Below are 461,373 nucleotides of genomic sequence, written 5' to 3' on the forward strand. Positions count from 1 at the left end.
CCTTAAAACGAGTCTGTTGCAGAAATTATGGGTTTTTATGGCGGCTTGCGCAACGGTTACCATTGTTGGCAGTAGTTATTTTTTTGTTCGTAATAATTTTTTCCTTTCTTCCGAAGATGCAAAGGCAATTTCTTTATATTCTTTTTTGTGCTCAATATTTATTAATAATTCAAAATCCATATTTTTTAACATTGAAAATTCCTCTAGTAATTGTTTTAATTTTGGTTTTCCGGCTTCACTTAGTCCATTGTAGAATATGAATAACAATTCGTAAGAAGATAGCAAAGCTCTTAATAAGTTTGAATAATTATACTTTTCTTCCTTGGTTAATTCTTTAGATTTCTTAATGAATTTTAAAATATGATACATATGCCTAAAGTAATGACCTAAATCAGATTGGTTTACTTTATAGAATTCGGCATACTTTTCAACAGTCGGTTCTATAGGGTGTTTTCTTAATCTAAATCCTTTTGGAAATGCTCGTTCATAAAATGTACTAAAACAATCTCTTCCCTCCGCCGAAGTTGTCCAACTTCCATCGCGGACACGTTTTAAATCAATTCCGTTTACTATTTCTTGATGATTACTTAGCAGTTGGAAAAACGTATTTTCAAACCGTTGTCTTCGCAAAGTTTTATTCTGTTCAGCCATTTCTGCTTTTTGCCCAGAAAGTTCAAGTCTCGTGTATTTAACTTCTAATTGACTGTACATTATTTCCAATTGTTGGTTTAATAACTGTTGTTTTTGACCTAAAAATGCAACATAGATAAAGAATAAACCCGCTAAAGACCATACAGAAGCAACTGTTCCAGCCATAAAATCTCCTAATAAATTAAGTCCAAATCCTTTCTCCGTATTTGTGCAAATAAAGTAAATCAAAGCAAAAGCAGATACAAAAGCACCAATCCAAACAAATATCCAAGCCCAATTCGTAAATTTTGAAATTTGTTCGCCAAGTCTATCAATTTCAGTTTCAATTTCAGACTGTCGAGTTTTAATCCTTTCAGATGCCTCGTTTATTTCTTTTTCTAATTCAGATTTGTTCATTTTCTAATTACTGCCAACGGTTTGTGTATGAAACGTAGCGTGCAAATGGACACTAACTTTTCGGATAAACACGGAGCCGAATTTTTATATTTTGTTTTTAATTTTCTATTTTAAAAGCCAATTTTAAAAATTTGGCGGTCTTTGTAAATAACCACTAAACCTCAGGGAAAGCCTTTAATAGCTATGTTTTATACACGTTGTTACCCAACGTTTTACTCTACATTATCTTTTAAAGAATCCCAATAATCAGCATCCAATTTCTTTATCTCAATTGTTTGTTCTACTTGCATTCCTAGACCAAAATCATAAATGTATTCAGCAAGTTGTTTTCCGTCAATTAAAACTAAGGTTGTCGAACCATTTAAATTATTAGCGTATTCAATTGCTCCTTTTGTATAATAAGATGTTGTTATAAAAACGCCTTTATTCGATTGAGCAACTGCTAAGGCTCCGACAAATTTCTGAATTTCTTCTCTTCCGATTGAAATGTCTGTTTTATACCTTTTCGCTTGAATATGAATTCGACCAAGTCCTAAAACATCTTCTTTAATTATTCCATCAATTCCTCCGTCATTTGAAGCTTTAGTTACTAATCCGGAATTTTGAATTTCTCCACCATATCCCATTCGTTGTAAAAGACTAACTACTAATTTTTCAAAGGCAATTGGAGTTTTTGTTAAAATCGTATTAATTATATCTGTATAAACTGATTTCTTAATATTGGAAAAAGAACCATACAACTTTTCTTGAGGAGTTAATTCTGAAGATGTGTCATTTATTTCGATTAATTCTTCGGATTTCTTTTTTTGTTTTTTAGGTTCTCTTTTTTCAATTTCTTGGTCTATATACTTATCTATTTGCTCGGGTTTTTCTATTAATTCAATTCCTTTTGCATTTATCTCATATGTTCCTCTTTTGGGCTTGTCTACCAGTCCGCCCATATTTAAATAACTCAAAGCCCAAGAAACCCTGTCATAGAATATTGGTCCATTTCCAGATTTGTACATTTCGTTTAAATCTTCATCGGACAACTTAAAATGTTCACCAAGTGGTTGAATAAATTCACCCAGTTTAATTTTTCCCTTTGCTTTTAATAATTTCAAAGCGGGCAATCTTATTTCATCGTGTTTTGGTAATGGCATTTTCTTTTTTTCTTAATGTTGGGTAACACTTGTATAACAGCAGCTCTCCATAAAAGCTGCTGTTATATCGCATATAGTTATAACTGCAATGTAGTATTTTTCAGCAAGTTATCCAAGGAGCTGGTAACAGTTTTGTTATTAAACTATTTAATTTTTTATATTAGTTGATAAACCTTTAAAACATGGTATTAACAACAACAAACTCCATTGAGGGGCATCAAATAAAGGACTATTTGGGTATAGTAACCGGGGTGTCCACCAATCAAAAAACATCCTTTTCCTTTAAAACCGAAAAAAACAAACAACTCTATCGGGAGTTTATCAATGAGGCTAAAGAGGAAGCTTTTCAGGATTTAACGGATAATGCTTCAAAACTAAAGGCCAACGCCATTGTGGGTATCAAATTGGATATCGAAATGTCGTCCACTTCCTATTTTTTTGTTTCCGTTACGGGTACGGCCGTAAAGGTATCGGTGTAACTTTTTATAATGTTTTCATAAAGTGAATCGCCCAGGGCATTATTATCGGTAGTTTTGCGTTAAATTTTAAACATTAATCCATGAAATTTATAGCGTCTCTATTACTTTTTGTAGTCGCGTTTTCGGCTACAGCCCAAAACCCCATTGAAAAAACCGTGGGGGAGTTTTCCGAATTAAAAGTGTATGATTTGATTGAGGTGGAACTCATTCCGTCCGATGTGGACAAAGTTGTCATTAGTGGTAAAAATACCAGTGATGTGCTGGTCATCAATAAAAATGGTACCTTAAAAATCAGAATGAACTTCGAAGAAGCCTTTGATGGCAATCAAACCAAGGTGAAATTATATTACACAGGTTGCGATGCGTTGGACGCCAACGAAGGTGCGTATATCCATTCCGACGAAATGATCGAACAATTTGAAATAGACCTGAATGCCCAGGAAGGGGGTCAAATAGATGTAAAACTTAAGGTGACTTATGTTAATGTAAGGTCCGTAACCGGGGCGGACATCCTGGCTTCCGGAACAGCAAAACATCAGGACGTTTCCATTTTTACTGGCGGGGATTATCAGGGCAAAGACCTGAAAACTGAACATACTGAAGTTTCCATTCGCGCAGCAGGTGAAGCTTATGTTCATGCGAGCAAATCCGTAGATGCAAAAGTTAGGGCTGGGGGTGATATATTTATTTACGGCGACCCTGAAAGAATTGAGGAAAGTCGTGTTTTAGGTGGGCGTATTAAACGGATGTAACTTTGTTATAGACCTCATAGACTAAAGCCATTGGAGTCCAATGGCTTTTTTGTTTCTCCATTTATGCGTTACTTTGTGTAAAGATTCTCTTTCGCATGTTTGATGACGTCATAGCAGCTATTCCGTTTGGGATTTTATTGGCCTTTACCATTGGCCCTGTGTTTTTTGTGCTATTGGAAACCAGTGCCACTAAAGGCTTTAGGAGTGCATTGATTTTTGATTGTGGTGTCATCTTAGCGGATATACTTTTTATCATCGTCGCATTTTTTAGTACAAACAACCTTTTGGAAAAAATTAAAGACGATCCTAATTTTTTGATTTTTGGTGGCGTACTGTTAGTAGCCTACGGCATCATTTCTTTTGTAAAAACCTCAAAATCCTTTCGGGAAATTGTAAGGGAGTACCATAAAATTGAAATCAAAAAAGGTTATGGACGTCTATTTTTAAAGGGTTTTTTGCTCAACTTTATTAATATTGGCGTGTTGTTGGGGTGGGTGGCCTTTATTGTTTTGGGGAATACCCTTACGGACTCCACCAATGGCGTTATTGTATTTCTTTCAACAATTTTGGTGGTCTATCTCTTAGTAGACTTAGTGAAAATACTTGTCGCAAAAAAATTGAAAAACCGATTGACGCCACGTTTGATTTTTAAGACGAAAAAAATTGTTGCGTTAGCTATTCTGGGCTTCGGTATTTTACTGTTGGTTCAGGGCTTTTTTCCAGATGAAAAGGAGATGATTAAGGAGCGCTTTGATAAAATTAACCCGATAAAAGAATAGTTTTCCCAGGAGGTTGGGCTTTAAATTGAACCTGTTTATTAAATGTAATATTGCTAAAACAAATGAAGCGCATTGTTTTATGATATAAAAACAAAAAAGAGATACTTAAAGTATCTCTTTTTTTTGAGGCGTCGAGCGGAATCGAACCGCTGTAGCAGGTTTTGCAGACCTGTGCCTAAGCCACTCGGCCACGACGCCATAACAGTGATGCAAATGTAAAAAAATTTGAGACTTTTAATTATAAAAAGTTACTTTTTGCGCTTATCCGTCATTTTTATGGTGACTTTTTGAACATCGCCACCTATGGGCGGATTCAATTTACTCACCCAAACCGTTGCTTTTTTCACCAGTTGGTCTTCGTTAAAAATCCGATCCAAAATCCGTCGGCAAACAGTTTCCAATAGGTGGGAGGGCTTGTCCATTTCCTCCTTTATCACTTTGTTTAAAAACACATAGTCCACTGTATCACTGAGTTTATCGCTTTTGGCCGAGGTTTGGAGGTCGGCTTCAACTTGAAGATCCACGCGATAATCGCTTCCAATTTTACTCTCTTCTTTTAAACACCCGTGGTAGGCAAAAATTCTGATGTTTTCAACTTTTATAATTCCCATTGCAACTGAATTTAAGTCGCTAAAATTACCTAATTTTGCCCATATTTTTTGTTTAATATCCTAGTTTCTCTCTAGGAAATATGAATTGCAACAGCGCTTATGTCTGAAGAAAGAAAATCACTCAATTTTATCGAGCAAATTATAGAGGAGGATTTGGCAAATGGAATGGCTAAGGACGATTTACGATTCCGGTTTCCACCTGAACCCAATGGTTATTTGCACATCGGTCACACTAAAGCCATCGGCATCAGCTTTGGTTTGGGTGAATATTATAATGCGCCCGTCAATTTGCGTTTTGACGATACCAACCCGGCTAAGGAAGAGCAGGAATATGTAGATGCCATAAAACGGGATATTGCTTGGTTGGGTTACAACTGGGATAAGGAATTGTATTCTTCGGATTATTTCCAACAACTGTATGATTGGGCCATAAAACTGATAAAAGAAGGGAAGGCTTACGTGGATTCTCAGACCAGTGAAGCGATGGCAGAACAAAAAGGAACACCAACTGAACCTGGAGTAGATAGTCCCTATCGAAATCGATCTGTTGAAGAAAATTTGGAGCTGTTTGATCGGATGAAAAAAGGCGAATTTGCTGAAGGCGAGCATATTTTAAGGGCGAAAATCGATATGACACACCCAAATATGCTAATGCGCGACCCCATTATGTATCGTTTGGTAAAGGCCGAACATCACAGGACTGGTGCGGATTGGTGTATTTACCCGATGTACGATTGGACCCATGGCGAAAGTGATTACATCGAGCAAATTTCGCATTCGTTGTGCTCTCTGGAATTCAAGCCTCACCGCGAGCTTTACGATTGGTTTTTAGATCAAGTTGTGGACCCAGAACTACTCCGCCCAAAACAGCGTGAATTTGCCAGATTGAATCTCAGCTATACCATCATGAGCAAGCGTAAACTGTTGAAATTGGTTGAAGATGGCGTTGTAAGTGGCTGGGACGACCCACGAATGCCTACCATTTCGGGATTGCGACGCAGAGGATATACGCCCAATGCCCTGCGAAAATTTGTGGAAACCGTTGGGGTGGCCAAACGCGAAAACGTCATTGAAGTATCACTTTTGGAGTTTTGTATCCGTGAGGATTTGAACAAAACTGCCCCAAGAGTTATGGCTGTGCTAGACCCGATAAAACTGGTAATTACCAATTATCCCGAAGATAAAGTAGAGTGGTTGGATGCAGAAAATAACCCTGAAGATGAAAGTGCAGGCTACAGGAAAGTACCATTTTCAAGGGAGCTATTCATAGAAAAGGAAGATTTTAGGGAAGAGGCAGGCAACAAGTTTTTCCGGCTGAAACTTGGTGGTGAGGTACGACTCAAAAATGCTTATATCATTAAAGCTGAAAGCGTGGTTAAAGACGCCAATGACGAAATCACGGAAGTACACTGTACGTATTCCGAAGACACCTCCAAAAAGGTGAAAGGCACGTTGCATTGGGTGTCTATACGACATGCCATCAATGCCGAAGTTAGAGAGTACGACCGGTTATTTATGGATGAAGCACCTGATAGCCATCCCGATAAGGATTTTATGGAATTTATTAATCCCGATTCTCTGAAGGTGATTGAGGCTTTTGTAGAGCCAAGTTTGGCAGAAGCGAAAGTTGGAGATAGGTATCAATTTCAACGTTTGGGCTATTTCAATGTGGATGATGATTCAACTTCAGACCATTTGGTTTTCAATAAAACTGTCGGCTTACGAGACACTTGGGCTAAAGTAACCAGCACTGAGCGCGGTCGAAGTGAGCCGAAACAAAATAATACTCAGAGTCAAAAACCTCAAAACAATCAGCCGAAGAGAAAGGCAATTGATGTTATCAAGCAATTGGGTAAAAAGTACACCAATTTGCCGGAGGAAAAACGGCTTAGAGTGCGTGCTGAAATTCTGCAATTGGCTGAGGAGGTGTCCTATGAGGAATTAGAACCTTTATTCAATACAGCCGTGAAGAAAGTTGGGACGCGCATAGCAGTTTTATTAACTCTAAAAGTCATGTTGAATAATGGTTTGAAACAGACTTCGGAGATAGATGACTTTATTGAAAAAGCACTGAACGACAAGAATGATCTTCTTGTAAATGAAGCCAAAAGTTGAAAAGCAAAAACATCGGAGGAAAAAGGCTTGAATGGGTGGATCAAGCTAAAGGGTTAGGGATATTTCTTGTAATATACGCCCACAACATCCCTTTTTCGGAAGCCTACATTTACAGTTTTCATATGCCTTTGTTTTTCTTCGTTGCCGGGATGTTTCATCCAAAGCTTACGAGTAAATCAACCATAGTACATCGGGCAAAAAGCATTTTAATTCCATATTTTTTCTGGGCTACTTTTTTGTATGTTTTTTGGTATTTTTTAGGAAGGCATTACGGCGATAGCCTTAATCATAACTTAGACCCCCTTAAAGGTTTGGTTGGGGTTTTTTATGCACAAGGAGATATTGAATATATGGACTGGGGCATTCCAATGTGGTTTTTGCCGGCAATATTTGTTACCTTTTGTTTGTACTCTTTTTTGAACCTTATAAAGCATAAGCATGTAAAATTATTAGGCCTTGTGGCCTTAATTGTTTTCGGCCTGGCATATCCATGTTTTTCCGATTTCAAATTACCTTGGAGTCTGGATGTTGCCTGTGTTTCCTTGTCATTTTATGCACTAGGAAATTTTCTGAAGCCTCATCTTTTGGAGATAACTAAAATAAGGTTGGTTCTATTTTTCATTATTTCTGTCGTGATGAGCCTGGCTTTGGCATTACTTAATTCAAAAATCGACATGTATAGGGCTCAGTATGGTAACGAACTGCTGTTCTTGCTCAACGGAACTTCAGGAACGTTAATGGTGCTGTTGTTTTTTAAGCTAATACATTGGAACACCATATTTAGTTATCTGGGAAAAAATACAATTCTACTTTTAGCATTGCACTTTCGCGCATTGACAGTTATTAAGGCGGGATTACTGATTTTTGGAATAACCAACTTTAATTTTGATGAACCCGGTAAGTTTGCTGTTTCATGTTTACAAGTAATTCTGCTACTTCCCGTGATTTATGTTGTAAATAAGTATATCCCTCTTTTAAACGGCAAGGTAAAAAAGGCATAAATGAAGTTACTGTTTTCCAAATATGAACGGAATATTGTTTTCCATTTAGTTCTGAATGTACTTTTCGCAGTGTGCATTAGCCTATCGTCTTATTATCACATACCGCTCAAAGCCTTCGAAGGCAAGCTCATGTATTTCATTCATTTATGTGTGTTACAAAGTAGCTTTGCGGGGGTGCTTTACTTTTTGTCCTTACATCGACTAGTTTTTAAAGTTGTGTTTTCCCTTCTTTTTTTAGTTTTAGGACTAACAGCTTTCTGGGGCTATAGCATCAACATGAGCATGTCTTATGCCGTTTTTGAAGCTACCTTTGGCACTAAATTATACATTGTTAAAGATCTTATTAGCATTCAGTTAATTGCCTATATGTTGCTCCTTATAGGCCTCCTAGTGTTTATACTTAAATTCTATAAAACCATCCAACCCAAAAAGGGCAGGTTAGTTTTTGTTCCCTTAAGTGTCTTGTTGATTTTATTGTTTTTTTGGGCGGACCAGAAAAGGATCCATAGCTTCAGAAACAAATTGCCTTATTCCTTTTTCTATGCTTTTGGAGAGTATTATGACTCCGACTCGGATATTATGGTTTTGACCGATCCTCCTAAAATTTCGAAAGAGGAGAAATTCAATAAGCTTAATGTAATTCTTGTGTTGGGGGAGTCTTTGCGTTCCGACCATTTGGGCCTAAATGGATATGAACGTCAGACAACTCCATTGCTTTCAAAAAGGGACAACGTATTTAGTTTCAATAATATAAGTACCACTAAAACCAATACGGCTGTTAGTTTACCTTGTTTGTTGACTGATCAAAGCGATCAAACGGAGGTTAAGGATTCCATTAGCTCCATTTATAGCATATTTAATGCTTTTGATATTCCTACGTATTGGATTGGAAATCAAATTTTAGAATCCAGCTACAGACCAATTGTGAAAACCAACGACAGCATATTTATTCTTGACGAGTTCAGGTCGGTTTGGTCCATTGGCAAAAAAAAGGACATGGACCTTCTGCCTAAATTTGTTGACTACTTTAAAGGCAAGGCGTATGGACTTTATACGCTGCACATGATTGGTAGCCATTGGTGGTACGAAGACAAGTATACGAGTGATTTTCGAAGGTTTACGCCTGTAGTGGATAGCAAGTATATTCCATCACTAACTAGGGAGCAGATGGTCAACTCTTATGACAACACCGTGTTATATCTTGATTATTTCTTAAATCAACTGATCAAATTGGTTGAAGATGAAAGTGATAATGCTATAGTTATTTATATTTCGGATCATGGCGAATCGCTCGGTGAAAACGGTAAATATCTCCATTCTAATATTGAAGCCGTAAACAAACCCGGCATGATAGTTTGGGTTTCTAAAAAATTCAAGGACCGCTTTCCAGAAAAAGTGGGGTCGCTTCTTGACAATCACGACAAACCCTATACTACGGATATTATATACCATAGTTTGATAGATTTATTGGATACAAATCAGTTGGAGTATGACAAAACCTTGAGTATATTTCGGAAATGAACTTTGAGTTGGATCAAACCGTTGAAAAATTGAAAGCATACTCGAGCCCACAGAGGGGCTTTTGTGACAGAATAGCGTCCTGAAAACGTAAAAAAGCACCCTCCATTTTATTTTTTGGCTATATTTAAAGACTAACTATAACTTTTTGATATTATGGAAATCAATTTTTTAGCAATTCTCGTGGCCGCCATTTCCGCACTTGTGGTGGGATTTATTTGGTATAACCCTAAAGTATTTGGAACCGCTTGGATGAAAGCGGCTGAAATGTCCGAAGAAAAAATGAAAGGTGCCAACATGGGCAAAATATTTGCTATGGCATTTGTCTTCGCCATTCTTTTGGCCATGAGTATGCTGTCATTAACAGTCCACCAAATTGGAGCTATGGGAATGGTTGGCGGTGATGTTGAAGGGGCGCTACCTTCTTTTAATGCTTTTATGGCAGATTATGGCGCCGCCCATAGAACCTTTGGCCATGGGGCGCTACACGGGTTTTTTGCAGGAATTTTTATAGCCTTACCAATTTTGGGCACTAATGCCTTGTTCGAACGAAAAAGCGCAAAGTATATATTTATCAATAGTGGCTATTGGATGGTGACCTTGGCCGTAATGGGAGCCATTATTTGTGGTTGGCAGTAAATATTTTGTAAACTTTTAACATATTTAAAGACTGAAGCTTTTTAACTTTCAGTCTTTTTCTTTTTGTATTGATACGACACGAAATTTATACGACTATTGATGATGTCCCTGGGGAATGGGATGCCCTTAGTAAAAAGGATATTTTTCTTCAGTCTAGCTACTTAAAAGCTCTAGAGACTTCAGCCCCTGATAATGTTTCGCTTTTTTACATTGGTATTTTTAAAGATTCCGAGTTGGTTGGTACCGCCCTAGTTCAGCGCGTACAGTTATACCTCAAAGATATGTTTAGGGATACGAAAGTGTCGTGTCTTAAAACATTTCTTAAGGATAATATTTCCAAAGTCTTGAAGGGAAATATTTTGGTGGTGGGAAATATGACACACACGGGGCAACATGGTCTAGGTTTGAATAACCGGATATTATCGATTCCAGAGTTTTACGATCAGATTTTTAAGGGGGTTTCAGATCTGGAAAAGCGTATTAAAAAAGAGCAGGGCAAAACCATACGTTTGGTGATGGCGAAGGATTTCTTCGAGGAAAGCAGGATGGACCACCTTGAGCTTTTTCAAAAGGAAAAATTGCACCGAGTAACCGTACAGCCCAATATGATTATGGATGTATGGGATAATTGGCGCGAGCACAAAGATTATGTTTCCTGTATGAAAAAAAAGTACAGGGACCGTTATAAAAGAGCGAGAAAAAAACTGAATAGTATAGTTTGTGACGAATTGGATTTAGAGGCGATTAAGGCCAACTCCAAATTACTTCATCAGTTGTACCTCAATGTTTCCAATAATGCCAAGTTCAACACCTTTATTCTTCCGGAAAACCATTTTTACACCTACAAACTTCATCTAAAGGAAAATTTCAGAGTGTTTGGGTATTATCTTCATGGGAAGCTTGTCGGGTTTTTTAGTTTGATTTTGAATAACGACCATTTGGAAACCTATTTTTTGGGTTATGATACCGAACACCAATACCCCAACCAATTGTACTTAAACATGTTGTACGATATGGCAAAATTCGGAATAGAACATGGGTTTAAGCATATTGTTTATGCTCGAACTGCCATGGAAATAAAAAGTTCCGTTGGCGCAAAACCTGAACCTATGGTGCTGTATTTAAAACATACTAACGGCATTTTAAATGGCATTTTAAAACAAGTCTTTAAATTAATGAACCCTTCCCAAGACTGGGAAGAGCGCCACCCTTTTGCTTAATTATTGTTATCGCTTAAGTTTTTCGAATACATTTCGACTCATTGTATAAACTTCGCATTATGAAAACTTCGATTATTTTCTTTTTAATGTTACCATTTTTGGGTTTGTCTCAAAACATGAACAACGACAAACTTCAGGAAATATACACATCAGTAAGCGATTCTATTCAAGGGCAAAGTGGGGCATGGCGGTTTTATATTAAGGAGGTACCCTTAATGTGTATTACGGACACCAACCATAATAGAATGCGCATTATTTCACCTATTGCAGACTCAAATACCGTAAGCGAAGAACTTTTTAAAGCCGCCTTAGTGGCCAATTTCCATACGGCTTTGGATGTAAAGTATGCAGTTTCAGACGGCGTATTATGGTCGGTTTTTATTCACCCTTTAAAAGAATTGTCGGAGCACCAAGTAAAGGATGCCGTCAGCCAAGTATACTATGCCAACATTAATTTTGGAAGTACTTTTTCTAGCACTTCGCTCACTTTTCCGGGTAGCATCAATAGTGAAAAAGAGGAGGAGCCAAAGGAAGAAAAGCAGGAGTTGCGTAAGCTTTAAATCGTTTCTTAATCTGGACATCCAATCTTCTATCCTTTCTTTTGTATTATATTTGGTATAAGTGTTTCACAGGATAAAGAAGAACCCGTATCAGTCTAAAATCGCTCATATTAGTTATTATTAACGGCCTTGTCTTGTTAGTAGTCATTGTGCTATCCATAACCTTTTACAGCCAATTTTCCGAGGTGCTACAAAGCAGGATTCTGCAACAGTTAAATTCGATAAAAACTCTCAAGCAAAATCAGGTTGAAAAGCTAATACAATCGGAATGGAGCAGTTTTATGGATGCCCCCAATACAATGCCATTGACAGATAGTTTGGGCATGGATTTTCCAAAAACTAGTTTAGAAACGGGGATATATGATTTAACAATATTCGATAAAAATCAACAGTTCACCATAGGGTTGGTTGAAGCAGAAAATGATGATATCAGAGTATCTGGTATACCGTACAGTAAAATATTGAACATTTTACTGGAGCGTACCGGAATGGGTGAAACTGGGGAATCTTATCTGGTAGGTGATAACTTCAGGATGCGTTCTCAGTCACGATTTTTTAAGGACTCTACACCACATGACATTATTGTGAAAACCACCGGGGTGACAAATGCTTTAAACGGAAAATCGGGAAAGGGACTTTATAAGGATTATAGGGGCATTGATGTTTATGGGGTATACGGCCCCATCGAAATCTCTAATCTCAAACTAGCCATTTTATCCGAGATTGATAAAGATGAGGTGGAAGCACCATTGATCAGCTTAAAGAAGCGGTTGTTTATGCTGATGTTTTTAATCATGGGAACGGCCATTTTACTGTCCTTGTTTCTAACAAAAATCATCGCCAATCCCATTTTGGGCATGAAAAGCAGTCTAAAAGTTATGGCGGAGGGGCACTATGATGACACGAATGAATTCAATATAAACTCAAACGAAATCAAAGAAATGTTTGAAGCTTTGGACCAATTAAAAAAGTCTTTGCAGGGAGCGGTTATTTTTTCGGAGGACATTGGAGAAATGAACCTAAACACAACCTATGCACCAAAAAGCGCGAACGATGCATTAGGCAAGAGTTTGATTAAAATGAGGGACAAGCTGAAGGAATTCAGAACCAACGAACATAGAAGTCGTATAAACACCAAACGCCAATTGGTGGAAGGTTTGGAAAACGAGAGGCAAAGGCTTTCACGTGAACTACATGATGGTTTGGGGCCCCTTTTAACATCATTGAAATTTTACATTGACAACAATGTACCCGATAACAAACAACGTTTGGAAATGCGAAAAATGGTAGACGATACCATTTCAGAAATCCGAATCATGTCCAATGCTTTAATGCCATCAATTATGGATGATTTTGGGGTTGGGGCAGCGCTTAAGAACTTTTGCGATAGTGTAAAAAAGGCTTCGGAAGTTTCAATTGTTTTTGAAGGCCTTTTAAAAAGGAAAAAAAGTAATATAACGAAACAACAGGAAATCCATATCTTTAGGATAACCCAAGAATTGGTTAACAATACGCTAAAGCACGCCAAAGCGAAGAATATCAGAATTACGCTTTCTGAATTTGATGATTTTATATCGCTGTTTTATTTTGACGACGGTAAAGGGTTTAATTTGAAAAAAGTAACACTTGGCTCCGGGATTATCAACATTAAGGAGAGGGTTGAGATTTGCAACGGTAAAATTAAAATCAATTCAAAAGTAAAAAGCACAACCTTCGAAATTGAATTACCAATAGAAAATGATAACTATAAAAACAGTAATAGCTGACGACCACGAGTTGTTTAGAAACGGGCTCAAAGAACTGCTCAAAAAATATGATGATGTGGAAGTGCTTCGGATGGTGAGCGACGGCGAGGAATTCATGGCTTATATTAAAACCAATTCCGATATCGATGTGGTTTTGTTGGATATCACCATGCCCAACATGGATGGTTTTGAGGTGCTTAATCGTATTAAGGATATTAATTCCAAAATTAAGCCTATTATCATATCCATGCACGATGAGGGCAACTATATTGCTTCCTGCGCCAAAAAGGGCGCTTACAGCTATCTTTTGAAAAATACCGATCAGGAAGAATTGATAAAAACACTTCGCATTGTTAGCCAAGGAAAAAAGTATTTCAGTCCATCAATTTCTGAGAAGATGATCGACTATATGTCTGAAAGCACCTTGGGGGAGAACATTTTATCCAGCAAGGAAACAGAGGTTTTGGAACTCATTTCGGGAGGACTTACCACCAAAGAAATAGCTGAAAAACTTTATGTAAGCACAAGAACCATCGAAACCCATCGGGCTAACATTATTAAAAAATTAAATGTAAAAAACACGGCACAACTTATCAAAAAAGCTGTAAAGTTAAAGTTGATTTAGACCGTTTTCAATTCAAAAGAAACTTCGCTTCTTGGTAGGTCGAGTGCAGTCAAGACCTATTTCTCAATTCATTTTTACCCATTTAAATTAAATTCAATTATACTCCAATATCCGTATAAATACGGATACAAAATCAGGGATTTTATGTATATCCAAAACGGGTGTAATGGTGCTATTTTTAGGTATATCAAACTGGAAGCGTTATGAAAAACCTAATTTTTACTTTAGCACTAGTTTTTATAGCTGTTGGAGCATTTGCACAGCAGAGAAAAGACCTTAAGGGTCCAGCATATAAGAATTACAAACCATGGCAACATAAGGCCGAGCCAGCTGTGGCATACACAGTTAGCAACCACACACCATTGAAAGGTCCTGCCTATAAGAATTACAAGCCATGGCGAAAAAACGATTCCGAAAAGGAATACACCCAAGTGGCTTCAAATTCTGAGCGCATGAAACTAAGAGGCCCGGCCTTTAAAAATTATAAACCTTGGCAAAAGGATGCCGAAGATGGCACTACAAAAGTGGCTAAATATCGAAAAAACAAACCTTCGGATAAAGTAGTTGTTAAGGACTAAAGCTAGAAAGGCCCCTATTTATAAGGGGCTTTTTCAATATATACTAACGAATAATTATTACTTATCCGTTTTTTTACTGGCGTTTTTCATAGCCTCGCCGATTTGATTACTAGCGGTAAAACTGGCCACCATATCGTTTAGCATATTGCTACCGGCTTGGGGGGCATTAGGTAATAAAATCAGGTTGCTATTGGTTTCTTCACCTAAAGCTTGTAGGGTATCATAATGTTGGGTTACTACAATCAGGGCCGAAGCTTCTTGGCTGTTGATCCCCACACGGTTTAAAACTTCAACAGACTCTTCCAAACCACGAGCGATTTCACGGCGCTGATCTGCAATACCCTGTCCCTGCAAACGCTTACTTTCAGCTTCAGCTTTCGCTTTTTCAACAATTAAAATACGTTGTGCATCACCTTCAAACTGAGCGGCAATTTTTTCGCGTTCTGAAGCATTAATACGGTTCATGGCCTCCTTTACCTGGGCATCCGGATCAATATCAGTTACCAGGGTTTTTATGATGTCATACCCGTAATCCATCATGGCATCGTTTAATTCTGCTTTTACCGCGATAGCTATATCATCTTTTCTAACAAATACATCGTCCAGCTTCATTTTTGGTACTTCGGCCCGAACCACATCAAATACATAGGAGGTAATTTGGTCATGTGGATAATCCAGTTTATAAAAGGCATCATACACTTTATCGCGGATAACTTTATATTGCACGGACACCTTTAGGCGCACAAATACATCATCCAAAGTTTTAGTTTCAATAATGACATCCAATTGCTGGATTTTAAGGCTTAACTTCCCTGCAATTCGATCTACTAAAGGAATTTTTAGCTGTAGGCCAGAATGGCGGATACTTTGAAATCTTCCAAAGCGTTCAATAATTGCCGCAGTTTGTTGTTTTACTATAAAGAAGGAGGAGATTAAAATGATTAACCCCAGAAAAATAAAAGGAATAGCAAAAAAGCTCATATCAATGTTTTTTAACGGTTTAAAATATCGGATTACTAATTTAAGTTATATTTGTGCACAGACCCCTAAAAATCTTATGAAAAAAATACAACTTATCCTATTAGTAGCCATTTCCCTTTGTTTTGTTACAAGCTCCAAGGCGCAACGAGGTAATTACCCTGTAACCAATGGGTTTAGCATCTTTGGTGGCCTCACCCAATTTGACATTTCTACCGATAATTTCACCACTTCAAAAGCCAATGGTTTTTTGGGTGGCATTTCGGCAACAGTGGATATTCCGTTACGATGGTACAACATCAGTTTTGGCATGCAACTCTCCGAAAACAATATTGATATTTTAGGAAGGCCGGCACTGGTGAGTACGCAGGAGGAATTCATCAACTATAAAATGTTTGCTGCGCAGTTAGCCATGTTGATGCATGTAAAGGTGGCTAAACACTATTTTACGATTGATGTAGGCCCCATGATTCAATATAACGGTGAGCTTGAATTGAAGGACGACAGCCAAGAAGGGTACTACATTCAAAATTACACCAACTTAACTGCGACTGATATTACACAAATTTCCCAATTTAATTTTAACGGCGTAGTTGGCGCTTCAGCTGGTATTAGAAACTTCAAATTGAAAGCCCAGTACATTTATGGTTTTACCAATATTTTAAACAAGCTTGAAAGAGAAGGTTTGGATACTTTGGGGGGTGATGCTCGATTTAAAGGGAATCAAAGTATGCTGGTATTAGGAGCCGTGGTATCGTTTTAGAGCTTAAATCAACATGTGTTTTATTTGGTTAGGTATATTATTTAAAATTTTAATACCGCATTTTCAAACAACTAGTGATCAAGTAGAGATTAAGCTATGGCTCATCATTGAGAATCCCATTCATACATTCATTAATGGCATTTTTTTTATTTTTATAGGATTAAACTATTAAACTATGAAAATCAGCAGACGTAAGTTTATTTCAAATTCTATCGCTGGTGGGCTGGCCGCCTCAGCCATGCCTTTAAGTTCCTGTACTAACTCAAATGCATCACAGGGATTATCTCCAAATGGCAAGGAAAGATACGCAGCCTTAGATGAAGCATTAAAAAAACCGGTGTTTAAGAGGGAATTATTCTCCTCTCCTGTAGTCATTGAAAGTATAGATTTCCTTAAGGACCGGAACAACTTTCTCTGCAGGGTAAGATCTTCGGAAGGAGCCGAAGGGATTTCCGTGGGACATCCTAATATTAGCCGTCATAGCTGGCCTGTTATGAGGCAATTAATGGAGCAATGTGTTGGTAAGGACGCTCGTAATCTGGATCAGCTCATATTTAAGCTTGCAGAACCAGGCGCTAAAAGCTGTGGAGTACCTAAGAATGTTCATATCGCAACCCTCGAACTGGCCATTCTAGACATGATGGGCAATCTTTCTGGAAAGCCTATAGGTCAGCTTATTGGAGATATTCATAATCCTTATGTGTCCATATATCAAGGGTCTAGATACAAAGAACTGCGTAAGATGACACCAGAAGAATCGCTGGATTTGGTTGCATTGGACCATGAGGAGAGCAAGGCCAAAGCCATCAAGATTAGGGGTGGTGTTGGTAACCAATTAGGTACAGATGCAGACAATGCTCCCGGACAGACGGAAAAACTTATTAAAATGACGCGCGAAAGGTTTGGAGACGATATGGTATTGATGCTTGATGGAAATGGGTCCTATTCTCCGAAGGAGGCTATCAGAATTGGGCGGATTCTGGAAGAATACAATTATTATTTTTACGAGGAGCCAGTGCCGTGGGACTGGTATGATGAGCAGGTCGAAGTAGCTAAAGCCCTTAATATTAAAATGGCGGGAGGAGAGGAAGAATTCCGGATGCGTGCTTTTCGTTGGCTAATAGCGAACGATGCATTTGATATTTATCAGCCGGATAATATGTATTTTGGAGGATTGATTCGATCGATGCAGGTTGCTAGGATGGCAGAGGTAGTCGGAAGACCGATTGTTCCACATATGACGACAGGAGGGCTGGGTTTTTTGTATATGTTACATTTCGTATCGGCTTGTCCGAATGCCGGCAAGTATCACGAGTTTAAACTTTTCGCCACTAAGGATGGCAATAGAAATTCGATACCTATAGAAAGCAAGACTGAGCCCTTCTCAAGCGAAGACGGAGTCATAAAGGTTCCCACTGGTTCTGGATTGGGAATTGTAATTGACCCGGACTACATTAAAACACATAAGAAAGTGACCATTTGGTAATTAGGTTTTTTGGATATTCATTAATAGCATCGCTCCCCCTTTTTATATCTTTCCGTAGCCAATGAATTAGATTATGAAAACCAATAAGGCAGAATTAGAGAGGAGGTATTCTCTTTAGTTCACGTTCCATTTATGCAATACCTTTAGAGCCCAAAAGTGTAACCCAATCTTCATGCTCATCTTCTGTTTGACTTTATGGAGCTTTAGATTCTGTTTCAGCAGAAGTTTTCTTTCTGGTCATAACTTTGTATTACTGCCAATTTGGGTTAAACCTCAATGGTGTTTATATCAGCCATTTATTAAAGTTATTTTTCTTCTTTACATCAGTGTATTGACCCACTAAAAAACTATCAATTCGACTTTTGATTTTTGCAAGAGATTTGTTTCTAGGTATGATCAACCCATCATTTCCGCACACTAAAATTTACAGAAAATTATGATAGGAAATAAAAAATGGCATTGAAGCGTATTTTGCTAACGCCTTATTTCACGTTATTGCTTCTATCCACATCCGCAATAAAACCTTTTGGGTCAATCTCAACGGATTTGATGGCTTTTTCGGCTTGAAGGGTGTAAGTAGGATAGGCCCAAGCCCAATCCTTAATGGTGGTGGCTGAGGTTGGTTTTTCGCCCCGCATCATCTGCAAGGGGATATAAAAATCTTCGGTAGTGCCGTCGGCATAAGTTACGGTCAAATCAATAGGCATCGGCATTAGGCCGATCCGCTCTAAAGTGATGCTGTTGCCCTCAACGGATTTTACAGCATAATCAATGGTATTTACAGTGCGGGTCCAATCCTGGAGGTACCAATCCAATTCCAATCCAGAAGTTTTTTCGGCTACCCTTATAAAATCAACGGGAGTGGGGTGCTTAAACGCCCAGGTATCGAAGTACGTTTTCATTGATGTATCAAAATGCTTTTGCCCGATGATATATCTTAATTGGTTCAAAAACAAATAGCCTTTGTAATAGGCCGAAATAGCAGAAGAACGATTGTAATGAAAACGATCGGCATGGGTGGTCATGGGTTGTTCGGTCCCTGATTTTACGTAATAGAAATAGATGTCATATACGCGCTTTGTGGGCTTTTCAAAAGGTTTATCAAAAATGTGGCATTCGGCCAATTCGCCAAAGTATTCTGTAAACCCTTCATCCATCCAATAGTTGGTAGACTCGTTGGTGGCCAATACAAACTGAAACCAGCTGTGGGCCATTTCGTGGGCGGTAACACCAAATAGGCCGCCAAAATCCCCTTCTCCAGCTATAAGCGTACACATGCCATACTCCATACCGCCGTCGCCACCTTGAATGACTGAATATTGCTTATAAGGATAGGTGCCGATATTGGAACTTAAAAACTGCATTAATTCAATAGCTTTGGGCTGTAGTTTTTTCCAATTGCCCAACTTTTCCCGTGGCATGCTATTTTTATATAAAAAGTGCAAAACCGGGCCATTTGGCACCTGAGCCGTATCATGGATATAATTGGGGTCGGCCGCCCAAGTAAAATCATGTACGTTTGGTGCTTTAAAGTGCCATGTAAATTTCTTTTTTGATGAAGGTTTTACGGGCAAGGTTTCATAACCATGACCAATCTCGTTGGGGTTTTGTAAATAGCCCGTGCCACCAAGAGTATAATCTTTATCGATACTGATTTTCACATCAAAATTGCCCCAAACCCCATGGAACTCTCTTCCAACATAAGGATGGGCATGCCAACCTTCAAAGTCGTATTCGGCCAGCTTTGGGTACCATTGCGCCATTGATAAAGCCACGCCTTCCTTATTATTTCGCCCTGAGCGACGAATTTGAACAGGCACTTGCGCGTCAAAATCCATATTGAAAGTTGCGCTTTCACCTGGCTGGATGGGTTTGGCCAAAGCCACCTCCAGAACGGTTCCCACAGTTTCGTAGCTGATATCTGCGCCATTTTGTTTTAGGGAATTTATTTTGATGTACCCAATTTCATCAGGTTTAAGTTTACTGATTCTATCGCCAACCCTGCCGTCAGGATCTGGAATAGTTCGCGATCGCACGTCCATTTCGCTTCCCGGTTGAAACGCGTTAAAATACAAGTGATAAAACACTTTGTCCAAAACATCCGGAGAATTGTTGGTGTAGACCAATTCCTGTTTTCCCTTGTAGCGATAGCTATCAACATCCATATCGATTTCCATTTTATAGTCCACATGTTGTTGCCAATACCCTGCAGTTGAAGTTGCTTGAGGTTTTGGTGCCATTGGTGTTTCAGGCACGGGTGGGGTTTGAACAACGTCTTTGGAGCTATTACAAGAAACGAACAAGGCCATAATGCCAAGAATACACAGGAATCGTGTCATATGAAATAAGAATAAAATGAAATTGAGGTTGACCTAAAAGAAATATCTCCTTTAGAACAACCCCAAAAATACAATGTTTTATTTGGAAAGTTTTGCTGCCATAATCATGGCATTGTAGGCATTTACGATTTTACCTGATTTTACGATATCGGCATAAGGCTGTACGTCATCGGTATTGCCACCAACAACTACTTTGGTTTTGATTTCCAAACCAGAATCCATAATGATTTGCTTCACCTGGGAAGCTTTCAAACTTGGAAAATACGAACGAAGCAATGCCGCTACTCCTGCCACTGCCGGCGCGGCCATTGAAGTGCCGCCTTTGGTGTCATATTCGTTTTCAGGAGTTGTGGAGTAAACTTGAGCTCCTGGGGCAAAGACATCTACATTCTGCTTTCCGTAGTTAGAAAAAGAAGCCAAAAGCCCTGAACCGTATTTTGGAGCCAACGCACCCACACGTATATAAGTATCGGAGATTTCTTTACCATTAACATTATCGTCTGGGAAGTTAGGTTCGGTATCTACGTTTTTACTGTCGTTACCAGCGGCATGCACAAAAACCACATCGTTTTTTGCGGCGTAAGCAATAGCATCGCGCACCCAATCACTATGTGGCGAATAACTTTTACCAAAACTTCCGTTGATGACAGAAGCCCCATTGTCCACAGCATAACGGATGGCCAAGGCCACATCCTTATCATATTCATCGCCATTTGGAACTGCACGAATAGACATGATCTCAACATTATTGGCTACACCATTGGCCCCTTTGCCGTTGTTGCGCTCAGCTGCAATAATTCCAGCAACGTGCGTACCGTGGCTTTCACCCTTTTCAGAATGCTTTACATTACCATTGCCGTAGAATTTTTCGTTTATATTTTCGGGGTCATCGCCAGTTTTTCGGCCACGAAAGCCTTTATTTAAGTGATAGTTTAAACGGTCGTTGATGGTTTTTAAACCGTCTTCAATTTCTTTAATAGCTTCATTGAGGGACTCCAAATCGTTGCTGAACATATATTGTGCAATTTGCTTGGCCTGGTTCAAGGCTTCGTCCTCAGATTTTATGACCGCAACTTCTTTTGCACTATAGTCCTCTTTACCGAAGTGCTTCACCAAGGTTTCATGGGCATTTTTCACCTGTTGGTGAATCTGATCATAACGTGTTTTTCTATCGGTCCACTTTTTATATTCCGTGTCAAATTCTGCTTGAGCACGGGCATAGTCAGGATGGCTGGTATTGCCACTGGCCAATATCCGAGTCAATTCCAATTGTTCATCATAGGCATCTCCTAAGAAATTCCATCCATGAACGTCGTCGATATAGCCATTATTATCATCATCTTTTCCGTTGCCCGGTTTTTCATCACTATTGGTCCAAATCACATCGTCCAAATCTTCGTGGTCAATATCGATACCGGAATCAATGACGGCTACAATCACTTTTTTACCTTTTCTATTTTTGATAAGCTCGGCATAAGCTTTATCAACACTCATCCCTGGAATGGTGTCTGCTATCAAATCTAAGTGCCCCCAGTTGTGCTTTTCGGCTTCGGTCAATTCCGAAACTTTCAGCGGAATGGAATCAATATTTTCAGGAGGTGTAGAAACGATGTCCGAAACCCCACCGCAACCATACAAAAATACAGTTGCCGAAATCAATAATGTCAGATGTTTAATTGCTCTCATTTTATTTATTAGAATTAGTCATTTTTAATTAAATATATCGTTACAGGAGTAAATCTGGTTCAAGCGTACTCCTTTTTCTGTATGTTTCACAGTGATGATTTCATTGTGGGCATCGTGCTCCAAAAATAGATAGTAGTTATTGTCTGCGGCCAAATTCAAAAACTCGTTTTTTTCATCTAAAGTTAATAATGGCCTCATATCGTAACCCATAATATAGGGTAGGGGAATGTGCCCCACCGTAGGCAACAAATCTGCCATAAAGCAAATGGTTTTATCCAGATACTTAATCATCGGAATCATTTGTTTTTCAGTATGCCCATCGGCATAAAAAATATCAAAACCCAATAACGAATCTTTCGATATTTTCCTGTCGGAAACAGAGGTAAACTCTAACTGCCCACTTTCTTCTATGGGCAAAATATTTTCTTTTAGAAAGGATGCTTTTTCACGAGGATTGGGCTTTGTAGCCCATTGCCAATGATTGTCGTTGCTCCAAAATTTGGCATTCTTGAAAGCTGGTTCGTAGCCCGTTCTATCCGAATTCCATTGAATTGCACCACCGCAATGATCAAAATGCAAATGGGTTAAAAACACATCGGTGATGTCATTTGGATGAAATCCATACCTGCTCAAAGACGAATCTAAAGTGTCATCTCCCCATAAATAATAGTAGCCAAAAAACTTGTCGGATTGTTTGTTGCCCATCCCCGTATCTATCAATATTAATCTGCTTCCGTCTTCAATCAGAAGGCAACGTGCCGCTATATCGATCATATTTTTGCTATCGGCTGGATTGGTCCTGCTCCATAAGGATTTTGGTACAACGCCAAACATGGCGCCTCCGTCCAGTTTAAAGTTGCCAGAATTAATGGGGTATAACTTCATAGGGTTGCGAAATTACGAAATATGAAGAATATCCCCATTCTACTTATGAATTTATTAAGAAATATCTTGAAAGGGTCATTATTTAGAAGGAAAAGTTGCGATTATTGCTTATGAGAGCAACATAAAAAAGTTCACTAGAAATATATTTTTACCACATTACTGCTTTTTGATTAAATTCGTATTTAATAAAACTAACATATGCTAGAACTGGCAGGAATTATCATTCTCGGAATATTGGCCCAATGGGTGGCCTGGAAGCTTAAGATTCCCGCAATTTTACCTTTGATTTTAATTGGTCTTTTGGTAGGCCCCATTGCAGCGGAATATTTGAGCGAAGGCGGCGTAAAGTGGATTGAACCTGTATGGAATGTGGGTATAGCCCGGGATGGAGAAACGGTAAAAAGGGGACTTTTCCCTGGCGACGGTCTGTATAATTTTGTTTCCCTTGCCATTGCGATTATACTTTTTGAAGGGGGCTTGACCCTTAAGCGTTCCGAAATAAAAAGTTTAGGACCTGTAATAACAAAATTGATTACTCTAGGCTCGGCGATTACCTTTTTTGGTGGCGGATTATTGGCCCATTTTATTTTTGATCTCAGCTGGGAACTTTCGTTTTTATTTTCCGCGTTGATCATTGTTACAGGACCAACGGTAATAACGCCTATCCTCAGAAATATACCGCTTAAAAAGGACATATCCACCGTATTGAAGTGGGAAGGGATTTTGATTGACCCTATTGGGGCATTGGTGGCGGTCTTGGTATTTGAGTTCATCAGTGTTGGAGGCGACAGTGGTTACACAAAAACGGCCTTAATCGAATTTGGCAAAATAGTCCTTTTCGGTACTACATTTGGGTTTACTTTTGCCCATGCCTTAGCATTTGCCGTAAATAAAAAATTGATACCGCATTACCTTTTGAATGTGGTGTCGCTATCCACCGTTTTGTTGGTATTTGTGGAGTCAGAAGTTTTTGCCCACGAATCAGGCCTATTGGCCGTAGTAGTTATGGGGATGGTTTTAGGAAATAGTAAATTGAGCAACATCAAGGAACTGTTATATTTTAAGGAGTCCTTAAGTGTTTTGTTGATTTCTATACTTTTCATTTTGCTTGCAGCTAATATCGATATGAAGGATATGGAATTGCTTTATACTTGGAAAACGGCCTTGCTTTTTGCGTTGGTGGTTTTTTTGGTGCGGCCTATTGCGGTTTTTGCAAGTACTTTTGGTTCAAAATTGAGAATACGAGAGAAAGTATTTATCAGCTGGGTGGGCCCCCGGGGTATTGTTGCGGCTGGTATTGCTTCACTTTTCGGGAGTAAACTTTTGAGCAGGGGCGTTGAAGGTGCAGAATACATCACCCCGTTGGTGTTTATGATAGTTTTGGGTACAGTATTGCTCAACGCTACAACGGCTCGTTTGTTTGCAAAGATTGTGGGCGTGTTTCTTAAACGGTCTGAGGGGATTTTGATTGTTGGTGCCTCGCAATTTTCAAGATTGATTGGGGAGTATTTGGAAAATAACGGAAGACATGTGGTACTCATTGATACCAATCAGACCAATATACAATTAGCCCAAGAACGCCGTTTAGAGGCGATTAATACAGATATTTATTCCGAAGAATTGAGTAACAATATTGAATTGAATGACGTGGGATTTTTGATGGCATTGACCGGTAGTAAGGACATAAACAATTATGCTATCAATAGATTTCAAGATCAGTTTGGTGAAAGCGGTTATTATAGGCTATTGATGGCCGATGAATTGGAAAAGGGAGAAATCGAAAATGAAGAAGGTTTGTTTTCTCTAACGGACGGTTTTAATTCATTTTCTGAAGTAGCTCGTAAATACCCCAGAATTTATGAAGTCGGCATCAAAAACGATCAACACTTTGAAGACTTAATAGAGATAACAAATAATGATGATGAAATTATCCCACTTTTAGTAAAGGACAAAAAAGGATTTTTAGAGATTCTTCCAGCATTCAACAAGCCAATTAACACCATTGATGAAGGCTTTAAATTGGTTTATATGGGCAAAGCTATGGGCAAACGGGATGTGCCAGTTTTGGAGATTAAAGTTTCTAAAGTTAACGACTAGGACAGAAGTATTTTTTGAAGATTGCCCTGAGGGTGTTTTAATACACAAAAAAAACCAACATTTAACATGTTGGTTTTCGATTTTATAAAGATTTTCAACTACTTAGCGTTATCTTTTTCGGCGTCCTCGTCCTTACTGGCATTTTTAAATTCTTTAATACCGCTTCCAAGGCCACGCATCAATTCTGGAATTTTTCTACCACCGAACAAAAGTAGCACCACCACCACAATTAAAATGATCTGGGGCGCCCCTATGGCCAATGGCAACATAAATAAACTCATAATATCGTATTTAGATTACAAAGTTAATAATTAAAGTTTAAAAATGTCGTTTTTTAACAGGATATCGCATTGCATAGGTTTATATAAAACAATGGCTTGCGATAATTTTATTTATTTTAGCAAACCAATATGAGCGAAAAAAAACCGAAACGGATAAAAAGAAGATTGCTGGACAAATACCGCTTGGTCGTCCTGAACGAAAACACGTTTGAGGAACGATTGTCCATTAAACTGACTCGGTTGAATGTTTTTGTGGTCGTTACTTTATCTAGCATCATTTTAGTGTGTTTCACCATTCTTCTTATTGCTTACACCCCTTTAAAGGAATATATTCCTGGCTATTCGTCCACTTCACTAAAAAAGAAGGCGACGGATTTAAGTTTTAAAACCGATTCATTGCAACAAGTTCTGGCCATGAACGAGCTGTATTTTAGTTCAATAAAAAGCGTACTTAGAGGGGATGTTGGTTCGAAGAACCTCAACAGGGATTCCATAATTCAAGCCACAAAACTTGAGATTGGTGAGGTTGACTTAAGTCCAACAAAAGAGGATTCCTTATTGCGCGCAAAGGTGGATAAAGAAGACAAATACAATCTGTTTGAATCGGCAACTTCGGTGGCCAATTTTGTATTGTTTCCACCTGTAACAGGTACTATTAGCGAACCCTACAACATTAAGGACAAGCATTACGCAGTCGATATCGCGGTGGCCGAGGATACTCCGGTAAAGGCAACTGCAGATGGCATCGTAGTTTTTTCAGAATGGACAGCGGGCACGGGATATGTTATTATCTTAGAACACAGTTACGGGTTGATTTCAATTTACAAGCACAACGCCACACTTACCAAATCCCAAGGTGATTTGGTAAAAGCGGGCGAAGTAATTGCCACCTCTGGAGATACGGGCGAGTTTTCTACCGGACCACACCTGCATTTTGAACTTTGGAGTGATGGTTACCCCATCAATCCCACTAATTTTATAGATTTTGAATAAATGATTTCGATAAAATCAGCACTGGCTAAACCATTTGCAAAACGCATTTACAACAAAATTCAAAAGTGGGCCAACAATCCTATTAAAACACAAGAGAAGGTATTTGAGGATATCATCAAAAAAGGCGCAAAAACTGTTTTTGGAAATGACCATAATTTCACCAAAATACGTTCGCACAAAGATTTTGTAAAGTATGTACCAATACGGGATTACGAAGGGATAAAGCCTTATGTAGAGCGCGTGGTGAAAGGTGAAAAGGACATCCTTTGGAAGGGCAAACCGCTCTATTTTGCGAAAACTTCTGGTACTACTTCTGGAGTAAAATACATCCCCATAACCAAACCGTCTATTGAGGCGCAGGTGAAAGCCTCTCGAAATGCAATTTTGCTTTACATAAATGAAACTGGCAATACGAAGTTTGTGGACGGTAAAATGATCTTTTTGCAAGGCAGCCCCGAAATGACCAAAAAGAATGACATTTTTATTGGACGGCTTTCAGGTATTTCCGCTCATTATGTACCCAAATATCTTCAAAGTAATCGATTGCCATCTTGGGAAACTAATTGTATTGAGGACTGGGAAACCAAGGTTAACAAAATTGTTGACGAAACTTTAAATGAGGATATGACGGTAATTGCAGGCATTCCGTCATGGGTCCAGATGTACTTTGAAAAGCTACAGGAAAAAAAGGGCAAAAAAGTGGGCGATATTTTTAAAAATTTCAACCTTTTTATTTATGGGGGTGTAAATTATGAACCGTATCGCGCAAAATTTGAAAATTTAATTGGCCGAAAAGTAGACAGCATTGAGTTATATCCGGCAAGTGAGGGCTTTTTTGCCTTTCAGGATAAACAGAGCGATAAAGGTATGCTGTTGCAATTGGATTCGGGCATTTTCTATGAGTTTGTTAAAGCTGATGAGTTTTTTAATAAAAACCCAAACCGCATTACGATTAAGGACGTTGAGGTTGGGGTAAACTATGTGATGATTATTTCAACGAATGCGGGGCTTTGGGCCTATAATGTGGGGGATACTGTGGAGTTTACTTCCATTAAACCTTACAAAATTATCGTTTCCGGAAGAATAAAACATTTTATTTCAGCCTTCGGCGAACATGTGATTGGTAAAGAAGTAGAACAGGCAATGCAGGACGCTATAAAGGATACTGATGTCAGTGTCACCGAATTTACGGTAGCCCCACAAATTACGCCCGAGACTGGGTTGCCATATCACGAATGGTTTATCGAGTTTGAAAATGAGCCAAAGAATATGACGGCTTTCGCCAAAAAAATTGACGAATCCCTCCAAAACCAAAACACTTATTATTTCGATTTAATTTCTGGAAAGGTATTGCAACCATTGAAAATAAAAAAAGTACATAAGGGAGGATTTAAGGACTACATGAAAACCATCGGGAAATTGGGTGGCCAGAACAAAATACCTAGGCTGTCGAACGATAGAAAAATAGTTGAGGCATTTTCTCACTTACCTTCCACAAAATAGTATTACATTTGCATCCGCTAGCACCATGAAACCTATTAAGCGCCATAAAAGAACCCGTGCCCAGGAAAGTTCTAACGCCATTGAAAGGATGTACATTACCATGCGCCATCTCTTCAATCGTGGCTTTTATAAACCAATGGGTGTTTCGGGAGATACCCTTCGGCAGTCGTTATTATTGTTGCGACCGGAAATTTACGGTGCTATAGCCGAGGAAAAAGCTGAACTTGATGGGTTGCTTTATGTTATTGATAGGTTGCCTCAGGGTATTGAGGAGTGTTCCATAATCAATTTAACGAGCGATGAGGGCTATTCCGAATCGCTTTTTAAACCGATCGTACCCAAGAAGCGACGCAGAAACTGTTACCGTATCGATGATGAGCAGATGAATATTGAAATTACCCGCGGTCGCTCCGAGATTTACGATATACTTACCCATTTGACCTTCCTCTTTATTGAATCGCTTAAAATCAGCAACCGTGTTTTGGTGGACGATATTGGCTCAACGACCAGTGACTGGGTAAAATTGGAGCGGGCGGTAAAATCCACAAAAAAATTAACGCAAAAGGAACGCGAAGTTGCCATTACACACACTAGCAATATTTTAGGAAGGACGTTTAACGAGGTGACTTCAATTTATGAAGAATTTGCCATCCCTGGTCAACCCGAGCGTTTTTTGAATATTATTTATTGGCTAGGCAAGCTATCTATTGAAGAACAAATCTCGAGCAATAAACGAGCTATTACTTTTAGCCCGGTACTAAGGGAACGTTTGGGCCACCATATACATGGAGAAGAATGGGCCACTAATATTAAGAACACACTGCACAAGTATGAGTTGCTACATCGCCCCATGCATATTATAAGCGCTAACATGCATAGTGTTATGAATACGCTTTTTGCACCATGCGCACTTAAAGGTGCAGTGGATTCGGAAGATGCTTTTGACCTCTATAAAGTGTTGAGTAGCAAAGAAAGTGTTGCCCTAAGAAATAAAGTACACGAGGAGGCGTTACAAGAAGGGATGCTTTATATTAAGGATACATCTGGGGCAAATATTGATGTTCAAATATTTGACACTGATAAAATAGATGAGTCAAAACTTGACATTACAGTAAACAGCAGGTTAGTCAATTCAAAAAAACCCATTATATTGGTCATGGATTATGCATTTGGCGAGCAGGCCTATGAAACTATGGATGAGTTATTGAAGCCGCTTAAATTAAACGGAGGTAATGAGCACTTGGACGTTGAGTCTATTTCCATTATGGGAAAGGCGGGAATTTTAGATGGCAATAAAGGAGATATTATGATTCCATCGGCTCACATTTTTGAGGGTACTGCGGACAATTATCCTTTTGATAACGAATTGAAAAAGAAAGATTTGAAGGGTAAAGGAATTAATGTTTGCGAGGGTTCAATGATCACAGTTCTTGGCACATCGTTGCAAAACAAGGATATTTTAAAGTTCTTTCACAAATCCACATGGAGCGTAATTGGCTTGGAAATGGAGGGAGCGCATTATCAAAAAGCTATTCAGGCCGCTTCAAAAGTGAGAAAAAATATTAAGCCGGGGGTAAAAGTAAGATACGCCTATTACGCCAGTGATAATCCACTAAAAACGGGAAGCACGTTAGCCTCTGGAGGTTTAGGCGCCTCTGGTGTAAAACCAACCTATTTGATAACCCGAACTATACTAGAACAAATATTAAACTAAAAGAAGTAAAATGAGTAAAGATTTACGACAACAGCCTCAGCAGAACGAAGAAATGGATATTGGGCATTTATTCAAAATAATTGGAAATCTTTTTGAAAAACTTTTTGCTTCTATAGTCAGGGTTTTTCAATGGCTTTATGATGTTTTGTTGTTAGTGCTTATACATTTTTTTAAAAGGCTTAAATGGTACGTTTCGGTGGCTATTGTTGGATTAGTTATTGGCTATTTCATTGATAAAAATTCAGACTATCTCTATGGGGCAAATATGCAAGTACAGACTAATTACGATTCGGCCAGACAGGTTTACGAGAATATCAGCTACCTGAATCAATTGGCTGCTATTGACAGAGACTCTGTTGAGTTGGCGAACCGCCTGAACATTTCAGTAAATGAAGCAGCCTCAATTAAAAGTTTTTCAATTGAACCCAACATTGACGAAAACGACAAGATGAAGCTGTTTTCAGATTTTAGAGCACAACTGGATTCTTTGACCAAAAGTACTTTTACCTACAATGATTACATTGACGGGTTAACTTCACATAGTTTCAGAACGCACCAAATCAAATTGGTGTCTTCGGATAAGTTTGTTTTTGGTAAACTAAATAGGGGATTAGAGAAGCAGTTGGCAAATAATATTTATTTGGACGAAATTAGACAGGTGACGTTAGATAACTTGAATAGAAGGGAGGAGATTCTGAACGATCAAAGGAGTGCAATAGACTCGCTGAAAAATGTGTATCTAGATATTCGTAGAAAAGAATCTGAACGGGACAGAAACCAACCAGGGTCAGGGACAAATCTTTTTTTAGCAGCCAGCCAAAAAGAAGATAACCTCTTGATTAAAGAAACAGAATTACTTGAGCGAAGGCTGGAAATAGAAAATCAAAAACTTGATCTTTATTCAAATTATATTGAAAATAAATATATAGTGAATATAATTTCGCAATTCCCTGAGGCGGGATATGGAATTGGAAAACTGACAGATATGGGTAAGGTTAGAATACCAATACTTCTATTATTAATTACATTTTTGATTTTTGCAGTGCTCGGTTTAAGTAATTATTTGCAAAAAGAGAGTGAACGTTTAATCAAAACCTGGTAATGCAAGTATTAATAACTGGAGGAGCGGGTTTTATCGGCTCACATGTTGTTAGGCTATTTTCGTCCTCATATCCAAGCTATCATATCTATAACTTGGATGCTCTTACCTATGCAGGAAACTTAGAAAATCTCAGGGATATTGAGGGAAAGGCAAATTGTACATTCATAAAAGGAGATATTACAAACGAAAGTTTCATAGATAATTTATTTTCAAATCACGATTTTGACGCGGTAATCCACCTGGCCGCAGAATCGCATGTAGATAGATCAATTAACGACCCAACGTCATTTGCAAAAACAAATGTTTTGGGGACTATCAATTTATTGAATGCTTTCAGGGCTTATGGGGAGGAAAAGCTGAAAGATAAAATCTTCTATCATATAAGTACTGATGAGGTGTATGGCACTTTAGGAGAAGAAGGCCTTTTCAAGGAAAACACACCGTATCAGCCCAATTCTCCATATTCGGCTTCAAAAGCTAGTTCGGACCATTTTGTTAGGGCCTATGGGGAAACATATGGCATTCAGTATATTGTGTCAAATTGCTCAAATAATTATGGGCCAAACCAGTTTCCAGAGAAGTTGATTCCATTATTTATCAATAATATTATCAACAAGAAACCGCTCCCGGTTTATGGAGATGGTAATTATACCCGAGATTGGCTATTTGTAAAGGATCATGCCATGGCCATTGACCTAGTGCTACACAAAGGTAAAACAGGAGAGACCTACAATATTGGAGGATGGAACGAGTGGAAGAATATCGATTTAGTCAGACTATTATGCCGTAAGATGGACATGAAATTGGGCAGAAATCAGGGTGAATCCGAACAATTGATAACTCATGTAAAGGACCGTCCTGGGCATGACTTACGATATGCCATTGATGCTTCAAAAATTAATGAAGATCTGGGATGGAAACCGACTGTAACCTTCGAAGAAGGACTTGATGAAACTATTGACTGGTACTTGAATAATGCCCAATGGCTTCAAAATGTGATTAGTAAAGCCTATTTAACTTATTACGAAAAGCAATACAGTTGATGTGAAAGGCCCAATAACAATATATTGAGGACCAACCGATTTAATAATCTGGTCATTACACTTGAGTAGGGAATAACATTATATATTAAAGATGAAAGGTATAATCTTGGCAGGAGGCTCAGGAACACGTTTGTATCCACTCACAAAAGTGGTAAGTAAACAATTGATGCCTGTTTACGACAAGCCTATGATATATTACCCACTTTCAGTATTAATGTCTGCTGGAATTCGAGAAATTTTGATCATAGCCACTCCAGGGGATGTACCATTGTTTGAAAAGCTTTTGGGCGATGGAAATAAGTACGGATGTATTTTTTCCTATGCCAGCCAAGAAGAACCAAATGGACTCGCCGAAGCCTTTATTATTGGAGAGGACTTTGTCGGTAATGATAAAGTGGCCCTTATTCTGGGAGATAATATTTTTTATGGCTCAGGATTATCCAAAATATTAATGGGCGCAAACAATCCAACAGGAGGCACCATTTTCGCCTACCATGTGCAGGATCCAAAGCGCTATGGGGTAGTTGATTTTGATGAGAATAATAGGGTTACCTCCATTGAAGAAAAACCTCAAAGCCCAAAATCGAATTTTGCCGTCCCAGGCATTTATTTTTATGACAATACGGTTGTTGACATTGCTCGTAATCTGAAACCCAGCGCAAGAGGAGAATTGGAGATAACGGACGTAAACAAGGAATATCTCGCCAAAGGACTTTTGAATGTTCAGGTTTTGGATAAAGGCATTGCTTGGCTGGATACCGGCACGTTTAGCTCGTTAATGCAAGCTTCCCAATTTGTGGAGGTTATTGAAGAACGACAGGGCCTAAAAATTGGCTGTATTGAAGAGGTGGCATATAAAATGGGGTATATAAATAGACTGCAATTAATGGAACTCGCCAAACCCTTGTTAAAAAGTGGTTACGGACAATACTTACAACAATTGGTTTAGCTGATGAGGATAGAAACTACAGGTTTGGAGGGTTGTTTTGTGATGGCACCTCATGTTTTTAAAGACAATAGGGGGAGCTTTTTTGAGTCTTACAATGAGGCATCTTTTAAGGAAAAGACCGGTATTTCAACAAAATTTGTACAGGACAACCAATCCATATCTTCAAAAGGAACGCTGAGAGGCCTGCACTTCCAAAAAGGCGAGCATGCCCAAGCAAAGTTAGTTCGCGTAATAAGGGGAAAGGTGCTGGATGTATGTGTTGATATTAGGAAGGAATCACCAACATTTGGCCAGCATGTGTCAATTATATTGGATGATTTTGAAAACAAACAGATGTATGTTCCAAGGGGATTTGCCCACGGGTTTTTAGTATTGGAAGACAATACAATCTTTTCGTACAAATGCGACAATTATTACAACAAAGCATCGGAAAGTGGCATTATATTCAATGACCCAACATTGAATATTGACTGGCAATACCCATTTGATAAACTTCTGCTTTCAGAAAAGGATGCAATACTACCAACGTTTCAATCGCTTATAGATGAGCATTAAAGTTTTGGTAACCGGTGCGAATGGACAATTGGGCAAAACGATTGAGGAACTTTTTGCCGATAATAATGATAATATCCATTTCACGTTTGCGTCTAAAGAGGCACTGGATATTACGGACCAACAGCAGGTTACCAGCTTCATCAAAAAGTCAAAATTCGATTATTGTATCAATTGTGCGGCCTATACCAATGTAGAGCAAGCTGAAAAAACGCCTAAGCCTGCATATTTGATTAACAGTGAAGCGGTGAAGTATTTGGCGGAAGCTAGCAAAGCACACAATGTGGTTTTAATACACATATCCACCGATTATGTTTTTGACGGCATTAAGAATCAACCCTATACGGTAAACGACAAAACGAACCCCATAAATGAGTATGGGAAATCGAAATTGTTAGGAGAGCAATATATTGCCCAAACGATGGACGCTTATTTTATAATAAGAACGTCCTGGCTATACAGTAAAAAATACGGCAAGAACTTTTATAAAACCGTTTTGAATAAAGCTAAGGCAGGAGAAAGGCTTTCTATTACATCTGCTCAAAAAAGCTGCCCGACGAATACAATAAGTATTTCCAATTTCATTTATGAGTTCATACTTTCAAGTAGTAAGAATTATGGGCTATATCATTTTTCTGACGAAACTGAAATGACATGGTATGATTTTGCCAAAGAAATTGCAAAAGAAAATGACATTGAAGACACAAAGATTGAAAGGAGCGAGGCTTACAAAACCTTTGCTCAAAGACCTAGATACAGTGTATTAAATAATAATAATAATAAGAGTTGGTAAATTGCAATTAAATAGAAATTCACCCTAGGGTCAAAAAATAAATTTTTATCAAATGCATTTAAGGAAATGGATACAATGATGATTTCAAAGAACAAAAGTTGACATTAATAATAAAATATTAACTTAACAACCTTTCAATTATGTTATTTTTGCTTAATGTATGATAGAACTAGAAGAAAATACGAGAGTGCAAAAACGATATTAATTTATTAGAATAATGAAAGTTATAGCAGAAAGTGCTTTTAATCATAATGGAAGTTTAGATTATTTAAAGCAATTAGCTCTCGAAGCAAAAAATAATGGGACGGATTTCTTTACTGTACAAGTAATGGATGTATCTGCTTTTTGTGTAAAAGAATACTCTAAATACGATATTTATAAAGAAAACACTCTAAGTTTTAATGAATGGAAAGAGTTTTTTGTTTTTGCCAAACAAATAGAATTGGATGTAATTCCTTGTATTTTGGACATACCATCTCTGGATTTGTGTCTCGACCATGATTTTAATTTGTTAAAAATTCATGCTACTGATATAACAAACATCTCGTTACTGGAAAGACTTGTTGCACTGAATAATGTTGATTTAATTCTTGAAACGCAATGCGCTACCAATCTCGAAATTAACTTTGCTATCAATAAATTGGGTGATAGGGTAAAATGTTTAATTCATGGATTTAGTAATTACCCGACCGAGATCGAAGATTTGAACCTGAATACCCTTGACTACTTTAAAGAATATTTTCCGCAGTATAAAATTGGTTTGGCGGATCATTCCTTGGATACAGAGAAAATTCCATTGATGGCTTTAGCAAAAGGATGTTCTTTTCTAGAAAAACACATCACGCTAACAAGAAACAACAGGAACTTCGATTATCAGGTCTCTCTATATCCGAATGAATTTGGAGCTATGATATCAAATATAAAGCATTACGAAAAGGCTCTGGGCATAAAAATGAAGCACCCGATGGAATCTGAATTGAAGTACAGAGATGTGATGTATAAAAAAGTTTTGGAAAGCGGGAACTATATGAGGGCTGATAAGGGCATGGATTTTATGACCCATAGATTAGATTCTCTGGATTCACAAAAAGTTGGAGTAGCATTAATTGCAAGGTTGAAATCTAAAAGGTTGCCTTTAAAAGTGCTAAAGCCTTTTCACGACACTTTTGTTATAGATTTTTTGTACAAACGGCTGAAAATGTCAAAAAAGCTTACTTCTGTGTTTTTAGCTACTTCACCACTTAATGAGGATCAAGAATTGGTAAAGTTTGCACAAGAGCATGATCATTGTGTTTTCCTCGGGCACCCGGTGTCAGTAATTGATAGAATGCTTTCGTTAGCCCTCGAGGAAGAACTTGGAGCAATTTTTAGGGTTACCGGAGATAACCCATTTACCGACATTGACTTTATTGATGAAATGATTCAGCTAATGTGGGATAATAATTTGGACTACGTACGAGTTAACAATGTTCCCTTTGGCGTTTCCGCTGAGTTGTTTTCTACGAAATATTTATGGAAACTATACTTAGGGATGGAGAACCCAATGATGTCAGAATATCTCACCCAATTTGTTTTGGAGGACGAAACAGCAAGAAAGGGTTGTTTGGATATAGAGTCTGAAGTGGAGAATTTAAAATACATTAATTTGTCTATAGATTATCCGGCAGATTTGGATAGGGCCTATACACTAATTGAAGAGCTAAATAGTGATAACCTTTATCATATTTCATTTAGTGATATCATCAAAAGGATAGACAAATTAGAAAGGGAAGATGAAAATAAAATGATAAAATTGGCTGGGGGTGAGGAAATAAAATTTTCAGATTTTTTGTCAAAGCTAGCGAATCAAGAATACATAATTAGAAAAAAAATAAAATTTTAAATGGCATATATAATTGGTGAAATAGGTCAGAATCATAATGGTTCAGTTGACATAGCTAAACTTTTGATTGAAGTAGTCTCAAGGCCTATACATGATAAACTCTTTGGTAAGGAGCTGAAAGTGATGGATGCGGTTAAACTAACCAAAAGAGATTTGTCTCAAGAACTTTCGGCTTCCCAAATGAATCGAATTTATGACACGAAACACTCCTTTGGCAAAACCTATGGTGAGCATAGAGCATTTCTGGAATTAAGTGACGAAGAGCACCATGAGGTATACCAATACGCCAAATCCAAAGGATTAGATTTTGTTGAAACATTGTGTGCGGTGGGATGTTTAAGTATGTTAAAGCTTTTTACTCCTGATAAATTGAAGGTTGCTTCACGGGATTTAACTAATTTACCACTTCTTGCTGCGTTGGCAGAAACTAAAATACCCATTATTTTATCTACTGGCATGGGAGGAAGAGAGGAATTGGATAACGCCTTGGATGAAATTACTAGATATCATTCTGATGTTTCGATTCTCCATTGCGTATCTGAATACCCCACACGGCACGAAAATGTAAATCTCAGAACGATAACTTATCTCCAAAAGAACTATCCACATTTTAAAATTGGATACTCAGACCATACAATAGGTATTGCAACTCCAATTGCGGCCGTTGCTATGGGCGCTAAAATTATAGAAAAACACATTACTCTTGATAGACAAATGAAAGGTACTGACCAACAAGGCTCATTGGCCATTGATGGGATTTACCGAATGGTGAGAGACCTAAGAAACCTTGAACTTGCTTTAGGCAAGGAAAAAATGGTGATTGAGGAGAGTGTAAAAGTGGCAAGGGAAAAATTGGAAAGGTCAATCGCATCTAACAAAAATTTAAAAGCGGGTAAAGTTATCACCGTGGAGGATTTGCATATGCTAAGCCCTGGAGACGGTTTTAAATGGGCAGATAAAAATTTGGTAATCGGGAAAAAATTAACAAAGGACATTCCAAAGGACGAAATTATTTATAAAGAACATTTTATTTAATACCCGAGAGAATGTTACCAAAGTTAATACTTACTGATATAGATGGTGTTTGGACGGATGGCGGTATGTTTTATGATGAATCGGGCAATGAATTTAAGAAGTTCAACACTTATGACAGTGCCGGGGTTTTATTTGCAAGACTGCTCGATATACCATGTGGCATTATAACTGGGGAGAGTACAGAATCGGTAAAAAGGAGAGGGGAAAAGCTCAAAATGGATTACATCTTTTTAGGGGTAAAAGACAAAGTAAGCACTATTGAAAAACTAATAAGTGAATTAGGGATTGGATGGAGCCAATTAGCCTATATCGGAGATGATATTAATGACTATAATGTGCTTTTAAAAGCGGGCTTAAGTGCATGTCCAGATAGCGCCCCTGACTATATAAAGAAAATTGTTGACTGGCAGTTAAACAAAAATGGAGGAGATGGTGTTTTTAGGGAATTCGTTGAAAGAATAATTTTTGAGAATAATATCGATTTGGTGGAGTTATTTTTAAATGGAAATTTGAAGATAATACAGTAGTCTGGTGCCATTCATTTCTAGTTGACCGCATCCCATCCCAGGGTTAGGAAAACCAAAGGCAAGTAATATATTTGGTGATTACATAAACCTGTTAAGGTTAAAAGCATACACAGCGCAAGTTTTCAATGGAAAGTAATATAAATAAAAACATGGGGGGTATGTCAGTCTGTCCATATTGGTTATAATCCTTTTTTTGTCATGTCAGTCAGCTAAATATAAGACAGAAGTAAAACCTATTGTATCATTTATATTTGATGACGGATGGGAAAATCATTTTAAGGTGGTTAAGCCAATTTTTGACGAAAGGAATATTAAGTGCGGGTTTGCAATTGTTAAACGCTTGGTAGGTGTAAACAATAGATTGGATTCGGTTCAAATCAAGCAGTTGAATGACGATGGCTTTGAAATACTTTCCCATTCGGTTAACCATTTCAAAATGTCTTCCAATGAGCTTGACGTCAATGATGCAAAAAAAGAAATAGTTCAATCCTTATATTACCTCAGGGAATTGAACTGTAAAGTAAATGGCTGGGTAACCCCAATGTCAATAATGCATGATGATTTTGTTCCTTTATTGGGAAATTATGAATACGGTTTCACAAAATCGAATGGACTAAACCCAATAGATATAGAAGCTAAAAAGCCATACAAAATGACGCGAGTAGGCTTAGAATCAATAACATTACAAAAGGCGAAGTGGTTAGCTGATATTGCCTATCAAAAGAAGAAACCCGTTGTTTTTTATACGCATAGTATAGATGAAAACTCTAAAAAAGAGGAGGAGCTTATTTTATTAATTGATTACTGTATAGAAAAAGGTTACGCGATAGGAGTACCGAATGAAATATTTTTGAGGTATTATTAATCTCAAATTAAGGATTTAAAAGCATAAGTGAGATTTATTTTGATTAATAGAATAAGAAAAAGCCCCATTTTCAAGAATATCGCGATTTTTTTTTCAGGGAGCTTAATCGCATTGATACCTGTAGTTGCAGTTCAGTTTTTTTTGCCAAAGTTCCTTTCGGTTGGGGATTATGGCTTGTATAAGTCCTTTACCTTGTATCTTTCCTACACAAGTTTACTACATTTTGGGTTAAAAGACGGCATTTATATAGCTCTTTGTGGGGAGGAAGTTTTCGAAACCAAGAAAAACCATATTTATTATAGTTTTTTAATAGGGCAACAGTTTATGGTGCTAATTGCAATGTTAGGTGTTTCTTTATTTTTTGATTTCCCATTGAAAGTTGTTCTATTGTGTCTGGCTTTTACTTCCTTTTTCTTTATAATAAACACCTATTATGATGTGCTTTTTCAGGCACAAAAAAGATTCAATATAGTTAGCCTAATGAAGATTATTAAGGAAACTCTTTTCTTAGTATTATTAATCCTTATTTATTTGTTCTATGAGGAAGCTGATTTTGTAACAATACTTATGGCTTTTTTGGCTTCCATTGTGGTTTCGTTTATTATCTATTCTTATTTTTCAAGATCGCAAATCAAAGTTATAGGAATTGGAAAACCTGAAATTGACTTTATAAAACCTGTTTATAACAGAGGTGTTAAACTAATTGCTGGAAATTTTGGACACCAAATAAATACCAATATTGACAAGCTGTTCATCAATTTTTTTTATTCGGTTGAACTGTTTGCGTACTATTCCTTTGGAGGTATGTTTTTTGTGTTGACCAATACCTTCGTTAATTCGGTAGCCACGGTTTTGCTTCCCTATTTATTTGATGAATACAAACGGGATTTAACTAAAAAGCATAGACAGCTAATGAAAGTAACTACCTTGTTTTCTTTAGTGCTTTTCTTCTATTTAATATGTATATTTCATTTTGTTGAATATTTTTACCCCAAATACATTAAAAGCATACCAATAATCGCTCTATTTTATATCGGAATGGTTTATAACATTAAAATCAATGTCATTCAAAATAATTACTTGAAAACGCTTGGGCTTGATAAGCACTATATCAAGAATAACTACATTATACTGTTAATATTCATTTTAGTTATGGTTGTATTATATGCACTAGGTGTTGAAGTCATATATTTTGCACTTTGTACCTCCATAATGATGTATTTGAGAAGTAAAATAAACCTGTGGTCTATAAACACGAAATTAGAAGACAGAAGGAATTATATATTGGATGATTTATTTATTATAGCTCTTGGAGCAATTGTGTACTTGTATGCGGACTATTTGATCTAGATGAAAAAACTTTTAATATTGGGCCAAGTGCCTAAGGAATATGGGGGTAGCTATACAACTGGTGTAGCAAATGTAATAATGGAGATAGTTGGTCATTTAAAAGGTGAATTTGATGTGTATATTTATGCAACCAACTTAAATAGTGGGGAGGGTAAAAAAATCAACGGCATTTCATTACTTGGATACTCATATCCCATACTTGTCATATTTTTGATAAAGGAATTTTTAAATTCTCCGATTAGGTTTTTCAGGTTATATGGAGAGTTCAAAAATAAATTCGGTGTTATACCCATAAAAAACCTTTCTTATCTTGTAATTTTAAAGCATTATATTAAAAAAATAAAGCCCGATATTATCAATGCACATGGAATTATGTTTGCCCCAATCTTGAAAAATTTAGATATTGGTAGGGACGTGTTTTATTCCTTTCATGGATTTATGTACGACGACCAAAACAGTATTGAAGCGAATAAAAAAAGAGGTTTGGACATTAAAAAGCTTTATTTTAACAGCGTACCATGGGTTAAAAAGGCAATATATTTAACCCCGGAGATGAAATCTAAGGGAGAGAATAAACTAAAGATCGTAGCTGACAAATCTTCCATAATATCAAATGGGGTAAACGTAAAAAAATTCAAATATAGTTCTGAAGAGCGAAAAAAGCTGAGAAACCGTTATAACATAGATGAAAACAGCAAAATTTTCATTTCAGTTGGGGCGCTAACGCACAGGAAAAACCATGCTGGTTTTATTGAATATTTGATAAGAAACAATTTTAAAGGACATTACTGGATTATTGGGAAGTTTGAGGCGGAGGAAAGCAAAAACATTATTTTAAACTACCAGGAAAGCGTTAGCAGTTTTGAAATAAAGGTTATTAATTATGTAGATCATGATATGCTGTATCAATATTATTCGGCTGCGGATATTTACGCGCACCCAAGTACTTCTGAAGGTCAGGCTCTGGTCGTTTTTGAGGCGCTATGTTGTGGATTGCCGGTTATGGCAAACCAAGATATTAAAGGAACCGTATGCGTTGGAAGGGAATATGATGATAGTGTTAAGTTTGTCAACTTAAAAACATCTAAGTTGCTTGAAATTGATAACCCCAACAGGAAAAAACTTTCCCAAAGATGTAAGGAAGATTTTGATTGGACTATGGTAGCGGATAAATACAAAGCATGTTTTTTAAATGAATTCAATTAGAAGTTTGATAAAGAAATTTTTACAGGTAATATTTTCGTTTCTTGCCAAAAGAAGCTGTGGAGAATTCAAGAGCCTAAAAGCATTTGGATATACTAGATTGACAAAGAACACACTTCTTGGTGCAAATGTAAATTTTAATGGTTTTAAGGTACTAGGCAGGGGTAAGGTCGTAATCGGAGATAATTTTCATTCCGGTAAAGGTTGCTCTATTATTACTCAGGTGCACAATTATAGGGGAGAATCATTACCTTATGATAATACTTATATAATTAAAGACACGACTATACAAGAAAATGTGTGGATAGGAAAAAATGTAACAATTTTAGGAGGTGTTACCATTGGAGAGGGGGCCATAGTGCAAGCAGGCAGTGTGGTCGTTAAGGATATTGGTCCGCTAGAAATTGCGGGGGGACATCCAGCCCGCACTTTTTCAAAAAGAGACGAAAATCATTATTTTCGCCTGAAAGCTGAGAAAAAATTTCACTAATAAGACCATAAAAGCATACATTTGCTTCATGAGCAAAAAGATTAAGCTTGACAGCCTTTATATTTCGATAGTTAGTATTTGCTTGGTCTTTTTATATTTCTGTCATGGTGATAACTATTTAATTCTTTGGAAAAGAATTCCTTCAATTTTCTTTTTTGCCTTAAGTTGTTTACTTATTTTCCCTTTTTTGGCCTATAAAAAAGTAATAAATGGTTTATTTAGGAATAAACTCCTTTTTTACTTTATTCTTTTATCATCTGTTTTACTAGTCTTAGCTACCATTTCTTTTGTTCCATTTCTCGGCTTTACTACCAATTTCGCATACTTGAAAACCACACTATTAAATTTTTTAATAATGCTGGTCTGCATGATCTTCTTTTCAAGTAAAGGAAGTATTGATATAACTTTAAAGATTATGGTATATGGTGTTTTGCTGGCGGTTGCTTTGAACATTTATGATATCACTCATATTGACAATTATTATTTTTCGACTGATGACCCAAGGAACAGAAGAGCTTTCTCAATGGTTTTTGCAAGAGCGGCGGGTTTTTACCTTGACCCCAATGTTAGTGCATCTGCTCTTGTTTTTGGGCTTATACTAACTGAAAACACAATTGCTAACAAAAGATTGAAGTTTCTATACGTTTTAGCCGTTGGAGGTGCTGTAGGAATAACTCTTTCTTTATCAGGAGTGTTGTTTTTTAGTGTTTACTTCTTTTTAAGGTTTATTTATGGGAAGGTTAAATTAAATATAGTTTTGATAGTCGCCGTACTTTTTGTCATAATTAGTGCAGTCATCAGAGATTTGATGGAAAGGAAGGTGATTTATTTTGGCCCTGGAATAACAGCAAGAATAAAAGCAATTACAAATCCCTTTGAAGGAGGCCAGGGCGAGATTGTTGAAAAAAACAGCCGTACAATTTTATTGGAAAATGCAATTGAAATGATTTTGGAAGACCCAGTATTTGGTAAAGGGATAGGACAACATCAATTTGTGGAAACTGAACAAAGTGCTAGATCAAGATCTGGAACCCATGCAGGTCCTCATAACCAGTGGCTTGCGTTTGTAATAGATTACGGGTTGATACTTGGCGCTGGTCTTTTTGCTTTGATATTTTTTGTTTTAATGCCGTTAAAGCATAGTATTTACAGAAAAGAGGTTTTTTATTTTTTGATTACTTATTTTCTATATAGTTTGTTTTCACATACAGCTCTCAAGAACCATTCACTAATGTTTTTGTTGCCGTTAGTTTATCAAATGGGCAGAATAAGAAAAAATGAAAGGGGTTCTGAAAACAAATAAGTTAAGTACTTGGTTGCCTGATGCCGGTATTGTAATGTGTGCATTTAGCCTGTCTATGCCCACATTTTACTTCAATATGTTTATGACTATTGCAGTTTTGTTAAGACTACTTTATTTTGATAAAGAACGGATTCGATACATTTTAAAGACTAGTTTTTTCAAGGTCTTGCTTGCATCTGTTTTGTTGATATTAGTTGGGCTATGTTATACGGAGTACGGAAATTTTGATGTTGCCTTCACATTAATGGCAAGAAGAATACCCTTTTTGCTATTTCCATTTTTATTAATCGGACTAAGGAAGAGAAGTATTAACCTTGTAAAGTTATCGTTTATAGCCGGCGTTGTAATAGGCGCAATAATTTGCCTAATAGGGGTTGAACTAACACCTGGAGTTTATGGACACATTAAGCAGATTTATATAAGTAATTGGTATTGGAGCGATATTATTTTAAACCCCATTGATAAACATCCTTCATTTTTTGCCATGTACTCTCTTCTTAGCTTTTTTATTGCACTAGAGTTTTTGTTGTCAAGTAATAACTATATTAAAAAGGCATGTTTAGCTTTGTTAATGCTTATATTTATTGGTATAATTCTCACTTTAGAAGCTAGGTTGGTTCTTTTAGTCTTTCCTGTTTCTTTGTTTATATATATTGTGGTTTCAACAAAGAAATTTATTGTAGGAATTGTATTTTTGTTTTCTTCAATAGTAATAGGAACAATTTATTTTGTTTACCATCCGGCTCGATTCCACAATATTAGGATATTAAAATTGTCGGCCGACTCTGGAATAAGATGGAAAATCTACAAGTCAGCACTGTCAGTAATAGCTGAGGCTCCTATATTGGGTGTAGGCAGTGGAGACCTTCAAGTGGAGTTAAACAAAGAGTATAATAAGAACTCCTATGACAGAGTGTTTAATTACAATTGCCATAATCAATTTCTTGAGGAATGGGCCAGAGGGGGTGTTTTAAGCCTAGTTCTTCCTTTGTTTCTATTTGTGCTTATGCTAAAAAAAGCGAAAAATAAGGATTGTCCTATTAGTTTTGTTTTTATCTTTTCGACATTTGTGTTTTTTTTGGTGGAATCAGTTCTAAATAGACAACAAGGGATTACATATTTTATTTTTTTTAGTGCTTTATTCTATTTCCAAGATGAAGATGCGAGATTCTTGAAGAGCAGTTTTAAGCATGCTCCCTAACTTTTTTTGATGATTGATAGAATAAAATTCAGAGAGAAAATGCTGGGAAAATGTGTAATTTTTTCCCTGTCCCTTGCAATGATATTGCTCGGGATTCTTGTTTATGAGATAAATGATTTGTCAATTGTTTTCACTTGGATCTTTGGAGCATTATTTTTATTCCTTTTAACGGGAAGGCAAAAAAGAGAGCTTTTTCTTTTTTCGTATGGTATTAATACAATATTTGGTATAATTATTTGCTTAGAAAATTTTTATTCAACAGGTGATTTACACACTCCCTTTTTAGATGATAAGGGGTTTTACAAAATAACCCTGGATTTATTAGATAAAGACTTTAGTGCCTTTTTTGAATTAAAAAGGCTAACGTTTTTTCACTATTTGACATCTAGTACTTATAGGATTTTAGGGTTTCTAGGTTTTAGCTCTAGTTCCTATTTCCATTTTTTATTGCATAATTTAGTAATTGGAGCTTTTCTGCCCGTTCTTATATATAAACTTGCCCAGGCTCTGGACTACAATAAGCAACTTGTATTTAGGAGCGCAATTTTAGTGGCACTTTTTCCAACTATAATTTATTTTAATTCAATTGGCTTAAGAGATGTTTGGGTTACATTTTTGTTTACACTTTTTGTTTATGTTTTTATAGGGTATAACTACAACGTATATATCAAGTGGATATACCTTTTAATAATTACCATTCTTATTTATTTGATGAGACATCAAAATATAATGTATCCCATTTTATTTGTTCTTGCATACGTTTTTTTCAATGAGCAAAACAAGAAAAGAAGTTTGCAAATATTAATTGTGGGTATAATTTGCCTTAGTTTAGCTTTCTTCTTCTATTTTGATGTTATTGAAAAGTATTACTATATTTATAAAGACTACAGCTATGTTTCAAATCAAGATAACTCACTTGGCTTAGCTTTAAAGTACGAAAATGGGCTAGTAGGGAAGACAATTTATTTCATCTATTTTATAATTGGTCCGCTTCCAACACTCTTGTATTCAGAACTTAAAGTGTCGTCTTTTTTTCTGGATATCGGTAACGCGCTTTGGTATATTGTCATAGGTTATTATTTGTATTTTTCACTAACAAGATTTAAAGACCCTTTTAAAAAATCCTTTTTAGTGGTTTTTGTTGTCTCTTGTTTTGTAATTAGCCAAATTACAGGACATTTAAGGCACAAGACAGTATTTTTCCCTATTTTGCTATTGTTGTTTTTAGCGGATTACAGTAATACAGAGCGTAGGCATAAGCTTAATGTGCTTAAAGTGATTTTGGTAACTTATGGTTTTCTTGGTTTAGTATATATAATCTTTAAGGACCTATGGATGTAGCAGAAATATCAAAAAAATTTTTAAGATGGGAGAAAACAAATGAGTTGCATTCAATAAAAATTAATGACTTTCCCATCTATTGTTTTATTAGACTTGAAGTTTTTGAGTCCTTAATATTCAGTGGTAATATTGAAGATGCTATTAAAAAGAACAATAAGGACAAGGTTAAGATCAACTACTTTAAAGTCTTAAAAAGTGCATGTTCTTTTTTTGCTAAACAGCATATATTGAAGAACAAAACCATTTACATAACCAATACTGATAATAAAATCAAGATAGAGGATACCTACGTTGACAATTACTTTGATAAATTAATTCGTAATGACGTTTCAGCCAAGGCAATATTGGAGTACCCCAACTTATTAAATTATCATTTTAATAATATTTCAAACAAAAGCATCACTGTAAAGGCTGGAATTTTCTATATCTTAGAACGGATGTTTAAGGGAAAAATAGTCAAAGAGGAATTCAATTCTAAAGTAAATAGGATTATAGAAATGTATTCTGGGTTATATTATGATCTAACCGGATCAACTATTCCTAAGGAGGCTCGTAACCTGATAAGGAACAAAATTTACACAAACGTAAATAGGATAAAGCTTTATGAAAATATTTTGAAATTCTACAAGCCAAAAGAAGTTTATCTAAAATCAGCTTATAGCCCGTTAAAATTAATTATTACCAAAGCATGCAAAAAAAACAAAGTTCAGGTAACGGAAGTGCAACATGGACATATTTATAAATATCATATTGGCTACCTACTTCCCTTAAATGATGACCTGGATTACTTAAATCCTGATAAAATATTAGTATGGTCTGAATATTATAAAGGCGTTTTGTTGGGCAATAAATGGAAGGAAGAGAAGATTTTTGTAAAAGGAGACTTTACGTATAACTCTGAAGTCAATAAGCTTAATCAAGAAAAAGAGGAGGGTCTGGTTAATTTGAGCGAAAAATACGATAAAGTATTTACTATTGTGGGACAGCATACTTTAACAAGCGAAATAATAGATTTTCTTTCTGATCTTGACAGGTTGCCCCATGAAGTTAAAGTGTTTCTCAAGTTACATCCAAAACATATTGATTTACAAGAGCGGGAATATGAGAAAATATATGCGACCAATAAGAAACTAACAATTGTAAAAGAAGGCAAAATAAAAAGCCTAATAAATGCTAGTGACCTAGTTATAGGCGTATACTCCACAGCCATTATAGAAGCTTTAGAAATGAAAAAGAAAGTACATCTTATCGATATTAGCACTGCTGATTTTTTTGAAGATATGATAAAAAAAGGCATCGTTAGGAAATCTAACAGTATTTATAATTCATTTCAAATTTTAAAAAGTAGCTCGCCAGTACCCGAGGTTATCTTTAGAGAGAAATTTAAATCAACCAAGATGAAGGATGGAAGAAAAGACTAAAGTCAGAGATAAGGTTTCAATAATTACCCCATCATTTAATTGTCAGGATTATATATCCAAGACGATTGATTCCGTGCTTTCACAGACATATAGCAATTGGGAAATGATAATTGTGGATGACTGCTCGACTGACAATTCGGTCGAAATAATCCAAAATTATTGTGCGAAGGACAAACGTATTAAACTTTTCATTTCTGACAAAAATATGGGATCAGGGAGGTCAAGAAATAAATGCTTGGAAAAAGCAACTGGCAGGTATATAGCTTTTTTAGATTCTGATGATTACTGGAGTAATATTAAATTAGAGAGGCAAATAGCTTTCATGGAAGAAAATAGCTTTAACCTTACCTACTCAATGTATTTTGAATTTGATAGTGATACTGGAAGATTGTTGACGAAAGTAAAGGTGCCCAAAAAAGTTAACTTTGGAATGTTGTTAAAAAATGGGGGGTACATGGGCTGTTTAACAGTTATATATGATTCATATTTTTTTGGCAAAAGGGATATGCCGGAAATAAGGAAAAGACAAGACTGGGCCTTATGGCTAAAAATGCTCAAAGAAATTGATTATGCCCATGGCCTACAGGAACCTCTTGCTTATTATAGATTGGGTAACTCATCTCTAAGCAAAAGCAAATTAAAGCTAGTTAAATATAATTTCAGTGTTTATAGAAAAGAGTTAAGGATGTCTTTCTTGCGGTCTTTATATCACATGATTGTGTTTTTGATACATCATTTTTTCTATAAGCCCAAACTAAAGGTTAAACTGTAAATCTGTTAAAATGAGTAGGTTTTTATATATTTGTAGGTATTTGACACTACTAAAATAAAATCATTTGACACTTTATTATCCTGTATTTTTTTTCCTTGGAGCTTATGTGTTAACCTATTTTACTATCCCAAAAATTATTCGGCTTGTAGAATACAAAAACCTTATGGACAAGCCCAATAGTAGGAGTTCTCATTTAAAAAGAACTCCCACACTAGGGGGGGTTTCTTTTTTTTACACATTAATTTTCGCTCTATTTTTTTTACGGGAATGGAGCGATAATAGTGAGGCTATGTTTTTTATTCCTGGGTTGACCATTCTTTTTATTATCGGCCTCAAGGACGATTTGGTTGTTTTATCTCCATATACAAAATTGGCCGCACAGTTCATATCAATAGCTTTTGTTTTAAGTAACGAAGCGTTTGTTATTAGTTCGCTCCATGGGTTTTTTGGTGTTTATGATATTCCATTGTATATATCTTATTTGATTGGCGGATTTATTATGATGACGATTGTTAATGCCTATAATCTTATTGATGGCATTGACGGTTTGGCTGCCATAGTGGGTATAGTAATACTGATTATTTATTCCACCATTTTTTATATGACAAAGGACTATTTTTATCTTTTATTGAGTTTAACTCTAAATGGTTGTTTAATTGCATTTTTGAAATATAACTTATCCGCTTCTCATGAAAAGATTTTTATGGGGGATACTGGCTCTCTTATAGTAGGGTTCATCATAAGCATCCTTACCTTAAAGTTTTTGGCACTTCCTTCCAATAAGCTCGAACACCTTCCATTTTTAATTGAGAACATACCGTTAATTGCCATAGGAATACTTATTGTACCGCTTTTTGACACGGCTAGGGTTTTTACCATTCGATTGGCCAATAGAAAAAGCCCCTTTTCGGCTGACAGGAACCATACGCATCATATCTTAATTGATTACTTTAATCTGTCTCATAAAAAAGCGAGTCTAATTATTGGGGCCTTTAACTTGGTATTCGTTTATTTATTTATCATTTTAGGAAGCACGTCTTATAACTTTTGGATGGTCGCCGTACTGGTAGTTACTGTGATAGGGCTAGGATATTTTTTTTACAGGTACAATTATAGCTTTTCCAATATAAAAAGGAGAATACGTTTTAGGAATAAAGTAAATAATGTAAAAAATAAGGGCAAAGAGGCCCTGCATAATGTAAATAGTAAGGATGAATAAGGTGCCACAAGTAAAATTTAGATTATAATATGAAAAGAATATTGGTTACAGGTGCTGCGGGGTTTTTAGGGTCTCATCTGTGTGATAGATTTATAAATGAAGGATATCATGTCATCGGAATGGACAACTTTATTACTGGCGACCAAAAGAATATCAAACACCTTAAGGGCCATACTAATTTTGAATTTGTTGAGCATGATGTCACAAAGTTCGTGAACGTGAACGGAGATTTAGATTATATTCTACATTTTGCGTCTCCGGCGAGCCCAATAGACTATTTAAAAATACCAATTCAAACCTTAAAAGTTGGAGCCTTGGGGACACACAATTTGTTGGGTTTGGCCATGGCAAAAAAAGCCAGAATACTAATAGCTTCGACTTCAGAGGTTTATGGAGATCCCTTGGTGCATCCGCAAACCGAGGACTACTATGGAAATGTAAATACAATTGGCCCAAGAGGGGTATATGATGAGGCAAAGCGTTTTCAGGAGTCCATAACTATGGCATACCACAGATTTCATGGCCTGGAAACACGTATTGTTCGTATTTTTAATACCTATGGCCCACGGATGAGATTGAACGATGGCCGTGTTATACCTGCTTTTATGGGACAGGCATTGCGGGGTGAGGATTTAACAATTTTTGGTGATGGTTCGCAAACACGTTCCTTTTGTTTTGTGGATGATCAGGTTGAGGGTATTTACAGATTATTGTTAAGTGATTATCAATATCCCGTGAACATTGGCAACCCGAACGAAATTTCTATAAAGAATTTTGCGGAAGAGATTATAAGGCTTACAGGGGCTGCAAACAAAGTGATTTATAAAGATCTACCTATAAACGATCCTTTGCAAAGGCAACCGGATATTTCATTGGCGAAAAAAGTATTAGGCTGGGAACCAAAGGTTGACAGAAAACAGGGGATGGCCATTACCTTCGAATATTTTAAAGGCCTTAGCCAAGAAGAGCTTTATAAAAGGGAGCATAAAGATTTTTCAGGATATATTAATAAATAGTGGATGGAGTATGCAAGAGGCAGGTATTCCTGGTTGTTGAAACCATTGTTGGTGATATATGATTTATTCATTTTAAATCTAATGGCAGCATATATGTTGGGATTGAATGAGGAAGATTTATACTTTTTCTCTTATGAGCCTCTCAACAATAAATACCTTCTCTATGCCTTTTATTCTATCACTTTTTGGTCTTTGTCCGCTTATTTGCTAAAGTTTTATCGCGTTTATAGATACACCTCACCTTTTAATATTGTTTCTTTATTATTCAAGCAGTTTGGCGCCTACGCTATCATAACTTTCGCATTTGTTGGGATATTTAGGAGTGTGGAGTTGGATGCCTTTGTCACCTTTAGTTATCTGATCTATTCCTTTTTGGCTATAGCCTTTGTCAAATTTTTAAGCTACTATACCCTCAAAGGGTTTCGGGCGTATTTAAAAGGAAATCTAAGGAACGTGTTGATCATCGGGGGTTGCGATAACGCCAAAGAACTCCGACAGCTCTTTACTGAAAAAGAGGAATTGGGATATAACCTAAAAGGGTTTTTTACTAATTCCAAAGAAGCAGAAAACGTATCGGGAACCATAAATGAGAGTTATAAATTTTTAGAGAGAAACCATGAAATAGACGAGATTTACTGTGCCATAGATGAACTGAACGATAAACAGGTAAAGAAGTTTATGCAATACGCAGAGAAAAACAAATGCAACATAAAGTTTATACCTAGTTCAGACAAAATTTTAACAAAGCGTTTAAAAACAGATTATTACAGTTACCTGCCGGTACTTTCCCTGCCAGAGGTTTCCCTAAACGATGATTTGAATAAGTTTGTCAAACGAAGTTTTGACATTGTATTTTCACTATTCGTTATTATTTTCATCATGTCTTGGCTTTCCATTATTTTGTTTATATTGATTAAGCTTGAATCTAAGGGCCCGCTATTCTACAGGCATAAAAGAAATGGCATTAATTATCAGGAATTCAATTGTTACAAGTACCGCTCCTTAAGAACTACGCAGGAATTGAAAGGCACCTATGTCACCCAAGGCGATGAGCGTATTACTAAGATTGGGAAATTTTTGCGAAAAACAAGTATTGACGAAATGCCCCAGTTTATTAACGTTTTACGGGGAGAAATGAGCGTTGTAGGCCCTAGGCCTCACATGCTTTCATACACAGATGAGTATGCCAAAATCATTGATAAATACAATTTTATGTATCGCCACAACGTAAAGCCCGGAATCACTGGGCTGGCGCAGGTAAGTGGTTTTAGAGGTGAAATAGAATCTGATAGCGACATCATCAACCGTGTTAAAATGGATATTTTTTATATCGAAAATTGGTCGCTCCTACTCGATTTGAAAATTATTTTTCAAACGATTATCAATATCTTCAAGGGTGAAAAGAAGGCGTATTAAGATGGAAACAGCTCCTATGGTTTCAATTATAATGCCTACCTTTAATTCCAATGCATATATTGATCAAACCATACAAAGTGTTTTAAATCAGTCTCAATCCAATTGGGAATTATTGCTAATTGATGATGCCTCAACAGATAGTACTGTTGAGACAATTAAAAACTACCTAAAGAAGTACCCCAATATTAAACTGATCCAAAACGAAAAAAACTACGGTGCCGCCATTTCACGAAATAAGGGCATTGAACACGCCAAAGGTGACTATATTGCTTTTTTAGATGCAGACGACCTTTGGAAGCCACACAAATTAGAAAGGCAAATCAACTTCATGAATAAAAACAACTGTGATATATGCTTTTCCAGCTATGATTTAATGGATGAATCGGGAGCACTTTTACACAAAACTGTCGTGGCACTTCCAGAACTTTCGTATCAAAAATTTTTAAGATGCAATTACATCGGGAACTTAACAGGAATCTATAATACCAAGGTTTTAGGAAAAGTATACGCCCCAAATTTACGCAAACGCCAGGATTGGTTGCTATGGCTTAAAGCCGTCAAAAAAAGTAAAAAATCAGCTTTGGGCATACAAGAGCCTTTAGGAGTTTACAGAATTAGAAAGAACTCCATTTCATCCAATAAATTCAACTTATTAAAATATAATTATCTGGTGTACAAAAAGGGTTTGGGCTTTTCAACTGCAAAGTCGCTATACTATTTGGCCTTGTTTTTGTTCGAGTATTTTTTTGTAAAATCCAAGCAAACCGTTAGGTCAAGTGGGATGTAAACTGTTTTAGTTTTCCGTAACTGGTTCGCTCCAATTTGTTGGTTCTATTGAGGTGAATGGTCAAACCCGGTTCAAGATAGTTTTCTACAGCTTGGTGAATAGCTTTTATTTTTTCCGCGGTAAGATTATCGGAGCTCACATAAGTGATTTTAAAAGTGTCCAGCGTTAATTGGTCAATAACAAACTCTTTGACATCGGCATCGTCTTCAATTATGGTTTTGGTAACATAATAAAAAGTGAGGCCCGCCGCCGTTTTACCGCTGGGAAGTTTAACCACATCACTTGTCCTACCCATCAAACTTTGCAAAATTGGTTTTTGAATTGAGGAAGAAGGCAAAATAGACCCAAAATCCCCAATATCATAACGAATAAAAGGATGCGCCATATTATAGAGTGAAGTAATAACTACACGTCCTTCCTTTCCATTTGGAACTGGATTGTCATTTTCATCAAGAATTTCCACGAAGAGGTCTTGTGTATTTACTTGCCATTCACCTTGTAGATTGTTGAAGGCGATCAGCCCTAATTCCGCTGAGCCATATTCATTGATAATTGGGACACCCAATTGCTTTTCTAATAGAACCTTATCATCTTCAAAAAGCATTTCTGCGGTCACAATACATACTTTCAAGCTGGGGCAAATTGTTTTCAAAACAATCCCCTTTTCTTCTAAATATTTGGCAAATAGCACAATAGTGCTGGTGTAACCATTTATATAATCAAAAGCTGTTTTTTCAAATTGATGAATATGCCTTTCGAATGCATCATCGCTCAAGTCAAAAACTGAAAACCGATGACGATTGCCCAATTTATCCTTTAATCGCTCCTTATAATGCCCAGTTCCTGATAAAGGCATACCGTAAAAACGGGCCTGTTTTGATGTTTCTACATCAATGCCGTACCAAGCATAGCGGTCCATAAAATTGGCCCAAGTTAGGGCGTGGCAATATTTATCCTTTGCAAAAATTAATGGTGTCCCTGAGGAACCGGAAGTTTTGTGCAAATGGCAGTTTTTTGTCGTAAATCCGGTTGATAATCTTTGGGCCAATGGAATCTGTAAATCGCTTTTATGAGTGATTGGGATGGAATTCCAATCGCTCAAATCGGCTCCTTTCACAAAATTTTTGTAAAAAGGGTTGTTGTTTAAATGGTACTCAAGAATCTGCCGTTTTTTATTCTGAAAATAAGCTATAAATTCATCTTCCGATTGGCTTTGGATCTGGGCAAAATCCTGTTTGGCCTTCTTTATAGGAAAGCCCTTGAGTTGCAACGAAAGATTAAAAAAATTCACGGAAATACAGATTAACCGTAAAGTAAATAAAAATTATTCGTGATTTAGTCGCATTAGTTTTATTTTTGCGCAAACCATAGAAACGTCTTAAAACCGATAATTTGTCATTCCTGCCACGGCGGGAATCTAAAAACAATACTAATGAATATTTTAGTGCTAGGCTCTGGTGGCAGAGAACATACGTTTGCGTGGAAAATAGCGCAAAGTGAAAGATGTGAAAACCTCTACGTTGCTCCAGGAAATTCAGGAACGGCTAAAGTGGCAACCAATATTGATATTGACGTTACCGACTTTGAGGCTATCAAAAGTCTGGTTATTGAAAAGAAAATTGACATGGTGGTAGTTGGCCCCGAAGATCCTTTGGTACAAGGGGTACATGATTTTTTTCTTAAGGATGAGGAAATCAGTCATGTCTCGGTGATTGGCCCCCAAAAAGTAGCGGCCGAACTTGAGGGAAGCAAAGAATTTGCAAAGGAGTTTTTGTATCGGCATAATATTCCAACTGCAGCTTATGAAAGTTTTACCAAAGATACCGTAGAGCAGGGCTATGCCTTTTTGGAAACACTCAATCCGCCTTACGTTTTAAAAGCAGACGGTTTGGCGGCAGGAAAAGGCGTTGTGATTTTAAGTGATTTAAATGAAGCCAAAACTGAATTGAAACGTATGTTGGTGGATGCCAAATTTGGGGAGGCGAGCAACAAAGTAGTAATTGAGGAATTTTTAGATGGTATTGAACTCAGCTGTTTTGTTTTAACCGACGGTAATAATTATAAAATCCTGCCAACGGCAAAGGATTATAAGCGCATCGGTGAAGGTGATACAGGATTGAATACCGGAGGAATGGGTGCTGTTTCCCCGGTGCCTTTTGCAACGGATGAATTTTTAAACAAGATTGAAGAGCGTATCGTTAAACCAACGGTGGAAGGTCTAAAAAAGGATAATCTGCCTTACGTTGGCTTCATTTTTATAGGTTTGATTAAAGTTGGTGAGGATCCAAAAGTTATTGAATACAATGTGCGTATGGGAGACCCGGAAACCGAAGTGGTATTCCCAAGGCTAAAGAACGATTTAGTTGAAATACTGCAGGCAATGGCCAACGGTACTTTGGATAAAATTGATATTGACATCGACGAGCGCGCCGCTACTACAATAATGATGGTTTCGGGAGGTTATCCGGAAGCCTATGAAAAAGGAAAGGAAATAAAGGGGCTTGAAGCCATTGAGGAATCTATTCCGTTTCATGCAGGAGCTCAATTGAAAAATGGAAAAGTAGTCACTTCTGGGGGGCGCGTTATTGCTATTACATCTTATGGCGATACCTATCAAGAGGCCATAAAAAAATCTTATCAAAGTATAGAAAAGCTACATTTTGATAAGATGTATTATCGTAAGGATATCGGTTTCGACCTATAAATATTGGTGGGCCGTAACCGTTTTGTCCTCTTCGTTGTTATCATTAAAAATTTTCAGTTGCTTCATCCAGTAAATAGCAGCAACAAAACCGATAATTAGGAAAATCCAAGATACGATATTGGCCAACCACCAATTATCTAATTCTAAGGCTCTTAAAGCATCATAAGGTGCAAAAAGCACGTTTACAAATAAATCCTGTATCGCGTAAAAGAAGTCTTTCATGATTAGTATATTTACGGAACAAAAATACAAAAACCGTTAATGATAACAAGTATTTTTAGAAAATCTAAACCTGTAAATCTCATAATCGTTTTTTTTCTTATCGGTTTGGCCTGTTCTATATTTACATTCAATTCGGCCAAACATAGCTTTTCATCCGCAAGCGTGGTGCAAATGTTGCTATGTTTAGGAATAAGTTTTTTTTCTGTTTTGATACTCAATTTTGTCTCGAGTAAAAACAACTTAACCAAACACAATAGCTTTGAAATTGTACTTTACGGTTTTTTTTTATTGCTGATACCCCAAACCACTGGAAGTATCAGTGTTATGCTCTCCAACGTGTTTTTGCTGTTTAGCTTAAGAAGAATGATTAGTTTACGATCTCAAAAAAGCGTGTTGAAAAAACTGTTTGATACTTCATTTTGGATAGCCATTGCAACGTTGTTTCATCCTTGGGCTATTCTTTTTTTTATTCTCCTACCCATGGCTGTTTTGCTTTATACAGAGAATAAGCTGAGAAATTGGCTCGTGCCGTTAACGGCAATCATAGCAGTTTTGCTCATTGCTTACTGCGTATGTTTTTTTATAGACTTTGATTTGATGGGTTATTATTTCAATGGATTTCAAGTAAGTTTTGATTTCACAAATTATAACACGACACCCTTTTTAATTGCTACAACGCTGTTATTTTCATTCGGACTTTGGTCCTCCTTATTTTACATCCGAAGTATCCGGGAAAAGAAAAAATCCTTGCGCCCGGCCTTTAATTTGGTGATGATAACCGTAGTGATTTCATTCCTAATCGTTATATTATCTCCAAATAAACAGGGTAGCGAGTTTCTATTTATGTATGCGCCTCTGGCAATTATTGTCTCTAACTATATTGAGGTGATCAATGAGAAATGGTTTCGCGAAGTATTTCTGTCTATTCTTGTTTTGATGCCGTTCTTCCTGTTAATGCTGTAGTTTTTTGCCAAAGGCCAAATCACCTGCGTCTCCCAGTCCTGGTATGATATAACCCCTGTCATTTAATTCTGAATCGATGGATGCAACCCATAAATGCGTTTGTTCCGGAAAGTGTTCAACGACATATTCAACCCCTTTTTGCGCTCCAATTACCGAGATTAAATGTATATCTTTTGGTGTACCAAAGGATTTTAAGGCATTAAAAGTAGACGCAAAAGATTGGCCGGTTGCCAACATTGGATCGGCCAAAACAAGCGTTTTGTTTTCGAGATCTGGGCAAGCTAGATATTCTACTACAATTTCAAAACTTTCGGAGTCGCCCTTGTGGTGGCGGTAGGCTGATATAAAGGCATTTTCAGCAGTATCAAAATAATTTAATAAACCCGTATGTAGCGGTACACCTGCTCTTAAAACAGAGCATAGTACAATTTGGTCGTCAATGATATCTATCGCGGTTTCACCCAAAGGAGTTGTTACGGTTTTTGGTTCATAGTTTAGGGTTTTGCTCATTTCGTAACCTAAAATCTCGCCTATCCTTTCGATATTTCTTCGGAAACGCATACTGTCCTTTTGAACTTTGATATTCCGTATTTCAGAAATAAATTGATTTAAAATGGAGTTTTCCTTGGATAGATGATGAATGTGCATAACAGTTTTTTAAGAAAGTAAAGTTAACCAAATAAAGAATTATAAGCCGAACTTGAAATAGCTTCATACAAGATCTGAGTTCATAAACTACACCACAATCAGCTAAGGATTCTTATTTAATTTATGTAGTTTTGTGCTCTAAACACTGCGCAATATGTTCACTACCAAAGCCAATAAGATATTTCAAGACGTAATTGAAAAATACCACGTGATTAACACCGTTGACCAATCGTTTGAGAACCCCTATTCAAAGGAAAATTTAATCGAACATTTGCTGTACCGAAAGTGTTGGATTGATACGGTGCAGTGGCATTATGAAGACATTATCCGAGATCCAAATATCGACCCAGTAGCCGCTCTGAAATTGAAGCGTCAGATTGATGCCTCCAATCAAGATAGAACAGATATGGTAGAATATATTGACAGTTATTTTTTGGAAAAATATAAAGATGTTACTGCAAAATCGGATGCTACTATAAATACGGAAAGTCCAGCATGGGGAATTGACAGGCTCTCAATTTTGGCCCTTAAGATTTACCATATGAATGAAGAGGCCACAAGAACTGATGCTTCGGAAGCACATAGGGCGTCATGCCAAAAGAAATTGGATGTGCTTTTAGAGCAACGTGTAGATTTATCCACGGCTATTGATACCTTATTGAGCGATATTGAAAAAGGCGATAAATACATGAAGGTGTATAAGCAAATGAAGATGTATAATGACGACGAGCTGAACCCTGTATTGCGCTCCCAAAAATAGAATTCCTGTGAAAACAGGAATCTCAATATCAATTGAGATGCCCAAAGCTTCAAAACACATCCTCGTCATCCGCCTTTCCGCCATGGGGGATGTGGCTATGACCGTCCCGGTTTTATGGGCATTAACAACTCAACACCCAGAATTAAAAATTACCGTTTTAACCAAAGGATTTTTCAAACCTTTTTTTAGGGATATTGAAAATGTCGATGTCTTTTCGGCGGATGTTAAAGGCGAACATAAGGGTGTTTTTGGCCTTTATAAATTGGCAAAACAACTCAATAGTGAACATCAGATTTATGCGATAGCGGATTTGCACAGCGTCCTTCGCAGTAAGGTTTTAAAGAAGTTTATTCGTTGCAGAAGGTTCATTTCCATAGATAAAGGGCGTAAAGAAAAAAAGGCACTAATAGATGGAAAAACATTCAAACAATTGAAAACGACGCATCAGCGTTATGCTGATGTTTTTATGGCTTTGGGTTACGAGGTGGATATATCAAACCCCAATTTTCCAAAAAAGGGGAATCTGGATGTAAAAACAAGAGCCTATTTTGGCAAGAATTTCAAAAAGTGTATCGGCATCGCGCCTTTTGCGGCGCATCAAGGAAAAATGTACCCTTTGGATTTGATGAAGGAAGTCATTGCGCAACTTCAGAAGGATTATAGCATCATTCTGTTTGGTGGTGGGGAAAAGGAAATTCAATTGCTAAACGATATTCAAGCAGATTTCAGCAACGTCTCAAGTGTTGCAGGCAAGTTGACTTTGAATGAAGAGATGGACGTCATTTCAAATTTAGATGTCATGTTATCCATGGACTCGGGAAATGCTCATGTAGCGGCCATGCTGGGTATTAAAGTAGTGAGCGTTTGGGGAGTGACCCATCCGTACGCGGGATTCGCACCATTTAATCAGCCCGAAGATTACGCTCTTTTGGCTGATAGGGAGCAATTTCCGTTGATACCAACCTCAGTTTATGGAAATAAATGCCCAAAAGGCTATGAAGATGCCTCGGCCAGTATTTTACCAGAAGCTGTAGTTGGGAAAATAAAATCTATCCTCTAATTTTACCAAATTAGTGCTGGCCAGAGTGTTAGTTGGTACATATTTCTAAACGTCATCGTAATCCACGACAATGGTTTGCGTGGTGGGATGCGCTTGACAAGTTAAAATCAAGCCTTCGGCAACTTCAGTTTCGGTAAGAATGTTGTTTTGACGCATGGTGGCTTCACCTTCGGTTACCCTAGCCATACAACTACTGCAGATACCTCCCTGGCAAGAATAAGGGGCATCCAAATCTTCATCTAAAGCCGCCTCTAAGATGGTTTGCTTTTGGGACATTTCAAAGGTGGTTTCCTCGTCATCCACTACGACGGTTATTTTTGTATTGCCCACGGCGGCAGTTCGATCTCCTTCAATTTCACTGGTCTTGGCGGCTTTAAACAATTCAAAAAGTATGCGATCCTCATCAATGCCATGGCCTGTTAAAACGTCTTTTACCACGTGTATCATAGCCTCCGGACCACACAAGTAAAAGGCATCCACTTCAACATGCTTATGCTTATTTTTCATCACATAATTAACCGTACTCTTTTCAATTCGCCCGAAAATAGAGTTTTCTTCATCCGATTGGCTGAATACAAATTGAATGGAAAATCGGTCTTTATGGGTATGCTGCAGTTCAAGCAACTCATCCAAGAACATTGTATCTTTGGTGGATTTATTGCCATAGACCAAAATTACTTTACTATGCACTTCTTCTTCCAAAGCACATTTGATGATACTCAAAACAGGAGTAATACCACTCCCGGCAGCAAAGGCAGCAATGTTTTTGGTCTTTTTGTCATTGGGTTCAAATGTGAAGCGTCCTTTTGGGGGCGCTACTTCAAGAGTGTCGCCCACTTTTAATTCATTATTGGCATAGGCCGAAAACGTACCGTCCTTAACTTCTTTAACAGCTACTTTTAAATCACCACTTTTGGGAGAAACGCACAAGGAGTAATCCCTGCGCACTTCATTACCATTGATTTCAGATTTTAAGGTAATGTATTGCCCTGCCTTAAACTGGAATTTATCTTTTAAGTTTTCGGGTACATTAAATGAAATACTTACAGATTTATCAGTCTCTCTTTTGATGGTTTTTACTGAAAGTTTGTGGAATCCGGACATGCTAAAATATAGTTTTCGCAAAAATAATGAAGCCACATCATTTAATGCAGATTTTCAGAAAAAAATAAATACATAATTATTCTATGCATAAGAAAACAATGTATATTTACAACTATGGAAAACAACAGTTTATACAAGGGAAGTATATCCACTATTATTTTGAAGCTATTAAACGAGCACGATAGGATGTATGGCTATGAAATTGCTCAAAGAATTAAGGAAATAACGAAGGGTGAACTGAAAATAACTGAGGGTGCACTATATCCCGCTCTACACAAGTTGGAGGCACAGGGTTTGGTAGATGTCGAATTTAAAAAAGTGGCCAATCGCATGCGGAAATATTACACCCTCACCGAATTGGGTACCAAGGAAACTGTTGAGAGGCTTGCCGAGTTGGAATCCTATATCAGAAATATGCGCGCTTTGGTGAACCCAAGATTTCGGGAGGAATAATGGATGGCGTTTGATTCAAATCTTCCAATTTCACTTTTTTATGGAAAAATGCATTTTGAGATGTAACGTTTCCTCAAATTTGTATACCGATAACACGAATTAACATTAACCATAATTTCTTTTCAAAATGAAAAATAGTTTACTTGCGCTTGTCTTTATTTTTACACTATCTATAACGGCACAGGAGAGTACCGATTTCAAATCCGAAACCATTGAATTTATAAAAATCACTGGAGCTACCAAAGCGTTTGAATCGGCCATTGGTCAACTTGGAGCTATGGTTCCAGAAGAAAAAAAGGAGGCTTACACAAAGGAAGCCAACGGAACTTTAGGGGGTTTATATGATAAATTGGCGGATTTATATATGGCCGAATTTACAAGGGAAGAGATCCAAGAACTGGTAAAGTTTTACAATACCGAATTAGGCAAAAAACTGGCTGGAAAACAAGTAATGCTGGCACAAAAAGGTATGCTGTTGGGCCAAACGTGGGGCATGGAAGTACAAGGGGTAGCTCAAAAGTATCAATAGGTAAAAGCCATGATAAAACGTTTTTTACGATTAGAATGGAAGTCGTTTTTTAGATCGGCAAGTTTTGGGAAAACCCTGGGGTTAAAAATCCTTATGGGTTTTGTGGCATTGTATTTTATTGTCAGTTTTCTGAGTGCTGGTATTGCATTGTATCCTATTTTGAATAAAAAATTTCCAAACCAAAACCCGTTAAATATATTAAACAACTTCTTGTTTTTTTGGATTTTAGGTGATTTGGTATTTCGCTTTTTCTTTCAGAAACTACCCGTAATGAGCGTCAAACCTTTATTGACGTTACCCATCAAAAGAAGTTACATAGTAAACTACGTCCTTGGAAAATCGGCACTGTCCTTTTTCAACTTCCTGCCTCTTTTTGCTATTGTCCCATTTGGAATTAGATTGTTGATAGAGGGCTATCCGGCAGGTCATACATTAGTTTGGATATTGGCATTGGTGCTCACGGCGTTAATCATCAATTTCCTGAATTTTATTATCGAAAATTTTTCGGCCGAGACTGAATTGTCGTTTTTGCCAATTATCTTACTGGCTGGGGGCTTGTATGCATTGAACCATTTCAATGTTATATCCCTTTCAGCTATTTTCGGAAAGGCATACAATGCCGTTTACACCTCCCCATTACTTATCTTGGTGCCTATCCTTATTTTGAGTTTACTGTATTGGGTCAATTTTATACTACTGCAAAAGAAACTGTTTTTAGACAGTGGTTTGAAAACTGCGGTAAAGGAAGTCAGCACCTCCAGCATGGAATGGACCAAAAGTTTTGGGGATATTGCACCGTTTATGCAATTGGACTTAAAATTGATTTTGCGCAATAAGCGCACAAAATCCTCTCTTTGGATGTTGGCGATGGGCCTATTGTATGGCTTGTTCATTTATGTTAACCCAAAATTTCAAGACAAAGAGGTGTTTTTCATTTTTGTTGGGATATTTTCAACAGGTATTTTCCTGATGAACTTCGGGCAGTTTGTACCGGCATGGGACAGCGCTTACTACAAATTGCTGATGAGCCAAAACATCAAGTATGAGCAATATCTGAAATCTAAATTCACCTTAATGGCAATTAGTGTGGTGATACTTTTTGTTTTGGGAATCCCTTATGTGTATTTCGGGTGGAAAATATTGATTGCCCATTTTGTGGCCGCCATTTATAATATTGGAGTAAATACCCACGTCATCCTTTTGGGTGGTTCGTACAATCGTAAACGAATAAATTTGGACCAAAAAGCGACCTTTAATTATCAAGGAACAGGCGCGATGCAGTGGCTCATCGGGATTCCATTGTTATTGTTTCCCATGGCCTTGTTTTGGTTGCTTAGTTGGTTGCTAAATTTTGAACTGGCATGCTTGATACTAGTTATAATGGGCATTATGGGCATCATTTTGCATCACAGGATTATGAGTTTTATCACCAAAAAATATTTAGGATCAAAATATAAAATGATCGATGCGTTCGATCAGGAAAATTAAAAGCTATGATTACTACAACAAATTTATCAAAATCATACAATGGCAATCAAGTATTGCATATCGAGGGCTTGGACATTCCGAAGGGGCAAAGTTTCGGTTTGGTTGGGAATAACGGGGCAGGGAAAACCACCTATTTCAGCCTACTATTGGATTTAATTCAACCTACTACGGGGCATATCGTATCGCATGACATCCAAGTGAATAAAAGTGAGGATTGGAAACCCTTTACTTCGGCTTTTATTGATGAAAGTTTTTTGATAGGCTATTTAACGCCAGAGGAATATTTCTATTTTGTAGGTGAGCTTCGCGGACAAAATAAGGCGACCGTGGATGCATTTGTGTCTCAGTTTGAGGATTTTTTCCATGGTGAAATTTTGGGGAAAAAGAAATACCTGCGCGATTTGAGCAAGGGTAACCAAAAGAAGGCGGGCATTGTGGCGGCACTTATTGGAAACCCCGAAGTGGTGATTTTGGACGAACCCTTTGCCAATCTGGATCCCACTACCCAAATCCGACTGAAAGAAATTGTAAAGCATCTTGCAGAAAAACAAGGAGTTACCGTGCTGATTTCAAGTCATGATTTATTACATGTGACCGATGTATGCGAGCGTATCGTGGTTTTAGAAAAGGGTGAAATTGTTAAGGATTTGATTACTAATGAAGCTACTTTGAAGGAATTGGAGGCTCATTTTGCGAATTAGGTTTTCGACAATACATTCTTGGCCCTAATTACTGGGCCAAAATCTACCTTTATTCAAGATGAAGTTTTAATCAACTTTCAGATTCCTTAAATTGTACTTTATCCTATGGTTCTCAGAAACCCATATAGTTCCTACTGGTTCTGCTGGGGCTAAACCACAGTCTTCAGCACGCTTAATACTTTCAGGGTCATTTATGTCAACTATAATGACGTCAGGACAATTATTGTCATCTGACGAACAATTCCAAATTAAAGTAGAAGTAATAATCAACAATAAGAACTTAGTAAGTTTAGGCATAAAAATATTTTTGAAGCAAATATATATGAAAAGCAATGAAGGAAATCCAAAATTCGCATGATAAAAATTTCATTCCATGTACTTTCTGAGAAAGTAAACTAATCTCCTTAAAATAATTAGCATAATCAAAAAAGATGCTTATTTTTACCCACTTACATAATATATATAAGACTTTGTAGTTATCTATAAACCAAAGAAAAGGGTGTTGAAACCATATACGAAACCTATACTATTTATACTTTTTGCCACACTTACCATTACGGGTTGTTCCCGCAAAAAAAGTACGTTTTTAAGTAGAAACTACCATGCCGTTACTGCGGAATACAACGCGCTGTACAACGGCTACAATGCTTTGGAGCTGGGTACCACAAGTCTTAACGATGGCTATCAGGACAATTATTGGGAGGTGTTGCCGATTGAACGGATGCAGATTTCGGAGGAAATTATACTTCCGGGGCAGTCTAAAAACGAAAACTTCACCAGATCTGAGGAAAAGGCGGCCAAAGCCATCCAAAAACACAGCATAAATGTTGAGGGCAAAGAGTATAATCCACAGATGGACGAAGCGTATTTGCTTTTGGGGAAAGCACGGTATTTTGACCAACGCTTTGTGCCTGCGTTACAGGCCTTTAACTATATTTTGTATAAATACCCGGCGAGCGATAAAATAAATCAGGCCAAGGTGTGGCGGGAAAAGACCAACATTCGTTTGGATAATAGTGAGTTGGCCATTAAAAACCTTAAACGCCTGTTGCGTCAGGAAGATTTGGATGGTCAGGATTTGGCCGATGCTACCTCTATGCTGGCCCAGGCCTATTTGAATATTAAGGTGGTTGACACGGCCATCACCATGTTGGAAATAGCTTCCAACGCTACAAAAAGTAATGATGAGCGTGGGCGTTACCGATTTATTCAAGGGCAATTGTATAATCAATTGGGTTACAAAGACAGCGCCAATATCGCTTTTGATAAGGTGATTGAGCTAAACAGGAAAACCCCAAGAATCTATATGATTACCGCTCATTTAGAGAAAATCAAAAACTTCGATTACGAGAATGGGGATAAATTGGCATTAATAGAGTTGCTGGACGAATTGGAGGAAAACCGAGAAAACAGGCCGTTTTTGGATAAGATTTATCACCGTATTGGTTCACATCATTTAACGAACGGTTCAGATTCTCTGGCGGTCAGTTATTTCAATAAATCCTTGCGCACCAATACACCTGATAAGATTTTGAAATCCAAGAACTACGAGATTTTAGGGGATATGAATTTTGACAAGAGGTTGTATGCCGATGCTGGAGCTTATTATGATAGTACTTTGGGCAACCTGAAACTGAATTCTAAGCCGTATCGTATTATCAAACGTAAGCGAGACAATTTGGAGGATGTGATTTATTACGAAGGCATAGCCAAAGTGGATGATAGTATTTTGAGACTAGTCAATCTTTCGGATACTGAGAAGTTGGATTATTTCCAAGGTTTGGTGGATAAACTTAAAAAAGAGGCTGAGGAAGCTGAGGAAGAAAAGGAGAAAAAGGAAGCTTTGGAACGAAATAATGCAGGATTAGCAACGGTAAATAATCAGCTGTCGAGTGCCAATATTGGCCAACGAGCGGCCCTTGCAAATCAGGGGCAGGCCAACACCTTTTATTTTTATAACCCCACCACAGTGGCCTATGGTAAAAACGAATTTAGAAAAGTATGGGGCGATAGAACTTTAGAGGATAATTGGCGATGGGCCAATAAAGGAATTTCCAGTGGTTCGACTGGAGGAGTTTCGGGTACGGATATTGTGGCAAGTGCCTCGGAGGAAGAGCGTTTTGATCCTCAGTTTTATATTTCCAAAATTCCGTCAGAAGAAAAAGAAATCGATAGTATTTCAAAAGAACGCAACTATGCTTATTACCAACTGGGCTTAATTTACAAGGAAAAATTTAAGGAATATGAGCTGGCAAAAGATAAATTTCAGGAATTGTTGGAAAGCGACCCAGAAGAACGTTTGGTATTGCCTTCAAAATATAATTTGTACAAAATCTATGAGCTTTTGGGCCAAAACGACGAAGCTTCAATTGCCAAGGATGATATCATTTCAAAATATCCAGATAGCCGATACGCAGCCATTTTGAACAATCCTGAAGATGTCTCTGGTAAAGATGAAAACAGCCCTATTGTGCTTTATGAAAATCTTTATGCCGTCCATCAGAAACAGGATTATCAAATGGTAATTGATAAATGTGAGGCCCATATTAAAACTTTTGATGGCGAACCTGTCGTACCTAAATTTGAGCTACTGAAAGCCACTGCTACAGGACGCTTGTATGGTTTTGACGCCTATAAAAAGGCGTTGAATTATATCGCGGTTACCTATGCCAATACCCCTGAGGGCCAAGGCGCTCAGCGATTGGTGGACGAAATGATTCCTAAGATAGAAAGCAAGGAATTTGTGAACGACAGCATTGCCGATAATTTCAAAGTGGTTTTTAAATTTCAAAGGGATAATCCCAAAAAAATTGAGAAGTTTAAAACCGTTTTGGATACTGTACTGAAAAATGTAAGGTATTATAAATTAGACGCTTCGGTTGATGTTTACGATACAAATACTACCTTTGTAGTAACCCACGGGCTAAGAACGGCCGGCGTGGCTCAGACCTTTCACCAAATATTATTGGATAAAGATCAAAAGAAAATAAAAGAGCCCTACTTTGTAGTTTCATCTACAAACTACCAAATTCTGCAAATTCATAAGAATTTGGATACCTACTTAAACTTGAACACCAATTAAAACCAAGAATGTTATGTTTTCTGAAAATAAAAAAGATAAGCACATGACTGAATCTACATCAAACCAAAACATTATAGCCCAAGGCACTAAAATCGTTGGAGACTTCAATAGCGAAGGCGATTTTAGAATAGACGGTACCATTGAAGGTAATATTAAAACTACCGGAAAACTGGTGGTAGGCAAAGAAGGCTTCATTAAAGGTACTTTGCAGGGCACCGACGCCCATTTTGAAGGTAAATTTTCTGGAAAACTATCACTTTCCGGCACATTGACACTTAAGTCTTCAGCTTTTATTGAAGGTGAAGTGGTAGTGGGCAAATTGGCAGTAGAGCCAGGCGCTACCTTTAATGTGACCTGTGTGATGAAAGGCACTGTAAAACCAATGACCAACGGAGGTGAGCCAACAGCAACCAAAAAACAACAAACCGAAAAGACCGCTTAAGAATGTGGCTATCCTTTCCGGGATTGCAATTCAAATGGGGGTGACCATCTATCTTTTTGTGCTTTTAGGCAAATGGTTGGATGGTAAATTCAACAATGGCGATAAACTCTACATTATCATTATGACACTTCTTGGCGTGGCCGTATCCCTTTATGCGGTTTTAAAACAGGTGAACCGAATTAATAATGATGAATAACCCTTTCGTCAATTTTGCATTGAAAGCAAGTGGCGCATTGCTCCTTGCCTTTTTTTTACACTTGGGGGTGCTTTACACTTTAAACTATCCCCTTTTTGAAAATCATATTGTGCTGTCGTATGTCATCAACCTTATTCTTGTTTTAAAGGTTTTCGGCATCCTTTATTTGTTGCGTTATAAATATAAAGGACAACTCGGTTTTCTATTTTTGGCCGGGAGCATCATCAAATTCGCCGTATTTTTTATTGTATTCCATCCAAGGTTCAAGGCAGACGGGGTTATCACCAAGCTGGAATTCGCCTCTTTTTTCGTCCCATATTTAGTCGGATTAATTTTAGAAACGGTAAGCCTAAGCAAATGGCTTAACAAACTCGATGAAACCTCCTCGTAATCAATAAACAAACATATCCTCAAATAAAAAGAAAAATTGTTTTTGTTTTTGAGATAAAAACATACCTTTGCACCGATTTTTAAGCCACTATTATTTAGAGTGATATGCGAAAAAAACTAGCTTTAAAGCCAATTACCCTTTTACTGTTTTTACTAACCTTTGTTTCTTATGGAAAAGAAAAAGGGCATTCCGAAGGAAAAGACACCGCGGAATACGTTAAAGAATACATTCAGCATCACTTAAAAGACTCCTACGATTTTAATCTATTTTCATACACCAGCGATTCTGGTGAGGAAAAGCACGTAGGCTTCCCGCTACCTGTTATTCTGTGGGATAACGGTTTGAAAATCTTTTCATCTTCAAAATTCCATCATGGCGAAACAGTAGCCGAGGTGGATGGAAGCTATTACAAATTACATCACAGCAAAATATACAAGGTTGATGGTCCCAATGGTGAAATCATGGAGGACGATCATCATCATGCAACAAACGAAAAGCCATTGGATTTTTCATTGACCAAAAACGTGTTGATGATTATGATGGTGTTTGCATTAATGTTCTTTATGTTCAGTAGAATGGCGAAGGCCTATGCTAAGAACAACGGCATGCCAAAAGGATTGGGTCGTTTTTTAGAGCCAATAGTACTATATGTACGGGATGAGATTGCTATTCCAAATATTGGTGAAAAGCACTATAAGCGTTATATGAGTTATTTGTTGACCGTATTTTTCTTTGTTTGGATTATCAACTTGTTTGGATTGACGCCAATTGGAATGAACGTAACCAACAATATAGCGGTAACCTTGTGTTTGGCGTTGATTACCTATTTTATAACCACCTTTTCAGGAAACGCCAACTATTGGAAGCATATATTTTGGATGCCTGGAGTGCCATGGCCTATGAAAATCGTTCTAGCTCCAATTGAATTACTAGGGACATTTATCAAGCCTTTCGCATTAATGATTCGTTTGTACGCAAACATTACAGCAGGTCACGTGGTATTGATGAGTATCATTGGGATGATATTCTTGTTCCAAAACTGGATTGGTAGTTCACTATCGTTCTTGTTGGCATTTGTTTTAGCTATTCTAGAGCTGTTAGTAGCGGCTTTACAAGCATATATTTTTACCGTGCTTTCAGCACTGTACTTCGGTATGGCTGTGGAAGAGCATGACGAACACCACTAATAATGGTGATTTATAACGTTGAATGTTTAATTAATTAAATACATATTTATGGAAATTCCAGCTATCGTAGGAGCAGGTTTAGTAGTAATTGGAGCAGGAATCGGAATCGGTAAGATTGGTGGTTCGGCTATGGAAGCAATTGCGCGTCAACCTGAAGCTACAGGAAAAATTCAAACAGCTATGCTTATTGCAGCAGCTTTGATTGAAGGTATTGGATTTGCTGCATTATTTGCAGTGTAACACACAAGGAAACAGCTATAACGGTTGGTTATAGCTGTTCTTTTAATTAAACATCAGGTATTTTATAATATAGATTATCATGGGAAAATTATTTGAAGACTTTTCATTAGGATTGTTTGTTTGGCAGGCAGTATTGTTTATTGTTCTCGTACTTTTATTGAAAAAATTTGCATGGAAGCCCATTTTGGATTCAGTAAACAGTAGAGAAGAAGGTATTAAGGATGCACTGGAATCTGCCGAGAAAGCCAAATTGGAGATGGAGAACCTTCAGGCGGACAACCAAAAGTTGTTAAAAGAAGCAAGAGTAGAGCGTGAAGCCATGCTAAAAGAAGCACGCGATATCAAAAACAAAATGATTGAGGATGCGAAAGGCGAAGCACAAGCAGAAGCCTCTAAGTTAATTGCTCAAGCACAGGCATCTATACAAAGTGAAAAGAAAGCGGCTATTGCTGATTTAAAATCTCAAGTGGCCAATTTATCCATTGATATTGCAGAAAAAGTAGTTCGTGGTGAACTATCAAATAAAGGCAAGCAAGAAAAGTTGGTGGAGTCTATGCTGGACGATGCTACTTTAAACTAGAAGTATTATGGCAGGAACAAGAGCAGCGATACGTTACGCAAAGGCAGTCCTTAGTTTAGCACTTTCAGAAAAAAAGGAAGATGCCGTTGATAAGGATATGAAGGCCATTGCCAAGGCTATTGCAGAAAGTGAGGATTTAAGAAGTATGCTAGGTAATGCAGTAGTTAAATCTGAAACTAAAAAAGTTGCGTTATTGGCTGTTTTCCCAAAGTTGAACAGCATAACCAACGGTTTATTGGACGTGCTGATTTCCAATAAAAGAATCGATATTTTAAATGACGTTACTGTAAAATATAGCGAATTGTTGGATGTACACAATGGCAAAGAAACGGCTCAAGTTACTACTGCAGTCCCTTTAACAAAAGCTTTGGAGACTAAAGTGTTGGCCAAAGTAAAAGAATTGACCAGTAAAACGGTTGAACTTGAAAATATCGTAGATGAAAGCATTATAGGAGGTTTTATCTTAAGGGTTGGCGATAAGCAATACGACGCTAGTATAGCAAACAACCTTAATAAATTAAAAAGAGAATTTACATTAAATTAAAAATAAGATGGCAGAAGTAAAACCAGCTGAAGTATCAGCAATCTTAAAACAACAACTGAAAGGTTTTGAAGCCTCAGCTTCGTTAAATGAAGTAGGAACTGTACTTACCGTTGGTGATGGTATTGTACGTGCTTACGGATTATCAAATGCACAATACGGCGAGTTAGTTGAATTCGATGGCGGCCTGGAAGGTATTGTACTTAACCTTGAGGAGGACAACGTAGGTATCGTACTTTTGGGTGCTTCAGTAGGAGTAAGTGAAGGCTCTACTGTAAAGCGTACAGGACGTATTGCTTCTATTAATGTTGGTGAAGGCATTGTTGGTCGAGTTGTTGATACCTTAGGTAACCCAATCGACGGTAAAGGTCCAATTTCTGGTAAAACTTATGAAATGCCTTTGGAGCGTAAAGCACCTGGAGTAATTTTCCGTGAGCCGGTAACCGAGCCATTACAAACGGGTATTAAATCTATCGATGCCATGATTCCTGTGGGTCGTGGTCAGCGTGAATTGGTGATTGGAGACCGTCAAACCGGTAAAACTACGGTTTGTATCGATACTATCTTAAATCAAAAAGAATTTTACGATGCAGGCGAGCCTGTATATTGTATCTATGTTGCGGTTGGGCAAAAAGCATCAACCGTAGCAAACATTGCTAAAACTTTAGAAGACAGAGGTGCATTAGCCTATACGACTATCGTTGCGGCAAATGCTTCTGATCCTGCACCAATGCAGGTATATGCGCCTATGGCCGGAGCGGCGATTGGTGAGTACTTCAGAGATACTGGCCGTCCAGCTTTGATTATTTATGATGATTTATCAAAGCAAGCCGTTGCCTATCGTGAGGTATCCTTATTATTAAGAAGACCACCGGGACGTGAGGCGTATCCTGGAGACGTTTTCTACTTGCACTCGCGTTTATTAGAGCGTTCTGCAAAAGTAATTAACGATGATAGTATCGCTAAAAACATGAACGATTTACCGGATTCATTGAAGCCAATGGTGAAAGGTGGAGGTTCTTTAACAGCCTTACCAATCATTGAAACGCAAGCAGGTGACGTATCGGCATATATTCCAACAAACGTAATTTCGATTACTGACGGACAGATTTTCTTGGATGGTGATTTATTCAACTCTGGTGTGCGTCCGGCAATTAACGTAGGTATCTCGGTATCTCGTGTGGGTGGTAATGCTCAGGTGAAATCAATGAAGAAAGTATCAGGTACTCTGAAATTAGACCAAGCACAGTTCCGCGAATTGGAAGCGTTTGCGAAGTTTGGTTCTGATTTGGATACTGTTACTTTAAATGTAATTGAAAAAGGTAAGCGTAACGTTGAAATATTGAAACAAGCGCAAAACGACCCATTTACTGTTGAAGACCAAATCGCAATTATCTATGCGGGTTCTAAAAACTTGTTGAAAAATGTGCCAGTTGATAAAGTAAAAGAATTTGAAAGAGATTTTATCGAATTCCTAAATGCGAAGCATAGAGGTGTTTTAGATACTTTGAAAGCAGGTAAATTAACTGATGAAGCTACGGATACATTAACGGCCGTAGCTAAGGATTTATCTAGTAAGTATTGATCCCCTCCCAGCCTCCCCAAAGGGGAGGAGTTATCAGGAGGACACAATATAAAATATAACTAACAAAATCCCTCCCCTTTGGGGAGGTTAGGTGGGGAAAATGGCAAACTTAAAAGAAATACGTAACAGAATATCATCGGTATCTTCAACGATGCAGATTACCAGTGCCATGAAAATGGTGTCGGCTGCAAAGTTAAAGAAGGCACAGGATGCTATTACGGCTATGCGCCCTTATGCGGACAAGTTGACCGAACTTTTACAAAGTTTAAGTGCAACCTTGGACGCAGATTCCGGAAGTAAGTTTTCTACACAAAGAGAGGTGAAGAAAGTGCTCATCGTAGCGATTACGTCTAATAGAGGTTTGGCTGGGGCATTTAACTCAAACATCATTAAAGAAGTTAACCGATTGGCTTCTGAAACCTATGCCAATCAGGAAGTGTCCTATATGGCTATTGGTAAAAAAGCCAATGATGCCTATAAGAAATCCAATAAAGTTGTTGCAAATCATAGCGCCGTTTTTGATGACTTAACGTTTGAAAATGTTGCAGCCATTGCACAAGAACTTATGGATAAATTTGTTGCTGGCGATTTTGATAAGATTGAAATCGTGTACAACAAGTTCAAGAATGCGGCGACTCAAATCGTGATGACAGAGCAGTTTTTACCGATTGTACCTGTTGAAGGCGAAGCCAATGCTAATGCCGATTATATTTTTGAACCATCGAAAGTTGAAATCGTTGAGCAATTGATTCCAAAATCTTTAAAAACTCAGTTGTACAAGGGGATAAGAGACTCTTTTGCTTCTGAGCACGGTGCGCGTATGACCGCAATGCACAAAGCAACGGATAACGCCAAAGAATTGAAAGACCAATTGACCTTATCGTACAACAAAGCACGTCAAGCGGCCATTACCAACGAAATCTTGGAGATTGTTGGTGGTGCGGAAGCTTTAAATAACTAAGTAATTTGTCATGCTGAACTTGTTTCAGCATCTCATATAATTTTATTAGACCTGTCTAGTTTTCAAAAACCTGACAGGTCTTTTTTTATGGCTTAATACCAAATAGACCATAAAATAATGCCAAAATACTTGTTCATTTTCCCACTTTCTTCATTGCAGAAAATTTCCGTAGCTATGGCTATGCAAACTTTCCACAGCTTCAAAAGCGAAAAAAGCAACTGCGTATTTTTTAACATAATTTCATAATCTATTTGGTATAACTTTTGAATTCATACCTTTGAAATAAAGGCTTATGAAACTTTTGAAACACATATTATTTGCGATTTCCGTTTGTGTCGGATGTATTCGATGTGCCAGCACCCAAAAGCTTGAAAAGAATCCGCCATTGGAAATTGGTCAGATTTCATATACAGAACAGAATGCCAATACTGCTGTAGATAGCATCTTTATTCCTATAAAATCGAACCCACAAAATGTACAATTAGATAGTATTGTGTTCCAAGGGAAAACTACGGGTTTGGTGCTTTTGGAGAATAAAATTTATGTCGGCACTTTTCCACAGAAAGACTTCATTATGAGCGATGAACCCTATGCAGAGCACGCTAACGAATTACCGGAATTACCACCAAAACAGTTTTCTAAATTGAAAGCGGATGAGGCCGTGATTTTTTATGAATTAAACAATAAAACGCATTATTTCAAAGTTTTGGGAGTCGCAAAGCAATAGTTTTTCACAATAAATCAGGCGCAAATTATAATCTTTGCTTAACAGGTTCTAATAATGTATTTTTAATGACATAAAACCTATCCTTTGGGCGGACTCAAAACATTATTCCAACAAACTTTTATTTACGGGCTGGCCACAGTGCTTCCGAGGATGTTGAGTTTTTTGCTCACGCCACTTTATACTCAAGTTATGGCAGTGGGTGTCTATGGAAAAGTATCCATAATATTTTCTTGGTTTGCCATTTTTAATGTGATTTTGGCCTATGGTATGGAAACGGCTTTTTTTCGTTTTTTTAATAAGGAAGAACAGCAGGAAAAAGTAGTTGGTACGGCAACATTATCCATTGTTTTTACATCTTTTGCGATATTTCTATTGGCTTTTTTGTTTAAACATCAAATAGCTGAGATTACCGATATAGAAGTACGGCATATTAGCTTCGTCATTTGGATTCTATTGCTTGATGCGCTGGTTATCATCCCATTTGCATGGTTACGAGCCAACGCAAAACCGGTTAAATATGCTATTATAAAAATTGCGAACGTAGCCATCAACATTGGGCTTAATTTATTCTTCTTTCTCCTATTAGCGGATTTGGCTAGTAAAAACGACTTTTTCGGTTCAATGTATAGATCAGATTTTGAAATCAGTTACGTACTAATTGCGAATTTCATTGCAAGTGCTGTAACGCTTATTATAATGTTGTTCTTTTATAGTAAAATCAAATATGTTTTCGATTCCAAATTGTGGCGACAAATGTTGCAATATGCGCTACCTGTATTAGTAGCAGGATTGGCCTACACGACAATCGAACAATTCAATCGTATTTTATTGGAGAGCAGTTTATCCACAGCCGCGAATCCTGAGGATGAAGTGGGGATGTTTTCGGCATGTTACAAATTGGCTTTATTTATGACGCTTTTTGCAACGGCTTTTCGATTGGGGATCGAGCCCTATTTTTTCAGTCATGCCAAAAGTGATAACCCACAGAAAAACTATGCTAAAATTTTGGAGTTTTTTGTGGCCTTTGGTGCCGTCATTCTATTAACCGTTGTGGTGTTTGCAGATATTTTAAAGGTGATCATTATTCGCGACGAGGATTACTGGGAAGCCATGTGGATTGTACCCATCATATTGGTGGCAAGCTTTTGTTTAGGCATCTATCATAATCTTTCGGTTTGGTATAAAATTACAGACCGCACCAAGTTTGGAGCATATATTTCAGTTGTTGGTGCTATCATTACCTTAGGCCTAAATATTTGGTTGATACCGATTATTAGTTACAAAGGTTCTGCTATTGCTACATTGGCGGCTTACAGTAGTATGGTAATTTTATCTTATTTTTTCGGGAGGAAATATTATCCCATACCTTATAATCTTAAAAAAATAGGAGGATATTTATTGCTTTCCATTGGATTCTCTTCGCTGTCTTTCTATCAATTTAGAGGGCAATATATTATTGGAATTTCGTTGTTAGTTGTATTTTTGGGCATCGTATATGCCGCTGAAAGAAAACAGATTAAAACCTTACTCAACAGATAAATGAAAATAAAAATCATCAATAAATCCACCCACGATTTACCGCACTATGAAACTGTTGCTTCCGCAGGAATGGATTTGAGGGCCAATATCTCAGAATCAAGGGTGTTAAAACCCTTGGAGCGAAGTATTGTGGGCACAGGTCTTTTTATTGAATTACCGGTAGGATTGGAAGCCCAGGTGCGCCCTAGAAGTGGGCTAGCCGCTAAGAAGGGGATTACAGTACTGAATGCCCCTGGGACGATAGATGCGGATTACAGAGGGGAAATAGGCGTGATTTTGGTCAACCTTTCCAATGAAGAATTTACCATCCACAATGGTGAGCGTATTGCGCAACTGGTTATTGCCAAGCACGAACGTGCTGAATGGGTTCAGGCAGAAGAATTGTCGTCAACAGATAGAGGTGAAGGCGGATTTGGTAGCACAGGAACCAAATAGAAAGAAAAGTATTTGTGAATTCGCGACAAAACGAATCAACAATTAAACAGATAAACGAATCAACTTTAAAAAATGAAAATAATAGTCCCAATGGCCGGTCGAGGTTCTCGATTGCGCCCACACAGTTTAACCGTACCAAAACCTCTAATCCCGGTTGCGGGCCAGCCTATCGTTCATCGTTTGGTAAAAGATATTGCCAAAGTATTAAAGCAACCCATTGATGAAATCGCTTTCGTGTTGGGTGACCCTGCATGGTTTGGCGACGAGGTAGTATCCAGTTTAGAAGTTTTGGCCAAAAGTTTAGGAGCCAAGGCCTCTATTTACCGTCAAGATAAACCATTAGGAACGGGGCATGCCATTATGTGCGCCAAGCCTTCATTGTCTGGCCCGGCTGTAATTGCTTATGCTGATACGCTAATACGGGCTGAGTTCGATTTAGACCCAAATGCCGATAGTGTGATTTGGACCAAACAGGTGGATAATCCAGAAGCTTACGGTGTCGTAAAACTAAATCCGAATGATGAAATCATCGAACTGGTTGAAAAACCAGAGAATTTCGTATCAGACCAAGCCGTGATTGGGATTTACTATTTCAAGGATGTTGCAGTTTTAAAGGATAAGCTGCAAGAAATTCTGGATGAGAACGTTATGAATGGAGGTGAATACCAAATTAATGACGGCATCAAACGTATGATGGCAGATGACAAGGTTTTTAAAACCGGAACAGTGGATGAATGGATGGATTGTGGCAATAAGACCATCACTATCGAAACCAATCAGCGCATGTTGGGATTTTTGAAGGCGGATGGTGAAGAGCAATTAGTGGCATCTTCGGCTAAACTGAAAAATTCAAACATAATTGAACCTTGTTTTGTAGGTGAAAATGTAGTGTTAAAAAATGCAACTATCGGTCCCTTTGTTTCCGTTGGAAATGGAACCGTTATTGAAAACTCAACTATTGAAAATAGTTTGATACAGACCAGTTCTGAAATAAAAAATGCCAAATTAACCAATGCAATGATTGGGAATCATGTGAAATATAACGGTGATTTCACTAGCGTTAGTATCGGCGATTATTCGGTTTTGGAATAGGTTTCACAAGGAAATTAGGCATGTATATCGTATTATATTCATTTAGTGTTAAACCTAATCACGAAGACAGTTTTATTGAAGGCTGGAAGGGTTTGACAAATATGATTTATCAATACGAGGGCAGTTTGGGTTCAAGATTGCATAAAAAGGATGAACAAGAGTATGTTGCCTATGCGCAGTGGCCTTCCAAAGAAAAGTTTGAAAGTTCAGGAAGTAATTTGCCAGAAGAAGCAAACAGGTTTAGAAGTTTAATGAAAACATCCTGTGAGGCCATTAAAATTGCAGACAAGTTTGAAGTTATTGAGGACTTGCTTTCAACTAAATTACATGATTAAAAAGGGTTGCTACATATTACTTTTAATTGTTGGAATTTTAGTTTTTCCACAGGTAAGCTTTGCCCAAGTAGATTTCAACAAAAAGCCGGATGATGATTTGGGTGTGGTTGAAGACAAATTTCAAGAGTTTTTCTTTGAGGCTCTCAAACAAAAGGGTATCGAGAATTATGAAAAATCCGTTGAGGCCTTGCAACAGTGTATCGCTTTGGATAAAAGCCCTGCCGTGTTATATTTCGAGTTAGGCAAAAACTACATGAAGCTGAAAAACTTCGGTGAGGCTGAAGATGCCCTAAAGGAAGCCGTGGATAAAGATCCTGATAACGAGTGGTATCTCGATGAGCTTTATGGGTACTATGTATCCCAAAACGATTTGAAAAAGGCACTAAAAACAGTGCAACAATTAGTTGAGTACCACCCAGATTACAAAGAAGATTTAGCTGCGCTTTATCTTAAAATGGAAAAGTTTGACGACGCTTTAGGTGTATTGGATGAACTAGATAAAGCTTACGGTATTTCCATTTCAAGGGATATCATGCGCAATAAAATATACCAGATTACCGGTCGCACTAAAGACCAAATTGAAAACCTGGAAACTCGCATTGAAGATAACCCTGAAAGAGAGTCCAATTACTTGGCTTTGATTTACAGATATAGCGAAAACAATGAAAAGGAAAAAGCTTTTGAAACTGCTAAGGAATTGCTAAAGGTCAATCCCAATTCGCAGGTAGTACATTTGGCACTGTACAAATTTTATTTAGACGATGATAATACCGAACAAGCCATAAAGTCCATGAAAATTGTTGTGAAAAGCAATGAAATAAAACCAGAAGCCAAGTTAAAAGTGCTTTCTGATTTTGTTGGCTTCGTAAAGAAATATCCTGAGTACGAGGCTGATTTAGTGGAGGCTACCACCCTTTTAGATGGTAAAACCAATGCCAAAACCTTATCAGATTTGGGTTATTATTATTTAAGCAAAAACGACAAAGCCAATGCTCTTCACTATTTGGAGGAGGCATTAAAGTTAAACGGAAGCGATTTCAATATCGTAAAAAATGTCTTGTTACTTCAAATCGATTTGCAACAGTTTGATGAAGCTGTTCAAAAAAGTGAAGAGGTTATCCAAAAATTTCCCGCACAGCCTTTGGGTTACCTAATTAATGGTGTGGCTTTAAATGCACGACAAAAACCGAACGACGCCATTTCAGTATTGGAATCGGGATTGGATTGGGTTATTGACAACCCTAAAATGGAATCCGATTTCTATTTACAGTTAAGCAAAGCTTACGAAATGTTGGGCAATATGGAAAAATCGGGTGCGTTTATGAAAAAAGCGAAAGTCTTACAATTATCCACAGGTAATTAAACAAATATTGAAGTTTGAAACAAACACGTAAAATTATAATCATCGTAGTTCTTAGTTTTGCTGTTTTTGGGTGTAAACCCTCAAAAACCGTAGCTGAAGGCGATGCCAATTTAAAACTTTCGGCACGGCAGTTGATTAAAGAAAACGGCAAGAAATCCCCGGAATTTAATACGCTTCAATCCAAATTAAAGATCACCTATTCCGAAAAGGACAAAAAGCAATCGCATACGGTGAGTTATCGCATGAAAAAAGATGAGGTACTATGGTTGAGTGCCACCTTTGGAATAATTAGGGCTAAAATTACACCGACTAGTGTTGCGTTTTATAATAAATTGGACAACACCTATTTTGAAGGCGATTTTAAATATTTCAGTAAACTTTTGGGGACCGAATTGGATTTTCAAAAGATCCAAAATATCATTTTGGGTGAGGCCTTATACAATTTAAAAGACGATTCCTATAAGGTTTCGGTGCATGAAGGCAGTTATGTGTTGCAACCCAAAAACCAGCGGGAACTATTCGAAATTTTCTTTCTTTTGAATCCCTCGCATTATAAGATCCAATCACAACAGTTGACCCAATTTTCGGAACAACGGCACCTACAAATTGACTACTTGGCGCACCAGGAGGTGGAAAAGGAAGTTTTACCAGAGCATGTAAAAGTCATTGCTGTTGAAGGGGATAAGGAGTTAATAGCCGAACTGGAGTTCAAATCCGTGTCTTTAAATGAAGACATCCGATTTCCATTTAAAATCCCTTCTGGATTCAAGAAGATAGAGCTTTGATGGTAGCAAAAAACCAAATATTAAAGGGTCTGATTATATTTCTTTTTCTTTCATGTAGCTACCCGTTGCTTGGGCAATCCGGTAAACAAAAACTGCTCGAAGACCGTCGGCAGGAATTGCGAAAGGAAATCCAAAAAATAAATGCTTTAAGGGCAGAAAACAAATCCAAGGAGAAATCACAACTGTCCTTAATTGAAGATTTCAACTATAAGATAAGTGTGTTGAACAACTTGATTAAGGTGACCAACCAACAGGCCAACCTGCTTACAAGGGAAATCAACAATAATCAAAAGCAGATTACCAATCTTCGGAATGAACTGAAATTGCTAAAGGAGGATTATGCGGCCATGATAGTGAAGTCCTATAAAAGTCGAAACCAGCAAAGCCGGATTATGTTTTTGTTGTCCTCAAACGATTTTAAGCAGGCCTACAAGCGATTGCAGTATATGAAACAGTATACCAATCATCAAAAAGAACAAGGGGAGACGATTAAGGCCAAAACGAATGAATTGCAAAAAATCAATCAAAATTTACTGGTTCAAAAGAAAGAAAAAGAGAAACTAGTTGCTGAAAATAGGGCTACCCAAAAAACGTTACAGAAGGAACGAGCGCAACATCAGGAATTGATGACATCAATCCGAAAGAATTTAAGTAGGTATACGGCTCAAATCAAAGCAAAGCAACGTGAAGCGGATAGAATTGACAGAGAAATAGAACGCATCATTAAGGCCGAAATTGCCAAATCCAATAAGGGTTCAAAAACAACTAAAGCTAGTAAGTCCAACTTTGCATTAACAGCTGAAGAGAAAGTATTGGCCAATAGCTTTGTCGCCAATAAAGGGAAACTGCCTTGGCCAGTTGAAAAAGGGTTTGTAAAAGTGCGCTATGGCACCCAACCACACCCTATCGACAGATCGTTGACCATCAAAAGTAATGGCGTAAGGATTTCCACTGAAAAAGGCGCAAAAGTCCGCGCCGTTTTTGATGGAACCGTCAGCAGAATTGTGCGTATAAAGAATGCCAATCCCATTGTAATGGTCCGTCATGGAAATTACATCACTGCCTATAAAAACCTTCATAAAGTAACGGTAAAAGAGGGCGATAAAGTAAAGACCAAGCAGGAAATAGGAGAAGTCTTTACCAATCCAACCACGGGAGAAACCGTGCTGAATTTCGTGGTGTTCAAGGATTTAAATACGCAGAATCCTGCGAGTTGGATTTATAGGATGTAGCATGCCTACAAGGTCATCTAGACCTTGCAGGATAAACAAAGTTTTTAGACCCTTACAAAAACGTAACCGCGTCTTGTTTTACGATAGTGTTTCCCATTCCAGAAGTAGTAGCGTTTTCCTTTTACCGTGACTACTTTATAGTTTCTTGGTGGGGTTTTTACAACAGTTACTGAAGCTGGTCGTGTAACTACTCTCGTGGCACATGACGACACACTCATCATGCAAATTGCAGAAAATAAGATAACAAAAGTTCTCATAGCATTAAGATTTTGGGTTTACTATAAGACTATGGTGATTTAAAAAGGTTTAATCAAACAATGCTTTTAATTCTTTCGCTTCGTTTGGTTTTATCTTTCCGGCAAGTAAAAGGCTCAATTGTTTTCTTCGTAAAGCGGCATCAAAACGCTCCTTTTCAATTTTAGTTTCGGGAAGTACTTCAGGAACTTTTACTGGCTTTCCGGTGGAGTCCACAGCCACAAAGGTATAAATAGCTTCATTGGCTTTGGTGCGCTCTCCAGATTCTCGATCTTCCATCCAAACATCAATATAAATTTCCATTGAGGTATTGAACGCGCGGGATACTTTTGCTTCAACGGTTACCACGCTTCCCAAAGGCACAGCACGATTAAAGGCTACATGATTTACAGATGCCGTCACCACAATGCGTCTACTATGACGTCGGGCAGCAATACTGGCAGCGCGATCCATTCGAGCCAATAATTCGCCGCCAAAAAGGTTGTTTAACGGATTGGTTTCACTGGGCAAAACCATATCCGTCATTGTAGTTTTAGATTGTTCTGGAGTCTTTGCTTTCATCGTAACTTTTTAATGGCGCAAAGTTACGTATTAAAGCAGTAAGGTGATTTGTAATTTTGTGTTAAACTAGTCCAGTTTTTTTACTAGCAACCAAGCATCGCGGTTATGTGTGCGCTTAATGTTTCTAAGCGCATTTAAAGCGTCCAATCGGCCTTCGTAGCTGGCATAAACCACTTGGTGCAATCCGTATTTATTGGCACCTATTTTTCTTGCACTAAAACCTTCCGATTTTAACTGGGCCACTTTTTTGTCGCAGTTTTCTTCAACGCGAAATGCCCCCGCAACAATGTGATAGTTTCCGGTTTGTTTGGAAACATTCAAGGTAATAGCCGGAAGCGGATTTAAACTAAAGGTAGCCTCCTGAATTTTGCTTTCCAACTGTTGTGTAGCTTGTTCCTGAGCTAGTTGATTATGGGTTTCAATTTGATCCACATAATATTTTGAAGCAACAAAGCCACCAAGGGTCAGAGCAATAATTGCCACAGCCGCATATTTCAAATAACCCTTTTTGGTTGCTGAGCCTGTGGAAGCACGTTTTTCTGGTGTGAAAACAATTGGCGTGGTTTCTTCAATGGCTTCAGCAGTTTCCTTATAAACCTCACGGGAAATTACTGAAGATTCAAAAGGAGACAGTCCAAACGCATCGGTCAAATAATTCAAATTATAAGACGGTTCAAACACAATTTTGCCTTCGGTATTAAAAATAATTTCACCGATATTTTTAAACGTAATGGTTTCGCCTTGCGTTAAATACGATTTTAAGGTTTTTACGCGCTTTTTAATTTTTTTGGTGGCAACTTCAAAAGGAATCTTTTCAACATCAGCGATATAGCGTGCCAATAAGCCATCATTTTTTTGGATTTGCTCGTTAAAGGAAATCACCTTTTTTGGTGGGTAAAAGGTGTGGTTTTCAGCATTAATTGTGGCCGATTGACATTCGGTTAAAAACGCTCCGAAGTCAGGTACCACAACACATTCATATCTGTATAGTAAATCGCTAATGTAGGTTTCTAGTTGCATGAAAACAAAGTTAAAAAAATATGGTTTTCATTAAATTTTTCACTTAACTATTTATTAACAATGCAAAATTGCTTTAATTGCATTAGAAACGATTGACATGACGGAAAACGACCTACTTTATACCCTAGCTTTAAATCACGTACCAAATATTGGGGACATCACAGCAAAACGACTGATCGGACATTGCGGTTCGGCTGAAGCGGTTTTAAAAGAAAAGAAGCATAAACTTCTCAAAATTGATGGCATTGGTGAGCATGCGTTGCAAGGGCTTTTTGATAGTATTCATTTGTCCGAAGCTGAAAAAGAAATCAACTTCATCAATGAGCATCAAATTAAGGTGAGTTATTTTCAGGATACCGATTATCCCGAAAGATTAAAGCATTGTATCGATGGGCCTGTTTTATTGTTTCAAACGGGGAATATTAACCTAAATCAAAAGCACATTATTAGTATTGTTGGCACCCGACGCATTACCGTAAATGGCATTGCGTTTTGTGAAAAACTAGTAGAAGCCTTAAAACCATACAACCCTATTATTATATCTGGTTTTGCTTTGGGTGCTGATATCACCGCGCATAAAAATGCCTTGAAGCATGATTTACAGACTATTGCTTGTTTGGCACACGGACTCAATGAAATCTATCCGAAAAGCCATAAAAAATATATGGTGGACATGGAAAGAAACGGCGGGTTTTTCTCTGATTTTTGGAGCACGGCCGCATTTGACCGGAAAAACTTTTTAAAACGAAACCGCATTATCGCAGGCGTAAGCGAAGCTACGATTGTTGTTGAATCTGCGGAAAAAGGGGGGAGTTTAGTTACTGCCGATATTGCCCATTCCTACAATCGAGATGTCTTTGCAGTTCCTGGACGTACGACCGACAAACTTAGTATTGGGTGCAATAATTTGATTAAATTCCAAAAGGCACACATGCTGACGACGCCTTTGGATGTGCCTTATATCCTGAATTGGCAATTCGAGGATGAACAGCAACCCTCCATTCAAAAAAAGCTATTCGTTGAATTGGACGCCACTGAAAAACTCATTTATAATTATCTAAAGGACAACGAAAAACAGCAATTGGATATCATTGCCTTAAATTGTAATATGCCCATTTTTAAAGTATCCAGTACATTACTGAATATGGAGTTGAAAGGGGTGGTTCGGCCCTTGCCTGGGAAGTTGTTTGAGGTGATTTAGTATCCAACTTTTTTACGCACACGTTCCAAAACAGCATCAGCCACTTTTTTAGCTTTTTCGGCCCCAATAGCTAATGCTTTATCCACCTCTTCCAAGTTGTTCATGTAGTAATTATAGCGTTCCCTTGGTTCTGCAAATTTTTCAAGAATTAATTCGAAAAGGGCCTGCTTGGCATGTCCGTAGCCATAACCACCTTTTTCATAATTGGCTTTCATTTTAGCGATTTGCGCATCGTTCGCCAAAAGGCTGTAAATTGCAAAACAGTTGCAGGTTTTCCAATCCTTCGGGTCTTCAAGTGGAGTGCTGTCCGTTTGAATGGACATAATTTGCTTGCGCAATTTTTTGTCCGGCAGAAAAATATTGATGGTATTGTTACGGCTTTTGCTCATTTTTTCACCATCCGTTCCGGGAATCAACATAGTATTTTCCTGAATTTTACCTTCAGGCAACACAAAGGTTTCTCCCATTTGAGCATGGAAGCGAGAAACCACATCTCGGGTCATTTCAATATGTTGCAACTGATCTTTCCCCACTGGGATGATATTGGCATCGTATAATAAAATGTCTGCAGCCATCAACATCGGGTAGGTAAACAGACCAGAATTTACATCCTCCAATCGATCGGCTTTATCCTTAAAACTATGGGCCAAAGTCAATCGTTGATAAGGAAAAAAACAGCTTAAATACCATGATAATTCCGTCACTTGTGGCACATCGCTTTGTCGGTAAAACACGGTCTTATCAATATCCAATCTAAAGGCAAGCCAAGTGGCGGCAGTGGAATATGTGTTCTCACGCAAAAGGACTGCATTCTTAATCTGGGTTAGGGTATGGAGGTTTGCAATAAACAAATAGGAATCGTTTTCGGGGTTTTCGGCCATTTTAATTGCGGGTAGAATAGCGCCCAAAATATTGCCCAAATGTGGTGTCCCTGTACTTTGTATGCCTGTAAGAATTCGTGCCATAACAATTACCTGCGGAAGCAGGTATCTTTTTAATTAATTTTAACCGAAGGGCAAAGGTAATCCATTTCACAAAAACCTCAATACTATTGCTTACTTTTGACGGAGATGATTGTCTTCAAGTACATATTTTGGCTTTTGTATCGTATTTGGTTTTACATTCTTGTGGCCTTACCAATTTTAATCCTTTTCCCGATTCTTTTAATTTCCATTTCTAAGGAATCTTGGTACCCTTTCTTTTTCAAGCTGGCCCGGGGGTGGGCAAAATTCATTTTAATAGGTATGGGGTTTCGATGGAAAATTGAACGAGATCAAGTTCCGGAACCAGGCAAAAGTTACATGTTTATTGCCAACCATACTTCCATGGTAGATATTATGTTAATGCTTACAGCGATTAAAAATCCGTTTGTATTTGTTGGAAAGAAGGAACTTGCTAAAATTCCGTTATTTGGATTTTTCTATAAACGCACCTGTATTTTGGTGGATCGCAGTTCTGCGAAAAGCAGAAAGGCGGTGTTTTTAAGGGCTCAGAGACGATTACAGCAGGGGTTGAGCATCTGTATTTTCCCAGAAGGCGGGGTTCCCGATGAAGGTATTATTTTAGATGAATTTAAAGATGGTGCATTTCGTTTGGCGATAAACCACCAAATTCCGGTGGTGCCATTAACTTTTGCTGATAATAAAAGGCGATTTTCATATACGTTCTTCAGTGGCGGCCCTGGAAGGATGCGTGCCAAGGTTCATGAGTTTATTAGCACTAAGGGTTTGACTATTGATGACACTAGGGTGCTTAATGAACGGGCAAAAGGTTTGATTTTAAAGCAGTTACAAAATTCAAAAAAGTATTAATAAGACAATGAACTTCAGAGTGTGTTTGAGTAAATATTTCAATTTCATAAAAATATTACTAATTGTATCATCTACGGCAATTATGTTCATCGCCTATTTCTTTAGCGATAAACCGTTTTCCTTGGAAACCATTAAGTCTAATATCGAAAACCCAATGATGTATTTATGCATTCTTATTTCTCTTTTGACAGCACTATGGATAAATATGAGCATTTTCACTAAAAAGAATTTGATGAGAGAAAAATAAAAAACTGCCCTGGGGAAGGGCAGTTTTTTCAGATATCGATTTTCGAGCTTAATTGAAAACCAATATCCAGATCTAACCAAAAACCTAAAATTTAATTCCGAACCCGGTGTAAACCCCAATAAAGAAGGGCTGAAAGTCGCCGGATGTATTTTTAAACGTATTAATTTGATATTTGAACATTGGCTCTAAATTCAAATTAATTCTTTTCGATACTTTATAATTCAAGCCCAATCCAAAATTGGCACTATAACTGGTTTTATTGATATTATTCGCTTCACCCAAACGCGTACTTTGCCCGTCAATTTCAGAAAACAGGTCGTTGTTGTTCAAAAAGAGGGAACTGAATCCGCCAATAACATTCAAGCCAAATCGCTTACCAGTGAGTGCATACTGAATTTCCAAAGGAATTTCAATATAACCTAAGGATTGATTAATTGTGGTATTTGCCGTATCTAACAAGGCTGGGCTATTACTGGCGTTGAAATTGTCTGCGCTTACAATGGTAAAGTTGTCGGCATCCACAGCAGGAGTGTCGTTCACATCACCAAAGGATGCGCTATTTACGGTTTCAATATTGCTGGATCTCGTGGAAGCACTGGCATTTAAAGACCTGAAGACCAAAACGTCATTGGTATTGTACCCCAAATTAACGCGATTCACACCAGAACGTATGGTAACCTTGTCACTGAGGGCATAGCTGGCATTTATACCATAACTCATATTTACCTCACCACTTTTAGAGTTGTTATTAAATTGCGGATCAATAGATGACCCTTTTCCTAAACTGCTGAAGTAAACGGGAGCTACATTAGGGGCAACGCTCCATTTATTTAATTTGACTGCTGAGCCTGTCGAAGTATTCTCTTCATCCTCAAGAAGGGATTGGTTTTCTTCAATGGCCTCTTCAATGGTTTTAGTTTCCTTTTGGCTAGTGTTTTCAGCTATGGCCTGAGTTTCTTCACCAACCAATTCTTTATTTAAGACCGGTGCTTTCTCTTCAAGATTTTGTTTGTCAGGCTTATTTTTAATAGTATTTTCAGCTATCTGTTGGGCGCCATTATCAACCGCATTAGTTTTTTTAGGCGATATTTTATTTTTAATACTTGCCTCGGTTTTAGCCGTATTATTTTCATTGTTTTCGGCCAAAGCTTTGTTGTTATTCTGTTGAATCAAAGTTTCATTAACAACAGGATTTTCCTTTGAAATCGATTCACTTTTCGTTGGAACTTTTTTCTGCTTTTCATTTGAACTAGCTAAAGAAGGCGATGACTGGTTCAATTTCAAGATTTCTTCTGAATTCTTTATACCGCTGTCACTTTTAGTCTCATCAACTGCATTTTGATGCTCATCGACATTGGAAATCACCGAATTTCCTAGGTGGTCTTCAGCAATTTTATTTTGAGGTGTTTTTATATCCTCAGTGGTGCTATCAGAATTAGTATCCGTTTTTTCGGTATCTACAATTTGAGGCGTTTTGGCCGTTTCATTATCATTAAAATAAGCGATACCTCCTATAGTTAGAAATAACAATAAAAGAGCGGCCACACCAGCATAGCGCCACCAAATAGGGATTACCCTGCGCTTTTTCTTCTTAGCCTTCAGCTTTGCTTCTATGTTGCTCCAGACCGCATCATCGGGGGTAACTTCAAAATCCTTGAAGCGTTCCTGGAACAATCTGTCAATATGTTTCTTATCTCCCATTATAAGGATTGTAGGTTTTGCTTTGCGTTTTGGTCTTCTATAGTTTGCTTCAAAATCTGTCTTGCTCTGGCTAAATTTGATTTTGAAGTGCCTATAGTAATCTTTAGCATTTCTGCTATATCTTTATGCGAATACCCATCCAGTACATAAAGGTTGAACACCAGCCTGTAACGGTCGGGTAAATCCTGAATGATTTGTAATAAATAATCTAAAGAAACCTGCTCCTCATCAATATCTATTTCAACATCTTCAGCTATGTTTTCATTTACGATGTCAAAGACTTTTTCGTTTCTGTACCGTTGTAACACCGTATTTACTGTGATACGTTTCAGCCATCCTTCAAAAGAGCCCTTGTGTTTATACTGTTCAATTTTATCAAAAATGGTTAAAAAAGCATCCTGCAAATTGTCTTCGGCCTCTGCATAGTTGCGCGAATACTTTAAGCACGTAGAAAACAGTTTGCTTGAAAAGCGCTTGTACAATTCTCCTTGTGCTTTAGTATCATTGATTTTACAATTTTCTATGAGTTGGTTTAAACTCAAGTGATACAGGGATTAATTAACACTTAAACCTTATAACTAATGAACCCTAAAATTAATACCAAAACATCAAATTTTAAAGTATCATTTTAAAATCCATTAGGCATTAATCTTCAACGGGTACTTCAACGATTAAGTATTGGTCTACTTCATTTTCGTCTTCGCCCTGCCAAAACTTGAATATATACGAACCATTACTGGTAACTTTAAAATTAAACGAGGCTTCTACCACTTCATCAGTTAATTCCTCGCAATCATTCCTTTCAAAACAATAATTGACTACGGCTACGGTGCGTTCATTGTTCTCTTTCAAATAATAAAAATCCCTAAACTTATGACAAGTTGAAGGTCTTAAATAACTCACGGTAATTGGGTAAATAGCACCTAACTCAAAACTATCAGGGATGTCAACGCTTTCGATAGGTAATACTTCAAAGTTGAAGTTCAAATTTCCATCATCATCTGCTAAATCACAACTACTTAAAAACACTAGCAAAAAGCCGAGTATTAAAAACTTTTTCATAATGCACAATTTGGGTTTACTTTCTCTTTTCTTTAGTAGATGCGTTTTTCCACCAATGGTTGCGTGTTTAAGCAAAAAAAATCCCGATAGATTCGGGATTTTTTAGGTTATTCGGTTTTTAAGGATTGCATTATTTTTTCTTCCAGTTCCTCCATGAGCTCGGGGTTGTCCTTTATAATAGACTTTACGGCGTCCCGGCCTTGACCGAGCTTGGTGTCTCCATAGCTGAACCACGATCCGCTTTTTTTAATAATTTCGTGCTCCACCGCAATATCCAATACCTCACCCACTTTTGAAACGCCTTCGCCATACATAATATCGAATTCGCACATCCTAAATGGTGGAGCGACTTTGTTCTTTACAACTTTCACCCTGGTTTTGTTCCCTAACACACCACCACTGCTGTCTTTTATTTGAGTGGAACGTCTGATATCCAATCGTACGGAAGCATAGAACTTGAGGGCGTTACCACCGGTAGTAGTTTCTGGATTGCCGAACATCACTCCGATTTTTTCACGTAATTGGTTGATGAAAATTACAGTACAGTTGGTTTTGCTGATAGAAGCCGTCAATTTTCTTAAGGCTTGTGACATCAAACGGGCATGTAGTCCCATTTTAGAATCGCCCATTTCGCCTTCGATTTCACTTTTTGGGGTGAGCGCAGCAACAGAATCTACTACCACAATATCAATGGCACCGGAGCGGATTAAATTATCTGCAATCTCCAAGGCCTGCTCCCCATTGTCAGGTTGCGAAATGATGAGGTTATCAATATCCACGCCCAATTTTTCGGCATAAAATCTATCAAAAGCATGTTCTGCATCAATAAATGCAGCAATACCCCCTGATTTTTGTGCTTCAGCTATAGCGTGTAAAGTTAATGTGGTTTTACCCGAAGATTCTGGGCCATAAATTTCTATAACACGACCACGCGGATAACCACCAACGCCTAAGGCAATATCCAGTCCTAAAGACCCCGACGAAATGGCATCAACATCCTCAACAGCGGCATCGCTCATTTTCATCACGGTGCCTTTCCCGTAGGCCTTGTCCAGTTTATCTAAAGTTAGTTTTAGTGCTTTTAATTTTGCTTCTTTTTCGTTACTCATCTTTCGTTTTCTGTAAAATTATTCACGCTAAAATACTATATCTTTTGAGATGCCACAATAATAGTTTTCAACAGGGATTCAGGGAACAAATTAGCTCAATTTTTGAGACTTGGTAAGATATTTTAATACTGGACGCAACCTTTTTAAATTTTCAGCATCTACCTATAAAGTGGGTAAAATTTTTGCTGTGAAAAAGAAAAAACCTGAATCCCACATCAACATATATAGGCATTCGGTGTTTCAATGATTATATTTGCTATGAGAATTGTGAAGCCCTTTGCGGTTAACTTTTTTAATTCTTCTGTTGAAAGGCAGAAATTTTGAAATTCAGTTAGTCAAGAAAAGCACTTTAATCCCAATAAAAGTGCTTTTTTTATACCCTAAATTCCACTTACGCCGTTAAAAATCCTACTTTTGCACTCTAATTATTGAATTACTCCGCATTATGCGGCTTTTCAACTTAAAATTAGTATAGCATGCAACTGTACAATACTTTAAGTGCGAAAGAAAGAGCAACGTTAATCGAAAAGGCCGGGAAGGACCGATTGACGCTGTCGTTCTATCAATACGCACACATTTCGAATCCACAGGAATTTAGGGATCAATTGTTTATCGTTTGGAACAAACTGGATGTTCTGGGCCGAATTTACGTAGCCTCAGAAGGCATCAATGGGCAATTGTCGCTTCCGGCAGATCGTTTTGACGAATTTAAGGCCCATTTGGATACCATCGATTTTTTGAAGGATATCCGTTTGAACATTGCCGTGGAGCAGGATAATATGTCTTTTTTAAAATTGAAAGTGAAGGTGCGCCATAAAATTGTTGCGGACGGCCTGAACGATGCTACGTTTGATGTCACAAATAAGGGCGTTCACGTGGGTGCGGATAAATTCAATGAATTGATTGAGGACGAAAATACCGTCTTAGTGGATATGCGCAACCATTACGAAAGTGAAATAGGCCATTTTAAAAATGCCGTTACGCCTGATGTGGATACCTTTCGGGAATCTTTGGATATTATTGAAGATGATTTAAAAGAGCACAAAGAAGACAAAAATCTGGTGATGTACTGTACAGGTGGTATCCGTTGCGAAAAGGCCAGTGCCTATTTTAAGCATAAGGGTTTTAAAAATGTATTTCAATTGGAAGGCGGGATTATTGAATACACCCGACAAATCAAGGAGCAGAATCTTGAAAATAAATTTATCGGTAAAAATTTCGTATTTGATGAACGTCGAGCAGAAAAAATTAGTGATGACGTAATAGCCCAGTGCCACCAATGCGGCGCCCCGTTTGATGTCCACACCAATTGCGCCAACGACGCCTGCCATTTGTTATTTATCCAATGCGACAAGTGCAAGGCTGAAATGGACAATTGTTGCTCAGAGGCCTGCAAGGAAATCAATGCTTTGCCTTTTGAGGAGCAAAAAGCATTGCGCAAAGGCCAAGGCAATAGCAACGATATCTTTAAAAAAGGGCGCGCCGATTATTTGCCATACAAAAAAGACTTAAGGAATATTTTTGAGGTTTTGAAGAAAAAGGAAGTTCCAAAAAGTTAAAATCGCTTGCCATCCATATTTTTTAAGTCTGTGGAATAATCATATATTTACACATTAAAAGATTTTTTTGAAAGGTGATTTCAAAAAACCTTTAGATAGTCTTTTCCACGAACGGTGGGAATCAAAATCAGGTATGAACTTCCATTCGCAATAATTTCAGATTATTGGCGAATTCAATATATAAAATATGGCTTGCGCTAGTTGCTCGACGAAAGACGGCACTCCGAAAGGTTGCAAAAATAATGGTACTTGTGGTACGGACAGTTGTAATAAATTGACCGTATTCGATTGGTTGTCCAACATGTCCCTTCCCAATGGCGAAACCCCATTTAACTGGGTTGAGGTTCGTTATAAAAACGGACGAAAAAACTACTACAAAAACACTGAGAATCTTGCGTTAAGCATTGGCGATATTGTGGCAACACAGGCCAAGGCCGGACATGATATTGGCATGGTTACCCTTACAGGGGAATTGGTGCGCGTTCAGATGAAACGCAAAAATATTGCGCCTGAAGGTGAGGATATTTTAAAAATTTATCGAAAGGCCACGCAAAAGGATATCGATATTTGGCAAAAGGCTCGCGACAGGGAAGAACCCATGAAAGTGAAAGCGCGCCAGTTTGCAATCGATTTGCGGTTGCAAATGAAAATTTCGGATATTGAATTTCAGGGTGATGCGAGTAAAGCCACGTTTTATTACACTGCTGAGGAACGTGTGGATTTCAGGGAACTCATTAAAGTATTTGCACGCGAATTTAGAACCCGCATCGAAATGCGTCAAGTGGGCTTTCGTCAAGAAGCTTCGCGTTTGGGAGGCATTGGTTCCTGTGGGCGGGAATTGTGCTGTTCTACCTGGCTGACGGATTTTCGTTCGGTGAGTACTTCTGCCGCCCGTTATCAACAATTGTCCTTAAATCCGCAGAAATTAGCGGGACAATGTGGTAAACTGAAGTGCTGTTTAAATTATGAACTGGATACTTATTTGGATGCCCTAAAGGATTTTCCAAAAACCGAAATCAAACTTCAAACGGAAAAGGGAACCGCGGTTTGCCAAAAGACAGATATTTTCAAAGGACATATGTGGTATGCCTATGAAGGCGAATGGATGAATTGGCATAAGATTACTGCCGAGCAGGCCAATGAAATTATCGAGCTGAACAAGCTAAACAAACCAGTAACAAGCCTTGAGGAATATGCTTTGGATTTGGCCGAAGATACTAAAGCTACTTTTGAAAACGTTGTGGGACAAGATAGTTTAACGCGTTTTGATAGTCCAAAACGCCGTAACAAACGTAGAAATAATAGAAGGAAGGGCAAACAAGGGAATAAAAATGCTTCGGGAAACCAAAATCAAAACCAACAGAAGCAGAACAACAAAAGAAGACGCAATAATAAAAGAAAACCCCAAAATGCTAAGAATAACCAAAAATAGTCTCTTGGTATTTTTATTGGTGTTCTGTGTCGTCTCTTGCGATGAAAACCGTGTGTTTGATGCCTACAAATCTGTGCCTAACGGATGGCACAAGGATTCGGTAGTAAATTTTAAAATTAACCCACCAGATACAATTAACCCATACAATTTATTCGTTAACCTTAGAAATACCAATGCATATAAGTACAACAATCTGTTTTTAATCGTTGAAATGACTTTTCCCCATGGAAAAACCATCAAGGATACCCTAGAGTATCGTATGGCAGAACCGTCAGGAAAATTTTTGGGAACGGGAACCACCGATACAAAAGAAAACAAATTGTGGTACAAGGAAAACGTGGTGTTTAATGAAGCGGGCGAATATAATGTGAACATCCAGCACGCCATGCGCGAGCACGGAAAGGTGAACGGTGTAGTAAAGCTTGAAGGCATAACGGATGTTGGTTTTAGAATTGAAAAACCATTGCAAAATTAAATGAATCAATTGTCACACTGAGCGCAGTCGAAGTGTCTTTAAGAATTAAAATCAGATGGCAAAAACTAACTTAAAAAAGGAATCGGCGATCCCATCCGGTTTTTCAAAATACATCCTGTGGTTTTGGATGTTATTTCTAGGAGGTGTTCTTCTCGTGATATTGTTATTTTTATTGGCCTCATGGGGCGCATTTGGTGAAATGCCCGACCACACGGTTTTGGAAAATCCAAAGACCAATTTGGCCACTGAAATTATTTCTTCCGATGGGCAAACTCTTGGAAAATTCTATTTTAACGACAACCGTACCCCGGTTGGTTATGAAGAGTTACCACAAAATTTAGTGGACGCCTTGATAGCTACAGAGGATGCCAGGTTTCATGAACATGCAGGAATTGATGCTAGAGGAACTTTAAGAGCTGCAGTTTTTATGGGTAAAAAAGGTGGTGCTAGTACCATTTCACAGCAATTGGCAAAGCAATTATTCCATAGAAGAGAGAAGGCTAACATTGTTGAGAAATTATCTCAAAAACTTAGGGAATGGATTATCGCTACGCGACTGGAACGCCAGTATACCAAAGAAGAAATCATTGCCCAATATTTTAATATCTATGATTTCGGAAACAACGCAGATGGGATAAGAAGTGCGGCTGCCATTTATTTTGACAAAGAACCGAAAGAGCTGGATTTAAAAGAATGTGCAATGTTGGTGGGAATGTTCAAAAATTCTTCTTTGTACAATCCTAGACGTAATCCTGTTGGGGTAAAAAATCGACGGAATGTTGTATTGGCTCAAATGTATAAATACGAATACATCGATGAAAAGCTCAAGGATTCTTTACAATCCACGGAGCTGGATATTAAATACACGCCACAATCCCACCGTGATGGTATCGCCACTTACTTTAGAGGATATTTATCGGGCTTTATGAAAGATTGGATTAAAAAGAATCCAAAACCAGATGGTAGCAAATGGAGTTTGTATAATGACGGTTTAACGATATATACCACTATTGATTCGCGTATGCAACAATATGCTGAGGATGCTGTACAAAAGCATATGCCAAGGCTTCAAGCTGAGTTTTTTAATCAGAATACACCAAAGCGAAATCCTACAGCGCCATTTCTGGAACTGACACGAGGTGCGATTGATACCCTAATGGAAAAATCCATGCGCCAATCGGAACGTTGGAGACATATGAAATATGACCTGAAAAAATCTAATAAGGAAATTATCGCCTCCTTTGATAAACCAGTACCCATGTCAGTATTCACCTGGAAAGATGGAAAACCCTCCGAAATAGATACTATCATGAAACCCATGGATTCCATGCGCTATTACAAGTCATTCTTAAGAACAGGTATGATGTCTATGGATCCGCATACGGGACATGTAAAAGCCTGGGTAGGTGGAATGGACTATAGGCATTTTCAATATGATATGGTAAAACAGGGCAAACGCCAAATAGGTTCTACATTTAAGCCTTTTGTATATACTACTGCTATTGACCAGTTGCACTTTTCGCCTTGTGATGAATTTCCAGATACACCTTTCTGTATTGAAGCCAATAAATTTGGAAATCCTGAGGAATGGTGCCCAAAGAATTCTAGTAACGATTACGGAGGCAATAGAACGCTTAAAAATGCTTTGGCCAATTCTGTGAATACGATTACAGCACGTTTAATAGATAAAGTAGGGCCTCAAACTGTGGTGGATTTGGCCACAAATTTAGGCATAGAGTCAGATTTATTGCCTACGCCAGCCATTGCGTTAGGGACTCCAGATGTAAGTGTTTATGAAATGGTAGGTGCTTATTCAGCCTTTGCCAATAAAGGCGTATATACTAAACCGGTTATGGTGACTAGTATTGAGGATAAAAATGGGACATTGTTATATCAGTTTACTCCAGAAACTAAGGATGTATTGAGTGAAGAGACGGCCTATGTTACAGTGAAACTTTTGGAAGGAGTTACACAAGGTGGTTCAGGAACGCGATTACGCCATAGTTATGCAGTGAACAAACCTGATTATAAGGAAGTCATTACTGGATATCCATATGGTTTTACCAATCCGATAGCCGGAAAAACGGGGACAACACAAAATCAAAGCGATGGCTGGTTTATGGGAATGGTGCCTAATTTGGTTACCGGTGTATGGGTTGGTGGAGAAGATAGGGCTGTTCATTTTAGAACAATTACCTATGGACAAGGTGCGGCCATGGCATTACCTATTTGGGCGCTCTACATGAAAAGCTGTTACGCTGACGAAACCCTAAATGTCTCCAAAGAAGAATTTGAAGAACCTGAAAATCTGTCAATTGTTGTGGATTGCTCAAAGGCTACTGGTAAAACTGTCATTGATGACGATGACGCCCAGGACGATGAAATTCCGGATGATTTGGCGTTTTAAAGCGTATTTTATCAGTTTTTCAGTAAGAAATTTGTTTTTACGGGAAAACCACAGTAATATTTTTCAAATCTTTAAAAAATCAGATAAATCTTATTGTTTGATATGTTTTTTTCATTTTTTTTGAGCTATTTTCGCTCAAAATAATATTAAATTGTAAAATGAAAAAATTAAGTTTATTTCTGATGTTGACAATGCTTGCATTAGTATCCAACAGTTGTTCAAAGGAAGAATCAAAAGAGAATTTAGGAGGAGAAAGCATTTTAAACACAACAACTTTGAAGATTATTCATAATTCGATTAGTCAAAGTTTTAAGAACAGTTCGAGTACGAATAAAATTCATAATAAATTAGACATAAGTCAAAAGTCTAGTTATACACAACCCTTTGGAAACGAAGAAGAGGTAAGTCTTGAAACGTTAAGTTTTCAAGACGAATATACTATCAGCGTTTTCGATACCAACTATGGTTATGTGCAATCCAATGGATTAGAAAATTTATTTGCGCAATATGGTCTAAATGAAGAAATTATAAACATGGCTGATTGGGCTTTAGATAATATAAACGATGAAAACTTATACGAAAATTTGCTAATGACATTTTCTATTGCCAATGAACAAGATGCTCACCTGTTATTTTATTTTGTTGAACTATACGAAGAGTTCGATATTGATCAATCGGCGTTGAGTGGATGTGGAAGGGCTATCATAGGCACTATTTTAGTAACTGCGGTTTTTGCTGGAGTAACTGCTGCCACTGGAGGTTTCGGTGGAGCGGCTGCTGCGGGTTTTTTAGTCTCAAAAGGATGGTCAATTTATAATGTCATAGCCGCGTGCTCATCTCAAGTAAAAGTTGAATATTTTGTCCCTACTCTAGATGAAGTTGTAATCGACATAAATGATCCCTTTAACTTAGGCTCAAATTCAATAATTCCAATTCCATAATTATGAAATCAAAAGGATTTTGGTTGGTATTAATTTTTATCCTCTTTGGTTTTTGGGTTTACAGTACATATTATTTTACGTTGGAAATCATAAATGAAAATCTTGATTTGACTTTTGTCATTGGGAATCTCTTTACTAATCTTTACATTTTAGGATCAATAATTTATATTGCTTATTTGAAATTTTTTAAGAAATAATATGAAATATTGAGAATGGGATGAAGAAAGCTAAGTCTTTAAGACTTAGCTTTTTTTGTTTTAATACGACCCAAATGTTATAAACATGGAAATATATTTAACTTATTCTTCTTTGATACAAAATATAATTTAGTACTTCTTTTAAGATCATGGTCTCCAAAGAAGGGGAAAATGCAAAACCAATAAAGAAAGAGTTCTAAGCAATTTCAGCATTCTTCTACTAATTGTTACGATTTTTTTTAAAATTGTCCGCCTACAGCTGAAAACATTAAGCCTTAATCTTTCACTTTGCATAGACAATTGTTAGGCCTTAAACTAGATTAACTTAAATACCTTTAGCAAACTTAATAAAAAATTGAATCGACTCCGGATTCCGCATCGCATCCATATTGATGGAGGTTTCCAAAGGCATTTTCAACAGGATTTTTTTAACTGGAGCTTCCATTTTTTTGCCACTTAAAGTATAAGGAATATCCTTCACTTCAATTATTTCATCGGGTACGTGTCTAGGGGTGTAATCGGTTTTTAGTTGCTGGTTGATGTTGGATTTAATGTCGTCGTTCAATTCAATGCCCGGTTTTAGTTTTACAAACAAGGGCATATAATGTTTGCCTTCCTCCAATTCTAAATTGATAATTAAGGCATCGGCAATACCTTCTATTTTATTGACGGCACTATAAATTTCACTAGTGCCAATTCTAATCCCATGTCGGTTTAATGTAGCATCTGAACGCCCATAAATTACAAGACCTTTGGTTCTCGAATTAATCTTTATAAAATCACCATGACGCCATTTGCCGGGGTAATCTTCAAAATAAGAGGATTTATAGCGGGCATTGTCCGTGTCGTTCCAAAAGTAAATCGGCATGGACGGCATTGGTTTATCAATCACCATTTCGCCCAAACCATCCTCAATAGGCTCACCTTTATGGTCCAAAGCATACAGAGAAACGCCCAGTGCGCGACATTGAATCTCTCCTATATAAACTCCGTTAATGGGCGCGCCTCCCACAAAAGCGGTACACACATCGGTACCGCCGGCCATAGAGCATAGCCATACATCTTCCTTTATGAAATCGTACACATATTGAAATGCCTCAGCAGGCAGAGGCGCTCCGGTAGAGCTTATCGAACGAATAGAGGACAAATCATGATTGGATTTGATGTCCATTTGTTTTTTCATATTGGCCACCAAAAACGGTGCGCTCGTTCCAAAATGATGAATGCCAATTTGGTCGGAAAAGTTCCAAAGGGCGTCAAAGTTTGGATACGTTGGCGAGCCGTCATAAAGCACGATGGAAGCACCCATTAATAAAGGCGATTGTAAAAAATTCCACATCATCCAGCCAGTGGTAGTAAACCAGAAATAGCGCTCGTCCGCATGGACATCATTATGAAAGGCCATGTATTTTAGATGCTCCAATAAAATACCACCATGCGACTGCACAATGGCTTTTGGCAGCCCCGTGGTGCCCGAAGAATACAATACCCAAATGGGATGGTTGAAATCTACCGGTTGGAATTCCAATGTACCTCCATCTATTTCAAAAATAGAATGGATATCCACGAATTCATCCGAAAAATTATCCAAAGCACTTGCGTTGAGGTAGGGCAGAATAATCACCTTTTCCAAAGTAGGGAGCGCCGAAGCAATATCTTTAACGGTATTGGTTTTATCATAGGGTTTTCCATTGTAAAAATACCCGTCAACGGCAATTAGTACTTTGGGCTGAATCTGTTCAAAACGATTGACCACGCTTTCAGTTCCAAAATCAGGAGAGGTACAGGACCAAATCGCTCCAAGAGAATTAACCGCCAAAAACATAATAGTAGCCTCGGGGACATTCGGAATAAAAGCCACCACACGGTCATTCTTTTTAACCCCAAGGGATTTTAAATAGGATATCATAGAGGCAACTTTGGTTTCCAATGTCGCCCAAGTAATTTCCTCATGTCGTCCAGCTTCATTGCTAAAATAAATGGCTGTTTTTTCAGGATTGGATTGCCTAAAAATATGTTCAGCATAATTTAGAGTAGCCCCATCGAACCATTTGCATCCAGGCATGTCTTTGGAGGATAGTACCTTGGTATAAGGAGCATGCTGTTTGATGTCAAAATAATGCCAAAGGCTTTCCCAAAAAGCTTCAATATTATCGACCGACCATTGCCAAAGGCCATGATAGTCCTTGAAAGTCAGCTCGTAGTTTTTTTTCAGCCAAATGCAATAATGACTTAAATGACTGTTTCGTTTAAACTGCTGGGAACCTTCCCAAAGTTTTTTTGCGTTCATATAAGGATAGCTTTCTTTCTCAAAGATAAAGATTATATAGGAAGCCAAAATGGCAAACTATATCATTTTCTTTATATACAAAAGTGACGTTATAAGCGTGAAATGTTAAAAAAAATTACATTTCATCGATTTATTATGTTTTTAAACGGATGTTTTGAAAAAAAAGTAGATATTAGCAGTCCCAAATCATCCGAATTGAAAATAGATTTCCCCCAAATCTATCATAATCTTAAAAATTTTTAGATATGGCAACAAATCTACCTGAACAACCTACGAAAAAGGAGAGTAAATTCAAGGAAACTTTAAATGATCAAATACGATTTGTAAAGGGTTTTCTTTACCTCACCAAAAAAGTGTTTATGTTATAAAATTTGATTTTGTAAGATGAATAGTTTTTAAAACAGTCCCGATTTTTTCGGGATTTTTTTTTGGACAAGATTGAAGTTATACTCCCTTCGGAATTGCATTAATCAACTTTTTGGTATACTCCTTTTTTGGGTTCGCATAAATAATATCCGCATCATCCAATTCCTCAATTTTGCCTTGGTTCATCACTAAAAGTTGGTCAGCCATGTATTTTACAACCGCCAAATCATGCGAAATAAAAATATAGGTGAATCCAAAATCGGCTTTCAATTCATTTAAAAGATTCAGTACTTGCGCTTGCACTGAGATATCCAAAGCCGAAACCGATTCGTCGCAAACGATTAATTTTGGTTGCAAAGCAATGGTTCGCGCAATACCAATTCGCTGGCGCTGACCCCCTGAAAATTCATGGGGGTAGCGGTTAAAATAATCTTCGGAAAGTCCAACACGTTGCAAAATTTTCAAGACTTTGGCTTTGCGTTCGTCGTCCGAATTATAAAGTTGATGCACTTTCATCGGCTCCATAATAGCCTTGCCCACAGGAATCCTAGGATTTAAAGAAGCAAACGGATCCTGAAAAATAATTTGAATGTCTTTTCTCAATTTGCGAACCTCGGCTGTTGAAAGTTTGGTAATGTCAACTCCTTTATACATTATAGCTCCAGCTGTCGCTTTGTCCAATTGTAAAATGGCATTACCCAAAGTGGATTTTCCACAACCAGATTCGCCTACGAGCCCTAAAGTTTCGCCTTCGTACAATTTGAAGCTGACACCATTAACCGCTTTAAAAGATTCAGGTTTTGAAAACCATCCTGATTTTGAGAGATATTCCTTTTCAACATCAATGACCTCTAATAATGGTGGTTGGCTGTATAATTCTTTATGTGTTTTTTGGCGTTCTTCGGAAGTGATAACTTCCGATTTTGAAGTGTTATCCAAAAAATCCTGAATGGTGGGCAATACCTTTAAGCGTTCGTCCAAAGATGGGCGAGAATTTATGAGCGCTTTGGTGTACTCGTTTTGAGGATTACTGAAAATATCCTGTATTGACCCTTGCTCCACAATATTGCCTTGGTACATCACCAAAACCCTATTGGCTATTTCGGAAATTAGAGCCAAATCATGGGTGATGAAAATGATGCTCATTTGAGTCTCCATCTGTAATTCCTTTAGCAGATGGATGATATCCTTTTGAACGGTAACGTCCAAAGCCGTGGTGGGTTCATCCGCAATTAAAATATCGGGTTTGCAGGCGATAGCCATGGCAATCATCACCCGCTGTTTTTGTCCACCTGAAATTTCGTGGGGGTAGGATTTAAAAACACGTTCAATATTGGGCAGTTTTACTTTTTCGAATAAGGCTAAAGTTTCATTTTTAGCTTCTGATTTTGAAATATCGGTATGTTGCAACAAGATTTCAGCTACTTGTTTTCCGCAGGTCATCGATGGGTTTAAGGAACTCATGGGCTCCTGAAAAATCATCGAGATTTTCTTTCCTCGAATTTTCTGGAATGCTTTGTTTGATACCTCAGTCAAATCCTTGCCATCAAAAGTAATGTGCCCTGAGGCGATCTTCGAAATGCGCTTTGGCAAAAGTCCCAAAATGGCCAACGACGACACCGACTTTCCCGAACCTGATTCGCCAACAATACCCAGGATTTCATTTTCATTCAAATGATAGGAAATACTGTGAATCACCTCATTTTCACCAAAGGAAATCGAGAGGTTTTTTATATCCAATAAGGGTTTTTGCGTCATTTTTCTATACTTAATCAAATAAGTGCAATGCTCCTGTTTTTAAGAAACACCCCTGAAGTCCCCTCAAGGGGACATAACTCAAACTCATAAAAATGTTTTCCGATAAAATATTGTTTAGCTGTTTCATTTAAATCCTAATAATTTCATCATTATCCAATAAATCATCACCTCGCAATCTCAAAAAGATTTGTGCTACGGCAATGGTGTCTTTTTCGCAATAATCGATTATTCTATCGATATCGCCTTCTTCATAATACACCCGATAGACTTCACTGCCGTCAATATCATCTTTTGGTGAAGGTACACCCAAAACATTGGTCAATAATTTTAGGGAAGTATAGGTTTTGTAATCACCGAATTTCCAAAGTTCCAAAGTGTCCAAATGTGGGACTTCCCATGGCTTTTTTCCAAAGAGATTCAACTTGTAAGGCAGTTCAATATTATGGATAATCATCCGCCGGGCAATGTACGGAAAGTCAAATTCCTTGCCGTTATGGGCACACAATAAATGTTTGGCTTGACTAAAATGTGTGATGATGAGGTTTTTGAATTCTTTCAAAATAGTGACCTCATCGCCATAATATGAGGTAACACGAAACATGCGCCGTTGCCCTTGAAAATTAAAGAACCCAACCGAAATACAAATAATTTTCCCAAATTCTGCCCAAATGCCTGCGCGGTTATAAAACTCTTCCGGAGTGTACTCGTCCCTACGCTGGTATTGGGATTTGTTTTCCCAAAGGGATTGTTTGACATCATCTAACTCAGAAAAATTCTGGGTTTCCGGAACTGTTTCAATGTCCAGAAATAAAATGTCTTCAAGATTGAGTTTTGAAATCATTTTTAATCATTTAGTATAACCTCTATCGCTTTTTCAAGTACCTCGTCCCTACCGTCTTTAATTCCCTGAATGGTAGGTTTTACCTCGATATCGGGTACGATTCCGACACGCTGTGTTTCTGTTCCGTCTGGGTAATATATGCCAATTCCAGAAAATCTTGTTAATAAACCTCCAGGTAAATAAATAGATGAAACATTTCCGTCTGCTCCTGCTGTGGTACTACCCATAATGGTTGTATTGTTTCCTGCTCTAAATGCCATTGCGGTATATTCAGATTGACTTTGAGAATCTTCATTTACCAAAACAACTAATTTACCTTTAAAGGTTTCTCTGTCTTTTGGGATTTTTGGGCCATCGATAACTAAAAATTCCCCTGGGTTATCTATGCTAAATTTAGTGAATTTTACAAAAGGAGTTGAAGAGGATACGAAGAAATTCCCCAATTTGAATGGTACAAAAGTACTAGGATAGTTTCTTATGTCTATGATGATACCTTTTGTGTCTTTAAATTTAGATTTTATCTCAGGAATATCACTTTCGGATATGTATTGTAGGGTAACGTAACCTATATTATTATCCAAAACTTTATAACATTTTTCGTCTTTCCAATTGTACCAATTGAGATTTAAACTGTCTTTTAAAATTAGAGGTATATTATGATACTTTTCTTGATTATTCGATAAATAATTTACTTTTATTTGTTGGCTATTGGATCTTAGAATATCTCTTGAAATATTTCTGAATTTTGAAGTTTGGTTTGATGCAGGATAATAATTTGAGACACTATCTAGAATTGATTGAATAGTTTTTCCATTAACATGAGTTATGATATCTCCAACCTTCAACTTTGATTTATCTTTATATTCTGGGTTATAATAATCTGTAACAACTAATTTGTTTTCAATAAAACCGACCTTAAATGGTGCAAAGTATTTCCCTCTTTTATTTTGAACATTGTTAAAACCTGTATAGGTAGTTGCATGAGTGTCATTAATTTCTCCTATTAATTCTATCATTACAAGTTCATATTCTAACTTATTTTTCGTTTGAATTACTTTAGGAATGTAATCCTTCAAAACAGTATTCCAATTTTTATCCGTTAGGTATTTATAAGGAAAATAATATTGAATCATATTCCAATATCTGTAAAGTGCCAGTAACTTAAAACCGTCGTCTTTAAAAGATATACTGTAGTACAGTTTTTCATTTTTGAATTTTGGATTTTTCGCACGATCATGTTCAATATAATAGTGGTTTCCTTGATGTCTGTTTTTAATAATGAATTGTAATTTTTCCTTAAGTGCATCTGAAATATCTTCTGAACCAATCCAATCTAAATCTGGTTTTAAAAAGGCATCCTTAACGGTTTCTTCACAGCTAGTACAAATTTTAACATTTCCTAAGTTGTCTATCCAAGAAATCAGCAAATTATCGCGTTCCTTATTGTTTTTAATATTTTGATATTTAGGAAGTATTCTAAACAACTCATAGTCCCAGTTGTAGTTTCCCTTAGCAATTTCAGGATGATGATATTTCAGCAAGCCCCAAACCCTTCCTAGTAATTCTAAGTTTTCAATTTGTACATCATCTAAACTGGTAATTTTTACATTTGAGTTTTGGTCAAACTCTTTATCCAATTTTGCCTTAAAAACGGGTTCTTCTATTTCTTTTAAAGTTTGAATGTCTTTACCATCAATTGTCAAAACGAAATCATCAAACCAAGCCTCACCTTTACCTACTAGAATACCTCCAATATAAATCCTTTGAGCCTCTTCAGGGAAGGGCAATTCTATGGCGTACTTTTTCCAGTTTTTGGTGCCACTTATATTTTGGTTTTGCATATTGCTAAACTCCAGAGATTTATTATTACCATCATCGAGTCTTAGTAAAAGACCGCCAAATCCATTTTCAACATTTTTTAACTTCATGTAGCCTTCTAGTTTAATTTTTTTGCCCGAGAAGTTAGCAGGAATTCGATAGGCAATGCATCCATAGGAGTCATGCTTATTTTTTGATGAGACCTTTGCAGAATAATTTCCTGAATGAACTTCCACAGTATCCGCTTGCAAATTATAATTGCCCCATTCAAACCACTTATCCGGTAATAGCATTTGAGCATTATAAGCTTCAAAATCTAAATTGAATTTTTTACTGTTCTGTTTTTGCACGCAGGATATGCAAGAAAGTAATAGTGTTAAACACAGAAATGATTTTTTCATGATGATTGATGTAGTTTCAATCAAAAAAAAGGAATTAAATTTCTTACGACTCCAAATATTTGTTAAATAACAAAATATTATGATTTGGAACTAAGCATTTTATAAGCTTCTTCAATATAAACAGTGATGTCGCTTGTGAAATTTGCTATTGGATTTCCCGCGCCTTTTCGGTGTCCAAGCCTCACAATAATAATATTATCATTTGGTTCAACAATAACATACTGCCCCAAATGGCCGCGCATCATAAAAAAGTTTTTGTCTTTTATTTTTTTTAGCCAAAATCCGTAGCCGTATCTAGGGTCTTCAGGAAATCGAGGTGCAATGGAAGTGGCCACAAAGCTGGAATCCAATAGTTGTTGGCCATTCCATTTCCCAAAATCCTTATAAAGTTTTCCGAATCTCGCAAAATCCCTAGCATTGCTAGAAATTGCTGTGAACGCTTTAGCCAGTCGATTGTCTTTATCATCTACCTGCCACAGTGCATCTTCGGACATTCCCATTGGTTGCCAAAAACTTTCGGAAAGATAATTAGCCAGTTTTTTTCCTGTTGCTTTTTGTATTGCCATACCTAAGAGTATGGTGTTTCCGCTCTTGTAAACAAATGCTTGTCCAGGGGTTCGGGTTATTTTTCTGTTCAGCATAATGTCCTCTAGATTACTGCTGTAATTTGCTCTTGCTGTAATGGAAAGCGGATTTTTATAATGCTCTACCCATTCCAATCCCGAAGCCATGGAAGCCAAATCGCCAACCGTAGTTTTAGCGTATGAAAATTGAGGGTAGAAATCACTTAAAGGTTGGTCCAAACCTTGGATGTAACCTTCTTTTATTGCCTTTCCCAATAAGGCGCAGGTAATACTTTTTGCCATTGAAAACGAGTTGGTTTTGGAGTTTTTGCCAAATCCACCATAATATTTTTCAAACCAAATACTGTCGTTTTTGATGATAAGGTACGCTATTGTCCCAAGTTCCGAATGGGTTTGATTCAGTTTTTCAGTTTCTGAAATAGAATTATAGTCATTGTGTTTTGGCCAGGTATCAACGTGTTTTCCTTTTTTTATGGTATCGTTCTCAAAGTAGGGGTAGTCGTCAATAAAAGCCGTTGTATGGCCTGTAAAATAGACAATTCTGACACCTCTCAAAACGTATCCGTATCCAAAAATGTATAATAGAAGGACGATGCTTCCAACACTAATTATAAACCATTTAAGGAATTTTTTAAGAAATTTCATGCGTACAATTAAACGTACATAAATATAGGGATTAATGTTGGTTTAGAACAAGGATTGTTGTTTGTACGGGCTTTCATGTTCCAATAGCCATTGTTTTCGGTGTAGCCCTCCCGCATAACCTGTTAAACTGCCGTCGCTTCCGATAACGCGGTGACATGGTATAATAATCCAAATGGGGTTTTTGCCATTGGCATTGGCCACGGCTCTTATGGCCTTTTCATCGCCATGTTTTTTGGAAAGAGCTAAATAGGTAGAGGTTTTTCCATAGGGAATAGCTTCCAGAAGTTTCCAAATGCCCTTTTGAAAATCAGTGCCTTGGGGATTCAATTTTAAGTCGAAATGTTTCCGGGTGCCATCAAAATATTCGTTGAGCTGTATGACACAATCTTCAAGAATTTCGGGGATAATATCAGTGGGGGTTTCTTCGGAATTTAGAACGGTAACGGATGCAATGCCATTAGAATCACCAATAATTTTGGTAAAACCCAAAGGAGAAAGGATGATGCATTCTTCCATTATTCCGAAGGATTATCCTCGGCTATAATGCCAAGCTTTTTAGCACGAGCTTCCCAGCTTTTTCTGGCCAATACCTGTAGGTCGGACACATTATCGCTTTCGTCCATAATTTCAAGTCCGAGCAGGGTTTCAATAACATCCTCCATAGTGACTAGCCCACTTACCGAACCGTATTCGTCCACGACTAATGCCATGTGGTTCCTGCTCTCCACTAGTTTTTCGAACAGGGTAGGAATGGCAAGACCTCTGTTCACCACGATAACATCTCGCTTTAATTCAGACAGTTTTTTAGAATTATTGTCCAAAGCCATTTCCTTAAAAATTTCATCTTTAAGAACCAATCCTGTGATGTTATCTGTATCGCCTGAGTAAACCGGAATTCTTGAAAAGCGAATGTTAAGGTTTCGCTTAAAGAAGTCCTCAACCGTAGTCGTTTCATCTTCGGTTTTCATCACTGTTCTAGGAGTCATTACGTCTTTGGCAAGAATCTGCTTGAAGTTCAATAGATTTTTTATGATGGTGCTTTCATTTTCCTGAAACACCCCTTCCTCATGAGCAATTTCGGTCATAGCTACAAAGCCTTCCCGACTTAATACACTGCCGTGCCCTTTGCCACCAATTAACTTTGTAGTTAATTGAAGCATCCACAAGATGCCTGTCCACTTTAAAGGAAAAATCAAAACGGTCAAGGTTTTTGAAGCAAAATTTGCCAGTCCTTTCCAGTAAGTAGCTCCAATGGTTTTTGGGATAATCTCAGAAGCCACCAAAATCAAAAACGTCATAATTGCCGAAATAATCCCTACGGTATTGATACCTAAAACATTCCAATCGTATCCCAAATTCTCCGCTTCAATACCTACCATCATAGCACCTAATGTGTGCGCAATAGTGTTTAGTGTAAGTATGGCAATTAAAGGTTTATCTACATCCTTTTTTAAATTTTCTAAAGTATTGGCATAATCTTTACCTTCTTGTTTTTTCACATTGATAAACGTTGGGGTAACGCTGAGCAAAACGGCTTCGAGAATAGAACATAAAAAGGAAAAGAAAATGGAAATGGTTGCCCAAAAGATGAGTGCGCTCATTCAGTATAAATTTTATAAAAGCTAAAGTACAAAATCAATTTTACTAAGTGCGATAGTGACTTTGTTCGATTTATAAATAAGTTGTATATTGAAAGAAATATCTTAACCCTGTTTGTTTTGGTAAAAAAATCGGCCTTATTGATATTCATTTTTTGTTTTTTGGGTTCTATTTATTCTCAACCCAAAAATCCTCTACACCATAAAAAAACTACCAAAAACTCCTTCGCCGAAAAAATATACCTTCAGCTCAACAATTCTGTATTTACCAACGAGGAAACCATCTGGTTCAAGGCTATAGTAACAGACGCCAAAAACGCACCCACAACGCTAAGTGGTATTTTGCACGTAGAACTTATCGATTTTGATAAGGATATTGTAGCGACAAAAAAGCTAAAGTTAGTAAACGGTATGGCCGACAACGGTTTTAAATTGGAACAGACCTACACTCCCGGGCGCTATTTAATACGGGCCTACACGGCGTGGAATAAAAACTTTGGCGACGATTTTATGTCCAAGCAATACGTTAACCTAGTTCCTGCCAATGGCAATCAACCACAATCGCCCATACAAAACATAACATTGTATCAAGTTGAGGAAGACCAACACGAAGTATTTGCCCAACTTTTCCCAGAACTTATAAAACCCGACTATAAAAAGGATGTGACGGTTTACATTAAAACCGAAACGTTTTTAGACACCATAGAAATTAAAAGAGAAAAGGGGTTTTACAAGTTACAATATGTACTTCCTAAAGATGCGGTTTCGGTAAACCTAAAAATGAAACTAGAGGACACCAAGTTAAAAAACTTTCAAACAAGGGAAGAGAAAACGTACAATAAAACCATTGCGATAGATAGAGAATTTATAGACCTACAGTTTTTTCCTGAAAGCGGGAAGTTAATTGATGGCCTAACCAGTAAACTGGCGTTTAAAGCACTAAACTATAAAGGCTTGGGCAAAAAGATTAATGGTGTTATCGTTGATGAAAAGGATAGTGTTGTTGTTGCCATTAAAACGAATAACCTAGGCATGGGCTATGTACTTTTTACACCAAAATTGGGCAAAACCTATTATGGTAAAATTAATTCTAAACACCATGTTGCCCATAAGTTTGAGCTCCCCAAGGTATATGCAGATGGCCATGTTTTAGGCATAACGGAAACGACAAGTTACATGAACATAAATGTGGCTTCCAAGATTAATACCACGGATAGTTATTGGATTCAACTTAAATCCAAAGGTGTGGTAATAAAGGAATTTCCAGTATCATTATCCAATGCACCTTATAATGCCTCGATACCCAAACAAAAACTACCGCAAGGCATTCTTAATGTTACATTGCTAAGTGAGCATAAAACACCATTGTGTGAGCGTTTGTTTTTTCATATTAAGGAAGGCAATAATTTAAATATTGTTAAAGAAACCGAAGGGCAATATTACAGCCAGAGAGATAAAACGGCTCTTAAGTTTAATGTTACCAATAGTAATGGGAGACCTGTTGAGGCAAACCTTTCCGCATTAGTTGTAGATAAAAATCAAATAGAACAAACCGCGCAATTTAAAGGGAACATTCTATCTTATTTTCTATTAAACTCAGAATTAAAAGGACATATTGAGTACCCCACGTATTACTTTAATGATGATAATATTTTCAGAAAACGAGATTTAGAAGCCCTTATGCTTACACAGGGCTGGCGCAATTATAAGTATAGTTTTGAAGATGCAAACCCTATTTTTGATATACAACCTGAAACCGCCTTACGGGTTTCTGGGAAGGTGGGTGCCATCTGGAATGAAAACAAAGCGCCTAAAAAAGACGTGAATTTAATCTTAATGACCTCGGGTAAACCACCTAGAGTTTATACTCATGAAGTGGACAGTACTGGTAATTTTGCTTTTGATTTATTTGACCCTTATGGCGATAAGCTAGATGTTATAATACAATCTTCCAACAAAAAAGGGCGAGCCAAAGAATATTCTATTAAGATAGACGCACCGATACCCCCGCCTAAAATCACCTATGAGAAAGAAGAAGTAATAGCGCTCCCAGATAGTATTATAAATGACTTTTTAAAGATTAAAAAGCAAGAAAGACAAGCCGTAACTGGGTTCGATTTGGATGACAGCACCGTAGCGTTGGATGCCGTAGAATTGACGGGCTACAACGTAACACCAGAACGCGAAAGAATGTTTAGACTCCACGGACCTCCAGATATCGTCATAGAGAATGAACAACTCAAAGAGAGAGAAGAAAAATGGATGTCTGGATTATACGACCTTCTTAGCACTAAGTTCCCAGATGATATTATATTTAGAGTAGTGCAAATACCAAATGGGGGAAGCTTTCTACTAGCACATATTGCTAGTGCCGATTCGACTTTATACTATATGGATGGCTATCCGGTTGGTCAAGAAGCTTATACTTTATTGCCCTATTTAACCATCGAAAATATAAAAAGTGTTGAAGTTATAAAAAGGCCTAAAAGAGTGTTTGGTACTCAACACGTTGCTATTCTCAGCATATATACCTATGGCAGTATTGGAATGGAAGCTCTAGGATATGCAAAAGGTATTTTTAGAGGAAAGTTTTCCGGTTTTTCAATTACCCCCGAGTTTTATCAACCAAAATACGAGACCTTAAAACCTGAAGATTGGGATACACCAGATTTACGACCAGTATTACACTGGGAACCTTCTTTGTTCACCGATAACAAAGGAGACATTGAACTGGAATTTTATAATGATGACATCATTGGTGATAAACTTATCATCATAGAAGCTATTACACCAGATGGGAAAATTGGATATTTTGAGACCTCTTATACTCTGGAAAAACATAAAGAAAACAACTAGCTAAACAATTGTTAAGTCTTTTATTCAAAAGATGATGACATTATAACTTAGAAGAAATATTTAAAACTTATTTAACTTGAGACTTAAACACCTTCTTTTTATCCTAGCATTATGGTTTACTAATAAGTCTTTTTCACAAGCAGATGCCTTAGCGCATAGACAGATAAAGAAGACCAGTTTTGCCGAAAAAATATATCTGCAATTTAATAATACAGTATTTACCGCCGACGAAACCATCTGGTTTAAGGCTATAGTTACAGATGCTAAAAACGCACCTACAAAACTAAGCGGTGTTTTATATGTCGATCTTATAGATTTTGATGAGAATATTATAGACACCAAAACACTAAAACTAGAAAATGGTTTATCGGACGGTTTTTTTGATTTAAACAAGATAGTCACATCGGGTCGTTATTTGATAAGAGCCTACACACAATGGAACAGAAATTTTGGACAGGCATTTGTTTTTAAAACCTATATTGACGTATTCGCTTTGGATACTATAAATAAAGGTGATATTATTAGTAACGTTACTCTCACCGAAATAGGAACAGACCAAGTTAAACTATCCGCAAGCCTGTTTCCACAAATTATAAAAGATAATTATAACAAAGATTTAAAAGTTTACATCCATTCGGAAGGTCTGTTAGATTCCATAGAAGTAAAGCCAAAAAACAAGCAATACATCATGGATTACACCTTGCCAAAAGACCTGATTACAGTAAAGATTAAGGTAAAGCTGGCAGACACCAAATTAAAAAACCGCAAGCGTAAGGTTGAAAGTACATACTCTAAAATCATAGCCCTAAACAAAGATGTTTTAGACCTCCAGTTTTTCCCGGAAAGTGGAAAACTAATTGCTGGACTTGAAAACAAAGTAGCCTACAAAGCTATTAATTACAAAGGGAACGGGGAGGTTGTTGATGGTTATATAATAGATGAAACAGATAGTATAGTTAGGGCCTTTCGTACTAATAATCTAGGTATGGGATTTACATTTTTCACACCTAATAAAGATAAGCAGTATTATGGAAAACTGATGAGCGATACGGGCATTGCATACAAATATCCATTACCACAAGTAACACCACAAGGCTATATTTTAAGCTTAGGCGAAACTACAAGCTATATGAGTTTAAATATAAAAAGCAATGTAGGACGAACAGATAGTTTGTATGTAAAAATAAGAAGTCGTGGCTTGTTAATACAAAACCATGCCTTTGTATTAGAAGAAGGAGCACATGAAGCCTTGGTAAAAAAAGCAGAGCTTCCTCATGGTATTGTAAGCGTTACCCTGTATAACAGTACCTTCACCCCAATATGTGAACGTTTATTTTTTAATTACAACGAAGAAAACATATTGAACATAACGGCAACGACTAACGAACAAATTTACGGTCAGCGCGATAGAACATCACTAAAGGTATCGGTTTTTGATATTGATAAGGATCCTGTAGAGGCTAATTTTTCAGTACTTATAGTAGATAAAGGCAAATTGGGAGGAACCCAAAAATCACAATCTAATATATTATCATATTTTCTTTTAAACTCTGAATTAAAAGGTTTTATAGAAAACCCAAACTATTATTTTGATAGCAATAATGAACTTAGAAAACGTGATTTAGAAGCCCTTATGCTAACACAAGGTTGGCGAGATTATATTTATGATGACACCGAAACAAATTTAGATTTTGAGTTTAAACCAGAAACAGATCTATTAGTATCAGGAAAAGTAGGGTCTGTTTTTAACGAATATAAACCTCCAAAAAAGCCTGTTCATCTCTCTATGATTACCAAACCGTCATTTGGGATTTATAAAACGGAAACTGACAGTTTAGGTAAATTTGCTTTTAGTTTAAACAATCATTTTGCTGATAAGCTAAACGTACTAATTCAGTCTGAGAATAAAAAGGGGAAGCAGAAAAGCTATAGCATCGTGTTGGATGAGCCTATGGCACCACCGAAAGCAGATTACAAAACAAATGAAACCGTTGTACTTGCCGATACTATTTACAAAGCCTTTATAGAAGAAAGTATTATTCAATATGAAGTGAATAACGATTTTAAAACCTCCAGCGAAACCGTAGCCTTGGATGCAGTTGAAATAACGGGCTATAACGTAACACCAGAGCGCGAGAAAATATTTAAACTCCACGGTCCTCCAGATATAGTGATAGAAAATGAAGAATTGGTAGAAGAGGAAGAAGACTGGATGTCTGGCCTCTACGACCTTCTTAGAACTAAGTTTCCAGACGATATTTATTTTCTAAATGTACATTACCCTGTTCAGGCTTTTGACCTTGGTCCTGACCTTTGGAAGACCCATTATAGGCCTATAGCTGTTCCCAAAATTGCAAATACAAATCATGCTTTTGTATTTATTGATGGAGAAATAGTTGAAGGTAGGGATTATCCCCTTTTGCCAGCACTAGCCGTTGAAAATATAAAAAGTGTTGAGATTTTAAGAAGACCTAAAGGTAGTATTTTACGATATTACCAAGAGGTATTTCCGCAAATGGATGTTCTGAAAATAAGCGCTATGATTGGATCTGAGGCACCTATTGTTGGTATTGTAAGTATATATACCTATGGCAGTATTGGAATCGCAGCAATTGGATCTACCAAAGGCATTTTTCAAGGAAAAGTTTCTGGATTTTCTGCCAAACGTGAATTTTATGCCCCCAAATATGATAAATTAGAAGATGAGGATTGGAATATTCGAGATTGGCGGTCTGTTATCCATTGGAAACCTTTGGCAGAAATTGATGAAGATGGAAATGCTAAAGTTGAGTTTTACAATGGCGATAACACAGGCGACATGCTAGTTGTAGTTGAAGCCATTACCCCTGATGGTAAAATTGGCTGTTTTGAAACCTCTTATACTGTGGAAAAACGACTCGAAAATAATTAAGCTATCACTTTTGCAACATACTTTGGATCCCTTAGACTAAGCTCAAGATAACACACATATATTTTTCGGTTATTAGATTAACTTAACGATATCTTTCGCAAAGTAGGATGCAATAATGTCAGCACCCGCACGCTTAAAAGCCGTTGTAGTTTCCAGCATAATTTGATCGTGGTCTAGCCACCCTTTTTCGGCAGCTGCTTTTATCATGGCATATTCACCAGATACTTGGTAAATTGCCACTGGAACATCTACTTCATTTTTAATTTCTCTAAGTATATCTAAATAAGAAATTCCTGGTTTTACCATCACAATGTCGGCGCCTTCATCAATATCCATTTCGGTTTCTTTGATGGCTTCAAAACGGTTTCCATAATCCATTTGGTAGGTTTTCTTGTCTTTTGGAATATCTTGAATATCCACTGGTGCAGAATCCAAAGCATCCCGAAATGGCCCGTAAAATGCAGAGGCATATTTAGCAGAATAACTCATAATACCTGTATTTGTAAAGCCTTCATCTTCTAGAGTCTCCCGAATGGTTAAAATACGGCCGTCCATCATATCGCTCGGTGCCACAAAATCAGCTCCGGCTTGGGCATGGGACAGACTCATTTCTGCTAGAACTTCTGCTGTGTCATCATTCAAAATTTGTCCGTTTTCAATGATACCGTCATGTCCGTATGCAGAGTAAGGGTCTAAAGCCACATCGGTCATCACTAACATGTCCGGACAAGCATTTTTAACAGTTTTAGTAGCACGTTGCATTAATCCATTCGGATTTAAGGCTTCAGTACCTTTATTATCTTTTAGGTTATCTGGCACTTTAACGAAAAGCAATACTGACTTTAAACCTAGTTTCCAAAGTTCCTTAACCTCGTTTTCTAATAAGTCCAAACTATACCTAAAGTAATTGGGCATGGACGGAATTTCATCTTTAACACCTTTGCCCTCTACCACAAAAAGTGGTACTAAAAAATCATCGGGCGTGATGATGGTTTCACGAACTAAGGAACGAATGGCTTCGTTGGTTCTGAGTCTTCGGTTTCGACGTAATGGATACATATAAAAGCCCCCTATCCCCCAAAGGGGGAATACCTATTAGGGGTGAATAGGGTTTGAGGATTTCGCTTCCTTATTTAAGGCATTGAAACTAGTTATTATTTTATCGGCTATACTTTTTCTCATAACAGCTAGAGTTCCCCTTTGGGGGTTAGGGGGCTTTTACCCACTCTTTCGGGTTTCTTAAAACTTCAATTAATTTTCCTTCCTCGCTACCTTTTTCAGGGTGATGGTCATACACCCATTGCACATGTGGCGGTAAGCTCATTAAAATACTTTCGATGCGACCGTTGGTCTTTAGCCCAAACAAGGTGCCTTTGTCATGCACTAAATTGAACTCCACATAACGCCCACGACGAATTTCCTGCCAATTGCGTTGGGCTTCGGTATATGGTAAATCCTTGCGCTTTTCAACGATTGGAACATATGCTTCTAAAAAGCTGTTACCTACTTCGGTGACAAAGTTATACCAATTTTCCATGCTCATGCTGTCTGTGGCTTTGCAATAATCAAAAAACAGTCCGCCAACGCCTCTGCCTTCATTTCTATGAGCATTATAAAAATACTCATCGCAACGCGCTTTATATTTTGGATAAAATTCCGGGTTATGTTTGTCGCAAGCCGTTTTGCAGGTTTGATGGAAGTGTTCTGCGTCTTCTTCAAATAGATAGTAGGGTGTCAAATCCTGTCCGCCTCCAAACCATTGGTCTATTATCGTTTTGGGCTCACCTGCCCTGAGCGGAGTCGAAGGGTACATTTCAAAATAACGCCAATTGGCATGCACCGTAGGAACCAATGGGCTTTTGGGGTGAATCACCAAACTCAATCCACAGGCAAAAAAGTCCACATCACCAACCTTAAAATAGGCCTGCATGGATTTTGGTAATTTCCCATGGACCCCGGAAATATTTACGCCACCTTTTTCAAATACATTCCCATTTTGAATCACTCGTGTGCGTCCGCCACCACCTCCTGTGCTGAGGCCTCTCGAAGTATCTGGGCGTTTCCAAATATCTTGTTGGAACTTCGCTTTGCCATCAATTTCTTCAAGCTTTGAGGTGATGCTATCTTGTAAATCTTGTATGTATTGGTAGAATTTGTCTTTCATGGATAGCGTAGAATTTAAATCTAGAGGGTCTTTGAGACGTTGCAGGTTAATACCGGTTTTTTCTTGACCTGCAAGGTTTTGAAAACCCTGTAGGTCTGATTGATGAGCAAACTTAAAATTATCTAAATCTTCAAAAAGACTTAAAATATAAGCTTTTTCAGGGGATAGGTTTAAATTAAAAAAAGAATTAAAGGATGAGAATTTATAGGTTTCAAAATCATCGACTAAACCATGGATTTCTGGGTTTTTATGGACATAAAGAATTAAGTTTTTCAAATAAACCTCATCTTCGATTTTTTTTCTTTTGAAATGCTTTTCAAATAAACTTCCCGTTCTATTTTGCTGTTTATTAAAAGCTTTAGCATAGGTATTGAATAAATTGGAAAGGGCCTGAGTCACTTCTTTTTCATTCCTAGCAATTTTTGCAACTAAATGAAAATGATTGTTCATTAAACAGTAAGCAACCACTTTTATCTTTTGAGACAGATGTTTATCTATTAATCTCAAAAAATAGGACATATTATCCCCGGTCAAAAAGATAGTTTGACTATTTATGCCTCTGTTGAAGATATGATAATAATGGTCTTTTTCCAGTCTTTCCAATACTTTTTTTTGATACCTACAAGGTTTTGGAAACCTTGCAGGATGTACCTTTATTCATTACTCCATCTCATTATAAAGTTCATACAATTCCATATCCAAAGGGTTTTCATTAGGAGGGGTGTAATTGTTTTTCAAGGTTTTGATATGCGTAAAATTACAGTTTTCAGCGACTTTTATACTCCCCATATTACTGTGGTGAACCAAAATCTGAAGCGTTTCAAAACCTAGGTTGTCAAAAGCGTAATCCGATAATTCTTGAATAGCAGTTGTCATTATTCCGCGACCTTCAATATTATAATCAATACAATAGGCGAACTCCCCTTGCTTTTTAGTCCAATCGATTTCCTTGAGGAAAATCAAGCCAACTAGCTTATGAGATTCATTTTTTTTAATGGTGAACACATATTCTTCATCATTTTCAAATTGTTTTACCTTTTTTTCTGCAAAGATATTGGACAAATCTGGTGTTAAGTTTTGCTCCAATGTTTTTGGGAAATAGCGTTTTAATCGGTCCTCATTGGCAACTACAAAATTACAGATGCTCCAAGCATCCTTGGTTTGAATGGGCGATATGTAATAGGAACCTAAATTAAGCTGCATGTTTTGATTGTAAAGCTTCCACGGTACGGGTTGATGCGGCGGTAACAGATAACGGTAAAACTAGAAGTACCCCAATCACGGGGATGAGCAAACACAGAAGGAAAACAATACCATTGCCAATGGCCAATCCTCTATGTTTCCTTACAAATTGTACGCTTTCCTTGTATTTAAAATGACGTTCCAAAGTGTAGTCCATATTCCCAAAACCGGCATAATAGGCTTGCACCATAAACAACAAAATTGTTGAAAATATATTAACCAAAGGGATCAACTTCAACAATAAAATAGGAATGGTGAGCAATAATTCCATAAATAAGTTTCTGCCATTGATTCGAATGCCACGCCACAGCTGCTGGGTAAATGTCGTATCCCGATGGGAATGTGCGGGTTGCCCAGTAAAATGTGCTTCTATTTTTTCTGAAACCGGACTCATAAAGGGTGCCGATAAGGCCAAAATAATGTGCTTGTAGAGAATGAGACCAACTACAATGATGACCAGTCCTGAAATAATTCTGTAAGTTACTTTCAACCAATTGGCCCCACCCCAATTGGGTAATATACTCGCAATCCAATCACTGATATAACCTGAAAAACCATAAGCTGAGCCAAAAACGGCAATGGCCGTAACCAAACTAATCAACATGGGGATGGCAAAATACTTCCACAGTTTCAGTTTTGAAATCAAACTGAAAGCGCCGAAGTAAGCTTTTATTCCTGAAATGATATTTTTTATCATAGTTTAAACAGCAATATCCTCTTTTAAAACATTCAGATTTTCTTCCTGATTCGTTTTGGACCAAATAGCCAATCCGAAAGTTAGAACCCCCAAACGTCCAATAAACATTAGCATTATAATGACAAGTTTCCCAAATACATTGATATCGCCGGTTATTCCTGTACTTATGCCTACCGTCCCTAGTGCCGAGGCGACTTCAAAAAGAATATTTTCAAATTTGAAATCGTTGGTAATCGTTATCAAAAATGTGCCAATTAAAATAATTATGGTATAAAAAATAAAAGCTGACGTAGCTACATATAGTCGCTCATATGGGATAATCCTGCCTAAAAACGTAATGTTTTTTCGGCCTTTTAATTGACTTTTTAAAATCGCGAAAACCGCTGTTAATGTGGTAATTTTAATTCCTCCTGCCGTACCAGAGGGCGAAGCGCCAATATACATCAAAAAGATACAAACCAACATCATTGCTTGGGAGAATAGTCCAAAATCAACCGTATTGAATCCAACGGTTGTCATCGCGGTCATAGTTTGAAAGAAGGAAGTTAAAAAGCGCGAACTACCCGATAATGCAACAATACTTGGCTCAAAAAAATAGAAAAATATGGTGCCAAAGGTGAGTAAAATTAGAAAGCCCCAAAGTATGATTTTAGTAGTGAAACTTAATTTATGCGACTTTTGTTTTACCCAAAGTCCAAAATCGGTTATAACAATAAACCCCATTGACCCGCAGATGGCCAACATCGAAATAATAAATGTGATAAAGTGGTCATCGGCATAGTCTATAAAACTATTGTTAAACAGGCTGAAACCAGCAGTGCAAAATGTGCTCACACTATGAAAAATTGATGACCAAATGGCATCCCAAACAGGCATTCCTTTGCCTTTAAAGGCAATAAAGAATAGTATGGCACCAATGAATTCCATTATTAATGTGAAAAGAATAACCGATTTTATAAAATCCCTAATTCTTATGGTTTTGGGGAGCGTAAACTCGGCGGACAATATTTTTTTATGCCATAAGGTTATTCTTCGGGTAGTGGACAGCAACATGAAGGTTGTAAAGGTGAGATAACCAATACCGCCAAGCTGGATGAGCGTCATAATGATGAATTGCCCAAAGAAGTTATAGGTATCAAAAATAGAAACCGTCACCAAGCCTGTAGTAGAAACTGCTGAAGTAGCAATAAATAAATGATCCAATAATGTGGCACTCTCCTTTTGAAACCATGGTAAACTCAGCAATATAAAACCTAAAATAATGTATGTAAAAAACCCGTAAAATAAGTTTTGTTGTGGGCTCCATCCTTTTTTTAGAAGCACATATTTTTTGGCTAATTGCTGAAATGGTTTGGGCATATTGCTACATATTATATTCCTTTACCGCGTCAATAAAAGCTTTAGCATTTTCCAATGGAATGTTTGGCAAAATACCATGGCCTAGATTCACTATATATTTATCCTTGCCGAATTCATCAATCATTTGGTGTACCATTTTTTTGATGGTTTCGGGTGGGGACAATAAGCGTGATGGATCAAAGTTACCCTGTAGGGTGATGTTGCCTCCAGTAAGATAACGTGCATTTTTTGGCGAACAGGTCCAGTCTACACCCAACGCCGAAGCACCACTTTTGGCCATCTCACCAAGGGCAAACCAACAGCCTTTTCCGAAGGCAATTACCGGCGCATCGTCTTTTAAGGCTTCAATGATTTGATTAATATATTGCCACGAAAATTCCTGATAATCCGTTGGTGACAACATACCTCCCCAGGAATCGAATACCTGAACGGCATTTACACCTGCTTTTACCTTTTCCTTGAGATAGGCAATGGTAGTATCTGTTATTTTTTGAAGCATTTGATGCGCAGCAACCGGGTTGGTAAAGCAGAATGCCTTCGCCTTATCAAAGTTTTTACTGCCTTGGCCTTGTACACAATAACATAAAATCGTCCATGGTGAACCTGCAAAACCAATCAAAGGAATTTCATCGTTCAATTTTTCCTTTGTCGCTTTTATGGCTTGATATACATAATCCAAAGCTTCCTTAACATCCGGAACTATGGCATTGTTCACATCTTTTGAGGTACGCACAGGATTAGGCAAGTAGGGCCCAAAATTGGGTTTCATCTGCACTTCGATGTTCATCGCCTGTGGAATCACCAAAATATCACTGAACAAAATGGCGGCGTCCATGCCGTAACGTCGAATGGGTTGTACCGTAATTTCACTGGCCAATTCCGGTGTTTGGCAACGGGTAAAGAAATCGTACTTCGCCTTAATTTCCATGAATTCTGGCAAATAACGTCCCGCTTGGCGCATCATCCACACCGGAGGACGGTCAACGGTTTCGCCTTTTAATGCTCTTAAAAATAAATCGTTTTTCATAACTGGCTTTTGGCTGTTAGCCTTTAGCTATTAGCTCAGGGATATCAGCTATTTTTTATTTTACTAATTAAACTATTTATCATTTTTGCTTCTTTTTGAATTAAAGAAAAAATGGTTTCGAGTTTTTCTTCTTTTATGAAATTTAATCCTTACGCGATAATCAATTGTGTTTCAATTTCGAAAAGTGAACCCATTGCGATTTCAAGAAAGCGTTTGAATTCAACTTCACTATTTCTGCTACGGCCTTCGGCAATATTTGAGGGCACAGAAACAGATGCTCTAGTTAACTGACTTCGTAAACCGAACTTTTCATCGGAAGGTAATTTATCAGATAATTGATAAACCTGTTTTACAAGCTCAATTCCATTCTTCCAAATATCCAACTTTCTAAAATCCCTCATAATTACAGCTTTTGCCTCTTAGCCTTTAGCGTTCAACATACTTATGCGCAGCAGTGGTGCTAACAGCTAGGAGCCGATGGCTAAAAGCTATCAAACATAATGCGCATTCACCAACTCAATCACGCTCTCCACAGTTGGAACTTTAGCAACTCTCACATCTTTAAAATGGCGTCGAGCCTCTTTTGCTGTAGTTTCCCCAATACAAAAGGCGATTACTTCGTTTTTGTTTTTTCTTGTAAAACTCTCTACAGTTGAAGGGCTATAAAACATTACCCCTTCAATAGAACTTTCCACTTCAAAACCGTCATATTTAGTTTGGTAGGCCTCCACTTCGTTTACCGTAATATGGTTTTCGCTTAAAATCGTTGGCAATGCATCCAATCGGATATCACTGCAAAAATAGGTTACCTCTGTGCCTTCAATGTACTCCACTAAATATTCGGCTAATGCTTTTGCGTTTTTAGCGGCATACTTCACCTTGCCAATTTTATTCTCAACGAGGCGTTTAGTTCGGCGGCCAACGCAGTATATGTTTTTGAATTGTAGCTCAACTGCCGAATAGTTGGTGATCAAAGCTTCAACTGCATTTTTGCTGGTGATGATGACGTTTTCAATCTCAGATTTAAATATCTGCGGACGAATGCGATTCAAACTAATTTTGATAAAATCATCGCTTTTGGCGACCACCTTTTCATGAAACAATTTTAATTGGTCCTCGCTCAAGGTTTTTGTGGAAACCACATTGGTCACCTTGTTGGTGAACTTAATCTCATCCATTAAACGCTTGCCACCACGTTCAATAATATAGTCAGCACAGAAAACAGCCAAGTCTTCATGCTTGCCTAATTTTTCGGTGCGCTCTACCTGTATTTTTTTAGAGCCATCCTTGCTTAATAGCACACCTTTAAATTGAACTTCTTCATCCTTTATTCGTGCCAAAGCACCAATCGGGGCAGTGCAACCACCCTCTAATCGATTTAAAAATTTACGCTCGATGGTCGTACAAATTTCAGTTTCCTCGTGATTGAGTTCGGCACAGGCTTCCAAAATAAAGTTGTCCTCACCAAGCGCAGTAATCATAATAGCACCTTGTGCCGGCGCGGGTACCATCCAATCGAGATTTATAGCCTCTTCAGGTCGAATACCGATTCTGCCAATACCTGCAGCAGCAAAAATGGCCCCGTTCCAATGGTCGTTATCCGCGAGTTTTTGCAAACGCGAATTCACATTACCACGCAAATCTTCAATGGTATGCGTAGGATAACGGTTCAGCCATTGGGCTTTTCTCCGTAAACTGCCAGTGGCAATCACCGCATCTTTGGCTCCAAGGAATTCTTCATTATTCTTAAAAACAAGGGTGTCGTTAACATTGCCCCGTTTCAATACTGCAGCCTGAACAATGCCTTTTGGTAAAATTGTTGGCACATCTTTTAAGGAATGCACGGCGATATCAATGTCGTGATTGAGCATCGCAATATCCAAAGTACGCGTAAAAATACCTGTGATACCAAGCTCATAAAGTGGTTTGTCCAAAACCAGATCGCCTGTGGATTTTACGGGAACGAGTTCCGTTTGATGCCCTAAATTTTCAAGTTGAGTTTTAACAATATTGGCCTGCCACAACGCCAATTCACTATCGCGCGTACCAATTCGGATGGTTTTAGACATTTTTTGGGGTAGGTTCTAATTGGAACACTTTTTTAATCAGTTCCAGGCTATCATCTGTAGAAACATCATCATCCTTTAAATGATGCGCAAAATGATTGGTAATTTTTTGAATGATTTTGGTGCTGATCAATTCAGCTTGAGCTTCGTTGAAATCGGCATTTTTTTTACGTTGGGTATCCAATTCCGCAGTGGCAAAATCCGTCAATTTATGTTTTAAGGCTTTTATGGTGGGCGCAAACTTTCGGGTTTCCAACCAGCTATTAAACTCGGCTTTAACCTCCTCAATAATGGCTTCGGCCAGTGGAATATCGGCCTTTCGGTTTTCTAAAGTTTCATCAGTGATTTTAGACAAGTGATCCAAATGTACCAAAGACACGTTGTCCAATTCTTGAACATTTTCGTTGACGTTCTTTGGAATGGAAAGGTCCAAAATCAAAAGCGGTTTTTTCGTTTGAATGATATGCTTGTCTATTGTTGGGCGATGTGCTCCGGTGGCCACAATCAAAATATCGGAAGTACTGATTTCCTCCTGTAAATTGGCATAATCCTTAACCACCAAATTGAACTTTCCGGCGATTTGCTCGGCTTTGTCCTTGGTGCGGTTTATTAGAGTGATATGTTCGTTTTCGGTATGTTTTACTAAGTTTTCACAGGTGTTTCTGCCAATTTTACCGGTACCAAACAATAAAATATCCTTGTTCGATACGTCCTCCACATTTCTGAAAATATACTGAACAGAGGCAAAGGATACCGATGTGGCCCCTGAGGAAATATTGGTTTCGGTTTTGATACGTTTGCTTGCTTGAATCACAGCATTCACCAAACGCTCGGAAAAATGATTCAGTAAACCATACTTTCGCGATAGCTTACTGCTCCCTTTCAGCTGACTTATTATTTCGAAGTCGCCCAAAATCTGGCTGTCTAATCCTGAGCCCACACGAAACATGTGCGCAATGGCTTCCTTGTTTTTATACACGTAGGCCACATCACGAAACTCTTCAACGGTACCATTGGTATTGTCGCAAAGCAATTCAATCAATTGAAAAGGGTGCTGGGCAAAACCATAAATTTCGGTGCGGTTACAGGTGGAAGTCACAATCAAGCTTTCAATACCGTTGTCTTTGGCTTCCTGCAATAAAGCATGCTTAGACTCATCGTCCAAACTAAAACGACCGCGTATATCAGCATCGGCTTTTTTGTAACTTAAACCGATGGCGTAAAAGGAACTGCTCTTGCTAATATTGTATTTGTGCATTACTCTACCTGAAATTGCGAAACAAATGTAATTGGAATGGTAGCAAAAAAATAACGCTGAAAGAACTTTTAATATCGTTTGTGGTTTTTTACAGTGATTTGCAAATAAAATATGATAAATGTCATATTTTTGTAGTGTAATTGGCAGTTTTGAAGCCTTTAATTTAGAACTATTCTAAATAAAACTAAAAAATGCACGAAAAAAACAAAATAAAAAGTATCGCTAGAAGTACTTTTGAGGAAACAAAAGTTGATGATGGCTTTTTGATTTTGACCTTTAAAAATGACGAAAGTATCGTTAAAAGTGTTGCAAAAGAAATAGATAGCAGTTTTATTCAATTTCACTTCTGTATCAAGGGCGGGACAAAGTTTGTATTCAATCAAGGCCGCTATGCATTGGACATTCATGAAGAAAACTCATTGTTGCTTTACAATCCGCAACGCGAACTACCCATTGATCTTCAAGTAGAACCAAATTCTTGGATTGTTTCCATTTTGATTTCCATAAAGAAATTCCATAGCCTTTTTTCACAAGAGGCCGATTATATTTCATTTTTAAATTCTGAAAACAAGGATAAAAAGTATTACAAAGATGGGGTTATTTCACCATCGATGGCTATCGTTTTGAACCAGCTTATCAATTTTAATTTGAATACATCGATTAAGCAATTATACTTTAAAGGAAAAGCCTACGAACTGTTGAGTTTGTATTTTAACCGAAGTGAAGACGCCGATATTGAGCAATGTCCGTTTTTGGTAGATGAGGCCAATGTTATCAAAATCAGGAAAGCTAAGGATATTGTGGTCTCCCGAATGGCTGAACCTCCAAGTTTACAGGAACTAGCTGACGAGATTGGATTGAACATTAAAAAATTGAAAGAAGGATTTAAGCAAATTTATGGGGATTCGGTATTCAGCTTTTTATTTGATTACAAAATGGAAGTAGCTCGAAAGCTATTGGAATCAGGCGAACACAATGTTAATGAGGTTGGGCATAAAGTGGGATACAGCACGTCCAGTCACTTTATCGCGGCTTTCAAAAAGAAATACGGTACAACGCCAAAAAAATACATTATGTCCATGGCTTAACGATTTGTAAGCATTTTTGTTTATATTAGACAAATGTTTAACCCCAAAACGTTGAAATCATGAAATTTCTAACCCCGGAAATTGAAGCCTTATCCAAGCACGTACAAACTAAATCTTTAGCAAAATTAAACACCTCATGCGGTATTTTTCAGGATTGCAATCCGTCCGAAAACCGTCCTGTTTTGTACCACAAACAGAGCTAAATCTGTTAGAGGTAATTTTCACATTGTGCTTACGCGTTGTTAAATCTATGGTGTATTCCTTGATTTCGGAATAAAATCGTTCACCATAGAAGTGCTATGGTCCTTCATAGCGCAAATGTTACAGGTTGTACCATTATTATGATTTTGCCCTTAATTTGAGTAATATCCTTAAAGGCTATAGAAGTCCTAATGTTCCAGTAGTATTTTGTGGCCGGTAAGAAGCCATTTTAAATTTCTATCGTATTTTTGCAAAACGAAAAGCGTACTATGCAAAAAGGAATTCTACTAGTTAATTTGGGTTCACCGGACAGCCCGAAACCCAAGGATGTCAAAAAATATTTAGGCGAATTTTTAATGGATGAAAGGGTCATCGATGTGCCCCTTTGGGCAAGAACCTTGCTCGTTAAAGGTATTATATTAAATACGCGACCTAAAGCCTCGGCAAAAGCATATCAAAAAATTTGGTGGGAAGAAGGTTCCCCGTTAATTGTGCTTTCTGAACGATTGCAGGAAAAAGTGCAGGAAAAACTGGACTATCCTGTGGCACTGGCCATGCGATACGGAAGTATGACCATAAAAAATGGACTTCAGGAATTGGTGGATAAAGGGTGTACTGAAATAAAAACGGTACCATTGTACCCGCAGTTTGCCATGGCAACTACCGAAACCATCGATGTAAAAGTGGACGAATTGGTTGCCGAGCACTTTCCTCAGGTTAAAATTACCCGAACCCCAGCATTTTATAACAGGCAGGATTATATCAATGTGCTTTCAAAAAGTATTGCAGAATCACTTGAAAGTCTGGATTATGAGCATATTTTATTTAGCTACCATGGAGTTCCCGAACGGCATATCCGCAAAAGCGATATTACCAACGGCAACTGCAAAATGGATGGTCGATGTTGCTTTAAAAAAGGCAGTAAGCAACACGAATTTTGCTACCGCCACCAATGTGAGATTACCACGGTAAATGTTGCTAAGAAGCTAGGTTTAAAAAATGGTACCTATTCCACTACATTTCAATCCAGATTAGGTTTCGACCCATGGTTGCAACCATACACAGACCGCACCATTGAACGCATGGGTAAAGCCGGTATTAAAAAAATGGCTATTGTAACACCGGCATTCGTTAGTGATTGTTTGGAAACACTTGAAGAAATTGCCATGGAGGGCGAAGAGATTTTCCATGAAGTGGGAGGAAAAGAGTTTACCGTGATTCCATGCTTAAACGAACGCGATGATTTTGCACAAGTTATAGCAAATATGGCTAACGAATGGGCAACAGCTGAAACCTCGGCAACAGTTTAATGGCTAAAATTTCCTCACAAGATTTAGGAACACAGCCTATTGGCAAGCTTTTGGTAAAACAAGCTGTGCCTGCGTCCATCGGTATTTTGGTGATGTCCCTCAATATTTTGGTGGATACTATTTTCGTGGGAAATTGGATTGGAGCTACAGCCATTGCAGCTATTAATGTGGTATTGCCAGTTTCGTTCTTTATTGCCGCCTTGGGCATGGCGATTGGCATTGGTGGATCGTCCATTATTTCAAGGGCTTTGGGAGCTGAAAACCCTAGAAAAGCACTGAAAACGTTTGGAAATCAAATTACCTTAACGCTATTGCTTACCGTCTCTTTGGTCGCAGTTGGACTGTGGTTTGTGGACGCTATCATTCCTGCATTCGGGGGGAAAGGCAACATTTTTGAACCAGCCAAAATTTACTATACCATCGTGCTGTATGGCGTGCCGTTCTTGGCGCTTTGCATGATGGGCAATACGGTGATTCGGGCGGAGGGCAAGCCCAAATTTGCTATGTACGCCATGGTCATTCCCTCCGTCAGCAATCTCTTGTTGGACTATATTTTAATCAACGTTTTGGACATGGGGATGGCAGGGGCCGCCTGGGCCACTACCGGTGGGTACTTGCTGTGCTTTGCCTTTATCCTTTGGTTCTTTATGTCCCCAAATTCCGAATTGAAAATAGCCAAATGCCACTTCGGTTTAAATAAACCGATAGTTTCAGAAATTGGTGCATTGGGTTTTGTAACGCTGGCAAGACAGGCCGTAGTGAGTATCACTTATCTGTTTATGAATAATATTTTGTTCGATTTGGGTGGTGAAACCTCGGTCACCGCTTATGCCATCGTTGGCAGAATGTTGATGTTTGCCCTATTTCCCGTGTATGGTATTACCCAAGGATTTTTACCTATAGCAGGCTATAATTATGGTGCCAATCAAAAAGAACGGGTAAAGCAGTCTATCTATACCGCCATCAAATATGCCGCAGGATTGGCAACGTTGGTTTTTGTCCTACTGATGATTTTCCCGGAACCCATTACAAAACTGTTTACCACGGATGCCCAAGTGGTTGAAGAAACCCCATCCGCCATGCGCTGGGTATTCGCTGCCACCCCAATTATTGCATTGCAGTTAATCGGGGCCGCCTATTTTCAGGCCATAGGGAAAGCTATTCCAGCATTACTGCTTACCCTTACACGGCAAGGCTTTTTCTTTATCCCCCTAATTCTGATTTTACCTAAATTTATGGGCGAGTTAGGTGTTTGGATCGCGTTTCCAATTGCCGATATTTTGGCCACAATCGTTACCGGATATTTTCTAAATAGAGAAATTATTAAGAACTTGAAACCCGAAACCGAAGCACTGGAAACCACATAATTTTATGGAATATTACCCCTACATCAAAGCATTTCACCTCATTTTTGTGATCACTTGGTTTGCAGGGCTTTTCTATATCCCAAGGCTTTTTGTGTATCAAATCGAAGCCTTCCACAAACCCTCACCAGAGAAGGAAATTTTAGGCAAGCAACTGAAGCTTATGGCCAAACGCCTGTGGTACATCATCACTTGGCCCTCGGCTGTGCTATCCACCATTTTCGCCATTTGGTTGCTCATATTACAGCCGTTTTGGCTGGAGGAAGCATGGATGCAAGTCAAATTAACCTTCGTGCTTTTACTGTTCATTTATCACTTAAAAACCCATCAGTATTTCAAACAATTGCAAAACGACGTGGTAAAGAAAACCTCTAGTTTTATGCGCCTTTGGAACGAGGGTGCCACTTTTATCCTCTTCGCCGTGGTGTTTTTGGTCATTTTAAAAAGTGCCATCAACTGGGTTTGGGGCCTCATAGGCATGGTGGTTTTGGGCATATTAATTATGCTGGGCTATAAAATCTATAAGAGGATTAGAGAGAATAGCCCCTCCTAGCCTCCCCAAAGGGGGAGGGATTCTAATCAGTACGTTAGATTTCTAACATATATTGACAATCTAAAAAAATGAAAAACTTTAAATATTGGAATTACTATTTGCTTATTGGGATAGTTGTTCTCTTTTCTAATAAGTTTATTAACTATTCCCAAGTTCTTTTAAAATGGATTGTTTTATTTACGGGACTGCTTTTTTCCATATACGGATTAATTCTTTTTTTCAAAGAAAAACGAAAGGATAAAGCCGAATAACTGCGCAAAGATTGGTACCTATTAAGTGCTCATTTCCTCCCCTTTGGGGAGGCTAGGTGGGGCTTAGGGCCTCTTTATGATTCGTTTCACCCGTTGCGAAATAGAAGTAATCAATTCATAAGAAATTGTACCAGCACTTTCAGCCAAAGTTTCTGCTGAAGTGGTTTTCCCATCAAAAACGATAACTTCATCTCCCTCCTTGCACTCAATATCCGTGATATTGACCATAATCATGTCCATACATGTATTACCAATAATGGGAGCTCTTTTGCCATTAATGGTCACAAAGCCTTTACCGTTTCCGTAAATCCTGCTGAGACCATCGGCATGACCAATCGGCAAAGTAGCCGTTTTGGTAAATGATGCATTACTTTTGTAAGCGCGGTTATAGCCCACCGATTCGCCTTTTTCAATATTATGAATTTGGGAAATCACCGTTTTTAAACTCGCGATGGGTTTTAAATGAGTACTTTCCTTTTCAGAATTCCCAAAACCGTAAAGTCCAATACCCGGGCGCACCATATCAAAGTGGGCCTCCGGGTAATTTAATACCCCCGAGGTATTGCACATATGCAACCAAGGTTGATAGCCAATGGTTTTTGAGAAGTTTTCAGAAATCGCTTTAAAATTTTCAATCTGACCCAAAGTAAATGCTTTTTCATCCAAATCCTCACTTGCGGCCAAATGCGAAAAAATGGATTTCACTTTAACGGTAGATGTTTCCTTTACTTTGTCAACTACGTAATCCACATCCTTTTCCCAAAAACCCAAACGGTTCAACCCAGTATTAAATTTGATATGAACGGGATAATCTTTTTGTTGCTTTTCAGTGGCAACGGCGATAAACTCATTTAAAATCTTGGCGTTGTAAAGATTCGGTTCTAAGCAGTTTTCAATAATGATATCACAGTTTACGGCCAAGGTATGCAAGACCATAATCGGAGCGGTAATACCCGCTTTTCGCAGTGCCACGCCTTCATTTGCATAGGCCACAGCAAAATAATCCACCTTCAAATCCTGAAGATATTTGGCAATTTCCTCGGCATCATTTCCATAGGCAAATGCCTTAACCACTGCTAAAAACTTGGTGCCGTTTTGAAGTTTGGATTTTAAATACTCAAAATTGTGTTTTAGGGCGTTCAGGTCAATTTCAAGAACGGTTTCTTGCGCTTTAGGCATCGGATTTCTTTTGTTTAGGAGTCACTTCTTCAGCATCTTTCACCTTCATATGTCTAATTTTATCGCGCATCATGGATTTATAAAACGCCGCTCGGCTCAACGGTTCGTACTCTTCCTCTTCACCCAAAAGCACAATGTTGTCGCTATTCGCTTTGCGGTAACTGTATTGGGCCAAATTCCCAGTTCTCACACAAACCGCATGCACTTTGGTAACGTATTCAGCGGTAGCCATTAAATTGGGCATGGGTCCAAACGGATTGCCTTTGTAATCCATGTCCAGACCTGCAACAATCACGCGTACGCCTTTATTGGCCAAATCGTTGCACACACGAACGATTTCATCATCAAAAAACTGTGCTTCGTCAATGCCTACCACGTCACATCCATCGGCAAGAATCGGAATATTGGCCGCCGCAGGTACAGGCGTAGAGCGGATTTCATTGGCATCGTGCGACACCACTTTGTCCTCATCATAACGCACATCAATGGCCGGTTTAAAAATCTCTACCTTTTGCCTTGCAATCTGAGCGCGTTTTAAACGGCGAATCAATTCCTCGGTTTTTCCCGAAAACATCGAACCGCAGATGACTTCAATCCATCCAAATTGTTCTTTATGATTTACAGTATTTTCGAGAAACATTTTGTAATTTTAACACTAAATCGACGGCACCGCCCGTTTTATATAAAGGTGGCGTAAATTTATTAAAATCAAAAGTCTAAAGCACATTAATTTTTAAAATTATAAAGTGATGAAGAAGAAGTTGGAATCCGAGCTGATGAGCATTGCCCATAGAATTCTAAAATTGAAGGGAAGGGGGGACGTGAACAGGTTGCACGATGAGGCCCGTGTGCTTTATGAAAAATTATCGGTATTAAAATTTGCCTATGAAAATTTTGATGATGAACTGCCAGTAATTGGTGAAGATTCCTCGTTTTATGGGATGATTGATTCGGCCTTCAATAAAAAGATAAGCGACAATATTGAAGTTGAGGATAAAATCTACATCAACCTGGACGATGTTGAGGACGACGAGATTTCCGAGCCCGTGATGAACAAGATTAGGGATATGGTGGAGCTGATGCCTGAAACAGAAGATGACGAGGTGTCTCAAGAAGAGGTGGATGACATTATTGAATCTGTGGTTGCCAAGGACAAATACCATAAAAATGATTTGGAGGAGTTGACTTCAGGATTTAAGGATATGCCTGTTTTTGAGCCTGTTTCAAAAACACAACATCAAAACGGACAGGAAAAAAAATCCCTAAACGATAGCATAAAAAGAGGTGGACTCAACATTGGACTGAATGATAAGATAGCCTTTATCAAGCACCTTTTTGATGGAAACAATGCTGATTACGACCGCGTGATTTCCCAATTGAACACGACGCAATCTTTCGAAGATGCTACGCGATTTCTCGAAGCTATGGTCAAGCCTGATTACAACAATTGGGAGGGCAAAGAAGAGTTGGAAGAGCGATTGATACAAATTATTGAAGCTAAGTTTAGTTAAAAAAGTTACTTTTCCATTCATTGCTTATAAGCTCGCTTTACCATTTGTTTTACAATAATTACGTGAAACGGTCTAATTATAGCCATGTAAATCTTTCCAAATAAATTATTGTATTTAACCAAAGTGGTTACTTTAATGTTATTTTGGTTTTCTTCTGAATTGAAAACACTCACTCTAAAGTCTAAATGTTTGTCATCGGCCCCAAGCATAATCTCATTGTCTTCAACACTAATAATTTTAATGAATCCCATTTTTTCGCCAGGCTTGAAATTTGGACTAAAGTTTTTATCCATTTCGGTTTTTAATCCAAATACACTCACTATCGCATTGCGCAAACCCATTAAAAACTCAACCCATTTGGGCATGCTTCCAAAAATTAGATGCGCTATTGTATCTAAGGAATCTGTGTGATTTGTAGTTGAAAATGTATCTGTAAAATCTATTTGCGAAAACGATTGTTTAATGCCGGCTGTGTTGGGACAGTGTTCGGTTTTTATTACCATCAGAACTTTTTTTTTAGTTTAAAATTAGGTCAAATGTACTAATTTTTTATTAATTAGGTCAAACTTACTAATTTCAATATATTTGAAACATGGGGAAAACCAAGGATAAAATTCTATCAACAGCTTTAGATTTATTTAATTCACAGGGCATGGCTAAGGTTACTCTCAGGACTATAGCACAAACAATTGGGATTAGTCAAGGGAATTTAAACTATCATTTTAAAAGGCGTGAAGATATTGTTGAAGCACTGTATTTTGAAATTGTTGAAGGTATTAACGAAGCTATTGCAAATAGTATAAAACCTAACAACCCTTTGGAGGGAGTTTTTCTCACTACTCGAACCATCATGCTTACGTTTTATAAATATCATTTTTTCTTATTGGATTTTGTTTTGATAATGCGAGCGCACAAAAAAATTAAAATCCATTATCAAAAGTTGATCAAACAAAGAGAAACGGAATTTTTAGGTATGATTGAAATACTGATTGATAAGGGACTTATCCGAAAGCCTTTATTTTCAAATGAGTACAATAATCTTTTTAAACGTTTTCAGATTTTAAGTGATTTTTGGATGTCTTCAGTAGTTGTAAAAAAGGGAAAAGTCACAAAAGCATCTGTTAATGAATATTCAGAAACCATTTATCAATCCATATTCCCTTATTTAACTGTAAAAGGGCAAGAACTTTATAAGTCTGTATCTTTACCTAATTTAGATTAAAAACTTAGATGAGTAAACTCTTTATAGTACCAACTCCAATAGGGAATTTAAAAGATATAACGTTTAGAGCCGTTGAAGTTTTAAAAGCAGTAGATTTAATACTTGCTGAGGATACCCGTACCTCTGGGAAATTGCTAAAGCATTTTGAGATTACCACACCGATGCAGTCCCACCATATGCACAATGAGCATAAAACAGTGGAGGGAATTTTGCAAAAATTAAAAGCTGGCACCTCAATAGCTTTAATTAGCGATGCGGGAACGCCTGCCATATCAGACCCTGGGTTTTTATTGTCGCGTGCCTGTATCGAAAATGATATTGAAGTGGAGTGTTTGCCAGGAGCGACGGCCTTTGTTCCGGCGTTGGTCAATTCGGGTTTGCCCAATGATAAGTTTGTATTTGAAGGCTTTTTGCCGGTAAAGAAAGGCAGACAAACACGACTATTACTTTTAGCAGAAGAAACCCGTACCATGATTTTTTACGAAAGCCCACATAAATTGGTAAAAACCCTGGGCCATTTTTGCGAATATTTTGGGGAAGACCGACCTGTTTCTGTCTCTCGTGAGTTGACCAAGCTTTATGAGGAAACTGTTAGAGGTACTGCAAAAGAGATTTTGGAATATTATTCAAATAAACCGCCCAAGGGGGAAATTGTGGTTGTGGTTGGGGGTAAAAAGTAATTCATGTCACCCTGAGCGTGGTCACTGAGCAAAGTCGAAGTGCAGTCGAAGGGGTTGTTTCCGAATCTCATCACATTAAATGAAAAACCTTTTACAAAACATAAAACAATGCACCATTTGTAAAGCACATTTGCCTTTAGGCCCACGTCCAGTGGTATCCGCTCACCCCAATTCCAAAATCGTCATTATAGGTCAAGCCCCAGGCACAAAAGTACATGCCTCGGGAATTCCTTGGGACGACGCCTCTGGGAAGCAATTGCGAAAGTGGTTAAATGTATCTTATGAAGACTTTTATGATGAAACGAAATTTGCCATCATTCCCATGGGGTTTTGCTACCCTGGCAAAGGAAAATCGGGCGATTTACCGCCACGGCCAGAATGTGCTCCGCAGTGGCACAAACCATTATTTGATGCTTTTAAAAATGTAGAACTAGTCCTTTTAATTGGAATGTATGCCCAAAACTATTATTTGGGAAAGCATGCGAAAAAGACATTGACGGAAACCGTTAAAAATCATCAGGAATATTTGCCTAAATATTTGCCGTTACCGCATCCTTCGCCTCGAAATCGGTTTTGGTTGACCAAGAATCCTTGGTTTGAGGTTGAGGTGTTGCCGGAGCTTCAGAAAAGAGTAAATAACATTTTAAAGTAGTCAATAAAATTCTTCACCTTTTTATGCTTTTTCGGGTTTGATTCTTTTTTATATTTCGCTTGGGCAATAATTTTCTTTGAGCTCTGTCCCTTTAGATTATTTAAAACGTTAATTTCATGTTCCTCTTTTTTACGATTATCTATATAAATTAAAATAACTAATAATAGTAGAAAGAGCCCTATTGCTAATATTTTTATAAGAGAAGATTCCATAATTTTTGTTCTTAAGGCCTAAAATAAATCAGTCTCTTGGATTGGTTTAAGACATGAAATTACTTTGTTAAAATTTGCTTTACAAACATCATGAAAATGAAGATTTTAAACTAGGACATAAAAATTGGTTTTTTTACATTTATGTAAACCATTGATTTTATGATGTTTAATCAAATATATTTATTGAAATTTAGAAAAGAGATTGATAAAAATAAAGATTTCAGTAGTTTCTCTTAAATTGGTGAAACCAGAATTGGTTACTTGGTTTTGATGGGAACACTTATTGATTGTTGCAACAAAAAACCTCCCCATTTCCGAGGAGGTTACAATCTAGTTTACCTAAAAGCTAAGCGTTCTAAAACTCTAGATTCCTGCCTCCCCTTCCACAGCCCTCAGGGTGACACACAGGAATAACAGAAATCGTCAATCAAAAATCGTAATTCGTAAATCTAAACATGTTTTCCTTTCTCCCAACCATGTTTCCCCAAATACTGCTCACCACTTTCAACTGCACGATCTTCAATAGAAGTTCCCATAGAATCGTTCCAGCGGTTTAGATACCCAAATAAGGAAATCACGCCGAGCATTTCTACGATTTCACCCTCATTCCAATATTCGTATAAACGATTTTTAATGTTTTCATCCACAGCATTTGGTATTTGAGAGGCTGCCAAACTAAAATCTAAAGCGGCGCGTTCTGCCTCACTAAAGGCAGGATGGGTTCTGTATTTCCAAATATTATCCAGTTGCTCCTGTTCCGCCCCGTAACGCTCCGCAGCACGAATGGCATGCGCCTGGCAATAGCGACATCCCGTGGCATTGCTGGATACCCAAGCAATCATCCGTTTTAAGGCAGAGGTGACACGCCCCTCATTAGCCATAACCGCTTTGTTCAAATTAATGAAAGCCTTGCTTATGGCTGGACGGCGTTGCATGGTCAAAACCGAATTCGGGCAAAAACCCAGAGTTTCATTAAAGAATTTGGCCAATTCCTTGGTTTCTAAATCGTGCTCGGGAGATAATGGTGTTACTAAAGGCATAAATCACTATTTTTGACCCTACAATTAACAAAAAATATTTTGAAGAATGGGGGTTAAAATTTCTACAAAATGGCTGGGTGAAATGCGGTTTGAAAGTACCAATCCATCAGGCCATAGTTTGTTTATAGATGCTGGTGAAGATAACGGGGGTAAAAGCGAGGGGTACCGCCCTAAGGCTTTGATGCTTTCTGGTCTAGCGGGTTGTTCAGGACTGGATGTTGCGGCTTTGATCAAAAAAATGAAATTGGATGTAGACGACTTCACTATTGAAATTGATGCGAATTTAACAGAGGAACATCCAAAATATTACGATAAGGTCGCCATGCATTTTCACTTTTATGGCAATAATCTTCACGAAAAGAAATTACAGCGCGCTGTGGACCTGTCCGTTGAAAAATATTGTGGCGTCATGGAAATGTTCCGTCAGTTTGCTGAGGTTGATGTTAAGACCTTTTTTCATGATCAAAGTGCCTAAAATTACAAGTGTCTCAAGCCTTTAAAGTTTAATTGATTTTTTCACTTTAGGCACTTTAAGTACTTTTAACTCAAAATTTTTTAGATGCGCTGGACGCTAAAACCCAAACCTGACCAAAACAAAGTAAAACATCTGCAAGAGGTCCTTCAAGTGGATGAAACGATTGCCGACCTTTTGGTGCAACGCGGGATAGAAACTTACGATGAAGCTAAGGCATTTTTCCGACCGAGCTTAAGTCATTTGCACGACCCATTTCTGATGAAAGATATGGATAAGGCAGTGGAACGCATCGAAAAAGCAATTGCAAACAAAGAAAATATTTTGGTGTATGGCGACTATGATGTGGATGGCACAACAGCAGTTGCCTTGATGTCTACCTACCTAAAAACAAAACATCAGTTGGTTTACACATACATTCCCAATCGCTATGATGAGGGCTACGGCGTGTCCAAAAAAGGCATCCATTTTGCATTGGAAAACGATTTCACATTGATAATTGCTTTGGATTGCGGTATCAAAGCCATCGATAAAGTGGCCTATGCAAAATCCTTGGGCATCGATTTTATCATTTGTGACCATCACAGACCTGGTGAAAAGATTCCGGAGGCAGAGGCGGTTTTGGACCCAAAAAGAGAGGATTGCGAATACCCGTATAAAGAATTATGCGGTTGTGGTGTTGGGTTTAAATTAACCCAGGCGTTAGCTCAAAAGGATGGGGAAACTGCAGAGGATTTAATTCAATACCTGGATTTGGTGGCCACGGCCATTGGGGCGGATATCGTACCTATTGATGGGGAAAATAGGGTGTTGGCCTATTTCGGACTGCACGTCATCAATACTAATCCACGACCGGGCATAAAGGCTATTATCGACCAAGTTGAAAAGCAGGAATTGACCATAACGGATGTGGTTTTTATCATTGCGCCAAGAATCAATGCCGCAGGTCGCATGGAGCACGGAAATTTTGCCGTGGCGCTTTTAGCGGATGAGGAATACGAGGAAGCCAAAGAACACGCTGTGGCCATCGATGCTTACAATTTGGAAAGACGTGCTACGGATAAAGAGATTACAGAGGCAGCATTGCAACAGATAGAAGAACTGAATGAACAGGAAAGAATGACAACTGTTGTGTACGACGAAGGTTGGCACAAAGGCGTTATTGGTATTGTGGCTTCCCGCTTGACGGAAACCTATTATCGGCCGACTTTGGTATTTACAAAAAGCGGGGAGAAGTTATCCGCTTCGGCACGTTCGGTTAGGGGCTTTGACGTTTACAATGCCTTGGATGCCTGTAAAGAATACATTGAACAATTCGGAGGTCACAAATATGCAGCAGGGTTGACTCTAAAAGAGGAAAATTACGAAGCCTTTAAAAAAGCTTTTGAGAATGTGGTTTCCAAAACCATTGACAGGAACTTGCTAACTCCAGAAATAAAGATTGACAAGCAAATTGATTTAAAGGACATCACCCCAAAATTTTACAGAATCCTGAAGCAGTTTGCCCCTTATGGACCGAATAATATGACTCCTGTGTTTATGACTGAAAATCTTAAGGATACCGGCAACGGCAAATGTGTTGGCGCAGATAAAACGCATTTAAGATTTACGGCATCACAACCAGATTCGGACAGTTTTGTAGGTATCGGTTTTGGAATAGGAGACAAATTCGATTTGATTTCAGATAAAAAACCATTCAAGGCGGTGTATTCTATTGATGAAAATGAATGGAGAGGGAATGTATCGTTGCAATTGAAACTTCGGGATGTTAAACCTTAGCCATGCCAAAAACTGACCCTTACGCCGCACTTCGCATAAAGGAATTCAACATTTTTTTAGTGTTGCGTCTGTTTTTGGTGTTTGGATGGTCCATGCAATTTATTGTGATTGAGTGGCAGGTGTATAGCTTGACAAAGGACCCGTTATCTCTAGGAATTATTGGCTTGATGGAAATCATCCCGGCGTTTATGATGGCACTGTTTGCCGGGCATATTGTGGACCAAAAAGAAAAACGAAATTTATTCGCCATTTGTATTGCGACCTTTTCTCTGATTAGCTTAGGCCTATTTTTATTGACTTCTGATAGAATTGTAGGCGACTGGTCCACCCGCAATATTTTATACTGTATATACGCATTGGTGTTTTTTGGAGGATTTCTACGATCCTTTTTCGGACCCATTATCTTTTCATTGGTAGCGCTAATTGTCCCAAAGAAAATATATCCCAATGCCGCCACTTGGAGTACTAGTACTTGGAAAACCGCCGCTGTTTTGGGTGCACTTTTTGGAGGTTTTGCTATCAGTTGGATTGGAGTTGCTGCAACGTTGTGCGTTGTGTTTTTCTTGGTTGTCATCTCTTTTTGTTTGGTGTTTTTCATCAAAAAGAAACCAATTCTGAATACAAAAATTGGCGAACCTGTAAAGGAGAGTTTAAAAGTTGGCGTACGTTTCGTATTTCAAAATAAAGCCATTTTGGGCGCTTTGACCTTGGATATGATTGCTGTGCTGTTTGGAGGCACTGTTGCTATTTTGTCGGTGTTTGCACAGGATGTGTTGCATGTGGGTAGTGAAGGCTTTGGCATTATGAATGCCTCAATTTCTTTGGGAAGTATTTTAACGATGTTTGCCACAACATACATTCCAATAAGCAGAAATACCGGAAAAAAAATGCTGATTGCTGTGTTTATTTTTGGAGTGAGTATTATCGGTTTTGGGTTATCCAATATCTTTTGGGTAAGTGTATTGATGCTGTTTATCAGTGGTGCGGCCGATGGGATTTCCATGGTGATTCGTCAAACAATTTTACAATTGAAAACGCCTGATGATATGCGTGGTCGTGTGTCCTCTGTTAATTCCATGTTTGTGGGATCATCCAATGAATTGGGTGCTTTTGAGAGCGGGTTGGCGGCGAAACTTATTGGGCCGGTTGGGGCCGTGATTTTTGGAGGCTCAATGACCTTGTTGACGGTATTTGTTATCGGGGTTAAAAATCCAGTGTTAAGGGAGTTGGATTTGAGAGAAGATATTGAGGCTAGTGAGGTGGAGTGAAAAACGCACTCTGTCATGTCAAACTGGGGTACGATTGAGACATCTCACTATTAATGGAAATTTTTTCTAAATGAGATTTCTCACTCTGTTCGAAATGACAAATAGATTAGGATTTATACTCCTTCAACTCCAAAGTCTCACCATCAAAAACCCCATAGGTAAAATAATGGATCCAATCGCCGAGATTGATGTATATGGAATTCTGACCTAAATCTATATCCAAGGGAAGGTGTCTGTGGCCGAATATGAAGTAGTCGCGATGCTTGTCTTCCAGTTTTCGGTGGCAGTATTGCACGAGCCATTCGTTATCCTCTCCCAAGAATTTGGCATCCTCATCCCCAGAAATCAATTTATTTTTTACCGACATATAATGCCCTAGGCGCATGCCAAAATCTGGGTGCAACAAACGTTTAAACAGCCATTTGCATAATGGGTTTGTAAATACCTTTTTCATGCGCTTATAGCCTTTGTCGCCTGGGCCCAACCCGTCGCCGTGGCCAATAAAAAAGGTTTTGTTGTTAAAGGTGAATTCCTTGGGTTTGTGGTACACGGGAATGTTGAGCTCTTCTTCAAAATAGCCGTCCATCCACAAATCGTGATTGCCCACAAAATAGTGGATGGGGATGCCTGAATCTGAAATTTCGGCCAGTTTGCCTAAAGTTCGTGTAAAGCCTTTTGGTACGACTCTCCGGTATTCCATCCAAAAGTCGAACAAATCGCCTAAAAGGAAAATTACTGCAGCATCTTTTTTGACCTCATCCAGCCAAGCCACGAATTTTTTTTCTCGGGGTAGGGAGGCTTCCCGCGTTGGGGCACCCAAGTGGTTGTCCGATGCGAAATATATCTTTTTGCCTTTGGGTATTTGCATGGTGTAAATATACATATTCCTGCGAATCCCGTTAGCTATCGGGAAGGAATCTCATTTTCATTGATATGTTCATTTTGCCTTGATGCAAAACGAACAAAAAAATCATATCAATCTGAGGAAATTGCCAAGGCACCATTCGTTTTAGGAATTCTGTGGTTGAAACTTCGTCTCGCACCTCCATCCCATCACTCCTTATTTCTGCAGATTGATGATTCCTACTATGTCGGAACTTAGGACTTTACTTTCCGCTGGTTTCTTTTTTTCCTGTGTTTATTGAGATAGAGTGGCGTTCCCCTCCTTGGAGGGGCTAGGGGTGGGTAGCGCTAGGGATTGAACGCTTCGACTGCGCTCAGCGCAGGCTGAATGTTTGAAATCCCCGACGCAGGAGGGATTGAGTAGTGAAAGCCCGACCCTTGTGGTAGCGCCAAAAAAATTAATCTTGATCATAAGCAAACCACTCTGCAAAACTGGTGGCGGTTTCCTGGAGCTTTAGGGAATGCAGTTTGATATTTTCGGGGAGGCGCGCTTTGATTTTCTTGGCAAAATCGATGACCATCATTTCGCTGGTGGGCTGGTAATCCACCAGTAAAATATTGTGCCCTCGGGATTCGAGTTCCCTGGCCAGTTCAACATGTGGGGTGTTTTGGTTGAATACCGTGGCGTGGTCGAAAACATTGACGATTTCCTCTTTTACGATTTTTTTCAGGTCACCAAAGTCGATGACCATCCCGTATTTTACGTTGCTGGTGTCGGAGATGGGCTTGCCTATAACCGTAACATCGAGGCGGTAGCTGTGGCCGTGAACGTTTTTGCACTTGCCATCGTAGCCCCAAAGGGCGTGGCCGGTCTCAAAGGAAAATTGTTTGGTGATGCGGATGTTGCTCATTTGCGAAATATTGATAGGCAAATATACTATCTTCTGCGTTTTCGATTGACAATATAGACGATAATTAGTACGAGGGCGAGGAGCAAAAAGAGGCCGTTGCCCCCTAAAAAGTTGAGAATATCCATGGGTTATTCTTGGCGTTTTTTGTTGTAATAATAAATTAAATAGGCAATACCTATAAGTACCGCAACGGGCAACATGGCACCGATGAGCACCCCGATTTCGTAACCGCTGTCGGGGGCGTTTTTTAGTTTTTCTTCAATGTCCGGTATTTGTTGCAGACCAAAAATCATGGCGCAAAGTTAATTGTTTTTGACGAGTGGATTAAACTGTTTTCGGAAAATGATAAGTAAAGGGAATGCACGGGCGATCATCCAAAATGTGAGTGCGATAAAGATACCGTCAAGTTTTAAATCTGCATAATCCAAACCGTAAAGTATGGGGATGAAAACTAAAAACGTAGCCAGCAATAGCACATTTCGGAGGGTTGCCATTTTACCAAGTCCTTTAAAAACACCGTCAAAAATAAAGGCTATGGCGCAGATGGGTTGCATTATAAGCACTATCCAAAATACGTTGTAAAAGCGTTCTAAAACTTCAGGTTCTTTGGTGAAAAGGATACCAATGGGCTTATAAATAATGAAGCCAACCAAAGTGAGGACGAGACCGACCATGAGTCCTATCCAAATTAGCTTTTTGTTGAGATTTACTAAATCCCTGTAATTTTTTGCACCGAACAGTTTTCCAGACATAATATTACCGGCACCAGAATAACCATCGATAATAAATGCACCCAAAAACCACAGATTGATGGCAATAGTATAGGCGGCGATGTAGTTTTTGCCATACCCGGTTGCAAATCTAGTGGCAAAATATAGGGTGATATTAAGGGCCAGTGTTCTGATAAACAAATTGACAATCATAATAATGAAGTGCCATATTTCTTTATTAAACGGGAAGGTTGGAATAAGCGGAATACTTGTTTTTTTCAATAGGAAATATGCTGAAAATAACGCCATCAAGATTTGGGCAATAACACTGGCGTAGGCGGCGCCCTCTATATTCATGGGTTCAATAAATCCTGTAATTCCGTAAACCAAAACAAAGTCTAAAATTATATTGGTTACCGCCCCAATAATAGCAATAATCATAGGGTGATAGGTGTTTTGCAACCCTCTAAAGGTTCCAAAAACGGCAATGGTGAATAGGGTGAACGGAAAACCAAATACCCGAATTTTATAATACAAAACGCTGTAGTCCAATATGAGGTCGGAGGCATTGTATAGCTTAAAAATTTGGTAGGCAAAAGGGTAAGTGCCTATAATAATTAAAATACTTAATGAGGTGACAATAAAAATAGCCTGCGCCGGCAGGTTTTTAACGGCACTTAAGTTATCTGCACCCAAGTACTGGGAAACGATGGCCGAAATTGCACTGCGGGTTTGGCCCAATATCCAAATAAGCATGGACAGAAAGGTGCCAACAATTCCGACGGCTGCCAAAGATTCAACCGCGTTGGTTTCAATGTTCCCAACGATGGCTGTATCGGTAATCGACAAAATAGGTTCCGATATACCTGAAATCAATGCCGGAATGGCCAGTTTGTTAATTTGTTTTAAGCTGATGTCAGTATTCACAGGACAAGTTCGTAACAATGAAAAGGGTGTTCGCTTTGCTTTAGAAAGTAGACATCCTCCAATTTTTTGTAGCCACGAAGTTCGTAAAACTTTTGGTTTCTTTTGTTCAGCGAAAAGGTATCTAATCTTATGGAAGTATAGCCGTTTTCTATGGCGAATTTCTCGGCAAACTGAATCAATTTTTGGGCATAGCCTTTCCCTTGAAATCTTGGATGAACCGCCAATCGATGGATATAAATATTGTTTTCATTTGGAGTGAGCCATTTTATAGGGAGATAGACTTCATCCATAAAAGTTGATATCGTGATACAGCCAATAATTCTTTTTTCAACCTCAAAAACATAACAGGCGTTGTGCTCGATGTCTTTTTCAAAGGCTTTGCCGTTTGGATAGCTTTCATTCCACTGGAAAATGCGCTGCGAAATCAAGTGTGCGGTGCATGCTTTGGTCATCTCTAAGATGTGATCAATGTCGGGCTGTACTGCAATTCGAATCATTAAAATGTATTACTTTTGCCCCAAATTTATTGTAAATTTTTGTTATGAAGAATATTTTGGTTCCTGTGGGCAATTCAAAAAATGCGGCTAGCCATCTACAGTATGCAGTGGATTTTGCCAAGGCTTTTGGAGCTAAGGTTTTTGTGGTTCAGGTTTATAATGTGTTTACCAAAGCCGGTACGATGATAAAAGTAGACCAAATCATCGAACATGAAAGCTTAAGGCTTTTGAACGAATTGGTTTTCAAAATTGATACAAAGGGCGTTGATGTGGTTGTAAACTGCTTAAAAGGGGATTTAATTGACACTTTAGAACTGGCCTGCAAAGCGACCGATGCAGATTTAGTATTGATTGAACCAAGAACAACTTCAATAAAGGACGAAGTGTACTTGGGAAAAACTTCAGGAAAAATTATAAAACAAATGGATGTGCCTGCGTTGATTGTTCCCGAAGGTTACAAATTTTCGGAGCCATCCAATATTTTAATGGCGGTAAAATCTGCCATTATTAAAAAGGACAATGTATTGCAAACCCTAAAGGATATCAAGGCCAAATTCAAAGCTAATGTAGATCTATTATTAGTAAAAACCCCCTATCATAAAAAAGGTGATTTTGATGTAAAAGCAGAGCTGTCTTCGGTAATTAGAAAGACGACCAAAACTGAAAATGCGACTACGTTTCAGGGCGTACTAGAACATTTTCAATCCCATAATCCCGACATGCTTTGTGTGGTAAGGCGTAAACGTGGATTTTTCGCCAAGAAATGGGAAAAGAATACAATTCTAAAAAAAGATTTTCATAGTTCTATCCCTGTATTGGTGTTGAGCGGATTAAAATAAGATCATGGGGATGAAGCCAGCTGGCTAGAGCATTTGACTGGCAGTCAAGAGGGCGAGGCGGTTAGAATCTGATATCCTTCACAATAAGAAGAATAAAAACCTTATTTAATTAATCCCGGAAGTTGCTTGCTTCTTTAAACAAGAGCCTAGATTTCATTTTTAATATGGTTGTGGCGCATAATATCCCCGAAAGCATCGCTCCAGAAACCCCAACTAAAGTAATATCTTGCCCAACCAATCGCAATCCCTTTATGCGTGTTTTTGGTCTTAAAAAAGGAAGCTTAAATCTGTTAGGAGTATGTTCTAAGCCATAAATCTCGCCATGCTCATAGTTTGAAAAATGCTTAGTAGAGAGTGGAGTAGAAACTTCGGTTACAATAACATGGCCCTTAAGTTGTGGAAATAAATGATAAAGCTTGTTAAGCATAGTGGTTTCAAAATCTGCTTTCAGTTTTTTGTAAGATGCTTCACGTTTCATCCAAGGCTGGTTTTCATATTTAGAAAACCAATCATAATGACCTACGGATATGGCCTGAATCGTTGCTTTTTGGTCATTTTTAATATCCCACTCTGGGTCTTTAGCCGATGGAAATGAAATATATGCGAAATTATTCGGAGCATCCGAAAGTGTCGTTTTTTCAATTAATTCATCTGTGTTTTCATGGGCATAATACCAAACATTATGTTTTGGCAAATTTAATTCAACACTGGATTTATCAAGTCCAATGTATAAACAAATATGTCCTGTTGAAGGTTTTACATCTTTTATGTTGAATTTACAATATTGTTTTGCCTTTTTAGAAAGTAAGTGATTAAATGTATTGTTTACCCCTACATTACTAATCACATTGGTACAATCTATAACAGTATTATCTACTTTAATCCCCGTTACTTTGTTATGCTCTGTTATAACTTCTTGCACATTTGCATTAATAAAAACCTTACTTCCTAATTTATTTAAAACATCTATAATTTTACTGCTAATTTGGTCAGCTCCTCCTATTGGATAATATCCCCCTTCCATAAAATGAGAAATAACCATGGCATGGGCAGCAAAACTACTGTACTTAGGTGAAAGTCCATAATTACCACATTGACCACATAGTACAGCAATAAGTAGCTTGTTTTTTGTAAGTTTACTTAAAACTTCCCATGTGGTTTTTTGTGAGTACTTTGCATAACGTTTTCTAATTATCCAACCTAAAGATTTGCTTAACCAAGGTTCAAACACTTTTTCAAAAAAGTATAATGCACCACGTTTGTTTGCTTTAGTGATAAGCTTTAAATAACTTTTAATTGCTTGTTCTTCATCCGGAAAATAGGCAACAAGTTGTTTGAGAAAATTTTCTTTACCAGCTCTAAATTCGTATTTTTTATTTCCAATATACACTACATCGTAGACGTCTCCTACATACTCCCACTCCAATTTTCCATCAGTAATAAGATTAAACATTGCAAGTAACGGCTCACTTTTGTTCAAATTTCCAACATAATGAACACCAACATCCCACTGAAAACCTTGTTTTCTTTTAAAACTATGTGTAAAGCCACCCGGAACATAATGACGCTCCAATACAGCAACTTTTTTACCAGCTTTAGCCAACCAAGAGGCAGTTGTTAATCCGCCAATACCTGAACCTATAATTATATAATCATAAATGGAAAAATCAATATTTTCAGAAAATGGTTCGTAGTTTTTTTTAACCATCAAGCGTTTATTAGTATTCTATTGTCTATAACTACCGCAGGGTTTCTGCCCATCTTTGGAAATTGTAATTTTTGAATCTCTTTTTACGGTGAAATTGAATATCTGGAGTTATAAAAGTTTGGCTCTAAAATAATCTTTTATATTTTGAAGTAATATGTCTAATGGACTTAATGTCGAATTTTTTATAAATGTTTTGTCTTTACTAATTAGAGGAAGCTAACAGGTAATTATGCAGTAAAAGATAAATCCAATTTAGATTTTCATTTAGGAGAGAAGGAAAGCGTGTTTTTGGTAATGGTATGGGAAAGAAAAATATTGAATTACTACCAAGCTCTAAAACATTTTTTTCAATTAGTTTCCCAGGTGAAATTACATTTTATATGAATGAAAAGGGAGTTTTCAACAGTATTACCATTAATATTGGCAAAAAGATAAAGGCGTATAGGGTAAAATACCTATAAATATACATAGCTTGATAAAAATGTATTGAGGTTATTTCAGGGCATTATTTATAGCAGATAAACTCATAAAAGATTTGAACCCATCAAAGTTGATAAGTAAGTCTTTAATTATATTTATTGAAGTTAAGAAGATGATGGGTTTTTGCGCCTAAATGCATACATTTGCATCAATATGCAGGTAAATGCAACATAACCTAATTGTTGCAAAAAGTTTGTAATACCTCCGCATACTAGAAACAAATTCAATGGGGATGTAGCTCAGTTGGCTAGAGCGCTTGACTGGCAGTCAAGAGGTCGTCGGTTCGAATCCGATCTTCTCCACAAGGCGATAAAGGCTCCATTTTTGGAGTCTTTTTTATTTAAAATCGGTATCATAAAAAGTAGTCGCGTCTTTCAAGGCCAGATTTAATTTTTCGATTTCTTTTTGAGCTCTGTTATCGTTCCAATTCAAGTATCCTGAAATATCTTTTAAAATGACATTTTTGTATTCGTGAATACTTTCTATATCGAAATACAAACGGCCGGTTCGTCTTATAAAAAAATCATTCAAACTATTGACCATTTCGTAGTGGACACCAAACCAAAGCTCGGCTCGAATTAGTTTTTCCTGTACGTCCCCAGACTTAAAATCTGAAACTTTACCTAGGATTATATCCGTCTGCTTTCCATAGTATGAAGTTAAATACCAGGCGTAATATTTGTCTTTTAAGCCCAAAACAGCCAACTGTTTTTCAATATCAAGTTGATAGGTTTGAACGTCCTCGGTAGTCTCAAGATGCGGATGAACAAGTGTTAGGGTGTCGGTATTTGGCTTTTTAATATTCAATTCATCTGCCTTGGGGTTGGCCTTCAAAATGGCCTCCAAGGCGCGAAACGCCATTTTTCTATAACCTGTTAGCTTGCCACCAGCAATAGATATAAGCCCGCTATCGGAAATAAAAATCTCGTCTTTTCTTGAGAGTTCAGATGCGGTTTTATCGTCTTCATGAATCAAAGGTCTTAAGCCCGCCCAGCTAGATTCAATATCGGCAATGTTCAGATGGATGGTTTTGAAAGTGTTGTTTACGGCATTTATAAGATAATGGGCATCAGCTTTTGTAGCCACAACACGATCCAGGTTTGCGGAGTAGTCTGTGTCGGTGGTGCCAACATAGGCGGTTTTGCCTCTGGGGATTGCAAATACCATTCTTCCATCCGGCACATCAAAATAGATGGATTGCCGTATGGGTAATTTTTCAAAAGGGAATACAAGATGCACACCTTTAGTGAGGTGAAGCTTTTTTTTATGAGTTGGATGATCTTTTTGCTGGACGGTATCTACCCAAGGGCCCGTTGCAGACAAGAAAGTATTGGCCTTAATCTCAAATAAACTAGAAGTGTTGGAATCTATACAATTAATGCTCTTAATTTTTGAGTTGCCGCCGTAATTGAACGAGGTCATTTCGCAATAATTGATGATTGTTGCACCTAGGTCATTGGCTTTTTTTAAAATTTCAATGGTCAATCTTGCATCATCCGTACTATATTCGGCATACAGCCCCCCGCCAACTACAATACTTGCATCAAGTAAGGGTTCTTGTTGTAACGTTTGTTGTTTATTGAGCATTTTTCGCCGATCCTCGCCTTTTACATCGGCTAAAAAGTCATAAACCTTTAAACCCAGAGCTGTCATTAGTTTGCCGTAAGTGCCGCCTTTAATCAATGGCAAAAGCATTTTTTGAGGTGTTACCAAATGAGGCGCCAAACTATGTACAATGGCTCGCTCAGAGCCCGACTCCCGTACTAGACTAATCTCAAAGTTTTTTAAATAGCGAAGGCCACCATGAATCAGTTTTGTGGATTTATTGCTGGTGCCTGAGGCGAAGTCATTTTTCTCAATTAAACATATCTTAAGCCCTCGGGCAGTGGCATCCAACGCGATTCCTGCGCCGGTAATACCTCCTCCAATTATGGCCAAGTCGAAAGTCTCGGAAGCAAGTTTCTGCACCTGCGAGGCTCTATTTAGAACAGAAAAATGTGAAACCTTCAAAGTATTAATGGTATTAACTGATAAAGTCTTTGATTATAAGGACGACTTTGTCTAATTCTTTCGAAATGCTACCCTGCTTCCATGGATGTTTGGTATTAAAAACATGGTCAGCACCTTTAATAATTTCCAGCTTACTGCTGGGATTCCATTTATGCAGATGGTAAGCTTCATCAATCAAAACACTGGTATCATTATCCCCATGGATAATAAGATATGGGATATTAAGATTGGAGACGGCGCATTCAATTGTTAAATGTTCTTCATTTTTAATAAAATCCTCATAAAACTGATAGTAATGTGGCATTTGTTGCTTTGTTCGCCCGTTTACCACATAAACTACGCCGTCCTTTTTCCATTGGGCAATATCCGTATTCATCGGATACCTACTTCCGTAATCACTTACTCCTGCCAGGCTGATTACTTTGGTAATTCTGTTATCTTCCTCGGCTGTAATAGTAACAATCCCTCCACCACGACTATGACCAATTAGTGTCATATTCTTGAGGTCTATTTCTTTTGAATAAGCCTCATTTTCAGAAATCCAATCGATTACGGAGCTTAAATCGTCTAGCTCTTTTGAGTAATTGTTATTCCCAAAAGCTTGCAAATCAGGGAAGTCAATAGGTTGCTGTACCGTACCGCCATTATGCGAAAAATTAAATTTCACAAAGAAAAACCCGCTGTTGGCAAAAGCTTTGGCCATCAAGTCCCATGCCCCCCAATCTTTAAAGCCCTTATAGCCATGGCAAAAAACAACAACGGGCTTCTGTTCTCCATTTGCATTATAAAATACATCGGTCAAAATAGGCTTTTGATGTTTTCCTTCAAGGATAATATTTCTTGTGATGGTCATGGCTTTACTTCTTTTTCTATAAAATTGATATCAGGATTACAAATTTCTGAAATAAGTCTTTGCAATTCTATTTCAAAAGACTTTAAGGTGTCTTCGGTAATCGAAGAGTCTTTTTTCCCTCTTGCACTTTCCTTTTTGGCAAATTTTAGAAATCCAGAATTTAGATTTTTAAATGAAATAATTCCAGCCTCAATCGGGAGTTCTATTTTCTTGGAAGCAAACATCATGTAGGCATAGGTCAAAATTTGAAAACTTTTACTATACTTTTTATAATCTGTAGTGATAGCTTCCCAATCCACAATTTCCACTTGGTTTTGCTGTACGCTCCCCGTTTTATAATCTATAATGCGGACGGTGCCATTATACAGGTCTACCCTATCTACCTTTCCGGTGAGTTTCACGGGACGTTCAAACGTGGGAATTTCTATTTCAATCTCGTTCTCGGCCTCGATTTGAAGAATTTTTATGGCGTTTCCCGCTTTGATATCGTTGATTTCAACATTCAAAAAATTGTGAACATAGCGTTTGGCGATTTCAAATACGATGAGGTTTTTTCCTTTTGAAATATCCCCTTCCTTATATTCATTTTTAAAGTGAAATGTTACACGTTCCTCTATTTTCGGCTTCATATTTTTAACGCTGTCTTCCGTTAGGAATTGGTCAATATATGGGTTGTACAAATCCTCAAGCGCATTGTGCACAACGGTTCCCAAAGTATTCGCTGCCACGGTTTCTTCTACGTCATCATATTCGCGGATTTTCAAGATTTTTTGATAGTAGAAATCAATAGGGTTTCTGATGTAACTAGTTAGAGAAGATGGTGAAAATCCTTTTTGGGCAACCTCAAAAATATCCTGCATCAAACGGTCTGTTTTTTTAACTACAATGGGCGAGTTCTCGACAACTGGTACTTTGGGCACAATAATTTGGTGATTAATTTTATGAATTCCTTCTAGCTCAAGCTGGGTAATAAAACGGCTTTTTTCACCCCCGATTAAAACGTCCGCTTCGGTGTTGTATAATATGAAAACATTTTTTGCCCGTTGTATCAGGTGGTAAAAGTGATACGTATAAACCGCATCCTTTTCCTTATATGTCGGTAAGTTATTTTCTAATTTTACATCAAACGGAATGAAGGAATTTTGGCTTTTTCCTGCGGGCAGGATACCCTCGTTAACCGAAGAAATTATAACGGTTTCAAAATCCAGTACACGAGATTCCAACATTCCCATAATTTGTAGGCCTTGAAGCGGTTCGCCTTGAAAATCCAAAGTCTCCGAGTTGAGGAGTTCCTTGTAAAGGTCGTGCAAAGTCGAAATATCTTTTATATGTTCATGGCCGTGGTTTAGCCGGATGAGTTCGTTAAAGAGCTTATTGAATCGGAAAAGGTATTCCAAAGCAAGAAGATTTGATGCTTTGTCTTTGTCCAGATGACCTTTAATGAAGAGAATAAGTTTAGTGCATTTTCTCAAAGCCGCATTTATGGAAATTGACCAACCCGAAAATAGTAAATCCAAAATTTCGGCACTTCCTGTGAAGATTGCCTTAAGTTGTTCAATATTCAAATAGATCAGGTTGTTGTTATTAATGGTATCGATGCCCTTTGAGGCATAGTCTATGTTCTCGTGATGGAACAACGGCCTTATGAATTGGTGTGAAATGATATTTATTACATCTTTAAAGTAGAAAGATTTTGATGTTGTTTTGTGTAAATTGAAAAGTGCTTCAAAAAGTGAAGTCAAAGGAATGGATTTTAATGGAAAACCCATAGTAATGTTTAAGGCACCAACGGTTGTTGGTAGGGAATTCAACACAGGAATCAATAGGTTTTCATCTCCCAACACCACTGCCGTATTTTCCAAAGTGTGGTTTTTATTTTGTAAATCCTTTAAAATGGAACCGATATATTTTGCTTGACCAATGTGTTTTGGGATGCCGAAAATGGATATGGTTTTTTCTTTGGAATAATTATCCGAAATCCACTTAAATGGGTTTTGTTTAAAATAGGTCCATTTTCTTTTGTGCTGGCGCATAAATAGCCCAGCATCATGAAACCTGCGCTCCATAAATACGTCGTCAATATCCCAATATATTTTGGCCAAATCGCTCTGAAGCAGTTCTTGAATAATGGTTTCTTCAGAAGTGTTAAGAGCATTAAAACCCAAAAACACATGCTGTTTTTTGGGGTTGGTTTCAATATAGGCTTCCAAATTTTCAACGGCTTCGCTGTATATTAAGCCTTGATATCCAGCTTTTTTATCGATGAGGTTTTCGGTAAAGTGCGCGTAATAGCCAAAAATCTTATTCCAAAAGGCCAAATACTTTTTAACGAACTCGGTTTGCTGTTCTTCTAATGACCAATGTTTTAAATCCTGAATAGCACTTAAATAATTGAAAATTTGCTCCTGAGGGATTAGATACCGGTCTATTTCATTAAAATCCTGTAATAGGATTTGTCCCCATTTTGAAAAGGATTGAAAATCCTCTGCATGTTCTTTTTTGGTAAGGCCCAAATATGAATTGTAAAACTCAAATAGGAGCTCGGTATTTGTCAATAGTTTAAGATGAGACAATTCTTGGACAAACTCCTCAATACTGAGTATCTCTGGCGCAAATATGGTTTCATTTTCAATATTTGAAATTTGACGCTTTAAGAAAATACCTGCACGTCTGCTGGGTAGAATAAAGGTGAGCGCTGAGAGTGAAGTGTTGTGTTTTTTTAGGTCAAGTAAAACATCGGTGATAAAGGAAGCCATAGCATAAAAATAAAAAACGCTTCGGGATAACCGAAGCGTTTTTCAAACTTATTATTTTTAAAATCGACTTTGCTTACTTGGCTAAGTTGATTTCTACACGTCTGTTGTTAGCTCTACCAGCTCTAGTTTTGTTAGAGTCAATTGGTTTAGACTCTCCATAACCAAGAGCAGATAATCTAAACGCATCAATACCGTGGCTTGTTAAGTATTCCTTAACAGCATTAGCTCTAGAATCAGATAATCTTTGGTTAAGCTTTTCGCTACCTACACTATCAGTATGACCTTCAACCGTAAATTTGGCTGTTGGATATTCCTTAAGGATTGCGATGATATCACCTAATACTTCTTCCGACTGAGATTTGATAGTAGATCTACCAGTATCGAACAAGATTGTTTTAGCATACTCATTCAAAGTTTTTTGAACTTCGGCAGATACTTCAGGACAACCGTTGTTAGCTACAGTTCCTTTAACTTCTGGACACTTGTCATCTTTGTCAAGAACACCGTCACCATCTTTATCTGGCCATGGGCATCCTTTATTTGCAGCAGGACCAGCTTCGTTAGGACACTTGTCGTCAGCATCAGTAACACCGTCACCGTCAGCATCTGGACATCCAGCTAAAGCTTTTAAACCAGCTACAGTAGGACAGTTATCGTCTTTGTCAACAACACCATCACCGTCACCATCAGGACAACCATTGAATTCAGCAGGACCAGCCTCATTAGGACAGTCATCTTTGCTATCTTCAATACCATCACCATCAGTATCAGGACAGCCATTGAAAGCTGGTAAGCCCGCAACGTCTGGACAAGCATCGTCTTTGTCGTAAATACCGTCTCCGTCCGTGTCAGTTCCACCGAATTTGATAGAAAGCCCAGCAGAGTGCTGGAAGTGTGTTTGTAAATAATCTTCAAATGCGTGCTTGTAAGCCGTTTGAAGGGTTAAACCAATATTTTCATTGAACCAAAAGTTCAAGCCTAAAGTACCATTCAAGGTTCCGGCACCAATATCGTCAATCCAAGTGTAACCACCACCAACACCAACGAATGGATCTACGGTTTTCCAATCCAAAGCTTCTCCGATACCATATTTAATAGTACCATCAAGTCCGTAGTATGCTAAGTCGTCTACAGTTCTTGCTACTTCAGGGTTAGATCCAGGAACGTCACCCCACTTATCAATTTTGTTTAAAGATCCAGTAACTCCAAAAGAGAATCCATCTCCTACGTACTTAGAAACAGAAATAGTAGATAAGGAAGGCAAAATATTCCAGTGGTCTTCAGCGTTAAAAATTTCATCAAAGATGGTTTCGCCAAACTGAGATTGACCTACTACACCGTCTCCAGAAGGATATGCATCCACTGCATTTACCCCAATGGAAATTTGCCACGGGTTGTTTTTGTCTTGCGCATTTATGTTGCTATAACTAAGTACAAACAACATAGCGAACAATAATCGGCTAAGATTTTTCATATTCAAAAGTTTAATTTTTAAGTGTTAATTGTGAACAAAAGTAAGTTGTTAAATGTTATTAACAAAGACAAATATATAAAAAAATTGCAGACTACCTTTATTCATGGGTATTTCAGAATGATTTTAGATAATACGCCTTTTGAACGTTGCAATTCGTCTGGTCAAAGCTCCTGCCTAAAAGGATTTAATCGATAATGTGTCATTAATATATACCAAAATCCCCTTTTCCACTTTAATATTCATGGCTTCAAGAGCGTCCTTATATATCTGTAATTGTTGCGCATGACTTTTGTCTTCAGTCCCCGTTTTGTAGTCTAGAATTACAGCTTCTTTCTTTTTGTTAATGACAATCCTATCTGGCCTTAAAACGATGCCCTCTTTTGAAATTATATCACGTTCATTATATATGGTAAGACCAGGCTGATAATATGGCTGAAGAAGCGGATGTTCCACAATTTGGGTAATTGTGGTGACTAGGCTCTTTGCCTGGTCATCATTTATCGTAGCCGAATTTTTAAAATCGGTAATAACGAAATCAATATCGAGTTTGGTCTTTATTTGTGCCAAAATATCGTGTACCAGATTACCACGCTCAATAGCGGCCTGTTGTTTAGTATCCCATAAATTGCCCGATCTGGTGACCACTTTTATGTTGTGCATTGACTTGTCGGTAGAGATGAATTCCTCAAGGATTTGGGTTTCTGATGAAATTTCATTATCATTACTTATTACCTCATTGGAGTTTCCAAAGTTGTAAATTAACTGTTCATCGTTCCAGATTCCCGAATGTTGTAAATATGAAATCAGCAATCCAGAATATTTTCTGGTATTTGCTTCCCCTTTTGAAGAAATGTCTTTTGAGGAAATCACATACAATTGAACCACAGCACGGGTAAGTGCCACATACAATAAATTGATATTGTCCAGTTCCAATTCAGATTGATGTCTTTTGAAAATAGATTTGCCTTGTTCTCCAAAATGTTCAAAGTCCTTAGAATAGTTCAATAGTGCATGCGAAAAACCTTGATATTCCTCCTTTTCCAGATCAATCCATTCTTTTGGCTCAATTTCCCTGTAAATATCCAGATCAGCATATGGGAATATCACCACAGGAAATTCTAGACCCTTCGATTTATGGATGGTCATTATCTGAACCGCATTTTGCCCTTTTGGAGCAATGATACTAAGGCTTTCTTTTTTCTGATTGAAATATTCCAGGAATGAGGAAACATCTGCACCCTTCTTCTGCGAAAACTCCAAAACTATATCCAAATAAAATTGAATATATGCATTTGAAGTTTCAACTAAATTAAATGTTCTTACGATGGTTTCGGCCAAATCATAAAGGGGCAGTTGTAATAACTTAATTGGATCGACAATTATGTTAAAGGCTTCCAGTTTTCTGAACAAACCGGACAAAGACAAGTCAATATGCGTTTTGAAAAACGCATGTTTGTCTTCAATATTAAAAAGTGTGGCCAGGTAATTGAGCATACTAACCTTAACTTCATTGTTTTTTGGTTGGATCAAAAGTGTCAAAAGGTCGTTCACAAATCTAACTTCTGAGGAATTGTCAATTAATAAAGTTTCCGAGGACACAATGGGGATGTGGTGTCCACTTAAATAACTGGCCACGGCTACACCCTCTTTCTTCTTTCGGGTCAGCACGCAAATATCCTTCAGCTTAAATCCGTTTTCAAGGCAGGAGTTTATGGTGCGCAATACTTGTTCCGGAAAAAATTCATCCCTATCGTCTTCTTTTTCAATATCTAAAAAAGCCAGACTCACAAAGCCTTGCCCGTTCTTTGTGATGCCCTGTGGCGCAGTTCTATAAAGGAGTGAATAGTTTTCTTCCTGAAATACCTGAGTTCCCAAAAACTGAAAAAAGCCATTGTTAAAGTTGACCACCTCCGGATAACTTCGATAATTGGACGGCAGGTTTTTTACCTGTTTTTCCACCTGAAAGGGGTTGCCTGCATTAAACAAATCTATGAACTGCTCAGCCCTACCACCGCGCCAGCGGTAAATGGCCTGTTTGGCGTCGCCTACCAATAGGGCGCCCCCGCCTTCTGCAGAAAGAGCATTTTCCAACAGTGGGATTAAATTTTCCCACTGCATCACTGAAGTATCCTGAAATTCGTCAATAAAATAATGTTTGAATTTCTCTCCAATACGTTCATATATAAAAGGCGTGGGCTGTGCTTTTATTTCTTTGCTGATGATAGTATTAAATTCAGAAATCAGCATTTTATTCTGTTCTTCTTTAATAGCCGAAAGTTCTTTGTTAATGGCATTTAAAACAGAAAGCGGGGTTATGTTTTTATAAATTGCTTTGAAAAACTTCAGTTGGTAAACATGTTTTTTTGTGGCCTCGAAAAAGGAAGCAATTTCAGGTTGAATCTGTTCAATTGTTGAGGCAATATTAGGTGAAACCCTTTTAGGGTAAAGGGTTTTATTTGCTAAATCTTCTTGCCATTTGGATTCATAACCAACATCAAAATTACCTTTGGATAATTTTTGGAAATGTTTTGGCAAATACGCTCCCGAAAAGTCACCGTGTTCCAATCCTGCTTCGGCAATCAAAGTAAGGGCGTTTTTAGCACCTTCAACTATAGACGTTTCGGTTGCCAAAATAGAGGTTTTTAATTGTACTTTTAGGGCTTTAAAATCATCTAGCGTTTTGTCTTTCAGAGCTTCTATAAAGGATTTATCATTTTCGTTTAGGAGTAATTTTGCTATCTTATTTAAGTCGTAAGAAATGTCCCAGCTTTTGTCGTCGTCAGCCTTTTCAATGGAAAAATCTACCAATACTTTGGTCAGTTCGTCATCGGTCCCCGCATGTGAGATTAAGCTATCCACGGCTTCATTTAGTAGCGAGTCTTGGTCCAATTCCACTTCAAAATTTACGGGTAGTTTCAAATCAAAAGCAAAAGTCCTGATCAATTTATGCGTAAAACCATCGATGGTGGAAATATCAAATGCCGCATAATTATGCAAAATACTATTAAGTAGTGTTTTTGATTTTTGGTGTAGTACTTCGTCTGGTATTTGCAGTTCCTCACATAAGGCAGCAAACATGCTATTGGAACTCTTTAAAATGCTTTCGTCCGAAAACTGTTTAAGCGTTTCGATGATACGCTCTTTCATTTCGGCAACGGCCTTGTTGGTATAGGTGATGGCTAATATGCGCCTATAAGGTTGGGGCTGTTCTGAGGCAAATAAAACCTTAAGATATTCCTTAACGAGCGTATAGGTTTTACCACTTCCTGCTGAAGCATTGTATATGGTGAATGGAGCGGTTTTTGGCATGCAACTAAATTTGATACAAGATAAAAACTATCAATGGACTTATAGCAATTAATTATTTTTTATTGACTGCTATTATGTGTAAATTTGACTGAAAATAAATACTAATAAAAAAATCAAAATAATTATGGCTTTCGAATTACCGAAATTAGGATATGCATATGATGCTCTAGAACCACATATGGACGCAAGAACGATGGAGATACACCATTCAAAGCATCATGCTGGATATACCAATAATTTAAATAACGCGATTTCAGGAACTGATTTGGAGGGAAAGTCCATTGAGGATATTCTTGAAAATTTAGATATGAGCAATGGGGCCGTTAGAAATAATGGCGGTGGATTTTACAACCACTCATTATTTTGGACAGTCATGAATCCAGAAGACAGAGGCTATCTTTCAGGCGAATTAAAGGATGCCATTGAGGCTACCTTCGGATCAAAGGACAGTTTTATTGAGGCGTTTTCTAAAGCGGCAGCAACGAGATTCGGTTCTGGTTGGGCTTGGTTGTGCGTGCACAAAGGAGGAAAGATTGAAATTTGCTCAACACCAAACCAAGACAACCCTTTAATGCCAGGTGTAGGTTGTGGCGGTACTCCAATTTTAGGATTGGACGTTTGGGAGCACGCGTATTACTTGAACTACCAAAACAGACGTCCAGATTACATTAAGGCCTTTTTTAATGTCATCAATTGGAACGAAGTTGAGAAACGTTATGCCGACGCTAAATAATTAGGGCGTTTGCCAAAGGAGAGAAAAAAACTGCTTCCTGAAAAGAAGCAGTTTTTTTATGAAATAGATTTTTGAGGGTTGTAAATAAAAACAGCCTCCATAATATATTATGGAGGCTGTTTACATTAACACTTAAAATTTACATTATTTTCTAAATCACTTTAAACCAAAGTAATAACAACGCAGTTATTACAGGTAAAACTAGAAATAAGGCTATGATAAATAAAATGGGGTATTCCATATTAATTTCCTTATCTCTACTTGCCAAATTTTTTGCCGTCTTTTTCATGCCTAAGAGATTTAAAAGTTAGACATTTCAAAAATACGCCTCAATTAAAAGCTTTAAAACAACTATTTTAATGGGTTTGTATGTTAAATTACCCCTAGGAATCAATCCAGTTCCTTTTCCGGGTAATTTAGAATAATTTTAGATGTTGCCATTCCATTCGTCATCAAATTGTTTGAGGTAAAGTAGCATAAACTGATGGCGTTTTTCTGCGAGCTGTTTTCCGGTTTTGGTATTCATTTTATCTTTTAGCAATAGCAACTTTTCATAAAAATGATTGATGGTAGGAGCGTTAGAAGATTTATACTCTTCTTTGGTCATGTGGAGTTTGGGTTTTATATCCGGGTTGTATAGTGCTCTGTTTTTAAAACCGCCATAGTTGAAGCACCGGGCAATCCCAATTGCGCCAATGGCATCCAATCGATCTCCATCCTGAACTACTTTTAATTCTGGTGAAGTGAATGTTTTGCTACCTTCCAGACTTGATTTAAATGAAATATTTTCAATGATGTTGACCACGTGCTCAATAATTTTGGAGTCCACATTCAATTTGAATAAAAATTCTCGAGCCATTTTTGGGCCAATCGTTTCATCCCCACCATGGAATTTACTGTCAGCAATGTCGTGCAATAAGGCTCCTAAGGACACTACAAGTACATCTACGGGTTCTTTTTTGGCAATAAGTAAGCTGTTTTTGTACACCCTTTCTGTATGAAACCAATCGTGGCCACCTTCAGCGTTGGTGAGGGCTTGCTTTACATATACTTTGGTTTTATTAATGATTTCTTTTGAAGCTGTCATAGGATAAAAATAAAAATTCCTTTCAGATTTGAAAGGAACTTATATTGATTTCATATTTAAGTCTTTTTATTTGGTTATGGCAGGCTCCACCCATTTAAACTGATACGAATTTTCTGGGATTTTCATGCGTTCAGCCAGACGGTACATTCTGGCTGGGAGTTTCATCAAATAATCCCGGGCTTTTTCGGCCTCATCCGTAAGGTTAGTGATTTTGTCAATTTCCCAGCGGTCTATCAACTTTTGCAGAATATCTACGTAGTCCCCGGAGGTATATACTCCGATGCGCTGTGCTGTATTAGAGAATTCTTCAAAAGCAGTGCTTATTTTATCCCCCGATTCCCTTAGGAAATGTGCTGGCATAGTAATTTTTTGTTTCATCATATAATGAAAGGCCATCATCATTTGGCTGGGATCTACCCTAAAAATACGTTCCACGAACTCTGAATAGGCATGATGGTGGCGCATTTCATCCCCTGAAATAATCTGACACATTTTAGACAATCGCTTATTGCCTTTTTTCTTTGCAATTCTTGCCACTCGATTATGCGAAACATAAGTAGCCAATTCTTGGAAACTGGTATAAACAAAGTTTTTATAAGGATCCCTATCGGTTCCAATATCAAAGCCATCGGCAATCAGATGCTGGGTGGTTCTTTCTATTTCGCGCATGTTTACGCGACCTGATAAATAAAGGTACTTGTTCAACACATCGCCATGGCGATTTTCTTCGGCGGTCCATTGCTTTACCCATTTAGACCAAGAATTGCCCCCTTCATCTACTTGATTAATACCTTCAACATCCATCAACCAAGACTCATAGGTGGGGAGCGCTTCTTCGGTAATCATGTCACCTACTAGTACCACCCAAAAGTCATACGGCAGTTCCTTTGCCAATTCACGTATTTCCCTAATTTCTTCAAAAAAACGCTCATCTTCAACTTCGGAATTCGGTAAAAAATCGGTAGGTTGCCAAATACTATCAATCGGGATCAAGTATTTTTCCATCAATGCATCCACATCTTTTTCCAAAAACTGCATCACTTCTAATCTCTTATTCTTTAAAGACATATTTGCTTTTTTAATGTTCAATATCCGCTTTAATAGTTTTTTCTATGGTATCAATTAAAGCCTGTTTATCCGTAAAGTTAGCCAATTCTAAGGGTTTATGCACCTTAAATTTTAAATGATTGCCCAATCCCATGGGAAATTTGCCGTAGCGTAACATTTTCCAAGAGTTATTTATGGTGACCGGAACTATTATCGCGGAAGGAATCTTTTTGAAAAGGATACCCAAACCTCTAGTTTGAAACGGTTTAGGGGTGCCGTCCTTACTTCGGGTGCCTTCGGGAAAAATGACAGCGGCCCGATTATTGTTTTCGATGTATTCACCAAATTTCATGAGTGCTGGCAAAGATTGTCTCGGATTTTTTCTATCGATTAGCGCTGCGCCTCCATGGCGCAAATTATAAGATACGCTGGGGATACCCTTACCTAGTTCAATTTTGCTGATGAATTTTGGGTGGTATCGTCTCATGAACCAGGTCAAAGGGTAAATATCGTGTAAACTTTGGTGGTTGGTGATGATAATTAATGGACGCTCTTTTTCTATGGGATACTCATTATAAAACGAAAATCGAGTACCTAAAATATTGGCACAGCGCATCAGGCAAAATTGTAAAATGTCCACACTCACTTTATGTGCCTGATACCCAAAAACGTTCAAACAGATCCATTGAATGGGATGAAACACCAGTAAAGTAAGCCCAAAACATATAAAATATATTATGGATATAGGGTATGACAACAGTTTTACCATGCCCCAAAAATAAAGAAACTATGGGTTAGTACACAGCCACACAAGTGTTATTTTCGCAGTTTATGCTAGTGGGTGGATTGGCCACGGCACAATCTGAGGCAACACCCCAATCCGTATTATAAATGGCTTCTTTTCTATTGTAACCTTCCACCATATTTTCAAGCCTTTCAGTATCAATTGACGTGGAATACACCAAATATTCCCAAGGGCCTCCGCAAGGTTTGCTGCCAAAGGCAATGAACTTGCAATCAAAAGTATCCCCGCAAACAGAAGTACCTGCCAAATCTTCAATTTCAGCTTTTAAGGTAGCTAATTCCTGTATTTCGTCCTCTTGGGTGAGCGGAGTAACATCATCTTCACATTGTGTGGATAATAATAAAAGGCAAAGAGGCGCTAGTAAATATTTAAATATTGATGGTTTCATTTTTGTAATTTACTATTTAGATGTTAAAATTTAAAAAGGGTTGCGTCATAGCAAAAAAAAACCACGATAAACGTGGTTTAAATTTTGAGAGTTTAAGTGTTCCCCCGTTTTCCCGACAACTTTCGGGATGGGAAGAGCTCATTTAACAGTGTTCATTATAAGCATCCATTAAGTTTTCTGCAATCAATTCAGCTGGGCGACCTTCAATATGGTGACGCTCCAACATGTGCACCAATTCACCGTCCTTAAACAAAGCCATACTTGGTGAGCTCGGCGGAAACGGAATCATATATTCTCTTGCCTTTTCAACGGCTTCTCTATCCACACCGGCAAATACAGTAGCAATGTGGTCTGGGCGTTTTTGATTTTGCAAACTCATTCTGGCACCAGGTCTTGCGTTGGCCGCTGCACAGCCACAAACGGAGTTTACCACTACCAAAGTAGTACCTTCTTTCGCCAAGGCCACATCCACAGCTTCTGCAGTTTGTAATTCTTCAAAACCTACATTGGTTAAATCCTCTCGCATAGGTTTCACTAATTCTGCTGGATACATATTTTTAAATTTTAATAATTAACGTTTTATGATCCGATAGACATCGGGGTGCAAAGATACCAATTGTGTAACAAAATTGGGAGTCAATCAACTAACAAATACTATATTTGGTCATAATTAAAATCTATAACTTACATGAGTTTTTCAAAATGGATAGGGGGTGCCATTGGATGGTCTTTCGGAGGGCCGATCGGTGCTATAATTGGGTTGGCGATTGGGAGCGTTATCGATTCAATGACCGATAATGGTCAACCGCTGTTGGGCGAAAGGCAAACTAGACGAAGAAGACGACCCACATATAGAACGCAACCGAGACAGCGCCCTGAGACTCAATCAGGTGATTTTGAGGTAAGCCTTTTAATATTAGCCTCTGTCATCATCAAAGCCGATGGAAAACAGGATAAAAGCGAGTTGGATTATGTACGCCAACAATTTGTCAACATGTACGGCAAGGAACGCGCCAACCATGCGTTTAAATTGTTTAAAGGGATCAGCAAGCAAAATGTGTCAGTCCGGCCTGTATGCCTTCAGATTAAGGCTATGATGGACCATGCCTCTCGATTACAATTAATTCATTTTTTATTTGGAATCGCTAAAGCGGATGGCACAGTTACTCAAGACGAAGAACGGCAAATCTATACCATGGCGGGCTATTTGGGAATTAGCTCTAGGGACTATGAGAGTATCAAAGCCATGTTTTACAATAGTAAAGACAACGCTTATAAAATTTTGGAAATTGAAAAAGATGCCACCGTAGATGAAATAAAAAAGGCCTATCGAAAAATGGCTAAAAAATACCACCCCGATCGTGTGATTCATTTAGGAAAGGAACACCGAGCAGGAGCCGAAGAAAAGTTTAGGCAAGTACAGGAAGCTTATGAGCAATTGCAGAAGGAGTTGCGGTTTTAGGCTTTTTGCCATTCTTGTGTGTCACCCTGAGCGCAGTCGAAAGGAAGGCAGGAATCTACATTAATAAATACTCTAAGTAAAAAAAATAAAAAAACAGGAGACCTTTTTGCGATTTGACCATTAAGTAATAAAGTAGTTTTATGAACGATAACAAAATCTTAGAACTTTTTAAAGAAGGTCAACGCGAAAAAGCTTTTAGTAGGTTATATAGTTTATATCCAAAAATTGAGGCTTTAATCCTTTCAAAAGGAGGGCAGAAACAGGATGCTTCTGATGTATTTCAGGAAGCTTTAATCATTCTGAACCGAAACCTGGAAAAATCAGATTTTAAGCTCACCTCTTCATTTTACACCTATTTGTACTCCGTATCCCGATTTATTTGGAAGGATACCCAAAAGATATTTTCAAAACAAGAACTACATGATTTAAACGATTCCGAAGTTGAACACTTCCACAGCGTTTTAGAGGAAAAGAAGTACCAACAAGCAGAACATGCATTTCTCGAATTAGGGAAACGATGTCAACAACTTTTACAACTGTTTTATCTCAAGGCGATGTCTTTTAAGGAGATAGCCCTTAAGATGCAATTCAAATCTGAAAAAATTGCAAAAAACCAGAAGTACAAGTGCTTAACAAAGGCAAAGGGCATCTATCAAACTAAGCAAACCGTTCAATCTTAATTCGCGAAATCATGGAAAATCAAATAGAAAATATAGAGCTAATTAATAGCTATTTAAACAAAGAACTTACGGGAAGTGCACGAACGGATTTTGAAAACAGATTAAAAACTGATGAAGATTTTAGATTATTATATCATGAGCATTTAGTTTTTTTGGAAGGGATAAAACGACAGAAGATTAAATACGATATTAAGGCAGGGAAACAAAGACATTTAAGAGGCAAATGGTTGCGCTATTTTGGTTTTAGCGGTTTTATTATCGTTTTGGTGGTTTTCAGTATTAATCTTTTTAATACTAAAACTAATGAGTTAAAGTCAAATGAATTGGATAAACCGGAAATAAAAAAAGATTCCGTTTTAGAAATAAATTCAAAAGTGGTTTCAGAGCGGAAAACGATTTTAAAAGACACTTTAAAAGTTCAAGCCATCCCACAAAAAAAGAACATAGCTACTATTAAAAATGAAATTAAAAAAGTAACCATAAAGATTCCAGAAAAACCATCTCAAAAGTTCATTATTGCAACAAAAAAAGATACTACAATAATTTGTAAAGAAGGTACTGAAATACGCATCAAAGCCAATTCTTTTGTTGAGCAAAATGGCAGTCCTGTCCCAGGGGAAGTAGATTTGGAAGTGACTGAATACTACAAGCTTTCAGATATAGTTTTGGCAAATTTATCTACACAATCCGATGGGAAACAGTTAGAAACCGGGGGTATGCTACATATTCAAGCTACTAAAGGAAAAGAAGCATTAAAGTTGAAAGAAGGAACCGGCATAGCCCTCCTTTTTCCAGAGAAAAGCCGAAAAAAAGGGATGCAACTGTTCACGGGCGAGTGGAGCGAGGGAATTATTAATTGGAAACTTCAAAAGAAAAACATTGTTGAAGTCGAGGATATTGAAATTGAAAAAGTTGAGGAGGACATTGAAGTGCCTTTTGCGGTAGTTGAGGAAGTCCCGGTATTTCCAGGGTGCGAAAATGGAAATAAAAATGACAAGAAAAACTGCATGTCGAAAAAAATATCCGATTTCGTAAGCAGAACATTTAATACAGAACTGGCATCGGAACTTGGACTATCAGGACGCCAGCGGGTCAATGTCATTTTTAAGATTGGCAAAACAGGGGGTATAACTGATGTACGCGCTAGAGCAAATCATCCCCTACTTGAAGAAGAAGCTAAAAGAGTCATTGGACTGTTACCAAAGATGAAACCCGGTATGCAAAGGGGCAGAACGGTAACAGTACCTTATTCTTTACCTATAATTTTTCAAGTTGAGGGCAATTCAAATTCTAGAGTTATTAGCACCAGAACAAGCTCAAGAGTAAATACACCAGTATCAGATTCTACGATTATTGAAAATGTTGGACAAAGAATTGCAAGTACAAAAACCAATATTTCTGCCTCTGAAATTAGCATTTATATACTCAGGAGTTCGGCACTAGGCTGGATTAACTGTGATAGATTTAGATATAATCGAAGTAGAATAAAGTATAAACTCAAAATTAAATCATCTGAAGGAGCCACGGTTAGCATGGTTTTTAAAACTGTAAATTCTGTTATGCCAAGTTGGAGAAGAGGCAATGAATATGATTTTAGAACCGTTCCTGAAGGAGAGGAGATTGTACTGGTAGCAATCAAAAAGGATAAAGGGAAATTATACTTTGATTTTGTTGAAACCACAACCCAAGCAAATCCTATAATAGATTTTAATTTTAAGGAGATAACCCCCGAGGAACTTAAAAGGCAGTTGCAAAAACTGAATTGATCTCCTTTTTTGACTGCTTCACACTCTAAGAAGGACGTTATAATTTAACATGTGTTCCTCATGATTCGAACTATTAATATCTAAATTAAATCACTGAATACAAGATGATTGTTATATTTTATTTTCGAAACACCCTCTTTAATTCTCCCTCAAGGGAGGAGCCCTGCTCGTAAAGCTGTCCCTTTGAGGGGACTTTAGGGGTGTTTTTTAGTTGGTCAACTGAAAATTAAATATTTTATATCGCACTCACGTTATTTTAAGCGTTATAATTCGCATCAATAAAAGCAATAGCCTGTTCCTGACTTAAAACTGCAAATTTTTCTTAACGCCTGTGTACATCCACAATTTCATCTAAAGCCTTTTGTACAAGCGCTTTGTTTTTCCAAGTATTGAGGTGCTCAATAACTGTTTGTAAACATCCATTTTTATAGGAAATTTGTCCTAAAACATGAATTAGGGTATCAGATACACGACGGGTTTCATCAAATTGAAGTTCCTTTAAAAGCGGTAAAATATCTTGCGGATGGGTGCGCCCGCGCAGTTCAATACCATGACAAATTTCACGGCGGATTTCCTTGTCGGGATGTTTTAAATACGTTTTTGCTCAGGCAAAAACGGGTTTAGGATTCTTTTCACCCATTTTTTTGACAGAACCGATAACTGCATTTCTAACGGAGTGGTGTTCATCAAACAAAGCAGTATCAAAAATATGTTGGACTTTTTCAAAATGGAACTTCCCAATTTCCCCAAAAGCATTTACAGCGGTTTGTCGCACTTTTTCCTTATCATGTTCTAATAACTTTTCTAAAGTTGAAAGTAGCTGTTTTTGAAGTTCGGGCCTTGCATAAAAGAGTTTCCCAATGGTCAGATATCCCGTTTTTCTGATATAGGTATCTTCATCTGAAAAATATGTTAAGATGTAATCAGTTTTATCGCTGGACAAATCACTTAAAATATCACGGTTAATTTTTTCAACTAGTTGGCCTCGTTCTTCTTTTGATAAATCATAAAACCTCATTTTTAAAATACTTTCATCATTAATATAAAATAAATAAATTGCACACACTTTTGAAATGCATCAACCCATGAAAAACATTTTTAAGCCTGAGGTTACCAAGGAGGTTATGGATCGTGTCAACAAACTAGGACCTACCACACGCCCTGAATGGGGCAAAATGAGTGCCGACCAAATGCTGGCACACCTTAATGTTACTTACGAAATGGCTTATGAGGATAAACACAAAAAGCCAAATGGTTTTACTAAGTTTATGCTGAAACTGTTCGTAAAAAATACCGTTGTTGGTGAGAAACCGTACAAAAAAAATAGCCGTACCGCACCTCAGTTTTTAATTGTTGATGCCAGAAATTTTGAAGCTGAAAAAAAGCGATTAATAGACTACTTGAAGAAAACCCAAAGTTTAGGTGAAGACCATTTTGATGGTCGGGAATCTCATTCCTTTGGGAAATTGACCAAAAAGGAGTGGAACAATATGTTTTATAAACATTTGGACCATCACCTCACTCAGTTTGGAGTTTAATGCCAATTCTAAATTGGTGATTTCATAAAAAAAACCAACTAAACACAGTGCTTAATTGGCTTTTTGAGATTTGTTGATAATACTTATTTCGTTTTGTAAACTTTAGTACTATTGTCTTTATCAAAAACCATTACCAATTGGTCTTTGGTATTCATGTAAACTGACTTTAATTCCCAGCCTTCTTTTATAGAAGCTTCTAGCAAACACTTGCGTACGTCTGGGTTGAAAAGATTTAAATCTGAATTTACGATAACATCGTCAGCTCTCATATCCACGGAAAATAAAAGCAACATCGCTACGACTAATAATTGTAATTTTTTCATCATTGGGGTGTTTTAAGATTATTAATACTTAAGTACAAATTTATCGCTTGTACTATGTAATCTTAAATATATTAGGCGATTGCACAGTATTTCACGGTGAACTAACTTGTCTGTCTGCAAAGAGCAAAATTAACCGTTAAACGGAAAGAGGTAAAGGTGTTATTTGGGATGTCAGCCCTAATGTTTTAGGGGGTTTCATAAATCAATTCCTACGGAAATCTCCTGAAGTATTTAATTTATTCTGAAAAATTGATAGTGGATTTAGTTTTCTCGACTTCTAATTGAATCGTTCTACCTAATATTAAGGCCCGATTGTCCTTTTCGTGCCCCGCTGGCATATTAAAAGCAATTGGGAAATCATAATCAGACAAGGCGTCTAAAACCAATTGCTCAACGGAGGTACCCCAGAGTGTGGTGTTTTTTCGGAGTTTGGTCATATCCCCAACAATCACACCTTTGCAGTTATCGAAATAACCAGCACGTTTTAAACTTTGTAACATACGGTCGATATGGTATTTATACTCCCCGATTTCTTCAATAAATAAGATTTTGCCCGAAACATCAATACTGGTTTCTGAGCCCAACATGGTATGCAACATGGTTAAATTGCCCCCTACTAATGGCCCCGATGCTTGGCCCGTTCTATTATACGTTGAGCCCTCCAATGTGTAGCTCAAGGGTTTTCCAAATAAGGCATTTTGAAAAGTTGAAATACTGGCTTCAATTTCCGATTCATCTTTGGTAAGGCTCACACACATCAGTGCATGCAGGCTTTCAACTCCTGCATTGTGGATAGCATTGTGCAATGCTGTAATATCTGAATACCCGATGACCCACTTAGGATGTTTTTTAAAGCCGGAAAAATCCAATTTATCCAAAATCCTAACTGTCCCATAGCCCCCTCGTGCACACCAAATGGCACTAATTTTGGGGTCGTCCAATGCTTTTTGAAGGTCTTCACAACGTTCGTCATCCTTTCCTGCAAAATGGTTTGCTTGGTTAAACACATGTGTCCCAACTACGGAATGCAACCCCCAACGCTTTAAAAGTGCTTTAGCCTGTTCAACTTCACGCTCGCGGTGTTTCAGGATGCCCGAAGGTGCTACAATGGCAACAGTATCGCCTGCTTTTAAATAAGGTGGTCGTTTCAAAATATGAGTTTCAGGGGTTACGGTTTGAGAATTTAGCGTCTGGATTCCAAAGATAAAGGAAACACAACATAGGGCTACAATAAGTAGGTTTTTCTGCATATTGTAAATGTACATTTTTTTAGTGAAACTCAACTTTGACAAGCTCGAAGAGCGAAGCTAATGTTGTTAGTTGAACTAATCCCGCCGAAAGGCGGGATCTCAAACTTTGGCGAGTTCTTAAACTACCACAATTTTTTTCCAATACCCCCTCAAAATGTGTACTTTTACGCCTTCAAAAAAGGAGGTCATTCCGAGCGAAGCGTGGGAATCTGTAAAATGCAGATTCTGATTTAATGAGATTGCCACAGTCGTTCCTCCTTCGCAATGACATCTAACTTAATTTTATATTGATGGACAAACCAAAACGATACACCATTACCACAGCCTTACCTTACACTAACGGCCCAATTCATATAGGACATTTAGCAGGGGTTTACGTGCCGGCAGATATTTACGCGAGATATCTGCGCTTAACAGGAAATGAAGTGGCGTTTATTGGAGGAAGCGATGAACATGGCGTGCCAATTACCATTAAGGCAAAAAATGAAGGTGTATCTCCTCAAGATATTGTGGATAAATACCATGCGATTATTAAAAAATCGTTTGAAGATTTTGGGATTACTTATGATAATTATTCGCGTACATCGGCAAAGATCCACCATGATACGGCATCTGAGTTTTTCAAGATCTTGGACGAAAAAGGAGAGTTTGTTGAAGAAACTACCGAACAATTATATGATGAGGAAGCCAACCAATTTTTGGCAGATAGATTTGTAGTGGGTACCTGCCCAAAATGTGGATTTGAAGAAAGTTATGGTGACCAATGTGAAAATTGTGGCACCAGTCATAATGCTACGGATTTAATCAACCCGAAGTCAGCAATTACAGGAAACACACCCGCCTTAAAGCAAACCAAACACTGGTTTTTACCTTTGGATAAGCATGAAGCCTTTTTGAAGGAATGGATTTTGGAAGGTCATAAAAAAGACTGGAAGCCTAATGTATATGGACAAGTAAAATCATGGATTGATGATGGCTTACGTCCGCGTGCCGTAACCCGAGATTTAGATTGGGGAATTCCAGTGCCTGCAGAAGGTGGTGAGGGCAAGGTATTGTATGTGTGGTTTGATGCACCTATCGGATATATTTCTTCGACCAAAGAATGGGCGGAAAGAGAAGGTAAGGATTGGGAGCCGTATTGGAAAGACAAAGACACCAAATTGGTGCACTTTATCGGAAAGGACAATATTGTATTTCATTGCATTATTTTTCCAGCCATGTTGAGGGCAGAGGGCAGTTATATTTTACCTGAAAATGTGCCAGCTAATGAGTTTTTGAATTTAGAAGGGAATAAATTATCCACCTCAAAAAATTGGGCAGTTTGGTTGCCAGAATATTTAGAGGAATTCCCGGGTCAACAAGACGTGCTGCGCTATGCCTTGAATGCCAATGCGCCCGAAACCAAGGATAACGATTTTACATGGAAAGATTTTCAAGCGAGAAACAATAACGAATTGGTTGCTATTTTTGGAAACTTCATCAATCGCGTGGTGGTGTTGACCAACAAATATTTTAGTGGTATTGTTCCCGAACCTTCGGAATTAATATCAGTTGACGCCGAAACTTTGGCGACAGTAAAAGCCTACCCCGATGTGATTGCAAGCTCCATTGAACGTTATCGCTTTAGGGAGGCTGGGCAGGAATTAATGAATTTGGCCCGTTTGGGGAATAAATATTTAGCCGATGCTGAACCTTGGAAAGTGATTAAAGAAGATGAAACGCGTACAAAAACCATTATGTACGTTGCATTGCAAATTGCTTCAGCTTTAGCAACATTAAGTGAACCCTTTTTGCCATTTACTTCAGAAAAGTTAAAGAATATCCTTTGTCATTCCGCACTTGATTCGGAATCCACATGGAACGATATCCCAAACAAAGAAGTACTATTACCAGCCGGCCATCAAATAGGAAAAGCAGAACTGTTATTTTCCAAAATTGAAGACGCCACCATCCAAAAACAGTTGGATAAATTGGAAGCGAGCAAAAAAGCAAATGCTTCGACAAGCTCAGCAACCATAGAACCACAAAAAGACAAGATTACTTTTGAAGATTTTACCAAGCTTGACATTCGTGTGGGCACCATTTTGGAGGCCGAAAAAATGCCAAAAACCAAAAAGCTTTTAAAATTAAAGGTGGATACAGGAATTGACACCAGAACTATTGTATCCGGTATCGCCGAAAGTTTTACTGCTGAAGAAGTCATCGGGAAACGCGTCACAGTTTTAGTAAATCTGGCGCCAAGAGCTTTGCGAGGCGTAGAAAGCCAAGGCATGATTTTGATGACTGAGACTCCTGAAGGTAAATTGGTGTTTGTGAATCCCGATGCAACCAATGAGGTTTCAAATGGGTTGCGGATAAGTTGATATGAATAGGAATATTATTAGACAAATTGTTGATATTCAGGCTCAGGCGGAACGCTTGGTTAAGTCCAACGCGGAAATGACAGAGATTGAACAATTTGCCCAATATAATCGTGAAATCAAGTCATTCTTACTGAAAAATATCGACGATGGTTTTGTTTTAAACTTTGTGAAGGATATCCCTGATTTAGAAATTGAAGAAATTGAAACAAAAACTGGAATTATATCTGTTTTGTTAAGCCTTTTCGTGGGAGGAATTGCCCTCTATAATGAAAAACAGAAATCGCAGAAAGCATTAAAAATTGTCAGGGATATTCGTGGTAAATATGCTTCTGCAGAATTTATGCTAAAAAATTATTTTTCCTCTTAAGTAATGTTTTGAAATGAGCTGAGACTAAGCTCCTATGCAAAACACATTCACAGAGTTTTCTACCAATGCTATTCTTAAAATAGGTGATGAGGAGTTCCTCAAATCCTATAAAACAGCAAAACAGCCAGAGTTATACACATTTATTCGCACCACAAATTCAAAAGCTGAAATTATTGTGGATAGTATTCCATATACTATTGAGCCTAACAGCATTTTAGCGTTAACAATCGTTCAGTTTTTCGAATTTATTTCGGGAGAAAATTTAGTGGTGTATCAGTTCAACAGAGAGTTTTATTGTATTAAGGACCACGATCAGGAAGTAAGTTGTGCCGGGTTGTTGTTCTTTGGAAATGCTCATATTCCAATTATTGAGTTAAATGAGAGGGAACTTAAAAAGTTGAATATTTTGCACGAGGTATTTTTGGACGAATTGGAAACTGAAGATACCATTCAAGCAGAAATGTTGCGGATGCTGATGGCGCGTTTTATCATCATCAGCACCCGTTTACTTAAAGCCAAAGAAGGTTTCGTTGAGACTACCAAAAATACAAAAATCGATTTATTACGTGAATTCAATATGCTGGTGGAATCATTTTTTAAAACTGAACACAGCGTGTCCTTTTACGCCGATAAACTCTTTAAATCGCCTAAAACGTTATCTAATACTTTTGCTAAATTAAATACCAGTCCGCTACAAATCATTCACGAACGTATTATTCTTGAAGCTAAACGGTTATTGATTTATACGGATAAAACCGCCAAGGAAATAGCTTATGATATTGGCTTTGACGATGCCTCACATTTAAGTCGATTATTTAAGAAGCATACTACTTTATCACCTTCAGACTTTAAAAAACAGCTTAAAAAAGTGTCTTGACTCATTGTTTTAGAGCATGAGTGTTTCCCTCTAGGGAGGGGACTAAGGGGTAGGTTAACATTAGAATGCTTCATAATTCAAATTTATCTGAGAAAATCTAGACTAAGCGTAATCGGCTATAAAAAGTTTAAAGGGTAATTGAAGTTCCAAAACCCACCCCTAGCCCCTCCAAGGAGGGGAATGCGCAACACACGAAATTATAATTAGGGAAAAATTGACAACACCTAGGGCAATCTCACCATTTTATTGCTCTTCCTTTTGATTGATCTTTGCACTGTATAATTAAAACAACAAAGTCATGAATTTAAAACATACATCTATTTTCAATTTAATTGAAATATTTAAAGGCAAAAGGAAAAGTATTGTAAATACAATTTCGCCAAAAACACATTGTGAGCAAAAGTATATTCACGATTTCTATTGTGATGCTGAAATGCCCTATGTAGGAGGGGATTCTATAATTTCAAATAATTAGGGGAAAAATTGACAATATAAAAGGAAATGGTTACATGGTTTAGGGTTATAAACAACCGCATCTTTGTACCATCAATTAATAGCAATAAAAAAATAAACAATAACAATTTAAAATTTAGAACAATGAGCACATTTAATGTACCAACAAGAGATCAAGTAAGTGAAAACAATCAAGCAATTTTTGACAATCTTAATAAGGCTTTAGGTTTTGTGCCTAACCTATATGCAACGTATGCGCATAGTGATACGGCTTTAGAAAACTACCTAAACTTTTCAAACGCAAAAACATCTTTATCTGCCAAAGAAAAAGAGGTAGTGAACTTAGCAGTAAGTGAAGTGAACAACTGTATTTACTGTTTGTCAGCCCACACAGCTATTGGAAAAATGAACGGGTTTACTGATGCGCAAATTTTGGAACTTAGAGATGGAGAGGCATCTTTTAACATCAAATTGGATGCTTTAGCGAGATTAGCTAAAAACGTTACCGAAAACAGAGGTAGAACAGATGCTGAGGTTTTGGAAAATTTCTTTAACGCTGGATATACCAAAGGAAATTTGATTGATGTAATTTCTTTGGTCGGTGATAAAACGATTTCAAATTACATCCATAGTACGACACAAATCCCTGTTGACTTTCCGGTAGCACAACCTTTGGAAGGCCAATTAGTTTAATAATAAAAAACAATCAGGGGTTCCTGCGTTAAGGATTGAACGCTCTGTTTGAGCTCCTCGCAGAGAGCGAGTAGTGAAAGCCTGCCCCGAGGACGAAGGGTTCTTTATCGAACGAACTCACCATCGAGGGGAACGCCCAAAAAATAATAATCAAAAATTTAAAATTAGAAAACAATGAAAAAAGTAGTAGCAATTTTAGTAGTAGCATTAGGTTTTGCGTTAAATGGAAACGCACAGGACAAAATGATGAAAGACAACGTGAAAACCATTGCGTTGGAGCAAACAGCGGGAGAGTTTACCCAAAAATCGGTAACGGTTTCGGAAGGGACATACATCTTTTCAGTATCGAACAACCATGTTGGGAAAGACGTAGGTTTAGTTTTAGTGCCAAAAGGGAAGGATGCCAGCAAGCCTGAAAACCATATAGCAACGGCTTATGTAACAAGCGTGGTGAAAGATGGTGAAGTGGAAACGTCGAAAGCCACTAAATTAACAAAGGGAGAGTATGTTTACTTCTGTCCGCTAAACCCAACGCCACAATACACGCTTACCGTTCAGTAAAGTAACGTTTGATTAATAGTTGAGAAAGGTTATTCTAATCAATGGATAACCTTTTTTTATGGATTGTATTTAATAGAGCCAAAGGAAATTTTTAACTTTACAAAAAACAGAAAATTATGTTATCAAAAACTATAGAAGAAGCTTTAAATAATCAAATAAGGGTAGAGGCAGAGTCCTCTCAAATCTATTTGGCCATGGCCTGTTGGGCTGAGGTTAAGGGACTAGAAGGTGTTGCAAATTTTATGTATGCGCAAAGCGATGAAGAACGCGAACACATGTTGAAATTGGTAAAGTTTGTCAACGAACGAGGCGGGCATGCTAAAATCTCGCAACTGAAGGCGCCTAATGTAACCTTCAAATCCTTTAAGGAGATGTTTGAAAAACTGTTTGACCATGAAGTGTTTGTGTCTCAAAGCATCAACGAATTAGTGCATATTAGCCTTGAGGAAAAGGACTATGCTACCCATAACTTTTTGCAGTGGTATGTAGCTGAGCAGATAGAGGAAGAAGCCGTGGCACGAACTATTTTAGATAAGATTAATATGATTGGGGATGACAAGGGCGGTTTGTATTTGTTTGATAGAGATATTGAAAACTTAACCGTTACAACGGCCGCAATTGACAATCCAGAGTAATTTTAACATTTAATCTTATTTAGATTTAATAAAAATAAGCTATTTTTGCCCACAGATTTAGTAACTGATTTCTGTGGGCAAAAAAAAGAAACAAAAGAAAGCAATTAAAAAACTTAGAAAGTTAGGTGTTGACCTTCCTGAAAAAGTGAAAAGTAGTTGCTGTAAAAAGTTTAAAAAGGGCGAAAATAAACGCTGTAAAAAATGCCCATGCTACGATTTAATTAAGAAAGTGGCTTAATATTCTCCTGGCAACCGGGTTGAATGCAACATTTCCAATTTCCAGATATTGTCTTGCTTAACGGCTATCAAACTTTCCAGCCATTGCGCTTTTAGGATTAGAGTGTCTTTTTTGAGGGTGGCATAATTGTGATAGGCCATCCATATTCGGTTACCTTCCCTTTTGGATTTGAAAAAATCAAAAGTATTAATGCGTGTAAAGCCAGGGTCATTTTGCCGGTATCTATGGCACCAATTGACAATGCTGTCATTTGTCCAAACTTCACCATGTTCTAAAAGAACAAAATCCTCAGTATGATATTTCGAAATTTGAGTTTCATCCTGATTACTCCACACGTCGTCAAAAACCCCTTGCACCAATTGCTCAACGGCTTTAAAATCTTGGGTATTGTCAATTTTTTTATTGATTTCGTCACAACCCAAAAAAAACCAAAATGCTAAAAATAAAAGGTTAAAGTATTTCATGCTCAAAAACTTTAATGAATAAAAAGAGCCTTGGTCAGACCCATAATTCTGTTAAAGCTTTAAGTTAATAAGATATTTTCAATTTATTCCAATCCCATCTTAAATTCGTTAACTAAGTCGCTAAGTTCAGCACGCTTGGTAGCAATATGTCGATGACCTCCTCCTGTCTCTTGGAATATTCCAAAGCGGGTGAGCTACCTAAAAAGATTTTGGGGAGTCACTCACCGCATGCAAAATAAAATTGGTAGTGAAGCTCCCTTGTGTTACTTGTGTGGAGCTAGAATGCTTGGATGAGCGATTCCAACAGAATTCCCTATCTTGGTTTAATGGATTTTAGAAAAGGTTTTTGTGCTTTTAAAATGGGATTAAGTGTTCTCCTCCTTTGGAGTGCTTTTGGCTGTTCAGATGAGGTTGAAAAGCCTTTTGACGACGGGAAGAACACCAAGTTCACGGCTATCCCAGCAAGTCATTCCAATATTCATTTTGAAAATAAAGTCGAAGAAACGCCAGAGTTCAATTTCTTGAATTACAGCTACATTTATAATGGCGGAGGTGTCGGGGTTGGCGATATTAATAATGACGGACTTGAGGATATTTATTTTACTTCAAATCAAAAATCGAATAAATTATATTTAAATAAGGGCAATTTTGTTTTCGAGGATATTACAGAATCTGCTGGAGTTGAAGATAAGGAAGGTTGGTCAACTGGCGTAACTATGGTAGATATAAACAATGACGGTTGGCTGGATATTTATGTTTGTAAATCTGCATCCGTTCAAAACAGAAAGGCGCGACAAAATAAGCTGTTCGTCAATCAAAAAAATAATACATTTAAAGAACAGGCACTTGCCTATGGGCTTAAAGAAAATGGATTTTCCACCCAAGCCTATTTTTTTGACTCCGATAAGGATGGCGACCTGGACATGTATTTGCTCAACCACAGTTTGGAACCTAAATTACAAATCTTACTTGATCCTCAGCTACAAACCCGATTCACCAAAGACGATTTGGACCGTTTGTTTAGAAATGACAATGGCAAATATGTGGATGTTTCAAAAGAAGCGGGCATTCAAAAGAAAGCTTGGGGGCTAAGTGCATCCGTTGGGGATTTCAACAATGATGGTTGGCCGGATATCTACGTGGCCAATGATTTTCTGGAGCCCGATTTTCTATTTATCAATAATCAAGACGGCACTTTTGCAGATGACATCCTAAAGCGTTTCAAGCATATTTCCAACAATAGTATGGGGTCTGACTTTGCTGATATTAATAATGATTTATTGCCGGATTTGGTGGTTTTGGATATGCTGGCGGCCGATAGAAAACGTGGCAAGGAAAATATGGCCACAATGAGTACGGCCAAGTTCAACCGCATGGTAAAGCGGGGCTGGCATCACCAATACATGTCTAATATGTTGCAGTTGAATGATGGTAATGGTACATTTAGTGAGATTGGCCAGTTTTCGGGTATAGCTAAAACCGATTGGAGCTGGGCGGCGCTGTTGGCCGATTTTGATAACGATGGGTTTAACGATCTTTTTGTTTCCAATGGCATCGCAAAGGATATTGCTAATCAGGATTTTAGACATGAAATGCGTAAAAACCTATCTCGGCATGATGAAAAGAAAAATTTAGAGTTGGCCTTACAATTGATACCCTCTGCTAAATTATCTAATTATCTGTTTTTAAATAATGGGGATTACACTTTTAAGGACGTATCACAGGATTTTGGCTTTCATGCAAAGATCAATTCAAATGGCGCGGCATATGCGGATTTTGATAACGATGGGGATTTGGATTTGGTGCTTAATAATCAATCCGATAAAGCATCTATTTACAGAAATAATAGCCAAGCGAATTACATAGAATTAAGTTTTGTTGGGCCTAAAAAGAATAAAAAAGCCATCGGAACAAAAGTATTTTTATATGCTGATAGTTTGCAACAGACCAAAACGGTATATCCTGTAAGAGGCTACCAATCATCCGTGACGTATGATTTGACTTTTGGATTGGGTGAAAATGAAAAGGTGGATAGTCTAAAAGTGGTTTGGCCAGATGGGAGGGTCCAGGTTATGGAGAATTTAAAGTCGAACCAACATATTGGAATATTTTATAACAATGCTCAAGAATCAAATGTACCAATGAACCAAAAATCACCTGGTTTTGAAGAAATACCTTCATCTAATTTCGGTATTAATTATAAACATGAAAAAGTTAAGTTTAACGATTTCAATATGCAGGTACTATTGCCTCAAAAGCAGTCCACAATTGACAATGCGTTAGCCGTGGCCGACGTAAACAATGATGGTTTGGATGATATTTTTGTTGGAAACACCTCGGGGTTTCCTGCCCAACTTTATCTTCAAGAATCTTCGGGAATATTTTCCTTAACAAATCAGTCCGTTTTCCAAAAGGATAAAATCTATAATGACAACAATGCAAAGTTTTTTGACTGCGATAATGATGGCGATTTGGATTTGTATGTGGCTTCCGGGAATTATAGCCTTTCAGAAAATAACGAATTGTTGCAAGACCGATTGTACCTTAATAACGGCCACGGTATTTTTTCAAGAGGCCGTCTTCCAAAACTGTTAAGTGTTACCAAAGCTATCGCTATTACCGATTTTGATCAAGATGGAGACAAGGATGTTTTTGTTGGAGGACGTGTTATCTCGGGGAAATATCCTCAAGCGCCTGAATCATTTTTGCTGGAAAACAAAAACGGCACGTTTATAAATGCAACGGACAAAAAAGCTAAGGGCCTAAAACATATTGGGATGGTAAATGACGCCATATTTTCGGATTATGATATGGATGGAGATGCTGATTTAATAGTTGTTGGAGAATGGATGCCCGTAACCGTTTTTGAAAACGAAAAAGGACTTTATTCTAAAAAAGAGTTGAGCTCGAATAAAAAGACAGGTTGGTTTCAAAGTATCAGGGCTATAGATTTTGATGCCGATGGTGATGATGATTATTTTTTAGGCAATATTGGAGAAAACAATAAATTCCATCCCACCGAAAATTCGCCATTGCATATTTATGCCAATTATTTTGATGACAATGAAAGCTACGATTTTGCTTTGACCAAATCTTATAATGGCAATCTATTCCCCATTAGGGGAAAAGAATGTTCCACCGAGCAGACTCCATTTTTGAAGGATAAAATATCAACTTATAAAGGCTTTGCCAATTCCAGTATCTCTGAAATTTATGGGCAGAATGCTATTGATAAAGCTTTGCACTTAACGGCTACAACATTTAGCTCGTATTTTATTATGAATAAAGGAAAAGCAGGTTTAGAATTTAAGAGATTGCCCCATGTAGCTCAATTTGGGCCAACATTGGATTTTGAATTTATAGATACGGATAGTGACGGAATATTTGAAGTTTTGGGCATGGGTACATTGTATGACGCTGAGGTTGAAACCATCCGTTATGATGGCTCAAAAGGATTTATTCTAAAGGCATTTGAAGGAGAAGAGACGTTTGAAGTATTACATTCTTCAATTTCCAATGCTGAAGTAAAGCAAACTTCTAAAATAACTATAGGAGGACAACAATATTTAATTGTACTGGTTGCCGGAGAAGAGCTGAGGTTTTTAAGAATACATTAATAATTCCAAGTTAATCAGAAGTCTTTTTATTCAGTGTCCTATTGAGGATACCCATGGCAAGGTATAAGACGGGAGAGATTAATATTTCCTGAACAGAATTAGTAAAATCCTTTAGGTAAATTGAAATGTCAGAGATTAGCCAATTGAATCCTCCCAGGCCTGCAATAATGCAAAGACCTGAAATATGAACCATATGCCATATGGTAGACATCCAGGTGTCTTTTAATTTTCCTAGGTGAAAAGTACCCACGAAATAAACAGCCATTGTTACGGCAAACCTCGCCAGGTGTAGGATGTATTTTGGCACCGAAATCATATCGGGATTTTCAGCCAAGTACACATAATGAAATGTATATATAATAAGAATAATGATAAGTCCTGAAATAAAGCGAACTTTATCCGACGGGTACAGGTTCATTTTTTATTCGGATTTTGCGGGCAAATACAATCCACATCACAAACGTGGCTGCATAAACCGTTATTTTAAACAAATAGTGATGTGCGAAATCAAAATAGGCGTTGTAGTACTCCCCGAGGTAAATCAATCCGGCACACCGCAGAATATTAATTATATCAATTAAAATAAGACCAATAATTATGTAGCGTATTTTGCGCCAGATGCCTGATGGCATACAAATAATAAAGCCGATATAGAGTACCATTAGCTCAAGCCCGTTGCAGGCGTCGGCAATATTTAAAACTCTTTTTTCATGATGGTAAATAGATGAGGCCTGATATGTCACATATTCCCCGTCTAATATTTTTGTTGACAACTCATTTATAGCCACAAAGCCTGACATTGAAGTAAAATTGTTCAGGAATTTGGCTGAAGCCTCTCCAACATGGGCGGTAAGGGGGTGGTCTAAAACTTTTGAATCATACAGGAAAAAGCTGTAAATAACTTTCCAGACTATAAAAAACAATAAGGCTTTTCCTAAAAAAAGCCTTATTGGTAATGGAATGTCATTTTTTAACTTCCTGAAGTCTATCATTTTCTGCTATCGCGTAATTTTTTAACACCAAAGGCGGCGGCACCAATTAACAAAGCAAAAAGTCCGCCATCCAGTGGCACGTCTTTAACATTGTCATTAAAACCCGGTTGTGCCGTTAAATTGGCTGTTGCAAATAAAGCAAAAATTACGAACAATGCAATTGTTGTTTTTGAGATCATTTTTTTTGTGTTTTTCATGGTGTTCATTTTTAATTGTTATTCGATAATTAATTTTTTAGTTATTGTTCTGCCTTTTGAAGCCAGTTTTACAAAGTAAACACCTTGTTGTTTGGCAAAACTAGTGGCAATAGTAGCTTTTTTCGAGTTAAAGTCTTGCATGTGCAATATTCGGGCACCAAGTGTATTGTAAACCGTCATTTCCAGATCATCCATGCCTTGGGGAATGCTTAAATTAACAAAGCCTTCACCAGCCGGATTCGGATATAAAAGCAATTTGGACAGCTCCTGATCGTCCGTTGATAATGTGGTTGCGGAGAATACAATTTTAAATCTATTTTCTGAGACTGATTCCGTGTCGTTAGGATTTACGTTGAAAGCATATGCTACCTCTCCGCTCTGAGAAATCTCAGTAAATTCATTGGTTAAGGTATCCAATAAATACGGCGTACTACCCTTTAGGCCTGTGGCCTTCGCAACAATAACATAGCTGGTATTCCTGTATTGATCAATCTGCAATTGGATTTCGTCAAGCTCGTTTGGCGTAGATCTAGTCTCAACCGCGAGGAAAGTTCCATTGGTATAAGTCCCAAAGGTTTCATCTAAATTAGTAAACTTTGGAGCGTCGCGGAGATCAATCCCATTATTTCCATTGTCATCAAAGAAGACCAAAATTCCATCTGTTGCGGAATCATTGTTCGCAAAATCTGTGGACTCATATAGATTCAAGCTCAGTTGACTATTATTACTAGACCTGGACTTGCCTGAACCGCTCTTAAACACATTGGTCTCGGGAGTTGATACGTGCTTATTGTCCTGAGTAAATGTAATTGAACTTGGAGCAGTAGCCAAGGTTTGTACAAAACATGCTTGACCCGCCTGCAAATATTTGTCGGCCGCCGAACCAGCAGTAGAGGTATTTGAAGCCAAAACAACGGTAGAATAAGCTCCTCTTATTCCCAAGTTAGGATCATATACCCAATAGAATGTAGCGTTCAAATTGGTATTGGTAAGTGCATTGCCCAAAGTAGATTGCATATCAATTTGAGCTTGAAACGGGTTGCCTACAAAGTTGAACTGCCCTGCATTTGGATTTAATGCCAATGGCACCGGAGCACTGTTCTCAGCATCTAGTGATCCTTTGGCGACCAAAGTTGTTGGTGTTGGTGGTGGAGTATTGGTGCTTAGGTCAACAGTCCTGTCTCCTCTTACCATTAAACGATGGGGTACTCCATTTACTAAATTAGTGGCATCCGTATTTGGAATGGGATTCCAAGTTTGCCCAAGGTTATCAAAGGTAAACATAGATGGGTTTCCAGTTACAGTAGCATCAAAACCGTTTGCTCCTACTGTTGAGCCCGTAATATGGGTGTTCTGTTGCCAGTTGTTCGATATAAAATCTGTAGTTGTTACAGGACTGCTTAATAATCTAAATGCCCTATTTGGTGGAATAAATCGCTCAATAGTTGCATCTCCAATGAATGTCCCGGAACTTGGGCCAATATAGGCCGAACCATTTGGATCCGATTGCATTGTAAGTTCACCACTATTATCGACTACTCCATTATTTATTAAAACGACATTGGGATTAAAATCTACAGAAGCTCCATTACCAATAATAACCTGAGAGCATTCATTAATCGTTAAGTCTTGTCCTGTTGTTAAAACAGGATAGTTTGGTGCTCCGGTTGGGATGGTTGCTATGGATGCTGATAGCGACAGACCAGGTGCAAAACCACCTAGCCAGTTTCCGGTATTTGTCCAGTCAGTATCGATGGCTCCAGTCCAAACTACTCCAGTTATTTCGTTTAAATCAACAAAAACCGATTGGGTACAGCTTACGGAATTTCCAAAACAATCTTCAGCAGTCCAAGTAACGATAGTTTCACCTAAAGGATATACTGCCTTATTTGTTCCAGTCCAAGTTATACTGATATCTCCCAGATCGTAAACCATAGGGGCGTAGTCAGTAGGAGCATCGTTGGTTAAGGTAACCCCATAAAACGTTTTTCCCTCAACCCAATTGGAAGTTGGACCGTCTAAATTAAAATTGTGCAATGTCATATCGTACCCATTCCCAGAATCATCAATAACTGTAGTTAGTCCAGTATTGTCACCTCCAGCAATGCCCTGATTAAAATGGTATAGTGCAATCAATCCGGATTGGGCTGAAATTTCCTTGTTCATATCAGTTTGAATCTCTTCTTGCGTGCGGGCAATGTTCCAAACGCGAACTTCGTCCAATTTACCGCCAAGAGAAACAGGGATATGATCAGCAATTGTTTGTCCTAAGTTATCAGTGGAAATCAGGCCAAGTATATCGGTTGCAGAAGCCGGTGTTGAAGCAATAAGAAGGCCATTATGGTAAACCTTTACCGAAGCTCCATCAAAAGTTATGGCTAAATGTTGCCAAGTGTTTAATTTAAAAGTGTCTTGAATCACATCAATATCCGGGAAATCATCGTTTGCTAGTCTTGGATAAATCCAAGCACTTATAGTTGCTGTTCCAGTGGCTAATAAATCGGAAGTAAAATCAGGTATGGTCAAGCCATGGTCTAAGCCGTCAAAATCTATTGCATTTCCTAATGCTGGAGGGCCAGCCGTTACCATTGGAATTCCTAAGTTAACACCCGTCGCACCACATATTCCAGGATCATTATCTACAAGTATGTCTGAGGGACAGACAATCGTTGGCCCTTGATTAGGTGTAGCTAAAGTTTGAGAAACAGATGCTAAACACCCAGTATCAGTATCGTTAACAATGAGGTCATAAGTACCCGGTGCTAAACCAGATATATCTTTTGATGATGAAGTAAACCCATCAGGGCCCTGCCAAGAATAAATAAGATTTCCTGGATCTGATTCATTCTGAATATTGACTGAAATTGACCCATCATCCGCTCCTGGAGCACTTGGGTCTGTGGCATTGGATATGGTTGCTTCCAAAGCACAGAGAACATTAATTGATATACTTCTCGTAGCTTGTATTCCCGTGTCGTCCTGTGCCACAAAATTGATAAGAACAACTTGGCCTGCCTGGGCGGCTGACGGTGTCCAGCTAAATGCGGAAGTCGCAGTACCATCTACTGCACTTGTTACTGGTAACACAGGAGTCATAGTTGCCCCGACAGGCAAGGCAATAGAATTCAGCGTAGTGCTTTGACCAGTATCTGGATCTGTAGCAGCCACTGTAAAACTCACCGTATTTCCTGGTGGTGTTACAGAAAAAACAGTTGCTTCTGCTGGGGTTGGTGCGACAAAAACAGGTGGAGATGAAGCGCCCACCATTACCAACTTGATGTCTACGGGAACTTTTGACTCTGCATCCTCTACCATAAATACCACAGAAAAAGTTTGTCCTTCTGTACGTGTGGAAGTATCCATTGTAAACACCCCGTCAGAACTCAATGAAGACCCGGCAGGTTGTATGGTAACTAGTCCAGATTCTGCGCCCGTGGCCAATCTATAAGAAATGGCATCCCCTTCGGGGTCGACTGCTGGGATTGAAAACGTAGCGTTTGAAACGCCAATCGGCAGATTTACTACCTGTGGTAAACTAGCTACTGGGGGATTATTAAAGGTACCCCCCACATTTACTGTGGCTTTTAAAGCATAGTTTTGGTCATTATTACCATCTTCAAGGTCACTTGTTCGACAGCAACTATTATATGCGGATACTTCATAGTTGCCTGGACTAGCGTATGTTTTAGTATAAACCCATGACATGAACAAAATATCATTTGCAGCATCCACACCGGTTACGGTCGCTGTTAAAGTAATAATTTGGCCATCACCAAAATTCATCGTACCCAAATTAAGAGTCTGTCCTACTGTTGGTGCACCCCAAAAAGATCTTCTCCATTGCGTATTAGAAGTAAAAGTAATACTGTTTCCCCCAGCCTGAGACCATGATAGGGTACCCCCTCTAAAGTGGGAGGCTTGCACTTCCATCGTTGATAGCATACAGAATGCAAATAGCAAAACTGGGATTAAAAATTTTACGTTTAAATCGGGCTTAAAACTTTTTGCATTTTTGTTTGTAGCACCCAGATACTTGCACCTAAGTGAGAGTAGAATTTCATTCATAATTGGTTGTTTTAATTAATAGCTCATTAACCAAAAACAGTGTAGGATAAATTCTAAAACCTATGTGTGTAGAAACGAAGGGATTATTTAGTGTAGCTTTGGTTGGGTTACTGAATAATAAATCAAAAAGTATTAATCAATAAGAACTTTAAATTTGAACAAATTTTTGGGAATGAGTAATTTTTTTCGATAAGAGGTAAGAAAACCATTATGAATCGTTCTTACAAAATTTGATAGAGTTGGGAAGTGGTAAAACTAGTTGTATAAAAAAACGTAAGGCGATGTGTTTTCTGAAATTAGCGCGAAGGCAAACTGGAAAGAACTTCAAGTATAATTGTTTATCAATGTGATCTGAGTAGGTCATTAATATGAATGTACCCCATGTAAAGTCAATATATTCTGCATTTGATTAAAGCCTCACACCTTAGCCTAAAATGATGGGAAATAGTATAAGTTATGTATTAAGAAATTCTAAAACTATACAAAGGTTGTAAAGCAATAAGGCTTTTCGGAGGAAAAGCCTTATTGTGCTATTGGAATGTCTTTTTTTAACTTCCTGAAGTCTCTTATTTTCTGCTATCGCGTATTTTTTTAACGCCAAAAGCGGCAGCTCCAATTAATAAAGCAACAAGCCCGCCATCTAATGGCACGTCTTTAACATTGTCATTAAAACCTGGTTGTGCCATCAAGTTTGTTGCGGCAATTAAAGCAAAAGCGATAAACGCAACGGTTGTTTTCGAGAACATTTTTTTTGTGTTTTTCATGGTATTCATTTTTAATGGTTATTCTATTATTAATTTTTTCGTTATTGTATTGCCATTTGAGGCCAGTTTTACAAAGTAAACACCTTGCTGTTTGGCAAAACTAGTTGCAATTGTCACCTTGTTTGACTTGAAGTTTTTCATGTGCAATAGCTCTGCGCCTAGGGTGTTATATATTGTTAGTTCCAAATCATCCATACCTTGTGGAATGCTTAAGTTAACAAAACCTTCGCTAGCCGGGTTGGGGTATAACAGCAATTTAGAGAGCTCTGCATTTTCGGTTGACAAGGTCGTCGCCGAAAATACAATTTTAAATCTATTTGCGGAAACGGATCCGGTATCACTAGCATTTATATTGAAGGCATACGCTATCGTTCCACTTTGCGGAATCTCTGTGGAGATGCCAGTAAAGGTGTCTAAAAGGTACGGGACACCTCCCTGCAAGTCGGTCGCGTTCACGACCATAACATAGTTAGTATTTCTATATTGATAAATCTGCAATTGGATTTCATCAAACTCCGTAGGTGTTGCCCTGTTTTCTACAGAAAGGAAGGAGCCATCTGTGTAAGTTCCAAAGGTCTCGTCCAGGTTCGGGAACTTTGGCGCATCCAGAAAGTCTACTGCATTATTGCCGTTGTCATCAAAAAAGATCAAAATTCCATCTGCTGCGGTATCATTATTTGCAAACGCATTTGCTTCGAATAAGTTTAAGCTCAGCTGTCCAGTGCTTGCTGCAGCTTTACTAGAGCCACTCTTAAATACATTGGTCTCCGGGGAGGAGGTATGTTTGTTATTCTGCGTAAAGGTGATTGAACTGGCACCATCAGCTACGGTCTGTACAAAACATGCCTGGCCTGCCTGCAAATATTTGTCAGCAACCGAACCAGCCGTAGACGTGTTGGAAGGCAATACAACAGTAGAATATGCACCTCTTATTCCTAAGTTTGGATCGTAAACCCAATAAAATATTGGATTCAAATTTGTATTCGTCGCTGGGAAACCTAATGTCGTTGCCATATCCATTTGCGCCTGGAACGGATTGCCAACAAAACTGAACAGTCCAGCATTTGGATTTAAAGCCAATGCTCCCGGAGCAATGTTTTCTGCATCCAGTGTACCTCTGGCAACTAGTGTTGTTGGCGTTGGTGGTGGATCATTCGTGCCTATATCCACAGTTCTATCCCCTCTTACTAATAAACGGTATGGCGTACCATTGATTAAATTTGTAGCATCAGTATTAGGGATAGGATCCCAAGTTTGTCCTAGGTTATCAAAGGTGAACATTGACGGATTACCTGTTACCGTGGCGTCAAAACCATTAGCCCCAGTGGTAGATCCTGTAATATGTGTACCCTGTTGCCAGTTGTTCGATATAAAATCACTTGTAGTAACTGAAGTACTTAATAATCTAAATGCCCTGTTGGCGGGAATAAAACGTTCAGCCGTAAAATCACCATTAAATGTACCACTTCCTGAGCCTATATAGGCAGACCCTGTATTGTCTGATTCAAATGTAAAATTACCATCATTTGTAACGGTACCTAAATTAGTAACCACTACGTTGGGATTAACAGTCAACGAGGCGGCACTTTCAACGGTTACGGTTGCACAATCATTTATGGTCAAATCCTGTCCTAAGGATAAAACAGGATAATTTGGCGCACCATTTGGTATAGTCACATCAGATGACAATGATAATCCGGGGGTTACTCCGCCTACCCAGTTCCCTGCATTAGTCCAGTCGCTATCTACGGCTCCAGACCAAGTGGCTGGACCGCTTCCAACGGTTACTTTTTGCACACAAGTGGCTGTATTTCCAGAGGCGTCTGTTGCCGTCCATGTTACCATGGTTTCTCCTATGGGGTAAACCGCCGTGTTTGTTCCAGTCCAAGTAATGGGTACACCCTCAACATCATAAACTATAGGGACATAAAGAGCAGGCGCATCATTGGTTAAGGTAACACCAGTAAATGTTTTTCCTTCAACCCAATTAGATGTTGGCCCCATTAAGGCGAAATTATGCAAGGTTAAATCGTATCCGTTTCCAGAATCATCGATAACTGTAGTTAATCCTGTATTATCTCCTCCCGCAACACCTTGATTAAAATGGTACAATGCAATCAGTCCTGGTTGCGCTGAAATTTCCTTACACATATTGGCCTGAAGCTCCGCTTGCGTTCGAGCTACATTCCAAATGCGGACTTCATCCAATTTACCGCCTAAAGAAACAGGGATAAATGGTTCAATTAGGGCTCCGACGTCAAGATCTTGATTAGCCGCAATGAGCCCAATAATTTCTGCTGTCGTAGCAGGTGTTGTGGCGATAAGTTTACCGTCAAGATAGCCTTTCACCGCTGCACCATCAAAAGTAATGGCAAGATGTAGCCAAGTGTTTAATTTGAACAAATCCTTAATTTCTTGAATATCGGGGAAATCTTCATTCTCTAAACGCGGATAAATCCAACCGCTTATGGTAAACATTCCTGTTACTAATAAATCGGGGGTAATATCAGGAATAGTCAATCCATGATCCAAGCCATCAAAATCAATGGCGTTCCCTGTTACCTCGCAGTTGTCCGATACCATTGGGACTCCTAAATAAATGCCAGTGGCACCACATGTTCCAGGATCAGCATCCACAACAATATCTGCAGGACAAATAATCGTAGGGTCTGTATCATCATTTACAGTAATATCAAAACTACATGTAGCCGTATTAAAAGATGCATCCGTGGCTACAAATGTGTTGGTTGTTGTACCCACCGGGAAGGTACTTCCACTTGGAAGGCCTGCGGTTTGGGTTACCGTTAAAGCACCGCCTCCAGAATTAATAACAAAACTGATATTGTCTAGAGAAACATTAAAGAAGCCTTGGTCGTCCTGTTCCTCAAGGCTCAAATAGACCTGCGTTCCCTCAAGAGACTGCAACAACGTGGTAACGTCAAAATTTCTTGAATTCGGCCCCAATTGGGTGTTTGGGTCGCCGGGGTTTGTAGAGAATATCTCCTGAATTGGTGTCATGGCTGCATCTAAGAGCATAACTCGGAACTCTTGATTTGGATCAGAAAAACCAGTGCCAGCATAATTTCTTATCCTGTCCAACCAACTGATATTCGCCTGAGTTATACCTGTAGGTACCATAATAAGCTGAGAAACCAAATGAAGTCCAGGGCCACCTTGGTTAGAAACTATATCAAAACTGCCTGCTAAAGGAGGCAAAGCACCTCCAGGTCCTGCCGGATCAAAAGTTCCATCGTTCATAGCATAATTTCCAGATCCAGAATTCATGACGGTCCAACCACTAAAGTCTCCAGTTTCAAAACCTCCATTGATAATAAATTCAGGGAGAGCCCCGCAATTATCCGTCACTGTTGGATTGGTAAAAGTAACCAGGGCACCACATTCTCCAGGGGCGCTATTCACTACAATATCTAAGGGGCAGGTAATCATAGGATCTTCAACATCATTAACCGTAACTTCAAAACTACAAGTAGCTGTATTACCAAAAGCATCCGTTGCGGTTACCAATACGGAAGTGGTTCCCACTGGGAACAAACTACCAGAAGCAGGAACACTAGAGGTAGTTACTCCTGGGCAGTTATCCGTGGCGGAAGCCATAAAGTCAACTACGGCGCCACATTCCTCAAAATCATTATTTACTGTAATATCTGCAGGACAGGTCACTACTGGAGGTACAGTATCTGCTGCATCCAAATTGGTGAAAGCAACTGTAGATAGTGCCTGGTTGGGCAATGTATGCAGCCAATTAGAAATATCTTCAAAATTTGCTTTTGTAATACCATCTCTAAAAGTGGCTGGATCATACATGTATTCTACTCTGTCTAATCCTATAAAAAGGTCCCCGTCATCTGGAAAACCATCTACTACTATTGCGCAAGGAAAGTCTGCAGAAGGGTCTTCAGACGTAGGGATGGCACCCCCATTTTGACCTGGCGCAATACCAGAACCTGTAAATAATACAGAGTATATGTCTGTAACACCATTGGTTGAATCTTCATCCGTATCCGCATAGGCATATAACCCATCTCCATTTGTGGCAATACTGAAACTACCATTTCCGGTAGCGGTTGAAACTGTTGCAGTGCCACAATCTCCTGAGGAGCATGTTGTAGAAAGCACATTAGCACTTGTTTCATCTACAAAAACCACAACACCTTTTGCAAGTCCGCCGGCTCCTACTTCATATTTTATTACCGCTTCGCCAGAGGGAAACCCACCATATGTAAAGGCGTTAGTGCCAGATGCATATGAATTGTCTGTAAAGTAAACAATTTCTCCTGCTGGTAAATCTAAAGTTGCCGTAAACGAAAAGCCATCTGTTGTCCTGTGGTTCATTCCAACGATAACTACTTTTTGGGAAAACCCAAGGAAAACCGTTAAGTGGGCTAAAAGGATAAATATAATTTTTTTCATAATGTCTTTGGTTTAGTTTCTTGAAGGGTAGACTCCTACAAGTGCAATTATAAAATTAACCGTTGTATAGGGTTGCATATTTTCATGGGATTGGCTTCCGCCAGTGTTGCCTATTGTTGTTGTGGAAGTAGGACCTGCTAAAAACGAATCATCTGAAGCCGCCGAGTTAAATGCACCTATTTGACTCGCAATGTATAAGCCGTTACCAATACCTTCTTCTCCCGCGGCAGTGCTCACTGCTACTTGGGTAGTGGTAGTTGCGCTATGGGAATGTCCTGGTATTTGAGCTTCCGTAAGCGTTTCTGTTTCGTTTCCAAATTTTTGACCCCACGCCCAAGGCCTTAAACCGGGACCTGTTCCTGGATTAATTGCTAACCTGCCCCTAAGGTCTGGCAACCCAAACGTAGTTCTGCCATCTCCGCCATATGTTGTCCCTAATAGCGAAAACAATGCTTGATATTGGGCTATAGGTAATAATTGTCCATCACAAAAGGCCCATCCCCTAGGGGCAAAATTGCCCGCAAAAATGGTGATTTCGCCAAGCATGGGATCTTGGGCATTAGCTTCATTTGTATTGAAAAAAGAAGCGATAAGTATGCCGAAAAGAATGATACATTTTTTCATAGTTGTTGGTTTTAGCTTCTTGAAGGAAATATACCTACCAAGGCAATAATATAGTTTATAGTGATGCTGGGTTGCATATTGTCATGCGCTTGGCTCCCACCAGTGTTAGTAGTAGTTGTTGAAGAACTTACGCCAGCAAGTTCGTTATCGTCAGTAGGGGTTGCATTGTACCCATTGGTGTGATTCGCCAAATGGTTCCCATCAGCATTTAATTCTGTCCCTGTATCTGTACTTACTGCAATTTGTGTAGTTGTAGTTGCGGTGTGATCATGATTTGGGATTTGTGGCGTAGATAATGTTACCTGCTCTGCACCTCCCTTAGCACCTAGGCGCCTAGGGGTAAGTCCGGGGCCCGTACCCGCATGTATGGGTGCCCTACCTCTTAAGTCTGGCAATGCAAACGTAGTTCTGCCATCACCACCATAGGTAGTTCCTAGTATAGAAAACAATGCTTGATAGTTCGATATAGGTAATAATTGACCTTGACATAACGCCCATCCACGAGGAGCAAAGTTACCTGCAAACATTTTAACTTGGCCAATAAATGGTTCATCCTGTGCTTGTGTTTGGTTTGTGCCTAGAAATAAGGTAAACACTAGAGATAAAAGTAATATTTGTTTTTTCATGATATATCTTTTTAACTTCTTGAAGGGAAAGTGCCTACCAAGGCAATGATGTAGTGCACGCCTAAACTAGGTTGTATGTTGTTATGGGGTTGAGTGCTGCCAGCGTTATCAATAGTTGTTGTCGATGTTGTTCCGTTTAAAGAGGCTCCGGGTGTGGCGTCTTCATTAAAACCACCCAACTGGTTTGCGATGTGCTGTCCACTACTATCGTCGCTAGCTCCTGCGTCTCCATTTAATACCACTTTAGAAGTAGTGGTAGCCGGATGGTTATGGCTAGGGATCTGATTCGATGTTAAAGTAACATTGTCCTGACCTGTTTTGGAACCAAGGCGCCTATCTGCTAAGCCTGGTCCGTTACCTTCTCCTATAACGGCCCTGCCTCTTAAGTCCGGAAGGGCAAATGTAGTTCTACCATCACCACCATAAGTAGTGCCAAGAATGGAAAATAGTGCTGTATTTTGATTTATGGGTAATGTTTGCCCATCGCAAAAGGCCCATCCCCGTGGAGGAAAGTTGCCGGCAAAAATTCTTATCTCACCGATAAAGGGTGTTTGCGCCTCTGTATTATTTGTGCTAAGAAAGGAAGCTAGCACCAAACATACAAGTAAGAGTTGTTTTTTCATATTGTTGGTTATTAGTTTAAACGATTATTCATAGAGCCATCAATCTGCTTTTTGAAAGCGGTACATTTCAAAAAGTAAAAAGCGGTAAAAATGTCAAAATCTTACAGCAAGTAGGTATTTCGCTATTTTAAAATTTGTGGATTTGGGGAAGACGGAGCATTCTTTATTAAAGCAAAATGAAAATGGTATCTCTTTTCATTAAAGAAAGTCCTAAAAAGCCTAAAAAAATTGGCATAGACAAATGTTAATAGCCTTATAAAGAAATGGCATTAAGACATTAAAAACACCTTTTTTCTTAATTTTTCGTTAAAACACTAATTTTAACCTATAAAAGGGCAATAGTGGCACTTTCAAAATGACTATAATCTCGATGAAATGTAAGGTACTTTTGATATCAAATTGAAGTAGCTCTAGTTAAGTTATTTTTAAATTTGAAAAGAAAGAACCCAAAAGGGTAACTATTTTATTTAGAAGCTTATTAGATCTGAGCAGAAATTGACAAAAAAAGGAATACCTTTTCTAGTCTATCCACTTATCCAAAGTCTCAAAAAGCTCTTCTTTTATCACTGGCTTTGAAAGGAAGCCCACACAGCCTTTATTGAAGCATTTTTCCCGTTCGTCCGGCATGGCATAGGCCGTTTGCATAATGATTTTGGCATCCGGATTGATTTTCAGGATCTGTTCCATGGCGTCGATACCGTTCATTTCTGGCATTCGGATGTCCAATAGAATGACGTCTACATCTGGGTTACTTTTATAAGTGTTTACAGCCATTTTTCCTGTGTTTGCAAAGAGAATATTGGCTCCAGTATTTTTCAGAACTACCTTGAACAACAATTGAATTAGAGAGTCGTCCTCGGCAATTAAAATAGTCCTATCCTTCAAAAAGCTTACCCTATTCGTCGTTTCGGATTGCCTACTCTCCTTTTTTAGTTGGGTCAACTTTAATGGTATGGTAAATTCAAATTGTGTGCCTTTTCCCAGTTCAGAGGCTACTTCGATATATCCGCCCAAAATGGTAATTATGCCTTTGCAAATGGCTAATCCAAGGCCCGTGCCACCGTATTTGGCGTTGTTTTCGTAGTTGATCTGTTTGAAACGCTCAAATATTTCAACTTGCTTGCTTTTATGTATGCCGATGCCTTCATCCTTTACAAAGAATTTCAAATAGTCATTTTCAACATTAAAGCCAAATGAAATTTCACCCTCATCCGAGAATTTTAATGAGTTGTTGAGCAGGTTGGAAATAACTTGTTGCAATCGTTGCGGATCGGTAACTATCAACAAATCATTGTGTTCTTCTGGTATGTAGGATTTAAAAGTGATTTGGCTTTTCTGTTTCACCAATTTTAATTGATTGTAGGTGATTTCAAGATTGTTGATCAAATTGGCGATGTGACACTCCTTATACACCATCTTGATTTCATTGGATTCTATTTTTGAAACGTCGATGATGTCGTCAATCAGGTTAAGCAGTTGTTTCGAATTATTGTCAATTATTTCCAGATATTTAAGCCTATCCTTTTTAGAGAGGTCGTCATTTTTAAGCAGTTCAGAAAAGCCAAGGACGCCGTTCATAGGGGTTCGGATTTCGTGGCTCATGTTGGCCAAAAAGTAGTTTTTATGAATGTTGGCCGCCTCAGCAATTTTCTTTGCATTGATAAGCTCTTCTTCGTTAAGCTTTTGTTGGGTAATTTCCTGTGCTGCGCCTCTTAGAGCAATGATGTCTCCTTCTTTATTTCGTACAGCTTCGCCATGCGCTAAAAGCCAACCAAAATCACCATTTTCCTTTATCATTTTGAGTTCCAAGTCATAAGGTTCTCCAGTGGTACGTGTTTTTTCGACCGCTTCGGAAAGCCTGTTCCAACTTTCTTCATCAAATAGTTTCATATGCTCGGTGTAGGGCGGTGGTGGTAGAGACGAATCGGAATTGTAGATGTCATACAGTTGTTTGGTCCACCTGACTTGGTTGGTGTCTAAATCCAAATACCAGCTTCCAACTTTAGTAATTTCCTGAACCCGTTGCAGTTCATCCTTACTTCTTTTAAGGTCTTCTTGGTTCTTCTTAAGATCGGTAAAATCTGAAATGGTACCTGCAAATTCTCCCTTTCTGGGGCAGAACGTATTGACATAAAAATATTTGCCCAATGGTTCTACATAGCCCTCAATGGTTTGGTCTTTTCCTGTTAAGGCCGTTTCTCCGTAGCTTTTTATCCAGTTGTTGGGGTCATCCTTTAAGTTCGGTAAAAATTCCGAGATTCGTCTACCAATTATTTCATCGGCTTTCACACCCGTAATTTTTTCGTAGGCCGGGTTTACATCAATATATTCCCAATCAATTGGTTCGCCAGTTTTATCGGTTATAATTTTGGCATGTATAAAACCTTCATTTAGGTGTTCAAATAGTTTATGGTACTCTTTGTCCTTTTGGGCTAAGTCTTTTTCGGTCTCCTTAAGTTTATTAATGTTGTCAAATGTAATCACGACGCCGTTTATCGCTTTATTCGCGGTAATAAAAGGGCTAATACGTTTCAAGTAAAAATTATGGTCTTTGTCCTTAACCTGCTTTTCTACGGTAATTAACTTTTCCAAAACCAATTTGGAGTCTTCAATAATTGATGCTCTGGTATCCTCATCAAAATTTGAGGTAAAACTGGACAAGGTGCGCCCAAGGTCACTTTCCTGAAGGTTAAAGACATCTTTTAGGGCAGGAGTGAATTTTCGAATCCGAAGGTCCGTATCCAAAAATAAGGTGGCAATATCAGTATTGTCCAAAAGGTTGGTCACGTCGTTGCTCAAATTGGTCAGTTCCTTATTTTTTTCTTGCATTTCAGAATTAACCGTATAAAGCTCTTCGTTTACGGATTGTAGTTCTTCATTTGTGCTTTGCAATTCTTCATTGGAAGCCATCAGTTCCTCATTGGAGGATTGCAATTCCTCATTACTGGTTTCCAGTTCCTCGATCGCATTTTGAAGCTCGGTACGTACCACTTTAAGCTCGTTTTCGAGGTCTTCCATACGTTGGTTGGACAGCTCGTCTATGGCGATATTTTTGATGATCAATGGGTCGTCCTCTTTTACGGCTTTGTCTTCGCTAAATTCGATGAGGTAGCAATCTTGGAAGTTATCTGTGTCCTCAGGTTTATGAAAGGTCACATCAAATTTTAAATTATCCTTTCCTTTTTGATACACCACGCCCTTTATCACCACATCTTTCTCCTCTGCATTTAGTCGTCTAATTCCGGTTCTAATGGTGGCAGCAATTTCTGGAGTTACCGATTTCAATAGGTTATTTTGAAATACCCCCTCACCAAATGAAAGTTTCTGGCCCGCGTTTCCATTAATAAAAAGTATATTGTAACTACTATCAATAAAAATTGAAGCTGGACTAAACTTTCTGCTCAGATATTTATGAAAAGTAAGGTCTGGGCTCTCTTTAACAGAGGTAAACTGAGGCATCAGCACTGGAGATGCTGGTGTTTTGTAAGTTAATGTATTGATGCGCTCCCGGGCATTGCTTTGAGAAGGGATTTGCTTAACGTCCGAAACATTTTGGTAAATCTTCCATTTTACGTCTACCGGCTTAAAATATTTTGAGCTTTCGCCCAAGGATTCGCTGTTGCCCAAAAATAGATAGGCATACTTTTGGGATGACTTCTTTTTTCAACTTTTCAAAAGCCTCGGTGTCCCTAAAAAAGCGGGTAACCCCGATCAAAAAGTCGTCCTTCAAAGCCTTTTTTTCGTCCTTGTTGCTGGATAAAAACGTGGCATAATCAAAAAGGTGCTCAATATTATTGATGTTCATTCGCTTTTCAAGTCGCCTCAAAAGCGTATTCTTCTTATATTCCCTAAAGTCAATTCCCGAGTATTTATAAACTATAGTGAGGATGTCATTTACAATGGATTCATTGGATTTGTCCTCATGGAAATCCTCCGGTATCAACTGCCTATTTATAGGTTGCTTATAGAAAAACTCGGCTATCTTTTTGGTATCCAAAATGTAATCCACCGTGTTGGTTAAAATGGCCGAATTGGGCATACCATCAAATTGTGCAGATTCTGGTTCTTGCACAATGATAGTGCCACCCCCTTCCTTTATGGTTTTGATACCCCTAGAGCCGTCCGAACCTGTTCCGGAAAGGATCACTCCAATGGCGCGTTCTTTGTATTCTTCACCCAAAGTGTGAAAAAAGATATCAATCGGTAAATTTAAATTATGCTTGGGCCCTTTGTCTAATAAATAGAGTTTATCCTTTTTAATGTGGAGGTTCTTGTTTCTCTGATTTAAATAAATACAGTTGGGTTTGATCACCTGCTTGTCCTCAGCAGTGTAAATGGGCATGCTAGTGTGCTTACTTAGCAATTCTGGCATTAAGCTTTTAAAATCAGGTGAGAGATGCTGAATTATTATAAACGCCATACCAGTGTTGTCGGGGACGTGATCAAAAAGGGTTTGTATAGCATCCAAACCACCAGCTGAAGCACCAATACCAACAACATACAAGTTGGTTTTTTTATTCTTCATCGAAGGGTTATGTCGTGATTCTCGAAAATAGTAAATTTTTGAAATAAAATCTGACTTTTGTCATAGAAATTCTGAAATTTATTTCTTAATAGCTATTGTTGATTTGGTAACTCCATTTTTTTTGTCAAAAGATTAGAGCCTTAAGGAAATATTTGGCAATAAAAATTAGCAGTACCGACTATCGGTATTAATATTGCTCTTTGATAAGAAGAGGAAAAACATTACAATATTAACAAAAAAATCGATGAAAAGCATTAAACTAACGCTATACGACGAATAATTTACTCCCCAATGGCTTTTCAACAATATATTTGAAGTTCAAGTCTATTTAAACTATAATGTTATGAAAATTAAAATTACCCTATTTGTGGCTTTGTTCGGTCTGGCCTTATTGAGTTGTAATATGGAACAAGTGCAACTAAGTACTGAACAGATGGCGTTGGAAAGTAAAAAGAACAAAGATGTTAAGAATGTCGTCGTCATCGAAGGCAACACCACAAGCGACAATGATGATTTTGAACATTGTGAAACCGTGAATTTAATAGCAGGACAAAACCATGTGGCCGGCACAGTAAACATTGACGTAGAAGGCGATAATTTGGTCGTTACCTTTTTAACCAATACCGATTGGACTATTGATGCTACTCATTTACATGTTACCAATTGTACAGATGAGGAATTTCCATCGACAGGAAGTGGTAATCCAAAAATTGGAAACTTCGAATATTTTAGCGTCCATGAAAATGGTGTTACCGAAGTGGTTTATCTTATTGATTTAAATTCCGATGAAATTGACATTTTTGATGAATTCTGTTTTGCAGCGCATGCCGAAGTAAGGGGACCTTCATCTGAAACGGCCTGGGCAGAAGGCGAGGATTTCGGTGGTAAAAGCTGGGCCATGTACGTTGAAGCTTTCTTGACAGATTGCGACGGTGGTTTCGTGGGAGGCTAATTATTTGTAAAAATTCATCTCGTCCAAATATCGCCATACCTTGTTAGGCAACATAGGCTGTACGTTTTTTCCTGATTTTATGGATTTCCTAATAAAGGTTGAAGAGAGTTCCATGATTGGGGCTTGGATGACATGGATTTTTTCGTGGTTATCAAATTGAGTGCCATCGTCATCTTTATAAATTCTAGGGTAAACATAAATGTGGTGGTTTTCCAAAATCACCTCATAATTTTTCCATTTATGGAAACTCTTTAGATTGTCGCTTCCCATAATTAGGGCAAATTCCATATCCGGATATTTTTCCTGTAGATGCGCTAGCGTATTAACGGTGTAATTCGGTTGAGGTAAGCCAAATTCAATATCGCAAGGTTTCAATTTTGTATAATCCTCTGTAGCGCGGTACACCATTTCCAAGCGCTGATAATTGTCTAAAAGCGAACTTTTCTTTTTAAAAGGATTATGGGGCGTCACCACAAACCAAACTTGATCCAAATCGCTATATTCCGCAAAATGATTGGCAATTACCAAATGACCAATATGGATGGGGTTAAAAGAACCAAAATAGAGCCCAACTTTCATAAAATTTATGCTATAATGAAATCTCGGACTTGTTGCTCGGCATCTTCAAGAGCCCTTTCCAAATCGTCGTTTATGATTATGGTATCAAACAAGGGTGCAGTAGCCAATTCGGCAGACGCTTTGGCTACGCGCATATTGATTTTATCTTCGCTTTCGGTTTTGCGTTTTTTTAGCCGAATTTTAAGTTCGTCAATACTCGGGGGCTTTACAAAAATGGCCAAGGTTTCGTCTGGAAATTTACGTTTGATGCGCAGTCCTCCAGAAACGTCAATATCGAAAATCACATTTTTGCCTTTGGCCCAAATCCGTTCCACCTCAGTTTTTAACGTGCCGTAAAAGTTATCGCGGTACACTTCTTCCCATTCCAAAAACTCACCACTTTTTATTTTGTTTTTGAATTCTTTCGCTGAAAGAAAATAATAGTCTTTTCCATCTTCTTCATTGCCACGTTTTTTTCTCGAAGTGGCCGAAATTGAAAACTCCAAGTTCAAATCTTCAATATTAAGCAAATGCCTTACGATGGTAGTTTTTCCAGAACCGGATGGTGCTGAAAATACGATGAGTTTGCCTTGTGTTTTGTTTTCTTTTTCACTCATAAAATACTGCTAACTGCGACTGCAACTGTCAACTAAATTATAGTACATTCAATAACTGTTCCTTAATTTTCTCAAGTTCGTCTTTCATTTGAACCACTAGTTGTTGCATGGGGGCATAATTACTTTTGGAACCGATGGTGTTGATTTCCCTACCGATTTCTTGACCAATAAACCCTAATTTTTTTCCGTTGGAATCTTCGGAGTTAATTGATTCCGTAAAATAGTTTAAATGGTTTTCCAGCCGAACTTTTTCTTCGGTGATATCAAACTTTTCAATATAATAGACCAACTCCTGCTCAAATCTATTTTCGTCGTATTTTTCCCTGAGTTCCTCAACGCCTTTTAATAAACGTTCGCGAACGGCCTCCACACGCTCGGGATCTATTTCAATCACTTTTTCCAATAAGGCGCGAATTGCAATAATCCTTTCTTTAAAATCGGCCTCAAGGACCTTCCCTTCATCCAGCCTGTGGTCTATCAAATCCTTTGTGGCATTATTGATTTCAGTTTGTATGGCCTTCCATTCATCTTCATCAATTTCCTCTCTAACCGTATTTAAAGCATCTGGAAATTTAACTGCCATTCGCATCAATTCCAGTTCATCGCCTTCAACGATATCCTTCAACTGATCCATATATTGTTTTACCACAGGAGTATTTAGCTGGGTGGATGTATCCTCCGCAGTCGCTTCTACATAAATAGAGAAATCTACTTTACCCCTTACCAATTTGTCTGCAAGCAGTTTTCTTATTGCCAATTCCTTTTCCCGATAAATAGAAGGCATTCGGGCATTTAAATCTAAATTCTTGCTATTGAGGGATTTGATTTCAATGGTGATTTTTTTGGTGGGCAGTTGCAAAACAGATTTTCCATAACCTGTCATCGAATAAATCATAAACGTCTGTTTTTAGATATGCAAAGGTAAATAAAACTAAAGAACGGGAGGGGTTTAAAACACTCTAATACTCACAGGATTCGGGTTTGTGTTTTAAATAGTAAGATTTGTAGTTTTTTGCCTTTTTATCCATGCAACCACATAAATCGAGCAATTCGATATTTTTGAAATCGATGGGATGGCTTTCTGCTTGAAGTGCAATATAGCCTTCCGTGACGATTTTGCCAGTTTGGTCTTTCCAATCTGCCGGGTTTATGCCCCAATCTTTCCAATGCTCTCCGTTGTAATGCCCGTTCGCTTCGAATGATCCAATTTGCGGACGTGTAAATTTTAAAACGGTATCTTTTTCTATTAGAAAAGCCATGGATTCACCACCCAAAACTACCGCTTCGGCATGCACCCATTGGCCTCCAAAATAGGTTTTGGAGTTTGACCTGATGCAATGTTTGTAGTTGATGGTGTCGCCCATAACAACTGCCGTACCAGGCGTACATACATTTCCAGTGGGTCTTTGTTTTTTGTTATTTAAGCCTCCAAGAAGTTGCAGTTCTACTGAAACGGGAAAGTTTTGATTGTACGCATTGCTTTCCGCAGATTGGGAATGTAACATGATGCCACTATTCCGAACGTTCCAATGGGCACCACCCTCGGTTTGCTCTCCGGTGAACCTATAGTCAAACCTTAATTTGTAATAGGAATAGGGTGTGTTGTAATAGATATGCGCGAATTTATTGTTGAAAGTTTTATAGTCGTCGTACTTTATTCGAAGCATGCTGTCCTCAACCACAAAGGTATTTTTGTAATTGACGTTGAGGTCTTCCCCCGTAAATTTTATAGTCCAATCAGAGAGGTCTTTGCCGTTAAAAATTGGCATCCATATTTCTGTATCAGTATTTTGAAGTGCCGTTTTCTTTTCTGATTTGCACGAGATAGCTATGGAGATGGCAATAGTAATAGCTAGTTTAGTTTTCATATGAACAAAATCAAGGTGAATAATACGAGAAAAGTACAAATAAAAAACCTGTTAAAGTGAATTAACCGGTTTTGTAAAGAACATAGACCTATTCTCGAACCAATAATCAATTAATTTTTTTAAAAAAAGTAAAGGTTTTATTCTGCCATATTTAAAATAACAGCAATTAAAGTCGCCTTAGACTGCAATACTATGGTACTTAATTAAGATGAGGAAACATTCAAATCGTGCATACACTCTTTTATTAAGGCATATGCTCTTCTCATATGACCTTCAATCGTTTTAATAGAAATTTCTAAGTTTTTAGATATTTCAATGTATTTTAAACCAGAAATCTTTTTATCCAAAAACACCTTTTTACATCTCTTAGGAAGTTTATTAAGGCATAAGTCCAGCTTTGCTAATAGTGCAGCTTTATAATTGTCATCTTCCTCTATAGTAATTGTTGCTTCTTTTACAGAGGATTGATAAAAAGACAAATATTCGTCATTTTTTTTAGAGTTATTCTTAAAGGCGTCCATAAGTTTGTAATAAACAATTCTATATAGATAGCCTTTAAGCGAAGATTTAATTTTCAATTTTTTCCGTTGATGCCAAAGATCTAAAAAAGTATCCTGAACAATATCTTGGATTAAATTACGATCAGGCGTATATTTAAGAGCATATGCGCAAAGCTCGTCATAAAACCTATTATAAATAGTTTCATAAGATTTTAAGTTCCCTTGCTTTAAAGACTTTAAAATAATACTTAAATCTTCACTCTTTTGATCCATTAACATCAAATATTGTGGGTAAAACTAGGTAAATTTAAATAAAAATGGAGGGTTTTTGCAATTGTTGAAGACCTAATAATAAAAGCACCAAATAATGAATCAAAAGCAAAAGGACCATTTAATAATTAAATTTATAGAGAATGATATTTCTCATCAGGAACTGTTAGATTTAAAAGGGTGGTTAAGTAATACAAACAATAAAGCCTACTTTGATGACTACATTAGAGTAAATTATTTAATAAATCTAAAAACATCTTTTAACCGTGAGTCTTCCTTAGATGAAATTAAAAGGCAAATTGCAAATAATTCCAGAGTTAAAAAGGTGCGCTTCATTAAATATGTCGCAATCGCAGCGTCAATAGCACTTTTAATAGCACTAACTTTTGTTTTTAATAGTAATAATTCTCAAGTTGAAGAATCAATAATAGTAAATAATCAAATAAAAATCGGCACAGATAAGGCAATCCTAACTATGGAAACGGGAGAGGAAGTTGCTTTAGCTAAAGGCGTCTCTTTTCAAACTCAAAATGCAACTAGTAATGGTGAAGGCATTGTATATAATAATAATTCTTCCCAGCAATTAGTGTATAACTATTTAACTATTCCTCGAGGAGGAAAATTTTTTATTGTGTTATCTGATGGCACCGAAGTTTGGTTAAATTCTGAATCTAAACTTAAATATCCAGTAAGTTTTATAGAAGGAGAGGCTAGAGAAGTTGAACTAGTTTATGGTGAAGCTTATTTTGATGTGTCGTCTAGTACAAACCATAATGGTTCTGCTTTTAAAGTAATTAATGAAGCACAAGAAGTTCAGGTTTTGGGAACCGAATTTAATATTAAAGCATATAAGGACGATTATCAAATTTTAACCACTCTGGCAGAAGGTAAAGTCGCATTGCATATAAAAAATGATGTTAAAGTATTAGTGCCAAATGAGCAAGCAAATTTCAATACACTAAATGAAACCATAGAAATTTCAAAAGTTGATGTTTACAATGAAGTTGCTTGGAAAGAAGGCATCTTCAGTTTTAAAGATAAGCCTCTTAAAGATATTATGACTACACTATCCAGATGGTATGATTTTAATGTGTTGTTTGAAAATAAGGATATGGAAAAAGACATTTTTGGTGGTATTTTCTCAAAAGACCAGAATATTAAAGACATTTTAAAAATGATTGAAAACTCGAACGCTGCCGTACGTTTCGAAGTATCAGAAAAAACAGTTACGGTAAAATAAAAAGAGAGAGCAGAGTTTAGACATCCTACCGTACCAATCTCTGTCCCTCTAAAGTATTAATTAATTATGAAGTATAACTAACTAAAAACAATCAAATTTATGGAAATTAATTTTAGTAGAGCTCCTATTTATATTAGGAAGGGACTCTTTATTTGGGTTATGAGATTATTCGTTCTTTTATGTTGCACATTAACATTTGGTTTAAGTCCTAAAACAGGGTTTTCTCAAAATATTAAAATAAACATTAGTCAGGATCAAGAGTTGTCGGTTATAGACGTTTTTGAATTGATAAAAAAAGAAACGGATTATCGGTTTGTTTATCGAACAAAAAGCTTTAAAAACGCGCCTAGCGTTAAATTAAAAAAAGGCATTATTACAGCCCACGACTTACTGTCTAGATGCCTCTCTCCTAGCAATTATCTCTATGAACTCACAGCAGATAAAACAATTATTTTAAAAGAAAAACCTCCTGTAAACCAGAATAGAACAATTTCTGGAAAGGTAACCGACGAAAATGGTGTGCCATTACCTGGCGTTACCGTCTTAGTACATCGCGATAAAAACAATAACTTTAGAGGAACAACCACCGATTTTGATGGTGGATATGAAATAGCGGTTCAAGAAGGTGATATTGTTAAATTTAGTCATGTCGGTTTTCTTATGCAGAGAATTGTTATCGAGGATCAAACCACAATTGACATTACCATGAAAGTAGATGCTGCTAAACTGAATGAGGTTGTCGTTGTAGCGTACGGTAACGAATCTCGAGAAAAACTAACAGGAGCAGTAAATAAGGTTGATACACAAGTATTACAAACCACTCAAAATGTATCTTTTGCTGATGCTTTAATTGGTGTTGTACCTGGCCTGCTCGTACAGGAAAGCTTTAACAATCCGGATACACCTCCATCCATTCTACTTAGAGGTGTTGGCTCTATAAGTGCAAATACAGAACCTTTAATTGTTATCGATGGTGTGCAAATGCCAGCTTCGGAAAATTCTCGAGGCTTTAGCTTTGCCGCTCTAAATGTTAATGATATAGCAGATATCAGTATCTTAAAAGATGCAGCGGCTACTTCTATTTATGGTTCCAGAGCTTCTAATGGTGTCATTTTAGTTACCACTAAAAGAGGAACAAAAAATAGCAAATTACAAGTTGCTGTAAATTCAAGATTAGGTTTTAATAACCCAGACACGTCATTTACGGACGATCTCATGAACGCTTCTCAAAAACTTGATTACGAAGAGTCTTTAGGGGTTTACGACCGGGAGGGTCAGGCATTATTGGATGAGCGCAGAAATTTAGGTAATGATATTAATTGGGCCGATTTATTAATAGGCAATGAAGTGAGCCAGAATCACGATATTGCTATTTCTGGTGGTGGTAAAAATTCAAGCTACTACTCGTCCATATCCTACAGCAACGTGGATAATATTTTTGGTAGTGAATACGAACGTTACACGGTTACAATGCGGGCAGATTTTGAGCTTAACAAAAAATTAAAATTAGCATTGTCCGGAAATTTTGGAAATGTTAATAATCAAGACAGGCGTACTGTAGGCGACCCTTTTTCTAATGCTTTTTTATTAAACCCTTGGGAGCAAATATTTGATGATTCTGGAAACCCCACAAGAACAATCGCTGTTTTAGACGGCACAGGTGCAAGAGGCGAACAAATCAGCCCACTATTTCTGAGAGACAATACAAGTACAAGATCAATAAGAAAAAATATTGGTGGAAGTGCTAATTTAATATATAAACCCTTAGAATGGTTAACCTTAAACGGTATTTTGGGAGCCAATTATAACACATTTAGGGATAAGACCTATGAAAACGTGATTATCCAAGGCGGAGTGCTAACTTTAACTAATAGTGATGACAACAACTATACGGCAACACTTATGGCAACCGTGGATAAAACGTTTAATCAACATAATTTCAATCTTCTATTAGGGAATGAATTCAATGAAAGTGAATCATTCAGCACAACAGGAATCGGCGAAGATTTCCAGTCAGATGCAGTTCAACTTTTGAGAGCAGCAGGCAGTCCTCCAACACTTTTTGGTTCTGAATCACATGCTGGGGCCATTTCTTATTTTTCAAGATTAAACTATTCTTTTAACAATACATACAACCTGTCATTATCCTATAGAAGAGACGGTTCGTCTAGATTTGGAGACAATAACAAATATGCCAATTTCTGGGCTATCGGTGCTTCCTGGAACCTTCACAATACGCTTTTTAAAGAAAGTAATACGATAAACAACTTAAAATTACGTTTTAGTACAGGAACTTCTGGTAACGATTTTATAGGCGACTTCGCCTCTCAATCCCTGTATCAATATAGATTTAACTATGATGGTGCTGGTGTGCCTACCCTATCAAGAGGACCCAATCCTAGTTTAACTTGGGAAAAAAATGAGAACACCAACTTCGGATTGGACTTTGGATTGTTTAATAATAGAATCAGCGGTTCTTTTGATTATTACATTAGAAACACTAGGGATTTACTCACTTTTGTTCCAACGCCGTTAACCTCAGGATTTGACGAACTGGACGATAATCTTGGTGATTTTGAAAATAAAGGCTTCGAAATTGCATTAAACACCATCAATGTTCAAAATAATAGTTTTACATGGACAACCAATATTACGTTTTCAACAAACGAAGGAACTGTAATTTCTTTGACTAAAGACCGAGACCTTATCCCAAGAGGTAGCATAGTTTACAAAGAAGGGAGTCCTATAAACGCATTTAATATTGTGGATTGGGCGGGTGTAAATCCAGACACCGGATTTAACCAGTATAGAGATCCCGATGGGAATCTTATAGACTTTGACCCGTCGCGTAGTGGTAACAGAACCGAGATTGAGGGGTTAAGAGAAGTAACCGACAAAACTTCGATACCAACATATCATGGCGGTGTTACCAATGCGTTTACTTTTAAAAATTTCGACGCTTCTTTTTTAGTTTCATTTTCTGGAGGCAATTATACTATAAATAGTGGTTTACACAGCTTGTATAATAATGTAGGTCTAAATCAACATATTGATGTATTAAACGCATGGCAAAACGCTGGCGACCAAACAAATATTGCGGTTAGAGAGGTTGAATCAAGAAGACCTAGAAGATCTATAGCTTCAGATTTTCAAGCCTCTACCCAGTTCTTGCAGGATGCTAGTTACATAAAGCTTAAAAACATTGTTATAGGCTATACGCTAAATGAAACCGTTTCAAAGAAAATAGGTATCGAGCGTTTAAGGATTTTTGCTCAGGCTCAAAACATCATTACTATTACAGATGTGGATTATGCAGATCCAGAGTTTGTCAATGCAATTGGAGGTGTCGGCTTGTCCGCACCTATTAATACAGGATTTTCTTTAGGTATTAATGCTAACTTTTAATTAAAAAACCATGAAAACGATCATAAAATTTATATTTATATTTTTAGTAACCATCGGGCTTACAAACTGTTCTGATGATATTATAGGCAAAGTGCCACTTGATGAAGAAGCTCCAGAAAATTTGCTTAAAACCGAATCTGGGTTCAGGGCTGCTCTGGATGGGGTTTACGCCATCATGCAAGAAGACCTTTTAGGGTATAATTTTGGGATTTACTCTATTCCGGAAGCCATAAACGATGATATCATTGCAGGAGATCCCAATGGTTTTACTTTTGATGGTACCAATTCTGATATTTATCCATTGGCCTATGATGCTACGGCATTCCAAATTGAAGGATTTTGGAGAGCGTCTTATCAAGCGGTTAGTAACGTTAATGCTATTATAAAAGTTGCGAGGGAAAGCAGTTTAGCCAACAAAGACGCTTTTCTTGCAGAAGCACTTGGTATTAGAGCCATGCTATTTTATAACTTGTATCGCTTTTTTGCACCAGCTTATAACACGAGTACCAGTGCTTTAGCAGTTCCATACAGATTTGAAACGGATTTACTTTTAGATGTAAATCCTAGAAATACGAATCAAGAAGTTATAGATTTTGTATTGAACGATTTATTAGAAGCAGCAAGTTTGGCAACAAACGATGTTAATTCTTATAGAATGTCTAAAACAGCTATTGAAGCATTAACGGCAAGGGTATATCATGAAACAAATGATTTTTCTAATGCCATTACCTATGCAGAGCGTGCCTTAACAGATGGCAGGTATATGCTTAATACCAATGCAGAAGACTTACAAAAACAATGGCAGGTAGACATTTCGGATGAAATCATTTTCAGAATTCGCTTTGAAGAAGCGGATCAAGGCGTGAACGCCGCCTTATTATCTATACCAATATTTTTCAGTTTTCCGTATTTTGTGTCAGATGACTTAATAAATCTTTACGATCAAACCAACGACATTAGGTTTACCACTTATTTTGAACCAGAGCCCTTTGGCTCAGGAGCTTTTTATCCCAAAAAGCATGCCGGTTCCAGATTTGCCGATCCTGTTACTTTTAACGTAGGGTTAACAGATATTAAATTGATACGCGTTCCAGAATTACACCTAATTCTAGCAGAGGCTTATGATGAAACAGGAAATGCAGGTATGGCATTAAATCATTTAAATACTTTAAGAAACGCTAGAGGCTTGGGCGATTATGTAGGTAGCGATTTATCAAATGAAATTTTAGATGAACGCCGACGTGAACTTGCATTTGAAGGTTTTAGATTTACCGATTTAAAACGATTGGGGCTTGGGTTTACTAGACCTGACGGTACATCATTGACTGCAAATGCGGCCCGTTTTGCCTTACCAATTCCACAACTAGAAATAGACAGATCTGGTTTAGTGCAAAATGATGGGTATTAATACGAATTTACTTTTATGGCAAGTTCTAAACCTATTAGGACTATTGGCCATCTGCTTTTTAATTTATAAGGTTTTTAAATATCTAACCAAAAATCCTAAATAATTTAAGAGGCTTACTAAATAAAAGTTTGTTGTTTTTTGAATTAGTCAGTTTATAAAGGTGGTACTATTAATTTACCACCTTTATTTTTAGTCTCGCTGACATTATAATTAAATAAAATGAAAAACATATTGAAACTAAGTTTTTTCCTTTTGCTATGTATTGGTACTAACAAATCTTATGGGCAATATCAAGCAAAAAAGGATACTTTATTGGTTTTAAAAAATGGGTTTATTATAAAGCTAACTCCTGAAGGAGCTATAGTTAAAAAAGGGACCCTTGTTATTGAAAAGGATAGCATTAAAGAAGTAAACTACCTAAATACTGCAAAAACCTATGCCAATGCTAAAGTTATAGACCTCAACGGAAAGTATATTTTACCAGGTTTAATAGATACACATGTACATTTAGCTACTGCTCCTAAAGAAGGCAGAAACGAGAACAATGCTTTTATGGAACAACAATTAAACAAAATGTTGTATTCTGGCATTACCACGGTACGTGATATGGCAGGAAATGCCATTATTCTTTCAGATTATACCAGAGCAAGCAATTTGAATCAAATTCCTGCGCCTTCAATTTTTTATGCCTCACAATTTGCAGGACCAAAGTATTTTAATGCGATACGAAGTTATTCGACCAATACTAGAAGCAAAAGAGACAGACCTTGGGCACAAACCATTGTAGATTCAACAAACATGCCTTTGGCTATAGCTAGAGCAAAAGGAGCAGGTGTTACGGGTATTAAAATTTATGCAAACTTAAAACCTTTGTTAGTTACAAAAATAGTTAAAGAAGCAAAAAAACAAGGACTTCAAACTTGGAGTCATGCCGCAGTATTTCCAGCCTCTCCATTACAAGTTGCTACCGCTAAAGTGAATACCATGTCTCATGCTTGGGATATGATGTATGGGCTTAATACCACTGACACAATAACTCGATCGGATTTAGCCAAGGACATTAATTGTGATAAGCTGGATAGTTTATTGCTCATCATGAAAGACAACCATATTATTCTTGATGCGACTAACTATATAGGACAAAACAACAAGATGCACAATAGTGTAAAAGTTACAAAACAAGCTCATAAACTAGGAATTAAAGTAAGTGTAGGAACAGATTGGCCCTATTTATACGAGCCTGAAATTCCTTTTTACAAAGAATTAAGATTACTTATTGATAAATGCGGATTTACTACAGAAGAAGCACTATACAGCGCCACAAAAATAGGCGCAGAAAGTATTGGACTGACAGATAGAGGCGTTATAGAAAATGGAAAAAAAGCAGACATCATTATTCTTAATAAAAATCCTTTAAAAGATTTAGAAAACTTAAAAGACCTACATATTATCATTAAATCTGGAATCATTTATAAAAAAGAAAACCCTTGAAAAGACTAATTTTTTAACTGTTTACGCGCTTCTATTTAGTTATAAACCTTCCATAAAACCCAATTTTCGCTCTTTTAAAATTTACAACAATGAAAAAAATATCGAACTTAATATACGTCTTAACTTTTATTTCAATCGCCTTAGTATCCTGCACCAGTTCAAAAGAACAAGACAAATCTTTAATGAAAGGAACAATTAAGGGCTTGGGAAATAATCCTATTGTTTTATTGGACGCTAAATACCAACCTTTAGATACTGTTCAAGCAAGTAACGACAACTTTGTGTTTGAACATAAATTAGACATAAGTGATCCTAAAATGCAAGGTCTTTTTATACCCCAATTATCAAATAAAAAAGACCGCGGTATGAGAGTGGATAGGACTTACTTCTTTGTTGATAGTAAAACAATTAACATTACAGCATCTATTGTTAACGAAAATTTAGAAAACATAGAAGTTACTGGGTCTCCAACCACAAAAGAATATAGGGATTTGTATGCTAATTTCCCAGCCAGTATTGAATTGGAAAAATATTCAAAACCATATAACGAAGCATTTCATCTTTACAACTACGTAGAGAAAAGTGAAGAGCATTTAAAAACATTGAAATATTATGGTAATATAATAGATTCATTACAAGCGGAAAAAGGAAAAAATATAATAGATGCTATTGAGTACAACAAAGAAAGTATCGCCCTTTCCTATATCGTTTATCAAAATTATGAAACTAAATCACCTGCATTTATTAAAGATTTGATAAATAAGTTTTCTCCAAATATTGAAGACTCCTATTATATTTCGCTTTTAAAGGAGCAAGTAAAATTAAAAGAAGAATCTTCTGTTGGCGCTATGGCGCCAGATTTTACACTGGTTGATGATACAAACAAAATTGTAAAACTTTCCGACTTTAAAGGCTCTTATGTCCTTGTTGATTTTTGGGCCAGTTGGTGTGGCCCATGCAGACGGGAGATACCTCATTTAAAAAAGGCTTACAATACATTTAAAGATGAAGGGTTTCAAATAGTTTCTGTTTCTATTGACAGGAAAAAAGAAGCGTGGAAAAAAGCTTTAAATGAAGAACAATTACCTTATATAAAATTATGGGATAAAAAAAATGAAACAAGTCAATTATACCAATATCAAAGTATCCCATATATTGTTTTAGTTTCTCCAGAGGGAAAAATACTAAAGATAAATGATGGCTTAAGGGGTGATGCGTTAGAAGAAACTTTGAAAAACATTTTTTTAAATGAAAAGTGATTTCTAAAAACCTAAGTAAAGAAAAGCCCGTATGAACCCACAATTAACTAAAGTAATGACTTGCTTTTATTAAGACTTTGATTAAAACGTATTAAGCAAATTATTGTGTAAAATATGCTCTTGAGTATATTTTACGCAAGTAATTGATAAACAGTAACTTTATAGAGCTACAGATTTAAAAGTTATACCCTACGAATTTCTAAAATTACCTCTGCTTATAAAACCATAGAACCCCGTTTGAGCTTACATATTTTTTTAACATTTTATTAGCAAGGGGAAACGAAATTTGGGCGACATAACTTAAACACATAGAAAGAATAAATGAAAAACTTAATAAGCTTAATTAGTGTATTACTATTTTTAAACCTTAATGCACAAAATTTAAACACACCTCTTCCGCTTGATGATAGTATCAAAAAAGGCGTTCTACCTAACGGAATAACCTATTACTTGCATAGTACAGATGTTGTTGAAGATGTAGCTAGTTACTACATCATTCAAAATGTAGGATCCATACTTGAAGATGATAACCAACAGGGATTGGCTCACTTTTTAGAACACATGGCGTTTAATGGAACTAAGCATTTTCCGGGTAAAGGCATTTTTGATACTTTAGGAAAAGAAGGGATTGTATTTGGTAAAGATATCAATGCCTATACAAGTTTTGATGAAACAGTTTACAATATAGACAATATACCAACAACACCTAAGCTTATAAATACAGGTTTGCAAATCCTTCACGATTGGTCAAATTATTTATTATTAACCGAAGAAGAAATTGACGCAGAAAGAGGCGTAATTAAAGAAGAGTGGCGTACAAGACAAAATGGTGAAATGCGGATTATGCAACAAACTATTGGTACAGCCTATGGAAATTCCAAATACGCTAATCGACTTCCAATTGGTAAAATGGAGATTGTTGAAAATTTTGAATATAAGGCTCTAAGAGACTTCTATCATGATTGGTACAGAACCGATTTACAGGCTATAGCCATTATTGGTGATTTTGATGTAAGTGAAATGGAGGCTAAAATAAAGGAAAAGTTTTCTTCCATTCCTGCGGTAAAAGATGCGCCAGAGCGTTATGTTGTTAAAATTGACGACAATGATAAGTTAGATTATGCTATCGCTATGGATAAAGAAGTTTCAACGGCAAACATCCAGTTTAGTATAAGACATAAAAAAACTACTGATAAAAGCACAGCCTCATACTTAAAGGATGCACTGGTAAATGGATTAATTTTTAACATTTTAAAAGAACGCTTTAATAAAATATCACAAGAACCAGATGCGCCATTTGTAAATGTATCTGCACGTTATGCTAATCTAACCAGAGCGCATAAAACGTTTAGCGTGAATGTTATGCCCAAAGAAGACAAACAGCAAGAGGCGTTTAAACTAGCTATGACTGAAATTAACAGAGCTTTAAAATTTGGATTTACTAAATCGGAAATTAATAGAGCTGTTATAAAGTATAAAAGCTTATATGAAAAGCAAATTGCAAGATTGGGTGATAGGTCTCACAGAAAAATTATAAACTCAATTAAAGCAAATTATTTAGAAAATACCCCTTTAACAGATTTAGCAAAAAAATATGAAATTGCTAAACCCATTCTTAACAACATCACGCAAGATGACTTACTAAAACAAATACAGGAGCTTTACACTCCCAACAACAGAAGTGTTATTGTTACTGGTGTAGAAGGTAAAAACAATGTATCTGAAACTGAAGCAGTTCAAATTATTGATGCCATTGAGGATGATGAGTCATTACAGCCATATCAAGAGGAAGCAGAGGTAAAACCTCTAATGACTGGGGTTAAACTAAAACCAGGTAAAATTGAGTCTACAAAGAAAAATAAGGCACTTGGTTTTACAACCTTCGCTCTAAGTAATGGTATTCGCGTGCATTATCAATTTGTTGATAAAGATAAAAACAAGGTGTCATTAAGTGGACACAGTTATGGTGGTACGTCATTATTAGCCATAGACGATTTACCATCTGCAAGTGTGATGACCAATGTAATGCCAATGTTTGGATTGGGTGAGTTTTCAGCAACAGAACTTCCTAAGGTTTTAGCTGGTAAAACAGCTATGGTAAAGTTCTTTTTAGGTGACATTACAGAATCTATTTATGGTTCTTCAACAACTAAAGACGTAGAAACTATGCTTCAACTATTAAATCTTCGCTTTACCAAACCTCGCTTTGATGAATCGGCTTATAAAGTGTTTTTACAACAATTGGATACTTATTTGACATTTAAAGGTCAAGATTTAAAATCTAAAATGAAAGATAGTTTAAACATGACGTTATACGGTAATAATAATCCATATAAAAGAGTGTTCAATCAAGATTACGTAGATGACATCAGTTTTGAAAAAATTAAAGACATATACACTACTAGGTATGCAGATGCTTCAGATTTTCAATTTTTTATTGTTGGGGATACAGAAGAAGATGCTCTTAAGCCTTTGTTGGAGCAATATGTTGCCAGTATTCCAACTACCAATTCAAAAACTGAAAATTATAAGGACAACTCAGCAGAATGGTTAAATCCAAACATAGATAAAGACATTTATTTACCTATGGAAGATTTAAAAACTTCTGTTAGAATTGCTTTTAAAAAAGAAATGCCCTACTCCATTAAAAACTCAATAGTGATGAAGGCTTTAGTCGGTATTCTTCAGTTAAGGTATCTGGAGTCTTTAAGGGAGGAAGAAGGCGGTACTTATGGAGCAAGTACAAGAGGCTCTTTATTTAAAGAACCTAAATCATTAGCTTTTCTCTCAGTTAGCTTTGATTGTAACCCTGATTTAGTCGACAAACTAATAAGCATTGTTCATAAGGAAATTGAAACCATTAAAACTGGCTATATAAAGCAAGAAGATTTAGATAAAACATTGGCAAGCTTAATAAAAGAAAGAGAAGAAAGTAAAAGCTCTAACCAATATGAAATGTCTGCAATAAAAACGTTCATTATAGACGGCTATAATAGAAACGCTCCAGAAAATTTTGAGAACATTGTCAAAGCTATAACAATAGAAGATATTCAAAGTATAACTAAGGATTTATTGGAAGACAATAAATCCTACGAAGTAGTTTTTAAACCTGAAATGTAAAAACAGTAATTAGTAACATCTTTCTAATAATTATTTGAGTTAGTTAGTCAATTTTTGATTTAAGAAAGAGTGAAAGGGCTGGTTTCAATCAGCCCTTTTTTAATCCATCATCAAGTTATGAAATCTTTATTATCGTTAATAATTTTACTCGTAAATGCTGTAACATATTCTCAAATCTATGAACCCGTAAAATGGACTACTACAGTAGAAAAAGTATCTGATACAGAATATAAATTAATTAGCAAAGCTAGTATACAAAATGGATGGCATTTATATTCTCAAAATGTTCCAGAAGACGGTCCAATTCCAACTACATTCACTTATAACAACGCTGAAGCAAGTTTTACTCTAGTTGGGGATACAAAAGAAGAAGAAGGACATACCGTTAATGACCCTGTCTTTGAAATGGAAATAACGTTTTTTGAAAAAACAGCAACATTCGAACAATTAATAGAAGTTACAAGAGATGTTAGTGCCGTAAAGGGCTTTGTGGAGTTTATGGTGTGTGATGATACGAGATGCCTACCACCAACTGAGGTAGACTTGGTATTTAACATTTTAGATAAGTCTAAACAAGTCAATGTAGTAGCAGATGCATCAGAAATAAAACCGAATAGTGATAGTGAATCATCTTCCAAACCAAAAAAATCTGAGGAGGGATTATGGACTATATTTTTTATAGCGTTTTTTTCTGGTTTTCTCGCCTTGTTAACACCTTGCGTGTTTCCTATGATTCCTATGACCGTAAGTTTCTTTATTAAACAAAGTAAAAACAAGTCTACTGGAATTAAGAATGCCATTATATATGGTGTTTCGATAATAATAATTTATGTGGTATTAGGAACATTGGTAAGCTTGGTTTTTGGTCCAGATGCCTTAAATGCCTTTTCTACCAATGTTTGGTTTAATGTCGCTTTTTTCCTTTTATTGCTTGTTTTTGGGGCATCATTTTTAGGAGCGTTTGAACTGGTACTGCCCTATTCATGGGCAAGCAAAGTAGATAAACAGGCCGACAGAGGAGGGCTTATGGGCATATTTTTTATGGCCCTGGCACTAGCCATAGTCTCCTTTTCATGTACTGGGCCAATAGTAGGTACTTTATTAGTTAAAGCCGCCGGAGGGAGCCAAGTAGGACCAATTGTTGGTATGCTTGGTTTTTCTTTGGCAATTGCCTTGCCATTTGCATTATTTGCAGCCTTTCCTGGCTGGTTAAATTCACTGCCTAAATCTGGTGGCTGGTTGAATACGGTAAAGGTTGTTTTAGGGTTTTTAGAATTGGCTCTCGCTTTCAAATTTTTATCGAATGCTGATTTGGTACTACAATTACATTGGTTAGAACGCGAGGTGTTTATCGCTGTATGGATAGCTATATTTGGGGCACTGGCCTTTTATCTTTTTGGGAAGATACAATTGCCACATGATTCGCCAATAACCCATATTTCGGTAGGGCGACTAAGTTTAGGTTTGGTGGTATTGTCATTTACAATTTACATGATTCCCGGGTTATGGGGTGCGCCGTTAAACTTAATAAGCGCTTTGCCACCACCGCAGCATTATAGCGAGTCTCCGTACGGTGTTGGGTATACACAATTAGGTTTTGGAAATGTAACTAGCGAAAATCATGATAAAGTGCCTGAAGGTGCACACTTGATGCCTCCTCATAATATTCTTGCTTTTAATGATTATTATAAAGGGCTTGCATACGCGAAAAAGGTTGGCAAACCAATCATGATTGATTTTACGGGGCATGCGTGTGTAAATTGTCGAAAGATGGAACAAAACGTATGGGTTAAACCGAAGGTTTTGGATATTCTTAAAAATGACGTAGTTCTTATATCGCTATATGTCGATGACAAACGTAAACTTGAAGATGACGAAGTAGTGAATTCAAAATTAAAACCAGGTAAAAAGCTAAAATATATAGGGCAAAAATGGAGTGAGTTACAAACCATTAATTATAAAACCAACTCACAGCCTTTTTATGTGTTGATGAATCACAACGAAGAGAATTTAATTGAACCCGTAGCATATACCCCAGATGTTGATGACTATTATAATTGGTTAGAACAAGGGATTAAGAATTACAAGAGTTCACCCGCTAATTAATTATTTAATTAGAGGTTGATTATTTTGATTGATGTCACTCCGGCTGATTACCGGAGTGATTATTTTATTAAATAGTAAGCTATGTATTTAAAAGACGAGCAAAAAGCCAAATCAGAATTAGAAGCGTACTTCCATCAATTTAGAAAGCATATTATTGGCATTGATGAAGCGTTTGATTCGCCTTACGGCAAAAAAAAGATTATTTATGCAGACTGGACTGCAAGCGGAAGGTTATATAGACCCATTGAAGAAAAAATATCATATGAAATAGGTCCCTACGTAGCCAACACCCATACCGAAACCTCAACCACAGGGGCGGCAATGACTTTAGCCTATCATGATGCCAGAAATATTATTAAGAATCATGTCAACGCATCTAAGGACGATGTATTAATTACCGTTGGTACGGGAATGACAGGTGCCATTAATAAATTCCAACGTATTTTAGGGATTAAACTCAACGAAAATTTAAAAGATCATACTCAAATTCCGGAAGAAAAGAGGCCTATTATTTTTGTGTCTCATATGGAACATCATTCTAATCAAACCTCATGGTTGGAAACCATTGCAAAAGTGATAGTGATACCTTCAAATAGTGATGGATTACCCTGTTTAAAAAGTTTAAAGGATTTACTGGGACAACATAAAAACATTCCAATAAAAATCGCTGCCGTAACTGGTTGCTCTAACGTAACGGGTATTAAAACCAACTACCATGATATTGCTGGAGTAATGCATAAGAATAATGGATTATGCTTTGTAGATTTTGCATGTTCTGCCCCGTATGTTCATATAAATATGCATCCAGAACATGAAGATGAATATTTAGACGCTATTACGTTTTCTCCACATAAATTTTTAGGAGGCCCGGGAGCATCGGGGGTGCTAATTTTTAATAAAAAATTATATAGTAATTTAGTGCCAGACAACCCAGGAGGGGGTACGGTAAGTTACACAAACCCTTGGGGCGATCATGATTACATAGATGATATAGAGACAAGAGAGGATGGGGGAACTCCTGGCTTTTTACAGGCTATTAAAATTGCTTTGTCTATTCAGTTAAAAGAGCAAATGGGTGTAAAGAATATTTTGGATAGAGAGCATGAATTAAACAGCATCATTTTTAAAAGACTATCTAAAATAGACAACCTAAAAATTTTAGCTCCAAAACACAAAGACAGGCTAGGGGTATTCTCCTTTTATATAGAAAATGTGCATTATAATCTGGTGGTAAAACTTTTGAATGATTGCTTTGGAATTCAGACCCGAGGAGGATGCTCTTGCGCCGGCACTTATGGTCATTATCTCTTAAATGTTGATGAGCCTACCTCTAAGGCTATTGAGCATAAAATACTAGAAGGATGTTTAGTAGAACGCCCAGGTTGGATTCGGATGTCCATTCATCCTACAATGACGAATCATGAAATAGAGTTTATTTGTGAAGCTATAAAACAAATTGCAGAAAATATTGAATTATGGCAAAAACCTTATACATATAATGCCGAAAAAAATGAGTTTGAGCATATAAATAACTTAAATACAGAAAGAGAAATAATTAAAAATTGGTTTAAACTTTAGTTATTTCCAATAGCATAAATTTCATTTCAAATGATTAGCAGAAGTGTTATTCTTTATAAGATAAGTACTGATATTCTATTAAATGAAGACGCTCTGGCCCAATTTATAAGCATATATAAATTACAAATATTAAATATACAAAAAAAGCATACCGTAATAGCATTTACCGGTACTGATGAAAAAATCGAAGAAATAACCGCATTGTTATATCCTTATGGAATAATTGAAAGTTCTAAATCCAATGAGGTAAAAATTTAATAACCTAATATTTAATTCATAGAACATGATAGATAAACCTTTTTTGAATAAAGAAACAGAAGGTACCAATAAAGAAATGGTTTTATCAAAACAAGAAATGCTAGACTTTGGATATCAAATAGTTGACACTATTGTGGAACACTTTGAAACGCAGCATTTAAAAGCCCCAGTTTCAGTATCAACAAGAAAAGAAATGGATAGCGTGTTTCTTGAGGAGGCACCTGAAAACCCCATGAATGCGATTGAGGTCTTAGAGTTTGTAAAAGAAAAGGTACTATCAGAAACCACAAATGTTGCGCACCCAAAGTTTTTTTCCTTCGTTCCAAGCCCTAGTAATTTCATTAGTGCAATGTCCGATAGTTTGGCTACGGGATTTAATATATTTTCTGGTGGATGGTCAGCCTCTGCTGCTGCCTCGGAATTAGAGATTGTCTGTATAAATTGGCTCTTACAACTTTTTAATTTTCCTGTAAAAAGGGGAGGGGGTATTTTTACCAGTGGGGGATCAATGGCAAACCTGACTGCATTAGTAACAGCAAGAAGAGAAAAGCTTGGTGAAAACTTTGAAAATGGAACAATCTATATGTCCGATCAAACACACTCATCAAATATAAAGGCAATTAGAATTATTGGTCTTAAAAAAGAACAGGTGAGAATCATTCCGACAGACTTAGAATTTAAAATGTCCTTAAATAAATTGCGAAATGCAATTGCCAAAGATAAATTAATGGGACTTAAGCCATTTTGCATAATAGCCAATGCAGGAACAACAAATACAGGTTCCGTGGATAATTTATTTGAAATATCCAAGATTTGTAAAGCAGAAAAAATATGGCTACATGTTGATGCAGCATATGGAGGTGGAGCTATTTTATCAACTAAAGGAGCTCTTGCTTTAAAGGGGATAGAAAAAGCCAATTCCATAACAATTGATCCACATAAGTGGTTTTATCAGCCATATGAAATAGGATGTCTTCTAGTTAGAAATCACAAATGGCTGAGCAATACTTTTACTGAAAAACCCGAATATTTGAAGGATATAGAGGGTAACCAGTCAGAAATTAACTTCTATGATTATGGAATTCAATTAACACGGAGATTTAGAGCTTTAAAGTTTTATATGTCAATTAAGACTTTTGGTTTGAAAGCTTTTAGGGAAGCCGTAACCTATAACATTGAATTGGCTGAAAAAACAGAAGCGTTAATTCGAAAAAGTAAGGACTGGGAAATCGTTTCTCCAGCAAACCTTGCAATTATTAACTTTAGATACAATCCTGTAGATACGGATTATAAGGAAGATGAGCTAGATAGAATTAATCAGGCGATATCGCAACGCATTAGTAATCAAAAAAGTGCTATGCTTGTTACAACAGTTCTTCAAAATCAAATTGTGCTCAGAATGTGCCTAATTAATCCAAGAACGACGATTAATTCTATAAAAGAGACTTTAAAACTATGCCAAACCTTTGCTATTGAAATAGCAAAAATATCTTAGAAACGCTAGTATGTCTACCTTTTCGGAAGGTAAAGATATTTATTCTCTTTAAAGATAAACGCATAGAACCCAGTTCCTGTAACTATTCGTATACTTGACAAACCTAAAAGGACTGTTGTAAATTTCCATTAGTTCAATTATGGAAGTATTTTATTTTTAATGGAACTATGCAGAAGTGAACTAAGAATCAATTGAAGCTAAAATCATAGCTAACCATTTAACATCAATGAGAATTTGGCTGACAAATTAGTTAAATGTTGTATCTATGCTGTACTTAAATAAAAAAAGCCTTTACTAGAAAATTCTGTAAAGGCTTTGTACTCAAGGTGGGAATCGAACCCACACTCCCGAAGGAACTGGATTTTGAATCCAGCGCGTCTACCAATTCCGCCACTTGAGCATTTGTGCGTCTGCCTCCCGATAGCTATCGGGATCCGCCACTTGAGCGATTTCGGACTGCAAAAATATATTTTTTTCTGGAAATACAATCAAAAAATACTAAGCAATATGGGTTTCAGATTAAAATAAATGTATAAATTTGCACCTCGTTAAAAATTAAGGTGGCTTAAGTACTGCCTAAACAACACGTTAACCATGGCCGTTGTAAATACAGAAGCAAAAATTTTTGCTTGCACCCAAAGTAGGGAATTAGGTGAGAAAATTGCCAAAGCATTTGGCGAGCCTTTGGGCAATGTAATCACTTCTACTTACAGTGACGGGGAATTTCAACCATCTTATGAGGAATCCATCCGAGGGACAAGAATTTTCATTATTGGGTCAACACATCCTGAGCCAAGGAATTTAATGGAAATGTTGTTGATGGTCGATGCAGCCAAAAGAGCTTCTGCAAGACATATTACTGCTGTAATGCCTTATTTCGGTTGGGCAAGACAGGATAGAAAAGACAAACCAAGGGTGCCGATTGCGGCAAAATTAGTAGCAAAAATGCTGGAGGCTGCTGGAGCAACACGAATTATTACAATGGATTTGCATGCTGATCAAATTCAAGGGTTTTTTGAAAAACCTGTAGATCATTTATATGCCTCTATTATATTTTTGCCCTATTTAAAAAGTTTAAATTTGCCGAATTTAACGGTGGCATCGCCTGATATGGGTGGATCGAAAAGGGCTTATGCTTATTCAAAAGCATTGGAGAGCGATGTAGTAATCTGTTACAAACAACGCGCAAAGGCCAATGTGATTTCCCACATGGAATTGATTGGTGATGTAAAAGGTAAGAACGTTGTTTTGGTAGATGACATGGTGGACACTGCGGGTACATTAACCAAAGCGGCCGATTTAATGATGGAAAGAGGAGCGCTAAGTGTTAGAGCCATTTGTACGCATCCTGTATTGTCAGGAACTGCCTATGAAAGATTGGCCGATTCGAAATTGGAGGAATTAATTGTAACGGATTCTATTCCTTTAACCCAAAAAAGCGATAAAATTAGAGTATTGAGCTGTGCGGATTTATTCGCTGAGGTTATGGACAAAGTGCACCATAACCGTTCTATCAGCTCTAAATTTGTAATGTAAATTAATAATTAAGTATAAATAAATGAAATCAATTACAATCAACGGATCTCAAAGAGAAAGCGTAGGCAAAAAGTCAACAAAAGCCTTACGTAATGCTGGACAGGTACCTTGCGTATTATACGGAGGAGACAAGCCAGTACATTTCTCTGCACCAGAATTGGCTTTCTCAAAACTTGTATACACGCCTAATGCGCATACAGTTGTGATTGAGCTTGATAATGGGCAGACATTAAATGCAGTATTGCAAGACATTCAGTTTCATCCAGTTTCGGATAGAATTCTTCATGTAGACTTCTATCAATTGTTTGAAGACAAAGAAATCGCCTTGAATATTCCTGTAACACTTGTAGGTAATTCAAGAGGGGTTAAAAATGGTGGTGTTTTAAGAAGAAACAACAGAAAGCTTCGAATTAAAGCTTTACCTGCTAATCTTCCAGATTTTATCGAAATTGACATCACGCCAATGAAAATAGGTGATAAAGTGTATGTTGGTGATTTGGATAGCGAAAAGTACCGTTTCCTTCATACGGATAATACAGTGGTTTGTCAAATCAAGACAGCAAGAACAGCGATTCTTGATGACGAAGAAGAAGAAGAAGAACTTGAAGGCGAAGAAGGCGCAGAAGCTACTGCAGAAGGTGGAGCTGAAACTCCAGCTACCGAAGCACCTGCCGAAGCATAACAAGAATAAACTTATCTTAACCGATAACCATAAAGCACCTTTGTTTCGAGGGTGCTTTTTTATTGGAAAAAATCGTTTTAAACGGGTTCAGTTTTAAATTAAAAAATATATCTTTGCACGCGAAAACTAAACGAGGCTTTTTTCAATTAAGTCGCATAATATTAAATACATAAGTAATGTCTAAAGTTACAGGTAAAGTTGCCCAAATTGTAGGACCGGTTATTGACGTAGAGTTTGCAGCAGGTTCAGAACTTCCAAAAATTTACGATTCATTAGAAATTAAAAGACCTGATGGTGCCACTTTGGTATTGGAGGTACAGTCTCACGTTGGTGAGGGTACCGTACGTACTATTGCTATGGATTCTTCGGATGGTCTGAGTAGGGGAACAGAGGTAGTTGCTACGGGCGCGCCTATTCAAATGCCGATTGGAGAAGATGTTTACGGACGATTATTTAATGTAATTGGTGATGCTATTGATGGTTTAGGAGATTTGCCAAAAGCGGGAAAATCTGGTTTGCCTATCCACCGTCCAGCACCAAAGTTTGAGGATTTATCAACTTCTACTGAAGTTTTATTTACAGGTATTAAAGTAATCGATTTGATTGAGCCATATGCTAAAGGTGGTAAAATTGGATTGTTTGGTGGTGCTGGTGTAGGTAAAACGGTATTGATTCAGGAGTTGATTAACAATATTGCAAAAGGTCACGGTGGTTTGTCGGTATTTGCCGGTGTAGGTGAAAGAACGCGTGAAGGAAATGACCTTTTGAGAGAGATGCTTGAGTCTGGAATTATCCGTTACGGTGAGGATTTCATCCACTCCATGGAAGAAGGCGGATGGGATTTGACTAAGGTGGATAAAAAGGCCATGAAAGAATCTAAAGCAACTTTCGTGTTCGGTCAGATGAACGAGCCTCCTGGAGCTCGGGCTCGTGTAGCACTTTCAGGATTGACTATTGCTGAATATTTCCGTGATGGAGCTGGTGACGGACAAGGAAAAGATGTATTGTTCTTCGTAGATAACATCTTCCGTTTTACGCAAGCTGGTTCTGAGGTATCTGCACTTTTAGGGCGTATGCCTTCTGCGGTAGGTTACCAACCAACTTTGGCAACTGAGATGGGTGCGATGCAAGAGCGTATTACCTCAACTAAAAAAGGATCTATTACATCTGTACAAGCGGTTTACGTACCTGCGGATGATTTAACTGACCCTGCACCTGCAACAACGTTTGCCCACTTAGATGCAACAACAGTATTATCTCGTAAAATTGCCGAGTTAGGTATTTATCCTGCTGTGGATCCATTAGATTCTACTTCAAGAATTTTAACTGCCGATATTTTAGGGGCAGATCACTATAATTGTGCACAACGAGTAAAAGAGTTGTTACAGCGTTATAAGGAATTACAAGATATTATTGCCATCCTTGGTATGGAGGAATTATCAGAAGACGATAAATTAGCGGTAGGTAGAGCACGTCGTGTACAACGTTTCTTATCTCAACCATTCCACGTAGCTGAGCAGTTTACTGGTATCCCCGGGGTATTGGTAGATATTAAGGAAACCATCAAAGGATTTAACATGATTATGGATGGTGAATTGGATCACCTTCCTGAAGCAGCTTTCAACCTTAAGGGTACTATCGAAGACGCGATTGAGGCTGGTGAGAAAATGTTAGCGGAAGCGTAAATCAAGTACTCAGTTTAGAGTTCAGAGTTCAGAGTAACTCGTAACTTATAACTCATAACTTATAACTAGAAAAGATGTATTTAGAAATTGTATCACCTGAAGCCACATTATTTAGCGGAGAAGTAGACTCTGTTTCTGTGCCTGGCGTTAATGGTGAGTTTGAAATGCTAAAGGATCACGCACCAATTGTTTCCTTATTGAAAGAGGGCAATGTAAAAATTGCGGGTAACATTACTTTGGACGAAGAGGTTGAAGCAAAATTCAATAAATCGGACAGAGGATTTTGGTTGCCGATAAGTTCGGGGACAATTGAGATGAAGGACAATAAAGTGATTGTTCTGGCAGATTAATAAAAACTAACTTCTGTATAAAAAACCCCGAAACATTACGTTTTGGGGTTTTTAATTTCAACTAACTAAATAAACTAAATGAAAAGATTAATAGAAGATTACAAGTAGGTTTATCGCAATGACGGCAATTACCAAAACCGCCAAACCAATTGCGAAGGATCGGTCCAAGATAGTATTCGTCGTTTTCATGATGATGAGTAAGGGTTCTTCTAAGATATGAATAGAAACTCTGTGCTGTTACCGCACAGAGCTTCAGGTAATTCTCTCTCAAAAGAATTGATTAATAGCTTCAGTAAAATTAGGGGGTATTCTGCAAAAAAAAAATACGTACATCTACGTATTTTCTGTTGGAATGGCGGGACTTAAAAATGCAAAAGCCCTAGACCGTTACTGCCTAGAGCTTTTTTAATAATTCTCCCTAAGAACTAATTAATAGCACCGTAAAATTACCCTCTAGATTCAATAAAAACAATACGTATATCTACGTATTTTTATAGAAAAGGTTTGTTGAGGTTGGCCCAAACGGATAACGATGTCGGCTTGTTGTCCAAATGTAGTTTCGCTACAATATTGCTACGGTGCTTATCCACCGTTCTTGGTGAAATGTTGAGATGGGCGGCGATTTCAAGGGAGGTTTTATTTTCTGCAATAAGCTTCACGATTTTTAATTCGGATTTGGTCAAAAGTTCCAGCTCTTTCGGCTTTTTTGATGGATTGCTGTGGTTTAGGTATGTTGCTATTTCTTCGCTGAAATAGGGTTGATTGTTTTCAACATGGGCAATACAGGTTTCAATTTCCTCAATAGCAAAATCTTTTAGAATATAACCGTACACGCCGTGTTCCAACGCCTTATCGTATAATTCCTCTTCTTTATCAAAAGTAATTAGCACCACTTTTGTGGGAAGGTCATTTTTTTGAACCTCTTCGGCAATCTCCAAACCAGTTTTATAAGGCATTCTAATGTCCAGAATAGCGATTTTCGGCTTTAGCTTAACAATGAGGTTATAGGCCGCTTTTCCATCTGTAGCACTGCCCAAAATATTATAGCCTTTGGACGTTAAGAAATCGGTCAGACCTCTTAGCATTAGCGGATGGTCATCAGCTATTACTATAGATGTATGCATTAAACTTAGGGAGTTTATTTGGCTATTAATTCTTCAAAAGCCCCTTACAGACTTACAATTTTAAATATAGATATTTTTTTTCATAATCGATGACGGCTTTCCCTTTTTTTAGAATATCGGCCCCGATGATGCCATCCACAGGTTTTGAATTATGATTGATTAAAGCTGTATTCACATGAACCAGATTGAACAACACCAATACCACCTTGTCGTGGTTCCATTTGCCAATCTTCACCTTATTTTTTCTTGACATTTTGGTTTCCATATCTATGGCCCCAGCCCCGGCGGCCAAAATAGAAGAATCCTTTACCTTCATTTTAAATCTGTCTATCCCTTCAAACCCAACGCAAGAGCTTGAGGCACCGGTGTCGAGAATAAACAACCCTTTTTTGCCATTTATCGAGGCCTTGATTTCAAAATGGTTTGTCTTGGTGAGGTGTAATTTAATTTTGGTATAGCCTTTTTCAAGAAGAAATTCCTGCAGTGTTTGTTCCATGAGAGCGATTGTATTTCAAAAACAAAAGTACTACAATCAAAATTATCAGGATTCCTCCAATGATATAATAAAGGGAGAACTCCTTTTCGGGTGTTACGAGGTCACCATAATATACAAAAGCACCCCAATAATAAGGGGATTTTTTGGCATTCCCAATGGCTTCATCTTCTAAATAGTCCAATTTTGATTGGCGATTGGAAAAATGAGGCGATTGGGTATTGCTATAATGCTCGTAAAAGAATGACATGATTTCCGAAGTGGACAAATCATTGATTTGCCAAAGTGAAAACAGTACATTCTTTGCTCCCGCATATTGAAATCCGCGAGCAACACTCATTGCGCCCTCACCTTTGTAGCGTATCCCAATCCCAGTTTCACAAGCGCTTAATACTACCAATTGCGGATTTAAATCCAAACCGTATATTTCGTTGAGGGATAAACTTCCATCATAAAAATCAATTATAGCAGGGGTAGCATTGGCATGAGTGGATAAATGTAAAACCCCATGTTCTTTGGCTTTGGTAATGAAATTACTTTTAGAGGCCTCTTCACGCATCAATAGCTTGGATTTCATTTCATTTTGAATAGCTTCGGCCTCATTTATGGAATAGGTGAGCGTTCTGTTAGTGTTTTCAAAAACAGGAAACACGCCTAAAAGTTCGGTGTTCGGATTGGGTGCGTTTTCCGAAACATAGAATAGGGCGCTGGAGTTGTACGTAATATTTTGGTCTTTTACTACAAAAGGCATTTTTGAAAAGGATGTGGTTTGCGATTCTTCTGAAAGCAGGGTTTCAAAGGGCACAAAATTTAACCGACCGTCTGGAACTAGAATAATATTTTTGAAATCAGAAACTGCATGGAATTTTAGGAGTTTGAATAACGTGAATGCACTGTTTGAAAATTTTTGAATGTCATTATTTATAATAGAAGCACTATCAAAAAGATGAATGAATTCCGAGATTTGGTTTTCAGTTTCAGAAGTTAAAACCACTTTATCCACCCAAATTTTTTCTGGAGCTACCACAAATTGATAAAGGGTATGTTTTCCGTAAAAATAGGAGACCAAAACCGCATTATCTTGTGTCAGTTTTTCTCGTAGCACTTCCTTTGAAAACACTTGTTCATCTAAAGAGTATTTTTTTGAAAGAGTGTTGTTCAACTGTTTGAGTTGCAAACTGATTTCGGTCAAATTCTTATTCAAATCATGGATTACGGAAGCTTTGTTTTCGCCCAGCAGTTCGGTTTTTAGCAATCCCGTAATATGTTCCTGTTGTTTTAAAAGGTCATATTCGGCGATTAACAAACTGTCGTTGGGATGCTTTTGTAAGCGCATTTTTTTGTGAAAGATATCCTTTAAAGTGGATGCTCTACTGTTTTCGGAATACTGAAATGCCTTAAAAATATAAGTACTGTCTCTGGTATTTCTATAAGCCTGATACAGCAAATCGATACATTTTTCACTACGGATTTTGTGGTCCGTCTGGTTTATGATTTTGGTGTCTTGCGACGTCCATCCGTCGCGCAACAGACTCCAAACATAAAAACTCAGGTCGTAATAGGTCAATGACGATTGAACATCAGGTTGAATTTCAGCAAACAAATCAAAAATATCGATAAAGGTGTTTTCAGTATATAAATCCTGCTTATTTGGAAGCGCATTCCCACTAAAATTCGGCAGTAGCAATAGTAACGCCTCGTCTAAACTTTCGGAGGCTTTTGTGTTTTGCTCCAAAATCCTATAAAGTTTTGCTTCCTGTACCAAAAGTTTTGCCAATTGTCTTTTAGATAGATTTTCATTAGAAAATTGCTCCGTTTTTAGTTTCTGAAAAACGGACAACGCCCTTTCAAAATCCTTATTTTGAATTGCATTACTATAACTTTCTCTGTCACCTATTTGAATAGGAATATCTTCATAGCCCAATGCAATTTGGCTATCCACTCTAATTGCGATTAGTTTTTTCCTTTGCGCCTTGCTGATTTCGAGATGTTCGATGTAATCCGAAGTCATACCAAGAACGATATCATGTTTCCCAATCGTTTGGTAGAGTTTTGAAAGATTGATAATCCCACTGATTTCATGCTTTCTGTTTTTACTTTTTTCCGCCAGAAAAATATACTGTTTTATAGTACTTTCAGCATTGGTAAAATCTCCTGTTTTGGTGTAAAGATTGCCTAAGGGGTTCAAACAGCTTTCAATAATATCAAAATCCGAAAGTTTTGAAAGTGCATTCGCATTAAAGCGATTCAAGGCATCTTCATAAGTAATAATGGCTTCTTTTAAAGCAGAGTTTTGGTCCAGATAATACCCTTTATGGCATAATAAAAACACCATCGCCAATTGTTCGTCTCGGGTTTTTAGTTCACTTTTAAATTGAGCCTCTTTTTCAATTAAATTTTGAAGTGATTCCCTATTTGGATGAGCAATAAACGTTTCTGTAGCCACATAAATTTGCTCCTCAAGGTTTTGGGAAAAACATATAGAGTTTAAAACCAGAAAAAGAATCCAAAGTTTATTCATTCGAGTGAGTTGCCAAATGAGCCTTAGGCTCTAAAACTTCCAAATCGCATAAAACTGCCAATAATTAAAAACGTCTTCCAAATCATAAACGTACCGGGCGCCCACACTTGGGCCTATTCGTGCAAAGCCCAAAGTAGCATCCAAAATAACGCTGTTGCGTAAATTATTAAACGAATCGCTCGAGCTATCGGTTTCGTTAGTGGTTCTAATTACAGGAAGAGGATCCGCCCCCGGCTGTTGTATGCCTTCAAGATCTTCAACCAAAACATCGTTTGTGGTTTTGTTGCTAACGGTTACCGTACCTTGAATCCCGGCTCCAAGACCAATGTAATTATTGACATTGTATCGTAATAAAACGGGGATGTCCCAATCGATGTTTTCAAAAGAACTACTGGTGGTTCGTCGTTGGGTGAACCTAAAACCTTGGGGGCCGTCAACGATGCGTTCGGAAACTATCGGCACACTATTCTCATAATTGTGAAAATTGTTCATCAATTCAACTTGCCAATACCAGCGATAAGATTTATAGGGCGACAACGTTGCTCCAATAAAATAGTTTTCGGAGTTTTTTAAATCAGAAAATGAATTGTAGCCCGCTTTAACACCCACCGAAAGCCCAGGCATAAATCGGGTAGTGGAATAATTGGTAATAATCGGTTCGTTTTTATCGAAGATGATAGCAGTTCGACTTTTTGTACTTTTCTTATGGAAATCCTTAGCAAATTTGATGTTGTATTTTACAAATCCTTTGGTGGAATCGTACTCTTTTATATTTTTCTGCTCGCTTCCGGGTAGGTATATATTTTTAAAAGTGAAAATGGCTTGGGTATCCGTAAAGGTGGTGTCCAAACAACTGTATTCCACTTCGTATTTCGGACAGATATCGCATTTAGGATACATGTCCGTCACCTTCAAAGTGGACTTGTCCAACATTTCAGGAATATCCGTTTCCAGTCGAATGGTGCGAGCAGGCCCTTCACCGTTATTTTGAAATTTGATTTTATATTTTAAGGTTTTGAAGCGTACAAACCTGTAATTCATTAAAGTGCCGTTGGTGGACATTTTGTTGGGGTCGTGCGAAGTCACAATTTCCATTTCCATGTCCTTCACTTCGTGATTGTCATAGTTCGAATCTGGCACATAAACTCCTCTAACTGAAATAATCGCACTGGTATCTCGTATCATTTCGGGTGTGGTTTCCAAGCTGAAAAATACATTACGTTCCTCGTTGGGTTCCATATTATCAAATTCCAAAACGCTCCAATCCTTGTAAAAGGCTTTAGCTTCTGTAAGGGTGAGTGGTAAATTCGTTTTCTCCGTAGAATCTTGCGCAACCGCCTTCAAATTTAAAATTGAAGCATCGTTGGATGCCAAAAGCGTGTTGTCCAAATGAGTTTTCCCTGTATAAGCAAAAGTAGTGGCAGGGATTTCTTTTTCATTATAATACGTCCTTACTTCCTTCAACATAAAATTATCTGCTTTAAATTTATGCTCGTTATAAAACAGATACAACTTACCTTTGGTGGTGTAATCTTTTGTGTTTTTGTAGCGCATCACCGAAACAATTTCCTGTAAAGGTACAGGTTCCCGATTTCGTATCAAATCAAAATCCGTATCCATGGAAGCCATTTCATCAGATGTTGATGACACCGAGTTGACGGCAATTTTTTTAGGTCGAGACGTGGGTGGTTTTCCAGTATCATAATTGTTGGTAGCCCAAAGTCTCACTTCGTACTCACCCTTCTTTTTATAAACATGTTTTGGAGTTTTTTCTTTACTGTATGAGCCATCTCCCATTTCCCAAAAAAAGGTATAAAATGCTTTGGGTGCTCCCGCAATTTGATTCAACACTGGCGTTTCGGGTGTAAAAAGGACATGATTCCCGTTTACCTCAGTTTTAATGGTAGCTGTGCGGGTCACAGTATCCTGCTCAATTATTCTCTGGGAGAACAGTGAAATAGGAACAAAGAAAACAAACATAAGTAGCTGTCGATAATACATAACGAAATGGGTTTATTGCATGCTCTAATATACAAAAGAGATAACTTTTGATTTCAAAAATGAAGATGAATGGCGTTAGCCCGATAGAATGATCAGGATATTAGCCATAAGAATAGCTATGACCAATACTACCAAAACCATGATGTAAACTCGCTTTTTCATTTCTAAACCATTTTCATCCTTATATCAAAATGCATCACAATTTGTTACCCCACAGCTGAACAATGAATGACTTTTCGAATTGGTATTTTGAGTTTTAATGGCCTTAACTCCTCTTTCTTCCAATTTTCTGGTGGAAAATTGGAATTCATTCTCCTCTTTCCAAAAAGAGGAGAGCTAGTTTATGGTTTTTTAATCCAAGGAATACTAATTTTTGTATGTAAAATGAATTCCTTTTTCGGCTCCTCCCTTTATATAAAGGGAGGAAGATTTTGCACTGAAAATTTTCAGTGCAAAATCAGGAGGGTTGCTTAGGGTTAAATTGAAAAGCCAGAAACTGGGGATGTTTCTGGCTTCAAGAGTAGGTCAACCGTTAGGGAAACCATAACTAAGTAGTCCTTTTATTAAGGTAAGTTATTTATAATTATAGTCAATTGTGCTTCCGTGGCAATAGCCATCTCGCTTTCGGTAATCGTGATAACACCGTTTTCGATAATGGTTACAGATTTAATGGCGTATTTCCAGTTATCGCCTTCTTCCGTGGCAAAAATTATATGGCATTCCAATCCGATTGGGATTTGCCCGTAGTGCTCACTGAACATACCTGTGTTGCTATCATAAGTATCCAAATTTGCCAATCCGGTATCTTCGCCATCATAAGAAATGAAAACAGAACTGTTCGTATTGTCGTAACCATCAGGAACATCCACTAAAATAATCGTTTTTGGTCTTGGGTCGTTGTAAAAACGATCAACGTTGGACCATCCAAACTGTTGGAAAAACCCATAGTATTGGTTCCCCTCGGCAAACACACCACCTTGTCCGGTATTGTCTTCTTCCTCGTCCCAAGCTAAGTTGCCGTCAGCATCAATTCTGCCTTCCCAAAGGGTCATATCGTTGTCGGCACCTCCGGTTAAATCCGCAGGAATCGACATCTGAAAACCACAGCTAGTTTCTAAAACCTCACCGTTTTGAGTGGCATTCACATAAAATTCACCCCCAGAAATCAAAAGTGCCTTATCACCATTAGGTAAAGTACCCATCGTAGGTTTGTTGGTCACTAGCATGTTGCCTTTATCAAAAAGCTCCACAAATTCCAAGTTTACATTTCCGGTTACTGCATTCCCATTAAGAGTCAAACAGTTGGCGTTGATGTAAATTTCCACACCTTTATCCGAAGTCAAATTAATGTTGCCATCATCCGCGTTAAACGTAAAGTTTTGCGTCAGGTTCTCAAGTGCAGTGTCCTTTAATTCGTTAAAATCCTCTGCCGTTGGGCGAAAAATAATATCGCCATCGTCGTTCGTTTCACAGCTTGTAAATAATACTGCTGTCAATAAAAGTGTTCCAAAAATTCTTTTTAAATTCTTCATGATAATTGGGTTTTAAATTGTTATTCAAGTTTAAATCAACAGGGCAACGAAATTGTTACCCCTATTGATTTAAAAATTTTCAAAATTTTAATGTTGAGGCTGACTGATAATCATTTTAGAGACAATCGCATCACCAGAAGCAACCAATGCAATCATTTTTTGGGCATAATCCTCAGAGGAAGCATAACCTTTAGCTTTTCCAGTTGCTGTTTCCACTTCCCAGAAATAGTTTCTTTTGGCGTCCATTTCAGATTTCAATTCAAAGAAACTTTTGATTTCCGTTCCGGTAACCACCTCGCCCGAACTTGATAATGCAATCATTCGTTTAGCTTGTTCTAAAGACAATGAAGTCCCAGAGTAAGTGCCTTTGGTCGTTTCCACCTTCCACTCAAAAACTTGAGCGATGGCATCTTTTGTAATTTCAACAACTTCGTTTGAAGCGTTAAGGGTCGTTTCATTCGTAGCATTTAAGTTCAACATGGATAACACTACAGTTCCGATAATTAAAATTGATTTTTTCATGATTTCTAATGTTATAGATTAATTAATTTTTGTTCGTCATTTTTTGACTGTTACACCCTTATATCAACCCCCTTTAAAAATTGTTACCCCTTTTTTTAAATTTTTTTATTTGGGCGTTGCCCACAAGGGGTCGGGCTTTCCGTTCCAAGTCCTCGCTCCGCCCTATGGGGCTACGCTGTGGGCTTTACTCTGCAATCCCTAACGCGGGTGCTGATAGCATTCAGATAAATACGATGTTTAAGGAAATTCTTTATTTTAGGGGCAAATTCAAAAGCGGGCATGGCCGAAAAGAAAATTCACGAAGACCAGAAATATATCGACGGGTTACTGAAAAACAACTCCTTTGTTATTCAATCTATATATGACAAGTTTGTGCCCAAGGTGGTGAATTATATCAAACAGAATAGTGGAAGTTCGGATGAAGCGCAGGACGTAGTTCAAGATACATTAATCACCATATATAGTCAAGCCAGCCAAAAAGGATTGCAATTAACCTGTCCGTTCGACGCCTATTTTTTCCTACTCTGCAAACGCAAATGGTTAAACGTTCTAAAAAAGTCTTCCAATAAAGAGGTAACAATTAACGAGGAAGTGTTATCTAAAGGTGACGAGGCCCAAGAACTGGCTTTTGAAACTTCCGTTTTCGGTGAAAAACAAGCACTGTTTGCAGAAATGTTTAACCAGCTCGGGACCGCGTGCAAGGATTTGCTAAAAGCTACTTTTAAAATAAAATCGATGGAGGAAGTAGCCAAGAGTTTGGGCGTAACCTACGCCTACGCCCGCAAAAAGAAATCCCTCTGCATCGGGAAATTGACAGCACTAGTTCAAGGGTCGCCAAAGTTTAACCAACTTAAATTGTAAGTGTTATGGAAGACCAAAATTACATAGAGTTTGAAGCCTACCTTTCCGAGGAACTTTCCGCGGAAGAATGCGCCGATTTTGAATCCAGATTGGAAACCGACCCCGAATTTCAAGAAGCCTTTGAAACCTACAAGGAATTGTCTTCATTTTTAGAGCACAAATTTGGAAACGAAGAGGCTTCCCTAGCGTTTCAAAATAACCTAGAAAACCTTTCAAAAGCCCATTTTGAAAAAACGGAAACCCAAACCAAATCCGGTTCCTCAAAAACCTATGTTTTAATGAAATACTTGGTGGCCGCATCCGTAGCCATTGTGTTTGGGCTTTTTACGTTTAATCAGCTTTCCACGCCAAGTTATGCGGACTATGATGATTACGGCACGATTAGTTTGACCGTACGAGGTAACAATGATGCGCTTTTAAAACCGGCAGAAGATGCATTTAACACAGGGAATTTTGAAAAAGCAAATGAGGCGTTTGGGGAATTGCTTTCAAATGATGATTCAAATATTGAACTCCAATTATATAAAGGTATTTCATTATTGGAATTGAATCGATTTGATGAAGCCGATAGCCTATTTGGAAAGCTTTCAGCAGACACATCAGCTTATAAAAATAAAGCCACTTGGTATTTGGCACTAAGCAAACTAAAACAAAAGGATTACGACGCCTGTCTGCAAATTTTAAAAACCATCCCTGAGGATGCCGACGATTATAAGCAAGCACAAAAGTTAATCAAGAAATTGGATTAAATCCAAACCCCGACCTGCAAGGTTTTGATAACCTTGTAGGTCTCTAGGTGACAGAAAGACTTCACAGGTTATATGGTGGCTGAGCGAAGTTGAAGCCAATACCCGTAAGGTCTAATTTTATCCGAGAAAATCCGTGCAATCCGTGTCAAACATCCTATTTTTACCGAATGATTATCACCGACACCCACACCCATCTATACAGCGAAGCCTTTGATGAAGACCGGCACGAAATGATACATCGTGCCATGGATAAAGGCGTTAAGCGTTTCTTCATTCCTGCTATCGATTCCACATACACCAAATCCATGTTGCAACTGGAAAAAGATTTTCCTGAGCATGTCTTTTTGATGATGGGACTGCACCCCACTCACGTCAAAGAAAATTATATGGACGAGTTAAAACACCTCGAGGATATGCTTTCAACACATAAATTTTATGCCGTCGGCGAAACAGGCATTGATTTGTATTGGGACAAATCCACTTTGGGCATTCAAATTGAGGCCTTCAAACATCAAATTCGCTTGGCGAAACAATACCAATTACCAATAGTAATTCACTGCCGTGAATCCTTTGATGAAATTTTTGAGGTTTTGGATAGTGAGAAAGACGAACAACTTTTCGGGATTTTTCATTGCTTTACTGGCACGTTGGAGCAAGCCCATCAGGCATTGTCGTATAATATGAAACTGGGCATCGGGGGTGTTTCCACTTTTAAAAATGGGAAAATTGATAAATTCATCAATCAAATCGATTTAAAACATATCGTTTTGGAAACCGATGCGCCATATTTATCTCCAGTGCCCTACCGAGGCAAACGCAATGAAAGTGCATACATTATAAATGTGTTGGAAAAACTATCTGAGATTTATGGTGTTTCAAAAGAAGAAATTGCCGAAATTACAACTCAGAATTCGAAAGATTTTTTCAAAATATGAGTCGTTCCAAGCCTAATATATTGTTGATTTATACCGGAGGTACCATCGGAATGGTAAAGGATGCCGGAACCGGTGCGCTCCATGCGTTCAATTTTAATAACCTTCTAAAACGGATTCCGGAATTACAGTTATTGGACTGCAATATTGAAACGGTTTCCTTTGAAAACCCAATCGATTCCAGTAATATGAATCCTGAGTATTGGGTTAAAATAGCAGAGATTATTGAATCGCATTACAATGATTGCGATGGTTTTGTGGTGCTCCACGGAAGCGATACGATGAGCTATACAGCTTCGGCATTAAGTTTCATGCTGGAAAACTTATCCAAACCAGTGGTGTTTACCGGAGCTCAATTACCGATTGGAGACCTCCGAACGGATGCCAAGGAAAACCTGATTACATCCATTCAAATTGCGTCCTTACAAGAAAATAACGAACCTGCAATTAAGGAAGTATGCTTGTATTTTGAATATAAATTGTACCGGGGCAACCGCACTACTAAAATAAATGCGGAACATTTTCAGGCCTTCAGATCTTTGAATTATCCTTGCTTAGCCGAATCGGGAGTGCATCTAAAAATAAATCAGCAGTATTTGTTAAGTAATGAGGTCGCTGGACCATTAAAGGTTCATAAGACGTTGGACAGCAATATTGGCCTGGTAAAATTGTTCCCCGGGGTGACCGAATCCTATATCAATAGCGTTTTAAATACATCAAATTTAAGAGCAGTAATTTTAGAAACCTATGGCTCAGGCAACTGTACTACCGAAGCATGGTTTGTCGAGGCCTTAAAGAATGCCATTTCAAAAGGGATACATATTATAAACGTCACCCAATGTGTTGGTGGCGGTGTAAATATGGGCCAATATGAAACTAGCAGTAAGTTGAAAAAAATCGGCGTGATTTCCGGAGGAGATATGACTACGGAATCTGCAGTTACCAAATTGATGTATCTGTTGGGAAAAAACCTTTCTAGCAAAACCCTCAAAATCAAGTTTGAAGCCTCTCTAACAGGTGAAGTTTCCTAAAAATAATACCCAAAGTTTTAGGGTTTAAAATATTTTTTGTTATTTGGGCAACCCTAAAGTATTATTGGGATAAAGAGAGGTGGCCGAGTGGTCGAAGGCGCACGCCTGGAAAGTGTGTATACGCCAAAAGCGTATCGAGGGTTCGAATCCCTTCCTCTCTGCATTTTTATTTATGCTTTAGTTGTATTTTTTTTATATCTTTAACACTTTAACTAATAACATTAAGATTTAGAACATGAAAAGATTATTTTCTATCCTAGCCATAACTGGAATGATGGTATTTGGAACGGCAAATGCAACCACAAAAGCAACAAGTTCTGTTGCTACAACTGTTGTAACTACTCAAGATTCTGCTGAAGAAGCAGCTGGTGAAGAACTTGGGTTTCATCAAGAATTAAAGAAGCGTTTCATTGAAGGTGGCGCCGATTTTATGGGAATTGTATTATTGTGTTTAATTCTAGGTTTAGCAATTGCCATAGAAAGAATTATCTTTTTAAATCTTTCAACAACCAACTCTAAAAAATTAGTACAAAGCGTAGAAGACGCTTTGGCATCTGGAGGTGTTGAAGCCGCTAAAGAAGTTTGTAGAAACACAAAAGGACCTATCGCTTCTATTTACTATCAAGGTTTGGATAGAGTAGATGAAGGTCTGGACGCTGCAGAAAAAGCTGTAGTGGCATACGGAGGTGTTCAAATGGGACAGTTAGAGAAGAATGTCTCTTGGATTTCATTATTTATCGCATTGGCTCCAATGCTTGGTTTCATGGGTACGGTAATTGGTATGATTCAGGCATTCGATAAAATTGAAGCAGCTGGGGATATGAACCCGTCACTTGTAGCAGGAGGTATTAAAGTAGCACTTTTAACAACGGTTTTCGGTTTGATTGTTGCAATTATCCTTCAGATATTCTACAACTATATTATTGCTAAGATCGATAGCATCGTAAACGATATGGAAGATGCTTCCATCATGTTAATGGACTTGTTGATCAGACACAAAAAGTAATAATTAAAAACATAAACTATTATGCATAAAATATTTAAAATATTGGCCTATGTGCTTGCTGTTATTGCCATTATTCTTACGGCAATGATTGCTAGTGGCAATGAAGGACAAGTAGGAAGCATATTATTTGTGGCCTACATAGTCTTGGCTATAGTTTTGGCGGCAGTTGTAATTTTTACATTGGTAAATACTTTTGCAAATCCGGCTAATTTGAAGAGAACGCTTATCAATCTTGGGGCTTTCCTTTTGTTGGCGGTTATTTGTTATGCAATGGCTACTGGAACAGAAACCGATTTAAAAGATGGTGGAACGCTTTCCGCGGGAGCTTCAAAAATGGTGGGAGCTGGATTATATCTATTCTATTTCCTTATCATTATAGCCGCTGGGACTATGTTGTTCTCAGGAATTAAAAAAATGATTAAATAAATATGGCAAAACGAGCAGCACCGGAAGTTAATGCAGGCTCAATGGCCGACATTGCTTTCCTTTTATTGATTTTCTTCCTTGTGACCACAACCATTGAAAAGGACTCCGGTATTAACCGTAAGTTGCCGCCAATGGAAGAATCTGAAGAAGATGTCATTATAAAGCAAAAAAATATCTTCACTGTATTGATTAATAAAAATGATCAATTGCTAGTGGAAGATGAGCAAATGGAGATTAAGGATTTAAGAAAAGCGGCCGTTGAATTTTTGGATAACAACGGTGATAAATCTTGTAGCTTCTGTCAAGGAAAAAAGGATCCGAAGTCCTCTGATAATCCGGATAAAGCAGTAATTTCATTGAAGAATGACCGTGAGACATCCTATGCAGCTTACATAGCGGTTCAAAATGAACTTGTGGCAGCATACAATGTTTTAAGAAACAGACGAGCCCTGCAAGTTGGGGCTAAAAGAGGGTTTCCTAACATGAATTTCATAGAAATGCAGGAAACTTACAAGGATGTAAGATGGAATGGAAATAAGGACAAATTAAAGGCTCTTATTGACGAGATTAAGACTGAGATTCCTCAGAAGTTGTCAGAGGTAGTTGACTAATAACAAAGAATAAAATAACTTAAAAGAATATGTCTAAATTTAAAAAGAAAAAGGACGGCGGTTTGGCACCAATCAATACGGCGTCTTTACCCGATATTGTTTTCATGTTGTTATTCTTTTTTATGGTGGCAACGGTAATGCGGGAAGACACGCTTTTTATTAAAAATAACTTGCCTTTAGCTGATCAAGTTGAGAAGCTAGATAAAAAGAACCCTGTCAGTTACATTTACATGGGACAACCAAGTAAAGGCTATGAAAAATTTGGAACTGAGGCTAGGATTCAGCTGAATGATAAGTTTTCAGACATCAGGGACATCGCGCCATTTATAGCAGAGGAAAGAGCTGCTTTGCGTGAGGAGTTGGTGCCTTTTTTAACCGTTTCACTGAAGGTGGATAGAGATGCCAATATGGGTATTGTAGGCGACGTAAAGCAGGAACTAAGGAAAGTAAATGCTTTAAAGATCAATTATACTACTGGTTTGGGTGACGCCTTGACCAACATAAAGTAAACTAAAAAAAATCTTAGTACTGTTAAAAATAATGTTCTAGTTTGAACATCTGAAAGTCGGGAGTTTATTCTCGACTTTTTTTATGTTCTAAAACTCAATAATCGGTTTGATATTTATTAACTTTAGGAGCTTTTAACCCTGTCCTAATTCCGAAAAATATGTTGCAATATAGTTCAAAAGCCTTAACCATTTTTAGTCCGCAATCCTTCATGAATTCTGGTGCCCCTTTTTTTGATATAGGCGTTTCGGCTGGATTCCCATCACCAGCGGATGATTTTAAGGAACAGCGACTATCTCTTGATAGGGAACTCATCAGGAACAAAGATGCCACTTTTTTTGCTCGCGTAAGCGGACAGTCCATGATTGGAGCTGGTTTGGATGATGACGATTTATTGGTTATCGATAGAAGCTTGAAACCCGAGCATAATAAAATAGCAGTGTGTTTTTTAGATGGCGAGTTTACTGTAAAGCGACTAAAGGTCAGAGAAAATGGGGTGTGGTTGCAACCTGAAAATCCCGAGTATCCCATAATTCAAATAACTGAGGAAAATAACTTCATCATTTGGGGGATTGTGACCAACGTGATAAAAAAAGTTTACTAGCACTATAGTTTCTTATATATGGTCAACCTTTCAGGATTAGATATTGGAATCGTAATAGCTTTCTTTCTCGTTACATTATGCATTGGTATTTGGGTTTCAAAACAAGCAGGAAAAAACAGTGCTGAATTCTTTTTATCTGGGCGTAATATGCCATGGTGGCTATTGGGGGTTTCCATGGTGGCCACTACGTTTGCAGCAGATACGCCTGGATTGGTAACTGAACTTGTTAGAAAAGATGGGGTATCAGGCAATTGGGTTTGGTGGGCCTTTCTTTTAACAGGCATGCTTACGGTATTTTTTTATGCGAAACTTTGGCGAAAATCTGGGATTTCTACTGATTTGGAGTTTTATGAATTAAGGTATTCCGGGAAACCTGCCAGTTTTTTGAGAGGCTTTAGGGCTATTTATTTGGGAGTGGTTTTTAATATTATTACCATGGCAGGTGTTTGTTTGGCTGGGGCTAAAATTGCCAATATTTTGCTTGGTTTGTCGCAATCGGATGCATTGCTGTATTCTTCCATCATCGTCGTAATTTATTCTTCCTTAGGTGGTCTGAAGGGAGTTTTGATAACAGATTTTATACAGTTCATTATTGCCATGGTCGGCTCAATTTGGGCAACCATTTACATTGTAAACCTTCCCGAAATTGGCGGGATGCAAAATTTATTAGCTCACGAAAACGTGGTTAACAAGCTGGACATTCTCCCCGATTTTTCCAATTCCGATGTAATGATTACATTGTTTATAATCCCTTTTGCCGTGCAGTGGTGGAGTACATGGTATCCTGGAGCTGAACCCGGAGGAGGAGGCTATATAGCCCAACGTATGCTTGCGGCCAAAGACGAAAAACATGCCACCTGGGCTACTTTGTTTTTCAATTTTGCGCACTACGCCTTGAGGCCTTGGCCATGGATTGTGGTAGGTTTGGCTTCATTGGTTGTGTTTCCCAGTTTAGAAAGTATAAATGCTACTTTCCCCAATTTAAATGCCGATATGCAAGGACACGACGTAGCCTATGCAGCAATGATGACTTATTTACCAGCAGGGTTAATCGGTATTGTGCTTACGTCTCTTATCGCCGCATTCATGAGTACAATTTCCACGCAACTCAACTGGGGAAGTTCCTATGTAGTGAATGATTTTTATGCGCGTTTTGTGAATAAGGAGGCCTCCGAAAAGCAAAAGGTGCTTATCGGTAGAATTTCTACTGTGGTGTTAATGGTTTGTGCCGCCTTGTTTTCTTTTTATATCAAGTCGGCAAAGGATGTTTTCGATTTGTTGTTGCAAATTGGAGCGGGTACAGGATTATTATTCATTATGAGATGGTTTTGGAATCGCATTAACCCATATAGCGAAATTGCTGCGATGGTTATTTCATTTATTATAGCTGTTGTTTTCTTTATTAATGGGAAGCTGGATACGCCTTGGTTTGAAATGAAGGGTTATTGGCAGTTGATTTTAGGAGTATTGATAACCACAATTGGTTGGGTAATAGTCACGTTACTCACAACAAAAACGGACGCGGAAACCATCCATAAATTTGAAGATTTGGTATTTGGCCAAGAAGATAAGTTCAAGAATTTTAAGTTTAAAATTTTAGGATTCCTGCTTGGGATAATTGGGACTTATAGTTTTCTTTTTGCAACTGGATATTTTATATATGGCGATATAAACAGAGGTATAGCATTATCGGCAACTTCGATTACGTGTGTGTCCATTTTGGTAAGAAACTGGAAGAAAATTGTATAAAAAAAGGTGAAGCTTCTGCCTCACCTTTAAAGTATTATTGTCAAAATGACTAAAGTTCTAGGGCTTTTTTTACGTCATTATCCATTAGTAATTCAACTGGGCTTTCGAGTGCTTCTTTTACGGCTACCAAGAAACCAACACTTTCCTTACCATCAATAATTCTGTGGTCATAGGACAGAGCCACATACATAATTGGTCTGATTTCAACCTTGCCATCCACAGCAACCGGACGTTCCACAATGTTGTGCATTCCTAAAATACCGCTTTGAGGAGGGTTGATAATCGGCGTAGATAGCATACTTCCAAATACACCACCGTTAGAAATCGTGAAGGTGCCACCTGTCATTTCATCTACAGTAATTTGGCCATCACGAGCACGAATAGCCAAACGTTTCACTTCTGATTCAACACCTCTAAAGCTTAAATTTTCGGCATTTCGCATTACAGGGACCATCAAACCTTTTGGCCCAGAAACAGCAATGCTGATATCACAAAAATCATAGGAAATCATTTCCTTGCCATCAATCATCGAATTAACAGCTGGATACATTTTAAGCGCCCTAACTACTGCTAGGGTAAAGAAACTCATAAACCCTAAACTTACGCCATGTTTCGCCTTAAACGTTTCTTTATATTCGCTTCTTAAAGCGAATATGGGCGACATGTCAACTTCATTAAATGTCGTCAACATTGCCGTGGTATTTTTAGCTTCCACTAAACGTTCGGCAACTTTACGTCTCAACATGGACATTTTGCTTCTTGAAGTGCCACGGCTTCCACCAGTTGGTGTGCCCATAGAAGGAACAGCATTTACCGCATCATCTTTAGTAACCCTGCCATCTTTTCCAGTACCTTGAATAGAAGAGGCCTCAATGCCCTTTTCTGCCAAAATCTTTTTGGCTGCTGGACTTGCACTTCCAGTAGCGTAAGTCTTGGTTTCAGTTACAGGAGCAGATTTAGCCTCTGGTTTGGGCGCTTCTTCTTTCTTTTCTTCTTTTGGGGCATCGCCGCCCTCTGGTTTTTCGGCATTCGTATCGATATGGCAAACCACTGCGCCAACGGCCACAGCATCACCTTCTTCTGCCTTTAATGTAATAGTACCACTGGCTTCAGCTGGAAGTTCTAGCGTAGCTTTATCGCTATCTACTTCGGCAATGGCTTGATCCTTTTCAACATAATCCCCATCTTCAACTAACCACTCAGCAATCTCTACTTCTGTAATAGATTCTCCTGGTGATGGTACTTTCATTTCTAAAATCATGTGTGTATAACTTTAATTGTATTCTTTAAATTATTTTATATCAAAAACTGTATTGATAACCTTTTGCTGTCGAGCCTTATCCCTTGTGCTAGAACCTGGTGCAGGTACAGAATTAAACGGTCTGGAATTTACTTCTAATTTCACTAAATTCATACGTTGCAACAAGTAACTCCAGGCACCCATATTTTCAGGTTCTTCCTGGGCCCAAACATAACGTTTTACATTTGGGTATCTGTCAATAACCTTTTGAATGTTTTCAAGATGTAAAGGGAACAGTTGCTCAATCCTCACCAAAGCAATGTTGGAAGTATCCAGCTCCTCGCGTTTCGCCAATAAATCATAATAAAATTTACCCGTACAAAACACTAATTTTTCAACCCTTTTTGGGTCAATAGTATCATCGATCACTTCTTGAAACGTACCATTCGCCAATTCACCAATAGAAGATACTGCTTTTGGGTGTCGTAATAAACTTTTAGGTGTGAAAACGATTAGAGGTTTCCTGAAACCGCGTTTCATTTGTCGCCTTAATAAATGAAACATGTTAGCAGGTGTGGTGCAATCTGCAACAATCATATTGTCGTTGCCACACAACTGTAAATAGCGTTCCATCCTTGCGGATGAGTGCTCCGAACCTTGGCCTTCATAGCCATGTGGTAGTAAAACTACAATACCGTTTTGGGCTTTCCACTTGTCCTCGGCGGCGGATAAATATTGGTCAAAAATGATTTGTGCACCGTTACTAAAATCACCAAACTGAGCTTCCCAAATCGTCAAGGTATTTGGATTGGCCATAGCATAACCATAATCAAAACCTAGCACGCCATATTCCGACAAAAATGAATTATAGATGTCCATATGGCCTTTGTTGTTTGGGTTGGTATTCAAGAGATTGACCCGTTCCTCAGAAATCACATCACGCAAAATGGCATGACGATGGCTAAAGGTCCCTCGCTCAACATCCTGACCTGATATACGCACGTTATAACCTTCCTCCAACAGGCTGCCATATGCTAGAGTTTCTGCCATCCCCCAATCCAAAGTGTCGGTTTCAAATACCATTTTGGCGCGCCCTTCTAAAATACGTTCTGCTTTGCGCAAAAATTTAACACCCTCAGGAACTGTTGAAACTAATTTTGAAATATATTTTAACTCATCTTCCCCATAGGATGTATCCTCACTTTCCAACATGGCTTCAATGCCTTTTCGTTCAAAACCATTCCAGCGTTCCTGCATAAACTCCCTTACTTTGGAAGACTCAGCTTCTTTGGCCTTTTCGTATTCACTTTCCAAAGTGTTTTTGAATTCTGCAACGATGGCCTCGGAGTAAGTTTTATCTATCGTATTTTCAGCGATGAGCTTATCCGAATATATCTTGAACGGGTTGGGGTGCTTGGAAATATTTTTATATAAATTGGGTTGTGTAAAACGAGGTTCGTCACCTTCATTATGCCCATATTTTCTGTAGCCCAATAAATCAATATATACGTCTTTTTTATACCGCATTCTGTAGTCTAGAGCCATTTCCACCGCATGTACAACCGCTTCTGCATCATCTGAATTAACGTGCATGACGGGAGATAATGTTACTTTTGCAACATCTGTGCAGTAGGTGCTAGAACGGGCGTCAAGATAATTAGTAGTAAACCCTATTTGGTTGTTTACAACAATATGCACAGTACCACCAGTTTTATAGCCATTTAATTGACTCATTTGAGCTACTTCATAAACGATACCCTGCCCGGCAATGGCAGCATCACCATGCACAAGGATTGGTAGAATTTTAGAATCATCTCCACCATAATCGGCATCGATTTTGGCACGCGTAATTCCCTCGGCCACTGGTCCAACTGTTTCTAAGTGCGAAGGATTCGGCACTAAATTCATTTTTATGGACTTACCGTTTTGATAGGTTTTATCCAATGTTAATCCTAAATGGTACTTAACATCACCATCAATATTTTCATCCTCAAAATCTTTGCCTTCAAACTCACTAAACAGTTCGCGCATTGGCTTTCTAAAAATATTGACCAATGTGGACAATCTTCCGCGGTGCGCCATCCCCAGTACACATTCCTTTACGCCATATTTTTCAACGGCCATATACAATGTATTACTGATAGCCGGAATTAACGACTCACCACCTTCCAACGAAAATCGTTTTTGGCCTACGTATTTGGTTTGCAAAAAGTTTTCAAAATTTACCGCTTGGTTCAATTTTGAAAGGATGTATTTTTTGGTTTCGGCGGAATAGTTTGGATGATTGTCGTTGACGTTTAGCTTGTCCTGCCACCATTTTATCACCTCTGGATTCCTAAGGTACATGTACTCCACACCAATGGAATCACAGTATATACTGTCAAGATGCGCAATGATTATCCTAAGCGTTTGGGCACCAATCCCTAAAACTTCACCTGCATTGAAAACCGTATCTAAATCGTTTTCGGAGAGGCCGAAATTTTCGATGTCCAAGGTAGGTGAATAGGTTCTTCGATCCCTAACTGGATTGGTTTTTGTAAACAGATGTCCCCGCCCTCTGTAGCCGTCAATTAAACGGGCTACCTGGAATTCTTTTTGAATGTGCTCGGGGATTTGTGTTGTAACGCCTTCTACAATCTCACCGTCAAGGCCATAGTTTTCAGAGCCAAAATCATAACCTTGAAAAAAGGCTCTCCAACTGGGTTCAACACTATCGGGATTTTGCAAATATTGCTCATATAAATCCGCAAAATATGCGGTATGTGCAGCGTTTAAAAAGGAAAATTTATCCATTATTTTTTGATGCTATCGCTTCGAGAAAAAATATTCTTCAAAAATACAACTTTTGATAATATATGATACGCCTTTAGAGATATTTGTAATAGGCGCCTGCGCTTTTAATCAATAACATTATGAATCCCTTAAAATTTTGAGAATTTCGAGTTTTGTTACGCTTAATTTTGAAATATAAAAAAAGCACTTTCAATATTTTGAGAGTGCTTTTCTATTTTAAGAATTTTGAATCTATTGCAGAGTTGGTGAGTAATTTGTCGGAAAACTACTGGCTTTGGCCACATTGCCCGAAGCCATAAAATTAGAACCAAATTTTTCATCAATAGCTTCCAAGAATTTATTGGCCATAAACGCATAGCCCCTTCCAGTTAAATGGATGCCGTCCAAACCTACGGCACCACCGGTAACCAAATCGGCAGTAAGATTAAACCCATCAAAGTTTATGCCCGTTGTTGCAGCCTCTTTAAGCGTTGCATTTAGGTCCACTAAGGCAACATTTTCATTAGAATCGGCTACACCCGCAATAGTTGCGTTGTAACTATCCGTTGCCGTTTTGATGTTCATTTGTTCCTGAGGCGTTATTACCCATTTGTCTTCCAAAGGTAAAGTTATGCCTTCAACTGCAAATTGAGCAGCTAAAGCTTCTGATAAGTTTTGACTTTCAAGAAATGCCATAAAAGGCGCATTAACCCCTCCTATAACTGTTGAACTTGTTAAAACCAATAAATCTTCTGCAGTAGCTGGTCTCGATTGTCCATAAATCAACCCTAAAAAGCCTGCCACTTGGGGAGCAGCTATGGCTGGGAGTCCAAATTGATCTAAAAATTGAGGAAATAGAGGGCTACCCAATAAAGTCTGAGTAATTAAAGCGGAAATATTATTTAAGTCTTCATCTACTATCACCACAGGATTTGGAACGTCTGTAGCAAAAACTACGCTTCTGACATTAGCATCATCGATAGCACCTTGAGACTCTAGAAATGCATAAACACCATTTAAGTTACCATATAGTGCGTTCAAGGTTGGTATTTGAGCTGCAAGAGCAGGTCCAGTATCTTCATCATTTGGATCCAAAGGATTGTGTGGCACAGTAGTAAAATGTGGTAAATCTGTGATGTCCGGTACGTTGGTTACCACGCCTTTGGCACCTCCTGCCGTTAAAGTAGATACCATGGCGTTAAAGGTTTGTGCAAATACACTGGGATCTGTAATATCAGTAATACCGTAAGACGCGGGATTCAAATTTCCTGTTTGGTCAACGCCATCACCTCCAGCTATAGCATAGCCTAAAACATCATCACCGCCTACTTCCGACAGCGTAAAGAAGGTTGGGTTTTGTGCCATGGCATCTCCTAAAACGGTAGCGCCTGGAGAAGAAGCAATCCTTGTATAAAAGGGATTAAATACAGCATAACCTGGTGTTACCAAATGAAAACTTTTAGCACCGGGTATTCCAAAATTATTGAAATCACTACCTATGTTAGTGGTTGCTTCGGTAGTTATTGGTGGCACTGGGGCACTTAGGCTTGCCAAAAATTGATCCACTGCCTGAGGCCCTGGGATATTGGGATTAAAAATAAAACGATACCCTCGTACTACATTGCCTCCTGCTAAAATCCCACCGGTGTTGTCGTTCATTAATGGCTGTTTGAATTCTCCGCCCCCAATTTTAGCAAATTGCTTTGACAAGGTATTTGGGAAGGAGTTCTCTTGAGCGGCAATAAACAGGCCGTTATCTGTAAACCCAGCCGTAAAAGATGCACCAACGGCAACATAGTTAGAAAAATCAGCTGAGCCAGCGGTCAACTCTGGGAGCATTTCCTCTTCAGGTATAATATCTTGAACTTCCTCACAGGACAAAAACCCTAAAAGAAGTGTAAAAAACCATATACATTTAAAATTTGAAGTCATCATCTTATAAGTTGTTAATTATCCATGAAACATAATATTGGGAACCGATACGTCCAGTTCCCGCAGCTGTGAAATATTCATCCCCCATAAGGTTTGTTGCGCCTGCCTTAAACTGAGATTTAATTTTTGGAACCCTAAAATTAATTTGGGCATCCAGTACATGGTATGCTGGGACATCAGCCGTTAGGAATGTGGCTTCCCAGACGTAATTATCGCTCCATCTCCACGCCACATTAAAGCCAAAGTTTTTGAAAAGATCCGTATTTCCAAAAGTAGCTTTAAACTTGTGCTCAGGGGTATTGAAGTTAGTCTGGAAATCAGGATTTGTGGCACGGTCAAAGTCTAAACGAGCATAGGTATAGTTTGCACCTAAATCATAATCCCCAAATACTTTTGTAGTTACTCCAATGGAGGCACCCCAAGAACTAACATCAGCTGTTGTATTCGTATTAGCACGGTATGCTTGAAAATCTTCATTGGCTAAGGCAATAACCGAAAGAGGGGTGGGTGTACCGTTTACCGGAAACGTTTCCGATAATTGTACGTCACCATAAAAAGGACTGATAACATCTACAGATGTAATAAAATCTTTGTACCTATTGTGATACGCACTCAAATCGATTATAACTTTATCAACCTTACCTCTATAACCCACCTCGAAAGAAGTAACCTGCTCAGGCTTTACCAATTCTGGATTTGCAATTTGTAAATCGGCTGGGTTTTGCGATTGGCTAAATGCCGTAACTGAACTTCGGGTAAACGAATTATTATAAGCTCCAGTAGCATCATATGTAAAACTATTTGTGCCTAAAATGGCTTGGCCGGTAGGTGAAATGTCCGCTCCGCTTCTCGTCCTAATATCCCTTTGCGGATTGTCTTTTGCACCCCCCAACAAGATGATTGGACCTACATCAAATCCAATATAAAGGGATTGGGTGTCTGGATTTCTAAAACCCGTCTGGAACGATGCCCTTATGTTATGGTTTTCGTCATCACCTATATTGTACCCGAAAGATACTCTCGGAGAGAAAAAAGGATCAAAAAGTTCAGATTTATCATAACGGATGGATGCCGTAACTTTTAAACGTTCGTCCTTCAAAAATTTCTTTTGAAGCTGTGCGTAAACTCCAACTTCAGAATAGGGAATGGAACTTAATTTATCGGTATAAATAGACCCGAACGAATTCAATTCATAATTACGATAGGACCCACCAACTTGAATTTCGCCCCAATCGATTAAATGGCTAAAATTATAATTGGCGTCGATGTGGTTCAATTTAGATTGATCTCTAAGTTGACTACCTGTTAGTACGTCCGGGTCGGCCGTAACTGTATTAAAGGCCTGCTGGAATTCAGGAGAGCCAGGTTCAAAACGGCCGGTATCAGCAACTGTTCGTGCCTGGGCGTGCGCCTCATCTGCTGTTAAACCAGCTAAGGTACCTTGTATAAACGCCCCAGTATATTCCCCAAACCATTGCTCATCAGATTTCCATTTTCTATTGATATTCAAACCAGTAAATACCATGTCGTATGAGTTTCCGGCATTTTCTCGGGTTATGTAGCCCCTCACAAAAAAATTGTCGTTTTTTACTTCTATTTTATGTTGCTGTAAAAAGAAATCTTTTATTTGATACCTGTTTGACCCTTGGTAGATGGTAGCGCCAGAACCTATTTTACCGACATATTGTATTTCAAAATCATTGCCCCATGGTCGATAGTAAAGACCCCAGTCTGCTTTAATGCTTTTAGCATCATAATCTGTTAACGCCGATTCTGCATATCCTGTTCTGCTCACATTTACAGAAGGAACTAAGTTGGCAAGTGCAGGATTAGGCAATTCTCCTAAACCGGCCAGGATCTGGGCTACGTTTGCAATATTACTTGAGGCCAAATCACCATAAATATTTACGCCATCGTAATCAATATCATTCTCCCTTGTACTATTTGGGTTTACTATGGAGCTAGTTCTATCCTTTCCTCTTGTATCGTTTGCAACCCAATCCGTTCCTTGCAGATAACTAAAGTTAATTTTGGCGGCGAATTTATCATTGAATTTGTGGGCAGCACGTATACCATAGTCAATATATTGATTATCTCCAGCGGCTTCCTGCGAAGTCATCCCATACTTATAATATCCACTGATTCCTGCATGGTCAAAAGGATTTTTACTGCGCATAAACAGAATACCGTTAAAAGCGTTCGCGCCGTAAAGCGCTGAAGCGGCTCCAGGTAATAATTCGACACTTTGCACATCCGTTTCAATCATTCCGAGTAAGTTCCCGAGGGGAAAGTTCAGTAATGGAGCCGCGTTGTCCATACCATCCACAAGTTGCATAAAACGCGTGTTGGCAAATGTGGCAAAACCTCTGGTATTGATGGATTTGAACGTTAAACTGTTTGTGTTGATATCTACACCTTTAAGATTTTCAAGGCCATCATAGAATTCGGCTGCCGCAGTATTTTTGATTTCTTTTAAACCGAAACGCTCAATGGTTACCGGCGATTCGAAAATTCGCTCAGGTGTCCGCGAGGCGGAAATTACTACCTCGTCAAGTGAAGTCCCTTCGGTTAATACGAGGTCGAATTTTTGGCCATCAGAGGTTACTTCTTGTGTTGCGGATTCAAAACCGACACTACTTGCCTGAATAGTAAATGGTGGATTTTGATTCGAAGTTAAAGTAAAGCCACCGTCAAAGTCGGTTACAGTTCCTGAGGAGGTGCCAACTATTATTATATTGGCACCTGGGATAGGCTGACCGCTATCGTCGGTTACAGTTCCTGAGATTGTTGTTTGGGCATAAACTGAACCGCAAAGTAACAACAAAATACACTTGAGTATTGTTTTCATCTATGCTATTAATTAGTGTTATTAAAGGGCTAAAAAATTTGACTGGTGCGCCAAAAATATAAAAAAATTATGCACGCATAGTATATTTTATCAAAAAAGTAACTAAAAAACTACGTATTTGGTAAAAATTGAAAGCGAAAATTGTTAAAACAATAAAATAAGAGGTTAAAAACGTTATGTCCAACCTCTTGATTGGTTTACTCTACTGTGACGGATTTTGCTAGATTTCGTGGTTGATCCACATTTTTGTCGAGAAGTACAGCTATATGGTACGAAAGTAATTGTAAGGGGATAGTGGTTAATAACGGGGACAATGATTCTAACGTATCAGGCACTTCAATAACATGATCGGCAAGTTCTCTAACGATACTGTCACCTTCAGTAACAACTCCAATTATTTTTCCTTTTCGAGATTTAATCTCTTGGATATTACTCACAACCTTATCATAGTGCTCTGCTTTGGTAGCTATAACTACTATAGGCATGTTTTCGTCAATCAAAGCAATAGGACCATGTTTCATTTCAGCAGCTGGATAACCCTCCGCGTGGATATAGGATATTTCCTTTAATTTGAGGGCACCTTCTAAAGCTACTGGAAAATTATATCCTCGTCCTAAATACAAAAAGTTTGTGGCGTCCTTGTATATATCCGATATGATTTTAATGTGGGCATCAGACTCCAGAGCCTTTTCTACTTTATTAGGAATCATTTCCAATTCCAATAAATGACGACGGAAATCAGAACTCGAAATCGTTCCTTTTGCTCGAGCCAATCGTAACGCAATAAGCGTTAAAACAGTAATTTGTGTAGTAAATGCTTTTGTGGAAGCTACACCAATTTCGGGTCCTGCATGAGTGTAGGCCCCCGCATCCGTTTCTCTTGCAATTGACGAACCTACAACGTTACACACGCCAAAAACAAAGGCTCCTTTTGATTTTGCCAATTTAATTGCCGCAAGTGTATCGGCAGTTTCCCCTGATTGGGAAATGGCAATCAACACATCATTTTCGGTAATTACAGGATTTCTATACCTGAACTCAGAAGCATATTCCACTTCTACGGGAATTCTAGCTAAATCCTCAAAGATGTACTCGGCTACCAAACCTGCATGCCATGATGTGCCACAAGCCACAATAATTATGCGGTCTGCATTGAGAAATCTTTTCATATTATCCTCAATACCTCCCATTTTAATAATTGCTTCATCTCTCAGCAAGCGCCCCCTATAAGTGTCTGTTATGGCTTTGGGTTGTTCATGGATTTCCTTTAACATAAAGTGGTCGTAACCTCCTTTTTCAATTTGCTCTAAATTCAACTGGAGTTCCTGGATATAGGGATCAACTAAAGAATCGTCTTTAATTTTTCTCACTTTGATACCTTTATGGAATCTAATAATTGCCATTTCTTCATCTTCCAAATAGATTGCATTTTTAGTATATTCTATAAATGGTGAAGCATCACTGGCAATGAAAAATTCGTCCTCACCGATACCTACGGCAAGAGGACTTCCCAAACGGGCTACTACTACTTCTTCAGGCTTGTTTTTGTCAAATACTGCAATGGCATAAGCTCCTACTACTTGGTTTAGAGCTATTTGCACAGCCTTTCCTAATTTAATGTTTTCTTGGTTTTTTATTTCCTCTATTAAATTGACCAGAACTTCAGTATCTGTATCAGATTTGAAAGTGTACCCCCTCGCAATCAATTCCTTTTTTAGGGATTCGTAGTTTTCAATAATACCGTTATGAATGAGAACCAGATCTCCAGAATTGGAAACATGAGGGTGTGAGTTGACATCGTTAGGCACACCGTGTGTTGCCCAACGCGTATGCCCTATTCCTAGATTACCACTTTTGCTAATTTCGCTGGTTACTCTTTCTTCTAAGTCCGAAACTTTTCCTTTGGTCTTCGATACTTTTAAGTCCGAACCATCAAAAAGCGCAATTCCGGCACTGTCATATCCTCTATATTCTAATCTTTTAAGTCCTTCTATTACAATGGGGTAGGCATCTCTATGTCCAATGTATCCAACGATTCCGCACATAATATTATTCGATTTCTGGGGTTATCATATTTAAAGCGCAAAGATTAAAAATAATTGCGAATGCATTTATAATTATTATACGAATGCTCAAATATATACGATAAAATTCATTTAAGTTTTATTTTCAGGCAATTACATTCCAAAAAACACAGTATTACCTATTAGCTTCAGTGAAAAATATTTCAAATTTCATCTCTTTGCCATCCATTCTATTGCTACCGTTTAATACGGTTCCTTTTGGAGAAATGATACTTGCCGAAGGTACACCTGTTAGGGTACTTCCACTATTTAAAACTTGAGCATTCTGAGCGGCATTTACATTGGTTGAGACAACTAGTCCCAATTTTACATTGGTAGAATCCCTAACAAGGATATTGTTAAGATGATCTGTAATTCGGAGTTTGTAAGTCACTTCCCCCGTATCTTCATCAACCAATCGTTGTCCTAAGCTAAATACTTTTGAGTTTATTGGATTGGATAAGTTATCCGTAGGATCTGAAAAATAGTCAATTATTGGTATGTTGTTTTTAAGGTCGTAAAGATAGAGCCTTAAATATTCAGTGTGATCGTCACCATTTGGATACTTTGAGATTTCAGGAGATAACCTCATAACTTCATCTTCATGAATAACAATCTGCGCTTCGTTTATCAAGCGTTTTAATACCTTATTGCCGTTTTGTTCCAAAAATTCGTTTTGATCGTCTCGTTGTATGAATAGATCCTTAAAACCCTCTAGTTCGTCATCATCAAATAACTCAATAATTGCCATGGATCCTGCGGGTCCTTTTAAAAATAGCTCGGCGTCACCATTATCTTTATCCCCGTCGCCCAAGCCGGTGTAATTATTTATTAGAGTATTTAACCTGTTGCCTGAAAAATTTAGGGTATAAGAGGCAGCAGTTGGCTCTTCATCGCTTACATTAATTTTCCGTTTATAGTAAACAACAAGGTTTGCATTGCTACTTAATAAGTTCAGCATTACCAAACTACCATCATCACCTGAGGTTTCTGCTTTAATGTAAAGCCCTTTGAAGTAGTTTCTGAACTGATTGGCGTTACTCAATTCTGGGGTGCCTCCCATATCCAAAATCAAATTTTTCCAATAGGTTTTCTGACTTTCTGAGCTTGCTAAATTTAATTTGATTGCAGGTTCAGAAAAGGCTGTAACGGTTTCAGTACCAGAAACGACATTCGTTTCAATTGGGGCAGGACTTGGGGTAAATGCATTATTTTGATAAAGCATAGGGCCAATATTTTCGTCAAAATTTACCGTGGAAGTCCCAGTGAATATGAAATTATCATTTGGGCTAGGGTTATTTTCAGCCAATGAATAATAATATTGAGGTACGTCTTCCGAACTGAAGGCAAAATCCCTTAACGGATAGCCGTTTTGATATATAGATAGCATAAAACTTCCAGGTTCCGCAGTATTATTGTCTTTGACAAACAAAGAATCTAATCGGTATTCTGGCTTACCATCATCCCCTACATCAACCTGCGTACTAAAGTAGGGAATTGTTAAAATAACGGAATCAACTTCCCGTTCAAATCCGAAATCCGGATCATTTAAGGTAGGAGTAACTTGTGTAACGATACTTGCAGTTGTTCTTCCAAAAACAGGGTCATTATATACGCCTAACATATTTGATGACAGCCCGTTAACTTGAACGGTGTCTATTTTTTTGGTATAGGAAGTGATGGTGAACGAAGTGTCTGCAGCATTAAAATTAAAATTGCCTTCACCTAAAACATCACTCTGTATAGTGCTAAAGTCTTTGTCACATGAAACAAGTGCTAATACCGCAATCAGTACCGGCAATATATATCTTAGGGCTTTATATATCTTTTTCATCAATGTGTTTTTTTGCCAAATGCCCATTATGGGCTTTCATAAAATAAATAGGGTAATCGATAGAAAACTAGCTAAGCACTTCGGTGTTAAAGAACTGCGTATATGCTTCGCTGAATTCGTCCTTGCTCTTGTAATCCATAATAGGCTTGTCGGACTCTTTGATGTAATTTTCAAGATATTCGGGAATCTCTTGTGAGCCGATAATCAAAGCATCGGAATAGTCAATAGCAACCTTCATTAAATTGTTGTAAGATGGTTCTTCAAGTGGTTTAATAGCCTCTTCGTTTATATTGTCAAATTTAATCTTATTGTGCATATCTTTATTTAACGTATTGTTAAAACTTTGATTGTACACTGAAGTTACTATTTTACTTTCGTTGAACAAGGGTTCGTCCTTGTAATATTCTTTCAAATACAAGGGCAATAAGGAAGCCAGCCAGCCATGGACGTGAATAATATCTGGAGACCAGTTTAATTTTTTAACGGTTTCAATAACTCCTTTTGCAAAAAATATTGCACGTTCGTCGTTATCGTCAAAAAGAGCCCCGTTTTCATCCGTTAACGTTGCCTTTCTTTTAAAATATTCGTCGTTGTCAATAAAATAAACTTGGATGCGTTCCTTTGGAATAGAAGCCACTTTAATAATCAGAGGCATATCTAAATCATTGATTACCAAATTTATACCTGATAATCGAATCACCTCGTGCAACTGATGCCTTCTTTCGTTAATATTGCCATAGCGTGGCATGAAGATTCTGATTTGGCCACCCTGCTGGTTCACCATTCTTGGGGCTTCAAATGACATTGAAGAAATTTCGGTTTCTGGTAAATAGGGCACTACTTCAGATGATACATACAATATCCTCTTATCTTTCATACGGTTTGCTTTTGCAAGATTCAAAAATAAAAACACGCAAAAGTACAAAAATTTATGCAAAGTCCCTGTAAAATCATAAGTTTGCACCCGTTAATTTTTTATTAAAACGTGACTGTTTACAGCGAAAAAAGCAAGATTGGCGATGCTATAGCGAAATTGAAATCCGAAGGGTTGTCTGTCGGAATGGTTCCCACTATGGGTGCCCTTCATGAGGGGCATTTACAATTGGTTAAAAAAGCAATTGCCGAGAACGATAAGGCTGTGGTCAGTATTTTTGTAAACCCAACGCAGTTCGATAATAAAGAGGATTTAGAAAAGTATCCCAGGACGCTTGAAAGTGATGTCGCTTTGTTGAAAACGGTAAGTGAGACAGATATTTTGGTTTATGCACCCGCCGTAAGGGATATTTATGGTGATAATCCCGTGTCCGAAAACTTTGATTTTGACGGGCTAGAGTTTGAAATGGAAGGCAGGTTTAGGAGCGGGCATTTTGATGGGGTTGGTACAATTGTTAAACGTCTTTTCCAAATTGTAAAACCGAATAAGGGCTATTTTGGTGAAAAGGACTTCCAACAATTGCAGATCATCAGGAAATTGGTTGAAAAACATGATTTACCCGTCCAAATTGTGGGTTGCAAAATCCATCGTGAAGCCAATGGTTTGGCCATGAGTTCGCGAAACACTAGGCTGACGCCAGAGCATAAAAATGCGTCGCCTTTTATTTATAAAACTCTAAAAACTGCCAAAGCAAAATTTGGCACAAAAAGTGCTACTAAAATAACGGAATGGGTTGAAAATCAATTTAAAGCACATGATCTGTTAGAATTGGAATATTTCATCATTGCTGATGTGGAAACCCTAAAGCCAATTAAAAGAAAATCACGAAAAAAGAAGTATAGGGCTTTTATAGCTACGTATGCTGGCGATATCAGGTTGATAGACAATATCGCATTAAATTAATTATCTTTGCCACATGCAAATTCAAGTTGTAAAATCCAAAATCCATAGGGTAAAGTGTACTGGCGCTGACCTTAATTATATCGGTAGTATTACTATTGATGAAGATTTAATGGATGCTGCTAATATTATTCAAGGTGAAAAAGTTCAGATTGTCAACAATGACAATGGCGAACGTCTGGAAACCTACTGTATCCCGGGGCCACGTAATAGTGGTGAAATAACCCTGAATGGTGCGGCAGCAAGAAAGGTTTCGGTGGGCGACACCTTAATTTTGATTACTTACGCCTTTATGGGTATTGAGGAAGCCAAGGTATTTAAGCCTTCTTTGGTATTTCCTGATGAAGCCACAAATCTTTTAAAATAAAACGTGAGCCCCAAAATAAAGAAGATCTTAAAAATTATGCTCCCACTTTTGTTGGGAGTTTTTTTAGTGTGGTATTCTTTATCCCAAATCTCGATTGAAAAATTGATTGGCTATTTTAAAAAGGCCGACTATTTCTGGATTCTTTTGGGTGTGTTTTTTGGTTTATTAAGTCATTTGTCCCGGGCGTATCGTTGGCGATTTCAATTGGAGCCCATGGGCTATAACGTGAAGCTTCCCAATAGCATAATGGCTGTTTTCGCAACTTATTTAATTAATTATACCATCCCACGGGCTGGCGAAGTAGCACGAGCTTCTATTATGACCAATTATGAAAACGTTCCTTTTGAAAAAGGCATCGGTACCATCGTAGCCGAGCGTATTGCTGATTTGGTGATGGTATTTTGCATTATTTGCATTGCCCTTTTTCTGCAGTTCGATTTTATATATTCTTTTTTGATCGAAAAGTTCGACCCCCTTAAAATTGGAATTTTATTATTAGGAGGCCTCCTCGGATTAGTGGTATTCTTCTTATTAATCAAAGAAAGCAATTCAAAAATAGCCCTCAAAATAAGAAGTTTTGTAAACGGCTTGATTGAAGGGGTAATGAGTATCTTCAAAATGAAAAAGAAATGGGCCTTTATATTTCATACCGTATTCATTTGGAGTATGTATGTTCTCATGTTTTATGTCACATCTTTTGCACTGGAAGAAACCAGCAACATCCCTTTTCCCGCAATCCTCATAGGTTTCATCGCGGCAAGTTTCAGTATTGCTGCAACAAACGGAGGTATCGGCTCCTATCCCGAAGCCATAGTTTTGGCATTTCTGGTATTTAGCATTCCCGAAGACCCAAGTCGCGCCTTTGGTTGGATTATGTGGGGTTCTCAAACACTTTTGATTATTATTTTTGGGGGGTTGTCTTTGATTTATCTGCCGATATATAACCGCATCAAGCCAAAGTAGATTTCGGCGTTCTTCTTTTTTGAATTCTTCTAGCATATTTTATACCTTGCTCACGTTGTTTATTTAAAGTTTTAAATGATGAGAGTTGCTATTATCCTATCGATTTGTTTGTTTTTTGGTTTGAGTGTGAGTGCCCAAGTAAAATATGAGGTTTTCCAGTCCAATAAAATGGGAGAGGAACGCCAAATAAAAATACAGTTGCCGAGAGGTTATTCCAGTGATGAAGACAAAAGGTATCCCGTATTTATCGTTCTTGATGGCGACTATCTATTTGAAGCTGTGGCGGGTAATGTAGATTATTATTCCTATTGGGAAGATATGCCGGAATGCATCGTAGTTGGTATCAATCAAATTGATAAACGCTACGACGATTGTATGTATTCTGAACAAAACTCTTTGCCCGTTGAAACAGGTGCTAGATTTTTCGAATTTATAGGAATGGAGTTATTGCCGTACATCGAAACCAATTATCGCACGGCAAATTTTAGGGTAGCCGTCGGCCATGGTGAAACCGCTAATTTCATTAATTATTACCTTTTGAAATCGCGGCCGTTGTTTCAAGGGTATGTTGTAGTAAGCCCGGAGTTGGCGCCCCAAATGTTGGAATACATTCCTGAAGGATTGACCAAAGTGGAATCCAAATTGTTTTACTATCTGGCAAATACCGAATTTGACAACAAATCCATTAAGCAGATGACGGGCGCATTGCATTCGGATATCGAGCAGGTTGAAAACGAGAATATTTCATATGAATTCGACAGTTTTAAAAATGCATCACACTATTCCGTACCGGCACATGCCATTCCAAATGCGCTCGAGACCATCTTTAAAGTGTTTCAGCCGATCAGCAAAAAGGAGTACAAAGAAGAAATATTGGAACTTGAGATTTCGCCAGTTTTATATCTCGAAGAAAAGTATCAGGCCATTAAGGATTTATTCGGCATAGAGAAAAAAATTCTCATCAATGATTACAAGGCGATTGCTGCGGCAATTGAGAAAAATCAATTGTTTGAATACTACGAGCAATTGGGGAAATTGGCACGAAAGGATTATCCTGAAACTATGTTGGGCAGTTATTACACGGCAAGGTTTTATGAAGAAATGGGTGAGCCAAAGAAAGCGATGCGCACCTATCAATCGGCCTACGCCCTTGACGAAATAGCGGGTATTACCAAAGATAAGGTTTTGGAATTGGCCGAGGCTATAAAGATGGACTTCGGATATTAGATGGCAAAAGTAAAGACAACATTTTTCTGTCAAAATTGTGGGGCGCAATATGCCAAATGGCAGGGGCAGTGCAATTCCTGTAAGCAGTGGAACACCATTGCGGAGGAGGTCATTCAAAAACCAGAAAAGGCCGATTGGAAGACAAATTCAAGCCCCACAAAAAGAGCTTCAAAACCCTTACGGATAAAAGACATTGATGTTTCCGAGGAAGCTCGACTGAATAGTTTGGATAGTGAATTCAATAGAGTGCTTGGTGGTGGTATTGTACCAGGGTCGTTAATATTACTAGGTGGTGAACCAGGTATTGGGAAAAGTACCCTTTTACTTCAGGTTTCTTTAAAACTGCCTTTCAAAACACTATATGTTTCCGGTGAAGAAAGCCAGAAACAAATCAAAATGCGAGCCGAGCGTATTAATCCCGAAAGCAATAATTGCTTCATACTAACGGAAACAAAAACCCAAAATATTTTTAAACAAATTGAGGCTTTGGAGCCCGATGTTATTATTGTGGATTCCATTCAGACCTTGCATAGCGATTATATTGAATCATCCGCTGGAAGCATATCACAAATAAAAGAATGTACAGCAGAACTCATAAAATTTGCTAAAGAAACTGCTACGCCCGTCATTCTTATAGGCCATATTACAAAGGATGGGCATATTGCTGGCCCTAAGATTTTGGAGCATATGGTGGACACCGTTTTGCAGTTTGAAGGCGACCGAAACCATGTGTTTAGAATTCTTCGCGCGCACAAGAACCGTTTTGGTTCTACCAATGAGTTGGGTATCTACGAAATGCAAGGTTCGGGATTAAGAGAAGTGTCCAATCCGTCGGAAATTTTGATTTCGAAAAAGGAAGAAGAGTTATCGGGAAATGCCATTGCGGCCACATTGGAGGGCATGCGCCCATTAATGATTGAAGTTCAAGCTTTGGTCAGTACGGCAGTTTACGGTACGCCACAGCGCAGTGCAACAGGTTTTAATGCTAAACGTTTGAACATGCTTTTAGCCGTTTTAGAAAAACGCGCCGGGTTTCGATTGGGTGCCAAAGACGTTTTTTTAAATATAACGGGAGGCATAACTGTTGATGACCCTGCAATTGACTTGGCCGTTGTTGCGGCAATATTGTCTTCAAACGAGGACGAACCCCTTCAAAATGACTTTTGCTTTGCGGCGGAAGTGGGGCTTTCTGGAGAAATTCGCCCTGTCCAGCGTGTGGAACAACGTATTTTGGAAGCCGCAAAGCTTGGGTTTTCGACCATTTTTGTGTCCAAATACAATAAAATTTCACTGAAAGGCACAACGATTAAAGTACAACTTATTTCGAAAATTGAGGATTTGGTGGGCTTTTTGACATGACCTTAAATCGCGTATTTCAACGATAATATTTTCATTTAATCGATAAAAATTACAATATTTTTAGGATTTTTGACTTATCTGTATTACTTTTGCTACGTTTTTAATTTTAATACAAGCATAATTTATTTGATTAGGATAACTTTTTTTTGATAAACGTTCTCTCGGTTTTTCAATTTCTTGAAATACTGCAATAGTATTTGATTTTTTAATTGCGCCCCAAACAATTAATACCATGAAAAGAAATGATACTCGACCCGATTTCAGAATTTATAGCCTACTTTTTTTAACGTTTTTCGCATTTGCCAACGTTTTTGGCCAGTTTTGCCAGCCCAAGAATATTGGTAAGTTCAATACCAACTACATTTCCAAAGTCTCGATAGGTGATTTTTCAAACATAAGCAAAGGAAAAACAGGTGGCTACTCCTATTTTTCAGACCTGAACAGCATAAATATAAAAATTGGAGAGACATTAAAAGGCGAAGTTACGGTCACCCTAAATGGGTGGAACACCAAAGAGAATGCCCTGGTAGTTTGGATGGATTTGAATAGAAATAAGAGCTTTGACGATGAAGGCGAACGCTTCATTTTCTGGGCAGAGGATAAGACAAATTCCAAAGGGAACAAGTCAATAATTATTCCTTTTAAAATAGAAATCCCAAAATCGATAAAGACCAGTAAATCGGTTATTCGAATTGGGTTCAGAACGGGAAAAAAGCAAAACTTCAGCAGTTGCGATTACAAATATCAATCCGGTGAAATTGAGGACTACAACATTAATTTTGTAACCCACACAGATCCAGATAAAGACACAGACGGCGACGGTATCCCCGACCTTGAAGACATGTTTACGCCCAATCCACCAGCCACCGCCGCCATTGATTTAGATGGAATTGACGATTATTTGGAGAGTGATCTAAATTTAAGTGGTTACAATCAACTGACCATAATGGCTTGGGTGAAATTGGACAAAAGTTTTACTGAAACAGGCACATTAATCAGTCAGGGTAAAATGAAGATTAAGGTAAATAAGCATAAAAGGGTGGTAGCACGGGTTAATGGAAAATCGATTGTTGCTAATTCTCGAAAGATTCTAGAGGGACTTCAAAATGGTCGATGGACGCATATTGCCATTACTTTTGACAGTTCGATAAAAAATCAAAAATTAAAATTGTTTATCAATGGGCATTTGGCCAAAACGGGTAATGACAAATTGTTTTCTGAAGCCATAGGTACAACCGCAGATCTGTTTACAATTGGTAAAAATGTAACCAACAACAAGGAGTTTTTTAACGGCGACGTGGATGAGGTCAGGCTTTTTGATATGGCGCTTACGGAAAGTCAGGTACAAAAAATGGTATATCAAGAAATAACCGAAAGTGCCAATAGTGTTGCAGGTGTAACCATTCCAAAGTTAATTAAAGACGATGATACCGGAGCAACCATCCCTTGGTCCAGTTTAGTGGCCTATTATAAAATGAGCGACATCATCAGCGGATATACCAAAGATTTTTCGTCATATGAGCATATGGCCACAATTTTTAATGTCGAAAACGTAAAGGAGCAATCAGCACCAATACCTTTTGTAACCAAAGCTCCGGGAAGCTGGGAGGATGTTGAAAATTGGGCGATGGGTGATGTGCAAGATACCGACGAATTGGCAAATTCTGAGTTTTCAATTGTAAAGGTAAGCCACGACCTTGACGTCAATACTTCGGTAAAAACGGCGGGCCTAATTTTGGATGAAGGCACAACCATAACTGTTAATGGCGACAACGAATTTAGAAACAGTTTTTACCTAGAATTGAACGGGACTTTAGATTTGATGGACGATTCGCAACTGGTACAAACCAAAAATAGTGATTTAGTGACCTCCGAAGATGGAAAAGTACTGAGAAGGCAAGAAGGGACATCAAACCCTTTTTGGTACAACTATTGGTCTTCGCCCATTGGCACTGCGGGAGCGACAATTTTAACGGACAACAACACATCCAAAAATAACCCAAACAACTCGGACTTCAAATTGCAAATGATTAAGGACGAAACTGGATTTAATAAGGAATTTACCAATAGTTATACGGCGAACGGGAACATCAGCACCTATTGGCTCTATACTTACATCAACGGTACGTCCTACTGGGATTGGGCGCAGATTAGCCCAACTTCAAAATTGAACCCTGGCGTGGGTTATACCCAAAAGGGAACTGGAGTGCCATTTGACGAGCAACAGTACATTTTTGAGGGCAAACCCAATAATGGCACCATTTTGTTAAAAGTCCAAGACAAGGGAGGGCCGGGTTCCGTTGCAGGTAAGTCTAAAACTGAGTACTTGATGGGTAATCCGTATCCATCAGCACTGGACCTTCATAAATTTATCGATGATAACGCAAACATTATTGGTGGAACTATTCAGCTTTGGCAACAATGGGGTGGCGCCTCACATAACCTGAATGAATACCATGGTGGATACGCCCAAGTAAATAAATTGGGAGCAGTTAGAGCGCGGCAATTTGTAGGATTCAACGGAGCAACTACTGGAGAGGAACGGGGTACTGTCATACCCTCGAGATATGTGCCGGTTGGACAAGGGTTTATTGCGGAAATTGTTGCAAATGGAAATGTTGAATTCAACAACGGTCAGCGAGTGTTTATCAAGGAGGCAGATGCGGACGGAAGCTATAATAACGGCTCAGTATTTTCAAAAAGGGGTAATGGAAAATCTAATCAGAGTACTGATTCGGAAGTAGATCATGGTGAAATGCAAAAAATACGTTTAGAGTTTAATTCGGTTAAAGGCCCTAAAACAAAACGGGAATTGCTTTTGGGCTTTAGTAAAGACACTTCAGATGATTTTGATTTTGGTTATGACGCAGAAACTGATGGCTCCAATAACAATGATTTGAACTTAGGTTTTGATGGCAAAAATTTCAATATGCAAGCGTATGGGCCAATTTCTGTTGATAAGGTGGTGCCATTAAATTTCAAATCTTCTGGCGACAATACCTTTGAAATTAAAATCACCGAAATGGAAAATGTCGGTGAGTATCAAGAGATTTATTTACGTGATAATCTTACGGGTGAATATTTTGATTTGACTAGTGGCGAAGCCTATCATTTTTCATCGGGCCAGGGGAAATTTAATCAACGGTTTGAAATCGTATTTCAGTCCGAAGCAAGTACACTAAGTATGGAAGAAGCCCAAGTGGATGAAAATTTCATTTACTACGACATGCGGAACAACCTATTATTTACTAAAAAACTTTCTGGTCGGATTAAAAAATTTGTGCTCTACAACATTTCTGGACAAAGCGTTTTTGAAATGACCGATGTCCCAAACTTAACATTCGAAAATGGTTTAAGTCTCCCCAATGTTACTGCGGGAACCTATATTGCATGCTTAAGAACGGATTCGGGCGCGGTTTTAACCAAAAAAATAATCATGAATTAGATATCGATAGCAGAGATAAATCTATTTCTGACAAACTTACAGAAACGGTGTTTGTCTATAAAATATGTATTTTGTCGTATATTTTATTGTTTTTATCGATAATTTGAAGTAATATTGTTTAGTTTTTAAGTGATGTGCACCATAGGTGTGCGGTAATAATTGAAGTTTTCTTCCCTCAAGTTTAGTTTCAATAGAGTTTTCATTTTGTTAGAATACAGAGTTCAATTTATATGGTGGATGCACCTGAAATTGAAGAATTCTTTAAATGTTTTTATTATGACAGAAAGAATAGCGCTAATAAGAATACTTGCTTTTATAGGGTTTCTTATTTCAGGTAGAGCTACTGCTCAACTACATTCTCCTCCAAATTGTGGAGAAAATTTTGTATTGGATTGGTCTCAGGCACCTTCAAGTTCAAATGAATATAATTGGTTGCCAAACGGAAGCCTGACCAATACCTATACGAATGTTGACAATTCAGGAATAGATATTACGATAACATTTACTGGGGACACAGGTTCTCTTGGTGTTTGGGGGTCTCAAACGCCAAAAGTAGGAAACAGTTCAAGTGCATTATACGAAGGATTAGACTTATACACAACAGGATTTTCGGCGACGGGAATAACATGTACCATAACATTTAGCTCTCCCATTTATGCCCTCTCTTTTGATATGCACCATGTAAACGCTTCTGGTGCGAATGGAGATAAGTATACAATTACAGGTATTGATACAGATTCAAATATAATTACTCCAGTTTTTACAAATTCTAGCACTCCTTCATATACTACAGATAATAGTACAGGAATTGTAAACGCGGTTTCTTCTTCAACTTCAGGAAACAATGCCGTTGTTGGGGTTAATTTTTCGGATTCAAGCTATATAACCAGTGTATCATTTTTGTGGCAAGATTGCGATACTTGTTCCCCTAATAATATACATGGTTCAGGATTGGGAAATTTTAGCTTTTGTATACCACAAACTTTAGATTTTGATGGCGTAAATGATTATATAAATAGGTCCGCTTTTTTAGGCGGGAAAACAGAAACAACTATGATGTCTTGGGTAAGACTTGATAATGGTTTTGGTGGAGGTGAAATTATGGGGCAACGTAATTTTAGGCTTTATGTAGATTCAAATAGAAGATTAAAAGCATTTGTCAAGACCAGCTCGGGTACGGAGGTTTATTCTCCAGATATAGCTTCAGCATTGTTGACAACAGATCTTTGGTATCATGTAGCTCTGAAATTTGACGGAAACTCTGGGATAATTGAACTTTTATTGAACGGTCAAAGTATTTGGAGCGACAATAGTAGCCTGTCCATAGGTGCAACAATTAACAGTGCCCCATCTTGGGATAGCAATCATGATTTCGAAATAGGAAGAAACACGGAATTGGATAATAATTATTTTGAAGGTGCAATATATGAATGTAGAGTTTATGGCAAATCGCTAACCTTAAGCCAGTTACAGCAACAGATTCACCAAGAAATAGAAAATAATTCAGGCAATGTTAGGGGTACAGTAATACCAAAAGATATTGAAGGGTTATTATGGAGTGATCTAGAGCTATATTACAAAATGGGAATTATTGATACTGGTTATACTCCAGATGATTCTGATACAGGTATAGATGGTAAGTTAAATAATATGAGAACTTACCAAGAACGTACGGCTCCAATACCATACGTTACTACAAATTCCTGTAGTGGAGATTGGTCCGATGTCAATAATTGGGAATACGGAACTATATGGGATATACCTAATTCACATTCAGAAGCGGCAATTATTAAAATAAACGGAAACATGGAAACTAGTATTAGTCATGAAACAGTTGGCCTGATACTGGATTCCGGAGCAACATTAACGGTCCAGGGCGATAATGAAATAAAGAACAGCTACTACCTTGAGCTCAACGGCACGCTTGACCTGATGGGCGATTCCCAGCTGGTTCAGACGGATCAAAGTGATCTTGTTACCTCTGCGGACGGGAAGGTACTCCGGAGACAGGAGGGCGTACCGAGCGCCTACTGGTACAACTACTGGGCCTCCCCCGTGGGATCTCAGGGAGCGACAAGCTTGGCCGACAACAATACGGCAAGCAACAACACGAACAACACGGCGTTCAGCCTGGATATGCTGAGGGACGACTCGGGCTTCAACTGCTCTTTCACCTCGGACTATACGGCCAGCGGCAACATCAGTACCTATTGGCTGTATACGTTCATCAACGGGCTGACCTACTGGGACTGGGCGCAGATCGCGCCGTCGACCAACCTTGGCCCCGGCGTGGGCTACACCCAGAAGGGCACGGGCGTACCGGGAACGGAACAACAGTATATTTTCGAGGGCAAGCCGAACAACGGTACTATATTGATAAGCGTAACGGACAGGGGCGGTCCCGGCTCCGTGGCCAATTCAACCAAGACGGAATACCTTTTGGGCAACCCCTACCCCTCGGCACTGGACGTCCACCGGTTCATAGACGACAACGCGGGGGTGATAGACGGGACGTTGCAATTGTGGCAACAGTGGAGCGGTAGCTCGCACAACCTCAACGAGTACAACGGTGGCTACGCCCAGGTGAACAAGACCGGCTCGGTGCGCGCCTACCAGTTCGTGGGCTTCTACGGCGCGAACAACGGCTCCCAGGACGGCACCAAGACACCAACAAGATACCTGCCCGTGGGTCAGGGCTTCATCACGGAGATCGTTGCCGACGGCACGGTCGAGTTCAACAACGGCCAGCGCCTATTTATAAAAGAGGCCGATGCCGACGGGACGTACGGCAACGGTTCCACGTTCTTCAAGAACGGGGGCAAAAAATCGAAGGTGGCGTCCGCAAAGGGGGAAGGACCGGAAGAAGGCGGAGGCCCGATGAAAAGGGTCCGCCTGGAGTTCAGCTCTGTAACGGGCCCCGACACGAGGAGGGAGCTCCTGTTGGGCTTCAGTAATGAAACATCGGACGCCTTCGACTACGGCTACGACGCGGAGAGCGACGACATCAACAACAACGATTTGAGCCTCAGCCTGGAGGGCAAGAACATGAACATCATGGCCTACGGGCCTATCACGGCGGACAAGGTGGTGCCGTTGAACTTCAAGTCCTCGGGGAACAACACCTTTGAAATAAAAATATCGGAAACCGAAAATATTGAAGACGATCAGGAAATCTATCTAAAGGACAGCCTGACCGGGGAATACTTTGACCTGACCAACGGCCAGCCCTACGGTTTTTCCTCCCAGCAGGGGAAGTTCAACCAGCGCTTCGAGATCGTGTTCCAGTCCGAGGCGGGCACCTTAAGTTCCGATGAAATAGAAAGCAACGAGGACTATATCTATTACCACAAGGGGAGCAACATGCTCTTTGCGAAGAGACTCAACGGCGAGGTAACGAAATTCACGCTGTACAGCATAACGGGGCAGTCCGTTATGGAGCTGGACAACGTATCGGGGGATGTCCTTGACAGGGGGCTGAAGCTGGCGGACGCATCCACGGGCGCCTACGTGGCCTGCTTCAGGACGGATACCAATCAGGTTATCACGAAAAAGATCATCATAAATTGACCCAACCTAAAGATCAACCAAAGCAAAAAAGTCAAACAAACAGTTTGGCTTTTTTTTGTTTTATGGGTAAAGGTTTTAAGTTTCAATCGAAATACCAAAATCTGACCGATTATGCATTTTACCGAATATTTTGTTGCTTTTATCGATAATTTGAAGTAATATTGTATGGAATTTTAGTGTAGTACTAAAGAAGTGTGTTATCGTAATTGAAGTTTTCTTCCCTCAAGTTTAATTTCAGTAGAGTATATTTTATGGTATAAAGATTGATATATTTCGTCTATATAATCGTTGTGGAAAGCATATTTTGATGAAAAGATATGTAATTCGTTGACAACAAGTTAATTTTAAGATGCCCAAATCTACTTAATATGAAAGCAAAGTTACTTTTTAGTCTACTTTTTGTTTTTTTCCTGTGCAGTTTTTCCTTTGCTCAAAATTCCGATGTGAGAATAACTGTGAAATGGCCTGGGAATGCTTTTGAAAACAAAATTGAGGTTTATAACACAACCAATGATTTAATCACTACCATCTGTGATGACAATCAATGCTACATTGCTACGCAGCAGGGCGTAACGGACGCTTACGGTTCCAGATACGATTTAGGTTGCGTCGCTAATGGGAGCAACTACTATATTAAACTATACGATATTGCCAATGACGGCTGGGATGCTTCTAGTTATGTTTCTGTGGTTGTCGCAGGTGTTGAAGTTATAAACAACGATGGGAGCGGGGCAAGTACTACTGGACAAAATATATATTTCAATGTTTCCGGTGGCGATGCTACCTGCAACGGACTTTTGGATACGGACAATGATGGGATGGTGGATTATCTGGACTACGATGACGATGGAGACGGGATAACCGATGGTGTCGAGAATTTGGGAGAAGAAAGGTTTGAATGTACCCTTCCGGAGCTGGCATTCGAGAATGCTGCATATGATGCGGGGGCGAGTACGGGAGCCGACGGATCAGTTGGAGCCGTCTATAGGTTCAGCAATTCAATTCAAGGTTACGACGTTTTGATGGAAGTTACCGAATTGACTAACACTACAATTGCTAATATAGACAACGACACTGTAGATAATCCGACGTATTTACAAACGGAACTTACGTTTGCAGGTACAGGTACACCGGGTGCTACATTTAAGTTTACTATTGTAAATGCGGGTACAACAGTACCGTCAACGGAAATATTCAGAATCAATGGAATTACTTGGGATTGTGATGGAAGTGGCAGTTTGAAGGAATCTGTAGTTTACAATGATGTTGCAGCATATGGTACGGAAAACCCGACTTCGCTAGAAACTTTGGACTTAGGAGGTGGCGATATACAAATCAGTGCATCTGGATTGCAGGAAGGCCCTGGCTTTTCTACCTTAAAGGTATTGCGTGCATATTACCAGTTCATCGGCAATTCCTTTACCATGCGCATGCAGGCCATAAGCACAACAACTTCTTCAAGAAAAAGACAATTCGGCATGTCCTTCACTCAGTGCGAGTTTTTGGATTTCAATGCCAATTCACTGATTATATTGACTGGCGAGGACTTCGACGGGGACGGGAAGTTCAACTACCTGGACCTGGACAGCGACAACGACGGTATCCCGGACAACGTAGAGGGCCAGACCACGGCTGGCTACGTGGCCCCCACGGGCACGGTCTCGTTCAAGACCGGCATCGACATTGCCTACGGTAGCGGAATCAGCGTTGTGAACACGGACACGGATATCTATCCTGACATATTGGACCTTGACAGCGACAACGATACGCTTTTGGACATCGAGGAGAACGGCATGGCGGATGCGATCGCCTTGTTCTCGGACTCGGACAACGACGGGCTGGACCTTTTGTTCGAGGGCTCGAACACGAGCGACCCCAACGATGCGAACGACGACATCGACGACCCTACGGACCTTTCGGTACTACCCGATAGTGACGGCGATCTGGGTATCGGTGGCGACCTTGACTACCGGGACCTTTTCAGTCCCAACCCTCCCGCCTCGGCCACGATAGACTTTGACGGGGTCGACGACTACCTGGACAGCAGTTTGGACCTGAGCGGCTACGGGCAGATGACGGCCATGGCCTGGGTAAGGGTGGACCCCTCCTTTTCGAGCACCGGGAAGATCATGGAACAGGGCGATTTCCACATGCAGGTGAACAGTTCGAAGGTGCCGACCTTTCGTTTGAACGGGCATACCCTTTCCCTTTCGGGCTCGGATGCGCTGACGGACAACGTATGGGCGCACATCGCCTTGGTATTTGATAATGCGGCAGCTTCAAGCAAGCTTAAAATATACGTTAACGGGCACTTCAGGGCCGGTAGCGACGACGGGGCGCTGAGCTCCAGTATCGCTGCCTCGACGGATGCCTTCACCATAGGAAAAAGTTCGGCCTCTGATTCCGGGTATTTTTACGGCGACATTGATGAGGTCCGCGTCTTTGATACCGCGCTCACGACGTCCCAGGTGCGGAGGATGGTCTACCAGGAGATACAGGACGTATCGGGACTGGTCACGGGGACAGTCGTGCCGAAGGCCATAAAGGACGAGGATACGGGTGCCAACATATCGTGGTCCAGCCTTAGGGCCTATTACCCGATGAGCGATATTGTCAACTCGACGACCGACGACCGTTCCTCGAACAGCCATACGGTCCAGCTATACAACATCCTGACCCTTCAGGACCAGACGGCGCCTATGCCTTACAGGACATCGGGTTCCGGTAGCTGGGGCACGGCCTCGAACTGGGCGTCGGGCAGTGCCTGGGACATGGGCGAGCTGGGCGGTTCGGGATATTCCATCGTCCAGGTGGGCCACGATATGGACGTTTCCACATCGGTAAGCACGTTGGGCCTGATACTGGATTCCGGCGCAAGATTAACGGTCCAGGGCGATAATGAAATAAAGAACAGCTATTATTTAGAATTAAACGGCACGCTTGACCTGATGGGCGATTCCCAGCTGGTTCAGACGGCGCACAGCGACCTTGTGACCTCTGCGGACGGGAAGGTACTCCGGAGGCAGGAGGGCGTACCGAGTGCCTACTGGTACAACTACTGGGCCTCCCCCGTTGGATATCAGGGAGCGACAAGCCTGGCCGACAACAATACGGCAAGCAACAACACGAACAACACGGCGTTCAGCCTGGATATGCTGAAGGACGACTCGGGCTTCAACTGCTCTTTCACCTCGGACTATACGGCCAGCGGCAACATCAGTACCTATTGGCTCTATACGTTCATCAACGGGCTGACCTACTGGGACTGGGCGCAGATCGCCCCGTCGACCAACCTTGGCCCCGGCGTGGGCTACACCCAGAAGGGCACGGGCGTACCGGGAACGGAACAACAGTATATTTTCGAGGGCAAGCCGAACAACGGTACTATATTGATAAGCGTAACGGACAGGGGCGGTCCCGGCTCCGTGGCCAATTCAACCAAGACGGAATACCTTTTGGGCAACCCCTACCCCTCGGCACTTGACGTCCACCGGTTCATAGACGACAACGCGGGGGTTATAGACGGGACGCTTCAGTTGTGGCAACAGTGGAGCGGTAGCTCGCACAACCTTAACGAGTACAACGGTGGCTACGCCCAAGTAAATAAAACCGGATCGGTGCGCGCCTACCAGTTCGTGGGCTTCTACGGCGCGAACAACGGCTCCCAGGACGGCACCAAGACACCAACAAGATACCTGCCCGTGGGTCAGGGCTTCATCACGGAGATCGTTGCCGACGGCACGGTCGAGTTCAACAACGGCCAGCGCCTATTCATAAAAGAGGCCGATGCCGACGGCACGTACGGCAACGGTTCCACGTTCTTCAAGAACGGGGGCAAAAAATCGAAGGGCGCGTCCGCAAAGTCGGAAGGACCTGAAGAAGGCGGAGGCCCGATGAAAAGGGTCCGCCTGGAGTTCAGCTCGGTAACGGGCCCCGACACTAGGAGGGAGCTCCTGTTGGGCTTCAGTAATGAAACATCGGACGCCTTCGACTACGGCTACGACGCGGAGAGCGACGACATCAACAACAACGATTTGAGCCTCAGCCTGGAGGGCAAGAACATGAACATCATGGCCTACGGGCCTATCACGGCGGACAAGGTGGTGCCGTTGAACTTCAAGTCCTCGGGGAACAACACCTTTGCAATAAAAATAACGGAAACCGAAAATATCGATGAGGATCAGGAAATCTATCTAAAGGACAACCTGACCGGGGAATACTTCGACCTTACCAACGGCCAGCCCTACGGTTTTTCCTCCCAGCAGGGGAAGTTCAACCAGCGCTTCGAGATCGTGTTCCAGTCGGAGGCCAGTACCCTGGGCACCGAGGAAGCCGAGGCGTCCGAGGACTATATCTATTACCACAAGGGGAGCAACATGCTCTTTGCGAAGAGACTCAACGGCGAGGTAACGAAATTCACGCTGTACAGCATAACGGGGCAGTCCGTAATGGAGCTGGACAACGTATCGGGGGACACCCTTGACAGGGGTCTGAAGCTGGCGGACGCATCCACGGGCGCCTACGTGGCCTGCTTCAGGACGGATGCGAACCAGGTGATCACGAAAAAGATCATCATAAATTGACCAAACCTAAATATCAACCAAAGCAAAAAAGTCAAACAAACAGTTTGGCTTTTTTTTGTTTTGGAATAAAGATTTAAGGATAATTGATTAAATTCGCGAACTTATAAGATTTGAGTATAAATGAGCGCGAAATTTGCTGAATATAAAGAACTTGACTTACCAAAAGTAGCGGAGGAAATTCTCAACTATTGGCAGGAAAACAACGTTTTTGAAAAAAGTGTAACTACGAGGGAAGGTAATGAGCCATATGTGTTTTATGAAGGCCCTCCTTCAGCAAACGGATTGCCTGGGGTGCACCATGTTTTGGCCCGTGCCATTAAAGATATTTTTCCAAGGTATAAAACCATGAAAGGCTTTCAAGTAAAGCGAAAGGCAGGTTGGGATACTCACGGACTACCAATTGAATTGGGTGTTGAAAAGGAATTGGGCATTACGAAGGAGGATATCGGTAAAACGATTTCAGTCGAAGCGTATAACGCAGCCTGTCGAAAAGCGGTCATGAAATATACCGATGTTTGGAATGACCTTACGGAAAAAATGGGCTATTGGGTGGATATGGACGACCCGTACATTACCTACGAGCCAAAATACATGGAATCGGTTTGGTGGTTATTAAAGCAGATTTATAACAAAAACTTGTTATATAAAGGCTATACCATTCAACCATATTCGCCTAAAGCTGGAACAGGATTAAGTTCGCACGAGTTAAATCAACCGGGGACGTATCAAGATGTTACCGATACCACCATTGTCGCTCAATTTAAAAGCCCCCTAACCCCCAAAGGGGGAATGCATTCGGTGTGGGACGCTTTTAAACTCTCCCCTCCTTCGGAGGGGTCGGGGGAGGCTTATTTTTTAGCTTGGACGACCACACCTTGGACCTTGCCAAGTAATACCGCTTTAACCGTTGGACCTAAAATTGATTATGTTTTAGTTGAAACTTACAATCAATACACGTTTGAGCCAATAAAAGTCATTCTTGCCGAAAAGTTGGTAAATTATCAATTCTCTGGAAAGTTTTTTCAAGTTGAAGAAGGGAGTGAATTATCAGATTATAAGGCTGGGGATAAAAAAATACCGTATCAAATAATAGCTGAATGCAAGGGTTCGGATTTGGTAGGAATTACTTATGAACAGCTACTGCCCTACGCCACGCCAAATGATAATCCTGAAAATGCCTTTAGGGTTATTTCAGGAGATTTTGTTACCACGGAAGAAGGTACTGGAATTGTACATACTGCACCAACTTTTGGTGCCGATGATGCCTTAGTAGCTAAACAGGCCAAGCCAGAAGTGCCACCGATGTTGGTGAAGGATGAAAATGGGAATTTGGTGCCATTAGTAGATTTACAAGGCCGTTTCCGACCCGAAATGAAGGAATTGGCAGGGAAGTATGTAAAGAACGAGTATTATAATGATGGCGAAGCTCCGGAACGTTCCGTTGATGTTGAAATTGCTATCAAATTAAAAGAAGAGAATAAAGCCTTTAAGGTTGAAAAATATAAGCACAGCTATCCTAACTGCTGGCGAACTGATAAACCGATCCTGTATTACCCATTGGATTCTTGGTTTATTAAGGTGACGGAGGTGAAAGATAGAATGTTCGAATTGAACGAAACAATAAATTGGAAACCAAAGGCTACTGGAACAGGTAGGTTTGGTAACTGGTTAGCAAATGCCAACGATTGGAATCTATCCCGTTCGCGCTATTGGGGTATTCCTTTGCCGATTTGGAGAACAGAAGACGGAAAAGAAGAGTTGTGCATTGGTTCGGTTGAGGAGTTAAAAGCCGAAATGGTCAAAGCCGTGGAGGCTGAGGTTCTCGAAGCCGATATTTTCGCTGATTTTGAAGTCGGAAATAATTCGGATGACAATTACTCCAAAATCGATTTGCATAAAAACATTGTGGACGACATCATATTGGTTTCAACATCAGGAAAACCAATGAAGCGCGAAAGCGATTTGATTGATGTGTGGTTTGATTCGGGTTCTATGCCGTATGCCCAATGGCACTATCCATTTGAAAACAAAGAATTTATTGATGAAGGTGTCACCTTTCCGGCCAATTTTATCGCTGAAGGCGTTGACCAAACTCGAGGGTGGTTCTATACCTTGCATGCCATCGGAACTATGGTTTTTGATTCCATCGCCTATAAGAATGTTGTGTCTAACGGTTTAGTTTTGGACAAAAACGGACAAAAAATGTCTAAGCGTTTAGGTAATGCGGTCGATCCATTCGAAACATTGAGTACTTATGGTGCAGATGCCACGCGTTGGTACATGATTTCAAACGCAAATCCATGGGATAATCTGAAGTTTGATTTGGATGGTGTTGAGGAAGTGAAACGTAAATTCTTCGGAACGCTTTACAATACTTATTCGTTTTTCAGTTTATATACTAATCTGGATAATTTTAGTTACTCCGAGGCTGATCTAAAGTTAAATGAGCGTCCGGAATTAGACCGATGGATTCTTTCAGAATTACATACTTTGATTAAAAAGGTTGACGCCTATTACGCGGATTACGAACCGACAAAGGCCGCCAGAGCAATTTCTGATTTTACACAGGACTATTTGAGCAATTGGTATGTACGTTTAAGTAGAAGACGTTTCTGGAAAGGCGATTATCAAACCGATAAAATTTCAGCCTACCAAACGTTATATACTTGTATGGTAACGCTTGCCAAATTGGGAGCGCCCATCGCACCATTCTATATGGATAGACTGTATTTGGATTTGAATGCGGTAACCCATAAAGAAGCTTTTGAAAGTGTGCATTTAGCAGATTTCCCTGAGTATGATGAATCTTATGTGGATAAAAGTTTGGAACGCAAAATGGAAGCGGCTCAAACAATTTCTTCATTGGTATTGTCGTTAAGGGCTAAAGAAAAGATCAAGGTACGTCAGCCGTTACAAAAAATCATGATTCCTGTGGACAGCCCACAACAAAAGGAAGAGATTTTGGCGGTTTCTAACCTCATCAAACACGAAGTTAACGTAAAGGAAATTGAGCTACTCGAAGATGCTTCGGATATTTTAGTGAAGAAAATAAAACCTAATTTCAAGGTGCTAGGACCGCGTTTTGGCAAGGATATGAAAGCGATTGCAGGGGCGATTATGCAGTTTTCGTCCGAGGATATTCAGAAAATCGAGCAAAATGGAAATTTTGACGTTGAAATAAACGGAAAAAGCATTACTTTAGGACTCGAAGATGTCGAGATTACTTCTCAGGATATCGAAGGCTGGTTAGTCGCCAATGAAGGAAGTTTAACCGTAGCCTTGGATGTCACCATTACCGATGACTTGCGAAAAGAAGGTATTGCGAGGGAGTTGGTAAACCGTATCCAAAATTTAAGAAAGGATTCCGGTTTTGAAGTTACCGACAGAATTGATGTAAAATTACAAAAGGACGAGCAGATTAAACAAGCTGTGGACTCCAATATAGAGTATATAAAAACAGAAACATTAACCGAAGAACTTGAAATAATTGACCAGATAAATAACGGTATAGAAATTGCTTTTGACGATGTGAATACCAAATTATTTATCACTAAACATTAAGGACATGGCTTCAAATACAAACGCAAGATATTCAGATGCTGATTTAGCAGAATTCAAAAAACTGATTCAGGAAAAAATTGACAAAGCGCAACACGATTTAGAATTAATCAAAAGTGCCTATATGAACGACCATAATAATGGTACGGACGATACGTCGCCAACGTTTAAGGCCTTTGATGAAGGGAGTGCGGTGATGAGCAAGGAGTCCAATTCTCAATTGGCTATCCGTCAGGAAAAATTTATTAGGGATTTAAAAAATGCTTTAATCCGTATTGAAAACAAAACATACGGTGTATGTCGTGTTACAGGGAAGTTGATCAATAAAAAACGTCTGGAGCTGGTGCCACATGCTACATTAAGCATTGAGGCAAAGAACATGCAAAAATAAACAAACCCCTTTGCAAAAAGGAGTCTCAAAATCAAACGCCAATCTCTTCCAAAAGGGAACGGCGTTTTTTATTTTCAAAGAATCGGAAATCGTACATCGCAAATCGTACATTAGTTAATGTCCCTAAAAAAATCCATCCTTTTAATCATTGTGATTTTACTTGTCGACCAAATAAGTAAGATTTATATCAAAACCAATTTCATGCTTCATGAAAGTGTTGAAGTATTCAGTTGGTTCAAAATCTATTTTATTGAAAATGATGGGATGGCATGGGGCACAAAAATCAGTGATTTTTTGACCTTTATGTCCGAACGGACAGCTAAAAAATGCCTTACCTTGTTCAGGGTGGTTGCCATTTTTGGAATTGGATATTGGTTGTATCATTCGGTAAAAAATAGAGGTTCCAAAATATTGATAATCGCTATTGCCCTAATTTTTGCAGGTGCACTTGGGAACATTATCGATTCCGTGTTTTATGGTATCTTGTTTGGTGAAAGTATGGGGCAGGTAGCAGAATTTCTTCCAGAAACCGGGGGCTATGACACATTGCTTCATGGCAAAGTTGTGGATATGTTGTACTTTCCATTTTACAAAGGGTATCTTCCTGAATGGGTGCCAGTTTACGGCGGTCAATTCTTCACTTTTTTTGAACCGGTATTTAATATTGCCGATATGGCCATTAGTACAGGGTTTTTGATGTTAATTGTTTTTAATAAGCGGGCGTTTGCTAAAAACAGCTAAAAGGCACAAATTTTTTTTGGGGTGATACAATAATCCAACCCAACATCCCCATCAAAAGCATCACTAATCTCATTTTCGGCTTCAAAAAAAGACAAACCGATTTTAACGGTGTCAGGGTTACATTGGCTTAAAAATGCGTCATAAAAGCCTTTGCCGTAACCCACCCGATTGCCTTTCTTGTCAAAAGCTAAAAGAGGTATAAACACCACATCAATTTTATCATTTGAGATTTCAATGCCATCAACGGGTTCAGGAATGTTGTAGCCGTTTTTTTTGATGATCGTGCTATCGGTCAGCAAAAAATGGGTCATTTCCCCAGTTTTAAAATTGCTTTTTGAAATCACAATGTTTTTGTCTTTTCCTGAAAGAATGTTCAAAATATAATCAGTGTTGACTTCCTTTTGTTCTTCGATGGATAGAAAAATATGATAAAAGGAAAAATCCCAAATGGGTAATTTTAAAAGTCGATTTGCAATGGCAATACTAAAGTCTTCAATTTGATCTTCTGAAAGTTCGGAACGTAATGCTTTATATTTTTTTCGAAGTTCTGATTTGGTCATTTTAAAAACTAAATAATAGCGCTTTGTCATGTCGACAGAGCGAAGAATGAGTGACCAGACATCTCATTCGAGTGAGATTCCTCCTCGTTCCTCGTTCGGAATGACAAACCAACTTTTTTGAAAACATTAGTTCTAATATTTAATTTCGGTCGAAATATGAAACAAGGCATCCCCTTGATATACAATAGGCAATTCATTCACATTAATCACATATCCCGAATTTTGTGCCCTCACAAAATAGTTGAACTTTCCATAAGGGTCGGTAATATTCCCGATAATATCCTCTTTTTCAACTTCGGTTCCTACAGAAATTGAGGCCTTGAACATCCCCGAATATTTTGCGCGTTGCCATGTGCTTTGGTCAATAAAGACACATTTCTTTTTTGGTTTGGATGACTTAAATACGGTTTTTAACATGCCCAAATGTTTCAAAACCCGCTTGGAACCATTCACTCCCGAATTCGTCACGACATCATCAATATGAAAAGACTTCCCGCCTTCAAAAAGCAACATCGATTTACCTAATTTAGTACAAGTACTCCTAAATGATTTCGTTAAATTTTTGGAATACAGCACGAAGGGCGCACCAAAAACAGATGCCAATTCGTTTAAGTCTTTTTGGTCCTTGGTATAGCGTAATTGCGGGGCATTAAATCGTCCTGAACCTCCAGTATGAAAATCGATAATCAAATCGGCATGGGGAACAACTTCATTGATGAGTTTGTGAGCCACGCGACTGGCTAACGACCCTTGCTTGCTTCCTGGAAAAACGCGGTTTAAATCCCGTCCATCTGGGAATTCCCGCTTCAAATTAATAAATCCAAAAATATTGATGACCGGCATACAAATAATTGTGCCACACTTTGGTTGATTGATGCCCTTTGCAATCAATTGGCGAATAATCTCTACCCCGTTCACTTCGTCCCCATGAATACCAGCGGTAAACAGCACTGTTGGGCCTTCCTTTTTAGAACGGCTGATGATCACGGGCACGTCAATGGGTGAAGCAGTATGCAGATTAGCTACATCAAAATTAACTTCCTTAGTTTCGCCTGGGAGTACTTCTGTTCCGAGAATTTCTAGGGGTTTCTTTTCAATCGTCATTTAGATTTCATTAAATCGTTCACCTTTTTGGAATTTGAAATTTTAGTTTTTTGGTATTTTAATTTTAACGTCTATTACGTTCCACATAGGTAATGATACTCTTTGCAATGTTTTTTCCTGTCGCGCCTTCGATGCCTTCCAATCCGGGGGTTGAATTCACCTCAAGAAGCAAAGGTCCACGGTTGGATTGTAGCATATCCACCCCACAAACGGGCAATTTCAATGCTCTGGAGGCTTTCATCGCTACTTTTATTTCGGCTTCACTTAGCTTAACAATTTCAGAGGTGCCACCGCGGTGTAAATTACTCCGGAATTCGCCTTCCTTGCCTTGGCGTTTCATGGCTCCAACCACATGGCCGTCCACCACCAAAGCTCTTAAATCAGCACCTTTGGCTTCGCCTATATATTCCTGGACCAAGGCTCTCGCCTGCAACCCATTAAAAGCTTCCAAAACCGATTCCGCCGCATTTCTGGTTTCGGCTAGAACAACGCCCAAACCTTGGGTGCCTTCCAAAAGTTTGATGATAACCGGAGTACCACCCACGTGCGCCAATACCTTCTCCACATCCCGCGAATAATTGGTAAACACCGTTTTTGGCATCCCAATACCTGCTTTAGACAATCGTTGGAAACTGCGCAGTTTATCTCTTGAACGAATAATGGCATCCGAAGTAACCGAAGTAAACACATTCATCATTTCAAACTGACGTACCACGGCACAACCAAAAAACGTCACAGAGGCACCTATTCTTGGGATAATGGCATCTACATAATCCAAATAGCGGTCTTTGTAATATATTGTGGGCTTTTCCTTTTCAATAATAATATCGCACTTCAGCGGATCGATCACTTCCATCTCATGACCTCTAGCCTCGCCCTCCTCAACAAGTCGGTTGGTAGAGTACAAATTGGCATTTCTGGAAAGGATAACGATGTTCATCTATAGTACTTAAAGTGGCTCAAGTTATAAGTATTTAAAGTTGTTGATGATATAAATTTGGGCATTCAAGCTTACTTATACCTTAAGACACTTTTATTCTATCTGCAATATAGCAAAAACGACAGGTAATTTTTTAGGTTTTCGCGATATTAATATACCTTTACACTAATGGATACCCCAGACCTAGAGATACAGCTTAAAACACTTCCGAACCAGCCGGGCGTTTATCAATACTACGATAAAAATGATACGCTTATTTACGTGGGTAAGGCCAAAAATCTAAAAAAAAGGGTCAGTTCCTATTTCACTAAAAATCACGATTACGGTAAAACTCGAGTACTGGTCAAAAAAATAGTAAGGATAAAGCATATCGTAGTAGAAACAGAAACCGATGCGCTTTTGCTGGAAAATAATCTCATAAAAAAATACCAACCACGTTATAACGTTATGCTCAAGGACGACAAGTCCTATCCATGGATTTGTATAAAAAATGAACGTTTCCCTCGGGTGTTTTCTACGCGCCGGGTGTTCAAGGACGGTAGCGAGTATTTTGGTCCCTATACTAGTATGAAAACCGTTCGGACGTTGTTGGATTTAATTAATGGCTTGTATTCGTTACGCACCTGCAATTACAATTTGAGCAGGGAAAAAGTGGAGGCGGGCAAATATAAGGTGTGTTTGGAGTACCATTTAGGGAACTGTAAAGGCCCATGTGAGGGTTTGGAAACTGAGGAAGAATATCAAGGTAACATCAAGCGTATTAAAGAAATTATCAAAGGTAATTTTAAGGATTCGTTATCTCAATTTAAGGTGCAAATGAAGCAGTGTGCCGAAAATATGCAGTTTGAAGAAGCGCAAAGTATCAAAGAAAAAATTGAGGTTCTGGAAAATTATCAGGCCAAGTCCACCATTGTTAACCCTAAAATTAGCAATGTGGATGTGTTTTCCATTACCAGCGATGAGAGTTATGGCTATGTTAATTTTTTGCAGTTGTCCTACGGGTCCATTATTCGGTCGCATACGTTGGAAATCAAAAAGAAATTGGATGAAACGGATCGTGAACTGTTGGAATTGGCAATTACAGAAATTCGACAACGATTTAATTCCAATTCAAAAGAAATATATGTGCCGTTTAAGGTAGATTTAGGTGAAGCCGTGAAGGTAACTGTGCCGAAATTGGGCGATAAAAAACACATTGTGGATTTGTCCCTAAGGAATGCGAAGTACTACCGTATGGAGCGCTTCAAACAGATGAAAATCGTGGACCCTGACAGGCACGCCAATCGTATTATGGCACAAATGAAAGCTGATTTACGCTTAAATGAAGAGCCGAGACATATTGAATGTTTTGATAATTCCAACATTCAAGGCACCAATCCTGTAGCCGCTTGTGTGGTTTTTAAGGATGGGAAACCTAGCAAAAAGGACTATCGCCATTTTAATATCAAAACTGTGGAGGGGCCAGATGATTTTGCTTCTATGGAAGAAGTGGTATTTCGACGTTACAGGCGACTTTTGGAAGAGGAACAGCCACTGCCTCAGCTCATCATTATTGACGGAGGCAAAGGACAATTGTCCTCAGCTTTAAAGAGTTTGGACGCATTGGAACTAAGAGGTAAGATTGCCATTATCGGGATTGCCAAACGTTTGGAAGAATTATTTTACCCAAACGACCCAATTCCTTTATATTTAGATAAAAAAAGCGAGACCCTTAAAATTATCCAACAGTTGCGCAATGAGGCGCACCGTTTTGGGATAGAGCACCACCGCAACAAACGCAGTAAAAGTGCGTTAAATACCGAACTGGAAACCATCCCTGGGGTGGGCGAAAAAACGCTAGTAGAATTATTAAAGCATTTTAAATCTGCAAAGCGGGTGGCGCATGCCAAACTGGATGAGTTGGAGGCTGTGGTAGGGGTGTCTCGGGCAACGAAGGTTTATGATTATTACCATGGGAAGTGATGTTATTTAGTGTGAATAAACTATGAAGGAATTTTGGAAAAACAATAATATTGAGCTTTATAAAATTGAGTCTCCCAAAATTTTTTCGGCTAAATATCTGCAACCTAGTTATGAACAAGAACAAGGACTAACTTATTCTCAATTAAAAAAGTTAAGGAAGGAATGGGTACGTGTTTTTCCAAAACTTGAAAAATTAGAATATTTGAGAGTTAGTTATTTGGTAAATCAAGAATATTTTGAATCTATTTGCCAAATCCCAAACTTGAAGGGTTTGTCAATTAAAACAAGTCGTATAAACGATTTTTCCTCCATTCAAAAGTTAACAAAACTTGAGCAGTTGGATTTTTCGGGGAGCAAGGCCATAAGTGAATTGTCAGGAATTCAACATTTGAAAAAGCTTGAGCACTGTGTTTTAGATAATTTTTTTGGAATTAATACTGTTGAAGAACTAGGTGAGTTGAGGTCGTTAAAAAAACTATATTTATTTGCTGGAATTCATGGTCAAAAACTAAATTTAAAATCAATTGAACCTATTTCCGAACTTATTGGATTGGAAGAATTGGTATTGGATATAAAAACAAAAATTCCGATTGATTCATTATACAGATTAAAAAATTTAAAGAGCCTAATAATTCCTGAGTATTATCATTTAGAAGTAAAAGATATTTTGCCGAATTTATCTAAACTTGAATAAAAACGTTGCTATTACAAAACTTGAAAAAGACAATAATCATATCAATTCTTTTCCTATTCGTTTTTATTTTCACAAAAGCGCAAACTAATGAGCAAGAAGAGGGTAGGCCAAAAATAGGCCTGGTCCTAAGTGGTGGTGGAGCCAAAGGCTTGGCCCATGTGGGCGTGTTAAAGGTGATAGACTCCCTCGGTCTAAAAATCGATTATGTGGCGGGTACGAGTATGGGTGCCATTGTAGGTTCCTTATACGCTTCCGGTTATTCCGGTCAGGAACTGGATTCCATTTTCAATAGTTTGGATTTTGATAAAGTCATCAATGACGATTTACCCAGGGCTTCAAAAGCATTCAATGAGCGTAACAATGCCGAAAGGTATGCTATCACTCTACCTTTTGAGGATTTAAAATTAAAACTTCCATCGGCCCTTTCACGCGGCCAAAATACCTATAATGCACTGACACGACTTTTATTACACGTCAGTGATATCAACGAGTTTAAAGATTTACCCATCCCATATTTTTGTATGGCCACCAATATTGAAACTGGTAAACCTGTTCAGTTGGAAAGTGGTAATCTGCCCCAAGCTGTTATGGCAAGTGGCGCATTGCCGTCATTGTTTCAACCTGTAGTAATTGACGATATGGTATTGATTGATGGCGGTGTGGTCAATAATTATCCAATCGAGGAATTGCGCGCCAAGGACATGGATATCATTATTGGGGTGGACGTTCAGGATGGCTTGTTAAAACGGGACGAACTCACCTCGGCACCCGATGTGCTTCTGCAAATCAACAATTTCAGGACTATTAATGATATGAAGGATAAGGCCCAGCAAACGGATGTGTATATCAAGCCCGATATTACAGATTTTAATGTGGTTTCTTTCAGCGATGCGATTGATATCATACGAAGAGGAGAAGAGGCGGCCATAAACAGTATACATAGTTTAAGGCAATTGGCCTCTGAGCAGAAAGATATTCCAAAAAGGAAGGTGGTTAAAAATATTCAGGATACCATTACTATTAACAGCGTGATTGTTAAGGGCAATCAAGATTATACCAGGTCCTATATTCTTGGAAAGTTAAAACTTAAAAACAGGCAAACCTTAAGTTATCAAAAGTTTACCAAAAAGGTGAATAGTTTGGTGGCCACCAATAATTTTGAATCCTTTTATTTTCAGCTAAAGCCGACAGGTGAAACGAATACCTATGATTTGATTGCTAACGTAAGAGAATCCAAAGCCACTACTTTTTTTAAGTTCGGCGTGCATTACGATGATTTGTACAAAAGTGCGGCGCTAGTGAACTTGACCAAAAAGCGTCTGCTATTCAAAAACGATTTGGCATCATTGGATATCATTCTTGGTGATAATGTACGCTATAATTTTGATTACCTTATTGACAAAGGATTTTATTGGAGTGTCGGTGTACGATCGCGATATAACCAATTTGAAAAGCTGATTAATGCAGAATTGTTGCTGGATGATACGCAAATCATGGGGACGGGATTAAATAAAATTGATGTGTTGCTTTATGACCAAACCAACCAGGTATATTTGGAAACCCTATTTAGGCGGGATTTTGCTTTAAGTATTGGTGCGGAGCATAAAAGATTAAAGATAAAATCGGAGACCATAGTCAACCCCAATCAGGATGATTTTACCTTTGAAAGCACGGATTATTTCAACGTTTTTGGAGGTTTAAAGCTGGATACATACGACAACAAATACTTTCCTAAAAAAGGGGTGTTTTTTGACGGTGATTTACACATGTATCTTTTCGCTTCAAAATTTAATGCGGATTTTGATACTTTCTCTATTGCCAAGGCCACTATGGGCTATGCTTTTAGCATTTCGGATAAACTGTCTCTAAATTTTCAAACCAGTGGCGGGTTTAAAATAGGGGATAAATCTACCACTACACTGGATTTTGCACTCGGTGGGTACGGAAACAATCTGATTAACAATTTTGTGCCATTTTATGGGTATGATTTTATTTCCCTGACCGGAAATAGTTACGTAAAGGCCTATGCCAGTGCCGACTTTGAAATTTTTAACAAGAACCACATCACAGTGGAAGGCAATTGGGCCAATGTAGAAGATGATATTTTTGAAACCGGAGAGTGGTTTACCTTGCCCGATTACCGCGGTTATGCCCTCGGTTATGCCTACGACAGTTTTCTAGGGCCTGTACAGATTAAGTACAGCTATTCGCCAGAGGATAATAACAGTGTTTGGTACTTTAATTTAGGTTTCTGGTTTTAGTTTTTTTTTGGGCGCCTGCCTACCTGTGGTATCGCAGGCAGGTTCCCCTCGATTATACAGCCGTTGGTCAAATAAAATTTACGTCCTCGGGTCGGGCTATCCGCTATATCTTTTGCTTTCTGTCATTCCTGAGACCACGTGTCGCCGTAGCTTTAGCGGTGGCGCAAGGCAAGAATCCATTTTAAAGTCAGGTCTATTTTTAAAAATTACATCAAGCCAAATTAAGCAAAGGGATACCGCTTCTATCCCTAACGTTAACCTGTAAGTCAACGGTGGGCCTCCACTTTGCGACTTTGCATTCCCGCCTACCAAGGGTAGGTTTGCGAGAATACAGTATTCAAATTCCCCAAATTTTTCCGATATTTGTGAGGTTATGATATTTTTATTCAAGGACTTACTGCAATTTCTTCACTACCTTATCAAGAGAAATCCTGAATAAGCGCGCATTTTTGTCATTCCTGCGGAGGCAGGAATCTTATTATTTATTATCTTTAATAGCATATCTGTCAGCCTTTTAAGGTTGTCTAAAAAAATTAAAAAATGCCTTTTTATCATAAATTAGGAAGTATTCCGCCCAAAAGACACACCCAGTTTAGAAAAGCCGACGGCAGTTTGTACTACGAGCAACTGTTCGGCACCATTGGTTTTGATGGGATGTCCACTAACAGCTACCACGAACAGCGGCCAACGCAGGTTAAGCAAATAAAAAATCAATATAGCGTTGCCCCAAAAATTGCAAACGCCAACAATATCAAATCCTATCGGTTTAGGGGTTTAGAGGTAAAGCCCGAAAATGACTTTTTGGATAGCCGAAAAACAGTTTTAATCAACAGCGATTGCGCCATTATTTTGGCGGCGCCAAAACAATCCACAAAAGCGTATTTTTATAAAAATACTGATGCTGATGAATTGATTTTTGTCCATAAGGGTACGGGCAAATTACGTACCATGTTGGGAAATCTGGATTTTAAGTACGGTGATTATTTGCTGATACCCCGTGGCATCATCTATAAAATTGATTTTGATACCGAAGACAATCGGCTTTTTATTGTGGAATCCCGAAGACCCATTTATACACCGAAGCGATACAGAAATTGGTTTGGGCAATTGTTGGAACATTCCCCCTTTTGCGAACGGGATATCCGAAGACCTAAAGAATTGGAAACCTATAACGAAAATGGAGATTTCCTCATCAAAGTAAAAAAGCAGGATGACATTATCGAAATGGTGTATGCCTCTCATCCCTTTGATGTAGTGGGTTATGATGGGTACAATTACCCCTATGCTTTTTCCATTCATGATTTTGAACCAATAACCGGGCGCATCCATCAGCCGCCGCCTGTGCATCAAACTTTTGAAACGGATGCCTTTGTGGTGTGCAGTTTTGTGCCACGATTGTACGATTATCATCCGCAGTCTATTCCCGCACCATACAATCATAGCAACATTGATAGTGATGAGGTACTGTATTACGTGGATGGCGATTTTATGAGCAGGAATGATATTGAGGCCGGGCATATTTCGTTGCACCCAGCAGGTATTCCGCATGGGCCTCATCCAGGTGCCACAGAGCGAAGTATTGGTAAAACAGAAACTGAAGAGTTGGCCGTGATGGTAGATACATTTAAACCCTTAATGCTCACGGAAGAGGCGATGAAAATAGCCGATGAGGGGTATCACAAATCGTGGATAAGCCCCTAAATCCCCAAAGGGGACTTTTGAAAAGCGTAATACTATTTAAAATAACAAACTCCGTTAAGTCCAGATTGGAGTTCCCTCCCTTTGGGAGGGTTAGGGAGGGCTTCTTTTATGAAAAACATAAAATCAGTAAACTACGGTTTAGAAAAAATATTTGAAGGGGCGCAGGACTTCTTGCCTCTATTAGGAACAGATTACGTTGAACTTTACGTGGGCAATGCCAAGCAGGCGGCCCACTTTTATAAAACTGCATTTGGGTTTCAGTCCTATGCCTACAAGGGTTTGGAAACCGGATCGAAAGACACGGTAAGCTATGTGCTTAAACAGGATAAAATCCGCTTGGTATTGACGACACCATTGACTAGCAAGTCAAAACTAAATGACCACATTGTAAAGCATGGTGATGGGGTTAAAGTAATTGCCCTTTGGGTGGAAGATGCGCGTAAGGCATACCAGGAAACCACAAGCAGAGGTGCCAAATCCTATATGGAGCCATTTGTAGAAAGTGATGAGCACGGCGAAGTAGTGCGGGCAGGCATTTACACCTATGGCGAAACCGTGCACATGTTTGTGGAACGAAAAAATTATAACGGTGCATTTTTGCCGGGATTCCGGAAATGGGAATCCGATTACAGCCCTAAGCCGGTTGGACTTAAGTATATTGACCATATGGTGGGCAACGTGGGCTGGGGCCAAATGAACACTTGGGTAAAATGGTATGAGGACGTGATGGGTTTTGAAAATTTCCTCTCCTTTGATGATAAGCAAATCCATACGGAATACTCTGCCTTGATGAGCAAGGTGATGAGTAATGGTAACGGACGCATAAAATTCCCGATTAACGAGCCGGCTAAAGGCAAGAAAAAATCACAAATTGAGGAGTATTTGGATTTTTATGAAGGTGCAGGGGTGCAACATATTGCCGTAGCTACGGATGACATAATTGAAACGGTATCGCAGTTGCGAAGCCGTGGCGTAGAGTTTTTATCCAAACCGCCGGAGGCCTATTATCAAGCCGTGCCCGGACGATTGGAGGAGCATAGCCACGAACTTAGAGAGGATATTGAAACCCTTAAAAACTTGGGCATTATGATTGATGCGGACGAGGAAGGCTATTTGTTGCAAATATTTACAAAACCTGTTCAGGATAGGCCCACTTTGTTTTTTGAAATCATACAGCGTATGGGTGCTAGAGGGTTTGGAGCAGGAAACTTTAAAGCGCTTTTTGAATCGATTGAACGCGAGCAGGCCAACAGAGGCACGCTTTAAGTGGCTCTGATAACCTAAAATGATACATGAGTGAAAGTTCCCCTCCTAGGAGGGGTTAGGGGTGGGTCGCGTTAGGGATTGTACTTCGACAGGCTCAGCAACCACAGAGGAAAGCCCACAGCGCCCCATTAAAAGGGCGCGAGGACTTGTAACGGAAAGCCCGACCCGAGGACGGCTTTATCTTAAACGTTCTAAAATCGCATCGAGGGTAACGCCCAAAAACAGATACGGGGTAACCTGCCTGCGATACCGCAGGTAGGCAGGTGCCCTAAAAATGGAAAAATCTTCACATAAGTATAACTTTTTCTGGGATAATGGGTTTCAATAAAATTTCTATTTTTGGAACAGTAATTGTAATTTCTAGGGTATAACAATAAAATTTAGCCTTGAAAGTTACATTATAATGACCCAAATGACATGAAAAGAATACTACTTATATTAATCGCATTCACCTCGATGCATACGGCAATAGCCCAGAAACAATCGGCTTTTGATACTGGCGAGTGGTTTAAGTTTAAGATGAGCTACAGTAGCTGGCTGAAGGCCGGGAACGCTACCTTGACGGTTAAAGATGGCAGGATCAGCGAGAAGGATGTGTATCACGTGGTGGGCAAAGGCTGGACCACGGGTATGATTAAATGGTTTTTTAAGGTGAAGGACCGCTACGAAAGTTATTTTGATAAGGAAACTATTGTGCCCTACAAGTTTGTTCGGAACATTGATGAGGGCGGACACACCAAAGATATTGAAATTGACTTTGACCAGGAAAACAATAAGGCCCACGTTAATAACAAAAAGCACAAAACCCAAAAAGTGTTTGATACCCGACCTAATATTCAGGATATGGTGTCAACCTTTTATTATCTTCGGAATAATGTGAATACGGATACCCTAAAAATAGGTGATGAAGTAAGGGTGGATATGTTTTTTGATGAGGAAAATTACGGGTTTAAACTTAAATATTTGGGTGAAGAAACCATTGATACGGACTTTGGTACGGTAAAAACCCTTAAATTTAGGCCTTACGTGATGGCAGGAAGGGTATTTAAAGAGGAAGAAAGCTTAACACTTTGGGTTTCCAAGGACAAAAATAAAGTACCTTTACGAGTTCAAGCTGATTTGGCGGTGGGTTCACTTCGGGCAGACCTTGAGGCCTTTAAGGGGTTGAAATATCCGTTTCAAATTGTTGTCGATAATTAATGAAATCAGAGGCTGACATAACCAAAAAACTTAAGGAAAAGTACAGTTCCATAGACCAAGATTTAGATGTTCACTTAGAAGGCTTGCTCCATAGCAAACCAATTAGCTATTGGGACTATATTCAAACGGACGTATTGCTCAACCTTCAAAAACCCAGAACGGACTTTCCTGACGAGATGGTGTTTATTATGTACCATCAGATTAGCGAACTGCTTTTTAAAATGATTCTTACTGAAATTGAGCAGGTGGCCAAAAATGAAATCGACGATTTGGATACTGCCATTTTTACTGAAAAAATAATGCGCATCAGTCGGTATTTTGACGTTTTGACTTCATCCTTTAGCATCATGAAGGACGGGATGAATATTGACCAATACAATCAATTCCGTACCACTTTAACGCCTGCCAGCGGTTTCCAAAGCGCACAATACAGAAAAGTGGAGTTTGCCTCAACTGAATTGATCAATCTGATAGACAAGCGTTTTCGTGATACTATTGACAGAAGTTCGTCTTATGAAAATGCCTTTGAGCATTTATATTGGCAAGCGGCAGGCAAGGATTATGAAACAGGTAAAAAAACCTATACTTTATCTGATTTTGAAGCGCGTTATAAAGAAGAGTTCATTAGATTTACAAAGTTTTATCAGTATAATAACCTTTGGAGCAAATTCAAGGAATTACCTGAAGCATCCCAGTCTGACGAGGCATTGGTAAAGGCCATGCGCCACTACGATTATACAGTAAACGTAAAATGGGTAATGGCGCATTACAATACGGCCAACCATTATTTAAATATTGGGGGAAAAGCCGCCGAGGCCACTGGAGGGAGCGAATGGGTTAAATACATGCATCCGAAGTATCAAAAACGAATATTTTTTCCAGATTTATGGACAGCACAAGAAATACGCGATTGGGGAACAAATATTTAATAGGGTTAGTACTAGGAGTCTTTTTTTTAGGGTGTAAGGAGGAGTCCAAACCTGTGGTAGAGCAGGAATTAGTTGAGGTGATTGATGAACCCGAACCGGTAGTGGAGTTTGGTTTTGTACTGGACGACTTTATCGTGAAGCGGGACACCATAAAAAATGGGGATACCTTTGGTATTATACTTGAAAAGCACAATGTCGGCTATCCCAAAATCTTCAATATTGCTGAAAAGGCCAAGGATACGTTTGATATAAGGCGAGGACTGCAAGTGGGGAAGCCCTATACCGTTTTATGTGACAAAGATTCTCTGGAAACTGCGAAAACATTCATCTATCAGCCTAATTTGGAAGATTATGTCGTTATCAATTTTCAAGATTCCATCCATGCCTATAGAAGTAGAAAGCCTATTAAATATGTTGAAAAAGTAGCTACGGGAGTCGTTGAAGATAATATTTCATTAACTTTGGAAGAACAGGGTTTAAGTCCCAGGCTAGCCTACATAATGGCAGATGATATTTATGCGTGGACTATCGATTTTAGGCGCCTGCAAAAAGGGGATAGATTTAAAGTAATTTATACCGATAAGTATATTGATGATACCATTTATACCGGAGTAGAAAAAATTAAAGCCGCCTATTTCGAGCATAACAAGGAGCCTTTTTATGCCTTTGAATTTATGACCGATACTACAAAAGGTATTGTGGATTACTTTGACGACAAGGCAAAAAACTTAAGGAGGGCTTTTTTAAAGGCTCCAGTAAAGTTTAGTAGAATATCGTCCAGATATAATTTAAGAAGGCGCATTGCGGTTTATGGTTATCGGGTACGGCCACATAAAGGCACCGATTTTGCGGCGCCTATTGGAACACCAATTATGGCTACGGCAAATGGAACGGTTACTGAGTCAAGGCGAAGAGGCGGGAATGGTAACTATGTAAAAATTCGGCACAATGCAACCTACGAAACGCAATACCTTCATATGAGCAGGCGAAAGGCAAAAGTTGGGCAGTTTGTTAAGCAGGGCGATGTTATTGGCTGGGTAGGTATGACAGGAAACACTGGTGGGCCACATGTTTGCTATCGTTTCTGGAAAAACGGTAGGCAAGTAGATCCTTTTAAACAAAAACTGCCAGAGGCCAAACCTATTTCAGATTCTTTAAAAGTGAAGTATTTGGAATTTATTCAACCTTTAAAGCATAAACTAGATAACATATTTTTTCAACCAGAAATTACAGAAGAGGAACTAAACCAACCTGTAATTTACCAATCCAACTCGTAATATGGCACTACCAAATGTAAACCCCACCGCAACCCCTTCCTGGAAAAAGTTAGGAGAGCATTTCGATAAAACAAAATCCATTAAAATGAAGGATTTATTTGCAAAGGATTCAGGCAGAGCGAATAAATTCAGTATTAAATGGGATGACTTTTATGTTGATTTCTCCAAAAATAGAATTACGGAAGAGACCGTTAAATACCTTTTGGAATTGGCAGATGATGTCAAATTAAAAGATGCTATCCAGAGTCAGTTTTCAGGTGAAAAAATTAATCAAACGGAAGGGAGGGCTGTATTGCATACTGCACTAAGAGCGCCAGAATCTGCAGTTTTTGAAGTAGATGGGAAAAACGTAATTCCAGAGGTATATGACGTAAAGCGAAAAATAGAAGGCTTTACCAATGAAGTAATAAGCGGAGAGCGAAAGGGCTTTAGCGGAAAACCATTTACGCACGTGGTAAATATTGGTATAGGAGGTTCTGATTTGGGACCTGCTATGGTGGTTGATTCCTTACAGTACTACAAAAATCATTTGACCACTCATTTTGTGAGCAATGTGGATGGTGATCATGTCAATGAAGTCATAAAGAAAATAAATAGGGAAACTACCCTTTTTGTTGTTGTGTCCAAGACCTTTACTACACAAGAGACTATCTCTAACGCAAATACTATAAAATCTTGGTTTTTGGAATCGGCCGAAGAAGAAGATATTGCAAAGCATTTTGTAGCGGTATCCACAAACTTGGATGCAGTAAAGAGTTTTGGAATAGACGAGAATAACGTCTTCCCCATGTGGGATTGGGTAGGAGGCCGTTTCTCACTTTGGAGTGCCGTTGGGTTGTCCATTAGTTTGGCAGTTGGATATAACAACTACGATAGTTTGTTAAATGGCGCCCATAAAATGGATCAACATTTCAAGAACGAGGATTTTAGCAGTAATATCCCCGTGGTTTTAGGGCTTATTAGTATTTGGTACAATAACTTTTTTAAAGCCGAAAGCGAAGCTATTATACCCTACTCTCAATACTTAAACCAGTTTGCAACCTATTTGCAACAGGGTATCATGGAGAGTAATGGAAAGTCAGTGGATAGAAACGGTAACCCAATTGATTACGAAACAGGTACTTTAATTTGGGGGGAGCCGGGAACTAACTCTCAACATGCGTTTTTCCAATTGATACATCAAGGTACAAAGCTTATTCCAGCGGATTTCATTGGTTTTGTTAAATCGCTTCATGGCAATCAGGACCATCAAGATAAATTGATTTCAAACTTCTTGGCACAAACTGAGGCTTTATTAAATGGTAAAACAAGAGAACAGGTTGTTGCAGAAGGAACAGAAGAAGCTATTATTCCTTTTAAGGTCTTTTCTGGGAACAAGCCTACCAATACTATTTTTATTAATAAATTGACCCCAGAAAGCTTGGGCAAATTAATAGCCATGTACGAGCATAAAATATTTGTACAAGGGGTGATTTGGAACATTTTTAGTTACGACCAGTTTGGTGTAGAATTAGGGAAACAACTGGCAAATAAAATTCTCAAAGAATTTAGTGGTGAAGCTAAGAATGAGCATGATGGCTCTACAGCAAATTTGTTGAGTTATTATAAACAGCAGTCGTAAATCCAAAGTATATTTTTTGAAGACACCGATTCATGTGAGTCGGTGTCTTTTTTGTTAATAATTGGGGTTAAAACTCTTAACGTTTAGTTAATGTTGATGTTTCAATATTGCCTAATTTTGCAGTGACTAATTTCAAATTATTAAATAATTTTTCAAAAATTATGAAAAAAACTACCAATTTATTGATTTTGGTAACAGTTTTGCTTTTTGCAACGGTTGCCATGGCTCAAAGTACCATAAAAGGTACTGTAATTGACGCCGATCTAAACACACCGCTCCCAGGAGCCAATGTGATTGAAAAGGGCACTACCAATGGTGTGTCTTCTGATTTTGATGGGAATTTTACATTGAATTCGGAAAGTAATTCAGGTAGCATAGTCGTAACCTATGTTGGGTACGGGTCTGTCACTATCAGTTTTAATGGAGATGCTAATCTTGGTAAAATAGAATTAAGCCCTGATAATTCTTTGGGCGAAATTGTGATTACTGGAACGGGAGTTATCGATTTGGCGGAAGATAGAAATACGCCAATTGCTGTATCGACAATTAAGGCAAAAGAAATAAGAGAAAGAGCTGGTAACTGGGATTTGCCAGAGGTATTAAAGTCAACACCATCCGTCCAAAATATTAAAGGTGGTGGTTTTGGTGACGGTAGCATGTTTTTAAGAGGTTTTGATCAAACCAATACCGCATTTATGTTAAATGGTCAGCCTATAAACAGTCCTGAAGACGGTAGGATGTTCTGGTCTAACTGGGCCGGTGTTTTGGATGTTGCCAACGCTGTGCAGGTACAACGTGGTTTAGGCTCTTCTAAATTGGCTATTTCGTCTGTCGGTGGTACGGTAAATATTGTGACTAAAACAGTTGACAGAAAAGAGGGTGGGTTTTTCCAAACCATGGTTGGAAACGATGACTACATTAAAACTAATGCTTACTATTCCACTGGTTTGCTAGAGAGTGGCTGGGCATTTTCTGCTATGTTGGGTCATTGGCAAGGTGACGGCTATGTAGAAGATACTGATGGACAAGGACAAACCTATTTCTTGTCTTTGGGATACAAACCCAGCGATAAACATTTGTTCAACTTCTTGTTAACCGGAGCACCACAATGGCATGCGGCCGCGGGTAGAGACAGGATAAGTGCTTTTTTAGAGAATGGGATAAAATACAATCCATGGAATTTTGAAGGGGTTGATAGCCCTAATAATCTAAAAAGCGGAAGATATCCAGGTGGTCGTAACATTTACCATAAACCTGTAGCCAACTTAAGTTGGGATTTCGCGATAAACGATAAATCATCTCTCTCTACAATTGTTTACGGGTCTATTGGGCGAGGAAGTTTTGCCCAAGCGAGAACTAGCGGGGGAGAGGTTACCTATGCCAGAGGTTCGAACAATAACCATAACTGGTATGGAGTGGTTTCAAATTATGAAAACCAATTGAGTGAGAGCCTTAGCCTTAATTTTGGTGTTGATGTGCGTTTGTACAACGGTATTCACTTTAGGGATGTTAGAGAATTCATTTCTGTCAATTCGGTAAGCGCCAATAGTGCATTCAATGGAGGGGATTATGAATTGACCAATGCATTTGGTGGTGTGAATCCATGGAATGTCACATTCAACCCAAATGATGACAATGGGCAACGTTTTGGATACGATTACGAAGAGCAAATTAATTATGGAGGGGTTTTTGGTCAGTTGGAATACACCAAAAACAATTTTTCTGCATTTTTCCAAGGTTCTGCCTCTTCCCAATCCCATGTGAGAACCGAATATTTAAATGCTGCCAATGAAGGGCAACCCGAGGAATCAGAAAAAGTAAATAACCCAGGATTTAATGTAAAGGCTGGGGCCGCCTATACAATTGCCGATCAGCATAAGGTATTTGCCAATGTTGGTTTTTATTCCCGCCAACCATTTCACAGTGACTTGTTCGTAAGCGATAGGAATTCTAATGAATTGATAGTACCAGAAGTTGAAAACCAGGAAATCACGGGTATTGAGGCAGGATATCAATTTGGAGGCAACAGGGTCTCTGCCAACTTAAATGTATACCATACTACCTGGGCGAATAGAACTTTGCTTAATAACAATGGACAGGACCAAGGGACATCTGAGTTTCGATTATTCCAAACACAGGGTGTTACCCAAGTACACCAAGGTATAGAATTGGAGGTGTTTACAAGACCGTTTGACGGGCTTAGAGTGAATGGTTTCATTTCTTTGGGTGATTGGAAATTTGACGGTAATGGAAGAAGAAGGGTGTTCGATGAGGCTGGAACTGAGGTTGAAGCTGAAACTGAAGTTGATTTGGATGGTCTGCAAGTTGGAGGTGCCGCTCAAACCACTGGAGGCCTTTCTGCGTTCTATACAATTTGTAAAAGTTTAAATCTGGACGCAACTTGGAACTTCTACAGTGGACTGTTCTCCCAAGGTGATGCTTCAAAGGATGCGCCTCCAATAGAATTGCCAGAATATGATACTGTTGACTTAGGACTTACTTACAGAATGCTTGTGGGTGAGAATAAAGAGAAGTCTATCGTATTCAGGGCTAATGTGAATAACATCTTCGAAGAGATTTATTTAGAATCTGTGAATGGAAATACTGCGGCATCTTCTGATCCGGCTGAAAATTATAAAGGCGTTAATGTCAACAATAATGGACGATTTGGATACGGTAGAACTTGGAACGTTAGTGCACGTTTTAATTTCTAAATATTGCAAATTAGTAGAAACCGCTCCCATTCCGATAGCTGTCGATATGGGAGCGGTTTTTTTATCAACTAAAATCACTATTTTTGGTATCATTTTAAAACGAGACCGTCATGTACGAAACCATACAAGTATTACATTCCTATTGGGCCTATATCGTGTTGATAGTGTTGGTTGTGGCTGTGTTTAATGCCATTATCAAATCCGTTGGAGGGAAAGAATACGAAGCCAAGGACTTTAGGATTTCATTGTTCACTTTAATTGTGTCTCATATTCAGTTGCTCATAGGTATTGTCCTGTATTTTGTGGCTCCTTGGATTAAATCCTTCGGAGAGCTTGGTATGGGCGGTGTAATGAAGGATTCGTTGTTGCGCTTGTATTTAGTGGAGCACCCTTTAGTTAATATTATAGCCGTGGCTTTGATCACCATTGGCTACTCCAAGCATAAAAAGAAGTTGACCTCCGCACCTAAGTTGAAGACTATTGCTACTTTTTACACAATAGCACTTTTGTTGTTTTTGTCCCGTATCCCATGGGACGCTTGGTTTAGATAGATCGAGTAAAATATATAATGAAGACTCGCAAGCTTTTGCCTGTACTGAGCGCAGTCAAAGTAATAACCTTGTAGGTCTTTTTTATTTTACTTCTTTGATAAGATAAATATATACCGGAAAATGGTCGCTGAAACCATTACTAAAGCCACTGTAGTTCCAACTTCTAAAAGGGTAACCTTCATATCTTCCGTTTGAGGTGATTAGGTAGCTTTTGTTAAAAATACCTGCTTTGTAGAATCGTAAAGACGAATAATCCTTTTCAAGCAGGGGTTTGGATAGGATAATTTGATCAAAAAGGCTCCAATTGTCACGATAGGCGGTAGTACCCAGCCCATCGCGATAAAAGTTTTCAAAAGGATTGTACAGGCCTTTAAAACCGACTTTTTTGCGTTTTCGTTGTGTTTTTAAAACTGATTTTAAACTTTCGTTATTTGGGTTGTCATTCAAATCACCCATAACGACAATTTTGGCGTAGGGGTCTATAACCTGTAAGGAGTCTACAATGCGTTTGTTCAATTTGGCTGCCGCGACGCGTTTAGGGTTGCTTCTCACCTCGCCCCCACGTCTGGAAGGCCAATGGTTTACGATGATGTGGATGAGGTCGTTCTCCAATTTACCACTGACGACCAATTGATCGCGGGTAGTTAACTCCTTTCGGTTTTGGTCATCAAAAATGCGAAGTTTATAGGCGTTGTAATGTATTGGCGTAAAAAGCTGTTTCTGGTATAAAAGCGCTACATCAATCCCTCTGGCATCCGGAGAATCTTTATGAACAATGCCGTAGTTCTTATCAATTAATATCGAATCGTTAACAAGGTCGTCAATAACCGTTCGGTTTTCAACTTCGCAAATTCCTATGATAGCAGGTGAATTTTGGGTCATTTCCTTCCCAATATCGGCAATAACACGTGCCATGTTTTTGACTTTTTGACTATAGGCTTGAGCACGACCTGTTTTAAGCTCCATGATAGGACTGTACTCATCAAACTTCAACGGATCGTTAATCGTATCAAACAGGTTTTCAAGATTGTAAAAACCCACTGTGTGGATTTTAAACCTCTTGTCCTGGGCATTGGAATTGCCAATTCCAATTAAAAAAAGTAGAATAAAAGCCAGTCTCGAAAACTTCATTTGATGGAATATAGAAACGTTCACGTTTGCAACAATACAAAACCCAAGCCAAAGTTAAGCGTTTCAATGAAATATTGTGTTTTATCACTCATTCGGTTACTTTTATGTATTTTACGTGTCTTAAAACAACATGGGGAAGTCAGTTTTAATAGTATTGCTTACATTTTGGTCGGCAATTGCGATGTCGCAGGAAACGGTAGTGAAAGGAAGCGTGAAGGACGCCGTGTCCTTTCAGCCGATATTGAATGTAACGGTTGAATTGGAAGGCACGGAATTGGTAACTTTAACTGATGTTCAAGGCGAATTCGTCTTTAATCTGAATGTCCCTTTCGGGGAACAAATCCTAAAGATTTCCAAAACGGGTTATGTTGCAAAACGGTTTCCAATCATCATTGATGAAGGCAAAACTATCGATATAAGCGATATGACCCTGGAACGTGACTTGACCCAAAGTCAGGACCTGTTTACCATCACCCTTTCGGATGACGAACTGGATAATGATGCCAGTGGAGCTGATAATATTACAGGCCTTTTATCTTCTTCTTTAGATGTCTTTCAACGCACGGCCGCTTTCGAATTTAGTCAATCTTTTTTCAGGCTGAGAGGATTGGATTCCGAACATGGAACGGTACTCATCAATGGCATCCCAATGAATAAATTATACAACGGTAGGCCACAGTGGAGCAATTGGGGCGGCCTCAATGACGTCATGCGAAATCAGGAACTTACGACAGGTTTGGCACCATCGGATTATAATTTTGGTGGCATTTTGGGGACAACCAATATTAATGTCAGGGCTTCAGAAGCAAGACAAGGTGGGCGTTTGACCTATTCGTCTTCAAACCGGAGTTATACCAATCGTTTAATGGCTACTTACGCTTCGGGACTATTAAAAAACAATTGGGCATACACTGTTTCCTTGGCGCGTAGATGGGGGAATGAAGGCTATCAAGATGCCACATTATACGACGCCAACTCCATATTTCTTTCTGTTGAAAAGAAACTCAATAACAAGCATAGTTTGAATTTTACTGGAATTTATGCACCTAACCGCAGAGGAAAATCTTCGCCAAATACACAGGAGGTTTTTGATATTAAAGGCATCCGATATAACGAATATTGGGGATGGCAAGATGGCGAAAAACGCAATTCTCGTATCAAAGAAGTAGAAGAACCCATTGTCATGTTGAACCATTATTGGAACCTTTCTTCCAAAACAAGATTGAATACCAATGTGGCCTATCAGTTTGGAAAGCTGGGCAATAGCCGATTGGATAATAATGGCACCGATTTGGACAATGGTGTTCCAATCGGTGGTGGTGCAAATCCAAGCCCGACCTATTATCAAAAGTTACCAAGTTATGCGCTATTTAGGTATTCTGGTGATGAAGCGGATGCAAATGCATATAAGAGTCTAGTAGAATTCCAAGATAACGGACAAATCAAGTGGAACGAACTGTATATAGCGAATGTTGGCAACTCGGAAAGAGGAGGCAATGCTGTGTATGCACTATATGAGGATCGGGTGGATGATACGCAATTCACTTTTAATTCTATTTTAAACTCTGAAGTGAATGATCATTTAATTTTGAATGCAGGTGTGAGTGTTCAGACTCTTAAATCCGAAAATTTTGCTGAGGTTTTAGACTTACTCGGAGCATCCACCTATTTGGATGTAGATCAGTTTGCTGAAGATGTCAACGAAGCCCAAAATGATTTACAAAACCCGAATCGATTGGTTAGAGAAGGGGATAGATTTAAATACAATTTCAATTTGTTTGCAAATGTGATTAGTGGATTTGCTCAAGCACAATTTCGGTATAACAAGTTGGATGTTTTCTTTTCAGGAAGTGTGACCAGTACTCAGTATCAACGCGAAGGCCTTTATCAAAATGGTGCGTTTCCGGACAATTCCTTAGGGAAAGATGAAAAACTTAATTTCATAGGCTTTGGAGCTAAGGGTGGCGCAACTTATAAAATTTCAGGGAAACATTTATTGAATGTGAATGGGGGCTATGCAAGCAGGGCACCATCGCTTAGAAATACCTTTTCCAATTCGAGGGAAAACCACAATGTGGTGCCAAATATTACCGAGGAAAAAATACTATCAACGGACGCCAGTTATATTTTTCGTTCTCCCATTGTGAAGGCAAAACTGACCGGATATTATACCAAGATTCAGGATGCAAATGAGATTTCCTTCTTTTTTGCAGATGGCATCGGTGGTGATAATGTAGCTTTCGTTCAGGAAATTTTACAGGGTATTGACAAGCAACATATTGGTGGGGAATTGGGTCTCGAAGCGCAGGTAACGTCCACCATAAAATTAAAAGGTGTGGCCTCTATTGGTCAATTCACTTATGCTAATAACCCAAATCTGTATTTGACAACCGAAGCGGATGATGAATCGATTGCGGCAGGATTTGTGGACGGGTTTCGGGATTTCGGGCAGTCCAATTTAAAGAATTATAAAATAGCCTCTGGGCCCCATCGGGCGTACTCTGTTGGTTTTGAATACCGGGATCCGGATTATTGGTGGTTTGGGGCAACAGCTAATTTTTTTACCCATACCTATATTGATGTCAGTCCATTAACCCGTTCCTCAAATTTTACGACGGATTTTGATGGCAATGTGTTTAATGACTATGATGAAGATTTAGCTCGTGAATTATTAAAACAGGAGCGTTTTGATGATTATATGGTAGTAAATTTGATTGGCGGAAAGTCTTGGAAAGTGGGTAAGGGTAGTAAATATATTAGCTTGTTTGCCAGCGTTAATAATTTACTGGATGAGGTGTTTAAAACTGGAGGTTTTGAACAGGGAAGAAACGCCAATTTCAGACAATTAAGGGACGACCAATCGTTGGATACCCCAGTTTTTGGTTCCAAATATTGGTACGGCCGTGGAACGACGTATTTTTTGAATTTGAATTATAGATTCTAAAAGCCCCTCCTAGCCTCCTCAAAGGGGAGGGATTTTTACTCTTACGTAAGTTTTCGTTTGAGTTAGTGTTCCCCTCCTTTGGAGGGGTTAGGTGAGGCCAATTATATTATTATGAAAAAAATTAATAACCTTTGGGTTGTACCGCTTATTCTAGCGGCATTGTCCTGCGTTCAGGATGACGACTTTGGCGTCCCTGATATTTCTATTAAAGATCCCATAATCCCAGCTGAAAAACTAACAACGTTTAAAGCGGTTAAGTCGTTATTTGAACAAGCAGTTGCTGGTGGTAATCCAACGGCAAAGATTGAAGATGATATTTATATCGAGGGCTACGTGGTGTCTTCAGACAAAGGGGGCAACTTTTTTGAGGAATTGATTATTCAGAATAAAACCGATGATAGCGACCCCGACAACGACCCGAGGCTGGGGCTAAAAATTGATATCAATCAAAGTAGCCTGTCGGACACCTATCAATTTGGCCAAAAAGTAGTGGTAAAGCTAGGGGGCTTAACGGTTGGTGAAAGTAATGGGGTAATTACCATCGGAAGAGGCGATGCCGTAACCGTGCAACAAATCCAGCCTTCGGAATATCGGGATATAGTATTACGAACCAATACCATTGCCGAGATACTGCCTAAAATAACGGACTTACAAAATTTAACCGAGGCGGATGAAAACACCCTGATACTGTTGAATAATATGCAACTGAACCGCTTTGAATTGGGAGCCACGTTTGCCAGTGAATCCTTTGACGAATTTGATGGCTTCCGTTTGATGGAAAGTTGCGATTCTGGAATTCAAATTTTGATGCAGACCAGTACGTTTGCCGATTTTAAATCGGTTTTGGTGCCTCAAGGCCAAGGCAGTATGGTTGGGATTTACAGTCGTGATTTTAGGGACGATTTCAGCGTGATGATACCAAACAAGTCATCCGATATTAATTTTGAAAGCGCTGAGCGTTGCGACCCAATGGAATTTACCTGTGGTTTGGCTTCAACACTTGGAACGGGCAATCTATTTTTTGAGGATTTTGAATCCCAACGTAATAACCGCCCAATTGAAGGTAATGGCTGGACGAATTATATTGAAGCAGGCTCGGAAGCCTGGGAAGCCTGGTCTTCCACGGCAACGAATGCGTCTTTGGGGCGTTCCTGTAGATTTCAATCGGCCAGTTCGGGAGATATTAGCAATATAGGTTGGCTCATCACGCCCGCCATTGATTTGGATGCCCAAGATGGGGAAACATTAAATTTTAAAACCTCCAGCAGTCGCGCAGACAGCAGTTATATGGAAGTGTATTTTGCGGATGATTGGGATGGTACTGAAGCCGGCGTAGCCTCGGCCACTTGGCAGATTTTAAGTGATGCATACATAGTGAAGGACAGCGATCCTTTTGTGGAATGGTTACCCTCAGGAAATGTAGATCTATCCTGCCTTTCAGGTACGATTCACATTGCTTTTAAATACACCGGTGGCGGACAGGATTCTTTTGATGGGGTGTATGAGTTGGATGATGTTAGTGTGGATTTTGTGGAGTAAACTAACGTTTCAAAATTGCATAAACCGGAAAATGATCACTATACCCACCTTTATACTTTTTGCCAACATAAGTCCTAAAAGGAGCCCCTTTAAATGGCCCATTAAACAATTTTAAAAAGTCGGCATCAAAAATATCGGCCTTAAAGAATTCGAATTGGCTTTTTGAGCTTTTAAAAAAATTGGTGGAGATCAAAACTTGGTCAAATACATACCATTGGCGTTGGTGTTTTACCGTACCTCTGGTATAAGAGCGCAGGGTTTCAAAAGGGTTAAACAGGCTATGGGTTTCCACTAATTGTTTTAAACTGTCGTTTTGTGGCGTGTCATTAAAATCGCCTAAAATCATAATTTTGGCATCTTCATTTTCTTTTTTTATAGCTGAAATTACCTCACTTACTTTTTCGGAAGACGCCAAACGTTTGTACTCCGTTTCGGCCTGTCCTTCCCGTCTGGACGACCAATGGTTCACTATAAAATGAATTGTTTCACCATCCAATTCTCCCACAACCAACAAAATATCTCGCGTATAATCTGGAAAGCCTTCAGAGGTCATCAGTTCCACCTTGAAGGTGTCGGTATGCATCACTTTAAAAACCTTGGTATCGTAAATCATAGCAACATCAATGCCTCGCTCATCTAAAGAATCAAAATGCACATAGTCGTAATCATAGTCATCCAAATGTTTGGAATCGATAAGGTCTTCCAAAACCTTTGCATTTTCCACTTCTGCCAGTCCAACTATTGCCGGAGGTTTTCCGGTTTCCTGTCTACCAATATTGGAAATGGCATAGCCAATTTTCCGTAGTTTGTTTTTGTAGCGTTTGGGTGTCCATCGCTTTACCGATTCGGGCAAAAAATCATTGTCGTTGGTGTAGCGACTGTCCCTTAAATCGAACAAGTTTTCAATATTGTAAAATGCGACAGTCTGCATATCGTGTCGCACAGGAATGTCTTCAAAATCATCTGTCATGGCTCAAAAATATAAAAATAAAAATGACTGCAATTGCGTAACTTTGTGCCATGATTGAAAAGAAAGAGATTGGCTTAGAAAAAACGGTTTTGGTGGGCATTATAACCAAAGATCAAGATGAGGAAAAGCTGAAGGAGTATTTGGATGAACTGGAATTTTTAACCTACACCGCTGGTGGTCGTGCCGTGGCTCGGTTTACCCAGAAAATGGAAATCCCAAACCCTAAGACCTTTATTGGTTCCGGAAAAATGGAGGATGTGGCCAAATATGTTAAGGATAATGAAGTAAGTACAGTTATTTTTGATGACGAGCTATCGGCCACCCAAGAACGTAATATTAGTAAGATTTTGGGCTGTAAAGTATTGGATAGAACAAATTTGATTTTGGACATATTTGCACAACGTGCTCAGACCAGTTATGCCCGAACCCAAGTGGAATTGGCGCAATATGAATATCTGTTGCCTCGATTACGAGGGATGTGGACCCATCTAGAACGTCAGCGTGGTGGAATTGGGATGCGCGGTCCTGGTGAAACGGAAATAGAAACAGATAGACGTATTGTTCGTGATAAAATTGCCTTGCTTAAGGAACGTATCAAAACCATTGATAAACAAATGGCAGTGCAACGTGGTAACCGGGGGAAAATGGTGCGCGTGGCTTTGGTGGGATATACCAATGTTGGGAAATCCACATTAATGAACACCATTAGCAAAAGTGAAGTGTTTGCTGAAAATAAATTGTTTGCTACGCTTGATACTACAGTGAGAAAAGTGGTAATTCAAAACCTGCCGTTTTTATTAAGTGACACCGTTGGATTTATCCGAAAGTTGCCTACGCAGTTGGTGGAAAGCTTTAAAAGTACTTTGGATGAGGTTCGTGAAGCAGATTTGTTATTGCATGTGGTAGATATTTCACATCCAAATTTTGAGGAGCATATAGCGTCTGTCAATAAAATTTTAGGTGAAATAGATAGTAGTAACAAACCTACAATTATGGTTTTCAACAAGATTGACGCTTATGAGCCCGAACTTATAGAGGAAGACGATCTTGAAACTGAAAAAACTAAAAAGCATTACACTCTTGAAGAGTGGAAGAAAACATGGATGGGTAAAATAGGTCACAACGCCCTGTTTATTTCCGCCATTAACAAAAGTAATTTAGAAGACTTCAAAAAACGTGTTTACGATGAGGTTCGTCAAATTCATATAACGCGTTTCCCTTATAATCATTTTTTATATCCTGATTATCCCGATAGCTATCGGGATGAGGACATGAAATAGGAAAGAAATAAGCCAAAAAAAGCGCATTCTTAGAATGCGCTTTTTTATTTATACATTGAATATTTTTAAAATTTATAGCTCACACCAATCGTGTAATAGGTTTGTAAATCGTTATCGATATTATCAAAATCAGGTGTAGTTGCCGGGGGGTTCATTGGGTCTATTTGCGCTAAAGCATAATTTAAAGCTTCCTGCTTGTTGCTCCTCAGCCCGAAATCAAAACCAATACCGATCATTTTCCAAAGGGTATAGCTGAATGAGTTGGTCCATGTCCAGTTGGATAAGTCTCCAGATTTATAACTTTGGAAGGCGGATAAATTCGTCTTGAAGGCAATCGCTCCAATTTGTCTGGTATAATCAGCCACAATCTTTGCACCTAAAGACGACTCAAATACCGCGTCGTTTTCAGCAAATACAAAGTTGTAGTTCAATGGGTGAATTACAACTACCAGGTTTTCTGCAGGCGTCCAAGTACCACCGACACCAACGTCTAAATATCCGGGATCATTAAAGTTGTTCAGAATAGTAGTTCTGTATTCCATCAATCCTGAAACCGCGAAGTTTTTGGCAATATTTCTACCATATAAAGATGAAATGTTAAAGACATCCGTAGTGGGTTCAAAATCATCACTATCATTTGGGTTGTCTTTATCATCAAGTTTTGTCCAGTTTAAATTTGTAGTTAAGGCATTTCTCCAAAAGAACTTCTCTTGAATGAGGTTGGCAAAACCGTTGACCGTAACGCCGATACTGCCCGAAGAGTTATTTGGTGCACCTTGAGCATACCAGTTATTGAAGTTGGACAAGCTACCGCCAATAACACCAAATGCTCCAGTTCTCCATCCGGGTAGAGCATCTATTTGTGCTTGGATAGCATTAGCCTCCGCTTGAAACTTGTCGGCTTCCGCTTGTTTTTCAGCTTTCTGTTTTTCTAATTCTTCCTTGGTTTGCGCATTAACGAATGAAACGCTAAGACATAAAAAGGCAAAAAATAATAGTTTTTTCATCATTTTCAATTTTTAAAATGTGGGCAAATATAGATTAATTTTTAACAAATGTTAAGTTAATTCGATTGAATTGAACGCTGTGTAATTTGGTTTGTTAAACTTTTAGTTTGACACCTTCAAAGGCAATAAGTCACTTAAAAAATTATTTCTTTTTGAAGAGCGGTACGGAGGAACAGGCCTCACCATACATAATGGATTTGGCAACAGACTTTAATTTATTTGTGAGCATGATATAGGCATTTTGAGGCACAGGTTTATTGGAACATCCTTTTACAATAATGGGTTTGTCCTCATAGTCTGAAACATCAATATGGTTGATAATGTCCTGATAAATAGAAGTTTCCAGTTGTTCCAAATCGCCAATGATGGTCTTCTTGGCAAAAGGCTCTAAATGAATGCTTAACAACATAAACGCCCAACCTGGAATGATGGCATCCGTACTGCAGGTCAGCGCCACATATTGGTCTTGATATTGGCTCCAGTCATGTTCCGAGGCTTGTTGCCTAAAGTCTTTTTCTCGAAGTACAAAACCTTCGAATAGCCAATCCTTGATATCAAACAAAACACGCTTGCCCCGCGGATAGTAATCCTCGAGGTCAATTGTGATTAATTTGCTGTGCGCTACACGATTTATGATTTCGTCCTTCAAAATGTTTGTTTTTGAGTTGTTTGTCGTTAAGTCGTACCACTGCCTACTGCGACTGAAAACTGCGTACTGGTTTAAAGCATCCCTAACTCCAACTTGGCTTCTTCGCTCATCAATTCCTGTGTCCAAGGGGGATCAAAAGTAATTTCAACTTCAGCATCATTTACGTCGTTTAAAGACTTCACTTTTTCCTCAACTTCCAAGGGTAAGGTCTCGGCCACTGGGCAGTTTGGGGTGGTTAAAGTCATCAAGATTTTCACATCATAATCCTCATTGACGAATACGTCGTAAATCAATCCCAATTCGTAAATATCTACGGGGATTTCCGGGTCGTAAATCGTTTTTAATACGTTTACTATTTTTTCGCCTAATTCGGCTGTATCTATCGTGGTTTCACTCATTTTTTTAATGTTTAATCGTTTATTTGTTGAGTCGTTTAAATGAATAAGTGGATCAACGAGTAAACCTAATTAAGTTGCGTTTGGTATGCAATGGCATACATTTTTAATTGCTTCACCATACTCACCAAGCCATTGGCTCGAGTTGGTGACAAATGCTCTTTCAAACCGATTTTATCAATAAAGCTGGTGTCGGCATCAATGATATCTTTTGGATGCTGATTAGAAAAAGTTCGAATCAAAATCGCTATAATACCTTTGGTGATAATTGCATCGCTATCGGCGGTAAATTCAATTTTGTCATCCTTCATTTCAGCATGCACCCACACTTTACTTTGGCAACCTTTGATAATGTTGCTGTCGGTTTTGTATTGGTCGTCAATCAGGGGCAATTCTTTCCCCAAATCGATCATATATTGGTAACGCTCCTCCCAATCTTCAAACATTGAGAATTCGTCTATAATTTCATTTTGAATGTCTTCAATACTCATACCTTCAATTTTATGCAAAAATACGATAACAAAAGTTGCTATTCAATGTTTTCCATTAATGATACTATCTTACTAACTAATACCGCAATTTCCTTTGGCGGATTATAATGATCAAAAGGGACGGACTCATAAGTTTCTCCATTTGCAGTGATCTTTAATCTTGCCAGTGGAGCACCATCAAATTGAAATGACTTACTTGGAGCTTCTAGATTTGCCATGTTTTCATAATCTATGGTATTGCAAAGAACGACAAGGCTACCCCAATAGGCTTCATCGCAAGGCATATTAGTTGTTTTTTCTCCTCTTTTCTTTGAAAATGAAATTGAATCTTTATTAATTTCGACATATCTATATCGTCCTCTTGAGCTTGCGTAATATTCAATACTCATAGCGTTTTCTTCAACACGTTTGGTCGCCAAAATTAGAGGTTTCTTATTAGCAAACGCCGTAAAGCCATTTTCAGAAAATAAAACAGTATCAGCTTTATCAAGTGCTTTTAAAAATTTCGTTTCAATATTATTTTTGTCATCGGAACACAACATTCGTGTTGCTCCCAATGCCGAAAATTTTATACTGCCATCTTCTAAAGCATATGAACCAAAAAAACGATTGCACCCTGAAAACCCCGAGACTTTCTTTTCTTTTGAACCAAACACAATGTTCAAGTTGAACTTGGAAACGTCTTCGCCCAACAGTTGATGAATATTGTATGTGCCGTCCAATGTTTTCAAGAAGGTGTCGTCGTTTTGTGCGTATTGCATGAGTTGATATTCCGATGGCCCCCAACAGCATCTTAAGGCTATCATGCCTAACAATAATAATGATTTCATTTATTTGAATTTAATTCAAAATTCTCACTGCAAAAAGAAAGCCAAATTTTACCAATTACTGTCATTCTGAATTTATTTCAGAATCTTAAGATGACAATTTCCATTTTCAATGAGAACCTGAAACAAGTTCAGGTTGACAAGACTTTATTTATGACAGCATCATTTTCGCCTTCTTCACGCCTTCCACCATGGCATCAATTTCCGCTTTGGTATTATAAAAGGCAAAGGAGGCGCGAATCGTCCCAGGGATTTTATAAAAATCCATTATCGGTTGGGCGCAGTGGTGACCAGTCCTGACGGCAATGCCCATTTTGTCCAAAATCGTCCCCACGTCATACGGGTGAATGCCTTTTAGGTTAAAGGAAATCACGGAGGTTTTGTGATTTGAAGTTCCGTAGATTTTTAAACCATCGATAGCGAGAAGTTTTTCAGTAGCATAATGTAACAGCTCATTTTCGTAACTGGCGATGTTGTCAAAACCAATGGAATTCAAATAATCTACCGCGGCGCCGAAGGCAATGCCTCCACAAATATTTGGTGTACCAGCTTCAAATTTATGAGGTAAATCGGCGTATGTTGTTTTTTCAAAAGTAACTTCGGCTATCATCTCGCCTCCGCCTTGATAAGGGGGCAATTTTTTAAGCCAAGATTCTTTTCCGTAAAGCATTCCCATCCCCGTTGGACCACACATTTTGTGGGCGGAGGTCACATAAAAATCAACATCTAATTTTTGAACATCGGGAATTAAATGAGGTGCCGATTGGGCCCCGTCAATCAATACCGCCGCACCAACTCCGTGGGCTTTTTCGATAATATATTCAATGGGGTTGATGGTTCCCAAGGCATTGGAAATATGGTTGACGAAGACCAGTTTTGTGTTATCGGACAACAACTTGTCATAGGCCGTCATGATGAGTTCGCCATCTTCGTTCATCGGAATGACTTTCAGTGTGGCACCGGTGTGTTCGCAAAGCATTTGCCATGGCACAATATTACTGTGATGCTCCAAGGCCGATACAATGATGTCATCCCCTTTTTTTAGGAAAGAACCGAATCCGTTCGCCACCAAATTGATGCCATGCGTTGTGCCCGAAGTAAATATAATTTCATGCGAAAATTTGGCATTAAAATGTTTTTGGATTTTTTGCCGTGCGTCTTCGTATAAATCTGTGGCTTCTTGACTTAAGGTATGCACCCCACGATGAATGTTGGCATTGTAATTTGAATAATAATCCACAATCACATCAATCACCTGCTGTGGGGTTTGTGAAGTGGCCGCATTATCAAAATACACCAAAGGCTTTCCGTTTACCTGTCGTGATAGTATAGGGAAGTCTTTTCGTATGTCTTCAATATTGAACATGGCAGATAGGTTAGCCCCGATCGAGGCATTTGTTGAAGCTCCTCGCAGAGAGCGACTGCCGAAAGCGGGATTAGCTTCAAATAAAAATTTTATAGATCGAATCCAATATTTACACCTAATTTATTGGCAATAATTTTTGTGATACGTTGTTTCAACTCAGGAATTTTAACAGATTCCAGTACATTGTTGCTAAACGCAAACATCAACAAAGCACGGGCTTCCTTTTCTGGGATACCTCGTGAACGCATATAGAACATGGCACTTTCATCCAACTGGCCCACAGTACACCCGTGCGAACATTTGACGTCGTCTGCAAAAATTTCCAATTGAGGTTTGGTGTTTATCGTGGCTTTATCACTAACCAAAATATTGTTATTGGCCTGAAAGGCGTTGGTTTTTTGGGCCTCTTTTTCGACAACAACCTTTCCGTTAAAAACACCGGTGGAGCGGTCTCCAAAAATACCTTTATAATCTTGGTGGCTTTCACAATTTGGCTCAATATGGTGTACCAAAGTGTTGTGATCAACATGTTGTTTGTCTCCAATAATGGTAATGCCTTTTAAAGTGGAATCAATACGCTCGCCGTGCTGATAAAAGTTTAGGTTGTTTCGAGTCAATTTCCCTCCAAAGGTGAAAGTATGAACCGAAGCGAGACTTTCCCTTTTTTGTTTGATAAAGGTATTGTCAATTAGAGACGCCGTTTGTTTGTCGTTTTGAATTTTGTAGTAATCAACTATGGCACGTTTGTTGGCGAAAACCTCCGTAACACTATTGGTCAAAACTGGATTATCCGTCAAACTTTGATGGCGCTCGATAATTTGCACATGGGAATTCTCGTCAACTACAATCAAATTGCGTGGCTGCAACATGGTGGCCGACTCGTTTCCCGTGTAAAAATGTAATATTTGAATAGGTTTTTCAACGATTTTATTCTTCGGAATGTGAATATAAGCTCCTTCACTTGAAAACGCAGTGTTCAAAGAAGATAAGCTGTCTTTTTCAGCGACTTTATTAAAGTAGTTTTCAATAATGAGTTGATATTTTGGTTTGCTTAAAGCGGCAGACATTAAGCAAATATCCATTCCATCGTGAGTTGTTTGTGATAAATGAGAGGAGTACTTTCCGTCAACAAAAATTATCTTATAGGAATCAATATCATGAATGAAATACTTCTTAACCTCACGATATTCGAGGGCGTTTTCCTGTCTTGGAAAAACGCTGTAATCCTCTTTTAAAATACTATTTAATGAGGTATATTTCCATGCCTCGTCTTTTTTGGAAGGAAAACCTTTTTCTTCAAAAATCTTGATAGCATCCGATCTTACATCGTGTGCATAAGCATCTATGTCCACCCGATTTTCGAAGGCTAAAAATGATGATACTAATTTTTCTTTTAAACTCATGTTTTTCAGTGTTCAGTGTTCAGTGTTCAGTGTTCAGTTGTCCTAACTGTCTACTGCGACTGTGCACTGGTTACTGGCGCTATGCGCCAACTTCTTCCTTAATCCAATCATAACCTTTGGCCTCTAGCTCGTGGGCCAATTCTTTTGATCCTGATTTTACGATTCTACCTTGGTGTAAAACATGTACATAATCTGGAACGATATGATCCAATAAACGCTGGTAATGGGTAATAACTACCACTGCATTGTCCTTGCTTTTTAATTTATTAACACCGTTGGCCACGATACGAAGCGCATCGATATCCAAGCCTGAATCGGTTTCGTCCAAAATGGCCAATTTCGGCTCTAGCATCGCCATTTGAAAAATTTCGTTTCGTTTCTTTTCTCCACCTGAAAACCCTTCGTTTAAGGAACGCGATAAAAATTTTCTGTCGATTTCCAAAAGTTCCGATTTTTCACGAATTAATTTGAGCATATCTTTTGCGGGCATGTCCTCCAGGCCTCTCGCTTTGCGCGATTCATTAATGGCCGTTTTCATAAAATTGGTTACTGACACCCCAGGTATCTCAACTGGATATTGAAAGGACAGGAATATACCTTTATGAGCACGCTCTTCAGCTGCCAATTCATCAATATCTTCGCCTTCAAAAACGATGCTTCCTTCGGTTACCTCATAGTCTTCTCTTCCGGCGATTACAGAAGCCAGCGTACTTTTTCCAGAACCGTTAGGTCCCATAATGGCGTGTACTTCTCCAGGTTTCACCTCTAGGTTTACACCCCTTAAAATCGTTTTGTCCTCAACACTTGCGTGTAAATTGTTTATTTTCAACATAGTTTTTAAATTCCAAAAATTAAAATTCTAAATTCCAAATATGCAATGCAGGCTAATGTTTTGTGATTTGGAATTTGTGATTTGAACATTGCTGTTAACTTCCTAATTTTACAATATTGTTTTCTTCTCCTGAAACAGGTTTTACGTTTAATATTTCAACAATTTCAACCTTATTTTCCCAAAGAATGGTATCGTGTTTATCGTTTGTAATTTTACCTCTAATTTCTACCAAAACCATATCGGTTGGTTCTTTTTTGAATTTTTGGGCTTCTTTATTTAAGTCCTCCAATCTATCTGTAATAAGCACACCATAAATTGCGGCATGCGTTTGTAAAACCGCAGCCCCATCGTAATATACAAACTCGCCTTTTAGCAAGGTAAGACCATCGCTTTGTTTGGCTGTTCTTTCAAGGTTTTCGGTGGAATCTGCCTCCTCCGAATTTTGTGTTTTCGTTTCTTTTTTACAGCTCACTATGGCGCTTAGGAATAAAATCGTAAAAAGTAGTTTTTTCATTGTATGCTTTAATTTAAGGAGACACTTCGACTGCGCTCAGTGTGACATTTCATTTAGTTTATCCAACACTTCCTTCTAAACTGATTTCTAATAATTTTTGGGCCTCAACGGCAAATTCCATGGGCAGTTTATTTAATACTTCCTTGCTAAAGCCGTTAACAATTAACGCGATGGCCTTTTCAGTATCAATGCCTCTTTGGTTGCAATAAAAGATTTGGTCTTCTCCTATTTTACTGGTGGTAGCCTCATGCTCAATTTTTGCAGATTTATTTTTGGTTTCGATATAAGGAAACGTGTGTGCCCCACATTCGTTACCCATCAGTAAACTATCACATTGCGAAAAATTACGTGCGTTTTCAGCCCTAGAGTTGATCTGCACTAAACCCCGATAACTATTCTGAGACTTTCCAGCCGAAATGCCTTTTGAAATGATGGTTGACTTGGTGTTCTTTCCCAAATGAATCATTTTTGTTCCCGTGTCTGCCTGCTGATAATTATTAGTAACCGCAATAGAATAAAATTCGCCAACGGAATTATTGCCTTTTAAAACACAAGATGGGTACTTCCAAGTTATGGCCGAACCTGTTTCTACCTGTGTCCATGAGATCTTTGCATTGGTTTCGCAAAGGCCTCTTTTTGTTACAAAGTTATAAACCCCACCTTTACCTTCGGCATTGCCAGGGAACCAGTTTTGAACAGTGGAATATTTAATTTCTGCATCATCCAAAGCAATCAATTCTACCACCGCAGCGTGTAACTGGTTTTCATCACGGCTTGGTGCAGTACAGCCTTCCAAATAGCTTACATAACTGCCTTTATCGGCAATCACTAAAGTTCTTTCGAACTGACCAGTACCAGCTTGATTGATTCTAAAATATGTGGATAGCTCCATTGGGCATTTAACACCTTTTGGAATGTAGCAAAACGAGCCATCACTAAATACCGCGGAATTTAACGCTGCGTAGAAATTATCCTTTTGGGGCACAACAGTACCAATATATTTTTTGACCAGTTCCGGATGCTCTTGGATGGCTTCGGAAATACTCATAAAAATAATGCCCTGTTCGGCTAAGGTCTTTTTAAAGGTGGTGGCCACTGAAACGGAGTCTACAACGACATCCATGGCTACCCCTGCTAATTTTTTCTGCTCATCTAAAGAAATCCCCAACTTGTCAAACGTTGCCAAAAGTTCAGGATCTACTTCATCTAAACTGTCGTATTTCGGTTTGCTGTTTGGAGCTGAATAGTATGATATCCCTTGAAAATCTGGCTTTTCATAGGTGACATTTGCCCACTCAGGTTCTTCCATATCCTTCCAAATTCGGAAAGCTTCTAAGCGCCATGCAGTCATCCATTCAGGCTCTTCCTTCTTTTTGGAAATGGCACGAACAATATCTTCATTTAAACCGTTTGGAAAGGTGTCCGATTCGATATCCGTGTAAAAACCATATTCGTATTCTTTGGTTTTCAGTTCCTCCCTTAAATCGTCTTCAGTGTATTTACTCATGTTCCGAGTTTAAAATTTAAAATTCAAAGTTGGGCTAATCCGTTTTGTATTTGCTTCCCTTTAAATCACTTTTCTTTAAATAGTTCATAAAACCTCCAATCATTTTACTCAAGGTAATAGTTTGCTCTTTTAGTTTATTGAACTCTTCGTTGTTAATATAATCTCTATCCAAAACCCTGTAAAGTTGAGACCTGGTTTCGCCAAAAGAAGCCTTGGATATTGATAAAAACTGATGAAACTCCTTATTGCCATTTCTTTCAAAACCTTCAGCAATATTATCCATTACAGAACCTGAAGAACCATCTATTTGACCATAAAGTTTGTAATCATTTCTCAATCCAGTTTTGTTGGATATTTTATTGATATCATCACACAATGCCCTAGCTAACTTCCAAATTTCCAAATCTTCAAATTGCTTTATGGTTGCCATAACTTTGAATTAAGAATTTTGAACTTTGAATTTTTAGAGTGAAAATGATTCGCCACAACCGCAGGTGCGATTGGCGTTGGGATTATTAAAAACGAAACCGGTGCCGTTCAACCCGCCCGAATATTCCAAAGTAGTTCCAATCAGGTAAAGGAAACTTTTTTTATCTACAATAATTTTTACACCATTGTCTTCAAAAACCTTATCGCCGTCCTGCTGTTCTTTATCAAATTTTAAGTCATAGGACAAACCTGAACAACCACCACTTTTCACACCTACACGGACATAATCCGTGGTAGCGCTATAGCCATCGTCAGCCATAAGCTCAATCACTTTCTTCTTAGCTGTATCAGATACTTTTATCATTTGTTTTCTTTTAAATTTAGTCCCTATATCTATTGGCGATAACGCCCTGTTATTAAGACAGTTTCTAAATAGAGGACAAATATACAATATAAGTCATGGAATTTCGCATAACCTAACATTATATTAGCATATGGGTTTATAGGTTTTTGTTATGGTTTTGAATAGGATGTTTGTAAAGCTAATTAAGTGGCGCGAGGACATGGTAGTTGTTAAGTCGAAATGCACTATTACCCACTTTTCCTGTATTTTTTTAGAGCTTTTGAACCACTGTTAGATGTGGCTTTGCGGGGTTGAATTATTTCCCCAGATTCATTAAACTCAAAAGTTTGTTTGCAGTTTTTGCATATGACTATGGGTGATTTGGGGTGTTCGTCGTCCTTACGGAAAAAATTATGTCCGTAGAGGTAACAAAGCAGGTTTGAACTTGGTGAAGATGTCATGTGCCATTGGTTTGCTCCTACAAGATAGGCAAAACGACTCTAAAATCAGATGAAATACTTTTTTATTCGACAAAAAGCACGATTCAAAGGTTGTCTATTCGCTGAAAGCAACATTGTTTACAAATTCATCATCCGAGAGTGATAGTAAAAATGCTTTTAAATCTGCTTTGTCCTTTTCGGTCAAACCAACACCGCCTTGGTCGATTTTTTTCATTAATGGGTCAATTGTACCCGAGCGTTTCAGACCTTCACTATAATGATTAATCACTTCATCTATGGTTGCAAATCTACCATCGTGCATATAAGGTGCCGTGAATTTTAAATTCCGAAGTGATGGGGATCTGAATTTTCCGTTATCCGATGGATCTCCGGTAACAGCCCCTAAACCTAAGTCTGTAAAGGTTTCATCCAAACCATTATTGTGAAATAAATTATCTGTCCATAAAGGGTTTTTTTCACTGCCGTGGCAATGGAAGCAATCGCCTCTGGTTTCATCCATAAAAACATTAAACCCATTGAGTTCTTCAGGAGTCAGTTCGACTTCACCTAATAGAAATTTGTCAAATTTTGAATTGGCCGAAATTAAGGTGCGCTCAAATTGAGCAATAGCTTTTGTTACTAAATTGGAATCAATAGTCGAGGTGCCAAAAGCTTGTTCGAAAAGATTAGGGTATTCGGAATGTTGTTGCAGTTTTTGTTCGACATTTACCCATGAACTTTTCATTTCGATCGGGTCGGTAACGGGAATAAAAGCTTGGTGTTCTAAACTGAAGGCGTTGCCGTCCCAGAAGAATGTTTCATCATAGTGCCAAGCCAAATTAAAAAGTGGCATAGAGTTTCTGTTACCTCGGATACCATCCACCCCATCACTGAACCTATCGCTATCTGTAAATGCATTTTCGGGAGCGTGGCAATCTGCACAGGACTGTGAATTGTCAATCGATAAAATAGGGTCAAAAAACAGTTTTTTTCCAAGGGCAATCCCTTCAACGGTCTGTGGGTTATCGATTGGGATTACAGGGTTTAATATGTTATCGGAAAACAGTTTTGGAATTTGGAGTGGGCTTGGTGTAGGTTTGGAAAACACAGTACTACTGGATTCTTCTTCACAGGAAAAAGTGATACACAAAAGAATCAATATGAGTGGCTTTCGAATCATTATTTAAGGCGATTCAGATTTCAGACTGAACACATTTTGCCCGTTTTCATACATCATAATTTGGGCAGAAGAATTGGGCATCAAAGACTGGTTCAGTATGTTCAAATCCCACATGTTTGGATTTTTAAACCATTCTGCAACATTCATTTCGATATTGATAACCGAGTTGGGGCTTACGTTAACTTCGCCAAGGTTCACTTCAAAAAAAGTATCCTTTGGAAATGTGGGGTTGCCCGGGTTGTCCACTGCTCTAATGGCGTGATAGTTATACCCTTGCTCTACATCGGAACTATTTAAAAACTTTCCATCCATTTGCATGTAGTGGTAGCCACCGCCTAACATGGCTGGCACTTCAAAAGATGCTGAATTTAAATTGGCATAACCATTTTCTGCATAATTGTCCTCATTATCAAACCCAAAAGTAAAGGACACATTTTTATATGTTCTTGAAGGAATTGTTCCGCCAGGAGCAAAAGTCAGCGTTTCACCTTTTGATAAATCCACCAAGTTATAGCCTGCAAGCACCAGTTTTTCGTTGTTTGAAGTTGTAAAAGTGATTTTGGATACTAAATAGCGTAGGCGCTCTATGCTTAATTCGTTCCCTTTTTCATTGGTGAATTTTATGGAATTGAAATCAGCTACTGTAACTTCTGTACCGTCCCAATTATGGCTAAAGTTTAAGGTGACTTGAGTCTGTGAGGCTGCAACTTCGCCATCATTGTCACAAGAAACGATGAGCAATTGCAGAATAATTAGAATTGAAAGGATTCTTTTCATTTTTTAAGGTTTTATATTGAAAAGCAGTAGGTCGCTAAAGCCCTTGTTATCGTCAATATCCGCGTCAGAACTGGATGACTCGCCTGCCACAACAACTGAGCCGTCGTTTAGTTCAACGGCATCAATTGCAACGTCGATGTCGGAGCCACCAATGGTTTTTTGCCATTCAATTTCACTATTGGAGTTCAATTTAATGACCCAAGCGTCATTCTGTCCGTTGTTTTTAGAGACATCACCATCAGAGCTTCTTGAACTTCCAGATATTATATAGCCGCCATCTATTGTTTTTGATATTGAACGACCGGCATCAAAACTGTTGCCTCCAAAGGTTTTCTCCCAAATCAAATCTCCGTTTGGAGAAATTTTTATCAGGAAAATATCAGCGCCGCCGTTATTATTTGAAACGTCTATGTCATTGCTTCTGGTATCTCCGACAACTAAATAATTCCCGTCTTCGGTGCTTTCAATGCCCCAGGCTTCATCAATTTGTGTGCCTCCAAAGGATTTTTCCCAAATCAGAGTACCCGTTTCTGATATTTTGATAATCCAAAAATCATAGCTTCCCTTATTTCCGCTGATATCAACATCATCACTATCGGATAAGCCTACAATTATATAGCCATTGTCTGCCGTTTGTATGGCATCATAAGGCGTATCGGTAAAAGTGCCCCCATAGAATTTGCTCCATTGTTTTTCGCCATTGCTGTTGAGTTTGATGACCCAATAGTCGCCTCCGGCGTGCTTGATGGCCTTAAGCTTACTGTTGCCTTGTCCGTTTGATGCCGTTACGTCTAATACACCGACTAGCAGAAATCCATTATCCTTGGTTTGCAAAATTGAAGTCCCGGTGTCTGCCCCCAAAAAGCCAAAAGACTTTTCCCAAATGGTCCTACCGGAAGCATCCAGTTTTAATAGCCAAAAATCATCTGCTCCCGCATTTTCGGAGACATTACCATCGTTACTTTGACTTTGGCCGAAAATGGCAAAACCGACATCCGAAGTTTGTATGATATCTATCCCCTTGTCGTCATCACTTCCTCCGTAGTTTTTTTGCCATTGTATTTGATGATTGCCATTAAATTTTAAGAGCCAATAGTCAAAAGATGTATTTGTTTTGTTTTGAATGTCTCCATCGTTGCTTTGGGTGTGACCTAAAATGGCATAACCTCCGTCTGATGTTTTAATTATGGATTGGCCGCTATCATTTAGGCTGCCACCCAGTGCTTTTACGAATTGAACCGTTGGTTGGGTTGCTGCACCGTCGACATTGCCATCGTCTTTGGAACAGTTTGTAAGCAGTCCAAACCATAAACAAAGAGATAATATAGCGGAGCCAATAGTATTGTTCATTGGGAGCAATAGAAATTATAGGTCGCTTTTTCGGACCACAAACAGGCCACGGTTCATATCGCTGATAATGATATTGCCACTGGGCAAATAGGGGTAAACGCTCCACGCCCCCCGAAAACTTGTACTGTTATCTTCAGGATGGGTATCAAAATAGGCGGATTCTGTAATGGATTGGCTGGAAATATTAGTAATATCCAAAACCCGCATTCCGGCAGCATAGCTGGCTAGAAAATAATCATTGCCTTTTACGTAACCATTGTGGTCAATAGCGGCAGAAGTGCCAAGATACTCCATGTGGAACTTAGGGTCGTCTAAATCCGAGAAGTCAAATACTATGGTTCTGGTATTTGTGCCGAAATCTATTTCATCTATTTCATCACCTAAAATGAAATATCTCATATCCTCCGTAAACCACCCTTGGTGCGTGTATCCTACATTGGAATAGCTAATTCGAGATAGTAAAACAGGGTTGGACTTGCTAGTCACATCAACTATAACAACTTCATCTTCGTTGCTTCCAATTAAAATTTCCTTTCCAATATGGGCTGTGTCCGGACCATTATACAGTACTACCTGGGCATCATGGGCGTAGCCCGAGAAACCACCTGCATCCATTGGCATCATCGGATTTTGAATATCAACAAATAATGGGCCTCCTGCAAATGTGCCGGATCTGCTAGTTCCCACGGCATAGGCGTAACCCGTACTTTCATTGATCACAATATTATGGGCACTTCCAAAACCTGTGTATTGTGCATCGGCAGTAAAAGTTTCGGGAGGATTAGGAACATTTCGTAATCGCGTTAGATCAAACACCTGCATGCCGTGTGTAGTGGCCCGGTCAGCGACAACAAAGGCGTAATTATTAAAAACTTTTACATCTCGCCACGCACTGCTCACAGTGGCGGTGGGTAAACTACCAATCACAACGGGGGCATTTGGAACTGTGATGTCAACAAAAGCCATTCCTGTAGTCCCGCAAAACAAGGCGTATTCTTTTTGGGTGTCAGGGTCAACCCAGCCCCAACAATCGTTTCCGGAAGCTCCCGCTCCCAGCATGTCTTGAACCGAAACATTTGCCATTAGGTCATAACCGTTACAGGGATAATTATCCGCAAAACCGTTTTCGCAAATGGCCATTGGTTCAAATGGGTTGACATAATCGTCATCACAAACATTGCCAATGCCATCTCCATCATCATCCTCTTGATTGGGGTTGGGGCTTAATGGGCAATTGTCATTTTCATCGTCAACCCCGTCATTGTCGTCATCGTCATCGCAGGCATCCCCTTGCGCATCGCCATCATTGTTTTCTTGATTTGGATTTGCAATCATATTGCAGTTATCAATATCTTCGGCAATACCATCAGAATCGGTATCGGCCACCGAAACAATTTCAACAGGTTCACTATCACAGGAAAAAGTGAACGCAACAAGTAGGCTCACCAAAATAGTGGCACAAAAAAAACGCGAAAATATCATGGCAATCCTTTTAGATATAACTTAAGTAGCTTTTGTTTTAGTATAAAGATAGTGAAAACAAAATTAGCTTCTTATTTTTGCGCTATGATTGAAGATAAAGATAAGCAATATACTCAGTTGAGTGATCTAGGTGAATTTGGACTTATTGAGCACTTGACAAAACACTTCAAAATCAAACAGAAATCCACCGTAAAAGGGGTGGGCGATGATGCGGCGGTTTTAGATTTTAAGTATGGTAAAGTTGTGGTAACCACGGATTTATTGGTTGAAGGTGTGCATTTTGATTTGAGCTATATGCCCTTAAAGCATTTGGGTTATAAGGCGGTAATGGTTAACCTTTCAGACGTTTATGCCATGAACGCCAAGGCTACGCAAATTACGATATCTATTGCGGTCTCCAACCGATTTCCTTTGGAGGCTTTGGAGGAGTTGTATGCCGGAATACAAACAGCAGCGGAGATTTATGATGTGGATTTGATAGGTGGTGACACCACCTCATCAACAACCGGACTATTGATTTCCGTGACTGCAATAGGTGAGGTTGCCGATGGTGAGGTAGTTTATAGGAATGGTGCCAAGCCTAATGATTTACTTATAGTTTCTGGTGATTTGGGAGGGGCATATATGGGCTTGCAGGTTTTAGAACGGGAAAAGGAAGTATATAAGGTGAATCCAAACAATCAGCCAGATTTAGAGCCTTATACTTATATTGTTGAACGTCAGTTAAAGCCAGAAGCACGAAATGATATTGTTAAGCTGTTGAAAGAATTGGGAGTTAAACCGACCGCCATGATTGATATCAGTGATGGGCTGTCTTCTGAAATTATGCATATATGCAAACAAAGCGATGTTGGTTGCGATTTATATGAAAATAAAATCCCTTTGGACCCGCAAGTGATTTCAACCTGTGAGGAATTCAATATGGATAGTACTACTGTGGCCTTGAATGGAGGCGAGGATTATGAGTTGCTGTTTACAGTAAGCCAGGACGATTTTCCTAAAATTAAGGCAAATCCAAATTTAAGCGTAATAGGCTTTATAAAAGAGAAGTCGGCAGGGATGCATTTGGTGACAAGGGCTGAAACAAGAATTGCCCTAAAAGCGCAAGGATGGAAAAATTTTGAAGATTAACCAGCAGCCAGGAGTTTTTTACTTTGCTTTTTATTGTAATCTTTTAAGCGCATTCTTCTTTTTAAATGGATGCGTTCCAAAACATCGTTTATTTCCCTGAATTTGGGCGTAAGTTCTGTTAAATTACCTCTGCTGTTTGTAGTTAACTCCTTTTTGCAATTGCTGCACCGATATTCTTTTACATGATAGGTAACGTGTCGTGACACTTTGTAGTCGTGGCCAAACACCTTGCACTGAATACTTCTCATTTTGTTCGCATATTAAATTATTTTCTAGGAGAGAGGCTCTAAAGTATTAAAAACCAATCAGAAAATGTTAATAAGCAGTTAATAAATCGATGAAGCGAACGCTTTTCTCTTTAAACGTTTTGTTCTGGAGTGGTGAATGCGCTCTAAGATGGCATTTATCTCCTTAAATTTTGGGGTCAGCTCAACAAGGTTTCCATTGCTATTGGTAGTCATTTGCTTTTTGCAGTGCGAGCAAGTGTACTCTTTTACGTGGTAGGTTACTTTCTTGGTTACTTGATAATCATGTCCAAAGATGCTGCAATACATTTTTGGTATCAAGCGGGGCTTGGTAGTCTTATTTTGCATAGGTTAAGTTTTTAAGTTAAAAAAACTAAGGGGAGGTAAATATATAAAAATCATATATAATTTTCGATATAAAGCAAAATTATTCGATGAAATGCATTATTTCTTGTAGAAATTGCCCTCTATTCTCGATAAAGCTCATATGACCGTCTGGGAATTCTACAATTTTTATATCTAGACCTTTAGTTTGTTCAATTAGGTCATCATAATTTAAAACAGGATCTTTTTTTCCCAGTATCATTAATTTTCGATATACATTCGAATGTAAAATCTTTTCTCGGTTGGGTCGCAGTTTCATGCCTTCCAAAGCGGCTACGATACCTTGAACCGGCATTTTTAGAGCTTCGCTCTTCAATAGTTTTATATCTTCTGCAAAAGAGGTTTTGTTTTCCTGGCTGAAAAGATTGGGAATGGACATGTTAATAAACATCTTATGGTTTTCCTTTACGGCAACAATGGCTCGGTCCCTATTCTTTTTACGCTCTTCGCTATCTGCACTGGCAGTTGAATTGGCCAAGCACAAACCTCTGACCATGTCCGGGTGCTTTTCCGTAAAGGCCAAGGCTACATATCCGCCCATGGAGTGTCCTAATATGGTGCATCTATTTATTTTCAGGTGATTTAGAACGGCGGATACGGTTTCGGCCATCAATTCCATAGAATGGATGTATCCCAAACACCCTGATTGTCCATGCCCCAGTAAATCTACACAGATGATTCTGTTATTTTTTGATAAATCATTTATAAAAGGTGTCCAGATGGAACTGTTTTCTAAAAAGCCATGCAACAATACCAGTGTTTCCCCTTGTCCAGAATCTGTATAAAAAATAGGTGTCCCTTTAAAATCTAAAATCATGCTTTTGACATTAGGATTTTACTTTTTTGATGGCCGAAAATGCCTTGTCAACAAATTCATCTTCGACTAAAATGGTGAATTCATTGGTAGTGGATAGTACTTCATAAAGCACTACTCCTTCCCAGGCCAGTCTTTTAAAGAAATGATAATATAGCCCCGCAATTTTTGAATTGTCCTGAGGTAAATTGATACTAATGGCCGACAAGTTTTCCTGAATAGCAATAAAATATTCACGTTTGAGATGCTCGTTTACAAAATCATTCAAACTGCTGGATACCACAATATTACTTTCATGGATACCTCGCGTAAAGGCATAAAACAGCTTTTCCTCTTTATTGATTCGCTCAAGGATTTTGGCGTGATTATCAATTAGGGTGGCTGAATTTTTTACAGTAAAGTCCGTTAGATTAGAGCGTACTGTAATGTCGCCAAGGTTTTCAATAACGCGCCTCATTTTGATGGTGTTTCCCAAAGTAGGAGGTGGGTTATAACGCCTAAGGGCCATCATCACAGCCCCTGGCTTCACCTCTTTTTTTAGCATTTTGCTAATAGGCTCGGTGAGTTCAAGGGCAAGAGCACTATAGTTAATGATATTTCGGGAAAGGGCTTCCTCCAAATAGGGTTGCGTTATCAAAATATCTTCAACACAATTAGATACAGTTTTCATGTTAATTATTTAACAATTTGTGCAAAAATAACTCTTTTTTTAAAAAAATAGGTGTGATGTGCTATTGTATTTTACTTTTGCAGTCCATTTTAATTTGTGGACTTTTAATATTGATATTCAAAAATTTATGAAGGTTTTAAAGTTTGGCGGCACATCGGTAGGTTCGGTTAAGAACATGGCAAATGTAAAGGGAATTATTAATGACGGTGAGCAAAAGATAGTGGTGCTTTCTGCCATGTCCGGAACTACTAATAGTCTTGTGGCCATCGGCGATAGTCTTAAAGTTCAAAACGTTGATCAGGCGTTGAGTGCTATCAATGCACTTCACGAAAAATATATTGCTGTAGTTAATGAGTTATTAAGGGATGAAACTTTGAAAGCTCAAGTAAAAGATTATGTGGCGGAGCGTTTTAACTTTTTGATAGATTGTACATATAAATCCTTTTCACAAATAATCGAAAATGAAATCTTGGCTCAGGGCGAATTGTTGTCCACATTTATGTTCAATGCCTATTTGCAACAAAAGGGCATAAATTCGGCGTTATTACCAGCTTTGGACTTCATGAAAATAGATGCAAACAAAGAACCTGACTTTCCATATATAGAAGCATACATTTCAGAAGTATTAGAAAAAGCAGGTGAGGCCGAAATCTACATTACCCAAGGATTCATTTGCTTGGATGATACCGGGGCGGTTTCCAACCTGCAAAGGGGAGGAAGTGATTACACGGCAACTATTATCGGGGCCTCCATTAAAGCAGAGGAAGTTCAAATTTGGACAGATATCGATGGGATGCACAATAACGATCCGAGGTTTGTTGAGGGCACAAGGCCTATTTCGGATTTGTCTTTTGATGAAGCGGCCGAGTTGGCCTATTTTGGAGCGAAGATTTTGCATCCTCAAACTGTATTGCCTGTTCGTACTGACGGCATTCCCGTAAGGCTTAAAAATACAATGGATCCTGAGGCAAAAGGAACCTCCATTACCAGAAGTCATGTTGAAAATGGTATTAAAGCAATTGCCGCCAAGGACAACATTACGGCCATAAAAATAAAATCTGGGCGAATGCTTCAGGCGCATGGTTTCCTTAAAAAAGTGTTCGAGATTTTTGAGACGTACAAAACCTCAATTGATATGATAACTACATCGGAAGTAGCCGTGTCGCTTACTATTGACGATGACACCAATTTGGAACAAATTGTTGCTGAATTGGAGGCATTCGCAACCATAGAGGTTGATAAAAACCAAAGCATCGTTTGTTTGGTAGGTCACTCGATTGTGGATCATAAAGCGACCTATAAACTTTTTAAAATTTTAAAGGACGTAAACATAAGGATGATTTCCTATGGAGGAAGCAGAAACAATATTTCATTACTTATAGATACAACCAATAAAATAACGACACTTCAAAAGCTAAATAAATATTTATTTGAATTAGTCACTCTGTAAATTACAGTATTAGATTTTGAAATTTAGGGCCATTTTTAAATAATGGCCCTTTTTTTATGCATTCATCAAGCTTTCAATCTCGTCCACTTCTATAGGGATGTTTTTCATAAGGTTTAAAGGTGCTCCTGCTTTTTGGATCACCACGTCATCTTCAATGCGAATACCAAAACCTTCTTCCGGAATGTAAATCCCGGGTTCAACCGTAAATACCATATTTTTTTGCATGGGCTCGGTTAAAATACCGTAATCATGAGTGTCTAAACCCATATGATGACTTGTGCCATGCATAAAGTATTTTTTATAGGCTGGCCAGTCTGGATTTTCGTTTTGAACATCGGCTTTATCTAGTAGGCCAAGTCCAAGCAGTTCAGAAGTCATGAATTTGCCAACTTCAATATGGTATTGTTCCCAAAATGTACCGGGCACCAGCATTTTTGTAGCTTCATTTTTAACCTTTAATACAGCGTTGTACACTGCTTTTTGTCTCTCAGAAAACCGGCCTGAAACAGGAATAGTTCTTGTCATATCGCTAGAATAATTAGCATATTCGGCGCCAACATCCATCAAAATCAAATCTCCAGATTTACATTCCTGATTGTTCTCTATGTAATGTAAAACATTTGCATTATTGCCTGAAGCTACGATTGGCGTGTAAGCAAAACCTTTGGAACGGTTTCTGATAAATTCATGGATATATTCAGCCTCTATTTCATATTCCATCACGCCCGGTTGTACAAATTCTAAAATACGACGAAACCCTTTCTCCGTAATATCGCAAGCCTTTTGGATAAGATCAATTTCGATGTCCTCCTTAACGGAGCGAAGCTGCTGTAAAACAGGGTTGCTTTTGGCTACGGCATGCGCTGGGTATTTTTCTTTTAACCACTTAGTAAAACGGTCTTCCCGTGTTTCCACTTCAACGTTTGACCGATAGTGTTCATTGGTGTTTATGTATATGGTATCGCATTGCGTCATGATTTCAAACAGCACCTTTTCCATGTCCTGCAACCAATATACAGTCTTAACCCCACTGACTTCAAAAGCCCTTTCCTTAGTCAATTTTTCACCTTCCCAAATTGCGATATGCTCATTGGTTTCTTTTAGGAATAAGATTTCACGGTTTTTTTCCTTTGGGCAATCGGGAAAAAGAACCAACACGCTTTCTTCTTGATCCACGCCGCTCAAATAGAAAATATCCCGATGTTGCTGAAATGGCATCGTACTGTCGGCACTTATTGGATAAATGTCATTGGAGTTGAAAACTGCCAGGCTGTTCGGCTTCATTTTTGCGATAAACTTGCTCCTGTTTTTAATAAAAAGCTGGCGATCAATGGGCAAATATTTCATGTTATGCAGATGTTAATTTTGTGGTTGACGTAAAAGTATGAATAAAAAGTAGATTTTTATTTGTTATATTTGAGTTATCCCTCTCTTTGTTTTTTAACGCTTAAGTCGTACCAAATGAAAAAGAATACATGTTTTAGCATATTGTTTATTGGGCTCCTGAGCCTAATAGATTCAAGTGATTTGAACGCACAAGGCTTTCTTAAAGAGGTGTCATTGAAACAGCAAATTGAGAGGTCCGAACTTGTAGTAGAAGGAAAAGTTGTGTCTAAAAGATCTACATGGGATGAGGACCACAAAATGATTTATACCATAAACACTGTTGAAGTTTACAAGATATTCAAGGGAAACCCGGTAACAACGGTTGAGGTGGTTACCGAGGGTGGTACAGTTGGGCTAAGAGCGTTGATAGTGCACCCAGCATTAACTTTATATAAGGACGACATTGGTCTATTTACGTTGAACGGCAGTAATGAAAGAATTTCAAGATCAGGGAAATCGAGTAATAAAAGATTTAAACCGTACGGCCTGTCCCAGGGATTTTACAGATACAACCTAAGGGAAAATTTGGCGGCCAATTCTTTTAAAAGAAAAGAGGGTATTGCGGATGCCTTTTACAACGAAATTAAACAGTATACGAAGAAAGAGTTTGTTGCGCTTAAGGCCTACGACGCAAAACAGGAAATGGCGAAAAGTGCGGCTTCGAAAAGCGCCATGCCTCCGGGGCCTATTACATTAGGAAGTTCTACAGTTACTGCTGGCACAAAGGATGTGCTTACAATCACCGGGACAAATTTTGGGGCTACCCAAGGGAAAGTTTGGTTTAGAAATGCTGATGATGGTGGCGATACATACATTGCCGCGTTGGATTCAGAAGTTGATCTATGGCAAGATGATAGAATTGAAGTGCAAGTGCCCTCTTTAGCAGGTACGGGTACTATCTATGTAGAAGATAGTGGTGGAGGTACATCTCCGGACTCATCTACGTTAACCGTGTCCTATGCAGAAACTAATGTCCCTTTTAATCCAGGCACCGGAACAGAAGCTTACCAAGTCAGACACGTGGACAAAAATGGGGCTGGAGGCTATACATGGGAAATGCAAACAGATTTTTTTAATGAAACTGAACCAGACCCACATAGTGCAGGTATGATGCCAACTGGCTACAAAGATGCCTTTATGAGAGCATTTAATAAGTGGGTTTGTGAAACGGGTGTAAATTGGACAGTTAGTGGAACAGCTACAGCAGTTGATATTGCTGGAATAGATGAAAACAATGGTGATGGCAATAATGTAATTCGTTTTGATAATGGTGATGAATTAGATGATAGCACGCTAGGGAAGTGCTTCTCTTGGTATATGGGTTGTGGAGGAAGTACGATAAATTGGTTTGTTGATGAATTGGATATCGTTTTTAACAATAGCGTGGATGATGATGACACGCTTAGCACAACCGAAACATGGTACTTTGGAACAGGAACTCTTACAAGTTCGCAATATGATTTTGAAAGTGTAGCACTTCACGAATTGGGGCATGGTCATCAGTTGGCCCATGTCATTGATCCAGTTCCAAATGGCAATGATATGGATGATGTAATGCATTGGGCCTTGGCGAATGGGATGTCACAAAAGGAGCTGACGGCGGATAACATTATGGCTGCAAATGGTATTCAAACAAGAAGTGAAGCATCTGCGGTTTGTGGTGAGACAACAATGACAGAGGCCGCCTGCCCATTAAGTGTGGAAGAAGAACAACTTAGTTTCGGAGTAAGAGTATATCCTAATCCTGCCAAGGAGTCATTTTTTTTAACCAATGAATCCATCATACCAATTACTTCAATCGAAATTTATGACGTTAGTGGCAGGGTGATTTCCGTTCAAAATTTCACAGATGATTCTAAAGTTAAAACTGTAAACATGGCGAATGCATCCGGTGGACTGTACATCATAAAAATTTTGGGGGATAACGCATCGGTTACAAAAAAACTTGTTTTGGAATAGATGTGTTGAAGTTCTTTTCAAAAAGGGCTTTTTTAACGATCGAGCAACTTTTTTAAAATCATTCTAAATAACAAAACATGACATTTGTTATTTGCCTAAGACTGCCCCCATGCCTACCTTTGTAATTCTTATAAAAATAACAAAATAAAATGGGCGGATTTTTTAAGTCTTCGATAGGAAGAAAGGTTGCCATGGCACTTTCTGCATTCTTCCTTATGTTCTTTTTAATTATTCATTTAGCGGTTAACATTACATCTCTTTTCAGTGAAGATTTGTTTAATGAGCTTTCGCATTTTATGGGGACAAATCCTCTGGTGCAATTTGCGTTACAACCAGTTTTAATATTCGGTGTAGTGTTTCATTTTGTGATGGGTTTTATTCTGGAACTTAAAAACAAAAAAGCAAATGGTGTAAGCTACGCCAGGAACAATGGAGGAGCCAATTCCTCGTGGGTAAGTAGAAATATGATTTATAGCGGTTTGGTAATTTTGGCATTTATCATTTTGCATTTTATTGACTTTTGGATTCCTGAATTGAATGTTAAATACATACAAGGAGACATGTCAGGTATGCATAATGGAGAGTACCGTTATTTTCACGAAATGGTGGAGAAATTTCACAGCCCCCTTAGAGTCGGAGCCTATGTCGTTTCTTTTGTGCTTTTGGGCTTGCATTTAGCCCATGGTTTTACTTCAGCATTTCAATCGATGGGTTCTACTGCTGGTCGTAAAAAAACATTGCAGCAAATTGGAAAAGCCTATTCCATTTTAATTCCGTTGCTATTCATTGTTATAGCAGTATATCATCACTTAAACCCTCACCATTAATCTTACTTAAATTATGGCTTTAGATTCAAAAGTACCAAAAGGTCCAATTCAAGATAAATGGACAGATTATAAAAATAAAATCAATCTGGTTAACCCGGCAAACAAGCGGCATATTGATATCATTGTTGTTGGTACGGGCTTGGCTGGGGGTTCTGCGGCGGCCACTTTGGCCGAACTTGGATATAATGTAAAAGCATTTGCCTATCAAGATTCTCCGCGTCGTGCGCACTCCATTGCGGCACAAGGAGGTATCAATGCGGCAAAGAACTATCAAGGTGATGGGGATTCAACATACAGATTATTTTACGATACCGTAAAGGGTGGAGATTATCGTTCCCGAGAAGCGAATGTCTATCGCTTAGCCGAGGTATCGGCAAATATTATTGACCAATGTGTGGCACAAGGTGTTCCTTTTGCACGTGATTATGGAGGGTTATTAGACAACCGCTCGTTTGGTGGTGTATTAGTATCAAGAACTTTCTACGCCAAAGGGCAAACAGGCCAGCAATTATTATTGGGTGCTTATTCCGCAATGAACCGCCAAATTGCACGTGGTAAGATTGAAATGTTTAATCGCCATGAAATGTTGGATGTGGTTATTGTTGATGGAAAAGCGCGAGGCATAATCGCAAGAAATTTAATTACTGGTGAAATTGAGCGTCATTCTGCTCATGCCGTTGTTGTAGGAACGGGAGGCTATGGAAATGTATATTTCCTATCTACTAATGCGATGGGTAGTAATGTAACCGCGGCATGGAAAATCCATAAAAAAGGAGCTTATTTTGCTAACCCATGTTATACGCAGATTCACCCAACATGTATTCCGCGTTCGGGAGATTATCAATCTAAATTGACGTTGATGTCCGAGTCATTGCGTAATGATGGTCGAATTTGGGTTCCCGCCAAACTGGAAGATGCCCAAGCAATACGAGAAGGTAAAAAGAAGCCTACCGATTTGTCAGAAGAGGAAAGAGATTACTATTTGGAGCGTCGCTATCCGGCGTTTGGTAACCTTGTGCCGAGGGATGTTGCTTCAAGAGCCGCAAAAGAGCGTTGTGATGCTGGTTTTGGGGTAAATGCCACTGGAGAAGCAGTGTATTTGGATTTTGCCGATGCTATTACTCGCTATGGAACAGAGCAAGCAAAAATCCATAATATTTCCAACCCTTCAAAAGCGAAAATTTATGAATTAGGTAAAGCTATTGTCGAGGCTAAATATGGAAACCTTTTCCAGATGTACGAAAAAATTGTAGATCAAAACCCATATGAAACACCAATGATGATTTATCCGGCAGTGCACTATACCATGGGTGGTGTTTGGGTGGATTATAATTTGATGACCACCGTACCCGGACTGTATTGTATAGGTGAGGCTAATTTCTCTGATCATGGTGCTAACAGGCTTGGAGCTTCGGCATTGATGCAAGGTTTGGCGGATGGTTATTTTGTGTTGCCATATACTATTGGTGATTATTTAGCTGATGATATCCGAACAGGTAAAATTCCAACGGATACTAAAGAATTCGATGAAGCTGAAAAAGCAGTTCAGGATAGAATTGAATTTTTCACTACCAATAACGGAACAAAATCCGTGGACTATTTCCACAAAAAATTAGGTAAGGTGATGTGGGACAAATGCGGTATGTCAAGAAACGAGAAAGGTTTAAAAGAAGCCATTGTTGAAATAAAGGAAATCCGTGAAGAATTCTGGAAAGAGGTTAAAGTTCCTGGCAGTGCTAACGAAATGAACCCAGAATTGGAAAAAGCTGGACGTGTGGCTGACTTTTTGGAATTAGGCGAATTGTTTGCAAAAGATGCATTGCAAAGGGAAGAGTCTGCCGGAGGACATTTTAGGGAAGAATATCAAACCGATGAGGGTGAAGCCAAACGCCGAAAAGAATTCCAATATGTTTCCGCTTGGGAATATGTTGGAGAGCCAAGTGAAGCTAAGTTACACAAGGAGAAGTTGGTTTACGAGAATATTGAAGTAAAAGAAAGAAGTTACAAATAAAAAAGACGCTATGAATTTAACACTTAAAATTTGGAGACAAAAAGACTCAAATGCAAAGGGTCAAATGGTAGATTATAAGGTGACCGATATTTCGGAACATATGTCTTTTTTAGAAATGATGGACGTGTTGAATGAGGAATTGGTTGCCGAAGGCCAAGAACCTGTTGCTTTTGATCATGATTGTCGAGAAGGAATTTGCGGGATGTGTTCTATGTACATCAACGGAGAAGCCCATGGTCCGGACAGAGGTATTACTACCTGCCAGTTACACATGCGTATGTTTAAAGATGGCGATACGATTACCATTGAGCCTTTTAGGGCAGCTGCTTTTCCCGTGATAAAGGATTTAGTGGTGGATAGAACCGCTTTTGAGCGTATTCAACAAGCAGGAGGCTATATTTCTGTAAATACCTCAGGAAACACTCAGGATGCCAATGCTATCCCAATTTCAAAACATGCCGCGGACGAAGCCATGGACGCAGCAACCTGCATTGGTTGTGGTGCTTGTGTGGCTACTTGTAAAAACTCTTCGGCGATGTTATTTGTTGGAGCTAAAGTTTCGCAATATGCCCTGTTACCTCAAGGACAAGTAGAGGCTGCAGACCGTGTTAAAAACATGGTGGCCCAAATGGACTTGGAAGGTTTCGGGAACTGTACCAATACTGGGGCTTGTGAAGTTGAATGTCCAAAAGGTATTTCTTTAGATAATATTGCTAGAATGAATCGGGAGCTGATGAAAGCTTCTATTTAAAAGTACTTAAGGGTCAGTGCTCGATTGATAGTACTGACCTTTTTTTCTAAGCATAATAATCGTAATATTGCAATATTACGATTATTGCGTTTGTACCAAATTTCACGATTTAGAATATACGCCTATCAACACTTGGGTATATGTAATTGTGATATTGCAATATCACAATAATAATATTTTCCTTAAATCCAAAGGCATTTGAGATTCCCTAAAAATAAGCCTTCAACTGAATAGTCCCTGTATGAATGGTTCTGCTCGTTTCGGTTTTTCGTCCAAAATAGCTGAGGTTTAAATCCAGATATTTGGTGAGCTTTTTTTGCGCCAATACCGTCCAGGTAAAATTCTTTCCGGGTTGCAGGCCTTCCAACATTTGGTAGGCAACTGGCGTATTCGGACTGCCTTCAAACTCATTTGAAAAATAGTTCACCTCACCGTTTACCGCACCTTTTTCGTTTTTAGACAGATTGAAACCCAAACCAAACTTTTGTTGTTTTAAGGATTCCCGTGCGCCAAAAGTATTGTCTTTTACAGTAAATTGATAAAACACATCAAAACGGCTGTTCTCGTTAAATAAATAGGATAGTTTGGGGTTGAGCAACCCCTCATCAAACTTGAAATTTTTGCTGGTGAAGTTTTCGCTGGAACTTTCATTTGAGCCAATAGCAGACTGAAACGTGATCAACCAATTTTCCTGTATTTTATGATTGAAATTTAATTGATGACTTGTCAAATTGTTTTCCAAAAGTCCAACAGAAAGCGTGTTGTTGGATTTATTTGAAAGGAAGGTATATGAAGTAGTATATTTTTGTTTTCCTCGATTAAAAAACAACACATTCCTAAAATTCATTTGCAGACCCAATTGGTTTTCAGCATCGCTTTCAAAAGGGTTTAAATTGAAATTATCACCATTTCTTCTTATTTTTCTATCGATTAAATAGCTGGTTTGGTTGTAAAAATGAGACCAGAATTTTTTGGACCTACTTTCTGAAACGCGCCATTGGGATGGGTTAAAAGTCAAGGTTTGGCTAAACCTATTTTGATGGGTTTTGATAGGCCTGCGATTTGGTAACAATACCCTAATAAACGTGCCTTGATCCTGAAATGGAGCAATTTCAAATTCTTCCAACTCTTGAATGCCATTTTCGTTATAATCAATCCAAGTATAGGTGCCCTGCCCAGGCTCCACTTCCACATAGGTAAAATCTTGTTCAAAAATACTCCCAGAATTCGTTTCAAAAACCGTATTGCTCTGAATGATGTTTTTGAACAATTTTTGATTGTATTGCAATCTGGAGTTCAAAGAGTTTTCATCGTCGATGTTTTCATCCTCGTGGTCCAAAGTGCGATAATTGGCATATAGCGACAGATTGGTGTTTTTATTTTGAATGATTCTTGAATCCACATAAAAGGTGTTGGACGTATTAACTTTTTGGAGTTGATTATTACGGATACTATCATTTACCCGATGTTTATAGCCCACTTGCACAAATATTTTGGTGCTGTCGCCGACCCCCGAAAAGGCTTCATAAGAACTGAATTTTTGACTGAGCGGACTTAGGATTTGAGTGGCAGTTTCGGTTTTCTGGTTGTCCTCTATTGAAAGCTTTCCGCCAATCCACTTTTTTTTCATATTCAAGGCAACAATATTGTGCGACCTAAGAAACGTTGAGGTGTTTTCGTTTGAATCTGAATTGAGGTAGCTGGTATTTGAAATTATTCGGAGCCCATTCAAATTCAAATTGACATCCACTAAATGTCTGCTACCATTATAGCCCAATGAAAAATCAAGGAATTCAAAACGATAAGAGGCATTTCCCTTTTTGGGATGAAACAACTGCAATCCTGTATTCAGGAACATTTGATCGCCCAAACCTGACACAATTTGATTGCTTGCGGGTTGGTCAATATTCCAATCACGGTTGAATTCAGGGTTGTAAAGCCCTTGTAGATTTCTAAAATTGGACTGAATATAATCCGTGTCCAAATAACCGTTAAGACTCCAAAGACTGTCTTTTTTAATGATGCTTTGAAATAGTTCTAATCTTCCCGCGAAACCATCATTATTATCGTCGTCTAAACCCGAAAATAGGTTCAAATCGTTTTTACTTCCCGATAATTCAAAATTAATCGCAGTTTTTTCAGAAGGCGTGTAGTTGCCATTTACCACTGCCATTTGCAATTTTGTCGGCGCCACTAGTTGCACAACGGGGGCATAACTTCCCAAATTTGGACCGATATACTCATAAATAGTATTAACGGGATTATTAAAATCATCACTTACTGCATAATCTCCTTGACCCTGCCCAACAAGCGTAAAAGTAACCCGAAACAATTCATCATTTGGGTCATTGGAAAAAACAAAAACTTCCTCACCGCCAACGATTTCCTTTCGATATAAAATACGGTTTTCACTAAAGGATTCCTGAATTTCCGAGGGGGCAATCATTTGGGCCATATCGTCTCCGGCATTGGACAAAATTTGAACCTGCGCTTCCGATAGATTCTGTTGCAATGGTTGGTTTTTGGCATCATTTTCAGAATACACCGATACCCCAATTTTGAATTTTTTACTGCTATAACTGCCACCGCCATAGGCAACCAGTCGGGAATAATTTCTATCGCTAAATTGATAATCGATCAAAATCCGCATTTCTGAAGTAATCGGAAATGTGGTGTTGAATATAATTTCACCTGCATTATAATCGATAATATAATCCTTGTCCTCGCCACGCTCAAGGGCAACACCGTTTACGTAAACCGTTTCGCTCCCTGAAACAATCAATACGAAAAGCTCCCCATTTGGCCCTTGGATTTTATAGGGGCCCTGATTGCCCTCTTGGGCAGTAAATTGACTAGTGGTAAATTGTCCCCGAACCAATGCCCCAGCCGCAAATAATTGTGTTTGGGAGTCATCTTCACCTAAATTCACATTGACGGATAGCCCTTGTACACGTTTAGAAAACTCGGCAAAATATGAGTTGTTGTTTTCCAAGTCGATATCCCCTGCACGGACATTCCATCGGTCGGTAAACAATTCGATAAATACTTGGTCAAATTCGTCCAGACGTTGACTATAACCGCTTTCCTGCAATGGTATATTGGCATCTTGAATGGAGGCACGCAGCGATACTTTATCGCTCAATTTCCCTGTAATCTGTAAATCCAGTTCACTGTTTAAAACCGAGTTTTGGTTGTTGCCTACCGTCACTCCTCTCGAAATACTGCCCGAGGTGGTAAGTCCGTCAAAAGGCGTAAAGGTCCGTTTTGTATTGGGCTGCGATAATTGGTACAATTTTTCAAGGCCATCATTGTTTTTTACAATGATGCTTTCGTCCAATTGCTTGTAGGTTTTGGTCAGAAATTCTGGGAATTTCAAATAATTGATAATCACTGAATCCGTTTCAACGAGTTTGATAAAACGCAATTTCGCCGTCGAAAAATCCATTTTATAAAAAGTGGAATCCAGAACCTTCCCATCTTTTGTTTTTACCGAAAACCAACTGGAGTTGATACTTACGCTGTCCACCAAAACGGTATCCCTTACAGCCATTTTTTTAGTCCTGTACTTGCCATTTTGATTCTGCGCAAAACCGCTAAAACCAAACAAGGCAATCATAAAAAGGAGGAAAGGCTTCATCAGGTATTTAAACTGCGATACGTCTAAAATATTTTGTTAATAGAATTCGTTAAAACTCCTTTGGTTATTTATCGTGTAAAAGTAACGTATTATTTATTTTAGCTGAAACGATTCAAAAGCCCTGTCAGATTTCACAAACCTGATAGGTCTAGTATAGAACCTTAAAGTTCACATGGATATTGAAAATTTATTTACTTCGAAAATTGTTCTTGAAAATGAGTTTTTGATGCTTCGTCTACTTTCTGAAGAAGATATTGATGCCATTGAGACCATTAGTTATTCAGATGAATTGGGTGAATTTGGAAAAAGGGTTAAGGATAGAAGTGGTTTGGAGGATTATTTTGAGTTTTGCTTGAACGCCAAAGAAAACAAGGACCTTTATCCATTTATAATTTTAAGAAAGTCTGATAAAGAACCGTTGGGCATCTCGATGCTTGGAAACATAAGTTTTCCCAATAAAAGGATTGAAATAGGTTGGACTTGGCTTGGCAAGCAATATCAGGGGACTGGAATAAACCTTCAATGCAAAAAGCTCTTATTGGATTATTGTTTTGAAGATTTGAAAATGAGAAGAATTGAATTTAAGGTCGACATTAAAAATATTAAATCTCAAAAAGCGGTCGAGAAATTAGGAGGGGCGAAGGAAGGGATGCTTAGAAATTATAATATTCAATCCTATGGTGAAAGTGAAGGAACTTACGTGTACAGTATTTTGAGAGAAGAATGGATAAAGTAAAAGTATAATTAATAGAAACAAAAATTCCCTCTCCTTTGGAGAGGGCTAGGGAGAGGCCTATGAAAATCATATCCTATAACGTCAATGGCATCCGTGCCGCAATAAATAAAGGTTTTATCGATTGGTTAAAAAGTGCAAATCCTGACGTGATTTGCCTGCAGGAAATCAAAGCGATGAAAGAGCAATTGGATTTGAATCTGTTTGAAGATGCAGGTTACACCTATCAGTATTGGTTCAGTGCCCAAAAGAAAGGCTATAGTGGAGTGGCAATTTTGAGCAAGAATGAACCCAATCATGTGGAATATGGTACAGGGATTAAGTCGATGGATTTTGAAGGCAGGAACTTACGGGCAGATTTTGAAGGCGTCTCTGTAATGAGCCTGTATTTGCCATCGGGGACCAATGATGCCAGATTACAACACAAGTTGGATTATATGGATATGTTTCAAGATTACGTAAATGATTTGAGAACCGAAATCCCAAACTTGGTGATTTGCGGTGATTACAATATCTGTCACGAAGAAATAGATATTCATAACCCAAAGATGAAAGGGGTATCCGGGTTTTTACCGGTGGAACGGGAGTGGATTGGGAATTTTATAGATAGCGGTTTTATAGACTCGTTTCGATACATAAATCCTGAACGACAAGAATACAGCTGGTGGAGTTATCGTGCCAACGCACGTACCAATAATAAAGGTTGGCGTTTGGATTATGCGATGGTTTCCGAGCCGTTACAAGAAAATATCAAAAGAGCCGTTATACTAACCGAAGCAGTGCATAGCGACCATTGCCCCATTTTATTAGAAATAGAAAATTAAATATAAATCAACCTGCCTGCCGGCAGGCAGGTTAAAAACAACCCAAATGAACATTAAAAATAGTCTATTAGTTATCATGATGTTGGCGTTCGTTACCTCTTGCGTATCGCCGAAAGTGTACAAGGATTTAGAGAGCAAATACGCCACTTTAAAACAGGAAAACAGAAAGCTGTCCAAAGACAACGAATCACTTTTAGCGGGTAAAAATGCCACTGAAAATGAACTTAAACAATTAAAGGAAGCTTACAACGAGGCCGTTGCCGAGCGCGACCGACTGCAAAGCGAATACACTGCAGCCAAAACCAACTTGGATAACCTAAAAGCATCGTACGCTGCGCTGGAAAAGAACAGTTCGGATGCCATTTCCAAAAATTCAAAGAAAAACAGAGAGCTTTTAGCGGAGCTTGAGGCGAAGGAGCAAGCCTTGGCAGCCGAGAACGAGCGCCTAGAAAAACTGAAAAAAGCATTGGAGGAACGCTCCAATAGGATTGCTGAATTGGAAAATGTAATTGCTTCAAAAGATGCGGCGATGACCCAGTTGAAAAATGCCATTTCCCGTGCCTTAACAGATTTTGAGGGCAAAGGTTTAACCGTAGAACAGCGAGGAGGGAAAGTGTATGTTTCTATGGAAAATAAGCTCCTTTTTGAATCTGGAAGCTGGGCTGTCAATTCAAGTGGCAAAACTGCGGTGCAAAGTCTTGGAAGCGTCTTGGCCGAAAACCCGGATATTGCCGTATTGATTGAAGGCCACACCGATAATGTTCCGTATCAAGGCTCTGGGCAATTAACAGGAAACTGGGATTTGTCCACAAAACGAGCAACGGCCATTGTTAATATATTACGAGAAAACACAGCCATCAATCCCGAAAACTTAACTGCTGCCGGTCGTGGTGAGTATGCCCCGATTGCCACAAACGATACCGAAGTTGGCCGGGCCAAAAACAGACGTATTGAAGTGATTTTAACACCTAAGTTGGATGAGCTGACGCGTTTGTTGAATGAGCAGTAAAAGAGTCAGTTACTGCGAATTACGCTCAAGCGTAATGCAGCAATTTCTCTAATGAAAATATTTTACAAAAAAACCGTTGATGGCAAAGAAGCTTTTAACGGTTTTTTATCTTTACACTTCGCCAAGAAATCTAAGACGTCTAATATTTCTAATCATCTAAAATGAAGTACTCAAAAATACCCGGAACCGATATCAAAGTCAGTAAAATATGCCTTGGTACCATGACTTGGGGCAATCAAAACACCCAAGACGAAGGTTTTAAACAGATGGATTATGCATTGGGTCAAGGTGTAAACTTCTTTGATACGGCGGAATTATATCCAGTACCTGCCAATGCTGAAACTTATGCCGAAACAGAAAGAATTATTGGCAATTGGTTTAAAACAACCGGGAATCGGGATAAGATAATATTGGCCACCAAAATTTGTGGCCCCGGTTCATATACAGCCCATGTTCGATCAACTGGATTTAGTGCAGATGCACTCAATGAGGCATTAAATAATAGTTTAAAACGCCTAAAAACAGATTATATTGATTTATATCAATTGCATTGGCCAGAAAGACAAACCAATTTTTTTGGGCCACGCGATTATACACATAACCCAAATGACCCATGGGAAGATAACTTTAATGAAATCTTGCAAACCTTGGATGGATTTGTAAAAGCAGGTAAAATTAGGGAAATAGGGATTTCCAACGAAAGAGCATGGGGCACGATGCGGTATTTAGAAGAATCAAAGACTAATAATTTGCCACGGGTAAGAACTATTCAGAATGCATATTCCTTATTGAACAGAACCTTTGAAGGCGATTTGGCTGAAATATCTATACGCGAAAATATAGGGCTTTTGGCATATTCGCCATTAGCTTCTGGATCGCTTTCTGGAAAGTACATTGGTGGGAAACTACCAAAAAACTCAAGATTTGATTTGTTCCCGAGATTTGCTGGACGCTACAATAGTCCGCAGGCCTTGGAAGCCACGGAGAGGTATTTCGAAATAGCCAAAAAGCATGGTTTGACCTTAACCCAAATGTCATTGGCTTTCATCAACCAACAACCCTTTTTGACCGGTAATATTATTGGAGCCACCACTTTAGAGCAACTTAAAGAGAATATTGAAAGTATAGATGTCGATTTGAGCGATGAGGTGTTGGATGCCATTAATGCTGTGCATAACGCAATGCCCAACCCTGCGCCGTAGTGGGTTTTTTGGAATCAAAGATTTTCATTCTGGTAAGTTAAAAAAAGTTCAAGTTTCTGAATAGATAACTGTTTTTGGAATTAGGGGCTGTATTATTTTTAGGATTATTACCTTTTTTTTATTTTAGTCCTAGATGAAGATGACCCTAAAACCCAACCAAGTCTTCAAATTCTTATTGCTGTCCTTTATTTTGCTGCTAACAGGGAATTTGTTGAGCATATACCTTATTCTTGAGAAAGGGTTTATGTACGAAAAGAGTATTGTTAGAATATTCAGTTTTGATTTGGAGCAAAACTTACCTGCATTCTTCTCCACAGGTCTTTTCTTGCTTTCAGCAACATTGTTATTTCTTATAGGTAGAAATAAAAAATCTAAATACAAGTTGCATTGGTTAGCACTATCCATTATTTTCTTTTTTTTGGCATTGGACGAAGCCATATCCATACATGAATTGTTCAATTATTCCATGAGAAATATTTTTGGAGCAACGGGTTATTTCCATTTTGCATGGGTTATTCCCTATGCGGTATTGTCTATATTGGTATTAATAGCATTCACTAAGTTTTTGTTAGCCTTGCCAAAAAGAACCTCACTTATTATGATTTTAGCCGGTATTCTATTTGTTTCTGGTGCTATTGGCATGGAAATGATAGCGGCAAATTATGTTAATGAATTTGTTGATTATCAATATATTGGAACTTACATGGCCTTTTTTACCATAGAAGAAAGCTTAGAAATGCTTGGTCTAATTCTATTTATTTATGGACTATTGGATTTTATGGACCTAACCAATTTAAAACCGCTAAAGTTAAAAGTTAAGGGTAAATGATATTGAACGTAATGGCTATTTCTTCAAAATTTAAATTGGCTCAGACCACTGTCCGCCTACTCTATTGGTTTCCTTATGGCATTACGGCAATTTTTGCTCTATTCTTGGGATTAAATCCAACCAGACGTTTAGCCTTGTTTTTGCTCAAGGAGAATTCGTTAGTTGAAAACTTGACATTTTTGGCCTTTATGGTTGGGTGCATTTTAGGTTTTAAACTGAGCTTGAAATTTCACCAAAAAGCTCAAAATAAGGTCTTGAAATGGCTTATCATCCTTATTTCCATTGCCTTTTTTATCATTGCCATGGAAGAGATTTCTTGGGGGCAGCAGTTTTTAAAATTTGAAACGCCCGAGTGGATGGGAGGTATGAATGCACAAAATGAGCTTACCGTTCACAATATTTCAACTTTCCAAGGAAAGTCGGAAATTTTAAGACTTCTTTTTGGTTTGGCCGGCCTAGTTGGTATTGGGTTTAACCGGAATACATTCTTTCAACCAATTGCAGTGCCTTATGTGCTAATTTCCTTCGTCATAGTTATTGTAGTAATTTCAGTTTTTGATGTCTATGATGACTTTTATCCAATTTCTCAACAGTTAAGTACTGGTGTTCAAAGGCTTTCCGAACTTGTAGAAATGCTTATCGCATTTCTGGGATGTTTGTATATGTGGTTGTTGCTTCGGAACAACGATTCCTAGCTCAAGCGTAATATTGCATTTCATCGAATACTTTTGTCTTTTTTACAAAGAAATGTGTCGTTTTAGGACTTTTTCCAGCAATTATTCCAATAACGGTATCATTTGTGCGTTAGCCCTACAACAAGTTTAACTAAATTAAATACAATGAAAACACAAACCTTCTTATTAAAATCGTTTCTGTGTATTACTTTGGTTGTTTTGGCCTCATGTACTGCGAACAATGAAGATGGTGAAGAGAGTTTAATCGCACCAACCTTGCCCCCCGAAGCCTCGATGGTGATGGATTTCAGTGGTTTTGAAAATACCGCAAAACCTGGCAGTAATAAGCTATCCGGGAACGTAGATAAAAGCAACTGGGCTTACGCGGCTGTGGTTGTGGGCGTTTGGCATACAAGTTTGGTAACTACCTTAGCAGTGCCAGTAGCTTCGTTTAGAACGGCCTTTAGGCATCAGGCCGAATATAAGGGTGATGCAACTTGGGAATGGGCTTATACCGTTGATGGATTTACGGGACAGTATTCGGCTCGACTTACTGGACAACTGGTAGGAAATGAAGTGCTCTGGTCTATGTATATTACGCGAACAGGTATTAATGCTTTTGAAGAATTCGTCTGGTTCTCTGGAGTCTCAAAAACTGATGGAAAAAGTGGCTATTGGTTACTAAACCACAGTGCAGATTTCCCAGAAGATCTGTTACGGATTGATTGGGAGGTTCAAAATGAAGAAATAGGTGATATCACGTATACCTACGTTAGAGAACTGAACAATGAGCGCCAAGCGGATAAGTTGAAAAACAGCTATATCAACTATGGACTTCAGTTGGGGACGTACGATGCGTTTTATGACGTGTATGCGTATGATACCAACTCCGGGCAGTTTGTAAATGCCGATGTTGAATGGAGCAGAGCTAATCACAACGGACGTGTTATGGCGGAATACTATTTTAGCGATACCGACTGGCGTTGCTGGGACAGTTCGGGCGAAAACCAAGTCTGTCCATAAAGTTTTTCAAGTACTAAAAAATAAAAGCCCCTAGACTTTTAAGTCTAGGGGCTTTTTCAATTATTTAATCAGATTACCATCTTTATCAAAAAAGTGGTACTCTAAATATGTGTAAGCATCGCGGGGTAAAACTTTAACCCATTTTTTGTGTTCTAAAAACCATTTAGAACGAACAGATGGAAAGCCTTTAGTCAAAAAGGCCGCTATAAAAGGATGTGTGTTTAAGGTCACCTTTTTATAGTCTTTTTTAAATAGTCTTTCAAGATCTTGGTTTATTTTTTCCACCAAACTTATTGGTGCTTCCACTTCAGAACCGTTTAAACCGTTGGGGTTTTCCTCTCGGGTTTTTATATTCATTTCTGGGCGGGTACGCTGTCTTGTAATTTGTATCAGTCCGAATTTACTCGGTGGCAGTATTTTGTGTTTTGCTCTATCGTCCTTCATTTCATCACGAAGGTGATTGAACAGTTTCTGCCTGTTTTCAGACTTTGTCATGTCAATAAAATCAATTACGATAATGCCGCCCATATCGCGCAATCGCAGTTGGCGGGCAATTTCCGTGGCTGATATCAAATTGACTTCCAAAGCTGTTTCCTCTTGGTTGTTTGATTTGTTAGATCTGTTACCGCTATTAACGTCAATAACGTGGAGTGCCTCGGTGTGTTCAATTACCAAATAGGCGCCTTTCGTCATGGAAACGGTTTTTCCAAAAGAGGTTTTGATCTGTCTTTCAATCCCGAATTTTTCAAAAATCGGAACCTTGGATTGATACAATTTAACTATTGATTCTTTCTTTGGTGCAATCTCTTGCAAGTAATCTTTAATTTGGTAGTACAGTGTTTCGTCATCAACCATGATACCAGTAAAGGTGTCATTGAATATGTCCCTCAAAATTGAGGAGGCCTTATTCATTTCTCCCAATACTTTACTGGGGTGATGTGCTCTGTACAGTTTTTTACACATTGCATTCCATCGATGGAGCAAATTCTGTAAATCTTTATCTAATTCGGCTACTTTTTTGCCTTGTGCTACGGTACGGACAATGATACCAAACCCTTGGGGCGTGATACTTTTTACCAGTCGTTTTAAGCGGTCTTTCTCTTCGCGAGATTCTATCTTTTGAGAGATGGAAATCCGGTTGGAAAAAGGCATTAAAACAATATATCTACCGGCTACGGACAACTCTGAAGTTATTCGCGGGCCTTTGGTGGATATTGGTTCCTTTACTATCTGTACTAATAGCGATTGATTGGATTTGAGTGCGTCGGCAATCTTGCCGTTTTTGTCAATATCCTTTTCAAATGGGAAGTTTTTTAAAGAAAAATCTTTTAGTTTACCTGTGCTTACACGTTTTGTGAACTTTAAAAGGGAAGGCAATTTGGGACCTAAATCATGATAGTGCAAAAATGCATCTTTATCATAGCCAACATTTACAAATGCGGCATTTAGTCCCGGAACCGTTTTCCGTATTTTGGCGATAAACACGTCGCCAACCGAAAAATTGTTATCGTCCTCGTCCTTTTGCAATTCAATAAGTTTTCCATCTTTTAATAAGGCAAAATCAACAGCTTCTGAATTAGATCGAATAATCAATTCTTTATCCATTGTGTTAATTTTTATTCCGCCACTGGCAGAATGGATTAAACTTAATTTTTTCACAGGATTTTAAAATCCGTGGAGTTCTTACTTTTAGAACTCATTTTCAAAGAACTTGTAATTTTTTAGAAATCCTTTTGGAGGATTTTCAAATAAAAAAAGTAGCTGTTCTAACTACTTTTTCTATCTATTTTTTCTTTTTGTGACGGTTAGCGCGCCTACGTTTTTTTCTTTTGTGCGTCGCTACCTTATGTCTCTTGCGTTTTTTACCACTTGGCATAAATAGTGTCTTTTAATTATTGATGTTTTATTTTACTTCCACGTTAGTTTTAACGCCCTCAACAAAAACTTTTGCAGGTTTAAATGCAGGAATGTTGTGAGCTGGAATTTTGATAGTAGTGTTTTTTGAGATGTTTCTACCAGTTTTTTCAGCTCTCGTTTTGATGATGAAGCTTCCAAAACCTCTCAAGTACACGTTGTCTCCACTTTCCAATGAAGTTTTTACTTCTTCCATAAATGTTTCAACTGTTGCTTGAACATCGCCTTTTTCAATTCCTAGTTTCTCTGAAATTTTTGCTACTAAATCAGCCTTCGTCATGTTTTAAAATTTTAATATTTGTTACTACTAATACTTTTGAAAGGGATGCAAATATATGCATTTAAATTTCAATAAATCAAACCTAAATCATTAAAATTTAAGATAATAAACGTTTATTTTAGCACTTGATAGATTGATAATGCATGTCTTTTTCTGAAATTTTAATACGCTGGTATTCAGATAATAAGCGAAATCTCCCGTGGAGGGAAACACAAGAACCGTTCCGAATCTGGCTTTCTGAAATTATTTTGCAACAAACACAAGTGAAACAGGGGTTACCATATTATGAAGCATTTGTTACCGAATTTCCAACCGTTTTTGAGCTTGCAAATGCCGATGAAAATGAGGTGCTAAAATTATGGCAGGGGCTTGGTTATTATTCGCGGGCACGCAACCTACATTTTACGGCAAAATATATCGCCAATGATCTTGAAGGTGTCTTTCCCGATACTTATAAAGGACTTTTAAAATTGAAAGGTGTGGGCGATTATACGGCCAGTGCTATAGCATCCATTTGTTTTAACGAACCTACTGCGGTTGTAGACGGCAATGTGTATCGCTTCCTGTCCCGCTATTTTGGGATTGAAACACCCATCAATTCGACCGAAGGCACAAAAGAATTTAAGGCCTTGGCCCAGGAACTTATCGATCCTCAGAACCCGGCAACCTTTAATCAGGCGATTATGGAATTTGGTGCACGACAATGCCGGCCGAAAAACCCCGATTGTATGTTTTGTCCGTTTCAGGAAACCTGTGTGGCATTTACCAAAGGTACCATTGACCTACTACCCGTAAAGTTGAAAAAGCTTAAAGTAAAACAGCGATACTTTAATTTTTTGGTGTTCATTTCGGAAGACAAACAAACCCTTTTGGAAAAGCGGGAAGGCAAGGGTATTTGGCAAAACCTGTATCAATTTCCTTTGATTGAAACCGATAAGATTTTGAAATATGATGCGTTTTTAGAATTAGCCAAAACCCATCATCTTTTGAAAAATAAAAGGTTTGAATTGCTTCAATATAATGATACGCCAAAAGTCCATAAATTATCCCACCAGCATTTGAATACCTTGTTTTGGATTGTAAAAACGGATACGGTTTCCAACGGGATTTCTATTGGTGAAATTCAAAATTATCCTGTGCCTATTTTGATTGGGAAGTTTATTGAGGGGTTTGATAGGTTTATGCCCTAGGATTGACAATCCATTAAATTGGTAAATTAACATTACAAATTATAAGTCACTTACTTTTAAGTTTATTAATTGTTTTTAATATTGAATCCCGATTTTTTTTGGAAACCATCCATTTAGGTAATCGACTACCAATACTTTTATTTCTATATTTTATACCGTTACGTTCCCTCAATTTAGCTTGAATGTGCTTTTCAAGAAATTCTATGTGATCGATATTGTAAGCCCAAAATAAATTTCCGCTAATATTTTCAGTTAACCAAAGTGGCAAGTGAAAAAAAGGGTCAATACCACCACCTATATAAAAGTGTCTTCCTATTATCATTTTCTTATTTGAATGATAAATTATAGAATTGGGTTTTTGACTTAGAGTTTTACTGTGTCCGCAGTTTGAACAAACAAGTCTAACATCATTTTCATTAGATAGTCTGAAATTGAAATTTGAAGCTTTTACGATAGCCTTATGTGAACATTTTGGTCATAAAACTAAAACGTCCTTGATAAAATCATAAGTTAAGGCTTGATAAGCATCTTTAAATCTCAAATCGGTCATAGGGAGTTCATTTTTTCTTTAATTTTCAACAAATCAAATATTCCTAATTTAAACCATTCTCCGCGGATTCTTTTATCACTAAAGTCAGCATGCAATTCTCTTTCAATTGATTTTGGAGAATTCCATAGAGCAATAATTTCAGTTTCTGGATCCTCTCCTTGTAGAGTTTTTTCTCTAGTCTTAGGGTTTATACTTCGACCTATCTTAGTGTATCCATTTCTTGGATTAAACATTAAATATATTTTATTTCCATTTTGAGCTGGTGCTTTCTCGATATTTGAATCAAAAATATCTCTGAAGGCCTTTATTTTATTCAAGAATGGAACAAAATCAATTCCGTCTTTATATTTTACGGCTAATGTTCCTTTTTGATTTGCGATTTCATTGCCATATGTGAAACGATTTAGCTTTTCTAATAAGGTTCTTATTTGATCTTGGAATGTATTAAAGGTTTCTATCAAATCGGTATCTTTTGGATATTCTTGATTTACAATTTTTGCAAAACCTAAAGTAAGTTCATTACGCCTTTTATCACTTATTTTAAAGCTACAAACCAAACCACTCAATTCAATACTATTGTTTACGTAAAATAAAATATAATTTTCGTCGGTTTCATCACTTAAAAGCCAAATCCCAAAACACTCTCTATGTATTCCATTTAAAACATTATTAATAGAACCATTATCAGAATTATTCATTTGAAGAATGTCTTCCTCAGACAAATATTTACAATTTTGGTATATGTATTCTTGAATATAATTAGCCATGTACATCAAATATACTCAAATCTTTCACCTCGTAAGCGGTTTTGAATTAAAGCGCATTTAGAAAGCAATAGGTGTTTGGTTCTGGCAAATGGTCGGCGGATAGGTTCGCGTTAGGGATTGAACGGCCTGTTTGAGCTCCTCGCAGAGAGCGAGTAGTGAAAGCCCGACCCGCAGGGTAACGCCCAAAAAGTAAACTTGCCTTAAATTATTCCTATTTTTTTTACTAATTTTAGAACTATGAAGTATGAATGCGTATTTTTGCGCTCTTAAATCAAAAAATCATGTCAGGAAGTTTAAATAAAGTGATGCTCATTGGGAATTTAGGTGATGCCGTAAAAATGCATTATTTTGAAGGTGGTGGTTGTGTTGGCCGATTTCCTTTGGCGACTAGTGAAACCTATACGAGCAAGCAAACCAACGAACGTATTACCAATACGGAATGGCATAATATTGTGGTGCGCAACAAGGGTGCTGAAATTTGCGAAAAATATTTGAGCAAAGGCGATAAAATATATGTGGAGGGCCGTATAAAAACCCGAAAATGGACGGACGAGCAAGGTAACGACAGATACTCTACCGAAATACAGTGTACAGATTTCACCTTTTTAACTCCAAAAGGCGAAAGTGGAAACAATACCTCAAATACCCCTGCGCAATCCAATTCCGCAGTAAACGAGCCAACTGCCAATCCTCCGATTGGCGATGATAACGATGACCTCCCTTTCTAAATGGTGAAATCGTCAAAAGTTTAACTAAAACCAAAGTATTTGGACCCTGAACCCCCGAGTTTATTCGCTTTCATTTTAGCAATTGATGTTTCAATTGTTTTTGGATTTGTATTGTTGTTTTTGCTCTTGTGCTGTTCCGCACTGATTTCTGGTGCTGAGGTGGCGCTTTTTTCATTGTCTAGAACGGACATAGATAACACTGCTGAAACCGAGGCCAAGTATGTCAAAATAATATTACAATTATTGGAACGCCCCAAAAAACTGTTGGCCACCATTTTAGTGGCGAACAATTTTATAAATATTGCTGTGGTGATTTTGTTTGCCTACTTGGGAGATACCCTATTTGGCAATGTGACGAACCCGACATTAAAGTTTATTTTGGAAGTCATTGTCGTAACGTTTTTAATTTTATTGTTCGGGGAAATTTTACCAAAGATTTATGCCAGCAGAAACAACATGAAATTTGCAAGTGTTATGGCCTATCCCCTAAAAGTATTGGATGTGTTATTATCGCCAATAAGTTTGCCGATGCGAAGCGTAACATTGACCATCCATAGTAAGTTAGGACGGCAAAAGTCTAATTTAAGCGTGGATCAATTGTCCCACGCCTTGGAACTTACCGACCATGGGGACACTTCAAAAGAGGAAAAGAAAATTCTTCAAGGCATCGTGTCGTTCGGGAATACAGATACCAAACAAGTGATGCGCCCAAGGATTGATATTTTTGCTTTAAATACTGAACAGAAATACACCGAAATCCTCCCTGAAATTGCTGAAAATGGATATTCGAGAATTCCGGTTTACGAAGACAATATCGACCAAATAAAGGGCATTCTTTATGTGAAGGATTTATTGCCCTATTTGGACCGAAAACAATTTAATTGGGTCAAGCTGTTACGTGAGCCATTCTTCGTTCCAGAGAATAAAAAACTGGATGATTTGATGGCGGAGTTTCAGGAGAAGAAAGTGCATTTGGCTGTAGTGGTAGATGAATATGGCGGGACTTCAGGTTTGATTTCATTGGAGGATATTATTGAGGAGATTGTGGGTGATATCAGTGATGAATTTGATGATGAGGATTTGAATTACTCCAAGCTTGATGACAACAACTACGTGTTTGAGGGCAAAACTGCCCTGAAGGATTTTTATAAAGTCATCAAGTTAGAAGACGATTCTGTTTTTGAAGAGGAAAAAGGGGAGGCAGAAACCATTGCTGGCTTTGTTTTGGAAATTTCGGGTAGTTTCCCAAAATTGCAATCCAAAATATTTTTCAAAGATTACGTTTTTACTATTGAGGCGATGGACAAAAAGCGTATCAAACGCGTAAAGGTGACTATAGTTTAATTATGAAGATACAGTTTTCCTTTGTATTGGTGATTTTGTTGATGTTGGTTTCCTGTAACGAGGATTATGTGCCAAAACCAAAAGCGTATTTAAGGTTGGATTATCCTGAGGTTACTTATAAAGCGCAGAAATTTTCAGAAATGCCCGTTGCTTTTGAAATGAGTAGTTTGGTTGATGGTGTCTTAGTAAAACCTCTTCCGAGTACAACCGAAAGTTACGGTGCCAATTTGGATTACAAGTCATTAAAGGCCACTCTTTTCTTGACCTATAAAGCTATTGAAGGCGATGATAAAAACTTAAATGATTTTCTGCGCGATGCCCAAAAACTAACTTTGGAGCATACCAAAAAAGCTGATGAAATCCCAAAATACCCATTTGAAAATCCTGAGCGCAAGGTTTATGGCATGTTATCCGAAGTAAAAGGCAATGCTGCGTCGCCTGCTCAATTCTATGTTACCGATAGCGTGAATCATTTTTTAACCGGTTCTCTTTATTTTAAGGCTAAACCCAATTACGATTCCATTTTGCCTGCTGCTAACTATCTGATTAAAGATATCAAGCGTATTATGGAAACGGTGGAGTGGGAATGACACCTTTGAGGTGTCACCCTGAACTTGTTTCAGGGTCTAGATTAGTTAAAAATAAGGTGCTGAAACAAGTTCAGCATGACAGCCAAGTGGCTGTCAATAAAAAAGCTCCCCGTTTCAGGAGAGCTTTAAAATTTCAACACTTAATTTAAAAAATCACTCAACGCTTATGCGTTGATTCCTTTTAAATTGTCATTCCCGTGAATAAGGGAAACAAAGTTTGGGGCTTAAGGTTTTTACCTCGAACTACTTCGTGAAATCTTCAACCGTTTTCATGTCACTTACCTTATAAATATCGGCCACGCTGGTTACGGTGTTTTCCAATGATGTAGGGTTTACCTTGGCTTCGTCATATTCCACCATGGCTAATCGTTTGTCAAAGTCTACTTTGGCATAAGTTACACCTTCCATCTTAGCGATTTTCTTTTCGATAGTAGCTGCACATCCAATGGCGCAGGTCATGCCATCAACAGTAAATTCGGCCTTCGCATAAGTAGCGTTCGGGTCTTTTTCTTTTTTAGAAGCAGTTTCAACCTCTATAGTTTTTACTTCGGGATTTGTACTGTTTTTGCAATTAACAACAACAAACGCCATCAAGAAAATTCCTAAAATATATGTTATGGTTTTCATATTTGTTTTGTTTAAAACTTATGGATACAAAACTACTAAATAATGGTAGTTGTTGTTTTAAAAAATTACACTTTTGTGATAAAAATAACAGTCAGCAATTATGGCTCCAGCGACCTTAAAGTGGATATATCTTGTCATCCTGTCAATTATTTGGGGAAGCTCGTTCATTTTGATAAAGAAGGGGTTGGTTGGGTTAACCCCTGTACAGTTGGGAGCCATACGCATCATTTTTACGGCATTTTTCCTTTTTATTGTAGCTTTTAAACGCGTGAAGACCATTGCCATAAAGGATTGGAAATGGGTAATTCTCACAGGGCTTTTGGGTACATTTTTTCCTGCTTTTTTATTCGCTTTCGCGGAAACTGAAATCGATAGTGCCATTGCATCGATATTGAATTCTCTGGTACCATTAAACACTATCATTTTGGGCGTATTTGTGTTTAAAATAAAGTCCACAAAACGACAGGTAGCAGGGGTGTTTATCGGATTGTTGGGTACATTGATGCTGATTTTTAACGGGGCCTCCATAAATCCAAATCAGAATTATTTGTATGCCATATTCGTTGTCATCGCCACTTTTATGTATGCGACCAGTGTCAACATCCTGAAACGATATTTGCAAAACATGAATGCTTTGACCATAGCAGTGGGGAATTTTGTGGCCATTATTATTCCTTCACTTGTAATTTTGGTAGCCTCCGATTTTTTTGAGGAAGCGGTGCTAACCTCCCCAAATCTGAAACCGGCATTATTTTATATGTTGATTTTATCCTTATTTGGTACGGCCATAGCAAAGGTGTTGTTCAATAAATTGGTGCATATTGCCACGCCGGTGTTTGCTTCCTCGGTAACCTATTTAATGACCATCGTGGCCGTTTTTTGGGGAATTTTAGATGGCGAAAAATTTGGATTACTCCAAGCTTTAGCAACCATAATTATCTTATTGGGGGTGTACCTTGCCAATAAAAGAAAGTAGTGCTAAAGTAATTATTGGGGCAATAAATTATTAAAAGTCATTTTTTTTCCCGAAATTTAAGAAGTGTTTGATTCAATTTTTTGAAACATTAGCCCTATTTCTTCATTTAATTTCAACATGTTTCAAACCAAAAATCACATCTGAAATCTCAACCAAAAAAAATTCAAACAGATGAAAAATTTAATACTTCCCATTCGGTTCGGTTTAGTTACCAGCGCAGTTTTAATTGCCTATTTTTTAGTTTTGGCGCTTTTTAATAAGCACATTAATCCAGCTTTTAGTTTGGTAAATGCCGCTATTACGTTATTCGGTATTTATGAGGCCATTAGACTAAGCAAACTGGAAAACCCTGAGGCTTTTTCTTATGGTGAAGGATTCAAAATAGGGGTGGTTACAGGGTCTATCGCCACATTGGTATTTACCTTTTTCTTTCTGTTTTATGCAACTGAAATAAGCCCAAGCTTTTTACCTGCACTTTTAGACAATATTCATTGGGGTTTTAAATCTAACATCGGCATGATCGTATTCGTAGTGGCGATTATGGGGCTGTCCACGTCTGTAGTGGCTTCGCTCACTGTAATGCAATTATTTAAGAGGAGTAATAATTTAGCCTAAAACGGACAAAACGTTTGTAGATTGATTAATTAGAATTATATTTGCACCCGCCTTAAGCGAATTAGGGCGGTTTTTTAATAAAATTAATTAATAAAAACGTTACGCTATGTACGCAATTGTAGAGATAGCAGGGCATCAATTCAAAGTTGAGAAAGACCAAAAAGTTTTTGTTAATCGTTTACAAGCAGAAGAAGGTAAGAAAGTAGATTTCGATAACGTTCTTTTAATTGGAGATGGTGACAAAGTAACTGTAGGCGCCCCGGCTATAGACGGAGCACAAGTAAGTGCAAAAGTCTTAAAGCACCTTAAAGGAGATAAGGTGATAGTTTTCAAAAAGAAAAGACGTAAAGGTTACCGAGTGAAGAACGGACACCGTCAGTATTTATCTGAAATCGTAATTGAAAGCATCGTAGCTTCCGGAGCTAAGCCAGCTAAGAAAACTGAGCCGAAGAAAGAAGCTAAAAAAGAAGCACCGAAAGCTAAGGCTGAAACTGCTACCCCAAAAGCTGAGGCAACTCAAGATTTAAGCAAATTAACCGTTGCTCAATTGAAGGAGATGGCTAAAGCTAAAGGTATTGAAGGGATTTCTTCAATGAAGAAGGCAGATTTAATTGCAGCTTTAAGCTAGTTTAACAATATAAAATCGAAATAAAATGGCACATAAAAAAGGAGTCGGAAGTTCGAAAAACGGTAGAGAATCAGAATCGAAACGCCTTGGGGTTAAGATTTTTGGCGGACAAGCAGCAATTGCTGGAAACATTATCGTAAGACAAAGAGGAAATACGCACCACCCAGGTGAAAACGTATATTCTTCAAAAGATCATACATTACATGCCAAAGTTGATGGTATCGTAAAATTCACAAAGAAAAAAGATAACAAATCTTATGTTTCTATTGAGCCGTTTGAGGCTTAAGAAATAGCTTTCTTTAAAAAACCTGCCCTGAGCGAAGTCGAAGGGTGAAAGCCCTTTCTGGAAACAGAGAGGGTTTTTTATTTCAAAATCTCACGAACAATTTTCAGGTGGTGGTTAGTGTGCAATTCCAGAAATCGCATGGCTTGTTTTTTAGAAAGCACACCAAAAATATGGTGTTTAAAGTGAGCTGTTTCTTTTAATGTTTTGGTGTTTTCTAGCTGGGTTTTTGCTTTTTCAACTTGAGCGAGGAGCTCTGATTTGGAGATACTCTCTGGGGGTAGAACAATTTTGGGAGCTTTAGCTCTTCCCCTTGGGATGAAGTTCAATCCAAACAAAACTAACCTCGTAAGATTAAAATCCTTTTTAAAAGGTTTTTCGTTGGTTCTGGCCAATATGCCTGTAATGCCATTGACTACTTTTAGGGCATGGTCCAATTGCCAGCCTACTGTTGCTTGGGATACCGCCGTATTCTTTTTGTCCTTAAAAGGAATATGCTCCTCAATTTCTTGTAAGAGTTGGTGCACCCGCTCCGTTTTTTTGCATTCCATGCTCTAATTTAGTGATATAAAATGAAAATAAATTATTAACTTTAGGGTATTGCATTCGCAATGTATGACAATGTTTGACTTTAAAATTTGTGCTTATGCTACCATTTAGATCAGAAATCAGGAATTCCCCGACGCAACCTACCATCAAGATTTTCTTGAGCGACGAATCTTTGGACGCACGTGTGAAAAAGCATTTGGAGCATTTCAAGGAAATTGAGGAGATTGAAATTAGGGAAAGTATCGGACAGAACAGAAGCAATGAGAATATTACCGTATTCTTAAAGGAGGACGTGGATATTAATAAAATGAAACAATCCATTGATTCCAGCCTTTGGTGGTATTTCGAAGAGGATTTAGTAGACGAGTAAATACGTCTTTCTTATAGCCCTAAATACTTTCTTTTTTTAACACGCCCTAAGCAATAATTCCTATAGTATCTTTTTTATCTTTACCTAGATAAAAACGAAACTATGCGATTTCTTACACTTCTTTTGTTTTTTATTGTTTTTCAGGTGTCTGCCCAACAAGGCGGGATGTGGATTCCTTCTTTGTTAGAGGGGATGAATGAAACTGAAATGCAAAATTTGGGCAGTAAATTATCCGCAAAGGATATTTATGATATTAACAACTCAAGCCTCAAGGATGCTATAGGACACTTTAACGGTGGATGCACCAGTGAGATTATTTCTCCCAAAGGATTGCTCCTTACAAATCATCATTGTGGTTATAGCCAAATTCAATCCCACTCTTCATTAGAAAATGATTATACAAAAAACGGTTTTTGGGCGATGTCTTTAAAGGACGAAATCCCAAATAAAGGCCTGTTTGTAGAGTTTATTGTGAGGATAGAGGACGTAACCGAAGCGGTACTTGAAGGCGTAACGGACGACTTGACTTCAAAAGAACGACAATCAAAAATTGACATTAACCGAAACAAGGTTGAAAAACGGGTAGAGAAAGAAGCATGGCAGGGAATAAAGATTAAACCCTTTTTCAAAGGAAATCAATATTTTCTGTTTGTAACGGAGCGGTTTGATGATATTCGCCTGGTTGGTGCCCCGCCGTCCAGTATCGGTAAGTTTGGTAGCGATAACGATAATTGGGTTTGGCCAAGACACACAGGAGACTTTTCTCTTTTTAGGATTTATGCGGATGAAAATAATAGGCCAGCGACTTACAGTGAAAAAAACGTGCCTTACACGCCCAAGCATTTCTTTCCAATTTCTTTAGATGGTGTTGAAGAAAATGATTTTACAATGGTTTTTGGTTTCCCGGGCCGTACCAATGAATATTTACCAGCAGTAGCAATTGAGCAGATTACCCAAAAATTGAATCCTGCGAGAATAGCCATTAGGGAGGCCGCTTTGAAAGTAATTGATGGGTACATGAAACAAAATGATGAAATACGAATTCAATATGCCTCTAAGCAGGCCCGTATGGCCAATTCCTGGAAAAAATGGATAGGTGAAAATCAAGGCATCCAGCGCAGTGGGGCAATTCAAATTAGGAATGAATTTCAGGATGAGTTTACAAGAGCATTGAAAGCCCAAGGGAAGACCACCGAATATGGTGAAATCCTATCGGAATTTGAACAGCTTTATGGGCAATTTGAGGCTGTAAACGTCAAGAGGAATAGTTTCATTGAGGTGTTTTTAAGAACCAATGAGCTTATGCAAATGATGCTCCGTATGGCGCAAATGGAGAATTCAGCTGGCAATGGGAAAGAAGCTTTTGAAAAGGCCAGAACCGCAATGATCAATAGATTAAAAGGGATTCATAAAAATTATAATGTAGATTTGGATAGGGGTGTATTCGAAGCTGTTATGCCATTGTATACAACAGATGTTGATGTTTCAATTTATGACCAAACAGCGTTTACAGATTTGGATAAGGCACTGGAATTATTGGAAGGCAATTCTAAAACCGTTTTAATGAAATTAAATGCCGATCCGGCCTACAAATATGCCAAACCAATGGTTTTGGATTTTTTTATGAATATTGAGCCTAAATTTCAGGAAATTAATACTCAAATAAATGAAATTCAAAAACAATATATGACTGCACTCATGGATGTTATGCCTGAGGAACGTTATTTCCCTGATGCTAATGGTACCTTGCGGGTTACTTATGGGAAAGTAAAAGGATATTCGCCTAGAGATGCTGTGTACTATCATCCTACGACTTTTTTGGACGGTGTGATAGAAAAATATATTCCTGGCGACTACGAATTTGATGTGCCAGAAAAGTTAAGGACGCTATACAACACAAATGATTATGGCCAGTACGCCGATAAAAATGGCAAATTGCCAGTATGTTTCCTTGGTACAAACCACACCACTGGAGGTAATTCCGGAAGCCCGGCTATTGATGCTGAAGGAAACCTGGTGGGTTTAAACTTTGATCGAGTATGGGAAGGTACGATGAGCGATATTTACTATGATCCTGAGATATGTAGAAATATCATGGTAGATTTAAGGTATGTCCTTTTCGTCATTGATAAATATGCTGGAGCCAAGCATCTTGTTGATGAAATGCACTTGGTACATCCAAAAAGCGATTAGGTTAAACATACCTGCAAACACTTTCGCTAAACAATATTGTTTGATGGGTTTGAGTTATGATAATAATTCAAACCCATTTTTATTAGGTCAGTAGTGCTCATATCGATTTTAATTATGTTTTTTGGTTGCCATGAAACTAAAAAAACCGAAGCTATTGAAAACATACCTCAATTGGTTGCTGTTAAGAAAAGGATTGTCGATTTCCCGATTTTAGATAGTTTAAGATTGGGCATTAATTTCAACAAAACAGGGGACTACGCCGTTTTGAAAACTAATATTCTTTCCAAAAGAGCTGGCTTAAGAGAATTGTACATTGAAACGCCTGATAAGGCAATAGACAGCGCTTCCAATTTTCTTTACAACGAATTACTAAATAATTTAGTCCCGCATTGGTACGGTACTGGCTGGGATTTTAACGGGCACACCATTACACCCAATGAGGGGTACATTGCCTGCGGTTATTTCGTGTCTACAACTTTGAAACATTTGGGGTTTAACTTGAACCGCTATAAGATGGCACAACAAGCTGGTTTAATAGAAGCACTGGTTTTGCAAGCAAAAAATGAATTAAAACAGTTTTCAAATGTGACTTTTGATGATTTAAAGCGCAAATTGAATATGATTTATGGTGATGGAATTTACTTCGTAGGGTTGGATAACCATGTAGGTTATATTTTGATAAAGGATCATGAGCTTTACTTTTTGCATTCAAGTTATTATGATGACGAAGTGATAATTGAACTTGCGCAAACTTCCCCTTGTTTTACCTCAAAATATTACGTTTTTGCTGAAATTACAACCAATAAAGATTTAATGCGAAAATGGATATTGAATGAAAGATTAATAATCCCAAGTTCCTGATGAAACGAGTACTATTTACTATTGTCTTGATAACGTTTTGCACAGTTTATTGTCAATCAAAACCAATAACCAATTCCGTTCATGTATTTGTGGCATTGTGCGATAATGCCAATCAAGGGATTGTGCCCGTTCCTGAAAAATTGGGCAACGGGCAAGATCCCACAAATAATTTGTATTGGGGCGCGATGTATGGTTTGAAAAGCTATTTTAACCATAGCAAGGACTGGGTATTTATATCTTCCACTAAAAATCCCGAACCCCGTATTTTAGAACGTGTACTGTTTAAACATTCAACCGCAAACGCATATTTATTGGCTTACATTGGGCATGACGGCTTAATGGAATTTGATGTTAAAGGTGAATTCGAGCCGATAAATAAGAAACAACGGGACGCCATTATCCTTGCCTGTGTTAGTAAAGATTATTTCAAACCCTATTTGGAAGAAACAAAAGCAAACCCGTTAGTGTGGAGCACTGGGTTGATGTCTCCCGAGGCCTATACTTTAAAGTGGGCCTTGGACGGTTGGGTGTTGGGTGAAACTGACTCGGAAATTCGGGAGCGGGCTGCTAAAGCTTATCATAATTACCAAAAATGTGGCATCAATGGTGCAAGACGATTATTGGTTACTGGATGGTAATATCGCCAATATCCAAATATTTTAGCACATCGTTGATGCACCTTTCTAAATCGTTTATTACTTCTTTTGACCAAAAACGGAATACCGTAAAACCTAATTCTTCCAACTGCCGATTCACTTCTTTATCCCGTTGCATGTTGCGCTCAATTTTTGGGATCCAAAATCCGCGATTGGTTTTTAGCTTGGGTTTGCGTTCATTCCAATTGTAGCCATGCCAGTATTCACCATCAATAAAAATGGCCAATCTGTATTTTTTGATGGATACATCAGGTTTCCCGGGAAGGGTTTTGCTATCCACTCGATAACGCACCCCTTTTTTCCAAAGTGCCTTTCGGAAGATTAGTTCCGGTTTTGTGTTTTTACCTCTAATTTTGCTCATCATTTTTGAGCGTTTTTTAGTGGTATAAAAACCAGATTCTTCATTGAACCTTGGGACTTTTATTTTGCTTTCGGAGTATTGCATGTTTGGGTAAAACCGATTAATTCGATTTAAGTTACACACATAATATAGCTAAAAATACCTCAGATTTCAAACATCATGTATGGAATACTGTTAAGGGGCTCCGAGCGTTAGGGATTGCAGAGGAAAGCCCACAGCTCCCCATTAAAAGGGCGCGAGGACTTGCAACGGAAAGCCCGACCCGTAGACAAACGCCCAAATAAAAAAAATCCCAAACAGTGTTGCTTGGGATTTGATCGTTATTATTTGGAATTTGAGATTCTTTTTTTCAAAGGAATTCTTAATATCTATAATGTTCAGGCTTATATGGCCCTTCAACCGATACGCCAATGTAGGTCGCTTGGTCTTCTTTAAGTTCTGTAAGCTCCACTCCAATTTTTTCTAAGTGCAGTTTTGCTACTTTTTCATCCAAATGCTTTGGAAGCATATAAACTTCATTATTGTAGGCATCTGCATTGTTCCAAAGCTCAATTTGCGCCAAGGTTTGGTTGGTAAACGAATTACTCATCACAAAACTTGGGTGGCCGGTAGCACAGCCCAGGTTTACCAAACGCCCTTCGGCAAGGATGATAATATCCTTTCCGTCCACGGTATATTTATCAACCTGAGGTTTGATGGTGTTTTTGGTATGGCCGTAGTTGTCGTTTAGCCATGCCATTTGAATTTCATTGTCAAAGTGCCCAATATTACAAACGATGGTTTTGTCTTTCATAGCCTTAAAATGCTCGGCACGCACGATATCCTTGTTTCCGGTAGTAGTAATTACAATATCGGAATTGCCGACTACGGTTTCCAATTTTTTAACCTCAAAACCGTCCATCGCGGCCTGTAAAGCACAGATTGGGTCGATTTCGGTAACGGTTACAATACTTCCGGCACCTTTAAACGACGCGGCAGTACCTTTCCCAACATCACCATAACCACAAACTGTAACACGTTTTCCAGCCAACATCACATCAGTAGCACGACGAATAGCGTCCACCGCACTTTCTTTACAGCCGTATTTATTATCAAATTTAGATTTTGTAACAGAGTCGTTTACGTTAATCGCAGGCATAGGTAGTGTGCCGTTTTTTACACGTTCGTAAAGTCTGTGGACACCTGTGGTCGTTTCTTCTGATAAACCATTAATTCCTGCAGCCAACTCAGGGTATTTGTCTAAAACCATATTGGTTAAATCCCCGCCATCATCCAAAATCATGTTTAATGGTTGTCTGTCTTCACCAAAGAAAAGCGTTTGCTCAATACACCAATCAAATTCTTCTTCGGTCATATCTTTCCAAGCGTAAACCGCAGTTCCGGCGGCAGCAATAGCTGCTGCGGCCTGATCTTGAGTTGAGAAGATGTTGCAGGAGCTCCAGGTCACTTCTGCGCCCAAAGCTTGTAAAGTTTCAATCAAAACGGCCGTTTGAATCGTCATGTGTAAACAGCCTGCAATTCTTGCACCTTTTAAGGGCTGGGAGTTTTTGTACTCTTCGCGCAAACTCATTAGGCCAGGCATTTCGGCTTCGGCCAACTCTATTTCTTTTCTTCCCCAATCGGCTAAAGTGATATCCTTTACTTTGTGGGCAACGTATGGAATTGTTTTCGTACTCATAGTTACTTTTTCTTAAATTTAAAAACCTAAAGTTGATTGGGATTCGTGGTTAATTTGGTTAATTTCGCTTACCAAATAGGTCATCCCTTTTAGGCGGTGCAAAGATAACCAATAACTTTCGGAATATTAAATGCCTTTATACAAAACCATTACGCCAAATTCACAAACTACTGTTAAAATCTGGAAGATAACCGAGTCTTTTGAGGATTTGATGTCGCGCGTGGATTTAAAACAGAGTGCATTGGAGCGTGTGATGGGTATGAAAAGTGAACTGCACCAACGTGGGTTTTTAACTGTGCGGTGTTTGTTGCGGGAGCTGGGCTATACGGATAAGGATTTGTTTTATGACGATTGTGGGAAACCGCATTTAAAGGATGGCAAACAGATTTCGATAACGCATTCGTTTCAGTTTTCGGCAGTAATCATTAGCGATTTGATTGTGGGGATTGATATCGAAAAGCAACGAGAAAAAATTAAGCGCATTGCCCATAAATTTGTGGATTACGAGGAGGATTATTTGGTCGAGGAAGCCGATGACTATGTTAAGAAATTAACTTTAATCTGGTGTGCCAAGGAGTCTTTATACAAATTGTATTGCACGCCAGGATTGAGTTTTAAAGACCATTGTTTGGTTATTCCTTTTAGTTTGGAAGATGTCGAAACCATTGCTTGGATTGACTATAAAGAGAAAAAAAGCCGCTACGATGTTGAATTTTTGGAGTTTGAAGGTTTCACTTGCGCATACGCCATTGCCTAATGCAGATTTATCAAAACATATTGGATGCTATTGCTGATGGCGAAAGGTTGTTAGCTGTGTTAATTGACCCGGACAAGTTTTCTTTGTCAAACACTGGTCATTTTATGGAGAAGGTGAATCGCTCCATAGCCACTCATGTTTTTGTTGGAGGTAGTACCGGAGATGGAAATGCTACTCATATTTTAGTCGATAAGATTAGGAATGAGACTGATTTGCCGGTAGTACTTTTTCCTGGTGATGTCACTCAAATAAGCGATAGAGCCGATGCCATTTTGTTTTTGTCCTTAATTTCAGGACGAAATCCGGAATATCTCATTGGTAAACATGTCGAATCGGTTTCAAAACTGAGGGGTGCAGAGTTGGAAATCATTCCAACAGGATACGTTTTAATCGAAGGGGGCAAGTCCACTGCGGTAGAAACAGTGACAGCAACGCAACCATTGCAGAATTCGGACATTCAAAAGATTTCGGATACGGCTAAAGCTGGAGAATTTTTGGGAATGAAATTGATGTATTTGGAAGCAGGAAGTGGCGCGGAGAATTGCGTTTCAGAAGACATCATTAAAAGTGTCAAACATGATTTGAAAATCCCTTTAATTGTTGGCGGCGGTATTAAAACCAAAGCGCAAATAGAAAAAGCATATGATTCAGGTGCGGATATGATTGTAATTGGAACTGCTTTTGAAGAAGATGCTACATTTTTGGATGAATTAAAGTATAATAATGGTCGCTGAGGCTCTCGAAGCGACAGAGTATCAACTATTGTGACTTCGAGAACCTCAGTCACCGAAGTAATTTGTAATGAAAATTTCTGTAGAATTAACCTTAACACCTTTGCAGGGCGATTTTGAACCTGCCATTATCCATTTTATCAAAAAAATGAGAGCTTCAAAATTAAAAGTTTTGGAAAATCCTTTGAGCACTCAAGTATATGGGGAGTACGATGAGGTAATGTCAATTTTAACATCCGAAATAAAGGAGGCTTTTGAACTTGTTGACAAAGGTCTGCTCTATATGAAAATCGTAAAATCAGATAGGCACGATTATGAGCCCCATTTTTGAGTTTTTCTTCGGTCAATATTCAGGATATTCAACGGCACATATTGTTCTAGAAATAGTAGCTGTTTTTTTTGGGTTTTTGTCCGTTTGGTATTCCAAACAGAACAAAGTTTTAGTGTTTCCAACGGGCATCATTAGTACCGTTATTTTTGTTTACCTGCTTTTTCAATGGGAATTGCTTGGCGATATGATGATTAACGGATACTATTTTATAATGAGCGTTTACGGCTGGTACGTTTGGACTAGAAAAGTCGATGATACTCACGTAACTCCAATTACCATAACGACTTCAAAAGAAAAACTGGCAAGTGTTTTTATTTTTTTGGCCACATTGATATTTGTTTTTATAGTTTACAAGGCATTTGATAAATGGACGAGTTGGATGGCTTGGGTCGATACCCTAACCACCGCTATTTTCTTTGTGGGTATGTGGTTAATGGCACGAAGAAAAATAGAAAATTGGCTATTTTGGATTGTCGGCGATTTAATATCCGTCCCTTTATATTTTTATAAAGGTTTTACGTTTACAAGTTTTCAATATCTGGGGTTCACATTTATAGCTATATTTGGTTATCTGGCATGGAAAAACATCTTAAACAACAACCTTCAACCTGCATAAAAGTCGTAGCGTTCGGTCCCGAATCGACCGGGAAGACAACATTATCACGTCAATTGGCCAGGCATTACAATACGGTTTGGGTGCCAGAGTATGCCCGTGAATATCTTCAAAATAAATGGAACAACGAGCGTAAAACTTGTGAGCCTAAGGATTTGTTGCCCATCGCCATGGGGCAAATGAAGCTGGAAAATGTGCTTGCCAAAAAAACAGATACCGTATTAATTTGCGATACCGATTTGCTGGAAACCAAGGTGTATTCAGAGGCCTATTACCTTGGTAGTTGCGATCCTCTTCTTGAAAAATACGCGCTGGAAAACACCTACGATTTGTATTTTTTAACCTATATTGACACCTCTTGGGAAGCCGATGATTTGCGAGACAAACCTAACCAAAGAGGGCAAATGTTCGAATCTTTTCAAAATGAATTGCTAAAACAAAAAAGGCCTTTTATATTGTTAAAAGGAGACAGAAAAGAAAGATTAAAAACCGCTATTAGCCATATTGACAAACTCTTAAAAGAAAAACAAAATGTTCTCGGATAAAGATATTCAACAGATTCAAAATAAAGGAATTACCATTGATCAGGTTAATGCCCAAATTTCGCGTTTAAAAGACGGGATGTCTTTTTCAGATTTGGTTTCAGCGGCTACAATTGATAAAGGTATTGAACGTTATGATGCGGATGGAACTGAAGAAATGATAGCTCTTTATGAAGCAAAACAACAGGAACTTTCCATTGTTAAATTCGTTCCAGCTTCAGGTGCTGCTACTCGGATGTTTAAGTTTCTGTTTCAGTTTTTGAATGCTTTTGATCCGAACAAAACTACGCTAAAAAATTATATCGAATCCAACAACGATGGATTGATAGCCACGTTTTCAGAGAATTTGGAAAATTTTCCTTTTTACAATGAGGTTGTAGGCCAAATTAAAAACACCTATCCCAAATATGATGAGTTTTCAGAAGGCGAACGACTTGCACTGTTTGTAAGGACAATGTTGGACGAAAATGGATTGAACTACAGTTTTCTGCCCAAAGGATTGTTGCCCTTTCATAGATATAGCGATAAAACGGTGACCGCATTTCAAGAACACCTCTTTGAATCTACACTTTACGCTTCTTCAAAAGAAAAGGCCAATTTACATTTTACGGTTTCGGAAAAACACCATCCTTTTTTTGCTAAGGAACTCGATGAGGTAAAGCCATTTTTAGAAAACAAAACGAGCACAAAATTTAATGTGTCCTATTCTTATCAAAATGAAGCTACGGAAACAGTGGCTTTGACATTGAAAGATCAAGTTTTTAGAAATGAAGATGGGTCTATTTTGTTCAGACCAGCTGGGCACGGTGCGCTTTTGGAAAACTTAAATGTATTGGACTACGATTTGATTTTTATTAAGAATATTGACAACATTGTAGTAGCCGACAAAAATATAGAGGTGTCCAACTATAAAAAATTATTAGCAGGTGTATTACTGGAAGCCCAGCAGAAAGTGTTTTCATTCTTAAGGCAATTGGATGAAGGCGGTTTAACGGAAGCGGATTATAAATTAATGGCCGTATTCCTAAGGTACCGATTGAATACGATCATTCCAGTAGATTTTGATGCTTATGATGAAGAGAAAAAAACAGCTTATTTAAAAGAGCGATTTGATAGGCCAATGCGTGTTTGTGGTATGGTAAAAAATCAAGGAGAACCAGGAGGAGGTCCCTTTTGGGTAAAGGACAAACATGGGAAAATATCATTGCAGATTGTAGAATTTGCACAAATTAATTTTGGCAAACAAAACCAGCAAGAAATAGTATACAAAGCCACCCACTTCAACCCAACAGATTTGGTCTGCGGCGTGAGAAACTATAAGGGAGAAAAGTACGATTTGTCCAAATATGTAGATCCAGAAGCGGCGTTTATCACAACAAAAACCCGAAATGGGGTGGACATTCAAGCTTTGGAACTACCCGGTCTTTGGAACGGTAGTATGGCCTACTGGAATTCAATTTTTGTAGAAGTGCCCGTTGAAACGTTTAACCCCGTAAAAACGGTGAACGATCTATTGAAACCTGTCCACCAAGTATCCTGATGTTTGATGAGGAAGCTTTAATAAAAGAATTAGGTTTTAAGGGCATCAAAAGTTCTGGTAGTGGGGGCCAGCATGTCAATAAAACGGCTTCAAAAGTGGAACTGACCTTTAATTTGTTAGAATCATCTGTTCTGAAAGATGCCCAAAAGGAGCTACTCCAGAAAAGGCTCCAATCCAGATTGACCAAAGAAAACGTATTGATACTGCAGTGTGGCGAATCCCGAAGTCAATATCGAAACAAAGAAATAGTCACCCAACGTTTTTTGGGGTTGATGCGAGCTAACTTGGTTGAAGAAAAAGAACGCATTCCAACTAAAACGCCCAAATCAGTTATTAAAAAACGACTCAAGAATAAGCGCAAGCAGGCTGAAAAGAAAGCGAACCGGAAGAGGCCCGATGTGGATTGAAGGGCTTAGGTATTTCGTTGTATCGTGATTTTGTTTTAATCGTGATATTGCAATATCATAATAATTTCTTTTCTGGTGATGAGGAAAAAATATTAATTCTTTACGCCTAATTCGAAAAATAGAATTTATCTTTGCGCCGTTCTCAAAAAGGGGTGCTGAAGGATTGTCGATTGGCAATATTCGATTGATGATTTAAATCCGAAATCGTAATTCGTAAATCTAAAATCTGAACGGCTGAGATCATACCCATTGAACCTAGAACAGGTAATGCTGTTTAGGAAGCGAATGTTAAGAAAATGTCCGGTGGACATTTTTAGTGAGTGCAAAAAAATACTAAAGTATTTTTCAGTGCCAATATAACGTTCAAAAATCATTTTTTAACAACAAAGAATAATTACCTCTTTTTATTCGATTATAATTTATGTAATCGACATGAAAAATTTATTTCTTTTTTTAACACTTTTTGTGCTATCGGTCAGCGCTTATGCACAGGAAAATCAAAAAATTCAAGATTCAACAAAAACAGAGAAACTAGACGAAGTCTTAGTAAGCGCAGTCCGCGTGGACGCAGATTCGCCAATCACCCACTCCAATGTTTCCAAAGAAGAATTGGCAAAACGAAATTTAGGGCAGGATATTCCTATTTTGTTAAACTTTTTGCCATCAGTAGTGACTACTAGTGATGCTGGTGCGGGCATTGGATACACAGGTATCAGGGTTCGGGGTACAGACGCCACTCGTGTAAACGTAACTATCAATGGTATTCCTTATAACGATCCAGAAAGTCAGGGTACGTTTTGGGTCAACTTGGGAGACTTTGCTTCGTCGACTGAGAGTTTACAGTTGCAACGAGGTGTTGGAACATCCACCAATGGCTCAGGTGCTTTTGGTGCTAGCTTAAACTTATTAACGGATGCATTTTCAAAAGATGCTAACGCCGAAATTTCAAATAGTTTCGGGAGTTTCAATACAAGAAAGCATACAGTAAAACTGGGCACGGGATTAATCAAGGATCATTTTGAAATATCAGGCCGATTTTCAAAAATTGACTCCGACGGTTATGTCGATAGGGCATTTACAGACTTAAAATCTTATTTTCTACAAGGGATTTATAAAGATGACAATACCTTGATTAAGGTTTTGACTTTCGGAAATGCCGAGCAGACTTATCAATCCTGGTTTGGTTTAACGGCGGACCAATTGAGGGAAGATCGTCGGCAAAATCCATATACTTATGAAAACGAAACGGACAACTATTGGCAGGACCATTATCAGTTCCATTGGAACCAACGTTTTAATAATCATTGGTCAACTAACCTGGGTTTAAACTATACAAAAGGTAAGGGTTATTTTGAACAATATAAACCAGATGAATCCGCATCGGATTTTGCAAATTTAATTGAAGAGGGCTCCGATGTCATAGTAAGACGATGGTTGGACAACGATTTTCATGTTTTAAACGCCAATGTAACTTATCAGAATTCTGGAATCGAGGTTATTTCTGGGCTTTCCGTTAGCAGTTATACTGGCGACCACTATGGCGAAGTGATTTGGGGAAGTGCCTTAACTGCCGGTACCAATATTAGAGATAGATATTATCAAGGGGATGCCACCAAAAATGACTTTAGTGTTTTTTCAAAGGCAACATTTAACCTCGCAGAAAAACTTACGGGTTATATTGATTTGCAGGGGCGTTTTGTAAGATATAAAACCAATGGCTTAAATTCTGATAGAGCACCTTTTATAACTGATGCTACATTTAATTTCTTTAACCCAAAAATAGGATTGACCTATAAAAGTAGTGACAGAAACAACTTTTATGCCTCTTATGCAAGAGCGAATAGGGAACCAAATAGGGACGACTTTGAATCCGGGGTCACAGAGAATGAAACATTGAACGATGTAGAATTAGGTTGGCGTTTTGCAAGTCCTAAAGTAGCTGTTAACACCAATTTGTATTACATGTTTTATGAAAATCAATTGGTATTGACTGGTGAATTGGATGATGTGGGAAGCCCACTAAGAGCTACCAGTGGAAAAAGTTACAGACTGGGGCTGGAAGTAGATGCAAATATTCAGATTGCCAGTTTCCTTAGTACGTCAACCAACGTAGCCCTTAGTCGAAACAAAAACAGGTATTTTACCACTTCTGTTAATGGTGAATTGGTAAACCTAGGAGATACCAACATTTCATTTTCACCTGAAGTGGTCATCGGCAATGCGATTAATTTCTTTCCAGCCGAGGGACTTCAATTGTCTCTGTTGAGCAAATATGTGGGTGAACAATTTATGGGAAATACGGATAATCCTGAATCTATTTTGGAAAGCTATTTCGTCAACGATTTCAATATTAATTATGAAATTAAACCTAAAAAGTTGCTTAAGTCCATTGTCTTTTCGGGATTGGTAAACAATATCTTCAACAAGAAATATGTGTCCAATGGCTATTTTGGTTCGTTTGATTTTGAAGATAATACAAGCCCAACAGGGACAACTACGGGCTATTTTGCAGGCTATTATCCCCAGGCCACTACAAACTTTTTGGTTGGGGCTACCTTAAAATTTTAAAGGTTTACATTAGGGATTGTAAAGCGTAGCTGGTAATGCTCTGGCTGCGCTTTATTAATTAAAAATTAGTAACGTGTTGCCGTTTTGCTCAACACGATAACGCCTTAGTGCACAACGGGGAGGAGTTTCATTGGAATTAGCATTTTCAATTGGCAGACCTGTCAAGAGGCTGAATTCATTTTTGTCCTCGCAATTACATTTTCCAATAACGCCTTCAATCGTTAATACTGAACATGTGTCAAAAGGGTGATTGGGGTCGGCCGCATCAAAAGCTGCCAATCCACTAGTTGTATTTATTAGGACAACGCCACCGTTTCCAATATTGGGGATATATGCCGTTTCACTAACAAACTGAAGTTGGGGATAAAAACTAAGATTAACGGATTCGTTCACACCGATGTTTAGCAAAAACTGACAGTTTTCGTTTTCCACAGAATTCCTGCTACAATTGGTTATAAACAGGAAACAAACAAAGGCAAAAGAGAGTCTCATAAATTCTTAAAAATTAGGACGCAATTTACGATAAAAAGCAAATCGACTTAAATATTTTGTATATTTGCTATACAATCTCGTGAAAGCGGGATTTTTTTATATGCTGAACTCTTGTACTTAGCGTAGCCGAAGTATGTTTCAGCATCTTTTTATTATGTAAACGATGAAGTTATGAGTAAAGTATCTTATTACACTGCCGAAGGATTAAAAAAATTAAGAGACGAATTAAATCAATTAAAGGATATTGAGCGCCCAAAGGCGTCTCAAGCAATAGCGGAAGCTCGCGATAAAGGGGATTTAAGTGAAAATGCTGAATATGATGCCGCGAAAGAGGCGCAGGGTTTATTGGAAATGAAAATTTCTAAACTTGAGGAAACTTTGTCTAACGCCCGCTTAATTGATGAGTCGCAACTGGATACTTCAAAGGTACTAGTACTTTCAAAAGTGAAGATAAAGAACCAAACCAATGGTATGGAAATGACTTATACACTGGTAGCCGAAAGTGAGGCAGATTTAGCTTCGGGAAAAATTTCCGTAAGCTCTCCTATCGGAAAGGGGTTGTTGGGTAAATCTGTTGGTGAAGTAGCTGAAATACAAGTGCCAAACGGAGTAATGAAATTTGATATTTTAGAGATTTCAAGATAAACTTTAAAAAATGGCTTCAATTTTTACTAAAATAGTCAACGGTGAAATTCCCTGTTATCGAATAGCGGAAACCGATGAATTTTTGGCCTTTTTAGATGTGAACCCCAATCAGGTGGGGCATACCCTTTGCATTCCCAAAAAAGAGGTAGATAAGCTATTTGATTTGGATGAAGCGACGTATAGTGGCTTAATGGCGTTTTCCAGAAAAGTAGCCATGGCCATTGAAAAAGCCATTCCTTGCGAACGCGTGGGAGTCAGCGTGATTGGGTTGGAAGTACCCCATGCCCACGTGCATTTAATCCCATTGCGGTCTATGGACGATGCGCGCTTTATCAAAAAGGTAAAAATGGAAACCGGGGATTTTCAGGAAACAGCCAAAGCCATTAGTGCATATGTTCAACTTTAGGCCATTTGCAGACTGAGGAAAACGACCGCCACAAAAAGCAGTACAATTGCAGTAATCACGATAATCCAAAACAATTTTTTGTAATATTTTGAATCCGGTCTTGGCGTAAAGGCCTTTTGTTGGTAGTCAAAAACGCGTTCGATGTCCGCCGTCCATCGTTCAGGGTAAATGCGACTTTCGCATCTATCACAATGTATTTCTGTATTGATGTCTTTGGTTACGGATTTGTAGAATGAAGTCTCAACAAACTTCTGTTTAAACGTCAAGTGCAACCCGTCTTTGCTAAAACATTCCGGGCAATTGTTTTTTAAAACTACCTTTTTTATGGGTATCCATTTTTCGGTCTTCATTATACGGCACGCTTTAATCTGATTTGTATCGTGGCGCCTTTACCTACGGTGGATTGCAATACTTTTATCCTGCCGTTATGAAAATCTTCAATAATGCGTCTGGTTAAGGACAGTCCCAAACCCCAACCACGTTTTCTGGTGGTAAAGCCGGGTTCAAATATTTTATCGAAGTTTTTCTTCGGAATCCCTTTTCCGGTATCGGACACATTTATAGATACGATATTTTCCTGGTTTAGGATTTCAATGGCCAACTTGCCTTTGCCCTTCATGGCGTCAATACCATTTTTAACAAGGTTTTCTATCGCCCAACTATAAAGTTGTTTGTTCACTTTCACGAAGATTTCTTCCTTGGGGGCAATAATTTCAAAATTTACTAAATCCGATGTTCTTCGTTTTAAATAATCATAGGAAGCCATCGTCTCTTTTACAATATCCGCTTTTTCAAGTTTAGGCAACGAGCCTATTTTACTGAATCGCTCGGTAATAATTTGAAGCCTGTCAATGTCTTTTTCAATTTCAGAAATATAATCGGGGTTGACATTTTCCGTTTTTAGAAGTTCCGTCCATCCAATTAAAGACGAAAGTGGTGTTCCGATTTGATGCGCAGTTTCCTTTGCCATGCCCGACCACAACTTGTTTTGAGTGGCCACTTTATTGCTTTTGTAAAAGAAGAATACCACACTTGCAAAAAGAAAGATAATAAGCAAAAGTGCCAGCGGATAGTATTTTAATTTATTCAAAAGCGGTGAATTGCCGTAATAAATGGTAGACCAATGTTTGTTTTGGTACTTGATTTCTATAGGTCTATTTTCCGATTCAAACTGTTCGATTAGTTTTTGAACATAAAGCGAATCCTTTATTTTTTTCTCGTCAATATTGTTGAAGCTACTTAAAGAACCATCCTTGTTGACAACTAGCATTGGAGTAGTGGTGTTGCTGCCCAATACTTTTAAAGTGAGGTTTAAGTTGGTATTCGTATTTACATCAGAATTGACAAACTCGGTCTGAGCGAACGACCAATTTTCCATCTTTACCCGTTCTTCTTCCTTAAAATTTTGGAAAAACACATAGGTGTTCCACAAAATGAGAGAAACGATGATAAAGGAAACCACAATCATTATCCACCTGATGGTGTTTTTATGGGTCGTGAAAATCATGTAATGGTTAATTAATACGAGTAATATAATGCAAATCTGTTAATATTATTGCCCAACTTGTTAGTAAATCGGTTTTTAGTTGAGTGGCAGAATAGTTACATTTGTTCAAATCAAAAAAATAAATGGCGTCATTCAGTCCGAAAGCACTATCAGTCAGTGAATTACATGGGTATTTGTTGAGTACGGTAGCGCCACGGCCTATTGCCTTTGCCAGTACTTTGGATGCTGACGGCAACCCGAATTTATCGCCTTTTAGCTTTTTTAATGTGTTTAGTGCCAATCCGCCGATTATGATTTTTTCTCCAGCGCGAAGAGTTCGGGACAACAGCACAAAGCATACGTTGCACAATATTGAAACGACCAAGGAAGTGGTCATTAATGTGGTGAATTTTGATTTGGTGCATCAGGCATCTTTGGCAAGTGCGGAGTATCCGGAGGGGATAAATGAGTTTGAAAAGGCGGGGTTGCATATGTTGCCCTCTGATGAGGTAAAGCCCTTTAGAGTGGCAGAATCACCGGTGCAATTTGAATGTAAGGTGAACGAGGTGGTGAAATTAGGGAATGAAGGCGGTGCCGGAAATTTAGTGATTTGTGAGGTGGTAAAGTTTCATATTGATGATGAAATTTTAGATGGAAACGGAGCGGTGGACCAGCAAAAATTAGATTTGGTAGCAAGGGCAGGAGGAAGCTATTACAGTAGGGCCAATAAAGGTTTTTTTGAAATACCAAAGCCTTTGTCCTCTTTAGGAATTGGAGTAGATAGTTTTCCAGCGCATGTGAAGGATAGCATGATTTTAACAGGGAACAATTTGGGCATGCTGGCTAATGTAGAAGCGTTACCTACTAAAGACGAAGTGGATGCGTTTGTAAACGATTTGAGCGAACGCTACCCCGATATTAAAGATAAAACCCATCGTGAGAAGCACAAATTGGCGAGAAATTATTTAAGCTTTGGGGACCTGCAAAGTGCTTGGAAAATTTTATTATCGTAACTGGTAATGGTGTTGACTGGTAAGACGGTAATGGGTGTTATAAAATGATGTCGGCAGACATACCCGCGTTAGGGATTGAACGGCATGTTTGAGCTCCTCGCAGAGAGCGAGTAGTGAAAGCCCGACCGGAGCCTAAGCGGAGGTAACGCCCAAAAAATAAAAATAGTAAATAGACGAATATTAAATAATTATAGATTAAATGGAAGTTCAAGGACGAATTAAAATGATTGGAGACACCCAGACTTTTGGGAGCAACGGGTTTAGAAAAAGAGAGGTAGTAGTGACTACCGAAGAGCAATATCCACAGCATATTTTGGTGGAGTTTGTGCAAGATAAAACCGATTTGTTGAACAACTATCAGGTTGGGCAACAAGTAAAAATTAACATCAATTTACGCGGAAGGGAGTGGGTAAACCCACAAGGCGAAACCAAATATTTCAACTCTGTACAAGGTTGGAGAATCGAGGCGTTACAGCCGGTTGCCTCAGGAGAGAACATGCCTCCAGTGCCACCAGCGGATGCTTTTGAACCTGCTGGTGATCTTAACGAAGACGACCACGACGATTTGCCGTTTTAGGCTAAAAATTTAAGCTGACTCCTTCCCTTTTGAAGGGAAGGTGGGTTTTGATTTTTTTAAAATCGAAAGTCGGAAGGGTTAGAGAATTCAAACCTCAATGTTTCAAAACACATTGAGGTTTCTTATTTTTATAAAAAAATTGCGTTTATCTTCAAGTTGAGAGAGAAAAAGTAATTGTAAAATGAAGTTTCTATCTGAAAAACTTTGGTTTCCAGAGGTGACCGAAGCCACCGAAGATGGTATTTTGGCCATTGGTGGTGATTTATCGGTAGCACGTCTTTTGTTGGCATACCGTTCCGGGATTTTTCCATGGTTTGAAACCGATGAGCCTATTTTGTGGTGGAGCCCCGATCCTCGTTTCGTGCTTTTTCCCGAAAAACTCAAAGTTTCAAAAAGCATGAGACAGGTGCTTCGTAATAAAGATTTTGAAGTTACGGTCAATACTGCATTTAATGAAGTGATTACCGAATGCGCCATTGCGAAAAGAAGCGGACAAACCGGTACATGGATTACTCAAAACATGATAAAAGCCTACACGGAGTTGCACCATTTGGGCTACGCAATATCTGTTGAGGTGTGGAACAATGACCGACTTATTGGAGGCCTGTACGGCATCGATTTGGGTAACGGTATTTTTACGGGTGAAAGTATGTTCGCCAAAGAGAGCAATGCCAGTAAAGTTGGTTTTATTACCTTTATTCAAAACTCAGAATACAAACTTGTAGATTGTCAGGTATTCACCAATCATCTAGCTAGTTTGGGAGCTGAGGAAATGGCAAGAGACGAGTTTTTAAAATATATAAAGGGATGATGGTTTAGCTGAAGTCAAATATTTTAAATCTTCAAAACAGCCCCCGTCAATACAAACAAATTATGTTTCGACACGAGATTAAGTGCCTCCCACCGATGCTCCAAACCCAACTGTAATTTTAAGGCTTCGTTCATTTGCCAACCGATCTGACTCGAAACCCTAATATCGGTTTCTGGATTATCGGGTTTACTTAAACTTAACAGCCCTTCTATTGCGCTAACCAAATAGGTTTCGCCAATATCCAATTTTTCACCATTCAAGGGAAAATCAACCGCAAAGCGATAGCGTTGTCTAAAGATAGTTTTGGTATCCAAAATACGTTGTTCCGCCCTAAAACGATGCCCATAGCGCACACCCAAAGTTTGTTTTTTGAAATTATATTGTTGGATAATCCGCTTTTCGTCACTGCCTGTTTCAAACCAGTCCCTGTTTCTGTAATAAAGCCCGATACTCAGTTTGTGGTAAAAATCCAATTTAAAAGTCGAGAAATGAAACACGTCCACCTGTTGCTGTTGGTACTGAAACCCATCGCCGTTATAGAGCACATAACGGCTTCTAAATACAAAATTCGCACTATAGGTTTCCGATATCTTATGGTTTAGCGAAAGAGACGATTCGCCCAAGGACGTAAAATTGTCCTGAGCTTCCAATGCAAAACACATAAAACCAAGTGCAATAGCACATAAGCGTTTAATACAGTGCATGCTCATATGAAGATGTGGTTACTTTTCGGGATTTTTCGAATACGCCATGTCTGTCAAAAGTGAATTCCCTTAATTCATGTATGTACTTGGTTTTTATTTCAGCAATAATTTCAAAATGGGTGTGCTTATTAAAGGGCTTTTCCAGCACTTTTCTAATAAATTGTCTGTCAGGTTTATCGGTGGTATTGACATATTGTTTTTGGACTTTGACGACAACGACCTTTCTGTAATTCTCATCAAAATATTTCGAAATTGCACTGTAAACATCTTTTGGAATATGCCTTTTTTTAATGACAATTTCAATATCTTCCAGCTTTCCTAGGGTATCAAATTCAGCACTATAATGCTCTTTTTTATACTTAAACTTCACCTCGAAGCTCTTTTTATCACCATCGGTTTCTTTGTAGTACTTTAGGTATTTCACTTCATGCGAAATAATATTAAAATAGCCTTGGGCAATTTCGGGAAATTCGGAGGCAGGAATACGCTCCTCCTTTTCATTTTTGGATTGCGAAAATGAAACGCAAAAACTCATCAAGAGCATTAAAACACTAAACTTCTTCATATCGAAAACAATTCACTTCATGATCATTGACCATGCCTGTAGCCTGCATGTGGGCATACACCACTGTAGTGCCCACAAATTTAAACCCCCGCTTTTTTAAATCTTTGCTTATCGTGTCGCTTAAAGGTGTGTTGGCCGGGGCATTTCGCCAATCATTGAGGGTGTTTTTAATCGGTTTTCCATCAACAAACTCCCAGATATATTTGCTGAAACTTCCATATTCTTCTTGAATTTTCATAAAAGCTTGGGCATTGGTAACCGTTGCATTTACCTTTAATTTATTACGAATGATGCCTGTGTCTTGCAACAATTCGTCTATTTTATCTTGTTCATACTTCGCTATTTTTTTATAATCGAAATTGTCAAATGCTTTTCTAAAATTTTCACGTTTGCGCAAAACGGTAATCCAGCTTAAACCCGCTTGAAAGGTTTCTAAAATTAAGAACTCAAACAGGGTTTCATCATCATAAACAGGCACGCCCCATTCCTCGTCATGATAGGCCTCATAAAGCGTGTCGCCTTCGCACCAACCGCATCTGTGTTTGGAATTCATAGAATTTGTAAGTTTTTATGTTGAAGTATGACAAAAGTCATCTTAAAAGGAAGTGCAAGATACTAAATTTGTAACTTCATGTAAAAGAATTCGTTATGGATACCATTATTAAATCTGCCATAAATAAAAGTATTTCCTATCCCGCCTATCGGGAGTTGGTCAAGCAGTTTGCTTTGGAACAAGCAACTACAGGAAATGAACAGGCCCAAGCCCATGTAGATTTTACTAAACTTAATGACAGGCGTATGAAACGCTGGGATAAAACCTTAAAAGTTTCGGAATCTGCAAAAAAGCGATTGGAAGAATTTGACGGTAAAATCACTTGGTTGGTCATTACCGAAAGTTGGTGTGGCGATGCCGCCCACGTACTGCCCGCTTTGAATAAAATAGCTGAAATAACCCCTAATATCAACTATCGTGTCGTGCTTAGGGACGATAATCCCAAGTTAATGGATGCCTATTTAACCAACGGTAACAGGGCTATTCCCAAAGTGATAATCATTGATGATACCACAGGCGAAGTAATTGCTACTTACGGGCCGAGACCTAGTGAGGCGGCCAGTTACGTTAAACGGTTTAAAGCTATGAATGGCCAGTTGACACCTGAGTTTAAGGAAGATTTGCAACATTGGTACAACTCTAACAAGGGCAAAAACGTTATTGAGGACGTTACCGAAATCTTGTGCAGGTTGCAACCTAGTGTTTGCCAATAAAATTAAAGGTAATCGAGCCTATTTGCTCGTCTTTTGAAGCGTCCTTGCTGAATTTGGCGTTTTCAGCATATTGGAGTGCATGCTCTATTAGGCATTCGTTTGACGATGTGGAAGACGTATTGACATAAGCATCGATAACATCCCCATTTGAATTCACCGTAATATTTACGACGATTTTACCACCATTTTCGCAAAGATAGACTGGCGTGGGCAGGTAATAATGTTTACGGTTTACTAAAGAATAAGACATAGTACTTCTGGTATTTGAACCATCGTTTTGCTGTTTTTTCAGGAGGTCATTCACTTTACTAAACGAATTGATATCCTCATTTTTCAGTTTTGCAGGGTTGGTGTTTGTGTACTTTGATTTATAGCTGTCCATAACACCCTCGTGGTCAGAATGGTTTATCTGGGGTTCATAATCCTCAGGCGGGGCAATAGGCTTAAATGCCTGTGCAAAGTGCTTGTTTGGTTGGGTTTCGTTAAAGGCTTGATTGGTTTCGGCTTTCGCGTTATTTTGATTTTCTAAAGCCTCCAAAACCTTAATTTCCTCTTCGGTAAGTTCGGGCTCGGGTTCAATTTCGTAGTAACTTTCCGCGATTCTTTCCTTTTGTTTAACAAGACTGAAATTGAATATAGAAAGTACCACCGTGCCCATAATGAGCAAGGTCAACAAAAGCGCTTTATGTTGATTCGATAAGTTCAAATTGAGGCGTTTTCAAACTATTTTATACTGAAATATACGTAAAAATTTAGGATTTAGTCTTTTAGGCTACCAATAAAGGCATCTATAGACATGCCATTTTCAACATTGAAGTCTCCAATTCTAGTGCGTCGCAATGTGGATAAATGCGCTCCGGAATGTAATGCTTTCCCAAAATCGTGAGCTAAAGAACGAATGTAGGTGCCTTTGGAGCAAATTACTCTGAAATCTACCTCCAACCCACATATTTTAGTGATTTCGAACTCAGAAATAGACACGGTTCTAGATTTTATTTCAACGTCTTCCCCAGCCCTTGCAAATTCGTATAAACGCTTGCCGTCCTTTTTTACTGCTGAAAACACGGGAGGAAACTGTTGAATTTCACCAATAAATTGTTGAGTGGATTTATGGATAAGTTCTACGGAAATATGGTCAGTGGGAAAAGTGTTGTTAATTTCAGTTTCCAAATCAAAAGACGGTGTGGTGCTTCCCAGAACCATTGTGCCAGTGTACTCCTTAATTTGTCCCTGATAGGTGTTGATTTCTTTTGTTTTTTTTCCTGTACAAACCACTAGTAATCCAGTGGCTAGGGGATCTAAAGTCCCCGCATGTCCCACTTTTATTTTTTTAATATTGAAGGTCTGTCGGATTTCCCACCGTAGTTTGTTCACAACTTGAAAGGATGTCCAATTTAGGGGCTTATCAATTAAAAGGACTAGTCCAGAAAGAAAATCTTCGGCCGTCATTATTTATTCATTAAAGCTACCACAATGGCAATTACCCCAACAATTACGCAGTAAATTGCAAAATAGGATAATTTGCTTTTCTTTACCAAAGCAATCATCCAAGTGCAAGCGAATAGACCTGCGACAAAGGCCGCAATAAACCCCATAGAAAGCGCAGTAAAATTTTGGCTATCAGTAGAAATATCACCGCTTAATATGTCTTTCGCTATTTTGCCAAAAATTAGAGGAACCACCATCAAAAATGAAAATCGCGCCGATTTGGTTTTGTCAATGCCTAGTAATACGGATGTTGAAATAGTCGCCCCAGATCTTGAAATTCCTGGTAGCATGGCAATGGCCTGAGAAACACCTATAACAAATGCATTGCTAAAACTCACTTTTTTGTTGGTATCCTTGGCTTTATCGGCCAAAAAAAGAAGGAGGGCTGTAATGATCAACATGCACCCCACCAATAGGATATTGCCACCGAAAAGTGACTCCAACTGTTCTTCAAAAAACAAACCAACAACCACCGCGGGTATCATGGAAACCACAATTTTTGCCAAAAACTGTATGTCCTCATTCCAGTCAAATTTGAGGATACCTTTGACGATATTCCAAATATCCTTTCTAAAAACAACAATGGTACTCAAAGCTGTAGCAAAGTGCAGTACTACCGTAAACAAGAGGCTTTCCTCAGGAACAGAATGGTCTCCCAAAATGGCCTTGCCTAATTCTAAATGCCCACTAGAAGAGACAGGCAAGAACTCTGTCAACCCTTGAATAATTCCTAATAAAATAGCGTCAATTACATCCATGGCGCAAAAATATTAAAATACTCATACAAAAGACTTTTTTGGGTTTAAACTTTAAATGAAGGAATCGTATTTTAGATGTATGAAAATTGTCATTGCACCGGATAAATTCAAAAACTCCTTGACAGGATTGGACTTTTGCGAGGCTGTAGAAACCGTACTAAAACAGGTTTATCCAAATATCGAAATATTGAAATTGCCTTTGGCGGATGGTGGTGATGGCACGATTGAAGTGGTTAATTATTACCTAAAAGGAAAAACGATTCAATTAACGGTAAACAATCCCTTTTTTGAACCTGTAAAGGCCTCTTATTTATATGCTGAAAATTCTAAAAAAGCATTCATCGAAATGGCGGAAGCTTCTGGAGTTAAGTTGTTGCAACCAGAACAATTTGATTGTAAAAATGCGACCACTTTAGGTACTGGCGAACTTGTTTTAGATGCCCTTAAGAGAGGTGCTGAAACTATTATTCTTGGTATAGGTGGAAGCGCTACCAACGATTGTGGTATAGGTATGGCTACCGCTTTAGGATATCGGTTTTTAGATGCTAATGAAGATGAAGTAAAACCCATTGGAGCAAATTTATCTCGAATTAAATCTATAGATGAGTCCCAAGTACATCCAAGATTGAAAGGAGTTGAGTTTCAAATAGCTTGCGACGTCACCAATCCCTTATATGGCGAAAATGGGGCGGCTTATGTTTATGGGGCTCAAAAGGGAGCCTCGGTTCTGGACATAAAATTACTAGATAAGGGATTGCTAGATTTTGCAAGTGTGTTGGAAGGTAAATTCAATGTTGATGTTCAATCCATAAAAGGAGCCGGAGCTGCCGGGGGCATGGGCATCGCTTCAAAATTGTTTTTGAATGGCCATTTGGCACCGGGCATAAATCTCATTAAGAATTTGGCTAATTTTGATGAAAATATTTCAGGAGCCAATTGGATTATTACGGGTGAAGGTAATTTAGACGCTCAAACCCTTTCTGGCAAAACCATTAAAGGTGTTTTAGACTCGGCCAAAACAAAGCAGATTAATGTAGCAACCTTCTGTGGTGGCATCGATTTTGAAGGAAAGTCACCAGAGGAATTGGGCATTCAATACGCTGATGCCGTCATGAATTATGCCAACAATCTAGAAGATGCCATGAAAAATAGTCTTGAATATCTTAAAGAAATCGCCAAGAAATTTGCCCACGAAGTTTTAAAGTAAGTATTTTGAAAAAAAATATTGTATGAAACTCTATCCATTAAAGTTTGAACCAAAATATAGTTACCGGATTTGGGGAGGTGAAAAATTAAAAACTGTTTTGAATAAGAACTATGCTCTGGACAGTATTGGAGAGTCATGGGAGATTTCGGATGTTGAAGACAATGAAACTTTGGTATGCGAAGGTGCTTTGGAAGGAAAGACGCTAAAGAACTTAATTCATGAATTTAAAGAAGAATTTCTCGGCAAAAGTGTATATCAAAATTTCGGGGATAGTTTTCCCCTGTTGATTAAGTTTATAGACGCTAAAAACCCATTGTCCATTCAAGTGCACCCAAGTAATGAACTGGCAAAAGAGCGTCATAATTCTTTTGGAAAAAACGAGATGTGGTATGTGATGCAGGCTGAGGAAGATGCTCAATTGATAGTTGGTTTTAATCAAAATGTTGATAGGGAAAGCTATCAATTACACCTCAATGATGGAACTCTATTGGATATTTTAAATATTGAAAAAGTCGATCAAGGCGATACTTTTTATATTCCTACGGGAAGGGTGCATGCCATTGGTGCGGGAGTTCTGCTAGCTGAAATTCAACAGACTTCGAATATAACCTATCGCATTTATGATTATGACAGGGTGGACAAAAAAACAGGTGAAAAAAGAGAGCTACATACGGAGATGGCCTTAGATGCCATCGACTTTAAGCACTATCCTAATTACCGTAGCACATATTCTATTAAAGAGGCTAATGTTTCGAACAAATTGGTGCATTCACCATATTTCAAAACCAACATTATGCATGTTACCGAAGAAATAATAAAAGACTATTCGCAAATTGATAGCTTTATTATTTATATGTGTGTTGAAGGGGCTTTGATTGTGGAATCAGAAAATGAAGCTTACCCAGTTAATACAGGTGAAACCCTGCTTATTCCTGCTTGTGTTGAGCAGATAAAAGTATCTGGGAAGAGCGCCAAAATTTTAGAAATATATTTATAAGAAAGCGTTGACTTATTCTTTATCGGGATTTAACAAAATCGCATAAATCTGAATGCCAAAACCAATAAGGACCAAAGTCGGGGCCAATCGGATACGTCGCCAAGAAAAGATTTCGGGATTAAAAACGTTGGGGTCGTCACTGCCACCACCGGCCATCAAGATAAAACCGAGGGCAATACAGCCCAGCCCGATAAACATCCATTTATAGTTTTTCTTCCCAAAAACAAATGTGGGCTTTGTAGCGTCCTTACGTTTTTTTTCTCCCATGTTGAATTAATGAAATACGAATGTGTGCAAAATAAACGATTTATTTAGAATAAAGGTGTTAACACTATTGTAAACTCTAAAATCATTTTAAGTTTTTCAATCTTCCACAAAGATTAATATTAGCTTTCCATACTGTTCCATGGAATCGTTTGCATCAATTTGATACGTGTATTTACCTTTTTCTAAAGGGGTTTCCCCGACATAATCAATGGGTTGAATTGTATAAGTAGTTCCGTCAATCTCCAATTCTACGAAGCCATATCTGTACGCCAGATCAAATGTTTTGTAAGTGGAGGTTTTGCCAGCTTCAAGATCCTCAAAGCTGGTAGAGTTCACTGTAATGTTTTTATAATCAAACTCACTTACGTTTGACAGACGAATTTCAACCGCTTCTTCTGGCAGGTCATCATTAGCACAATGGGTAAACAAAAGGATAAACAAAAAAAGTGGTGTTATAAATTTTAGGGACTTCATAAACAATAGTTTAATCTATAGATGCAATTTATATAAAAAAGTTGCTTAGGAAAACTTAATAATACAACTCATCCGTCTTTAAATTCAGAAAACGTTGCGTAGCGAAGTGTGTGCTAATCCAAGTGATGACAATCCCTAACCCGAAAATGACAACAAAAAGTAGCACCATTAAAACAGGATTGGATAGCAGTTCCAATTCGGGGAAGGTTTTATTCAAATAATATAAAACAATTGCCATGCCCGCCATGGCTAAAATGGCACCAACAATGCCCAAACGGATACTTTTCCAAACAAACGGGCGACGAATAAAGCGCTTTGTGGCTCCTACCATTTGCATCGTTTTGATAGTGAAACGTTTGGAATACACCGCCAAACGCAAAGAACTATTGATGAGCAAAACAGCAATTAAAGTGAATAACCCGCTAATAACCAACACCCAAAAACTGATTTTCTTTACGTTGTCGTTCATCAAATTCACCAAATCGTTGTCGTAGGTGACCTCTTCAACGAATTTCTTGTTTAAAGCTTCGGCTGATATTTTTTCAAGATGTTCGGAGGTGACGAAGTCCGCTTTCAAATGCACATCGATTGAGTTTTGTAATGGGTTGTATCCCACAAAATCCATAAAATCCTCGCCTGTTTCGGTTTTCATAAATTCGGCCGCTTGTTCTTTGGAAACATACTCGGTCGATTTTACATAATCCGCCATGGCTAAACTTTTTTCAAGTTGTTTGCGTTCTACTTCCTTTGCGGTATCTTTCAAATAAATGGTCACCACAACTTGTTCCTTAAAATGGTCCGAAACCTTTTTGGCATTCAACACGAGCATCCCTAACAATCCCAATAAAAACAGTACCAAGGCGATACTGACCACCACCGAAATGTAGGAAGAAACCAATCGGCGTTTTTGGTGTTTTTCAAAGGATGCACTCATAGGGGAATTGGATTAACGGTGTAAAAATAGCAAAGTATTCTAATTCACTGTTCTTTACAACGTTTAAACTTTTAACATTGTTATAATAAGTTTAAATTTGCGCGATTAATGCTCTCGCTAAGGTGCAGAGAAGCAAAGAAATTATATTTTATTAAGGTTAATTCTTTGCGACTTCGCGACTTTGCGCGAAAAAAAGAGTTTATGAAGTACAATTTCAACGAGATTGAAAAGAAGTGGCAAGACTATTGGAGAGACAATAAAACGTTTGAAGCTAAAAACCCTCCCCTTTCGGGGGAGATGGAGGGGGCTCCGAAGTTTTACGTGCTGGATATGTTCCCTTACCCAAGTGGTGCCGGGTTGCACGTTGGGCATCCTTTAGGTTATATTGCTTCGGATATTTATGCGCGATACAAACGTCACCAAGGGTTTAATGTGTTGCATCCTCAAGGTTACGATAGTTTTGGATTACCTGCGGAACAATATGCGATTCAAACGGGGCAACATCCGGCCATTACTACTGCCGAAAACATCAAGACCTACCGTCGTCAGTTGGACCAAATTGGATTTTCTTTTGATTGGTCCCGGGAAGTGCGTACTTCTGACCCAAAGTATTACAAATGGACGCAGTGGATTTTCATTCAACTCTTCAATTCATGGTACAATAATGAGAGTGATAAGGCGGAAGACATTTCAGAACTCATTAAAATTTTTGAAGCTGAAGGCAATACCAAAGTGAACGCTGTTTGTGATGATGATGTAGAATCATTTTCTGCTGAAGATTGGAATGGCTTTTCTTCTGAGAAACAACAAGAAATCCTTCTGCAATACAGGTTGACGTATTTGGCGGAAACCGAAGTCAATTGGTGTCCTGCTTTAGGAACCGTATTAGCCAATGATGAAATCGTGAATGGGGTTTCAGAACGTGGCGGTCATCCAGTTATCCGTAAAAAAATGACCCAGTGGAGCATGCGTATTTCTGCCTATGCTGAGCGTTTGCTTCAAGGTTTGGACACAATTGATTGGACGGATTCCTTAAAGGAAAGCCAGCGCAACTGGATTGGGAAATCGGTTGGGGCATCGGTTACCTTCCCCGTCATTAAGAATGAGGTGGCTGAGGCTCTCGAAGCCACTACGGATAAGGACACTTCGAGCGCCTCAGTGTCCGAGTATTCAATAGAAGTATTCACAACAAGACCCGATACCATTTTTGGAGTAAGTTTTATGACCCTTGCCCCCGAGCACGAACTTGTACCAAAAATTACAACCCCAGAACAAAAAGCTGCCGTGGAAGCTTACATTGAAGCGACAGCAAAACGAAGCGAACGCGATAGAATGGCGGATGTAAAAACAATAACAGGTGCCTTTACTGGCACTTATGCAGAACATCCGTTTACGAAAGAGCCCATCCCAATTTGGATCGGGGATTACGTATTGGCAGGTTATGGGACCGGAGCGGTGATGTCCGTGCCTTGTGGCGACCAACGTGATTATGATTTTGCGAAACATTTTAATATTCCAATTCCTAACATTTTTGAAGGGGTGGATATTTCTGAGGAAGCCTTTGCCGATAAAGACAAAACTATTATTGCCAAAAGTGATTTTATCAATGGCATGAACTATAAAAAAGCGACCAAACGCGTCATTTATGAATTGGAGCAAATCAGACAAGGTGAAGGCAAAACCAATTACCGTTTGCGCGATGCCGTATTTAGTCGTCAGCGTTATTGGGGTGAACCGTTTCCTGTATATTATGTGAATGGCTTACCACAAATGATTGATACTGAACATTTGCCAATTGAATTGCCGGAAGTTGAAAAATACCTCCCAACCGAAACGGGCGAACCACCACTTGGAAATGCAAAAGTTTGGGCTTGGGACACTCAAAAAAATGAAGTGGTGTCCAATGATTTGATTGATGATAAAACGGTATTTCTTCTAGAGCTGAATACCATGCCCGGTTGGGCGGGGAGTTCGCAGTACTTTAACCGCTACATGGACCCCAATAATGATGAGGCCATCTTCTCAAAAGAAGCCATCGATTATTGGCAACAGGTAGATTTGTATATCGGAGGCTCCGAACACGCCACAGGGCATTTGCTCTATTCCCGTTTTTGGCAAAAGTTTATGTTTGACAAGGGCTATGTCAATCATGATGAATATGCCAAAAAGCTAATTAACCAAGGAATGATTTTGGGGACTAGTGCTTTCGTTTATAGAGTATTTCCACATTGGAATAAAAAAATAGACTCCAATAACACCAAAAGTGGGTTGATTACAGAATCGGTCTTTTATGTAAGTCAGGATATATTTGAGCTATTTGCGGATAGAAGAGAATATTATAGAAAGCCTGTAAAAGAACTTAATCCGATTATTAAAAATAAACTATTGAGTCTATACTCTATACATTTGGATAATCAGTTAAGTGAATCCGATTTAATAAGCCATTCAGATTCTTACATCACATTTACAGTTGATAAAATACATGTTGATGTTTCATTTGTCAATTCTTCAGATGAATTAGATATTGATGCCTTTAAAAATTGGAGATCAGAATTTAAAAATGCAGAATTCATAACTGATGGAACTGAAGCTTTTAAGGTTCATCGTGAAGTCGAAAAAATGTCCAAATCCAAATATAACGTAGTCAATCCAGACGATATCGTAAACGACTATGGTGCAGACAGTTTACGCCTATATGAAATGTTCTTAGGCCCATTAGAGCAATACAAACCTTGGAATACAGCCGGTATCACAGGAGTGCATAACTTTTTGAAGAAACTTTGGAAGCTATACCATCAAGGAGAAAACGGAGCATTCCACGTTACTGACACCCCTCCTTCGGAGGGGAAGGGGGAGGCTCTTAAAACCCTCCACAAAACCATCAAAAAGGTTCAGGAAGATATTGAGAACTTCTCATTCAATACATCGGTATCTACATTTATGATTGCGGTAAATGAGTTGACCGCTCAAAAGTGTACTTCAAAAGACATTTTAGAACCGTTGTTGATTTTGATTTCACCGTATGCGCCACATATCGCCGAGGAACTTTGGGAAAAACTAGGAAATAAACCATCAATTTCAACAGCACCATTTCCAAAATTTGAAGAAAGTCATTTGGTGGAAAGCAGTAAAAATTACCCCATTTCATTCAACGGAAAAACGCGTTTCACAATGGAATTGCCGTTGGATATGAGCAAGGAAGACATCGAAAAAGCGGTAATGTCCAACGAAAAAACACAGGAGCAATTAAGCGGACGTACCCCAAAAAAAGTGATTGTGGTGCCGGGAAGAATTGTAAACATCGTTGGTTGATGAAGTATATTTATAACGTTACGGTAAACATTGACGAGTCCATTCATAACGAATGGTTGGCCTGGATAAAGGAACATATTCCTCAAGTTTTAGGCACAGGAAAGTTTGAAAAAGCCACCTTGACCAGAGTTTTGGTGGACGAAGATATGGGAGGTATTACCTACTCGATTCAGTATCAATCCTACTCCCGAGAGGCTTTGGACGCTTACTATCGGGAAGATGCCGAAAAGTTAAGAAGCGACGGTCTTAAAAAATTCGCCGATAAAATGTTGGCCTTTAGAACCGAGCTTCAGATTATTGATGAGTACACTGTGAATTTTAAATAACTGAAGTAGACCAGTCAGGTCTATATCAACTTTGTGTCTTAGCGCCCCTGCCTACCGGCAGGCAGGTTTGCGAGAAAAACATATGTCAGTAAAAGCAAAAAAACATTTAGGTCAGCATTTTTTAAGGGATGAAAATATCGCTAAAAAAATAGCGGATACACTTTCTTTGGAAGGGTATCAAAACGTATTGGAAATTGGGCCTGGGATGGGAGTGCTGACTAAATATTTGCTTCAAAAGGACATCACCACCTATGTCATCGAAATTGATTCAGAATCGGTGGAATATCTTCAGGCCAACTATTTGAATTTAGCACCTCGCATCATTGAAAAGGATTTTCTGAAATACGATTTGAACGACATTTTTAAAGGTGAGCCACTAGCCATAATTGGCAATTTCCCCTATAATATTTCCTCACAGATCGTTTTTAAAACCTTAGAGATGCGCAACCAAATTCCTGAGTTTTCGGGGATGTTTCAAAAGGAAGTCGCTCAACGTATTTGTGCCAATGAAGGCAATAAAATTTATGGGATTCTTTCTGTGTTAACCCAAGCCTTTTACGACGCAGAATATTTGTTTACCGTTCCCCCTTCAGTATTTAATCCCCCTCCAAAAGTGGATTCAGGGGTATTAAGACTCACCAGAAAAGAAAACTACAAGCTACCTTGTGATGAGGTACTGTTCTTCAAAATAGTAAAAACAGCTTTCCAGCAACGTCGAAAGACACTTCGTAACAGTTTAAAAACATTGGATTTATCCGATAATTTAAAAGCAAATGTTATCTTTGGCCAGCGTCCGGAACAATTGAAAGTTCAGGAGTTTATTGAACTGACGCAGATGATTGAAGCGGATAAAAAATAACCGTCTTTGTCAGGTCGAGTGATTTTAATTTGATACTAAAAATCAAATTGAAATAGTATCGAGACCTATTTATAAAGGCGTTTGTTCTCGATACATCACGCCCTAGCGTGATACTCGAACTGACATACTGACATAATTTCCATTGAAATGGAAGAAAAAGAAAAAGAAAACATACAATTTGAGCTGACGGATGAGCTTTTGGAGCAGGTTGAAGGTCTTGTAGCATCCCAAGAGGATAAAGAACTTCAAAAACTGCTCAAGGAGTTTCATTACGCGGATATTGCCGAAATTCTGGATGAACTTAATCTAGAACAGGCGATTTACGTCATCAAATTATTGGATTCTGAAACTACTTCCGACATCCTGATGGAATTGGATGAGGATAATCGGGAGAAAGTGCTCCAAAACCTTACGGCCAAGGAAATTGCCGAAGAGGTGGAAGAACTGGATACCGATGATGCGGCGGACATTATTGCAGAATTGCCAGAAGAACGCCAACAGGCGGTTATCGACAAAATTGAAGACGAGGAGCATAAAGAGGAAATCCAGGAACTCCTTGCCTATGAGGAGGATACAGCCGGTGGTCTTATGGCTAAGGAATTGGTGAAAGTGTATGAAACTTGGACAGTTGCGGGCTGTTTGAGACGGATTCGCGGACAGGCCAAAGATGTTAGACGCGTACATTCCATTTATGTCGTCACCAAGGAAGAAAAATTGATTGGGCGTCTGTCTTTAAAAGATTTGGTGGTGGCAAAAAACGATCAAAAAATTGCTGATATCTATATTTCAAATGTGGATTATGTGTACGACCATGAAGATGTTGAGGAAGTTGCCAAGGTAATGGCCAAATACGATTTGGAAGCCATTCCTGTGGTGGACGAAAATAAAACCTTGCTGGGACGCATTACTATTGATGATATTGTGGATGTTTTAAAAGAGGAAGCAGACAAGGACTACCAATTAGCAGCGGGTATCACGGGCGATGTGGATTCGGATGACAGCATTCTGCAATTGACGCGTGCACGCTTGCCATGGCTGTTTTTAGGGTTGATAGGGGGTATTGGTGCATTCATCATTATGGAAGGATTTAAAGGCTTGTTTACTGGGAAGGCCGTCATACTTTTCTTTTTTACGCCCCTGATTGCGGCAATGGCCGGAAACGTGGGCGTGCAATCCAGTGCCATCATTGTTCAAGGTTTGGCGAATGACGATGTAAAAGGCAGTATCAATAGCCGGCTGATCAAAGAAATGTTACTTGCCACGCTTAATGGGTTGATTTTGGCCCTATTCCTGTTTCTTTTTGTTTGGATGTTTGAAGGAGAAATGAATACCGCATTTGCTATTTCCATATCCTTGGTCGTAGTTATCATCGTGGCCGGTATCATAGGTACTTTTGTCCCGTTATTTCTTAATAAGCGAGGTATAGACCCTGCCATTGCCACAGGGCCATTTATTACTACTAGCAATGATATCCTCGGGATTCTGCTTTATTTCTGGATTGCGAAATTGATTTTAGGGATTTAATCCGAAATAGCAATTGTAGAGATTGAAGACATGCCTTTGGTGTCATCTGGGTACGACGGACGCCTTTTAGTTTTAGGGTAATTTTATTAATTTCAAAGGGCTATTCTTCGTTTTTTATAAGTAGCATCTCTATGGCGACTGCTCAAAATTATCCACGCATTGCTTGTAAGTATCAACATCAATTTCAATAGGATCAATGATTTGAGCCGAACTTCATCGGGTCAACATTAAAGCAATAACTCCGGGGATTGCTCCAACATCTAAAATAGAGAACGGATTTCCAACAACAGAGGCCCAGGCTCCCAATAATACGCTGTCGGTTCCAATTTTCGTGGCACATCGGTTTTTGGCCTCCTTAATTTGTTTGAACTGAAAAAGAATCATCATATATTTCTTACTTTAATATGCATTTAGTCGTATATCAATGTTAAAAATCGCTATAAAACAGCTAAAATATCCGATAAAGTGCATTTGTTTTGAAATTTTTTTATAACTTGTTTGGGCTTTTCTCAAACTAATTGAACAAAACAAAACTATAAACAACTAATAAATACTTAAGACTATGGTGCAACAAACTCAAAAAATCAGGCAACTCAATCAACTCTTGGTGATCAACCACAAAGCAGAAAGGGCTTATTTAGAAGCTCTGGAGTCAGCTGAAAATGAAGAATTAAAACAGTTTTTCAGGGCAAGGGCCTTTGAGCGGAATGAGTTTTGTAGGTATTTGGGAGCAGAGATTAGATTATTAGGTGGTGCTCCAAATTTCTCCGATGCAATAGATGCCAAAACAAAAATCAATTGGCCTGATTTTAAGAAGGTACTTGCTTCTAAAAACCCGCGTGCCCTGTTCAATGAGATTAACAGACTTAAGAGTGCATGCGTTGCGCAATACAATAGGGTGTTGAACAGTTTTGAGTTTCAGGAAAGTTTGGCAAATTTACTTGAGAAACAAAAACAAATTATTGGCTCGTCCATAAGTCTTATGAGATATAAGGATGGCTTAGCATCTGCACAACCAAGCTTAGCTTCAAACGGCTAATCTGCCGAATACTTTAATACTTATTGGCACTCAATACAAATGTATTGGGTGCTTTTTTTTGGGATCAGCACTTATGAGTTGAAGTCCTATTAATGGGTAGTCATTAACATTTACCTCGTTAAAATGTCATAAATAGTGCTAAAAAATGTTAAAAATGCTGGGGTAAATATACGGTTTTCCAATTTTGGGCGTATATTAATTAGTATCTCTGTTGATATGTTTAATTTATAAAAACTTTGAATATGAGACATTTAGAAAAAAATATGGCACATTTGAATAGCTTATTGCATTTAAATTACGAGGTTGAAGAGATATACCACGAAGTGCTTGAGCATGTTCAAGGTGAAAGTTTGAAAACCTTTTTTAGAAACGCTGGTTTTGTGCGTAACGAATTCAATAGGGTGCTTAGAGGTGAAATAGAAAATTTTGGTTTTGAGCCTGTGGAATATAACGGAGTAGGTAGAATGTACAAACGTATTTTGATGAAAATCAAAAGCATGATTGGAAAAGAAGAGGATATTGAATTATTGCAACAAGTAAGCAATATTGAGCAATTGACTATTGGAGCTTACAACGTTGTTTTACAGGAAAGGCACTTGCCCTTGTCTGTATGCAAAGTGCTTATTGAGCAAAGGGATAAAATGCAGAAAACGATAAACACCATTGAAGTAAAGGAGGCCTTGGTGGCATAAAAGTTTGACAGACTTGTCGATAATAAGCTGGCCTAATTCGGGTTGGCTTTTTTATTTTGAAAAAAAGAGAATTATAAATACAAATCGATGAGGCCTTCTGGGGTTTCAACAACAATATTTTTATTTTCTCTATCCACCTTCTTGATAAACTCGTCGTTCATGGGGATAAGAATTTCAAGACCGTTTCTGTCCACTTCAAAAAGAGCTTGCGCCGTGGTATCGTTAATCGACTTTACAACGCCCACTTCACCAAAATTTTTATCTACAATGGTGAAGCCGATAATTTCATGAAAGTAGAATTTATTGCCTTCCAATTTTGGGAGAAGTTCTAAAGGTAAATATAGTTCGCTTTTAAGAATAGAATCAGCATCTGCTTCGGTGTCCACATCTTCAAACTTCAATCGTAACAATTCTGATTTATGCAGTTGGGAATGCTCCACAAAAAATGGCACGAGATTATTGCGCAGTTCTAAAAAAATGGCGTCCAAATTTTCATAAAGTTCTGGCTGGTCGGTGTCCAATTTTGCTAAAACCTCGCCTTTAAAACTGTATTTTTTTACGATTTTACCTAGGTAAAAACAGTCTTCTTTTTTCATGACAAATTACTGATTTGTCACCCTGAACTAGTTTCAGGGTCTCATTATTATAATTTTCTAGATACTGAAACAAGTTCAGCATTATGCAAAAAGAAAGATTTTTGCATAAAAAACCCCGACGATATTGTCGGGGCTAAAAGTATAAAAAATAGTAATTTCTTATTCTTCTTCGTTTGAAGCTTCAGCTTCCGCAACGGGAGCATCATCCTCAGTGGCGTCCTCTTCAACAACAGGAACAGCCGCAGCAATTCTTGCTTCATTCACTGCTTTTTCAGCAGCCAATGCTTCAGCTTTAGCTTTAGCTTCAGCTTCAGATAGTCCGTCAGCTTTCGCTTGGATTTTAGCCTCTTTTTCCTCTAACCAAGCTTTGAATTTTTCTTCAGCCTGCTCTTCGGTCAAAGCCCCTTTTGTTACTCCACCTGCTAAATGATTTTTCAATAAAGCACCTTTGTAAGATAATAACGCCTTAGCGGTATCTGTGGGTTGAGCACCATTTTGCAACCATTTTACAGCACCGTCAACGTCAAGTTCTACTGTTGCAGGGTTAGTGTTTGGATTGTAGGCGCCCAATTTTTCTAGGTATCTACCATCTCTTTTTGATCGTGCATCTGCTGCAACGATCCAATAATAAGGTTTCCCTTTTTTACCGTGTCTTTGTAATCTAATTTTTACTGGCATAATAATTAATTGTTTGAGGTTCCCGACCTCGGTTATTAATTGAAAAAAATTCCTTGAAGTTTTTGCTTCAAGGTTTCCTTTGAAATTGTCATTCCCGAGACATCGGGAATCTAAATAAAGAATTTTGTCGGCAGCTTAAATACTACTAGTTTGAAAAATTCTTTATTGAGGGCGCAAATATACGTAAAAAGTTAAAAGTTAAGAGTTAAAAGTTAAAAGTTTTTGGACTAATCAAAAACATCTGTGCTTTAGCCAATAGTGTTCCTTTTTAATGAGTACTGCTAAAATAATAAACAAACCGGAGTAGGTGTTTTTATGTCAATAAAGAAAGCACGTTGGTTTGAAATGAAGGTTTTAAAGACTGAAATATTGTTATTCTTTTTTAGCCTTTAATAAAATTTTAGTTAGAGGCCTTTGGCCATCCGTTATTAACACAAGTGTTTCCCTTTTGTATTCCATTCTAACTACTGCTGTTCTTTAAATGTTAACAAGAAAAGCCTTAACTGTTAAAGTCCTATGAATACTGCTAAAAACTGTTAAAAAACTTGACATTGCCCCTAGTATCCGTTATACTGTTGTTGATGGATGTGAAACAATAAGCATCTTAAAAGAAATTATTGAAATTTAAAAATGAAAATGATAATATGAAGTACACTGAAAAGATTTCAAAAAATTTAAATGAATTATTAATGAAGAATTATGACGCTGAAAAGGGTTATAAAAATGCAGCTGAAAACGTAGAAAGCCACACATTAAGACAGTTTTTTGATAGAATGGCATCCGAAAGAGGCGAGTTTGCTCGCGAGCTCAAAACAGAAATTCTGAGATTTGGTGAGGAACCAAAGGACTCAGGCAGTTTTAAAGGTTTAGTTCATAGAAACTGGATGGATCTGAAAACCTTATTCTCCTCAAATGATGAGGGTGCAATAATTGAAGAAGTTATCCGTGGTGAAGAAAAAAGTTTAGATGCGTACTACGATATACTGAAGGAAAGAAATCTACCAGCGAGTATCGATGCGTTGTTGTTTAAACAAAAAACCGCCATTCAAGCTACTATTAATTCTGTAAAAGTACACGAAGAATTAGTGTCATAAATAGACATTATTTAGGTTAAGTAGGTAGCAGCCCTCCCGATTATTTTGGGAGGGCTGTTCTTTTTATACCATCAACAATATTCAAAATACTCAATATTAGGTATTTTATGTTACCCATGCGGTTTGTAGTTTTATCCCGCTATTAATTAGTTCTTAGGGAGAATTTAGCGAAGTGCTTCCGCGCCGTTTGGCGTGGGGCACTTTTTTTGTTTTATATGTATTTTGATATCCATAATTTACCCTTTATTGGGTATTTCTTCGCCATTGACTTATCAGTAGTTTTACAATATAGTTTTTTATTCGCTAGTATCAATTGCATCTGCTTTCAATCGAGTTCCAGACGAGTAATCACGCTAGTACAAAGTCTATTTGTTTTTAGCGTATGAGTAATGTTTAAATTAAAATATATCTATTATGAAAACTATCATTTTTGTTTTTTTTGTGTCAATTTTTAGTGGATTTGGCACTCTTGATTGGCAACGGTTAGATGAGAAACCGTCTAAGCATGAACTGTTTGAGGAAGAGGACTTACTATGTAACCCGTATTTGTATACCGATACAATAAAAAATCAAGTCGTACTAAACAACCCGTGTATAAATGGAGTAACAGTTTGGTATAGAGTTGACTATCCTAACGGCACATGGCAAAAATTCAGGTATAACCTAAATGGAGGTTCCTATGTTGTTTTAGGACACTCTGCTCCCTATTATCGAATTCTTAATTGGTGGTACTGGTAGGTTAAATCATTGAAGTTGCATCTAAAAGCTCTAGGGAGTTTCAGCTAAGTTTTTTAACACGTCAATTGATTAGGTTTAAAAGTATTTGGCGAAGTGCTTCCGCGCCGTTTGGCGTGGGGCACTTTTTTAGTATTTGGCCAAAAAAGGATTGTTCAAAACTCTTCATAACTCCCTGATAAAAAAGTAGAAATTCTACCTATTTTTATATGCTCGTTTTGCTCGAATCCACGACTAAACGAATCAACAAATAAACATCTCGTATGTATTTAATCTTCGATACCGAAACGACGGGTTTGCCCAAGCGCTGGGACGCACCAATTACTGATGTTGACAACTGGCCAAGGTGCATACAAATAGCATGGCAATTGCACGATGCGATGGGAAATTGTATCGACCACCAAGATTATTTGATACAGCCCGACGGGTTTAATATTCCCTATGATGCGGAAAAAATTCACGGGATTTCTACGGAATTGGCTCAAGAAAAAGGTGTGCCTTTGGATGAGGTATTGGAAAAATTCAATGAAGTTTTAGGCAAAACAAAGTTTGTCGTCGGTCAGAATTTAAAGTTTGATTTGAATATCATGGGTGCCGAATTTGTCCGTGAAAATGTTGAAAACAATTTACAGGAGTTACCTGTTTTGGACACCTGTACCGAACACACAGCACAGTTGTGTCAAATTCCAGGCGGACGTGGGGGAAGATTTAAACTGCCAACTTTGACGGAACTGCACGAACATTTATTCAATGAACCTTTTGCAGAGGCTCACAATGCAACAGCTGATGTAGAGGCTACAACACGTTGCTTTTTGGAACTGGTTCGTTTGGGCGAGTATACCAAAAACCAATTAGATGTTGAGCCTGATTATTTCCAGGATTTCAAAGAGGCCAATCCCGATACAGTTCAGACCATTGGTTTAAAGCACATCAACCTTAAAAAGGAAAGTACCAAAATCAGGGAGCGTATTGAAAAATCCCAATCTGGAATTTCTTCGGAGGATATTCAACAAAATGTTTCCGATTTAGCAGATGTTGATTTTGTCCATTTGCATAACCATTCGCAATTCTCAGTATTGCAATCCACTATGAGTGTTGGTGATTTGGTGAATGCAGCGGCAGAACAGAATATGTCGGCGGTAGCATTGACCGACCATGCCAATATGATGGGAGCGTTTCATTTTGTGAATGCTGTCAATCGCGTCAACAGTGGTATCAAAGATAAAATTGCTGAAGCTGAAGAAAAGGGTGAAGCGACCGATGCCAAACTAATCAAGCCAATTGTTGGCTGCGAATTTTTCGTGTGTGAAGAACATACCGATAAAACCCGAAAGGATAACGGGTATCAAATTGTCCTTTTGGCAAAAAATAAAAACGGCTATCACAATCTGGCAAAACTGTCGTCCCATGCCTTTGTGGACGGGTTTTACTATTTACCTCGAATCGATAAAAAATTGATTCAGCAATACAAAGAAGACCTAATTGTATTGACGGGAAATTTATATGGTGAAGTACCGAGCAAAGTCCTAAACATTGGCGAGAGTCAAGCAGAAGAAGCACTCATTTGGTGGAAGAATGAGTTTGGGGAGGATTTGTATGTGGAGCTAATGCGCCATAATCAGGAAGACGAAAATCGCGTAAACCCAACATTAATCAAACTGGCGAAAAAGCATGATGTCAAACTAATTGCGACCAACAATACCTATTATAAAAGTCAAGATGATGCGAATGCGCATGATATATTGTTGTGTGTAAAGGACGGTGAAAAGCAGGCCACTCCAATTGGCCGCGGTCGTGGCTATCGCTATGGATTGCCAAATCAGGAGTATTATTTCAAGTCTTCTGAGGAAATGAAAGCGATATTTCGGGATGTTCCCGAAGCGATTTTGAATGTTCAGGAAGTGGTGGACAAGGTGGAAGCCTTTCAATTGGCGCGTGATGTACTTTTGCCCGCTTTTGATATCCCCGATGAATTCAAACATGAAGAAGATTTAACTGATGGGGGCAAGCGCGGGGAGAATGCCTATCTCAAACATTTGGTGTACGAAGGCGCGAAAAAACGCTATGGCGAACCGCTTTCTGAAGAGGTGACAGAACGCCTCGATTTTGAATTAAACGTTATTGAAAATACTGGATACCCAGGATATTTCTTGATTGTAGAAGATTTCATCCGTGAAGCTCGAAATATGGACGTTTCCGTTGGCCCGGGACGTGGTTCCGCTGCAGGTTCGGTGGCCGCCTATTGCCTTTGGATTACCAATATCGATCCATTAAAGTACGATCTGCTTTTTGAGCGTTTTTTGAATCCAGACCGTATCAGTATGCCGGATATCGATATCGATTTTGATGACGAAGGCCGAAGTCGCGTGATGGACTATGTGATTGAAAAGTACGGAGCCAATCAGGTGGCACAAATCATCACCTATGGCACCATGGCCGCAAAATCCTCCATCCGGGATACGGCACGGGTGTTGGATTTGCCATTATTTGAAGCGGATAGGCTAGCTAAGCTGATTCCAAATATGTCCAAGTTGAACAAAATTTTCGGTTTGGACGAAAAGGAATTGGGGAAAAAATTCAGGGCTGAGGATGTTGAGAAAATCAACGAACTTTTAAACATTTCCGAAAGTGAAGGATTGGAAGCTAAAACCGTAAATACTGCCCGAACACTTGAAGGTTCCGTGAGGAATACGGGAATTCATGCTTGTGGAGTCATTATCACCCCAGATGACATCACGAAATTCGTTCCAGTGGCAACCGCAAAAGATTCCGATTTGTACGTTACCCAATTTGATAACTCTGTAGTGGAATCTGCTGGGTTGTTGAAAATGGATTTCCTTGGGTTAAAAACCTTGACGTTAATTAAGGATACGGTTAAGATCGTGAAGGCAAAACATGATATTCAACTTGATCCGGAAAGTTTTCCGCTTGATGACGAAAAGACCTATGAATTGTTCCAAAGAGGAGAAACCGTTGGGGTGTTCCAATACGAATCCCCCGGGATGCAAAAGCACCTTCGCGATTTAAAACCAACCGTTTTTGAGGATTTGATTGCGATGAACGCGCTCTACCGGCCGGGGCCAATGGAATATATTCCAAGCTTTGTTAGAAGAAAGCATGGTGATGAAGAAATCCAATACGATTTGCCTGCTATGGAGGAATACCTAAAGGAAACCTATGGGATTACAGTGTATCAGGAGCAAGTGATGTTGCTGTCCCAAAAACTGGCTGATTTTACCAAAGGTGAAGCAGATGTACTGCGGAAGGCTATGGGTAAAAAGCAGATTGCCGTTTTGGCCAAGATGAAACCCAAGTTTATCGAACAGGCCAGTGGCAATGGACATGACGCGAAAATTTTAGAGAAAGTTTGGAAGGATTGGGAGGCCTTTGCGAGTTACGCTTTTAACAAATCGCACTCCACTTGCTATGCTTGGATTGCCTATCAAACGGCCTATTTAAAAGCTCATTATCCTGCGGAATATATGGCAGCGGTTCTGAGTAATAATATGAACGACATCAAACAGGTGACCTTTTTCATGGAGGAGTGTAAGCGGATGAAATTGGACGTATTAGGGCCGGATGTTAACGAGAGTTATTACAAATTCTCGGTAAACAAAGATGGCGCAGTGCGCTTTGGTATGGGTGCCATCAAAGGGGTTGGTCATGGTGCGGTAATGACTATTGTGGAGCACCGAAAAAAGGATGGCCACTACAAATCTATTTTCGATTTGGCCAAACGTATTGATTTGCGCGCGGCCAATAAAAAGGCATTTGAAAATTTGGCGCTAGCTGGGGGATTTGATGGTTTGGGGGATACCCATCGCGCACAGTATTTCCATGATGACGGCGATGGGATTACTTTTTTGGAAAAAGCCATTAAGTATGCCCAAAAATATAAGGAAAACGAAAACTCGGCCCAAGTGAGTTTGTTTGGCGAAAGTAGCGATGTACAAATTCCTGAGCCACAAGTGCCACCTTGCGAAGAATGGGGTACTATGGAAAAACTGAGTAAAGAGCGTGAAGTTGTTGGCGTATATATTTCCGGGCACCCTTTGGATGATTTCAAAACCGAAATGGATACCTTTTGCAATGCCAGTGTTGGGATGTTCAATAACTTGGAGACCTACGTCAATAGGGAATTGGTATTTGGTGGCGTAGTAACGGACGTACAGCATCGCGTAAGCAAACAGGGTAAAGGTTGGGCATTGTTTACGGTTGAAGATTACAACGACAGCTATGAATTCAGAATTTTTGGTGAAGAATATTTAAAGTTTAGGCATTTCTTGATGCAAAACAATTTTGTGTTTGTAAAAACCTTTGTGCGTGAAGGATGGACCAATAAAGAAACTGGTAAAAAAGGGGATCCCCGATTGCAGTTTAATAACTTCCAACTGTTGCACGACGTAATGGAAAGTTATGCTAAAAAATTATCCATTCAATTGGATATTAATGATTTGAGCGAGCAAAAAATCATTGCGCTAAAAGAATTGTTGCACATGCACCCCGGAAATCAAGCTTTGAATTTTGTGGTGTACGACACCCGTGAAAAAATGAAACTGGCCATGCCAAGCCGTAAACAAAAGGTAAAAGTCTGCCAGGAATTATTGAATGAATTGGCGGATCGGGATGTGCGGTTTAAGTTGAATTAATGCGAAGTTTCAAACTCCGCACAATCCACCCGAATCTCAGACTGTTGCAATTCCTTTTCCAATAGATTACAGTAGTGGAGCTGACCGTTTTTCTGATAAAACTTGCAGGCATAACAAGTACGTTGCACGGTTAAAACACCAATTTTATTCAGTTTGAAAATTAATTGACTTAAAGTTTTAAATGTTTGTTGCAAATCTTTGTCGTGCAAACCGTCCAATTGACTTTTTAAGGGCTGAGCAAAATTTTCGGTTTGAGTGACTACGTTTTTTCCTTTATCAGATAATTGAATGGCATAGCTGCGGCTATCGGAAGAAGAAAACACTTTTTCAATCAATTCTTTTTTGAGCAAGACTCTTACGGCATCACTAATGGTGGGTTTCGTCACATTAAATTCCTTAGCCAAATGGCTCACGTTGCAGAATTCCAACTTGTGGTATTGGACAAAAATGAGGATTTGAATTTGTATAGGACTCAAGCCCAATAGTTTTGCCTTTTCCCATAGTAACACTTTGAATGCTTCAGAAATACGCTCCAACCCAGCAACAATTTTGCTGGAAATATCCAATTCTTGATGATTGGGATTAAAAATACTATCGCTCATAAAAAGATGCCTTATTAAAAGCTCAAAATATGTCAGTTTGAGCGCAGTCGAAAACCTTATATATCCAAAATATAGGCACTGTGATAGCATTTCGACTGCGCTCAATGTGACAAAACAATTGTCTTAGCTTTTAGCCGTTTCAAAGTTAGTAATCCTAACTATTAAAAGCAAATGTTACCCTTTTACGTCTGCCATGGAAGCGCCAAAATTGATGTGCAATACATTGCCTGTGGGTGTTACCAAAGCTGGTACGGATTTTACACCTGCTTTTTCAGCCTCTGGAATTCGCGAAGCATCTTCACCAAAATGAACGATGTCTACATTTTCTTTTCCGATAAGTTCGATAATGTCATGTTCAGCACTAACACAAACAGGACACCCTGCGTGATAAAAAATGGATTTACTCATGATTTTGAATGTTTTAAAATTAGAATACAAATATAGTAAGGAATCCTAACTATAGAAATTATTTATCAATTTTAACATTTAATAGGGTAGGAAAATTAGAAGTTCGCTTGTTCTATTAACAAAAGACAACAAAGACATTATTCCTAAGAAAAAGAAAATAGTTTAAGTGTGCCCCCACTTTAAAATCGTCACCTCACTTTGGGTGGCGATTTTTCTTTGATAGTATTTTTGGATTTAAGCATTGGAATCCAAATATTCACCTAATTGGCCGAGTTTATCATCCCAGAATTGCTCGTAGAATTTTAACCATTTGTTCACTTCCTTAAGTTCTTTGGGGTTGGCATTGCAAAAACGTTCGCGGCCTTGGGCTTTAATGTAAACCAAACCTGCTTCTTCCAAAGTTTTGATGTGTTTGGTAACGCCTTGCCGGGTCATGTCGAACTGATTTGAAATTTGCGTAATGGACAGGGCTGAAGCAGCCAGCACCAAGGCATGAAAAATATCACGCCTTGTGGGGTCTGCAATGGCCTTAAAGAGTTTGGTGATTTTATCCTGCATTTACGGCTTCCTTTAGATAGTTGGTCAAACCGGTGATGCAATTGTCCCAACCGCCATTGAAACTTTCGAACATGGCAATGGCGGTTTCGCCGGCGTAGTTTGATATGCCTGAGTGCTCCAAAGTAAGTTTGGTGCCTTGTTCGACGGTTTCCAATTCCCATTTTACGGTAGTTTCAACTTTGGTGTCGGCTACAATCCAAGTGTACACCAAGGTGTATGGATTGGCGTTTTTGACCTCTCCGCTGATGACGGTACAGCCTTTTTCGTTGGGTTCAGCAGTAAAGGTGTATTTATAGCCTTTTTCGGCTTTAAAGTCGGCCTGGATAAACCAGGTTGAGATTTCTTCGGCTTTTGAAATGGCGTCCCAAACTTTTTCTATAGCGTGATTAAATAGGACTTCTTTTTTAATGACATCTTTCATAATTGTATTGTTTTTTGATTTTTATGCAACTTTATGGTTGCTAAAGTAGAGGAAAAATTTTTATTATGCAACTTTTTAGTTGCGTAAATTATAAAAGCCCCTCCTAACCTCCCCACCCCCCCCCCAATTGGGGAGGAACGTTTACTCAGACGTGCTAAATCTTTTGAGTGAGAGTTCCCCTCTTTTGGAGGTCTCGATAGCTATCGGGATATGGGAGGCCTGCGTTAGGGATAGAAGCGGCATCCTTTTTAAGGGAAGAAAGGACTATGGTTAGTTTGGGTTACAATGTTAAAGATTGCCACGTCGCTCACTCCTCGCAATCACCCCTTAAAAAGATATAGCGGATAGCCCGACCCGAGGACGGCTTTGACTTGAAACGTTCTGAAATTACATCGAGGGTAACGCCCAAATTAAAACAGAAATAAGGCGAAGTGATGCTGTTATAAGCAAAACAAATTGTGCGTTTGTAAGCTTTGGAAAATATTTTGACTAAGTTTGTAATTTAAACGAAATAAGAACTTATTAAATACATATATTATGGCATTAGAGATTACAGATGCGACGTTTGAGGAAACGGTTTTGAACAGTGATAAGCCGGTTTTGGTGGATTTTTGGGCAGCATGGTGTGGACCTTGTAGAATGGTTGGGCCGGTGATTGAGCAGATTAGCGAGGAGTACGAAGGCAAGGCTGTTGTAGGCAAGGTTGATGTGGATGCTAACCAGGAGTTTGCGGCAAAATATGGTGTGCGTAACATACCTACGGTTTTGGTGTTTCAGAACGGTGAGGTTGTTGGCAGACAAGTTGGTGTTGCGCCGAAGAATGCATACACAGAGGCGATTGATTCGCTTCTATAAATAGAAAAAGAAAAGAAGATGAAAAAGGTTTGCCGGATGGTGAACCTTTTTTTATTTTAGATGCTTAATAAATAAGACTAAAATGAGTAAAAATAAAGTGCAAGATGCCATTGACGGCAAATTAATTGAACAACGGAAAGTGTTTTTGTGGGGAATGGTAAATGACAATTCTGCCAAGCATGTTATTGATAGGTTGTTGTATTTGGATGCGTTGGAAACGGCTGATATTCATTTGTATATTAACAGTCCTGGGGGATACGTTACTTCTGGATTTGCGATGTACGATACCATAAAATCATTGAATAGTGATGTGTCTACCATCTGTACTGGATTGGCGGCTTCGATGGGGTCTATTTTGTTATCGGCGGGTACAAAAGGCAAGCGTTTTATTCAGCCGCATGCGCGCGTGATGATTCATCAGCCTAGCGGTGGTGCTCGTGGGCAAGCTAGTGATATAGAAATTACGGCTCAGGAGATTTTAAAAACTAAGGAATTGAGCGCACAAATTTTAGCGGATAACTGCGGACAAACTTTTGAAAAGGTAATGAAAGATTTTAACCGCGACCATTGGATGGGTGCGGAGGAATCTGTGGCCTATGGGATTGTAGATAAGATGATTTAACTTGTCAAGCCGAGCTTTTCGTTCCAAAAGGATTAGGGCGTGCTCACAGTGATACTTTTGATTTTTAAAGACGAATTTTATGTCCAAACCCTTCATTTTTATTTTGGGTGTATTGTTGCTGTTTTCCTGTAAGAATGAACAGGAAAAAGCATCGCTTTTGGATGTTGGTATTCCTCTGGAAATGGCTCAATATAGAAAGGGGCAGGTGTCGGATGTAGTTTATCATTTGAGGCTTGAGATTCCATTGGAAAAATCTGAGCCGATTCCGTCAGAATTGAAATTGGAACTTCAGATTCATGACCTGACACATCCATTATATCTTGATTTTAATGAAGAAAGTGACCATTTGAAGGGAGTAAATGTCAATGGCAATGACATCCCTGTTCTTCACAAAAAAGAACATCTAATCGTTGATCCAATGCACTTGACCATTGGGAAAAATATAGTTGATGTTAGTTTTGATGCAGGCGAACTTTCTTTGAATAGAAATACTGAATACCTCTATACACTTTTGGTGCCGGATAGGGCCAGTACATTATTTCCTTGTTTTGACCAGCCCAATATTAAAGCCCGATATGTTTTAGACATAACCGCTCCAAAAAAGTGGCAGGTATTGTGTGGTGCGCCATTGGAAACCCAAGAAGAAAAAGGTGAAGATATAAGATACGTCTTTAAACCATCGGACTTAATGAGCACCTATCTATTCTCATTTGTGGCCGGGGATTTCAATAAAACGAAACAGGAATTCGACGGCTTTGAAATGGCCATGCTGTATCGGGAAACGGACGAGGATAAAATCACTGCAAGCACAGATGAAATTTTCGCTTTGCATTATGGGGCCAAACAGTTTTTGGAAGATTACACGCAGTATCCATTTCCCTTTCAGAAAATGGATTTTGCAACCATCCCCGGATTTCAATATGGAGGCATGGAGCATACGGGTGCCATTCAATACAGAGAGTCCACTTTGTTTTTGGATGAGAATGCTACAAAAAGTCAAGAACTTAATCGAGCGAAATTAATAGCCCACGAAACAGCCCACATGTGGTTTGGCAACCTAGTTACCATGGATTGGTTTGATGATGTATGGTTGAAGGAGGTATTTGCCAATTTTATGGCGGACAAAATCACTAGCGAGACATTTCCTGAAGTTGATCATCAACTCAATTTTATGCGCGAGCATTATTCCAGTGCCTACAGTGAGGATAGAACCCAAGGTGCCACCCCGATCAAACAGCATTTGGGGAACTTGAAAAACGCCGGGACAATATATGGGCGCATTATTTATAATAAAGCACCTATTATGATGCGCCAGTTGGAGGCGCTGGTGGGAGAGGTAGCTTTCAGGAAAGGAATGCAAAACTACATTAAGACCTTTGCCAATGCCAGTGCGGATTGGAGTGATTTAGTGTCTATTTTGGATGAGGTAAGCGACGAAGATGTAAAAGCTTGGAGCAAAGTTTGGGTGTATGAATCTGGAAGGCCGATTATTTCTGATAGTATTATATATGAGGACGGCATTATCAAATTTGCACAAATTAATCAAAAGGCTGAGGATGGGAGCGACAATATTTGGCCACAAAGCTTCAGTGTCGGTCTGGTTTATGAGGACAGCGTAAAGGTGGTTCCCGTGCATTTAAAAGAGAGGCGTCAAAACATAGAGGCTTTATTGGGCTTGCCAAAACCGCAGTCCATTATCTATAATTATGATGCCTTCGGTTATGGTGTATTTCCTATTGATGCGCAAAACTTAGGGGTAATCCCTAAAATAAAAGATAAGGCCGCTAGGGGCTATGCCTATATTAATTTATATGAAAATGTACTCGCTGGCAATGTGAGGCCCACAGACGCCCTAAATATCCTTTTGGAAGGGGTTTCTCATGAAAAGGAGGAATTGATATTGGGCAGTGTTAGTGGCTATGCGTCTTCTGTTTTTTGGAACTATTTGTCTGAAAAGGAACGTGTAGGTGAGTTTCCCCGGATTGAAAATAGGGTGAGAAGAAGACTTTTGAAATCCGAAGACACGAAAAATATAAAAAAAACGTTGTTCTATTTATTTGAGGGAATGGGTTATTCAGAAAAAGGAATCCAAGTATTGCATGATATTTGGGCTAAGAAAATAGAGGTGCCCAACCTTAAACTGAATGAGAATGATTATACAGGATTAGCATTTACCCTGGCCCTATTTGAACATGAGAAAGCGGATAGTATTTTGAAAACTGCCATCGAAAATATTTCAAATCCTGATAGGAAGGAACGTGCCGAATTTTTGTTGCCATCGGTGTCCAGTGATGAAAGTATTCGGGATGGGTTTATGGCTTCATTGGTGAAAGCTGAAAATCGGGAGAAAGAAAGTTGGGTGCTATCTGGGTTGTATAATTTGCACCATCCGTTGCGACAAAAAACGTCGATCAACTATTTGAAGCAATGTTTGGAATTGACAGAAGAAATACAGCTAACAGGGGATATCTTCTTTCCAAAAGGCTGGTTGTCGGCTACAATAGGAAGTTATAGTTCTGAGGAAGCTTATGTCATTTTAGAAACTTTTTTAAAGGAAAACCCAAATTTTCCTGAAGTGCTCAAAAACAAATTATTGCAAGCTTCGGACAAGCTATATCGGGCAAAACGCATAAGGGAAAATAGATGATGGATTTACAAGACGAATTAAATAAAGCTGAAGGTTTTAAAAACTTGGAACTGTTAGCAAAGCAAGTGGTAGAGGGTTTTATTGCAGGGATGCACAAAAGTCCGTTTCATGGGTTTTCTGCCGAATTTGCCGAACATAAGATTTATAATCGTGGCGAAAGCACCCGCCATATCGATTGGAAACTATTCGCCAAAACAGATAAGCTTTATACGAAGCGATACGACGACGAAACCAATTTGCGTTGCCATATCATTTTGGATAATAGTAGTTCCATGCATTATCCAAAAATGGAGGATTTTTCGATTAAGAGTCTAAATAAGATTGGATTCTCAGTGTTGGCTACGGCATCTTTAATGCAGATTTTAAAGCGTCAGCGAGATGCAGTTGGTCTAAGTATTTACAGCGATGCTTACGATTATTATGCGCCTGAAAAAGGGAGCGAGCGTCACCATCAAATGCTATTGAACCATTTAAGTGAGGCTGTGATTTCTAAACCATTGAACAAAGTCACCGAAACCTATAAATATCTACACGAAATTGCCGAAAAAATCCATAGGCGTTCGATGATATTTCTATTTACGGATATGTTTCAAACGGCAGAAGATGGGGTAAAGCTTTTCGAAGCCCTTCGTCATTTAAAATACAACAAACATGAGGTGATTTTATTCCATGTGTTCGATAAGGAAAAAGAACAACAGTTTGATTTTGACAATAATCCAAAACGGTTTATTGATGTGGAAACAGGTGAATATATAAACCTTTACGCGGATACCATTAAGGAAAATTACATGAAATCTGTAAAGGATTATTTTGAAGCTTTACGCTTAAAATGCATGCAATACAAAATCAAATATGTTGAAGCGGACATCAATACCGATTTTAATTCTATTTTGACCACATATATGGTGGAACGTCAAAAATTTGGATAAATAACAGCCCCTCCTAACCTCCCCAAGTAGGGAGGAACTCCTGCTCAAACGCACAAAGTGTAGTACAACTAAAAAACACTCAAAAAACTTTAAAAAAGATTTGACTTATAAAAAAAGGCGTGTATATTTGCATCCGCAATAACGCAACGGTCTGGTAGTTCAGTTGGTTAGAATATCTGCCTGTCACGCAGGGGGTCGCGGGTTCGAGTCCCGTCCAGACCGCAACTTAAAAAAGTTGTGTTGTTCGCATCGAAAGATGTGATGTAGTGAAAGCCCAATAATAACGGGCGATCCAATGAGAAGCTTTCCTTTTTTCTTTAGAGAAAATTGTGAAGCTTTTTTGTTTTGATAGTATACGAATTTATTTATTAAAATCTACTTCATATTCCCAATCCCATGTTTTTCCATTTTCTCCATTGTAATGCCGAAATGTACTATAGCATCTACTTATAAATAAACAGGAATCAAAATAGACAACTTCTTTTTGCTAGGGAATGATACCAAAATGTTTATATTTTTATAAATTGTCGGGTCAATAGTTTTAAAATGGCAATCCGAAAAATCATAATCCAACTCGAAAACAACAAAAATGTTTTCAAAAATCTTCTGAAAGAAATTCCCGAACCCCAGTATTTATGGCGGCCAAAACCTGAAAAATGGTGCCTTTTGGAAATTGTTTGCCATCTTTTGGATGAGGAAATTTATGATTTCCGGACAAGAGTGATACGCGCTTTAGAAAACCCTGAAAAGGAATTGGTGCCAATAGACCCCGAAGGATGGGTGAAAACACGAAACTATAGTTCAAAAGATTATGATAACACGCTAAAATTGTTTTTGAATGAACGCGATGCATCCGTGCGATGTCTTAAACAGCAAACCGATGCGGATTGGAGCCGGGCATTACGTCATCCGCAATTAGGCGAATTGTCTGCTGAATTATTCCTCAGGAATTGGTTGGCGCATGACTATTTGCATATCCGACAAATCCTTAGATATAAATTTGAACTTTTAAAATCATCTTCTGATATAGACTTGAACTATGCCGGTAACTGGTAAATACACTTTGATAACTTATGGAAAAACAATGTTTAGAGTGTGGCGATAAAATCGTTGGGCGCATCGATAAAAAATTCTGTAGCGACGGGTGCAGAAATGCTTATAACAATCGGGTTAACAAGGATAGTAAAAATCTGATAAGAAACACCAATAACCGCCTGCGTAAAAACCACCGGATATTGGAATCCCTAAACCCTGATGGAAAGGTAACCAGATCCCGGGCAACGCTCATTGAAGCAGGTTTCGATTTCAATTATTTCACAAGTATTTATACCACCAAAGCTGGTAAAATTTATTATTTTGTTTATGATCAGGGGTATTTGCCAATTGAAGGGGATTATTATGCCCTTGTAAAACGAAAAAGTTGAAATGCTGTAACGATTTGGTTCAAATCGCTACTTATATAGTAGCCATCCACTTCTAAAAATGGAAGAATTCCTTATCCCTTTTATAATTATAGCAATCATTATTGCCGTTGGTATTCTTTCCTATTATTTCAATAAAAAACAAACCGTTTTAAGGCAATTGTCCAAGTTCAAGGCCAAATCTATTTTACAATTTAGAACCAACGAGCCAACAAAATTAACCGGCAAGGTGCTACATGTGCACGAACCATTTGTGGCACCTTTCAGTAGACGAAAATGTGTGGCCTTTGAATTTAAAATTCAACAGAAAAAGAGTTCCGGGAAAAACTCCTATTGGAAAACATTAGTCGAAAAACAGGACATTCAGGATTTTTTTGTGGAGCAAAACGGCGAGGTGGTAATGGTGAAACCGGTTAAATTTCCAAAGAATTTTATGAGCTATTTTGTTGACGACAAAAAGGTATCGTCCGGGTTTTTAAATGACCCCACACCAGAGTTCGATGCACTGTTGCAACAATTTGACGTAGCCAGCGAAAACTTTTTCGGGTTCAATAAAACCCTGCGCTATACCGAACGTATTCTTGAAGTCGGCGAAACCGTTACCGTAGGCGGTATTGCCAAATGGAAAGCAGTGGACGCAACTATTTCAGGCTACAATTATTCCAAAATTGCAACTTTAGAAAGCACCGATAAACAAAAATTGATCATTACGGATCTGCCGTCCGCAAAACTAGAACGCCGAAGCCGTTTATAGGTTTACTTCCAAGTCTGGCCTTTCAATTTCATTGCCGCCTTTAATACGTCCTTTTGGCTAATTTGGCCCACTAATTTACCATTTTCCACAATGGGGAAACGGCGGTGTTTTGCCTTTAAAAACTCATTTGCCGCATCAAAAATATTCATATTCCCGTCAATGGTGTCCACATTGGGCGTTACAAACCGTTCAATAGTTTTGTCGTGCATCGGCATGTTGTAATACCTGCTTTCGCTAATCTCCTTAATACAGTCGCCTTCGGATATGATTCCGATGAGCTCGTACTTATCGTTTACTACTGGTCCACCCGAAATGCGGTTGGTAATTAGGGTCTGCATTACCTCCTCTATAGTTTGGTCAGGGGTAAATGTTATCAAATCCCTTGTCATGTAGTCACTTACTTTTAAGGGGATATCATTGCCAGCATTGTTCTGTTGTCTTCTCGCCCCTTGAAAACTTTTAATTGCCATAATCTTGATGTTTAATAAACTAAATGTAGGCAAAAAAAATCAGTATTCCTAAAGTATGTTTTAGCAGAAGCACCACAACCTTAAATTGCGTACTTTTATATTTACAAACTGCTATTTCTAAATTATGATTAAAAAAGGTACTGCCATATTGTTGATTATCGTCGCCATTTATTGGAGTTTTTCGGCCATTTTGCCTAATAATATTTCCACTATTGATGCCCCAGATGACCAATTTTCTACCCAAAGGGCTTTGGTGCATCTTAAGGAAATTTCGAAGGAAAAACATTTTTTAGGAAGTGATGGGCATGCTAGTGTACGCCATTATATTTTAGACGAATTGGGGAAATTGGGCCTTGAAATTGAAACACAAGAAGGCTATGCGATTGATAAGAATGGTGAATTTTCAAAACCCATTAATGTTTTGGGAAAACTGAAAGGAAGTGGTGACGGCAAAGCTTTATTGCTAATGACGCATTACGATAGCGAACCGCACTCCTCTTACGGTGCCAGTGATGCCGGCTCGGGGGTGGTAACCATTTTGGAAGGTTTGCGCGCATTTTTAGCAAAAAACAAAACACCAAAAAATGACATTTTAGTCCTGATTTCGGATGCTGAGGAGTTGGGGCTCAACGGTGCGGATTTGTTTGTAAATCAACATCCTTGGGCCAAAAATGTTGGGTTGGCAGTGAATTTTGAGGCGCGAGGCAGTGGCGGGTCCAGCATTATGTTGATCGAAACGAATAAGGGCAATGCGAATGTAATTCGCGCTTTCGCGGAGGCGGATGTAGAATTTCCATTCGGGAGTTCATTGTTTTATAGCATTTATAAAATGTTGCCCAATGATACTGACCTCACGTATATGAGGAGCGATGGCGATATTGAAGGGCTGAATTTTGCCTTTATCGACGACCATTTTGATTACCATACGGCGTTGGACACTTACGAACGTTTGGACAGGGAATCCTTGGAGCACCAAGGCAGTTATTTGATGCCGTTACTCGATTATTTTAGCGAAGCCGATTTGGGTAAGCTTAAAAGTATTGATGATTTGGTGTACTTTAATGTACCCGTTTTCGGAATGGTAACCTATCCGTTTTCTTGGATTTTACCTATGTTGATTTTTGGGGTTTTTGCCTTTGTGTTATTGTTGTTTTATGGTTTCAAACGACGAAGAATTGAAATAAAGGCTGTTGGAAAAGGATTTTTGGCATTTTTGGGAGCGTTGATTGGCTGTACCGTTGTTGGCATTTACGGATGGAAATTGCTGATGGTTTTCTACCCGGAATATGGCGAAATGCTCCAAGGTTTTACTTATAACGGGCATGCTTATATTTCTGCATTTGTCTGCATATCCTTAGCCATTTGCCTGTTGGTTTACAGTAAAGTGTACAAGCCTGAAAACGGAGCCAGTTTGATGGTGGCGCCATTGTTTTTTTGGTTGCTGATTTGTGCAGGAGTAGCCTTTAAACTGGATGGAGCTAGTTTTTTCATTGTGCCATTGTATTTTGGTCTGCTAAGTTTGTTGGTGTTGTTAAAGCGAAAAAAACCGAGTTTGCTAACCATGACGTTTTTGGCGTTTCCAGCTATAATGATATATGCCCCATTGATTCAGATGTTTCCCGTGGGCCTGGGGTTAAGAATGTTGGTAGCCTCCACGGCATTGATAGCATTGGTGTTTGGCCTGTTGATTTCCGTTTTTGCCGTATTTCGACACAAAAAGCGATGGAGCTATCTGTTCTTCTTTTTGGCGTTCTGCTTTTTAGTGAGCGCACATTTTAAATCGGATTTTAATCGGGAGCGACCAAAGCCCAACAGCTTAATTTATATGTTGGATGCTGATTCTAAAACTGCCAGTTGGGGTACTTACGACACGCTATTGGACGATTGGACAGCCCACTTTTTTGATGGTAAAACTTCGGAAGCTGAAGGAGATAACGTGTTTGTCAGCAAATACAGCACCTCATTGGCGCATATAAAACAAGCAGAAGTTATAAATGTGCCAAAGCCCATCGTTGAAGTAGTTACCAATGATACGCTTCCCAGGGACTTCAAAACGGTGGAAGTTTGTATTACCCCACAACGGAGAGTGCATCGTATCGAAGTATTTGCAGATACTGCTTATGAATTTAAATCCTTTAAAATTAATGGATTGCAAATCGAAGAGGATCATAAATTCAAATACAACAATCGATCTTCCCAGCGTATGTTTACCTATTACGTCTCGGACGACAAACCACTGGAAATGGAATTCAAAATTGCAAAAGATCAAGACCCGAAGTTTACAATTTATGAAGCTTCTTATGATTTGATGGATAACGATTTGTTTGATATCCCAGCGCGTCATTCGCATATGATACCCAAGCCATTTGTCTTGAATGATGCGGTGATTGTGAAGAAGGAAGTTGTTGTTGAGTAGCAACTAAGTGGTTAAGCTATATAAGATGAAAATATTTTTTTCCTTTCTTGCTTTCTTAGTTTTATCATCTGGTTTTAGTCAGGAAATAAATCCTAGAGTTATAGGTGTATGTTATTCCAAAGGAGAAAAGATTAAGGCCATGATTGAAGAAAACAATATATTTCAACTTAAAAAGGAATTTGGGCAAACTAAAAATTTAGAATCCCTCCTGGCGTCAATTAAAGGAAGAAAGTCTAAAAATAGTTCATATGGAATAAGTTCAGATATATATTATGACCCAGATTCCAAAAAGTACATATTTACCATTTATAGCTCTCGGTGGATTAAAACTGAGTCTGATTGGGGATTGAACGACTACAGATTCGTTATTGAATTAATGATCGAATATGTGGAAAGTAATAATGAGGCAACGATACATCATAGAAGGATTTTAAATCAAAATTCTAATTTAAAAAGGTGGTGGCAATCATTTATCGATAGTTACAATAACTCAAAATTCCAAAGAAAGAAATGGGCCGATGAATACGGACTTGTACCACCCCCGCCTCCTCCACCTCAGACTACCGAATGGTTTAAAATATAGTGTTTTTCCTGGCCCTCAGGTTTATGTTTCAATAGCAAAGTAGTATCTGCCCAACAATTAATAAACTTTTAAGAGAAAAACTGGTATTTTTTTATAGTTTTGGGCGTTATATTTTTAAACTAAACAGACGATGAGAAGATTAATGGTTTTGGCGGTGTTAATGGGGACACTACAGATGGGAGCACAGAACAACGAGGCACTGGTAAAACACTTTGAGGCTTACGCCAAACAAATGCGCTTGCAGGGTGATGTGCAAGGGGTAATCAATGCGATGACCCATTTAAATGTTTTGGCGCCTTCGGAAGCCAGAAAGGATACCTTGGCCTATATTTATATGACTGAAGGGCAGTATGTGCAAGCCCTAAATACCATTGGGATTGACAAAAAAATTGACGACTCTGATATTGCGGTTGAAGTAAAAGCGATGTCACTTAAAGCAGTGAAGCAACCACAACGTGCATTGGAGCACTTTGATGAAATGTTTAAGAGGCAGCCAAGTGCCCCACTAGCTTACGAACTTGCAGAGCTTAATTTACAATTACAAAACGTTGATGCTGCCTTAACACATATAAATTATGGATTAGCCAATGCCAAGCCCGATATGAAATGGACATTTTACGAACAACAGCAGCCTTACCAAGTAGATTTAAAAAGTGCCTTTATGTATTTGAATGCACTGCAAGTCTATCAAAAAGACCGAAAAAATAATTTGGATGCGGCCATGGATATTTTGGATTCGACATTAAAAAATGCTCCAAATTTCAACATGGTGCAGTTAACCAAAAACCAACTGCTAAGACAAAAGCAAGCGATGCAGGCGCAAGCTGCAGAGCCTAAGCAATAGTAAATAGAAATAAAATTTGTAAAGCGTTCTTAGGAACGCTTTTTTTATTTTTTCCTCACTGTTTCCCCTCCTGGGAGGGGTAAGGGGTGGGTCAAAACAATGAAAAGAAAAATTATCCCATATAATCCCGATTTAGTGCCAATTGCCAAAGCACTACGCAACAATATGACTTTTGGTGAAATTACACTTTGGCGTGAAATCAAAGGCAAAAAAATGGGAGTAAGGTTTAGCAGGCAAATTCCTATTGATAGATGTATTGTTGATTTTTATTGTAAAGATTTGCAACTGGTGATTGAAATTGACGGGGCAATTCATTTTGAAGAGGGGCATCAGGAAAAAGATGCCATCAGGCAAAAGCGGTTGGAATCGCTAGGGGTAAAAGTGATCAGGTTTAGTGATTTGGATGTGAGAAATAATTTGGGTTGGGTGCTTGAAGACATTGGAAACGTAATTGGTGAATTGAAAACCCACCCCTAACCCCTCCGAGGAGGGGAATGTGTTCCGTTTAAAACTGTGGTTTTGTTTGTCCTTTTTTAAATCGGACGTTGAATGTTTTGTTTGTCTTTTTCCAATTTTTTGTTCAGCTGGAAGTTAAGGTTGGAATAGGCGACTAGCACATCCCTAACGGCTTGCGAAAGCTCTGCTTTTGTGGTGGTGGAAAGCCCTGAGGTTTCCTGCATTTTCTGGAGCATGGTTTGCATGACCAAAATTCTGGATAAAACCGATGGGGTATTTAAAGTGTCGGGAACCGTAGCTTTTAAGTCTTTGATGAGTTCCTCTGAGGCTTTTTCCTCAGCATTAAAAAATGAAAAATCGGCGTTTTTTACCCCTTCAACAGCTTCCCTCAGCCTAGAATAGGCGTCCCAAGGTTCGGCAATACTTTCGGCCTGAGGGTCTAAGGTAAACTCAAGATATTTTAGGTTGGCGATATCGTCTTTGGTCAATTCGCTGTTGTTGGTATGTGTTGTTTTTTCGGCATCGTTTTGTGTGCTGTTTTTGCAGGATAACAGCAGTATAACTATGCCAAAAATGCGCAATGTTTTTAAACTCATTTGGAGTGCTTTCAATGTGATTACAAATATAGCGTAATAGTTTGCTTTTTGTGGCGTTTTAATAAGTCGTATATTTGACCAACCCTAAAATCTAATTAAAATGTTTGACGATTTTCTTTCAAATGTCGAGTACGGTATGAGCCACGTTCTGGACATTAACGCCTACGATCACGTTTTATTTTTAATGGTACTCACGATTCCTTACATGTTTAAGGACTGGAAGCGGGTGCTTTTATTGGTGTCTGTGTTTACCTTGGGCCATACCTTGTCGCTCATTTTAGCGGCCTTTAGTGTGGTTTCGGTCAGTGCTACGTTGGTGGAATTTTTGATTCCTGTAACTATTATGGCGGTGGCGGTATTCAATGTGTTTACAGCCGGAAAAAGTGCGCAAAAAGAAAAGGTTGGCGTTGTGTTTTTGTCCACTTTGTTTTTTGGATTGGTCCACGGGTTGGGCTTTGCGCGGGAGTTCCGTATGGTTTTCGGGGATTGGGATCATAAGTGGTTATTGCTTTTAGAGTTTGCCCTTGGGATTGAAGTGGCTCAAATCATCATTGTATTTATTGTGCTGTTTTTGGGCTATTTGGTACAGACGATTTTTAGATTTTCGAAACGGGATTGGATTATGGTGGTGTCGTCTATTGTTATTGGACTGACCATCCCGATGTTGTTGAACAGCGATATTTTCTAAACGAAGCGATATATGTAGCTCAACATTTGTAAAAACTTTAACGCCTAAGGGATTGTATTTGAAATATGAAGCGAGTATTTTCGTAAAAAGCCCCTCCCGACCTCCCCGAAGGGGAGGGGAGCATCACGCAATATTGCGTAATGTGTTGGTTCCTCCCCTTTGGGGAGGTTAGGTGGGGCCTATATTTGATATAATGCAAGAAAACAAACAATTAAAGTACGACAAGGCGTATTTGCGGATGGCGCAGGAATGGGGTAAATTATCGTATTGCAAGCGGAAACAAGTTGGAGCGATTATTGTGAAGGATAGGATGATTATCTCGGATGGCTATAATGGCACGCCTACTGGGTTTGAGAATTATTGTGAAGATGAGGAAGGGTATACCAAGTGGTACGTCCTCCATGCCGAGGCGAATGCCATTTTGAAGGTGGCGGCATCTACACAATCCTGTAAGGGCGCCACGCTTTACGTTACGCTTTCGCCTTGCAGGGAATGTAGTAAATTGATTCATCAGGCGGGCATTGTAAGAGTAGTGTACTCAAAGGCCTATAAGGATGATTCGGGATTAAAGTTTTTAGAACGTGCTGGAGTAAAGGTACAGTTTGTTGAAGATTTAAGTACATAATGCATTTACAGAAAAAATATTTACCATTATTGTTGGGCATTGCCATTGGCATAGGGATTTTTGTGGGTGGTAAATTGAGTTTTCGGGATTCCCCCGACAGGCTTTTTTCTTCAAACAGCAAGAAGGATAAGTTGAATCGATTGATTGACTATATAGACTACGACTATGTGGATGAGGTGAACACGGATAGCATTGTGGACGTTACCGTTAACGGTATTTTGGATAATCTGGACCCGCATTCGGTGTACATTCCCAAGGAGGATATGGCACGGGTGGCAGAGAATATGAAAGGCGATTTTATAGGTATCGGCATCAGTTTTTATACGTATAAGGACACGATTACCGTAATACGCGCTATTGAAGGTGGGCCGAGCGCCAAAGCAGGTATCAAAGGTGGGGATAGGATTGTGATGGTGGATAGTGATACCTTGTATGGCGATAACATCAGTGATAATGATATCTTAAAGAAAATAAAGGGCAGTCAATATTCGTATGTGGATTTGAAGGTATACCGAAAGGACGAAGACCGCTATATTGATTTTAGGGTGCGTCGCGATAATATTCCAATAAAAAGTGTGGATGCGGCTTATATGCTGACGGACGATTTGGGTTATATTAAGGTGAACCGCTTTGCGGAAACGACCTATAAAGAGTTCAAAAAAGGACTGGATAAGCTTGAGGGTTTGGGAGCAACACAAATTGCTATAGACTTACGTGAAAATCCAGGGGGTTTTTTGGGTATTGCAGAGCAGATTGTGGATGAGTTTTTGGAAGATGACAAATTGATTTTATTCACTAAAAACAAGCGAGGCGATATTGAAAAGAGCTTTGCTACTAAAGAGGGTGATTTTGAGGATGCCAACGTTTTTGTACTCATTGATGAAAATTCGGCTTCGGCCAGCGAGATTGTGGCTGGGGCCTTGCAAGATAACGACAAGGGTACAATTGTGGGCCGACGTTCCTACGGAAAAGGATTGGTGCAACGGGAAATGGATTTGGGCGATGGCAGTGCGGTACGATTAACAGTTTCAAGATATTATACCCCAACCGGCCGTTCCATTCAACGTCCGTATGATAAAGGCAATAGAGCCTACTATGAGGATTATTACAAACGCTTGGAAACAGGAGAGCTGTCCGATGGTACTAAGATAGAAGTGGCCGACTCCCTAAAATTTACCACGCCTGAGGGCAAAACTGTTTACGGTGGTGGTGGCATTATTCCAGATGTGTTTGTGCCAGTGGATAAATCCATGCAAAACGAAACCTTGACTTTCCTGCAGCGCAGAGGCTTTATCGGTTATTTTGTTTTCGAAACTTTGGAACGGGATCGATCTGTTTTTGAAGGTTATTCCCGTCAGGATTTTATCGATAATTATGAGGTCGGTGATGATATGGTGCTTGAGTTTCAGGATTATCTAAATGTCAGAGCCGATTCAAAAATTACATTTGTGGCCTATCATGATGAAGTGAAACAATACATCAAAGCCACTTTGGCCGACCAGTTATTTGGGGACGGTGCTTTTGACGAAGTCATCAATCAGCGGGATATTATGATTGAGGAGGTGATACGGTTGAGTCGGGCTGAGTGAGGTTGATGAGGTTCAGATTTCTATATTTTTTATTGATTTTGATTCTTTTAAGTGAATCCTGTAAAAAAAGCAGAGACGGAAGTGCAGTTGTGCTTAACTTTCAAACAGAGGATACTTCTTTTGGAACGGATAATTTTTCAATTTGTAATGACAAAATGTATCTTTATTTCTTAATTGGAGATATTGGAGTACAAGAAAAAATCTTTGATGGGGCCAAAATTGAAAAAATAATATTGAATCATAATGGCGCAGATTATGTCGCTTTACCAAATTGGGTTATGTCAAGTTCTCTACCTGATTCTTATTTGAGCTTTATCACTGATAATAATTCAAATGAGGTTTTTTATGAAAATGAAAGAGGAAAATGGCTTATCCTAGTAGAAATGTGGTAAATCTAATTTAGGAGATTCTATAAAGGAATGCGAGCCATGTGCTTGGTCAAGAAATTAGATATTTATATGCATTGCCCTCTTATCTCAACAATCAGTTTTATTACGACTCAATTTTTTAAGTCTAAGAATCTATTTTATCATGCACCTTAGTATGCTTCCCGCCATTCCAAAGTGTTAAAATATCCGTGGCCACATGCGCACCACTTCCGGAGGCAATGGAAAACTGACTGCGCCAACCTGCTAGAGTGCCAGCCACATAAAGGTTGTCTTCAATTAAATGGTCGGTGTTCTTTAACCAAATACGTTCCTTCTCGATATTGTCCCTTGGGTGGGGCTCCACATATTGTTCTAAACCTTTAATGCGCATTAAGTTGGTATAGCCCACAGCCACGACTACTATTTTTGACGTGTAACTATTCCTATTGGTCTTGATTTCAAAAAATCCGTCGGCCTTTGCAATCGATATGACTTTTTCTTTTTCAATTTGATCCACATGCGGGTACAAACTGGAAAGTTGGGCTTTGCCACCTTCCAAAATAGAAGCCCCTGTTGTGCCAGGGGGTAATCCCAAGACATTATTAAAAAGGGCGGTCTGTAAATGGGATGCCTTTTGATGCGTTACGATCCCGATATGTTTGTCCTTCGCGAAGACTTTATTTTTAGCAGAGCCCAAAACAAGAGCGCAAGACATGCCTGCGGCGCCACCTCCAATAATAAACACATCATAATCCATTAGCTGCGACCTTTTGATTTTTCTTCAATCTTTTTGGATATCAGTAAAATAAGCATCAGCATAATGGCGCAAAGGGAACAGATTATGGTAATAACACCAACCATACTTTCCCCTTCTAAAAGAGCATCGAAATCAAGTTTGGTCGCATTAAAAATGCCTAAGCCTAATGCTAAAACTATGATGATATAAGCAACATACTTCATACTTAAATAAATAAAGCTTTAATATTTTGGGTAAATAGTTTCACAGCAATGGCCAATAAAATAACGCCAAAAACTTTACGGACTATATTGATACCGTTTGCGCCCAAGAAACGCTCGATTTTTGACGAAGTTTTTAAGACAATAAAGATAAAAATAACGTTGAGTACGATAGCTACAATAATATTTTCTACCCGAAACTCCGCCCGTAAGGATAGCAACGTGGTCAAACTTCCCGGGCCGGCCATTAAAGGGAATGCTAAGGGGAAGATGGACGCCGTCATAGGGTTGCTTTCTTCTTGTTTGTAAAGTGTAATGCCCAGAATCATTTCCAAGGCAATAAAGAACAGGATAAAAGCACCAGCAACCGCAAAAGAATTGACATCGATACCGATAAGATTTAAAATGCTTTTTCCCAAAAAGAGGAATAAAATCATGATACACCCTGCAATAATGGAAGCCTTGCCACTTTGAATGTGACCCACTTTTTTCCTTAAATCAATCACAATCGGAATGTTGCCCACAATATCAATAACGGCAAACAGCACCATAAAAGCGGTAAATATTTCCTTGAAATTCAATTGCATAACCTTAAACAGTAAATTTTTGCAAATGTCTGTATTTATAACGAAACAGCAACATCAAAAGAATTTAAAGTTTAGTTATTTTTGCGCATTAGTTTACAAATTTTATGTTTCAACTCGGGAAAACCATTGTTTCGGAAGACATTATTAAAAAAGACTTTGTGTGCAATTTGAGTGCCTGCAAAGGGGCGTGTTGTGTTGACGGTGATGCCGGGGCACCATTGGATAAGGACGAAATCGAGATTCTGAAAGCCATTTATCCTAAAGTAAAACCTTTTTTAAGAAAGTCCGGTGTTGAAGCCATCGAAAAGCAGGGGACACATATTGAGACCGAAGACGGGGAATTGGAAACCCCATTGATTGATGGAGCCGATTGCGCCTATGTGTTTTTTGATGAAAACGGAGTTGCGCTTTGTGCCATTGAGGAAGCCTATAACCAAGGTCAGATCTCCTGGAAAAAACCAATTTCCTGTCATTTGTATCCCGTTCGGGTAAAAGATTACTCCGAATTTTCAGCAGTAAATTACCATAAATGGCAAATTTGCGACGATGCCTGTACACTTGGAAAAGAACTGCAAGTACCCATCTATAAATTCGTAAAAGAAGCTTTAATAAGGAAATTTGGGGAGGATTGGTACAGTGAGCTTGAGAAAGTTGCCGAGAGTTTTCAACAGTCTTAAAAAACAACAAAAAAACCTTATTAAAGTACCGAAAAAATAAGGGTTCCAGCTGTTTTCGACATTATTTTTTTCTGTAAACTTTTATGATTTCAATTTATATTAAATCCTTGAAAATCAGCGATATAAATATTTTTTTCTGTAAACTTATTGATTTTTAAGGGATTAATTGTTTGTTAAAAACTTGTTGAAAAGGTTTTTGCTCGTGCTTAAAAACCTATTAATCATTTTGCAATCTTTGTTTCGCTAATTTCTAGGCAAAACACACAAATTTTTTAGTTTGTTAATGGATTTGTTAAAAGGTTTTAGAGATTAACCGAAAATTTATTTAGCAATCCGTAATACGCGTTGAAGGCATTTAAAAAATGGATTCAACAACAATTTAAAAAAAACAGGGCTGGTCTCTGCAGGATATTGTATGTCAAAATTTAACCACTATACTACAGATGGAAATAACTCATATCATTAAACGGGATTACGAAACGACGCCTTTCGTACTAGACAAAATTACAAACGCCGTAGAGAAGGCCATGCTTTCAGTTAATCATGGTACAAGACAAGATGCCCAGGATATTTCTAGCCGGGTTTTTGAGTCCCTGCTTGCTAGAAAGGCACTTGATGCAAGGTATGTGCCTAATGTGGAGCAGGTACAGGATATTGTAGAAGATAAATTGATGGACAGTGCGTTTCATGATGCAGCAAAGGCCTACATTCTATATAGGGACGAACAGGCAAGGAAGCGGCAGACCAATATTTTTGAAAAGCGTGTTAACCTGAAGCCATACGAGTATCCAGATTTGTATGAATACGTAAGCGCGATTAGACATTCGTATTGGATTCATACTGAATTCAACTTCACTAGTGATATTCAAGATTTTAAAGCACGGCTTAATGATGTAGAGAAATCAGCTATTAAAAATACAATGTTGGCCATTTCTCAAATTGAAGTAGCGGTAAAGACATTTTGGGGAGACATTTATCAAAAAATGCCAAAACCAGAAATAGGGTCGGTAGGTGCCACTTTTGCTGAAAGTGAAGTACGCCATCACGATGCGTACTCTCACTTATTGGAAATATTGGGATTGAATGCTGAGTTTAAAGCACTTAAGAAGAAGCCGGTAATTATGCGCCGGGTACATTATTTGGAAACCGCACTTAAAAATTCAAAAAGCGAAAATATACAGGAATATGCAGAGTCTATTTTATTGTTCTCGTTGTTTATAGAACATGTCTCTCTGTTTTCACAGTTTTTAATCATAATGGCTTTCAACAAGCACAAAAATATGCTTAAAGGTATATCCAATGTGGTTGAGGCAACATCTAAGGAAGAGCAAATACATGGGGATTTTGGCATTGATGTGATTAAAATTATAAAGAAAGAAAATCCAAGTTGGTTTGGAGACGATTATAACACACAAATTCAATCTTTATGCAAAGATGCTTACAAAGCGGAAAGCGACATTGTAGATTGGATTTTTGAAGCAGGCGAATTAGATTTCTTACCTAAAGATGTGGTTAATGAATTTATCAAAAAACGATTCAATAACTCATTGGAAAGCATTGGCATAGAAAAGGTATTTGAAATTAATGAAGACTTGTTAACGCAAACCGAATGGTTTGATGATGAAATAATCGGCACCAAGCACGGCGATTTCTTTGTAAAACGATCCATTAACTATAGCAAAAGAACCAAAAGTATAACCAGTGACGACCTTTTTTAAACTATGAAAATCAAAGACCACCTACAAGAGACCAAAACAGAGCAACAATCAAACTACGACCAATTACTTAATGCGAGGAAGGCGCAGATAAAGAATGCAAGTCAATCAGTAACTGAAGCTGAACCAAAATTTGAATGGCTGACCGAAAACAGCCGTAAATTTTTGGCCTCAGGCTATTTAACGGAAGACGCAACCCCTGAGGAACGTATTCGCGAAATCGCAGATAGGGCGGAACAGATTCTTAAAATTGACGGGTTTGCAGATAAGTTTTATAAGTATATGGGCGAAGGGTTTTTCTCTTTGGCTTCACCGGTATGGTCCAATTTTGGAAAAAAGAGGGGCTTACCGATAAGTTGTTTCGGATCCAATATTGCGGACGATATGGGCAATATTTTATACACTCAGTCCGAAGTAGGGATGATGTCTAAATTAGGTGGCGGAACGTCAGGATATTTTGGGAATTTAAGACATCGAGGTGCTCCTGTAAAAAATAACGGAGAGTCTTCAGGAGCGGTGCACATCATGCAATTGTTTGAAAAAATGGTAGATGTTGTAAGCCAAGGTTCTGTAAGAAGAGGTCGTTTTTCACCGTATTTGCCTGTGGAACACCCTGATATTAATGAGTTCCTAGAAATAGGAACAGAAGGAAATTCTATCCAAGAGTTAACTCATGGTGTATCTGTTACCGATAAGTGGATGGAAGAAATGATTGAAGGTGATGTTGAAAAACGTGCTATTTGGGCTAAGGTAATTCAACGCAGGGGAGAAATAGGATACCCCTATATTTTCTTTAAGGACAAGGCCAATAACGGGGCAGCAGATGTTTACAAGGACAAAAAGCATAAAATCGTAGCGAGTAATTTGTGTACAGAAATTATGTTGCCATCAAATGAAGAATGGTCTTTTGTATGCGTATTGTCTTCAATAAACCTATTGCACTATGACAAGTGGAAGGATACGGATGCCGTTGAAACTATGGTGTACTTTTTGGATGCCGTCATCACTGAATTCACGCAAAAATTAGAAGAGTATAGAGATTCTGACGATTTGGATGATAGACAGACATTTATGTTCATGGAGCGTGCTTACAATTTTGCAAAATCCAATAGAGCTTTAGGTTTAGGAGCGTTAGGATGGCACTCTTTATTGCAATCTAAAATGTTGGCTTTTGATAGTCAGGAAGCCTTTAATTTGAATAGTGAAATATTTAAAACTATTGAAGAGAAGTCTTATAAGGCATCTGAAGAATTGGCCAAATTATTTGGAGAACCCGAAGTGTTAAAAGGTTATGGCAGACGTAATGCTACATTAAATGCGATTGCCCCAACAACATCCTCAGCGTTTATTTTAGGTCAGGTGTCACAAGGTATTGAGCCAATTTGGTCTAACATTTACGTGAAAGATATTGCAAAAATCAAGACTACGATTAAGAATCCTTACTTGTTAAATCTTCTTGAAGAAAAAGGCATGAACACTGCTGAGGTATGGCGAAGTATTCGGGACCATGATGGTTCTGTTCAGCATTTAGAATTTTTGACAGAAGAAGAGCGTGATGTCTTTAAAACCTATTCTGAAATTGATCAGTTAACAATCGTATATCAGGCGGCGAATAGGCAAAACCATATAGATCAGGGACAGTCTGTAAATATCATTGTACATCCTGATATGCCAGTAAAAGATATTAATAAAATATATGTTACGGCTTGGAAATTAGGGCTAAAGTCATTGTACTACCAGCACAGCATGAATGCGGCTCAAAAATTCAAACAGAAAAAGGAATGTGCTAGTTGCGAAGGCTAGAAATATAAAAAAAGGTTCCCTCGAAAGGGGGAACCCCAAATTTAAACGGAAAGCATCACTCCTTGGCGTGATGCTTTTTTATGTAAAAAAAGTACTATTTTTAGATTTCAAAATTACAATATGCAAGAAGATAATTTTTTAGTCACCCCTGATTTATATGCAGGCAAAGAAAAAAGGTTTATAAACCTCATAGTAGATACAATCGGGTATTATATATTCTCGTTTATTGTAGGGTTGTTTTTGGGGGTTTTAGAGCTTATTGGGTTGTCTGGAGCATTGGATTTTATCGCAAATATGGGAGTTTTAGGATCACTAGTTTTTGGTGTGGTTGTGGTTACCATCTATTTTTGCGGGTTCGAGGTACCTACACAACGAACTTTGGGGAAGTTTATAACCAAAACCATGGTGGTAATGGAAGATGGGACTAAACCAACTTTTCAAGATATTTTAATTCGAAGCCTATGTAGATTTATTCCTTTTGAAGCCTTTTCTTTTTTAGGCTCTGAAGGTAGAGGCTGGCACGATTCCATGTCTAATACTTATGTTGTGGATATAGAGAAATTTAAGGCTAAAAAAGAATCTCAAAATGAATTGGATCAAATAGGGGTACCACAGGATATCGACTAAGCATAAAAAAAGCATCACGCAAAGCGTGATGCTTTTGAAGTTTTATTAAGTTGCTTCTTAAAGCTTAATCTAAAATAGTATTTTCAGCAACAGTATTATCGCTATCTGCCATCAAAGCAAAGAATTTATCAATGTTTGGAAGAATGATAATTCTTGTGCGTCTGTTTTTGGCTCTGTTTTCTCTGGAGTCGTTTACAGCAATAGGCTGGTAACTACTTCTTCCAGAAGCAATCAATTTCTCTGGGGCAACGTTGTATTTCTCTTGAAGTTTACGCACCACAGATGTTGCTCTCATAACGCTCAAATCCCAGTTATCAGCCAAAAACTCAGTGCTAATTGTTCTTGAATCAGTATGACCTTCTACCATAACGTCAAGGCTTGGCTCGGAATTGATTACGTCAGCTAATTTCTTTAAAACTGTATCAGCTTTGGAGCTCAATCTGTAGCTACCCGTGTTGAACAACATATCGTCTGCAATAGAGATCATCACTACAGTTTCGTTGATGTTTACGGCAAAATCCTCATCTTCGTTCATGTTGCTTTCGCTGATTGTTTTTTCCAAGTTGTATGCCACAGCAAGGTTCATGGAATCCTTAAGAGTTTTAGCTTCAGCCAATTTAGCCGGGTCAACATTTTTAAGTGTTTCCTGCATTTTTGCCTTTGTGGCCTTAGAAATTACTGCAACATTGCCAACAACATCTAATTTAGTGTCGTTTTCTTGTTTAAGCGTTGCAATTTTAGAATTGTAAGCATCCACTCTTGCCTCGATTTTAGCAAATTTTGCCTCTAAATCCTCTTTTGCAACTTTTGTTTTTTGTAATTCGCTTTTGATTTCACCGTTTTCCTGCTGAAGTGCTACGTATTTCTTTTTTGAAACACATGAAAAGGTGACGATTGCTACAAGTAGCAACATAGAAATTTTCTTCATAATTAATAACTTTAGGTTTGTATTATTTACGTAATGGATTAAGATTTAGATGTTTCGACTTAAAATTATTTTATCATATTTTACGATTTATCCAAAGGAAAGTTCAAAGTGAATTACTTTATCAAAATAAAATCATATCCCCTCATATTTTGTACATTTAAAGGAATAATGACGGTTTGATTGTTTAGTTTTGCACCGATAAAAGAACTCTATCAAAAAAGCGTTTATGTTACGAACGATCCTTTCCTTATTTGCACTGTTGTATTTAATTAATGTCAATCAGGTTCAAGCTCAAATAATGGGTAAAATTGTAGATGAACAAGAAGCGCCTTTGGAGTACGCCACCGTGGCATTGTTTGCGCAAGATGATAAAACTTTGATAACAGGTGTGGTATCGGATATTAATGGGTTGTTTCAAATTGAAGGTGTCAAAAAGGGGACATATTATGTTGAAGCATCCTTTTTGGGTTACGAAATCAAAAGAATTGAAAATATTTCGGTAAACCGAAATGGTGAGAACATTGATTTGGGCGTTATCCAATTGTCGCTTGGGTCCGACCTAAATGAAGTAGTGGTTAATGCAGAGCGAAATACGGTGGTGAATAAAATTGACCGTCAGGTATTTGAAGCTTCAAAATTTAAAAGTGCCCAAGGTGGTTCCGGAATTGATGTGATTCGAAATCTGCCTTCAGTAAGTCTTGATAGTCAAGGTGAAATCAGTGTACGGGGAAGTACAGGTTTTATCGTGCTTTTGAATGGTAAACCTATTCAAGGTAATGCCAGTAATCTAATAGCGCAATTGCCTGCCAATGCTATTGAAAATGTTGAATTGATTACCGCCCCGTCAGCTAAATATGATCCTGAAGGAAAAGCCGGTATTATTAATATTTTGACGAAAAAAGGGGCTACGGATGGTGCTTTTGGTCAAATCAATATAAAAGGAGGATTGCCTTCCATTGAAACTTACGGCAACAATGTATCGCACAAACGTCATGGTATTGACGCCACGTATAATGTTAGAACCGAGAAATGGAATATCTCATTAGGTGCAAATTACCAGAGAAATGATTTAGGAGGAAGACGGGAAGGAGATGTGTTTACTATCATCAACGACACCAAAACGCAATTTCCATCTACCGGAGAACGTAGTTTTGATGAGGAAAACTATAGTGGGCGCTTTACGGTAGATTTTACACCAAGCGAGTCTGATGCCTATTCGCTTGGGTTTTTTGCAGGAAAGCGCAGTAAGGCACGTTTAGCAGATATTGTATATTTCGACAACCATTCGGTAACCCCTGCCGATAGTAATAACAGGGACTATACATTCCAATATTTCAATCACAATTTAAGGGAACGGAAAGGAGATTTTGTGCTGGGAAGTTTGGATTGGACACATAGCTTCAATAATACTTCAGAACTGTCGGCATCATTTCTTTATGAATACACGCTTTTAGGTGGCCCAACGGTAAACCAAAATTTAGGTGAACCGGACCGATCTATTTTATTTCAGGACGAATTCAATACTAACGATAACCCCTTGAACGGTGTCCGTTTTCAGCTAGATTATAAATTTAAACCTTTTGATTTTGGAACTTTAGAAACGGGATATCAATACAGAAACCTATCCCATACCGGGGATTTTATATACGAAAGGCGCACAGATTTTAATGATGATTTTCAATTGGTGCCTGAGTTTTCAAGTGAAGTGGATTTGGAAAGAACGATTCACTCGGGATACGCTCAACTTTCCGGAAAAAGCGGCAAATTGGAGTATGCTGCTGGGGCACGTTTAGAGGTGATGGACAGGGAATTCAGGCTGAAGGATAAAACCAATACAGTCGATGAAACATTGTTTTACGATTTTGTGAAATTGTATCCTTCGGCATCGTTCCAATATGAAATCAATGAGAAAACAAAAATGAAAGTGGCCTACAGCAGGCGTGTGGAGCGGAATTCTACCTTTAAAATGAATCCATTTGCAGAACGTGAGCATTCTGAGACTTTGGAGCAAGGTGATAAAAACCTAAGGCCAGAGTTTATTGATTTGGTTGAGGTTGGCGTCACCAAAAAATTGAAAGGTGGTAATTCCATTTTTGCCACGGGATATTTTAGGCACGTTGATAATGTGGTGAACCGCGTGAATACGATTTATAACGACACGATTTTAAACAGAATATATTCCAATGTGGGTAATGCCAAATCTATCGGTTTGGAGGTTGGTGCAGAGTTAAAACCTACCAAAAACTGGAGTAATTTTATTGGTGCTAATATTTATAGTTATTCAATTGACGGCAGTTTTGATAATAGACCGGTAGATACTGATGCGACTATCTATTCCGTTAATTTAAACTCCACCTGGCGGTTTTGGGAGAATGCTTCGTTGCAGTTCACATTCAATTATCTTTCGGATAGAAATACCGCACAGGGTGAGGATTCAAGGTTTTATTCACCAAATCTCACGTTTCAAAAATCGTTTATGGATAATCGGTTAACGGCAACATTACAATGGCAGAATATGGATTTGGGCATGTTGGATACCAACGAACAACGAATCACTACTTGGCGGGAAAATGAATTTTTTACCACCACCAATTATATTTATGAAGTGGATATGATTATTTTAAATCTCTCTTATACCTTCAAACAAGGAAAAAACAAATCGAAATTTATTGATAGTGAATTTGGTAAGAAGGAGTTTTAGAAGATACCGTTATTTCAAAAAAAATGGGCTAGTTTAATTTAAACTAGCCCATTTTTAATTTTGTTTATTCCAATTCACCAAGGTTTGGAGCTGGTGTTTCTGGAACTGTTGCAGGTTCTACTGAACTATCATGTGCGTTATCGTACTCTTCCATAAGATTCATGGTAGCAGTCAATAAATCTTTGGTTTCAAGAAGCACCCCAAAATACAGCGTGGTATTTTTTGGGCTAGATTCCTCACTTCGTGTGCGTTCTACCTGTTTTTGAATTTTTTCAGATAAGAGGTTTGATACTGTTTCTTTTCTATGCAATATATTTCCTATGGCATCAAAATCTCTAGACACAAAGGCTTCTCGAATATCTGCAAATAATGTTTCTAAACAGTCATCAACTTCTTTTAACTCTTTAATTTGATTGAATTTGAGTTTTTTATGATTGTTATTAATGTGCTTGTAGCTAACCTTAGAAATATATTCTAAAGATTGAGCCATATCCTGTAAATAACCAAGGATATTTATATAAAAACTACTAGCTCCAATACTTGACTCATCCAGATTTTTAATAAAGTAAAAAATATTGTTACGAAGCTCATCCACTTCTAAAGACAATTTATCAACTTGCTTTTGATTCTTCTTAAGCGATGATAAGTCTTGTTTTGCAAGACCAACGATAGCATTGGTGTAAATTTTGTTTCCACGTTTTACAACATTTGCTATGTTACCCGCACTTTCGTGGATAACCCCTTGTACAGAACTGCTTTCAGCTTTTATTAAGCTATCCTCAGCTCTAACCTCTTTCGATTTTTTATTGTGAACAATAGTGCTTCTTATAAGTAAAGCGAAAGCCACTACTAATAAAATAGGAAACATTACCGTTAAGTTCAAGCTTAATAAATAGGCTACTAAAGCAGCTGCGGAAAATGCGCTAAGGGCTGTAAAAAACCATCCGCCAATAACGTTTATAACGCCTGCGACTCTGTACACAGCACTTTCTGCTCCCCATGCTCTGTCTGCCAAGGATGTACCCATAGCAACCATAAACGTTACATAGGTGGTGGAAAGCGGTAATTTATAAGAGGTAGCAATCGAAATTAAAACAGCAGCAACCATTAAATTTACTGCAGCCCTTACTAAATCAAATGCAGGTAATTCTAGTCTTTTGCTTTTAGAAACAGTAATAACTGGGGTTTCAAATTGTTTATCAATTTTAGCCTGCCATGACTCGGGAAGTATATATTCAGTCATTTGGGACATCAACATAGCAAATCTCACAAATCCTCTAGATAATGCGTTAGGTTGAAAGCGTTCCTTGGTTTCACCTTGGCTAGATAAATCTAAAGATGTTTTTACTACACCTTTCGCTTTAGTAGAAAACCATAGGGTTAAAACCATTACCATACCAGCACCAAACAGCAACCAGTTATTGGTTGGAACTTTTGAGGCTAAAACATCCATAGGAAAAGCAGCTGCAGCAGTACCTGAAGCAGTCCACTCCAGAAATGCGTTATAAGCAGCAACAGGAACACCAATAAAGTTTACCAAATCGTTTCCAGCAAAAGCTAAGGCAAGTGCAAAAGTACCTACTATAATAATGAGTTTATAGATGTTTGTTTTAGCAAAAGCAATCAACACATAAGAAAGGATAGACCAAAATACAGAACTAACTAATACAATAGGTAGTACTTGTGCTTCTAAAAAGTCCTTCATAGTGCCTCCACCTAATATTTCAAAGGACTCCTTGGCATAAGACGTACCCTTCAGCCCTTTCATAAATATAAAGTATGTGATGGCGGTAAGTGCAACACCTCCAAAAATAGCACCAACCCAAGCTCCCTTTTTCTCGAAATTATATGATAACAAGAGTCTGGAAAACCACTGCACAATCGCTCCTATCGAAAAAGCGACGACGACAGAAAGCAGAATCCCAAAAATAATCTGTGAAGCTTTAGACGTATTAATGTAATTTATAACATCAGAGAAATCCCCTCCATCATGTCCAATTTTAATCAATGCCATGGCTACGGCTGCACCAAGTAATTCAAAAACAATAGAAACAGTAGTTGATGTTGGCATACCTACTGAATTGAAAAAGTCCAGCAAAAGTATATCCGTAATCATTACGGCCATGAAAATAATCATGATTTCACTGAACATAAATTCACCAGGATTGAAAATGCCTTTTCTGGCTACTTCCATCATACCACTAGAAAATACAGCGCCAACTGCTACACCTAAACTGGCAACAATCATAATAGTTCTAAACGAAATGGCTTTGGAGCCAATAGCAGAATTTAAAAAGTTTACTGCGTCGTTACTAACACCTACAACCAAATCAGCAATAGCTAAAATGGCAAGGGCTATAATCATGTACAAGTAAATATTATCCATAGGATTTGATTGTAAAATGTTCGCAAATATCATGACAATTCTTGATTAATATGTTATGTGAATGTTATATTTTAAAAATGGAAATCAAACCCTAACCTAAACCTGATATTATCGTCGTTCCCATCAACAGAGGTGTAGCTGATATCACTTTGTACTTTCAATTTATGCCCGTGCACAAACTTATTTAAGCCTAAGGTATACTGTTTTACAGGAAGCGCATTAGTAATTGCTTCATAATCTATAGTTGTGTACCTTCCAGCAACTTCAAAATTACTTTTGAATAAATATCCAGCTTGTAGATTTAGTGCGTTACCTGTTAAAACTACATCACCAGTTGGTGTAACACCATCTTCTTCAAGAGCGACGGGAGCATCTGCAGTACGTTTAGCATATTCCCCCATAAATGAAAACCCATTATATTTAAACATAGCATCGACAAAAATTGTAGTTTGATCTGTTTCGTGTAAAGGTCCATCCTTAGACTCATCATCAGTTGTAAACATATAATCACCAGCAAAACCTCTTTCCCTAACGGCATCTTCATTAAAATTATAGGTAAATGTTAGCGATAATTTGGGCTTTTCTTCTCTTTTTAGGTCAGAGCCCTTGTAATCACCTTTGGATTTAAAAGCTCCAAAGGGTAATAGTTCTAAACGTCCTGTATATTGCAATCCACCTTCGTTGCCTTCAGTAACATTTCTTCCTTCACCTTGAGAAAGCGCAACTTTTTCACGTATTAAAAAATTCTTGCCCAAATAAAACTTATGGCGCAATTGAAGACCAATATCACGGTCTAGTGTAAAACGGCTGTTCAGTAAGGAACGATCAACCAATTGAAGGTCACCTGAAGACACTACTCGCTCTACGTTACCTGGTAACTTGGTTTGTCCTGCCCAAAGTTCCCAGTTTTTAGCAAAATGCCACATTAATACAGCATCAAGAATATAACGGGGGGTATTGCGATTGAATTGATTGCCACCAGATAAATCTCTGTTAGAAAGTCCTAATTCTATCTTATACCTTAATTTTGGACTATAAGCAAATCCATCAAATTTTAAACGCGCTCTACGAATAAGAAAATTGTGCTCTGGACTGCCATATTGTTCACCATCATGATCCCATGAGGATATGTAGCGCATTTGAAATCGAGGTGCAAATTTTATACTAAATGAGCTGTCTTTTGCAGTAAAATTGATAAGACCTTTGCCGAATGATGTATCACTTATTTCTTGAGAGGTAATAGAGTAAATAGTGCTAAGACATAGCACTAAGAAAATTTTTAATTTCATTAGTTTGTATTAGTTTTTGTCGGCTACAAATAACCTAATATTATATGAACCTAATGTTTCCTAATTGTTAAATTATTTAACAAAAAAAAGACTGCTTTGGCCAAAAGCAGTCTCATTAGAAATCATGATAATGTAGTCGACAAAAACTAATAGTTATATGAAATACTAATTTGTTTGTCTCAAGACATAACAAAAATAGGTGATACAGGTAACCTTAACGTCATCTCTATATTAAGTAATTATTAATATTTCAATGATAAATATAAAAACATAATACACTGTATTTGAACATAATAACAGTTTAATGTTAATTTAATGTTACGTAAAAGTTGCGTAAATGTTAGGTATTATTTAACTTTGTTGTATAATGTTAAAATCCCCATAATTATGAAGAAGTTATTATTCATTTTTGCCTTTTTAATTACTGCGGTATCTTTTGCTCAAGAACAAAAGAGAGAATTAAAACTTAATAAAGACACAAATTTAATTGATGTTGTTTATTATCATGACAATGGTGTTGTAAGCCAAACGGGGTCTTACACAGCAGATGGTAAACTACACGGAGCTTGGTTGAGATTTGATGAAGAAGGCAAAAAAACGGTTTCTGCAAATTATGATAATGGAAAAAAAGTCGGCAAATGGATTTATTGGATTGACGGAGTTAAAAAAGAAGTCAATTATGAAAATAATGTAGCGTCCCTGTAGTTTAGGGAATACTGAGTACAAAAAAAGCATTCCGCTATTGTGGAATGCTTTTTTATTTAAAGGATTTCTTCAGTTTAATTTCTTGTCCAACCAGAGTTCCAAGAGTTGTAATCAGCCCCAGTTCCGTTTCCTATACCTGTAAAGAATGAGTTTGCATCAAAAGCACCATTTGTATCATTCTTTAAAGTAAGTGTCACGTCATCAAAAGTGATATTGCTTACACCGGTTTCGTTAGCTAAAACTCCTGTTCCCGTTTCCTCGTCATCCAAATCGTAGGCTTCTTCAAAACCTTCAATCAATACGTTGTTGAACATTGCTCTGGTACCCGCTCTTAAGCGAATAGCCTCATTACCATTACTTGAGCCTACTCCATTAATGGTTAAATTAGTTACAGTAGGAGCACTCCAAAACACAGGGTTTGAGTTGTTTCCTATATCTGTGTTAAATCCATCGCCTTCAATACCTTTATCATGAGATTGTCTGTGTTCTATATACACATCTGTAAGTGTGCCAGTATATCCTTCTGTCCAGTCTACAGAATCATCTTGAGCTCCAATTACTGATATATGAGAGGCATTCACTGTTCCTCCAAAGAATTCTACACCATCATCGGCCCCTTCAAAGGCCTGTATAAAATCAATAATGGTGCCGCTACCTACAGCATAAAATGAGAATCCGTTATTTTCTGATGCAGCATCTGCGGCACCACCAGAATACTCAATACGTACGTATCTTATAATTCCAGAATTGTCATCAGCTGCACTTCCGCCATAAGGTAAACCACCTATTTCTGATGTAGAAGTAGCATCACCTCCAACTACCGAATTTATTGGTGCACGACCCAATACAATTAGACCTCCCCAATCTCCAGGGTTAGGTGTTGCAGAATTTGATGTAAATACAATAGGGTTAGAAGATGTACCTTCCGCCATAATAACACCACCTTGTTGTACAGCGACATATACGTCTGATCCAGTAGTGGCTTTAACAACTACTCCAGGTTCAATAGTTAATGTAATATTTTCAGGGACAATTAAAGCACTTGTTAAACTGTATTCTGTTCCTGTAGTAAGTGTAAGGTCTTCAGTTAATGTTCCGCCTATTACGGTACCAGATGGATCTGATCCTCCAGAAACTCCTTGGTTAATAATCACGTCAGCAGTGTCATCTGCGGCGCAACCAATAATGGTTAGTGCTACTACTGTTAATAATCCTAAAATAAATTTGTTTGCTTTCATTTTTTTGAATTGATTTAAAGTTCGTTTTTTAGATTGTATTTAAAATTTGTATTTAATTTGAAGACTAGCGTTTACACCTCTTTTATAGCTTGATAGTGCAAACTCTAAAAGGTTTGCATTTACACCCAAGTCGTTTGCTAATATTGGGTCGAAAGACACATTCTCACGAACGCGCTCTATGGTAGGGTTCAGTAAGTTTTTTACACTTGCATTAATCTCAAAGTTCTTGTTAATTGTATTTTTCCATACGAAGTCTAAAGTAGGTACACCTTTTTCAATGATGTTTCCTAATTGACCAGACCCCAAAGCATCTATACGGTCTGAGAAATAAGAAAATACAAGATTTGCAACTGGCTTATACTCGCCAAATGTTGGGCTATAGCTTACATCAGCATTTATAAGAAACGGTGATGCACCTTGTAGTTCGTCTGAATCTCTATTAAAGTTTGTATTGAACGTTCCAGAAACGGTCTTTAAATCCTGTGTTGTTGAGGTATAAGTAATGTTCATCCCTGCAGATAGAATACTTTCCTCATCTTCATTTTTAATAAGTCCTTTTCTTGCCTCAAGCTCAATACCAAAAACATCTGCACGATCTCCAGTTCTAAAGAATCGTTGCGTACCAGTGGCGTCATTCGCTGAAACAAGGTTTACAGGATCGTTAATCGTTTTATTAAAAACACCAATGGATAATATTTCACCTTTATTTATAAACCACTCGTACTTTATGTCTAGGTTTATAATAGTTGAAAATGCAGGGTCGTTCAATAGATCTGGGTTACCACCAATACGGTCTGTTACGTTTTCATAAACAAACGGAGCAACCTCTTTAAACTCTGGGTTGGATACCGTTCTACTAGCTGAAAAACGTAAATTTTGATCATCATTTAAGGCATATTTTACATTTAAACTAGGCAGGAAAAAGGTTTCGCTGGCGGCATTACCTCCAGGATTATTAAAAGATAAGTTAATTACATCATAACTAATTTCTTGGTTAAACCGCTCAACGCGCAATCCGGGAACAAAGGTCCACTTTTCACCTGCTTTATATACAGCATCAGCATATATTGCATGGACGCCTAAATTACCGGCATAAGCATTTTCTAATCTACCCGGTAAGTTTTCTTTTCCTAAACCATTTGCTGGATCTAAAGGACGGAATACGCTAGTATTGTATAAAACGCCTTGGTTTTCTAAAGAGAAGAATGCATCAAAATTATTAACGTCCTCAATTTCGGTAAACGGGTTAATGATGTCATATCCATAACGCTGGTTGTCGAAAGTGCGCTCTTTAATACGTCCATTGTAACCAAAGTTAAGTTTTAAGTTTTCAGATTGTTCGTAGCTTAAATTAACACGGGCATTAAATTCGCTGTCTTCAATATTTTGGAAATAACGCTGGTTATCAAACTCCACATTTCTAAAGAAAATAGCATTTGTGTTTGGGTCGTTATCTAACGAGTTTTCAAAACGTTCTAAAGCGATACGTTTACGGTCTGGTTGACGTGCTAACACGTTGTTATAACCTAGGCCATAATCTAGTTTTAATTTGTCGTTCAAAGTACTATTACCTAGAATTTGATTTACAAAAATCATATCCTGCTCAAATTGAACATTCTGAGTAAAGAACCCAAAATCATCATTATCGGCAATGGTGTTACGGTTATAACCGCGTCCATCAATACCAAAACGTCCTACTTCATCAGTAGCGTCGTTAATAAATAAGGAGTTGAATTTTATTTTGTGCTCGCTATTAATACGATACACAATATTCGCCATTGCTGTTGTATTTCTAGAAAACTCAAATTCTTCCGAATCTTGAAAAATTTGGTTCGCAGCAGCAGTAACATTTGCAAATTGTCCTCTTCTGTATTCAAAATTACTACCAAAAGACGCTGTAGCGAAAACACTTAAGCGAGATTCCTCTCCAATTTCCCAAGAATTTCCACCAGAAATACTACCTTCAACACCAGTGTTTCCATCTATATTTTGCGGGTCTACACCATGAGAAAGAATAACAGCATACGGATTATTGCGGTATCTGTTGTAAAAACCAAAATACCCCGTACCTTCACTTTTTATAAAACTCTTGCCTACAGCATTAGAGTTAAAATTTGACCCTAAGCTAGCGTCTATGAAAAAATTCCCAGTATGCTCTTTAGAAACGATATCTACATTTCCAGCTGCAAAATCGCCATAAAAATTAGCAGCGTAGGTTTTGCTTACCCCGACATTTTGTATAACATCTGAAGAAAAGAGGTTAAGATCCATATTCTTCTTTTCGATATCATTAGCAGGAAGCGTAAGACCGTTGTAAGTTGTGTTTAAGTATCTGTCTCCAAGACCACGAACGTAAACATTACCGCCGCCTTCTTGTTTTGAGATACCAGAGATTTTGGTCACTGCACCGGCAGCATCACTGACGCCTTTTCGAGAAAGTTCCTGTGCGCCTATACTTTGTTTCTGAACAACTGCGTTTTTTTGTTCCAATAATAAAGCAGTTTCGCTTTCACGCTTAGTTTCGGCCTGGATAATGACTTCATCTAAAGAAGCAGCACTAGCGGCCATTTCTACATTAAGTGTTGCCGTTTCTCCAGCAGCAATAGTTACTGGAATTTCTTGAGTTTCGTAGCCTACGAAACTAAAAACTAGTGTGTATGTGCCAGCATCTAAATTGGCTATTTCATATAGACCATCAAAGTCCGAAGTAGTACCTTTTGTAGTCCCTTTTATTAAAACGTTAGCAAAGGCCAAAGGCTCATTGTTATATTCTTTATCCGTAAGTTTCCCTGTTACTGATCCTGTTTGCGCGTATGTCAATACAGTTACAAATAGTAGTAAAAACAGTATAAATCGTCTCATTATTTTTTTAAAATTTCTTGCTGCAAAGAAACCAACGTTTTTTAATTATTGTGTTATCTGACGATTAAAGAACTGTAATAAAAGTGTTAGGCTATTGTTATGAAATTAGCCCCAAAAAAACCGATTGGTTACATTAAATTAACATTGAAGTTTTGAGGATGTTACCAATAAAAAAAGGCAGTTTATACATGATTTGTATAAACTGCCTTTTTTAATTTTATATGTATGTTTTATTTATCCGAAGCGACTGTTGTTGCGTCTTCATCATTACTTGCTAAAGTAAGCATGAGCTCATCCAATGATATTGAGCTAGCTTTTAAGGTAGCCTTTGTAGCGATGGTATTACCTGAAAGTACGTTTATCTGTTTTTCTACAGTTTCGTATCCTACAAAACTGTACACAAGTGTATAAGTACCGTCCTTTAAATTTTCAAATTTAAAAGCACCATTTTCATCCGTCATGGTTTCTACACCATTTTCTTTAATAGAAACCTTTGCAAACATCAATGGCTCGTTATTTGATTCTAAATCAGATAGGTTGCCTTTAATCGCACCACTTTGTCCAAAGGACAATGCTGAGATTAAAAATGCTAATATAACTATTGTGTATTTCATATGGCTCTCACCTTAATTTTACATTACAAAGAAAATATTTATGTGTAACTGAAATGTTACCGAAAGATTAAACAACAGTGATTAAAATGTTACCCTAATGTTAAGAGAAATTATATTTTAATTGCAATCCCATTTATTAAGTATTTCATCGATGATAAGTTGTATTTTTTATGACAATCCTAATGAATACTTCGACAGGTTATGGGAGTTTTAAAGCAAATTCTTTAGTATCTTGCCCCTGCTTTAAATGAAAACGATGAACTGGGAACAACTCCTCTCCTTAAAACGCTTTGGCGATACCAATAAAAGACTACGAAAAGAACAAGATGAAACACGCTTAGGCTTTGAAGTGGACTACGACCGTATTATTTTTTCACAAGAGTTTAGAAGCCTTCAGGATAAAACACAGGTGATTCCCCTGTCGGAAACCGATTTTGTCCATACTAGATTAACCCATAGTTTGGAGGTTAGTGTTGTGGGACGTTCCCTAGGCCGAAAAGTGGGGCAGAAGGTGTTAGAAAAACATCCGCATTTGCAAAATGTCCATGGCTACCAAGCTAACGATTTTGGTGCTATTGTGGCCACGGCCGCTTTGGCGCACGATATTGGCAACCCGCCATTTGGGCATTCAGGTGAAAAATCTATCGGCGAATTTTTTAAAACTGGAGCAGGACAGCAGTATAAAGATCAATTAACCGATGAGGAGTATCAAGACCTTTGCGACTTTGAAGGCAATGCCAACGGCTTTAAAATATTGACCCAAAGCAGGGCAGGGCGAGAGGGCGGACTGCGCTTAAGCTACGCAACCCTTGGGGCCTTCACAAAATACCCAAAGGAATCACTGCCGAAGAAGCCAACCAAGCATATAGCCGATAAAAAATATGGTTTTTTTCAGTCAGAAAAAGAAGCGTTTCAAGATGTGGCCAATGAATTGGGACTCATCAAGCGAAGCAACGAGCATTTGAGTTACTCGCGTCACCCGCTCGCATATTTGGTGGAAGCAGCTGACGATATCTGTTATACCATTATCGATTTTGAGGATGGCATCAATTTAGGACTGATTCAAGAGGAATTTGCTCTGGAATACCTTTCAAAATTAATTCGTGAAAATATCAAACCGGAGAATTACTATGCCCTAGCTACCAAGGAAGATCGTATAAGCTACCTGCGTGCCTTAGCCATCAATGCCCTTATCAACGATGCGGTGGATATTTTTATGAGAAATGAAGAGGCTATTTTGAACGGTACCTTCGATTGCGCCTTATTGGATAAGAGTAAATTTGAAGCGCAAATCAAGGATGTTATCAAAATTAGCATTGAAAATATCTACATGTCCGAAGAGGTAGTCGACAAAGAAATTGCCGGATATCAAATCATTAATAAATTACTCAGTGTATATACCAGTGCCGTAAATAATAGTTTTAACGGTGCGGCATCAAATTATGATAAACTTATTCTTAAACGTTTACCAGAAACTATCAATTTTGGAGCCACAAGTTTATACGAAAGGCTTTTGGCCGTATGTCATTATGTGGCGCTACTCAGTGATAGTAAAGCCATCCGAAACTTTAAAAAGATTGAAGGGGTGACGTTTTAAGCTGTATGTTACTTCGAGCCATCTAATAATCTTTTTATAATTTAGTTAAAAAGATTAATTGAACTAAAGCTATTTAAAATCACCTCATGAAAATACAATCGCTCATCATTCTTCTTATTGTTTTTAATTTAGCTTTCGCTTCAGAGCGTCCAAATTTCAATAAAAAGAAAGATCTTTTAATTGCTCAATTTGATAGTAAACCAGACCCTGATGACATACACGCACAAGCTGCTTTAGGATCAATGTTATTGCACCAGGATTTAAAGGGTGTAGATTATTATGTGGTAGCTGGTGCTGTAGGTATTCAAGGTGGTGCATTTATAGACTCAAGTAAATTACTAAAACTTGCATTTGGTAATAAGTGGGCCAATGCTCATGAAGATTGGAATGGAGCTGTTGCCAGTATCACAAAAAAAGTAGTACGTACATTAAAAAAAGGCGGAAAAGTATGGGTGCAAGAAGCAGGACAATCCAATATTACTGCAGATTGGATTGCAGAAGTGGTAAAAGAAATGCCCGAGTCTCTTGTTAAATCTAATGTTATTGTTGTACAACATAGTAAATGGAACGAAGACCATGCCGCGGCATCAGATTTGGACTTTGTAAAACAAAAAACATCTTATTTTGCAATTGACGACGGCAATAAGGCCTATGGTGCAGAAAAAGGAAATCGTGGGCCACACTTAACACCAGAATACAGAGCTAAAGATAGCAATTGGATAGCTATAGCCAAAGCATCATCAAACCATAAAGCAAGAAAGCTTTGGATTGAAGCTGATAAGATTATCACCGAGAAATTCCCAAATAAATTTCCTCATGAATGGTCATACATTCGTTATGACGGTGTAGACTATTCAGACTGTGTGGAAAATTGGTGGATTTTTAATATTGGCGATTTAGCTGATACACATGCCAAATTTTGGGATAGATATGTAACGAATTGATGCTAAGTTTTACTTAATTAAATCACTAAAAGTTTGATTTAATCCCTCAACATCCAGTCCAACCAAAGCCTGCAATTCTTCAGCACTCCCATGCTCCACAAAACTATCAGGAACTCCTAAAGTTTTAATAGTGTTTTTGTAATTATGAATGCCGACAAATTCCAAAATAGCAGAACCAAATCCACCTGCAACAACATTATCTTCCACAGTTACAATAGTTTCGTGCGTTTTAAAAATACTGTGTAGTAGAGCTTCGTCTAGCGGTTTTGCAAAACGGATATCATAATGCGATACCGGTAAACCTTCAATAGCCTCGCTTACGTTTTTGGCGATGGTACCAATACTCAAAATAGCGAGTCGTTCCCCTTCTTTAAGCTGAATACCTTTTCCAATTTCAATCTTAGAATAAGGTTGTCTCCAATCCAAAGTAACGCCTCTGCCACGAGGATACCGAATGGCAATGGGGTGCTTTAACCCCAATTGAGCGGTGTACATTATGTTGCGCAACTCCAATTCGTTTCGCGGTGCAAAAATGATAAGGTTGGGAATACATCTTAAATAACTTAAATCAAACACGCCATGGTGCGTAGCGCCATCCTGACCCACCAAACCAGCGCGGTCCAAACAAAATACAACAGGCAGGTTTTGGAGGGCCACATCGTGGATAATTTGATCATAAGCCCGCTGTAAAAACGTGGAGTAAATATTGCAAAATGGAATTAAACCTTGGGACGCCATACCTGCGGCAAGAGTAACGGCATGCTGTTCGGCAATCCCCACATCAAAGGCGCGTTCGGGGAGTTCGTCCATCATAAATTTCAGAGAACTTCCTGTTGGCATTGCCGGGGTAATACCAACAATTTTTTCATTTTGTTTGGCCAATTCTACTATTGTATGCCCAAAAACATCCTGATATTTTGGAGGCAATTCTAAAGTAGATTTAGCAATAAGTTCACCAGTGACCGAATCGAATTTTCCCGGAGCGTGATACTTTACCTGGTCTTTTTCAGCTTGCTTTAGGCCTTTGCCTTTAGTCGTAATTATGTGCAACAACTTAGGTCCTTTCACGGTTTTCAGGCGTTCCAATTCCGAAATGATTTTATCTAAATCGTGTCCATCAATCGGCCCCGAATAGTCAAAGTTTAGGGCTTTTATTATGTTGTTTCGCCTTTGCGTACCCTTTTTTACATTGGTTAAATACTGCTTTAAAGCACCTACACTTGGGTCTATTCCAATAGCATTATCATTAAGAATAACCAAAAGATTAGCATCGGTCACCCCGGCGTGGTTAAGCCCTTCGAAGGACATCCCGCTGGCTATGGAAGCATCCCCGATGACGGCAATATGCTGTTTGTCCTCGCCCTTCAATTTTGAGGCAATCGCCATGCCTAATGTGGCCGAAATGGAAGTGGAGGAATGCCCCGTGCCAAAGGCATCAAATTCACTTTCACCCCGTTTAGGAAAACCGCTAATGCCACCCAATTGTCGATTAGTGTGAAAAACATCCTTTCTGCCAGTTAAAATTTTATGCCCATAAGCTTGATGTCCTACGTCCCAAATTAACAAATCAGTTGGGGTGTCAAATACATAATGTATGGCAATGGTCAGCTCCACCACACCTAAACTAGCCCCCAAATGCCCTTCTTTTGTGGCAACAATATTGATGATGAATTCTCGTAATTCCTGCGCAAGTTGGGGTAGGTCTTTTTGGTTTAAAAGACGTAATTCTTTTGGGGTGTTAATATGACCAAGCAGATTATTTTGCACGAAACAAAAGTACAAGAATGAATTTGTATTTTTACGTTTATGATTGAACCTTTTGACGATACCTATTTTATGAAAAAGGCCCTCCAGGAGGCTGAACTAGCCTATGAAAAAGGAGAAGTTCCCGTGGGTGCAGTAATTGTAGTTGACAATAAAATTATAGCCCGAGGCCATAATTTAACTGAAACACTTAACGACGTTACGGCTCATGCTGAAATGCAGGCCATAACTGCTGGAGCCAATTTTTTAGGGGGGAAGTATCTCAAAGACTGCACCCTTTATGTGACGTTGGAACCCTGCCAAATGTGCGCAGGAGCATTGTATTGGAGCCAGATTTCTCGTATTGTTTACGGTGCAAGGGATTTGGAACGGGGTTGCATTAACCTGAAAACAAAACTGCATCCAAAAACCAAAATGGAAGGAGGGGTTTTAGCTGAAGAAGCAGGCAGTTTGTTGAAGCGTTTTTTCATTACGAGGCGAAATTTGAATTGAGAATTTTTTGGGTCATTTCGACTGGAAGGAGAAATCACATTATTCAATTGTGATAGCGCATATTATAATGAGATGTCTCACTGCGTTCGACATGACATCAGGCCCCAATTGTCATTCCCAACTGTCAGACTGAGCGCAGTCGAAGTCTTGTTTCGGAATATCAGAATTTATGGAACAAAGACCCCAAAGCAGTTGAAAACAACCCCGACACAAATAGGGAGGGCATGACACACCCACAACAGCCTGTCACCCTGTCCCGATAGCTATCGGGATCGTTTCAGGGTCTCATCCTGTTAAAGCCTATTCCTCTTTTGGTTCTCGCGCATTTTGTCCATATTCTCTTTGGTGAGCATATAATCCTTTAAATTTTTGTCCTTCCATCGGTAATATGAAAATAGTGGAAAAACCAATAGGAATAATACTGCTACGCCTGACCCAATTAGTTTTTGGGAGTTTTCAGTTTCCATGATAAAACCACCAATAATCAATCCGAAGCATGCGAGGAATAATATGAAGATGAGGTATTTCATGTCTATTGCGTAACATTAATTAACTGTCGCCTGTAAGCCGTTAACAATTTTGATTTTGAAATATAGCCATAGTATTTCCCTTTTTTAATAACTGGCAAATTCCATGCGCCACTGGTCTTGAATTTTTTCATGATGTCGTTCATGGAATCCTCTTCATAATGGATAATGCCCGCATCCGCATGCATCAGGCTTTCTACATCTACTTTATCGTATAAATCGGTATTGAACATCATGTGACGGATATCATCCAGCCGGATCACACCTAAAAATTCATGGTTTTTATTTACCACAGGAAAATGGTTTCGCGATGATTTGGCGACAGCATTTTCCAGTACTTCCCTCAGTTTCATTTCTGGTTTTAGGATAATGAAATTGGTCTCGATTACCTTATCGATTTCCAACATCATCAGTACGTTTTTGTCTTTGTCGTGGGTTATCAGTTCGCCACGTTTTGCCAACTTCAAGGTGTAAATGGAATGGGATACAAAATATTTGGTGATCGAGAATGAAATCGCCGCCACGAGCATTAAAGGCACAAACAATTCATAACCACCGGTGATTTCGGCAATTAGGAAAATAGCGGTAAGTGGCGCATGTAGTACCCCAGCCATAAGCCCCGTCATCCCAATTAAGGTGAAATTGGATTCAGATACACTGAAATCTATTCCTAAATTATTGATGACTTTTGCAAAGGCATTCCCCAATGCACTGCCCATTACCAAAGTGGGGATAAATACCCCGCCAACGCCCCCTGCACCAAAAGTGGTGGTCATCGCGATGGCTTTAAAAATAGTAATACCTAAAAGTAGGCCTATAACTATCCAAATATTTTCCAAGTCCAAATTAAACGGTGTAGTCCCAATTGCGGCAATATGGTCGCCTTTTAACAGGTTGTTCATTACGCCGTAACCTTCACCGTAAAGTGGCGGAATTACATAGAGCATAGTACCAATGGCCAAACCACCGATAAGCAATCGCTTTGCCCGACTTTCAAACCGCTTGAAAAAACCAGTAATGCTGAAGAAAATCTTTGAAAAATAGACCGACATCAACCCCGTAACAATTCCTAAGACCGCATAAAAACCGAGGTCATTAATTTGAAACTCGTCCGTAAGTTCAAAGCGCAGCAGCACATCTGTTCCTAGAAAGAAATAGGAAGTAACCACCGCAGAAACGGAAGCCAACAAAAGAGGTATCAGAGAGGCAAAGGCAATGTCCAAACTAAAAATCTCAATGGCAAAAATAATCGCCGCAATGGGTGCTTTAAACATAGACGCCATAGCTCCGGCAGCCGCACATGAAATGAGTAATAGTCGCGTTTTTGTGTTCATGTGGAACAAACGAGCGGCATTTGAACCCAATGCTGAACCAACGCTAACTGCAGGGCCCTGTAACCCGACTGAACCACCAAAACCCACAGTAAGCGGTGCGGTAATCAAGGCGGCGTAAATATTATATCTTGGAATAATGCCATTCAATTTTGAAATGGCATGTAAGGTGGTCGAAATCCCATGACCAATGTGTTTTTTTAGCCAGGTCTGTTTGATGATGTACACCAATAACAACCCGATAATAGGAAGAATAAAATAGAGTGAACTTTGGTAATCTTTAAAAACATATAAGTTAAAAAGATACCTTATGGTATGTGTCAGGTTTTTAAGTACTACGGTGCCCATTCCAGCCAAAAACCCAACCAAAATACTAAGTATATAGATGAACTGACGCTCAGAAATATGCTTGTATTTCCAGATTAAAAATTTTCGTAAAAGGGCTCTAAATTTCATGGTTGTCCGCGTGATTTTAAAATGTCTGTACCTAAATATTTATCGTCCTTGTTCATAAACCAAGCCCGCACTTTCGGCATTTTGATGCCATTGGTAATTTCTTCTTTGGTCAATAAAATATACTCCCCATCATTTTTGGATTCATCCCTGAAAAATTGATACACTTCCATGGCATAATTTTCCTTGTTGAAATAAAAATACCAAATGTCCTTGCTCACCGATTCTTCATAAGTTGCTTTTAACACCCAATAGGGTTTGCCTTTAAAGGTTTTGCTTTGCACTTCATTATGAATAATTGTGCCCGGATCCTTCAATTTCATTGGCAAACCGTACAAATAGGTATAGTAGTTTTTGAAAAATTGCGCCCGCTTTTTATGTTTTTTTATAATGGAATCGGAAGGGCTTTTGTCACTATTAAAAATAACAGTGATACTGTCTTTGTGTATAAAATACTTTGTAGCGTCGTTTTCTACCTTGGAAGTCAGTGAAAAATATTGCCCTGGCAAATCGATGAGGATTTCACTATCCCGATTGGGTTTTTCGGGGATTTCCATGGTGATGTTAAGTTCACCTTTAAAGCTGTCCCAATTGCTATTTGGGTCGTGATATGCGATGGCTTTTTCCAAGAGTTGTTCCCCAGTTATATTTTGTGAGAATACAATCGATGACAACACCAGCGTTACAAGTAGAAAAAATTGTTTCATGTGAATGAAATAAAAGTAACAAAAAATCCCGCATTAACGGGATTTAGTTTTTAAGATTTTAAATTCAATTTTAAGCTCAATTCTTCCAATTGGTCATCATCGATTGGAGCGGGAGCGTCAATCATCACATCACGTCCCGCATTGTTTTTTGGGAATGCGATGAAATCCCTGATGGTTTCCTGTCCGCCGAGAATAGCTACCAATCGATCCAGTCCGAAGGCCAGACCACCATGTGGGGGCGCGCCATATTGGAAGGCATCCATTAGGAAACCAAATTGCGCTTTGGCTTCTTCTGGCGTAAAGCCTAAATAATCGAACATTAAGGATTGGGTCGCTTTATCGTGAATTCTTATAGAGCCACCGCCAATTTCGTTGCCGTTTAATACCAAATCGTAGGCATTGGCTTTTACTGCTCCTGGGTCGGTTTTTAATAATTCAATTTGACCAGGTTTAGGTGCCGTAAATGGGTGGTGCATGGCGTGGTAACGTTCCGTTTCTTCATCCCATTCGAGCAACGGAAAATCCATGACCCATAAAGGAGCAAACTCATCCGGCTTGCGTAAGCCCAAACGCTCTGCCAATTCCATTCTTAGTGCGCTGAGTTGGGTACGGACTTTATGCTTTTCACCAGAAAGCACACAGATTAAATCACCTGTTTTAGCACCAGTGACTTCTGCCCATTTTGCTAAATCGTCTTGATCATAAAATTTATCAACGGAAGATTTGAAAGAGCCATCCTCGTTACAACGGCAATAGACCATACCAAGCGCACCAACTTGTGGACGTTTTACCCAATCAATGAGTTTGTCTATTTCTTTTCTGGTGTAGCTGTTACCTCCGGGAACGGCGATTCCAACGACTAATTCCGCTTTATTGAAAACATTGAAATCTTTATGCTGTGCAACTTCATTAAGCTCCCCAAATTGCATTCCAAAACGAATATCGGGTTTGTCGTTGCCGTACAAGCGCATGGCATCGTCATACTGCATTCTTGGGAATTTATCAATATCGATTCCTTTGATTTCCTTGAGTAAATGACGTGTCAGTCCTTCAAAAGTGTTTAAAATATCTTCCTGTTCAATAAATGCCATTTCACAATCAATCTGAGTGAATTCTGGCTGTCTGTCAGCACGCAAATCCTCATCCCTAAAGCATTTTACAATCTGAAAATATTTATCCATGCCACCAACCATCAGCAACTGTTTGAAAGTTTGCGGTGATTGTGGTAGTGCATAAAACTGACCTTCGTTCATTCTAGAAGGTACCACAAAATCACGAGCTCCTTCAGGCGTAGATTTTATCAAATAGGGTGTTTCCACTTCGATAAATCCATCGTTTGAAAGGTGATTTCGAACTTCTTGTGTTACCTTATGTCTAAAAATCAAACTGTCCTTTACTGGATTTCTCCGAATGTCTAAATAGCGATATTTCATCCGTAAATCCTCACCACCATCGGTTTTATCTTCAATAGTGAAAGGCGGTAATAGGGCTTCGTTCAAAATGGTCAATTCCGAAACCAAAATTTCGATGTCACCTGTTGGGATGTTTGGATTTTTTGAGGCCCGTTCCTGAACTTTGCCTTTAATTTGAATCACGAATTCGCGCCCTAATTTTTGAGCCTTTTTTAATAAAGCGACCTGGGTTTGCTCTTCGTCAAAATACAATTGTATGATGCCGTAGCGGTCCCGTAAATCCACATACACCATAAATCCTTTGTCCCTAACGCCTTGCACCCATCCGGCTAAGGTCACTTCCGTATTGATATGTGACGCCCTTAATTCGCCACAGGTATGACTTCTGTACATTGTCGTGAAAATTGAGGTGCAAATTTACGTAAGTTAGAGGATTAATCATGTTTTTATGCATCGAATTTGCCGAATTTATTGAGGTTTGAGTGTCTCCTCTAAAAAGAGGGGAGTGAGGGGTGCGTAATTATTTGAACCAAGTAAAATGTGTTGGCTAACACCTCCCTTACTCCCTCCATATTAGGAGGGACACTGTTGTTCTCTAAATCCAAAAAATGAAAAGAGCCACAAAAACTGTGGCTCCTTCCCGCTATTAATCGAGTTAGTCAAACAACAATTAAAGACAATTTTTTATGCTCCTTCTAAACGCTCGGAAACATTAAATACTTCCTGTTGAGTAGAAACCAGACCTGCCTCAGCATTACGCCTCTTGAACAACCACATTTTGAATTTAGTGGATAAGAAAAACAGTATCGGTACCACAATCAACGTTAAGAACGTTGCTATGAATAAACCATAAATTACAGTCCACGCCAAAGGTCCCCAGAAAATTACGTTATCACCTCCCATATAAATGTTTGGATTGAATTCACTCAATAGGGTAAAGAAGTTGATATTGAAGCCTGTTGCCAATGGGATTAACCCTAAAATGGTGGTGATGGCGGTTAACAATACAGGTCGCAAACGTGCCTTACCACCTTTTACAATGGCTTCAATTAAATCGTCCTGCTGTAAATATTGCTCATCTTCCAAATCCAACAATACCTTTTTCCGGTCGATAAGTAGTTGTGTGTAGTCCAATAACACTACACCATTGTTCACCACAATACCGGCCAACGAGATAATCCCCATCATGGTCATCATAATTACGAATGCGCTTCCAGTGATGACGATACCGCCAAATACGCCAATTAAACTCAAGAAGATGGCCAGCATAATTATCGCAGGTTTTGAAACTGAATTGAATTGGAAAATCAGAATAAAGAAAATTAAACCTAATCCCGTGAAGAACGCCCCCATCAAGAAGGCCATCTGCTTGTTTTGCTCTTCAATTTGACCAGTGTAATCTACTTTTACACTATCTGGCTTTTCAGTAAAGCTTTTCATTTCATTTTGAATCTTTGAAACGATAGCCCCTGCATCTGTATACCCTGGGGCCAATGCCGAATACAAGGTAACTACACGACGCACATCCCGATGTTTGATAGCACTAAATCCAGAATTATTCTTTTGTTTGGCCACTGTAGATACAGGGATTTCTTTAATCTTACCAGAAGCCATATCCCTAAAGGTGATTCTTTGGTTAAAAATCGCACTGGTGTTATAGCGATTCTCTTCATTAAAACGCACATAAATATCATAATCCTCACCATCCTCTTTATAGATTCCGGCTTTTTCTCCAAAAATTGAATTACGCAATTGGGTACCTACCTGTCCTGCGCTAACGCCTAATTCGCCCGCCTTTTTCCGGTCCACCTCTACCTGCATTGTGGGCTTGGATTTATTCACATCAATTTTTAACTCATCTATACCTTGGATGTTTTTAGAATTGATGAAATCACGCATTTTTTCAGCAGTGGCAATCAGTTCGCTGTAATCATTGCCTTCCAGCTCTAGGTTGATAGGATATCCTGCAGGAGGGCCGACGGCATCCTTTTCAACGGAAATGGCTACACCGGGGTAAATGCCTTGCAAATCTTCCTGAACTTTTTTCAAGAGAACGTTGCTGTCGGCACCATCCCTGAATTTATACTCGCGCATGGTGGCCGTTATTTTGCCACGGTGGGGCATTTCTGCTTGGGAGCCACCATCAGTTTGTGGATTTCCGGCACCCGCACCCACTTGGGATACTGCACTTTCAGTCAGGAAATTGAAGTCGCCTTTCAAGTAGGCCTCTTCGTTTAAGATTTTATAAACGCGTTCCTCTATATCCTTGGTAATCGCATTAGTCTTTTCGATGTCCGTGCCTTCGGGATATTCAATATAAACAATGATTTGATTGGGTGTGTTGTCAGGGAAAAACTCTACTTTGGTACGTTGACTTCCAACTGAGGCACCAAATCCCATAAAAGCAATAAATAAAAGTACTACAGTGCCAATGGCAATAAATGCCGGCTTTCTGCCACTTAAGGCACTGCGCAATATCTTTTCATAGAAGCACTCCCATTTTGGCAATACTTTGTTTTGAAAGCCATTGGCCCATGAGCGCAGAAACAGGCGGTATATCCAAAGTAAAATTATCGCAACCACCATTAAACTTCCGAAGGCACGGTTTTCGCCACCAAAAATCATAATTAGTAAACCAATACCGCCTACAATCGCAGATATTTTAATAATGTTTTGAAGGGGCATTTCCTTATCCTCCGTTGTCATATATTGCGATACTAATACGGAGTTAAAAAATATGGCCACGAACAGGGAAGACCCTAAAACCACCGAAAGGGTTACTGGAAAATAAATCATAAATTCTCCCATAATGCCCGGCCAAAGCCCCAAAGGAATAAAGGCAGCTACAGTGGTTGCGGTTGAAATTATAATGGGGAATGCAATCTCTCCAATACCTTTTTTAGCCGCTTCTATGCGGCTCATGCCCTCGTCGCTCATCAAACGATACACGTTTTCTACTACCACTATACCGTTATCCACGAGCATCCCAAGCCCCATAATCAAACCAAACAAAATCATGGTATTCATGGTGTAGCCAAGCGTATTCAAAATCATTAACGACATGAACATGGACATTGGGATAGCAAAGCCCACAAACAGCGCATTCTTAAACCCTAAAAAGAACATTAACACCGTAACTACCAGAATAATCCCAAAGATGATATTGTTTACCAAATCATCTACTTGGCCTATGGTTTTTGAAGACTGATCGTTGGATATCGTAACTTCTAAATCGGGTGGGAACACATTTGCAATGGCGGTTTCAACAATTACTTTGATTTGGTCTGCTGCCACAACCATGTTTTCGCCGGCGCGCTTCTTTACATCAAGCATTACCACTGGATGGCCAAACTCTCTGGCGTAAGTGGTTTTATCCTTATCCCTAAAATTGACTGTTGCCACATCTTTGAGGTAAATGGAGTTGCCCATTTCGGATTTAACCACAAAGCGTTCAAGCTCATTAGGAGATTCAATTTCACCAATAATTCTAATTGTACGCCTCTGGCCACTTGCGATTAAATTACCAGCTGATATGGTCACATTCCCATTTCTGATGGCATCTGTAATGTCTCTAAAACTAACCTGTGCTGCCATCATCTTATAAATATCTACAGCTACTTCCACCTCTTTTTCCTGAGCACCACGAATATCCACTTGTTTGATTTCAAGTAAACTTTCGATTTCATCTTCTAAATATTCACCATACTCTTTGAGCTTATCTACAGGATAGTCTCCAGAAATATTTATGTTGAGAATTGGCATTTCTTCGGACATACTTAAATCGAAGATATTAGGTTCTACCTTCGCACCATTAAATGTAGGCCAGTCTTCGCTTGAGGTTTCGGTGTCTACTTCATCCTTTATCTTTTGCTTTGCGGCTTCAACCGTAATATTTTCATCAAACTCAACAACCACAAGTGAATAATCCTCCTGGGAGGTTGATGTGATTTCGACCACATTGCTTACCGTTTTTAATTTATCCTCGATGGGGTCGGTAATAAGTTTTTCTATATCCTCTGCCGTATTTCCTGGATATACAGAACTAATATATATTTTAGTTTCCTTCACCTCTGGAAAATTCTCGCGTGGCATGCTAAAATAGGCCCCAGCTCCCAGCATCAAAATCACAGCTATTAAAACATACATGGTGGTTTTGTTATTAATAGCCCATGACGATAACGGAAATTCCTTATCTACTTTTTTGTTTTTTAAATCTTTTGTCATTGCTCCTTGGTCTATGGATTAGTTAGCAGTTTCCAGTTCCAAAATTTTCACATCTTGTCCATCCTTCACACTTCTGGCACCCTCCATAATAATTTCGTCTCCGTTGGTAATACCCGAAAGTACCTCGATATCATCTCCCTGAGTTTTTCCAGTTGTAATAATGGTACGTTTTGCTTTGGCCATTTTGTCCTGTTTATCAGAAATTGTGTAAACGTATTGGTCGCCTTCGGCATTTTCAGAAATGATACTCTGTGGAATCAAAATCGCTTCTTCATTGGTGTAATCATTAATCTTTAGTTTTGCCGTAAGGTTTGGTTTAATGGAGGCATCGTTCTTCGGAAGCGCCACTTCAACCTTAAACGTTCTATTGTCGGGATTTATAAAGTTTCCAGCTTGGCGTACCTTGGCGTCGATAACTTTGCCTAAAACGGGGAAGTTTACTTTAACCAATTTCCCAGGAACAATATTTGCAACATAACGTTCTGGCACGTCAGTTTCAATGTACATGTCATCCAAGTTCACAATTCTAAACAGTTGAGATTGCCCAGGAGCCACCACGCTACCTTGGTCTGTAATTACATCATCAATTGTCCCCGAAAAAGGTGCGCGAACCAAGGTTTTGCCTACCTGTTGTCGAATCTGGTTTACCATTTCTTCCTGTGCCTCATAATTAGACTTGGCTTGTAAATATTGAATCTCGCTACCAATTTTTTGGTCCCATAAGCGCTTTTGCCGTTCAAATGTAGTTTTAGCCAAATCTGCTTGAATTTTGGCCTGAGCCAGTTGCTGGCTTAAACCACCATCATCAATTTTTGCTAACGTTTGCCCTTTGCTTACCTTTTGTCCCTCTTTTACATAAACCTTAGAAAGTACTCCGGCATATTCCGCCATTATGACCACATTTTGTTTTGTGCTTACGTTTCCTTGAAGTTCCACAAAGTGATTGAACTCTGTTTCCCTGGCATCAAATGTTGTGATTAGCGGTATTTTTTCCAACGGATCTAGAGTTTTGATTTCCTTTTCCAAGAGCTTTAATTGGGTTGCAATCTCTAATGCCGAAGCATCTAATTCAGCTTTCTTTTGTCGAATTTGTTCTAAATCCTTTGAAGCTATAATGTCTTCAACCGATTTGTTTTTGTCACCACCACAAGAAGTCAGTAAAATGGCGGCCAATAATGTAAAAACTGTATATTTCATGGTGGTCATTATTTTAGATTTAATAGATTTTTAAGATTCGCTTTTTTATTGATGACGTCAATAATGGATTGCAAATATTCCTGCTGGCTACTATATAGCTGGGTCTGAGCTTGTCTTAAATCAAAACTACTGGCAATACCTTCTTTAAATTTTATGATATTTTTTCTTTCGATTTTTTCGGCAAGCGCCAAATTCTTCTGCTTATTGTCGTAGGTGTCAATGGCTAATTGATATTCGTTTTTGGCATTTTTAAATTCAAGGGTCAACTGATTTTCCATAATAATCAGGTCATTTTTTGCCACATCCCACTCAACTTTTGCCCTTTGTCTCCTTGATTTTTTTCCAAAAGAGCTGAAAATGGGAAACTTGATACTAACACCAGTGGCCGTAGAGAAAAACCATTCCTGTTCAGGTTTAAAATAATTGCCAAATGATTCAGAAATACCCAGGTAATTTGAATTCAAAAACGCATTTACCTTTGGAAGTTGCTCTGACTTTTCCAGTTTATATACCAATCGTTTACTTTCGGCATCATTAGCGGCTATTTTGTAGTCAATATTGTTGCTTATTGGATGTGTATCGCTAATCAAATTCAAAGAAATATTTTCCACAACAAGGGATTCCAAAGTATCCGTTAATTCGATAGTTTCACTTTGGTCAATGCCGAGCAATATTTTTAAGTACCCTTTTGAAATACCATAAAGTGTCTCTAAACTTCTTTGGTTATTTTGTAAGCTGGAGAGTGTTAATTGCAATTGCTCAACGTCTTCTTCTTCAGTTAGTCCGTTTTCAAATATCTTTTTGGTTTCTTCTAGGTTGTCCGATAAAACCTTGATATTGTTTTTGGTGATTTCTATACTTTCCTTAGTCAATAAAGCATTGTTATATGCGCTTACCACGTTTGCCTCTATGGTGTTTACCGTTTTGTCCTTGGCGTTTTGGGAAATTTCCAAGAACACCTTATTGGATTGCAATCCGACTAGGTAACCACCATCAAAGATTAATTGATTTAGGGTAACACTTGGCGTCAATTGATGTTTTGGAAAAAAGAACGAAAACGGGTCGCCTGCTACAGGTTCAATTGGTCTTACCACATTGAAGGTGTAATCAACACTACCATTAATTTGGGGCAAACCAAGAGCCTTGGTTTCCCAAACCTGATGTTCAGCGGCCAAAATACTCAGGTCTGCATTCTTAATGTTCCTGTTGTTTTCCAATGCATAAGCAATGGCCTCATCCAGTGAAAAACTTCGTGGATTTTCTTGTGCGTTAGAAATGAACAAGAATAATAAACCAAAGCATAGAATCAGTTTGTGCTTCATTTTATGATTGATTAGAATTGATGTAATTGTTTAAAAAGGCCAGGCCTTTTGGAGTGCAAATGCCACGTAAATGATATTCTAGATAATTGCTCATCAGCATGGGGATGGAAAATTTATCCCGTGGGAATAAATCATCATCTTTTATGACGACCATTGCGTTGAAGTAGATTCTCGAGATGAAATCTAAATGAAGGTCTTTTCTATACAAACCGAGTGCAACCCCTTTATTTAAGTTATCTATTACGCAATCTTGCATGACACAAAATTGCCTGTCCTTTAAGTTTTTGAAAATGGTAGGGTAATACTTTTGAAGTTGGTACAAAGGCGAAGATTTTTCATCTTTTAAGTGTTGCATTACAAATTGCTTGATGCTGTAAACCTCTTCTATCGGGTTTTTTTCCATCTCACAAATGCCGTCAATACCCGCCGAAATTACCTCAAATAAAGCCATGGTTGTGGCTTCTACCAATTTGGTTTTGTTATCAAAATGCTGGTAAATGGTTTTTTTGGACATGCCCAAACTAGTGGCAATATCGTCCATAGTAACGCTTTTAAACCCGTAGTTCAAAAACAGTTCTGTAGCACCATGAAGTATCTTGTCTCTCATAATCGGGAGCAAAAGTACATCAGGAAACTTTAAAAACCCAAAAAGTTTCCATAGTTTTAATAATTATTTAACATTCGGTTCAATTCAATGACGTTTTACTTTGGAGTCGCGAGGACATTCTTTTTGAACTTTTTTAAATTGACTTCACTTATAAATTGAATTCCATTATTTTTGTGTGATGCTTTCCATAGAAAAATACCAACAGGAATTTATAGCTTTTTTAAAGGCATATTCCACCGAAAAAGAGCCCAAAAACTTGTACGAGCCCATCAGTTATATTTTGAGATTGGGGGGCAAACGCTTAAGGCCGGTACTTACTTTGATGACTGCTGATGTTTTTGATGGTAATTATAAAGAAGCTCTAAATACCGCTTTGAGTGTTGAGGTGTTTCATAATTTTTCCTTGGTACACGATGATATTATGGACGATGCCCCATTGCGAAGAGGTCAGCAAACAGTGCATGAAAAGTGGGACGTGAATACGGGTATTCTTTCTGGAGATGCTATGTTAATTATGGCCTATCAGTTATTTGAATACTACGAGCCAGAAACATTTCAGGCCTTGGCCAAGTTGTTTAGTAAAACAGCTCTAGAAGTGTGCGAGGGACAACAGTACGATGTGGATTTTGAAACCCGAAACGACGTTACCATTCCTGAGTATTTAAAAATGATTGAATACAAAACGGCTGTTTTGGTTGGAGCAGCGATGAAAATGGGGGCTATTGTTGCCGATGCGTCTGTTGAAGATCAAAACAGTATTTACGAGTTTGGGAAAAACCTAGGCATTGCATTTCAATTACAGGATGATTATTTGGATGCGTTTGGCGACCCAAAGACGTTCGGAAAACAGGTTGGTGGCGATATCATCGAAAACAAAAAAACCTATTTGTATTTAAAAGCTTTAGAATTCTCTTCAGATGAAGATAAAATAAAACTAACGGATTTGTTTTCGACAGCACCGAAAGATTCAGAAACGAAAGTTGATGTTGCTAAGAAGATTTTTGTGGATTCAGGTGCTTCCGACGCTACAAAACAGGCCATTGCAGACTATACGTCTTTGGCATTTTCAGGATTGGAATCCCTCAATATCTCTGAAGAGAAAAAAGCACTTTTAAAAGCTTTTGGAACGAACCTGATGAACCGAACTGTATAAATGCAATTGCCCGAAACCTTTGATAGCCTAATTGAAAAGGCTACCCATTTGGATTTATACCAAAAGCTTGTCCGTCAAATCAATAAGGATTTTTTACTGGCCAATATCGATTTGGAATTTCATGAAGATGTTTTACCCTCAAGTTTGAAATTAATGCTTCACGAAACGGTTTATCAACTGATACAGGAAAAATTTACGGAATACCTTAATTTACTCTATATCATTGATGTTTCTGAAAAAGCGGTTAGAGCTTTGGATGGGGATGACACTGTAAAACTTGCTGAGGATGTGGCCTTTTTAATTCTAAAACGTGAATGGCAAAAAGTATGGTTCAGAAACAAATATTCTTAAACCATACCTTTTAACCTAACATAATTTTTATTGAAACGAGTGCTCCAATTGAATAGCCTTTGGATGTAAAATATTATTCTCCAAGTGTATGTGTTGGTGCAGGTCCTGTTCAAATTCTTCCAGTTTTGCGTATAAAGCTCTAAACGTATTGCAAGCGCCTTCAGGTGGCGTATAGTTATTTGTAAGTTGCGCGATAGTTTTAAAAATATCACCCGCGGATTCGTGTTCATGCTCCATAACACTAATAGGATTATTTACAGAACCAAATGGTGGTTGGAGGTATCCTTTTTCCTCTTTTTTAAACTGAAGTAATTGTTTGATGTATGGAAATAATATCGTCTCTTCTTTTTTAAGGTGATCATTCAATTCGTTGGCGACCTCAATAAAAAGTTTATTGATTTCAACTACTTCGGTATAATGATGCCCATGCACTTGCGCTACCCTATTTGAATATTGAAGAATAAGAGGAATCGATTCTTGCACGTATGTGTGGTGAATATTTACAATATGGTCGATTAAAAAATCGAGCTTCCAAGAATTATAATCATAAGCTTTTGGCACTTTATCTACATCTAATAATTCAGATTTAATCGTATTGTAGTCCAATTGTTTTTTCTCGCAAGCTTTTTCAATAGTAATGCCTCCGCCACAGCAAAAATCTATACCGTGTTTTTTAAAAACATGTGCTGTTTTTATATTTTCGGCAACTACTTCGGCTACTGTTTTGTTCTCTATGGTATTCATAATTATAAGTTTTAAACAATAAAAGATATTTTTATCTTTTATTTGAGTGTTTCAAAAGTATTCATTCAGAAAACTTCAAAGTATGATTTTTGTTAGGTTCTTAATCCATAGTTAATCCTAGAATAGGATGCAAGAGGCATTCACATAGAAATTTCTGCCTTGTCGAGGAATATTGTTCCAATCTGCGTAGGTAGAGTAGTGGGTGTCAAAAATATTTTCAATACCATATTTAACCACTAATTTATTGCTATTCAAGTAAAATATATTACCCAAGTTAAGGTTTAAAATACCGTAGGCAGGAGTTTCGTCTTCACCATAAAATCCGCTGTAATCACTTTGGTTGCCATTGCCTTCAAGTTGTAATGCGACATTAAATTTTGGGGTACTATAATTTATTTCGGCTAAATAAGAAAATGGTTTTATCAAAGGTAAGTTTTCACCATTACTGCCCTTTCCATGGCTGTATCCTAAAGAGCTATTAAAAGAAATTTTCTTTGAGAAGTCATAGTTTGCATTTAAATTCAAATTGAATATTGAAGCATTGTCCAAACCTTTGTAAAGCCTTACGCCGTTAGCGCCAATGGTCATGGAACTGGCCGAGGGATCTATCTCTCCTATGATGTAATCTGATATATAAAAAAACGATGAAGCTACTTCTAATTCTAAATTTTTGAGATGAAATTTAGTCTTAGCATTTATCTCTATGCTCTTTTCTTTTTTAAGATTTGGGTTTCCAATGTAATCATAGTTATCAAAACTGTTGAACAAAAAGAAACCATAGCCCTCGCTAACTGATGGGGCGCGTTCACCATAGCCAATACCAAAAGACGTATTGTTGATTTTATTGTTTAAATGATATGCTGATGCTAAACTCATTAAAAAACGGTTTTGTTTATCATCGATATTGGGATGGAATATTTGAAGGCTTTGCACCCCAACTTTTTTGGCTATTCTATTACTATGGTAGCCTAATCTTAAGGAAGTTGAGAGTATTTTGTTGTTGCTAATATGCCAATCGTCTTTGGCAAATAAACCGGTGTAGAGGGTTCTGATATCCGGCCAGGTGTACATAAACATATCGGGTTCATTAGGGTTGTTTGAAAACATCGTCATTTCTGCTAACGAACGATTATAAAACCCATTGAGGTTCAACGTTAAATGATGTACATCTTTTACCCCTTCTGCTTTACTATAAAACCCAAAAGTATCGCTCCATCCAGGCATATCCATACGGATGGGTACATCGGGACGTTTACTGTCATCCATTATATGCGTAATGGTGTTAAAGTATAATTTGGTTTCAATTGATTCTAGGCCTTTGTCTTTAGGTTGATAGTGGTGCGTTAATGAGGTGATTAAAGCTTCAGCCAAGGATACATCCATGGGTAACGCAGGATAGCCAACATCCGTAGCCCTGTCATAAATAATATTGGCATCCACACTGTGGGTTTCAGAAAGTTTATATCCTGACTGCAACGATATGTTATACTTTTGAAATTGCGAAAACAGCACTTCTTCATTGCCACTGGCGTCATAGTTTTCGGATTTCCTGAAAATGCCATCAGCATTTATAAAAAAATCAGTACTAGCATATTCCAAATCTAATCCAGTAGCCAAGAAATTACCATTGGTTTCATATCCCAAATCAGCACTGGTCTTTAAACCAGAATTATTGAATTTTGAAGTAGGTAGTTGCAAATCGATGCCTCCCCCAATACAATGGCCATTTTCAGTTCCTTCCTGACCAGATCCAATGGTTACTTTTTCTAAGTTTGACACATCAACATAAGAGGTTATAGGGTCCATTTTATCAGTACAGGCGCCAAAAATTTGCATGCCATCTATGGTCACTACCAATCGGTCGCTAACCATATTATTTACAGCCGGCTCCCAAGCATAGTTGCCACGTTTTATCATGGTAACTTTATCTGATTTTTCAAGATAATCGTCAATACTTGATAAGGTTTTTTCTTGTCTGTAGTTGCTTAACTTTTGCCTTGTAACAATAACAACCTCCTCGAGTTTTGTTGTATCCTTTTTTGTTTCCCTTTCTTGAGAAATACCAATGGTTGAGGCCAGCAAACAAAAAAGTAAAGTGATTAGCCGTTTCATAGCTAATGTTTTTTATATGCGTTAAAAAGATATCTGCAAATTGGAATTGTCGAGGGAAATAATTCTCTCGACAACTCCATAATTTTACAGTTTAGTTCGCGCTCGGACTCTGAGATTAAAACTCTAGCTCCAAATAAAGGCTACTTGCCTCATTTTTTTCAGTAACATCTTCACCTTTTAAAACATCGTCGTTGGCGTTCATCAGTTTAAGGTTGAGTTTCCAATAGCCCGTCATAGTTAAAGATAAATCACCGTAGTAGAAATTATCGGTACTATTGAATGTTAAATCTGTATTGTTTGGGGAACTGTGATTTCCCATTCCCGGCATTCGCGGATCTAGCGTGATGGTGTAACCTTCAACAACAGGAAAGGTCATCATATTTTGCATTTTAAATAAGCCAACCTTCATCTCATTAATTGCAATACTTGGGTCTTTGGGTTCTATTAAAGCCAAAATATAGCGTGTATCGTCAGAGGCCATAAAACTGGCTATGTTCTGATTTTTATATTGCATCACCTCAATGGTTTTGGTGACGCTATAGTCCACATTATCAATCCTGTAATCCAGGGTTAAAGACCAGCCTGAACCATCCATATTTGTCATTTGATATATTATAAAACCTTCGAAAACTGTGTTTTTTCCGTCAGCTTTTTTGATAGCAGATTTTGGGCATGAGTGTTGCATGGATGGCATTTGCATCATGGGCATCCATGATAAAGAAGCATCTTCAACGTAAGTGTCGGTGGTGTTGTCCTTTATTCTGATGCTTATGGCATTGTAGCCCGTTTCAAACATGCCTTTTTTATTAAACAGTTCAATGGTTTGGTCGCCGTTGACTATTGTTTGAATCAGGGACAGATCCTCTACTTCATTTACCTGTGTTGGGTCGTTAGTGTCGTCTGTTGAACATGAAAACACAAGTGCAAATAGCACGAGTGGTAAAAAATATTTAAGTTTCATTTGATTGTAATTTAAGTTGTTTTAAAACATAATATTCCAAGTGAAGGCAAAACGCTTCACATTTAAAGGGAATTTTGCGCATGTAGCGCGCCGATAAAAAACTAGCTTAAATTAGGAGGAGGTGTATCAATATCGTAAAACGGGTGAACGGGAACTTGCTGACGGAAATCTACTTGATTTTCCCAAGTATCATCTAGTGCAATGTGTTCTTGTTGATTTTGGGGCAAACTCACCACGACAAACACGTCTAAACTCCTGCGCTCTGGATTTTGCAGTGGATTGTCCGAACTTTTATCTGCATTGTTTTCCTTGAGTTCTTTATGCAGTTGACACTTGCCATTACATCCTTTTTGCTCTTCTTTTTGAATACATAAGGTCTTAGCTATCATATCTTGATTGATAACAAAATCAGTAACAATAATAACAGTATTAATGTTATTGGCTAACAATGCTATGGTTAGTATGAGAGCTGTGGTTTTATGTAACAGTTGTATGATCACCTCGCAAATTTCGGACTAATTAATCTTAAATAAACTGACTTTTGTTAGCGAAATAGGGAGTTTTAAAGATTCCATGTTGAGAGGCAAGATTTTATGGCTATGTCATTTTCTAAACTGGCAGAACAATACGTATGAGATAATGCCCGAACATCATTAAAAGTCTTTTTTTCTGGACTTAAATACGATGCGAATTGTGGGCAATACGACCCAAAGAAAAAGCATAAAAAATGAGATGATGAGACCAAACCTGGTGCCAAAGAATTTTTTAAAAATGGCTCCTGTATAACCCAGCAATGCAGAAATATCTAGCTTGAGGAGGATCAAGGTTCTTGATAGATCAATTGGATTCAACATGGTGCCCACCAATGAAAATTTATCCAAGGGATATTCCTCAAACAGAATTAAAGACATTAAAAATATACCGTCATAGATAACCGCCAAAAACAGCCAAAGCAGGATAGCAAAACCAAACCCCTTGATTTTATTTTCGTTGGAAAGGGCTATGTTGAATGCCAAAGCGGTAAAGATAAATGTCAAAAAGCATCCAGTAATTAACAACAATGAAAAATCCCAAATCGCTGCACTTTCAAAAAGGCCGTACAGCATAAAGGGAATGCCCAAGCCCAAAATCAAACTCATGGATAATGAGATGGCCACACCCAGATACTGACCTAAAAATATAGAGGAACGCTTTAAAGGTTGTGCCAGCAAAAGTTCGGTAAATTCCCTGGAATTGTAATAATACATAACGCCAAAAATTGTCCCGATTAATGGCACCAAAACGATAATGACGTTCATTAAGGTGATAACCGCTTTTGAAAGGTCGTTGTTTAAAAAGAGTAGCACTAAACCGAGCAATAAATAAAATGCCAAATAAATGTAGCTCCAACGGCTACGCATTAAATCATAAAAGCTATATTTTAATATTTTAAACATGTTTTTCTGATAAAATGTTGGCCATTGCGCGCTCAAAATCCTGTTGATTTGTTTTTTGCTTTAGGGCGTTGATTGTGCCTCTAAAATGAATTTTACCTTCTAATAAAAACACAATCTCATTGGCAACTTCCTCTACAAAACTCATGATGTGGGATGTGATTAAAATCGTTTTTCCTTTTCCTTTTTCATGTTGAATCAGTTCTTTTAAATGGATCAACGAGATAGGGTCGAGTCCTGTAGTTGGCTCATCTAAAATAATCAAAGGGCTGTCATACATAAAGGTTAAAACGATATTTACTTTCTGTTTGGTGCCACCCGATAGAGTTCCTAGTTTTTTGTCTAAAAAAGGTCCTAAATTAAATAGCTTTATGAGATTCTTGTGAAGTTCAGTTCGTCCTCTTAAATCCTTTATCATTTTGATGAGTTCCTTAACTCTAAGGTTGTTCGGAAAGTTTGCGATTTGAGGAAGGTAATCGATTTGATGCCTGTATTCAGAATCATTTTTAATGTTTTTGCCAAGTACCGAAATGGTTCCTTTTTTTGGAATCACCATGCCCAAGATCGATTTAATCAACGTGGTTTTTCCTGATCCGTTTGGTCCCAATATGGCAAAAATACCACCACTGTTGATGTCCAAGTCTATGCCGGCTAGCACTGTATTCTTTTGATATGCCTTATGTAGATTTTGAATACTTACCATGTTGCCTTTTTAATTAGAGGGTACTGATCCAGTAAATTGTCTGGAGTGAAAACAGGTGAGACTTTTTCAGAAAAATCAATTAAATCGATGAACAGACTTCTTAGCAAAATAATGGTTTCTGGAGTTTTATTGACAATATAGGAAAACAATTTTACCGGCCGATATGGTACATCGCCAATGCCATCTTTATCCAAATCATATCCCGTATAATTACTCCAATAATTCCTGTCAAAACTGTTGTCGTTCACTTTGCTATTGTATGAAATATCGAAGGAATTATACAAAAAATTGTTGCCCATAAATGCATTGCCGTAGCAGGCACCGCGCACTTTGACTGCCCAACCGTTGTTTTTAAAATCATTGTTGGTATAGTTAATTCTGTTGGAACCTTCAATGTTAATGCCGATGGTGTTTTCCTCAAAAGTATTGCCTTTTATTTCGGCATCGTTTATTTCTTTTAGGAGCATGCCATAAGACGCCGTGCCCCAGTTTTTTCGAAAAATATTGTCAAACATTTTTATTTGTTTTGAAAACATAACGGCTACACCGGCACCATTGTTTTCAAAAATATTGTTTTGGTATGTGTCATTATTCGAAAACATAAAATGAAGGCCATATCGCAAATTTTCGGCACTCACATTGTTTTTTATTAAGCAGTGATTGGCAAATTCCAAATAAATACCATCGCGCACATGCTCCACATAATTATGTTCAATTTCAATATGATTGCTGTACCACAATTGTATGCCATTTCCTGAATTATGCTCTTCAACGGCATCACCAATCACCTTGTTGTGGTAGATTTTACCATGGTTTGATTTTTCAATGTAAATGCCAAAAAACAGTTTTTCCAAAACTAAATTTTGAAGCGTGAAATTTTTACTTTTCCTTATACGAATGGCGGCATAATCCTCGGTATAACTGGTACCAACATTTATGATAAATAGTCCGTCGATTGTAACATCATCTGAAACTACCGTTATAATTTCGCCTTTAGATTCTCCATCAACTATGGGGTAGTTTTCGCCGATCAGGGTTAGGGGTTTATCCACAATAATATCATGCTCTTTGTAATGGCCTTTTTTAATTTGGACAGTATCATAATCCTTTGCCACCAGAATAGCCTCCTTGATTGAAGCGATAGGGCAGGTGTTGCACACTTCAATCTGTTGGGCATAACCAGTAACGGTCATTGTGATGACCCATATGAAAGCAAGGATGTTTTTCATGAAACTAACCTTTTAATTTTACCAACAATTGGTCCCAGGTATACAATCGGCCTCCTTTTTTTGCTAAGGTTTTTTCGGCTTCATCTTTTGTTTTGAATGCAGATAAATAAGCACCCATGGGGCTTGGGATGTTTTCGCTGATCAAAAATGTGGCTTTAGTAGCGTCGATCAGCGCTTCAGGTGTATTATAGTCATTGGACAGATACAGCTTTATTTGAGTGGTATCAAATTCTTTCATAAAACTGACCATGCATTCGGTGGCGTCAAATTTGTACACCTTTCCTTTTTGGGTCACAATTTCTGCGGCGTGTACCTTGTCGACTATCGTCATTTTGCAAAAATGACAACCGTCATTGCCGTAATCTATAGGCTGTGGGCTTGAGTTGCAATTTAAGACCAACAGTAGTAGTCCAAATATGCAAAAGTGGATTAAACGTTTCATTTTTAGTGTTTTTTAGTGTTTTCAAAATATAGAGGGTTATGTTTTCTTATGTCTTTTTTTTCCAATTAAATAGGCAAAGAAAGAAGAGGCTATGCCAAGGCCTAAAAACAATGCTCCCAACCTAGGATAAGAGTGTGCGGTAAAATTCAAGATGTCTTTACTCCCAAATAATGGAGGTTGAAAGCCCATAATTGAGCCATCTGGGTTTGTAAATTTCATGATGGCTTTCGGGTCTAAATCATGGCCGTAATCGTGTTCCCATAAATAAAAATCATACAGTCCTGCGCCACTCAGTAAAATCATTAAAATGAACCAATATAAAAACCATTTGTAGTTGCCTTTGAAAGCGATGATGAGTCCGATAATGGTGGTGATAATAACCCCAATTGGGAAAATTTTAAACTCTGGAATGGCCTCCGGGATGTATTTCATGCCCACGTAGTGATTCATCAAATTGATGTTCTTGATGTCGTGTGGATGCACATCCGAAAAATCATTAATATGAATATTCATGGCCAAAGGAATGGGATACTGTGGGGCTTCCAATGTAATGCGCCATAGTGGGAATAGAAATAGTCCCAAAGGTAGGATGGCTGCGATAAGCATGATGATATTAGACCGTTTCATTGTTGAAGTTTATTTTGATTCTTAAAAAAAGAAGGCGAGAGCAAAGAGTTTCACTCTCGCCTAAAATGGGAAATAAACACTAAAACAAAAATCTCCCAGAATTTACTCTATGTCTTCCCCTAGGGACCATTTTAAAGGCGTGTTGGAATTGGCGGAGGATACGCGAACATAGCCTTGCATTTCCTGATGTAGCGCCGAACAGAAATCTGTACAATAAAATGGCCAAACGCCAACTTGTTTTGGCTCCCATAAAAACGTTTCGGTTTGCCCTGGCATAATCAATAATTCTGAAGTATTGGCTCCAATCATACTTACACCATGGGGTACATCATAGTCTTGTTCCAAATTTGTAACATGGAAATAGACTTTGTCTCCAACTTTAATGCCTTCAATATTGTCGGGAGAAAAATGGCTGCGAATCATTGTCATGTAGACATGAACCGTGTTGCCATCGCGCACCACTTTTGTGTCGGCTTCATTTAGAGTAGCATACGGATGCTTATTTTCTTCTAATTTGAACAGTTTTTTTGAACGGGGTTTTATTAAATCCGCTGGACATCCTGCGGCATAATGGGGTTCGCCAACTGTTGGGAAATCCAACAAGAGTTCCATTTTGTCGCCCGAGATATCATATAGTTGAGCGGATTGGGTAACCTCTGGACCGGTAGGTAAATAGCGGTCTTTGGTAATTTTGTTCATGGCTACCACATATTTCCCGAATGGCTTTTGTGAGTTACCACCTGGTATCATCAAGTGCCCGACGGAATAGTAACATGGTTGTCTATCCACAACTTCCCAAGTACCCAGCTTCCATTTTACAACTTCAGAAGAAATAAAGAATGTGGTATAGGCATTTCCCTTGCCGTCAAATTCAGTATGTAGTGGACCTAATCCTGGTTGCTCTACCACACCAGCCAATGAGGCATCAAAATCTATAATTGGAATACCGTAGGCATCACCAGCAAAGGATTTGTTTTTAATCGCATCCAACATTTTGGTGAATGAATGCACTGTTAAATTTGCAGACAGTTTACCGCTTCCTACAATGTATTCACCGCTTGGGTCAACGTCACATCCGTGAGGCGATTTTGGTGTTGGCATCAAAAATACAGCTCCTGGAACGTCCAAAGGATTTACGGTAAGCACTTCTTTTTTTATGGTTGAAGTGGCCATGTGTGTACTTTCATCATATACGTTATGTGCATAATTGGATGGCATCATTTTACCACCGCCGTTATTCACGTATTCCTCGATTTTTTTCCAGTTTACGGCCGCAATAAAATCTTTGTCATTTTGTGAGGCATTTACCTCCATAAGCGTACTGGCTTCTTCAGTGTTATAGGTAGAAAAGAAGAACCATCCATGAGATTTACCACGTCCTGGATGTGATAAATCATAATCAAAACCGGGCATGATCAACTGGAATTTAATGTCCATGTGTCCGTGCTCTGGCTCTACGGAAATAAATGTTAAAGCACCTTTAAAGTTGCCTTTATAGTCCTTAATAGGCATATCCTTTTGAGGAATCGGTACAGAGAAACGGGTTCCTGCTACCACATATTCTGTGTTTTCAGTAACGAAAGAAGAACTGTGGTTACCTGCACTGTTAGGTACTTCTATAATTTCGGTCGTTTCAAAAGTGGATAGATCGATTTTTGCAATACGGGGGGTGTTGTTTCCGTTAATAAATACCCAACGCCCATCGATAACACCATTGGTTTGTGAAATATCGGGGTGATGTGAATCGTCCCAAGGTACAAACCCGTGGGAAGTATTCAGCATGGGCTTGGTTTCTTCATTATAGCCCCATGCTTTTTCGGCATCTTGTGAAAATACTGGAATTACTTTAAACAGCCTTCCTGAAGGTAATCCGTACACAGATAATTGTCCGCTGAATCCCCCGGAAATAAAGGCGTAAAACTCGTCATGCTCCCCTGGGGCAACGTAAACTTTTTCAGCTACATTGCCAGCAAGTGCACCTGATTTTTTTTTGGAAGTGGTGTTGCAACTGGTTACCGCAACCAGCAAACAAAGTATGGCAACAACTGATTTTAATATGGTTTTCATGTCTTATATTTTTTAGTTAGAAATAGTGGTTATTCAGATGGAGGTAACAATACTTTATCAATCACATGCACGACGCCGTTACCGGCCTTGACGGTACCCAAAATATTTGCGCCACCAATTACCGGTTTCCCATCCACAACTTCAACCTTTACATATTGATTGTTGGCTTGCCCCAGTTTTGGGAGCTTGGTCAAAATGGTAGTGCTTAAATTTCCCGGAGTGACATGGTATTTAAGGATATTGGCCAAAGTGGCTTTGTTTTCAGGTTTCACTAAATTTTCCACGGTGCCTTCAGGAAGGGCAGCAAACGCCGCGTCTGTGGGTGCAAAAACTGTAAGCGGGCCAACATTTACCAGTGCGTTTTCTACCTCAGCCGCCTGAACTGCGGCTACAAGAGTTTTATGGTCAGGTGAACCTATGGCAATTTGCAAACAATTAGGTGTCCCTTCATCATCCTGAATAAAGGCTTGTCCTGTTTTTTCGGATGGTGCTTCAGAATTTGTGTCTGTAGAGGTCGAAGAAGTTGCTTTGGTTTCATTTTTACAAGCGCAGAGTAATGCTGTCACCATAAAAAGGAAACACAGATGTTTTAGAGTTTTCATATTTAGTTATTTGAGTGTTCTAAAATATTCCAATACGGCCCTGGCCTCTTCCTCAGTTAGATTTTGATTTGCCATGGGAGAGCCGTTAAATTCAATCAATAAAGCTTTAGCTAGAGGATCTTTTTGGGTCATTTCCTCGGGGTTTAAAATCATGTTCATGACCCATTCAGGGGAACGACGCTCCAAAATTCCTGTAGGCGCAGGTCCGATAAATTTCTTATCCGCGCGATGGCAGGCTGTACACAATTTTTTAAATACATCGGCGCCTTTGGTTGCCATAGCTTGATCTATCTCTGCGGGAAGTGTTAAAGATGTGATGGACCCAATACCTTTGTTATTCAGGTCGACGGTTTTGGATGCTGGTATTTTTTTTGCAGTATTATCTACCTTTTTTTCTGTTTTTGTGGGAAGTTTTATTTTTTCCTTCTTTTTCTCTTCTTTGCCACCGCAACTGAGGATTAACATAATACAAAGTGCAGAAATTAGTTTTAGTGTTTTCATAATAAATAGCCTTTAATCCAGCAAAAATAGATAGCTGCACTTGAAAAAAATATGATTAAAATCATATTTAGGATAAAAACATCCTTTTTTTATGTAATGGATTTTGATTATTTTCGAGTATGCTTTCAAATTCATCTAAATATGCTGTAAAAGCGGTACTTTTCCTGGCCTTGAATTCTAGTGCCGAAAATAAAGTAAGTGTAAAGGATATTTCGGATCCGATAAACGTGCCTCAGGCTTATGTTGCAAAATTGTTGCAGGCTTTGGCAAAAGAGGGTATTATTTCTTCCACCAGAGGCCCGAAAGGTGGATTCTATTTAAGCGATGAAGATTTGGCACATTCAATTATCAGTATCATTAAAGTAATTGATGGTGAAAAGAGGCTGACGTCCTGTTTATTAAGTTTGGAAAATTGTAATGAAGGAAAACCTTGTCCGCTACATGACATCTTGAGTGTTTCCCGAAACCACATCATAGAACAATTGCAAACAAAATCCATAAGGGATTTGGCCCTTAGCGTAAAATCTGGCCGTGCGTTTTTGCCTCTTTAGTCTTAAAAGAAGAACCGAATAAAAGGTACCCAAGGGTCAATATAAATACTTTTGTCGCTGTCATGAAGCACATTGTATCTCACTCCAACAATTATGTTGCCACTTCTATATCCAGCCCCGAGAAATAGGGCGGGCGACCAATAATTGTCGTCAGTTGCATTGATATTGATGTCGTACCTTCGGCTTACATTGAGTTGTTCAAATTCACCAGAAAGTTGTATTTCGGGTATAACGTTATAAAGGCCAATAAGACTACCGCCCAAAACGGTGGTTTTATAAACATCTTTTTGATTGTTGAAAGTAGCATTCAATCCAACACCCAAAGCAAATTGTTCGTCAAATTGGTAAATGGCACTCGGTGCAATAGTAGCCCCAAAAAAGCCATTGCCAAAATTGAGACCAATTCCACCACCATATCTAACGTTTTTCCAAAACTCATTTTGATCCTTCTGGGCTTGGCCAAAAAAGCAAAACAATAAAAAGGCACAAAGGATTTGTTTACGAAATAGCATCTTCTTTTTTCACTAAAGATAGTGGATTTTGGGCATAAAAAAACCACGCTGGCGTAGCGCGGTATATTTTTATGGATATTAATTAATATTAAATGTTTTCGTTTGCTTTTAAATTCAGAATCAAAAATAGACTTACTATATATTTGTCACAACCTTTAAATCCTAATTTTAGACAACAGGACGAATTACTCGTTTAAAGCCTAAAATGAAATACCGTTAATCTATTCGTCGATAATTTAGTGTAGCCCGCTTTTAGTTAATCCAAAATAATGAACTCCACCCTCCTATTGGCTTGCAGTTCCTCGTCGGTACAATTGGATTTACAATCTATTTTTGGTTGACGTTCGCCGTAACCTTTTGACTTTAGTCTGTTTTTGCTGATACCATTTTTGATGAGATACTTTACCGCAGAAACTGCGCGCCTGTCAGATAGTTTTAGGTTATAGCTGTCGCTACCTTTATTATCGGTGTGCGCATTTATAGCCAGTTGCATTTTCGGGTTTTCTGTTAGTACCTTAACAATCTTGTTCATCGAAATATGGGATTCTTCCTTAAGACTCCATTTATTGAAATCGAAGTAAATGTTTTCGATGACGATAGCCAATTTGTCATCCACTTCTGCAATAACAGGAGCAGTGGTTTCAAGCTCGAAATTTTTGTCATATACAGTGTCAAAACCTTTGCTAGAAAAGAAATTAAATGTCATATTGATGAAGCCATCTTTTTCCGTAGAAATGGTGTAGTTTTCAAACGGGACTACTTCAAAACTAAAACGTCCGCTTTCATCTGTTAACTTTCTGGCAACCTCAATACCATCTTCGTCTTTAACTATGACCAGAGTATTTGGAAGTTTTATCCGCGTTTCAGAATCTAAAACTGTACCTTTTAGGGATTGCTCAACCTTATCTCGGGTTACGGTGTAAATGTCATGTCTCCCTTTACCGTTAGGTTTGTTTGAGGACATATAGCCTTTGTGTCTTGCAGCCAAGAAATAGGCTACTTCATCATAACGGGTATTTATGGTATTACCTAAATTTCTTGGAGACTTATAACCTGTTCTTAAAATTCTACTCATAAAAACATCGTAGCCACCTATATTTTGGTGCCCTTTTGACGAAAAATACAAATACTTACCATCTAAAGATAATGATGGATATTTTTCGTTGGAAGCCGTATTAACGTTTGGCCCAAGATTTTTTGGCGTTCCCAAGGAACCGTCAGGCATCACCTCGGAAACATAAATATCATAACCCCCAAACGAATCTGCGCGATTGGAAGAAAAATACAGTTTATCCCCTTTCGGACTCATGTAAGGCGTTTCAATGGATACATTTTTATCGTTAATGCTTAGGAGTTTTTGGTTAATCCAGTTGCCATGGGAATCTTGCTCTAGCTCAGCTTTGTATAATTTGTACTCCAATGAATTTTCCTGTGAGCTTCGGGTAAAATAAACCGTTTTTCTATCCGGTGAAAAGGTAAGTTGATCCTCGCTATCCTTCGTATTCAATATCCTGGAAAAGAGCAACGGAGAACTCAATTGGCCGTTATCCTCAATATCTAAACAGAACAAATCCTTATAAGCCTCATTTGTTTTTGGATCAATTTTGGCCAATCCTCCAATCTTTTTTGAGGATACCATAATTAATTTATTCATAAAAAAGCCCGAGCCGAACTCTGAAAATTTGGTATTTACGCCGGCGTCTAAAACCTCGAATTGAAATCCGTTTGCACCAATTTCAGCTTCACTTGAAACATCTGGAATATTTGGTAAATTAAGCTCGGCTGTAAAATCTGAAGAAGTACTTTGACCTATGGATAAATTGAACACAAATAGGGCTAGTAAGAGTAACTTGGTTCTCATAAAGCGAGGGTTTAAGGATTAACTAAAACACAAAAATATCAGAGATTCAAGAGGTTATGAAAAAACTTGGACTAATCGCAGGTTAATTCGTTAACTGTCTGGTGTTGAGAGTATTCTGACAACAAAAATCAGACGTTCAGTTTTAATAAATCGTCCAAATAATCCCGGGTGTTTGAAAGTCGGGGCACTTTATGTTGCCCTCCCAATTTATTATTTTGCTTCAACCAGTCGTGGAAGAGTTTTGGCCGGGCTACGTTTATGGTGGGTTTGTTTAAGGTAATATTATTGTAGCGTTTTGCTTCGTAATCCGAATTCAGCGATTTCAAGGCATTGTCAAACAGTTCATTAAAATAGTCCAAATCCTTTGGGGGTGTTTTAAACTCAATCAGCCATTCGTGAGCGCCTTTTTCCTTGCCTTCCATAAAAATTGGGGCGGCCGTAAAATCCACAATTTCCGCTTCAGTGCGGTGGCACACTTTTTTAAGAGCGCTTTCAGCATTTTCGATAATCAATTCTTCACCAAAGACGTTGATGTGGTGTTTAGTCCTTCCCGAAATTTTAATCCGATAAGGATACAAAGAGGTGAACCGAATAGTGTCTCCAATTTTATAGCGCCACAAACCTGCATTCGTTGTAATGATGATGGCGTAGTTTTTATTGAGCTGGACTTCGCTTAATGGAATGGCTTTTTCTTCAGCAGTGGCATAAACATCCATAGGGATAAACTCGTAAAATATCCCATAGTCCAGCATCAGCAAAAGTTCATCAGAATTATTTTGGTCCTGAATCGCAAAGAAGCCTTCAGAGGCATTATAGATTTCATAATACTTAAAATCTTTCTTTGGAAGTATTTTTTTGTACTGATCTGCATACGGCACAAAACTGACACCTCCATGAAAATACACTTCCAGATTTGGCCAAACATCCAATAGACTCTGTTTTCCGGTAGTTTCCAGAACATTGTTTAATAGTACCAGCATCCATGAAGGGACTCCGGCCAAACTAGTCACGTTTTCTTCAATAGTTTCATCCACAATGGCCTGCATTTTGTGTTCCCAATCGCTCATTAAGGAGACTTTATTGCTCGGTGTGCTGCTAAATTCGGCCCAAAAAGGCATATTGTCAATCAAAATGGCCGAAAGGTCGCCAAAAATAGTGCCGTTTTCCTTATACAATTCTTTGCTGCCGCCTAGGCGCAAACTCTTTCCTGTGAATAATTGAGAGTCTTCATTATTATTCAAATACATGCATAATAAATCCTTGCTGGCGGCGTAGTGACAATCCTCTAAGGATTCTTCACTTACGGGGATAAATTTGCTTTTTGCACGAGTAGTCCCGCTAGACTTTGCAAACCATTTAATTGGGGTGGGCCAAAATAGGTTGGGTTCCCCTCTGCGCGAACGCTCTATAATATCCTGCCAGCCATCATAATTCTTAATTGGCACACGTTCAGCAAAGGTTTTATAGTCTTTAATGGAATTAAACCCATATTGTCTGCCGATTTCGGTATTTTTAGCAAAATCTATCAGAGTTAATAACAATTCATTCTGGACTTCATTGGGGTATTTCAAAAACAATTCAATTTGATGAAATCGCTTTTTGAGGAACCAGGATGCAATGGAATTAACTAACGGAATTGGCATTTTTATGCTATCTTTAGGTTTCTAAAATAATACTTTTTTTTATATGACCTATCAGGGTGTTTTACGGAAAATGGAGACCGAATTTTCCAGTCCAATTCAATACTATTTGGTGTTTGATCATGATTTTATCAACGTCAACCAACTGTTGAACAAGCGCATAAAAATGCAGTTTGTAAAGTACCAATGTTTGAATTGTGGATTAGACAAGCCGATATATCGCCAAGGTTTTGACAAACAATGCTTTTATGAAACCGCTCAAGCAGGGGAATGGATTATGCGCCCTGAGTTGAGCACCGCCCATTTAGGAAAAGAGGATCGTGATTTGGAATACGAAAAGCAGGTGCAGTTGCAACCCCATATTGTGTATTTGGCCAATTCCAGTAATGTAAAAGTTGGGGTGACCCGAAAAAGCCAAGTGCCTACCCGTTGGATAGACCAAGGTGCGCACGAGGCCATTGAAATTGTGGAGGTGCCCAACCGCTATTTGGCGGGCATTACCGAGGTGGCCTTAAAAGACCATGTAAGCGATAAAACCAATTGGCGCACCATGCTTAAAAATGAAATTAAGGATGAAAATTTGGTGGAGTGGCGTGAGCGCTTGAAGTCTTTTATCCCAGATGAGGTTGCGGATTATTTTATTGAAAGCAACTCCGAAACCAATTTGGAATTCCCTGTTCAAAAGTACCCCGAAAAACCAAAAAGTTTAAACATTAAAAAAGAGGAATCTTACGAAGGAACACTGGTGGGTGTAAAAGGGCAGTATTTGATTTTTGAAGACCAAACGGTGTTTAATGTACGGGCGAATGAAGGGTTGGTGGTTGAAATTTCAATAATTTAGGGTGATTATTTTAACGAGTCACTAACATATATTGCCGGGATTCTTTATTATCTTGTAAAGAAAAAAATGAAAATTCCAGCACTATTTTATGTGGCACTCACCACGTTTCTGTTGATCCTTTTAACTGTAATGATTTCCATGGATATGGCTTTCACCGGGGTGTTTTACACGATGTGTTTAGGGCAGGCTTTGGTGGTTGTGATGGTGTACAAAGTTTTAAAAGACCGATATACCACGGACAAAACCTTCGAGCATTTTTATGAGGATTATCCCATTCCACATTAAGACAGGCAAAAAAATCCCGTTTACATTCAAGCAAACGGGATTTTTTATTTATCAAGAAAGAAGACGTTTAAATATCCTCTTGGTCCCTTAAACTTTGAATATAGGCTGCTTTTTGAATCTCGCGGCGTCTTTTTACTGAAGGCTTTGTGAAGTGTTGCCTTTCCCTAAGATTTTGCATCACTTGAATGTTTCTGTGTTTACGCTTATAACGTTTTAAGGCGCGCTCTATATTTTCGCCATCTTTTACAATAATTTTTAGCATATGCGTGGTTTATTTAATTTGGTATAATCCTTTAAAATGGCGAAGTTGAGACTTTTAATCTCGAAAACCTAATTTATTGAGTCTTTTTGTTTTTTAGATACACCCAATAAGCCTCCTAAAACATTTTTAATCACCTTTTCGGTGGAATTCACAGTATCAGTGTTTGTTGAGTCTTGAGGGGTTTTGGTTTTTATGATATCCTTTAAAACATCGTTTACAGTATTGTTTTGCCGTTTTTTAATGGAATCGGTTTTGGTTTTGTTCCCGCCAATAACATCACCAATTAAATCCTTCACTTTGTCCTTGCTTTGGTTCAACAATTTTTGCTTTTGAATTTCGAGAAGCTGATTTGTCAAGCTTTTAATACCGCTGGCCAAATCGGTTTTTACATTTGGGCTAGTAAAAGCCCCAGTAATATTTGCCGTAACGGGAATCGTGATGTTGTTGACTTCGGTATCATTGATTTGACCAATTAACCGGTTCACTTCACTACCCAAATATTTTGCAGGCACATTAAATACAACGTTGTAATCGATGCTTTTATCAAAACCGTGCGCCCCTGAAACATCAATATCAATATCCTGATATTTCAATTTAAAAGGTTTAACCGCCACTTTTCCGTCGGCAAAATCCAGTTTGGTTTTCACGTCTTTTAAATCCAATTGATCAAAATCTATAAAGGACAAGGCACCCTCTAATTGACCTAAAAGCCCATCTTTTGAGTTGATTTTCGTTGTAAGCAGTTCTGCCAAGGCACTCCCGGATACGGAATTCAAAACGGGCGAAAACTCCTGGTCCAAACTTCCTGAAAGTTTAAGGGTGGTATTCAATTTGCCTTGAAAAAATTCCGCAATTGGGGCCAAATTTTGGAACAATTCTAAATCTTGAAAGGACTGTGCAATATCAAAATCATTGGCGCCCAAATCGAGATGGAACACTGGCGTTTCTTCTTTAGTGGAAATATCCCCGTTAACCATTAGCTCGCCATTAAAAATACTAGAGGTCATATCTTGAATGGCGACTTGCTGGTCCTTGATATAGAGTTTCCCGGTAACGTCATTTAGTTTCAAGTTGTCATACAACACCGTGTTCACTTTGGCATCAACAATGCATTCTAAAAAGGCAGGTATTTTTAGGGATTCATCATCGCTGGTCGTTTTGTTGCTTTCCACATTAGCTTCATCTTCAGTCATAAAATCACCGACCTTAAACAGGTTAGAATTCACGTTAAAATTCCCTTTTAAGGTATTGTCACTCAACAAAAACCCCAATAAGTTGTTGATGGTGCCGGTGGCATTCAAATCACTATCGCCCGTTTGCGCTTTGAAGTTACTTAGGTTAACGGTACCAGGCTTAAAGGTCATATCCGCTTGTGAAATATGAATGGGATTAACGATGTCTTCAGAAGAAAACACAAAATCGGTTATGCTTGCAGTCCCTTTGTTTTTGATACGTTCGTAGGCATTGGTTTTGATGGCATTCATGTCAAAAGCCGAATTCAGTTTGCCTTTTAAAATACCAGTGAGGGCATTTTCCAATTTCACGGGGTACGCTTTTGTGATGTTTGCCAAATTTAAAACCCCATCAATGTTGGCATTCACCAACATATTTTTGGTAAGGTTTTTTAAGGTCGCCGAGGATTTGAACATATCCTCATCGATTTTAAAATTGAGCGTTTTTATATCAATGTAGGTGTCGTCGGTATTTCCCGTTTCGTTTTTTATATGGGTGTCTATTGAGATATTGCTAACCCGTTTTGGCAAATCCGGATATTTAAATGAAGCATTTTTTGAAGTAATGCTGATGTCCAAATTCGGTATGGTTTCTTCAGAACTCAACCCTTTTATCAATCCTTTCACTTTAAAATCTCCGGTAGTCTGCACATCTTCAATGTTCTTTGAATATTCTTTAGGAATGATGGCTAAAAAGTTTTTAAAGTCTGATTCTGGGTTTTCAAACGAAATGTCAATTTGCTGTCCGTTTTCAACCATTTGCACAAAACCTTCAAATTCAATGGGCAATGCGTTAATGTAGCCTTTGTTTTCCTTAAAAGTGTAAGTTTCATTTTCCAAATCCAAACCAATAAGCGCATCCAATTTTATAGGATTATTACTGAGGTAATTGGTGCTATCTAAAGTGATACTCAGGTTGGCTTCACTTTTGGTGTCAAGTTCCGAGCTTTCTGCTGAAAAGGTGCCATGGCCATCGTGGTTTAACTCGGTTATGTGAATCAAGATATCGGAACTTTCATCAATATAGGTGAATGCACTTTTTTTGATTTGATAGTCCTCAATATCGAAGGCAAAACTACGATCGCTTTCGGATGTTGATTGGTTTTCTTTTTCTTTGGTAATGTCGTAATTATTATTGCCAAATTTATCGGTCTTCAATGTTAACAATACTTCGTCGATATTGATAGTATTCACCACAATCGGTCCATCACTTGTGTTTTTGAACAATTCCTTAACG

Annotated in this window: 409 protein-coding genes, 5 tRNA genes and 1 pseudogene (1 of these 415 only partly in view); 232 read left to right on the forward strand and 183 right to left on the reverse strand. The window is 38.4% G+C overall.

Translation table 11 applies throughout. From position 1 onward, the window contains the following. Nucleotides 1–75: 75 nt before the first annotated feature. Nucleotides 76–1,047, reverse strand: a complete 972-nt coding sequence (locus ACFSR8_RS00850) for a putative phage abortive infection protein (protein ID WP_380288086.1) — start codon at nt 1,045–1,047, stop codon at nt 76–78. A 212-nt stretch (nt 1,048–1,259) separates the two neighbouring features. Further along, nucleotides 1,260–2,189 (reverse strand): restriction endonuclease, encoded by a 930-nt coding sequence (locus ACFSR8_RS00855; protein WP_380288088.1) that lies wholly within the window; start codon nt 2,187–2,189, stop codon nt 1,260–1,262. A 182-nt stretch (nt 2,190–2,371) separates the two neighbouring features. On the opposite strand from ACFSR8_RS00855, the gene ACFSR8_RS00860 reads away from it, so the two are divergent. The 3 genes from ACFSR8_RS00860 (at nt 2,372) to ACFSR8_RS00870 (ending at nt 4,199) form a co-directional block, all read left to right on the forward strand. After that, nucleotides 2,372–2,668 (forward strand): YbjQ family protein, encoded by a 297-nt coding sequence (locus tag ACFSR8_RS00860; RefSeq protein ID WP_380288090.1) that lies wholly within the window; start codon nt 2,372–2,374, stop codon nt 2,666–2,668. A gap of 80 nt (nt 2,669–2,748) precedes the next feature. Then, nucleotides 2,749–3,420, forward strand: coding sequence for a head GIN domain-containing protein (locus tag ACFSR8_RS00865; RefSeq protein ID WP_380288092.1), 672 nt, complete (start codon nt 2,749–2,751; stop codon nt 3,418–3,420). Between the two features lie 95 nt (nt 3,421–3,515). Beyond that, complete coding sequence (locus ACFSR8_RS00870) at nt 3,516–4,199, forward strand: LysE family translocator (RefSeq protein WP_380288093.1); 684 nt, start codon at nt 3,516–3,518, stop codon at nt 4,197–4,199. A gap of 126 nt (nt 4,200–4,325) precedes the next feature. Here the strand turns inward: ACFSR8_RS00870 and ACFSR8_RS00875 are convergent. Then, a tRNA-Cys gene (locus ACFSR8_RS00875) sits at nt 4,326–4,397 on the reverse strand. Nucleotides 4,398–4,447: 50 nt separating this feature from the next. Then, entirely contained in the window at nt 4,448–4,810 is a 363-nt protein-coding gene (gene folB, locus ACFSR8_RS00880; RefSeq protein WP_380288095.1) for a dihydroneopterin aldolase, read from the reverse strand. A 99-nt stretch (nt 4,811–4,909) separates the two neighbouring features. Here folB and ACFSR8_RS00885 point away from each other — a divergent pair, with 99 nt between their 5' ends. From ACFSR8_RS00885 to ACFSR8_RS00925, 9 genes are all read left to right on the forward strand, one after another. Then, nucleotides 4,910–6,925: a glutamine--tRNA ligase/YqeY domain fusion protein gene (locus ACFSR8_RS00885; RefSeq protein WP_380288097.1), complete on the forward strand. Its 2,016-nt coding sequence runs from the start codon at nt 4,910–4,912 to the stop codon at nt 6,923–6,925. Further along, nucleotides 6,922–7,926 carry an acyltransferase family protein gene (locus tag ACFSR8_RS00890; RefSeq protein ID WP_380288099.1) on the forward strand — a complete coding sequence of 335 codons (1,005 nt, stop codon included), beginning with the start codon at nt 6,922–6,924 and terminating at the stop codon, nt 7,924–7,926. The genes ACFSR8_RS00885 and ACFSR8_RS00890 overlap by 4 nt, the downstream gene beginning before the upstream one ends. Beyond that, complete coding sequence (locus tag ACFSR8_RS00895) at nt 7,927–9,447, forward strand: phosphoethanolamine transferase (protein WP_380288101.1); 1,521 nt, start codon at nt 7,927–7,929, stop codon at nt 9,445–9,447. A 153-nt stretch (nt 9,448–9,600) separates the two neighbouring features. After that, nucleotides 9,601–10,083: a DUF1761 domain-containing protein gene (locus ACFSR8_RS00900; RefSeq protein WP_380288103.1), complete on the forward strand. Its 483-nt coding sequence runs from the start codon at nt 9,601–9,603 to the stop codon at nt 10,081–10,083. A gap of 68 nt (nt 10,084–10,151) precedes the next feature. Then, the gene (locus ACFSR8_RS00905) at nt 10,152–11,303 is read left to right on the forward strand and encodes a GNAT family N-acetyltransferase (RefSeq protein ID WP_380288105.1); all 1,152 of its coding nucleotides are present in this window, start codon (nt 10,152–10,154) and stop codon (nt 11,301–11,303) included. Nucleotides 11,304–11,362: 59 nt separating this feature from the next. Then, nucleotides 11,363–11,863, forward strand: a complete 501-nt coding sequence (locus ACFSR8_RS00910; RefSeq protein ID WP_380288107.1) for a hypothetical protein — start codon at nt 11,363–11,365, stop codon at nt 11,861–11,863. A 134-nt stretch (nt 11,864–11,997) separates the two neighbouring features. Next, the gene (locus ACFSR8_RS00915; protein ID WP_380288109.1) at nt 11,998–13,629 is read left to right on the forward strand and encodes an ATP-binding protein; all 1,632 of its coding nucleotides are present in this window, start codon (nt 11,998–12,000) and stop codon (nt 13,627–13,629) included. Continuing rightward, nucleotides 13,601–14,233, forward strand: a complete 633-nt coding sequence (locus ACFSR8_RS00920; RefSeq protein WP_380288111.1) for a response regulator — start codon at nt 13,601–13,603, stop codon at nt 14,231–14,233. Before ACFSR8_RS00915 ends, ACFSR8_RS00920 begins: the two co-directional genes overlap by 29 nt. A gap of 203 nt (nt 14,234–14,436) precedes the next feature. Next, complete coding sequence (locus tag ACFSR8_RS00925; protein WP_380288113.1) at nt 14,437–14,811, forward strand: hypothetical protein; 375 nt, start codon at nt 14,437–14,439, stop codon at nt 14,809–14,811. Nucleotides 14,812–14,868: 57 nt separating this feature from the next. Here the strand turns inward: ACFSR8_RS00925 and ACFSR8_RS00930 are convergent, their stop codons facing one another. Then, complete coding sequence (locus tag ACFSR8_RS00930) at nt 14,869–15,792, reverse strand: SPFH domain-containing protein (protein WP_380288115.1); 924 nt, start codon at nt 15,790–15,792, stop codon at nt 14,869–14,871. Between the two features lie 76 nt (nt 15,793–15,868). On the opposite strand from ACFSR8_RS00930, the gene ACFSR8_RS00935 reads away from it, so the two are divergent. Then, entirely contained in the window at nt 15,869–16,552 is a 684-nt protein-coding gene (locus ACFSR8_RS00935) for a hypothetical protein (RefSeq protein WP_380288117.1), read from the forward strand. 175 nt (nt 16,553–16,727) lie between these two features. After that, complete coding sequence (locus ACFSR8_RS00940) at nt 16,728–18,038, forward strand: enolase C-terminal domain-like protein (protein ID WP_380288119.1); 1,311 nt, start codon at nt 16,728–16,730, stop codon at nt 18,036–18,038. Nucleotides 18,039–18,520: 482 nt separating this feature from the next. On the opposite strand, the gene ACFSR8_RS00945 is transcribed toward ACFSR8_RS00940, so the two are convergent. The 3 genes from ACFSR8_RS00945 to ACFSR8_RS00955 form a co-directional block, all read right to left on the reverse strand. Beyond that, nucleotides 18,521–20,377, reverse strand: a complete 1,857-nt coding sequence (locus ACFSR8_RS00945) for a M1 family metallopeptidase (RefSeq protein WP_380288121.1) — start codon at nt 20,375–20,377, stop codon at nt 18,521–18,523. 78 nt (nt 20,378–20,455) lie between these two features. Then, complete coding sequence (locus tag ACFSR8_RS00950; protein ID WP_380288123.1) at nt 20,456–22,063, reverse strand: S8 family peptidase; 1,608 nt, start codon at nt 22,061–22,063, stop codon at nt 20,456–20,458. 24 nt (nt 22,064–22,087) lie between these two features. Beyond that, nucleotides 22,088–22,948 (reverse strand): MBL fold metallo-hydrolase, encoded by an 861-nt coding sequence (locus ACFSR8_RS00955; protein ID WP_380288125.1) that lies wholly within the window; start codon nt 22,946–22,948, stop codon nt 22,088–22,090. 198 nt (nt 22,949–23,146) lie between these two features. Between ACFSR8_RS00955 and ACFSR8_RS00960 the strand changes: the two genes are divergently transcribed. Further along, nucleotides 23,147–25,045: a cation:proton antiporter gene (locus ACFSR8_RS00960; RefSeq protein WP_380288127.1), complete on the forward strand. Its 1,899-nt coding sequence runs from the start codon at nt 23,147–23,149 to the stop codon at nt 25,043–25,045. A 98-nt stretch (nt 25,046–25,143) separates the two neighbouring features. Here the strand turns inward: ACFSR8_RS00960 and tatA are convergent, their stop codons facing one another. Beyond that, nucleotides 25,144–25,326 carry a twin-arginine translocase TatA/TatE family subunit gene (gene tatA / locus ACFSR8_RS00965; RefSeq protein WP_186561438.1) on the reverse strand — a complete coding sequence of 61 codons (183 nt, stop codon included), beginning with the start codon at nt 25,324–25,326 and terminating at the stop codon, nt 25,144–25,146. 129 nt (nt 25,327–25,455) lie between these two features. Here tatA and ACFSR8_RS00970 point away from each other — a divergent pair, with 129 nt between their 5' ends. From ACFSR8_RS00970 to ACFSR8_RS01085, 24 genes are all read left to right on the forward strand, one after another. After that, a complete protein-coding gene (locus ACFSR8_RS00970; protein WP_380288130.1) occupies nt 25,456–26,319 on the forward strand; it encodes a M23 family metallopeptidase in 864 nt (287 codons plus the stop codon). After that, nucleotides 26,320–27,822 carry a GH3 auxin-responsive promoter family protein gene (locus tag ACFSR8_RS00975; RefSeq protein ID WP_380288132.1) on the forward strand — a complete coding sequence of 501 codons (1,503 nt, stop codon included), beginning with the start codon at nt 26,320–26,322 and terminating at the stop codon, nt 27,820–27,822. A 25-nt stretch (nt 27,823–27,847) separates the two neighbouring features. Continuing rightward, complete coding sequence (locus tag ACFSR8_RS00980; protein ID WP_380288134.1) at nt 27,848–29,536, forward strand: DUF6909 family protein; 1,689 nt, start codon at nt 27,848–27,850, stop codon at nt 29,534–29,536. A gap of 10 nt (nt 29,537–29,546) precedes the next feature. Beyond that, nucleotides 29,547–30,638, forward strand: a complete 1,092-nt coding sequence (locus ACFSR8_RS00985) for a hypothetical protein (protein ID WP_380288136.1) — start codon at nt 29,547–29,549, stop codon at nt 30,636–30,638. After that, a complete protein-coding gene (gene rfbB / locus ACFSR8_RS00990; RefSeq protein ID WP_380288138.1) occupies nt 30,638–31,681 on the forward strand; it encodes a dTDP-glucose 4,6-dehydratase in 1,044 nt (347 codons plus the stop codon). Before ACFSR8_RS00985 ends, rfbB begins: the two co-directional genes overlap by 1 nt. A gap of 91 nt (nt 31,682–31,772) precedes the next feature. Next, complete coding sequence (gene rfbA, locus ACFSR8_RS00995) at nt 31,773–32,630, forward strand: glucose-1-phosphate thymidylyltransferase RfbA (protein WP_380288140.1); 858 nt, start codon at nt 31,773–31,775, stop codon at nt 32,628–32,630. Nucleotides 32,631–32,633: 3 nt separating this feature from the next. After that, nucleotides 32,634–33,185, forward strand: a complete 552-nt coding sequence (gene rfbC / locus ACFSR8_RS01000) for a dTDP-4-dehydrorhamnose 3,5-epimerase (protein WP_380288142.1) — start codon at nt 32,634–32,636, stop codon at nt 33,183–33,185. Continuing rightward, entirely contained in the window at nt 33,175–33,975 is an 801-nt protein-coding gene (gene rfbD, locus ACFSR8_RS01005; protein WP_380288144.1) for a dTDP-4-dehydrorhamnose reductase, read from the forward strand. The genes rfbC and rfbD overlap by 11 nt, the downstream gene beginning before the upstream one ends. 217 nt (nt 33,976–34,192) lie before the next feature. Next, on the forward strand, nt 34,193–35,857 hold the full coding sequence (locus ACFSR8_RS01010; protein ID WP_380288146.1) for an N-acetylneuraminate synthase family protein: 1,665 nt from the start codon (nt 34,193–34,195) through the stop codon (nt 35,855–35,857). Further along, a complete protein-coding gene (locus ACFSR8_RS01015) occupies nt 35,858–36,892 on the forward strand; it encodes an N-acetylneuraminate synthase family protein (protein ID WP_380288148.1) in 1,035 nt (344 codons plus the stop codon). Between the two features lie 11 nt (nt 36,893–36,903). Further along, nucleotides 36,904–37,419, forward strand: coding sequence for a KdsC family phosphatase (locus ACFSR8_RS01020; RefSeq protein WP_380288150.1), 516 nt, complete (start codon nt 36,904–36,906; stop codon nt 37,417–37,419). Between the two features lie 193 nt (nt 37,420–37,612). After that, the gene (locus ACFSR8_RS01025) at nt 37,613–38,284 is read left to right on the forward strand and encodes a polysaccharide deacetylase family protein (protein ID WP_380288153.1); all 672 of its coding nucleotides are present in this window, start codon (nt 37,613–37,615) and stop codon (nt 38,282–38,284) included. Between the two features lie 27 nt (nt 38,285–38,311). Next, entirely contained in the window at nt 38,312–39,634 is a 1,323-nt protein-coding gene (locus ACFSR8_RS01030) for an oligosaccharide flippase family protein (protein WP_380288155.1), read from the forward strand. Beyond that, the gene (locus ACFSR8_RS01035; RefSeq protein WP_380288157.1) at nt 39,635–40,840 is read left to right on the forward strand and encodes a glycosyltransferase family 4 protein; all 1,206 of its coding nucleotides are present in this window, start codon (nt 39,635–39,637) and stop codon (nt 40,838–40,840) included. It begins immediately after the preceding gene. Further along, nucleotides 40,827–41,327 carry an acyltransferase gene (locus ACFSR8_RS01040; RefSeq protein ID WP_380288159.1) on the forward strand — a complete coding sequence of 167 codons (501 nt, stop codon included), beginning with the start codon at nt 40,827–40,829 and terminating at the stop codon, nt 41,325–41,327. The genes ACFSR8_RS01035 and ACFSR8_RS01040 overlap by 14 nt, the downstream gene beginning before the upstream one ends. 28 nt (nt 41,328–41,355) lie before the next feature. Continuing rightward, nucleotides 41,356–42,630, forward strand: coding sequence for an O-antigen ligase family protein (locus ACFSR8_RS01045; protein WP_380288161.1), 1,275 nt, complete (start codon nt 41,356–41,358; stop codon nt 42,628–42,630). Continuing rightward, nucleotides 42,605–43,831 carry an O-antigen ligase family protein gene (locus ACFSR8_RS01050; protein ID WP_380288163.1) on the forward strand — a complete coding sequence of 409 codons (1,227 nt, stop codon included), beginning with the start codon at nt 42,605–42,607 and terminating at the stop codon, nt 43,829–43,831. Before ACFSR8_RS01045 ends, ACFSR8_RS01050 begins: the two co-directional genes overlap by 26 nt. Nucleotides 43,832–43,840: 9 nt before the next feature. Further along, entirely contained in the window at nt 43,841–45,172 is a 1,332-nt protein-coding gene (locus ACFSR8_RS01055) for a hypothetical protein (protein WP_380288165.1), read from the forward strand. Then, nucleotides 45,163–46,593 carry a hypothetical protein gene (locus ACFSR8_RS01060; RefSeq protein WP_380288167.1) on the forward strand — a complete coding sequence of 477 codons (1,431 nt, stop codon included), beginning with the start codon at nt 45,163–45,165 and terminating at the stop codon, nt 46,591–46,593. The genes ACFSR8_RS01055 and ACFSR8_RS01060 overlap by 10 nt, the downstream gene beginning before the upstream one ends. Then, complete coding sequence (locus ACFSR8_RS01065; protein WP_380288169.1) at nt 46,577–47,365, forward strand: glycosyltransferase family 2 protein; 789 nt, start codon at nt 46,577–46,579, stop codon at nt 47,363–47,365. Before ACFSR8_RS01060 ends, ACFSR8_RS01065 begins: the two co-directional genes overlap by 17 nt. A gap of 289 nt (nt 47,366–47,654) precedes the next feature. After that, on the forward strand, nt 47,655–48,584 hold the full coding sequence (locus ACFSR8_RS01070) for an MraY family glycosyltransferase (protein ID WP_380288171.1): 930 nt from the start codon (nt 47,655–47,657) through the stop codon (nt 48,582–48,584). A gap of 29 nt (nt 48,585–48,613) precedes the next feature. Further along, complete coding sequence (locus tag ACFSR8_RS01075) at nt 48,614–49,600, forward strand: UDP-glucuronic acid decarboxylase family protein (RefSeq protein ID WP_380288173.1); 987 nt, start codon at nt 48,614–48,616, stop codon at nt 49,598–49,600. A 3-nt stretch (nt 49,601–49,603) separates the two neighbouring features. Then, entirely contained in the window at nt 49,604–51,016 is a 1,413-nt protein-coding gene (locus ACFSR8_RS01080) for an exopolysaccharide biosynthesis polyprenyl glycosylphosphotransferase (protein ID WP_380288176.1), read from the forward strand. A 16-nt stretch (nt 51,017–51,032) separates the two neighbouring features. After that, nucleotides 51,033–51,803: a glycosyltransferase family 2 protein gene (locus ACFSR8_RS01085; RefSeq protein ID WP_380288178.1), complete on the forward strand. Its 771-nt coding sequence runs from the start codon at nt 51,033–51,035 to the stop codon at nt 51,801–51,803. Here ACFSR8_RS01085 and ACFSR8_RS01090 read toward each other — a convergent pair. Further along, nucleotides 51,784–53,094, reverse strand: a complete 1,311-nt coding sequence (locus ACFSR8_RS01090; RefSeq protein WP_380288180.1) for a phenylacetate--CoA ligase family protein — start codon at nt 53,092–53,094, stop codon at nt 51,784–51,786. The genes ACFSR8_RS01085 and ACFSR8_RS01090 overlap by 20 nt on opposite strands. A 141-nt stretch (nt 53,095–53,235) precedes the next feature. Between ACFSR8_RS01090 and purD the strand changes: the two genes are divergently transcribed. Then, a complete protein-coding gene (gene purD, locus ACFSR8_RS01095) occupies nt 53,236–54,507 on the forward strand; it encodes a phosphoribosylamine--glycine ligase (protein WP_380288182.1) in 1,272 nt (423 codons plus the stop codon). Here the strand turns inward: purD and ACFSR8_RS01100 are convergent. Next, nucleotides 54,502–54,729, reverse strand: a complete 228-nt coding sequence (locus ACFSR8_RS01100) for a DUF6341 family protein (protein WP_186561382.1) — start codon at nt 54,727–54,729, stop codon at nt 54,502–54,504. The two genes, purD and ACFSR8_RS01100, sit on opposite strands and share 6 nt — an antisense overlap. A 39-nt stretch (nt 54,730–54,768) precedes the next feature. On the opposite strand from ACFSR8_RS01100, the gene ACFSR8_RS01105 reads away from it, so the two are divergent. Next, nucleotides 54,769–55,692: a DUF6427 family protein gene (locus tag ACFSR8_RS01105; protein WP_380288185.1), complete on the forward strand. Its 924-nt coding sequence runs from the start codon at nt 54,769–54,771 to the stop codon at nt 55,690–55,692. On the opposite strand, the gene upp is transcribed toward ACFSR8_RS01105, so the two are convergent. After that, on the reverse strand, nt 55,681–56,340 hold the full coding sequence (gene upp / locus ACFSR8_RS01110) for a uracil phosphoribosyltransferase (RefSeq protein ID WP_380288187.1): 660 nt from the start codon (nt 56,338–56,340) through the stop codon (nt 55,681–55,683). The genes ACFSR8_RS01105 and upp overlap by 12 nt on opposite strands. A gap of 154 nt (nt 56,341–56,494) precedes the next feature. Between upp and ACFSR8_RS01115 the strand changes: the two genes are divergently transcribed. Together ACFSR8_RS01115 and ACFSR8_RS01120 are read left to right on the forward strand one after the other, a co-directional pair. Further along, entirely contained in the window at nt 56,495–57,100 is a 606-nt protein-coding gene (locus ACFSR8_RS01115; protein WP_380288189.1) for a DUF4254 domain-containing protein, read from the forward strand. Between the two features lie 7 nt (nt 57,101–57,107). Beyond that, a complete protein-coding gene (locus tag ACFSR8_RS01120; RefSeq protein WP_380288191.1) occupies nt 57,108–58,160 on the forward strand; it encodes a glycosyltransferase family 9 protein in 1,053 nt (350 codons plus the stop codon). 45 nt (nt 58,161–58,205) lie between these two features. Here the strand turns inward: ACFSR8_RS01120 and ACFSR8_RS01125 are convergent, their stop codons facing one another. Beyond that, nucleotides 58,206–59,264, reverse strand: coding sequence for a 2Fe-2S iron-sulfur cluster-binding protein (locus ACFSR8_RS01125; RefSeq protein ID WP_380288193.1), 1,059 nt, complete (start codon nt 59,262–59,264; stop codon nt 58,206–58,208). Between the two features lie 114 nt (nt 59,265–59,378). On the opposite strand from ACFSR8_RS01125, the gene ACFSR8_RS01130 reads away from it, so the two are divergent. The 4 genes from ACFSR8_RS01130 (at nt 59,379) to ACFSR8_RS01145 (ending at nt 62,435) form a co-directional block, all read left to right on the forward strand. Then, nucleotides 59,379–59,717 carry a PadR family transcriptional regulator gene (locus tag ACFSR8_RS01130; RefSeq protein ID WP_380288195.1) on the forward strand — a complete coding sequence of 113 codons (339 nt, stop codon included), beginning with the start codon at nt 59,379–59,381 and terminating at the stop codon, nt 59,715–59,717. Nucleotides 59,718–59,844: 127 nt separating this feature from the next. After that, complete coding sequence (locus ACFSR8_RS01135) at nt 59,845–60,246, forward strand: DUF2059 domain-containing protein (RefSeq protein WP_380288197.1); 402 nt, start codon at nt 59,845–59,847, stop codon at nt 60,244–60,246. Nucleotides 60,247–60,255: 9 nt separating this feature from the next. Then, the gene (locus tag ACFSR8_RS01140) at nt 60,256–61,734 is read left to right on the forward strand and encodes a DUF5687 family protein (protein ID WP_380288199.1); all 1,479 of its coding nucleotides are present in this window, start codon (nt 60,256–60,258) and stop codon (nt 61,732–61,734) included. A 5-nt stretch (nt 61,735–61,739) separates the two neighbouring features. Next, nucleotides 61,740–62,435, forward strand: coding sequence for an ABC transporter ATP-binding protein (locus tag ACFSR8_RS01145; protein WP_380288201.1), 696 nt, complete (start codon nt 61,740–61,742; stop codon nt 62,433–62,435). Nucleotides 62,436–62,501: 66 nt separating this feature from the next. Here the strand turns inward: ACFSR8_RS01145 and ACFSR8_RS01150 are convergent, their stop codons facing one another. Then, entirely contained in the window at nt 62,502–62,732 is a 231-nt protein-coding gene (locus ACFSR8_RS01150; RefSeq protein WP_380288203.1) for a hypothetical protein, read from the reverse strand. Between the two features lie 205 nt (nt 62,733–62,937). Here ACFSR8_RS01150 and porW point away from each other — a divergent pair, with 205 nt between their 5' ends. The 18 genes from porW to ACFSR8_RS01240 all read left to right on the forward strand — a co-directional run bounded on the left by porW (nt 62,938) and on the right by ACFSR8_RS01240 (nt 79,148). Next, nucleotides 62,938–65,517 carry a type IX secretion system periplasmic lipoprotein PorW/SprE gene (porW, locus tag ACFSR8_RS01155; protein ID WP_449272389.1) on the forward strand — a complete coding sequence of 860 codons (2,580 nt, stop codon included), beginning with the start codon at nt 62,938–62,940 and terminating at the stop codon, nt 65,515–65,517. 13 nt (nt 65,518–65,530) lie between these two features. Next, entirely contained in the window at nt 65,531–65,959 is a 429-nt protein-coding gene (locus tag ACFSR8_RS01160) for a bactofilin family protein (RefSeq protein ID WP_380288207.1), read from the forward strand. A gap of 4 nt (nt 65,960–65,963) precedes the next feature. Then, on the forward strand, nt 65,964–66,155 hold the full coding sequence (locus ACFSR8_RS01165) for an AtpZ/AtpI family protein (protein WP_380288209.1): 192 nt from the start codon (nt 65,964–65,966) through the stop codon (nt 66,153–66,155). Beyond that, a complete protein-coding gene (locus ACFSR8_RS01170) occupies nt 66,145–66,546 on the forward strand; it encodes a hypothetical protein (protein ID WP_380288211.1) in 402 nt (133 codons plus the stop codon). The genes ACFSR8_RS01165 and ACFSR8_RS01170 overlap by 11 nt, the downstream gene beginning before the upstream one ends. A 104-nt stretch (nt 66,547–66,650) precedes the next feature. Continuing rightward, the gene (gene atpB / locus ACFSR8_RS01175) at nt 66,651–67,733 is read left to right on the forward strand and encodes a F0F1 ATP synthase subunit A (protein ID WP_380288213.1); all 1,083 of its coding nucleotides are present in this window, start codon (nt 66,651–66,653) and stop codon (nt 67,731–67,733) included. 48 nt (nt 67,734–67,781) lie between these two features. Next, complete coding sequence (gene atpE / locus ACFSR8_RS01180; RefSeq protein ID WP_076698954.1) at nt 67,782–67,973, forward strand: ATP synthase F0 subunit C; 192 nt, start codon at nt 67,782–67,784, stop codon at nt 67,971–67,973. 79 nt (nt 67,974–68,052) lie between these two features. Then, on the forward strand, nt 68,053–68,553 hold the full coding sequence (locus tag ACFSR8_RS01185; RefSeq protein WP_380288215.1) for a F0F1 ATP synthase subunit B: 501 nt from the start codon (nt 68,053–68,055) through the stop codon (nt 68,551–68,553). A gap of 7 nt (nt 68,554–68,560) precedes the next feature. Continuing rightward, nucleotides 68,561–69,097 (forward strand): ATP synthase F1 subunit delta, encoded by a 537-nt coding sequence (gene atpH, locus ACFSR8_RS01190; RefSeq protein WP_380288217.1) that lies wholly within the window; start codon nt 68,561–68,563, stop codon nt 69,095–69,097. 7 nt (nt 69,098–69,104) lie between these two features. Beyond that, nucleotides 69,105–70,679 (forward strand): F0F1 ATP synthase subunit alpha, encoded by a 1,575-nt coding sequence (gene atpA / locus ACFSR8_RS01195; RefSeq protein WP_380288219.1) that lies wholly within the window; start codon nt 69,105–69,107, stop codon nt 70,677–70,679. Between the two features lie 100 nt (nt 70,680–70,779). Beyond that, on the forward strand, nt 70,780–71,640 hold the full coding sequence (atpG, locus tag ACFSR8_RS01200) for an ATP synthase F1 subunit gamma (RefSeq protein WP_380288221.1): 861 nt from the start codon (nt 70,780–70,782) through the stop codon (nt 71,638–71,640). A 292-nt stretch (nt 71,641–71,932) separates the two neighbouring features. Next, on the forward strand, nt 71,933–72,367 hold the full coding sequence (locus ACFSR8_RS01205; RefSeq protein WP_380288223.1) for a hypothetical protein: 435 nt from the start codon (nt 71,933–71,935) through the stop codon (nt 72,365–72,367). Between the two features lie 84 nt (nt 72,368–72,451). Further along, nucleotides 72,452–73,906, forward strand: a complete 1,455-nt coding sequence (locus ACFSR8_RS01210; protein ID WP_380288225.1) for an oligosaccharide flippase family protein — start codon at nt 72,452–72,454, stop codon at nt 73,904–73,906. Further along, nucleotides 73,907–74,341, forward strand: a complete 435-nt coding sequence (gene dut, locus ACFSR8_RS01215; protein ID WP_380288227.1) for a dUTP diphosphatase — start codon at nt 73,907–73,909, stop codon at nt 74,339–74,341. A gap of 72 nt (nt 74,342–74,413) precedes the next feature. Next, nucleotides 74,414–75,433, forward strand: coding sequence for a sugar phosphate nucleotidyltransferase (locus tag ACFSR8_RS01220; protein WP_380288229.1), 1,020 nt, complete (start codon nt 74,414–74,416; stop codon nt 75,431–75,433). Between the two features lie 20 nt (nt 75,434–75,453). Next, nucleotides 75,454–75,768: an antibiotic biosynthesis monooxygenase family protein gene (locus tag ACFSR8_RS01225; RefSeq protein ID WP_380288231.1), complete on the forward strand. Its 315-nt coding sequence runs from the start codon at nt 75,454–75,456 to the stop codon at nt 75,766–75,768. Beyond that, nucleotides 75,761–77,131: a tetratricopeptide repeat protein gene (locus ACFSR8_RS01230; RefSeq protein WP_380288233.1), complete on the forward strand. Its 1,371-nt coding sequence runs from the start codon at nt 75,761–75,763 to the stop codon at nt 77,129–77,131. Before ACFSR8_RS01225 ends, ACFSR8_RS01230 begins: the two co-directional genes overlap by 8 nt. Before the next feature lie 14 nt (nt 77,132–77,145). Further along, a complete protein-coding gene (locus ACFSR8_RS01235) occupies nt 77,146–77,916 on the forward strand; it encodes a DUF4292 domain-containing protein (protein ID WP_380288235.1) in 771 nt (256 codons plus the stop codon). Beyond that, on the forward strand, nt 77,916–79,148 hold the full coding sequence (locus ACFSR8_RS01240; protein WP_380289363.1) for a murein hydrolase activator EnvC family protein: 1,233 nt from the start codon (nt 77,916–77,918) through the stop codon (nt 79,146–79,148). The genes ACFSR8_RS01235 and ACFSR8_RS01240 overlap by 1 nt, the downstream gene beginning before the upstream one ends. Before the next feature lie 44 nt (nt 79,149–79,192). Here ACFSR8_RS01240 and ACFSR8_RS01245 read toward each other — a convergent pair whose 3' ends face one another. From ACFSR8_RS01245 to ACFSR8_RS01255, 3 genes are all read right to left on the reverse strand, one after another. Then, nucleotides 79,193–79,405 (reverse strand): DUF6515 family protein, encoded by a 213-nt coding sequence (locus ACFSR8_RS01245; RefSeq protein ID WP_380288237.1) that lies wholly within the window; start codon nt 79,403–79,405, stop codon nt 79,193–79,195. A 49-nt stretch (nt 79,406–79,454) separates the two neighbouring features. Continuing rightward, nucleotides 79,455–79,964, reverse strand: a complete 510-nt coding sequence (locus ACFSR8_RS01250; RefSeq protein ID WP_380288239.1) for an acyl-CoA thioesterase — start codon at nt 79,962–79,964, stop codon at nt 79,455–79,457. 66 nt (nt 79,965–80,030) lie between these two features. Further along, nucleotides 80,031–80,984 (reverse strand): HU domain-containing protein, encoded by a 954-nt coding sequence (locus ACFSR8_RS01255; protein WP_380288241.1) that lies wholly within the window; start codon nt 80,982–80,984, stop codon nt 80,031–80,033. A gap of 97 nt (nt 80,985–81,081) precedes the next feature. Between ACFSR8_RS01255 and dprA the strand changes: the two genes are divergently transcribed. Continuing rightward, nucleotides 81,082–82,185 carry a DNA-processing protein DprA gene (gene dprA, locus ACFSR8_RS01260; protein WP_380288243.1) on the forward strand — a complete coding sequence of 368 codons (1,104 nt, stop codon included), beginning with the start codon at nt 81,082–81,084 and terminating at the stop codon, nt 82,183–82,185. Here the strand turns inward: dprA and trpS are convergent. Further along, nucleotides 82,182–83,150: a tryptophan--tRNA ligase gene (gene trpS, locus ACFSR8_RS01265; RefSeq protein ID WP_380288245.1), complete on the reverse strand. Its 969-nt coding sequence runs from the start codon at nt 83,148–83,150 to the stop codon at nt 82,182–82,184. The genes dprA and trpS overlap by 4 nt on opposite strands. A gap of 105 nt (nt 83,151–83,255) precedes the next feature. Here trpS and ACFSR8_RS01270 point away from each other — a divergent pair, with 105 nt between their 5' ends. Next, on the forward strand, nt 83,256–83,996 hold the full coding sequence (locus ACFSR8_RS01270) for a lysophospholipid acyltransferase family protein (protein WP_380288248.1): 741 nt from the start codon (nt 83,256–83,258) through the stop codon (nt 83,994–83,996). 331 nt (nt 83,997–84,327) lie between these two features. Here the strand turns inward: ACFSR8_RS01270 and ACFSR8_RS01275 are convergent, their stop codons facing one another. The 4 genes from ACFSR8_RS01275 to recA all read right to left on the reverse strand — a co-directional run bounded on the left by ACFSR8_RS01275 (nt 84,328) and on the right by recA (nt 88,115). Then, a complete protein-coding gene (locus ACFSR8_RS01275; protein ID WP_380288250.1) occupies nt 84,328–85,944 on the reverse strand; it encodes a hypothetical protein in 1,617 nt (538 codons plus the stop codon). Then, the gene (locus tag ACFSR8_RS01280) at nt 85,944–86,486 is read right to left on the reverse strand and encodes an RNA polymerase sigma factor (protein WP_380288252.1); all 543 of its coding nucleotides are present in this window, start codon (nt 86,484–86,486) and stop codon (nt 85,944–85,946) included. Before ACFSR8_RS01280 ends, ACFSR8_RS01275 begins: the two co-directional genes overlap by 1 nt. Nucleotides 86,487–86,589: 103 nt before the next feature. Further along, on the reverse strand, nt 86,590–87,006 hold the full coding sequence (locus tag ACFSR8_RS01285) for a hypothetical protein (RefSeq protein ID WP_380288254.1): 417 nt from the start codon (nt 87,004–87,006) through the stop codon (nt 86,590–86,592). A 107-nt stretch (nt 87,007–87,113) separates the two neighbouring features. Then, entirely contained in the window at nt 87,114–88,115 is a 1,002-nt protein-coding gene (recA, locus tag ACFSR8_RS01290; RefSeq protein WP_380288256.1) for a recombinase RecA, read from the reverse strand. A gap of 476 nt (nt 88,116–88,591) precedes the next feature. On the opposite strand from recA, the gene trhO reads away from it, so the two are divergent. From trhO to ACFSR8_RS01315, 5 genes are all read left to right on the forward strand, one after another. Next, entirely contained in the window at nt 88,592–89,674 is a 1,083-nt protein-coding gene (gene trhO / locus ACFSR8_RS01295; protein WP_380288258.1) for an oxygen-dependent tRNA uridine(34) hydroxylase TrhO, read from the forward strand. A gap of 187 nt (nt 89,675–89,861) precedes the next feature. Further along, a complete protein-coding gene (locus ACFSR8_RS01300; RefSeq protein ID WP_380288260.1) occupies nt 89,862–91,106 on the forward strand; it encodes a PSP1 domain-containing protein in 1,245 nt (414 codons plus the stop codon). Next, complete coding sequence (locus ACFSR8_RS01305) at nt 91,084–91,581, forward strand: gliding motility lipoprotein GldH (protein ID WP_380288262.1); 498 nt, start codon at nt 91,084–91,086, stop codon at nt 91,579–91,581. The genes ACFSR8_RS01300 and ACFSR8_RS01305 overlap by 23 nt, the downstream gene beginning before the upstream one ends. A 55-nt stretch (nt 91,582–91,636) precedes the next feature. Continuing rightward, nucleotides 91,637–93,988 (forward strand): penicillin-binding protein 1A, encoded by a 2,352-nt coding sequence (locus tag ACFSR8_RS01310; protein ID WP_380288265.1) that lies wholly within the window; start codon nt 91,637–91,639, stop codon nt 93,986–93,988. Nucleotides 93,989–94,146: 158 nt separating this feature from the next. Further along, the gene (locus ACFSR8_RS01315) at nt 94,147–94,929 is read left to right on the forward strand and encodes a hypothetical protein (protein ID WP_380288267.1); all 783 of its coding nucleotides are present in this window, start codon (nt 94,147–94,149) and stop codon (nt 94,927–94,929) included. A 522-nt stretch (nt 94,930–95,451) separates the two neighbouring features. Here ACFSR8_RS01315 and ACFSR8_RS01320 read toward each other — a convergent pair. The 7 genes from ACFSR8_RS01320 to ACFSR8_RS01350 form a co-directional block, all read right to left on the reverse strand. Beyond that, complete coding sequence (locus ACFSR8_RS01320; protein WP_380288269.1) at nt 95,452–97,416, reverse strand: acetoacetate--CoA ligase; 1,965 nt, start codon at nt 97,414–97,416, stop codon at nt 95,452–95,454. A gap of 444 nt (nt 97,417–97,860) precedes the next feature. Then, nucleotides 97,861–99,540: an ABC transporter ATP-binding protein gene (locus tag ACFSR8_RS01325; protein WP_380288271.1), complete on the reverse strand. Its 1,680-nt coding sequence runs from the start codon at nt 99,538–99,540 to the stop codon at nt 97,861–97,863. 127 nt (nt 99,541–99,667) lie between these two features. Next, a complete protein-coding gene (locus tag ACFSR8_RS01330) occupies nt 99,668–100,381 on the reverse strand; it encodes a 3'-5' exonuclease (RefSeq protein ID WP_380288273.1) in 714 nt (237 codons plus the stop codon). 2 nt (nt 100,382–100,383) lie between these two features. Continuing rightward, the gene (locus ACFSR8_RS01335) at nt 100,384–102,600 is read right to left on the reverse strand and encodes a S41 family peptidase (RefSeq protein WP_380288275.1); all 2,217 of its coding nucleotides are present in this window, start codon (nt 102,598–102,600) and stop codon (nt 100,384–100,386) included. Nucleotides 102,601–102,677: 77 nt separating this feature from the next. Then, a complete protein-coding gene (locus ACFSR8_RS01340; RefSeq protein WP_380288277.1) occupies nt 102,678–103,829 on the reverse strand; it encodes a serine hydrolase domain-containing protein in 1,152 nt (383 codons plus the stop codon). Nucleotides 103,830–103,871: 42 nt separating this feature from the next. Next, nucleotides 103,872–104,345: a methylated-DNA--[protein]-cysteine S-methyltransferase gene (locus tag ACFSR8_RS01345; RefSeq protein ID WP_380288279.1), complete on the reverse strand. Its 474-nt coding sequence runs from the start codon at nt 104,343–104,345 to the stop codon at nt 103,872–103,874. Then, on the reverse strand, nt 104,345–105,430 hold the full coding sequence (locus ACFSR8_RS01350) for a CNNM domain-containing protein (protein WP_380288281.1): 1,086 nt from the start codon (nt 105,428–105,430) through the stop codon (nt 104,345–104,347). The genes ACFSR8_RS01345 and ACFSR8_RS01350 overlap by 1 nt, the downstream gene beginning before the upstream one ends. A 138-nt stretch (nt 105,431–105,568) precedes the next feature. On the opposite strand from ACFSR8_RS01350, the gene ACFSR8_RS01355 reads away from it, so the two are divergent. Together ACFSR8_RS01355 and ACFSR8_RS01360 are read left to right on the forward strand one after the other, a co-directional pair. Beyond that, nucleotides 105,569–108,283, forward strand: a complete 2,715-nt coding sequence (locus ACFSR8_RS01355) for a hypothetical protein (protein ID WP_380288283.1) — start codon at nt 105,569–105,571, stop codon at nt 108,281–108,283. 76 nt (nt 108,284–108,359) lie between these two features. Further along, the gene (locus ACFSR8_RS01360) at nt 108,360–111,194 is read left to right on the forward strand and encodes a hypothetical protein (RefSeq protein ID WP_380288285.1); all 2,835 of its coding nucleotides are present in this window, start codon (nt 108,360–108,362) and stop codon (nt 111,192–111,194) included. 72 nt (nt 111,195–111,266) lie between these two features. On the opposite strand, the gene hemB is transcribed toward ACFSR8_RS01360, so the two are convergent. The 9 genes from hemB to hemA form a co-directional block, all read right to left on the reverse strand. Further along, nucleotides 111,267–112,253, reverse strand: coding sequence for a porphobilinogen synthase (gene hemB, locus ACFSR8_RS01365; protein WP_380288287.1), 987 nt, complete (start codon nt 112,251–112,253; stop codon nt 111,267–111,269). Between the two features lie 148 nt (nt 112,254–112,401). Beyond that, nucleotides 112,402–113,358 carry an oxygen-dependent coproporphyrinogen oxidase gene (gene hemF / locus ACFSR8_RS01370; protein ID WP_380289365.1) on the reverse strand — a complete coding sequence of 319 codons (957 nt, stop codon included), beginning with the start codon at nt 113,356–113,358 and terminating at the stop codon, nt 112,402–112,404. Nucleotides 113,359–114,018: 660 nt separating this feature from the next. Next, complete coding sequence (locus ACFSR8_RS01375) at nt 114,019–114,561, reverse strand: GNAT family N-acetyltransferase (protein WP_380288289.1); 543 nt, start codon at nt 114,559–114,561, stop codon at nt 114,019–114,021. Further along, entirely contained in the window at nt 114,551–115,297 is a 747-nt protein-coding gene (locus tag ACFSR8_RS01380; protein WP_380288291.1) for an EI24 domain-containing protein, read from the reverse strand. Before ACFSR8_RS01380 ends, ACFSR8_RS01375 begins: the two co-directional genes overlap by 11 nt. A 3-nt stretch (nt 115,298–115,300) precedes the next feature. Then, a complete protein-coding gene (locus ACFSR8_RS01385; protein WP_380288293.1) occupies nt 115,301–116,656 on the reverse strand; it encodes a TrkH family potassium uptake protein in 1,356 nt (451 codons plus the stop codon). 4 nt (nt 116,657–116,660) lie between these two features. After that, complete coding sequence (hemE, locus tag ACFSR8_RS01390) at nt 116,661–117,683, reverse strand: uroporphyrinogen decarboxylase (RefSeq protein WP_380288295.1); 1,023 nt, start codon at nt 117,681–117,683, stop codon at nt 116,661–116,663. A 149-nt stretch (nt 117,684–117,832) separates the two neighbouring features. Beyond that, nucleotides 117,833–118,084 (reverse strand): four helix bundle protein, encoded by a 252-nt coding sequence (locus tag ACFSR8_RS01395; protein ID WP_380288297.1) that lies wholly within the window; start codon nt 118,082–118,084, stop codon nt 117,833–117,835. 90 nt (nt 118,085–118,174) lie between these two features. Further along, a complete protein-coding gene (gene hemC / locus ACFSR8_RS01400) occupies nt 118,175–119,752 on the reverse strand; it encodes a hydroxymethylbilane synthase (protein ID WP_380288299.1) in 1,578 nt (525 codons plus the stop codon). Beyond that, the gene (gene hemA, locus ACFSR8_RS01405; protein WP_380288301.1) at nt 119,745–121,007 is read right to left on the reverse strand and encodes a glutamyl-tRNA reductase; all 1,263 of its coding nucleotides are present in this window, start codon (nt 121,005–121,007) and stop codon (nt 119,745–119,747) included. The genes hemC and hemA overlap by 8 nt, the downstream gene beginning before the upstream one ends. A gap of 191 nt (nt 121,008–121,198) precedes the next feature. On the opposite strand from hemA, the gene ACFSR8_RS01410 reads away from it, so the two are divergent. The 5 genes from ACFSR8_RS01410 (at nt 121,199) to ACFSR8_RS01430 (ending at nt 125,523) form a co-directional block, all read left to right on the forward strand. Further along, nucleotides 121,199–122,095, forward strand: coding sequence for a helix-turn-helix transcriptional regulator (locus tag ACFSR8_RS01410; RefSeq protein ID WP_380288303.1), 897 nt, complete (start codon nt 121,199–121,201; stop codon nt 122,093–122,095). A 59-nt stretch (nt 122,096–122,154) separates the two neighbouring features. After that, complete coding sequence (locus ACFSR8_RS01415; protein WP_380288305.1) at nt 122,155–122,298, forward strand: hypothetical protein; 144 nt, start codon at nt 122,155–122,157, stop codon at nt 122,296–122,298. 267 nt (nt 122,299–122,565) lie between these two features. After that, on the forward strand, nt 122,566–123,606 hold the full coding sequence (gene hemH / locus ACFSR8_RS01420; RefSeq protein ID WP_380288307.1) for a ferrochelatase: 1,041 nt from the start codon (nt 122,566–122,568) through the stop codon (nt 123,604–123,606). Then, nucleotides 123,606–124,973 (forward strand): MATE family efflux transporter, encoded by a 1,368-nt coding sequence (locus ACFSR8_RS01425; RefSeq protein WP_380288309.1) that lies wholly within the window; start codon nt 123,606–123,608, stop codon nt 124,971–124,973. Before hemH ends, ACFSR8_RS01425 begins: the two co-directional genes overlap by 1 nt. Nucleotides 124,974–124,977: 4 nt before the next feature. Further along, nucleotides 124,978–125,523 (forward strand): CopD family protein, encoded by a 546-nt coding sequence (locus tag ACFSR8_RS01430; protein WP_380288311.1) that lies wholly within the window; start codon nt 124,978–124,980, stop codon nt 125,521–125,523. Between the two features lie 314 nt (nt 125,524–125,837). Here ACFSR8_RS01430 and alr read toward each other — a convergent pair whose 3' ends face one another. Next, nucleotides 125,838–126,953: an alanine racemase gene (gene alr / locus ACFSR8_RS01435; protein WP_380288313.1), complete on the reverse strand. Its 1,116-nt coding sequence runs from the start codon at nt 126,951–126,953 to the stop codon at nt 125,838–125,840. Continuing rightward, nucleotides 126,946–127,593 (reverse strand): thymidine kinase, encoded by a 648-nt coding sequence (locus ACFSR8_RS01440; protein WP_380288315.1) that lies wholly within the window; start codon nt 127,591–127,593, stop codon nt 126,946–126,948. The genes alr and ACFSR8_RS01440 overlap by 8 nt, the downstream gene beginning before the upstream one ends. 109 nt (nt 127,594–127,702) lie before the next feature. On the opposite strand from ACFSR8_RS01440, the gene ACFSR8_RS01445 reads away from it, so the two are divergent. After that, complete coding sequence (locus tag ACFSR8_RS01445) at nt 127,703–128,464, forward strand: hypothetical protein (RefSeq protein WP_380288317.1); 762 nt, start codon at nt 127,703–127,705, stop codon at nt 128,462–128,464. Between the two features lie 17 nt (nt 128,465–128,481). On the opposite strand, the gene ACFSR8_RS01450 is transcribed toward ACFSR8_RS01445, so the two are convergent. Next, nucleotides 128,482–128,967, reverse strand: a complete 486-nt coding sequence (locus tag ACFSR8_RS01450) for a DUF2867 domain-containing protein (RefSeq protein WP_380288319.1) — start codon at nt 128,965–128,967, stop codon at nt 128,482–128,484. A gap of 89 nt (nt 128,968–129,056) precedes the next feature. On the opposite strand from ACFSR8_RS01450, the gene ACFSR8_RS01455 reads away from it, so the two are divergent. The 3 genes from ACFSR8_RS01455 to ACFSR8_RS01465 all read left to right on the forward strand — a co-directional run bounded on the left by ACFSR8_RS01455 (nt 129,057) and on the right by ACFSR8_RS01465 (nt 131,018). Next, nucleotides 129,057–129,686, forward strand: a complete 630-nt coding sequence (locus tag ACFSR8_RS01455; protein WP_380288321.1) for a TetR/AcrR family transcriptional regulator — start codon at nt 129,057–129,059, stop codon at nt 129,684–129,686. Nucleotides 129,687–129,694: 8 nt separating this feature from the next. Beyond that, the gene (gene rsmI, locus ACFSR8_RS01460; RefSeq protein WP_380288323.1) at nt 129,695–130,366 is read left to right on the forward strand and encodes a 16S rRNA (cytidine(1402)-2'-O)-methyltransferase; all 672 of its coding nucleotides are present in this window, start codon (nt 129,695–129,697) and stop codon (nt 130,364–130,366) included. A 79-nt stretch (nt 130,367–130,445) separates the two neighbouring features. Further along, nucleotides 130,446–131,018: a uracil-DNA glycosylase family protein gene (locus tag ACFSR8_RS01465; RefSeq protein WP_380288325.1), complete on the forward strand. Its 573-nt coding sequence runs from the start codon at nt 130,446–130,448 to the stop codon at nt 131,016–131,018. A 661-nt stretch (nt 131,019–131,679) separates the two neighbouring features. Here the strand turns inward: ACFSR8_RS01465 and ACFSR8_RS01470 are convergent. Continuing rightward, complete coding sequence (locus ACFSR8_RS01470; protein WP_380288327.1) at nt 131,680–132,270, reverse strand: carboxymuconolactone decarboxylase family protein; 591 nt, start codon at nt 132,268–132,270, stop codon at nt 131,680–131,682. Nucleotides 132,271–132,316: 46 nt separating this feature from the next. Between ACFSR8_RS01470 and ACFSR8_RS01475 the strand changes: the two genes are divergently transcribed. The 3 genes from ACFSR8_RS01475 to ACFSR8_RS01485 all read left to right on the forward strand — a co-directional run bounded on the left by ACFSR8_RS01475 (nt 132,317) and on the right by ACFSR8_RS01485 (nt 135,789). Then, nucleotides 132,317–132,745 carry an OsmC family protein gene (locus tag ACFSR8_RS01475; RefSeq protein WP_380288329.1) on the forward strand — a complete coding sequence of 143 codons (429 nt, stop codon included), beginning with the start codon at nt 132,317–132,319 and terminating at the stop codon, nt 132,743–132,745. Nucleotides 132,746–132,829: 84 nt separating this feature from the next. Next, on the forward strand, nt 132,830–134,521 hold the full coding sequence (recJ, locus tag ACFSR8_RS01480; protein ID WP_380288331.1) for a single-stranded-DNA-specific exonuclease RecJ: 1,692 nt from the start codon (nt 132,830–132,832) through the stop codon (nt 134,519–134,521). 2 nt (nt 134,522–134,523) lie between these two features. Further along, entirely contained in the window at nt 134,524–135,789 is a 1,266-nt protein-coding gene (locus tag ACFSR8_RS01485) for an MFS transporter (RefSeq protein WP_380288333.1), read from the forward strand. A gap of 106 nt (nt 135,790–135,895) precedes the next feature. On the opposite strand, the gene ACFSR8_RS01490 is transcribed toward ACFSR8_RS01485, so the two are convergent. From ACFSR8_RS01490 to ACFSR8_RS01510, 5 genes are all read right to left on the reverse strand, one after another. Next, a complete protein-coding gene (locus ACFSR8_RS01490; RefSeq protein WP_380288335.1) occupies nt 135,896–136,657 on the reverse strand; it encodes a UDP-2,3-diacylglucosamine diphosphatase in 762 nt (253 codons plus the stop codon). Between the two features lie 433 nt (nt 136,658–137,090). Continuing rightward, nucleotides 137,091–137,543, reverse strand: a complete 453-nt coding sequence (locus ACFSR8_RS01495; protein WP_380288337.1) for a 6-pyruvoyl trahydropterin synthase family protein — start codon at nt 137,541–137,543, stop codon at nt 137,091–137,093. Nucleotides 137,544–137,671: 128 nt separating this feature from the next. Continuing rightward, nucleotides 137,672–137,836: a hypothetical protein gene (locus ACFSR8_RS01500; protein ID WP_186561207.1), complete on the reverse strand. Its 165-nt coding sequence runs from the start codon at nt 137,834–137,836 to the stop codon at nt 137,672–137,674. Nucleotides 137,837–137,845: 9 nt separating this feature from the next. Further along, a complete protein-coding gene (locus ACFSR8_RS01505) occupies nt 137,846–139,180 on the reverse strand; it encodes an MATE family efflux transporter (RefSeq protein WP_380288340.1) in 1,335 nt (444 codons plus the stop codon). Then, nucleotides 139,177–139,677 carry a GNAT family N-acetyltransferase gene (locus ACFSR8_RS01510; protein WP_380288343.1) on the reverse strand — a complete coding sequence of 167 codons (501 nt, stop codon included), beginning with the start codon at nt 139,675–139,677 and terminating at the stop codon, nt 139,177–139,179. The genes ACFSR8_RS01505 and ACFSR8_RS01510 overlap by 4 nt, the downstream gene beginning before the upstream one ends. A 44-nt stretch (nt 139,678–139,721) precedes the next feature. On the opposite strand from ACFSR8_RS01510, the gene ACFSR8_RS01515 reads away from it, so the two are divergent. Further along, on the forward strand, nt 139,722–140,516 hold the full coding sequence (locus tag ACFSR8_RS01515; protein WP_380288345.1) for a universal stress protein: 795 nt from the start codon (nt 139,722–139,724) through the stop codon (nt 140,514–140,516). Nucleotides 140,517–140,625: 109 nt separating this feature from the next. Here ACFSR8_RS01515 and ACFSR8_RS01520 read toward each other — a convergent pair whose 3' ends face one another. Further along, on the reverse strand, nt 140,626–142,224 hold the full coding sequence (locus ACFSR8_RS01520; RefSeq protein WP_380288347.1) for a phytoene desaturase family protein: 1,599 nt from the start codon (nt 142,222–142,224) through the stop codon (nt 140,626–140,628). A gap of 708 nt (nt 142,225–142,932) precedes the next feature. Here ACFSR8_RS01520 and ACFSR8_RS01525 point away from each other — a divergent pair. Then, a tRNA-Ala gene (locus tag ACFSR8_RS01525) sits at nt 142,933–143,006 on the forward strand. A gap of 34 nt (nt 143,007–143,040) precedes the next feature. Here ACFSR8_RS01525 and ACFSR8_RS01530 read toward each other — a convergent pair. The 5 genes from ACFSR8_RS01530 to ACFSR8_RS01550 all read right to left on the reverse strand — a co-directional run bounded on the left by ACFSR8_RS01530 (nt 143,041) and on the right by ACFSR8_RS01550 (nt 153,106). Beyond that, complete coding sequence (locus ACFSR8_RS01530; protein WP_380288349.1) at nt 143,041–144,672, reverse strand: glycerol-3-phosphate dehydrogenase/oxidase; 1,632 nt, start codon at nt 144,670–144,672, stop codon at nt 143,041–143,043. A 55-nt stretch (nt 144,673–144,727) separates the two neighbouring features. Next, nucleotides 144,728–145,567, reverse strand: a complete 840-nt coding sequence (locus ACFSR8_RS01535; protein WP_380288351.1) for an alpha/beta hydrolase family protein — start codon at nt 145,565–145,567, stop codon at nt 144,728–144,730. Continuing rightward, nucleotides 145,564–148,323 carry a PD-(D/E)XK nuclease family protein gene (locus ACFSR8_RS01540; RefSeq protein WP_380288353.1) on the reverse strand — a complete coding sequence of 920 codons (2,760 nt, stop codon included), beginning with the start codon at nt 148,321–148,323 and terminating at the stop codon, nt 145,564–145,566. Before ACFSR8_RS01540 ends, ACFSR8_RS01535 begins: the two co-directional genes overlap by 4 nt. Before the next feature lie 73 nt (nt 148,324–148,396). Further along, nucleotides 148,397–149,797, reverse strand: coding sequence for an OmpA family protein (locus ACFSR8_RS01545; protein WP_380288354.1), 1,401 nt, complete (start codon nt 149,795–149,797; stop codon nt 148,397–148,399). Between the two features lie 174 nt (nt 149,798–149,971). After that, on the reverse strand, nt 149,972–153,106 hold the full coding sequence (locus ACFSR8_RS01550) for a UvrD-helicase domain-containing protein (RefSeq protein WP_380288356.1): 3,135 nt from the start codon (nt 153,104–153,106) through the stop codon (nt 149,972–149,974). 124 nt (nt 153,107–153,230) lie between these two features. Between ACFSR8_RS01550 and ACFSR8_RS01555 the strand changes: the two genes are divergently transcribed. Then, nucleotides 153,231–153,839: a superoxide dismutase gene (locus tag ACFSR8_RS01555; RefSeq protein WP_186561190.1), complete on the forward strand. Its 609-nt coding sequence runs from the start codon at nt 153,231–153,233 to the stop codon at nt 153,837–153,839. A 427-nt stretch (nt 153,840–154,266) separates the two neighbouring features. Here ACFSR8_RS01555 and ACFSR8_RS01560 read toward each other — a convergent pair whose 3' ends face one another. The 5 genes from ACFSR8_RS01560 to ACFSR8_RS01580 all read right to left on the reverse strand — a co-directional run bounded on the left by ACFSR8_RS01560 (nt 154,267) and on the right by ACFSR8_RS01580 (nt 157,719). Next, nucleotides 154,267–154,926 (reverse strand): HD domain-containing protein, encoded by a 660-nt coding sequence (locus ACFSR8_RS01560; protein WP_380288359.1) that lies wholly within the window; start codon nt 154,924–154,926, stop codon nt 154,267–154,269. 66 nt (nt 154,927–154,992) lie between these two features. Beyond that, on the reverse strand, nt 154,993–155,994 hold the full coding sequence (locus ACFSR8_RS01565; protein ID WP_380288361.1) for an acyl-ACP desaturase: 1,002 nt from the start codon (nt 155,992–155,994) through the stop codon (nt 154,993–154,995). 10 nt (nt 155,995–156,004) lie between these two features. Next, on the reverse strand, nt 156,005–156,742 hold the full coding sequence (locus tag ACFSR8_RS01570) for a lysophospholipid acyltransferase family protein (protein WP_380288363.1): 738 nt from the start codon (nt 156,740–156,742) through the stop codon (nt 156,005–156,007). Nucleotides 156,743–156,767: 25 nt separating this feature from the next. Further along, complete coding sequence (locus ACFSR8_RS01575) at nt 156,768–157,166, reverse strand: hypothetical protein (RefSeq protein ID WP_380288365.1); 399 nt, start codon at nt 157,164–157,166, stop codon at nt 156,768–156,770. A 142-nt stretch (nt 157,167–157,308) separates the two neighbouring features. Beyond that, on the reverse strand, nt 157,309–157,719 hold the full coding sequence (locus ACFSR8_RS01580) for a BrxA/BrxB family bacilliredoxin (RefSeq protein ID WP_380288367.1): 411 nt from the start codon (nt 157,717–157,719) through the stop codon (nt 157,309–157,311). A 135-nt stretch (nt 157,720–157,854) separates the two neighbouring features. Between ACFSR8_RS01580 and ACFSR8_RS01585 the strand changes: the two genes are divergently transcribed. The 3 genes from ACFSR8_RS01585 (at nt 157,855) to ACFSR8_RS01595 (ending at nt 161,074) form a co-directional block, all read left to right on the forward strand. Continuing rightward, complete coding sequence (locus ACFSR8_RS01585) at nt 157,855–158,628, forward strand: TerB family tellurite resistance protein (protein WP_380288369.1); 774 nt, start codon at nt 157,855–157,857, stop codon at nt 158,626–158,628. A gap of 140 nt (nt 158,629–158,768) precedes the next feature. Then, the gene (locus tag ACFSR8_RS01590; RefSeq protein ID WP_380288371.1) at nt 158,769–159,308 is read left to right on the forward strand and encodes an RNA polymerase sigma factor; all 540 of its coding nucleotides are present in this window, start codon (nt 158,769–158,771) and stop codon (nt 159,306–159,308) included. Between the two features lie 11 nt (nt 159,309–159,319). Then, entirely contained in the window at nt 159,320–161,074 is a 1,755-nt protein-coding gene (locus tag ACFSR8_RS01595; protein ID WP_380288373.1) for an energy transducer TonB, read from the forward strand. A gap of 604 nt (nt 161,075–161,678) precedes the next feature. Here the strand turns inward: ACFSR8_RS01595 and ACFSR8_RS01600 are convergent. Next, the gene (locus tag ACFSR8_RS01600) at nt 161,679–162,092 is read right to left on the reverse strand and encodes a HEAT repeat domain-containing protein (protein WP_380288375.1); all 414 of its coding nucleotides are present in this window, start codon (nt 162,090–162,092) and stop codon (nt 161,679–161,681) included. A gap of 67 nt (nt 162,093–162,159) precedes the next feature. Between ACFSR8_RS01600 and ACFSR8_RS01605 the strand changes: the two genes are divergently transcribed. After that, a complete protein-coding gene (locus tag ACFSR8_RS01605) occupies nt 162,160–162,612 on the forward strand; it encodes a DUF1569 domain-containing protein (RefSeq protein ID WP_380288377.1) in 453 nt (150 codons plus the stop codon). 83 nt (nt 162,613–162,695) lie between these two features. On the opposite strand, the gene ACFSR8_RS01610 is transcribed toward ACFSR8_RS01605, so the two are convergent. Both ACFSR8_RS01610 and ACFSR8_RS01615 read right to left on the reverse strand, forming a co-directional pair. After that, nucleotides 162,696–162,938, reverse strand: a complete 243-nt coding sequence (locus tag ACFSR8_RS01610) for a hypothetical protein (RefSeq protein ID WP_380288379.1) — start codon at nt 162,936–162,938, stop codon at nt 162,696–162,698. 233 nt (nt 162,939–163,171) lie between these two features. Next, on the reverse strand, nt 163,172–164,185 hold the full coding sequence (locus ACFSR8_RS01615; protein WP_380288381.1) for a S66 peptidase family protein: 1,014 nt from the start codon (nt 164,183–164,185) through the stop codon (nt 163,172–163,174). A 290-nt stretch (nt 164,186–164,475) separates the two neighbouring features. Here ACFSR8_RS01615 and metG point away from each other — a divergent pair, with 290 nt between their 5' ends. From metG to ACFSR8_RS01650, 7 genes are all read left to right on the forward strand, one after another. Continuing rightward, nucleotides 164,476–166,548, forward strand: coding sequence for a methionine--tRNA ligase (metG, locus tag ACFSR8_RS01620; protein WP_380288383.1), 2,073 nt, complete (start codon nt 164,476–164,478; stop codon nt 166,546–166,548). Nucleotide 166,549: 1 nt separating this feature from the next. Continuing rightward, nucleotides 166,550–166,915, forward strand: coding sequence for a hypothetical protein (locus ACFSR8_RS01625; protein WP_380288385.1), 366 nt, complete (start codon nt 166,550–166,552; stop codon nt 166,913–166,915). A 34-nt stretch (nt 166,916–166,949) separates the two neighbouring features. Then, a complete protein-coding gene (locus tag ACFSR8_RS01630; RefSeq protein WP_380288387.1) occupies nt 166,950–167,792 on the forward strand; it encodes a helix-turn-helix domain-containing protein in 843 nt (280 codons plus the stop codon). A gap of 298 nt (nt 167,793–168,090) precedes the next feature. Then, nucleotides 168,091–168,267, forward strand: coding sequence for a hypothetical protein (locus ACFSR8_RS01635; RefSeq protein WP_380288389.1), 177 nt, complete (start codon nt 168,091–168,093; stop codon nt 168,265–168,267). 122 nt (nt 168,268–168,389) lie between these two features. Further along, on the forward strand, nt 168,390–168,938 hold the full coding sequence (locus tag ACFSR8_RS01640) for a carboxymuconolactone decarboxylase family protein (RefSeq protein WP_380288391.1): 549 nt from the start codon (nt 168,390–168,392) through the stop codon (nt 168,936–168,938). A gap of 174 nt (nt 168,939–169,112) precedes the next feature. Beyond that, nucleotides 169,113–169,499, forward strand: a complete 387-nt coding sequence (locus ACFSR8_RS01645; RefSeq protein ID WP_380288393.1) for a hypothetical protein — start codon at nt 169,113–169,115, stop codon at nt 169,497–169,499. 116 nt (nt 169,500–169,615) lie between these two features. Continuing rightward, complete coding sequence (locus tag ACFSR8_RS01650; protein ID WP_380288395.1) at nt 169,616–170,134, forward strand: ferritin; 519 nt, start codon at nt 169,616–169,618, stop codon at nt 170,132–170,134. A 234-nt stretch (nt 170,135–170,368) separates the two neighbouring features. On the opposite strand, the gene ACFSR8_RS01655 is transcribed toward ACFSR8_RS01650, so the two are convergent. After that, nucleotides 170,369–170,836, reverse strand: coding sequence for a nuclear transport factor 2 family protein (locus ACFSR8_RS01655; protein ID WP_380288397.1), 468 nt, complete (start codon nt 170,834–170,836; stop codon nt 170,369–170,371). A gap of 290 nt (nt 170,837–171,126) precedes the next feature. Between ACFSR8_RS01655 and ACFSR8_RS01660 the strand changes: the two genes are divergently transcribed. Continuing rightward, nucleotides 171,127–174,453 (forward strand): VCBS repeat-containing protein, encoded by a 3,327-nt coding sequence (locus ACFSR8_RS01660; RefSeq protein WP_380288399.1) that lies wholly within the window; start codon nt 171,127–171,129, stop codon nt 174,451–174,453. 10 nt (nt 174,454–174,463) lie between these two features. On the opposite strand, the gene ACFSR8_RS01665 is transcribed toward ACFSR8_RS01660, so the two are convergent. The 11 genes from ACFSR8_RS01665 to ACFSR8_RS01715 all read right to left on the reverse strand — a co-directional run bounded on the left by ACFSR8_RS01665 (nt 174,464) and on the right by ACFSR8_RS01715 (nt 191,300). Then, the gene (locus ACFSR8_RS01665) at nt 174,464–174,871 is read right to left on the reverse strand and encodes a hypothetical protein (protein ID WP_380288401.1); all 408 of its coding nucleotides are present in this window, start codon (nt 174,869–174,871) and stop codon (nt 174,464–174,466) included. Next, nucleotides 174,849–175,445 carry an archaeosortase/exosortase family protein gene (locus tag ACFSR8_RS01670; protein ID WP_380288403.1) on the reverse strand — a complete coding sequence of 199 codons (597 nt, stop codon included), beginning with the start codon at nt 175,443–175,445 and terminating at the stop codon, nt 174,849–174,851. The genes ACFSR8_RS01665 and ACFSR8_RS01670 overlap by 23 nt, the downstream gene beginning before the upstream one ends. Beyond that, nucleotides 175,442–175,642 carry a PID-CTERM protein-sorting domain-containing protein gene (locus tag ACFSR8_RS01675; RefSeq protein WP_380288405.1) on the reverse strand — a complete coding sequence of 67 codons (201 nt, stop codon included), beginning with the start codon at nt 175,640–175,642 and terminating at the stop codon, nt 175,442–175,444. Before ACFSR8_RS01675 ends, ACFSR8_RS01670 begins: the two co-directional genes overlap by 4 nt. A gap of 18 nt (nt 175,643–175,660) precedes the next feature. Next, nucleotides 175,661–179,707, reverse strand: a complete 4,047-nt coding sequence (locus ACFSR8_RS01680) for a LamG-like jellyroll fold domain-containing protein (RefSeq protein WP_380288407.1) — start codon at nt 179,705–179,707, stop codon at nt 175,661–175,663. 566 nt (nt 179,708–180,273) lie between these two features. Beyond that, entirely contained in the window at nt 180,274–180,471 is a 198-nt protein-coding gene (locus tag ACFSR8_RS01685; RefSeq protein ID WP_380288409.1) for a PID-CTERM protein-sorting domain-containing protein, read from the reverse strand. 18 nt (nt 180,472–180,489) lie between these two features. Further along, the gene (locus tag ACFSR8_RS01690; RefSeq protein WP_380288411.1) at nt 180,490–184,902 is read right to left on the reverse strand and encodes an HYR domain-containing protein; all 4,413 of its coding nucleotides are present in this window, start codon (nt 184,900–184,902) and stop codon (nt 180,490–180,492) included. A gap of 12 nt (nt 184,903–184,914) precedes the next feature. Beyond that, nucleotides 184,915–185,526 carry a phage tail protein gene (locus ACFSR8_RS01695; RefSeq protein ID WP_380288413.1) on the reverse strand — a complete coding sequence of 204 codons (612 nt, stop codon included), beginning with the start codon at nt 185,524–185,526 and terminating at the stop codon, nt 184,915–184,917. An 11-nt stretch (nt 185,527–185,537) separates the two neighbouring features. After that, nucleotides 185,538–186,053, reverse strand: coding sequence for a phage tail protein (locus ACFSR8_RS01700; RefSeq protein WP_380289367.1), 516 nt, complete (start codon nt 186,051–186,053; stop codon nt 185,538–185,540). 110 nt (nt 186,054–186,163) lie between these two features. Then, nucleotides 186,164–186,775 (reverse strand): phage tail protein, encoded by a 612-nt coding sequence (locus ACFSR8_RS01705; RefSeq protein WP_380288415.1) that lies wholly within the window; start codon nt 186,773–186,775, stop codon nt 186,164–186,166. Between the two features lie 519 nt (nt 186,776–187,294). Beyond that, nucleotides 187,295–190,384, reverse strand: a complete 3,090-nt coding sequence (locus ACFSR8_RS01710) for an ATP-binding protein (RefSeq protein ID WP_380288417.1) — start codon at nt 190,382–190,384, stop codon at nt 187,295–187,297. Next, complete coding sequence (locus ACFSR8_RS01715) at nt 190,359–191,300, reverse strand: chemotaxis protein CheB (protein WP_380288419.1); 942 nt, start codon at nt 191,298–191,300, stop codon at nt 190,359–190,361. The genes ACFSR8_RS01710 and ACFSR8_RS01715 overlap by 26 nt, the downstream gene beginning before the upstream one ends. A gap of 343 nt (nt 191,301–191,643) precedes the next feature. Between ACFSR8_RS01715 and ACFSR8_RS01720 the strand changes: the two genes are divergently transcribed. Beyond that, complete coding sequence (locus tag ACFSR8_RS01720) at nt 191,644–192,252, forward strand: hypothetical protein (RefSeq protein ID WP_380288421.1); 609 nt, start codon at nt 191,644–191,646, stop codon at nt 192,250–192,252. Here ACFSR8_RS01720 and nadD read toward each other — a convergent pair whose 3' ends face one another. The 5 genes from nadD to ACFSR8_RS01745 form a co-directional block, all read right to left on the reverse strand. Beyond that, entirely contained in the window at nt 192,253–192,831 is a 579-nt protein-coding gene (nadD, locus tag ACFSR8_RS01725) for a nicotinate (nicotinamide) nucleotide adenylyltransferase (RefSeq protein WP_380288423.1), read from the reverse strand. A 5-nt stretch (nt 192,832–192,836) separates the two neighbouring features. Then, complete coding sequence (gene gmk, locus ACFSR8_RS01730) at nt 192,837–193,427, reverse strand: guanylate kinase (RefSeq protein WP_380288425.1); 591 nt, start codon at nt 193,425–193,427, stop codon at nt 192,837–192,839. Nucleotides 193,428–193,464: 37 nt separating this feature from the next. Then, nucleotides 193,465–194,322: a YicC/YloC family endoribonuclease gene (locus ACFSR8_RS01735; RefSeq protein WP_380288427.1), complete on the reverse strand. Its 858-nt coding sequence runs from the start codon at nt 194,320–194,322 to the stop codon at nt 193,465–193,467. A 64-nt stretch (nt 194,323–194,386) separates the two neighbouring features. Then, complete coding sequence (locus tag ACFSR8_RS01740; protein WP_380288429.1) at nt 194,387–195,295, reverse strand: 3-keto-disaccharide hydrolase; 909 nt, start codon at nt 195,293–195,295, stop codon at nt 194,387–194,389. Between the two features lie 203 nt (nt 195,296–195,498). Then, complete coding sequence (locus ACFSR8_RS01745; RefSeq protein WP_380288431.1) at nt 195,499–196,068, reverse strand: RNA polymerase sigma factor; 570 nt, start codon at nt 196,066–196,068, stop codon at nt 195,499–195,501. Between the two features lie 94 nt (nt 196,069–196,162). Between ACFSR8_RS01745 and ACFSR8_RS01750 the strand changes: the two genes are divergently transcribed. The 10 genes from ACFSR8_RS01750 (at nt 196,163) to ACFSR8_RS01795 (ending at nt 213,425) form a co-directional block, all read left to right on the forward strand. Further along, nucleotides 196,163–197,305, forward strand: coding sequence for a FecR family protein (locus ACFSR8_RS01750; RefSeq protein ID WP_380288433.1), 1,143 nt, complete (start codon nt 196,163–196,165; stop codon nt 197,303–197,305). A 159-nt stretch (nt 197,306–197,464) separates the two neighbouring features. Further along, on the forward strand, nt 197,465–200,710 hold the full coding sequence (locus ACFSR8_RS01755) for a SusC/RagA family TonB-linked outer membrane protein (protein ID WP_380288435.1): 3,246 nt from the start codon (nt 197,465–197,467) through the stop codon (nt 200,708–200,710). Nucleotides 200,711–200,720: 10 nt separating this feature from the next. Further along, the gene (locus ACFSR8_RS01760; protein WP_380288437.1) at nt 200,721–202,118 is read left to right on the forward strand and encodes a RagB/SusD family nutrient uptake outer membrane protein; all 1,398 of its coding nucleotides are present in this window, start codon (nt 200,721–200,723) and stop codon (nt 202,116–202,118) included. Between the two features lie 219 nt (nt 202,119–202,337). Then, nucleotides 202,338–203,609, forward strand: coding sequence for an amidohydrolase family protein (locus tag ACFSR8_RS01765; protein ID WP_380288439.1), 1,272 nt, complete (start codon nt 202,338–202,340; stop codon nt 203,607–203,609). Between the two features lie 89 nt (nt 203,610–203,698). Further along, nucleotides 203,699–204,868 (forward strand): redoxin domain-containing protein, encoded by a 1,170-nt coding sequence (locus ACFSR8_RS01770; RefSeq protein ID WP_380288441.1) that lies wholly within the window; start codon nt 203,699–203,701, stop codon nt 204,866–204,868. Nucleotides 204,869–205,189: 321 nt separating this feature from the next. Then, nucleotides 205,190–207,988 (forward strand): M16 family metallopeptidase, encoded by a 2,799-nt coding sequence (locus ACFSR8_RS01775; RefSeq protein ID WP_380288443.1) that lies wholly within the window; start codon nt 205,190–205,192, stop codon nt 207,986–207,988. Nucleotides 207,989–208,105: 117 nt separating this feature from the next. Next, the gene (locus ACFSR8_RS01780) at nt 208,106–210,094 is read left to right on the forward strand and encodes a protein-disulfide reductase DsbD family protein (protein ID WP_380288445.1); all 1,989 of its coding nucleotides are present in this window, start codon (nt 208,106–208,108) and stop codon (nt 210,092–210,094) included. An 81-nt stretch (nt 210,095–210,175) separates the two neighbouring features. After that, nucleotides 210,176–211,672 (forward strand): aminotransferase class V-fold PLP-dependent enzyme, encoded by a 1,497-nt coding sequence (locus ACFSR8_RS01785; RefSeq protein WP_380288447.1) that lies wholly within the window; start codon nt 210,176–210,178, stop codon nt 211,670–211,672. Between the two features lie 30 nt (nt 211,673–211,702). Then, entirely contained in the window at nt 211,703–211,930 is a 228-nt protein-coding gene (locus tag ACFSR8_RS01790) for a hypothetical protein (RefSeq protein ID WP_380288449.1), read from the forward strand. Between the two features lie 25 nt (nt 211,931–211,955). Further along, complete coding sequence (locus ACFSR8_RS01795; RefSeq protein WP_380288451.1) at nt 211,956–213,425, forward strand: pyridoxal phosphate-dependent decarboxylase family protein; 1,470 nt, start codon at nt 211,956–211,958, stop codon at nt 213,423–213,425. Nucleotides 213,426–213,743: 318 nt separating this feature from the next. On the opposite strand, the gene ACFSR8_RS01800 is transcribed toward ACFSR8_RS01795, so the two are convergent. Further along, nucleotides 213,744–213,825, reverse strand: a tRNA-Leu gene (locus ACFSR8_RS01800). A 194-nt stretch (nt 213,826–214,019) separates the two neighbouring features. Between ACFSR8_RS01800 and ACFSR8_RS01805 the strand changes: the two genes are divergently transcribed. The 4 genes from ACFSR8_RS01805 to ACFSR8_RS01820 all read left to right on the forward strand — a co-directional run bounded on the left by ACFSR8_RS01805 (nt 214,020) and on the right by ACFSR8_RS01820 (nt 217,678). Next, entirely contained in the window at nt 214,020–214,961 is a 942-nt protein-coding gene (locus ACFSR8_RS01805) for a ribose-phosphate pyrophosphokinase (RefSeq protein WP_380288453.1), read from the forward strand. A 22-nt stretch (nt 214,962–214,983) separates the two neighbouring features. Continuing rightward, nucleotides 214,984–215,643: a 50S ribosomal protein L25/general stress protein Ctc gene (locus ACFSR8_RS01810; protein WP_380288455.1), complete on the forward strand. Its 660-nt coding sequence runs from the start codon at nt 214,984–214,986 to the stop codon at nt 215,641–215,643. A gap of 176 nt (nt 215,644–215,819) precedes the next feature. Then, entirely contained in the window at nt 215,820–217,328 is a 1,509-nt protein-coding gene (gene atpD, locus ACFSR8_RS01815; RefSeq protein WP_380288457.1) for a F0F1 ATP synthase subunit beta, read from the forward strand. A 74-nt stretch (nt 217,329–217,402) separates the two neighbouring features. Then, nucleotides 217,403–217,678, forward strand: coding sequence for a F0F1 ATP synthase subunit epsilon (locus tag ACFSR8_RS01820; protein WP_380288459.1), 276 nt, complete (start codon nt 217,403–217,405; stop codon nt 217,676–217,678). Nucleotides 217,679–218,169: 491 nt separating this feature from the next. Here the strand turns inward: ACFSR8_RS01820 and ACFSR8_RS01825 are convergent, their stop codons facing one another. The 6 genes from ACFSR8_RS01825 to ACFSR8_RS01850 form a co-directional block, all read right to left on the reverse strand. Then, on the reverse strand, nt 218,170–218,802 hold the full coding sequence (locus tag ACFSR8_RS01825; protein ID WP_380288461.1) for a response regulator: 633 nt from the start codon (nt 218,800–218,802) through the stop codon (nt 218,170–218,172). A gap of 52 nt (nt 218,803–218,854) precedes the next feature. Beyond that, on the reverse strand, nt 218,855–219,298 hold the full coding sequence (locus ACFSR8_RS01830) for a retropepsin-like aspartic protease family protein (RefSeq protein WP_380288463.1): 444 nt from the start codon (nt 219,296–219,298) through the stop codon (nt 218,855–218,857). Then, a complete protein-coding gene (locus ACFSR8_RS01835; protein WP_380288465.1) occupies nt 219,267–221,816 on the reverse strand; it encodes a CHAT domain-containing protein in 2,550 nt (849 codons plus the stop codon). Before ACFSR8_RS01835 ends, ACFSR8_RS01830 begins: the two co-directional genes overlap by 32 nt. Nucleotides 221,817–221,846: 30 nt before the next feature. Next, the gene (locus ACFSR8_RS01840) at nt 221,847–223,796 is read right to left on the reverse strand and encodes a DUF7849 domain-containing protein (protein WP_449272390.1); all 1,950 of its coding nucleotides are present in this window, start codon (nt 223,794–223,796) and stop codon (nt 221,847–221,849) included. Between the two features lie 584 nt (nt 223,797–224,380). After that, on the reverse strand, nt 224,381–225,349 hold the full coding sequence (locus tag ACFSR8_RS01845) for a hypothetical protein (RefSeq protein ID WP_380288468.1): 969 nt from the start codon (nt 225,347–225,349) through the stop codon (nt 224,381–224,383). 87 nt (nt 225,350–225,436) lie between these two features. Continuing rightward, on the reverse strand, nt 225,437–225,871 hold the full coding sequence (locus ACFSR8_RS01850) for a hypothetical protein (RefSeq protein WP_380288470.1): 435 nt from the start codon (nt 225,869–225,871) through the stop codon (nt 225,437–225,439). Nucleotides 225,872–226,150: 279 nt separating this feature from the next. Here ACFSR8_RS01850 and ACFSR8_RS01855 point away from each other — a divergent pair, with 279 nt between their 5' ends. The 11 genes from ACFSR8_RS01855 to ACFSR8_RS01905 all read left to right on the forward strand — a co-directional run bounded on the left by ACFSR8_RS01855 (nt 226,151) and on the right by ACFSR8_RS01905 (nt 234,347). Next, nucleotides 226,151–226,732, forward strand: a complete 582-nt coding sequence (locus ACFSR8_RS01855; protein WP_380288472.1) for an RNA polymerase sigma factor — start codon at nt 226,151–226,153, stop codon at nt 226,730–226,732. 5 nt (nt 226,733–226,737) lie between these two features. Next, nucleotides 226,738–227,481 (forward strand): hypothetical protein, encoded by a 744-nt coding sequence (locus ACFSR8_RS01860; protein ID WP_380288474.1) that lies wholly within the window; start codon nt 226,738–226,740, stop codon nt 227,479–227,481. A 167-nt stretch (nt 227,482–227,648) separates the two neighbouring features. Next, nucleotides 227,649–228,416, forward strand: coding sequence for a TatD family hydrolase (locus ACFSR8_RS01865; protein ID WP_380288476.1), 768 nt, complete (start codon nt 227,649–227,651; stop codon nt 228,414–228,416). Then, nucleotides 228,413–229,444, forward strand: a complete 1,032-nt coding sequence (locus tag ACFSR8_RS01870) for an asparaginase (protein ID WP_380288478.1) — start codon at nt 228,413–228,415, stop codon at nt 229,442–229,444. Before ACFSR8_RS01865 ends, ACFSR8_RS01870 begins: the two co-directional genes overlap by 4 nt. Before the next feature lie 73 nt (nt 229,445–229,517). Then, nucleotides 229,518–229,605 (forward strand) — tRNA-Ser (locus ACFSR8_RS01875). 74 nt (nt 229,606–229,679) lie between these two features. Next, nucleotides 229,680–230,450, forward strand: coding sequence for a MotA/TolQ/ExbB proton channel family protein (locus tag ACFSR8_RS01880; protein WP_380288480.1), 771 nt, complete (start codon nt 229,680–229,682; stop codon nt 230,448–230,450). A gap of 21 nt (nt 230,451–230,471) precedes the next feature. Continuing rightward, nucleotides 230,472–230,876 carry a hypothetical protein gene (locus tag ACFSR8_RS01885; RefSeq protein WP_186561037.1) on the forward strand — a complete coding sequence of 135 codons (405 nt, stop codon included), beginning with the start codon at nt 230,472–230,474 and terminating at the stop codon, nt 230,874–230,876. A gap of 2 nt (nt 230,877–230,878) precedes the next feature. Beyond that, nucleotides 230,879–231,487, forward strand: a complete 609-nt coding sequence (locus ACFSR8_RS01890; protein ID WP_186561036.1) for an ExbD/TolR family protein — start codon at nt 230,879–230,881, stop codon at nt 231,485–231,487. A gap of 29 nt (nt 231,488–231,516) precedes the next feature. Then, entirely contained in the window at nt 231,517–231,996 is a 480-nt protein-coding gene (locus ACFSR8_RS01895) for an ExbD/TolR family protein (protein WP_186561034.1), read from the forward strand. A gap of 158 nt (nt 231,997–232,154) precedes the next feature. After that, nucleotides 232,155–232,598, forward strand: a complete 444-nt coding sequence (locus ACFSR8_RS01900) for a LexA family protein (RefSeq protein WP_186561032.1) — start codon at nt 232,155–232,157, stop codon at nt 232,596–232,598. A gap of 18 nt (nt 232,599–232,616) precedes the next feature. Then, complete coding sequence (locus ACFSR8_RS01905; protein ID WP_380288484.1) at nt 232,617–234,347, forward strand: sodium:solute symporter family protein; 1,731 nt, start codon at nt 232,617–232,619, stop codon at nt 234,345–234,347. A 49-nt stretch (nt 234,348–234,396) separates the two neighbouring features. Here the strand turns inward: ACFSR8_RS01905 and odhB are convergent, their stop codons facing one another. The 7 genes from odhB to ACFSR8_RS01940 all read right to left on the reverse strand — a co-directional run bounded on the left by odhB (nt 234,397) and on the right by ACFSR8_RS01940 (nt 247,913). Then, the gene (gene odhB / locus ACFSR8_RS01910; RefSeq protein ID WP_380288486.1) at nt 234,397–235,608 is read right to left on the reverse strand and encodes a 2-oxoglutarate dehydrogenase complex dihydrolipoyllysine-residue succinyltransferase; all 1,212 of its coding nucleotides are present in this window, start codon (nt 235,606–235,608) and stop codon (nt 234,397–234,399) included. Nucleotides 235,609–235,638: 30 nt separating this feature from the next. Continuing rightward, nucleotides 235,639–238,380 carry a 2-oxoglutarate dehydrogenase E1 component gene (locus tag ACFSR8_RS01915; protein WP_380288488.1) on the reverse strand — a complete coding sequence of 914 codons (2,742 nt, stop codon included), beginning with the start codon at nt 238,378–238,380 and terminating at the stop codon, nt 235,639–235,641. Between the two features lie 231 nt (nt 238,381–238,611). Next, nucleotides 238,612–240,294, reverse strand: coding sequence for a G-D-S-L family lipolytic protein (locus ACFSR8_RS01920; RefSeq protein ID WP_380288490.1), 1,683 nt, complete (start codon nt 240,292–240,294; stop codon nt 238,612–238,614). Nucleotide 240,295: 1 nt separating this feature from the next. Further along, nucleotides 240,296–243,139, reverse strand: a complete 2,844-nt coding sequence (locus tag ACFSR8_RS01925; protein ID WP_380288492.1) for a TonB-dependent receptor — start codon at nt 243,137–243,139, stop codon at nt 240,296–240,298. Nucleotides 243,140–243,336: 197 nt separating this feature from the next. Then, nucleotides 243,337–245,184, reverse strand: coding sequence for a glutamine--fructose-6-phosphate transaminase (isomerizing) (glmS, locus tag ACFSR8_RS01930; protein WP_380288494.1), 1,848 nt, complete (start codon nt 245,182–245,184; stop codon nt 243,337–243,339). 154 nt (nt 245,185–245,338) lie between these two features. Next, nucleotides 245,339–247,036, reverse strand: coding sequence for a DUF4270 domain-containing protein (locus ACFSR8_RS01935; protein ID WP_380288496.1), 1,698 nt, complete (start codon nt 247,034–247,036; stop codon nt 245,339–245,341). A gap of 67 nt (nt 247,037–247,103) precedes the next feature. Beyond that, on the reverse strand, nt 247,104–247,913 hold the full coding sequence (locus tag ACFSR8_RS01940; protein ID WP_380288498.1) for a glycogen/starch synthase: 810 nt from the start codon (nt 247,911–247,913) through the stop codon (nt 247,104–247,106). 108 nt (nt 247,914–248,021) lie between these two features. Here ACFSR8_RS01940 and panC point away from each other — a divergent pair, with 108 nt between their 5' ends. The 11 genes from panC to ACFSR8_RS01995 all read left to right on the forward strand — a co-directional run bounded on the left by panC (nt 248,022) and on the right by ACFSR8_RS01995 (nt 269,071). Beyond that, nucleotides 248,022–248,873, forward strand: coding sequence for a pantoate--beta-alanine ligase (gene panC, locus ACFSR8_RS01945; RefSeq protein WP_380288500.1), 852 nt, complete (start codon nt 248,022–248,024; stop codon nt 248,871–248,873). Between the two features lie 13 nt (nt 248,874–248,886). Continuing rightward, a complete protein-coding gene (panD, locus tag ACFSR8_RS01950; RefSeq protein WP_186560997.1) occupies nt 248,887–249,237 on the forward strand; it encodes an aspartate 1-decarboxylase in 351 nt (116 codons plus the stop codon). A 36-nt stretch (nt 249,238–249,273) separates the two neighbouring features. Next, nucleotides 249,274–250,200 (forward strand): lysylphosphatidylglycerol synthase transmembrane domain-containing protein, encoded by a 927-nt coding sequence (locus tag ACFSR8_RS01955; protein WP_380288503.1) that lies wholly within the window; start codon nt 249,274–249,276, stop codon nt 250,198–250,200. Between the two features lie 78 nt (nt 250,201–250,278). Next, nucleotides 250,279–251,427, forward strand: a complete 1,149-nt coding sequence (locus tag ACFSR8_RS01960) for an alpha/beta hydrolase (RefSeq protein ID WP_380289369.1) — start codon at nt 250,279–250,281, stop codon at nt 251,425–251,427. Beyond that, nucleotides 251,428–252,786: a DNA repair protein RadA gene (radA, locus tag ACFSR8_RS01965; RefSeq protein WP_380288505.1), complete on the forward strand. Its 1,359-nt coding sequence runs from the start codon at nt 251,428–251,430 to the stop codon at nt 252,784–252,786. A 232-nt stretch (nt 252,787–253,018) separates the two neighbouring features. Then, nucleotides 253,019–256,231 carry a LamG-like jellyroll fold domain-containing protein gene (locus ACFSR8_RS01970; protein ID WP_380288507.1) on the forward strand — a complete coding sequence of 1,071 codons (3,213 nt, stop codon included), beginning with the start codon at nt 253,019–253,021 and terminating at the stop codon, nt 256,229–256,231. Between the two features lie 276 nt (nt 256,232–256,507). Then, nucleotides 256,508–259,798, forward strand: coding sequence for a hypothetical protein (locus tag ACFSR8_RS01975; RefSeq protein ID WP_380288509.1), 3,291 nt, complete (start codon nt 256,508–256,510; stop codon nt 259,796–259,798). A 368-nt stretch (nt 259,799–260,166) separates the two neighbouring features. After that, nucleotides 260,167–264,381, forward strand: coding sequence for a LamG-like jellyroll fold domain-containing protein (locus tag ACFSR8_RS01980; RefSeq protein WP_380288511.1), 4,215 nt, complete (start codon nt 260,167–260,169; stop codon nt 264,379–264,381). Between the two features lie 120 nt (nt 264,382–264,501). Beyond that, complete coding sequence (ileS, locus tag ACFSR8_RS01985) at nt 264,502–267,942, forward strand: isoleucine--tRNA ligase (protein WP_380288513.1); 3,441 nt, start codon at nt 264,502–264,504, stop codon at nt 267,940–267,942. Between the two features lie 4 nt (nt 267,943–267,946). Then, nucleotides 267,947–268,330: a TraR/DksA family transcriptional regulator gene (locus ACFSR8_RS01990; RefSeq protein WP_380288515.1), complete on the forward strand. Its 384-nt coding sequence runs from the start codon at nt 267,947–267,949 to the stop codon at nt 268,328–268,330. A gap of 117 nt (nt 268,331–268,447) precedes the next feature. Then, nucleotides 268,448–269,071: a lipoprotein signal peptidase gene (locus ACFSR8_RS01995; RefSeq protein WP_380288517.1), complete on the forward strand. Its 624-nt coding sequence runs from the start codon at nt 268,448–268,450 to the stop codon at nt 269,069–269,071. On the opposite strand, the gene ACFSR8_RS02000 is transcribed toward ACFSR8_RS01995, so the two are convergent. The 3 genes from ACFSR8_RS02000 to rimK all read right to left on the reverse strand — a co-directional run bounded on the left by ACFSR8_RS02000 (nt 269,068) and on the right by rimK (nt 271,675). Further along, nucleotides 269,068–269,631: a 5-formyltetrahydrofolate cyclo-ligase gene (locus ACFSR8_RS02000; RefSeq protein ID WP_380288519.1), complete on the reverse strand. Its 564-nt coding sequence runs from the start codon at nt 269,629–269,631 to the stop codon at nt 269,068–269,070. The genes ACFSR8_RS01995 and ACFSR8_RS02000 overlap by 4 nt on opposite strands. Nucleotides 269,632–269,763: 132 nt before the next feature. Beyond that, on the reverse strand, nt 269,764–270,735 hold the full coding sequence (locus ACFSR8_RS02005; protein WP_380288521.1) for a succinylglutamate desuccinylase/aspartoacylase family protein: 972 nt from the start codon (nt 270,733–270,735) through the stop codon (nt 269,764–269,766). A gap of 64 nt (nt 270,736–270,799) precedes the next feature. Next, nucleotides 270,800–271,675: a 30S ribosomal protein S6--L-glutamate ligase gene (gene rimK / locus ACFSR8_RS02010; protein ID WP_380288523.1), complete on the reverse strand. Its 876-nt coding sequence runs from the start codon at nt 271,673–271,675 to the stop codon at nt 270,800–270,802. Between the two features lie 168 nt (nt 271,676–271,843). On the opposite strand from rimK, the gene uvrC reads away from it, so the two are divergent. The 11 genes from uvrC to ACFSR8_RS02065 all read left to right on the forward strand — a co-directional run bounded on the left by uvrC (nt 271,844) and on the right by ACFSR8_RS02065 (nt 287,851). After that, nucleotides 271,844–273,637 carry an excinuclease ABC subunit UvrC gene (gene uvrC / locus ACFSR8_RS02015; RefSeq protein WP_380288525.1) on the forward strand — a complete coding sequence of 598 codons (1,794 nt, stop codon included), beginning with the start codon at nt 271,844–271,846 and terminating at the stop codon, nt 273,635–273,637. 22 nt (nt 273,638–273,659) lie between these two features. Beyond that, the gene (locus ACFSR8_RS02020; protein WP_380288527.1) at nt 273,660–274,331 is read left to right on the forward strand and encodes a hypothetical protein; all 672 of its coding nucleotides are present in this window, start codon (nt 273,660–273,662) and stop codon (nt 274,329–274,331) included. A 20-nt stretch (nt 274,332–274,351) separates the two neighbouring features. After that, a complete protein-coding gene (locus ACFSR8_RS02025) occupies nt 274,352–276,592 on the forward strand; it encodes a patatin-like phospholipase family protein (protein WP_380288529.1) in 2,241 nt (746 codons plus the stop codon). A gap of 540 nt (nt 276,593–277,132) precedes the next feature. Further along, nucleotides 277,133–278,293, forward strand: a complete 1,161-nt coding sequence (locus ACFSR8_RS02030) for a homogentisate 1,2-dioxygenase (protein ID WP_380288531.1) — start codon at nt 277,133–277,135, stop codon at nt 278,291–278,293. A 108-nt stretch (nt 278,294–278,401) separates the two neighbouring features. Continuing rightward, nucleotides 278,402–279,559, forward strand: coding sequence for a 4-hydroxyphenylpyruvate dioxygenase (hppD, locus tag ACFSR8_RS02035; RefSeq protein WP_380288533.1), 1,158 nt, complete (start codon nt 278,402–278,404; stop codon nt 279,557–279,559). A gap of 417 nt (nt 279,560–279,976) precedes the next feature. Beyond that, nucleotides 279,977–280,759, forward strand: coding sequence for a DUF3108 domain-containing protein (locus tag ACFSR8_RS02040; RefSeq protein WP_380288535.1), 783 nt, complete (start codon nt 279,977–279,979; stop codon nt 280,757–280,759). Beyond that, the gene (locus tag ACFSR8_RS02045) at nt 280,759–281,688 is read left to right on the forward strand and encodes a tryptophan 2,3-dioxygenase family protein (RefSeq protein ID WP_380288537.1); all 930 of its coding nucleotides are present in this window, start codon (nt 280,759–280,761) and stop codon (nt 281,686–281,688) included. Before ACFSR8_RS02040 ends, ACFSR8_RS02045 begins: the two co-directional genes overlap by 1 nt. Continuing rightward, nucleotides 281,646–282,965 (forward strand): M23 family metallopeptidase, encoded by a 1,320-nt coding sequence (locus ACFSR8_RS02050; RefSeq protein WP_380288539.1) that lies wholly within the window; start codon nt 281,646–281,648, stop codon nt 282,963–282,965. Before ACFSR8_RS02045 ends, ACFSR8_RS02050 begins: the two co-directional genes overlap by 43 nt. 1 nt (nt 282,966) lies before the next feature. Beyond that, nucleotides 282,967–284,586, forward strand: coding sequence for a glucose-6-phosphate isomerase (gene pgi / locus ACFSR8_RS02055; RefSeq protein ID WP_380288541.1), 1,620 nt, complete (start codon nt 282,967–282,969; stop codon nt 284,584–284,586). Between the two features lie 161 nt (nt 284,587–284,747). Further along, nucleotides 284,748–287,300 (forward strand): TonB-dependent receptor, encoded by a 2,553-nt coding sequence (locus ACFSR8_RS02060; RefSeq protein ID WP_380288543.1) that lies wholly within the window; start codon nt 284,748–284,750, stop codon nt 287,298–287,300. A 110-nt stretch (nt 287,301–287,410) separates the two neighbouring features. After that, on the forward strand, nt 287,411–287,851 hold the full coding sequence (locus ACFSR8_RS02065; RefSeq protein WP_380288545.1) for a hypothetical protein: 441 nt from the start codon (nt 287,411–287,413) through the stop codon (nt 287,849–287,851). An 81-nt stretch (nt 287,852–287,932) separates the two neighbouring features. Here ACFSR8_RS02065 and ACFSR8_RS02070 read toward each other — a convergent pair whose 3' ends face one another. Next, the gene (locus ACFSR8_RS02070) at nt 287,933–288,982 is read right to left on the reverse strand and encodes an endonuclease/exonuclease/phosphatase family protein (protein ID WP_380288547.1); all 1,050 of its coding nucleotides are present in this window, start codon (nt 288,980–288,982) and stop codon (nt 287,933–287,935) included. A gap of 130 nt (nt 288,983–289,112) precedes the next feature. Here ACFSR8_RS02070 and ACFSR8_RS02075 point away from each other — a divergent pair, with 130 nt between their 5' ends. Beyond that, the gene (locus ACFSR8_RS02075; protein ID WP_380288549.1) at nt 289,113–291,926 is read left to right on the forward strand and encodes a carboxypeptidase-like regulatory domain-containing protein; all 2,814 of its coding nucleotides are present in this window, start codon (nt 289,113–289,115) and stop codon (nt 291,924–291,926) included. A gap of 111 nt (nt 291,927–292,037) precedes the next feature. Next, a complete protein-coding gene (locus ACFSR8_RS02080; RefSeq protein ID WP_380288551.1) occupies nt 292,038–293,465 on the forward strand; it encodes a DUF5689 domain-containing protein in 1,428 nt (475 codons plus the stop codon). Nucleotide 293,466: 1 nt separating this feature from the next. On the opposite strand, the gene ACFSR8_RS02085 is transcribed toward ACFSR8_RS02080, so the two are convergent. Beyond that, a complete protein-coding gene (locus tag ACFSR8_RS02085) occupies nt 293,467–294,435 on the reverse strand; it encodes an endonuclease/exonuclease/phosphatase family protein (protein WP_380288553.1) in 969 nt (322 codons plus the stop codon). A gap of 50 nt (nt 294,436–294,485) precedes the next feature. Between ACFSR8_RS02085 and hflX the strand changes: the two genes are divergently transcribed. Beyond that, complete coding sequence (hflX, locus tag ACFSR8_RS02090) at nt 294,486–295,715, forward strand: GTPase HflX (RefSeq protein ID WP_380288555.1); 1,230 nt, start codon at nt 294,486–294,488, stop codon at nt 295,713–295,715. 65 nt (nt 295,716–295,780) lie between these two features. On the opposite strand, the gene ACFSR8_RS02095 is transcribed toward hflX, so the two are convergent. The 16 genes from ACFSR8_RS02095 to ACFSR8_RS02170 form a co-directional block, all read right to left on the reverse strand. After that, the gene (locus tag ACFSR8_RS02095; RefSeq protein WP_380289371.1) at nt 295,781–296,722 is read right to left on the reverse strand and encodes a DUF3078 domain-containing protein; all 942 of its coding nucleotides are present in this window, start codon (nt 296,720–296,722) and stop codon (nt 295,781–295,783) included. Between the two features lie 142 nt (nt 296,723–296,864). Continuing rightward, nucleotides 296,865–297,371, reverse strand: a complete 507-nt coding sequence (locus ACFSR8_RS02100; protein WP_380289373.1) for a DUF2480 family protein — start codon at nt 297,369–297,371, stop codon at nt 296,865–296,867. 71 nt (nt 297,372–297,442) lie between these two features. Further along, nucleotides 297,443–297,769: an SUF system Fe-S cluster assembly protein gene (locus ACFSR8_RS02105; RefSeq protein WP_186560900.1), complete on the reverse strand. Its 327-nt coding sequence runs from the start codon at nt 297,767–297,769 to the stop codon at nt 297,443–297,445. Between the two features lie 65 nt (nt 297,770–297,834). Then, the gene (locus tag ACFSR8_RS02110) at nt 297,835–298,257 is read right to left on the reverse strand and encodes a SufE family protein (protein ID WP_380288557.1); all 423 of its coding nucleotides are present in this window, start codon (nt 298,255–298,257) and stop codon (nt 297,835–297,837) included. A 38-nt stretch (nt 298,258–298,295) separates the two neighbouring features. Continuing rightward, nucleotides 298,296–299,087, reverse strand: coding sequence for an META domain-containing protein (locus tag ACFSR8_RS02115; protein WP_380288559.1), 792 nt, complete (start codon nt 299,085–299,087; stop codon nt 298,296–298,298). Between the two features lie 148 nt (nt 299,088–299,235). Continuing rightward, complete coding sequence (locus ACFSR8_RS02120; protein WP_380288561.1) at nt 299,236–300,450, reverse strand: aminotransferase class V-fold PLP-dependent enzyme; 1,215 nt, start codon at nt 300,448–300,450, stop codon at nt 299,236–299,238. An 89-nt stretch (nt 300,451–300,539) separates the two neighbouring features. Continuing rightward, nucleotides 300,540–301,853, reverse strand: a complete 1,314-nt coding sequence (gene sufD / locus ACFSR8_RS02125) for a Fe-S cluster assembly protein SufD (protein WP_380288562.1) — start codon at nt 301,851–301,853, stop codon at nt 300,540–300,542. Nucleotides 301,854–301,932: 79 nt separating this feature from the next. Then, nucleotides 301,933–302,685, reverse strand: a complete 753-nt coding sequence (gene sufC / locus ACFSR8_RS02130) for a Fe-S cluster assembly ATPase SufC (RefSeq protein WP_380288564.1) — start codon at nt 302,683–302,685, stop codon at nt 301,933–301,935. Between the two features lie 94 nt (nt 302,686–302,779). After that, nucleotides 302,780–303,199 (reverse strand): hypothetical protein, encoded by a 420-nt coding sequence (locus tag ACFSR8_RS02135; protein WP_380288566.1) that lies wholly within the window; start codon nt 303,197–303,199, stop codon nt 302,780–302,782. A 58-nt stretch (nt 303,200–303,257) separates the two neighbouring features. Beyond that, nucleotides 303,258–304,706: a Fe-S cluster assembly protein SufB gene (gene sufB, locus ACFSR8_RS02140; RefSeq protein WP_380288568.1), complete on the reverse strand. Its 1,449-nt coding sequence runs from the start codon at nt 304,704–304,706 to the stop codon at nt 303,258–303,260. 34 nt (nt 304,707–304,740) lie between these two features. Next, nucleotides 304,741–305,136 (reverse strand): four helix bundle protein, encoded by a 396-nt coding sequence (locus ACFSR8_RS02145; protein WP_380288570.1) that lies wholly within the window; start codon nt 305,134–305,136, stop codon nt 304,741–304,743. A 33-nt stretch (nt 305,137–305,169) separates the two neighbouring features. After that, entirely contained in the window at nt 305,170–305,499 is a 330-nt protein-coding gene (locus ACFSR8_RS02150) for a HesB/IscA family protein (RefSeq protein WP_380288572.1), read from the reverse strand. A 534-nt stretch (nt 305,500–306,033) separates the two neighbouring features. Then, nucleotides 306,034–307,098 (reverse strand): cytochrome-c peroxidase, encoded by a 1,065-nt coding sequence (locus ACFSR8_RS02155; RefSeq protein ID WP_380288574.1) that lies wholly within the window; start codon nt 307,096–307,098, stop codon nt 306,034–306,036. 3 nt (nt 307,099–307,101) lie between these two features. Then, nucleotides 307,102–307,875, reverse strand: a complete 774-nt coding sequence (locus ACFSR8_RS02160) for an MbnP family protein (protein WP_380288576.1) — start codon at nt 307,873–307,875, stop codon at nt 307,102–307,104. Nucleotides 307,876–307,878: 3 nt separating this feature from the next. After that, on the reverse strand, nt 307,879–309,225 hold the full coding sequence (locus ACFSR8_RS02165; RefSeq protein WP_380288578.1) for a hypothetical protein: 1,347 nt from the start codon (nt 309,223–309,225) through the stop codon (nt 307,879–307,881). Between the two features lie 15 nt (nt 309,226–309,240). Continuing rightward, nucleotides 309,241–310,707 carry a choice-of-anchor B family protein gene (locus ACFSR8_RS02170; protein WP_380288580.1) on the reverse strand — a complete coding sequence of 489 codons (1,467 nt, stop codon included), beginning with the start codon at nt 310,705–310,707 and terminating at the stop codon, nt 309,241–309,243. A gap of 84 nt (nt 310,708–310,791) precedes the next feature. Here ACFSR8_RS02170 and thiL point away from each other — a divergent pair, with 84 nt between their 5' ends. Then, nucleotides 310,792–311,838 (forward strand): thiamine-phosphate kinase, encoded by a 1,047-nt coding sequence (gene thiL / locus ACFSR8_RS02175; RefSeq protein WP_380288582.1) that lies wholly within the window; start codon nt 310,792–310,794, stop codon nt 311,836–311,838. Here the strand turns inward: thiL and ACFSR8_RS02180 are convergent. The 4 genes from ACFSR8_RS02180 to ACFSR8_RS02195 all read right to left on the reverse strand — a co-directional run bounded on the left by ACFSR8_RS02180 (nt 311,835) and on the right by ACFSR8_RS02195 (nt 313,951). After that, complete coding sequence (locus ACFSR8_RS02180) at nt 311,835–312,086, reverse strand: hypothetical protein (protein WP_380288584.1); 252 nt, start codon at nt 312,084–312,086, stop codon at nt 311,835–311,837. The two genes, thiL and ACFSR8_RS02180, sit on opposite strands and share 4 nt — an antisense overlap. A 78-nt stretch (nt 312,087–312,164) precedes the next feature. Next, entirely contained in the window at nt 312,165–312,431 is a 267-nt protein-coding gene (locus ACFSR8_RS02185) for a hypothetical protein (protein ID WP_186560874.1), read from the reverse strand. Nucleotides 312,432–312,510: 79 nt separating this feature from the next. Continuing rightward, nucleotides 312,511–313,284: an alpha/beta fold hydrolase gene (locus tag ACFSR8_RS02190; protein WP_380288586.1), complete on the reverse strand. Its 774-nt coding sequence runs from the start codon at nt 313,282–313,284 to the stop codon at nt 312,511–312,513. Nucleotides 313,285–313,294: 10 nt separating this feature from the next. Then, on the reverse strand, nt 313,295–313,951 hold the full coding sequence (locus ACFSR8_RS02195; RefSeq protein ID WP_380288588.1) for a hypothetical protein: 657 nt from the start codon (nt 313,949–313,951) through the stop codon (nt 313,295–313,297). A gap of 127 nt (nt 313,952–314,078) precedes the next feature. Between ACFSR8_RS02195 and ACFSR8_RS02200 the strand changes: the two genes are divergently transcribed. After that, nucleotides 314,079–315,401 carry an aspartate kinase gene (locus ACFSR8_RS02200; protein WP_380288590.1) on the forward strand — a complete coding sequence of 441 codons (1,323 nt, stop codon included), beginning with the start codon at nt 314,079–314,081 and terminating at the stop codon, nt 315,399–315,401. A gap of 54 nt (nt 315,402–315,455) precedes the next feature. Here the strand turns inward: ACFSR8_RS02200 and ACFSR8_RS02205 are convergent, their stop codons facing one another. After that, nucleotides 315,456–316,748: an aminopeptidase P family protein gene (locus tag ACFSR8_RS02205; protein WP_380288592.1), complete on the reverse strand. Its 1,293-nt coding sequence runs from the start codon at nt 316,746–316,748 to the stop codon at nt 315,456–315,458. 114 nt (nt 316,749–316,862) lie between these two features. On the opposite strand from ACFSR8_RS02205, the gene ACFSR8_RS02210 reads away from it, so the two are divergent. The 4 genes from ACFSR8_RS02210 (at nt 316,863) to ACFSR8_RS02225 (ending at nt 322,335) form a co-directional block, all read left to right on the forward strand. Beyond that, complete coding sequence (locus tag ACFSR8_RS02210) at nt 316,863–318,746, forward strand: T9SS type A sorting domain-containing protein (protein WP_380288594.1); 1,884 nt, start codon at nt 316,863–316,865, stop codon at nt 318,744–318,746. 149 nt (nt 318,747–318,895) lie between these two features. After that, nucleotides 318,896–319,573, forward strand: a complete 678-nt coding sequence (locus ACFSR8_RS02215; RefSeq protein WP_380288596.1) for a succinate dehydrogenase cytochrome b subunit — start codon at nt 318,896–318,898, stop codon at nt 319,571–319,573. 13 nt (nt 319,574–319,586) lie between these two features. Further along, nucleotides 319,587–321,584, forward strand: a complete 1,998-nt coding sequence (locus ACFSR8_RS02220) for a fumarate reductase/succinate dehydrogenase flavoprotein subunit (RefSeq protein ID WP_380288598.1) — start codon at nt 319,587–319,589, stop codon at nt 321,582–321,584. Between the two features lie 10 nt (nt 321,585–321,594). Beyond that, on the forward strand, nt 321,595–322,335 hold the full coding sequence (locus tag ACFSR8_RS02225; protein WP_380288600.1) for a succinate dehydrogenase/fumarate reductase iron-sulfur subunit: 741 nt from the start codon (nt 321,595–321,597) through the stop codon (nt 322,333–322,335). 208 nt (nt 322,336–322,543) lie between these two features. Here ACFSR8_RS02225 and ACFSR8_RS02230 read toward each other — a convergent pair whose 3' ends face one another. Continuing rightward, nucleotides 322,544–325,972 carry a hypothetical protein gene (locus tag ACFSR8_RS02230; protein ID WP_380288601.1) on the reverse strand — a complete coding sequence of 1,143 codons (3,429 nt, stop codon included), beginning with the start codon at nt 325,970–325,972 and terminating at the stop codon, nt 322,544–322,546. A gap of 172 nt (nt 325,973–326,144) precedes the next feature. On the opposite strand from ACFSR8_RS02230, the gene ACFSR8_RS02235 reads away from it, so the two are divergent. From ACFSR8_RS02235 to ACFSR8_RS02265, 7 genes are all read left to right on the forward strand, one after another. Continuing rightward, the gene (locus tag ACFSR8_RS02235; RefSeq protein WP_380288603.1) at nt 326,145–326,708 is read left to right on the forward strand and encodes a GNAT family N-acetyltransferase; all 564 of its coding nucleotides are present in this window, start codon (nt 326,145–326,147) and stop codon (nt 326,706–326,708) included. A 59-nt stretch (nt 326,709–326,767) separates the two neighbouring features. Further along, on the forward strand, nt 326,768–327,529 hold the full coding sequence (locus ACFSR8_RS02240; RefSeq protein WP_380288605.1) for an exodeoxyribonuclease III: 762 nt from the start codon (nt 326,768–326,770) through the stop codon (nt 327,527–327,529). A gap of 46 nt (nt 327,530–327,575) precedes the next feature. Then, a complete protein-coding gene (locus ACFSR8_RS02245) occupies nt 327,576–328,538 on the forward strand; it encodes an OmpA family protein (protein ID WP_380288606.1) in 963 nt (320 codons plus the stop codon). Between the two features lie 161 nt (nt 328,539–328,699). Next, on the forward strand, nt 328,700–329,740 hold the full coding sequence (locus ACFSR8_RS02250; RefSeq protein WP_380288607.1) for an aldo/keto reductase: 1,041 nt from the start codon (nt 328,700–328,702) through the stop codon (nt 329,738–329,740). A gap of 211 nt (nt 329,741–329,951) precedes the next feature. Beyond that, a complete protein-coding gene (locus ACFSR8_RS02255; RefSeq protein WP_380288609.1) occupies nt 329,952–330,569 on the forward strand; it encodes a hypothetical protein in 618 nt (205 codons plus the stop codon). Further along, nucleotides 330,566–331,264: a hypothetical protein gene (locus ACFSR8_RS02260; protein WP_380288611.1), complete on the forward strand. Its 699-nt coding sequence runs from the start codon at nt 330,566–330,568 to the stop codon at nt 331,262–331,264. Before ACFSR8_RS02255 ends, ACFSR8_RS02260 begins: the two co-directional genes overlap by 4 nt. A 144-nt stretch (nt 331,265–331,408) precedes the next feature. After that, the gene (locus ACFSR8_RS02265) at nt 331,409–332,266 is read left to right on the forward strand and encodes a hypothetical protein (RefSeq protein WP_380288612.1); all 858 of its coding nucleotides are present in this window, start codon (nt 331,409–331,411) and stop codon (nt 332,264–332,266) included. Between the two features lie 60 nt (nt 332,267–332,326). Here the strand turns inward: ACFSR8_RS02265 and ACFSR8_RS02270 are convergent, their stop codons facing one another. Further along, on the reverse strand, nt 332,327–333,871 hold the full coding sequence (locus tag ACFSR8_RS02270; RefSeq protein ID WP_380289375.1) for an Rne/Rng family ribonuclease: 1,545 nt from the start codon (nt 333,869–333,871) through the stop codon (nt 332,327–332,329). A 298-nt stretch (nt 333,872–334,169) separates the two neighbouring features. Then, nucleotides 334,170–334,460, reverse strand: coding sequence for an HU family DNA-binding protein (locus ACFSR8_RS02275; RefSeq protein WP_042242127.1), 291 nt, complete (start codon nt 334,458–334,460; stop codon nt 334,170–334,172). Nucleotides 334,461–334,603: 143 nt separating this feature from the next. Here ACFSR8_RS02275 and mutY point away from each other — a divergent pair, with 143 nt between their 5' ends. Beyond that, complete coding sequence (gene mutY / locus ACFSR8_RS02280; protein ID WP_380288615.1) at nt 334,604–335,650, forward strand: A/G-specific adenine glycosylase; 1,047 nt, start codon at nt 334,604–334,606, stop codon at nt 335,648–335,650. Nucleotides 335,651–335,696: 46 nt separating this feature from the next. Here mutY and ACFSR8_RS02285 read toward each other — a convergent pair whose 3' ends face one another. Together ACFSR8_RS02285 and ACFSR8_RS02290 are read right to left on the reverse strand one after the other, a co-directional pair. Next, on the reverse strand, nt 335,697–335,972 hold the full coding sequence (locus ACFSR8_RS02285) for a hypothetical protein (protein WP_380288617.1): 276 nt from the start codon (nt 335,970–335,972) through the stop codon (nt 335,697–335,699). Nucleotides 335,973–336,196: 224 nt separating this feature from the next. Continuing rightward, the gene (locus tag ACFSR8_RS02290) at nt 336,197–336,922 is read right to left on the reverse strand and encodes a GIY-YIG nuclease family protein (protein ID WP_380288619.1); all 726 of its coding nucleotides are present in this window, start codon (nt 336,920–336,922) and stop codon (nt 336,197–336,199) included. Nucleotides 336,923–337,248: 326 nt separating this feature from the next. Here ACFSR8_RS02290 and ACFSR8_RS02295 point away from each other — a divergent pair, with 326 nt between their 5' ends. The 3 genes from ACFSR8_RS02295 to gldD are packed head-to-tail and all read left to right on the forward strand — an operon-like array spanning nt 337,249 to nt 339,629. Next, nucleotides 337,249–337,695 carry a single-stranded DNA-binding protein gene (locus ACFSR8_RS02295; protein WP_380288621.1) on the forward strand — a complete coding sequence of 149 codons (447 nt, stop codon included), beginning with the start codon at nt 337,249–337,251 and terminating at the stop codon, nt 337,693–337,695. A gap of 39 nt (nt 337,696–337,734) precedes the next feature. After that, on the forward strand, nt 337,735–339,039 hold the full coding sequence (locus tag ACFSR8_RS02300; protein WP_380288623.1) for a gliding motility-associated protein GldE: 1,305 nt from the start codon (nt 337,735–337,737) through the stop codon (nt 339,037–339,039). A gap of 2 nt (nt 339,040–339,041) precedes the next feature. Then, nucleotides 339,042–339,629, forward strand: coding sequence for a gliding motility lipoprotein GldD (gene gldD / locus ACFSR8_RS02305; protein ID WP_380288625.1), 588 nt, complete (start codon nt 339,042–339,044; stop codon nt 339,627–339,629). A gap of 243 nt (nt 339,630–339,872) precedes the next feature. Here gldD and ACFSR8_RS02310 read toward each other — a convergent pair whose 3' ends face one another. Then, complete coding sequence (locus ACFSR8_RS02310) at nt 339,873–340,256, reverse strand: heavy-metal-associated domain-containing protein (RefSeq protein WP_380288627.1); 384 nt, start codon at nt 340,254–340,256, stop codon at nt 339,873–339,875. 100 nt (nt 340,257–340,356) lie between these two features. On the opposite strand from ACFSR8_RS02310, the gene ACFSR8_RS02315 reads away from it, so the two are divergent. The 4 genes from ACFSR8_RS02315 (at nt 340,357) to rpmA (ending at nt 342,761) form a co-directional block, all read left to right on the forward strand. After that, nucleotides 340,357–341,232, forward strand: coding sequence for a DMT family transporter (locus ACFSR8_RS02315; RefSeq protein WP_380288629.1), 876 nt, complete (start codon nt 340,357–340,359; stop codon nt 341,230–341,232). Between the two features lie 171 nt (nt 341,233–341,403). Then, nucleotides 341,404–341,847, forward strand: coding sequence for a DUF4199 domain-containing protein (locus ACFSR8_RS02320; protein ID WP_380288631.1), 444 nt, complete (start codon nt 341,404–341,406; stop codon nt 341,845–341,847). A gap of 106 nt (nt 341,848–341,953) precedes the next feature. After that, complete coding sequence (gene rplU, locus ACFSR8_RS02325; RefSeq protein WP_380288633.1) at nt 341,954–342,475, forward strand: 50S ribosomal protein L21; 522 nt, start codon at nt 341,954–341,956, stop codon at nt 342,473–342,475. Between the two features lie 25 nt (nt 342,476–342,500). After that, the gene (gene rpmA / locus ACFSR8_RS02330; RefSeq protein ID WP_076698461.1) at nt 342,501–342,761 is read left to right on the forward strand and encodes a 50S ribosomal protein L27; all 261 of its coding nucleotides are present in this window, start codon (nt 342,501–342,503) and stop codon (nt 342,759–342,761) included. Between the two features lie 77 nt (nt 342,762–342,838). On the opposite strand, the gene ACFSR8_RS02335 is transcribed toward rpmA, so the two are convergent. Next, the gene (locus ACFSR8_RS02335; protein WP_380288636.1) at nt 342,839–343,309 is read right to left on the reverse strand and encodes a DUF1569 domain-containing protein; all 471 of its coding nucleotides are present in this window, start codon (nt 343,307–343,309) and stop codon (nt 342,839–342,841) included. Nucleotides 343,310–343,404: 95 nt separating this feature from the next. Here ACFSR8_RS02335 and ACFSR8_RS02340 point away from each other — a divergent pair, with 95 nt between their 5' ends. From ACFSR8_RS02340 to ACFSR8_RS02355, 4 genes are all read left to right on the forward strand, one after another. After that, a complete protein-coding gene (locus ACFSR8_RS02340) occupies nt 343,405–343,677 on the forward strand; it encodes a hypothetical protein (RefSeq protein ID WP_186560811.1) in 273 nt (90 codons plus the stop codon). 102 nt (nt 343,678–343,779) lie between these two features. Then, nucleotides 343,780–345,870, forward strand: coding sequence for a S46 family peptidase (locus tag ACFSR8_RS02345; RefSeq protein WP_380288638.1), 2,091 nt, complete (start codon nt 343,780–343,782; stop codon nt 345,868–345,870). Between the two features lie 114 nt (nt 345,871–345,984). Beyond that, a complete protein-coding gene (locus tag ACFSR8_RS02350) occupies nt 345,985–346,731 on the forward strand; it encodes a hypothetical protein (RefSeq protein WP_380288640.1) in 747 nt (248 codons plus the stop codon). Beyond that, nucleotides 346,731–347,369 (forward strand): hypothetical protein, encoded by a 639-nt coding sequence (locus ACFSR8_RS02355; RefSeq protein ID WP_380288642.1) that lies wholly within the window; start codon nt 346,731–346,733, stop codon nt 347,367–347,369. The genes ACFSR8_RS02350 and ACFSR8_RS02355 overlap by 1 nt, the downstream gene beginning before the upstream one ends. On the opposite strand, the gene ACFSR8_RS02360 is transcribed toward ACFSR8_RS02355, so the two are convergent. Then, nucleotides 347,356–347,832 carry a very short patch repair endonuclease gene (locus tag ACFSR8_RS02360; RefSeq protein ID WP_380288644.1) on the reverse strand — a complete coding sequence of 159 codons (477 nt, stop codon included), beginning with the start codon at nt 347,830–347,832 and terminating at the stop codon, nt 347,356–347,358. The genes ACFSR8_RS02355 and ACFSR8_RS02360 overlap by 14 nt on opposite strands. A 277-nt stretch (nt 347,833–348,109) precedes the next feature. After that, nucleotides 348,110–349,426 carry an adenosylhomocysteinase gene (gene ahcY / locus ACFSR8_RS02365; protein WP_380288646.1) on the reverse strand — a complete coding sequence of 439 codons (1,317 nt, stop codon included), beginning with the start codon at nt 349,424–349,426 and terminating at the stop codon, nt 348,110–348,112. Nucleotides 349,427–349,556: 130 nt separating this feature from the next. Between ahcY and ACFSR8_RS02370 the strand changes: the two genes are divergently transcribed. The 8 genes from ACFSR8_RS02370 (at nt 349,557) to ACFSR8_RS02405 (ending at nt 356,915) form a co-directional block, all read left to right on the forward strand. Beyond that, the gene (locus ACFSR8_RS02370) at nt 349,557–350,183 is read left to right on the forward strand and encodes a 4'-phosphopantetheinyl transferase family protein (protein ID WP_380288648.1); all 627 of its coding nucleotides are present in this window, start codon (nt 349,557–349,559) and stop codon (nt 350,181–350,183) included. Continuing rightward, nucleotides 350,183–350,917, forward strand: a complete 735-nt coding sequence (locus ACFSR8_RS02375) for a geranylgeranylglyceryl/heptaprenylglyceryl phosphate synthase (RefSeq protein ID WP_380288650.1) — start codon at nt 350,183–350,185, stop codon at nt 350,915–350,917. The genes ACFSR8_RS02370 and ACFSR8_RS02375 overlap by 1 nt, the downstream gene beginning before the upstream one ends. 67 nt (nt 350,918–350,984) lie before the next feature. After that, a complete protein-coding gene (locus ACFSR8_RS02380; RefSeq protein ID WP_380288652.1) occupies nt 350,985–351,245 on the forward strand; it encodes a thiamine-binding protein in 261 nt (86 codons plus the stop codon). Next, complete coding sequence (gene pnuC, locus ACFSR8_RS02385; protein ID WP_380288654.1) at nt 351,229–351,861, forward strand: nicotinamide riboside transporter PnuC; 633 nt, start codon at nt 351,229–351,231, stop codon at nt 351,859–351,861. The genes ACFSR8_RS02380 and pnuC overlap by 17 nt, the downstream gene beginning before the upstream one ends. Continuing rightward, entirely contained in the window at nt 351,822–352,403 is a 582-nt protein-coding gene (locus tag ACFSR8_RS02390; RefSeq protein WP_380288656.1) for an AAA family ATPase, read from the forward strand. Before pnuC ends, ACFSR8_RS02390 begins: the two co-directional genes overlap by 40 nt. Beyond that, nucleotides 352,390–353,940 carry a DUF4301 family protein gene (locus ACFSR8_RS02395; protein WP_380288658.1) on the forward strand — a complete coding sequence of 517 codons (1,551 nt, stop codon included), beginning with the start codon at nt 352,390–352,392 and terminating at the stop codon, nt 353,938–353,940. The genes ACFSR8_RS02390 and ACFSR8_RS02395 overlap by 14 nt, the downstream gene beginning before the upstream one ends. After that, on the forward strand, nt 353,940–354,347 hold the full coding sequence (arfB, locus tag ACFSR8_RS02400) for an alternative ribosome rescue aminoacyl-tRNA hydrolase ArfB (RefSeq protein ID WP_380288660.1): 408 nt from the start codon (nt 353,940–353,942) through the stop codon (nt 354,345–354,347). Before ACFSR8_RS02395 ends, arfB begins: the two co-directional genes overlap by 1 nt. A 432-nt stretch (nt 354,348–354,779) precedes the next feature. After that, entirely contained in the window at nt 354,780–356,915 is a 2,136-nt protein-coding gene (locus ACFSR8_RS02405) for a TonB-dependent receptor (RefSeq protein WP_380288662.1), read from the forward strand. Between the two features lie 54 nt (nt 356,916–356,969). On the opposite strand, the gene ACFSR8_RS02410 is transcribed toward ACFSR8_RS02405, so the two are convergent. Then, on the reverse strand, nt 356,970–357,407 hold the full coding sequence (locus tag ACFSR8_RS02410) for a hypothetical protein (RefSeq protein ID WP_380288664.1): 438 nt from the start codon (nt 357,405–357,407) through the stop codon (nt 356,970–356,972). Nucleotides 357,408–357,578: 171 nt separating this feature from the next. On the opposite strand from ACFSR8_RS02410, the gene greA reads away from it, so the two are divergent. Next, nucleotides 357,579–358,052 carry a transcription elongation factor GreA gene (greA, locus tag ACFSR8_RS02415; RefSeq protein WP_380288666.1) on the forward strand — a complete coding sequence of 158 codons (474 nt, stop codon included), beginning with the start codon at nt 357,579–357,581 and terminating at the stop codon, nt 358,050–358,052. A gap of 10 nt (nt 358,053–358,062) precedes the next feature. After that, a complete protein-coding gene (locus ACFSR8_RS02420) occupies nt 358,063–358,458 on the forward strand; it encodes an HIT family protein (protein ID WP_380288668.1) in 396 nt (131 codons plus the stop codon). Here the strand turns inward: ACFSR8_RS02420 and ACFSR8_RS02425 are convergent. Together ACFSR8_RS02425 and ACFSR8_RS02430 are read right to left on the reverse strand one after the other, a co-directional pair. After that, the gene (locus ACFSR8_RS02425) at nt 358,455–358,808 is read right to left on the reverse strand and encodes a hypothetical protein (protein WP_380288670.1); all 354 of its coding nucleotides are present in this window, start codon (nt 358,806–358,808) and stop codon (nt 358,455–358,457) included. The genes ACFSR8_RS02420 and ACFSR8_RS02425 overlap by 4 nt on opposite strands. Then, nucleotides 358,808–359,965 carry a sensor histidine kinase gene (locus ACFSR8_RS02430; RefSeq protein ID WP_380288672.1) on the reverse strand — a complete coding sequence of 386 codons (1,158 nt, stop codon included), beginning with the start codon at nt 359,963–359,965 and terminating at the stop codon, nt 358,808–358,810. Before ACFSR8_RS02430 ends, ACFSR8_RS02425 begins: the two co-directional genes overlap by 1 nt. 122 nt (nt 359,966–360,087) lie before the next feature. Between ACFSR8_RS02430 and ACFSR8_RS02435 the strand changes: the two genes are divergently transcribed. The 3 genes from ACFSR8_RS02435 (at nt 360,088) to aat (ending at nt 362,345) form a co-directional block, all read left to right on the forward strand. Further along, nucleotides 360,088–360,957, forward strand: a complete 870-nt coding sequence (locus tag ACFSR8_RS02435) for a flavin reductase family protein (protein ID WP_380288674.1) — start codon at nt 360,088–360,090, stop codon at nt 360,955–360,957. 199 nt (nt 360,958–361,156) lie between these two features. Then, complete coding sequence (locus tag ACFSR8_RS02440) at nt 361,157–361,534, forward strand: DUF3127 domain-containing protein (protein ID WP_380288676.1); 378 nt, start codon at nt 361,157–361,159, stop codon at nt 361,532–361,534. Between the two features lie 181 nt (nt 361,535–361,715). Continuing rightward, entirely contained in the window at nt 361,716–362,345 is a 630-nt protein-coding gene (gene aat / locus ACFSR8_RS02445) for a leucyl/phenylalanyl-tRNA--protein transferase (RefSeq protein ID WP_380288678.1), read from the forward strand. A 23-nt stretch (nt 362,346–362,368) separates the two neighbouring features. Here the strand turns inward: aat and ACFSR8_RS02450 are convergent, their stop codons facing one another. The 3 genes from ACFSR8_RS02450 to ACFSR8_RS02460 are packed head-to-tail and all read right to left on the reverse strand — an operon-like array spanning nt 362,369 to nt 364,167. Beyond that, nucleotides 362,369–363,049 (reverse strand): DUF2490 domain-containing protein, encoded by a 681-nt coding sequence (locus ACFSR8_RS02450; protein ID WP_380288680.1) that lies wholly within the window; start codon nt 363,047–363,049, stop codon nt 362,369–362,371. Next, complete coding sequence (locus ACFSR8_RS02455) at nt 363,036–363,614, reverse strand: hypothetical protein (RefSeq protein WP_380288682.1); 579 nt, start codon at nt 363,612–363,614, stop codon at nt 363,036–363,038. The genes ACFSR8_RS02450 and ACFSR8_RS02455 overlap by 14 nt, the downstream gene beginning before the upstream one ends. Then, complete coding sequence (locus ACFSR8_RS02460) at nt 363,601–364,167, reverse strand: DNA-3-methyladenine glycosylase I (RefSeq protein ID WP_380288684.1); 567 nt, start codon at nt 364,165–364,167, stop codon at nt 363,601–363,603. The genes ACFSR8_RS02455 and ACFSR8_RS02460 overlap by 14 nt, the downstream gene beginning before the upstream one ends. A 95-nt stretch (nt 364,168–364,262) precedes the next feature. On the opposite strand from ACFSR8_RS02460, the gene ACFSR8_RS02465 reads away from it, so the two are divergent. After that, a complete protein-coding gene (locus tag ACFSR8_RS02465) occupies nt 364,263–364,880 on the forward strand; it encodes a thioredoxin family protein (RefSeq protein ID WP_380288686.1) in 618 nt (205 codons plus the stop codon). On the opposite strand, the gene ACFSR8_RS02470 is transcribed toward ACFSR8_RS02465, so the two are convergent. From ACFSR8_RS02470 to ACFSR8_RS02480, 3 genes are read right to left on the reverse strand one after another with little or no spacing between them, the layout of a single operon-like run. After that, entirely contained in the window at nt 364,864–365,586 is a 723-nt protein-coding gene (locus ACFSR8_RS02470) for a hypothetical protein (RefSeq protein WP_380288688.1), read from the reverse strand. The two genes, ACFSR8_RS02465 and ACFSR8_RS02470, sit on opposite strands and share 17 nt — an antisense overlap. Nucleotides 365,587–365,639: 53 nt before the next feature. Further along, nucleotides 365,640–366,329, reverse strand: coding sequence for a tRNA pseudouridine(55) synthase TruB (gene truB / locus ACFSR8_RS02475; RefSeq protein ID WP_380288690.1), 690 nt, complete (start codon nt 366,327–366,329; stop codon nt 365,640–365,642). Next, the gene (locus ACFSR8_RS02480; protein WP_380288692.1) at nt 366,329–367,126 is read right to left on the reverse strand and encodes an undecaprenyl-diphosphate phosphatase; all 798 of its coding nucleotides are present in this window, start codon (nt 367,124–367,126) and stop codon (nt 366,329–366,331) included. Before ACFSR8_RS02480 ends, truB begins: the two co-directional genes overlap by 1 nt. A 55-nt stretch (nt 367,127–367,181) precedes the next feature. On the opposite strand from ACFSR8_RS02480, the gene ACFSR8_RS02485 reads away from it, so the two are divergent. Together ACFSR8_RS02485 and ACFSR8_RS02490 are read left to right on the forward strand one after the other, a co-directional pair. Further along, the gene (locus ACFSR8_RS02485) at nt 367,182–368,333 is read left to right on the forward strand and encodes a glycerate kinase (protein WP_380288694.1); all 1,152 of its coding nucleotides are present in this window, start codon (nt 367,182–367,184) and stop codon (nt 368,331–368,333) included. Between the two features lie 22 nt (nt 368,334–368,355). After that, on the forward strand, nt 368,356–369,330 hold the full coding sequence (locus ACFSR8_RS02490; RefSeq protein ID WP_380288696.1) for a type I phosphomannose isomerase catalytic subunit: 975 nt from the start codon (nt 368,356–368,358) through the stop codon (nt 369,328–369,330). 12 nt (nt 369,331–369,342) lie between these two features. Here ACFSR8_RS02490 and ACFSR8_RS02495 read toward each other — a convergent pair whose 3' ends face one another. The 3 genes from ACFSR8_RS02495 to ACFSR8_RS02505 form a co-directional block, all read right to left on the reverse strand. Then, entirely contained in the window at nt 369,343–369,597 is a 255-nt protein-coding gene (locus tag ACFSR8_RS02495; protein WP_380288698.1) for a DUF3098 domain-containing protein, read from the reverse strand. A gap of 96 nt (nt 369,598–369,693) precedes the next feature. Continuing rightward, nucleotides 369,694–370,071 (reverse strand): hypothetical protein, encoded by a 378-nt coding sequence (locus ACFSR8_RS02500; protein WP_380288700.1) that lies wholly within the window; start codon nt 370,069–370,071, stop codon nt 369,694–369,696. A 55-nt stretch (nt 370,072–370,126) separates the two neighbouring features. Continuing rightward, nucleotides 370,127–371,005, reverse strand: a complete 879-nt coding sequence (locus tag ACFSR8_RS02505) for a cell division protein FtsX (protein ID WP_380288702.1) — start codon at nt 371,003–371,005, stop codon at nt 370,127–370,129. A 201-nt stretch (nt 371,006–371,206) separates the two neighbouring features. Here ACFSR8_RS02505 and ACFSR8_RS02510 point away from each other — a divergent pair, with 201 nt between their 5' ends. The 4 genes from ACFSR8_RS02510 to mgtE all read left to right on the forward strand — a co-directional run bounded on the left by ACFSR8_RS02510 (nt 371,207) and on the right by mgtE (nt 377,026). Further along, nucleotides 371,207–374,317 (forward strand): leucine--tRNA ligase, encoded by a 3,111-nt coding sequence (locus ACFSR8_RS02510; protein WP_380288704.1) that lies wholly within the window; start codon nt 371,207–371,209, stop codon nt 374,315–374,317. Further along, the gene (locus ACFSR8_RS02515; protein WP_380288706.1) at nt 374,317–374,643 is read left to right on the forward strand and encodes a DUF4286 family protein; all 327 of its coding nucleotides are present in this window, start codon (nt 374,317–374,319) and stop codon (nt 374,641–374,643) included. The genes ACFSR8_RS02510 and ACFSR8_RS02515 overlap by 1 nt, the downstream gene beginning before the upstream one ends. An 82-nt stretch (nt 374,644–374,725) precedes the next feature. Continuing rightward, a complete protein-coding gene (rsmA, locus tag ACFSR8_RS02520) occupies nt 374,726–375,502 on the forward strand; it encodes a 16S rRNA (adenine(1518)-N(6)/adenine(1519)-N(6))-dimethyltransferase RsmA (protein WP_380288708.1) in 777 nt (258 codons plus the stop codon). 147 nt (nt 375,503–375,649) lie between these two features. Then, on the forward strand, nt 375,650–377,026 hold the full coding sequence (gene mgtE, locus ACFSR8_RS02525; protein ID WP_380288710.1) for a magnesium transporter: 1,377 nt from the start codon (nt 375,650–375,652) through the stop codon (nt 377,024–377,026). Nucleotides 377,027–377,239: 213 nt separating this feature from the next. On the opposite strand, the gene ACFSR8_RS02530 is transcribed toward mgtE, so the two are convergent. Next, nucleotides 377,240–377,413, reverse strand: coding sequence for a hypothetical protein (locus ACFSR8_RS02530; RefSeq protein ID WP_380288712.1), 174 nt, complete (start codon nt 377,411–377,413; stop codon nt 377,240–377,242). Between the two features lie 175 nt (nt 377,414–377,588). On the opposite strand from ACFSR8_RS02530, the gene ACFSR8_RS02535 reads away from it, so the two are divergent. Both ACFSR8_RS02535 and ACFSR8_RS02540 read left to right on the forward strand, forming a co-directional pair. Then, nucleotides 377,589–378,065 carry a DUF2383 domain-containing protein gene (locus ACFSR8_RS02535; protein ID WP_380288714.1) on the forward strand — a complete coding sequence of 159 codons (477 nt, stop codon included), beginning with the start codon at nt 377,589–377,591 and terminating at the stop codon, nt 378,063–378,065. Between the two features lie 242 nt (nt 378,066–378,307). Further along, nucleotides 378,308–378,757, forward strand: coding sequence for a PA2169 family four-helix-bundle protein (locus ACFSR8_RS02540; protein WP_380288716.1), 450 nt, complete (start codon nt 378,308–378,310; stop codon nt 378,755–378,757). A 71-nt stretch (nt 378,758–378,828) separates the two neighbouring features. Here ACFSR8_RS02540 and rimM read toward each other — a convergent pair whose 3' ends face one another. After that, complete coding sequence (gene rimM, locus ACFSR8_RS02545) at nt 378,829–379,353, reverse strand: ribosome maturation factor RimM (RefSeq protein ID WP_380288718.1); 525 nt, start codon at nt 379,351–379,353, stop codon at nt 378,829–378,831. A 159-nt stretch (nt 379,354–379,512) separates the two neighbouring features. Next, a complete protein-coding gene (locus ACFSR8_RS02550; protein ID WP_380288720.1) occupies nt 379,513–380,031 on the reverse strand; it encodes a 30S ribosomal protein S16 in 519 nt (172 codons plus the stop codon). A gap of 644 nt (nt 380,032–380,675) precedes the next feature. Between ACFSR8_RS02550 and ACFSR8_RS02555 the strand changes: the two genes are divergently transcribed. From ACFSR8_RS02555 to dnaE, 3 genes are all read left to right on the forward strand, one after another. Next, the gene (locus ACFSR8_RS02555) at nt 380,676–381,125 is read left to right on the forward strand and encodes a ferritin-like domain-containing protein (protein ID WP_380288721.1); all 450 of its coding nucleotides are present in this window, start codon (nt 380,676–380,678) and stop codon (nt 381,123–381,125) included. Nucleotides 381,126–381,539: 414 nt separating this feature from the next. Continuing rightward, nucleotides 381,540–381,863 carry a hypothetical protein gene (locus ACFSR8_RS02560; protein ID WP_380288723.1) on the forward strand — a complete coding sequence of 108 codons (324 nt, stop codon included), beginning with the start codon at nt 381,540–381,542 and terminating at the stop codon, nt 381,861–381,863. Between the two features lie 260 nt (nt 381,864–382,123). Further along, nucleotides 382,124–386,509: a DNA polymerase III subunit alpha gene (gene dnaE, locus ACFSR8_RS02565; RefSeq protein ID WP_380288725.1), complete on the forward strand. Its 4,386-nt coding sequence runs from the start codon at nt 382,124–382,126 to the stop codon at nt 386,507–386,509. On the opposite strand, the gene ACFSR8_RS02570 is transcribed toward dnaE, so the two are convergent. The 4 genes from ACFSR8_RS02570 to ACFSR8_RS02585 all read right to left on the reverse strand — a co-directional run bounded on the left by ACFSR8_RS02570 (nt 386,506) and on the right by ACFSR8_RS02585 (nt 388,498). After that, the gene (locus ACFSR8_RS02570) at nt 386,506–387,111 is read right to left on the reverse strand and encodes a MarR family winged helix-turn-helix transcriptional regulator (RefSeq protein WP_380288727.1); all 606 of its coding nucleotides are present in this window, start codon (nt 387,109–387,111) and stop codon (nt 386,506–386,508) included. The genes dnaE and ACFSR8_RS02570 overlap by 4 nt on opposite strands. A gap of 174 nt (nt 387,112–387,285) precedes the next feature. Then, nucleotides 387,286–387,519: a thioredoxin family protein gene (locus tag ACFSR8_RS02575; RefSeq protein ID WP_380288729.1), complete on the reverse strand. Its 234-nt coding sequence runs from the start codon at nt 387,517–387,519 to the stop codon at nt 387,286–387,288. Between the two features lie 234 nt (nt 387,520–387,753). Then, a complete protein-coding gene (locus tag ACFSR8_RS02580) occupies nt 387,754–388,077 on the reverse strand; it encodes an ArsR/SmtB family transcription factor (protein WP_380288731.1) in 324 nt (107 codons plus the stop codon). After that, nucleotides 388,067–388,498 carry an SRPBCC family protein gene (locus ACFSR8_RS02585; RefSeq protein ID WP_380288733.1) on the reverse strand — a complete coding sequence of 144 codons (432 nt, stop codon included), beginning with the start codon at nt 388,496–388,498 and terminating at the stop codon, nt 388,067–388,069. The genes ACFSR8_RS02580 and ACFSR8_RS02585 overlap by 11 nt, the downstream gene beginning before the upstream one ends. A gap of 519 nt (nt 388,499–389,017) precedes the next feature. Here ACFSR8_RS02585 and trxA point away from each other — a divergent pair. The 8 genes and pseudogenes from trxA to ACFSR8_RS02625 form a co-directional block, all read left to right on the forward strand. Next, nucleotides 389,018–389,353 (forward strand): annotated as a pseudogene (gene trxA / locus ACFSR8_RS02590) (thioredoxin); the annotation flags it as partial. Between the two features lie 82 nt (nt 389,354–389,435). Continuing rightward, nucleotides 389,436–389,975 (forward strand): ClpP family protease, encoded by a 540-nt coding sequence (locus tag ACFSR8_RS02595; protein WP_380288735.1) that lies wholly within the window; start codon nt 389,436–389,438, stop codon nt 389,973–389,975. Between the two features lie 79 nt (nt 389,976–390,054). Beyond that, the gene (locus ACFSR8_RS02600) at nt 390,055–392,622 is read left to right on the forward strand and encodes a M1 family metallopeptidase (protein WP_380288737.1); all 2,568 of its coding nucleotides are present in this window, start codon (nt 390,055–390,057) and stop codon (nt 392,620–392,622) included. Then, the gene (locus tag ACFSR8_RS02605) at nt 392,622–393,551 is read left to right on the forward strand and encodes a DUF58 domain-containing protein (RefSeq protein ID WP_380289377.1); all 930 of its coding nucleotides are present in this window, start codon (nt 392,622–392,624) and stop codon (nt 393,549–393,551) included. The genes ACFSR8_RS02600 and ACFSR8_RS02605 overlap by 1 nt, the downstream gene beginning before the upstream one ends. A gap of 148 nt (nt 393,552–393,699) precedes the next feature. Continuing rightward, nucleotides 393,700–393,773: transfer RNA gene (locus ACFSR8_RS02610), tRNA-Asp, on the forward strand. Between the two features lie 324 nt (nt 393,774–394,097). Next, entirely contained in the window at nt 394,098–394,607 is a 510-nt protein-coding gene (locus ACFSR8_RS02615) for a DinB family protein (protein WP_380288739.1), read from the forward strand. Nucleotides 394,608–394,624: 17 nt separating this feature from the next. Next, complete coding sequence (locus tag ACFSR8_RS02620) at nt 394,625–394,975, forward strand: hypothetical protein (protein ID WP_186560658.1); 351 nt, start codon at nt 394,625–394,627, stop codon at nt 394,973–394,975. Nucleotides 394,976–395,033: 58 nt separating this feature from the next. After that, a complete protein-coding gene (locus ACFSR8_RS02625; protein WP_380288741.1) occupies nt 395,034–395,726 on the forward strand; it encodes a hypothetical protein in 693 nt (230 codons plus the stop codon). Nucleotides 395,727–395,728: 2 nt separating this feature from the next. On the opposite strand, the gene ACFSR8_RS02630 is transcribed toward ACFSR8_RS02625, so the two are convergent. After that, a complete protein-coding gene (locus ACFSR8_RS02630) occupies nt 395,729–396,196 on the reverse strand; it encodes a CBS domain-containing protein (RefSeq protein WP_186560654.1) in 468 nt (155 codons plus the stop codon). Between the two features lie 124 nt (nt 396,197–396,320). On the opposite strand from ACFSR8_RS02630, the gene ACFSR8_RS02635 reads away from it, so the two are divergent. The 4 genes from ACFSR8_RS02635 to ACFSR8_RS02650 all read left to right on the forward strand — a co-directional run bounded on the left by ACFSR8_RS02635 (nt 396,321) and on the right by ACFSR8_RS02650 (nt 400,516). Beyond that, complete coding sequence (locus ACFSR8_RS02635; RefSeq protein ID WP_380288743.1) at nt 396,321–398,612, forward strand: M28 family peptidase; 2,292 nt, start codon at nt 396,321–396,323, stop codon at nt 398,610–398,612. Between the two features lie 25 nt (nt 398,613–398,637). Continuing rightward, on the forward strand, nt 398,638–399,195 hold the full coding sequence (locus ACFSR8_RS02640; RefSeq protein WP_380288745.1) for a hypothetical protein: 558 nt from the start codon (nt 398,638–398,640) through the stop codon (nt 399,193–399,195). Between the two features lie 130 nt (nt 399,196–399,325). After that, nucleotides 399,326–400,039, forward strand: a complete 714-nt coding sequence (locus tag ACFSR8_RS02645) for a hypothetical protein (protein WP_380288747.1) — start codon at nt 399,326–399,328, stop codon at nt 400,037–400,039. A 99-nt stretch (nt 400,040–400,138) separates the two neighbouring features. After that, on the forward strand, nt 400,139–400,516 hold the full coding sequence (locus ACFSR8_RS02650; RefSeq protein ID WP_380288749.1) for an endonuclease domain-containing protein: 378 nt from the start codon (nt 400,139–400,141) through the stop codon (nt 400,514–400,516). A 56-nt stretch (nt 400,517–400,572) separates the two neighbouring features. Here ACFSR8_RS02650 and ACFSR8_RS02655 read toward each other — a convergent pair whose 3' ends face one another. Further along, a complete protein-coding gene (locus ACFSR8_RS02655) occupies nt 400,573–401,091 on the reverse strand; it encodes a hypothetical protein (protein ID WP_380288751.1) in 519 nt (172 codons plus the stop codon). A 100-nt stretch (nt 401,092–401,191) separates the two neighbouring features. On the opposite strand from ACFSR8_RS02655, the gene ACFSR8_RS02660 reads away from it, so the two are divergent. The 4 genes from ACFSR8_RS02660 (at nt 401,192) to ACFSR8_RS02675 (ending at nt 404,385) form a co-directional block, all read left to right on the forward strand. Continuing rightward, a complete protein-coding gene (locus ACFSR8_RS02660; RefSeq protein ID WP_380288753.1) occupies nt 401,192–401,779 on the forward strand; it encodes a HupE/UreJ family protein in 588 nt (195 codons plus the stop codon). Between the two features lie 193 nt (nt 401,780–401,972). Beyond that, nucleotides 401,973–402,404, forward strand: coding sequence for a deoxycytidylate deaminase (locus tag ACFSR8_RS02665; RefSeq protein ID WP_380288755.1), 432 nt, complete (start codon nt 401,973–401,975; stop codon nt 402,402–402,404). Continuing rightward, on the forward strand, nt 402,404–403,993 hold the full coding sequence (locus ACFSR8_RS02670) for a S41 family peptidase (protein WP_380288757.1): 1,590 nt from the start codon (nt 402,404–402,406) through the stop codon (nt 403,991–403,993). Before ACFSR8_RS02665 ends, ACFSR8_RS02670 begins: the two co-directional genes overlap by 1 nt. A 38-nt stretch (nt 403,994–404,031) precedes the next feature. Beyond that, nucleotides 404,032–404,385, forward strand: coding sequence for a hypothetical protein (locus ACFSR8_RS02675; RefSeq protein WP_380288759.1), 354 nt, complete (start codon nt 404,032–404,034; stop codon nt 404,383–404,385). A gap of 121 nt (nt 404,386–404,506) precedes the next feature. Here ACFSR8_RS02675 and ACFSR8_RS02680 read toward each other — a convergent pair whose 3' ends face one another. From ACFSR8_RS02680 to ACFSR8_RS02690, 3 genes are read right to left on the reverse strand one after another with little or no spacing between them, the layout of a single operon-like run. Continuing rightward, complete coding sequence (locus ACFSR8_RS02680; protein ID WP_380288761.1) at nt 404,507–405,118, reverse strand: FAD-dependent oxidoreductase; 612 nt, start codon at nt 405,116–405,118, stop codon at nt 404,507–404,509. Then, entirely contained in the window at nt 405,118–405,321 is a 204-nt protein-coding gene (locus ACFSR8_RS02685) for a hypothetical protein (protein WP_380288763.1), read from the reverse strand. The genes ACFSR8_RS02680 and ACFSR8_RS02685 overlap by 1 nt, the downstream gene beginning before the upstream one ends. A 2-nt stretch (nt 405,322–405,323) precedes the next feature. Continuing rightward, a complete protein-coding gene (locus tag ACFSR8_RS02690; RefSeq protein ID WP_380288765.1) occupies nt 405,324–405,905 on the reverse strand; it encodes a MarC family protein in 582 nt (193 codons plus the stop codon). 104 nt (nt 405,906–406,009) lie between these two features. On the opposite strand from ACFSR8_RS02690, the gene ACFSR8_RS02695 reads away from it, so the two are divergent. From ACFSR8_RS02695 to ACFSR8_RS02710, 4 genes are all read left to right on the forward strand, one after another. Further along, nucleotides 406,010–406,582 (forward strand): DUF3109 family protein, encoded by a 573-nt coding sequence (locus ACFSR8_RS02695; RefSeq protein WP_380288767.1) that lies wholly within the window; start codon nt 406,010–406,012, stop codon nt 406,580–406,582. 443 nt (nt 406,583–407,025) lie between these two features. Beyond that, entirely contained in the window at nt 407,026–408,300 is a 1,275-nt protein-coding gene (locus tag ACFSR8_RS02700; RefSeq protein ID WP_380288769.1) for a ribonucleotide-diphosphate reductase subunit beta, read from the forward strand. 3 nt (nt 408,301–408,303) lie between these two features. Next, nucleotides 408,304–410,100: a ribonucleoside-diphosphate reductase subunit alpha gene (locus ACFSR8_RS02705; RefSeq protein WP_380288771.1), complete on the forward strand. Its 1,797-nt coding sequence runs from the start codon at nt 408,304–408,306 to the stop codon at nt 410,098–410,100. Between the two features lie 120 nt (nt 410,101–410,220). Beyond that, the gene (locus ACFSR8_RS02710) at nt 410,221–410,727 is read left to right on the forward strand and encodes an RDD family protein (protein WP_380288773.1); all 507 of its coding nucleotides are present in this window, start codon (nt 410,221–410,223) and stop codon (nt 410,725–410,727) included. A gap of 64 nt (nt 410,728–410,791) precedes the next feature. Here ACFSR8_RS02710 and ACFSR8_RS02715 read toward each other — a convergent pair whose 3' ends face one another. Next, nucleotides 410,792–411,655, reverse strand: coding sequence for an OmpA/MotB family protein (locus tag ACFSR8_RS02715; RefSeq protein ID WP_380288775.1), 864 nt, complete (start codon nt 411,653–411,655; stop codon nt 410,792–410,794). A gap of 226 nt (nt 411,656–411,881) precedes the next feature. Here ACFSR8_RS02715 and ACFSR8_RS02720 point away from each other — a divergent pair, with 226 nt between their 5' ends. Then, nucleotides 411,882–414,356, forward strand: a complete 2,475-nt coding sequence (locus tag ACFSR8_RS02720; RefSeq protein ID WP_380288777.1) for a TonB-dependent receptor domain-containing protein — start codon at nt 411,882–411,884, stop codon at nt 414,354–414,356. A 64-nt stretch (nt 414,357–414,420) separates the two neighbouring features. Here ACFSR8_RS02720 and ACFSR8_RS02725 read toward each other — a convergent pair whose 3' ends face one another. Together ACFSR8_RS02725 and ACFSR8_RS02730 are read right to left on the reverse strand one after the other, a co-directional pair. Beyond that, complete coding sequence (locus tag ACFSR8_RS02725) at nt 414,421–416,742, reverse strand: inorganic phosphate transporter (RefSeq protein ID WP_380289379.1); 2,322 nt, start codon at nt 416,740–416,742, stop codon at nt 414,421–414,423. A 71-nt stretch (nt 416,743–416,813) separates the two neighbouring features. Beyond that, nucleotides 416,814–418,031: a porin gene (locus ACFSR8_RS02730; protein WP_380288779.1), complete on the reverse strand. Its 1,218-nt coding sequence runs from the start codon at nt 418,029–418,031 to the stop codon at nt 416,814–416,816. Nucleotides 418,032–418,418: 387 nt separating this feature from the next. Here ACFSR8_RS02730 and ACFSR8_RS02735 point away from each other — a divergent pair, with 387 nt between their 5' ends. After that, nucleotides 418,419–418,736 (forward strand): toxin-antitoxin system YwqK family antitoxin, encoded by a 318-nt coding sequence (locus tag ACFSR8_RS02735; RefSeq protein WP_380288781.1) that lies wholly within the window; start codon nt 418,419–418,421, stop codon nt 418,734–418,736. 74 nt (nt 418,737–418,810) lie between these two features. Here ACFSR8_RS02735 and ACFSR8_RS02740 read toward each other — a convergent pair whose 3' ends face one another. The 3 genes from ACFSR8_RS02740 to ACFSR8_RS02750 all read right to left on the reverse strand — a co-directional run bounded on the left by ACFSR8_RS02740 (nt 418,811) and on the right by ACFSR8_RS02750 (nt 423,450). Further along, the gene (locus tag ACFSR8_RS02740) at nt 418,811–419,974 is read right to left on the reverse strand and encodes a multidrug transporter (RefSeq protein WP_380288783.1); all 1,164 of its coding nucleotides are present in this window, start codon (nt 419,972–419,974) and stop codon (nt 418,811–418,813) included. Between the two features lie 39 nt (nt 419,975–420,013). Then, nucleotides 420,014–422,836, reverse strand: coding sequence for a TonB-dependent receptor (locus ACFSR8_RS02745; protein ID WP_380288785.1), 2,823 nt, complete (start codon nt 422,834–422,836; stop codon nt 420,014–420,016). Nucleotides 422,837–423,066: 230 nt separating this feature from the next. Next, entirely contained in the window at nt 423,067–423,450 is a 384-nt protein-coding gene (locus ACFSR8_RS02750) for a carboxypeptidase-like regulatory domain-containing protein (RefSeq protein ID WP_380288787.1), read from the reverse strand. A 256-nt stretch (nt 423,451–423,706) separates the two neighbouring features. Between ACFSR8_RS02750 and ACFSR8_RS02755 the strand changes: the two genes are divergently transcribed. Continuing rightward, nucleotides 423,707–425,047 carry a deoxyguanosinetriphosphate triphosphohydrolase gene (locus tag ACFSR8_RS02755; RefSeq protein WP_380288789.1) on the forward strand — a complete coding sequence of 447 codons (1,341 nt, stop codon included), beginning with the start codon at nt 423,707–423,709 and terminating at the stop codon, nt 425,045–425,047. A gap of 86 nt (nt 425,048–425,133) precedes the next feature. After that, on the forward strand, nt 425,134–425,991 hold the full coding sequence (locus ACFSR8_RS02760) for a hypothetical protein (RefSeq protein ID WP_380288791.1): 858 nt from the start codon (nt 425,134–425,136) through the stop codon (nt 425,989–425,991). A 9-nt stretch (nt 425,992–426,000) separates the two neighbouring features. Here ACFSR8_RS02760 and dxs read toward each other — a convergent pair whose 3' ends face one another. After that, entirely contained in the window at nt 426,001–427,758 is a 1,758-nt protein-coding gene (gene dxs / locus ACFSR8_RS02765) for a 1-deoxy-D-xylulose-5-phosphate synthase (RefSeq protein ID WP_380288793.1), read from the reverse strand. Between the two features lie 39 nt (nt 427,759–427,797). On the opposite strand from dxs, the gene ACFSR8_RS02770 reads away from it, so the two are divergent. Beyond that, nucleotides 427,798–428,247 carry a nucleoside deaminase gene (locus tag ACFSR8_RS02770; RefSeq protein ID WP_380288795.1) on the forward strand — a complete coding sequence of 150 codons (450 nt, stop codon included), beginning with the start codon at nt 427,798–427,800 and terminating at the stop codon, nt 428,245–428,247. A gap of 293 nt (nt 428,248–428,540) precedes the next feature. Here the strand turns inward: ACFSR8_RS02770 and ACFSR8_RS02775 are convergent, their stop codons facing one another. The 8 genes from ACFSR8_RS02775 to ACFSR8_RS02810 form a co-directional block, all read right to left on the reverse strand. After that, nucleotides 428,541–428,777: a hypothetical protein gene (locus ACFSR8_RS02775; RefSeq protein WP_380288797.1), complete on the reverse strand. Its 237-nt coding sequence runs from the start codon at nt 428,775–428,777 to the stop codon at nt 428,541–428,543. A gap of 2 nt (nt 428,778–428,779) precedes the next feature. After that, on the reverse strand, nt 428,780–430,561 hold the full coding sequence (locus ACFSR8_RS02780; protein ID WP_380288799.1) for a chloride channel protein: 1,782 nt from the start codon (nt 430,559–430,561) through the stop codon (nt 428,780–428,782). Continuing rightward, nucleotides 430,558–431,265 carry a DUF6503 family protein gene (locus ACFSR8_RS02785; protein ID WP_380288801.1) on the reverse strand — a complete coding sequence of 236 codons (708 nt, stop codon included), beginning with the start codon at nt 431,263–431,265 and terminating at the stop codon, nt 430,558–430,560. Before ACFSR8_RS02785 ends, ACFSR8_RS02780 begins: the two co-directional genes overlap by 4 nt. A 50-nt stretch (nt 431,266–431,315) precedes the next feature. Next, complete coding sequence (aspS, locus tag ACFSR8_RS02790) at nt 431,316–433,070, reverse strand: aspartate--tRNA ligase (RefSeq protein WP_380288803.1); 1,755 nt, start codon at nt 433,068–433,070, stop codon at nt 431,316–431,318. A gap of 291 nt (nt 433,071–433,361) precedes the next feature. After that, nucleotides 433,362–436,901, reverse strand: a complete 3,540-nt coding sequence (locus ACFSR8_RS02795) for an efflux RND transporter permease subunit (RefSeq protein WP_380288805.1) — start codon at nt 436,899–436,901, stop codon at nt 433,362–433,364. Between the two features lie 18 nt (nt 436,902–436,919). Beyond that, entirely contained in the window at nt 436,920–438,098 is a 1,179-nt protein-coding gene (locus ACFSR8_RS02800) for an efflux RND transporter periplasmic adaptor subunit (RefSeq protein ID WP_380288807.1), read from the reverse strand. Between the two features lie 8 nt (nt 438,099–438,106). Then, nucleotides 438,107–439,420 (reverse strand): TolC family protein, encoded by a 1,314-nt coding sequence (locus tag ACFSR8_RS02805; RefSeq protein WP_380288809.1) that lies wholly within the window; start codon nt 439,418–439,420, stop codon nt 438,107–438,109. A 1-nt stretch (nt 439,421) separates the two neighbouring features. After that, nucleotides 439,422–440,027 (reverse strand): TetR/AcrR family transcriptional regulator, encoded by a 606-nt coding sequence (locus tag ACFSR8_RS02810; protein WP_380288811.1) that lies wholly within the window; start codon nt 440,025–440,027, stop codon nt 439,422–439,424. A 178-nt stretch (nt 440,028–440,205) separates the two neighbouring features. On the opposite strand from ACFSR8_RS02810, the gene ACFSR8_RS02815 reads away from it, so the two are divergent. Both ACFSR8_RS02815 and ACFSR8_RS02820 read left to right on the forward strand, forming a co-directional pair. Next, nucleotides 440,206–441,180: a polyprenyl synthetase family protein gene (locus ACFSR8_RS02815; RefSeq protein ID WP_380288813.1), complete on the forward strand. Its 975-nt coding sequence runs from the start codon at nt 440,206–440,208 to the stop codon at nt 441,178–441,180. After that, nucleotides 441,181–441,531, forward strand: coding sequence for a hypothetical protein (locus ACFSR8_RS02820; protein WP_380288815.1), 351 nt, complete (start codon nt 441,181–441,183; stop codon nt 441,529–441,531). Between the two features lie 27 nt (nt 441,532–441,558). Here the strand turns inward: ACFSR8_RS02820 and ric are convergent, their stop codons facing one another. The 12 genes from ric to ACFSR8_RS02880 form a co-directional block, all read right to left on the reverse strand. After that, a complete protein-coding gene (gene ric, locus ACFSR8_RS02825; protein WP_380288817.1) occupies nt 441,559–442,275 on the reverse strand; it encodes an iron-sulfur cluster repair di-iron protein in 717 nt (238 codons plus the stop codon). Between the two features lie 117 nt (nt 442,276–442,392). After that, a complete protein-coding gene (locus ACFSR8_RS02830) occupies nt 442,393–444,387 on the reverse strand; it encodes a TonB-dependent receptor domain-containing protein (RefSeq protein ID WP_380288819.1) in 1,995 nt (664 codons plus the stop codon). A gap of 115 nt (nt 444,388–444,502) precedes the next feature. Further along, on the reverse strand, nt 444,503–445,348 hold the full coding sequence (locus tag ACFSR8_RS02835; protein ID WP_380288821.1) for a hypothetical protein: 846 nt from the start codon (nt 445,346–445,348) through the stop codon (nt 444,503–444,505). A gap of 101 nt (nt 445,349–445,449) precedes the next feature. Next, nucleotides 445,450–445,737: a hypothetical protein gene (locus ACFSR8_RS02840; protein ID WP_380288823.1), complete on the reverse strand. Its 288-nt coding sequence runs from the start codon at nt 445,735–445,737 to the stop codon at nt 445,450–445,452. 264 nt (nt 445,738–446,001) lie between these two features. Next, entirely contained in the window at nt 446,002–446,784 is a 783-nt protein-coding gene (locus tag ACFSR8_RS02845) for an ABC transporter permease (RefSeq protein ID WP_380288825.1), read from the reverse strand. Continuing rightward, complete coding sequence (locus tag ACFSR8_RS02850) at nt 446,777–447,484, reverse strand: ABC transporter ATP-binding protein (protein ID WP_380288827.1); 708 nt, start codon at nt 447,482–447,484, stop codon at nt 446,777–446,779. The genes ACFSR8_RS02845 and ACFSR8_RS02850 overlap by 8 nt, the downstream gene beginning before the upstream one ends. Then, nucleotides 447,478–448,713: a nitrous oxide reductase family maturation protein NosD gene (locus tag ACFSR8_RS02855; RefSeq protein WP_380288828.1), complete on the reverse strand. Its 1,236-nt coding sequence runs from the start codon at nt 448,711–448,713 to the stop codon at nt 447,478–447,480. Before ACFSR8_RS02855 ends, ACFSR8_RS02850 begins: the two co-directional genes overlap by 7 nt. 4 nt (nt 448,714–448,717) lie before the next feature. Further along, entirely contained in the window at nt 448,718–449,155 is a 438-nt protein-coding gene (locus ACFSR8_RS02860) for a nitrous oxide reductase accessory protein NosL (protein WP_380288830.1), read from the reverse strand. 36 nt (nt 449,156–449,191) lie between these two features. After that, nucleotides 449,192–449,782, reverse strand: a complete 591-nt coding sequence (locus ACFSR8_RS02865; protein ID WP_380288832.1) for a hypothetical protein — start codon at nt 449,780–449,782, stop codon at nt 449,192–449,194. 102 nt (nt 449,783–449,884) lie between these two features. Next, nucleotides 449,885–451,849: a Sec-dependent nitrous-oxide reductase gene (gene nosZ / locus ACFSR8_RS02870; RefSeq protein ID WP_380288834.1), complete on the reverse strand. Its 1,965-nt coding sequence runs from the start codon at nt 451,847–451,849 to the stop codon at nt 449,885–449,887. Between the two features lie 29 nt (nt 451,850–451,878). Beyond that, nucleotides 451,879–452,451: a fasciclin domain-containing protein gene (locus ACFSR8_RS02875; protein ID WP_380288836.1), complete on the reverse strand. Its 573-nt coding sequence runs from the start codon at nt 452,449–452,451 to the stop codon at nt 451,879–451,881. A gap of 6 nt (nt 452,452–452,457) precedes the next feature. After that, nucleotides 452,458–452,955, reverse strand: coding sequence for a c-type cytochrome (locus tag ACFSR8_RS02880; protein WP_380289381.1), 498 nt, complete (start codon nt 452,953–452,955; stop codon nt 452,458–452,460). A gap of 116 nt (nt 452,956–453,071) precedes the next feature. Here ACFSR8_RS02880 and ACFSR8_RS02885 point away from each other — a divergent pair, with 116 nt between their 5' ends. After that, nucleotides 453,072–453,503 (forward strand): RrF2 family transcriptional regulator, encoded by a 432-nt coding sequence (locus tag ACFSR8_RS02885; RefSeq protein ID WP_380288838.1) that lies wholly within the window; start codon nt 453,072–453,074, stop codon nt 453,501–453,503. Nucleotides 453,504–453,505: 2 nt separating this feature from the next. Here the strand turns inward: ACFSR8_RS02885 and ACFSR8_RS02890 are convergent, their stop codons facing one another. The 3 genes from ACFSR8_RS02890 to ACFSR8_RS02900 all read right to left on the reverse strand — a co-directional run bounded on the left by ACFSR8_RS02890 (nt 453,506) and on the right by ACFSR8_RS02900 (nt 457,519). Further along, nucleotides 453,506–454,015 carry an alpha-ketoglutarate decarboxylase gene (locus tag ACFSR8_RS02890; RefSeq protein WP_380288841.1) on the reverse strand — a complete coding sequence of 170 codons (510 nt, stop codon included), beginning with the start codon at nt 454,013–454,015 and terminating at the stop codon, nt 453,506–453,508. 256 nt (nt 454,016–454,271) lie between these two features. After that, nucleotides 454,272–455,876 (reverse strand): OmpA family protein, encoded by a 1,605-nt coding sequence (locus tag ACFSR8_RS02895; RefSeq protein ID WP_380288843.1) that lies wholly within the window; start codon nt 455,874–455,876, stop codon nt 454,272–454,274. A 128-nt stretch (nt 455,877–456,004) separates the two neighbouring features. After that, the gene (locus ACFSR8_RS02900) at nt 456,005–457,519 is read right to left on the reverse strand and encodes a GH3 auxin-responsive promoter family protein (protein WP_380288845.1); all 1,515 of its coding nucleotides are present in this window, start codon (nt 457,517–457,519) and stop codon (nt 456,005–456,007) included. A 43-nt stretch (nt 457,520–457,562) separates the two neighbouring features. Between ACFSR8_RS02900 and ACFSR8_RS02905 the strand changes: the two genes are divergently transcribed. Continuing rightward, nucleotides 457,563–458,357: a DUF2797 domain-containing protein gene (locus tag ACFSR8_RS02905; protein ID WP_380288847.1), complete on the forward strand. Its 795-nt coding sequence runs from the start codon at nt 457,563–457,565 to the stop codon at nt 458,355–458,357. A 66-nt stretch (nt 458,358–458,423) separates the two neighbouring features. Next, a complete protein-coding gene (locus ACFSR8_RS02910) occupies nt 458,424–458,642 on the forward strand; it encodes a hypothetical protein (protein WP_380288849.1) in 219 nt (72 codons plus the stop codon). Between the two features lie 67 nt (nt 458,643–458,709). Here the strand turns inward: ACFSR8_RS02910 and rpsU are convergent, their stop codons facing one another. Together rpsU and ACFSR8_RS02920 are read right to left on the reverse strand one after the other, a co-directional pair. Beyond that, nucleotides 458,710–458,904 carry a 30S ribosomal protein S21 gene (gene rpsU / locus ACFSR8_RS02915; RefSeq protein WP_380288851.1) on the reverse strand — a complete coding sequence of 65 codons (195 nt, stop codon included), beginning with the start codon at nt 458,902–458,904 and terminating at the stop codon, nt 458,710–458,712. 68 nt (nt 458,905–458,972) lie between these two features. Continuing rightward, on the reverse strand, nt 458,973–461,373 hold the 3' portion of the coding sequence (locus ACFSR8_RS02920; protein WP_380288853.1) for an AsmA-like C-terminal region-containing protein. The gene runs 278 nt beyond the window's last position; only the last 2,401 of its 2,679 coding nucleotides appear in the window; its start codon lies off the right edge, out of view — the gene reads right to left on this strand; the stop codon is at nt 458,973–458,975.

The sequence above is a fragment of the Hyunsoonleella rubra genome, from assembly GCF_042684665.1.
Classification (GTDB): domain Bacteria; phylum Bacteroidota; class Bacteroidia; order Flavobacteriales; family Flavobacteriaceae; genus Jejuia; species Jejuia rubra.

What these genes read in the sequence shown, in the direction of transcription:
- ACFSR8_RS00850 (WP_380288086.1), bottom strand. Translation starts at nt 1,047, where the DNA reads ATGAACAAATCTGAATTAGAAAAAGAAATAAACGAGGCATCTGAAAGG.
- ACFSR8_RS00855 (WP_380288088.1), bottom strand. Translation starts at nt 2,189, where the DNA reads ATGCCATTACCAAAACACGATGAAATAAGATTGCCCGCTTTGAAATTA.
- ACFSR8_RS00860 (WP_380288090.1), top strand. Translation starts at nt 2,372, where the DNA reads ATGGTATTAACAACAACAAACTCCATTGAGGGGCATCAAATAAAGGAC.
- ACFSR8_RS00865 (WP_380288092.1), top strand. Translation starts at nt 2,749, where the DNA reads ATGAAATTTATAGCGTCTCTATTACTTTTTGTAGTCGCGTTTTCGGCT.
- ACFSR8_RS00870 (WP_380288093.1), top strand. Translation starts at nt 3,516, where the DNA reads ATGTTTGATGACGTCATAGCAGCTATTCCGTTTGGGATTTTATTGGCC.
- folB (WP_380288095.1), bottom strand. Translation starts at nt 4,810, where the DNA reads ATGGGAATTATAAAAGTTGAAAACATCAGAATTTTTGCCTACCACGGG.
- ACFSR8_RS00885 (WP_380288097.1), top strand. Translation starts at nt 4,910, where the DNA reads ATGTCTGAAGAAAGAAAATCACTCAATTTTATCGAGCAAATTATAGAG.
- ACFSR8_RS00895 (WP_380288101.1), top strand. Translation starts at nt 7,927, where the DNA reads ATGAAGTTACTGTTTTCCAAATATGAACGGAATATTGTTTTCCATTTA.
- ACFSR8_RS00900 (WP_380288103.1), top strand. Translation starts at nt 9,601, where the DNA reads ATGGAAATCAATTTTTTAGCAATTCTCGTGGCCGCCATTTCCGCACTT.
- ACFSR8_RS00910 (WP_380288107.1), top strand. Translation starts at nt 11,363, where the DNA reads ATGAAAACTTCGATTATTTTCTTTTTAATGTTACCATTTTTGGGTTTG.
- ACFSR8_RS00920 (WP_380288111.1), top strand. Translation starts at nt 13,601, where the DNA reads ATGATAACTATAAAAACAGTAATAGCTGACGACCACGAGTTGTTTAGA.
- ACFSR8_RS00925 (WP_380288113.1), top strand. Translation starts at nt 14,437, where the DNA reads ATGAAAAACCTAATTTTTACTTTAGCACTAGTTTTTATAGCTGTTGGA.
- ACFSR8_RS00930 (WP_380288115.1), bottom strand. Translation starts at nt 15,792, where the DNA reads ATGAGCTTTTTTGCTATTCCTTTTATTTTTCTGGGGTTAATCATTTTA.
- ACFSR8_RS00935 (WP_380288117.1), top strand. Translation starts at nt 15,869, where the DNA reads ATGAAAAAAATACAACTTATCCTATTAGTAGCCATTTCCCTTTGTTTT.
- ACFSR8_RS00940 (WP_380288119.1), top strand. Translation starts at nt 16,728, where the DNA reads ATGAAAATCAGCAGACGTAAGTTTATTTCAAATTCTATCGCTGGTGGG.
- ACFSR8_RS00945 (WP_380288121.1), bottom strand. Translation starts at nt 20,377, where the DNA reads ATGACACGATTCCTGTGTATTCTTGGCATTATGGCCTTGTTCGTTTCT.
- ACFSR8_RS00950 (WP_380288123.1), bottom strand. Translation starts at nt 22,063, where the DNA reads ATGAGAGCAATTAAACATCTGACATTATTGATTTCGGCAACTGTATTT.
- ACFSR8_RS00955 (WP_380288125.1), bottom strand. Translation starts at nt 22,948, where the DNA reads ATGAAGTTATACCCCATTAATTCTGGCAACTTTAAACTGGACGGAGGC.
- ACFSR8_RS00960 (WP_380288127.1), top strand. Translation starts at nt 23,147, where the DNA reads ATGCTAGAACTGGCAGGAATTATCATTCTCGGAATATTGGCCCAATGG.
- tatA (WP_186561438.1), bottom strand. Translation starts at nt 25,326, where the DNA reads ATGAGTTTATTTATGTTGCCATTGGCCATAGGGGCGCCCCAGATCATT.
- ACFSR8_RS00970 (WP_380288130.1), top strand. Translation starts at nt 25,456, where the DNA reads ATGAGCGAAAAAAAACCGAAACGGATAAAAAGAAGATTGCTGGACAAA.
- ACFSR8_RS00975 (WP_380288132.1), top strand. Translation starts at nt 26,320, where the DNA reads ATGATTTCGATAAAATCAGCACTGGCTAAACCATTTGCAAAACGCATT.
- ACFSR8_RS00980 (WP_380288134.1), top strand. Translation starts at nt 27,848, where the DNA reads ATGAAACCTATTAAGCGCCATAAAAGAACCCGTGCCCAGGAAAGTTCT.
- ACFSR8_RS00985 (WP_380288136.1), top strand. Translation starts at nt 29,547, where the DNA reads ATGAGTAAAGATTTACGACAACAGCCTCAGCAGAACGAAGAAATGGAT.
- rfbB (WP_380288138.1), top strand. Translation starts at nt 30,638, where the DNA reads ATGCAAGTATTAATAACTGGAGGAGCGGGTTTTATCGGCTCACATGTT.
- rfbA (WP_380288140.1), top strand. Translation starts at nt 31,773, where the DNA reads ATGAAAGGTATAATCTTGGCAGGAGGCTCAGGAACACGTTTGTATCCA.
- rfbC (WP_380288142.1), top strand. Translation starts at nt 32,634, where the DNA reads ATGAGGATAGAAACTACAGGTTTGGAGGGTTGTTTTGTGATGGCACCT.
- rfbD (WP_380288144.1), top strand. Translation starts at nt 33,175, where the DNA reads ATGAGCATTAAAGTTTTGGTAACCGGTGCGAATGGACAATTGGGCAAA.
- ACFSR8_RS01010 (WP_380288146.1), top strand. Translation starts at nt 34,193, where the DNA reads ATGAAAGTTATAGCAGAAAGTGCTTTTAATCATAATGGAAGTTTAGAT.
- ACFSR8_RS01015 (WP_380288148.1), top strand. Translation starts at nt 35,858, where the DNA reads ATGGCATATATAATTGGTGAAATAGGTCAGAATCATAATGGTTCAGTT.
- ACFSR8_RS01020 (WP_380288150.1), top strand. Translation starts at nt 36,904, where the DNA reads ATGTTACCAAAGTTAATACTTACTGATATAGATGGTGTTTGGACGGAT.
- ACFSR8_RS01035 (WP_380288157.1), top strand. Translation starts at nt 39,635, where the DNA reads ATGAAAAAACTTTTAATATTGGGCCAAGTGCCTAAGGAATATGGGGGT.
- ACFSR8_RS01040 (WP_380288159.1), top strand. Translation starts at nt 40,827, where the DNA reads ATGAATTCAATTAGAAGTTTGATAAAGAAATTTTTACAGGTAATATTT.
- ACFSR8_RS01045 (WP_380288161.1), top strand. Translation starts at nt 41,356, where the DNA reads ATGAGCAAAAAGATTAAGCTTGACAGCCTTTATATTTCGATAGTTAGT.
- ACFSR8_RS01050 (WP_380288163.1), top strand. Translation starts at nt 42,605, where the DNA reads ATGAAAGGGGTTCTGAAAACAAATAAGTTAAGTACTTGGTTGCCTGAT.
- ACFSR8_RS01055 (WP_380288165.1), top strand. Translation starts at nt 43,841, where the DNA reads ATGATTGATAGAATAAAATTCAGAGAGAAAATGCTGGGAAAATGTGTA.
- ACFSR8_RS01060 (WP_380288167.1), top strand. Translation starts at nt 45,163, where the DNA reads ATGGATGTAGCAGAAATATCAAAAAAATTTTTAAGATGGGAGAAAACA.
- ACFSR8_RS01065 (WP_380288169.1), top strand. Translation starts at nt 46,577, where the DNA reads ATGGAAGAAAAGACTAAAGTCAGAGATAAGGTTTCAATAATTACCCCA.
- ACFSR8_RS01070 (WP_380288171.1), top strand. Translation starts at nt 47,655, where the DNA reads ATGTTTTTTATTCCTGGGTTGACCATTCTTTTTATTATCGGCCTCAAG.
- ACFSR8_RS01075 (WP_380288173.1), top strand. Translation starts at nt 48,614, where the DNA reads ATGAAAAGAATATTGGTTACAGGTGCTGCGGGGTTTTTAGGGTCTCAT.
- ACFSR8_RS01080 (WP_380288176.1), top strand. Translation starts at nt 49,604, where the DNA reads ATGGAGTATGCAAGAGGCAGGTATTCCTGGTTGTTGAAACCATTGTTG.
- ACFSR8_RS01085 (WP_380288178.1), top strand. Translation starts at nt 51,033, where the DNA reads ATGGTTTCAATTATAATGCCTACCTTTAATTCCAATGCATATATTGAT.
- purD (WP_380288182.1), top strand. Translation starts at nt 53,236, where the DNA reads ATGAATATTTTAGTGCTAGGCTCTGGTGGCAGAGAACATACGTTTGCG.
- ACFSR8_RS01100 (WP_186561382.1), bottom strand. Translation starts at nt 54,729, where the DNA reads ATGAAAGACTTCTTTTACGCGATACAGGATTTATTTGTAAACGTGCTT.
- ACFSR8_RS01105 (WP_380288185.1), top strand. Translation starts at nt 54,769, where the DNA reads ATGATAACAAGTATTTTTAGAAAATCTAAACCTGTAAATCTCATAATC.
- upp (WP_380288187.1), bottom strand. Translation starts at nt 56,340, where the DNA reads ATGCACATTCATCATCTATCCAAGGAAAACTCCATTTTAAATCAATTT.
- ACFSR8_RS01115 (WP_380288189.1), top strand. Translation starts at nt 56,495, where the DNA reads ATGTTCACTACCAAAGCCAATAAGATATTTCAAGACGTAATTGAAAAA.
- ACFSR8_RS01125 (WP_380288193.1), bottom strand. Translation starts at nt 59,264, where the DNA reads ATGTCCGGATTCCACAAACTTTCAGTAAAAACCATCAAAAGAGAGACT.
- ACFSR8_RS01130 (WP_380288195.1), top strand. Translation starts at nt 59,379, where the DNA reads ATGGAAAACAACAGTTTATACAAGGGAAGTATATCCACTATTATTTTG.
- ACFSR8_RS01135 (WP_380288197.1), top strand. Translation starts at nt 59,845, where the DNA reads ATGAAAAATAGTTTACTTGCGCTTGTCTTTATTTTTACACTATCTATA.
- ACFSR8_RS01140 (WP_380288199.1), top strand. Translation starts at nt 60,256, where the DNA reads ATGATAAAACGTTTTTTACGATTAGAATGGAAGTCGTTTTTTAGATCG.
- ACFSR8_RS01145 (WP_380288201.1), top strand. Translation starts at nt 61,740, where the DNA reads ATGATTACTACAACAAATTTATCAAAATCATACAATGGCAATCAAGTA.
- ACFSR8_RS01150 (WP_380288203.1), bottom strand. Translation starts at nt 62,732, where the DNA reads ATGCCTAAACTTACTAAGTTCTTATTGTTGATTATTACTTCTACTTTA.
- ACFSR8_RS01160 (WP_380288207.1), top strand. Translation starts at nt 65,531, where the DNA reads ATGTTTTCTGAAAATAAAAAAGATAAGCACATGACTGAATCTACATCA.
- ACFSR8_RS01170 (WP_380288211.1), top strand. Translation starts at nt 66,145, where the DNA reads ATGATGAATAACCCTTTCGTCAATTTTGCATTGAAAGCAAGTGGCGCA.
- atpB (WP_380288213.1), top strand. Translation starts at nt 66,651, where the DNA reads ATGCGAAAAAAACTAGCTTTAAAGCCAATTACCCTTTTACTGTTTTTA.
- atpE (WP_076698954.1), top strand. Translation starts at nt 67,782, where the DNA reads ATGGAAATTCCAGCTATCGTAGGAGCAGGTTTAGTAGTAATTGGAGCA.
- ACFSR8_RS01185 (WP_380288215.1), top strand. Translation starts at nt 68,053, where the DNA reads ATGGGAAAATTATTTGAAGACTTTTCATTAGGATTGTTTGTTTGGCAG.
- atpH (WP_380288217.1), top strand. Translation starts at nt 68,561, where the DNA reads ATGGCAGGAACAAGAGCAGCGATACGTTACGCAAAGGCAGTCCTTAGT.
- atpA (WP_380288219.1), top strand. Translation starts at nt 69,105, where the DNA reads ATGGCAGAAGTAAAACCAGCTGAAGTATCAGCAATCTTAAAACAACAA.
- atpG (WP_380288221.1), top strand. Translation starts at nt 70,780, where the DNA reads ATGGCAAACTTAAAAGAAATACGTAACAGAATATCATCGGTATCTTCA.
- ACFSR8_RS01205 (WP_380288223.1), top strand. Translation starts at nt 71,933, where the DNA reads ATGAAACTTTTGAAACACATATTATTTGCGATTTCCGTTTGTGTCGGA.
- dut (WP_380288227.1), top strand. Translation starts at nt 73,907, where the DNA reads ATGAAAATAAAAATCATCAATAAATCCACCCACGATTTACCGCACTAT.
- ACFSR8_RS01220 (WP_380288229.1), top strand. Translation starts at nt 74,414, where the DNA reads ATGAAAATAATAGTCCCAATGGCCGGTCGAGGTTCTCGATTGCGCCCA.
- ACFSR8_RS01225 (WP_380288231.1), top strand. Translation starts at nt 75,454, where the DNA reads ATGTATATCGTATTATATTCATTTAGTGTTAAACCTAATCACGAAGAC.
- ACFSR8_RS01230 (WP_380288233.1), top strand. Translation starts at nt 75,761, where the DNA reads ATGATTAAAAAGGGTTGCTACATATTACTTTTAATTGTTGGAATTTTA.
- ACFSR8_RS01240 (WP_380289363.1), top strand. Translation starts at nt 77,916, where the DNA reads ATGGTAGCAAAAAACCAAATATTAAAGGGTCTGATTATATTTCTTTTT.
- ACFSR8_RS01245 (WP_380288237.1), bottom strand. Translation starts at nt 79,405, where the DNA reads ATGAGAACTTTTGTTATCTTATTTTCTGCAATTTGCATGATGAGTGTG.
- ACFSR8_RS01250 (WP_380288239.1), bottom strand. Translation starts at nt 79,964, where the DNA reads ATGAAAGCAAAGACTCCAGAACAATCTAAAACTACAATGACGGATATG.
- ACFSR8_RS01255 (WP_380288241.1), bottom strand. Translation starts at nt 80,984, where the DNA reads ATGCAACTAGAAACCTACATTAGCGATTTACTATACAGATATGAATGT.
- dprA (WP_380288243.1), top strand. Translation starts at nt 81,082, where the DNA reads ATGACGGAAAACGACCTACTTTATACCCTAGCTTTAAATCACGTACCA.
- trpS (WP_380288245.1), bottom strand. Translation starts at nt 83,150, where the DNA reads ATGGCACGAATTCTTACAGGCATACAAAGTACAGGGACACCACATTTG.
- ACFSR8_RS01270 (WP_380288248.1), top strand. Translation starts at nt 83,256, where the DNA reads ATGATTGTCTTCAAGTACATATTTTGGCTTTTGTATCGTATTTGGTTT.
- ACFSR8_RS01275 (WP_380288250.1), bottom strand. Translation starts at nt 85,944, where the DNA reads ATGGGAGATAAGAAACATATTGACAGATTGTTCCAGGAACGCTTCAAG.
- ACFSR8_RS01285 (WP_380288254.1), bottom strand. Translation starts at nt 87,006, where the DNA reads ATGAAAAAGTTTTTAATACTCGGCTTTTTGCTAGTGTTTTTAAGTAGT.
- recA (WP_380288256.1), bottom strand. Translation starts at nt 88,115, where the DNA reads ATGAGTAACGAAAAAGAAGCAAAATTAAAAGCACTAAAACTAACTTTA.
- trhO (WP_380288258.1), top strand. Translation starts at nt 88,592, where the DNA reads ATGCAACTGTACAATACTTTAAGTGCGAAAGAAAGAGCAACGTTAATC.
- ACFSR8_RS01300 (WP_380288260.1), top strand. Translation starts at nt 89,862, where the DNA reads ATGGCTTGCGCTAGTTGCTCGACGAAAGACGGCACTCCGAAAGGTTGC.
- ACFSR8_RS01305 (WP_380288262.1), top strand. Translation starts at nt 91,084, where the DNA reads ATGCTAAGAATAACCAAAAATAGTCTCTTGGTATTTTTATTGGTGTTC.
- ACFSR8_RS01310 (WP_380288265.1), top strand. Translation starts at nt 91,637, where the DNA reads ATGGCAAAAACTAACTTAAAAAAGGAATCGGCGATCCCATCCGGTTTT.
- ACFSR8_RS01315 (WP_380288267.1), top strand. Translation starts at nt 94,147, where the DNA reads ATGAAAAAATTAAGTTTATTTCTGATGTTGACAATGCTTGCATTAGTA.
- ACFSR8_RS01320 (WP_380288269.1), bottom strand. Translation starts at nt 97,416, where the DNA reads ATGAACGCAAAAAAACTTTGGGAAGGTTCCCAGCAGTTTAAACGAAAC.
- ACFSR8_RS01325 (WP_380288271.1), bottom strand. Translation starts at nt 99,540, where the DNA reads ATGACGCAAAAACCCTTATTGGATATAAAAAACCTCTCGATTTCCTTT.
- ACFSR8_RS01330 (WP_380288273.1), bottom strand. Translation starts at nt 100,381, where the DNA reads ATGATTTCAAAACTCAATCTTGAAGACATTTTATTTCTGGACATTGAA.
- ACFSR8_RS01335 (WP_380288275.1), bottom strand. Translation starts at nt 102,600, where the DNA reads ATGAAAAAATCATTTCTGTGTTTAACACTATTACTTTCTTGCATATCC.
- ACFSR8_RS01340 (WP_380288277.1), bottom strand. Translation starts at nt 103,829, where the DNA reads ATGAAATTTCTTAAAAAATTCCTTAAATGGTTTATAATTAGTGTTGGA.
- ACFSR8_RS01345 (WP_380288279.1), bottom strand. Translation starts at nt 104,345, where the DNA reads ATGGAAGAATGCATCATCCTTTCTCCTTTGGGTTTTACCAAAATTATT.
- ACFSR8_RS01350 (WP_380288281.1), bottom strand. Translation starts at nt 105,430, where the DNA reads ATGAGCGCACTCATCTTTTGGGCAACCATTTCCATTTTCTTTTCCTTT.
- hemB (WP_380288287.1), bottom strand. Translation starts at nt 112,253, where the DNA reads ATGTATCCATTACGTCGAAACCGAAGACTCAGAACCAACGAAGCCATT.
- hemF (WP_380289365.1), bottom strand. Translation starts at nt 113,358, where the DNA reads ATGAAAGACAAATTCTACCAATACATACAAGATTTACAAGATAGCATC.
- ACFSR8_RS01375 (WP_380288289.1), bottom strand. Translation starts at nt 114,561, where the DNA reads ATGCAGCTTAATTTAGGTTCCTATTACATATCGCCCATTCAAACCAAG.
- ACFSR8_RS01380 (WP_380288291.1), bottom strand. Translation starts at nt 115,297, where the DNA reads ATGATAAAAAATATCATTTCAGGAATAAAAGCTTACTTCGGCGCTTTC.
- ACFSR8_RS01385 (WP_380288293.1), bottom strand. Translation starts at nt 116,656, where the DNA reads ATGCCCAAACCATTTCAGCAATTAGCCAAAAAATATGTGCTTCTAAAA.
- hemE (WP_380288295.1), bottom strand. Translation starts at nt 117,683, where the DNA reads ATGAAAAACGATTTATTTTTAAGAGCATTAAAAGGCGAAACCGTTGAC.
- ACFSR8_RS01395 (WP_380288297.1), bottom strand. Translation starts at nt 118,084, where the DNA reads ATGAGGGATTTTAGAAAGTTGGATATTTGGAAGAATGGAATTGAGCTT.
- hemC (WP_380288299.1), bottom strand. Translation starts at nt 119,752, where the DNA reads ATGTCTAAAACCATCCGAATTGGTACGCGCGATAGTGAATTGGCGTTG.
- hemA (WP_380288301.1), bottom strand. Translation starts at nt 121,007, where the DNA reads ATGCACAAATACAATATTAGCAAGAGCAGTTCCTTTTACGCCATCGGT.
- ACFSR8_RS01410 (WP_380288303.1), top strand. Translation starts at nt 121,199, where the DNA reads ATGCACGAAAAAAACAAAATAAAAAGTATCGCTAGAAGTACTTTTGAG.
- ACFSR8_RS01415 (WP_380288305.1), top strand. Translation starts at nt 122,155, where the DNA reads ATGAAATTTCTAACCCCGGAAATTGAAGCCTTATCCAAGCACGTACAA.
- hemH (WP_380288307.1), top strand. Translation starts at nt 122,566, where the DNA reads ATGCAAAAAGGAATTCTACTAGTTAATTTGGGTTCACCGGACAGCCCG.
- ACFSR8_RS01425 (WP_380288309.1), top strand. Translation starts at nt 123,606, where the DNA reads ATGGCTAAAATTTCCTCACAAGATTTAGGAACACAGCCTATTGGCAAG.
- ACFSR8_RS01430 (WP_380288311.1), top strand. Translation starts at nt 124,978, where the DNA reads ATGGAATATTACCCCTACATCAAAGCATTTCACCTCATTTTTGTGATC.
- alr (WP_380288313.1), bottom strand. Translation starts at nt 126,953, where the DNA reads ATGCCTAAAGCGCAAGAAACCGTTCTTGAAATTGACCTGAACGCCCTA.
- ACFSR8_RS01440 (WP_380288315.1), bottom strand. Translation starts at nt 127,593, where the DNA reads ATGTTTCTCGAAAATACTGTAAATCATAAAGAACAATTTGGATGGATT.
- ACFSR8_RS01445 (WP_380288317.1), top strand. Translation starts at nt 127,703, where the DNA reads ATGAAGAAGAAGTTGGAATCCGAGCTGATGAGCATTGCCCATAGAATT.
- ACFSR8_RS01450 (WP_380288319.1), bottom strand. Translation starts at nt 128,967, where the DNA reads ATGGTAATAAAAACCGAACACTGTCCCAACACAGCCGGCATTAAACAA.
- ACFSR8_RS01455 (WP_380288321.1), top strand. Translation starts at nt 129,057, where the DNA reads ATGGGGAAAACCAAGGATAAAATTCTATCAACAGCTTTAGATTTATTT.
- rsmI (WP_380288323.1), top strand. Translation starts at nt 129,695, where the DNA reads ATGAGTAAACTCTTTATAGTACCAACTCCAATAGGGAATTTAAAAGAT.
- ACFSR8_RS01465 (WP_380288325.1), top strand. Translation starts at nt 130,446, where the DNA reads ATGAAAAACCTTTTACAAAACATAAAACAATGCACCATTTGTAAAGCA.
- ACFSR8_RS01470 (WP_380288327.1), bottom strand. Translation starts at nt 132,270, where the DNA reads ATGCCTTTAGTAACACCATTATCTCCCGAGCACGATTTAGAAACCAAG.
- ACFSR8_RS01475 (WP_380288329.1), top strand. Translation starts at nt 132,317, where the DNA reads ATGGGGGTTAAAATTTCTACAAAATGGCTGGGTGAAATGCGGTTTGAA.
- recJ (WP_380288331.1), top strand. Translation starts at nt 132,830, where the DNA reads ATGCGCTGGACGCTAAAACCCAAACCTGACCAAAACAAAGTAAAACAT.
- ACFSR8_RS01485 (WP_380288333.1), top strand. Translation starts at nt 134,524, where the DNA reads ATGCCAAAAACTGACCCTTACGCCGCACTTCGCATAAAGGAATTCAAC.
- ACFSR8_RS01490 (WP_380288335.1), bottom strand. Translation starts at nt 136,657, where the DNA reads ATGCAAATACCCAAAGGCAAAAAGATATATTTCGCATCGGACAACCAC.
- ACFSR8_RS01495 (WP_380288337.1), bottom strand. Translation starts at nt 137,543, where the DNA reads ATGAGCAACATCCGCATCACCAAACAATTTTCCTTTGAGACCGGCCAC.
- ACFSR8_RS01500 (WP_186561207.1), bottom strand. Translation starts at nt 137,836, where the DNA reads ATGATTTTTGGTCTGCAACAAATACCGGACATTGAAGAAAAACTAAAA.
- ACFSR8_RS01510 (WP_380288343.1), bottom strand. Translation starts at nt 139,677, where the DNA reads ATGATTCGAATTGCAGTACAGCCCGACATTGATCACATCTTAGAGATG.
- ACFSR8_RS01515 (WP_380288345.1), top strand. Translation starts at nt 139,722, where the DNA reads ATGAAGAATATTTTGGTTCCTGTGGGCAATTCAAAAAATGCGGCTAGC.
- ACFSR8_RS01520 (WP_380288347.1), bottom strand. Translation starts at nt 142,224, where the DNA reads ATGGTTAAAAAAAACTACGAACCATTTTCTGAAAATATTGATTTTTCC.
- ACFSR8_RS01535 (WP_380288351.1), bottom strand. Translation starts at nt 145,567, where the DNA reads ATGACCATCACAAGAAATATTATCCTTGAAGGAAAACATCAAAAGCCT.
- ACFSR8_RS01540 (WP_380288353.1), bottom strand. Translation starts at nt 148,323, where the DNA reads ATGGCTTCCTTTATCACCGATGTTTTACTTGACCTAAAAAAACACAAC.
- ACFSR8_RS01545 (WP_380288354.1), bottom strand. Translation starts at nt 149,797, where the DNA reads ATGAAAAATCTTAGCCGATTATTGTTCGCTATGTTGTTTGTACTTAGT.
- ACFSR8_RS01550 (WP_380288356.1), bottom strand. Translation starts at nt 153,106, where the DNA reads ATGCCAAAAACCGCTCCATTCACCATATACAATGCTTCAGCAGGAAGT.
- ACFSR8_RS01555 (WP_186561190.1), top strand. Translation starts at nt 153,231, where the DNA reads ATGGCTTTCGAATTACCGAAATTAGGATATGCATATGATGCTCTAGAA.
- ACFSR8_RS01560 (WP_380288359.1), bottom strand. Translation starts at nt 154,926, where the DNA reads ATGACAGCTTCAAAAGAAATCATTAATAAAACCAAAGTATATGTAAAG.
- ACFSR8_RS01565 (WP_380288361.1), bottom strand. Translation starts at nt 155,994, where the DNA reads ATGTCTTTAAAGAATAAGAGATTAGAAGTGATGCAGTTTTTGGAAAAA.
- ACFSR8_RS01570 (WP_380288363.1), bottom strand. Translation starts at nt 156,742, where the DNA reads ATGGTAAAACTGTTGTCATACCCTATATCCATAATATATTTTATATGT.
- ACFSR8_RS01575 (WP_380288365.1), bottom strand. Translation starts at nt 157,166, where the DNA reads ATGAAACCATCAATATTTAAATATTTACTAGCGCCTCTTTGCCTTTTA.
- ACFSR8_RS01580 (WP_380288367.1), bottom strand. Translation starts at nt 157,719, where the DNA reads ATGTATCCAGCAGAATTAGTGAAACCTATGCGAGAGGATTTAACCAAT.
- ACFSR8_RS01585 (WP_380288369.1), top strand. Translation starts at nt 157,855, where the DNA reads ATGAGTTTTTCAAAATGGATAGGGGGTGCCATTGGATGGTCTTTCGGA.
- ACFSR8_RS01590 (WP_380288371.1), top strand. Translation starts at nt 158,769, where the DNA reads ATGAACGATAACAAAATCTTAGAACTTTTTAAAGAAGGTCAACGCGAA.
- ACFSR8_RS01595 (WP_380288373.1), top strand. Translation starts at nt 159,320, where the DNA reads ATGGAAAATCAAATAGAAAATATAGAGCTAATTAATAGCTATTTAAAC.
- ACFSR8_RS01600 (WP_380288375.1), bottom strand. Translation starts at nt 162,092, where the DNA reads ATGAGGTTTTATGATTTATCAAAAGAAGAACGAGGCCAACTAGTTGAA.
- ACFSR8_RS01605 (WP_380288377.1), top strand. Translation starts at nt 162,160, where the DNA reads ATGAAAAACATTTTTAAGCCTGAGGTTACCAAGGAGGTTATGGATCGT.
- ACFSR8_RS01610 (WP_380288379.1), bottom strand. Translation starts at nt 162,938, where the DNA reads ATGATGAAAAAATTACAATTATTAGTCGTAGCGATGTTGCTTTTATTT.
- ACFSR8_RS01615 (WP_380288381.1), bottom strand. Translation starts at nt 164,185, where the DNA reads ATGCAGAAAAACCTACTTATTGTAGCCCTATGTTGTGTTTCCTTTATC.
- metG (WP_380288383.1), top strand. Translation starts at nt 164,476, where the DNA reads ATGGACAAACCAAAACGATACACCATTACCACAGCCTTACCTTACACT.
- ACFSR8_RS01625 (WP_380288385.1), top strand. Translation starts at nt 166,550, where the DNA reads ATGAATAGGAATATTATTAGACAAATTGTTGATATTCAGGCTCAGGCG.
- ACFSR8_RS01630 (WP_380288387.1), top strand. Translation starts at nt 166,950, where the DNA reads ATGCAAAACACATTCACAGAGTTTTCTACCAATGCTATTCTTAAAATA.
- ACFSR8_RS01635 (WP_380288389.1), top strand. Translation starts at nt 168,091, where the DNA reads ATGAATTTAAAACATACATCTATTTTCAATTTAATTGAAATATTTAAA.
- ACFSR8_RS01640 (WP_380288391.1), top strand. Translation starts at nt 168,390, where the DNA reads ATGAGCACATTTAATGTACCAACAAGAGATCAAGTAAGTGAAAACAAT.
- ACFSR8_RS01645 (WP_380288393.1), top strand. Translation starts at nt 169,113, where the DNA reads ATGAAAAAAGTAGTAGCAATTTTAGTAGTAGCATTAGGTTTTGCGTTA.
- ACFSR8_RS01650 (WP_380288395.1), top strand. Translation starts at nt 169,616, where the DNA reads ATGTTATCAAAAACTATAGAAGAAGCTTTAAATAATCAAATAAGGGTA.
- ACFSR8_RS01655 (WP_380288397.1), bottom strand. Translation starts at nt 170,836, where the DNA reads ATGAAATACTTTAACCTTTTATTTTTAGCATTTTGGTTTTTTTTGGGT.
- ACFSR8_RS01660 (WP_380288399.1), top strand. Translation starts at nt 171,127, where the DNA reads ATGAGCGATTCCAACAGAATTCCCTATCTTGGTTTAATGGATTTTAGA.
- ACFSR8_RS01665 (WP_380288401.1), bottom strand. Translation starts at nt 174,871, where the DNA reads ATGAACCTGTACCCGTCGGATAAAGTTCGCTTTATTTCAGGACTTATC.
- ACFSR8_RS01670 (WP_380288403.1), bottom strand. Translation starts at nt 175,445, where the DNA reads ATGATAGACTTCAGGAAGTTAAAAAATGACATTCCATTACCAATAAGG.
- ACFSR8_RS01675 (WP_380288405.1), bottom strand. Translation starts at nt 175,642, where the DNA reads ATGAAAAACACAAAAAAAATGATCTCAAAAACAACAATTGCATTGTTC.
- ACFSR8_RS01680 (WP_380288407.1), bottom strand. Translation starts at nt 179,707, where the DNA reads ATGAATGAAATTCTACTCTCACTTAGGTGCAAGTATCTGGGTGCTACA.
- ACFSR8_RS01685 (WP_380288409.1), bottom strand. Translation starts at nt 180,471, where the DNA reads ATGAAAAACACAAAAAAAATGTTCTCGAAAACAACCGTTGCGTTTATC.
- ACFSR8_RS01690 (WP_380288411.1), bottom strand. Translation starts at nt 184,902, where the DNA reads ATGAAAAAAATTATATTTATCCTTTTAGCCCACTTAACGGTTTTCCTT.
- ACFSR8_RS01695 (WP_380288413.1), bottom strand. Translation starts at nt 185,526, where the DNA reads ATGAAAAAATGTATCATTCTTTTCGGCATACTTATCGCTTCTTTTTTC.
- ACFSR8_RS01700 (WP_380289367.1), bottom strand. Translation starts at nt 186,053, where the DNA reads ATGTTTGCAGGTAACTTTGCTCCTCGTGGATGGGCGTTATGTCAAGGT.
- ACFSR8_RS01705 (WP_380288415.1), bottom strand. Translation starts at nt 186,775, where the DNA reads ATGAAAAAACAACTCTTACTTGTATGTTTGGTGCTAGCTTCCTTTCTT.
- ACFSR8_RS01715 (WP_380288419.1), bottom strand. Translation starts at nt 191,300, where the DNA reads ATGAAGAATAAAAAAACCAACTTGTATGTTGTTGGTATTGGTGCTTCA.
- ACFSR8_RS01720 (WP_380288421.1), top strand. Translation starts at nt 191,644, where the DNA reads ATGAAAATTAAAATTACCCTATTTGTGGCTTTGTTCGGTCTGGCCTTA.
- nadD (WP_380288423.1), bottom strand. Translation starts at nt 192,831, where the DNA reads ATGAAAGTTGGGCTCTATTTTGGTTCTTTTAACCCCATCCATATTGGT.
- gmk (WP_380288425.1), bottom strand. Translation starts at nt 193,427, where the DNA reads ATGAGTGAAAAAGAAAACAAAACACAAGGCAAACTCATCGTATTTTCA.
- ACFSR8_RS01735 (WP_380288427.1), bottom strand. Translation starts at nt 194,322, where the DNA reads ATGATTTATTCGATGACAGGTTATGGAAAATCTGTTTTGCAACTGCCC.
- ACFSR8_RS01740 (WP_380288429.1), bottom strand. Translation starts at nt 195,295, where the DNA reads ATGAAAACTAAACTAGCTATTACTATTGCCATCTCCATAGCTATCTCG.
- ACFSR8_RS01745 (WP_380288431.1), bottom strand. Translation starts at nt 196,068, where the DNA reads ATGGATCAAAAGAGTGAAGATTTAAGTATTATTTTAAAGTCTTTAAAG.
- ACFSR8_RS01750 (WP_380288433.1), top strand. Translation starts at nt 196,163, where the DNA reads ATGAATCAAAAGCAAAAGGACCATTTAATAATTAAATTTATAGAGAAT.
- ACFSR8_RS01755 (WP_380288435.1), top strand. Translation starts at nt 197,465, where the DNA reads ATGAGATTATTCGTTCTTTTATGTTGCACATTAACATTTGGTTTAAGT.
- ACFSR8_RS01760 (WP_380288437.1), top strand. Translation starts at nt 200,721, where the DNA reads ATGAAAACGATCATAAAATTTATATTTATATTTTTAGTAACCATCGGG.
- ACFSR8_RS01765 (WP_380288439.1), top strand. Translation starts at nt 202,338, where the DNA reads ATGAAAAACATATTGAAACTAAGTTTTTTCCTTTTGCTATGTATTGGT.
- ACFSR8_RS01770 (WP_380288441.1), top strand. Translation starts at nt 203,699, where the DNA reads ATGAAAAAAATATCGAACTTAATATACGTCTTAACTTTTATTTCAATC.
- ACFSR8_RS01775 (WP_380288443.1), top strand. Translation starts at nt 205,190, where the DNA reads ATGAAAAACTTAATAAGCTTAATTAGTGTATTACTATTTTTAAACCTT.
- ACFSR8_RS01780 (WP_380288445.1), top strand. Translation starts at nt 208,106, where the DNA reads ATGAAATCTTTATTATCGTTAATAATTTTACTCGTAAATGCTGTAACA.
- ACFSR8_RS01785 (WP_380288447.1), top strand. Translation starts at nt 210,176, where the DNA reads ATGTATTTAAAAGACGAGCAAAAAGCCAAATCAGAATTAGAAGCGTAC.
- ACFSR8_RS01790 (WP_380288449.1), top strand. Translation starts at nt 211,703, where the DNA reads ATGATTAGCAGAAGTGTTATTCTTTATAAGATAAGTACTGATATTCTA.
- ACFSR8_RS01795 (WP_380288451.1), top strand. Translation starts at nt 211,956, where the DNA reads ATGATAGATAAACCTTTTTTGAATAAAGAAACAGAAGGTACCAATAAA.
- ACFSR8_RS01805 (WP_380288453.1), top strand. Translation starts at nt 214,020, where the DNA reads ATGGCCGTTGTAAATACAGAAGCAAAAATTTTTGCTTGCACCCAAAGT.
- ACFSR8_RS01810 (WP_380288455.1), top strand. Translation starts at nt 214,984, where the DNA reads ATGAAATCAATTACAATCAACGGATCTCAAAGAGAAAGCGTAGGCAAA.
- atpD (WP_380288457.1), top strand. Translation starts at nt 215,820, where the DNA reads ATGTCTAAAGTTACAGGTAAAGTTGCCCAAATTGTAGGACCGGTTATT.
- ACFSR8_RS01820 (WP_380288459.1), top strand. Translation starts at nt 217,403, where the DNA reads ATGTATTTAGAAATTGTATCACCTGAAGCCACATTATTTAGCGGAGAA.
- ACFSR8_RS01825 (WP_380288461.1), bottom strand. Translation starts at nt 218,802, where the DNA reads ATGCATACATCTATAGTAATAGCTGATGACCATCCGCTAATGCTAAGA.
- ACFSR8_RS01830 (WP_380288463.1), bottom strand. Translation starts at nt 219,298, where the DNA reads ATGGAACAAACACTGCAGGAATTTCTTCTTGAAAAAGGCTATACCAAA.
- ACFSR8_RS01835 (WP_380288465.1), bottom strand. Translation starts at nt 221,816, where the DNA reads ATGAATAAACTTTGGATTCTTTTTCTGGTTTTAAACTCTATATGTTTT.
- ACFSR8_RS01840 (WP_449272390.1), bottom strand. Translation starts at nt 223,796, where the DNA reads ATGTTTGTTTTCTTTGTTCCTATTTCACTGTTCTCCCAGAGAATAATT.
- ACFSR8_RS01845 (WP_380288468.1), bottom strand. Translation starts at nt 225,349, where the DNA reads ATGAAGAATTTAAAAAGAATTTTTGGAACACTTTTATTGACAGCAGTA.
- ACFSR8_RS01850 (WP_380288470.1), bottom strand. Translation starts at nt 225,871, where the DNA reads ATGAAAAAATCAATTTTAATTATCGGAACTGTAGTGTTATCCATGTTG.
- ACFSR8_RS01855 (WP_380288472.1), top strand. Translation starts at nt 226,151, where the DNA reads ATGGCCGAAAAGAAAATTCACGAAGACCAGAAATATATCGACGGGTTA.
- ACFSR8_RS01860 (WP_380288474.1), top strand. Translation starts at nt 226,738, where the DNA reads ATGGAAGACCAAAATTACATAGAGTTTGAAGCCTACCTTTCCGAGGAA.
- ACFSR8_RS01865 (WP_380288476.1), top strand. Translation starts at nt 227,649, where the DNA reads ATGATTATCACCGACACCCACACCCATCTATACAGCGAAGCCTTTGAT.
- ACFSR8_RS01870 (WP_380288478.1), top strand. Translation starts at nt 228,413, where the DNA reads ATGAGTCGTTCCAAGCCTAATATATTGTTGATTTATACCGGAGGTACC.
- ACFSR8_RS01880 (WP_380288480.1), top strand. Translation starts at nt 229,680, where the DNA reads ATGAAAAGATTATTTTCTATCCTAGCCATAACTGGAATGATGGTATTT.
- ACFSR8_RS01885 (WP_186561037.1), top strand. Translation starts at nt 230,472, where the DNA reads ATGCATAAAATATTTAAAATATTGGCCTATGTGCTTGCTGTTATTGCC.
- ACFSR8_RS01890 (WP_186561036.1), top strand. Translation starts at nt 230,879, where the DNA reads ATGGCAAAACGAGCAGCACCGGAAGTTAATGCAGGCTCAATGGCCGAC.
- ACFSR8_RS01895 (WP_186561034.1), top strand. Translation starts at nt 231,517, where the DNA reads ATGTCTAAATTTAAAAAGAAAAAGGACGGCGGTTTGGCACCAATCAAT.
- ACFSR8_RS01900 (WP_186561032.1), top strand. Translation starts at nt 232,155, where the DNA reads ATGTTGCAATATAGTTCAAAAGCCTTAACCATTTTTAGTCCGCAATCC.
- ACFSR8_RS01905 (WP_380288484.1), top strand. Translation starts at nt 232,617, where the DNA reads ATGGTCAACCTTTCAGGATTAGATATTGGAATCGTAATAGCTTTCTTT.
- odhB (WP_380288486.1), bottom strand. Translation starts at nt 235,608, where the DNA reads ATGATTTTAGAAATGAAAGTACCATCACCAGGAGAATCTATTACAGAA.
- ACFSR8_RS01915 (WP_380288488.1), bottom strand. Translation starts at nt 238,380, where the DNA reads ATGGATAAATTTTCCTTTTTAAACGCTGCACATACCGCATATTTTGCG.
- ACFSR8_RS01920 (WP_380288490.1), bottom strand. Translation starts at nt 240,294, where the DNA reads ATGATGACTTCAAATTTTAAATGTATATGGTTTTTTACACTTCTTTTA.
- ACFSR8_RS01925 (WP_380288492.1), bottom strand. Translation starts at nt 243,139, where the DNA reads ATGAAAACAATACTCAAGTGTATTTTGTTGTTACTTTGCGGTTCAGTT.
- glmS (WP_380288494.1), bottom strand. Translation starts at nt 245,184, where the DNA reads ATGTGCGGAATCGTTGGATACATTGGACATAGAGATGCCTACCCCATT.
- ACFSR8_RS01935 (WP_380288496.1), bottom strand. Translation starts at nt 247,036, where the DNA reads ATGAAAAAGATATATAAAGCCCTAAGATATATATTGCCGGTACTGATT.
- ACFSR8_RS01940 (WP_380288498.1), bottom strand. Translation starts at nt 247,913, where the DNA reads ATGAAAGATAAGAGGATATTGTATGTATCATCTGAAGTAGTGCCCTAT.
- panD (WP_186560997.1), top strand. Translation starts at nt 248,887, where the DNA reads ATGCAAATTCAAGTTGTAAAATCCAAAATCCATAGGGTAAAGTGTACT.
- ACFSR8_RS01955 (WP_380288503.1), top strand. Translation starts at nt 249,274, where the DNA reads ATGCTCCCACTTTTGTTGGGAGTTTTTTTAGTGTGGTATTCTTTATCC.
- ACFSR8_RS01960 (WP_380289369.1), top strand. Translation starts at nt 250,279, where the DNA reads ATGAGAGTTGCTATTATCCTATCGATTTGTTTGTTTTTTGGTTTGAGT.
- radA (WP_380288505.1), top strand. Translation starts at nt 251,428, where the DNA reads ATGGCAAAAGTAAAGACAACATTTTTCTGTCAAAATTGTGGGGCGCAA.
- ACFSR8_RS01970 (WP_380288507.1), top strand. Translation starts at nt 253,019, where the DNA reads ATGAAAAGAAATGATACTCGACCCGATTTCAGAATTTATAGCCTACTT.
- ACFSR8_RS01975 (WP_380288509.1), top strand. Translation starts at nt 256,508, where the DNA reads ATGACAGAAAGAATAGCGCTAATAAGAATACTTGCTTTTATAGGGTTT.
- ACFSR8_RS01980 (WP_380288511.1), top strand. Translation starts at nt 260,167, where the DNA reads ATGAAAGCAAAGTTACTTTTTAGTCTACTTTTTGTTTTTTTCCTGTGC.
- ileS (WP_380288513.1), top strand. Translation starts at nt 264,502, where the DNA reads ATGAGCGCGAAATTTGCTGAATATAAAGAACTTGACTTACCAAAAGTA.
- ACFSR8_RS01990 (WP_380288515.1), top strand. Translation starts at nt 267,947, where the DNA reads ATGGCTTCAAATACAAACGCAAGATATTCAGATGCTGATTTAGCAGAA.
- ACFSR8_RS01995 (WP_380288517.1), top strand. Translation starts at nt 268,448, where the DNA reads ATGTCCCTAAAAAAATCCATCCTTTTAATCATTGTGATTTTACTTGTC.
- ACFSR8_RS02000 (WP_380288519.1), bottom strand. Translation starts at nt 269,631, where the DNA reads ATGACCAAATCAGAACTTCGAAAAAAATATAAAGCATTACGTTCCGAA.
- ACFSR8_RS02005 (WP_380288521.1), bottom strand. Translation starts at nt 270,735, where the DNA reads ATGACGATTGAAAAGAAACCCCTAGAAATTCTCGGAACAGAAGTACTC.
- rimK (WP_380288523.1), bottom strand. Translation starts at nt 271,675, where the DNA reads ATGAACATCGTTATCCTTTCCAGAAATGCCAATTTGTACTCTACCAAC.
- uvrC (WP_380288525.1), top strand. Translation starts at nt 271,844, where the DNA reads ATGGATACCCCAGACCTAGAGATACAGCTTAAAACACTTCCGAACCAG.
- ACFSR8_RS02020 (WP_380288527.1), top strand. Translation starts at nt 273,660, where the DNA reads ATGAAGGAATTTTGGAAAAACAATAATATTGAGCTTTATAAAATTGAG.
- ACFSR8_RS02030 (WP_380288531.1), top strand. Translation starts at nt 277,133, where the DNA reads ATGCCTTTTTATCATAAATTAGGAAGTATTCCGCCCAAAAGACACACC.
- hppD (WP_380288533.1), top strand. Translation starts at nt 278,402, where the DNA reads ATGAAAAACATAAAATCAGTAAACTACGGTTTAGAAAAAATATTTGAA.
- ACFSR8_RS02040 (WP_380288535.1), top strand. Translation starts at nt 279,977, where the DNA reads ATGAAAAGAATACTACTTATATTAATCGCATTCACCTCGATGCATACG.
- ACFSR8_RS02045 (WP_380288537.1), top strand. Translation starts at nt 280,759, where the DNA reads ATGAAATCAGAGGCTGACATAACCAAAAAACTTAAGGAAAAGTACAGT.
- ACFSR8_RS02050 (WP_380288539.1), top strand. Translation starts at nt 281,646, where the DNA reads ATGGACAGCACAAGAAATACGCGATTGGGGAACAAATATTTAATAGGG.
- pgi (WP_380288541.1), top strand. Translation starts at nt 282,967, where the DNA reads ATGGCACTACCAAATGTAAACCCCACCGCAACCCCTTCCTGGAAAAAG.
- ACFSR8_RS02060 (WP_380288543.1), top strand. Translation starts at nt 284,748, where the DNA reads ATGAAAAAAACTACCAATTTATTGATTTTGGTAACAGTTTTGCTTTTT.
- ACFSR8_RS02065 (WP_380288545.1), top strand. Translation starts at nt 287,411, where the DNA reads ATGTACGAAACCATACAAGTATTACATTCCTATTGGGCCTATATCGTG.
- ACFSR8_RS02070 (WP_380288547.1), bottom strand. Translation starts at nt 288,982, where the DNA reads ATGAAGTTTTCGAGACTGGCTTTTATTCTACTTTTTTTAATTGGAATT.
- ACFSR8_RS02075 (WP_380288549.1), top strand. Translation starts at nt 289,113, where the DNA reads ATGGGGAAGTCAGTTTTAATAGTATTGCTTACATTTTGGTCGGCAATT.
- ACFSR8_RS02080 (WP_380288551.1), top strand. Translation starts at nt 292,038, where the DNA reads ATGAAAAAAATTAATAACCTTTGGGTTGTACCGCTTATTCTAGCGGCA.
- ACFSR8_RS02085 (WP_380288553.1), bottom strand. Translation starts at nt 294,435, where the DNA reads ATGACAGATGATTTTGAAGACATTCCTGTGCGACACGATATGCAGACT.
- hflX (WP_380288555.1), top strand. Translation starts at nt 294,486, where the DNA reads ATGATTGAAAAGAAAGAGATTGGCTTAGAAAAAACGGTTTTGGTGGGC.
- ACFSR8_RS02095 (WP_380289371.1), bottom strand. Translation starts at nt 296,722, where the DNA reads ATGAAAAAACTATTATTTTTTGCCTTTTTATGTCTTAGCGTTTCATTC.
- ACFSR8_RS02105 (WP_186560900.1), bottom strand. Translation starts at nt 297,769, where the DNA reads ATGAGTGAAACCACGATAGATACAGCCGAATTAGGCGAAAAAATAGTA.
- ACFSR8_RS02110 (WP_380288557.1), bottom strand. Translation starts at nt 298,257, where the DNA reads ATGAGTATTGAAGACATTCAAAATGAAATTATAGACGAATTCTCAATG.
- ACFSR8_RS02115 (WP_380288559.1), bottom strand. Translation starts at nt 299,087, where the DNA reads ATGAAATCATTATTATTGTTAGGCATGATAGCCTTAAGATGCTGTTGG.
- ACFSR8_RS02120 (WP_380288561.1), bottom strand. Translation starts at nt 300,450, where the DNA reads ATGTTCAATATTGAAGACATACGAAAAGACTTCCCTATACTATCACGA.
- sufD (WP_380288562.1), bottom strand. Translation starts at nt 301,853, where the DNA reads ATGAGTTTAAAAGAAAAATTAGTATCATCATTTTTAGCCTTCGAAAAT.
- sufC (WP_380288564.1), bottom strand. Translation starts at nt 302,685, where the DNA reads ATGTTGAAAATAAACAATTTACACGCAAGTGTTGAGGACAAAACGATT.
- ACFSR8_RS02135 (WP_380288566.1), bottom strand. Translation starts at nt 303,199, where the DNA reads ATGAAAAAACTACTTTTTACGATTTTATTCCTAAGCGCCATAGTGAGC.
- sufB (WP_380288568.1), bottom strand. Translation starts at nt 304,706, where the DNA reads ATGAGTAAATACACTGAAGACGATTTAAGGGAGGAACTGAAAACCAAA.
- ACFSR8_RS02145 (WP_380288570.1), bottom strand. Translation starts at nt 305,136, where the DNA reads ATGGCAACCATAAAGCAATTTGAAGATTTGGAAATTTGGAAGTTAGCT.
- ACFSR8_RS02150 (WP_380288572.1), bottom strand. Translation starts at nt 305,499, where the DNA reads ATGATAAAAGTATCTGATACAGCTAAGAAGAAAGTGATTGAGCTTATG.
- ACFSR8_RS02155 (WP_380288574.1), bottom strand. Translation starts at nt 307,098, where the DNA reads ATGATTCGAAAGCCACTCATATTGATTCTTTTGTGTATCACTTTTTCC.
- ACFSR8_RS02160 (WP_380288576.1), bottom strand. Translation starts at nt 307,875, where the DNA reads ATGAAAAGAATCCTTTCAATTCTAATTATTCTGCAATTGCTCATCGTT.
- ACFSR8_RS02165 (WP_380288578.1), bottom strand. Translation starts at nt 309,225, where the DNA reads ATGAACAATACTATTGGCTCCGCTATATTATCTCTTTGTTTATGGTTT.
- ACFSR8_RS02170 (WP_380288580.1), bottom strand. Translation starts at nt 310,707, where the DNA reads ATGATATTTTCGCGTTTTTTTTGTGCCACTATTTTGGTGAGCCTACTT.
- thiL (WP_380288582.1), top strand. Translation starts at nt 310,792, where the DNA reads ATGATTGAAGATAAAGATAAGCAATATACTCAGTTGAGTGATCTAGGT.
- ACFSR8_RS02180 (WP_380288584.1), bottom strand. Translation starts at nt 312,086, where the DNA reads ATGAGAAGTATTCAGTGCAAGGTGTTTGGCCACGACTACAAAGTGTCA.
- ACFSR8_RS02185 (WP_186560874.1), bottom strand. Translation starts at nt 312,431, where the DNA reads ATGCAAAATAAGACTACCAAGCCCCGCTTGATACCAAAAATGTATTGC.
- ACFSR8_RS02190 (WP_380288586.1), bottom strand. Translation starts at nt 313,284, where the DNA reads ATGATTTTAGATTTTAAAGGGACACCTATTTTTTATACAGATTCTGGA.
- ACFSR8_RS02195 (WP_380288588.1), bottom strand. Translation starts at nt 313,951, where the DNA reads ATGAAAACTGTATCTAATTGTGTTGAAGATATTTTGATAACGCAACCC.
- ACFSR8_RS02200 (WP_380288590.1), top strand. Translation starts at nt 314,079, where the DNA reads ATGAAGGTTTTAAAGTTTGGCGGCACATCGGTAGGTTCGGTTAAGAAC.
- ACFSR8_RS02205 (WP_380288592.1), bottom strand. Translation starts at nt 316,748, where the DNA reads ATGAAATATTTGCCCATTGATCGCCAGCTTTTTATTAAAAACAGGAGC.
- ACFSR8_RS02210 (WP_380288594.1), top strand. Translation starts at nt 316,863, where the DNA reads ATGAAAAAGAATACATGTTTTAGCATATTGTTTATTGGGCTCCTGAGC.
- ACFSR8_RS02215 (WP_380288596.1), top strand. Translation starts at nt 318,896, where the DNA reads ATGGGCGGATTTTTTAAGTCTTCGATAGGAAGAAAGGTTGCCATGGCA.
- ACFSR8_RS02220 (WP_380288598.1), top strand. Translation starts at nt 319,587, where the DNA reads ATGGCTTTAGATTCAAAAGTACCAAAAGGTCCAATTCAAGATAAATGG.
- ACFSR8_RS02225 (WP_380288600.1), top strand. Translation starts at nt 321,595, where the DNA reads ATGAATTTAACACTTAAAATTTGGAGACAAAAAGACTCAAATGCAAAG.
- ACFSR8_RS02230 (WP_380288601.1), bottom strand. Translation starts at nt 325,972, where the DNA reads ATGAAGCCTTTCCTCCTTTTTATGATTGCCTTGTTTGGTTTTAGCGGT.
- ACFSR8_RS02235 (WP_380288603.1), top strand. Translation starts at nt 326,145, where the DNA reads ATGGATATTGAAAATTTATTTACTTCGAAAATTGTTCTTGAAAATGAG.
- ACFSR8_RS02240 (WP_380288605.1), top strand. Translation starts at nt 326,768, where the DNA reads ATGAAAATCATATCCTATAACGTCAATGGCATCCGTGCCGCAATAAAT.
- ACFSR8_RS02245 (WP_380288606.1), top strand. Translation starts at nt 327,576, where the DNA reads ATGAACATTAAAAATAGTCTATTAGTTATCATGATGTTGGCGTTCGTT.
- ACFSR8_RS02250 (WP_380288607.1), top strand. Translation starts at nt 328,700, where the DNA reads ATGAAGTACTCAAAAATACCCGGAACCGATATCAAAGTCAGTAAAATA.
- ACFSR8_RS02260 (WP_380288611.1), top strand. Translation starts at nt 330,566, where the DNA reads ATGATATTGAACGTAATGGCTATTTCTTCAAAATTTAAATTGGCTCAG.
- ACFSR8_RS02265 (WP_380288612.1), top strand. Translation starts at nt 331,409, where the DNA reads ATGAAAACACAAACCTTCTTATTAAAATCGTTTCTGTGTATTACTTTG.
- ACFSR8_RS02270 (WP_380289375.1), bottom strand. Translation starts at nt 333,871, where the DNA reads ATGGATAAAGAATTGATTATTCGATCTAATTCAGAAGCTGTTGATTTT.
- ACFSR8_RS02275 (WP_042242127.1), bottom strand. Translation starts at nt 334,460, where the DNA reads ATGACGAAGGCTGATTTAGTAGCAAAAATTTCAGAGAAACTAGGAATT.
- mutY (WP_380288615.1), top strand. Translation starts at nt 334,604, where the DNA reads ATGTCTTTTTCTGAAATTTTAATACGCTGGTATTCAGATAATAAGCGA.
- ACFSR8_RS02285 (WP_380288617.1), bottom strand. Translation starts at nt 335,972, where the DNA reads ATGATAATAGGAAGACACTTTTATATAGGTGGTGGTATTGACCCTTTT.
- ACFSR8_RS02295 (WP_380288621.1), top strand. Translation starts at nt 337,249, where the DNA reads ATGTCAGGAAGTTTAAATAAAGTGATGCTCATTGGGAATTTAGGTGAT.
- gldD (WP_380288625.1), top strand. Translation starts at nt 339,042, where the DNA reads ATGAAGATACAGTTTTCCTTTGTATTGGTGATTTTGTTGATGTTGGTT.
- ACFSR8_RS02310 (WP_380288627.1), bottom strand. Translation starts at nt 340,256, where the DNA reads ATGAAAACCATAACATATATTTTAGGAATTTTCTTGATGGCGTTTGTT.
- ACFSR8_RS02315 (WP_380288629.1), top strand. Translation starts at nt 340,357, where the DNA reads ATGGCTCCAGCGACCTTAAAGTGGATATATCTTGTCATCCTGTCAATT.
- ACFSR8_RS02320 (WP_380288631.1), top strand. Translation starts at nt 341,404, where the DNA reads ATGAAAAATTTAATACTTCCCATTCGGTTCGGTTTAGTTACCAGCGCA.
- rplU (WP_380288633.1), top strand. Translation starts at nt 341,954, where the DNA reads ATGTACGCAATTGTAGAGATAGCAGGGCATCAATTCAAAGTTGAGAAA.
- rpmA (WP_076698461.1), top strand. Translation starts at nt 342,501, where the DNA reads ATGGCACATAAAAAAGGAGTCGGAAGTTCGAAAAACGGTAGAGAATCA.
- ACFSR8_RS02335 (WP_380288636.1), bottom strand. Translation starts at nt 343,309, where the DNA reads ATGGAATGCAAAAAAACGGAGCGGGTGCACCAACTCTTACAAGAAATT.
- ACFSR8_RS02340 (WP_186560811.1), top strand. Translation starts at nt 343,405, where the DNA reads ATGCTACCATTTAGATCAGAAATCAGGAATTCCCCGACGCAACCTACC.
- ACFSR8_RS02345 (WP_380288638.1), top strand. Translation starts at nt 343,780, where the DNA reads ATGCGATTTCTTACACTTCTTTTGTTTTTTATTGTTTTTCAGGTGTCT.
- ACFSR8_RS02350 (WP_380288640.1), top strand. Translation starts at nt 345,985, where the DNA reads ATGTTTTTTGGTTGCCATGAAACTAAAAAAACCGAAGCTATTGAAAAC.
- ACFSR8_RS02355 (WP_380288642.1), top strand. Translation starts at nt 346,731, where the DNA reads ATGAAACGAGTACTATTTACTATTGTCTTGATAACGTTTTGCACAGTT.
- ACFSR8_RS02360 (WP_380288644.1), bottom strand. Translation starts at nt 347,832, where the DNA reads ATGCAATACTCCGAAAGCAAAATAAAAGTCCCAAGGTTCAATGAAGAA.
- ahcY (WP_380288646.1), bottom strand. Translation starts at nt 349,426, where the DNA reads ATGAGTACGAAAACAATTCCATACGTTGCCCACAAAGTAAAGGATATC.
- ACFSR8_RS02370 (WP_380288648.1), top strand. Translation starts at nt 349,557, where the DNA reads ATGCCTTTATACAAAACCATTACGCCAAATTCACAAACTACTGTTAAA.
- ACFSR8_RS02375 (WP_380288650.1), top strand. Translation starts at nt 350,183, where the DNA reads ATGCAGATTTATCAAAACATATTGGATGCTATTGCTGATGGCGAAAGG.
- ACFSR8_RS02380 (WP_380288652.1), top strand. Translation starts at nt 350,985, where the DNA reads ATGAAAATTTCTGTAGAATTAACCTTAACACCTTTGCAGGGCGATTTT.
- pnuC (WP_380288654.1), top strand. Translation starts at nt 351,229, where the DNA reads ATGAGCCCCATTTTTGAGTTTTTCTTCGGTCAATATTCAGGATATTCA.
- ACFSR8_RS02390 (WP_380288656.1), top strand. Translation starts at nt 351,822, where the DNA reads ATGGAAAAACATCTTAAACAACAACCTTCAACCTGCATAAAAGTCGTA.
- ACFSR8_RS02395 (WP_380288658.1), top strand. Translation starts at nt 352,390, where the DNA reads ATGTTCTCGGATAAAGATATTCAACAGATTCAAAATAAAGGAATTACC.
- arfB (WP_380288660.1), top strand. Translation starts at nt 353,940, where the DNA reads ATGTTTGATGAGGAAGCTTTAATAAAAGAATTAGGTTTTAAGGGCATC.
- ACFSR8_RS02405 (WP_380288662.1), top strand. Translation starts at nt 354,780, where the DNA reads ATGAAAAATTTATTTCTTTTTTTAACACTTTTTGTGCTATCGGTCAGC.
- ACFSR8_RS02410 (WP_380288664.1), bottom strand. Translation starts at nt 357,407, where the DNA reads ATGAGACTCTCTTTTGCCTTTGTTTGTTTCCTGTTTATAACCAATTGT.
- greA (WP_380288666.1), top strand. Translation starts at nt 357,579, where the DNA reads ATGAGTAAAGTATCTTATTACACTGCCGAAGGATTAAAAAAATTAAGA.
- ACFSR8_RS02420 (WP_380288668.1), top strand. Translation starts at nt 358,063, where the DNA reads ATGGCTTCAATTTTTACTAAAATAGTCAACGGTGAAATTCCCTGTTAT.
- ACFSR8_RS02425 (WP_380288670.1), bottom strand. Translation starts at nt 358,808, where the DNA reads ATGAAGACCGAAAAATGGATACCCATAAAAAAGGTAGTTTTAAAAAAC.
- ACFSR8_RS02430 (WP_380288672.1), bottom strand. Translation starts at nt 359,965, where the DNA reads ATGATTTTCACGACCCATAAAAACACCATCAGGTGGATAATGATTGTG.
- ACFSR8_RS02435 (WP_380288674.1), top strand. Translation starts at nt 360,088, where the DNA reads ATGGCGTCATTCAGTCCGAAAGCACTATCAGTCAGTGAATTACATGGG.
- ACFSR8_RS02440 (WP_380288676.1), top strand. Translation starts at nt 361,157, where the DNA reads ATGGAAGTTCAAGGACGAATTAAAATGATTGGAGACACCCAGACTTTT.
- aat (WP_380288678.1), top strand. Translation starts at nt 361,716, where the DNA reads ATGAAGTTTCTATCTGAAAAACTTTGGTTTCCAGAGGTGACCGAAGCC.
- ACFSR8_RS02450 (WP_380288680.1), bottom strand. Translation starts at nt 363,049, where the DNA reads ATGCACTGTATTAAACGCTTATGTGCTATTGCACTTGGTTTTATGTGT.
- ACFSR8_RS02455 (WP_380288682.1), bottom strand. Translation starts at nt 363,614, where the DNA reads ATGAAGAAGTTTAGTGTTTTAATGCTCTTGATGAGTTTTTGCGTTTCA.
- ACFSR8_RS02460 (WP_380288684.1), bottom strand. Translation starts at nt 364,167, where the DNA reads ATGAATTCCAAACACAGATGCGGTTGGTGCGAAGGCGACACGCTTTAT.
- ACFSR8_RS02465 (WP_380288686.1), top strand. Translation starts at nt 364,263, where the DNA reads ATGGATACCATTATTAAATCTGCCATAAATAAAAGTATTTCCTATCCC.
- truB (WP_380288690.1), bottom strand. Translation starts at nt 366,329, where the DNA reads ATGACGGCCGAAGATTTTCTTTCTGGACTAGTCCTTTTAATTGATAAG.
- ACFSR8_RS02480 (WP_380288692.1), bottom strand. Translation starts at nt 367,126, where the DNA reads ATGGATGTAATTGACGCTATTTTATTAGGAATTATTCAAGGGTTGACA.
- ACFSR8_RS02485 (WP_380288694.1), top strand. Translation starts at nt 367,182, where the DNA reads ATGAAGGAATCGTATTTTAGATGTATGAAAATTGTCATTGCACCGGAT.
- ACFSR8_RS02490 (WP_380288696.1), top strand. Translation starts at nt 368,356, where the DNA reads ATGAAACTCTATCCATTAAAGTTTGAACCAAAATATAGTTACCGGATT.
- ACFSR8_RS02495 (WP_380288698.1), bottom strand. Translation starts at nt 369,597, where the DNA reads ATGGGAGAAAAAAAACGTAAGGACGCTACAAAGCCCACATTTGTTTTT.
- ACFSR8_RS02500 (WP_380288700.1), bottom strand. Translation starts at nt 370,071, where the DNA reads ATGAAGTCCCTAAAATTTATAACACCACTTTTTTTGTTTATCCTTTTG.
- ACFSR8_RS02505 (WP_380288702.1), bottom strand. Translation starts at nt 371,005, where the DNA reads ATGAGTGCATCCTTTGAAAAACACCAAAAACGCCGATTGGTTTCTTCC.
- ACFSR8_RS02510 (WP_380288704.1), top strand. Translation starts at nt 371,207, where the DNA reads ATGAAGTACAATTTCAACGAGATTGAAAAGAAGTGGCAAGACTATTGG.
- ACFSR8_RS02515 (WP_380288706.1), top strand. Translation starts at nt 374,317, where the DNA reads ATGAAGTATATTTATAACGTTACGGTAAACATTGACGAGTCCATTCAT.
- rsmA (WP_380288708.1), top strand. Translation starts at nt 374,726, where the DNA reads ATGTCAGTAAAAGCAAAAAAACATTTAGGTCAGCATTTTTTAAGGGAT.
- mgtE (WP_380288710.1), top strand. Translation starts at nt 375,650, where the DNA reads ATGGAAGAAAAAGAAAAAGAAAACATACAATTTGAGCTGACGGATGAG.
- ACFSR8_RS02530 (WP_380288712.1), bottom strand. Translation starts at nt 377,413, where the DNA reads ATGATGATTCTTTTTCAGTTCAAACAAATTAAGGAGGCCAAAAACCGA.
- ACFSR8_RS02535 (WP_380288714.1), top strand. Translation starts at nt 377,589, where the DNA reads ATGGTGCAACAAACTCAAAAAATCAGGCAACTCAATCAACTCTTGGTG.
- ACFSR8_RS02540 (WP_380288716.1), top strand. Translation starts at nt 378,308, where the DNA reads ATGAGACATTTAGAAAAAAATATGGCACATTTGAATAGCTTATTGCAT.
- rimM (WP_380288718.1), bottom strand. Translation starts at nt 379,353, where the DNA reads ATGAAAAAAGAAGACTGTTTTTACCTAGGTAAAATCGTAAAAAAATAC.
- ACFSR8_RS02550 (WP_380288720.1), bottom strand. Translation starts at nt 380,031, where the DNA reads ATGCCAGTAAAAATTAGATTACAAAGACACGGTAAAAAAGGGAAACCT.
- ACFSR8_RS02555 (WP_380288721.1), top strand. Translation starts at nt 380,676, where the DNA reads ATGAAGTACACTGAAAAGATTTCAAAAAATTTAAATGAATTATTAATG.
- ACFSR8_RS02560 (WP_380288723.1), top strand. Translation starts at nt 381,540, where the DNA reads ATGAAAACTATCATTTTTGTTTTTTTTGTGTCAATTTTTAGTGGATTT.
- dnaE (WP_380288725.1), top strand. Translation starts at nt 382,124, where the DNA reads ATGTATTTAATCTTCGATACCGAAACGACGGGTTTGCCCAAGCGCTGG.
- ACFSR8_RS02570 (WP_380288727.1), bottom strand. Translation starts at nt 387,111, where the DNA reads ATGAGCGATAGTATTTTTAATCCCAATCATCAAGAATTGGATATTTCC.
- ACFSR8_RS02575 (WP_380288729.1), bottom strand. Translation starts at nt 387,519, where the DNA reads ATGAGTAAATCCATTTTTTATCACGCAGGGTGTCCTGTTTGTGTTAGT.
- ACFSR8_RS02580 (WP_380288731.1), bottom strand. Translation starts at nt 388,077, where the DNA reads ATGCAGGATAAAATCACCAAACTCTTTAAGGCCATTGCAGACCCCACA.
- ACFSR8_RS02585 (WP_380288733.1), bottom strand. Translation starts at nt 388,498, where the DNA reads ATGAAAGATGTCATTAAAAAAGAAGTCCTATTTAATCACGCTATAGAA.
- ACFSR8_RS02595 (WP_380288735.1), top strand. Translation starts at nt 389,436, where the DNA reads ATGAGTAAAAATAAAGTGCAAGATGCCATTGACGGCAAATTAATTGAA.
- ACFSR8_RS02600 (WP_380288737.1), top strand. Translation starts at nt 390,055, where the DNA reads ATGTCCAAACCCTTCATTTTTATTTTGGGTGTATTGTTGCTGTTTTCC.
- ACFSR8_RS02605 (WP_380289377.1), top strand. Translation starts at nt 392,622, where the DNA reads ATGGATTTACAAGACGAATTAAATAAAGCTGAAGGTTTTAAAAACTTG.
- ACFSR8_RS02615 (WP_380288739.1), top strand. Translation starts at nt 394,098, where the DNA reads ATGGCAATCCGAAAAATCATAATCCAACTCGAAAACAACAAAAATGTT.
- ACFSR8_RS02620 (WP_186560658.1), top strand. Translation starts at nt 394,625, where the DNA reads ATGGAAAAACAATGTTTAGAGTGTGGCGATAAAATCGTTGGGCGCATC.
- ACFSR8_RS02625 (WP_380288741.1), top strand. Translation starts at nt 395,034, where the DNA reads ATGGAAGAATTCCTTATCCCTTTTATAATTATAGCAATCATTATTGCC.
- ACFSR8_RS02630 (WP_186560654.1), bottom strand. Translation starts at nt 396,196, where the DNA reads ATGGCAATTAAAAGTTTTCAAGGGGCGAGAAGACAACAGAACAATGCT.
- ACFSR8_RS02635 (WP_380288743.1), top strand. Translation starts at nt 396,321, where the DNA reads ATGATTAAAAAAGGTACTGCCATATTGTTGATTATCGTCGCCATTTAT.
- ACFSR8_RS02640 (WP_380288745.1), top strand. Translation starts at nt 398,638, where the DNA reads ATGAAAATATTTTTTTCCTTTCTTGCTTTCTTAGTTTTATCATCTGGT.
- ACFSR8_RS02645 (WP_380288747.1), top strand. Translation starts at nt 399,326, where the DNA reads ATGAGAAGATTAATGGTTTTGGCGGTGTTAATGGGGACACTACAGATG.
- ACFSR8_RS02650 (WP_380288749.1), top strand. Translation starts at nt 400,139, where the DNA reads ATGAAAAGAAAAATTATCCCATATAATCCCGATTTAGTGCCAATTGCC.
- ACFSR8_RS02655 (WP_380288751.1), bottom strand. Translation starts at nt 401,091, where the DNA reads ATGAGTTTAAAAACATTGCGCATTTTTGGCATAGTTATACTGCTGTTA.
- ACFSR8_RS02660 (WP_380288753.1), top strand. Translation starts at nt 401,192, where the DNA reads ATGTTTGACGATTTTCTTTCAAATGTCGAGTACGGTATGAGCCACGTT.
- ACFSR8_RS02665 (WP_380288755.1), top strand. Translation starts at nt 401,973, where the DNA reads ATGCAAGAAAACAAACAATTAAAGTACGACAAGGCGTATTTGCGGATG.
- ACFSR8_RS02670 (WP_380288757.1), top strand. Translation starts at nt 402,404, where the DNA reads ATGCATTTACAGAAAAAATATTTACCATTATTGTTGGGCATTGCCATT.
- ACFSR8_RS02680 (WP_380288761.1), bottom strand. Translation starts at nt 405,118, where the DNA reads ATGGATTATGATGTGTTTATTATTGGAGGTGGCGCCGCAGGCATGTCT.
- ACFSR8_RS02685 (WP_380288763.1), bottom strand. Translation starts at nt 405,321, where the DNA reads ATGAAGTATGTTGCTTATATCATCATAGTTTTAGCATTAGGCTTAGGC.
- ACFSR8_RS02690 (WP_380288765.1), bottom strand. Translation starts at nt 405,905, where the DNA reads ATGCAATTGAATTTCAAGGAAATATTTACCGCTTTTATGGTGCTGTTT.
- ACFSR8_RS02695 (WP_380288767.1), top strand. Translation starts at nt 406,010, where the DNA reads ATGTTTCAACTCGGGAAAACCATTGTTTCGGAAGACATTATTAAAAAA.
- ACFSR8_RS02700 (WP_380288769.1), top strand. Translation starts at nt 407,026, where the DNA reads ATGGAAATAACTCATATCATTAAACGGGATTACGAAACGACGCCTTTC.
- ACFSR8_RS02705 (WP_380288771.1), top strand. Translation starts at nt 408,304, where the DNA reads ATGAAAATCAAAGACCACCTACAAGAGACCAAAACAGAGCAACAATCA.
- ACFSR8_RS02710 (WP_380288773.1), top strand. Translation starts at nt 410,221, where the DNA reads ATGCAAGAAGATAATTTTTTAGTCACCCCTGATTTATATGCAGGCAAA.
- ACFSR8_RS02715 (WP_380288775.1), bottom strand. Translation starts at nt 411,655, where the DNA reads ATGAAGAAAATTTCTATGTTGCTACTTGTAGCAATCGTCACCTTTTCA.
- ACFSR8_RS02720 (WP_380288777.1), top strand. Translation starts at nt 411,882, where the DNA reads ATGTTACGAACGATCCTTTCCTTATTTGCACTGTTGTATTTAATTAAT.
- ACFSR8_RS02725 (WP_380289379.1), bottom strand. Translation starts at nt 416,742, where the DNA reads ATGGATAATATTTACTTGTACATGATTATAGCCCTTGCCATTTTAGCT.
- ACFSR8_RS02730 (WP_380288779.1), bottom strand. Translation starts at nt 418,031, where the DNA reads ATGAAATTAAAAATTTTCTTAGTGCTATGTCTTAGCACTATTTACTCT.
- ACFSR8_RS02735 (WP_380288781.1), top strand. Translation starts at nt 418,419, where the DNA reads ATGAAGAAGTTATTATTCATTTTTGCCTTTTTAATTACTGCGGTATCT.
- ACFSR8_RS02740 (WP_380288783.1), bottom strand. Translation starts at nt 419,974, where the DNA reads ATGAAAGCAAACAAATTTATTTTAGGATTATTAACAGTAGTAGCACTA.
- ACFSR8_RS02745 (WP_380288785.1), bottom strand. Translation starts at nt 422,836, where the DNA reads ATGAGACGATTTATACTGTTTTTACTACTATTTGTAACTGTATTGACA.
- ACFSR8_RS02750 (WP_380288787.1), bottom strand. Translation starts at nt 423,450, where the DNA reads ATGAAATACACAATAGTTATATTAGCATTTTTAATCTCAGCATTGTCC.
- ACFSR8_RS02755 (WP_380288789.1), top strand. Translation starts at nt 423,707, where the DNA reads ATGAACTGGGAACAACTCCTCTCCTTAAAACGCTTTGGCGATACCAAT.
- ACFSR8_RS02760 (WP_380288791.1), top strand. Translation starts at nt 425,134, where the DNA reads ATGAAAATACAATCGCTCATCATTCTTCTTATTGTTTTTAATTTAGCT.
- ACFSR8_RS02770 (WP_380288795.1), top strand. Translation starts at nt 427,798, where the DNA reads ATGATTGAACCTTTTGACGATACCTATTTTATGAAAAAGGCCCTCCAG.
- ACFSR8_RS02775 (WP_380288797.1), bottom strand. Translation starts at nt 428,777, where the DNA reads ATGAAATACCTCATCTTCATATTATTCCTCGCATGCTTCGGATTGATT.
- ACFSR8_RS02780 (WP_380288799.1), bottom strand. Translation starts at nt 430,561, where the DNA reads ATGAAATTTAGAGCCCTTTTACGAAAATTTTTAATCTGGAAATACAAG.
- ACFSR8_RS02785 (WP_380288801.1), bottom strand. Translation starts at nt 431,265, where the DNA reads ATGAAACAATTTTTTCTACTTGTAACGCTGGTGTTGTCATCGATTGTA.
- aspS (WP_380288803.1), bottom strand. Translation starts at nt 433,070, where the DNA reads ATGTACAGAAGTCATACCTGTGGCGAATTAAGGGCGTCACATATCAAT.
- ACFSR8_RS02795 (WP_380288805.1), bottom strand. Translation starts at nt 436,901, where the DNA reads ATGACAAAAGATTTAAAAAACAAAAAAGTAGATAAGGAATTTCCGTTA.
- ACFSR8_RS02800 (WP_380288807.1), bottom strand. Translation starts at nt 438,098, where the DNA reads ATGAAATATACAGTTTTTACATTATTGGCCGCCATTTTACTGACTTCT.
- ACFSR8_RS02805 (WP_380288809.1), bottom strand. Translation starts at nt 439,420, where the DNA reads ATGAAGCACAAACTGATTCTATGCTTTGGTTTATTATTCTTGTTCATT.
- ACFSR8_RS02810 (WP_380288811.1), bottom strand. Translation starts at nt 440,027, where the DNA reads ATGAGAGACAAGATACTTCATGGTGCTACAGAACTGTTTTTGAACTAC.
- ACFSR8_RS02815 (WP_380288813.1), top strand. Translation starts at nt 440,206, where the DNA reads ATGCTTTCCATAGAAAAATACCAACAGGAATTTATAGCTTTTTTAAAG.
- ACFSR8_RS02820 (WP_380288815.1), top strand. Translation starts at nt 441,181, where the DNA reads ATGCAATTGCCCGAAACCTTTGATAGCCTAATTGAAAAGGCTACCCAT.
- ric (WP_380288817.1), bottom strand. Translation starts at nt 442,275, where the DNA reads ATGAATACCATAGAGAACAAAACAGTAGCCGAAGTAGTTGCCGAAAAT.
- ACFSR8_RS02830 (WP_380288819.1), bottom strand. Translation starts at nt 444,387, where the DNA reads ATGAAACGGCTAATCACTTTACTTTTTTGTTTGCTGGCCTCAACCATT.
- ACFSR8_RS02835 (WP_380288821.1), bottom strand. Translation starts at nt 445,348, where the DNA reads ATGAAACTTAAATATTTTTTACCACTCGTGCTATTTGCACTTGTGTTT.
- ACFSR8_RS02840 (WP_380288823.1), bottom strand. Translation starts at nt 445,737, where the DNA reads ATGATAGCTAAGACCTTATGTATTCAAAAAGAAGAGCAAAAAGGATGT.
- ACFSR8_RS02845 (WP_380288825.1), bottom strand. Translation starts at nt 446,784, where the DNA reads ATGTTTAAAATATTAAAATATAGCTTTTATGATTTAATGCGTAGCCGT.
- ACFSR8_RS02850 (WP_380288827.1), bottom strand. Translation starts at nt 447,484, where the DNA reads ATGGTAAGTATTCAAAATCTACATAAGGCATATCAAAAGAATACAGTG.
- ACFSR8_RS02855 (WP_380288828.1), bottom strand. Translation starts at nt 448,713, where the DNA reads ATGAAAAACATCCTTGCTTTCATATGGGTCATCACAATGACCGTTACT.
- ACFSR8_RS02860 (WP_380288830.1), bottom strand. Translation starts at nt 449,155, where the DNA reads ATGAAACGTTTAATCCACTTTTGCATATTTGGACTACTACTGTTGGTC.
- ACFSR8_RS02865 (WP_380288832.1), bottom strand. Translation starts at nt 449,782, where the DNA reads ATGAAACGGTCTAATATCATCATGCTTATCGCAGCCATCCTACCTTTG.
- nosZ (WP_380288834.1), bottom strand. Translation starts at nt 451,849, where the DNA reads ATGAAAACCATATTAAAATCAGTTGTTGCCATACTTTGTTTGCTGGTT.
- ACFSR8_RS02875 (WP_380288836.1), bottom strand. Translation starts at nt 452,451, where the DNA reads ATGAAAACTCTAAAACATCTGTGTTTCCTTTTTATGGTGACAGCATTA.
- ACFSR8_RS02885 (WP_380288838.1), top strand. Translation starts at nt 453,072, where the DNA reads ATGCTTTCAAATTCATCTAAATATGCTGTAAAAGCGGTACTTTTCCTG.
- ACFSR8_RS02890 (WP_380288841.1), bottom strand. Translation starts at nt 454,015, where the DNA reads ATGCTATTTCGTAAACAAATCCTTTGTGCCTTTTTATTGTTTTGCTTT.
- ACFSR8_RS02895 (WP_380288843.1), bottom strand. Translation starts at nt 455,876, where the DNA reads ATGAGAACCAAGTTACTCTTACTAGCCCTATTTGTGTTCAATTTATCC.
- ACFSR8_RS02900 (WP_380288845.1), bottom strand. Translation starts at nt 457,519, where the DNA reads ATGCCAATTCCGTTAGTTAATTCCATTGCATCCTGGTTCCTCAAAAAG.
- ACFSR8_RS02905 (WP_380288847.1), top strand. Translation starts at nt 457,563, where the DNA reads ATGACCTATCAGGGTGTTTTACGGAAAATGGAGACCGAATTTTCCAGT.
- ACFSR8_RS02910 (WP_380288849.1), top strand. Translation starts at nt 458,424, where the DNA reads ATGAAAATTCCAGCACTATTTTATGTGGCACTCACCACGTTTCTGTTG.
- rpsU (WP_380288851.1), bottom strand. Translation starts at nt 458,904, where the DNA reads ATGCTAAAAATTATTGTAAAAGATGGCGAAAATATAGAGCGCGCCTTA.